This is a genomic window from Aliiroseovarius sp. M344 (genome assembly GCF_025140835.1).
Classification (GTDB): Bacteria; Pseudomonadota; Alphaproteobacteria; order Rhodobacterales; family Rhodobacteraceae; genus Aliiroseovarius.
The window spans coordinates 566,293-1,024,960 of record NZ_CP081153.1; the positions used below are offsets into that span (position 1 = coordinate 566,293).

The 458,668-nt window shown below is 57.0% G+C and carries 438 protein-coding genes, 3 tRNA genes, 1 other RNA gene and 2 riboswitches (1 of these 444 cut by a window edge); of the genes, 246 read left to right on the top strand and 196 right to left on the bottom strand.

All coding sequences use genetic code 11. The features are described from left to right. The first annotated feature begins 22 nt into the window (after positions 1–22). The 7 genes from K3556_RS02765 (at position 23) to K3556_RS02795 (ending at position 6,343) form a co-directional block, all read left to right on the top strand. Positions 23–820, top strand: coding sequence for a S49 family peptidase (locus K3556_RS02765; protein WP_260518206.1), 798 nt, complete (start codon positions 23–25; stop codon positions 818–820). Between the two features lie 168 nt (positions 821–988). Then, positions 989–1,957 carry a calcium/sodium antiporter gene (locus K3556_RS02770; protein WP_260518207.1) on the top strand — a complete coding sequence of 323 codons (969 nt, stop codon included), beginning with the start codon at positions 989–991 and terminating at the stop codon, positions 1,955–1,957. Then, the gene (locus tag K3556_RS02775; protein ID WP_260518208.1) at positions 1,958–2,749 is read left to right on the top strand and encodes an SDR family oxidoreductase; all 792 of its coding nucleotides are present in this window, start codon (positions 1,958–1,960) and stop codon (positions 2,747–2,749) included. Positions 2,750–3,107: 358 nt separating this feature from the next. Further along, the gene (uvrC, locus tag K3556_RS02780; RefSeq protein ID WP_409557770.1) at positions 3,108–4,949 is read left to right on the top strand and encodes an excinuclease ABC subunit UvrC; all 1,842 of its coding nucleotides are present in this window, start codon (positions 3,108–3,110) and stop codon (positions 4,947–4,949) included. An 18-nt stretch (positions 4,950–4,967) separates the two neighbouring features. Next, a complete protein-coding gene (gene pgsA, locus K3556_RS02785) occupies positions 4,968–5,642 on the top strand; it encodes a CDP-diacylglycerol--glycerol-3-phosphate 3-phosphatidyltransferase (RefSeq protein ID WP_260518210.1) in 675 nt (224 codons plus the stop codon). Continuing rightward, a complete protein-coding gene (gene moaD, locus K3556_RS02790) occupies positions 5,635–5,883 on the top strand; it encodes a molybdopterin converting factor subunit 1 (protein ID WP_260518211.1) in 249 nt (82 codons plus the stop codon). Before pgsA ends, moaD begins: the two co-directional genes overlap by 8 nt. 1 nt (position 5,884) lies before the next feature. Next, the gene (locus tag K3556_RS02795) at positions 5,885–6,343 is read left to right on the top strand and encodes a molybdenum cofactor biosynthesis protein MoaE (protein ID WP_260518212.1); all 459 of its coding nucleotides are present in this window, start codon (positions 5,885–5,887) and stop codon (positions 6,341–6,343) included. A 16-nt stretch (positions 6,344–6,359) separates the two neighbouring features. Here K3556_RS02795 and K3556_RS02800 read toward each other — a convergent pair whose 3' ends face one another. The 4 genes from K3556_RS02800 to fsa form a co-directional block, all read right to left on the bottom strand. Next, positions 6,360–7,058: a phosphatidylcholine/phosphatidylserine synthase gene (locus K3556_RS02800; protein ID WP_260518213.1), complete on the bottom strand. Its 699-nt coding sequence runs from the start codon at positions 7,056–7,058 to the stop codon at positions 6,360–6,362. A 62-nt stretch (positions 7,059–7,120) separates the two neighbouring features. Beyond that, on the bottom strand, positions 7,121–8,056 hold the full coding sequence (locus tag K3556_RS02805; protein ID WP_260518214.1) for a tyrosine recombinase XerC: 936 nt from the start codon (positions 8,054–8,056) through the stop codon (positions 7,121–7,123). Beyond that, positions 8,053–8,760 (bottom strand): DUF484 family protein, encoded by a 708-nt coding sequence (locus K3556_RS02810; RefSeq protein ID WP_260518215.1) that lies wholly within the window; start codon positions 8,758–8,760, stop codon positions 8,053–8,055. Before K3556_RS02810 ends, K3556_RS02805 begins: the two co-directional genes overlap by 4 nt. A gap of 137 nt (positions 8,761–8,897) precedes the next feature. Then, positions 8,898–9,551, bottom strand: a complete 654-nt coding sequence (gene fsa / locus K3556_RS02815) for a fructose-6-phosphate aldolase (RefSeq protein WP_260518216.1) — start codon at positions 9,549–9,551, stop codon at positions 8,898–8,900. A 216-nt stretch (positions 9,552–9,767) separates the two neighbouring features. Here fsa and K3556_RS02820 point away from each other — a divergent pair, with 216 nt between their 5' ends. Next, entirely contained in the window at positions 9,768–11,963 is a 2,196-nt protein-coding gene (locus K3556_RS02820) for a primosomal protein N' (RefSeq protein ID WP_260518217.1), read from the top strand. A 61-nt stretch (positions 11,964–12,024) separates the two neighbouring features. Here the strand turns inward: K3556_RS02820 and K3556_RS02825 are convergent, their stop codons facing one another. Further along, complete coding sequence (locus tag K3556_RS02825; RefSeq protein WP_260518218.1) at positions 12,025–12,300, bottom strand: hypothetical protein; 276 nt, start codon at positions 12,298–12,300, stop codon at positions 12,025–12,027. A gap of 272 nt (positions 12,301–12,572) precedes the next feature. Between K3556_RS02825 and K3556_RS02830 the strand changes: the two genes are divergently transcribed. Further along, complete coding sequence (locus K3556_RS02830; RefSeq protein WP_260518219.1) at positions 12,573–12,941, top strand: Dabb family protein; 369 nt, start codon at positions 12,573–12,575, stop codon at positions 12,939–12,941. A 52-nt stretch (positions 12,942–12,993) separates the two neighbouring features. Here the strand turns inward: K3556_RS02830 and K3556_RS02835 are convergent, their stop codons facing one another. Beyond that, positions 12,994–14,067: a YeeE/YedE family protein gene (locus K3556_RS02835; protein ID WP_260518220.1), complete on the bottom strand. Its 1,074-nt coding sequence runs from the start codon at positions 14,065–14,067 to the stop codon at positions 12,994–12,996. Positions 14,068–14,201: 134 nt separating this feature from the next. Here K3556_RS02835 and K3556_RS02840 point away from each other — a divergent pair, with 134 nt between their 5' ends. The 5 genes from K3556_RS02840 (at position 14,202) to K3556_RS02860 (ending at position 18,102) form a co-directional block, all read left to right on the top strand. Continuing rightward, positions 14,202–15,437 carry an MFS transporter gene (locus K3556_RS02840; RefSeq protein ID WP_260518221.1) on the top strand — a complete coding sequence of 412 codons (1,236 nt, stop codon included), beginning with the start codon at positions 14,202–14,204 and terminating at the stop codon, positions 15,435–15,437. Between the two features lie 82 nt (positions 15,438–15,519). Next, complete coding sequence (locus tag K3556_RS02845) at positions 15,520–16,389, top strand: 50S ribosomal protein L11 methyltransferase (protein ID WP_260518222.1); 870 nt, start codon at positions 15,520–15,522, stop codon at positions 16,387–16,389. Between the two features lie 98 nt (positions 16,390–16,487). After that, positions 16,488–16,838 carry a hypothetical protein gene (locus tag K3556_RS02850; protein ID WP_260518223.1) on the top strand — a complete coding sequence of 117 codons (351 nt, stop codon included), beginning with the start codon at positions 16,488–16,490 and terminating at the stop codon, positions 16,836–16,838. A 227-nt stretch (positions 16,839–17,065) separates the two neighbouring features. After that, positions 17,066–17,389, top strand: a complete 324-nt coding sequence (locus K3556_RS02855; protein WP_260518224.1) for a 2Fe-2S iron-sulfur cluster-binding protein — start codon at positions 17,066–17,068, stop codon at positions 17,387–17,389. Then, complete coding sequence (locus tag K3556_RS02860) at positions 17,389–18,102, top strand: FG-GAP repeat domain-containing protein (protein WP_260518225.1); 714 nt, start codon at positions 17,389–17,391, stop codon at positions 18,100–18,102. The genes K3556_RS02855 and K3556_RS02860 overlap by 1 nt, the downstream gene beginning before the upstream one ends. A 130-nt stretch (positions 18,103–18,232) precedes the next feature. Here the strand turns inward: K3556_RS02860 and purD are convergent, their stop codons facing one another. Continuing rightward, a complete protein-coding gene (purD, locus tag K3556_RS02865) occupies positions 18,233–19,495 on the bottom strand; it encodes a phosphoribosylamine--glycine ligase (RefSeq protein ID WP_260518226.1) in 1,263 nt (420 codons plus the stop codon). Positions 19,496–19,554: 59 nt separating this feature from the next. On the opposite strand from purD, the gene K3556_RS02870 reads away from it, so the two are divergent. Then, on the top strand, positions 19,555–20,187 hold the full coding sequence (locus K3556_RS02870; protein WP_260518227.1) for a glycine-rich domain-containing protein: 633 nt from the start codon (positions 19,555–19,557) through the stop codon (positions 20,185–20,187). 1 nt (position 20,188) lies between these two features. After that, positions 20,189–21,703, top strand: coding sequence for an exodeoxyribonuclease VII large subunit (gene xseA, locus K3556_RS02875; protein ID WP_260518228.1), 1,515 nt, complete (start codon positions 20,189–20,191; stop codon positions 21,701–21,703). A gap of 12 nt (positions 21,704–21,715) precedes the next feature. Here xseA and K3556_RS02880 read toward each other — a convergent pair whose 3' ends face one another. Then, positions 21,716–22,711 (bottom strand): pseudouridine synthase, encoded by a 996-nt coding sequence (locus K3556_RS02880; protein WP_409557761.1) that lies wholly within the window; start codon positions 22,709–22,711, stop codon positions 21,716–21,718. Positions 22,712–22,782: 71 nt separating this feature from the next. On the opposite strand from K3556_RS02880, the gene K3556_RS02885 reads away from it, so the two are divergent. Then, positions 22,783–23,235: a nucleoside deaminase gene (locus K3556_RS02885; protein WP_260518230.1), complete on the top strand. Its 453-nt coding sequence runs from the start codon at positions 22,783–22,785 to the stop codon at positions 23,233–23,235. A 3-nt stretch (positions 23,236–23,238) separates the two neighbouring features. Here K3556_RS02885 and K3556_RS02890 read toward each other — a convergent pair whose 3' ends face one another. After that, the gene (locus K3556_RS02890) at positions 23,239–23,937 is read right to left on the bottom strand and encodes a metal-dependent hydrolase (protein WP_260518231.1); all 699 of its coding nucleotides are present in this window, start codon (positions 23,935–23,937) and stop codon (positions 23,239–23,241) included. A gap of 151 nt (positions 23,938–24,088) precedes the next feature. Between K3556_RS02890 and gatC the strand changes: the two genes are divergently transcribed. From gatC to rpmG, 6 genes are all read left to right on the top strand, one after another. Then, positions 24,089–24,376 (top strand): Asp-tRNA(Asn)/Glu-tRNA(Gln) amidotransferase subunit GatC, encoded by a 288-nt coding sequence (gene gatC / locus K3556_RS02895; protein ID WP_260518232.1) that lies wholly within the window; start codon positions 24,089–24,091, stop codon positions 24,374–24,376. Beyond that, on the top strand, positions 24,376–25,857 hold the full coding sequence (gene gatA, locus K3556_RS02900; protein ID WP_260518233.1) for an Asp-tRNA(Asn)/Glu-tRNA(Gln) amidotransferase subunit GatA: 1,482 nt from the start codon (positions 24,376–24,378) through the stop codon (positions 25,855–25,857). Before gatC ends, gatA begins: the two co-directional genes overlap by 1 nt. Before the next feature lie 42 nt (positions 25,858–25,899). Next, the gene (locus K3556_RS02905; protein ID WP_260518234.1) at positions 25,900–26,631 is read left to right on the top strand and encodes a hypothetical protein; all 732 of its coding nucleotides are present in this window, start codon (positions 25,900–25,902) and stop codon (positions 26,629–26,631) included. After that, positions 26,632–27,318 (top strand): N-acetylmuramoyl-L-alanine amidase, encoded by a 687-nt coding sequence (locus K3556_RS02910; protein WP_260518235.1) that lies wholly within the window; start codon positions 26,632–26,634, stop codon positions 27,316–27,318. A gap of 12 nt (positions 27,319–27,330) precedes the next feature. Next, positions 27,331–27,717, top strand: an RNA gene (gene rnpB / locus K3556_RS02915) — RNase P RNA component class A. Positions 27,718–27,839: 122 nt separating this feature from the next. Further along, positions 27,840–28,007, top strand: coding sequence for a 50S ribosomal protein L33 (gene rpmG / locus K3556_RS02920; RefSeq protein ID WP_008034579.1), 168 nt, complete (start codon positions 27,840–27,842; stop codon positions 28,005–28,007). Positions 28,008–28,086: 79 nt separating this feature from the next. Here the strand turns inward: rpmG and K3556_RS02925 are convergent, their stop codons facing one another. From K3556_RS02925 to K3556_RS02935, 3 genes are all read right to left on the bottom strand, one after another. Next, a complete protein-coding gene (locus K3556_RS02925; protein WP_260518236.1) occupies positions 28,087–28,791 on the bottom strand; it encodes an SGNH/GDSL hydrolase family protein in 705 nt (234 codons plus the stop codon). A 66-nt stretch (positions 28,792–28,857) separates the two neighbouring features. Then, positions 28,858–29,631: a Bax inhibitor-1/YccA family protein gene (locus K3556_RS02930; RefSeq protein ID WP_260518237.1), complete on the bottom strand. Its 774-nt coding sequence runs from the start codon at positions 29,629–29,631 to the stop codon at positions 28,858–28,860. A 121-nt stretch (positions 29,632–29,752) separates the two neighbouring features. Next, positions 29,753–29,962, bottom strand: coding sequence for a DUF1127 domain-containing protein (locus K3556_RS02935; RefSeq protein WP_260518238.1), 210 nt, complete (start codon positions 29,960–29,962; stop codon positions 29,753–29,755). Positions 29,963–30,086: 124 nt separating this feature from the next. Here K3556_RS02935 and K3556_RS02940 point away from each other — a divergent pair, with 124 nt between their 5' ends. Further along, positions 30,087–30,941: a LysR family transcriptional regulator gene (locus K3556_RS02940; protein WP_260518239.1), complete on the top strand. Its 855-nt coding sequence runs from the start codon at positions 30,087–30,089 to the stop codon at positions 30,939–30,941. 5 nt (positions 30,942–30,946) lie between these two features. On the opposite strand, the gene K3556_RS02945 is transcribed toward K3556_RS02940, so the two are convergent. Beyond that, complete coding sequence (locus tag K3556_RS02945; protein ID WP_260518240.1) at positions 30,947–31,909, bottom strand: NADPH:quinone oxidoreductase family protein; 963 nt, start codon at positions 31,907–31,909, stop codon at positions 30,947–30,949. Between the two features lie 317 nt (positions 31,910–32,226). On the opposite strand from K3556_RS02945, the gene K3556_RS02950 reads away from it, so the two are divergent. The 4 genes from K3556_RS02950 (at position 32,227) to K3556_RS02965 (ending at position 35,340) form a co-directional block, all read left to right on the top strand. Beyond that, a complete protein-coding gene (locus tag K3556_RS02950; protein ID WP_260518241.1) occupies positions 32,227–32,595 on the top strand; it encodes a helix-turn-helix domain-containing protein in 369 nt (122 codons plus the stop codon). A gap of 60 nt (positions 32,596–32,655) precedes the next feature. Next, entirely contained in the window at positions 32,656–33,459 is an 804-nt protein-coding gene (gene hisN / locus K3556_RS02955) for a histidinol-phosphatase (RefSeq protein WP_409557762.1), read from the top strand. 122 nt (positions 33,460–33,581) lie between these two features. Beyond that, positions 33,582–34,913: an 8-oxoguanine deaminase gene (locus K3556_RS02960; protein ID WP_260518242.1), complete on the top strand. Its 1,332-nt coding sequence runs from the start codon at positions 33,582–33,584 to the stop codon at positions 34,911–34,913. Positions 34,914–35,028: 115 nt separating this feature from the next. Continuing rightward, positions 35,029–35,340 carry a 5-aminolevulinate synthase gene (locus K3556_RS02965; RefSeq protein ID WP_260518243.1) on the top strand — a complete coding sequence of 104 codons (312 nt, stop codon included), beginning with the start codon at positions 35,029–35,031 and terminating at the stop codon, positions 35,338–35,340. On the opposite strand, the gene guaD is transcribed toward K3556_RS02965, so the two are convergent. Continuing rightward, positions 35,330–36,616 carry a guanine deaminase gene (gene guaD / locus K3556_RS02970; RefSeq protein WP_260518244.1) on the bottom strand — a complete coding sequence of 429 codons (1,287 nt, stop codon included), beginning with the start codon at positions 36,614–36,616 and terminating at the stop codon, positions 35,330–35,332. The genes K3556_RS02965 and guaD overlap by 11 nt on opposite strands. A 129-nt stretch (positions 36,617–36,745) precedes the next feature. Between guaD and mgtE the strand changes: the two genes are divergently transcribed. The 4 genes from mgtE to K3556_RS02990 all read left to right on the top strand — a co-directional run bounded on the left by mgtE (position 36,746) and on the right by K3556_RS02990 (position 41,490). Continuing rightward, the gene (mgtE, locus tag K3556_RS02975; protein ID WP_260518245.1) at positions 36,746–38,128 is read left to right on the top strand and encodes a magnesium transporter; all 1,383 of its coding nucleotides are present in this window, start codon (positions 36,746–36,748) and stop codon (positions 38,126–38,128) included. Positions 38,129–38,130: 2 nt separating this feature from the next. Further along, a complete protein-coding gene (locus K3556_RS02980; RefSeq protein ID WP_260518246.1) occupies positions 38,131–38,697 on the top strand; it encodes a 5-formyltetrahydrofolate cyclo-ligase in 567 nt (188 codons plus the stop codon). 51 nt (positions 38,698–38,748) lie between these two features. Next, complete coding sequence (locus K3556_RS02985; protein ID WP_260518247.1) at positions 38,749–39,573, top strand: TIGR00282 family metallophosphoesterase; 825 nt, start codon at positions 38,749–38,751, stop codon at positions 39,571–39,573. Between the two features lie 138 nt (positions 39,574–39,711). Further along, positions 39,712–41,490 carry an SLC13 family permease gene (locus tag K3556_RS02990; protein ID WP_409557763.1) on the top strand — a complete coding sequence of 593 codons (1,779 nt, stop codon included), beginning with the start codon at positions 39,712–39,714 and terminating at the stop codon, positions 41,488–41,490. 15 nt (positions 41,491–41,505) lie between these two features. Here K3556_RS02990 and K3556_RS02995 read toward each other — a convergent pair whose 3' ends face one another. Beyond that, positions 41,506–43,287: an SLC13 family permease gene (locus K3556_RS02995; RefSeq protein WP_260518249.1), complete on the bottom strand. Its 1,782-nt coding sequence runs from the start codon at positions 43,285–43,287 to the stop codon at positions 41,506–41,508. A 32-nt stretch (positions 43,288–43,319) separates the two neighbouring features. After that, positions 43,320–43,913: a LysE family translocator gene (locus K3556_RS03000; protein WP_260518250.1), complete on the bottom strand. Its 594-nt coding sequence runs from the start codon at positions 43,911–43,913 to the stop codon at positions 43,320–43,322. Between the two features lie 73 nt (positions 43,914–43,986). On the opposite strand from K3556_RS03000, the gene K3556_RS03005 reads away from it, so the two are divergent. From K3556_RS03005 to K3556_RS03015, 3 genes are all read left to right on the top strand, one after another. Further along, positions 43,987–44,439, top strand: a complete 453-nt coding sequence (locus K3556_RS03005; protein WP_260518251.1) for an Lrp/AsnC family transcriptional regulator — start codon at positions 43,987–43,989, stop codon at positions 44,437–44,439. A gap of 92 nt (positions 44,440–44,531) precedes the next feature. Beyond that, positions 44,532–45,272, top strand: coding sequence for a YebC/PmpR family DNA-binding transcriptional regulator (locus K3556_RS03010; protein ID WP_260518252.1), 741 nt, complete (start codon positions 44,532–44,534; stop codon positions 45,270–45,272). 91 nt (positions 45,273–45,363) lie between these two features. Next, entirely contained in the window at positions 45,364–46,272 is a 909-nt protein-coding gene (locus tag K3556_RS03015) for a DMT family transporter (RefSeq protein WP_260518253.1), read from the top strand. Positions 46,273–46,320: 48 nt separating this feature from the next. Here K3556_RS03015 and K3556_RS03020 read toward each other — a convergent pair whose 3' ends face one another. Then, positions 46,321–47,790 (bottom strand): ABC transporter substrate-binding protein, encoded by a 1,470-nt coding sequence (locus K3556_RS03020; RefSeq protein ID WP_260518254.1) that lies wholly within the window; start codon positions 47,788–47,790, stop codon positions 46,321–46,323. 154 nt (positions 47,791–47,944) lie between these two features. Between K3556_RS03020 and panB the strand changes: the two genes are divergently transcribed. Together panB and panC are read left to right on the top strand one after the other, a co-directional pair. Next, on the top strand, positions 47,945–48,772 hold the full coding sequence (panB, locus tag K3556_RS03025) for a 3-methyl-2-oxobutanoate hydroxymethyltransferase (protein WP_260518255.1): 828 nt from the start codon (positions 47,945–47,947) through the stop codon (positions 48,770–48,772). After that, positions 48,769–49,605, top strand: coding sequence for a pantoate--beta-alanine ligase (gene panC / locus K3556_RS03030; protein ID WP_260518256.1), 837 nt, complete (start codon positions 48,769–48,771; stop codon positions 49,603–49,605). The genes panB and panC overlap by 4 nt, the downstream gene beginning before the upstream one ends. 71 nt (positions 49,606–49,676) lie before the next feature. Here panC and K3556_RS03035 read toward each other — a convergent pair whose 3' ends face one another. Then, entirely contained in the window at positions 49,677–50,954 is a 1,278-nt protein-coding gene (locus K3556_RS03035; protein ID WP_260518257.1) for an acetylornithine deacetylase/succinyl-diaminopimelate desuccinylase family protein, read from the bottom strand. Between the two features lie 204 nt (positions 50,955–51,158). Between K3556_RS03035 and K3556_RS03040 the strand changes: the two genes are divergently transcribed. From K3556_RS03040 to K3556_RS03075, 8 genes are all read left to right on the top strand, one after another. Continuing rightward, complete coding sequence (locus K3556_RS03040; RefSeq protein WP_260518258.1) at positions 51,159–52,235, top strand: hypothetical protein; 1,077 nt, start codon at positions 51,159–51,161, stop codon at positions 52,233–52,235. Positions 52,236–52,324: 89 nt separating this feature from the next. Beyond that, positions 52,325–52,531: a hypothetical protein gene (locus K3556_RS03045; protein WP_260518259.1), complete on the top strand. Its 207-nt coding sequence runs from the start codon at positions 52,325–52,327 to the stop codon at positions 52,529–52,531. Continuing rightward, positions 52,524–53,690, top strand: a complete 1,167-nt coding sequence (locus K3556_RS03050; protein WP_260518260.1) for a hypothetical protein — start codon at positions 52,524–52,526, stop codon at positions 53,688–53,690. Before K3556_RS03045 ends, K3556_RS03050 begins: the two co-directional genes overlap by 8 nt. A 14-nt stretch (positions 53,691–53,704) precedes the next feature. Next, positions 53,705–55,639, top strand: a complete 1,935-nt coding sequence (locus K3556_RS03055; protein WP_260518261.1) for an ATP-binding protein — start codon at positions 53,705–53,707, stop codon at positions 55,637–55,639. Between the two features lie 47 nt (positions 55,640–55,686). Next, positions 55,687–56,442, top strand: coding sequence for a TIGR02391 family protein (locus tag K3556_RS03060; protein WP_260518262.1), 756 nt, complete (start codon positions 55,687–55,689; stop codon positions 56,440–56,442). Continuing rightward, the gene (locus tag K3556_RS03065; protein ID WP_260518263.1) at positions 56,439–57,800 is read left to right on the top strand and encodes a DUF6638 family protein; all 1,362 of its coding nucleotides are present in this window, start codon (positions 56,439–56,441) and stop codon (positions 57,798–57,800) included. Before K3556_RS03060 ends, K3556_RS03065 begins: the two co-directional genes overlap by 4 nt. Before the next feature lie 2 nt (positions 57,801–57,802). Next, a complete protein-coding gene (locus tag K3556_RS03070) occupies positions 57,803–58,069 on the top strand; it encodes a hypothetical protein (protein WP_260518264.1) in 267 nt (88 codons plus the stop codon). 8 nt (positions 58,070–58,077) lie between these two features. Next, positions 58,078–58,755 (top strand): DUF1523 family protein, encoded by a 678-nt coding sequence (locus K3556_RS03075; RefSeq protein ID WP_260518265.1) that lies wholly within the window; start codon positions 58,078–58,080, stop codon positions 58,753–58,755. Positions 58,756–58,817: 62 nt separating this feature from the next. Here the strand turns inward: K3556_RS03075 and K3556_RS03080 are convergent, their stop codons facing one another. Next, positions 58,818–61,169: an aldehyde dehydrogenase family protein gene (locus tag K3556_RS03080; protein WP_260518266.1), complete on the bottom strand. Its 2,352-nt coding sequence runs from the start codon at positions 61,167–61,169 to the stop codon at positions 58,818–58,820. A gap of 10 nt (positions 61,170–61,179) precedes the next feature. After that, positions 61,180–62,142, bottom strand: coding sequence for a deoxyribose-phosphate aldolase (gene deoC / locus K3556_RS03085; protein ID WP_260519161.1), 963 nt, complete (start codon positions 62,140–62,142; stop codon positions 61,180–61,182). A gap of 393 nt (positions 62,143–62,535) precedes the next feature. Between deoC and K3556_RS03090 the strand changes: the two genes are divergently transcribed. The 5 genes from K3556_RS03090 (at position 62,536) to K3556_RS03110 (ending at position 68,066) form a co-directional block, all read left to right on the top strand. Then, positions 62,536–64,158: a peptide ABC transporter substrate-binding protein gene (locus K3556_RS03090; RefSeq protein WP_260518267.1), complete on the top strand. Its 1,623-nt coding sequence runs from the start codon at positions 62,536–62,538 to the stop codon at positions 64,156–64,158. 69 nt (positions 64,159–64,227) lie between these two features. Beyond that, positions 64,228–65,169, top strand: a complete 942-nt coding sequence (oppB, locus tag K3556_RS03095) for an oligopeptide ABC transporter permease OppB (protein WP_260518268.1) — start codon at positions 64,228–64,230, stop codon at positions 65,167–65,169. Between the two features lie 10 nt (positions 65,170–65,179). After that, a complete protein-coding gene (locus K3556_RS03100) occupies positions 65,180–66,097 on the top strand; it encodes an ABC transporter permease subunit (RefSeq protein ID WP_260518269.1) in 918 nt (305 codons plus the stop codon). Between the two features lie 11 nt (positions 66,098–66,108). Further along, complete coding sequence (locus K3556_RS03105) at positions 66,109–67,083, top strand: oligopeptide/dipeptide ABC transporter ATP-binding protein (protein WP_260518270.1); 975 nt, start codon at positions 66,109–66,111, stop codon at positions 67,081–67,083. Beyond that, positions 67,080–68,066: an oligopeptide/dipeptide ABC transporter ATP-binding protein gene (locus tag K3556_RS03110; protein WP_260518271.1), complete on the top strand. Its 987-nt coding sequence runs from the start codon at positions 67,080–67,082 to the stop codon at positions 68,064–68,066. The genes K3556_RS03105 and K3556_RS03110 overlap by 4 nt, the downstream gene beginning before the upstream one ends. 49 nt (positions 68,067–68,115) lie before the next feature. Here K3556_RS03110 and K3556_RS03115 read toward each other — a convergent pair whose 3' ends face one another. Beyond that, positions 68,116–68,307 (bottom strand): heavy-metal-associated domain-containing protein, encoded by a 192-nt coding sequence (locus K3556_RS03115; RefSeq protein WP_260518272.1) that lies wholly within the window; start codon positions 68,305–68,307, stop codon positions 68,116–68,118. Positions 68,308–68,454: 147 nt separating this feature from the next. Here K3556_RS03115 and K3556_RS03120 point away from each other — a divergent pair, with 147 nt between their 5' ends. From K3556_RS03120 to K3556_RS03135, 4 genes are all read left to right on the top strand, one after another. After that, a complete protein-coding gene (locus tag K3556_RS03120) occupies positions 68,455–70,917 on the top strand; it encodes a heavy metal translocating P-type ATPase (protein WP_260518273.1) in 2,463 nt (820 codons plus the stop codon). After that, positions 70,914–71,321, top strand: coding sequence for a Cu(I)-responsive transcriptional regulator (gene cueR, locus K3556_RS03125; RefSeq protein WP_260518274.1), 408 nt, complete (start codon positions 70,914–70,916; stop codon positions 71,319–71,321). The genes K3556_RS03120 and cueR overlap by 4 nt, the downstream gene beginning before the upstream one ends. A gap of 99 nt (positions 71,322–71,420) precedes the next feature. Next, positions 71,421–74,102, top strand: coding sequence for a bifunctional acetate--CoA ligase family protein/GNAT family N-acetyltransferase (locus tag K3556_RS03130; RefSeq protein ID WP_260518275.1), 2,682 nt, complete (start codon positions 71,421–71,423; stop codon positions 74,100–74,102). 25 nt (positions 74,103–74,127) lie between these two features. Next, positions 74,128–75,051, top strand: coding sequence for a histone deacetylase family protein (locus K3556_RS03135; RefSeq protein ID WP_260518276.1), 924 nt, complete (start codon positions 74,128–74,130; stop codon positions 75,049–75,051). On the opposite strand, the gene K3556_RS03140 is transcribed toward K3556_RS03135, so the two are convergent. The 10 genes from K3556_RS03140 to xdhA form a co-directional block, all read right to left on the bottom strand. Beyond that, positions 75,052–76,125 (bottom strand): FAD-binding oxidoreductase, encoded by a 1,074-nt coding sequence (locus K3556_RS03140; RefSeq protein WP_260518277.1) that lies wholly within the window; start codon positions 76,123–76,125, stop codon positions 75,052–75,054. A 120-nt stretch (positions 76,126–76,245) separates the two neighbouring features. After that, a complete protein-coding gene (locus K3556_RS03145) occupies positions 76,246–76,704 on the bottom strand; it encodes an EF-hand domain-containing protein (RefSeq protein WP_260518278.1) in 459 nt (152 codons plus the stop codon). A 128-nt stretch (positions 76,705–76,832) separates the two neighbouring features. After that, on the bottom strand, positions 76,833–77,912 hold the full coding sequence (locus K3556_RS03150) for a BMP family ABC transporter substrate-binding protein (RefSeq protein ID WP_260518279.1): 1,080 nt from the start codon (positions 77,910–77,912) through the stop codon (positions 76,833–76,835). Between the two features lies 1 nt (position 77,913). Further along, positions 77,914–78,705 carry an ion transporter gene (locus tag K3556_RS03155; protein WP_260518280.1) on the bottom strand — a complete coding sequence of 264 codons (792 nt, stop codon included), beginning with the start codon at positions 78,703–78,705 and terminating at the stop codon, positions 77,914–77,916. Between the two features lie 9 nt (positions 78,706–78,714). Continuing rightward, complete coding sequence (locus K3556_RS03160) at positions 78,715–79,638, bottom strand: ABC transporter permease (protein WP_260518281.1); 924 nt, start codon at positions 79,636–79,638, stop codon at positions 78,715–78,717. Positions 79,639–79,649: 11 nt separating this feature from the next. Then, positions 79,650–80,735 (bottom strand): ABC transporter permease, encoded by a 1,086-nt coding sequence (locus K3556_RS03165; protein ID WP_260518282.1) that lies wholly within the window; start codon positions 80,733–80,735, stop codon positions 79,650–79,652. Further along, positions 80,732–82,213, bottom strand: a complete 1,482-nt coding sequence (locus tag K3556_RS03170; protein ID WP_260519162.1) for an ABC transporter ATP-binding protein — start codon at positions 82,211–82,213, stop codon at positions 80,732–80,734. The genes K3556_RS03165 and K3556_RS03170 overlap by 4 nt, the downstream gene beginning before the upstream one ends. A gap of 4 nt (positions 82,214–82,217) precedes the next feature. Continuing rightward, positions 82,218–83,210, bottom strand: a complete 993-nt coding sequence (xdhC, locus tag K3556_RS03175; protein WP_260518283.1) for a xanthine dehydrogenase accessory protein XdhC — start codon at positions 83,208–83,210, stop codon at positions 82,218–82,220. Beyond that, positions 83,207–85,483 (bottom strand): xanthine dehydrogenase molybdopterin binding subunit, encoded by a 2,277-nt coding sequence (gene xdhB, locus K3556_RS03180; RefSeq protein WP_260518284.1) that lies wholly within the window; start codon positions 85,481–85,483, stop codon positions 83,207–83,209. The genes xdhC and xdhB overlap by 4 nt, the downstream gene beginning before the upstream one ends. Beyond that, positions 85,480–86,850 carry a xanthine dehydrogenase small subunit gene (xdhA, locus tag K3556_RS03185; RefSeq protein ID WP_260518285.1) on the bottom strand — a complete coding sequence of 457 codons (1,371 nt, stop codon included), beginning with the start codon at positions 86,848–86,850 and terminating at the stop codon, positions 85,480–85,482. The genes xdhB and xdhA overlap by 4 nt, the downstream gene beginning before the upstream one ends. Positions 86,851–87,083: 233 nt before the next feature. On the opposite strand from xdhA, the gene K3556_RS03190 reads away from it, so the two are divergent. Next, positions 87,084–87,446, top strand: coding sequence for a VOC family protein (locus K3556_RS03190; protein ID WP_260518286.1), 363 nt, complete (start codon positions 87,084–87,086; stop codon positions 87,444–87,446). 47 nt (positions 87,447–87,493) lie between these two features. Next, entirely contained in the window at positions 87,494–91,009 is a 3,516-nt protein-coding gene (dnaE, locus tag K3556_RS03195; RefSeq protein WP_260518287.1) for a DNA polymerase III subunit alpha, read from the top strand. Positions 91,010–91,092: 83 nt separating this feature from the next. Here dnaE and K3556_RS03200 read toward each other — a convergent pair whose 3' ends face one another. After that, positions 91,093–91,398 (bottom strand): hypothetical protein, encoded by a 306-nt coding sequence (locus K3556_RS03200; RefSeq protein WP_260518288.1) that lies wholly within the window; start codon positions 91,396–91,398, stop codon positions 91,093–91,095. A gap of 15 nt (positions 91,399–91,413) precedes the next feature. Next, a complete protein-coding gene (locus tag K3556_RS03205; protein ID WP_260519163.1) occupies positions 91,414–91,608 on the bottom strand; it encodes a SlyX family protein in 195 nt (64 codons plus the stop codon). Between the two features lie 158 nt (positions 91,609–91,766). On the opposite strand from K3556_RS03205, the gene hisS reads away from it, so the two are divergent. From hisS to hisG, 3 genes are read left to right on the top strand one after another with little or no spacing between them, the layout of a single operon-like run. Further along, positions 91,767–93,254 (top strand): histidine--tRNA ligase, encoded by a 1,488-nt coding sequence (gene hisS / locus K3556_RS03210; RefSeq protein ID WP_260518289.1) that lies wholly within the window; start codon positions 91,767–91,769, stop codon positions 93,252–93,254. After that, a complete protein-coding gene (locus tag K3556_RS03215) occupies positions 93,247–94,350 on the top strand; it encodes an ATP phosphoribosyltransferase regulatory subunit (RefSeq protein WP_260518290.1) in 1,104 nt (367 codons plus the stop codon). The genes hisS and K3556_RS03215 overlap by 8 nt, the downstream gene beginning before the upstream one ends. Beyond that, complete coding sequence (hisG, locus tag K3556_RS03220; RefSeq protein ID WP_260518291.1) at positions 94,347–95,045, top strand: ATP phosphoribosyltransferase; 699 nt, start codon at positions 94,347–94,349, stop codon at positions 95,043–95,045. Before K3556_RS03215 ends, hisG begins: the two co-directional genes overlap by 4 nt. A gap of 12 nt (positions 95,046–95,057) precedes the next feature. Here hisG and K3556_RS03225 read toward each other — a convergent pair whose 3' ends face one another. From K3556_RS03225 to trpS, 4 genes are all read right to left on the bottom strand, one after another. Further along, positions 95,058–95,699, bottom strand: coding sequence for a TIGR02453 family protein (locus K3556_RS03225; protein WP_260518292.1), 642 nt, complete (start codon positions 95,697–95,699; stop codon positions 95,058–95,060). Between the two features lie 54 nt (positions 95,700–95,753). After that, positions 95,754–96,320: a hemerythrin domain-containing protein gene (locus K3556_RS03230; RefSeq protein ID WP_260518293.1), complete on the bottom strand. Its 567-nt coding sequence runs from the start codon at positions 96,318–96,320 to the stop codon at positions 95,754–95,756. 80 nt (positions 96,321–96,400) lie between these two features. Further along, positions 96,401–97,036, bottom strand: a complete 636-nt coding sequence (locus K3556_RS03235) for a CDGSH iron-sulfur domain-containing protein (RefSeq protein WP_260518294.1) — start codon at positions 97,034–97,036, stop codon at positions 96,401–96,403. Between the two features lie 126 nt (positions 97,037–97,162). Next, positions 97,163–98,188, bottom strand: coding sequence for a tryptophan--tRNA ligase (trpS, locus tag K3556_RS03240; protein WP_260518295.1), 1,026 nt, complete (start codon positions 98,186–98,188; stop codon positions 97,163–97,165). A gap of 99 nt (positions 98,189–98,287) precedes the next feature. Here trpS and K3556_RS03245 point away from each other — a divergent pair, with 99 nt between their 5' ends. Next, the gene (locus K3556_RS03245; protein ID WP_260518296.1) at positions 98,288–98,974 is read left to right on the top strand and encodes a rhomboid family intramembrane serine protease; all 687 of its coding nucleotides are present in this window, start codon (positions 98,288–98,290) and stop codon (positions 98,972–98,974) included. 6 nt (positions 98,975–98,980) lie between these two features. Here K3556_RS03245 and murJ read toward each other — a convergent pair whose 3' ends face one another. The 3 genes from murJ to K3556_RS03260 are packed head-to-tail and all read right to left on the bottom strand — an operon-like array spanning position 98,981 to position 104,461. Further along, complete coding sequence (murJ, locus tag K3556_RS03250) at positions 98,981–100,519, bottom strand: murein biosynthesis integral membrane protein MurJ (protein WP_260518297.1); 1,539 nt, start codon at positions 100,517–100,519, stop codon at positions 98,981–98,983. After that, entirely contained in the window at positions 100,519–103,302 is a 2,784-nt protein-coding gene (locus tag K3556_RS03255; protein WP_260518298.1) for a [protein-PII] uridylyltransferase, read from the bottom strand. The genes murJ and K3556_RS03255 overlap by 1 nt, the downstream gene beginning before the upstream one ends. Beyond that, complete coding sequence (locus tag K3556_RS03260; RefSeq protein ID WP_260518299.1) at positions 103,289–104,461, bottom strand: penicillin-binding protein activator; 1,173 nt, start codon at positions 104,459–104,461, stop codon at positions 103,289–103,291. The genes K3556_RS03255 and K3556_RS03260 overlap by 14 nt, the downstream gene beginning before the upstream one ends. A gap of 81 nt (positions 104,462–104,542) precedes the next feature. On the opposite strand from K3556_RS03260, the gene rsmI reads away from it, so the two are divergent. Genes rsmI through K3556_RS03280 form a run of 4 tightly spaced genes read left to right on the top strand, consistent with a single transcriptional unit; the run spans position 104,543 to position 107,680 of the window. After that, the gene (gene rsmI / locus K3556_RS03265; RefSeq protein ID WP_260518300.1) at positions 104,543–105,400 is read left to right on the top strand and encodes a 16S rRNA (cytidine(1402)-2'-O)-methyltransferase; all 858 of its coding nucleotides are present in this window, start codon (positions 104,543–104,545) and stop codon (positions 105,398–105,400) included. Further along, a complete protein-coding gene (locus K3556_RS03270) occupies positions 105,397–105,750 on the top strand; it encodes a YraN family protein (protein ID WP_260518301.1) in 354 nt (117 codons plus the stop codon). Before rsmI ends, K3556_RS03270 begins: the two co-directional genes overlap by 4 nt. 59 nt (positions 105,751–105,809) lie before the next feature. Next, entirely contained in the window at positions 105,810–106,751 is a 942-nt protein-coding gene (gene gshB / locus K3556_RS03275) for a glutathione synthase (RefSeq protein ID WP_260518302.1), read from the top strand. After that, positions 106,748–107,680, top strand: coding sequence for an alpha/beta hydrolase (locus K3556_RS03280; RefSeq protein WP_260518303.1), 933 nt, complete (start codon positions 106,748–106,750; stop codon positions 107,678–107,680). The genes gshB and K3556_RS03280 overlap by 4 nt, the downstream gene beginning before the upstream one ends. Here the strand turns inward: K3556_RS03280 and K3556_RS03285 are convergent. Genes K3556_RS03285 through cobU form a run of 4 tightly spaced genes read right to left on the bottom strand, consistent with a single transcriptional unit; the run spans position 107,640 to position 111,268 of the window. Continuing rightward, positions 107,640–109,160, bottom strand: coding sequence for a YifB family Mg chelatase-like AAA ATPase (locus K3556_RS03285; RefSeq protein ID WP_260518304.1), 1,521 nt, complete (start codon positions 109,158–109,160; stop codon positions 107,640–107,642). The two genes, K3556_RS03280 and K3556_RS03285, sit on opposite strands and share 41 nt — an antisense overlap. A 54-nt stretch (positions 109,161–109,214) precedes the next feature. Continuing rightward, the gene (locus K3556_RS03290; RefSeq protein WP_260518305.1) at positions 109,215–110,087 is read right to left on the bottom strand and encodes a glutathione S-transferase; all 873 of its coding nucleotides are present in this window, start codon (positions 110,085–110,087) and stop codon (positions 109,215–109,217) included. A 57-nt stretch (positions 110,088–110,144) separates the two neighbouring features. Next, the gene (locus tag K3556_RS03295; protein ID WP_260518306.1) at positions 110,145–110,729 is read right to left on the bottom strand and encodes a histidine phosphatase family protein; all 585 of its coding nucleotides are present in this window, start codon (positions 110,727–110,729) and stop codon (positions 110,145–110,147) included. Continuing rightward, positions 110,726–111,268 carry a bifunctional adenosylcobinamide kinase/adenosylcobinamide-phosphate guanylyltransferase gene (cobU, locus tag K3556_RS03300; protein WP_260518307.1) on the bottom strand — a complete coding sequence of 181 codons (543 nt, stop codon included), beginning with the start codon at positions 111,266–111,268 and terminating at the stop codon, positions 110,726–110,728. Before cobU ends, K3556_RS03295 begins: the two co-directional genes overlap by 4 nt. Positions 111,269–111,350: 82 nt before the next feature. Here cobU and K3556_RS03305 point away from each other — a divergent pair, with 82 nt between their 5' ends. The 6 genes from K3556_RS03305 to K3556_RS03330 all read left to right on the top strand — a co-directional run bounded on the left by K3556_RS03305 (position 111,351) and on the right by K3556_RS03330 (position 117,503). Further along, positions 111,351–112,139 (top strand): ChaN family lipoprotein, encoded by a 789-nt coding sequence (locus tag K3556_RS03305; protein WP_260518308.1) that lies wholly within the window; start codon positions 111,351–111,353, stop codon positions 112,137–112,139. A gap of 73 nt (positions 112,140–112,212) precedes the next feature. Then, on the top strand, positions 112,213–113,418 hold the full coding sequence (gene coaBC / locus K3556_RS03310) for a bifunctional phosphopantothenoylcysteine decarboxylase/phosphopantothenate--cysteine ligase CoaBC (RefSeq protein ID WP_260518309.1): 1,206 nt from the start codon (positions 112,213–112,215) through the stop codon (positions 113,416–113,418). Beyond that, positions 113,418–113,882 (top strand): dUTP diphosphatase, encoded by a 465-nt coding sequence (gene dut / locus K3556_RS03315; RefSeq protein ID WP_409557764.1) that lies wholly within the window; start codon positions 113,418–113,420, stop codon positions 113,880–113,882. The genes coaBC and dut overlap by 1 nt, the downstream gene beginning before the upstream one ends. 12 nt (positions 113,883–113,894) lie before the next feature. Continuing rightward, positions 113,895–114,926 carry a HesA/MoeB/ThiF family protein gene (gene moeB, locus K3556_RS03320; protein ID WP_260518311.1) on the top strand — a complete coding sequence of 344 codons (1,032 nt, stop codon included), beginning with the start codon at positions 113,895–113,897 and terminating at the stop codon, positions 114,924–114,926. Then, positions 114,919–115,401 (top strand): GNAT family N-acetyltransferase, encoded by a 483-nt coding sequence (locus tag K3556_RS03325; RefSeq protein WP_260518312.1) that lies wholly within the window; start codon positions 114,919–114,921, stop codon positions 115,399–115,401. Before moeB ends, K3556_RS03325 begins: the two co-directional genes overlap by 8 nt. Before the next feature lie 77 nt (positions 115,402–115,478). After that, positions 115,479–117,503, top strand: coding sequence for a M3 family metallopeptidase (locus K3556_RS03330; protein WP_260518313.1), 2,025 nt, complete (start codon positions 115,479–115,481; stop codon positions 117,501–117,503). 2 nt (positions 117,504–117,505) lie between these two features. On the opposite strand, the gene K3556_RS03335 is transcribed toward K3556_RS03330, so the two are convergent. Together K3556_RS03335 and K3556_RS03340 are read right to left on the bottom strand one after the other, a co-directional pair. After that, positions 117,506–118,420 carry a cation diffusion facilitator family transporter gene (locus K3556_RS03335; RefSeq protein WP_260518314.1) on the bottom strand — a complete coding sequence of 305 codons (915 nt, stop codon included), beginning with the start codon at positions 118,418–118,420 and terminating at the stop codon, positions 117,506–117,508. Between the two features lie 51 nt (positions 118,421–118,471). Beyond that, positions 118,472–118,927: an SH3 domain-containing protein gene (locus K3556_RS03340; protein WP_260519164.1), complete on the bottom strand. Its 456-nt coding sequence runs from the start codon at positions 118,925–118,927 to the stop codon at positions 118,472–118,474. A gap of 208 nt (positions 118,928–119,135) precedes the next feature. Between K3556_RS03340 and K3556_RS03345 the strand changes: the two genes are divergently transcribed. From K3556_RS03345 to K3556_RS03365, 5 genes are all read left to right on the top strand, one after another. Further along, on the top strand, positions 119,136–120,122 hold the full coding sequence (locus tag K3556_RS03345) for a D-glycerate dehydrogenase (RefSeq protein WP_260518315.1): 987 nt from the start codon (positions 119,136–119,138) through the stop codon (positions 120,120–120,122). 8 nt (positions 120,123–120,130) lie between these two features. After that, positions 120,131–120,640: a hypothetical protein gene (locus K3556_RS03350; protein ID WP_260518316.1), complete on the top strand. Its 510-nt coding sequence runs from the start codon at positions 120,131–120,133 to the stop codon at positions 120,638–120,640. After that, on the top strand, positions 120,621–121,301 hold the full coding sequence (locus tag K3556_RS03355) for a hypothetical protein (protein WP_260518317.1): 681 nt from the start codon (positions 120,621–120,623) through the stop codon (positions 121,299–121,301). Before K3556_RS03350 ends, K3556_RS03355 begins: the two co-directional genes overlap by 20 nt. A 108-nt stretch (positions 121,302–121,409) precedes the next feature. Continuing rightward, entirely contained in the window at positions 121,410–123,914 is a 2,505-nt protein-coding gene (locus K3556_RS03360; RefSeq protein WP_260518318.1) for an FAD-dependent oxidoreductase, read from the top strand. 79 nt (positions 123,915–123,993) lie between these two features. Next, positions 123,994–124,359 carry a GFA family protein gene (locus K3556_RS03365; protein ID WP_260518319.1) on the top strand — a complete coding sequence of 122 codons (366 nt, stop codon included), beginning with the start codon at positions 123,994–123,996 and terminating at the stop codon, positions 124,357–124,359. A 19-nt stretch (positions 124,360–124,378) separates the two neighbouring features. Here K3556_RS03365 and trxC read toward each other — a convergent pair whose 3' ends face one another. Together trxC and K3556_RS03375 are read right to left on the bottom strand one after the other, a co-directional pair. After that, positions 124,379–124,819, bottom strand: coding sequence for a thioredoxin TrxC (gene trxC, locus K3556_RS03370; protein WP_260518320.1), 441 nt, complete (start codon positions 124,817–124,819; stop codon positions 124,379–124,381). Positions 124,820–124,880: 61 nt separating this feature from the next. After that, positions 124,881–125,306 carry an Lrp/AsnC family transcriptional regulator gene (locus tag K3556_RS03375; protein WP_260518321.1) on the bottom strand — a complete coding sequence of 142 codons (426 nt, stop codon included), beginning with the start codon at positions 125,304–125,306 and terminating at the stop codon, positions 124,881–124,883. 126 nt (positions 125,307–125,432) lie between these two features. Between K3556_RS03375 and ctlX the strand changes: the two genes are divergently transcribed. The 3 genes from ctlX to K3556_RS03390 are packed head-to-tail and all read left to right on the top strand — an operon-like array spanning position 125,433 to position 128,389. After that, positions 125,433–126,389, top strand: a complete 957-nt coding sequence (gene ctlX, locus K3556_RS03380) for a citrulline utilization hydrolase CtlX (RefSeq protein WP_260518322.1) — start codon at positions 125,433–125,435, stop codon at positions 126,387–126,389. Then, positions 126,386–127,315, top strand: coding sequence for an arginase (gene rocF, locus K3556_RS03385; RefSeq protein WP_260518323.1), 930 nt, complete (start codon positions 126,386–126,388; stop codon positions 127,313–127,315). Before ctlX ends, rocF begins: the two co-directional genes overlap by 4 nt. 24 nt (positions 127,316–127,339) lie before the next feature. Then, a complete protein-coding gene (locus K3556_RS03390; protein WP_260518324.1) occupies positions 127,340–128,389 on the top strand; it encodes an ornithine cyclodeaminase in 1,050 nt (349 codons plus the stop codon). Positions 128,390–128,459: 70 nt separating this feature from the next. Here the strand turns inward: K3556_RS03390 and gcvP are convergent, their stop codons facing one another. The 3 genes from gcvP to gcvT form a co-directional block, all read right to left on the bottom strand. After that, positions 128,460–131,306 (bottom strand): aminomethyl-transferring glycine dehydrogenase, encoded by a 2,847-nt coding sequence (gene gcvP / locus K3556_RS03395; protein WP_260518325.1) that lies wholly within the window; start codon positions 131,304–131,306, stop codon positions 128,460–128,462. Between the two features lie 85 nt (positions 131,307–131,391). Next, positions 131,392–131,751, bottom strand: a complete 360-nt coding sequence (gcvH, locus tag K3556_RS03400) for a glycine cleavage system protein GcvH (protein ID WP_260518326.1) — start codon at positions 131,749–131,751, stop codon at positions 131,392–131,394. Positions 131,752–131,778: 27 nt separating this feature from the next. Then, complete coding sequence (gene gcvT, locus K3556_RS03405) at positions 131,779–132,903, bottom strand: glycine cleavage system aminomethyltransferase GcvT (protein ID WP_260518327.1); 1,125 nt, start codon at positions 132,901–132,903, stop codon at positions 131,779–131,781. Positions 132,904–133,054: 151 nt separating this feature from the next. Then, positions 133,055–133,143: riboswitch (glycine riboswitch) on the bottom strand. Positions 133,144–133,214: 71 nt separating this feature from the next. Between gcvT and K3556_RS03410 the strand changes: the two genes are divergently transcribed. Continuing rightward, positions 133,215–133,772 carry a gamma-glutamylcyclotransferase family protein gene (locus tag K3556_RS03410; protein ID WP_260518328.1) on the top strand — a complete coding sequence of 186 codons (558 nt, stop codon included), beginning with the start codon at positions 133,215–133,217 and terminating at the stop codon, positions 133,770–133,772. Here K3556_RS03410 and K3556_RS03415 read toward each other — a convergent pair. From K3556_RS03415 to gltX, 3 genes are all read right to left on the bottom strand, one after another. Continuing rightward, complete coding sequence (locus K3556_RS03415) at positions 133,752–135,170, bottom strand: MATE family efflux transporter (protein ID WP_260518329.1); 1,419 nt, start codon at positions 135,168–135,170, stop codon at positions 133,752–133,754. The two genes, K3556_RS03410 and K3556_RS03415, sit on opposite strands and share 21 nt — an antisense overlap. Before the next feature lie 66 nt (positions 135,171–135,236). Beyond that, the gene (locus tag K3556_RS03420; RefSeq protein WP_260518330.1) at positions 135,237–135,665 is read right to left on the bottom strand and encodes a GNAT family N-acetyltransferase; all 429 of its coding nucleotides are present in this window, start codon (positions 135,663–135,665) and stop codon (positions 135,237–135,239) included. Next, positions 135,662–136,987, bottom strand: coding sequence for a glutamate--tRNA ligase (gene gltX, locus K3556_RS03425; protein ID WP_260518331.1), 1,326 nt, complete (start codon positions 136,985–136,987; stop codon positions 135,662–135,664). Before gltX ends, K3556_RS03420 begins: the two co-directional genes overlap by 4 nt. A gap of 61 nt (positions 136,988–137,048) precedes the next feature. Here gltX and K3556_RS03430 point away from each other — a divergent pair, with 61 nt between their 5' ends. Then, the gene (locus tag K3556_RS03430) at positions 137,049–137,447 is read left to right on the top strand and encodes a metallopeptidase family protein (protein ID WP_260518332.1); all 399 of its coding nucleotides are present in this window, start codon (positions 137,049–137,051) and stop codon (positions 137,445–137,447) included. On the opposite strand, the gene K3556_RS03435 is transcribed toward K3556_RS03430, so the two are convergent. Further along, positions 137,448–137,888 (bottom strand): DUF1801 domain-containing protein, encoded by a 441-nt coding sequence (locus tag K3556_RS03435; protein WP_260518333.1) that lies wholly within the window; start codon positions 137,886–137,888, stop codon positions 137,448–137,450. 115 nt (positions 137,889–138,003) lie between these two features. Between K3556_RS03435 and K3556_RS03440 the strand changes: the two genes are divergently transcribed. Continuing rightward, the gene (locus K3556_RS03440) at positions 138,004–138,936 is read left to right on the top strand and encodes an MBL fold metallo-hydrolase (RefSeq protein ID WP_260518334.1); all 933 of its coding nucleotides are present in this window, start codon (positions 138,004–138,006) and stop codon (positions 138,934–138,936) included. 22 nt (positions 138,937–138,958) lie between these two features. Here K3556_RS03440 and K3556_RS03445 read toward each other — a convergent pair whose 3' ends face one another. Continuing rightward, positions 138,959–140,620 (bottom strand): NAD+ synthase, encoded by a 1,662-nt coding sequence (locus tag K3556_RS03445; protein ID WP_260518335.1) that lies wholly within the window; start codon positions 140,618–140,620, stop codon positions 138,959–138,961. Between the two features lie 187 nt (positions 140,621–140,807). Between K3556_RS03445 and K3556_RS03450 the strand changes: the two genes are divergently transcribed. The 9 genes from K3556_RS03450 to K3556_RS03490 all read left to right on the top strand — a co-directional run bounded on the left by K3556_RS03450 (position 140,808) and on the right by K3556_RS03490 (position 152,252). Continuing rightward, positions 140,808–142,280, top strand: coding sequence for a 2-isopropylmalate synthase (locus K3556_RS03450; protein ID WP_260518336.1), 1,473 nt, complete (start codon positions 140,808–140,810; stop codon positions 142,278–142,280). 290 nt (positions 142,281–142,570) lie between these two features. Beyond that, positions 142,571–144,109, top strand: a complete 1,539-nt coding sequence (locus K3556_RS03455) for a 2-isopropylmalate synthase (RefSeq protein ID WP_260518337.1) — start codon at positions 142,571–142,573, stop codon at positions 144,107–144,109. Positions 144,110–144,148: 39 nt separating this feature from the next. Continuing rightward, complete coding sequence (locus K3556_RS03460) at positions 144,149–145,486, top strand: MFS transporter (RefSeq protein WP_260518338.1); 1,338 nt, start codon at positions 144,149–144,151, stop codon at positions 145,484–145,486. Between the two features lie 172 nt (positions 145,487–145,658). Further along, complete coding sequence (locus K3556_RS03465) at positions 145,659–146,696, top strand: rod shape-determining protein (protein ID WP_312847278.1); 1,038 nt, start codon at positions 145,659–145,661, stop codon at positions 146,694–146,696. 55 nt (positions 146,697–146,751) lie between these two features. Beyond that, the gene (gene mreC, locus K3556_RS03470) at positions 146,752–147,690 is read left to right on the top strand and encodes a rod shape-determining protein MreC (RefSeq protein WP_260518340.1); all 939 of its coding nucleotides are present in this window, start codon (positions 146,752–146,754) and stop codon (positions 147,688–147,690) included. Next, entirely contained in the window at positions 147,687–148,226 is a 540-nt protein-coding gene (locus K3556_RS03475) for a rod shape-determining protein MreD (protein ID WP_260518341.1), read from the top strand. The genes mreC and K3556_RS03475 overlap by 4 nt, the downstream gene beginning before the upstream one ends. Beyond that, on the top strand, positions 148,223–150,178 hold the full coding sequence (gene mrdA, locus K3556_RS03480; RefSeq protein WP_260518342.1) for a penicillin-binding protein 2: 1,956 nt from the start codon (positions 148,223–148,225) through the stop codon (positions 150,176–150,178). Before K3556_RS03475 ends, mrdA begins: the two co-directional genes overlap by 4 nt. Next, positions 150,175–151,323 carry a rod shape-determining protein RodA gene (gene rodA, locus K3556_RS03485; protein ID WP_260518343.1) on the top strand — a complete coding sequence of 383 codons (1,149 nt, stop codon included), beginning with the start codon at positions 150,175–150,177 and terminating at the stop codon, positions 151,321–151,323. The genes mrdA and rodA overlap by 4 nt, the downstream gene beginning before the upstream one ends. After that, the gene (locus K3556_RS03490) at positions 151,320–152,252 is read left to right on the top strand and encodes a 2-hydroxyacid dehydrogenase (protein WP_260518344.1); all 933 of its coding nucleotides are present in this window, start codon (positions 151,320–151,322) and stop codon (positions 152,250–152,252) included. The genes rodA and K3556_RS03490 overlap by 4 nt, the downstream gene beginning before the upstream one ends. A gap of 13 nt (positions 152,253–152,265) precedes the next feature. Here K3556_RS03490 and dtd read toward each other — a convergent pair whose 3' ends face one another. From dtd to K3556_RS03530, 8 genes are all read right to left on the bottom strand, one after another. Next, entirely contained in the window at positions 152,266–152,703 is a 438-nt protein-coding gene (gene dtd / locus K3556_RS03495) for a D-aminoacyl-tRNA deacylase (protein ID WP_260518345.1), read from the bottom strand. Continuing rightward, positions 152,700–153,383, bottom strand: coding sequence for a nitroreductase (locus K3556_RS03500; RefSeq protein WP_260518346.1), 684 nt, complete (start codon positions 153,381–153,383; stop codon positions 152,700–152,702). Before K3556_RS03500 ends, dtd begins: the two co-directional genes overlap by 4 nt. A gap of 9 nt (positions 153,384–153,392) precedes the next feature. Then, positions 153,393–154,508, bottom strand: coding sequence for a TFIIB-type zinc finger domain-containing protein (locus K3556_RS03505; protein WP_260518347.1), 1,116 nt, complete (start codon positions 154,506–154,508; stop codon positions 153,393–153,395). Positions 154,509–154,573: 65 nt separating this feature from the next. Further along, positions 154,574–155,689 carry an SPFH domain-containing protein gene (locus K3556_RS03510; RefSeq protein WP_260518348.1) on the bottom strand — a complete coding sequence of 372 codons (1,116 nt, stop codon included), beginning with the start codon at positions 155,687–155,689 and terminating at the stop codon, positions 154,574–154,576. Between the two features lie 28 nt (positions 155,690–155,717). Beyond that, positions 155,718–156,671 (bottom strand): DUF2927 domain-containing protein, encoded by a 954-nt coding sequence (locus tag K3556_RS03515; protein WP_260518349.1) that lies wholly within the window; start codon positions 156,669–156,671, stop codon positions 155,718–155,720. 22 nt (positions 156,672–156,693) lie between these two features. Continuing rightward, entirely contained in the window at positions 156,694–157,887 is a 1,194-nt protein-coding gene (locus tag K3556_RS03520; protein WP_260518350.1) for a toxic anion resistance protein, read from the bottom strand. A 17-nt stretch (positions 157,888–157,904) separates the two neighbouring features. Next, the gene (locus tag K3556_RS03525) at positions 157,905–158,789 is read right to left on the bottom strand and encodes a 5-bromo-4-chloroindolyl phosphate hydrolysis family protein (protein WP_260518351.1); all 885 of its coding nucleotides are present in this window, start codon (positions 158,787–158,789) and stop codon (positions 157,905–157,907) included. Between the two features lie 336 nt (positions 158,790–159,125). Continuing rightward, entirely contained in the window at positions 159,126–160,187 is a 1,062-nt protein-coding gene (locus tag K3556_RS03530) for an alkane 1-monooxygenase (protein ID WP_260518352.1), read from the bottom strand. A gap of 151 nt (positions 160,188–160,338) precedes the next feature. Here K3556_RS03530 and K3556_RS03535 point away from each other — a divergent pair, with 151 nt between their 5' ends. The 5 genes from K3556_RS03535 (at position 160,339) to K3556_RS03555 (ending at position 165,756) form a co-directional block, all read left to right on the top strand. Then, positions 160,339–162,024, top strand: a complete 1,686-nt coding sequence (locus K3556_RS03535) for an NAD(P)H-dependent oxidoreductase subunit E (RefSeq protein ID WP_260518353.1) — start codon at positions 160,339–160,341, stop codon at positions 162,022–162,024. A 125-nt stretch (positions 162,025–162,149) separates the two neighbouring features. Further along, on the top strand, positions 162,150–162,785 hold the full coding sequence (locus K3556_RS03540) for a lysoplasmalogenase (RefSeq protein WP_260518354.1): 636 nt from the start codon (positions 162,150–162,152) through the stop codon (positions 162,783–162,785). 127 nt (positions 162,786–162,912) lie between these two features. Beyond that, positions 162,913–164,226, top strand: coding sequence for a signal recognition particle-docking protein FtsY (ftsY, locus tag K3556_RS03545; protein WP_260518355.1), 1,314 nt, complete (start codon positions 162,913–162,915; stop codon positions 164,224–164,226). A 9-nt stretch (positions 164,227–164,235) separates the two neighbouring features. Continuing rightward, the gene (locus tag K3556_RS03550; RefSeq protein WP_260518356.1) at positions 164,236–165,138 is read left to right on the top strand and encodes a DMT family transporter; all 903 of its coding nucleotides are present in this window, start codon (positions 164,236–164,238) and stop codon (positions 165,136–165,138) included. Positions 165,139–165,147: 9 nt separating this feature from the next. After that, entirely contained in the window at positions 165,148–165,756 is a 609-nt protein-coding gene (locus K3556_RS03555) for an inner membrane-spanning protein YciB (RefSeq protein ID WP_260518357.1), read from the top strand. A 36-nt stretch (positions 165,757–165,792) separates the two neighbouring features. Here the strand turns inward: K3556_RS03555 and K3556_RS03560 are convergent, their stop codons facing one another. Beyond that, positions 165,793–166,494 carry a glutathione S-transferase N-terminal domain-containing protein gene (locus K3556_RS03560; protein WP_260518358.1) on the bottom strand — a complete coding sequence of 234 codons (702 nt, stop codon included), beginning with the start codon at positions 166,492–166,494 and terminating at the stop codon, positions 165,793–165,795. Positions 166,495–166,617: 123 nt separating this feature from the next. Beyond that, positions 166,618–166,696, top strand: a riboswitch (SAM riboswitch). A 72-nt stretch (positions 166,697–166,768) separates the two neighbouring features. Between K3556_RS03560 and metZ the strand changes: the two genes are divergently transcribed. The 4 genes from metZ (at position 166,769) to K3556_RS03580 (ending at position 171,000) form a co-directional block, all read left to right on the top strand. Beyond that, the gene (metZ, locus tag K3556_RS03565) at positions 166,769–167,950 is read left to right on the top strand and encodes an O-succinylhomoserine sulfhydrylase (RefSeq protein ID WP_260518359.1); all 1,182 of its coding nucleotides are present in this window, start codon (positions 166,769–166,771) and stop codon (positions 167,948–167,950) included. A gap of 84 nt (positions 167,951–168,034) precedes the next feature. After that, positions 168,035–169,141: a GTP cyclohydrolase FolE2 gene (gene folE2 / locus K3556_RS03570; RefSeq protein WP_260518360.1), complete on the top strand. Its 1,107-nt coding sequence runs from the start codon at positions 168,035–168,037 to the stop codon at positions 169,139–169,141. Positions 169,142–169,241: 100 nt separating this feature from the next. Then, positions 169,242–169,469 (top strand): hypothetical protein, encoded by a 228-nt coding sequence (locus K3556_RS03575; protein WP_260518361.1) that lies wholly within the window; start codon positions 169,242–169,244, stop codon positions 169,467–169,469. 82 nt (positions 169,470–169,551) lie between these two features. Then, positions 169,552–171,000, top strand: coding sequence for a TrkH family potassium uptake protein (locus K3556_RS03580; protein ID WP_260518362.1), 1,449 nt, complete (start codon positions 169,552–169,554; stop codon positions 170,998–171,000). A gap of 56 nt (positions 171,001–171,056) precedes the next feature. Here K3556_RS03580 and K3556_RS03585 read toward each other — a convergent pair whose 3' ends face one another. Then, positions 171,057–172,901 carry a trypsin-like peptidase domain-containing protein gene (locus K3556_RS03585; protein WP_260518363.1) on the bottom strand — a complete coding sequence of 615 codons (1,845 nt, stop codon included), beginning with the start codon at positions 172,899–172,901 and terminating at the stop codon, positions 171,057–171,059. Between the two features lie 262 nt (positions 172,902–173,163). Here K3556_RS03585 and K3556_RS03590 point away from each other — a divergent pair, with 262 nt between their 5' ends. The 8 genes from K3556_RS03590 (at position 173,164) to glmM (ending at position 183,647) form a co-directional block, all read left to right on the top strand. Continuing rightward, the gene (locus K3556_RS03590; RefSeq protein ID WP_260518364.1) at positions 173,164–174,111 is read left to right on the top strand and encodes a glycine--tRNA ligase subunit alpha; all 948 of its coding nucleotides are present in this window, start codon (positions 173,164–173,166) and stop codon (positions 174,109–174,111) included. Then, entirely contained in the window at positions 174,108–174,575 is a 468-nt protein-coding gene (locus K3556_RS03595; protein ID WP_260518365.1) for a DUF6446 family protein, read from the top strand. The genes K3556_RS03590 and K3556_RS03595 overlap by 4 nt, the downstream gene beginning before the upstream one ends. Before the next feature lie 5 nt (positions 174,576–174,580). Then, positions 174,581–176,806 carry a glycine--tRNA ligase subunit beta gene (gene glyS / locus K3556_RS03600; protein WP_260518366.1) on the top strand — a complete coding sequence of 742 codons (2,226 nt, stop codon included), beginning with the start codon at positions 174,581–174,583 and terminating at the stop codon, positions 176,804–176,806. A 145-nt stretch (positions 176,807–176,951) separates the two neighbouring features. Then, on the top strand, positions 176,952–179,501 hold the full coding sequence (ppdK, locus tag K3556_RS03605) for a pyruvate, phosphate dikinase (RefSeq protein ID WP_260518367.1): 2,550 nt from the start codon (positions 176,952–176,954) through the stop codon (positions 179,499–179,501). 157 nt (positions 179,502–179,658) lie between these two features. Next, positions 179,659–180,309, top strand: a complete 651-nt coding sequence (locus K3556_RS03610; protein WP_260518368.1) for a cell wall hydrolase — start codon at positions 179,659–179,661, stop codon at positions 180,307–180,309. A 102-nt stretch (positions 180,310–180,411) separates the two neighbouring features. Continuing rightward, positions 180,412–181,296 carry a dihydroneopterin aldolase gene (locus K3556_RS03615; protein WP_260518369.1) on the top strand — a complete coding sequence of 295 codons (885 nt, stop codon included), beginning with the start codon at positions 180,412–180,414 and terminating at the stop codon, positions 181,294–181,296. Continuing rightward, positions 181,293–182,300 carry a dihydropteroate synthase gene (gene folP, locus K3556_RS03620; protein WP_260518370.1) on the top strand — a complete coding sequence of 336 codons (1,008 nt, stop codon included), beginning with the start codon at positions 181,293–181,295 and terminating at the stop codon, positions 182,298–182,300. The genes K3556_RS03615 and folP overlap by 4 nt, the downstream gene beginning before the upstream one ends. A gap of 3 nt (positions 182,301–182,303) precedes the next feature. Then, positions 182,304–183,647 carry a phosphoglucosamine mutase gene (gene glmM, locus K3556_RS03625; protein ID WP_260518371.1) on the top strand — a complete coding sequence of 448 codons (1,344 nt, stop codon included), beginning with the start codon at positions 182,304–182,306 and terminating at the stop codon, positions 183,645–183,647. A 16-nt stretch (positions 183,648–183,663) separates the two neighbouring features. Here the strand turns inward: glmM and K3556_RS03630 are convergent, their stop codons facing one another. Beyond that, positions 183,664–184,209, bottom strand: a complete 546-nt coding sequence (locus K3556_RS03630; RefSeq protein ID WP_260518372.1) for a hypothetical protein — start codon at positions 184,207–184,209, stop codon at positions 183,664–183,666. A gap of 52 nt (positions 184,210–184,261) precedes the next feature. After that, positions 184,262–185,164 (bottom strand): DMT family transporter, encoded by a 903-nt coding sequence (locus K3556_RS03635; RefSeq protein ID WP_260518373.1) that lies wholly within the window; start codon positions 185,162–185,164, stop codon positions 184,262–184,264. 79 nt (positions 185,165–185,243) lie between these two features. Between K3556_RS03635 and K3556_RS03640 the strand changes: the two genes are divergently transcribed. Both K3556_RS03640 and K3556_RS03645 read left to right on the top strand, forming a co-directional pair. After that, the gene (locus tag K3556_RS03640) at positions 185,244–185,561 is read left to right on the top strand and encodes a helix-turn-helix transcriptional regulator (protein WP_260518374.1); all 318 of its coding nucleotides are present in this window, start codon (positions 185,244–185,246) and stop codon (positions 185,559–185,561) included. After that, positions 185,554–186,012 (top strand): SRPBCC family protein, encoded by a 459-nt coding sequence (locus K3556_RS03645; RefSeq protein ID WP_260518375.1) that lies wholly within the window; start codon positions 185,554–185,556, stop codon positions 186,010–186,012. The genes K3556_RS03640 and K3556_RS03645 overlap by 8 nt, the downstream gene beginning before the upstream one ends. A gap of 47 nt (positions 186,013–186,059) precedes the next feature. Here the strand turns inward: K3556_RS03645 and ilvC are convergent, their stop codons facing one another. After that, positions 186,060–187,082: a ketol-acid reductoisomerase gene (ilvC, locus tag K3556_RS03650; protein WP_260518376.1), complete on the bottom strand. Its 1,023-nt coding sequence runs from the start codon at positions 187,080–187,082 to the stop codon at positions 186,060–186,062. A gap of 138 nt (positions 187,083–187,220) precedes the next feature. Between ilvC and K3556_RS03655 the strand changes: the two genes are divergently transcribed. From K3556_RS03655 to K3556_RS03665, 3 genes are read left to right on the top strand one after another with little or no spacing between them, the layout of a single operon-like run. Then, positions 187,221–187,676: an Lrp/AsnC family transcriptional regulator gene (locus K3556_RS03655; RefSeq protein WP_260518377.1), complete on the top strand. Its 456-nt coding sequence runs from the start codon at positions 187,221–187,223 to the stop codon at positions 187,674–187,676. Then, positions 187,673–188,128, top strand: a complete 456-nt coding sequence (locus K3556_RS03660) for an Lrp/AsnC family transcriptional regulator (protein ID WP_260518378.1) — start codon at positions 187,673–187,675, stop codon at positions 188,126–188,128. The genes K3556_RS03655 and K3556_RS03660 overlap by 4 nt, the downstream gene beginning before the upstream one ends. A gap of 60 nt (positions 188,129–188,188) precedes the next feature. Further along, positions 188,189–189,316 (top strand): aminotransferase class V-fold PLP-dependent enzyme, encoded by a 1,128-nt coding sequence (locus K3556_RS03665; RefSeq protein WP_260518379.1) that lies wholly within the window; start codon positions 188,189–188,191, stop codon positions 189,314–189,316. Positions 189,317–189,363: 47 nt separating this feature from the next. On the opposite strand, the gene K3556_RS03670 is transcribed toward K3556_RS03665, so the two are convergent. The 3 genes from K3556_RS03670 to K3556_RS03680 form a co-directional block, all read right to left on the bottom strand. Further along, positions 189,364–189,564 carry a hypothetical protein gene (locus K3556_RS03670; protein WP_260518380.1) on the bottom strand — a complete coding sequence of 67 codons (201 nt, stop codon included), beginning with the start codon at positions 189,562–189,564 and terminating at the stop codon, positions 189,364–189,366. A 98-nt stretch (positions 189,565–189,662) separates the two neighbouring features. After that, the gene (locus tag K3556_RS03675; protein WP_260518381.1) at positions 189,663–190,862 is read right to left on the bottom strand and encodes an FAD-dependent monooxygenase; all 1,200 of its coding nucleotides are present in this window, start codon (positions 190,860–190,862) and stop codon (positions 189,663–189,665) included. Then, positions 190,843–191,550, bottom strand: coding sequence for a pyrimidine 5'-nucleotidase (locus tag K3556_RS03680; RefSeq protein WP_260518382.1), 708 nt, complete (start codon positions 191,548–191,550; stop codon positions 190,843–190,845). The genes K3556_RS03675 and K3556_RS03680 overlap by 20 nt, the downstream gene beginning before the upstream one ends. Before the next feature lie 215 nt (positions 191,551–191,765). Here K3556_RS03680 and K3556_RS03685 point away from each other — a divergent pair, with 215 nt between their 5' ends. Then, on the top strand, positions 191,766–192,350 hold the full coding sequence (locus tag K3556_RS03685; RefSeq protein ID WP_409557771.1) for a GntR family transcriptional regulator: 585 nt from the start codon (positions 191,766–191,768) through the stop codon (positions 192,348–192,350). Here the strand turns inward: K3556_RS03685 and K3556_RS03690 are convergent. Together K3556_RS03690 and carA are read right to left on the bottom strand one after the other, a co-directional pair. Next, the gene (locus K3556_RS03690) at positions 192,322–194,262 is read right to left on the bottom strand and encodes a glycosyltransferase family 2 protein (protein ID WP_260518384.1); all 1,941 of its coding nucleotides are present in this window, start codon (positions 194,260–194,262) and stop codon (positions 192,322–192,324) included. The two genes, K3556_RS03685 and K3556_RS03690, sit on opposite strands and share 29 nt — an antisense overlap. A gap of 107 nt (positions 194,263–194,369) precedes the next feature. Next, on the bottom strand, positions 194,370–195,542 hold the full coding sequence (gene carA / locus K3556_RS03695) for a glutamine-hydrolyzing carbamoyl-phosphate synthase small subunit (protein WP_260518385.1): 1,173 nt from the start codon (positions 195,540–195,542) through the stop codon (positions 194,370–194,372). Between the two features lie 195 nt (positions 195,543–195,737). On the opposite strand from carA, the gene K3556_RS03700 reads away from it, so the two are divergent. Then, positions 195,738–196,196 carry a GatB/YqeY domain-containing protein gene (locus tag K3556_RS03700; protein ID WP_260518386.1) on the top strand — a complete coding sequence of 153 codons (459 nt, stop codon included), beginning with the start codon at positions 195,738–195,740 and terminating at the stop codon, positions 196,194–196,196. A gap of 166 nt (positions 196,197–196,362) precedes the next feature. Continuing rightward, entirely contained in the window at positions 196,363–196,869 is a 507-nt protein-coding gene (locus K3556_RS03705; RefSeq protein ID WP_260518387.1) for a GNAT family N-acetyltransferase, read from the top strand. Positions 196,870–196,895: 26 nt separating this feature from the next. Here K3556_RS03705 and K3556_RS03710 read toward each other — a convergent pair whose 3' ends face one another. Further along, positions 196,896–197,399, bottom strand: a complete 504-nt coding sequence (locus K3556_RS03710; RefSeq protein WP_409557765.1) for a DUF2244 domain-containing protein — start codon at positions 197,397–197,399, stop codon at positions 196,896–196,898. 178 nt (positions 197,400–197,577) lie between these two features. Between K3556_RS03710 and K3556_RS03715 the strand changes: the two genes are divergently transcribed. Further along, entirely contained in the window at positions 197,578–197,934 is a 357-nt protein-coding gene (locus tag K3556_RS03715) for a hypothetical protein (protein WP_260518389.1), read from the top strand. A gap of 76 nt (positions 197,935–198,010) precedes the next feature. Here the strand turns inward: K3556_RS03715 and K3556_RS03720 are convergent, their stop codons facing one another. The 3 genes from K3556_RS03720 to lipB form a co-directional block, all read right to left on the bottom strand. Further along, positions 198,011–199,684 (bottom strand): cytochrome c oxidase subunit 1, encoded by a 1,674-nt coding sequence (locus tag K3556_RS03720; protein WP_260518390.1) that lies wholly within the window; start codon positions 199,682–199,684, stop codon positions 198,011–198,013. A gap of 193 nt (positions 199,685–199,877) precedes the next feature. After that, a complete protein-coding gene (locus K3556_RS03725) occupies positions 199,878–200,369 on the bottom strand; it encodes a c-type cytochrome (protein WP_260518391.1) in 492 nt (163 codons plus the stop codon). Positions 200,370–200,489: 120 nt separating this feature from the next. Next, positions 200,490–201,176, bottom strand: a complete 687-nt coding sequence (lipB, locus tag K3556_RS03730) for a lipoyl(octanoyl) transferase LipB (RefSeq protein ID WP_260518392.1) — start codon at positions 201,174–201,176, stop codon at positions 200,490–200,492. A 124-nt stretch (positions 201,177–201,300) separates the two neighbouring features. On the opposite strand from lipB, the gene K3556_RS03735 reads away from it, so the two are divergent. Further along, positions 201,301–201,387: transfer RNA gene (locus K3556_RS03735), tRNA-Leu, on the top strand. Positions 201,388–201,577: 190 nt separating this feature from the next. Here the strand turns inward: K3556_RS03735 and K3556_RS03740 are convergent. Beyond that, on the bottom strand, positions 201,578–202,447 hold the full coding sequence (locus K3556_RS03740; protein WP_260518393.1) for a LysR family transcriptional regulator: 870 nt from the start codon (positions 202,445–202,447) through the stop codon (positions 201,578–201,580). 911 nt (positions 202,448–203,358) lie between these two features. Between K3556_RS03740 and K3556_RS03745 the strand changes: the two genes are divergently transcribed. Continuing rightward, positions 203,359–203,952 carry a VPLPA-CTERM sorting domain-containing protein gene (locus tag K3556_RS03745; RefSeq protein WP_260518394.1) on the top strand — a complete coding sequence of 198 codons (594 nt, stop codon included), beginning with the start codon at positions 203,359–203,361 and terminating at the stop codon, positions 203,950–203,952. Positions 203,953–204,004: 52 nt separating this feature from the next. Here K3556_RS03745 and K3556_RS03750 read toward each other — a convergent pair whose 3' ends face one another. Continuing rightward, a complete protein-coding gene (locus K3556_RS03750; RefSeq protein ID WP_260518395.1) occupies positions 204,005–204,922 on the bottom strand; it encodes a LysR substrate-binding domain-containing protein in 918 nt (305 codons plus the stop codon). Positions 204,923–205,039: 117 nt separating this feature from the next. Between K3556_RS03750 and katG the strand changes: the two genes are divergently transcribed. Further along, complete coding sequence (gene katG, locus K3556_RS03755) at positions 205,040–207,217, top strand: catalase/peroxidase HPI (RefSeq protein WP_260518396.1); 2,178 nt, start codon at positions 205,040–205,042, stop codon at positions 207,215–207,217. A gap of 115 nt (positions 207,218–207,332) precedes the next feature. Here the strand turns inward: katG and K3556_RS03760 are convergent, their stop codons facing one another. From K3556_RS03760 to K3556_RS03810, 11 genes are all read right to left on the bottom strand, one after another. Continuing rightward, positions 207,333–208,439 carry an alpha-hydroxy acid oxidase gene (locus K3556_RS03760; protein WP_260519165.1) on the bottom strand — a complete coding sequence of 369 codons (1,107 nt, stop codon included), beginning with the start codon at positions 208,437–208,439 and terminating at the stop codon, positions 207,333–207,335. Then, positions 208,439–208,993: a sulfopyruvate decarboxylase subunit beta gene (comE, locus tag K3556_RS03765; protein WP_260518397.1), complete on the bottom strand. Its 555-nt coding sequence runs from the start codon at positions 208,991–208,993 to the stop codon at positions 208,439–208,441. The genes K3556_RS03760 and comE overlap by 1 nt, the downstream gene beginning before the upstream one ends. Then, the gene (locus K3556_RS03770) at positions 208,990–209,496 is read right to left on the bottom strand and encodes a sulfopyruvate decarboxylase subunit alpha (RefSeq protein ID WP_260518398.1); all 507 of its coding nucleotides are present in this window, start codon (positions 209,494–209,496) and stop codon (positions 208,990–208,992) included. Before K3556_RS03770 ends, comE begins: the two co-directional genes overlap by 4 nt. A gap of 36 nt (positions 209,497–209,532) precedes the next feature. Next, positions 209,533–209,943: a universal stress protein gene (locus K3556_RS03775; protein WP_260518399.1), complete on the bottom strand. Its 411-nt coding sequence runs from the start codon at positions 209,941–209,943 to the stop codon at positions 209,533–209,535. A gap of 27 nt (positions 209,944–209,970) precedes the next feature. Next, the gene (locus tag K3556_RS03780) at positions 209,971–210,951 is read right to left on the bottom strand and encodes an alcohol dehydrogenase catalytic domain-containing protein (RefSeq protein ID WP_260518400.1); all 981 of its coding nucleotides are present in this window, start codon (positions 210,949–210,951) and stop codon (positions 209,971–209,973) included. Further along, entirely contained in the window at positions 210,948–211,709 is a 762-nt protein-coding gene (locus tag K3556_RS03785) for an SDR family NAD(P)-dependent oxidoreductase (RefSeq protein ID WP_260518401.1), read from the bottom strand. The genes K3556_RS03780 and K3556_RS03785 overlap by 4 nt, the downstream gene beginning before the upstream one ends. Further along, a complete protein-coding gene (gene hisD, locus K3556_RS03790; protein ID WP_260518402.1) occupies positions 211,702–213,009 on the bottom strand; it encodes a histidinol dehydrogenase in 1,308 nt (435 codons plus the stop codon). The genes K3556_RS03785 and hisD (K3556_RS03790) overlap by 8 nt, the downstream gene beginning before the upstream one ends. Positions 213,010–213,021: 12 nt before the next feature. Further along, on the bottom strand, positions 213,022–214,350 hold the full coding sequence (locus K3556_RS03795) for a TRAP transporter large permease (RefSeq protein ID WP_260518403.1): 1,329 nt from the start codon (positions 214,348–214,350) through the stop codon (positions 213,022–213,024). 11 nt (positions 214,351–214,361) lie between these two features. Then, a complete protein-coding gene (locus tag K3556_RS03800) occupies positions 214,362–214,874 on the bottom strand; it encodes a TRAP transporter small permease (RefSeq protein ID WP_260518404.1) in 513 nt (170 codons plus the stop codon). A 103-nt stretch (positions 214,875–214,977) separates the two neighbouring features. Next, positions 214,978–216,123 (bottom strand): TRAP transporter substrate-binding protein, encoded by a 1,146-nt coding sequence (locus K3556_RS03805; protein ID WP_260518405.1) that lies wholly within the window; start codon positions 216,121–216,123, stop codon positions 214,978–214,980. Positions 216,124–216,143: 20 nt separating this feature from the next. Beyond that, the gene (locus tag K3556_RS03810; RefSeq protein ID WP_260518406.1) at positions 216,144–216,332 is read right to left on the bottom strand and encodes a hypothetical protein; all 189 of its coding nucleotides are present in this window, start codon (positions 216,330–216,332) and stop codon (positions 216,144–216,146) included. A gap of 133 nt (positions 216,333–216,465) precedes the next feature. Between K3556_RS03810 and K3556_RS03815 the strand changes: the two genes are divergently transcribed. Then, positions 216,466–217,506 carry a LacI family DNA-binding transcriptional regulator gene (locus K3556_RS03815; RefSeq protein WP_260518407.1) on the top strand — a complete coding sequence of 347 codons (1,041 nt, stop codon included), beginning with the start codon at positions 216,466–216,468 and terminating at the stop codon, positions 217,504–217,506. Between the two features lie 84 nt (positions 217,507–217,590). After that, positions 217,591–218,850 carry a glycerate kinase gene (locus K3556_RS03820; RefSeq protein WP_260518408.1) on the top strand — a complete coding sequence of 420 codons (1,260 nt, stop codon included), beginning with the start codon at positions 217,591–217,593 and terminating at the stop codon, positions 218,848–218,850. A 46-nt stretch (positions 218,851–218,896) separates the two neighbouring features. On the opposite strand, the gene K3556_RS03825 is transcribed toward K3556_RS03820, so the two are convergent. Further along, complete coding sequence (locus K3556_RS03825) at positions 218,897–219,463, bottom strand: FMN-dependent NADH-azoreductase (RefSeq protein WP_260518409.1); 567 nt, start codon at positions 219,461–219,463, stop codon at positions 218,897–218,899. 103 nt (positions 219,464–219,566) lie between these two features. Between K3556_RS03825 and K3556_RS03830 the strand changes: the two genes are divergently transcribed. Continuing rightward, positions 219,567–220,457, top strand: a complete 891-nt coding sequence (locus tag K3556_RS03830; RefSeq protein ID WP_260518410.1) for a LysR family transcriptional regulator — start codon at positions 219,567–219,569, stop codon at positions 220,455–220,457. Positions 220,458–220,467: 10 nt separating this feature from the next. Here the strand turns inward: K3556_RS03830 and K3556_RS03835 are convergent, their stop codons facing one another. Next, a complete protein-coding gene (locus K3556_RS03835; protein ID WP_260518411.1) occupies positions 220,468–220,791 on the bottom strand; it encodes a metalloregulator ArsR/SmtB family transcription factor in 324 nt (107 codons plus the stop codon). A gap of 228 nt (positions 220,792–221,019) precedes the next feature. Between K3556_RS03835 and K3556_RS03840 the strand changes: the two genes are divergently transcribed. From K3556_RS03840 to K3556_RS03860, 5 genes are all read left to right on the top strand, one after another. Continuing rightward, positions 221,020–221,361, top strand: coding sequence for an AtpZ/AtpI family protein (locus K3556_RS03840; RefSeq protein ID WP_260518412.1), 342 nt, complete (start codon positions 221,020–221,022; stop codon positions 221,359–221,361). Positions 221,362–221,398: 37 nt separating this feature from the next. Next, on the top strand, positions 221,399–222,202 hold the full coding sequence (locus K3556_RS03845; protein ID WP_260519166.1) for a F0F1 ATP synthase subunit A: 804 nt from the start codon (positions 221,399–221,401) through the stop codon (positions 222,200–222,202). 59 nt (positions 222,203–222,261) lie between these two features. After that, positions 222,262–222,498, top strand: a complete 237-nt coding sequence (locus K3556_RS03850) for a F0F1 ATP synthase subunit C (protein WP_055188564.1) — start codon at positions 222,262–222,264, stop codon at positions 222,496–222,498. A 77-nt stretch (positions 222,499–222,575) separates the two neighbouring features. After that, complete coding sequence (locus K3556_RS03855) at positions 222,576–223,115, top strand: F0F1 ATP synthase subunit B' (RefSeq protein ID WP_260518413.1); 540 nt, start codon at positions 222,576–222,578, stop codon at positions 223,113–223,115. Between the two features lie 5 nt (positions 223,116–223,120). Next, on the top strand, positions 223,121–223,684 hold the full coding sequence (locus tag K3556_RS03860; protein WP_260518414.1) for a F0F1 ATP synthase subunit B: 564 nt from the start codon (positions 223,121–223,123) through the stop codon (positions 223,682–223,684). A gap of 79 nt (positions 223,685–223,763) precedes the next feature. Here the strand turns inward: K3556_RS03860 and K3556_RS03865 are convergent, their stop codons facing one another. From K3556_RS03865 to K3556_RS03875, 3 genes are all read right to left on the bottom strand, one after another. After that, entirely contained in the window at positions 223,764–224,522 is a 759-nt protein-coding gene (locus tag K3556_RS03865) for a FadR/GntR family transcriptional regulator (protein ID WP_260518415.1), read from the bottom strand. A gap of 106 nt (positions 224,523–224,628) precedes the next feature. Beyond that, entirely contained in the window at positions 224,629–225,294 is a 666-nt protein-coding gene (locus K3556_RS03870) for an OmpA family protein (protein ID WP_260518416.1), read from the bottom strand. A gap of 95 nt (positions 225,295–225,389) precedes the next feature. Further along, on the bottom strand, positions 225,390–226,238 hold the full coding sequence (locus tag K3556_RS03875) for a bifunctional helix-turn-helix domain-containing protein/methylated-DNA--[protein]-cysteine S-methyltransferase (protein WP_260518417.1): 849 nt from the start codon (positions 226,236–226,238) through the stop codon (positions 225,390–225,392). 133 nt (positions 226,239–226,371) lie between these two features. Here K3556_RS03875 and nth point away from each other — a divergent pair, with 133 nt between their 5' ends. Further along, complete coding sequence (nth, locus tag K3556_RS03880; protein WP_260518418.1) at positions 226,372–227,016, top strand: endonuclease III; 645 nt, start codon at positions 226,372–226,374, stop codon at positions 227,014–227,016. Then, the gene (locus K3556_RS03885; RefSeq protein WP_260518419.1) at positions 227,013–228,005 is read left to right on the top strand and encodes an adenosine kinase; all 993 of its coding nucleotides are present in this window, start codon (positions 227,013–227,015) and stop codon (positions 228,003–228,005) included. Before nth ends, K3556_RS03885 begins: the two co-directional genes overlap by 4 nt. Before the next feature lie 45 nt (positions 228,006–228,050). Here K3556_RS03885 and K3556_RS03890 read toward each other — a convergent pair whose 3' ends face one another. Beyond that, positions 228,051–228,869, bottom strand: a complete 819-nt coding sequence (locus tag K3556_RS03890; protein ID WP_260518420.1) for a sulfotransferase family protein — start codon at positions 228,867–228,869, stop codon at positions 228,051–228,053. A 153-nt stretch (positions 228,870–229,022) separates the two neighbouring features. On the opposite strand from K3556_RS03890, the gene K3556_RS03895 reads away from it, so the two are divergent. The 4 genes from K3556_RS03895 (at position 229,023) to polA (ending at position 234,203) form a co-directional block, all read left to right on the top strand. Next, positions 229,023–230,600 carry a beta-1,6-N-acetylglucosaminyltransferase gene (locus K3556_RS03895; protein WP_260518421.1) on the top strand — a complete coding sequence of 526 codons (1,578 nt, stop codon included), beginning with the start codon at positions 229,023–229,025 and terminating at the stop codon, positions 230,598–230,600. Positions 230,601–230,637: 37 nt separating this feature from the next. After that, on the top strand, positions 230,638–231,024 hold the full coding sequence (locus K3556_RS03900) for a histidine triad nucleotide-binding protein (protein ID WP_260519167.1): 387 nt from the start codon (positions 230,638–230,640) through the stop codon (positions 231,022–231,024). A gap of 69 nt (positions 231,025–231,093) precedes the next feature. Next, positions 231,094–231,291, top strand: a complete 198-nt coding sequence (locus K3556_RS03905; protein WP_260518422.1) for a zinc-finger domain-containing protein — start codon at positions 231,094–231,096, stop codon at positions 231,289–231,291. Positions 231,292–231,407: 116 nt separating this feature from the next. After that, entirely contained in the window at positions 231,408–234,203 is a 2,796-nt protein-coding gene (gene polA / locus K3556_RS03910; RefSeq protein ID WP_260518423.1) for a DNA polymerase I, read from the top strand. A gap of 4 nt (positions 234,204–234,207) precedes the next feature. On the opposite strand, the gene K3556_RS03915 is transcribed toward polA, so the two are convergent. Both K3556_RS03915 and K3556_RS03920 read right to left on the bottom strand, forming a co-directional pair. Next, entirely contained in the window at positions 234,208–234,906 is a 699-nt protein-coding gene (locus tag K3556_RS03915) for a helix-turn-helix transcriptional regulator (protein ID WP_260518424.1), read from the bottom strand. 3 nt (positions 234,907–234,909) lie between these two features. After that, positions 234,910–235,278 carry a VOC family protein gene (locus K3556_RS03920; RefSeq protein WP_260518425.1) on the bottom strand — a complete coding sequence of 123 codons (369 nt, stop codon included), beginning with the start codon at positions 235,276–235,278 and terminating at the stop codon, positions 234,910–234,912. A 212-nt stretch (positions 235,279–235,490) separates the two neighbouring features. Here K3556_RS03920 and K3556_RS03925 point away from each other — a divergent pair, with 212 nt between their 5' ends. Further along, on the top strand, positions 235,491–235,970 hold the full coding sequence (locus K3556_RS03925; RefSeq protein ID WP_260518426.1) for a hypothetical protein: 480 nt from the start codon (positions 235,491–235,493) through the stop codon (positions 235,968–235,970). On the opposite strand, the gene choV is transcribed toward K3556_RS03925, so the two are convergent. The 3 genes from choV to K3556_RS03940 all read right to left on the bottom strand — a co-directional run bounded on the left by choV (position 235,967) and on the right by K3556_RS03940 (position 238,869). Then, on the bottom strand, positions 235,967–237,025 hold the full coding sequence (gene choV / locus K3556_RS03930; protein WP_260518427.1) for a choline ABC transporter ATP-binding protein: 1,059 nt from the start codon (positions 237,023–237,025) through the stop codon (positions 235,967–235,969). The two genes, K3556_RS03925 and choV, sit on opposite strands and share 4 nt — an antisense overlap. A gap of 1 nt (position 237,026) precedes the next feature. Then, positions 237,027–237,857, bottom strand: a complete 831-nt coding sequence (choW, locus tag K3556_RS03935; protein WP_260518428.1) for a choline ABC transporter permease subunit — start codon at positions 237,855–237,857, stop codon at positions 237,027–237,029. 79 nt (positions 237,858–237,936) lie between these two features. Next, complete coding sequence (locus K3556_RS03940; RefSeq protein WP_260518429.1) at positions 237,937–238,869, bottom strand: choline ABC transporter substrate-binding protein; 933 nt, start codon at positions 238,867–238,869, stop codon at positions 237,937–237,939. Positions 238,870–239,061: 192 nt separating this feature from the next. On the opposite strand from K3556_RS03940, the gene betI reads away from it, so the two are divergent. The 4 genes from betI to K3556_RS03960 all read left to right on the top strand — a co-directional run bounded on the left by betI (position 239,062) and on the right by K3556_RS03960 (position 243,155). Continuing rightward, positions 239,062–239,643, top strand: coding sequence for a choline-responsive transcriptional repressor BetI (gene betI, locus K3556_RS03945; protein ID WP_260518430.1), 582 nt, complete (start codon positions 239,062–239,064; stop codon positions 239,641–239,643). Then, positions 239,640–241,148, top strand: coding sequence for a choline-sulfatase (gene betC / locus K3556_RS03950; protein WP_260518431.1), 1,509 nt, complete (start codon positions 239,640–239,642; stop codon positions 241,146–241,148). The genes betI and betC overlap by 4 nt, the downstream gene beginning before the upstream one ends. Positions 241,149–241,173: 25 nt before the next feature. Then, on the top strand, positions 241,174–242,829 hold the full coding sequence (gene betA, locus K3556_RS03955; RefSeq protein WP_260518432.1) for a choline dehydrogenase: 1,656 nt from the start codon (positions 241,174–241,176) through the stop codon (positions 242,827–242,829). An 86-nt stretch (positions 242,830–242,915) separates the two neighbouring features. After that, complete coding sequence (locus tag K3556_RS03960; RefSeq protein ID WP_260518433.1) at positions 242,916–243,155, top strand: YdcH family protein; 240 nt, start codon at positions 242,916–242,918, stop codon at positions 243,153–243,155. 48 nt (positions 243,156–243,203) lie between these two features. Here K3556_RS03960 and K3556_RS03965 read toward each other — a convergent pair whose 3' ends face one another. The 3 genes from K3556_RS03965 to K3556_RS03975 form a co-directional block, all read right to left on the bottom strand. Further along, positions 243,204–244,028 (bottom strand): alpha/beta hydrolase, encoded by an 825-nt coding sequence (locus K3556_RS03965; protein WP_260518434.1) that lies wholly within the window; start codon positions 244,026–244,028, stop codon positions 243,204–243,206. Beyond that, entirely contained in the window at positions 244,025–245,428 is a 1,404-nt protein-coding gene (locus K3556_RS03970) for a short-chain fatty acyl-CoA regulator family protein (protein ID WP_260518435.1), read from the bottom strand. Before K3556_RS03970 ends, K3556_RS03965 begins: the two co-directional genes overlap by 4 nt. A gap of 72 nt (positions 245,429–245,500) precedes the next feature. After that, positions 245,501–246,715: a multidrug effflux MFS transporter gene (locus tag K3556_RS03975; protein WP_260518436.1), complete on the bottom strand. Its 1,215-nt coding sequence runs from the start codon at positions 246,713–246,715 to the stop codon at positions 245,501–245,503. A 169-nt stretch (positions 246,716–246,884) separates the two neighbouring features. Here K3556_RS03975 and K3556_RS03980 point away from each other — a divergent pair, with 169 nt between their 5' ends. From K3556_RS03980 to K3556_RS04040, 13 genes are all read left to right on the top strand, one after another. Further along, complete coding sequence (locus tag K3556_RS03980) at positions 246,885–248,417, top strand: acyl-CoA carboxylase subunit beta (protein WP_260518437.1); 1,533 nt, start codon at positions 246,885–246,887, stop codon at positions 248,415–248,417. Then, entirely contained in the window at positions 248,387–248,884 is a 498-nt protein-coding gene (locus K3556_RS03985) for a DUF6497 family protein (RefSeq protein WP_260518438.1), read from the top strand. Before K3556_RS03980 ends, K3556_RS03985 begins: the two co-directional genes overlap by 31 nt. 14 nt (positions 248,885–248,898) lie before the next feature. After that, on the top strand, positions 248,899–249,246 hold the full coding sequence (locus tag K3556_RS03990) for a hypothetical protein (RefSeq protein WP_260519168.1): 348 nt from the start codon (positions 248,899–248,901) through the stop codon (positions 249,244–249,246). Between the two features lie 325 nt (positions 249,247–249,571). Next, on the top strand, positions 249,572–249,778 hold the full coding sequence (locus K3556_RS03995; protein ID WP_248370069.1) for a hypothetical protein: 207 nt from the start codon (positions 249,572–249,574) through the stop codon (positions 249,776–249,778). A 143-nt stretch (positions 249,779–249,921) separates the two neighbouring features. Further along, the gene (locus tag K3556_RS04000; protein WP_260518439.1) at positions 249,922–251,970 is read left to right on the top strand and encodes an acetyl/propionyl/methylcrotonyl-CoA carboxylase subunit alpha; all 2,049 of its coding nucleotides are present in this window, start codon (positions 249,922–249,924) and stop codon (positions 251,968–251,970) included. Positions 251,971–251,972: 2 nt separating this feature from the next. After that, on the top strand, positions 251,973–253,538 hold the full coding sequence (locus tag K3556_RS04005; protein WP_260518440.1) for a hypothetical protein: 1,566 nt from the start codon (positions 251,973–251,975) through the stop codon (positions 253,536–253,538). After that, on the top strand, positions 253,535–254,074 hold the full coding sequence (locus K3556_RS04010; RefSeq protein ID WP_260518441.1) for a hypothetical protein: 540 nt from the start codon (positions 253,535–253,537) through the stop codon (positions 254,072–254,074). Before K3556_RS04005 ends, K3556_RS04010 begins: the two co-directional genes overlap by 4 nt. A 60-nt stretch (positions 254,075–254,134) precedes the next feature. Beyond that, entirely contained in the window at positions 254,135–256,261 is a 2,127-nt protein-coding gene (gene scpA, locus K3556_RS04015) for a methylmalonyl-CoA mutase (protein ID WP_260518442.1), read from the top strand. 66 nt (positions 256,262–256,327) lie between these two features. Next, entirely contained in the window at positions 256,328–256,945 is a 618-nt protein-coding gene (locus K3556_RS04020) for a VOC family protein (protein WP_260518443.1), read from the top strand. Next, positions 256,942–257,415, top strand: coding sequence for a GNAT family N-acetyltransferase (locus K3556_RS04025; protein ID WP_260518444.1), 474 nt, complete (start codon positions 256,942–256,944; stop codon positions 257,413–257,415). The genes K3556_RS04020 and K3556_RS04025 overlap by 4 nt, the downstream gene beginning before the upstream one ends. Positions 257,416–257,620: 205 nt before the next feature. Beyond that, positions 257,621–258,301 (top strand): molecular chaperone DjiA, encoded by a 681-nt coding sequence (locus K3556_RS04030; protein WP_260518445.1) that lies wholly within the window; start codon positions 257,621–257,623, stop codon positions 258,299–258,301. Further along, positions 258,301–259,317, top strand: a complete 1,017-nt coding sequence (locus K3556_RS04035) for an endonuclease/exonuclease/phosphatase family protein (RefSeq protein ID WP_260518446.1) — start codon at positions 258,301–258,303, stop codon at positions 259,315–259,317. The genes K3556_RS04030 and K3556_RS04035 overlap by 1 nt, the downstream gene beginning before the upstream one ends. Positions 259,318–259,354: 37 nt before the next feature. Beyond that, the gene (locus tag K3556_RS04040; protein ID WP_260518447.1) at positions 259,355–259,699 is read left to right on the top strand and encodes a hypothetical protein; all 345 of its coding nucleotides are present in this window, start codon (positions 259,355–259,357) and stop codon (positions 259,697–259,699) included. A 25-nt stretch (positions 259,700–259,724) separates the two neighbouring features. On the opposite strand, the gene K3556_RS04045 is transcribed toward K3556_RS04040, so the two are convergent. The 4 genes from K3556_RS04045 to K3556_RS04060 are packed head-to-tail and all read right to left on the bottom strand — an operon-like array spanning position 259,725 to position 265,322. Next, positions 259,725–261,263, bottom strand: a complete 1,539-nt coding sequence (locus tag K3556_RS04045) for a Ppx/GppA family phosphatase (RefSeq protein ID WP_260518448.1) — start codon at positions 261,261–261,263, stop codon at positions 259,725–259,727. Positions 261,264–261,313: 50 nt separating this feature from the next. Continuing rightward, entirely contained in the window at positions 261,314–263,512 is a 2,199-nt protein-coding gene (locus K3556_RS04050; protein ID WP_260518449.1) for an RNA degradosome polyphosphate kinase, read from the bottom strand. A 41-nt stretch (positions 263,513–263,553) separates the two neighbouring features. Then, the gene (locus tag K3556_RS04055) at positions 263,554–264,237 is read right to left on the bottom strand and encodes a DnaA ATPase domain-containing protein (RefSeq protein WP_260518450.1); all 684 of its coding nucleotides are present in this window, start codon (positions 264,235–264,237) and stop codon (positions 263,554–263,556) included. Beyond that, complete coding sequence (locus K3556_RS04060) at positions 264,237–265,322, bottom strand: AI-2E family transporter (RefSeq protein ID WP_260518451.1); 1,086 nt, start codon at positions 265,320–265,322, stop codon at positions 264,237–264,239. The genes K3556_RS04055 and K3556_RS04060 overlap by 1 nt, the downstream gene beginning before the upstream one ends. A 172-nt stretch (positions 265,323–265,494) precedes the next feature. Here K3556_RS04060 and K3556_RS04065 point away from each other — a divergent pair, with 172 nt between their 5' ends. From K3556_RS04065 to K3556_RS04075, 3 genes are all read left to right on the top strand, one after another. Further along, positions 265,495–265,683, top strand: coding sequence for a hypothetical protein (locus K3556_RS04065; RefSeq protein ID WP_260518452.1), 189 nt, complete (start codon positions 265,495–265,497; stop codon positions 265,681–265,683). A gap of 184 nt (positions 265,684–265,867) precedes the next feature. Continuing rightward, complete coding sequence (gene proS, locus K3556_RS04070) at positions 265,868–267,220, top strand: proline--tRNA ligase (protein ID WP_260518453.1); 1,353 nt, start codon at positions 265,868–265,870, stop codon at positions 267,218–267,220. A 140-nt stretch (positions 267,221–267,360) separates the two neighbouring features. Further along, complete coding sequence (locus K3556_RS04075) at positions 267,361–267,849, top strand: DUF2937 family protein (protein WP_260518454.1); 489 nt, start codon at positions 267,361–267,363, stop codon at positions 267,847–267,849. A 41-nt stretch (positions 267,850–267,890) separates the two neighbouring features. Here K3556_RS04075 and K3556_RS04080 read toward each other — a convergent pair whose 3' ends face one another. The 4 genes from K3556_RS04080 to K3556_RS04095 all read right to left on the bottom strand — a co-directional run bounded on the left by K3556_RS04080 (position 267,891) and on the right by K3556_RS04095 (position 270,674). Then, the gene (locus K3556_RS04080; RefSeq protein ID WP_260518455.1) at positions 267,891–268,562 is read right to left on the bottom strand and encodes an outer membrane protein; all 672 of its coding nucleotides are present in this window, start codon (positions 268,560–268,562) and stop codon (positions 267,891–267,893) included. Positions 268,563–268,843: 281 nt separating this feature from the next. After that, on the bottom strand, positions 268,844–269,920 hold the full coding sequence (locus K3556_RS04085; RefSeq protein WP_260518456.1) for a 5-(carboxyamino)imidazole ribonucleotide synthase: 1,077 nt from the start codon (positions 269,918–269,920) through the stop codon (positions 268,844–268,846). Beyond that, the gene (purE, locus tag K3556_RS04090; RefSeq protein ID WP_260518457.1) at positions 269,913–270,401 is read right to left on the bottom strand and encodes a 5-(carboxyamino)imidazole ribonucleotide mutase; all 489 of its coding nucleotides are present in this window, start codon (positions 270,399–270,401) and stop codon (positions 269,913–269,915) included. The genes K3556_RS04085 and purE overlap by 8 nt, the downstream gene beginning before the upstream one ends. Positions 270,402–270,455: 54 nt before the next feature. After that, complete coding sequence (locus K3556_RS04095; protein WP_260518458.1) at positions 270,456–270,674, bottom strand: YdcH family protein; 219 nt, start codon at positions 270,672–270,674, stop codon at positions 270,456–270,458. 166 nt (positions 270,675–270,840) lie between these two features. Between K3556_RS04095 and K3556_RS04100 the strand changes: the two genes are divergently transcribed. Both K3556_RS04100 and K3556_RS04105 read left to right on the top strand, forming a co-directional pair. Continuing rightward, the gene (locus K3556_RS04100) at positions 270,841–271,254 is read left to right on the top strand and encodes an Hsp20 family protein (RefSeq protein WP_260518459.1); all 414 of its coding nucleotides are present in this window, start codon (positions 270,841–270,843) and stop codon (positions 271,252–271,254) included. A gap of 4 nt (positions 271,255–271,258) precedes the next feature. Then, the gene (locus tag K3556_RS04105) at positions 271,259–271,498 is read left to right on the top strand and encodes a DUF1150 domain-containing protein (RefSeq protein WP_260518460.1); all 240 of its coding nucleotides are present in this window, start codon (positions 271,259–271,261) and stop codon (positions 271,496–271,498) included. A 74-nt stretch (positions 271,499–271,572) separates the two neighbouring features. On the opposite strand, the gene K3556_RS04110 is transcribed toward K3556_RS04105, so the two are convergent. From K3556_RS04110 to trxB, 3 genes are all read right to left on the bottom strand, one after another. Then, the gene (locus K3556_RS04110) at positions 271,573–273,648 is read right to left on the bottom strand and encodes a bifunctional sulfate adenylyltransferase/adenylylsulfate kinase (protein ID WP_260518461.1); all 2,076 of its coding nucleotides are present in this window, start codon (positions 273,646–273,648) and stop codon (positions 271,573–271,575) included. A 137-nt stretch (positions 273,649–273,785) separates the two neighbouring features. Continuing rightward, positions 273,786–274,226 carry an RES family NAD+ phosphorylase gene (locus tag K3556_RS04115; protein ID WP_260518462.1) on the bottom strand — a complete coding sequence of 147 codons (441 nt, stop codon included), beginning with the start codon at positions 274,224–274,226 and terminating at the stop codon, positions 273,786–273,788. Beyond that, complete coding sequence (gene trxB / locus K3556_RS04120; protein ID WP_260518463.1) at positions 274,223–275,164, bottom strand: thioredoxin-disulfide reductase; 942 nt, start codon at positions 275,162–275,164, stop codon at positions 274,223–274,225. The genes K3556_RS04115 and trxB overlap by 4 nt, the downstream gene beginning before the upstream one ends. A gap of 244 nt (positions 275,165–275,408) precedes the next feature. Here trxB and K3556_RS04125 point away from each other — a divergent pair, with 244 nt between their 5' ends. Next, the gene (locus K3556_RS04125; RefSeq protein WP_260518464.1) at positions 275,409–275,909 is read left to right on the top strand and encodes an Lrp/AsnC family transcriptional regulator; all 501 of its coding nucleotides are present in this window, start codon (positions 275,409–275,411) and stop codon (positions 275,907–275,909) included. 66 nt (positions 275,910–275,975) lie between these two features. Here the strand turns inward: K3556_RS04125 and pgeF are convergent, their stop codons facing one another. From pgeF to lgt, 3 genes are read right to left on the bottom strand one after another with little or no spacing between them, the layout of a single operon-like run. Beyond that, complete coding sequence (gene pgeF, locus K3556_RS04130) at positions 275,976–276,734, bottom strand: peptidoglycan editing factor PgeF (protein ID WP_260518465.1); 759 nt, start codon at positions 276,732–276,734, stop codon at positions 275,976–275,978. Then, positions 276,731–277,819 (bottom strand): class I SAM-dependent methyltransferase, encoded by a 1,089-nt coding sequence (locus K3556_RS04135; RefSeq protein ID WP_260518466.1) that lies wholly within the window; start codon positions 277,817–277,819, stop codon positions 276,731–276,733. The genes pgeF and K3556_RS04135 overlap by 4 nt, the downstream gene beginning before the upstream one ends. Continuing rightward, entirely contained in the window at positions 277,816–278,724 is a 909-nt protein-coding gene (lgt, locus tag K3556_RS04140; RefSeq protein WP_260518467.1) for a prolipoprotein diacylglyceryl transferase, read from the bottom strand. Before lgt ends, K3556_RS04135 begins: the two co-directional genes overlap by 4 nt. 92 nt (positions 278,725–278,816) lie before the next feature. On the opposite strand from lgt, the gene K3556_RS04145 reads away from it, so the two are divergent. Both K3556_RS04145 and K3556_RS04150 read left to right on the top strand, forming a co-directional pair. Continuing rightward, the gene (locus tag K3556_RS04145) at positions 278,817–279,068 is read left to right on the top strand and encodes an accessory factor UbiK family protein (RefSeq protein WP_260518468.1); all 252 of its coding nucleotides are present in this window, start codon (positions 278,817–278,819) and stop codon (positions 279,066–279,068) included. Between the two features lie 209 nt (positions 279,069–279,277). Further along, positions 279,278–279,580 carry a hypothetical protein gene (locus K3556_RS04150; RefSeq protein WP_260518469.1) on the top strand — a complete coding sequence of 101 codons (303 nt, stop codon included), beginning with the start codon at positions 279,278–279,280 and terminating at the stop codon, positions 279,578–279,580. Positions 279,581–279,780: 200 nt separating this feature from the next. Here K3556_RS04150 and K3556_RS04155 read toward each other — a convergent pair whose 3' ends face one another. Both K3556_RS04155 and K3556_RS04160 read right to left on the bottom strand, forming a co-directional pair. After that, the gene (locus tag K3556_RS04155; protein WP_260518470.1) at positions 279,781–280,569 is read right to left on the bottom strand and encodes an SseB family protein; all 789 of its coding nucleotides are present in this window, start codon (positions 280,567–280,569) and stop codon (positions 279,781–279,783) included. Continuing rightward, the gene (locus tag K3556_RS04160) at positions 280,566–281,174 is read right to left on the bottom strand and encodes a uracil-DNA glycosylase family protein (RefSeq protein ID WP_260518471.1); all 609 of its coding nucleotides are present in this window, start codon (positions 281,172–281,174) and stop codon (positions 280,566–280,568) included. Before K3556_RS04160 ends, K3556_RS04155 begins: the two co-directional genes overlap by 4 nt. Positions 281,175–281,270: 96 nt before the next feature. Between K3556_RS04160 and K3556_RS04165 the strand changes: the two genes are divergently transcribed. The 8 genes from K3556_RS04165 to K3556_RS04200 all read left to right on the top strand — a co-directional run bounded on the left by K3556_RS04165 (position 281,271) and on the right by K3556_RS04200 (position 289,164). Further along, the gene (locus tag K3556_RS04165) at positions 281,271–281,612 is read left to right on the top strand and encodes an ArsR/SmtB family transcription factor (protein ID WP_260518472.1); all 342 of its coding nucleotides are present in this window, start codon (positions 281,271–281,273) and stop codon (positions 281,610–281,612) included. Further along, a complete protein-coding gene (locus K3556_RS04170) occupies positions 281,605–282,654 on the top strand; it encodes a permease (RefSeq protein WP_260518473.1) in 1,050 nt (349 codons plus the stop codon). The genes K3556_RS04165 and K3556_RS04170 overlap by 8 nt, the downstream gene beginning before the upstream one ends. A 150-nt stretch (positions 282,655–282,804) precedes the next feature. Continuing rightward, the gene (locus tag K3556_RS04175) at positions 282,805–284,103 is read left to right on the top strand and encodes a Na+/H+ antiporter NhaA (RefSeq protein WP_260518474.1); all 1,299 of its coding nucleotides are present in this window, start codon (positions 282,805–282,807) and stop codon (positions 284,101–284,103) included. 219 nt (positions 284,104–284,322) lie between these two features. Beyond that, entirely contained in the window at positions 284,323–284,982 is a 660-nt protein-coding gene (locus K3556_RS04180) for an ABC transporter ATP-binding protein (protein WP_260518475.1), read from the top strand. Further along, complete coding sequence (locus K3556_RS04185; protein WP_260518476.1) at positions 284,960–286,651, top strand: capsule biosynthesis protein; 1,692 nt, start codon at positions 284,960–284,962, stop codon at positions 286,649–286,651. The genes K3556_RS04180 and K3556_RS04185 overlap by 23 nt, the downstream gene beginning before the upstream one ends. Before the next feature lies 1 nt (position 286,652). Continuing rightward, the gene (gene kdsA, locus K3556_RS04190) at positions 286,653–287,486 is read left to right on the top strand and encodes a 3-deoxy-8-phosphooctulonate synthase (RefSeq protein ID WP_260518477.1); all 834 of its coding nucleotides are present in this window, start codon (positions 286,653–286,655) and stop codon (positions 287,484–287,486) included. Then, complete coding sequence (locus K3556_RS04195; protein WP_260518478.1) at positions 287,483–288,937, top strand: phosphomannomutase/phosphoglucomutase; 1,455 nt, start codon at positions 287,483–287,485, stop codon at positions 288,935–288,937. Before kdsA ends, K3556_RS04195 begins: the two co-directional genes overlap by 4 nt. A gap of 152 nt (positions 288,938–289,089) precedes the next feature. Next, a tRNA-Gln gene (locus K3556_RS04200) sits at positions 289,090–289,164 on the top strand. Positions 289,165–289,346: 182 nt separating this feature from the next. Here the strand turns inward: K3556_RS04200 and K3556_RS04205 are convergent. From K3556_RS04205 to K3556_RS04215, 3 genes are all read right to left on the bottom strand, one after another. Beyond that, positions 289,347–289,670, bottom strand: a complete 324-nt coding sequence (locus K3556_RS04205) for a hypothetical protein (RefSeq protein ID WP_260518479.1) — start codon at positions 289,668–289,670, stop codon at positions 289,347–289,349. 462 nt (positions 289,671–290,132) lie between these two features. Further along, entirely contained in the window at positions 290,133–291,002 is an 870-nt protein-coding gene (locus K3556_RS04210; RefSeq protein ID WP_260518480.1) for an amidohydrolase family protein, read from the bottom strand. Continuing rightward, a complete protein-coding gene (locus K3556_RS04215; protein ID WP_260518481.1) occupies positions 290,999–292,045 on the bottom strand; it encodes an ester cyclase in 1,047 nt (348 codons plus the stop codon). Before K3556_RS04215 ends, K3556_RS04210 begins: the two co-directional genes overlap by 4 nt. Before the next feature lie 120 nt (positions 292,046–292,165). On the opposite strand from K3556_RS04215, the gene K3556_RS04220 reads away from it, so the two are divergent. The 16 genes from K3556_RS04220 to K3556_RS04295 all read left to right on the top strand — a co-directional run bounded on the left by K3556_RS04220 (position 292,166) and on the right by K3556_RS04295 (position 308,479). Next, on the top strand, positions 292,166–293,215 hold the full coding sequence (locus tag K3556_RS04220) for an ABC transporter ATP-binding protein (RefSeq protein WP_260518482.1): 1,050 nt from the start codon (positions 292,166–292,168) through the stop codon (positions 293,213–293,215). An 81-nt stretch (positions 293,216–293,296) separates the two neighbouring features. Further along, on the top strand, positions 293,297–294,523 hold the full coding sequence (locus K3556_RS04225; protein WP_260518483.1) for an extracellular solute-binding protein: 1,227 nt from the start codon (positions 293,297–293,299) through the stop codon (positions 294,521–294,523). A gap of 82 nt (positions 294,524–294,605) precedes the next feature. Further along, complete coding sequence (locus tag K3556_RS04230; protein WP_260518484.1) at positions 294,606–295,628, top strand: carbohydrate ABC transporter permease; 1,023 nt, start codon at positions 294,606–294,608, stop codon at positions 295,626–295,628. Between the two features lie 7 nt (positions 295,629–295,635). Beyond that, entirely contained in the window at positions 295,636–296,517 is an 882-nt protein-coding gene (locus K3556_RS04235) for a carbohydrate ABC transporter permease (protein WP_260518485.1), read from the top strand. Positions 296,518–296,692: 175 nt separating this feature from the next. Further along, positions 296,693–297,679, top strand: a complete 987-nt coding sequence (locus K3556_RS04240; protein ID WP_260518486.1) for an ester cyclase — start codon at positions 296,693–296,695, stop codon at positions 297,677–297,679. Then, positions 297,676–299,193 carry a GMC family oxidoreductase gene (locus K3556_RS04245; RefSeq protein WP_260518487.1) on the top strand — a complete coding sequence of 506 codons (1,518 nt, stop codon included), beginning with the start codon at positions 297,676–297,678 and terminating at the stop codon, positions 299,191–299,193. The genes K3556_RS04240 and K3556_RS04245 overlap by 4 nt, the downstream gene beginning before the upstream one ends. After that, a complete protein-coding gene (locus K3556_RS04250) occupies positions 299,190–299,717 on the top strand; it encodes an ester cyclase (protein ID WP_260518488.1) in 528 nt (175 codons plus the stop codon). Before K3556_RS04245 ends, K3556_RS04250 begins: the two co-directional genes overlap by 4 nt. Positions 299,718–299,731: 14 nt before the next feature. After that, positions 299,732–301,042: a histidinol dehydrogenase gene (gene hisD, locus K3556_RS04255; protein ID WP_260518489.1), complete on the top strand. Its 1,311-nt coding sequence runs from the start codon at positions 299,732–299,734 to the stop codon at positions 301,040–301,042. Continuing rightward, positions 301,042–302,085 carry an ester cyclase gene (locus K3556_RS04260; protein WP_260518490.1) on the top strand — a complete coding sequence of 348 codons (1,044 nt, stop codon included), beginning with the start codon at positions 301,042–301,044 and terminating at the stop codon, positions 302,083–302,085. Before hisD (K3556_RS04255) ends, K3556_RS04260 begins: the two co-directional genes overlap by 1 nt. Continuing rightward, complete coding sequence (locus K3556_RS04265) at positions 302,085–302,849, top strand: SDR family NAD(P)-dependent oxidoreductase (RefSeq protein ID WP_260518491.1); 765 nt, start codon at positions 302,085–302,087, stop codon at positions 302,847–302,849. The genes K3556_RS04260 and K3556_RS04265 overlap by 1 nt, the downstream gene beginning before the upstream one ends. Next, positions 302,846–303,865, top strand: coding sequence for a LacI family DNA-binding transcriptional regulator (locus K3556_RS04270; protein WP_260518492.1), 1,020 nt, complete (start codon positions 302,846–302,848; stop codon positions 303,863–303,865). Before K3556_RS04265 ends, K3556_RS04270 begins: the two co-directional genes overlap by 4 nt. Further along, positions 303,862–304,836: an ester cyclase gene (locus tag K3556_RS04275; protein WP_260518493.1), complete on the top strand. Its 975-nt coding sequence runs from the start codon at positions 303,862–303,864 to the stop codon at positions 304,834–304,836. The genes K3556_RS04270 and K3556_RS04275 overlap by 4 nt, the downstream gene beginning before the upstream one ends. Before the next feature lie 150 nt (positions 304,837–304,986). Then, complete coding sequence (locus K3556_RS04280; RefSeq protein ID WP_260518494.1) at positions 304,987–305,949, top strand: cupin domain-containing protein; 963 nt, start codon at positions 304,987–304,989, stop codon at positions 305,947–305,949. Positions 305,950–305,969: 20 nt separating this feature from the next. Then, complete coding sequence (locus tag K3556_RS04285) at positions 305,970–307,094, top strand: cobalamin-independent methionine synthase II family protein (protein WP_260518495.1); 1,125 nt, start codon at positions 305,970–305,972, stop codon at positions 307,092–307,094. Further along, a complete protein-coding gene (locus K3556_RS04290) occupies positions 307,091–307,783 on the top strand; it encodes an alpha/beta fold hydrolase (protein WP_260518496.1) in 693 nt (230 codons plus the stop codon). The genes K3556_RS04285 and K3556_RS04290 overlap by 4 nt, the downstream gene beginning before the upstream one ends. Then, a complete protein-coding gene (locus K3556_RS04295; RefSeq protein ID WP_260518497.1) occupies positions 307,784–308,479 on the top strand; it encodes an RraA family protein in 696 nt (231 codons plus the stop codon). 463 nt (positions 308,480–308,942) lie between these two features. Here K3556_RS04295 and K3556_RS04300 read toward each other — a convergent pair whose 3' ends face one another. From K3556_RS04300 to K3556_RS04320, 5 genes are all read right to left on the bottom strand, one after another. After that, positions 308,943–309,275 carry a 4a-hydroxytetrahydrobiopterin dehydratase gene (locus K3556_RS04300; protein ID WP_260518498.1) on the bottom strand — a complete coding sequence of 111 codons (333 nt, stop codon included), beginning with the start codon at positions 309,273–309,275 and terminating at the stop codon, positions 308,943–308,945. Positions 309,276–309,489: 214 nt separating this feature from the next. After that, complete coding sequence (locus tag K3556_RS04305) at positions 309,490–309,672, bottom strand: hypothetical protein (RefSeq protein WP_260518499.1); 183 nt, start codon at positions 309,670–309,672, stop codon at positions 309,490–309,492. Positions 309,673–310,183: 511 nt separating this feature from the next. Continuing rightward, positions 310,184–310,699, bottom strand: coding sequence for a DNA methyltransferase (locus tag K3556_RS04310; protein WP_260518500.1), 516 nt, complete (start codon positions 310,697–310,699; stop codon positions 310,184–310,186). Between the two features lie 711 nt (positions 310,700–311,410). Then, entirely contained in the window at positions 311,411–312,145 is a 735-nt protein-coding gene (locus K3556_RS04315; protein WP_260518501.1) for an alpha/beta fold hydrolase, read from the bottom strand. Between the two features lie 283 nt (positions 312,146–312,428). Beyond that, the gene (locus K3556_RS04320; protein WP_260518502.1) at positions 312,429–313,922 is read right to left on the bottom strand and encodes an FAD-dependent oxidoreductase; all 1,494 of its coding nucleotides are present in this window, start codon (positions 313,920–313,922) and stop codon (positions 312,429–312,431) included. A gap of 203 nt (positions 313,923–314,125) precedes the next feature. Between K3556_RS04320 and K3556_RS04325 the strand changes: the two genes are divergently transcribed. Beyond that, positions 314,126–314,251 carry a hypothetical protein gene (locus K3556_RS04325; protein ID WP_260518503.1) on the top strand — a complete coding sequence of 42 codons (126 nt, stop codon included), beginning with the start codon at positions 314,126–314,128 and terminating at the stop codon, positions 314,249–314,251. An 11-nt stretch (positions 314,252–314,262) separates the two neighbouring features. Continuing rightward, positions 314,263–314,541 carry a hypothetical protein gene (locus K3556_RS04330; RefSeq protein ID WP_260518504.1) on the top strand — a complete coding sequence of 93 codons (279 nt, stop codon included), beginning with the start codon at positions 314,263–314,265 and terminating at the stop codon, positions 314,539–314,541. 3 nt (positions 314,542–314,544) lie between these two features. Here K3556_RS04330 and K3556_RS04335 read toward each other — a convergent pair whose 3' ends face one another. Both K3556_RS04335 and K3556_RS04340 read right to left on the bottom strand, forming a co-directional pair. Further along, positions 314,545–315,795 (bottom strand): helix-turn-helix transcriptional regulator, encoded by a 1,251-nt coding sequence (locus K3556_RS04335; RefSeq protein WP_260518505.1) that lies wholly within the window; start codon positions 315,793–315,795, stop codon positions 314,545–314,547. A 437-nt stretch (positions 315,796–316,232) separates the two neighbouring features. Continuing rightward, complete coding sequence (locus tag K3556_RS04340) at positions 316,233–317,135, bottom strand: LysR family transcriptional regulator (protein WP_260518506.1); 903 nt, start codon at positions 317,133–317,135, stop codon at positions 316,233–316,235. Positions 317,136–317,408: 273 nt separating this feature from the next. On the opposite strand from K3556_RS04340, the gene K3556_RS04345 reads away from it, so the two are divergent. The 4 genes from K3556_RS04345 to K3556_RS04360 all read left to right on the top strand — a co-directional run bounded on the left by K3556_RS04345 (position 317,409) and on the right by K3556_RS04360 (position 321,930). Beyond that, positions 317,409–317,831, top strand: coding sequence for a DoxX family protein (locus K3556_RS04345; RefSeq protein WP_260518507.1), 423 nt, complete (start codon positions 317,409–317,411; stop codon positions 317,829–317,831). A 66-nt stretch (positions 317,832–317,897) separates the two neighbouring features. Beyond that, positions 317,898–318,722: a 4,5-DOPA dioxygenase extradiol gene (gene ygiD, locus K3556_RS04350; protein WP_260518508.1), complete on the top strand. Its 825-nt coding sequence runs from the start codon at positions 317,898–317,900 to the stop codon at positions 318,720–318,722. Positions 318,723–319,249: 527 nt separating this feature from the next. Next, positions 319,250–319,717, top strand: coding sequence for a hypothetical protein (locus tag K3556_RS04355; protein WP_260518509.1), 468 nt, complete (start codon positions 319,250–319,252; stop codon positions 319,715–319,717). An 80-nt stretch (positions 319,718–319,797) separates the two neighbouring features. Continuing rightward, complete coding sequence (locus K3556_RS04360; protein WP_260518510.1) at positions 319,798–321,930, top strand: pentapeptide repeat-containing protein; 2,133 nt, start codon at positions 319,798–319,800, stop codon at positions 321,928–321,930. Between the two features lie 155 nt (positions 321,931–322,085). Here the strand turns inward: K3556_RS04360 and K3556_RS04365 are convergent, their stop codons facing one another. Continuing rightward, a complete protein-coding gene (locus tag K3556_RS04365; RefSeq protein ID WP_260518511.1) occupies positions 322,086–325,016 on the bottom strand; it encodes a DUF3131 domain-containing protein in 2,931 nt (976 codons plus the stop codon). Between K3556_RS04365 and K3556_RS04370 the strand changes: the two genes are divergently transcribed. Next, complete coding sequence (locus tag K3556_RS04370) at positions 324,955–328,425, top strand: polysaccharide deacetylase family protein (protein WP_260518512.1); 3,471 nt, start codon at positions 324,955–324,957, stop codon at positions 328,423–328,425. The genes K3556_RS04365 and K3556_RS04370 overlap by 62 nt on opposite strands. Positions 328,426–328,506: 81 nt before the next feature. On the opposite strand, the gene K3556_RS04375 is transcribed toward K3556_RS04370, so the two are convergent. From K3556_RS04375 to K3556_RS04390, 4 genes are all read right to left on the bottom strand, one after another. Next, on the bottom strand, positions 328,507–328,977 hold the full coding sequence (locus tag K3556_RS04375; RefSeq protein ID WP_260518513.1) for a hypothetical protein: 471 nt from the start codon (positions 328,975–328,977) through the stop codon (positions 328,507–328,509). A 551-nt stretch (positions 328,978–329,528) separates the two neighbouring features. After that, positions 329,529–330,317, bottom strand: coding sequence for an ATP-binding cassette domain-containing protein (locus K3556_RS04380; RefSeq protein ID WP_260518514.1), 789 nt, complete (start codon positions 330,315–330,317; stop codon positions 329,529–329,531). Between the two features lies 1 nt (position 330,318). Then, positions 330,319–331,440: an ABC transporter permease gene (locus K3556_RS04385; RefSeq protein WP_260518515.1), complete on the bottom strand. Its 1,122-nt coding sequence runs from the start codon at positions 331,438–331,440 to the stop codon at positions 330,319–330,321. A gap of 90 nt (positions 331,441–331,530) precedes the next feature. Then, positions 331,531–332,481, bottom strand: coding sequence for a sugar ABC transporter substrate-binding protein (locus K3556_RS04390; protein WP_260518516.1), 951 nt, complete (start codon positions 332,479–332,481; stop codon positions 331,531–331,533). A 188-nt stretch (positions 332,482–332,669) separates the two neighbouring features. Here K3556_RS04390 and K3556_RS04395 point away from each other — a divergent pair, with 188 nt between their 5' ends. Further along, positions 332,670–333,677 (top strand): LacI family DNA-binding transcriptional regulator, encoded by a 1,008-nt coding sequence (locus K3556_RS04395; protein WP_260518517.1) that lies wholly within the window; start codon positions 332,670–332,672, stop codon positions 333,675–333,677. 2 nt (positions 333,678–333,679) lie between these two features. Here the strand turns inward: K3556_RS04395 and K3556_RS04400 are convergent, their stop codons facing one another. From K3556_RS04400 to K3556_RS04410, 3 genes are read right to left on the bottom strand one after another with little or no spacing between them, the layout of a single operon-like run. Continuing rightward, on the bottom strand, positions 333,680–334,813 hold the full coding sequence (locus K3556_RS04400) for a Gfo/Idh/MocA family protein (RefSeq protein ID WP_260518518.1): 1,134 nt from the start codon (positions 334,811–334,813) through the stop codon (positions 333,680–333,682). Positions 334,814–334,825: 12 nt separating this feature from the next. Further along, complete coding sequence (locus K3556_RS04405) at positions 334,826–335,719, bottom strand: sugar phosphate isomerase/epimerase (RefSeq protein ID WP_260518519.1); 894 nt, start codon at positions 335,717–335,719, stop codon at positions 334,826–334,828. 19 nt (positions 335,720–335,738) lie between these two features. Beyond that, entirely contained in the window at positions 335,739–336,842 is a 1,104-nt protein-coding gene (locus K3556_RS04410) for a Gfo/Idh/MocA family protein (protein WP_260518520.1), read from the bottom strand. 123 nt (positions 336,843–336,965) lie between these two features. On the opposite strand from K3556_RS04410, the gene iolD reads away from it, so the two are divergent. From iolD to K3556_RS04475, 13 genes are all read left to right on the top strand, one after another. Further along, entirely contained in the window at positions 336,966–338,834 is a 1,869-nt protein-coding gene (iolD, locus tag K3556_RS04415) for a 3D-(3,5/4)-trihydroxycyclohexane-1,2-dione acylhydrolase (decyclizing) (RefSeq protein WP_260518521.1), read from the top strand. Further along, on the top strand, positions 338,834–339,673 hold the full coding sequence (locus K3556_RS04420) for a phytanoyl-CoA dioxygenase family protein (protein ID WP_260518522.1): 840 nt from the start codon (positions 338,834–338,836) through the stop codon (positions 339,671–339,673). Before iolD ends, K3556_RS04420 begins: the two co-directional genes overlap by 1 nt. Then, positions 339,670–340,647: a 5-dehydro-2-deoxygluconokinase gene (gene iolC, locus K3556_RS04425; protein WP_260518523.1), complete on the top strand. Its 978-nt coding sequence runs from the start codon at positions 339,670–339,672 to the stop codon at positions 340,645–340,647. The genes K3556_RS04420 and iolC overlap by 4 nt, the downstream gene beginning before the upstream one ends. A gap of 11 nt (positions 340,648–340,658) precedes the next feature. Next, positions 340,659–341,501 carry a 5-deoxy-glucuronate isomerase gene (locus tag K3556_RS04430; RefSeq protein WP_260518524.1) on the top strand — a complete coding sequence of 281 codons (843 nt, stop codon included), beginning with the start codon at positions 340,659–340,661 and terminating at the stop codon, positions 341,499–341,501. After that, positions 341,498–342,328: a class II fructose-bisphosphate aldolase gene (locus tag K3556_RS04435; RefSeq protein ID WP_260518525.1), complete on the top strand. Its 831-nt coding sequence runs from the start codon at positions 341,498–341,500 to the stop codon at positions 342,326–342,328. Before K3556_RS04430 ends, K3556_RS04435 begins: the two co-directional genes overlap by 4 nt. 1 nt (position 342,329) lies before the next feature. Then, complete coding sequence (iolG, locus tag K3556_RS04440) at positions 342,330–343,328, top strand: inositol 2-dehydrogenase (RefSeq protein ID WP_260518526.1); 999 nt, start codon at positions 342,330–342,332, stop codon at positions 343,326–343,328. A 149-nt stretch (positions 343,329–343,477) separates the two neighbouring features. Beyond that, complete coding sequence (locus tag K3556_RS04445; protein ID WP_260518527.1) at positions 343,478–344,281, top strand: lytic transglycosylase domain-containing protein; 804 nt, start codon at positions 343,478–343,480, stop codon at positions 344,279–344,281. A 317-nt stretch (positions 344,282–344,598) separates the two neighbouring features. Continuing rightward, on the top strand, positions 344,599–347,010 hold the full coding sequence (locus tag K3556_RS04450; protein WP_260518528.1) for a hypothetical protein: 2,412 nt from the start codon (positions 344,599–344,601) through the stop codon (positions 347,008–347,010). An 11-nt stretch (positions 347,011–347,021) separates the two neighbouring features. Then, positions 347,022–348,905 (top strand): GMC family oxidoreductase, encoded by a 1,884-nt coding sequence (locus K3556_RS04455; RefSeq protein WP_260518529.1) that lies wholly within the window; start codon positions 347,022–347,024, stop codon positions 348,903–348,905. Continuing rightward, positions 348,895–349,338, top strand: coding sequence for a hypothetical protein (locus K3556_RS04460; protein ID WP_260518530.1), 444 nt, complete (start codon positions 348,895–348,897; stop codon positions 349,336–349,338). The genes K3556_RS04455 and K3556_RS04460 overlap by 11 nt, the downstream gene beginning before the upstream one ends. A gap of 8 nt (positions 349,339–349,346) precedes the next feature. Then, positions 349,347–350,648 carry a hypothetical protein gene (locus K3556_RS04465; protein ID WP_260518531.1) on the top strand — a complete coding sequence of 434 codons (1,302 nt, stop codon included), beginning with the start codon at positions 349,347–349,349 and terminating at the stop codon, positions 350,646–350,648. Further along, positions 350,645–352,159 carry a Dyp-type peroxidase gene (locus tag K3556_RS04470; protein WP_260518532.1) on the top strand — a complete coding sequence of 505 codons (1,515 nt, stop codon included), beginning with the start codon at positions 350,645–350,647 and terminating at the stop codon, positions 352,157–352,159. The genes K3556_RS04465 and K3556_RS04470 overlap by 4 nt, the downstream gene beginning before the upstream one ends. Next, positions 352,160–353,359: a catalase family protein gene (locus K3556_RS04475; RefSeq protein ID WP_260518533.1), complete on the top strand. Its 1,200-nt coding sequence runs from the start codon at positions 352,160–352,162 to the stop codon at positions 353,357–353,359. It begins immediately after the preceding gene. Positions 353,360–353,396: 37 nt separating this feature from the next. On the opposite strand, the gene K3556_RS04480 is transcribed toward K3556_RS04475, so the two are convergent. From K3556_RS04480 to K3556_RS04490, 3 genes are read right to left on the bottom strand one after another with little or no spacing between them, the layout of a single operon-like run. Further along, complete coding sequence (locus tag K3556_RS04480) at positions 353,397–354,128, bottom strand: glycosyltransferase family 2 protein (protein WP_260518534.1); 732 nt, start codon at positions 354,126–354,128, stop codon at positions 353,397–353,399. Then, positions 354,125–355,696, bottom strand: a complete 1,572-nt coding sequence (locus K3556_RS04485) for an ArnT family glycosyltransferase (protein ID WP_260518535.1) — start codon at positions 355,694–355,696, stop codon at positions 354,125–354,127. Before K3556_RS04485 ends, K3556_RS04480 begins: the two co-directional genes overlap by 4 nt. Then, positions 355,693–355,968, bottom strand: coding sequence for a lipid-A-disaccharide synthase N-terminal domain-containing protein (locus K3556_RS04490; RefSeq protein WP_260518536.1), 276 nt, complete (start codon positions 355,966–355,968; stop codon positions 355,693–355,695). Before K3556_RS04490 ends, K3556_RS04485 begins: the two co-directional genes overlap by 4 nt. Positions 355,969–356,082: 114 nt before the next feature. Between K3556_RS04490 and K3556_RS04495 the strand changes: the two genes are divergently transcribed. From K3556_RS04495 to K3556_RS04535, 9 genes are all read left to right on the top strand, one after another. After that, a complete protein-coding gene (locus K3556_RS04495; RefSeq protein ID WP_260518537.1) occupies positions 356,083–356,742 on the top strand; it encodes a response regulator transcription factor in 660 nt (219 codons plus the stop codon). After that, complete coding sequence (locus tag K3556_RS04500; RefSeq protein WP_260518538.1) at positions 356,739–358,121, top strand: sensor histidine kinase; 1,383 nt, start codon at positions 356,739–356,741, stop codon at positions 358,119–358,121. Before K3556_RS04495 ends, K3556_RS04500 begins: the two co-directional genes overlap by 4 nt. Positions 358,122–358,456: 335 nt before the next feature. Further along, positions 358,457–358,957 carry a ferredoxin-type protein NapF gene (gene napF / locus K3556_RS04505; protein WP_260518539.1) on the top strand — a complete coding sequence of 167 codons (501 nt, stop codon included), beginning with the start codon at positions 358,457–358,459 and terminating at the stop codon, positions 358,955–358,957. Next, positions 358,954–359,226, top strand: coding sequence for a chaperone NapD (locus tag K3556_RS04510; RefSeq protein ID WP_260518540.1), 273 nt, complete (start codon positions 358,954–358,956; stop codon positions 359,224–359,226). Before napF ends, K3556_RS04510 begins: the two co-directional genes overlap by 4 nt. A gap of 17 nt (positions 359,227–359,243) precedes the next feature. Continuing rightward, complete coding sequence (gene napA / locus K3556_RS04515) at positions 359,244–361,745, top strand: nitrate reductase catalytic subunit NapA (protein WP_260518541.1); 2,502 nt, start codon at positions 359,244–359,246, stop codon at positions 361,743–361,745. Between the two features lie 26 nt (positions 361,746–361,771). Continuing rightward, positions 361,772–362,641 carry a ferredoxin-type protein NapG gene (gene napG, locus K3556_RS04520; RefSeq protein ID WP_260518542.1) on the top strand — a complete coding sequence of 290 codons (870 nt, stop codon included), beginning with the start codon at positions 361,772–361,774 and terminating at the stop codon, positions 362,639–362,641. Further along, the gene (napH, locus tag K3556_RS04525; RefSeq protein WP_260518543.1) at positions 362,638–363,561 is read left to right on the top strand and encodes a quinol dehydrogenase ferredoxin subunit NapH; all 924 of its coding nucleotides are present in this window, start codon (positions 362,638–362,640) and stop codon (positions 363,559–363,561) included. Before napG ends, napH begins: the two co-directional genes overlap by 4 nt. A gap of 24 nt (positions 363,562–363,585) precedes the next feature. Continuing rightward, complete coding sequence (locus K3556_RS04530) at positions 363,586–364,014, top strand: nitrate reductase cytochrome c-type subunit (RefSeq protein WP_260518544.1); 429 nt, start codon at positions 363,586–363,588, stop codon at positions 364,012–364,014. Positions 364,015–364,045: 31 nt separating this feature from the next. Further along, positions 364,046–364,753 (top strand): NapC/NirT family cytochrome c, encoded by a 708-nt coding sequence (locus K3556_RS04535; protein WP_260518545.1) that lies wholly within the window; start codon positions 364,046–364,048, stop codon positions 364,751–364,753. A gap of 85 nt (positions 364,754–364,838) precedes the next feature. Here K3556_RS04535 and K3556_RS04540 read toward each other — a convergent pair whose 3' ends face one another. The 6 genes from K3556_RS04540 to K3556_RS04565 form a co-directional block, all read right to left on the bottom strand. After that, positions 364,839–365,828 (bottom strand): ABC transporter substrate-binding protein, encoded by a 990-nt coding sequence (locus tag K3556_RS04540; RefSeq protein WP_409557766.1) that lies wholly within the window; start codon positions 365,826–365,828, stop codon positions 364,839–364,841. Between the two features lie 40 nt (positions 365,829–365,868). Next, positions 365,869–366,714, bottom strand: a complete 846-nt coding sequence (locus K3556_RS04545; RefSeq protein WP_260518546.1) for an ABC transporter permease — start codon at positions 366,712–366,714, stop codon at positions 365,869–365,871. Next, the gene (locus tag K3556_RS04550; protein WP_260518547.1) at positions 366,711–367,646 is read right to left on the bottom strand and encodes an ABC transporter permease; all 936 of its coding nucleotides are present in this window, start codon (positions 367,644–367,646) and stop codon (positions 366,711–366,713) included. The genes K3556_RS04545 and K3556_RS04550 overlap by 4 nt, the downstream gene beginning before the upstream one ends. Further along, positions 367,639–368,421: an ABC transporter ATP-binding protein gene (locus K3556_RS04555; RefSeq protein ID WP_260518548.1), complete on the bottom strand. Its 783-nt coding sequence runs from the start codon at positions 368,419–368,421 to the stop codon at positions 367,639–367,641. Before K3556_RS04555 ends, K3556_RS04550 begins: the two co-directional genes overlap by 8 nt. A 1-nt stretch (position 368,422) precedes the next feature. Continuing rightward, the gene (hydA, locus tag K3556_RS04560; RefSeq protein ID WP_260518549.1) at positions 368,423–369,880 is read right to left on the bottom strand and encodes a dihydropyrimidinase; all 1,458 of its coding nucleotides are present in this window, start codon (positions 369,878–369,880) and stop codon (positions 368,423–368,425) included. A 99-nt stretch (positions 369,881–369,979) separates the two neighbouring features. Beyond that, positions 369,980–371,227 (bottom strand): Zn-dependent hydrolase, encoded by a 1,248-nt coding sequence (locus K3556_RS04565; protein WP_260518550.1) that lies wholly within the window; start codon positions 371,225–371,227, stop codon positions 369,980–369,982. A 199-nt stretch (positions 371,228–371,426) separates the two neighbouring features. Here K3556_RS04565 and K3556_RS04570 point away from each other — a divergent pair, with 199 nt between their 5' ends. Continuing rightward, the gene (locus tag K3556_RS04570; protein ID WP_260518551.1) at positions 371,427–372,071 is read left to right on the top strand and encodes a TetR family transcriptional regulator C-terminal domain-containing protein; all 645 of its coding nucleotides are present in this window, start codon (positions 371,427–371,429) and stop codon (positions 372,069–372,071) included. A 12-nt stretch (positions 372,072–372,083) separates the two neighbouring features. Next, the gene (locus K3556_RS04575; RefSeq protein ID WP_260518552.1) at positions 372,084–372,710 is read left to right on the top strand and encodes a TetR family transcriptional regulator C-terminal domain-containing protein; all 627 of its coding nucleotides are present in this window, start codon (positions 372,084–372,086) and stop codon (positions 372,708–372,710) included. Here the strand turns inward: K3556_RS04575 and K3556_RS04580 are convergent. The 4 genes from K3556_RS04580 to glpD form a co-directional block, all read right to left on the bottom strand. Then, entirely contained in the window at positions 372,691–373,581 is an 891-nt protein-coding gene (locus tag K3556_RS04580; RefSeq protein ID WP_260518553.1) for a DMT family transporter, read from the bottom strand. The genes K3556_RS04575 and K3556_RS04580 overlap by 20 nt on opposite strands. Before the next feature lie 7 nt (positions 373,582–373,588). Then, on the bottom strand, positions 373,589–374,893 hold the full coding sequence (preA, locus tag K3556_RS04585; RefSeq protein ID WP_260518554.1) for an NAD-dependent dihydropyrimidine dehydrogenase subunit PreA: 1,305 nt from the start codon (positions 374,891–374,893) through the stop codon (positions 373,589–373,591). Then, positions 374,893–376,233 (bottom strand): NAD(P)-dependent oxidoreductase, encoded by a 1,341-nt coding sequence (locus tag K3556_RS04590; RefSeq protein WP_260518555.1) that lies wholly within the window; start codon positions 376,231–376,233, stop codon positions 374,893–374,895. Before K3556_RS04590 ends, preA begins: the two co-directional genes overlap by 1 nt. A 99-nt stretch (positions 376,234–376,332) precedes the next feature. Then, positions 376,333–377,901: a glycerol-3-phosphate dehydrogenase gene (gene glpD / locus K3556_RS04595; RefSeq protein WP_260518556.1), complete on the bottom strand. Its 1,569-nt coding sequence runs from the start codon at positions 377,899–377,901 to the stop codon at positions 376,333–376,335. Positions 377,902–378,016: 115 nt separating this feature from the next. On the opposite strand from glpD, the gene K3556_RS04600 reads away from it, so the two are divergent. The 3 genes from K3556_RS04600 (at position 378,017) to K3556_RS04610 (ending at position 381,560) form a co-directional block, all read left to right on the top strand. Beyond that, positions 378,017–378,775, top strand: coding sequence for a DeoR/GlpR family DNA-binding transcription regulator (locus tag K3556_RS04600; protein WP_260518557.1), 759 nt, complete (start codon positions 378,017–378,019; stop codon positions 378,773–378,775). A gap of 89 nt (positions 378,776–378,864) precedes the next feature. Further along, positions 378,865–379,323: a (2Fe-2S)-binding protein gene (locus K3556_RS04605; RefSeq protein ID WP_260518558.1), complete on the top strand. Its 459-nt coding sequence runs from the start codon at positions 378,865–378,867 to the stop codon at positions 379,321–379,323. A gap of 2 nt (positions 379,324–379,325) precedes the next feature. Further along, positions 379,326–381,560, top strand: coding sequence for a xanthine dehydrogenase family protein molybdopterin-binding subunit (locus K3556_RS04610; RefSeq protein WP_260518559.1), 2,235 nt, complete (start codon positions 379,326–379,328; stop codon positions 381,558–381,560). Positions 381,561–381,623: 63 nt separating this feature from the next. Here K3556_RS04610 and uvrB read toward each other — a convergent pair whose 3' ends face one another. Next, positions 381,624–383,798, bottom strand: a complete 2,175-nt coding sequence (gene uvrB, locus K3556_RS04615; protein ID WP_312847279.1) for an excinuclease ABC subunit UvrB — start codon at positions 383,796–383,798, stop codon at positions 381,624–381,626. Positions 383,799–384,381: 583 nt separating this feature from the next. Here uvrB and K3556_RS04620 point away from each other — a divergent pair. Further along, on the top strand, positions 384,382–384,693 hold the full coding sequence (locus tag K3556_RS04620; RefSeq protein WP_260518560.1) for an ETC complex I subunit: 312 nt from the start codon (positions 384,382–384,384) through the stop codon (positions 384,691–384,693). A 49-nt stretch (positions 384,694–384,742) separates the two neighbouring features. Here the strand turns inward: K3556_RS04620 and K3556_RS04625 are convergent, their stop codons facing one another. Then, positions 384,743–385,501: an alpha/beta fold hydrolase gene (locus tag K3556_RS04625; protein WP_260518561.1), complete on the bottom strand. Its 759-nt coding sequence runs from the start codon at positions 385,499–385,501 to the stop codon at positions 384,743–384,745. A gap of 123 nt (positions 385,502–385,624) precedes the next feature. On the opposite strand from K3556_RS04625, the gene K3556_RS04630 reads away from it, so the two are divergent. Then, on the top strand, positions 385,625–385,987 hold the full coding sequence (locus K3556_RS04630; RefSeq protein ID WP_260518562.1) for a hypothetical protein: 363 nt from the start codon (positions 385,625–385,627) through the stop codon (positions 385,985–385,987). A gap of 103 nt (positions 385,988–386,090) precedes the next feature. Here K3556_RS04630 and glyA read toward each other — a convergent pair whose 3' ends face one another. After that, positions 386,091–387,383: a serine hydroxymethyltransferase gene (gene glyA / locus K3556_RS04635; RefSeq protein WP_260518563.1), complete on the bottom strand. Its 1,293-nt coding sequence runs from the start codon at positions 387,381–387,383 to the stop codon at positions 386,091–386,093. A 170-nt stretch (positions 387,384–387,553) separates the two neighbouring features. Between glyA and K3556_RS04640 the strand changes: the two genes are divergently transcribed. Next, positions 387,554–388,315, top strand: coding sequence for an NAD kinase (locus K3556_RS04640; RefSeq protein ID WP_260518564.1), 762 nt, complete (start codon positions 387,554–387,556; stop codon positions 388,313–388,315). 8 nt (positions 388,316–388,323) lie between these two features. Here K3556_RS04640 and K3556_RS04645 read toward each other — a convergent pair whose 3' ends face one another. The 3 genes from K3556_RS04645 to K3556_RS04655 all read right to left on the bottom strand — a co-directional run bounded on the left by K3556_RS04645 (position 388,324) and on the right by K3556_RS04655 (position 394,322). Continuing rightward, on the bottom strand, positions 388,324–389,799 hold the full coding sequence (locus K3556_RS04645; RefSeq protein WP_260518565.1) for a sigma-54-dependent transcriptional regulator: 1,476 nt from the start codon (positions 389,797–389,799) through the stop codon (positions 388,324–388,326). A gap of 128 nt (positions 389,800–389,927) precedes the next feature. Beyond that, on the bottom strand, positions 389,928–391,817 hold the full coding sequence (locus tag K3556_RS04650; RefSeq protein ID WP_260518566.1) for a propionyl-CoA synthetase: 1,890 nt from the start codon (positions 391,815–391,817) through the stop codon (positions 389,928–389,930). 231 nt (positions 391,818–392,048) lie between these two features. Continuing rightward, positions 392,049–394,322, bottom strand: a complete 2,274-nt coding sequence (locus tag K3556_RS04655) for an NADP-dependent malic enzyme (protein ID WP_260518567.1) — start codon at positions 394,320–394,322, stop codon at positions 392,049–392,051. A gap of 206 nt (positions 394,323–394,528) precedes the next feature. Between K3556_RS04655 and K3556_RS04660 the strand changes: the two genes are divergently transcribed. The 4 genes from K3556_RS04660 to upp are packed head-to-tail and all read left to right on the top strand — an operon-like array spanning position 394,529 to position 397,746. After that, positions 394,529–394,921 (top strand): cytidine deaminase, encoded by a 393-nt coding sequence (locus K3556_RS04660; RefSeq protein WP_260518568.1) that lies wholly within the window; start codon positions 394,529–394,531, stop codon positions 394,919–394,921. Then, positions 394,918–396,132, top strand: a complete 1,215-nt coding sequence (locus K3556_RS04665; protein ID WP_260518569.1) for a phosphopentomutase — start codon at positions 394,918–394,920, stop codon at positions 396,130–396,132. The genes K3556_RS04660 and K3556_RS04665 overlap by 4 nt, the downstream gene beginning before the upstream one ends. Beyond that, entirely contained in the window at positions 396,129–397,121 is a 993-nt protein-coding gene (locus K3556_RS04670) for an adenosine deaminase (protein WP_260518570.1), read from the top strand. The genes K3556_RS04665 and K3556_RS04670 overlap by 4 nt, the downstream gene beginning before the upstream one ends. Beyond that, entirely contained in the window at positions 397,114–397,746 is a 633-nt protein-coding gene (gene upp, locus K3556_RS04675; protein WP_260518571.1) for a uracil phosphoribosyltransferase, read from the top strand. The genes K3556_RS04670 and upp overlap by 8 nt, the downstream gene beginning before the upstream one ends. A gap of 22 nt (positions 397,747–397,768) precedes the next feature. Here upp and K3556_RS04680 read toward each other — a convergent pair whose 3' ends face one another. Together K3556_RS04680 and K3556_RS04685 are read right to left on the bottom strand one after the other, a co-directional pair. Continuing rightward, complete coding sequence (locus K3556_RS04680; protein WP_260518572.1) at positions 397,769–398,785, bottom strand: hypothetical protein; 1,017 nt, start codon at positions 398,783–398,785, stop codon at positions 397,769–397,771. An 81-nt stretch (positions 398,786–398,866) separates the two neighbouring features. Next, entirely contained in the window at positions 398,867–400,513 is a 1,647-nt protein-coding gene (locus tag K3556_RS04685) for an AMP-binding protein (protein ID WP_260519171.1), read from the bottom strand. Positions 400,514–400,631: 118 nt separating this feature from the next. On the opposite strand from K3556_RS04685, the gene K3556_RS04690 reads away from it, so the two are divergent. Continuing rightward, complete coding sequence (locus K3556_RS04690; protein WP_260518573.1) at positions 400,632–401,537, top strand: DMT family transporter; 906 nt, start codon at positions 400,632–400,634, stop codon at positions 401,535–401,537. A gap of 20 nt (positions 401,538–401,557) precedes the next feature. Beyond that, entirely contained in the window at positions 401,558–402,205 is a 648-nt protein-coding gene (locus tag K3556_RS04695; protein WP_260518574.1) for a sulfotransferase family protein, read from the top strand. A gap of 143 nt (positions 402,206–402,348) precedes the next feature. Here K3556_RS04695 and K3556_RS04700 read toward each other — a convergent pair whose 3' ends face one another. From K3556_RS04700 to K3556_RS04740, 9 genes are all read right to left on the bottom strand, one after another. Beyond that, on the bottom strand, positions 402,349–404,553 hold the full coding sequence (locus K3556_RS04700) for a 3-hydroxyacyl-CoA dehydrogenase NAD-binding domain-containing protein (protein WP_260518575.1): 2,205 nt from the start codon (positions 404,551–404,553) through the stop codon (positions 402,349–402,351). Further along, entirely contained in the window at positions 404,550–405,017 is a 468-nt protein-coding gene (locus K3556_RS04705; RefSeq protein WP_260518576.1) for a cupin domain-containing protein, read from the bottom strand. Before K3556_RS04705 ends, K3556_RS04700 begins: the two co-directional genes overlap by 4 nt. A 2-nt stretch (positions 405,018–405,019) precedes the next feature. After that, on the bottom strand, positions 405,020–406,225 hold the full coding sequence (locus K3556_RS04710; protein ID WP_260518577.1) for an acetyl-CoA C-acetyltransferase: 1,206 nt from the start codon (positions 406,223–406,225) through the stop codon (positions 405,020–405,022). Positions 406,226–406,242: 17 nt separating this feature from the next. Beyond that, positions 406,243–406,878: a glutathione S-transferase family protein gene (locus K3556_RS04715; protein ID WP_260518578.1), complete on the bottom strand. Its 636-nt coding sequence runs from the start codon at positions 406,876–406,878 to the stop codon at positions 406,243–406,245. 28 nt (positions 406,879–406,906) lie between these two features. Next, positions 406,907–407,119, bottom strand: a complete 213-nt coding sequence (locus K3556_RS04720; RefSeq protein ID WP_260518579.1) for a hypothetical protein — start codon at positions 407,117–407,119, stop codon at positions 406,907–406,909. Between the two features lie 27 nt (positions 407,120–407,146). Beyond that, positions 407,147–408,922, bottom strand: a complete 1,776-nt coding sequence (locus K3556_RS04725; RefSeq protein WP_260518580.1) for an acyl-CoA dehydrogenase C-terminal domain-containing protein — start codon at positions 408,920–408,922, stop codon at positions 407,147–407,149. A 23-nt stretch (positions 408,923–408,945) separates the two neighbouring features. Then, on the bottom strand, positions 408,946–409,335 hold the full coding sequence (locus tag K3556_RS04730; RefSeq protein WP_260518581.1) for a MerR family transcriptional regulator: 390 nt from the start codon (positions 409,333–409,335) through the stop codon (positions 408,946–408,948). Between the two features lie 250 nt (positions 409,336–409,585). Next, the gene (locus tag K3556_RS04735) at positions 409,586–409,954 is read right to left on the bottom strand and encodes a MerR family transcriptional regulator (RefSeq protein ID WP_260518582.1); all 369 of its coding nucleotides are present in this window, start codon (positions 409,952–409,954) and stop codon (positions 409,586–409,588) included. A gap of 92 nt (positions 409,955–410,046) precedes the next feature. Next, positions 410,047–411,171, bottom strand: a complete 1,125-nt coding sequence (locus K3556_RS04740) for a putative manganese transporter (RefSeq protein ID WP_260518583.1) — start codon at positions 411,169–411,171, stop codon at positions 410,047–410,049. 105 nt (positions 411,172–411,276) lie between these two features. Here K3556_RS04740 and K3556_RS04745 point away from each other — a divergent pair, with 105 nt between their 5' ends. From K3556_RS04745 to K3556_RS04755, 3 genes are read left to right on the top strand one after another with little or no spacing between them, the layout of a single operon-like run. Next, complete coding sequence (locus K3556_RS04745) at positions 411,277–411,768, top strand: PaaI family thioesterase (RefSeq protein WP_260518584.1); 492 nt, start codon at positions 411,277–411,279, stop codon at positions 411,766–411,768. A gap of 8 nt (positions 411,769–411,776) precedes the next feature. Continuing rightward, positions 411,777–412,280 carry a PaaI family thioesterase gene (locus tag K3556_RS04750; RefSeq protein WP_260519172.1) on the top strand — a complete coding sequence of 168 codons (504 nt, stop codon included), beginning with the start codon at positions 411,777–411,779 and terminating at the stop codon, positions 412,278–412,280. After that, positions 412,277–413,599, top strand: a complete 1,323-nt coding sequence (locus K3556_RS04755; protein WP_260518585.1) for an MATE family efflux transporter — start codon at positions 412,277–412,279, stop codon at positions 413,597–413,599. Before K3556_RS04750 ends, K3556_RS04755 begins: the two co-directional genes overlap by 4 nt. On the opposite strand, the gene arsC is transcribed toward K3556_RS04755, so the two are convergent. Genes arsC through K3556_RS04770 form a run of 3 tightly spaced genes read right to left on the bottom strand, consistent with a single transcriptional unit; the run spans position 413,596 to position 415,333 of the window. Then, positions 413,596–413,937: an arsenate reductase (glutaredoxin) gene (gene arsC / locus K3556_RS04760; RefSeq protein WP_260518586.1), complete on the bottom strand. Its 342-nt coding sequence runs from the start codon at positions 413,935–413,937 to the stop codon at positions 413,596–413,598. The two genes, K3556_RS04755 and arsC, sit on opposite strands and share 4 nt — an antisense overlap. Beyond that, positions 413,934–414,998: a quinone-dependent dihydroorotate dehydrogenase gene (locus K3556_RS04765; protein ID WP_260518587.1), complete on the bottom strand. Its 1,065-nt coding sequence runs from the start codon at positions 414,996–414,998 to the stop codon at positions 413,934–413,936. The genes arsC and K3556_RS04765 overlap by 4 nt, the downstream gene beginning before the upstream one ends. Beyond that, positions 414,995–415,333, bottom strand: coding sequence for a DUF952 domain-containing protein (locus K3556_RS04770; RefSeq protein WP_260518588.1), 339 nt, complete (start codon positions 415,331–415,333; stop codon positions 414,995–414,997). The genes K3556_RS04765 and K3556_RS04770 overlap by 4 nt, the downstream gene beginning before the upstream one ends. Positions 415,334–415,513: 180 nt before the next feature. Here K3556_RS04770 and K3556_RS04775 point away from each other — a divergent pair, with 180 nt between their 5' ends. Then, entirely contained in the window at positions 415,514–417,073 is a 1,560-nt protein-coding gene (locus K3556_RS04775) for a bifunctional metallophosphatase/5'-nucleotidase (protein WP_260518589.1), read from the top strand. 190 nt (positions 417,074–417,263) lie between these two features. Here K3556_RS04775 and K3556_RS04780 read toward each other — a convergent pair whose 3' ends face one another. Further along, positions 417,264–417,818 carry a flavodoxin family protein gene (locus K3556_RS04780; protein WP_260518590.1) on the bottom strand — a complete coding sequence of 185 codons (555 nt, stop codon included), beginning with the start codon at positions 417,816–417,818 and terminating at the stop codon, positions 417,264–417,266. Positions 417,819–417,872: 54 nt separating this feature from the next. Here K3556_RS04780 and K3556_RS04785 point away from each other — a divergent pair, with 54 nt between their 5' ends. Continuing rightward, positions 417,873–418,535: an SOS response-associated peptidase gene (locus K3556_RS04785; protein WP_260518591.1), complete on the top strand. Its 663-nt coding sequence runs from the start codon at positions 417,873–417,875 to the stop codon at positions 418,533–418,535. Between the two features lie 103 nt (positions 418,536–418,638). Next, positions 418,639–420,165 (top strand): malonate--CoA ligase, encoded by a 1,527-nt coding sequence (locus tag K3556_RS04790; protein WP_260518592.1) that lies wholly within the window; start codon positions 418,639–418,641, stop codon positions 420,163–420,165. A gap of 68 nt (positions 420,166–420,233) precedes the next feature. Here the strand turns inward: K3556_RS04790 and K3556_RS04795 are convergent, their stop codons facing one another. From K3556_RS04795 to K3556_RS04820, 6 genes are all read right to left on the bottom strand, one after another. Further along, positions 420,234–421,559, bottom strand: coding sequence for an NAD(P)/FAD-dependent oxidoreductase (locus K3556_RS04795; protein ID WP_260518593.1), 1,326 nt, complete (start codon positions 421,557–421,559; stop codon positions 420,234–420,236). A gap of 5 nt (positions 421,560–421,564) precedes the next feature. Next, positions 421,565–422,911 (bottom strand): glutamine synthetase family protein, encoded by a 1,347-nt coding sequence (locus tag K3556_RS04800; RefSeq protein WP_260518594.1) that lies wholly within the window; start codon positions 422,909–422,911, stop codon positions 421,565–421,567. Beyond that, positions 422,908–423,720 (bottom strand): ABC transporter permease, encoded by an 813-nt coding sequence (locus K3556_RS04805; RefSeq protein ID WP_260518595.1) that lies wholly within the window; start codon positions 423,718–423,720, stop codon positions 422,908–422,910. The genes K3556_RS04800 and K3556_RS04805 overlap by 4 nt, the downstream gene beginning before the upstream one ends. Beyond that, positions 423,717–424,607 (bottom strand): ABC transporter permease subunit, encoded by an 891-nt coding sequence (locus tag K3556_RS04810; protein ID WP_260518596.1) that lies wholly within the window; start codon positions 424,605–424,607, stop codon positions 423,717–423,719. Before K3556_RS04810 ends, K3556_RS04805 begins: the two co-directional genes overlap by 4 nt. Continuing rightward, positions 424,604–425,749: an ABC transporter ATP-binding protein gene (locus K3556_RS04815; RefSeq protein ID WP_260518597.1), complete on the bottom strand. Its 1,146-nt coding sequence runs from the start codon at positions 425,747–425,749 to the stop codon at positions 424,604–424,606. The genes K3556_RS04810 and K3556_RS04815 overlap by 4 nt, the downstream gene beginning before the upstream one ends. 72 nt (positions 425,750–425,821) lie before the next feature. Continuing rightward, positions 425,822–426,907 carry a polyamine ABC transporter substrate-binding protein gene (locus K3556_RS04820; protein WP_312847280.1) on the bottom strand — a complete coding sequence of 362 codons (1,086 nt, stop codon included), beginning with the start codon at positions 426,905–426,907 and terminating at the stop codon, positions 425,822–425,824. 163 nt (positions 426,908–427,070) lie between these two features. On the opposite strand from K3556_RS04820, the gene K3556_RS04825 reads away from it, so the two are divergent. The 3 genes from K3556_RS04825 (at position 427,071) to K3556_RS04835 (ending at position 430,601) form a co-directional block, all read left to right on the top strand. After that, entirely contained in the window at positions 427,071–427,730 is a 660-nt protein-coding gene (locus K3556_RS04825) for a GntR family transcriptional regulator (RefSeq protein WP_260518598.1), read from the top strand. A gap of 129 nt (positions 427,731–427,859) precedes the next feature. Then, positions 427,860–429,254: an aspartate aminotransferase family protein gene (locus K3556_RS04830; RefSeq protein WP_260518599.1), complete on the top strand. Its 1,395-nt coding sequence runs from the start codon at positions 427,860–427,862 to the stop codon at positions 429,252–429,254. 45 nt (positions 429,255–429,299) lie between these two features. After that, positions 429,300–430,601 (top strand): NAD(P)/FAD-dependent oxidoreductase, encoded by a 1,302-nt coding sequence (locus K3556_RS04835; RefSeq protein ID WP_260518600.1) that lies wholly within the window; start codon positions 429,300–429,302, stop codon positions 430,599–430,601. Here K3556_RS04835 and modC read toward each other — a convergent pair. The 6 genes from modC to K3556_RS04865 all read right to left on the bottom strand — a co-directional run bounded on the left by modC (position 430,598) and on the right by K3556_RS04865 (position 434,697). Then, the gene (modC, locus tag K3556_RS04840; RefSeq protein WP_260518601.1) at positions 430,598–431,698 is read right to left on the bottom strand and encodes a molybdenum ABC transporter ATP-binding protein; all 1,101 of its coding nucleotides are present in this window, start codon (positions 431,696–431,698) and stop codon (positions 430,598–430,600) included. The two genes, K3556_RS04835 and modC, sit on opposite strands and share 4 nt — an antisense overlap. Continuing rightward, positions 431,695–432,390 (bottom strand): molybdate ABC transporter permease subunit, encoded by a 696-nt coding sequence (gene modB / locus K3556_RS04845; protein WP_260518602.1) that lies wholly within the window; start codon positions 432,388–432,390, stop codon positions 431,695–431,697. Before modB ends, modC begins: the two co-directional genes overlap by 4 nt. After that, positions 432,387–433,172: a molybdate ABC transporter substrate-binding protein gene (gene modA, locus K3556_RS04850; protein WP_260518603.1), complete on the bottom strand. Its 786-nt coding sequence runs from the start codon at positions 433,170–433,172 to the stop codon at positions 432,387–432,389. Before modA ends, modB begins: the two co-directional genes overlap by 4 nt. Positions 433,173–433,291: 119 nt before the next feature. Continuing rightward, on the bottom strand, positions 433,292–433,801 hold the full coding sequence (gene msrA, locus K3556_RS04855; RefSeq protein WP_260518604.1) for a peptide-methionine (S)-S-oxide reductase MsrA: 510 nt from the start codon (positions 433,799–433,801) through the stop codon (positions 433,292–433,294). After that, entirely contained in the window at positions 433,801–434,247 is a 447-nt protein-coding gene (msrB, locus tag K3556_RS04860; RefSeq protein ID WP_260518605.1) for a peptide-methionine (R)-S-oxide reductase MsrB, read from the bottom strand. Before msrB ends, msrA begins: the two co-directional genes overlap by 1 nt. 376 nt (positions 434,248–434,623) lie before the next feature. Continuing rightward, positions 434,624–434,697: transfer RNA gene (locus K3556_RS04865), tRNA-Cys, on the bottom strand. A gap of 195 nt (positions 434,698–434,892) precedes the next feature. On the opposite strand from K3556_RS04865, the gene K3556_RS04870 reads away from it, so the two are divergent. The 3 genes from K3556_RS04870 to K3556_RS04880 all read left to right on the top strand — a co-directional run bounded on the left by K3556_RS04870 (position 434,893) and on the right by K3556_RS04880 (position 438,025). Next, complete coding sequence (locus K3556_RS04870; RefSeq protein ID WP_260518606.1) at positions 434,893–435,546, top strand: protein-L-isoaspartate O-methyltransferase family protein; 654 nt, start codon at positions 434,893–434,895, stop codon at positions 435,544–435,546. 60 nt (positions 435,547–435,606) lie between these two features. Continuing rightward, positions 435,607–437,001 carry a TolC family outer membrane protein gene (locus tag K3556_RS04875; protein WP_260518607.1) on the top strand — a complete coding sequence of 465 codons (1,395 nt, stop codon included), beginning with the start codon at positions 435,607–435,609 and terminating at the stop codon, positions 436,999–437,001. Positions 437,002–437,101: 100 nt separating this feature from the next. Further along, positions 437,102–438,025, top strand: coding sequence for a hypothetical protein (locus tag K3556_RS04880; RefSeq protein WP_260518608.1), 924 nt, complete (start codon positions 437,102–437,104; stop codon positions 438,023–438,025). 11 nt (positions 438,026–438,036) lie between these two features. Here K3556_RS04880 and K3556_RS04885 read toward each other — a convergent pair whose 3' ends face one another. Together K3556_RS04885 and K3556_RS04890 are read right to left on the bottom strand one after the other, a co-directional pair. Further along, a complete protein-coding gene (locus K3556_RS04885; protein WP_260518609.1) occupies positions 438,037–439,482 on the bottom strand; it encodes a cobyric acid synthase in 1,446 nt (481 codons plus the stop codon). 121 nt (positions 439,483–439,603) lie between these two features. Beyond that, entirely contained in the window at positions 439,604–439,921 is a 318-nt protein-coding gene (locus tag K3556_RS04890; protein ID WP_091429074.1) for a DUF6280 family protein, read from the bottom strand. Between the two features lie 214 nt (positions 439,922–440,135). Here K3556_RS04890 and efp point away from each other — a divergent pair, with 214 nt between their 5' ends. Further along, complete coding sequence (efp, locus tag K3556_RS04895) at positions 440,136–440,699, top strand: elongation factor P (RefSeq protein WP_260518610.1); 564 nt, start codon at positions 440,136–440,138, stop codon at positions 440,697–440,699. A gap of 63 nt (positions 440,700–440,762) precedes the next feature. Beyond that, positions 440,763–441,308, top strand: a complete 546-nt coding sequence (locus K3556_RS04900) for a pseudouridine synthase (RefSeq protein WP_260518611.1) — start codon at positions 440,763–440,765, stop codon at positions 441,306–441,308. Between the two features lie 12 nt (positions 441,309–441,320). On the opposite strand, the gene K3556_RS04905 is transcribed toward K3556_RS04900, so the two are convergent. From K3556_RS04905 to K3556_RS04915, 3 genes are read right to left on the bottom strand one after another with little or no spacing between them, the layout of a single operon-like run. After that, complete coding sequence (locus K3556_RS04905; RefSeq protein ID WP_260518612.1) at positions 441,321–442,064, bottom strand: folate-binding protein YgfZ; 744 nt, start codon at positions 442,062–442,064, stop codon at positions 441,321–441,323. 54 nt (positions 442,065–442,118) lie between these two features. After that, a complete protein-coding gene (locus K3556_RS04910) occupies positions 442,119–443,999 on the bottom strand; it encodes an ABC transporter ATP-binding protein (RefSeq protein ID WP_260518613.1) in 1,881 nt (626 codons plus the stop codon). Continuing rightward, a complete protein-coding gene (locus K3556_RS04915) occupies positions 443,996–444,682 on the bottom strand; it encodes a tyrosine-protein phosphatase (RefSeq protein ID WP_260518614.1) in 687 nt (228 codons plus the stop codon). The genes K3556_RS04910 and K3556_RS04915 overlap by 4 nt, the downstream gene beginning before the upstream one ends. 158 nt (positions 444,683–444,840) lie before the next feature. On the opposite strand from K3556_RS04915, the gene K3556_RS04920 reads away from it, so the two are divergent. Beyond that, a complete protein-coding gene (locus K3556_RS04920; RefSeq protein WP_260518615.1) occupies positions 444,841–446,040 on the top strand; it encodes a pyridoxal-phosphate-dependent aminotransferase family protein in 1,200 nt (399 codons plus the stop codon). Positions 446,041–446,083: 43 nt separating this feature from the next. On the opposite strand, the gene K3556_RS04925 is transcribed toward K3556_RS04920, so the two are convergent. Then, on the bottom strand, positions 446,084–447,196 hold the full coding sequence (locus tag K3556_RS04925; RefSeq protein WP_260518616.1) for a pyridoxal phosphate-dependent aminotransferase: 1,113 nt from the start codon (positions 447,194–447,196) through the stop codon (positions 446,084–446,086). Between the two features lie 96 nt (positions 447,197–447,292). Here K3556_RS04925 and K3556_RS04930 point away from each other — a divergent pair, with 96 nt between their 5' ends. Further along, positions 447,293–447,469: a twin-arginine translocation signal domain-containing protein gene (locus tag K3556_RS04930; protein ID WP_260518617.1), complete on the top strand. Its 177-nt coding sequence runs from the start codon at positions 447,293–447,295 to the stop codon at positions 447,467–447,469. Between the two features lie 111 nt (positions 447,470–447,580). Here K3556_RS04930 and K3556_RS04935 read toward each other — a convergent pair whose 3' ends face one another. The 4 genes from K3556_RS04935 to K3556_RS04950 all read right to left on the bottom strand — a co-directional run bounded on the left by K3556_RS04935 (position 447,581) and on the right by K3556_RS04950 (position 455,346). Then, complete coding sequence (locus tag K3556_RS04935; protein WP_260518618.1) at positions 447,581–450,706, bottom strand: valine--tRNA ligase; 3,126 nt, start codon at positions 450,704–450,706, stop codon at positions 447,581–447,583. A gap of 183 nt (positions 450,707–450,889) precedes the next feature. Then, positions 450,890–452,434 carry an autotransporter domain-containing protein gene (locus tag K3556_RS04940; protein WP_260518619.1) on the bottom strand — a complete coding sequence of 515 codons (1,545 nt, stop codon included), beginning with the start codon at positions 452,432–452,434 and terminating at the stop codon, positions 450,890–450,892. Positions 452,435–453,244: 810 nt separating this feature from the next. After that, on the bottom strand, positions 453,245–454,873 hold the full coding sequence (locus K3556_RS04945; RefSeq protein WP_260518620.1) for an alpha-D-glucose phosphate-specific phosphoglucomutase: 1,629 nt from the start codon (positions 454,871–454,873) through the stop codon (positions 453,245–453,247). Positions 454,874–454,914: 41 nt separating this feature from the next. Further along, the gene (locus tag K3556_RS04950) at positions 454,915–455,346 is read right to left on the bottom strand and encodes an Lrp/AsnC family transcriptional regulator (protein ID WP_260518621.1); all 432 of its coding nucleotides are present in this window, start codon (positions 455,344–455,346) and stop codon (positions 454,915–454,917) included. Positions 455,347–455,476: 130 nt separating this feature from the next. Here K3556_RS04950 and K3556_RS04955 point away from each other — a divergent pair, with 130 nt between their 5' ends. Continuing rightward, complete coding sequence (locus K3556_RS04955; protein WP_260518622.1) at positions 455,477–456,616, top strand: type III PLP-dependent enzyme; 1,140 nt, start codon at positions 455,477–455,479, stop codon at positions 456,614–456,616. A 15-nt stretch (positions 456,617–456,631) separates the two neighbouring features. Here the strand turns inward: K3556_RS04955 and metF are convergent, their stop codons facing one another. Beyond that, positions 456,632–457,498, bottom strand: a complete 867-nt coding sequence (metF, locus tag K3556_RS04960; RefSeq protein ID WP_260518623.1) for a methylenetetrahydrofolate reductase [NAD(P)H] — start codon at positions 457,496–457,498, stop codon at positions 456,632–456,634. A 101-nt stretch (positions 457,499–457,599) separates the two neighbouring features. Between metF and K3556_RS04965 the strand changes: the two genes are divergently transcribed. Both K3556_RS04965 and K3556_RS04970 read left to right on the top strand, forming a co-directional pair. Next, a complete protein-coding gene (locus K3556_RS04965) occupies positions 457,600–458,505 on the top strand; it encodes a LysR family transcriptional regulator (RefSeq protein WP_260518624.1) in 906 nt (301 codons plus the stop codon). Positions 458,506–458,576: 71 nt separating this feature from the next. Next, positions 458,577–458,668, top strand: the beginning of a protein-coding gene (locus K3556_RS04970; protein WP_260518625.1) for an inositol monophosphatase family protein. 697 nt of this gene lie beyond the right edge of the window; the window shows 92 of its 789 coding nt (coding positions 1–92); it begins with the start codon at positions 458,577–458,579; its stop codon lies off the right edge, out of view.

Here is a 458,668-nt window from a genome sequence, read left to right on the forward strand (position 1 = left end):
GAGCGCGGTCTAAATGACAGCCATGACGACATACATACCGTTTATCAAGAAACCGCCGCTGGTCGCGGTGATCCGCCTGACAGGTGTGATTGCAACCGGAACCCGTGGGCAGTTGAACGATGCGACTCTTGCCCCGGTGATCGAACGCGCGTTTCGCAAAGGTAAACCCCAGGCGGTCGCGCTGGTCATCAACTCTCCCGGTGGAAGCCCGGTGCAATCCAGCCTGATCACCGCCCGCATTCGCCGTCTGGCCGAAGAGAAAGGCGTGCCTGTCTATGCCTTTGTCGAGGATGTCGCGGCGTCGGGTGGCTATTGGTTGGCAACAGCGGCAGACGAGATTTATGCGGATGAAAGCTCGATCCTCGGGTCCATCGGAGTCATCTCGGCGGGCTTTGGCCTGACAGGGCTGATCGAAAAAATCGGTGTTGAGCGGCGCGTTTATACGGCTGGAAAGTCCAAATCCATGCTGGACCCGTTCCAGCCGGAGAAACCAGCGGACCTGAAGCGCCTGAAGGTGTTGCAAGAAGACATTCACGACGCCTTCAAAAGGCAGGTTACAACCCGCCGCAACGGCAAACTGCCTGAGGGTGAGGATCTTTTCACCGGCGACGTCTGGTTGGGCCATGCGGCCATCGAGAAGGGTCTGGCCGATGGCATCGGGCATATCGTGCCTACGATGAAAAAGGTACTCGGCGAAAAGGTGCGGTTCCGGGTTTACGGCCCGCGCCGTGCCATGCTGAGCCGTTTCGGATTGCGACTTGGTGCCGATGCCATGTCAGCCTTAGAGGAGCGCGCTGAATTCGCGCGTTTCGGGCTTTAGATGGTCATCAAGATCGTCGTTCTGTTTCTGGTTGGCATGGGTGTTTTGGCTATGTTTGGTAAATTGCGTTATCCCGGCCAACAGCGGATCGAGGCAATGAAATGCCCGCGTTGTGGGCGCTATCGATTGGGGAAATCCCCCTGCGACTGTAACGGGAAGGGCTGAGTCTTGGATCTGATCTACGCCGCACTTGGCCTCGTGATCCTGCTTCTGGCTGGCGACAGTCTTGTGCGCGGGGCGGTGAACCTGTCGCTGCGCCTTGGCGTTCCGGCACTGATCGTGTCGCTGACCATTGTCGCCTTCGGCACGTCCGCACCAGAGCTTCTGATTTCCGTTCAAGCTATTTCGCAGGGCGTGCCGGGTCTTGCTTTGGGCAATGTGATCGGCTCGAACACAGCCAACATTCTTTTGGTTCTTGGGGTGCCCGCCTTGATCTCGGGGCTTTCGACAGGCACGTGCGACACCAAAAAAAGCTATCTGCAGATGATGGCCGCGACAGTTCTTTTCATCGCTCTGTGCTATGGCGGTGTTATCAGCTGGGTGCAGGGGCTTGTGCTGTTGGCAGCCCTCGCTCTGGTTCTAAGTTCTGCCTTTCGAGAAGCCTTGTGCCACCGCCGTGCAGTTGCCAATGGCGCCTCCGAACTTCCTGAAGATGAGGAAGAGGTCGAGGGCGCTGATCCCAATATGCCGTGGTGGAAGGTTATCCTGTTCCTGCTGCTGGGGCTGATCGGCCTGCCGTTGGGCGCGGACCTTCTTGTTGATGCCTCGACGAGCATTGCGCGCCATTATGGGGTTTCCGAAACGGTGATTGGGCTGACCCTTGTTGCGCTTGGAACGTCCCTGCCCGAGTTGGCAACAACGGTGATGGCTGCATTGAGAAATCAGGCCGATGTGGCACTTGGCAACGTGATCGGGTCGAACATGTTCAACCTGCTTGCGATTATCGGGATCGCCTCGTTTGTCGGCCCGATCCCAGTTGATCTTAGCCACTTGGGCTTCGATTTGTGGGTCATGTTTGCAGCGTCTCTGCTGCTGGCCCCGTTTGTGTTTCTGAAATGGCATATGGGGCGCAGATGGGGGATCGTCCTGTCGATCCTTTACGTGCTTTATATCATCGCTGTTTTGGTGGTCAGTTAAATGGTGGGGCAACGTGCTTTGGTCACCGGTGCGGGCGCACGACTAGGCCGCGAGATGGCGCTGGAGCTTGCCGCGATGGGCTATGACGTCGTTGTGCATTACGCCACGTCTTCGGACGGTGCCGACGAAACGGTCAGCGCCATACAGAAGATGGGGCAACATGCCGTCGCTTTGCAGGCGGATCTTCTGGACATGTCGCAAGTGGACGCTCTTGTACCGCGCGCGGTTGATGCACTGAATGGGCCGCTCTCGGTGTTGGTCAACAACGCCTCGGTCTTTGAGTATGACAACATCAAAACGGCGACGCAGAGCAGCTGGGACCGGCACATGTCGTCCAACCTGCGCGCGCCTTTCTTTTTGATGCAGGCATTTGCTGCACAAGCGCCAAAGGCGGTCATTGACGAGCGTGGCGAAAGTTTGCCTCGTGCGCTTGTCGTAAATATGCTGGACCAACGCGTGCAGAAACCCACTCCGGAGTTCATGACTTACAGCCTTGCAAAAAGCGCGCTGTGGTCATTGACCCGGACCGCTGCGCAGGCTTTGGCGCCGCATGTGCGGGTCAACGGAATCGCACCGGGAACGACTTTAATTGGCGCGCGGCAGTCGCAGGACCATTTTGATGGACAGCGCGCCGCATCACTTTTGCGACGCGGCGCGAATGTTGGCGATATCACGGCTGCGCTGGCTTTTTTCCTGAACGCGCCCGCCGTTACGGGTCAGATGATCGCCGTCGACGGAGGGCAGCATCTGGCTTGGGAAACACTTGATATTCGCGGAGTAGAAAAACCTTAGAATCTTTTCTAGGTGGAAGAGCCGCGGCTTCCCGACCGGCAAGTTGTGCACCTGTGAAGTTCACGCAGGGTCAAGTCCATATTTTTTGCAATGATTTCATCTATTTACACGGCTGTCATATTTCTTTTGTTATATTTCAATGCGTTACACTGCTGCCTAAAAAATAGGCAGTACGACGAAGTGGGCTGAATACAAGGGATTTTTCCGGATGGTCAAAACATGTCCTCAGAGTTATCCACAGAAATTGTGGGCAGCTTTCCTCTTGTGTCCAGAGCGCTAAGATTGCAGGCAAGTAGAGAATCGGGGCGGCAGAGAATTGAGCGGTGAAGGCACTCAGAATGAAGACAGCAAGCCGCCGGTGGCTGTCGGGCATGGTGTGGTCCAAGCCTATCTGAAAACACTCGACAATTCGCCGGGCGTTTATCGAATGCTCGATGGGAAGGGCCGCGTTCTTTATGTCGGTAAAGCGCGCAGTCTGAAGAAGCGCGTGTCGAACTATGCCAAGCCAACGGGCCATTCGGCGCGGATCGCGCGGATGATCGGCCAAACCGCATCAATGATGTTTCTTACGACCAAGACAGAAACCGAAGCCTTGTTGTTGGAACAGAACCTGATCAAGCAGTTGAAGCCGCACTTCAATGTGCTGCTACGCGACGACAAGAGCTTTCCGAACATACTCGTGACCGGCCACACGTTCCCGCAAATCAAAAAACATCGCGGCGCGCGGAAAGAGAAAGGGTCTTATTACGGCCCCTTCGCCAGCGCCGATGCCGTCAACCGAACTCTGAACCAGTTGCAGAAAGTATTCCTGCTGCGCAATTGCACAGATGCGACATTTGATGCGCGCTCGCGCCCGTGTCTGCAATATCAGATCAAACGATGCTCGGGTCCCTGTGTCGGCAAGATCGACGCCGAGGGATATGCCAATCTGGTGCGTGACGCCGAAGATTTCCTGTCCGGCCGTACGACAAAGATGCAAGAGAACCTTGCAGCTGACATGCAAGCCGCATCGGAAGGGATGGAGTTCGAAAAGGCCGCCGTTTTGCGTGACCGCATTCGCGCCCTGACGCAGGTGCAGCAGGCACAGGGCGTAAATCCACGCGGCGTCACCGAGGCCGACGTGATCGCACTTCATATGGATGGCGGACAGGCCTGTGTTCAGGTGTTCTTTATCCGGGCAAACCAAAACTGGGGCAACCGAGATTTCTATCCGCGCACGGGCGCTGGGGCGGGTCCCGGCGAAGTGCTGCAAGCCTTCGTTGGTCAGTTTTATGACCAGAAAGAACCGCCGCGCTTGATCCTGTTGTCCGACCCCTTAGACGAACAGGAGCTGATGGCAGAAGCCCTGTCCGAGCGGTTGGGCCGTAAGGTCGAGATATCAGTACCGCTCCGGGGTGAGAAATCCGATCTTGTAGCAAATGCCCAACGCAATGCCCGCGAAAGCTTGGCACGCAAGATGGCGGAAACCGCAACTCAGGCCCGTTTGCTGGATGGGGTCGCGACGGCGTTTGGTCTGGACGCGCCGCCGAAACGGATCGAGGTTTATGACAACTCGCACATTCAAGGCGCCCACGCCGTTGGTGCGATGATCGTCGCAGGTGCCGAGGGGTTTCTGAAAAGCCAATACCGCAAGTTCAACATCAAGGGCGAGGATCTGACGCCCGGCGACGATTTTGGCATGATGAAAGAAGTGCTGACCCGTCGGTTCAAGCGCCTGTTGAAAGAAGACCCGAACCGCGAGGGCGAGCATTGGCCCGACCTGCTGTTGATCGATGGGGGCGCTGGGCAGGTCAGCGCCGTGCATCAGATCATGGAAGAGCTTGGCGTCACGGACATTCCAATGGTTGGCGTGGCCAAAGGGGTAGACCGCGATCAGGGAAAGGAGGAGTTCTACCGACGGAAAAAACGCTCCTTCGCGTTAAAACGGAATGATCCTGTCCTGTATTTCATTCAACGGCTACGCGACGAGGCACACCGCTTTGCCATCGGCACCCACCGTGCCAAGCGTGCTAAAGCGCAGGGCGCCACGCCGCTGGACGAGGTGCCGGGCGTCGGCGCAACACGCAAACGCGCGCTGTTACAACATTTTGGTTCGGCCAAAGCGGTCAGCCGCGCCGGGCTTGACGATCTCAAGGCGGTCGACGGGATTTCTGAAACACTTGCGGAAACCATCTATGGCTTCTTCCATGACAAGGGCTGACACGGTAAAGAGAATCCTATGAAATGGAACTTGCCCAACATCCTGACTGTCGCCCGGCTGGTCGCTGCGCCATTGCTGCCGGTGGTGTTTCTTTACTTTGCGCGCCCGTGGGCGGATTGGTATGCGATGATCCTGTTCATCGTGGCCTCGATTACGGATTACCTCGACGGCTATCTTGCGCGAGCGTGGAAACTGGAAAGCCTGTTTGGTGCGGCCATGGATCCGATTGCCGACAAGGCAATGGTGCTGATCGCGCTTCTGGTCATCAATGGCTATGCCGGTGTTACACCTTGGATCCTTCTTCCCTCGGCGCTGATCATTTACCGTGAGGTATTCGTTTCCGGCCTGCGTGAAACTTTGGGCGACAAAGCCCGTGCATTGAAAGTGACGAACCTGGCGAAATGGAAAACAACGGTGCAGATGGTGGCGATTGCCGTTCTGTTCTCGACCGGTATTTTCCAGCACAGCCTTCTGGATCGGATGCAGGGTATGGATCAGGCCACTATTGATGGCATTTTTAATGGCACCATTGCAGACGATATTGGGCTGTTGTTTTACGAAGCAGCTGGCCGCTGGTCGGCTTGGGTGGGGATCACCCTGCTGTGGATGGCCGGCGCCCTGACGGTTGTGACCGGCTGGGATTATTTCCGCAAAGCCATGCCATTCCTGAGCGAGGACCCGGACCATGGTTGAGGTCATGTATTTCGCATGGGTGCGCGAACGCATCGGCGAACCACGCGAGAAAATTGAGACCAAAGCGAAGACGGTGGGTGAACTGGTCGATGAATTGCGCGCCCGCGAGCCGCGCTATGCTGCAGCCTTTGCTGACCTGTCCGCGCTGCGTGTGGCGTTGGATCAAGAACTTTCCGATTTTGATGCGCCGCTGAAAGGCGTGCGCGAGGTTGCGTTTTTTCCCCCGATGACGGGCGGCTGATATGACGGTCAGGGTTCAAACAGAGACGTTTGATCCGGGTGCGGAACTGTCAGGCTTTGCGCAAGGGCGCAAAGACATTGGGGCCGTTGTCAGTTTCACCGGCATCGTGCGCGATGACACAGGCACGCTGGACCGGATGGAGATTGAGCACTATCCGGGGATGACAGAAAAGGCGATCGCCGTCATCGCTGGCGAGGCAAGCGAACGCTGGGCGCTGGTCGATTGCCTTGTGATCCACCGACACGGCCCACTGCGGCCCGGTGAACAGATCATGATGGTCGCCACCGCATCTGCGCACCGTGTCGCGGCCTTCGAGGCGGCCGAATTTCTAATGGACTATCTGAAGTCGCGCGCGCCGTTCTGGAAGAAAGAATTCACGCGCGATGGGTCTACGGATTGGGTGGCGGCAAAGGACGATGACGAAAACGCCCTGAAAAGGTGGTCTAAGTCGCCCAAGTAACCCACGCTGCCACGTTTCAGGCGGCGCTGCGTTCCGGAAAGATTTGTTGTGCGATCCCCGCACCCAGCAGGTAAATTGAAGTCACAACCAAACCCCAATGCGCCCAGCTTTCCGGATGAAAGTCGACCCAAGCAGCCCAACCAGCAAAGAAGGTCCAGGCAAGAGCACAGGGCAGGCTGATCATCCGCCACCGCTCGGTCCGAACGGGGTGGATGAATTTCAAAGGCAAGAACATCGCGATCGCTAAGGCAGACACTAAAAAGAGCAGAATCCAGAAGTTGGGCTCTGTTGCAAACAAGACGATCACAAGCATATTCCAGCAGCCCGGAAATCCAGAAAAACTGTTATCTTTTGTCTTCATACGTGTGTCTGCAAAATAGATTGCACTGGCGAAGGTGATTACAAAAATCGCGAACCAGCCTGTCCATCCTGGCATCAGGCCCGATTTGAACAACGCATAGGCAGGGATGAAAACATAGGTCAGATAGTCGATGATCAAGTCCATCAACTCGCCGTCATATTGCGGTGCATTGACCTTGACGTGGTAACGCCGCGCCAGCGGGCCGTCGATGCCGTCCACACCGAACGCCACCACCAGCCAAAGGAACATTAAGCTCCATTTTTCCTCCACTGCGGCCAGCATCGCCAACATCGCGAAAACTGCGCCTGTAGCAGTGAGCAAGTGAACAAGTAGAGCTTTGGTCGACAATTTCATGCGCGCTTTGTGCCGGAAATTGAATGTGGAGGAAAGGATAAACCTTTGCGTTTGTGATACGGTCACGCGCGCGGGTGGGCCGACTGATAAACCTCCAGCAAGCGAGACGTATCGACAGAGGTATAAGCCTGAGTGGTCGATAGGCTTGCATGACCCAGCAATTCCTGAATGGCTCGCAGATCGCCACCGGCTGCCAACAGATGGGTTGCAAAGCTATGGCGCATGGCGTGTGGCGTCGCGCTGGACGGCAGGCCAAGTTGCAGGCGCACCTGCTCCATGACTTTCTGCACGATGCGTGGGCTCAGCGTGCCGCCACGCACACCTCGAAACAAAGGGCTATCTGGTGTTTCGGGATGCGGACAGAGCCGGCGATACGTTTCGACAGCGTCGCGCGCCGCAGGCAGGACGGGGACGACCCGTTCCTTGCCGCCTTTACCTTTGATCCGCAGTGCATCGGGTAGCGGGGCGTCGGCGCAGGTCAGGCCGAGCGCTTCTGAGATCCGCAGGCCACAGCCATAAAGAAGCGTCGCGACTGCGATGTCGCGCGCGCCGACCCAACCATGTTGCGACTGCATCCCGGCAGTTTCGATGACCGCTTTTGCGGCGTCGGGTGCCAGTGGGCGGGGCAGCTTCTTGCTGAATTTTGGGCTGCGTGTGGACAGGACAGCCGTGGCATCGAATTCATCACGTTCGCTTAGCCAACGATAGAAACTTTTGACCGCCGACAGTGATCGCGCCAAGGACCGTGCGCCCACGCCACGCCCACGTTCATGTGCCATCCAAGCGCGCATGTCGGACAATGTTACTGCGGCCAGACCACCACGCCCAGCAGATCCACCCAGATGCCCGGCCATAAAGGCCAAATATCCGGTCAGGTCGGTTTGATAGGCTGCGAGTGTATTCGCGGCTGCGCCATCGAGCGCACGAATATGGTCAAGCCATGCGGAAAGCGCATCGCGCGCGCCTTCAGAAATTTGCAATGTCGTGTTGGCGGTCACGACAACCAGCGACGCATCGCACGTTCAAACACGCCACCAAAGAAAGCCAATAGATCGGTGCCTTGGCCCGGTTTGAACTGCTGCGCATCCTCGACACCTAAGACCAGCATGCCCGGCAACCGGCCTTCGCCCAGATCAAGACGAATGCAGGCTTCAGACCGGACCCAAAAGCCAGTCTCGCCATAGATGGTTTCGTCCTGTTCCTGAATCTGACGCAGGAAAACCTGCCGTGTGGATTGCGCGGGGCACATGCCCAAATACTCGTCAACGAAACCGGGTTCAGCGATGGACAATACAGGGCCGAGTCGATCGACTGCGCTGTTTGTCTCATCCTGCTGCGTTTCCAAAACCAAACGCACGCAATCTACGCGCAATATCTCGGCCACTTCACCGCCAAGGTCGGCCATGAAAAGTTCGAAGTCAGCCGGATCGAGCATGCGCAACACGGCTCGATGGATCAGGTTCATACCCGAGATATTGTCATAAGCTGCAGCAATGACCGATCTGTGGGTGTCTTCCAATCGGTCCAGGCGCGTCTCAAGCCGCTCCATCGCGATGCCGCGCAGGTCCACGATGTTGGCCCCCATAGAGCGCTCATTCGCGGCAATCAAAGCCCGCATGATATCCTGGTCATCCAGAATGGTTTCGGGTTGCGCGATCAGGTGCGCGCGCAAGTCATCGTCAATCGTAGCTGGTACGTTCATCTGCTGCCTCGATTTTTTTTATCGTTTTGAAGGAATATACACCACGATTGCGCGCGCGTGGGCAAATTTTTCGCATCACCAAAACAGAAAAAGGGGGCCGTGGCCCCCTCGTAACAGTCGCATATGTGGTTGGTCGCTTACAGGATCTTAATTCCGGCGGCCTTAATGTCGGCCAAGAATGCATCCAGACCTTTATCGGTCAGCACATGTTTGGCCATCGCTTGAATGACAGATGTTGGAGCAGTCGCCACATCCGCGCCCACCAGTGCGCAGTCTTTCATATGGTTGACCGTGCGGATCGACGCCGCCAAAATCTGCGTTTCATATCCGTAATTATCATAGATGGTACGAATGTCTTCGATCAACTCCAGACCATCCATGTTGATGTCATCCAGACGACCGATAAAGGGCGAAATGAACGTTGCGCCGGCTTTTGCAGCCAGCAGCGCTTGGTTGGCCGAAAAGCACAGCGTCACATTGACCATGGTGCCTTCGTCCGTCAGGACCTTGCAGGCTTTCAGACCGTCCCAGGTCAGCGGCACTTTTACTGCGATGTTGTCGGCGATCTTGGCCAGCTTACGGCCTTCTGCAATCATGGTATCGGCATCAACAGCGGTGACTTCCGCCGAGACCGGACCATCAACGATGTCACAAATTTCCTTGGTCACTTCCAGAATGTCGCGACCGGACTTTTTGATGATTGAAGGGTTGGTTGTTACGCCATCCACCATCCCAAGGTCGTTCAGTTCCTTGATGGCGGCGATGTCGGCGGTATCAGCGAAGAATTTCATGAGCGCGTTTCCTGGGGCTGTTGAGCGTTTGCGCTCTCATACCCCATGGGCGCGCTCGCAGAAAGCCCCTATGGTGCGTTAAAGCGTTTTGAGAACAAGTCGGGCGCGGCTTGATTTCAAAACGCCCACACCATTTAAAGGTTCCGAGCGCTTCGCCTCATTGTTGTGATCCAACAATAAGGCAAAACGTTTTTTGATGATGGGGAATCTGGCCATATGAGCGATATTGAGCAGTTTCCAGAAGGCGCAAGGGTCGGCGTATTGACCACCCAGCCGCTGGACCGAATCCTGACCTACCGCGCGCCTGAAGGGGGCTGCGTGCAGGGCGACTTTGTCGAGGTGCCACTGGGACCACGCAAAGTTTTGGGCGTGATTTGGGGCCCGGGCGAGGGAGGATTTGATGCCTCTAAGCTTCGGGCTGTCATCCGTGTTCTGGATGTCGCCCCCATGCGCACCGAAATGGCGGAGTTCCTGACCCGCGTCGGTGACTACACCCTGACACCGATGAGCCAGATGCTGCGCTTGGCCACCCGTGCGCCGGGATTGTCTGACCCTCCGTCGATGCGCAAGGTACTAAAGGCCTCTGGCCATCGTCCCAACCGTCTGACGGATGCGCGCGCCAAGGTGATGGATGTGCTGATGGACCAGCCCGGCGTCGGGTTCACACAAAAAGAGCTGGCTGATCTGGCAGGGGTCAGTGGGTCTGTTGTCAAAGGTCTAGTGAAGCTTGGGGCCATTCGGGAAGAAGATACGCCACGTGACATGCCATACCCACGGCTAGATCCTGAGATGCCCAGTAAGGCGTTAACCGAGGAACAAGCCACGGCCGCCAAGCAACTGACCGACGGTGTGCGCGCAGGCCGCTATGGCACTTCCCTTCTGCGCGGCGTCACGGGTGCTGGCAAGACAGAGGTTTATCTGGAAGCCGTCGCCGCTTGTCTGCGCAAAGGGCGTCAGGCTTTGGTGTTGCTGCCCGAGATCGCGCTGACTGCCGAATTCCTGAAACGGGTCGAGGAGCGGTTCGGCGCGCGCCCTGCTGAATGGCATTCCGGCGTCACAATGACCGAACGTCGCCGCTGCTGGCGCATGGTTGGACAGGGCGAGGCGTCGCTGGTCGTGGGCGCTCGGTCTGCGCTCTATCTGCCATTTCGCGACCTTGGACTGGTGATCGTGGATGAAGAACACGACAGCTCCTACAAACAGGAAGACGGGGTGCTTTATTCGGCCCGTGACATGGCGGTGATGCGGGCGTCGATCTGTGACGCGCAGGTGGTGCTGGCCTCTGCCACGCCCTCGCTCGAGACTTGGGCCAATTGCGAAGCGGGCAAGTATAAACGAATTGAACTGACCAGCCGCTATGGCCCCGCCGTGATGCCCGACATGCGCGCGATTGATATGCGGCAGGAGGATCTGCCATCGCAAAGCTGGATATCGCCCACATTGAAAGCCGCTGTGACTTTGCGGATATCGAAAGGCGAACAGGCGCTTTTGTTTATCAACCGTCGTGGTTATGCGCCGGTCACAATCTGCCGGGCTTGCGGACATCAGATTGGCTGCGATCACTGCGACGCGCGCATGGTCGAACATCGGTTCCAGAAACGACTTGTCTGCCATCAATGCGGCGAGACGAAACCGATGCCAGACGCCTGCCCTGAATGCGAGGTCGAGGGCAAGCTGGCGCCGGTTGGTCCGGGTGTGGAACGTTTGGCAGAAGAGGTGCGGGCAAGTTTCCCGGACGCGCGTGTGGCGGTTTTGTCGTCAGACCTGTTCGGATCAGCCCGCGCGCTGAAAGAACAGATCGAGCTGATCGCCGAGGGCGGGGCCGACATCATCATTGGCACGCAGTTGGTCGCCAAGGGGCATAACTTCACGAAACTGACTTTGGTCGGTGTGATCGACGCGGATCTTGGCCTGCAAGGGTCAGACCTGCGCGCTGCCGAACGCACCTTCCAATTGATCCGACAGGTGGCGGGCCGGGCAGGGCGGGTGGAAACACCGGGTGTGGCGCTTGTGCAAACCTTCCAACCCGAACACCCGGTGATCCGCGCGATCCTAGCGGGCGAGGAAGAGAAGTTCTGGAAGGCCGAAGCAGGCGAACGTCAAGCCGCAGGCGTGCCGCCATACGGTCGCATGGCGGGGATCGTCCTATCCTCGCCCGATGTTCAAGCGGTGTTCGATCTGGGGGCTGAGATGGCCCGCCGATCAGAGCCCCTCATTCAAATCGGAGCGCAACTCTACGGGCCTGCCCCGGCACCTATCGCCCGGGTGCGAGGACGCCACCGCGTGCGCTTGCTGGTCAAAGCCGAGAAGGGCGCGCCGATTCAAGCGGCTCTGAAACGCTGGCTTGGGCAGTTCAATATCAAAGGGGATATGCGGGTGTCGGTGGATATCGATCCGCAGAGTTTTTATTGAGCCCAAGTAACAACAGATGCACATCAAAGTGGAAGATTTGTCGGCTCTCTTTCAGGAATATTTACCTGGCGAAAACCTGAAACACGATGGGTATCATCGGCAGGAAGAGTACATACGGAATGATAAATGCAAGCACGCAAAGCCACGCGCGCGCATCCTCACCAGGTCTGGGTGCCATGACGATCAGGAAGACGCCGCTTGCCACAAAGATCGTTCCTGGAAGAATGAGTAAGATTACAGCATCCTGTTCAATAACCATCTCAAGGGCAGGTAGGATCAGCATTCCTCCCAAAACCAAATGAACCAGAGCAGCACCCACAGCGATTGGACTTTTCATTGTAGAACTAAAGGTTTCAAACGCCGTTTCTGTCAACCCGATGGCCAGTCAAACGACCGACATCACGTGCGCTAGCTGATCAAAGCCGAGATGGGCGCGCAAAGTCGGGCGGCCCTCAAATGCTGGCTTGTGCAGTTCCCGATCAAGGGCGATATGCGCGTGTGGGTGAATATCGATCCGCAAAGGTTTTTGAACGACCGCGGGCCGACAGTTGAGTGGCATTATTGACCTTGCCGCACCTTTCCACCAATCGTTAGCCTCAGATGGTATGTTTGGATAATGGCGATATCTTTAGGCATGCTGGTCGGGTCGAGATGAGGTCACGAATAATGATATTGCATTGCGTCTTCTGTAATTTCAGAGCCGACGTGTCGGTCGAGCAGCGTCAAAAAACCTTTGAAGAGCTGTCGGCTTTTTCATTGTCGCTGGACGGCGTGTTGGCCTTCGATTTCGGACCCAACCGCGACTATGAGAAAAAATCTCAAGACTATAGCGACGGTTTTGTAGTTCGATTTGCGAGCCAAAGCGCGCTGGAACTCTACGCGGATCATCAAATGCATAAAGAGTTGGGGAAGCACCTGTGCGATTTGTGCGAAGGTGGGGGCGAAGGCATCATCGTGTTCGACATTGAAACGCCATAAAATGACCAGACTGAATCGATTTTTCGCCCCTGCCTAACTCGGTCGCTGAATATCATTGTGCCGGTAGCGCTGCACCTCTGCCTTTCGACTGGTCAACCAGCGCATCGGTAAAGACTGCACCGATCCACATGCACAACAGTGCCAGCCACGCGGTGCCCACAAAGATCGAACCACCCGTGACGCCTGCGCCAATCGCACAGCCCCCAGCGAGCATGGCACCAAAGCCCATCAGGACCGCTCCGGTCATTGAACGACGCATGATCGCTTCACCCTCGAACCCCTGAAACTTGAACTCACCGGTCAGCCAACTGGCGGCAAACGCGCCGATGACAACACCGGGAACGAGGCCCACATCGAATTCCAACACGGGATCCGGGATCAGGAAGAACATCAGCGTGTTGGCGGAAGGGCCAGAGAAGGTGGCAGAGGTGACCGAAACTGGTTCGAACGCGGCCAGCGAAAGTTGATAGGTCAAAACCCAACCCAACGCGACGGCGAACCCGACGCCCGACGCGAACACCAACCGTCGATACCCCATGCCAGACCGGCGCGCGATATAGATTGCGAGGATCGCGATCAGGATACCCAGAGCCAGCCCCGACCATTCCGGTACCCCAACAAGGTTCAGCAGGTTCACGTTCACCCCGCCTTCGGTCATCCAAAGGCGCGCCAAGTAATCCCGCGTTGGGGCCAGCCAGCCATGCAAGCTCATTTGTGCCACTACGGCGAAGATCAGGCCGGACACAACGGATCGCAGGTTGCCCGTCGCCGCCAGCACCAGAAGCCGGCCAGAACAGCCGCGCGCAAGCACCATGCCAACACCAAACATAAGTCCGCCAATGACGGCGCCCGACCAACTGCCAGTCACCGCCATCATTCGCGCATCTTCTGGCCGCATCAGGCCCAGAAGCGACGCGCCCTGTACCCAGACCAGCGCGGTCGAGAAGGTCAAAAGCCAGACGGCCACAGAACTGTCCATGATGCGGCGAGCAAACTCGACGGTTGCGGCGCGCAAGCAAAAACGCGAGCGTTGGGCTGCCACACCAAAGACGATGCCAGTTATCAACCCGAACAGCGCGGCTGTCGGTTCTTCGCCAATACGGTCAATCAGGGGCACGATATCCATGCGGCTTCCTTTTTTCTGCGGGGTATTTTGGCGAGACTTTGCGCCTCGCGCCTTGACATAAATCATAAACATATCCGCTTAGGTGAATGCGTTTTGACCTCGCCAACTGGAAAAAACAGGCGTAATGCGTGCGCATGAGACACCAGATCCTGACCCTTGATGACGCCCGGACCTTGCCGTTCTGGCGCCGCCCCATCTTTCTTTTGATGTTGATGGCGGCAGGGATGCCCATTGCGTTTTTCACCTGGTCCGCCCTTCTGAACAACTTCGTGATCGAAGCGGCAGGCTTCACAGGTGTCGAAATCGGTTGGTTGCATACCGTGCGCGAGATACCGGGATTTCTTGCGATCGGGGTCATCGCCCTTTTAATGCTGTTTCGTGAACAGGTCTTGGGCGTTGTCGCACTTGGCATGCTGGGCGCGGCCACCGCGATCACCGCGTGGTTTCCCAGCTTTGGCGGCATCCTGACGATTACGATGCTGTCTTCGATCGGGTTTCACTATTTCGAGACAGTGAACCAGTCACTTCAGTTGCAATGGATCGACAAGAAACGCGCGCCCCAGATGTTGGGATGGATCATGTCCATTGGTTCGGCGGCGGCGCTGTTGAGTTATGGGCTTCTGGTGCTGACGTGGAAAACCTTCGATCTGAGCTATAATCTTGTCTACTTAATTGCCGGTGGCACCACGCTGGCCATCGCGATTTTCTGCTTCTTTGCCTATCCGCAATTTGAAAGCCCCGAACCACAGCTGAAGCAGTTCGTGCTGCGCCGCCGTTACGGGCTTTATTATGCACTGCAATTCATGGCGGGCGCGCGGCGGCAGATTTTCACCGTGTTCGCAGCCTTCATGATGGTTGAAAGGTTCGGGTTTGAGGTGCACGAGGTCACCGCGCTGTTCCTGATCAACTATGTGGCAAACATCTTTTTTGCGCCCTTGATGGGCAAAGCCGTTGCCAAATGGGGCGAACGACGCGCGCTTGTGTTTGAATACGTTGGCTTGGTCAGCGTGTTCCTGGCCTATGGCGGCATTTACTATTTCGGCTGGGGCGTTGTGCTGGCGTCGGCGCTTTATGTCCTTGATCATCTGTTCTTCGCACTGGCCTTTGCGCTGAAAACCTATTTCCAGAAGATTGCCGATCCGCAAGATATTGCACCGACTGCGGCGGTGGCCTTCACCATCAATCACATCGCAGCCGTGTTTCTGCCCGCACTGCTGGGATATCTGTGGGTCGTGTCACCGGGGGCGGTCTTTGGTTTGGCTGCCGGGATGGCATGCGTGTCCCTTGGACTGTCCCTTCTGATCCCGCGCCACCCTGAAAAAGGGAACGAGACCATATTCTCGCGGCCATTGCCACAGGTCGCAGAGTAGTCGGCCTTGCCAGCGACACCGCAGTGGTTGACCGGGAGCACGCTGCTCGTTAGGCCGACTTCATATCAGAAAGGATGCTTTCATGCCCACATGGACCGCTCTCACAACGTTGGAAGGTCAAGACGCAGCCGAAGCACTTGGCTTGGCGATGGAAACCCTGAACCCTGAACCCACCGGCGTCGGCGTGTTCGAGGTCGAGGACGGTAGCGGTACGTGGGAAGTGGGCGGGTATTTCACTGAAGCACCGGACGCCGCCGGACTTGCGCTGCTGACGGCGCTGCATAAGGCGAAAGACTTCACTGTCTCGGAATTGCCCGAAGTTGACTGGGTTGCGCATGTGCGGCGCGAATTGTCACCAGTCGAGGCGGGGCGCTTCTTTGTGCACGGCAGTCATGACGCCGATCAGGTGCCGGATGGGAAAATTGCTTTGTTGATCGAGGCAGCGATGGCGTTCGGCACAGGGCACCACGGCACCACGCTGGGGTGCTTACAGGCGCTGGACAAATTGGCGGAACAGGGGTTCGTCGGCAAAAACGTCGTCGACATTGGCTGCGGCACCGCGGTTTTGGCGATGGCCGCAGCGCGGATCTGGCCCAACCCGGTTTTGGCCAGTGACATCGACGAAGTCGCTGTAGACGTGGCAAAAGCGAATGTAGACGCCAATAATCTGTCAGAGCAGGTCTTTTGCGTCGAAGCAGCGGGTTTTAACGCGCCTGAGTTGCAAGCGGCGCTCCCATTCGATCTTGTTTTTGCGAATATTCTGAAAGGTCCGCTCATTGGCCTTGCGCCTGAAATGGCGAAAAGCCTTTCTACCAAGGGTTATGCGATTCTGTCGGGCATCCTGAATCCGCAGGCGGATGAGGTGATCGCTGTTTATGTCGAAAACGGGTTCAATCTGGTCCAACGTACCGAAATTGTTGACTGGACGACGCTGGTTCTCAGAAAAAAATAGGTTTTATTGCCCTAAAAGTCGAACAGATTTCTAGCCAGAGACACTTTTTTGCCATATTCTGAACTTGGGTGTTTTATTAATCTATTTAGGGGAGGGTATTGAAAGTGACTGATGCACAAGTTCAAGACTTTCAAAAGAGGGTGCGCGGAATTAGTCGCCAGCACCGTCAATTATCGCAGGGTTATGTTCAGCTTGTCGAACGTGACGGACTGTTGGTGCCACAGAAACGCCAACTGCGGCGCAGGTTCCCAATCAAAGGTCTGATTATTGCCGTTGTGGGCTTCATGCTGTTCAAAGGTTTTCTGTTCAGCCAAGTCGGTCCGGTGCACTATTCAGAGCGCGTTCAGACATTGGTTGAGGGGACAAAAATCGAACAGGCCGGTGCTTGGATTATGCAAGCTGATCCGGTGACAACTGCGATTGCCGGGCAAATAAACTCTCTGTTCTGATTGGGGACTGCCCGAACGGGCACGACCCCAGCCAACTGCAGATGTAACAACCGACCTGCGCGACTTAGTGTCGCCGGGTCGTTTTTGCATTCAGAGGCGCAATCCAGCGTCCGATTGCATACAGAGCCACTTTTTTGGCGCTCTTTGTGCACCAGACCTCGCAAATCTCCTTGGCCTTGCCTATCTGCCGTGTCTAGAAAGGCCCGAGCATGAATTGGAGGCGCCAGATGGCAAAGATTACCTATATCGAGCACAATGGAACGAAGCACGTATTGGACGTGGCAAACGGTTTGACCGTGATGGAAGGCGCGCGTGACAACAACGTGCCGGGGATCGAAGCAGACTGCGGTGGCGCATGTGCTTGTTCGACCTGCCACGTTTATGTCGACACGGCTTGGGTCGAGAAAATTCCAGCCAAGGACGCGATGGAAGAAGACATGCTCGATTTCGCCTATGAGCCCGATGCAGAGCGGTCGCGCCTGACTTGCCAGATCAAGGTGACCGACGATCTGGATGGCCTTGTCGTTCATCTGCCCGAAAAACAGATCTGATGACTGGACTGCGGGCTGTCCTGATCTCCCTGTGCCTGTCTTTTCCTGCAGCCGCCCAGATCACCTCTGCCCGCTATGTCGATCCGACCGATCGCTATGGCCACGGGGCCGTGCCTGATGGTGAGTATGCGGCGCTGGAAGTGGCGCTTGCCGATGGCAGACGCATAACGACAAATGTTGTGGGCGGGGTGTTCGAGGATACACTTCCCCGTCTGTTTGATTTCGATGGTGATGGCGCGTCTGAAGTTGTCACCGTGTTCAGTGGCGATGATGTCGGTGCAATGGTCCGGATTTACAGCCTGCGCGATGGCAACCTTGTTGCAGTTGGAACCAGCTCAGCCATAGGCACCCGCCATCGTTGGCTGGCCGTCGCAGGGATTGCAGATTTCAACGATGATGGGCTGTTCGAGATTGCCTATGTTGATCGCCCCCATCTGGCACGCAGACTCAGGTTGTTGACCGTTGTCCCAAACCCCACCGAGTTTGCGTTTAAAGAACTAACCTCGGTCGGCGGTTTGACCAATCATAAATATGGCAGCCCGGTGATCGAAGGCGGTGTTCGGATTTGCGCGGGGGAAGAGCCCGTAATTGTAACCGCCAGCGCGAACTGGTCGCGCGTGATTGAAACGCGTTTTGACGGGATTGAGTTGAAGTTGACCAATGTTGGTCCGTATCAGGGGCCGAACAGCTTTTCGGCTCGTCTGGGCTGCTAAAGCGTCTCGCCTTTTACCTGAGGCAAGGAAAGGCGAGGCGCCGCGCAACATATGAACATTGTGGGCGTTTCCCGCAAATCCTGTGAGTCAGGTTTTACGCGAAACGCTTTAGTGGCGCAGGTCGATCTGGCTACAGTGCCCGCCACCCGATGTCTGAGCGGTTAAACCCTTCCGGCCAATCGATCGTCTTAATCATCGCATAGGCGCGGTCTCGCGCCTCCTGCAGGCTATCCCCCCGAGCTGTGATGTTCAGAACGCGTCCACCAGTGGCAGTGATTTTCCCCTCAGCTTCGGTTGTGCCCGCGTGAAACACCATGTTCTTGCTGTCTTCCGGCACATCATCCAAGCCGTTGATGACAGACCCCTTCTTATATGACCCGGGATAACCGTTTGCCGCCATTACAACCGTGATGGCGTGGTCATCTGCCCAGTTCACCTGCGCGTCGTGCAAACGTTCCTCAGCGCAAGCCAGCATCAGGTCCAGCGCCTGTGCGCCAAGCCGCATCATCAGAACCTGACATTCCGGATCGCCGAAGCGCGCGTTGTATTCCACCAAACGCGCCTGCCCGTCTTTGATCATAAACCCCGCATAAAGCACCCCCTGATAGGGCGTACCGCGTTTGGCCATTTCGGCGACGGTGGGCTCAATAATCTCGTGCATGGCGCGCGCCGCTATCTCGTCGGTCAGAACAGGGGCCGGGGAATAAGCGCCCATGCCGCCAGTGTTCAACCCGGTGTCACCGTCACCCACCCGCTTGTGGTCCTGCGCTGTGCCGATGGGCAGGGCGGTTTTGCCGTCACACAGGATAAAGTAAGAGGCTTCTTCGCCCTCCATGAACTCTTCGATCACGACTTCTGCACCAGCACCGCCAAACGCGCCACCAAACATGTCGTCGATGGCGTCCAGTGCGGTCTGTTCGTCCATAGCGATGATCACGCCTTTACCAGCGGCGAGCCCATCGGCCTTGACTACAATCGGCGCGCCTTGCTGTTTGACATAGGTCTTGGCAGCGTCTGCATCCGTGAAATGGCCATAGGCTGCGGTTGGGGCCCCAGCCGCGTCGCAGATTTCTTTTGTGAAGGCTTTTGACGCCTCAAGTTTCGCAGCCTCAGCCGAGGGACCAAACACTTTGATACCCACTTCGCGCAGCCGGTCGGCCACGCCTTTGGCCAAGGGGGCTTCTGGTCCGATGATCACAAAATCAATGGTGTTTTCTTGAGCAAACGTGACAACCGCGTCGCCATCTTCAATGTCCAGCTTTGCGCATTCCGCAATTTGGGCCATGCCGGCATTTCCCGGCGCGACCACCAAGCGATCGCATTTCGGGTTCTGCATCACCGCCCATGCCAAGGCGTGTTCCCGTCCGCCGCTGCCCAGAATGAGGATGTTCATGGATGCTCTCCCTGTATAAGTTGTGGGTGAAATACAGAAGCAGCAGGACCTCGACAAGCATGCAGAACGAAAAGCTGTGGCACGCGATACAGGAGCACCAGTTTGATGACGGGTTTGCAAGCCGGTTGGCGCGGGAAGAGAAGTGGAGTGATGAGTTCGCCTTGGGCGCAATCGAGGAATACCGGCGCTTTCTGTTCTTGTCGCAACTGGCCGATATTCCGGTGACGCCCTCGGTGACCATCGACAAAGTCTGGCACTTGCATATGACAGATACGCGCAATTATTGGGATGGGTTCTGTGCGAAGGTCCTCGGCAAACCGTTGCATCACGACGTGGGTAAATCTAAGGCCGATGACGTGCGGCATCGCGATCAGTTTCGCAATACGCGTGCCTTGTATGCCACTGTATTTGATGAAATCGCGCCCGACATTTATTGGGGGCGCGAGGAACAGAAAGACAATCCTACACGCCGTGTGATCACGCTTGTGGTTTGCGTGTTGGTCGTGGGCGCGACGATGACAACTGGTGATGCGAACATTATGGCGTTGGGTCTGCTTGCGGCAGTTTTGGTTTGGGCGGTGTTTTCCGGCGTTCCACCTGCTATTTCGAAAAAGACCAATAACAGCGCCGCGGGATGTTCTGGCGGTGGATGCGGGTCGGACTGCGGCGGCGGTGGATGCGGAGGAGACTAAGATGGACCTGATTGACGACCCGACCCCCGGCGAGAACGCCCCCGAGTTTTCTGTCTCGGAAATCTCTGGTGCGTTGAAAAAAACCATCGAAGGTGCTTTTGGCCGTGTGCGCGTGCGGGGCGAGGTCGGACGTGTGATGTTGGCACGCTCGGGGCATCTGTATTTCGATGTGAAGGATGATCGGTCCGTGCTGGCAGCCGTCAGTTGGAAAGGGCAGGTCAGCCGTCTGTCGATCAAGCCCGAAGAAGGCATGGAGGTGATCGTCACCGGCAAACTGACCACCTTCGGCAGTCAGTCGAAGTATCAGTTGAATGTGGATGATGTTGTCGTCGCGGGCGAAGGCGCGCTGATGGCGATGTTGGAAAAGCGCAAGAAAGCGCTGGCGGCAGAAGGGCTTTTTGCGCCCGAACGCAAGAAAAAGATCCCTTTCCTGCCGGACGTGATTGGTGTCGTCACCTCGCCTTCGGGGGCTGTGATCCGGGACATCCTGCACCGTCTGCGGGATCGGTTTCCGCGTAAGGTGCTGATCTGGCCTGTGGCGGTGCAGGGCGAGGCCTGCGCGCCGCAGGTCGCGGCAGCAATCGAGGGGTTCAACCGCATGCAGCCCGGTGGCGCTTTGCCGCGTCCCGACCTGCTGATCGTCGCACGCGGCGGTGGCTCGATCGAGGACCTTTGGGGCTTTAACGAAGAGAGTGTCGCGCGCGCCGCGGCAGCCTCAGACATTCCCCTGATTTCTGCCGTCGGGCACGAGACAGACACGACCCTGATTGATTACGTGTCAGACCTGCGCGCGCCAACACCTACCGCCGCGGCCGAACATGCCGTGCCGGTGCGTCTGGAGCTGTTGGCATGGGCCGAGGAACAGGGCACCCGATTGACCCGTTCACTTGAGCAGGCATTGACGCAACGGGGCCAGCGATTGCGCGACCTGTCGCGGGCCCTGCCGCGCCCCGACGCGTTGTTGGAAAACCCGCGCCAGCGGCTTGACACCGCAAGTCACAAACTCCCGGCAGCCCTACGTAATGTCGCGCAATCGCGACGGGTTAAATTGGCAGAAGCGTCTGCCGGGCTGCGTCCGCGTGTTCTGACAGCGCGGCTTCAGCCCATGCGCGACAGCCTGTCCAAAGCGACGGCCCGGTTGGATCCGGGGCGGATCACAGACGCAAACAAACGCCGGGACGCTGACCTGAAAATCTTGGCTGGCCGTCTGGATCGCGCCTATTTTGCCAACACCAAGCGGCACGCGGATCGCCTGTCGGCCTTGGAACGGATGCGCCAAACACTTGGTTATACCGAGACGCTGAAACGCGGCTATGCCGTTGTGCGTGGGGATGGGGATGTGGTTACGACACAGGTTACTGCCGCAAAGGCCAAGTCGTTGGAGATCGAATTTGCCGATGGCCGTTTGGCACTGGATGGGTCGCCGACGTCGACATCAACCAAAGCACCCGTGGCCAAACCGGCAACCAAAGCGAAGCCTAAAAAGGACGCACCAGATCAGGGCTCGTTGTTTTAGAGCGTCGATGCATCACCTCTTGCGGGCACCTGGACGGCCCTGGGGTTTGCCGCTTGCCCCTTTGCCACCGAACCCCTTGCCTTGAGGGCGTTGCCCCGGATTGCCACCGGGACGCCCAGCGCCTTTGAACGCGGGTTTGGCACCCGGTTTGCTGCCATGCTTGCCACGCGGTATCTCTTTGCGTGTCCGCACAGGCGCAGGCTTTGCATCCTCCATCCCCAACTGATCGCGCACGACGCGCTGCCGGATTTCCTCGACCTCGCCCGGCTTCAGCTCGCCCAGCTGGAAGGGGCCATAGCTGACCCGAAGCAGGCGGTTGACGGTCAGGCCCACCGCTTCCATCGCGCGACGAATTTCGCGGTTTTTACCTTCCCGCAAGCTGATGGTTAGCCACGCATTCGCGCCTTGTTGCCGGTCCAGCGAAACGCTCATCGGCTGGAAGCGTTCACCATCGACGGTGATACCCTTTCGCACTGGGGCAAGGGTGTCTTCGCTGGGGCGACCATTGACGCGAACACGGTATTTGCGCGTCCATCCCGTCGAAGGCAGTTCCAGCTTCCGCTTCACTTCACCGTCATTGGTCAACAGCAACAAACCCTCGGAGTTGATGTCGAGCCGACCGACACTCACAACACGCGGCATGTCGTCGGGCAGCGCCGCGAACACCGTGTCGCGGCCTTTCTCGTCACGCTCGGTCGTTACAAGGCCGATGGGTTTGTAATAAAGCCACATGCGCGGCGGTTCGGGTTCAGCCAACGGCGCGTCGTCAAACAGGATCACATCCTTGGCGGTGACGTTCAGGGCCGGGCTGTCAATAACAGCGCCATTCACTTTGACGCGCCCCGCTTCGATCATCCGCTCGGCCTCTCGCCGACTGGCGACACCGGCACGTGCCAGAACCTTGGCGATGCGATCACCCTTCGTTGGGTCGGTCGTCGCGGTATCCACTTTTTTCGGTGCGGGTTTGCGACTCGATTTGGGTCTGGGGGGGCGTTTTTTGTCTGTCATGCCTTCGCATAGCGCGGGGCAGCGCAAAGGGGAAGCCTTGGCAAGCGTGCAACTGCGGGGCAAAAGGGGGCATGAGCAGGTTCAAAAGCCACATGGATGCCGCCATGGCAGAAGCCCGCGCCGCTGCCGGGCGCGGCGAAGTGCCTGTGGGTGCGGTGTTGGTGTCTCCGTCAGGGCAGGTCGTCGCTGCGGCAGGCAACCGGACACGGGAGCTGAACGACCCCACTGCGCATGCCGAAATTCTGGTGATCCGCGAGGGCTGCGCGCAAGCTGGATCCGAACGCCTGCCGGAACACGACCTGTATGTCACGTTGGAGCCTTGCGCGATGTGTGCCACCGCGATCTCGGCGGCGCGTATTCGGCGGGTGTATTATGGGGCGGCAGACCCGAAATCGGGCGGCGTCGCCCATGGCCCGCGCATCTTCACCCATCCGCAATGCCACCATGTGCCGGAAATCTATGACGGCATCGGCGCGGACGAGGCAGAACAGGTTCTGAAGGACTTCTTCGCAGCCCGGCGCTGATCGCTAGATCGTGATTGGTTTCAAAACCTCCGGCTCCACCACGTTCACATCTGGAAGCGCGCGGGTCAGTTCATCCGCCGACTGTGCCAAAACCGGGAACGTCTTGTAGTGACAGGGAATCACGGTTTTGAAGTCGAAATACCGTTTCGCCGCATAGGCAGCGCGGGCCATATCCATCGTGTAATGCCCGCCCGCGCAGAGAATGCCGATATCGGGTTTGTGCAAATCACCCATCCACTCCATATCCGCCATGATATCGGTGTCGCCGGACAGATAGATCACGTGGCCGTCGCCAGCGATCATGAAGCCAACTTCGGAACCAGCGCAGAGGGGCCGATCCCCACCCAGATAATCGAAACTGGCAGAGTGCGAGGCGTTCACCATTGTGACCTTCGCGCCGTTCAGGTCGACCGTGCCGCCTTTGCCGAAGCCCAAGGTCTCTATCCCGTCCTCACTGCCCCAAAAAGTGGCCAACTCGTGGATGGCGACAATCGGAATGCTCTTCTCGCGCGCAATGGCGAGTGTCGAGGATGCGTGGTCCCCATGCCCATGGGTGATCAGGATGTGAGTCGCGCCCGCTGTAGCTTCATCCCGGCGTTCCTCGGGAAACATCGGGTTCCCGTCCAGCCAAGGGTCAACCAGAAGCACGGCACCTTCGATCTCGATCCGAAAACCTGCATGTCCCAGAAATGTGATTTGCATGGATGCCTCCTTTTTCATCTTTCAGGTCCAGAGTAGCAGCAAAACCCGGCCTGTCACCCGTGGGACAGTGCCGCATCCGGCGCACATGGCTTGCGGGCGGGGCACGTGCGCGCTAAACGACAGGGCGAAACATGAGCCCCGGGAGCACCCCATGTCGATCGATATCGAAACCGCGCGCAAAGTTGCGCATCTGGCCCGCATCAAGGTCGAAGACGACCGCCTGCCGGAACTGGCCGAGAACTTTAATGCGATCCTTGGCTTTATCGAGCAACTGAACGAAGTCGATGTTGATGGGGTCGAACCGATGACCTCGGTCACGCCGATGCGCCTGAAACGTCGCGACGACGTTGTGACCGACGGCGACATGCCCGAAAAAGTCCTGTCCAATGCGCCCGACGCGCGCGAGGGCTTCTTTGCTGTGCCGAAGGTGGTGGAATAATGGCTGATCTGAACAAACTGACGATAGCGGATGCACGCGATGCGCTGCGCAAGGGCGACCTGACGTCGGCGGAACTGACCGAAGCCTGCCTGACAGAAATCGAGGGCGCGGGCGCGCTGGGCGCGTTTGTGCACAACACACCCGATCTGGCACGCGAACAGGCCAAAGCCGCAGACGCACGCATCAAGGCAGGCGACGCGCCTGATATGTGTGGCATCCCGTTGGGCATCAAAGACCTGTTCTGCACCAAGGGTGTGGCAAGCCAAGCGGGCAGCCGCATTCTTGAGGGGTTCATCCCGGAATACGAATCGACCGTTAGCCAGAAGCTGTTGGACGCAGGCACTGTCATGTTGGGCAAGCTCAACATGGACGAATTTGCCATGGGCTCGTCCAATGAAACCAGCGTTTACGGCGATGCTGTGAACCCCTGGAAGGTCGATGACCGTAAGCTGACCCCTGGCGGTTCATCGGGCGGTTCGGCGTCTGCTGTCGCCGCCGATCTGTGTCTGGCCGCGACCGGTACCGACACGGGCGGTTCGATCCGCCAACCCGCCGCGTTCACCGGCATCACCGGCATCAAACCAACCTATGGGCGCTGTTCGCGCTGGGGTATTGTGGCCTTTGCCTCGTCACTTGATCAGGCTGGTCCAATGACCAAATCGGTACGTGATGCGGCGATCATGCTGGAGGCTATGTGTGGTCACGACGCGAAAGATTCGACCAGCGCGGATATAGCCGTTCCAAATTTCGAAGCCATGCTGACCGGTGATATCAAAGGCAAGAAGATCGGTATCCCCAAAGAATACCACATGGACGGAATGCCCGGGGAAATCGAAACGCTTTGGTCCAATGGGGCCGATATGCTGCGCGATGCAGGCGCCGAGATTGTTGATATCTCGCTGCCGCATACGAAATACGCCCTGCCGGCCTATTATGTGATTGCACCAGCCGAGGCGTCGTCGAACCTTGCCCGCTATGACGGCGTTCGCTACGGCCACCGTGCCAAGCTTGCACAAGGGGACGGCATCACCGAGATGTATGAAAAGACCCGCGCCGAAGGCTTCGGCGACGAGGTGCAGCGCCGCGTGATGGTCGGCACTTACGTGCTGTCTGCCGGGTTCTATGATGCCTATTACAACCGCGCCCGAAAAGTGCGCGCGTTGATCAAGAAAGATTTCGAGGACGTATTTGCCCAAGGTGTCGACGCCATTCTGACCCCCGCCACGCCCTCTGCGGCGTTTGGTTTGGGCGAGATGGAAAACGCCGATCCTGTGAAGATGTACCTGAACGACGTTTTCACTGTGACCGTGAACCTAGCGGGGCTGCCCGGCATCTCGGTTCCGGCCGGTTTGGACGCGCAGGGTCTTCCCTTGGGTCTGCAATTGATTGGCCGCCCATGGGAAGAAGGCGATCTGCTGAATATCGCTCAGGCGGTCGAAGCACGCGCCGGATTTGTGGCAAAGCCCCAGAAATGGTGGTAATCCGAGCGGATTAACCAATCTGACTGCAAGAAAGAGGGTTCTATGCGGTATCTACTGGGAATAGCGGCAGTTGCGTCGCTCGCAGCCTGTGTCAGCAACGCGCGTGACAGCCGTTCGCCATCTAATGTGGCACCAAGCCCGGAAGCGGTGTCCGGCGCGCCGTTGTCAGCGATGATCGAAGGAAGTTCGGTGACCAGCCAATCGCTGGACAGTGCAGATGGTGCACCTGGTATTTCGGACGAACAGGATTTCAATGCCGTTGCGGGTCGTGAAAGCATCGAAAGCGACGCCCAGCGGCTGGAGAACTATCAGGCGGCCTATGTTCAGGCAGACCCTGTCGCCGTGCCCGAGCGCCCCAGCGGCAGCTCGGTTTCGGTTGTGGAATATGCCCTTTCGACGACCAATATGGTTGGGCAGGCGATCTATTCCCGCTCGGCCCTGTCTGGCGATGCACGGGCGGACCGCAACTGCGCACGCTACACCTCGGCCGACCTCGCACAGATTGCATTTCTTGAGGCCGGTGGCCCCAAGCGCGATAAGAATGGGCTGGACCCCGATGGTGATGGTTTTGCCTGCGGCTGGAACCCGGCCTCTTTCCGCACCGCGCGCGGCACAGTCGAAGACACAACGACGGTTGAAGAGACCGGCGTCAGCAAGGCCGATCTTGAAGCATTGGGCATAACGACGACAGAAGAGCAGCCCGTCATCGCCGATCCCGTCCCTCTGCCAGGCGAGACCCTGAATATTTCCGGCGAAACCGTTCCGAGCGAATAGGTGCAAATCGCGTCTTGTCCGTCTCCGAACTATGGCCCGCGACGGGATGGGTTGCGACCGTCGCTGATCGTTCTTCACTACACCGCCATGCCGATACCTGACGAGGCGATGGAACGTCTTTGTTCACCTGAGCACGAAGTGTCGGCGCACTACCTGTTGCATCGTGATGGGCGGGTCATGCAGATGGTGAATGAAGACATGCGCGCTTGGCATGCCGGGGCCGGAACGTGGCGCGGGCAAGATGATATCAACTCGCGGTCGATCGGGATCGAAATCGACAATGACGGGTCCTCGCCCTTCAGTGAACCGCAACTGGCCCAACTTGACCAGCTGCTGCCAGAGATCATGCAACGCTGGTCCATCCCTGTCGAGGGCGTGATCGGGCACAGCGACATGGCGCCTGATCGGAAGACGGACCCCGGGCGTCGATTCCCATGGTCCCGATTTGCACGGCAGAACCTAGTCGTCTGGCCTGACGAGCATACGGCCACCCCCGATGAAGCAAGGTTTTTGAGCCATGCGGCCGAGTTTGGGTATCCGACAGAGGCCGGATGTGCCGCTGTTCTTGACGCCGTGCGACAGCGCTTCCGACCATGGGCGCATGGCCCAATGGATGCACGCGATATGGGGATCATCGCGAACCTGGCCATACGCTTCCCTGTTGACCGGTCTGAGCGCATCGCCTAAGTCGAGTGCTGCGCGGATGGCCGGATGACCGCGTGGGACAGGGTGCCTGCACCTTGAAGCGCGAGGAAAGTCCGGACTCCACAAGGCAACGGTGCCGGGTAACGCCCGGCCGGGGAAACCCGAGGGAAAGCGCCACAGAGAACAGACGGCCGGCGCTTGTCGCAGGTCACGGTGAAACGGTGGGGTAAGAGCCCACCGCGCGTCTGGCAACAGAGGCGGCACGGCAAGCCCCACCGGGAGCAATGCCAAATAGGGACCTTGCGGGGGCAACCCCAGGGCTGTCTTGGCCCAAAGGTCCGGGTTGGCAGCTAGAGGTGTCTGGCAACAGGCATCGTAGAGGAATGGTCATCCAGGGTGGCAACACCTGGACAGAATCCGGCTTACAGGCCATCCGCGCATAACTCTGCTTTCTTCGACGGAAATCTCATATTTGGCTGTTGACTCGGGGGCCAATGGCGCTAAAAGGCGGGTTCCAGAGATTTACCCGGGCGGCATGCGCCCGCCCGATAGGAGCTGTTGTTATGGCGAAGCCGACCACGATCAAGATCCGCCTGAACTCGACTGCGGATACCGGCCACTTCTACGTGACCAAGAAAAATGCACGCACCATGACCGAGAAAATGGTTGTGAAGAAATACGACCCGGTTGTGCGCAAGCATGTCGAGTACAAGGAAGGTAAGATCAAGTAAGCTTGATCCCTTTCGACTTTGAATGGGCCGTGCCTTTGGGCGCGGCCTTTTCGTTTGCATCCCGCCCGGTAAATGGCGGTCAGTGGTGAAGGATTTTCTGAGCCACTTTTCTACTGATCAGGAAATAGGTGTTTGGACCAGGGTGAAAGCCATCATCGGCCATCATTTCGGCCGTCAGAGGCACATCGAAAGGGATGTAGTCCAAGCCCATCTCTTCTGCTTGATTGACCAGCGCGATGTCAAATCGGCGGGCCTGTAGGCCAAGAAACCAGCGCAACGGCTGTGGCAACAGGGGAAAGCTCGCGAGCGGCGGGATGCCCGCAACGATCACCCGCTTTGCCCCCCATTCCTTTAACAGATGTTCATAAAGTTTTGCCCGCGCGGAAAGCAGATTGGCGAGCGGGATTTGGCTGGTCACGTCATTCACACCAAGCACAACAAGGGCGATATCGGTCTGAACGGGGGTTTGCGATCGTAGCAGAGGAAGAGCCGCCCGAGTGGTCGCACCGGACCGGGCGACCAACTGCCAATGGATTTGATGTGAAACGCCAAGCGCTTGTACCAGTTGACCCGACAAGGCTTCGGTTTGGTGTTTGGCACCGACGCCAGCGGCGGAACTATCGCCGACGATCAAGAGGCGCAGGGGGGTGCCGGTGCCGAATTGGCCAGACCTGTGCCCTGGTGGTTCTGGCAGTGCCGTCGCAGTGTTGCGAACGCTTAGGGCTTGCGCCACCAGAAGCGGGCTCAGCAGAAGTTTTGCAATGGTTTCAAAAAAGCTGTTCATACTTGCCATTCAACAAAAAAGGCCGGTCGATTTGACCGGCCTCTGTTGTTTGTTATCCGTCGCGAATTACTCGCGGTTGCCAAGGAACTGCAGCAGGAACATGAACAAGTTGATGAAATCCAGATACAGGTTCAACGCACCCATGATCGCGGATTTCGCCAGCCATTCACTGTCCATCGACTGCGCGTGCTGGATGTAGTCGTTCTTGATCTTCTGCGTGTCATAGGCTGTCAGGCCCGCGAAGATCAGCACACCGATCACCGAGATCGCGAAATGGATCATCGAACTTCCGATGAAAATGTTGACGATCGAGGCGACGATCAGACCGATCAGGCCCATGATCAGGAAGGCACCCATTGGGCCAAGGTCACGCTTGGTGGTGTAACCATAAAGGCTGAGGCCCGCAAAAGCGATCGCGGTGACCAAGAAGGTCTGAACGATCGATACGCCAGTGAAAACCAAGAAGATCGAGCTGATCGACAGACCCATCAACACGGCAAAGGCATAGAAGAACAGTTGCGCACCAGCGGCGGACAAACGATTGATCGCAGCGCCAAAGGCGAAAACCATGGCGAGTGGGGCGAACATGACGACCCATTTCAGAGGCGACATATAGATCGCCTGACCCAAACCAGTCAGGTACTGACCTTCGCGGATCGCGGCAGTTGCACCGGTTGGATCGGTGGTTACGGCAAGGCCGGCAATGGCCCAACTGGCCAACGCAGTGATCAAAAGGCCAACGGACATTAGCCCATAAACCTTGTTCATGTGGGCGCGTAGCCCTTCATCAATCGCGGCACGGGTGCCTACACCTGAGCGGACCGTATCAAATTCAGCCATTTAGACCTCCAGAAAAACCATACTCGGCGGGTCCAAACGGAAACCGCCCTTGGCTGTAATATCGGCAAGGGCGGCGTGTTTTTCAAGGGGAATAGAACACCTAGGTGCGATCGGGCACTTATTAGTGCCAATGCGCCGGAACATCCCAGACCGGACGATGGGCTTCGCGCTGTGCATCGCGGTAAGTCAGACCGATATCGTCAAGCTGGGCTGTGTCCAATTTTGCAAGCGCACGGCGCTCGCGGTGGGTTTCCCAAGCATGAACCAGCCACGCAAGTGGTGAAACCATATGGCGTGCGGTGGGTGTGTTGGTGCAGATTGCAGCTGACATCTCGTCTCTCCTTTGCGAAACTTTATGATTGATAGGCGTTGCATCACATTTCCTGATGGTTATGCTCGATGAGGAATGATAAGTAAAATGAATGTTTTTGCGCACTAATATCACGAGGATTGATATGCCCCGAAATCTCGACCTGACAGCTTTGCGCAGTTTTGTCACCGTGGCGGATGCTGGCGGGGTAACCCGGGCCGCCGGGCTTTTGCACCTGACGCAGTCGGCGGTGTCCATGCAGCTTAAGCGGCTGGAAGAAAGCATAGGGCGCGCGCTTTTGGACCGAAGCGGGCGGGGTGTGTCACTGACAGCCGACGGCGAGCAGCTGCTTGGATATGCGCGTCGAATGATGCGGTTGAACGATGAGGTATATTCGCGGCTGACTGATCAAGCCTATGAAGGCGAGATTGTATTGGGTGTTCCTGCGGATGTGGTCTACCCGGCGATACCGTCTGTTCTCAGGCAATTTCATGCGGAATATCCGCGGATGCGGGTGCAACTGATCTCATCTTATACGAGCCGGTTGAAATCCATGTTTGCGCGGGGCGAGTGCGATATCACCCTGACCACCGAGGAAGAGCTGGATGCCGGGGCTGAAACTCTGGCTGCTTTGCCGCTGGTGTGGGTTGGTGCCCCCAATGGTCAGGCTTGGCGCTGCCGGCCGCTTCGCCTTGCGTTTGAACGAAACTGTATCTTTAGAAAAGGTGTTCAGCAGGCTCTGACGGCGGCAAACATTCAGTGGGAAATGGGGGTCGACGGCGATTCAACCCGCACGATCGAGGCGTCTTTGTCCGCCGATCTTGCAGTACACGCCGTGATCGACGGCACCGTTCAGCCGTTCCTGGAAGAGATTGATCACGGCGGCGCGTTGCCTGATCTGGCAATCACACGCGTGAATATGTACTCAGCCAACAACGCGGGCGGTCAGGCGAAACAAGACCTTCTGGCGATGATCCGGCAGGCCTTTAAAGATCTTTAGAGACGTCAGTCCATCGTTACGACGACTTTGCCGGTCGATTTGCGGTTCCGCAGCAGGTCCAGCGCTTCGTCGATCTGGTCAAGTGGCACGCAATGGCTGACATGCGGTTTGATCTTGCCGTCAGCATACCACGCCAGCAGTTGGCGCAGACTTTCGGTTAGGACCTCTGGGCGGAACTTCAGGTACGCTCCCCAATACAAGCCGATCAGTGTGATGTTCTTAACCAGCATGTGGTTCGGTCGCACGTCGGGCAAATCGCCGCTGGCAAATCCAATCAGCAGGATACGCGCTTCGGGATTGCATGCGCGGAAGGCGGCGTTGAACTGTGCGCCTCCAATCGCGTCGTAAACCACATCGGCGCCACCAAGCGCTTTTACTTCGTCGCGGATATCCTGTGTGTCAGTGTCGATCAGATGATCTGCGCCTGCGCGACGGCAAACCTCCAACTTGTCTGCGCCGCGCGCGCAGGCGATCACCCGCGCGCCCATGACTTTACCGATTTCAACGGCAGTTAATCCAACCCCACCAGCCGCGCCCAGCACGACCAAAGTCTCTCCGGGTTGCAGGCGGGCTTTGTGGTCAAGCGCGACATGGCTGGTGCCATAGGCGATTTGAAAAGCAGCAGCATCTTCGAAGCTCATGTTGTCTGGCAATGGCAGGCAGCGGGCCGCATCAAATACCCCATGCTCGGCGAAGCCATCGCGGCCAGAGAATACAACCACGCGCGTTCCCGGGGCAGGGCCGTCGGTGTTGGGGCCAAGGGCCGAGATCACGCCAGCAGGTTCCATCCCAAGCGAGAAGGGGGGCGTCGGGGTGTCCTGATACTTGCCCTTCGACATCAACAAGTCAGCGAAATTCAACCCACAGGCTTTTATGTCGACCAAGGCCTGACCTTGCCCCGGTTCAGGAACAGGGGCGTCGGTCAAACGTGCGGTTTGGTGGAAATCTGTAACGCGAAAGGTTTTCATGAGGCCTCCTTGTAGCAACTCCATAAGAGGTTCCGGCCAGAAAATCGAGCGAGATAGTTGAGAATCAACTGCTCTCCTCAGCGTTGTGGAGTTGCAAAATGCAAAACAATTTGCTATTCTCCCTTGGCGTGTGCTGGTGCAATGCCGACTTTCGCATTGGTGGAGGCCAAAAAAACTCAGTGATATGCACTTATCACGCTGTAATTAAATGGTTTTTCCAATATTTCGGCAAAGCTGACCAAAAAGACAGGTTGAGCGACCGAGCTGTCACGTGATCAGTGGTTGCGTAATACAATCTACTAACGAGGAGTGGTTCAATGAAACATCCGGTGGATGTCCATGTTGGAAAACGCGTCCGTCACCGTCGGTGGATGGTGGGGATGACCCAGCAGCAGTTGGCTGAAAAAGTAGGTATCAAGTTCCAACAAATCCAGAAATACGAAACTGGCATGAACCGTGTTTCGGCGTCCAGACTTTGGGATATAGCAGCCGCGCTTTCTGTGCCGGTCAGTTTCTTCTTTGAAGGTTTGGAAAGCAAACCTGATGCGGATACCCAAAGCGCCCTGCCCGCCGACATTCTGGCGGACAAGGAAGCGCTCGAACTCGTTCGCAGCTATTATGCTATTCCGGACAATCAACGCCGACGGTTGTTCGAGCTGGCCCGCGTCTTGTCTGACGTCGCCTGAGCTTGACGCCCGACCGGTTGCCCTGCTACCGCCCGGTGAACATGCGGCGGGGGTGCGACAGTGACCGATCTGAACAACGACACGAAACAAGAATTGTTGCGCGCGGCAGAGGCTTTGGCTGATGCGGCGCGCAAAGCCGTTCTGCCCTTTTTTCGCGCCGACAATCTGATCGCCGATAACAAGCTCAGCGAGGGATTTGATCCGGTTACAGAAGGCGATCGCGCGGCCGAACGCGCAATGCGCGAGGTTTTGGCCCAGCTTCGTCCCCAAGACGCCATTTTGGGAGAGGAATTTGGCCAGACCGCTGGTGAAAGCGGCCTGACGTGGGTGCTTGATCCGATAGACGGAACGCGCGCCTTTTTATCAGGCACGCCCACTTGGGGTGTTCTGATAGCGGTTGGCGATGACGATGGCCCCCAACTTGGCATTATTGACCAACCCTATATCGGCGAACGCTTTGTCGGCGGTTTTGGCGTGGCGCGGGTCGATGGACCGCATGGGTCGCGGCCTTTGAAAACGCGAATGCCGCGTGAACTTTCCGATGCGATTTTGTTCACCACGTTTCCAGAGGTCGGAACGAAGCAAGAAGGGCAGGCGTTTCATCGGTTGTCCGAACACGTCAAGTTGACCCGTTATGGGCTGGATTGTTACGCCTATGGGCTGGTCGCCTCGGGCCACATTGACTTGGTGGTCGAGGCAGGTCTGCAGTCCTATGATATTCAGGGTCCGATGGCAGTGATCGAAGCCGCAGGTGGCGTTGTCACCAATTGGGAAGGTGGCCCGGTGCATCAGGGCGGGCGGGTGATCGCAGCAGCCAATGCAGAAATCCATGCCGCCGCCTTGGAAATTCTGTCACGAACCTAAGCCGTCAGCCAAAAAGGTTGCGAGATTGGCAGCGCCCGTGGCAAACTGGCGGCGCGCGCGAGTCCTTTGCCCTTTCTGTCGCCGCCAAGGTTGTCTCTCCGAAATGGGCTAAAGGAGACAACATGGAATTTCTAATCCGCAACGCGCAAACCGTTTTGACAATGGATGATGATAGTCGCGAGCTGACGTCCACGGATATTCGGATCGCAGATGGCGCCATCGCCGAGATCGGCACGGGCCTCAAGTCGCAGGGCGAGGTCATAGATGCAAAAGCTGCCGTGGTGACACCCGGCCTTGTGAATACGCACCACCATCTTTACCAGACATTGACGCGGGCTGTGCCGGGGGGGCAGGATGCGCTTTTATTTGGATGGCTACAAACACTGTACCCAATCTGGTCGCGATTTGGACCCGATGAAATGCGCGTATCGGCCATGGTCGGGCTGGCAGAACTGGCCTTGTCTGGCTGCACTATGTCCGCTGATCACCTCTATCTTTTTCCAAACGGTTCACGCCTTGAAGACACAATTGATGGCGCACGCGAGGTCGGGCTGCGGTTCCACCCCACCCGAGGCTCTATGTCCATCAGTGAAAGCGATGGCGGTCTGCCACCGGACAGTTTGGTTGAGCGTGAGGCAGACATCCTAAAAGACTGCATCCGTGTGATCGACGCCTTCCACGATGCTTCTGAAGGGTCGATGTTGCGCGTGGGTGTCGCGCCGTGCTCTCCCTTCTCGGTCAGTCGCGATTTGATGCGCGAGGCCGCCATTCTGGCGCGCGACAAAGGCGTGATGCTGCACACCCATCTGGCTGAGAATGACGAGGATATCGCCTATTCCGAAGCACAGTTTGGTTGCCGTCCCGGTCAATATGCCGAGGAGCTAGGTTGGGTTGGTGACGATGTCTGGCATGCCCATTGCGTGAAGCTGGATGGGGCCGAGATTGACCTGTTTGCCCACACGCGGACAGGCGTTGCCCATTGCCCGTGTTCGAATTGTCGGCTTGGGTCCGGGTTTGCGCCAGTGCGGCAAATGCGCGACGCGGGCGTCAAAGTCGGGCTGGGTGTTGATGGATCGGCGTCAAATGATCAGGGCAATCTAATCGACGAGGCGCGACAAGCCATGTTGCTGCAGCGCGTCGCCTTTGGGGCTGATAAGATGAGCGCGCGCGAGGTGTTGCGCATCGCAACCCGTGGCGGGGCAGAGGTTTTGGGACGCCATGATTGCGGGCAGATTGCTGTTGGCAAACGCGCAGATATCGCAATCTGGGACGTATCAGGATTGGACAGTGCGGGCAGCTGGGATCCGGCGGCTCTAGTCTTGGCGGGACCACGGCAGGTCCGCGATCTGTTCGTCGAAGGACGGCAGATTGTGCGCGCTGGGCAGATCACGACAATTGATCTGCCGCGCGTGATAGAGGACCAGAACCTGCTGGCCGCGCGGTTAAGAGCCTAGCAAGTTTGTCGGTTATTTTGAAATCTAGGTCCATTTCTGCTATGGTGGCTTACATTTCAAACCTCTCACATGCGGATATTACCGCAGGAAGGATGGGCTCACCATGCTTTCCGTAATGAGTGATAAGACATTTTTAGCGTTGGCCGCGGCCCTTGGTTACGGCGTTTCGACCATACTGATGAAGCACTATTCGCAAGGCTTTGCCTGGCTGCCATTGGCACTTCTTGTTGCTGTCTTGGCTGGCACGGTCGTCTCAGAGGTCTTCCTACTTCGGCAGGTCGAACTGGGCCTGGCCTATATCGCGATCATTGCAACGGAATCTCTGCTTGTGCTGGGATATTCCTTCGCCATTGGTGAAGGTCTGTCGCGGCAGGAAACTGCGGGCGCTGTGTTTGTGCTGTTTGGTGTTGCCTTGGTCAGCTTCTGAGGCATTTGCCATTGGCCCAGACCGCTTTGATCGCCCGATCATCGCCCATCATGATGGTGGGGAAGATCGCTTGCCATATATCCTCGGCGCGCGCGCTGCGCTGAGCGATGGCGGCTGTCGAGGCAAGATCGATGATTGCAAGGTCGGCCTCGGACCCCGGTGCAAGCGTGCCAATCTTGTCGTGCATGCGAATGGCACGCGCCGACCCTTCGGTCGCGAGCCACCAAAGCTGCGCCGGATGCAGTGGGTGCCCATTCAACTGGCCGACCTCATACGCTGCCGCCATGGTGCGCAGCATCGAAAAGGATGACCCGCCGCCAGTGTCGGTTGCCAAGCCAATTCTGTGACCTTGCTCCATCAGCCCCGCCATATCGAACAGCCCCGATCCGATGAACATGTTCGAGGTTGGGCAATGGATCAGACTGGCGTCCACTTCGCAAATGCGATCGCGTTCGCGGTCGGTCAGATGAATGGCATGCCCCAGAAGCGCGCCGGACCCAAGAAGGCCAAAACGTTCGTAGACATCCAGATAGTCCTTGGCATCCGGGAACAGATCCGCGACCCATGCGATCTCTTCGTGCTGTTCGCTGATATGGGTTTGCATCAGAAGGTCTGGGTTCTCTGCCCATAAAGCGCCAAGCGCCTCCAGCTGCTCTGGCGTCGATGTGGGCGCGAAGCGCGGCGTGATCACATAGGACAGCCGGTCCCGCCCGTGCCAGCGCTCCAGCAGCGCTTTACTGTCGTCATAGGCGCATTGGGCTGTGTCTTGCAGGTTGTCCGGCGCGTTGCGATCCATGCAGGTCTTGCCGCCCAGAACCCTCAACCCACGCCGTTCTGCCGCTGTGAAATAGGCGTCCACGCTTTCCGGATGGATGGTGCAATAGCTGACTGTGGTTGTCGTGCCCGATGCTGTCACAAGGTCGAAATAGGTCTCGGCGATGTCGGTCGCGTGGTCCAGGTCACCAAACCGGCTTTCTTCTGGAAAGGTGTATGTGTTCAGCCAATCAATCAGCCGCTTGCCCCAAGAGGCGATGATTGCCGTCTGCGGATAGTGTACATGCGCATCAACGAAACCCGGCGAAATCAGCGCGTCGCCGTAATCTGTCACTTCCGCTTCAGGGTATTTTCCCCGCAAGTCATCAGCCGATCCCAGATCTGCGATTACTCCATTCTCAATGGCCAAAGCACCGCGGCGCTCGTGTGTCACACACGCCTCTAGCGGCTCTTTGAACGGGTCTGCGGTGAAGCCAATTGTCTGTCCCAGAAGAAGGTGCATGTCTTTGCCTCACGTGATAGCCACCGGACAAGCTAGAGCCGGATAATTAGTGTGGCAATGGCTTTCTTGCGGTTCCATTGGTGGCAGCCATGGCCTATGTTCGCGCAGACAAACCGGGAGGGCTTCGTGATGCTGGATGAACAACTAAGCGACGACGCACCCGAAGAAGGTGATTACGAGCTTGATAAAGACGTTTTCCAGCCAGTCCTAGCGGCGCTGGAATCTGAAGATGCCGCCGCCTTGGTGCGTGCGCTGGAGCCCGTTCACCCTGCCGACATCGCCGATCTACTGGAACAGTTAGGCCACGACGAACGCGTTGCGCTCGTCCGCCTCTACGGTACAGAATTCGACGGCGATATTCTGTCAGAACTTGACGAAGGTCTGCGCGAAGAAATCGTGGGCGCTATGTCGCCGGAAGTGCTGGCAGAAGCGGTTCGAGATCTGGAAACCGACGATGTCGTCGACCTGATTGAAGACCTTGATGCTCCGCAGACGGCAGCGGTTCTGGGGGCATTGGATGCCGACGACCGGGTCGTTGTCGAACAATCACTTGGCTATCCGGAGGAATCTGCCGGTCGTCTTATGCAGCGCGAGCTTGTGGTTGCGCCGGAACATTGGAATGTTGGGCAAACCATTGATTTTCTGCGAAACCAAGATGATCTGCCCGAGACGTTTTATCACGTCATCTTGGTCGACCCGCGCATGCGCCCAACAGGGTATGTCACACTTGGCCGCCTGATGGGCAGCGCTCGCAAGGTCAAGATGACCGACATCGCCGAGGAAAGCTTTCGTACCATTCCGGTTATGCAGGACGAGGCCGAAGTGGCTTATGCGTTCAACCAGTATCATCTGATTTCTGCCCCTGTTGTTGATGCTGATGACCGCCTTGTTGGGGTGATCACCATCGACGATGCGATGGTTATTCTTGATGAAGAGCACGAAGAAGACATCATGCGTTTGGCCGGGGTTGGTGAAAGCAGCCTCTCAGACCGTGTAATTGATACCACCAAACGCCGTTTTCCGTGGCTTGCGGTCAACCTTGTGACGGCAATTCTAGCCTCAATGGTCATATCGCAGTTTGAGGACGTGATCGCACAGTTTGTGGCGTTGGCGGTGTTGATGCCAATCGTCGCGTCGATGGGTGGCAACGCAGGCACTCAGTCATTGACCGTGGCGGTTCGCTCGTTGGCAACGAAAGATCTGACCTCGGCCAACGTCTGGCGGGTGATCCGTCGTGAGGCCACGGTCGGGCTGATCAACGGGTTGATCTTTGCCGTTGTCATGGGGGCCGTCGGGGTGGCTTGGTTCGGGACGCCCGTTCTTGGCGTCGTGATCGCAATAGCGATGGTCGTGAACATGGTGGTAGCGGGTCTGGCGGGGGTTATCATCCCCGTTGTGCTGGAACGTCTGGATATTGATCCTGCGTTGGCGTCTGGCGCATTTGTGACGACGGTAACGGATGTTGTGGGCTTCTTTGCCTTCCTTGGACTGGCTGCGGTGATGCTTCTTTGACGATGGATCAGGACGTTTTGAAAACTACGAAGGCAGACGCGCGAAAGGCCGCTTTTGCCCGCCGAAAAGAGGCGCATAGCGAAGCACGTTCGGCGTCAGGTGTGGCGCATCTGTTATCTGTGGTGACCCAGCACAAGGGAAAGGTGCTGTCAGGTTACATGCCTATCCGCACCGAAATAACCCCCGTGCCCGTCATGGCCGCGATGGCCGCGCATGGGCCAGTTTGCGTACCAGTGATCGAGGGACCGGACCGGCCATTGCGCTTCGCCCTTTGGGCCCCGGACTGCGAGATGACGGAAGGTGCTTTTGGTGCCTACATTCCCGCGAAGCTAAAGTTCGTCGAGCCCGAAGTACTGATTGTGCCTCTGCTGGCATTTGATCGCAAAGGCGGACGCTTGGGATATGGTGGCGGGTTCTATGATCGCACGCTTGAGGGGCTGCGCAACCAGCGCCCCACATTGGCCATCGGCTATGCCTACAGCGCGCAAGAGGTCATTTCCGTTCCGCTAGAGCCGACAGACCAAAAACTGGATGCGATTGTCACTGACGACGGCGTACATTGGGTCTGATCCAAACGCTTGGACTTGCCCTTTGTAGCCATTCGACCTAGGGCTTGGCCCATGAAGATACTTTTTCTGGGCGACATAATGGGGCGCGCTGGCCGGCGCGCGGTGACCGACCGACTAAAAGGCTTGCGCGAGGCGTGGAAGCTGGATTTCGTCGTCGTGAATGGCGAGAACGCGACCGGCGGGGCCGGCCTGACCGCCGCCCATGCGCGCACGTTTCTTGATGCAGGCGCAGATGTCATCACGCTGGGCGATCATGCCTTTGATCAACGCGAGATGCTGTCATTTTGCGAACAGGAAACCCGGATCATTCGCCCGCTGAACTATGCAAAAGATTGCCCGGGCACCGGTGCACGGGTGTTTTCTGACGCGCGTGGACGCAAAGTTCTGGTGACACAGGCATTGGGGCAGGTGTTTATGAAACGTCCGTTCGATGATCCGTTTTCAGCCGTCGACGCGGTGCTGAAACGTCATCCCCTCGGCGGTGCCGTCCAAGCCGCACTTGTCGATGTCCATTGCGAGGCCACATCCGAGAAGATGGCCATGGGCCATTGGTGTGACGGGCGCGCCAGCGTCGTCGTGGGCACGCACACTCATGTCCCAACGGGTGACGCGCAGATATTGCCGAAGGGCACGGCATTTCAGACAGATGCCGGGATGTGCGGTGACTATGACAGCGTCATAGGAATGCAGAAAGAAGAACCAATGCGCCGCTTCATCACTGGCATGTCCAAAAGCCGGTTTACGCCGGCAGTGGGCGAAGCCACGTTGTCAGGGCTTTATGTTGAAACCGATGATCGCACGGGTAAAGCCACACGGGTTCAGATGGTTCGCGAGGGTGGGCGTTTGGCGCAATCGACGCCGCTTGACCTAAACTAATCCGCCCATCAGCCGGGTTTACCCAGAACCACGTCGTGACGACTGCGGCAATACAAAGCGCACATGACGAAAAACCGCGCTTGCCCACCGCGCGCGCAGCGGGCAAGACTTATGTGGCGAACCAATCAGGGGCAATTCATGGGTCTTTTCGAATTTGGCGATACGACACTGGCGGTGTTGTCTCTTTTGGTTGTCGCTGGAATGTTCGTGATGTTTCTGCGCGAAACCTTCCCGACAGAGGTTGTGGCCATCGGTGGTGTCGCCATCATGCTGATCACGGGGATCCTGGATTACACGCAGGGGCTGGAGGTGTTGTCCAACCCGGCGCCCTGGACCATCGCGGCCATGTTTATCGTCATGGGAGGCTTGGTACGCACCGGCGCGCTTCATTGGTTCACCCAAATTGCCGAACGGCGCGCTGAGAAAAACCCCGTCATTGCTCTGTCGGCCCTGATGGGATTTGTGGTGATCGCGTCTGCCTTCGTGTCAAACACCCCGGTCGTTGTTGTGATGATCCCAGTGTTTGTGCAGCTGGCCAAGAAAATTGGCAGTTCGGCGTCGAAGCTGCTTATTCCGCTAAGCTATGGTGCGATTTTAGGCGGGACGCTGACTCTGATCGGGACGTCTACAAACCTGTTGGTCGATGGTGTTGCCCGCGCCAATGGCCTTGAACCGTTCTCGATTTTCGAGGTGACGCCGTTGGGCATCGCCCTGGTGGCATGGGGCATGTTCTATATTTACTTCATCGCGCCCAAAATCCTTCCTGATCGGGACAGCATGGCCACACTTCTGTCAGACCGGTCGCGAAAAAAATTCTTTACCGAAGCCGTGGTTCCGCCGGAAAGCAACCTTATTGGTCGCGAGGTGAATGGTGTGCAGCTGTTCAAGCGCGATGGCGTTCGATTGGTTGATGTGGTTCGCGGCGATGCCTCGTTGCGGCGCAATCTGGAAGGTGTGACCTTGCAGGTCGGCGACCGCGTGGTGCTGCGCACCGCCATGAGCGAGCTGCTTAGCCTTCAACGCGACAAAAGTCTGAAGCGCGTGGATCAGGTGTCAGCGGTTGAGACAGCGACAGTTGAAGTGCTGATCACACCTGATTGCGGAATGGTCGGGAAGCAATTGGGGCGGATGCGTCTTCGCCGTCGTTATGGTGTGTATCCCTTGGCTGTGCACCGCAAGAACCAAAATATCGGGCGGCAACTTGACGATCTGGTGGTTCGGGTCGGTGACACCCTCCTTTTGGAAGGTGCGCCCGAAGACATCCAACGGCTGGCGCAGGATATGAACTTGCTGGACGTCTCAAAACCTTCGGCGCGTGAATATCGGCGTGGCCATGCGCCCATCGCGATTGGCGCGCTGGTCGGATTGGTTGTACTGGCGGGCTTCGGCGTCGCCCCGATCTTCTTCCTGGCCATCCTAGCTGTGGCGTTGGTTTTGTTGACACGGTGTATTGATGCAGATGAGGCCTTCGGCTCGGTCGACGGGCGCCTGCTTGTGCTGATCTTTTCGATGCTGGCCATCGGGGCCGGGCTGGAGAACTCTGGCGCTGTCCGCCTGATTGCCGAGGGCGTCGCACCGCTCTTGGGCAATCTGCCGCCGTTCCTGATTATCTGGGCGATCTATCTGCTGACGTCTGTTCTGACCGAGCTGGTGTCAAACAACGCGGTCGCAGTGGTGGTCACGCCGATCGCAATTGGGCTGGCCAACGCGTTGGGGTTGGACCCCCGCCCATTGGTCGTCGCGGTGATGGTGGCAGCATCGGCCAGTTTTGCCACGCCGATTGGGTATCAGACGAACACTCTGGTCTACGGCCCCGGCGGTTATAAATTCTCGGACTTCCTGAAGGTCGGCATTCCGCTGAACCTGTCGGTTGGCATCCTGGCTTCGGCGCTTATCCCGTTCATCTGGCCGCTTTAGGTCAGGTGACTAACATTAAAGTGGCCAGAACACCAGAATAGCGGGGATCGAGACAGCGACGACAAGAACCTCCAGCGGCAGACCGATGCGCCAGTAATCCCCGAACCGGTATCCGCCGGGGCCAAGAATCAGCGTGTTGTTCTTATGCCCGATGGGGGTCAGGAAGGCGCAGCTTGCGGCGACGGCGACGGCCATCAGAAAAGGATCGGGGTTTTTGCCAAGCGCTTGCGCCATCTGGATACCAACAGGGGCGGCGACGATGGTGGTGGCGGTATTGTTCAACACGTCCGACAGGGTCATCGTGACGATCATCAGAACGGTCAGCACAGCCCAAGCAGGCAAGCCTTCGGTAAAGGCCACCAGAGCGCCGGCTATCAACTCCGTGCCGCCCGAGGTTTCAAGCGCCGCGCCAAGCGGGATCATGGATCCCAGCAGCACGACAACCGGCCACTCGATATGGGAATACAGCTCGGACAGCGGGACGATTTGGGTCAAGACATAGACAACAACGACCAGGCCAAGTGCCACCGGCAAATAGATCAGCCCGAAACTGGCCGCCGCGACGGCTGCGCCGAACATGCCGATTGCCAGCCAGACCTTTTCGTCCTGCGTGACCTTCAGGCCGCGCTCGGCCAATGGCAGGCAGCCCAACCAGTCCGTCACGTCCGCTTCGGTTCCCTGTGGCACGAGCACCAGAAGGATATCACCGGGGCGGATCTCGGTCTTGCGGACCTGTTTGATGATCTGCTTCCCGGCCCGCGAGATGCCAAGAAGGACGGACCGGCGGCGCCAGTTCAGGCCAATGGACTGTGCCGTCTTGCCAACGATCCGGGCATTTTCCGGAACCACGATCTCAATCTTGGACAGCCCGTCCGCTTCGGCCCGCAGCTTCTCTTCGTGCTCTGTTTCGGCGAAAGTCAGGCCCAGGGCTGCACGAAATTCATCCAATGCTTCAGGCCGCGCTTCCAGCACCAGTGCGTCGCCGGCTTCTAGCTTGGTCGCAAGCTGTGTGCCGTAGCGGCGCTTGCCGCCGCGCACCAGACCAAGGATGGCCACGTCGTTTTTCTCGGCGGCTTCCGTCAGATCCTGCAGCCGCTTGCCGACATGCTTCGAGTCTTCAGGAAGCATCAGTTCGGCGATGTAGTTGCCGAACTCTTCCATCGGGTCGGAAACGTTTTCGCTGTTATCAGGCCGCGGGATCAGGCGCCAGCCGATCAGCGCAACGAAAATCAGCCCGGCAACCGCGGTGATGCCGCCGACAGGTGCAAAGTCGAACATCCGAAATGGTTCGCCCAGCGCCTCGCCGCGGATGGACGCGATAATGATGTTGGGAGGCGTACCGATCAGCGTGACCATGCCGCCCAGGATGGTCGCAAAAGACAGCGGCATCAGGCTGAGACCCGGCGCACGGCCCGCTTTGCGTGCCGTCTGGACGTCCACCGGCATAAGCAAGGCAAGTGCCGCCACGTTGTTCATGAACGCAGACAGCAAGCCGCCGATCGCGCCCATCAGGGCGATATGTGAACCCAGTGACCGCGAGGCATCGACCATGGTGCGGGTGATCAGGAAAACGGCTCCTGACCGGACCAGCCCCGCCGATACCACCAGCACCAGGGCGACAATCAGGGTCGCGGGATGCCCGAAGCCTGAAAAGGCGTCCTTGGTTGGCACAACGCCCAGCACAACGCCGATCATCAGCGCGGTGAAGGCCACAAGGTCATAGCGATAGCGCCCCCAAAGAAGCAGTCCGAACACTGCACCGAAAAGAGCGAAGAGGATGATTTGATCTGTTGTCATGGCTCAAGACTTACCGCTTGGCGACCAGAACGTCACCCGTAGATTACGGGGAAAAGTGTGGCAACAAGAAGCAAAGCCATCGTGACATTAAACGACCGAAGGCGGGTCGGGTTGGTCAAGATCACGCGAATCTTTTGCCCAAGAATGGTCCACACCGAGACAGAAGGCAGGTTCACCATGCCGAAAATGGCGGCAACCAACAGGACAGCTGACATGCTGCGGCTGGGCGCGTACACGCTGATCGCGGTCAGCGCCATTGCCCAAGCTTTTGGATTGACCCATTGGAAGGCGGCTGCCTGAAGGAACGTCATGGGGGTGCCGCCCGCCTTGCCGGTGCCAGGTTGCGAGGCGTTCGCGATTTTCCATGCCAACCAAAGCAAATATATTACGCTGCCGGTTTTCAGGATCGTGTAGCTGACCGGATAGAGGTCAAAAAGTGTCATAAGCCCGGCGCCGACCAACACGATCATAAATGTGAACCCGATCCCTATGCCCAACATATGCGGTATAGAGCGGCGGAAGCCGAAATTGGCGCCTGATGCCATTAGCATAAGGTTGTTGGGCCCCGGCGTGATTGACGACACGAAGGCGAAGGCGATGAAGGCGGAGAGAAGCTCGATTGACATAGCGGCAATAATCACCCCAAATTGGTGGCTGTGGGTTGCTTTATTGCAGGTATTTGGAGTTTGTTTGCAACGAATGATGAAGATAGATCAAATTAACCGTCAAATATTGCAAGAACTTGTTCGCGACGGGCGGTTGCCCAACACTGAACTGGCAGAGAAGGTTGGCCTTTCCCCTTCGGCCTGTTTGCGGCGCGTGCAGGAACTGGAGCGGCAGGGCGCGATCAAAGGCTACCGTGCGGTGCTTGATCCGGTTGCCATGGGCAATGGCTTTGTTGCTTATGTCACGGTTGGCCTGTCCGATCATACAAAAGCCGCGCAGGAGGGGTTTGAACGGTCGGTTGCGCGATACGACGAGGTTCGTGAGTGCCACAATATTACCGGTACCGTCGAATACCTGCTGAGGGTCGAGGCTGAAGACCTGATCGCCTATAAACATTTTCATACCGACAAGTTGGGGACGTTGCCACAAGTCCACCAGATCGTGACGCATGTTGTCATGGGTTCGCCGAAGGACGAACGCGCGTGAACAACTTGTTCGCAACGCCCTTGCAGCGCCCCCAACGCCTGCTGTATTGAACCGCGCAACACATCGACACCTGAATTAATTCGGAGGGCACCATGGCTGGTCACTCAAAATGGGCAAACATTCAGCACCGCAAGGGGCGTCAGGACAAACTGCGCTCGAAGCTGTTCTCTAAGCTTGCAAAAGAAATCACCGTGGCTGCCAAGATGGGCGACCCGGATCCGGACAAGAACCCGCGTCTGCGCATGGCGGTCAAGGAAGGCAAAAGCCAGTCTTTGCCGAAGGACGTCATTGATCGCGCAATCAAGAAAGCCATCGGTGGCGACGCTGAGAACTATGACGAAATCCGATACGAGGGCTATGGCCCCAATGGTGTTGCCGTCATTGTTGAGACGATGACCGACAACAAGAACCGCACAGCTTCGACCGTGCGCTCGACCTTCTCGAAAAACGGCGGCAACCTTGGCGAAACCGGGTCCGTCGGCTTCATGTTCGACCGCAAGGGCGAAGTGACCTATCTGCCAGAAGCAGGTGATGCCGACACTGTTATGGAAGCCGCCATCGAAGCCGGTGCTGAGGATTGCGAAACCACCGAGGACGGGCATCGCATCATCTGCGCTGACACAGATCTGAACGAAGTGTCGAACGCGCTGGAAGCCGCGCTGGGCGAAAGCGAATCGACCAAATTGATCTGGCAACCCAACATGACCACCGAGCTTGATCTTGAAGGGATGCAAAAGCTTATGAATCTTCTGGATGCGTTAGAGGATGACGATGACGTGCAGCGCGTCACCGCCAATTTTGAAGCGTCCGACGAGGTTCTGGCGCAGCTCTAAACGTTCCCTTGAACAGAATTCCATGACCCCGGCTCGGACAACCGCGCCGGGGTCACTTGTCTTTAGCGGCAAACTCGGGTCAGGTCGCCGGATGACGACCCTGGTCCCAACAGAAACAAGACACCTGCACGGCATTCTGTGGATGCTGTTGGCAGGGTTCTTTTTTGTGCTGCTCAACGGGCTGGTGAAATATGTGGGCCAAACGCTTCCGTCCTCACAAGCTGCTTTCCTGCGATACCTGTTTGGGCTGGCATTCGTGTTGCCCGCTTTGGGGCAGTTGAAACGGGCACGCTTTTCCAAAACGATGTGGCGGTTGTTCGCCTTGCGTGGCGTTGTGCATACTGGCGCTGTGTTGTGTTGGTTTTATGCGATGACCCAAATCACTGTGGCTGAAGTCGTGGCGATGAATTACCTCAATCCGATTTATGTGATGCTGGGGGCCGCCCTGTTTCTGGGCGAAACGTTTTCGACCCGCCGGATGGTCGCCGTTGTCTTTGCGTTCTTGGGAGTTTTGATCATTCTGCGTCCCGGTGTGCGAGAGCTGGGCGCGGGGCATCTGTCGATGGTTTTCACCGCGATCTTTCTTGGAATGTCATACCTGATTGCCAAACGGCTGTCGCAAGAGGCGTCAGCGGCCGTCGTGGTCGCCATCATGTCGATCACAGTGACAATCGGGCTGGCCCCTGCTGCATGGCTGGTCTGGGTGCCGCCCAATGGCACGCAACTGGCGTGGCTGGTTCTGATCGCCTTTTGCGCAACGGCCGGGCATTACGCCATGTCGCGTGCCTTTGCCGAAGCGCCCGTGTCGGTCACGCAACCCGTGACCTTCCTGCAGATCATCTGGGCGACGGCCATGGGCGCGTGGTTGTTTGCAGAGCCGCTGGATATGTGGGTGGTTGGAGGCGCAGCCGTCATCATCACTGCGGTCAGCTACATCACATGGCGCGAGGCGATGTTGAACCGGCGCATCACACCCAATCCGAATGCCGCGAAGTCATAGAAAAAAGAGCGCCGGACGCGGCGCTCTTTTCTGTGTTACGTTCAGCGATTATTCCGACCAGTTGACGCCTGTCAGATCATTGGCCTGCGTGGGTGCGTTTTCCCACAGACCCTGAATTTTCGCGTTGGCGACACCGGTTTTTGCCAGCTGGAACAAATACCCGTTCACATAGTCATCTGCGATCATCTGTTGAGCCTGTTTGTTCAGCTCCGACCGCATCGCGGGGTCTGATGTGACTGAGAGCTTGTTGATCAACGCCTGGAAGTCGGCATTGTCATACTGGAAGTAGTATTCGGGCCGCGCATAAATGTTGATGTCGGCAGGTTCGGTATGGCTGACGATGGTCAGGTCAAAATCCTTGCCCTTGAACACCTGTTCAATCCATTGCGCCCATTCGAGGTTCGAAATCTCGGTCTTGATTCCGACGTCACGCAATTGGGCTGCGATGATCTCGCCCCCGCGCCGCGCATATGTGGGTGGCGGCAGCATCAGCCGCAACGTCAGGTCTTCGGCCCCGGCTTCCGCCAACAGGGATTTCGACATTTCAGGGTCAAAAGCAGAGTTGCCTGTCAGGTCGACATAGTCAGGGTTGTGGGGCGCGAAATGGCTGCCGATTGGGGTGCCATATCCAAACATCGCCCCGTCGATGATATCCTGCCGGTTGATCGCATGGGCGATTGCCTTGCGGACGCGCAGATCTGCCAGCGGGCCGGACTTGTTGTTCATGGACAGGATTGTCTCGCCTTCGGTCGAGCCGACGATCACGTTGAACCGCGGATCTGCTTCGAACTGCGCCAAGGTTTCGGTGGCGGGGAAGTTCGGGAAGGCATCCACATCTTCAGCCATCATTGCAGCGAAGGCGGCATTGGGGTCCGATATGAACTTGAACGTGGCTTTGGCCAGCGCCGGGGCGTCCCCCCAATAGGCGTCATTGCGTGCAATGGTCACATGATCGCCCTTGGCCCATTCAACAAAAGTAAATGGTCCAGTGCCCACAGGGGCCGTGGCAGCATTCTCAATGCTTTCGGGCGCAACAATCACTGCGTCCCCCCACGCCATGTTGAACGGGAAATTGCCGTTGGGCGCAGACAGTTTCACGTCAACGGTCAGGGGATCGGGGGAGGTGACAGCCTCGATATCCTTGAACAGTGCTTTCTGGGCGTTGGTCGATTCCTCGGCGCGCGCGCGATCGAGCGAGAAGATCACGTCTTCTGCATCCATCGTGCTGCCGTCATGGAAGGTCACCCCGTCCCGCAGTTTGAACGTATAGGTCAAGCCGTCATCGCTGACCGACCATTCGCTTGCCAGACCGGGAAGGACAGAGCCATCCGGCCCAAACCGGGTCAAACCTTCGAAGATGTTGGCATAGACAACTTCGTCAATGGCAGCAGCGGCCCCGCCGGTCGGATCAAGGTTTGGCGGCTCAAGCACCATGCCAAGCGTGATTGCGTCACTTCCGGCCAAAGCGGTCGTCGCCATAAGCGCCCAGGCGGCTGCGGTGAATTTCAGGTTGGTCATGGTCGGTCCTCCTTCGCCCATAATGCGGGACAGCCTTCATGAAACGCGCGAATCTGTGTCAGCGCAAGGGGTAGACGCTGCGGCAACCCCCCTTTGATATTCTGCGACGCAGCATTATAGTGTCCTTGCGAAGAGGATCAGGGGAGGAGAAACCATGAGCGCTTCTGCTAAGATTACCGTGCCGACACCGTCGGATATCCGGGTGCGCAAAGGTGGTACACCGCTGGTCTGCTTGACGGCGTATGCGACCCCGACGGCTCAGATGATGGATGCGCATTGTGACATCGTTTTGGTAGGCGATAGCGTCGGCATGGTCGTGCATGGCCTCCCCGATACACTTGGCGTCACGATGGAGATGATGGAACTGCACGGAGCCGCTGTGAAACGCGGGCTGACGAAGGCCATGATGGTCGTCGACATGCCGTTTGGATCGTATGAAGAAAGCCCCGAACAAGCCTTCCGCAACGCAGCCCGCCTGATGCGCGTGACCGGTGCGGCAGCCGTTAAGCTGGAAGGTGGCGTGACGATGGCCGAAACGATCCGTTTTTTGACCAGTCGATCGATACCGGTCATGGCACATGTCGGTCTGACCCCGCAGGCAATCAACACGTTAGGTGGCTATAAGGTGCAGGGGCGCGGGGAAGATCGCGCGCGAGTGCTGGCCGACGCCAAAGCGGTCGAAGACGCTGGTGCTTTCTCGGTCGTGCTTGAGAAGGTGCCCGAGGGATTGTCGAACGAAATCACCGCGACCTTGTCCATTCCAACCATTGGCATCGGCGCATCTGCCGGCTGTGACGGGCAAATCCTTGTGGTCGATGACATGCTGGGCTTGTTCACAGCCTTCAAACCCAAATTTGCCAAACGATATGCGACTTTGGGCGAAGATGGCGGCAAAGCCATCGCCCAATATGCCAAAGAAGTGCGTGCCCGCAGCTTCCCCGGCCCTGAACATGTATTTGCCGATGAGGTCCCCAAGAAATGAAGCTGGTTCGCACCAAAGAAGACCTGCGCACCCTGCGCCGGAAATGGATATTCAAAGGTGAACGGGTGGCCGTTGTGCCCACCATGGGCGCCCTTCATGCGGGGCATCTGTCACTGGTCGAGGTTGCTAAGCAGAATGCCGACCGCGTGATTGTCACCATTTTCGTAAACCCAAAACAATTTAACAATCCGGGTGATCTGGACAATTACCCGCGCACAGAAGACGAGGATGCCGCGAAGCTTGCGCCATATGGAATTGACGCGCTCTATGTCCCGACGCCGGATCAGATTTATCCAAAAGGGTTCTCGACCAATGTTCGCGTCTCGGGCCTGACAGAAGATCTGGAAGGCGCACATCGCCCGGGTCACTTTGACGGTGTGGCGACGGTTGTCTCAAAACTGTTTTTGCAGTCGCGCGCGGATGTCGCCTGTTTCGGCGAAAAGGATTACCAGCAAATGCTGTTGGTGCGCCGGCTGTCCGAAGATCTTGATATCGAGACAGAAGTGTTAGGTTGCCCAACCATCCGCGAAGAGGACGGGCTGGCAATGTCCTCGCGCAATGTGCGCCTGTCGCTGGAAGAGCGCGCTGTCGCGCCCGTGCTCAAGGCCGAACTGGATCGGGCAGCCCTTGCTATCCGTCGCGGTGCAGATATTCGCGTGGTGTTGGACAGCGCCAAGGCCCAGATTGAGCGGGCCGGCTATGACAAGGTCGAGTATCTGGAATTGCGCGATGCGGCGGATTTGATGCCAGTGTCAAACCTGGATCGTCCGACGCGCCTGCTTGTTGCAGCGATGCTTGGGGATGTTCGTTTGATTGATAATATCCCGGTGTGAATGAAGGGGCTTTGCCCCTCGCGGCTGAGCCGCTCACCCCAGGATTTTTTCGGCCAGAAGAAGCCGGGTTTTCAGAGCAGTTCCTTGAGCACCAATGCCATGACGCCAGCGCTGTCGATCATATCCTCAACGCCTACCCATTCATCAGGTTGGTGAGCAAGGTCGAGGATGCCGGGTCCGTAGGCGATACAGTTTTTCAGTTTGCCAATCCGGTCGATGTGTTTCTGGTCATAGGTGCCGGGGGAGACTACGTAGGACGGCTGTTGACCCAGCACTTTTTCGATTGCGGCAGCGGTTGAGGTGACGACGGGCGCATCTTTTTCAGTCATTGTCGGGATGACTTCGTGCATGTCGCGGATTTCGTATTCGAAACTTGGGCGCTGGGCGCGGATCGACTCGAGCATTCGTGTGACCTCGGCCTTCACTTCGCTTAGGTCCTCTTCCATCAAGAAGCGGCGATCGATGATGATGCGACAGCGGTCGGCAACGCATGGTGCAGGTAGGCCGGTGTAGTCAGCGTCCTGTTCGGCCTCGCCGCCATGGATCGAGTTGATGTTCAGTGTGGATTGTTTAGCGCCTTCCGGAACCACAGGCATGTCGGTCTGTTTCGTTGCGAGTAGTGGGAACAGGTGGCGCTCCATCTCTTCCAGCACGGCGCCCATGTGTCGGATCGCGCTGTCGCCGAGGAAAGGCATCGAACCGTGGGCAATGCGCCCTTTGGTTTCGATTTCAGCCCACCAGACGCCGCGGTGGCCCAGACAGATACGGTCTTTGTTCAATGGTTCGGGAATGATCACGTGCTGCACGCGATCCGGGTCGAAATACCCTTTCTCGGCCAGATAAGCGACGCCACCATAGCCACCGCTTTCTTCGTCGGCTGTCGCGCTGATTTCCACCGCGCCTTTGTGGTCGGGATAGAGCGCGACGAAGGCCTCGGCTGCGATAATTGACGCCGCCAGCCCGCCTTTCATATCACACGCCCCGCGACCATAGATGCGGCCATCTTCCAGTTCGCCGCCAAACGGGTCTTTGGTCCAGCCATGACCGACTTCGACCACATCATGATGGCTGTTGAAATGCACGCAGTCACCGGGCTGCGACCCTTCGTGACGGCAGATTACGTTCCAGCGCGGATATTCGGTGCTGTCGCCAGGCGTGCCCTCGGCGCGGATCATGTCGACCGACCAGCCTTGTGCACCAATACGTTCGGCGATGAAAGAACAGACCCGGCGGTAATCGCGACCGGGTGGGTTCAGCGTTGGAATGCGGATCAGGTCTTGCGTCAGGGTGATCAGATCATCGCGACGGCGTGCGATTTCGGTCAGGAGGGGATCTTTGTCGTGTGTCATGCCGAAAGCCTAGGCAGCTTCCATTTGACAAACAATGACGGAGTCGGCGGGCAACCCTATTTCACCCATTGCGCGAGCGAAAACGCTGTTGCAGGCCTTTAAATCGCGCTAAACTCAACCTAAATAGAGATGTAACAGTGATTAACATTTTCCGAACTGGCAATAAGACCGGACCGGAGTTTTTGGTGGAGCCAAGGAGGGCACATGTCCAGTTTTGATAAGCAGATTCGTGAAAGCCAAGCGCAGGTTGAAGAAGCGCAGTCCAAGATTTCCGAACTAACAACGCGGATTGAAACCGCGCGTGCGAAGGCCGCGACGGGCGAAGATATTTCAATCGACATCGAAAACGCGACGCTGGATGACGTGCATGCCCATACTGAGGCGATGAATGCCAACATCGCCGAGCTGATCATGGGTTTGGACGATGTGACGTCTGGCTTTTCCACGGATTTTGACCAGATGCGGTCGAAAACCGGGTGGGAGAGCTTTGTTGGCATCTTCTCGAAGGGCAAGTCGGAAAGCATGCGTCAGGAACGGATGCGCACGGCGTCCATCGACGACAAGCTGCAAGAGCTGATCGCGCAATCGGATTCGATTGTGAAGCTGCTGGACGGTCAGTTGGCGATGCTCAACGAGCAAAAGGATAAAGTTGGTGAAAACCTGACCGCCACGCTGGATGATCGCGAAATGACCGTGGGCGAGCTGGAAGCCCTACGTGCCGATATTTTGGCTATGGATCCCAAAATTATCGAGCTTGAGGGCAAGATTGCCAACGAACAGGACGCGGCCAAGCGGACCCAGCTGGAAACTCAATTGGCTGATCTGAACACGCAGTACAACGAGATGGTGCAGGACGAGCAAGTGAAGCTTGCCAAGTCGCAGACGCTCGAGCGCTATATCGAGAAGGGTAAGACCTGGGTCGATTCACTGCAAAACCAGGCAGCGACGCAGATGGTGTTGATCAACAAGCTGCAAACCGACACCAAGCAACGCGTGGTGCTGTATGATGCGCTGACAAAATCGTTGAAAACGGCGCAGCAGCAGGATGTGGCGCACCGGATCAACGAAATCGGCGTCGAGACCGACAAGGAAGCCCAAGCTGCGATGGCCGCGATTGGCACGGCAACGAACCAGCGCATGGCCGACATGATGGAAGCCCACGAGGACCAAATGGTCTTTGCCCGCGACGTGCTGGAGCAAAAGGCCAAAGCCGACGAACGCTTCGCCCGCCGCTTCGCCGAGATCGTCGAGAAGCACGACAAGAACCTGTATGGGGGGTGATTGCGTTCGAGTATTAATGCTCGACTGGTCCGTTCGCCCAGAGGGCCGGATCACGCGATCATGCCCCCCAGATCTCGGAGATCAGCAACATGAAGAACGTTGCCGCCGCCCTCGTCTTTGTTGTGGTATTGGTTTTGGCAGTCAGCAGCTTCTTGCCCGAAACCATGCTTCAGCAATTGGGGGGTGTCAGGCGTTCTTGGGGCGGCGCTTTTGGCGAGCTGTTCTTGATTCTGACGCTCGTTGGCGGTTGGGTTTGGATGGTCGACTACAAACGAAAGCAAAACGAGGATGAGTAACATCAAAACCTCCGAACGCACTTCTGCCGGTTTCGCCCCGCGCGACCATGCAGAGTTGACGGACACGCGGATCACGCGGCGGTATTTCTCGAAGTTCGAGAGGATCACCGCGCATCTGGCCCGTGTCGCCGGACAGATGGAGGTTGAAGGCAAGCTGACCCGGGACGAGGTCGATGTGCTCGCCCGCTATCTGATCAAGCTTGGCATCAGCTTCAAGGCGCTGGCGAACAAGTATCACATGTCTGACAAGGCCTATGGGTTGGGTGCTGCGACGCTGACCTTTGATCGGCGCGACAGCGGGTTTCCGGTGCATGCAGAGCTTTTGCAGATGGCGTCAGACGCCGCGCAGGCGGACACCCATTTGAAGGGCATGGCCACCGCATCAGACTTGAAAAGCCAGATGGTCAGCCAGATTGTGGGTGACCTGACCGTACCCAAAGCGCTGCAATATTCGCTGTCGCAACGGCTCTATTACGAAGAATTGGCGAAGGGAGAGCTGTTCTGGCCGCAAATGCATCCCGACGTGATTTGGCGCCATAACAAGGGCGAGGGACGCGATCCGCGCCGTGTCTATCTGGCGCATTGGGCGGTTTATGACAGCGAGGTCAATCTGCCCACGATTTACCTGATGGAACTCGAAGACACGGGCCGCACCGCGCTGCCTAAGGACGAGCGCCGCTGGCCGCTGGTGCAGTCACATCTGATGGCGCAGTCCATGGCCGGGTTGCAACTGGTGACCATCGCCACCGGGTTCGACAAGGATTTCGACGACCTGCACCCCAAGCGCTTGCGTCGTTTCCATGTGGGGCCGATGTATAGCCACACATTTACCCGCCAGACCGGACCCTTGCGCGAGGTTTTGGCCGAGGCGAAAAGCCCGCCGGGTGAAGACTGGGCGCTGGCCTGGACCGTGGAAGAGCTGAAAAGCCAAAGCGTCAAGGAAGAGAAATCTGGCTGGTTCGGCAAGGTCGAGCGTGAGATTTTCGCCATTGATCCGTTCGCCGGGTCTGGGTCCGGAATCGGTGCCAGCGCGATGGAGCGCGCGATTATTATGCCAGAGCGCCCTTTTCAGGTGCTTGCCGAAAAGAACCCCGCCGGGTTCCACGACGTGCGCAAATTTGTCGTTAGCCCGGGTGGCCGGGTGCTGTCTTACCGTTGATTTAGGAGTTTTCGATGTCTCTACCCGCTGATCTGATGGAGCTTCGCGAAGAAGAAATCCGCGCGCATTATGACGCGGCTGCGGGGCATCTGGATGGGTTCGATCACACGCCCCGGATCGCCAAACCGAAGGAAGCCCCCAAGGCCGAACGCAGCCCCGGCGTTGGGCGGGCGCGTCGGTTCCGGTCGACCACGCCGGGTCTTGTCACACGCTCGACCGCGCGGCCCGAAGGGGTGCATCTGGTGGAGCGGATCGAAGGATCGGATGGCGACGATCCGCTTGTCTCTCCGCTGCAAGCAACCGTGCTGCACGCGCTGCGCCGGGGCATCGCGATTGCGCTGGCGGTGGGCGAAGGCTTTGCGGAACAAACTGAATTGGCCGCGCTGCGTCGTTCGAACCTTGAGGGCCGATTGGGGGCGGACAAATCCACTGCATTCTCAGAACTCCTGACTGCCGAAGCGCTGATTGTCCTGCATGTCTTTGCCAACGCAACGTCTTACCTGCTGGCCGATCATGCCAGTGAGGTTTCGATTGAGGTTGGCGCGGTTGAGGAGGTCCTGACCGACAACGCCCCACTTGCCCTGAACGGCGCGCTTTGGGAGTTGGATCAGGAACTGGCGACCTTTGTTACGTCCGAGGACAAGCTGGTCGCGACCGTGCTGGCCTATGTCGAACAGTTGATGGAGAAGGTCGCCCTGCGCGCCCAGACCGCCAGCCACCTTGGCCCGTTCACCTCGGCCAATTACCGGGTTGAAGCGGACGAGTTGACGATTTCGGGCTTCACGCCCTCGCGCGCCCATCGCGGCTCGAAAATCACGATGACCTTCAAGAAACCGAACGAGGTCGTGGGCAACCACATCGCGAAGTATCAGGCGATGAAACTGTCCAAGATGCTGATGGCATACGATTTCGACCGCAAACTGAACCCGTTTGCTGAACTTGGCGGTTTCATCTTCACCTTCATGGGCGACGGCAAGCCCGGTACGGGAAAAACGACGCTGATCCAGATGATGGCCGGGCTGGTCAATGATTACTGCGCGGTGGCGGGCTATCCGTTCCGCTATCAGAACTTTGGCATCGACAATATCGACAGCTATCAGGGTAAGTCGGGCCAGAACGCCAAGGCGTTTATCAACAATGTGCTCGACCCCAACGTGATCGGCTTTGGCACCGTGGATGACATCGACCAGATCGCGGGCAAACGCGGGGATCGCCAATCCAGCGCAGGCCAGCAAGAGGTCACGGCGGTCCTGATGGAAAGCTTCGCGGGCGCCAACACCGTGGTGCGCGGGAATTGCACCTTCGGCATGTTCTCGAACTACCCCGAGAATGTGGACGACGCCTTGCGCCAACGCGCCGGTGCGCGGTTCTTGGTGGACGGGCCACGCACGCGCGAGGACTATATCGACATCCTGCATCTGCTTATGGGCAAGAACCACGACATCCCGCTGGGCAAGCACGACCTTTACGGCGCGCAAGAGATCAAATCCGCCGTCGCCCGTAGTTTCGAGGCGCATAACAAGCCGCAGGAAACCGGGTTGATGAACGTCTTCGACCGTGTGCATGACAAGATCGGGGAACTGGACGACATCGCCAAGATCGGCACCTATCTGAAAGGCATTCAGGAGGCCGACGAACGCTTCACGGGCCGCTCGATCAAGAACATCACCGACGCGGTGAAAGTCCGCGCGATGGACTTTGAACTGCCCGACGAATGGATGGAAAACCCGGAGCTGTTCTTGGTCAAAGACTATGACACCAAGAAAGACATGATCGAGGATCTGCGCGTGCCCATCACCACCGACATGGTGATCCAAGAGGTCAACCGCTATGCCGATTCAGAGTTCCGCTATGCCGATAAGTCAGACGAAGCCGCCATCGAGGCGATGGTGCGTGACTTTGGCCGTCAGGAAGAGGCGAAGAAGCGGTATTTGGAGGGGAAGGGGTGAGCGTAAAGTGTTTTGACCATCGGAGTGTCGAGGCTATCGCTCGCGCTTTGGGTGATACAGAATATGGCTTAACCAATTCCGAGATCGACAATGTTGCGCATGCTTGTGGATTCGCGGAGGAAGAACCAAACACAAAGTGGAAACGAGTGTTTAATATTTTGGCTAAGGATCAAAACACGCGCGGAAACGGAAATGGGGTGCTTGCGTTTGTGCGTAAAGCAATGCGCCCTGCTATCTACGTTAGTACTCCCGAAAGATATGAGACCCTACGTGAGAACTTGAATCGAGCGCTTGTTTTCGAAGGAATGGCTATTGAAAGAAATGGTAAACTTGCTAGCGTCGACACTAGCAATACCATCAATGACGCGCGCCGAAAGGCGGCGGAGCTAAGAGGTAGTCTGCAGGAGAGAGGTGTTCACCCAGATGTCTTAAGTTTTTGTCGCGAAGAATTGCTTGCGGACAACTACTTCCACGCTGTGCTTGAAGCTAGCAAGAGTCTAGCGCAGAAAGTTCGAGACAAGACGGGTCTGACGGAAGATGGGTCAAGTCTGATCGACAAGGCTCTTAGTGGCGCATCACCGCTTCTCACAATAAACAAATTCGCTACCGAAACGGAAAAATCCGAGCAGAAGGGGTTCGCGATGCTGTGCAAAGGCGTTTTTGGGATGTTTAGAAACCCCACATCCCACGCTCCGCGAGTTTCTTGGGAAATGAATAGAGCGGACGCAGAAGACTTGATGTCATTGCTCTCGCTTTTACACCGTCGATTGGACAGTAATGTCAAATCGGAGAGCCCCCAATGAAACGCCTCATCAAACGCGGCCTCATGTTTGGCAATCTGATCCGGGTCGACAGCCCGGCGCTGATCGAGCGGTATAACCGTGCGCTCAAGGGGCTGGCGGGCAAGCAGACGAAGCTGAAAGAATTCCACATCGACGTCTCGGGTTTCTCGCCCGAGATCGGCGAGGAACTCAAAGACCCGCTCTACCTCAACCCCAATGGTTGCAACCGGCAGTTCATCATTCTGACGGTGGACCAGAAGAAGGCGCCGCTGTTGAATGCCATGTTCTCGACCTCGCGCGGCATCCTGCGGCAGTTCATTGCGGATAACGAGGCGAAGCTCTTTGCGCTGACCGCGCATGATGCGGTGGCGGGCGAGTTGATGAACTCGGTCTATGACATCTCGGACCCCGCGCGGCTTTTCGACATCCGCAAGATCGTGATCGAGGCCGATACAACCCAAAGCCACGTCAAAAACGCGCGTGAGCTGGCCGAGAAGATCGACCATTTCCAAACCGCGCCGAACGCGTGGTATGACGACGAGTTGATCGCAGAAATGATTGAACTCGCGCGCGAAACCGGGGACGTGACCAAGGTTCCGGTCGATCTGGGCGTGCAGGAATACGAACAGGGGAATTTCTGGACGGCGCATTTTGGAGGGCTGTATATTTTCCGCGACGTGGAAAACCCCGCCGTGATCGTGTCGGGCGACAAGACCGGGCTCGCTGTTCCGCCGCCGGGCAAGGTTCTGGACACGTCCGAGGCCAACCGACTGGCGGGCTTCTTAAGCCGCAACGATCTGGTGGAACCTGTGGTGCGCGAACGTGGTGATGCGGGGGCTGCGATCCTGCGTCAGAAGATGGAGTTCATTCTGGTGGATGCCGCCACCAGCGTTGGCCTTGATCTGGGCGATATGTCCTCGCGCACATTGCGTCACGTGGCGCAGCGTATGGGTGCGCATCTGCCCGCGGCATTTCGCGGGCTGGCGGCCATGGTGCGCTGGGCCGAGGCCGGTGGCCAGTGGCCCCGCATCGACAGCCGGCACCCGGCCTATTTCTATACCCTGCGCGCGCGCCCTGATCACCCGGATCGCGACCTGATCAACCGGCTGCTGTCCGAGTTGGCTCCGATGGATTTCCGCCAATTGTTCATCTGCCACAAGGAGCTTTTCTATGCCGCATATGCCACATGGCCTGACGAAAAGCGTGAATTTGTGGCAGAATTCCTGCATCGTGACTATATGGCAAACAAGGCCGGCGCGCGCGAAGCGCTGTTTGGCGGTCGGAAAGAGCCGCTGAAGGTGCCGCGCAAGGTCCAACCGCGCACGCGGGACGAGATCATAGATGTCGTCGGCCCGTGGGGCGCTGTGAACAGGAGATAGCGATGGGGTTGGTGCGACTTGTCATTTTTGGGTTTATCGGGCTCAGCATCGTCTATGTGCTGGTCAGTATGTATTCCCGATCGGTCCGGCTTGAAAAACTGGAAAACCAGTGGGCAGAGGATCACCCGGATGGTGACGAAACCGACCGCGACGCTTGGTTGCGCGAGGGGATGGAGGATTACAAGAATAGCTTCCGACCAAAGCTGATCCTGCTGGTCTATGTGATCCCTGCATTCTTTGTCCTGTTGTCTGTCATATTAATTAACTGAGGTCTCTCATGCGCCGTTTTCGTATCATCATCCGCAGTTTGATTTTCCTGATGCTGTTTGGGGTGTTCCACTATGTCTTGCCACAGCACGACGTCGTGCGGGTCGTGAATACCTATCAGGAACGGCAGGATCTGGGGGACTGGACCCGGATTTTCTGGTCAAAACCAGATGACCAATCGGCCAATCTGATCAACCGTGATGTACAGTTTGTGCAGACCGTGAAAAAGAAATCCTATCTTCTGGGCTTCATCCGAAGCGATGCAGAAGAAGTGATGGTTTACCGGAATGAAGACACCGGCTGGGGATGGCCGTTCTATTTCAAGTTCGACACGGCCAGCTTGCAGACCGAGGTGGACGACTTACGATCCACACCCGAGGCGCCGAAATGGGCTGTGGTCACGCATTATGGCTGGCGCAACGAGTTGATCTCGGCGTTCCCGAATGCCGTCGGCATTCGCCCGGTGGCGGGCCCGGATGTGACCATCATTCCTTGGTTCAACATCATGTTCTTCATCGTACTGGCCGTCATCATCGGATTTGTCCGGGCGCTCTGGAGGCAATTCCGCCAGCGTTCGATTGATCCGGCGCTGGAAGACGCGGGCGAGGCGTGGGACGCTGTCGATGCGCGCGCGGATCAAGCGAAAGGTCGGGTCTCGCGCTGGCTGGACAGTTGGAAAAAGAAATAACATCTGAAAACAGTAATGCCGCGCTGGTTCTCAACGCGGCATTCTTTTTTACTATCGAGGCGTTATTCGCCGTAAGGCACCCAGATGGTTTTCACCTCGGTAGCGTGAGCCAGAAATTCGCGACCTTCGCCCGTGGCCCCGAACCAGTCGCGCGCATTGGCGTTGTTGACCCAGGTCCGTTTCAGATTGCCAGCACTTTCAGCTTCGACAATGGCCGAGATATCGGCCCCTGATTGCGCCCAAACCGCGTCCACACCCAAGTGGCCAGAAAGCGGCGATGCAAGCTCGGCATGGCTGCCGGTGACGATATTCACCACACCGGCAGGCACATCCGACGTGTCGAGCACTTGATAGAAATCAGTCGCAGCCAACGGGAAAGGTTCGCTTGCAGCCAGCACCACGCGGTTGCCCATCGCGATGGCAGGCGCCATCAAGGACACAAGGCCCAAAAGCGGTGCGTCATCCGGGCAAAAGCCACCGATCACACCAACGGGCTCGTTCATCGCCAGCGCTACACCGCGCATCGGGATGGGCTTGGCAGCGCCGTCATATTTGTCAGCCCACGCGGCATACGTGAACAGGCGGCTGACCGCGGCGTCCACTTCTTTCGCGCCATTGCGGCCCCCCATCATGGCGTCGATCCGGGCAGCAAATTCGCCTGCCCGTGCCGACAGGTTTTCACCGATATAGTAGAGGATCTGCGCCCGCAGGTGACCCGTGGTTCTGGACCAACCTTCGGCGGCGTGGGCCGCTTCTACGGCATTGCGAATGTCTTTGCGATTGGCCACGCCGACATGCCCCAGAAGGTCGCCTTGTTTTGACCAGACAGCCTGAGAATATCCGCCATCGGGCCGGGTCTGCTTGCCGCCGACATAAAATTTGGCGGTGCGATCCAGCGCGCTGACCTTTGTTTCTTTCGGGGTAGGGAAGGCGGCAATGGGCTTCAAAGCCTGCGCTTTGGCGCGCGGCTTGGTATAGGCTTGCAACCCTTCCCAGCCACCTTCACGCCCAAACCCGCTTTCGCGCACGCCACCAAACCCCGCAGCGGCGTCAAACATGTTGGTGCCGTTTACCCACACCACGCCCGCGACCAGCTTGGGCGCGATGTCGAGCGTCAGGTTCACATTCTCGCTCCAGACCGTTGCGGCCAGACCGTAGCGCGTGTTGTTGGCGATCTCGACAGCTTCGGCGGGAGTGCGGAATGTGGTTGCGACCAGAACCGGGCCAAAGATTTCCTCCTGCATCAAGGAAGACGCCGACGACAAGCCCGTGATCAGCGTCGGGGGATAGAAGCAGCCTTTGTCCGGGATCGGGCAGGGTGCTTGGTAAAGCTCGCCATCGCCTGCGCCCTCATCAACCAACTTTGTGATCTGCGCGTGTTGGACAGGGTCCACCACCGCGCCGACATCGATGGATTTGTCCAGCGGATCGCCCATCCGCAACTTGTTCATCCGCGCTTTCAGCTTGGCATAGAATCGGTCCGCGATGCCCTCTTGCACAATCAAGCGCGAACCGGCGCAGCAGACCTGACCCTGATTGAACCAGATCGCATCAACCAGACCTTCGACGGCTGAATCCAAGTCGGCGTCGTCAAAGACGATGTAAGGTGATTTGCCCCCAAGCTCCAAGGTTAGCGATTTTCCCGACCCTGCTGTTTCGCGCCGGATAACGCGTCCGACTTCGGTTGAGCCGGTGAAGGCGATCTTGTCGATATCGTCATGCGTCACGATGGCTTCGCCCACGCGGCCATCACCGGTGACTATGTTCACGACACCTTTGGGCAGGCCAGCTTCGTCGCAGATTTGGGCGAACAGAAGGGCGGTCAGCGACGTGTATTCGGCAGGCTTCAACACCACCGTATTGCCCATGGCAATCGCGGGCGCAATTTTCCACGCCAGCATCAACAGCGGGAAGTTCCACGGGATGATCTGGCCGCAGACGCCTAAAGCCTCGCGATCAGGCAGTTCTGCGTCCTGAAGCTGGGCCATACCCGCATGGTAATAGAAATGCCGCGCGACCAGCGGTATGTCGATATCGCGGCTTTCCCGGATTGGTTTGCCGTTGTCGAGCGTTTCCAGAACCGCGAACAGGCGCGAGTGTTTCTGCACCAGACGGGCCAGAGCATACAGATATTTGGCCCGTTCATGGCCCGGCAGAGCTGCCCATTTGCGGTGCGCTTTGCGCGCGGCGGAAACAGCCGCATCCACATCGTCGGGCGTGGCTTGGGTCATGTTGGCAAGTACGGTACCGTCAGCAGGGTTGCGGGTCTCAAACGTGTCACCGACAGCTGTCATTCGCCCACCGACATAAAGGCCGAATTCGCCGTTACGTTCGGCAATCCACGCCAACGCTTCCTTGGCGCTTTCGGGGGCAAGGCCATAATCCATCGTGTCAAAGATTTCTTTCACGGTCATATCTATTTCCTCAGCCCATCGGGTGGCGGTAGGTGGCCGAATAATGGCCGGTCACGTGGTGTTCAAGTTGACGCTCTATGTCGCCCAGAAGCGAGCTCGCGCCAAAGCGAAACAGGTCTGGGTTCAGCCAGTCATCACCCAGCTCTTCCTTGATCAGGGCCAGATAAGTGATTGCGTCTTTGGCTTTGGAAATACCGCCAGCAGGCTTATAGCCGACCTGATATCCCGTGGCCTCGTAATAGTCGCGGATTGCGCGGATCATGACGAGGGTGACGGGCAAGGTCGCATTCACGCTTTCCTTGCCGGTCGAGGTTTTAATGAAGTCGGCGCCCGCCATCATGCACACCAGCGAAGCGCGCGCGACATTGCGCAGACTGCCCAGTTCGCCTGTTGCCAGAATGGCTTTCACATGCGCCTCGCCGCAGGCCTCGCGGAAGTCTCGCATCTCGTCATAAAGTGCCTGCCAGTTGCCGGTCAGGACATGCTGGCGCGAAATCACGATATCAATCTCGGCGGCCCCTGCGCGCACGCTTTCGCGAATTTCTTCGACCCGCAAATGATAGGGGCTAAGACCCGCTGGAAACCCGGTCGAAACCGCTGCAACCGGCAGTGAGACACTCATGTGCTTCAGTGTCTCAACAGCAGTTGGGATCATATCGTGGTACACACAAACTGCGCCAGTTGTGATGTTGTCGACCCCAAGGGCGGCGAGGATTTCCGGCCGCACAGGATGCGCTGCCTTAGCACACAGACGTCGCACACGCCCCGGCGTGTCGTCGCCTGCCAACGTGGTCAGGTCGATCATCGTGATAGCCTTTAACAGCCAGGCCGCCTGATGCTCTTTCTTGACACTGCGACGACCCGGAAGGGACGCACAGCGGCGTTCAATTGCGGATGTGTTGGCCTGAACCGCGCGCACCCAGTTCATGTCCAGGTCCATGCCCGGATTGCGTGAATGCGTCACTTGCGGCAACTGCGCGGAGTCCCGTTCCTCCCCAGAGGTGCGGGCTGATGTCTTTTCACTTTGCACGGATTTCCCTCGGATTTGGCCAGTGGGTTTTGTTTGCACAAGGTTCGCACGGGCATTCTGGATTCGCAATAATGCTCGTGCAGAGGGTGACGTTTGGTTGTTTTACCGGCGTTCTGACGAAAAATGCTGTCATTTTCACGAATTAGTTGGTTCAGTCGCGACGATACGACCTGTCGAACTGTTGATAGATCGACAGTGCTGCAAGGAGTTGTTTCTCCTGTCAGGATGCGCTTAGGATGCTTCATCGGTGATTGTCGGAGGGCTGAGTCTCTCCCGGAACGATTGAGTTCTGTTCAAGGCATCATCCAACAAAAAAACTGACTAGGGAGAACTTTCATGAAAATCACAATCAAAGCTGCCCTGCTGGGATCGGCCTTTGCGCTTGCAAGCCCGGCATTCGCGGCCGGCACGCATCCGGTTACGGGCGACGCGCTGGCAGACAACCAAACCTACACCTATCGTATGCTCGATGATGTGAAGTCGTTTGACCCTCAAATCAACACAGATGTCGAAGGTTCGCACATTCTGCGCGACCTGTTTGAAGGTCTGGTGAATTCGGACCCTCAGGGTGGCTCGGTTCCCGGAGCGGCGGAAAGCTGGGAAGTGTCGGAAGACGGCCTGACCTATACGTTTAAGCTGCGTGAAGCAAAATGGTCAAACGGTGACCCGGTCACCGCTGGCGATTTCGTCTATGCTTGGCGCCGTCTGGCTGACCCGGCGACCGCGTCGGAATATGCATGGTATATCGAACTGATGGGCATCGAGAATGCCACCAAAGTTGTCGCAGGCGAGATGGGTGCGGACACCCTTGGTGTGACAGCCGTTGACGACATGACGCTTGAGGTCAAAATCGATGCGCCGCGCCCCTACTTCCCCGGTATGCTGACCCATGCGTCAACCTTCCCGGTGAACCAAAAAGTACTTGAAGCGCAAGGCGCTGACTGGACCAAACCCGGCAATCTGGTTGGTAACGGCGCTTATGTCCTGACCGACTATGTTTCCGGCGTGAAAGTCGTCCGTGAGCGTAACCCAATGTATTGGGACAACGACAACACGGTTCTTGAGACCGTTGTTGCATTGGTCATCAATGACGAAAATATCGCGCTGACCCGCTATGACGCAGGTGAAGTCGATAAGACCGACGTTCCCGCGGGCCAATACCCGGCTTTGAAGGAAAAGCTGCCTGACGAGACCTATTCGACACCTCGTTCCTGCTCGTACATCTACATGTTCAACTTGCGCGACAACGGTCCAGAGGCCTTGAAAGACATTCGGGTTCGCAAAGCGCTGTCCTATGCGCTGAACCGTGACGTCATCGTCGACAGCATCCTGAAAGGTGGCCAGTATCCTTCGTACAACTGGACCCACCAAAAAACCGCTGGCTTTGAAATGCCGAACATCGACTATGCGACCTGGACCCAGGATGAGCGTATGGCAAAAGCCAAAGAGCTTCTGGAAGAAGCAGGCTATGGTCCTGGTGGCAAGCCACTTGAGCTAACGCTGAACTACAACACTTCAGAAGCGCACAAGAAGATCGCGATCGCTGCATCGCAGATGTGGAAGCAGGCTTTGGGTGCCAACATCACACTGGCAAACTTCGAGTGGAAAGTGCACCTGGACAAACTGCGCAACGGCGACTTCGGCATGGCACGTTACGCTTGGTGTGGTGACTACAACGAACCGTCGACCTATACCGACCTGTTCACCACAACTTCGGGCCACAACAATGGCAAATACACCAACCCGAAATATGACGAGTTGGCCAAGGCTGCTAAAACCTCTGCAAACCCTGCTGAAGAATACAAGCAGATGGAGCAGTTGCTGGCAGACGACATGCCGATCGTTCCAGTCTATCAGTATACGCAGGTGATCATGGTCAAGCCGGACCTGAAAGGGTACCCCTTCGAAGACCTGATGAACAACATCTATTCCCGTACGATGTACAAAGTAGCTGAATAAGCGACTTGTTCTTAGCAATTGGGCTGGCCCGGGGAACCTGGCCAGCCCGTCTAGAAGCGGGGTCTTTACATGCTGGGTTTTGTTCTTCGTCGCATTGCGATGGCCGTACCTGTTATCCTGATCTTGATCATTTTCTCGTTCGTTCTGATGCGCGCCGCCCCCGGCGGACCATTCACAAAAGAACGCGCGCTGCCGCCGGTGGTACTGGAAAACATCAACGCCAAATATGGGCTGGATGATCCGTTCCTCGTGCAGATCGGCACCTACCTGAAAAACATCATCTTCCATTTCGATTTTGGTCCGAGTTTTATCTATCAGGATAGAACGGTGAACCAAATCATCGCCGATGGCTTCCCGGTCACTTTGACCTACGGGTTTTGGGCGTTCGTTTTCGCCGTGCTGATCGGAGGAGGGCTGGGAATAGCCGCTGCCTTGAAGCAAAATACCTGGATCGACTATCTGGCGGTCGGGTTTTCAATCGGTGCGCAGGCCTTGCCCAACTTCATCATGGCCCCGATCCTTGTGCTGGTGTTTACCCTGTGGTTGAACTGGCTGCCTGGCGGCGGCTGGTGGGGCGGACCTGGCGACGCGAACTCATACTCCTCTTACCTTGTGATGCCAGTTATCGCGCTGGCGACGTCGTATCTTGCGTCGATAGCGAGGCTAACAAGATCTTCGATGCTTGAGGTTCTGAATTCGAATTTCATTCGCACAGCACGGGCCAAGGGCCTTCCAGACCGCACGATCATTTTCCGCCATACGTTGAAGCCGGCTTTGATCCCGGTCATCTCGTATCTGGGGCCGGCATTTGTTGGCATGATCACCGGTTCCGTGGTTGTTGACATGTTCCTGTCAACCGGCGGGATCGGCAAAGATTTCGTGCAGGCGGCACTGAACCGCGACTATTCCGTGATCATGGGGATCACCATCCTTGTCGGCATGCTGACGATCCTTTTCAACCTGTTGGTCGACGTGCTCTACGCATGGATCGACCCGCGGATCAGGTATTGAGGGCGCGCGCATGACACATATGACAAACGTAGAAACGACCATCGACACAACCGAAGTGATCAAGGGCCGGTCGCTGTGGCAAGACGCCCGCGCAAGGTTCTTTCGGAACAAGGCGGCCGTCGCCTCACTGATCATCTTGTTACTTGTTTCGCTCTTCGCGTTGTTTGGTGGTTTTCTCACACCATGGTCGAATGAAGAAATTGACTGGAACCTGATGGGTGATGTGCGCACGCTGGGTGGACCGTCGTTCGAAACTGGGCACTATTTCGGGCTTGATCCCTTGGGTCGCGATCTTTTCGCGCGGGTTGTTCAGGGCACCCAGATTTCGCTGATGATCGGTATCGTCGGCGCGCTAATCTCGGTCGTTGTGGGCACATTGTATGGGGCGACAGCTGGATTTGTCGGCGGGCGGATAGACAACATCATGATGCGGATCGTCGATATCCTTATGGCGATCCCCTATATGTTTGTTCTGATCCTGCTGCTTGTGGTGTTCGGGCGGTCGATCTTCATGCTTTTCGTTGGGATCGGGTTGATTTCATGGCTTGATATGGCCCGGATTGCGCGCGGGCAAACCTTGTCGATCAAGAACAAGGAATTTGTGGAAGCCGCGATCGCGACGGGAGTTTCGACGCCGAAAATCATCATACGCCATATTGTTCCGAACCTGCTTGGTGTTGTCATCGTTTACGCCACATTGCTGGTGCCCTCGATGATCATGTTTGAAAGCTTTATCTCGTTCCTCGGGTTGGGTGTTCAGGAGCCTTTGACAAGCTGGGGCGCTCTAATCAACGAAGGGGCAGGGCAAATGCGCTATGGCACCTTGTGGATGTTGGGCTTCCCGCTGTTCTTCTTCCTGATCTCACTGTTTGCTTTCTTTTTCTTTGGTGACGGGCTGCGTGATGCGCTTGACCCGAAAGACCGCTAGGGGTTTGCGATATGGCACTTCTTGAAGTACGTGACCTTAGCGTCCATTTCGACACCCCTGACGGGACGGTGACCGCCGTCGACAAGATCAGTTTTGATCTTGCTGCGGGCGAAACGCTTGGCGTTGTGGGGGAAAGTGGATCAGGCAAAAGTCAGACCGTTTTCGCCATCATGGGCCTTTTGGCGCGCAACGGCCAAGCGACCGGATCGGTCAAGCTGGCGGGCGAAGAGATCCTGAATATCTCGACCAACAAGCTGAACAAAATCCGGGCTCAGAAGATCGCGATGATTTTTCAGGATCCGATGACCTGTCTGAACCCGTTTATGACGGTGGCAGACCAGATGGCCGAGGTATTGACCCATCACAAAGGGGTTTCGAAATCAGAGGCGGTGCGCCAATCGGTCGAGCTGCTTGACGCCGTGCGAATACCCGAAGCGAAGAAGCGCGTGACAATGTATCCGCACGAGTTCTCGGGCGGGATGCGGCAGCGGGTTATGATTGCCATGTCGCTTCTGTGCAAACCGGATATCCTGATTGCAGACGAGCCAACAACGGCGCTGGACGTCACCGTTCAGGCGCAAATCATGAACCTGCTTGAAGACCTGCAGAAAGAGTTCGGCATGTCCATCATCCTGATCACCCATGATCTTGGAGTAGTTGCCGGTTCCTGCAAGGAAACGCTTGTCATGTATGGCGGCCAGCAGATGGAATATGGAACCACCGAAGGCTTGTTCGAGATGCCGACCCATCCTTACACGATGGGGCTTCTGAAAGCCGTTCCGCGCTTGGATATCGAAAGCGAGCGCCTGGCGACCATTCCAGGCAGCCCGCCCAACATGATGAACATGCCCGCGGGATGCCCGTTCTCGCCGCGCTGCGATTTTGCGATTGAGGCCTGCGCCGGTACGCGTCCGTCCTTGGATGGTGTGACAGGCCGAAAAGTGCGTCGGCGCGCCTGCCTTAGACCCTTGGAGGAGCTTGTATGAACGCCCAGTCCCCTCTGCTATCTGTCCGTGACTTGAAAGTCTGGTTTGATATCAAGCCGAAAGGCGCGATGCCATGGACGTCGCCTGACAAGCTGAAAGCCGTAGATGGCGTAGATTTCGACCTGATGCCGGGCGAAACCCTTGGTATTGTGGGCGAAAGTGGTTGTGGCAAATCCACGCTTGCCCGCGCAATCATGCGTATGGTTCCGTCCGAAGCCGGTACCGTCTTGTGGTTGGGCGACGATCTACTGTCCCTGAACAAACATGAAATGCGTGGACACCGCAAAGAGATGCAGATGATCTTTCAGGATCCTCTGGCGTCTTTGAATCCACGCATGACAATCGGTCAGATCGTGGCCGAACCTCTGAAGACACACCACCCGAATACGCCCGCTTCTGAAGTGAAAGATCGCGTGCGGGAAGTGTTGGACCGTGTCGGTATTTTGCCCAATATGATCAACCGCTATCCGCACGAGTTTTCGGGCGGACAGTGCCAGCGGATCGGTATCGCGCGCGCATTGATCGTCAAGCCACAACTGATCATCTGTGATGAACCGGTGTCGGCGTTGGACGTGTCCATCCAGGCGCAGGTGATCAACCTGCTGATGGAGATCCAGGAAGATATGGGCCTGAGCTTAATCTTCATCGCCCATGACCTGTCGGTGGTGAAGCATATTTCAACCCGTGTCATGGTGCTTTACCTCGGCAATGTTGTGGAGATCAGCGAGGCCGAGCAGCTTTATCGCGCGCCGGGCCACCCATATACTCAGGCGTTAATCTCGGCGGTTCCCATCCCGGACCCAAAGGCAAACGCGGCACGCGAAGTGATGATTTTGGATGCCGATCTTCCGTCGCCTTTGAATCCACCATCAGGATGTGTGTTCCGCACGCGATGCCCACTTGCGAAACCGGTCTGCGCGCAAACCAAGCCGCCGCTGACGGACCGTGGAAGTGGCCAGCAAGTTGCCTGTCACGTGATCTGACTGCACGAATGATGCTTTTCAGAAATCTCCGGCGCGCGTCGGGGGTTTCTTATTTAGGGCTTGCCGGAAAGCCGATGCTATCCAGCGCTGAAACAACGGCCTCAGAAGACAATCCAGTTACCTCCAGCGTGCGGGCTTCCATGTCGAATGTCAGCTTCTCGGCACCTTTTTCGGTCAAAGCTTCGGTGATGGACTCTTTACAGTGTCCGCAACTCATATCGGGAACGTGGAACTTGGTCATTTAAGTGCCTTTGTGCAGGTGATCGCATTTCTTTGAATAGGCGGCGGCCAGCGGCGTCAAGATGTCATATAGAAACATTGGCCCCCCTCTTGACCTTCTAGTCACTGGAACCCTTATGTAGAGTGTGAGAGTTCGCTGGAGTTACACATGACCACGGCAACCACCCTGACTTTAAGCCTCGAAAACCTGTCCTGCGCGTCTTGCGTCGGCCGGGCCGAGCGCGCTTTGACTGCTGTTGATGGTGTTTCTGCTGCACCGGTAAACTTGGCCACCGAAACCGCAAGGGTGGAGTTTTCTGCGCCAGCGACCGCCGATGCATTGGCTGGTGCTCTGGACCGTGCGGGCTATCCCGCGCGACGCGAAACCGCTGTGCTTGAAGTGGAGGCGATGTCTTGTGCATCCTGTGTCGGGCGGGTTGAGAGGATGCTGGCGGCAACCCCGGGCGTCTTGGAGGCGCGGGTAAACCTCGCCTCAGAGCGTGCATTCGTGACTTATCTGGCCGGGGCCACCACACCACAAACCTTGTCGGCCAAGATCACCAAGGCGGGCTTCCCCACCCGCCCGCGCGAAGATAATGCCAGCACCGTCCCCCGCGATAAGGCTGCCGAAGCTGAAGCTTTGAAGCGAAAGGCTCTACTAGCCGCGGTTCTGACCGCGCCGGTCTTCATTCTGGAGATGGGGGGGCATCTGTTCCCAGCGTTTCACCACTGGATTGCACGCAGCATTGGACTTGGCACCTCACATTGGATCCAGCTTGTTCTGACAACGCTGGTGCTGGCCGGGCCGGGTCGGTTGTTTTTCACCAAAGGGATCCCCGCGCTTCTGCGGGGCGCCCCCGAGATGAACGCCTTAGTCGCGCTGGGCACGTCAGCGGCGTATCTCTATTCACTCGTTTCCGTGCTGGCGCCGGGCATCCTGCCTGCTGGCACAGCAAACGTGTATTTTGAGGCCGCAGCAGTGATCATCGTTTTGATCCTGATCGGCCGCTGGATGGAAGCTCGCGCTAAGGGTCGTACCGGCGAAGCGATCCGGGCCCTCGTAGCCCTTGCCCCGAATGATGCGCTGGTCGATGTCGATGGCAAAACCATCACCCGCCCCGTGTCGCAAGTGGTGACGGGCGAGGTCGTCGTGATCCGCCCCGGTGAACGCGTGCCACTGGACGGCGAGGTGGTTGAGGGCGAAAGCCTTGTCGATGAAAGCATGATCAGTGGCGAACCGGTCCCTGTCGCAAAGGTCATTGGGCATACAGTGACAGGCGGCACGGTCAACGGCACAGGCGCTTTGAAGGCGCGTGTCACCGCCGTTGGGCCAGATACCCTGCTGGCGCAGATCGTACGAATGGTCGAAGACGCGCAGGGTGCGCGGCTGCCCATACAGGCGCTGGTCGACCGGATTACCGCGGTTTTCGTCCCGATCGTGATGGCAATTGCTGCCCTGACCGTCGTGGTCTGGCTGGTCATCGGACCAGACCCGGCGCTTGGTTTGGCCTTGGTCGCCGGGGTTTCGGTGCTGATCATTGCCTGCCCCTGCGCGATGGGCCTGGCCACGCCGACCTCGATCATGGTTGGCACCGGGCGAGCGGCGCAGCTGGGGGCTTTGTTTCGGCGTGGCGATGCGTTGCAGACCCTGCAATCTGCGCAGGTTGTGGCCTTCGACAAGACGGGCACGCTGACGGAAGGTCGCCCCAAACTGACCGCGTTTGAAGTTGCCGATGGCTGGATTCCTGATGAGGTTTTGGCAATGGTCGCCGGGGTCGAGGCACAGAGCGAACACCCTCTGGCACAAGCAATCCTTCAGGGCGCAGCCGATCGCAACGTTGGCCCTGCGAAGGTAAAAGATGTGCAGACCGAAACCGGTTTTGGACTGCGGGCACAGGTCAACGGCCAGCGCGTCCTTGTCGGGTCACAGCAGTATATGGCGCGCGAAGATGTGATGCTTACCGGCATTGTGGATCGCGCAGACCCAATGCGTTCACGCGGAGAGACGGTGTTTTTCACAGCGATTGACGGCCAATTGGCTGCGCTGATCGGCGTTTCTGACCCGGTTAAACCCGAGGCGGCGCGCGCGCTTCAGGCTTTGCGGGCGATGGGCAAAGACATCGCGATGATTACCGGCGATGATCCCGCAACAGCCGCCGCAATTGCGGATCAACTGGGGATCGACTACGTTGATGCGGGCGTGTTGCCCGGCGGCAAAGTCGCCGCAATCGAGGCCCTTCAAGCGCTTTTTGGCAAGGTCGCTTTTGTGGGCGACGGCATCAACGATGCTCCCGCGCTGGCCAGTGCCGATGTTGGTTTGGCGATCGGAACCGGTACGGATGTAGCGATCGAGGCAGCGGATGTCGTGTTGTCCTCAGGGGCGTTATCCGGCGTGGTCAACGCTTTTGAAATCAGCCGCCGTTCCATGACCAATATCCGGCAAAACCTGTTTTGGGCATTTGGCTATAACGTTTTGCTGATCCCTGTTGCGGCTGGCATCCTTTACCCTCTTTGGGGAGTTTTGCTGTCGCCAATGTTGGGGGCGGGTGCGATGGCGGCGTCATCCGTGCTGGTGCTGACCAACGCCCTGCGCTTGCGGTTCGTCCGCCCGAAACTGGAGGAACCGACATGAACATATCGGATGCAGCCAAGCACACAGGTCTACCCGCAAAGACAATCCGGTATTACGAAGAAATCGGGTTGATCACGCCTGCCCGTGATACCAATGGCTACCGCATTTTTACGGATCGCGCGCTGCACAAACTGACATTTCTGGCGCGCGCTCGGGCGCTGGGGTTTTCGATCAGTGATTGCAGGGCGCTATTGGCTTTGTATGAGGACCAGTCCCGCGCGAGCGCCGATGTGAAGCGGATCGCATCAGAGCACCTTAAGGCGATCGAAGTGAAGATTGCCGACCTTGGTGCAATGCGTGATACGTTGTCGGACCTTGTGCACGCCTGTTCCGGCGATGAACGGCCAGATTGTCCAATCCTGAAAGGCATCGAACACGCCCAGACCACCGTTCGGAAAGCTTGAGGCACATCAAAGACAGGTGCAGTGTGCAAGCGCAGAAAAGAGCCAGGAGGAGTCATCAGCTCGCCCATCGGGTGAGCTTTGCGCCAAGGACCAAATCTAATGGACAAAAGCCCGCTTAGCCCCCTGTTCGATCCCCGCTCGGTCGCCGTGTTTGGGGCCAGCCCAACTGGCAACTCAGTTGGTGCGTTGGCCTATGCCAATCTGATGGCTGGCGGATTTGATGGCGTAATTGTACCGGTCAATCCGAAACACAAAACCATCGGCGATGTGGTTTGCCACAAATCGATCTCGTCAGTTGCCGAAGACATTGATTTGGCCGTCATTGCCACGCCGGCGCGGACGGTGCCGGGCATCATGCGCGATTGCGCTGCGGCGGGGGTAAAAGCGGCGATTGTCTTGTCCGCTGGGTTCGGCGAAGGCGATCCGCAAGGCCGCGAATACGAAGCGCAGGTCATCAACGGAGCGCGCAAAGGCGGCATCCGGTTTCTTGGCCCCAATTGTGTCGGGCTCGTCCGACCCTGGCTGGGGTTGGATGCCACGTTCCTCAGGTCACAAGCGCCCAAAGGTCGGCTTGCAATGGTATCCCAATCGGGGGCGTTGATATCGGCGATTGCCGATTGGGCCGGACCGCATCATTCGGGCTTCTCCGCCATGGTGTCGCTGGGCAACTCGCTTGATGTCGATATCGGGGACACGCTGGACTATTTGGTCAATGATCCCAAAACCGATGCGATCCTTCTGTATATAGAAGGCGTGAAAGATGCGCCGAATTTCATGTCAGCCATGCGCCGCGCGGCGCGGCTTAAGCCAGTGATCGTTCTGAAGTCGGGTCGCCATGTCGCAAGCGCCAAAGCTGCGCATACACATACCGGCGCGTTGATCGGGTCGGACGAAGTCTTCGACGCGGCGCTTGAACGTGTCGGCGCAGTGCGCGTCAATACTCTGGGCCAACTTTTTGCTGCTGCCGAACTGTTGGCAAACACCAAGAAAACCTCTGGCGACAAGCTTTGCATTATCACCAATGGTGGTGGCGCTGGCGTTCTGGCAGCGGACCGTGCGGGCGATTTGGTTTTGACCTTACCGCCACTGTCTGAGCCGACCCGCAAAGCGTTGGATAAGATCCTACCGGCGTTTTGGAGCCATGCTAATCCGGTTGATATTCTGGGTGATGCGACGCCCGAAGCCTATGGCGCAGCGGTCAAAGCAGCGATCGCCGACCCCGGTGTCGATGGCGTGCTGGTTTTGTTGACACCACAAGCGATGACCGAACCGACAGCGGCGGCGCAAGCCGTGAAGGACGCCCTTCCAAAGCGCAACAAAAAGCCGGTGTTGGCCTGTTGGATGGGCGAGGATGTGGTCGCCGAGGGCCGCAACCTACTGTCCGAGGCCGGGATATCGGTCTTCGAGACGCCAGAGCGCGCCGTAGAAGGGTTTTCCTATCTTGCTCAGTATCATCGAAACCGCACGCTGTCGCTGGAAGTGCCGCGTGCGCGCGCTTTTGAGCAGGGACTGGATCTGGACGGTGCACGGATGATCATCGCAAACGCGCTGGCAGCTGGGCGAAACATGCTGTCTGACACTGAAAGCAAGGCGCTGTTGAGCGCGTTTAACATTCCGGTCAACCTGACGATTGAAGTTAAGTCAGCCAACGATGCGTTGATTGCGGCCGAGACGGTTGGGTTCCCTGTTGCGATGAAGATCGCTTCGCCCGAAGTTTCGCACAAAACCGATGTTGGTGGTGTGAAGATAAACGTGGCCCATGCGGCGACCGTCAAGCGCGCGTTTCATGAAATTGTTCAGAATGTAAGAAAGGCTTTGCCAGACGCTTTGATCTCAGGCGTCACCGTCGAAGCGATGGCCAACTTGCGTCAGTCACGTGAGCTTGTGATCGGGGCAAGCCGCGATCCGGTGTTCGGCCCGACAATCCTGTTTGGGGCGGGCGGCACCATGGTCGAAGTGATGAAAGACAGTGCCGTGGCCTTGCCACCGCTAAACTCTGTGCTGTCCGAACGGCTGATCAATCGCACCCGTGTGTCAAAGGCGCTGGACAGTTTCCGCGATTATGATCCGGTTGATAAGGCTGCGGTTGTGGATGTTTTGAAGCGGGTTTCAATCATTGTCAGCGAATTGCCCGAGATTATCGAACTCGACATAAACCCGCTGTTCGCAGGGCCGGACGGGGTGCTGGCCGTTGACGCGCGCATCACCATTGCGCGCCCGCCTTCGATGGATGGGCGATATGATCACATGGCGATCCACCCCTATCCGCGCCACCTCGCTCGCGAAACGTTTCTTCGTGATGGCACACCGCTGACGATCCGCCCGATCCGTCCCGAGGACGCCGAACACGAAAAACAATTCATGCGCGATCTTTCAAGCGAGGCGAAGATGATGCGCTTCATGGGGTCAGTGAACGAGTTAAGCCCTGAGCTTCTGGCCCAGTTCACTCAGATCGATTATCGCCGCGAGATGGCGCTGATTGCGATGGCCGAGATTGAGGGCGAACAGGTTCAGGTCGGCGTGGCGCGCTATGTCATAAATCCCGACTGGAAAAGCTGCGAATTCGCCGTCGTCGTGTCGGATCGAATTCAGCATCAGGGGCTGGGCACCAAGTTGATGAAAGGCCTGTTCAAGGCGGCGCAAGATCACGGGCTTGATGTGATCGAAGGTACTGTTCTGCGCAAGAACGCTCCGATGCTGCGACTGATGAAGGACTTGGGCTTTACGCAGCGCCCGGACCCGGATGACCATGATGTGGTGATCGTCGAACGCAAACTGTGAGCTAAGGTTAAGGAGAGGAGACCGAATGCTGTCTATCATATCGCACCCAGAGTGCCGAGATCACGATGCGGGTCCCCTGCACCCGGAAAGCAAGGCGCGGCTGGATGCGATCAACAACCAGTTGATCATGTCTGGCATGGATTATGTCGTGCAGCATCGTGATGCCCCGCTTGTCGAACGATCTCAGCTTGAGCGGGTGCATGACAGCGACTATCTGGACCGTGTTTATGCGCTAGCGCCCGGGCAAGGCATGGAAAGCGTTGAGGTGGATGGCGATACCGTGATGAGCCCCGGCACCCTGCGAGCCGCTGAACGCGCGGCTGGCGCAGGCGTTCTGGGCGTCGATCTTGTCATGTCCAAGGATGCAAACCCGGTCTTTTGCATGGTGCGACCGCCGGGTCACCACGCCGAACGCGACAAGGCAATGGGGTTTTGCTTGTTCAACAATATTGCCGTCGCCGCCGCCCATGCGCTGGACGCTCATGGGCTGTCACGCGTCGCGATCATTGATTTTGATGTTCACCACGGCAACGGCACAGAAGAAATCTTCAAAGGAGAGAAGCGCGTGCTGTTCTGTTCTAGCTTTCAGCACCCGTTCTACCCCTTTACCGGGCATGAGAAAGAGAACGACAACCTCGTCGATATCCCTTTGTCAGCCGGGGCAGGAAGTGCTGAGTTCAGGGAAGCGGTCAGCGCCCACTGGGTGCCGCATCTTAAGGAATTCAAACCAGAGTTCGTGTTCATTTCGGCCGGGTTTGACGCGCATGTCGCCGATGACATGTCGAGCGTTCAGTTGACCGATGCCGACTATGAATGGGTCACGCGCGAGTTGCGTTCGATCGCAGATGAATTCGCGGAAGGGCGCATCGTTTCGATGCTTGAAGGCGGTTACGAACCAGACGTTCTGGCCCGATCAGTCGTGAAGCATCTGGATGTATTACTTGGCTAACTAAGAAAACCGCGCTGGGCTTAGAACAGCCACCGTGGCCGCATCTATTTCCGGCGCATCTCCGGACACGATGTCGGCCAGCAATTGCGATGCGGCGGGGCTGGTCTGAAACCCATACCCGCCCTGTCCGGCGAACCAAAGAAAGCCCGCGTCTTCAGTAGAGCGGCCAATGACGAGGTTGCGGTCGGGCGCGAAACTGCGCAATCCGGCCCAGTTTGCCATCATGCGCGTGACTGGTTCTGTCACCATGTTTTCATATCGCGCGAGCCCCTCTGCCAAAACCATGTCATCGGCCCAGGCATCGTGCGGATCCATGGGGTGGGCTTCTGCAGGCGACACGATCAGAGCGCCCGCATCAGGCTTTGCATACCAGCTTTCGCCAGCGCCCATGAACAAGGGCCAGTTCGTTACATCATGCCCCCCGGGCGCGGGAATACGTGCGATTGACCGGCGATAAGGTTGGATGCCGATCGGTGAAATCCCCGCCAATGTGGCGACTTGATCGGCCCAGCCACCAGCCGCATTGACCAACGATTTTGCTGTGAAAACACCTTTTGGTGTGGTTACCTCCCACCGGTCCGGCAACCGGGTGATCTTGGTGGCTTTTGCGCCCGTTACCACTTCGCCATTGGCACGGACATCACGTGAAAAGTTCTGGATCAGCCGGTCCGTGTCGATATCCCATGCGTCTTTGTGATAGCCTGCGCCAACAAAGGTTTTCGGGTTCAGGATAGGGACCAATGCCAAGGCGTCGTCCGCAGTTACCGGGTCGAGATGCATTACATCCAGATCCACAGCCAGCGCGTCTTCCTGACCCTTGCCAGCGACAATCAAAAGCCCACGCGGACTGAGCACCCCGCCATTGGCTGTTTCGTGAAACGAGCGCGATGCCCGATTAAGCTCAACCACGCTGGGCGCGCCATAGCATTCTTCAAACATCGCAGCCGACCGACCAGAGGCGTGATAGGCCAGTGCGTCTTCGGCTTCCAAAAGGGTCACGCGGCCGAGCTTGGACAGACGGGAACCGGCAGACACGCCAGCGATCCCACCGCCGATTACAATGAAGTCGTCCATATCGTGTCCTAGCCCGTCAATCTGAAACGTTGCTCGGACACTTACACGATGAAAGAGGAAGTGAAAGGCCTCGATGCTCGAAGCCTTTCCGGTTGCCATTCTGCTGTGCGGGTGTGCGATTTACATGCGGCCAAAATCGTCTGATGTCAAAAGACCATCACCGTTTCGGTCCTGCTGTGGGAACCACAAATCAGACCCTTCAAGAAATTCAGCGCGGGTGACTTCTCCGTCGCCGTTCAGGTCGGCATTTTCGAGTGTCATTGCCATCGCTGCACCATGCTGGCCCATAGCCTGACCTTTGCCTTGGCCTTTCATTTGGCCAATGCCGTTTTCCTTCATATCTGCTTCGCGGGCCTCATCGAACTGGACGTATTCATCGGCGGTCAGAATGTCATCCTCATTCGTGTCAAACGTGGTGAAGATATCGCCACGCCGTTCGCGCGCTTCTTCAATGGACACCGAACCGTTTTCGTCGAGATCCCAGTTTTCGATGAAATGAGCGCCGGGTTGGTTTTGGGCGAGTGCGGGCAGAGTTCCGATAGCCAGAAGACCAGCGAAAAGGAAAGATGATGTACGCATTTTGTAGCTCCGTTTGAATTTATATTCATTAAACGGAATGGATTCTAGTTTCCGTCGCAGATTTTAGAAAAAACCGAAAAAAATGGCCCCGCCGACGGCGAGGCCAAAGATTCAGGTCTGTTTCTCTATCAGCTGGACGGAATTTCGCCTTCGATGCCTTCGACATAGAAGTTCATGCCAGCCAATGTGCCATCATCAGCGGTTTCACCTTCAGCAAGCCAGTCCGAGCCATCCTGTTTTTTCAACGGTCCAGTAAAAGCATGGTATTCACCCAAGCCCAGCGCGTCGCGCATTGCCTCAGCTTCGGCCTTCACATCGGCGGGAACAGCATCAGAGATTTCGCCGATGCCGACCATGCCAGTGCTAATACCATCCCAAGTGTTCACGCTTTCCCACGTGCCGTCCATGACGGCCTTGGTGCGCGCGATGTAGTAAGGCGCCCAGTTGTCGATGATCGATGAAACCCGGGGCATCGGAGCGTACTCAGACATGTCCGAAGCCTGACCGAAGGTGATCACGTTACCAGCCTCTTTAGCGGCAGCCTGCGGTGCAGTTGAATCGGTGTGTTGCAAGATCACGTCAGCGCCTTGCTCGATCAGAGCCTTTGCCGCATCCGCTTCCTTGGCCGGATCAAACCATGTGTAGGCCCAGATGATTTTGAACTGTACGTCCGGGTTCACTTTTTTGGCGTGGATATAGGCCGAGTTGATGCCGCGGATAACTTCCGGGATCGGGAACGAGGCGATGTAGCCGATGATGTTCGATTTGGTCATCTTACCAGCGATGTGACCCTGAACGGCGCGGCCTTCATAGAAGCGTGCGGAGTAAACCGACACGTTCGGTGCTTGCTTATAGCCGGTGGCGTGCTCGAACTTGATGTCCGGGAACTTTTCGGCCACGGCCACGGTCGCATCCATGTAACCGAACGAGGTGGTGAAGATCAGGTTCGCGCCAGACAGAGCCATCTGAGTGATCGCGCGTTCTGCATCGGCGCCTTCCGGCACACTTTCCTGAAAGATCGTTTCGACTTTGTCGCCGAACTCTTCTTCCACAGCCAATCGTCCTTGGTTGTGTTCGTAAGTCCAGCCGCCGTCGCCGACCGGGCCGACAAAGATAAAGCCGACCTTAGTCTTGTCTTGTGCCATGGCAGCGCCGGACAACCCGGCGGCCAAGGCCACACTGGCCAGAAGTGTTTTTACTGCACGCATTTCATTCTCCCTTGATGGTTTGAGCAGATTTCTGTGTGTTGGTGTCGTGTTCGTCGTCGCCGTTTTCCGCGTCCTCGCGAATTCGGCGTTGTATATTGGTTTCGCTTTCAAGCAGCGCCGCAGTCACGATGGCCGACGGCACGGCGATTACACCCAGCCCGATGAACAGCACGAAAGTGGTAAATATCCGGCCGCCGGGGGTGATCGGAAACATATCGCCGTAGCCAACGGTTGTGAAGCTGGCGACAGCCCACCACAAGCTGTTGGGGATCGACGAAAAGACGTCGGGTTGGGCATCATGTTCGAAGATGTAAATCCCTACCGCAGATATATAAAGCATTAGCCCAGCGATCACGCCGAACACCGCCAGTTCGCCCCGGACCTGGCCAAATGCAACCACCAAACGCTCCATCGCATGCGAGCCACGGAACAGCTTTAACAAGCGAACAAGACGCAACAGCCGGAAGGTTCGCACGACCTGCCATTGTGGCGTCAAAAGCGCGATGGCAGGCAAGATGCTCAGCAGGTCGATGATGCCCCATAAGCTGAAGGCATACCGGAGCGGACGCGGGGCGGAAAACAGACGCACGAGGTATTCGACCGAGAAGACGACCAAAAGGAATACTTCAAAGTTGAACAGCAGCCGACGCAAGTTGGTGGGCAATTCCGGCATTGTTTCCAGCGCAATGGCGAAAGCGGATGCCAAGATCAACCCATCCATGATGCGGCCAATATTCACGCCGCCGAAGGACTTGTGCCCGTCAAGGATGTCGTGGATATCGGCCTTGTTCATCGGGGGTTCCTAGTGTGTCGCGTGGAAGATGCGCCCAAGTGATCCGGGCGCGCCGTGATTGCCACGCAAAGAGATAACCACAAGAACAAGAATTGTCACGACATAGGGGCTCATCGCCAGAATTTCGACGGGGATGGCAGCGCCTGCGGCTTGCAGGTTCAGTTGCAGGACGGTGATACCGCCGAACAGATAGGCGCCCAGCAGCACGCGCCATGGCCGCCAACTGGCGAAAACCACGATGGCAAGGGCAATCCAGCCCGCCCCTGCAGTCATACCTTCAACCCATTGAGGCACCCGCACAAGGCTGACATAAGCCCCGCCCAAACCAGCACAGGCGCCGCCGAAGGCAATGGCCAACAGGCGGACGCGTATGACCTTGTACCCCAGCGCGTGCGCGGCATCGTGATTTTCACCAACGCCCCGCAGGATCAGCCCGGCACGGGTACGGGTCAGGACATACCAAGTGGCAGCGACGATGATCAGACTGACATAGACCATCGGATCATGGCGAAACAGGATCGGCCCAAGAACCGGGATGTCGCTCAGCAACGGTATATCCCATTTTGCCATGCTTGGCGCTTTTATGCCTTCATATGGCTTGCCGATCAGCGCAGACAGTCCCAGCCCGAACAGCGTTAAACCAAGGCCTGTCGCAACCTGATTGGACATGAGATACAGGACCAAAACGCCAAACAGCATGGACAGTGCCGCCCCGGCGATGGCCGCGGCAACGAAGCCAAGCGCTGAACTGCCCGTGTTTACACCAATGGCAAACCCCACCACAGCGCCGGTGATCATCATGCCCTCGACCCCAAGGTTCAGGACGCCAGATTTTTCGACAACCGCTTCGCCGATCGCGGCCAACAGGATCGGTGTGGCGGCAACCATCAGGGAGGCCAGCAGAAGAAGCGGGTTGATTTGACCTAAATCCATCGTCGTTCTCCTTACGCTGTCGCGGTTTTGTTAAGGCGGATGCGGTAGTGCGACAACACATCCATCGCCAAGAGGAAGAACATCAACATGCCCTGAAACATCTGGATGGCAGCACCGGGGAGGCCCAACATCAGCTGTGCCAGTTCGCCGCCAATATAGGTCAGTGCCATCAACAGACCAGCCAGCAGAATGCCGATGGGATGCAGACGCCCAAGGAACGCCACGATGATCGCTGTGAACCCGTAGCCAGAGTTGAAGTCGATGGTGACCTGGCCAGAGGGGCCCGAGACCTCGAATAGACCCGCAAGTCCGGCCAAGGCCCCTGACGTGCCCAAACAGAACAAGATCAGGCGCGTCGGGTTAACGCCTGCAAATTTTGCTGCGCGCGGCGCCTGTCCAGTAAGCCGAACCTGAAAGCCCAACATATGCCGGGTCAGCAGAACATAAGCGAAGATGACCGCGATGAAGGCCGCCGCCACGCCCCAATGCATACCGGAGCCCGAGATGATCTCGGTATTATAGGCCGCAGGGAAGTCACGGAAATTTCGCGAGCCGGGGAAGCCCATGCCTTCTGGGTTTTGAAGCAGACCCTGGCTGACCGAGGCCAACAGATTCTCGGCCACGTAAACCAGCATCAGGCTGACCAGAATTTCGTTCGTCCCAAACTTCACCTTCAAAAGGCCGGGGATCATGGCCCACGCCCAGCCGCCGATCGCGCCAGCCAGTACCATGGCCGGGAAGATCAGCACGCTCTCTGAGGGATAGAAGGCCAGCCCGACACCTGCGCCACAAATAGCGCCCATGATGTATTGGCCTTCCGCGCCGATATTCCAGATGCCCGCGCGAAAGCCGAGGCTTAATCCGATCGCAATCAGGATCAGCGGGGCAGCTTTCACCAAAAGCTGCGGTCGGGAATAGGGGCCGAAAGTCTCATGAAACAACGGATCCCAGAAGATTGTTCGGATCGCCTCCAACGGCGGCTTGCCCAGCATCCAGAACATGATGCCGCCAACGATCATCGTGGCGATCACCGCCAGAACCGGCGTGAAACCCGCCCAGAATTTGGACGGCTGCGGACGTTTCTCCAGATGTATCATGCTGCCGTTTCCTTCTCGCCGCCGCCCATCATCAGGCCAATCGTTTCAACATCCAGACCTTGTGTCGGAACGGGTTCAGCCAAACGACCTTCGTTCAAGGCGGTGAAGCGATCGGAAATCTCCATCAATTCATCAAGGTCCTGGCTAATCACAACCACCGCTGCCCCATGATGGGCGAGGTCCAAAAGCGATTGGCGAATGGCAGCCGCAGCCGACGCATCGACCCCCCAAGTCGGTTGGTTTACGACCAGAACGTCGGGGCGTTGCAGCACTTCGCGACCGATGACGAACTTTTGCAGATTACCGCCAGATAACGACCCGGCAGTGTTGTCTGGGCCGGGCGTGCGCACATCGAAGTCCTTGATGACCTTGAGCGCAAACTGTTCGGTCTTGCCCCAGCGCAGGAACCCACGCTCAACAAGGTTCTCGCGCACAGCGCCAGTCAAAAGCGCATTTTCGGTCAAACTCATTTCGGGCGCAGCAGAATGGCCCAGACGCTCCTCTGGGGCGGTCAAAAGGCCACGCGCCCGTCGTGCGTTGGGGTGCAGATTGCCAATGTCTTCGCCCGCCAGAGCGATCTTGCCAGTTTGGGCACGGCTTTCGCCGGACAACACCGCCAGCAGTTCATCCTGCCCATTCCCCGCAACGCCGCCGACGCCCAGAACCTCTCCTTTGCGCACTTCCAGCGTGACATTGCGCAGATCAGTACCAAACTCGTTTGGAGATTTCATCGAGACATCGGATATCGACAAGGCAACGGGTCCAGGGGTTGCGGCCTCGCGGAAGGGCACATGCAAGGTGTCGCCGACCATCATCTCGGCCAGTTCGCGGGCGGATTTTTCGCGCGGATCACACGTGTCGACCACTTTGCCCAGTCGCAGCACGGTCGCGTGTTCACATAATGAACGGATTTCTTCGAGCTTGTGCGAGATATAAAGGATCGCGGTCCCCTCGGCCGTCAATTTCCGCAGAGTTTTGAAAAGAATATCAACCTCTTGCGGGGTCAGAACCGAGGTCGGCTCGTCCATGATCAACAGCTTGGGGTCTTGCAAAAGGCAGCGAATGATCTCGACCCGCTGGCGTTCACCTGCGGACAGTTCGCCCACGATGCGACCGGGATCAAGCGGCAAGCCATAGGCCTGACTGACCTCTCGGATACGTGCCGAAAGCGCGCGACGATCCGGCGGGTTGTCCATACCAAGCGAGATGTTCTCGGCGACCGAGAGCGCGTCGAACAGGCTGAAATGCTGAAAAACCATCGTCACGCCAGAACTGCGCGCCGCGGCCGGGTTCACCGGTGTAAAGCTATCGCCCCTCAGCGTCATTTTGCCCGCGTCAGGCTTGACTAGGCCATAGATCATCTTCACAAGCGTCGATTTCCCTGCGCCATTCTCGCCCAACAGGGCGTGAACTTCACCCGGCAGGATCGAAAACGAAACTTGGTCATTTGCCACAACACCCGGGTAGGCTTTCGTCATCCCCTCAAGTGTCAATAGCGCGTCGGCTTGGCGCGTATCTCCTGTCACTTGTCATTCCCCTGTTGATTTTTTCTTTATTTGTCGTGCTTTTAAGTAGCGCGGAGGCGACTCCCACTGCAATGGCTTGAGGCGTTTTCCCGAGGCCCGGATCACCGATCGGGCATTGGATTTTATCAACCAGCGTAGCGCTATGACCCAGCGCGGTCAGACGTTTTTGAAACCGTGTCCACTTGGTTGCAGAACCAATCAATCCTGCGGTCGCAAATGGCCGCGTCAGGATTGCATGGCAGATGTTCAGATCAAGGCTGTGACTGTAGGTCAGCACCAGATGATGCGCGTCCTCAGGGGCCAATCCTGCCGCCGCGGCCGGATTGCCCGTTGGCAATGCGGAAACACCGGTGGGCACGGTCTTTGGAAAACGGTCTGGCGCAGTGTCGACCCACGTAATGTCCAGATTGGTCAGCGGCGCCAACACGTTCACAAGTGCACGACCCACGTGGCCTGCGCCATAAATCCAGACCGGAATGGTCGGACGCGCCAAAGGCTCGATCATCCATCCTTGTATGAGTTGAGGTGCTGGTCGCACGCCCTGTGCTCGTGACTGTTCTAACACGCGTCTCACTGCCAAGGGTGTCGCATCCGATAAAGCCACTGGCCGCGCCACGATATCATCCCGCCCCAATGCCGCGATATCATCGCCTGTATAGCATTCGGTCAGCAGCGTGACTGCGCCGCCGCAACATTGTCCAAGGGCGGGGCCCAAAGGCAGTCGCGTCAACCTTGGTTGTCCGCCAGTCAGCAGATGGTCACGTGCGGTTTGGGCCGCGCGGTATTCCAGTTCTCCGCCGCCGATCGTCCCGACTTGGCCGCTGGACCAGACCAACATAGCAGCGCCCACTTCTCGCGGGGTTGAACCGGCAGTTTCGGCCACGACAACGCGGGCAACTGGCCCGTGCCGGTCAATCGTGTCTGAGAGATGGGTCAGATCGAAGCTCATCCCGCGCGCACCCGCTCAACGGCATTAAGGATTTCTTCTGGCGTGGCTGGTGCGCTCATGTCGTGAAACCCGTTGCCACAGGCCGACACCGCATCAGCCAGCGCAAGCCAAGCGGAAATACCCAACATGAAGGGGGGTTCGCCCACGGCTTTCGATTTGAAGATCGTATCTTCGGTGTTGGGTTGATCCCAAAGGTCAACATTGAAAATGCGAGGCCGATCTGAACAGGCGGGAATTTTGTAGGTCGATGGCGCGTGGGTGCTGAGCCGCCCCTTGTTGTCCCAAACCAATTCTTCTGTGGTCAGCCAGCCAGCGCCCTGCACATAGCCGCCCTCTACTTGCCCAATATCCAGAGCGGGGTTCAGGCTGCTGCCTGCGTCATGCAGGATGTCGGTGCGCAGGATACGGTTCTCGCCCGTCAGCGTATCGATCACAACCTCGGTCAATGCGACGCCATGAGCGAAATACAAGAAGGGGCGACCTTGCCCTTTGATCCGGTCCCACGTGATGCTGGGCGTCTTATAAAAGCCCGTCGCAGACAGGCTGACACGGGCCTCATAAGCTGACTTTGCCGCCTGAGCAAAGCTGACCGAATGGCCATCTGGTCCAGTCAGCAAGCTGTTGTCGAAAACGATGTTTTCTGGGGCGACACCCCATAAATCTGCGAAGTGATCAGCCATACGCTTGCGTATAGTAAGGCAGGCAGCCTGCACAGCCATACCGTTCAAATCTGATCCTGACGACGCCGCTGTGGCCGACGTGTTGGGCACTTTCGCCGTGTCCGTTGCGGTAATTTTCACCACATCAAGTGGCACGCCAAAGCACCGCGCCGCGACCTGAGCCACTTTCTGGAACAGACCTTGGCCCATTTCCGTTCCGCCATGGTTCATGCGGATAGAGCCGTCAGAATAGACATGAACCAATGCGCCTGCCTGATTAAGGTGGGTCAGCGTGAAGCTTATCCCGAATTTGACCGGAGAATAGGCCAGCCCCTTTTTCAATATGGTGTTGTCAGCGTTGTACGCCTCAATTTCCGTCCGCCGGTCGGCGTAATTCGAACGCTCCAGCAGCGCATCGGTCATTGCGGGGACGTGGAAGCCCTCGATCGTTTGACCATAATGAGTTGTCTGACCGTCCTGATAAAAATTCACCCGACGCACGGCGATCGGATCAAGGCTGCGCGCAGCGGCAATGTGGTCAAGAATGCGCTCGATACCAAGGACGCCCTGCGGTCCGCCAAATCCGCGGAACGCGGTGGCAGAGGCTGTGTTGGTCTTCAACCGGTGGCTTTCGATCCGAACGGCGGGCAAGTGATAGGCATTATCCGCATGCAACATCGCGCGATCCGCAACAGGCAGCGAAAGGTCCTGTGCCCAACCACAACGAGCGAGTTGCATCACCTCTAACCCCAAAATGCGACCTTCTGCGTCTACACCAGCGCGATAGGTGATACGAAAATCGTGGCGCTTGCCAGTGATGATCATGTCGTCGTCGCGGTCATAGCGCATCTTGCAAGGGCGACCAGTTCTTTGCGCAACAATGGCACAGGCGACGGCCAACGCATTGCCTTGGCTTTCCTTGCCGCCAAATCCACCACCCATCCGGCGGATTTCAACCCGGATGCCGTGCATCGGGACACCAAGCGCCTCGGCGACCTTGTGCTGGATTTCGGTCGGGTGCTGGGTCGAGCTGTGAACCAGCATGTCGCCGGCTTCTTGCGGAATGGCCAACGCGGCCTGGCCTTCAAGGTAGAAATGTTCCTGACCGCCCATTTCGAACGACCCATCCAAAACATGCGGTGCCGTATGGAGGGCTTCGGCAGCATCGCCGCGCGACCAGACCACCGGCCCGCCTTCGAACCGGCTGCCAGCGGCCATGGCATCATCAATGGTCAGTATGGCGGGGCGGGGATCGACTGTAATCTCGGCCAGTCGCGCAGCCTTGCGGGCCGCAAGGTGAGAGGTCGCGACCACCAGAAATATCGGTTGACCGTGATAGAATACCTCGCCTGTTGCCAAAAGCGGCTCGTCATGGATGGAGGGCGAAACATCATTGGCATGCGGCAGGTCAATCGCTGTCAGGACATCAATCACACCCGGTGATTGGCGCACTTTTGACAGATCAGCGTGGGTGATCACACCACGGGCCGTATCGCTGAGCCCGAAGGCCAGATGCAGGCAATTAGCAGGCGTCGGAATGTCATCAACATACCGGGCTTCCCCCGTGACATGTAAGCGGGCCGCGTCATGAGGCAGGGACGTTCCAACGCTCATGGCTGCACCTCAAGCACCGAGGTCGTCAAACCCTGATCTTCATGCCAATAGCGAACCAGAAGGTTCTGCGCTGCCTTCGAACGATACACTGCAGATGCCCGCATATCCGACAGCGGGCGGAAATCTTTTGAAAAAGCGGGAAGGGCGGCCTGAATCGTTTCCAAGCTCCATGGCCGGCCGTTCAGAGCAGCTTCGACATGTGTCGCCCGTTTGGGGGTGCCTGCCATGCCGCCAAACGCGATCCGTGCCTCAGAAATCATGCCGCCTTCAACCGCAATATTGAAAGCCCCCAGAACGGCAGAGATATCCTGATCGAACCGTTTTGACAGCTTATAGGTTCGGAGCCGATCAGGTTTGCGGTCGAAAGACACAGCTTCCACAAATTCACCCGGCTGGCGGTCTTGCTTGCCATAGTCGATGAAGAAACTTTCCAACGGGATTGCGCGCGTTTCGCTTCCGCGGCGCAGGTGTAAGGTCGCACCCAATGCGATCAGCGCGGGTGGCGCGTCGCCGATGGGCGATCCGTTCGCGATATTGCCCCCGATCGTTGCGACATTGCGAACCTGCAACGACGCAAAGCGGCGCAGCATCTCGGCAAAATGAGGGTGATGGGGGGCGATGGCTCCGCGCAGCTCTTCGATTGTGACACCCGCGCCGATCTGAACCCTGTCGTCGGTGATGTGTATGTCGCGCAGGTCCTTAACTCCGTTCAGGAAGATAACCGGGGTCAGATCACGCAAGGCTTTGGTTGCCCACAGGCCAACATCCGTCGCGCCTGCAACAAGGGTCGCATGGGGCTGGGTCATCAAGGCATGTGCCAGTTCGCTTGCTGTTTCTGGTCGCGCCAGGTCTTTTTCCGCAGCCTCGTCCGGCATCTGGCCCGCGCCCGGGTCAAAGTTGCCGGGCGAGCCGTGTTTGGCAGCATCTTCAGCGGCCCGAATAATGGGGGCATAGCCGGTGCAGCGGCACAGATTGCCAGCCAGAACATCGTCGTGGCTGGTGTCGCCATTGTGAAGTGCTGTGGCCAGAGACATCGTAATGCCGGGCGTGCAGAAGCCGCATTGCGACCCGTGGAAATCGATCATGGATTGTTGTGCGGGGTGCAGCTGGTCGTCCGTTGCCAAGCCTTCGACCGTGGTCAAAGATTTGCCGTTCAACTGACCCAGAAACAAAATGCAGGCGTTGACAGATTTCGCACCCTGCTCATCGGCGACCATAATGGTGCAGGCCCCGCAATCGCCTTCATTGCAACCTTCTTTTGTTCCGGTCAGTCCTTGGGTGTCGCGCAGCCAATCCAATGTCGACCGGGTGGGGTCCACATCGCGTAGGGTCACACTCTCTCCGTTCAGAAGAAAGGCGATATCCATGAGGTTCGTCCTGCCGCGTTACCCTGTCATTGCCCCGATTTGCTTGTCTTCGATGCGGCGTAGAAAACAGGCGGGGTTGTTTTGTCGTTGGCTAAACAAAGCCGAGATTCACCGTTCTGGCAAGAAAATCCTTTTTCGCATTTGCGGCATCTCCTTATGCGGGCAAGGGCGTTGACAGTTGCCCTGCTGCCGAAAGAATAGTATTCTATTGTATACAATTGAAAGGGTAACAGGTGATAGCCGACCTTCACCACATCCAACTAGCCATGCCAGAAGGTCAGGAAAATCTGGCAGATGCGTTCTATGTCGACCTGCTGGGGTTTGACCCAGACCCCAAGCCAGAAGCCTTGGCAGGTCGTGGTGGGGTTTGGTTTCGTCGCGACGATGTTCGGGTCCATTTGGGGGTAGAGCGGCCATTCTGCCCCGCAAAGAAAGCCCACCCAGCTTTTCTATGCGACGGGTTGGATGAGCTTGCCGCAGCGCTGGAAAGGGCGTCTTTCCCGGTGAGTTGGGACACCGACCTGATCGGATTCCGTCGGTTTTATTCCGCTGACCCATTTGGCAACCGCATCGAGTTCCTTCAGCCTGCCTCATAACCGTTTCTGCGCTTCCCCCGCGCTGAGGCCTCGTCTAGGTTAATCCAATGACGAAACATCCCCGATTCATTCACCTGCGCGTCCACACCGAGTATTCACTTCTGGAAGGCGCAATGCCGGTTAAAAAATTGCCGGGTCTTTGCGCCGCTGCAGGTATGCCGGCGGTCGCCGTGACTGATACGAACAATATGTTTTCCGCGCTGGAGTTTTCGGTCACCGCCGCAAGCGAAGGCGTGCAGCCTATCATGGGCTGTCAGGTTGACGTGGTGTTTGAAACACCCGCACCCGGAGAGAAAGCTCGCCCGGCTGCGGCGGTTGTTCTTCTTGCGCAGAATGAGCACGGGTATGAAAACCTCATGAAGCTCAATTCCTGCCTGTACATCGACAAAGGCGGCGAGCTGCCGCAAGTGCAGCTGGCAGAACTTGAGCAGTATTCGGCTGGCCTGATCTGCCTGACGGGTGGTGCCGAAGGTCCGGTCGGCCAGTTTCTGCAAGCGGGTCAACGGCCAGCCGCCGAGGCGTTGATGCAGCGACTGCACACTTGCTTTGAAGACCGCTTGTATATCGAATTGCAACGCCACCCGGGCGAAGGCGGACAGCTGACGCCAGCCGAACGCGCGACCGAGCAGGGCTTTGTCGAACTGGCTTATCAAATGGGTATACCGTTGGTCGCGACCAACGATGTCTATTTCCCGAAGCAGAAGCTTTATGAAGCCCATGATGCGCTGATTTGCATCAAGGAAGGCGCTTATGTTGATCAACAGGAGGGGCGTCGCCGTCTGACTCCTCAGCACTATTTCAAGAGCCCTGAAGAGATGATCACGTTATTCGCGGATCTTCCAGAGGCCATTGATAATACGGTGGAAATCTCCCGTCGCTGCGCCTTCATGGCCTATCGGCGCGACCCGATCTTGCCGAAGTTCGCGGATGATGAAGTGGACGAACTGCGCCGCCAGGCAAATGCCGGGTTGCAAGATCGGCTTTCGCTGATCCCTCATGCTGTTTCGGTAGAGGATTATCAAAAGCGGCTCGATTTCGAGCTGGATATTATCGAAGGCATGGGCTTTCCCGGCTATTTCCTGATCGTTGCGGACTTCATCAAGTGGGCTAAGGATCACGAGATTCCCGTGGGACCGGGTCGGGGATCGGGTGCTGGTTCGCTTGTGGCTTATGCCCTGACGATCACCGACCTTGATCCGCTCCGCTACTCGCTTCTGTTCGAACGCTTCCTGAACCCAGAACGGGTGTCGATGCCTGACTTCGATATCGACTTCTGCATGGATCGCCGGGAGGAAGTGATCCGCTATGTGCAAGAGAAATACGGACGCGACAAGGTCGGCCAGATCATCACATTCGGTGCTCTGTTGTCTAAAGCCGCCGTACGCGACGTCGGCCGCGTTTTGCAAATGCCATACGGCCAGGTGGATCGGTTGTCGAAGATGATCCCGGTTGAGGGCGTGAAGCCGGTTTCGATCGAAAAGGCTTTGGCGGATGAGCCACGCCTTCGCGAAGAAGCACGTGCCGAAGAAGTGGTCGACCGTCTGTTGACCTATGGCCAACAGGTTGAGGGGCTTTTACGCAATGCCTCGACACATGCGGCGGGGGTTGTGATCGGGGATCGGCCGTTGGATGCGTTGGTGCCGCTGTATCAGGACCCGAAATCCGACATGCCCGCCACCCAGTTCAATATGAAATGGGTGGAACAGGCCGGGCTGGTGAAGTTCGATTTTCTGGGTCTGAAGACGCTGACAGTTATCCAGAATGCTGTGGACCTGATCCGGGGGCAGGGGCGTGATATCCATACGGGACCGAATGGTGAGGCGCTGTATGACCCACCCGAAGGCACCGAGAACGAGATTAACACCATCCCGCTGGATGATGAAGCGACGTACAAGCTGTATGCTGCCGCAAAAACCGTCGCCGTGTTTCAGGTGGAATCGACTGGCATGATGGACGCGCTTCGGCGCATGAAGCCCACCTGTATTGAAGACATCGTGGCGTTGGTGGCGTTGTATCGCCCCGGCCCGATGGAGAACATCCCGACCTATTGCGAGGTCAAGAACGGGCTGCGTGAAATCGAAAGCGTCCATCCCCTGATCGACCATATCCTTGAGGAAACCCAAGGTATTATCGTTTATCAGGAACAGGTGATGCAGATCGCGCAGGTCATGGCGGGGTACTCGCTTGGTGGCGCTGACCTGCTGCGCCGTGCGATGGGTAAGAAAATTAAAGAGGCGATGGACGCCGAGCGTCCGAAGTTCGAAAAGGGCGCTGCCGAAAACGGCGTGCCGGCCAAGAAAGCGTCGGAAGTTTTCGATCTGCTGGAGAAGTTCGCCAACTACGGCTTCAACAAATCCCACGCCGCGGCCTATGCGGTGGTCAGCTATCAGACGGCCTGGCTAAAGGCGAACCACCCCGTTGAATTTATGGCCGGTGTGATGAACTGCGATATTCATCTGACAGATAAACTGTCCGTTTATGCCCACGAGGTCCGCCGGGGCATGGATATCGAGGTGGTGCCGCCCTGCGTCAACCGTTCACAGGCGCTGTTTAGCGTCAGTGAAGGCCGTGTTGTTTACGGGCTGGGCGCGCTCAAGAATGTGGGTGTCGAGGCGATGAACCTTGTGGTGGAAGGCCGCAAGATGGATGGAACCGACAAGCCCTTCGCGACGCTTTACGACCTCGCCCGACGGGTCGATCTGAAACGCGTCGGAAAACGCCCGATGGAAATGCTGGCGCGGGCAGGTGCCTTCGATCAGCTTGACCCCAACCGGCGTCGCGTTTTTGACAGCCTTGATGCGTTGGTCGGCTATTCTGCCGCGATTCACGAACAACGCGCGTCCAATCAGGTATCTTTGTTCGGGGAAGCGGGCGACGATCTGCCCGAACCGCGTCTGTCCCCTGTCGGAGACTGGCTGCCCAGCGAACGATTGGCCGAGGAACATAAAGCCATTGGCTTTTACCTGTCAGGCCATCCACTCGACGATTACATGCCCGCGCTGAAACGCAAACAGATCATGTCGCTTGCTGAGTTGGAGAAAAAGGCGGAACGCGGCGCCTCTATCGCGAAGCTTGCGGGCACTGTCGCCGGGCGGCAGGAACGCAAATCGGCTCGTGGAAACCGTTTCGCCTTTGCGCAACTGACAGACCCGACAGGGCAATACGAGGTTACGATCTTCTCAGACGTGTTAGAGAAGTGCCGTGATTACCTGGAAACCGGTGCCAATGTCGTTGTCACCGTTGAGGCGACGATGGAAGCCGACCAGTTGAAGCTTCTGGCGCGCTCAATCTCGCCCATCGACAATGTTGTCGCGGATGCAGGCGGGATGGCGTTGAAACTGTATCTGGATCAGGCAGATGCGCTGACGCAGGTTGCCAATCTTTTGAAAGATGCTTCCGAGAAAGCGCGCAATATACGACCCGGAGAGGTCTCTGTCTGCCTGATGGACCCCTCGTTACCGGGTGAGGTCGAGATGACTTTGGGTCAACCCTTTCCGTTAAACCCCCAGATCAAGGGCGCGCTGAAATCGCTAAATGGTGTGATTGATGTGGAGGAGGTTTAGGAGCGTTGCCTCTCGCAAACCGTCGTCACAAATCCATATCACATCGGAGCGATTCAGGCAGATGACAATGTACCGCTAGTCAGCTATTTTTTTGATTCAGAAGAGAGAAACGTAGTTTCTCGATTAATCGTGGCTTTTGAACCTGAGTGATGCTCTGCAATTGTTACTAGCAGTGCCCAAATCGGGTCGAACTCTGGGTGGCCTTCGAGCTTTTGGCGAACGACCGTTTCCAAGTCACCCATTGTGATCATGGTTTGAGCTTCGTCATCACTCACCTGAATGCCGAATGCGTCCTCAATGGCGATGAGAATTTCGACTTCGTCCAGATCGCCGTACAGGTCGAGAGAGTTTAGAGCTTTTTGTCGTCTGCTGCGAAAAAATCCAAGCATATGTGGAGCTTGCCTTCAATAATGCGGTGGCCGCTCATCGCCGATGACAACACCACCTGAATTCGCCATCTCGCGTTCAGCCTCGCGTTCCATCAGCATTTTCACGCGATGGGTCATTCTGGACAGTTCGGCGTCCTGACGCGTGACGACATCGTTCAGTTCCTCGACCTGACGGGTCAGGTGGGCGACGGTTTCTTCAAGCTGGGTCAGGCGATCATCTGTCATGGCCGCGTGATAACGCGTCTTCCGGGCAAGACCCAGAGGTTTTTGCAGTGCGTGCCAATTCGTGAAGAAAAGCAGGCTTTCCTTGCCCCTGCTGCCCCCATCGGCTAGACCGCCCGCGATACTTATCTGAACCGGGACCAGACATGGCCAAGCAGAAGAAACAGCCCCGCCCCAAGGCGATTACGCCCAAGGGGTTTCGCGATTATTTCGGCGCAGAGGTGGACGAGCGTAAGCTGATGCTCGACCAGATTGCGGCTGTGTATCATCGCTATGGCTTTGATGCGCTGGAAAGCTCGGCGGTGGAGACAGTCGAAGCGCTGGGCAAGTTCCTGCCCGATGTCGACCGGCCCAACGAGGGTGTCTTTGCGTGGCAAGAGTATGACGAGAAGGACAATGGCGATTGGATGGCCTTGCGCTATGACCTGACGGCGCCGTTGGCACGCGTCTATGCGCAGCACAGAAATGATCTGCCGTCGCCTTATCGTCGGTATGCAATGGGACCGGTTTGGCGCAATGAAAAGCCGGGGCCGGGGCGTTTTCGTCAGTTTTATCAATGCGATGCTGATACCGTTGGCACGGCGAGCATGGCGGCGGATGCCGAGATTTGTGCGTTGCTGGCCGACACGCTGGAAACCGTTGGTATCCCGCGCGGTGACTATGTTGTACGGGTGAATAACCGCAAAGTTTTGAATGGCGTGCTCGAGGTTATGGGCGTGGACGAAGGTCCGACACGCGACGCGGTCCTGCGCACCATCGACAAGTTTGACAAGGTTGGCGAAGCCGGCGTGCGCGAGCTTTTGGGCAAAGGTCGTCTGGATGCTTCGGGGGCGTATATCGACGGGGTTGGGTTGACCGATGCGCAAGCGGAACCGGTTCTGGCTTTCCTGACATCGAAAGGGGCCACTGCCGATCAGACATTGGCGAACCTTCGCAATGCCGTGGGCCAAAGTGTTATTGGCACCGAAGGCGTTTCCGAGTTGGAGGAAATTGCAACTCTGCTCGCCGCACAAGGATATGGCCCCGACCGGATCGAGATCGACCCCTCGGTCGTGCGCGGCCTTGGATATTATACCGGACCTGTGTTTGAAGCCGAACTGACCTTTGAAATCCTCGACGAAAAAGGTCGTCCGCGCCAGTTTGGGTCTGTCGCCGGGGGCGGGCGCTATGATGATCTGGTCAAGCGGTTTACCGGGCAAGCGGTCCCTGCGACTGGCGTGTCGATTGGCGTGGACCGATTGTTGGCCGCGTTGCGGGCCAAGGGACGCATGGGGGGCAAGGCTATTGGTCCGGTCGTTGTGACGGTGATGGATAAGGCGCGTCTTGCCGATTATCAGGCGATGGTGGCCGAACTGCGCAATGCCGGTATTCGCGCGGAAGTGTATCTTGGTAACCCAAAGAATTTCGGCAACCAGTTGAAATATGCGGACAAGCGGGCGTCCCCTGTGGCGGTGATTGCAGGCTCTGACGAGTTCGAAGCCGGCAAAGTGCAAATTAAGGACTTGGTGCTGGGGGCAAAAATCGCCGAAAGCGCCACGCTTGAAGAATGGAAAGAACGGCCCAGCCAGTTTGAATGCGACCGCGCCGATCTGGTCGTCAAAGTACGTGAGATCATTGAGGCATCCAATGACTGACAAGGCCAAAGTTCGCACTGAAGCCGCTCGGTTTCTGGAGTTCTTTGAGGGGCGCGGTGCCTGCGTCGTCGAAGCTGATATTCTGCAACCCGCCGAAACCCTTTTGGATCTGTATGGTGAAGACATACGCGCCCGCGCGTTCGTGACCCATGATCCGGATATTGGCGAAGCGATGCTGCGTCCTGACTTCACTGTGCCGGTAGTCCAGATGCATATGGCTGGTGGGGCTGAACCTGCTCGCTATGCCTATATGGGCGAAGTGTTTCGCGCGCAGGAAGAAGTCACCCACAGGGCGTCAGAATATTTTCAGGTCGGGTACGAAGTGTTTGACCGAGCCGCGCCGATTGAAGCCGACGCCGAAGTTTTCGCGTTGTTGAAAGAAGTGCTGGAGCCGTTGAACCTGCGGGCCGCCACTGGTGACATGGGTCTGTTGCTGGCCGCGGTGCGCGGATTGGGCACAACGGATCGGCGCAAGGCGGCATTGCTTCGCCACGTCTGGCGTCCACGGCGGTTTCGGGCGTTGATTGATCGGTTCGCCGGGCGCGCGCCAATGCCTGATGGGCGAGAGGCCCTGCTGGCTTTGCAGGACCCATTGGCGACTGACACGCCTCACATCGGCTTGCGATCACCAGCCGAGATCGCCGCGCGGGTCGAAGCGCTGCAATTGGACGCCGCAACCGCACCGATTTCCGAACAAGAGGTCGAGCTGCTGGATGATTTGCTTGGGCTGCGGGAAACCACGGAAAACGTGTTGGAGCATCTGCGCGATCTTGCTGTCGACATGCCTGCGATAGCCAATGCTGTAGATCGGCTGGAAGCCCGCGCCGACGCCTTGGCCAAGCGCGGTGTCGACGTGGCAACGCTGGATTTCGAAGGCAGCTATGGGCGCACGTCGATGGAGTACTACGACGGCTTCGTGTTCGGCTTCTACTCTGAAACCCGGCCAGACTTGCCGCCCGTCGCGACCGGCGGACGCTATGATGCGTTGACTCGTGTGCTGGGCAACCAGAACGGTGAAAAGCGTGACATTCCCGCTGTCGGTGGCGTGATCCGACCCGAATTGACCTTGGAACTGACAGGCGAGGCGGAACAATGACTTTGAAGCTGGGCGTGCCCTCCAAGGGGCGGCTGATGGAAAAGACGTTTGACTGGTTCGGAGCGTCTGGAATCGAATTGGCGCGTACCGGTTCAGACCGTGAATATGCTGCTGCCATAGACGGTATTGACGGCGTGGAGCTGGTGCTTTTGTCCGCCGGCGAGATCCCGCGTGAACTGGCCGCAGGGCGCATTCATTTGGGCGTTACAGGGTCTGATCTTGTTCGCGAGAAGCTGGGCGCGTGGGAAGAGAAAGTCCTGGAACTGGCCCCGATGGGGTTTGGGCATGCCGACCTGATCATCGCTGTGCCAAAATGCTGGGTAGATGTGAACACGCTGGATGATCTGGATGCGGTTGCCGCAGCTTTCCGCAAGCATCATGGGTTCCGACTTCGCATCGCGACAAAGTACCACCGACTGGTCCGTGATCACCTGCGCGACTACGGGGTGGCGGACTATCAATTGGTGGACAGCCAGGGTGCGACAGAAGGGACCGTCAAGAACGAAACCGCCGAGGCCGTGGCGGACATCACCTCGACGGGCGAGACGTTGCGTGCCAACCATCTGAAAATTCTGTCAGGCGGGCCGGTCCACAAAAGTCAGGCGACGTTGTTCAAGTCGCGCAAGGCGGATTGGTCTGACGCGGATCGCGCAACGCTAAGTTTGCTCTGCAAAAAACTGGGCATCCAGAACTGACAACGGTTGTGGTCACCGCGGCAAAGCATTCAACATCCAATTGCGTACCGGATCGAACACCTGCATTGCATCAGAGATTGCCGCACCCGCGTCTGGGCCGAAAGCCCGGTCCAGTGGCAATCCATCTTGCCAGATCGCAAGTCCTTTGCGCCGCAGTAAGTCCGCGTTGGGGTGGTCATCTTCGTAGGGGGCTGGCACGCGCTTCAACTCGGGCTCCGGCAAGCGCAAGCCAGTTTTACATGCGTTGTCAAGGACATCTGTCAGTTCGTTCCCAGCCGAACCGGCAACCGCGTCGCGCCACTGTGCCAGTTTTGATTTCTCAAAAACAAACACCCCGAAGCCGATGACAAGCCCGTCCGGGTGCAGTGCAAACATCCACGTTGCCGCGGTCATCGCGTCGGTGAACCCGATATGCACATGAGCGTTGTATGGCGTTTTGTCTTTCGAGAAGCGCAGATCCCGGTGGATGCGGAACACTTTGCTCGTAACCTTGGTGTCATAGCGCGCCGCCAACCGCGGCGCGAGGTCGTCACAGAACTGTGCGGCCGCGTCTTTTATATGCGTGACATAGTGCGCTTTGTTCGCCTCAAACCACTCTTTCGTGTTGTTGGCCTGTAGGCCCTGCAAATACGTGATGGTTTCCGTTGAAAACATCTCTCCCCCCCTCCCTTCGGTGTCGCCTGCGCCTTTCGGCACAGGCGGCTGTTCTTAGCCCCGCATCTTGTGATGCAACAGGATTGGCACAACCAGATCCTCTTCGTCAGTCAGATGTCGCGACAGAAACCCCTGAAGTACCGATGTCATATCCCGCACCGCATAAGCTTCTTCATAGGCTTGAGTTTCATCCAATTGCGTTAAAGTTACCACCCGGTTGGCTTGTCGGGTGAAACGATCCAGCAAATCATCCAGCTCAATGTGGTCAGCTTCCAGCGTGTCCAGACCTTTGTCGAAACGCGTATCTGCGGATGACAGTTCCGGAAAGAAACTGCGATCCTCCCAGTGGTGATGGCCGTGAAGGTTTTGCACCAATAGGTTTCCGTATTGCGATAAGCGTCGGGCGTGGTCGTCGGGTGCAATCTGTTTATCCAGATACCCTTCGGCGTTCGCACGGACCAGCTCGGCCAGTTGACCGAACATAATATGTGCCCCCATCCAGTTCTGAATGGACACTGCGAAATTCGGGTGGTCCGGCCACGCATCGCGTGGATAGTCCCGAAGCAGGAGGCGCATGTCCTCAGGCAAAGCCTCCTGTCTGATATTTGGTAGATGTGTCATGTCAGTACAGATAGCGTTATAACATAACACTTCAAGGGGTGCCATATCTGGACCGCCCAAGACCAGAGCTGGCATGGACGTCAGGACGGCGCGTCTTTGAAGTCGATCCCTTTGTGGCTGCCGTCACAAAAAGGTTTGTTCTTGGACGCACCGCAGCGGCACATAAAAGCCTTGCCAACTGTGGCAATCCGCTTGCCCGTGCCGGTGCAGATCTCGACGTTGCCGTCTATTTTTAATGGCCCATCTGCAACTCGGTCGACCCTGACTGCACCGCCCTGTCCGTCACCGTCGGGTGGCGTTTTCGGAGACGGTTCACCCGTTGTTGAGAATTCGGCCTCCACATGACTGTGATCGCAATATGGCTTGTTTTTCGATCGCCCGCACCGACACAAGGCCACGCGCGTCTGGGCATCACCGTCTTCGACGCACACGTCACCTGCCAGCACCAAAGGCCCGTTTTCCAAGATTGCGAGCCGGTTGATTCTCGGTGGGGCTTCTTCCGTGCCGTCGCCACGTCGAAAAGCCAACGCACCAGATGGACAGTTGCGCACCACCGCCATAACGTCCGCAGCTGTTGCTTTGTCGGGCTGAACCCATGGTCTGTTTGACGGGTCAAACACGTCGGGCAACTGCAGATAGCAGTTGCGTGAATGGATGCACCGGCCCAAGTCGAAAGTTACAGCAATATCCTGACCAGAGTATTCTTTCCGTTTCATAGCGCGCTCCTAAATCCATTTCTCTCAAGACTAGTCGACAACATATTGAACACCAAATCACCAAAGAGCGAAAAGGGCGCAGGTTTCCCCACGCCCTTTTCAGATTCAAACGATTCCGGCGGGTTGTTATCGCGCCCGGGACCGCAAAAAGCCCATAATTTCGTAAGTTTGATCAAGGATCGGCTGCGCAACTGCATCTGCCTTTTCAGCACCTGCGGCCAGCACGCGGTCAATTTCTGTCCGGTCATTCATCAAGCGCGCCATCTCGGTTGAGATCGGCCCGAGTTTTTCAACAGCCAAATCAGCCAAGGCAGGCTTGAACCGACCCCAGCCCGCGCCTGCATATTCGGCGATCACAGCCTCTGGCGTGGTTTCTGACAGGCCTGCATAGATATCAACAAGGTTGCGCGCCTCTGGTCGTCCCTTAAGACCGTCCAGCGTATCGGGCAGGGGCTCGGGATCGGTGCGCGCCTTTTTGAATTTCTTTGCTATCGTGTCTGCGTCATCGGTCATGTTGATCCGTTCCATGTCGCTGTCACCCGACTTGGACATTTTTTTCGAACCATCGCGCAGGTTCATAACCCGTGTTGCGGGACCCTCGATGATGGGTTCCGGAAGCGGGAAGAAATCTTCCGCGCCGAAATCGTGGTTGAACTTGGCTGCAATGTCGCGCGTCAGTTCAACATGTTGCTTCTGGTCCTCGCCGACGGGCACATGGGTTGCGTGATACAGCAGGATGTCAGCGGCCATCAGCGCCGGATAAGCATAGAGCCCAAGCGATACTTTCTCAGCGTTCTTGCCTGCTTTGTCCTTGAACTGAGTCATGCGGTTCATCCAGCCAACCCGGGCAACACAGTTGAAAAGCCATGCAAGCTCTGCGTGCGCAGAGACCTGACTCTGGTTAAACAAGATTGATTTTTCTGGGTCGATACCGGCGGCCAAATATCCAGCCGTCACTTCGCGCGTGGCGTCTTGTAACTCTTTTGGGTCTTGCCAGACGGTGATCGCATGCAGGTCCACGACGCAATAGATTGCCTCGAAGTCCTGCCCTTGCATGTCCACAAATCGCTTGATGGCACCAAGGTAGTTGCCCAATTGCAGCCCACCCGAAGGCTTGACGCCCGAAAAGACGCGCGGCGTGTGATTGGTCATGTTTTCACTCCGTCTGGATTTCTGATCCTTCGTCGCTTACCCATGTGGACAATGGCCGTCAAGAAAGGCCCGCACAGAAGAGGCCAAGGAGAGCCCGAAATGAGCAGTTATCGTGAAGAAACCCCCGTGAACCCGCTGCCGCCCGTCGTGATCGCGCTGGCGGTCTTCTTGGTGGGCATCGAAATCGTGTTTGCAGCAGGCAGTGCTGGACTGGTTGGCGGACCGCAAGCTGCGGGTTGGCGGATTTCGATGATCGAAGAGTGGGGCTTCCGCGAACCGCTTTTCGCATGGATGGTCGAGAATTGGCGCTTTCCGCTACCGGATCTGGCACGTTTCGTGACCTATCCGTTTTTGCACCTGAGTTTTACCCATCTGCTGTTTGTGCTCGTTTTCTTGCTGGCCCTTGGCAAAATGGTGGGCGAAGTGTTCTCACCATTCGCATTCTTGGTGGTGTTCTTTGGGGCGTCAATCGCCGGGGCGCTGGCCTATTGGGTGGTTTGGGACACGCCGGTGGTGCTGTTTGGCGGCTATCCTTCAGTTTACGGTCTGATAGGTGCCTACACGTTTCTCATGTGGACCAACCTTGCGGCGACAGGCGGGAACCAACTTTCTGCTTTTCGTATCATCGCGTTTCTGATGGGGCTTCAGCTGATTTTTGGCTTGCTGTTCGGTGCCGGGCTAACATGGGTGTCCGAGATTGCGGGCTTTGTCGCTGGTTTCGGGCTGTCATTCCTTGTCAGTCCAGGAGGCTGGTCGCGGGTTCTGACACGCTTGCGCAAACGATAAGCAGGCTTACCCGCGGCGCAGCGCGCTTTTGATTTCCGCCAGCCGGAACGCGCCAAAAAGTTGGCCAAGGACACCGTAGGTCAAGATCCCGCCAATTACGATGATGATCAAGGCGATGATTTTCAGGCCGGGCATGCCGAACATCGGGCCCAATATGATCACCATGATCCACAACACCGCGCCCATCGCCCAGCTGGCCGCCGCCAGCCGCCAGAAACGCTTCCAGAAGCGGCTGTCAAACCTTGTGTCCTCACCCATCCGCGCGGCCCCGATCCATGTCAACGCCGTTATGGTCCAACCTGCAACGGTGGTCCCGATCGCTGCCGCGACAAAGCCCATCCAATAGCTCAGGCCCACGGCAATCACGAGGTTCACGATCATGCCGACAATGGCGAAGTAAAAAGGAGTGCGGGTGTTTTCGCGAGCAAAGTACACAGATGAAAGCACTTTCAGCAGCACGAAGGAGGGCAGTCCGGCACCATATATCGCGGTCGCCAAGGCTGTGTTTGCCGTGTCATCGGCAGAGAATGCACCGCGCTGGAAAAGAGCTTCGACCAGTTGGGTCGGAATGACCATCAAGGCAACGGCCGCAGGGAAGGTCAGTGCCAGCGCCAGTTCGCCCGCGCGGCTTAAGGCTGCGCGACCGGCCAGATTTTCGCCTGACCGCAGGTTGCGTGACAGCTCCGGCAGCAACACAACACCTATCGCGATGCCGACGACCCCCAAGGGCAATTGGTAAAGACGATCAGCATAATAGAGCCACGCCACTGCCCCATCGAAGAAACTGGCGACTTGCCGTCCTACCAGAAGGTTGATTTGCGTCACACCGCCAGCAAGCGCCGCGGGTGCTGCAATGATGGCAAGCCGCTTTAGTTCGGGCGTCATGTGCGGCATGCGTGGCACAAGACGATAGCCCGCACGGCTGGCTGCCACCCAGACTAGCGCCACTTGCGCGATCCCAGCCACCGGCACAGTCCAAGCCAACGCGTTCCCGATGTCACGGCCAAGGAAATCGGCAATAAACATCGCCGAGATAAAGATTACGTTCAAAAGCACCGGCGCGGCCGCGGCTGCCATGAACCGACCTGTCGCATTCAAAACGCCCGACAAAAGGGCCGCCAGCGAGATGAAAAGGATATAGGGAAACGCAATGCGCCCATAAGTGACCGCCAGATCAAACCGGCTGTCCTCGGCAAAGCCAGATGCCATGGCATACACCAGCGCGGGCATGAGAATCTGCGCAATGATGGCGAAGATCACAAGAATGAAGGCCAGTCCGGAAAATGCGTCGCGGGCAAACTCAAGCGCGCCGTCCCCACCTTCAAGCTTTTTGGCGAACATCGGAACGAAGGCCACGTTCAATGTGCCCTCGGCGAAAAAGCGGCGGAACATGTTGGGCAGGGAAAAGGCGATCAGGAAGGCCTCGGCAACCGCAGACGAACCCAGAAAGGCCCCGATCATGATGTCGCGGACAAAGCCAAGGATACGGCTGGCCATCGTCCAGCCGCCCACGGTCATGAAGCCACGCGCCAGTCCGGAAGCCATTATGCGTTCGCCCTTTCGGCACTTTGTTCGATGGCGCGCCGCAGCTTGCTTTCAAGCTGGCTTTTCTTGTGTTCAGCCTGAATTTTCAATCCGAACATATCCTTGACATAGAATGAATCCACCACCTGCTCTCCAAACGTGGCGATAACCGCAGACGCAATGTAGATATTCGCGTTCGCCAATGTCCGCGTCAGGTCATGCAGCAGGCCGGGGCGATCGCGTGTGTCCACTTCGATGATCGTATATATCTCGGATCCGTCGTTGTCGAAGGTGATATGCGTGGGCACTTTGAAGACCCGTTCGCGTTTCTTAAGTTTGTCGCTGTTGGCATTGGCCTCGATCGCGGTCACCTCACCTTTGAGAAGGCGGTGGATCATCTTTTCGATGCGGGCCTTGCGATCCACGTCGAGCGGGTGGCCATCGGCGTCCTGTACCCAGAAACACGCCGTCGCATACCCGTCTTTCGAGGTGTAGGTCCGCGCATCCACAATATTGGCCCGCACGGCTGTTAGCGCCCCGGCAATCCGCGAGAAAATGCCGGGATGATCTGCCAGCGCGAAATACACCCGCGTCACGTCCCGCTCGTCATCAACGTACATGTCGATGCGCACTTCGTCGTCCGCGATGTCGCGCAAAAGGTTGGCGAAGACTTTGTGGGCGGTCACATGCAGGCCTTGCCAATAGCTGTCATAGTGCCGCGCGGTTTCGGCACGCAGGTCTTTCTCGGTCCAGTCGGACAGTTCCTGACGCAAGGCGCGTTTGGCTTCCGTGCCCCGATGGGCGCGGTTCAGATCTTCCATCCCGTCTTCAAGGGCGCGCTGAGTCTGGTTATACAGCGTGCGGATCAGCGTCGCTTTCCAGTTGTTCCACGTGTTGGGGCCAACGCCGCGAATATCACAAACTGTCAGCACGGTCAGAAGTTCCAGCCGACGCATGGATTTTACCGCTTTGGCAAAATCCCGCACCGTGCGCGGGTCTGCAATATCGCGTTTCTGCGCCATGTCGGACATCAGCAGATGATACCGCACTAGCCATTCTACGGTCGCGCTGTCTTTGGCGCTAAGACCCAGCCTTGGGGCGACCTTGCGCGCGATCTGCGCCCCAAGGATCGAATGATCCTGCGGCTGCCCCTTGCCAATGTCATGCAACAACATCGCGACCATCAGAACTTTGCGATTGATGCCCCGGTTCAGAATTTCGGTTGAAATCGGAAGCTCTTCGCCAAGCTCGTGCCGTTCAATTTGTGCAAAGTTCGAGATCACCTGAATCGTATGCTCATCCACCGTATAGGAGTGATACATGTTGAACTGCATCATCGCGACAATGGGCTCGAATTCGGGGATAAAGGCGGCCAATACGCCCAGTTCGTTCATCCGACGAAGCGCGCGTTCGGGGTTGCCATGCTTCAGCAACAGCCCCAGAAAAATGCGGTTGGCCACTTTGTCGTTTCGCATGTCATCGTCGATCAGGTCCAGATTGGCCGACACAAGCCGCATGGCGTCCGGGTGGATCAACATGCCGGTGCGCAACGCTTCTTCGAACAATCGAAGCAAATTCAGCTTGTCTGACAGGAACGCGTCCGCGTTGCTCACACTCAGTCGCCCGTTTTTGACGTGATAGCCTGCCTTTACCTTTTTGCGCCGTTTGAAAAGACGCATCAGGGCAGGGGCTTCTTTCAACTGTGCAGCTTCCAATGCGCTGAGCACGATCCGGGTCAGATCGCCAACCTGTGTCGCTTGCCGGAAATAGGCTTGCATAAAATGCTCGACGCCGCGCCGTCCTTCGGTGTCCTTAAAGCCCAGCCGGTCTGCGACTTCGACCTGAAGATCAAATGTCAGTTGGTCGGACGGCCTGTTTGTGGCCAGATGCAACTGACAGCGCACAGCCCAAAGGAATTCCTCGGCCTCGCGGAAGGTTTCGTATTCTTCCTCTGTGAACACACCTTTGGAGACCAGTTCTTCGGGCTCTCGGACGCGGTGTTGGTATTTGGCGACCCAGAACAAGGTTTGCAGATCGCGCAGGCCCCCTTTGCCTTCTTTCACATTGGGCTCGACCATGAACCGCTGGTCACCTTGCTTTTCGTGCCGCGCATCGCGTTCGGCCAATTTGGCTTCGATGAATTCGGCCAGAGTGTTCTTGAACAGCTTCTTCCAAAGCTGATCTGATAGCTTTTGGGCCAGTGCCGCGTCGCCGCACACATGGCGTCGTTCCAGCAACGCCGTGCGAATGGTGAAATCTTCGGTGCCAAGCCGCAAGCAATCTTCGATTGTCCGTGAGGCGTGACCAACTTTCAGGCGCAGATCCCAAAGCATATAAAGCATGCTTTCAATGACGCTTTCGGCCCAAGGCGTGATTTTGTAAGGCGTGAGGAACAGCAGATCGACATCGGATTGCGGGGCCATCTCGCCCCGGCCATAGCCGCCGACGGCCAACAAGGCGATCCGTTCGGATGCGGTTGGGTTTGCAAGCGGATGCAGTTGCTCAACCGCGACCCGATAGATGAACGAAACGATGCCATCCGTTAGAAACGAATAGGATGCTATGGCTGGGTAGGCTTCAAGTGGCCGTTCAGCCAATGCAGACGAGATGGCGTCGCGGCCTGCCTTCATGGCCGTGCGCAACTGTGTAACCGTGGCATTGCGCACGGTTGCCGCATCAGGGGCATCCTCAAAGGTTGGTGACAGATCAGCCCAGAGCGCGTCACCATCAAAGATGTTGCGCGCCGGGCAGATCAGTTCAGAGACCGGGGTGAACGCAGCCCGGTTGGGTTCAGAACCCGGCACCGCCGAAGCTTCTGGGTGCAGGGTCGATTACGACGACCTGATTGTTCCGAATTTGGGCAATCGCCAGCCCACGTTCATTGGTGCCATTGGGACGCAGCCGAAAGATGCCGTTGACGCCGGCGAACCCTTGCGACTGGGTCAACGCCGAGGTCGTCAATGCGTTTGCGCGGCCTGATTTCGCCAAAGCGCCGATCGCAGCGATCCCGTCATAGGCGAGACCGGCAATCGGGTGTGGCGCTGCGCCATAGCGCGCTTGATATCGTCCGGCAAACCGGTTGGACAGACCCGGATCAGGCAGGGCAAACCATCCCCCTTGAACACCGGGAAGGGCCAGCGCATTTGACGGAATATCCCACCGTTGCAGTCCGATAAATTGGGTCGACGCAGGGTTTACGCCGTTTTCTGGCAGCAGGCCGGCCAAGAAGGGCAGGGCCCCTGATGTGCCGGATGTGAAAAATACCGACTGCGCGCCCGAGCTTTTAACCTTCGAACTGATGGCGGGCATCGCGTTGATGATCCCGTTTTGCGACAGTTCGAAAGACGCGGTGCCGGCCAGCGTTGCGCCAGAATTCGAGATTGCCGCTTGAATGGCCTGGCTGCCCTGGATCTCGGCCTGATCGTTGCCGTGCAGGACCATAATGCGCCCTTTGCCGCTGCGCGCCGCATAGCGCACCAGGCGGTCAGCAACATTCTGGAACGTATTGCCCAGAACAAAGACGTTGCCGCCCGCGATACCAGTGTTGTTCGAGAAACTCAGAACATTGACGTTTCGTTTCGCCACGGCGACACCAGCAGCGTTGGCGCTTTGTGCGAAAACTGGCCCAAGGATGATTTTAGCGCCGTCGTTCACTGCTTTTGTCGCCATGGCCGCCGCTTGATTCGGGCTGCCGCCGGTATTGTAGACGCGCAGGTCAATCTCCACCCCGGACAGTTCGTCCATCGCCAGTCGCGCGGCGTTTTCAAGCGAGGCCGCAAGGTTCGCGTCATTCGCCGATCCCGACCCACCGGGCACCAAAAGTGCCACAGGAACAGGCTTGCCCGGGTTGATATTCTGCCCGACTTGGGGGCTTTGAACGCCACAGGCGGCTAGGGCAGAAAGACTCAGCAAAGCGATAAGAGCGCCCAGCGCCTTGCGGGTACGAGCGAAAACAGAGAACATACAAAAATCCTTTTTCAGGCGCGGCTATACACCGCCGTCTTAGACGAACGTATAATAGACTCAACAAACGACAGGTCCAGTGTGAAACCCCAGAACACCAAGCTTGACCCGGGCCTTTACCTCGTGGCGACGCCAATAGGCAATGCGCGTGACATCACGCTCAGGGCGCTTGATGTGTTGGCGTCGGCTGATGTGATCGCAGCGGAAGACACACGCACGACACGAAAACTGATGGATATTCACGGCATCGCCCTGAATGGCAGGCGACTGATTCCTTATCATGACCACTCGGGTGGCGCGGCGCGGGCTGGGATACAGAAACTGATCGTTGATGGGAAATCGGTCGCCTATGCCAGCGAAGCCGGTAGCCCGCTGATTGCCGATCCGGGGTTTGCTTTGGCAAGGGATCTGTCCGATGCGGGGCAATACGTGACGGTCTTGCCCGGGGCATCGGCGACGCTTGCAGCGCTGAGCCTGTCTGGGTTGCCGACAGATCGGTTCTTGTTTGCTGGCTTTCCGCCAGCAGCCAAAGGGGCACGATCCACGTGGCTTGCCGAATTACTACCGCTGCCCGCAACGCTCGTTTTCTTTGAAAGCGCCAAACGCATTCAGAAATTGTTAGCCGAATTGTGCTTGGTTGGAGCAGGTGACCGTCAGGTTGCGGTCTGCCGCGAACTTACGAAAAAGTTTGAGGAAGTGAAGCGGGGCACAGTCGCTGAACTGGCGCAGCAACTGGCCGACCGCCCGATCAAAGGCGAGGTCGTGTGCGTATTGGACCGCCCGGGCGAGGTGCAGAATGAAGACGTGATGGAGGATATGCTGGTGCAAGCCATGGCAGATATGTCGATGAAAGACGCCGTGAATGCAGTTTCGCAGGCGCTCGGATTGCCTCGCCGTAAGGTCTATCAGGCCGCACTCGATCTCGGGCGTCAGGGATGAGCGGGCTGACATCCTATCTGTCCGGGCAAGCCGCAGAAAACTCAATTGCTGCAGATTACGAGCGACGGGGACAAAAAATCGCAGCGCAAAGATGGCGCGGAACGTATGGCGAAATTGATTTGGTCGCACGTGACGGCGACACGATTGTGTTTGTAGAGGTAAAGAAATCCCGTGACTTTCTACGGGCCGCCGAAAGGATCACGCCCGCGCAACTAAAGCGCATTCATGCCACTGCTTGCGAGTTTCTGGAAAGCGAACCTAAAAGGCAGCTGACACCTTGTCGTTTCGACGTGGCATTGGTCGATGCCCAAGGCGAAACCCAGATCATCGAGAATGCATTGGCCTATTGAACCCCATTGCGCATTTGGGCGACCTGTCCCATGTAAGGGGAAATCAAACGGAGTGTGCCATGTCGCTAAAAGTCGCCATTCAGATGGATCCGATCGATAACATTAACATCGATGCGGACAGTTCCTTCCGGATCGCAGAAGAGGCACAGGCCCGTGGGCATTCGCTGTTTTACTACACGCCTGACCATCTGAGCTATCGTGAGGGTCGGGTGTTTGCGCGCGGTTGGCCGCTGACAGTTCGCCGGGAAAAGGGCAATCACTTCTCGTTGGGCGACCGGGTGGATGTGGATTTGGGTGACTACGATGTCGTCTGGCTGCGCCAAGACCCACCCTTTGATATGGGCTATATCACCACCACCCATATTCTGGATATGATTCACCCGGACACGCTTGTCGTGAATGATCCGTTCTGGGTGCGGAACTATCCTGAAAAACTGCTGGTGCTGGAGTTTCCGGACCTGACGCCGCCAACGATGATCGCGCGCGACTTTGACACCCTGAAGTCTTTCAAAACCAAGCATGGGGACATCATTCTGAAGCCTCTTTATGGCAACGGCGGCGCTGGTGTTTTCCGGCTGGACGTAAATGATCGAAACCTTGCCTCGTTGCACGAGCTTTTTGTGGGTATTAACCGTGAACCCTTGATCGCGCAGAAGTTTCTGCCTGATGTCTCAAACGGTGACAAACGCATCATTCTGGTGGACGGCGAACCTGTCGGCGCGATCAATCGTGTGCCGGCAGAGGGAGAAACGCGATCCAATATGCATGTTGGCGGACGGCCCGAAAAAGTAGGTTTGACCGACCGGGATCGAGAGATTTGCGCGGCGATCGGACCGCTTTTGCGTGAAAAAGGGCAAGTTTTTGTCGGCATCGATGTGATTGGCGATTATCTGACCGAGATCAACGTGACGTCGCCCACCGGCATTCAGGAGCTCGAACGCTTTGACGGTGTGAACATCGCCGAGAAAATCTGGCAAGCGATCGAGGCGTGCCGCGCGTGAGCTTGCAACTGACAGTGGCCAAGTTTTTTACACGGCTGTTTGTCAAAACCCGCCTGCGCCATCTTGACGATCCCGTCCACGCGCGGCGCGAGTTGGAGCGCGCGGCAGACTGGACGTTTCGCGCCCCACCGTTTGCCTGGTATCGCAGTGCAACATTGGCCAACAACCTTACCGCGTTGTGGATTGAAACACGCCCAGCCTCGCGACCGCCGCCAGATGATAAGGTCATTCTCTACCTGCACGGTGGCGGGTTCATCGCGGGTTCACCGCACACCCATCGCAAGATGCTGGCCCGGTTGTCATGGCTGACGGGCGTACGGATATGTGCCCCGGATTACCGCAAAGCGCCCGAACATCCGTTTCCTGCAGCCATCGAAGATTGTGTCGCAGCCTATGAGGCGCTGATCGAGCAAGGGTACAAACCCCGCAACATCATCGTCGGAGGCGACAGTGCGGGCGGGGGGCTGACGTTTTCACTGCTTGCTGACATCGACGGTCGGTTGCTTGCGCCCCACGCTGTTTTCGCGTTCTCACCGATTGTGGACTTGCGGTTCACATCAGCCTCGTTCGAAGAAAACAAAGTATGCGACCCGCTGCTGCCGTCCGAGCGGCGCGATCTGGTCACTGACAATTATCTGGGTCCGCAGCCTGCCGATGACGCCCGGGCTTCACCGATCCTGCACAAATTCACGTCTCCGCCGCCCGCTTTTTTTCAATACTCGACCACCGAAATTCTGCGCGACGAAAGCCGTCGCATGGCCGAGGTGCTGCGCGCGGCTGGGGGGCAGGTGGAAATGGATGAATGGCCGGACGCCCCTCATGTCTGGGTCATTCTGGACGGCTGGATACCAGAGGCGCGCGAGGCTTTGCAGCGGACAGCCAGCTTTATCAAACGACAGTTTCGCGATGGGACACCAACCGAAAGCTAAGCGCTTCGGCCACGTGTTTGCGGGTCACATTCGGGGCTTCGGCCAAGTCTGCAATGGTGCGGGCGACACGTAAAACTCGGTGATAACCGCGCGCGGACAGCCCAAACCGTTCAGACGCTTTAACCAGAATATCGCGCCCGTCTTGATCGGGGCTGGCAAAATTGGTCAGGATTTTCCCCTCGATATCGGCGTTTGTGGTGACATCGTCCAAGTTGGCGTAACGCTCGGCCTGGATGGCGCGGGCGTTACTGACGCGCCGGGCGACCACTTGCGAAGCTTCGCCGTTGGCAGGCAGATCCAGATCCTGAAATGTGACTGGCGGCACCTCGACCCTCATATCAAACCGGTCCAGTAGTGGTCCCGAGATGCGCTGCATATAATCTTCGCCACACAAAGGTGCGCGGTTGCAGGCGCGATTGGGGTCTGTCAGGTGGCCGCATTTGCACGGATTCGCCGCTGCGATCAGCAGGAACCGGCTGGGATAGCGTATATGCGCATTGGCTCGTGCGACGGTGACATCGCCGGTTTCAAGCGGTTGTCGCAAAGTTTCTAACACCTGTCGGCTGAATTCGGGGAACTCATCCATGAACAAGACGCCATTATGGGCAAGGCTGATCTCGCCGGGTTTTGCGCCTCGCCCGCCGCCGACAATGGCTGCCATGGACGCAGTGTGATGCGGCGCCCGAAAAGGCCTTGTTTGTGAAATGCCGCCACCTTCCAGAAGGCCGGAAACAGATTGGATCATCGACGCCTCAAGCGCTTCGGCCGGCGACATTGAGGGAAGGATACCGGGCAATCGGGCCGCTAGCATAGACTTGCCTGACCCCGGAGGACCAACCAGTAGCAAATGGTGTCGACCTGCGGCCGCGATCTCTAACGCGCGTTTCGCGCGCTCTTGCCCTTTCACGTCACTAAGGTCTTTGGCGTTGGTGTCGTCGGTGACGCTGCCAGGTTCTGCGACCGGCAACGGTGCCTGCCCTGAAAAATGTTGCAAAACGGCGGCCAGCGATGAAGCGGCGTGGACTTTGGTGGCCCCAATCCACGCCGCTTCGGCCCCACAGTCCTTGGGGCAAAACATCGTCATGTCCTGTTCCGCCGCGGCCAATGCAGCAGGCAAAGCGCCGACGACAGGCAAAAGGGTTCCGTCCAGTGCCAGTTCACCCAAGGCAACGACGTCGGCAATGTCTTCTTTGGCTATGATGCCCGCTTCGGCCAACAGGGCCATCGCAATGGGCAGGTCGAAATGGGACCCCTCTTTCGGGATATCGGCGGGCGACAGATTGATAACGATTTTTCTGGGGGGTAGGGCAACTGACATGGCCGACAATGCCGCGCGCACCCGTTCACGCGCTTCGGACACAGCCTTGTCTGGAAGGCCAACGATGGCAAAACTGGGCAGGCCGGGCGACAAGGCGCATTGCACTTCGACCAACCGGGCGCGGATACCTTCAAATGCAACCGTGTTTATCCGTGCAACCATAATCGACCCCAATTTCTGCTGTTCGGAGCCTAGGGCGTCGTGGTTACCGAATGGTTAACCGGTCTGCGCCGTGACCATCTCCAAAAAGGCTGGCCATGCGTCTGGATCGTTGATTGTTTTGTCGCGGCAGGTGGGGTTGCAGAACCCCCAGACTTTGCCGTCCATCTCTAAGTAATCTGACACAGGATCGCCAGAATAGGGGCAGGCTGCATTCACAGATGGCCCAGCTGCGGGTTTGGCGACGCGAGGTGCCGGGCCGGGCCAATCAGCCAATGTTTGACCCTCGACATAGGGCACCGGATCGTAACGTTTGGTCAGTCCCAATGCCCGCCACCGACGGAAGGCAGGATCGGATAGGTGCATGGCCACATAGGCCTGTGCTTTGGCTGACATCGTCAACCCGAACCCAGCAATTCGAGCTGCGACCGGGGCGAAGAAAACATCGGCCAGAGAATACTCTCCGAACAACCACGGGCCATTTGAGGATGTCAGCGCTGCCGCCCACAACTCTTCGACCCGCGCGATGTCATCCAAGACGCCGTCTGACGGGGAAAAGCCCGCGACCTGACCCAGCAGTTGCATCGGGCATTCTGCCCGAAGGTTTCCGAAGCCCGAGTGCATTTCGGCGGCAAACCAACGGGCTGTTGCACGATCAGATGGATCAACTGGCCACAACCCTGCATCTGGATGACGCTCGGCCAATGTTTCGGCCATCGCAAGCGTATCGCCCACGACTGTCCCATCGGGCGTGCGCATCACCGGTACCAGCCGCGCTGGTGACAGGGGTGCCAGATCTGCCTTCATGGTCCCTGAATAAAGCCCAACAAGATGGGTGCGGTGCGGGATGGCAAAATTTTCAAACATCAGCCAGCCACGCAGGGACCAGCTGGAAAACGTGCGGTCGCCAATGTACAAGTCATAAGTCATCTGGGAACCCTAACGTGGAACCAAGGCCTGGCAAATATTCATTTGTGACGAGGCCAATCAGGGAATGTGATTGATGAATGGGATCGCCCACCGGGCACCGTCCCAATCCAGCCGCGTGACCGATAGGTTATCGATCTTATGGCCAAGTGCAGCATAGGCTGACATGTCGCCGGCCCGTGCGATTTGGGTCAGGATCACGCCAAAATGGGCGACCGCGATGATGTGGCGGTGGCCAGCCGCGTTGAACAGGTCGACCGTTTGCGACACCCGCGCAGACAGTTGGTTCCAGCTTTCCCCATTGGGAGCCATGTGATCGCCGGGCTCCTCCCAAAAAACACGCGACAGGTCTGGATCGCGGGTTGCGACCTTTTCCCAATGCATGCCGTCCCAGTCACCAAAATGAAACTCGCGCAGGTTCTTTTGATGGGCCAGCCTTGTGCGGCCATCCGCGACAGCGTCCGCTGTCGCCACGGCGCGCGAAAGATCGGATGACACCAGCGCCGCGCCTTTGGGCAGGTGGTCCGATAGGCGGGACAGGGCGCCTTGGTCTGATAAGTCGGCGGGCAGGTCGCGCCACCCTACCATGTTTTTTGCATGGGTCGGCCCATGGCGCACCCACCACCAACTGACAGGTCCGGTCATGGCGCGCCCTGTGGAAGTGCGCCCTTCAGAACAAGCGGCAGGCCCGCCATCACTGCTACGACCAGATCAGATCGTGCCGCGAGCCGCTGGTTTAGCTCGCCCTGTGCTTGCCGAAATTGCCGCGCTAGCGCGTTTTCCGGCACAATCCCCGCACCGACTTCGTTTGAGACCACAACAACCGGAGCTTCGCAGGCTGTCAGAGCGGAAAACAGGTGGCTCTCTGCATCAGCAAGGTCCGCGTCAGCAAACAGTTGATTGGAAAGCCACATTGTCGCGCAATCAAGCAAAACGACTTCGGTCGGGTCAGCGTCGGCCAAGGCATCTGCAACGTTATCTGGTGCCTCGATCGTGCGCCAACCTGCCCCGCGTCGCGCTTGATGGCGTGCTATTTTCACGGACATCTCAGTATCGTGGGCTTGGGCTGTTGCAACATAAACCAAGGGCCGCTGGGTCGTCACGACCAGCCGTTCAGCATAGTCAGACTTGCCCGAAGCAGCGCCGCCCAGAACGAGCGTCAGAGGAGGAAGAGAAACCTTCATAGGGTTTGCCTAGCACTGCGACACGGGGTCCGCCAAGACGAAAGCGCTTGAGGTGCAGGTCGGTCGATCATAGCCTTACCCCATGAGACTTATTTCCCTGATCGCCGTAATTCTTGCCCCAACATCGGCATTGTCATTCGATACAACGCCTAGCGCCGATGATTTGGCGCTTATGGCTGACGCTGACGTCGTGATCGTCGGGGAAACACATGACAACCCCGCCCATCATGCGGTTCAGGCCGAGATCGTGGCTGCGCTCGACCCACCTGCCTTGGTGATCGAGATGTTGACCCCGGATCAGGTGGCGGAGCTAGAGAAAGACAAGCCCGGATACAGCGCAGGATGGGAGGACGCAGGTTGGCCTGATTACGCAATGTATTTGCCCGTGTTTTCAGCATCAGAGGCAAAAATCTTTGGCGCAGCCGTGCCGCGTGACGTGGCCCGGGCGAGTTATTCTGACGGGGTGGCTGTTCATTTCGAAGGCGATGATGCGTTGTTTGGGCTGGACCAGCCCCTTCCCAAGGATCAACACGATCAGCGGCTTGATCTCCAGTTCGCCGCTCATTGCGAGGCGATGCCCCGCGTCGCGCTTGGCGGTATGATCGAAGTCCAGCGGCTGCGTGACGCAACGCTTGCCAAGGTCACGCTTGAAGCGCTGGACGCAACCGGCAGCCCCGTCGTGATCATCACCGGAAACGGTCATGCGCGGTCCGATTGGGGGGTTCCGGCAGCTTTGAAGCTGGCGCGCCCGGACCTGAATGTGATCAGTATTGGCCAAGCCGAGGATGGTTTTGCCCCTGAAGGTGGGTTTGACCTGATCTATGATGCGCCGGGTGTCGACCGGCCCGATCCTTGCGACACCTTCAAGTAACCCACGCGCAACTGCCCATTGAACCCTTCGCCCCTGTCCCGTAACTATTTGAAGAACTTAAAAGGGGACGATCATGCTGGCTGGTAAACATATCCTTTTGATTATTGGCGGCGGTATTGCCGCCTTCAAATCGCTGGACCTGATCCGGCGGCTGCGTGAACGCGGGGCCGAGGTTACACCAGTGATTACACGCGCCGGGCAAGAATTCGTGACGCCGCTTTCCGCCTCGAGCCTGTCAGCGAACAAGGTCTATACCGAGTTGTTTGACCTGACCGATGAGGCCGAGATGGGTCACATCGAGCTTAGTCGCGCCGCTGATCTGGTCGTCGTTGCCCCCGCCACTACAGATCTGCTGGGCAAGATGGCGGGTGGGTTGGCGAACGACCTTGCCTCGACCCTTCTGATGGCGACGGACAAACGGGTGCTGGTCGCGCCTGCGATGAATGTGCGGATGTGGGAGCATCCGGCCTGTCAGCGCAATGTCGAGACTCTGAAAGCCGATGGCGTGTTGTTTGTCGGTCCAACTGACGGCGCAATGGCTTGTGGAGAGTTCGGGCCAGGCCGGATGTCCGAGCCGCTTGAAATTGTCGCTGCCGTTGAGGCTGCGCTGATGGATGGACCGCTGAAAGGAAAGCATGTGCTTGTGACGTCTGGACCGACCCATGAACCAATTGACCCGGTGCGCTACATCGCGAACCGATCTTCGGGGGCGCAGGGTACTGCTTTGGCGCGCGCGTTGTCGGCGCTGGGCGCTGACGTCACCTTTGTGACCGGGCCCGCAGATGTGCCACCGCCTGAGGGTGTAAACGTCGTAAAGGTGCAAAGTGCTGCGCAGATGTTGGACGCTGTGCAATCCGCGCTGCCGGCTGATGCCGCAGTGTTTGCAGCGGCGGTCGCAGATTGGCGCGTGGCATCGGCATCCAGCAGTAAGATCAAAAAGGACCAGAAAGGCGGTCTGCCTGTTCTGGAGTTCGCCGAGAACCCCGATATTCTGGCGACAATCAGCCAGATGAAGAAAGGTCGGCCCGGCCTTGTCGTTGGCTTTGCAGCTGAAACAGATGATGTGATTGCCAATGCCGCGGCCAAGCGGAAGCGCAAAGGGTGCGACTGGATCGTGGCCAATGATGTCAGCCCGGAAACGGGCATAATGGGCGGGTCCGAGAACGCGGTGACGCTGATTTCAGAGACGGGCGCGGATGAATGGCCGCGCATGGGGAAGGATGACGTGGCACGCCAACTGGCCACCCGGATCGCTGACGCAATCGGAGAAGGTGCGTGATGCCAACAATCTATGTTACCCGCGACGAAGGCTCTGACCCAATACTGCCGCTTCCCAGCTATGAGACACCGGGGTCGGCAGGGGCAGATTTACGCGCCGATTTGCCGGGTGCGGACCGCGAAACAGGCTGGACACTTGCCCCGATGGAGCGCCGCATCGTGCCAACAGGTCTGCGCGTCGAAATCCCCGAAGGGTTCGAGATGCAAATCCGTCCCCGTTCAGGCCTGGCAGCCAAACACGGCGTAACGCTCGCCAACGCCCCCGGAACGATCGACAGCGATTATCGCGGGCCCCTTGGTGTGATCCTGATCAACCTCGGCGCAGAGAACTTTGTCGTCGGGCATGGCGACCGCATTGCGCAAGCTGTGATCGCACCCGTTCTGCAAGCGGACTATCAGCAGGTCGACGCTCTGTATGACACGACGCGTGGCGCAGGCGGGTTCGGGTCGACCGGCCGTGGCTAAGCGGAGGCGGCGTTGATTTGGGTTCTGATATGGGCGGCGGTTATCTGGATTGGCGGCGGGTTCGCGGGCCTAAGCACCGCACGGCGCTGGCAGTTAACTGCTCTGCTCGGCGCAGTTGTTCTTCTGAGCCACGCGGTTTTGCCGGACGGGTCCGGTATCCGCCGAGCATTGGGCGGTAACTTTGCCTCTTGGGCCGTAGGGTTCGCCGTCATAGCTCTGGCCGCTTTGTATGGCCGCGGTGTGGCGTGGCTTAAGGCCCGCGCGCCCAAGCCAGTGTTGCATGACACGGCAGACGGTCCTTTCACAGATACCGAGCTTAACCGATATGCCCGCCATATTGTGTTGCGCGAAATCGGTGGACCGGGACAGGTCGCGCTGAAAAACGCGCGCGTGTTGGTGGTGGGCGCTGGCGGGTTGGGATCGCCGGTCTTGCTTTATTTGGCAGCAGCGGGCGTGGGAACAATCGGCGTTATTGACGATGATGTGGTCGACAACTCGAACCTGCAACGACAAGTTATCCACAAAGACGCGGATATTGGCACGCCCAAGGTCTTCTCGGCCGAAGCCGCGATGCGCGCGCAAAACCCAGTAATCATGGTGCGCCCTTACAATCGTCGCCTGACGGCAGATGTCGCCGAAGAACTGATCAGCGATTATGATCTGGTGCTGGAAGGCACGGATAACTTCGAAACGCGCTATCTGGTCAATCAGATCGCAACAAAGCTGGGCAAACCGATGATTGGCGGCGCGCTGAGCCAGTGGGAAGGCCAGGTGGCCACCTTTGATCCTGCCAATGGTGCGCCCTGTTATCAGTGTATCTTTCCCGAAGCCCCAGCCCCCGGTCTGGCCCCCAGTTGCTCTGAGGCCGGGGTGGTTGGCCCGTTGCCCGGCATTATCGGGTCGATCATGGCCACCGAGGCGATCAAGGAAATCACCGGCGCAGGCGAAGGGTTGCGTGGGCGGTTGCTTATTTATGACGCGATGTATGCGGAAATGCGGGTGATCAGAACGTCCAAGCGCGAAGGCTGCCCCTGCTGTGGTTGATCTGGAGCTTGCACCGCTCAGCGTTGCCGACGCCCCCGGTTTGTTCGCTTTCGAGGTCAAGAACAGAACATGGTTTGAGGAAAATGTCGGACCCCGCCCCGACACCTATTGGGACCTTGCCACCCTGACCGAGATCGTGCGCGAGCAAGTGCAGGCTGGTGAGTTGATGTTCCTGCTGAAAAGTGGCGGCAAAATACTTGGGCGTGTCAACCTGACCGCGGCCGATAACGGTATGGCGCAACTGGGTTATCGCATCGGTCAATCCCATACCGGACAGGGCATTGCGACGCAGGCAGTCGCGATGGCGCTGCAAAAAGCGGTCGATCAAGGATTATGGGCGCTTGAGGCTCGTGTGCTGCTGAACAACCCGGCGTCGAAACGGGTGCTGGAAAAGGTTGGGTTCTACCGAACTGGTCACGACAGTATCGGCGATCTGGAGTGCGAAACTTTTCGACGCGACCTCGATCAAGACTGAAAGCCGGGAACTTCTGCGCCGAGTCTCTGGTAATCCCGTCGCCCGCCACATAGCTTCTTGCGAAAGGAGATCAGCTGATGACCAATCCGCTTCTGGCCCAATGGGACACGCCGTTCAACCTGCCGCCTTTCGATGTGATCAAGGACGGCGATTTCGAACCGGCATTTGATGCCGCTTTGGAAGACACGCGGGCGGCGATTCGAAAGATCACCGATACCGACGGCAATCCGACCTTTGCCAATACAATTGAGGCATTGGAGCTTTCTGACGCATCACTCGATCAGGTGCTCAGCGTGTTTTACAACGTCGCTGGGGCCGACAGCACGCCTGTCCGAGAAGAACTACAGCGCAAGTTCTCGCCGCGGCTGGCCGCGTTTTCATCCGAAGTGACGATGAATGAAGCGCTTTTTGCCCGTATCGAAGCCCTTTGGCAAGCGCGCGACACGCTGGACCTGACCGATGAACAAGCCCGCGTTCTGATGCTGACCCGTCGCCGGTTTGTGCGCTCTGGCGCTTTACTTGAAGGTGCCGATCGCGAACGCTTGAAAGCCGTGCAGGAAAAACTCGCCACATTAGGGACGGACTTCACCCAGAATCTATTGTCGGATGAACGCTCGTGGTTCATGCCGTTGAAGGATGCAGACTTGGCAGGCTTGCCGGATTTCGTGATCAATGCCGCCCGTGCTGCCGGGGCCGAGAAAGACAGCGAAGGCCCGGCAATCACGCTTGCACGGTCCGTGATCACGCCGTTTTTGCAGCATTCTCCCCGACGCGATCTGCGCGAAAAGGCTTATCTTGCCTATACCGCGCGTGGCGCAAATGGCGACAAGACAGACAACCGCGCGATTGCTGCAGAGACTTTGTCTCTGCGCGAAGAACGAGCCCGCCTTTTGGGCTATGAAAACTTCGCCCAGTTCAAACTGGAAACCGAGATGGCCGGGCACCCGGACCGCGTCCGCGAATTGTTGATGCAAGTTTGGGAGCCAGCCCGGAAAGCCGCAATGGCCGATTCTGTTAAAATGACAGAAATGCTGCATTCGAATGGTTACAACGGCGAGCTGGAGCCGTGGGACTGGCACTATTACGCGGAACGGCGTCGCGAGGCCGAACATGATTTGGACGAGGCCGAGATCAAGCCCTACCTGCAACTTGACCGCATGATCGACGCTGTATTCGACACCGCACATCGCCTGTTTGGCCTGGAATTCGCACCGCTGGATGTCTCGCTTTATCACTCGGACGCCCGCGCGTGGGATGTAACGCGAGGTGGTAAGCATCTGGCCGTGTTCATAGGGGATTATTTTGCCCGTGGATCAAAACGGTCGGGGGCATGGTGTTCTGCGATGCGCAGCCAGCAGAAACTCGCAGCCGATATTCGCCCTGTCGTTGTGAATGTCTGCAATTTCGCCAAGCCAGAAGCGGGGCAGGCGGCTCTTCTGTCTTGGGATGACGCGCGCACTTTGTTTCACGAGTTTGGCCACGCGCTCCATCAGATGCTGTCGGATGTGACCTATCCCTCGATTTCAGGCACATCGGTGGCGCGCGATTTTGTGGAGCTTCCCAGCCAGCTTTATGAACACTGGCTGGAAGTGCCTGAGGTTTTGGGAAAATTCGCAACTCATGCCGAAACGGGTCAGCCGATGCCGCAGAAACTCTTGCAGCGATTGTTGGCCGCATCGACTCATGACACAGGGTTCCAGACGGTCGAATTTCTGTCCTCGGCGCTGGTGGATCTTGATTTCCACGATGGTCCCGCGCCCGTTGACGCAATGGCCGCGCAGCAAGCGACGCTTGACCGCATTGGAATGCCTGCCGCGATCAGGATGCGCCATGCGACACCGCATTTCGCCCATGTATTCGCTGGCGACGGCTATTCATCGGGCTATTACAGCTACATGTGGTCCGAGGTGATGGACGCAGATGCGTTCGAGGCTTTCAAGGAAACCGGCGATGCTTTCGATCCGGAAATGGCCAAAAAGTTGGAGTATCACATCCTGTCCAAAGGCGGCTCGGTCGAGGCGAAAGACCTGTACGCCGCATTTCGCGGGCGGTTGCCGGGCGTCGACGCTTTGCTCAAAGGGCGCGGTCTGGCCGACGCATAGGTTTAGTCGTTTTGACGCGAGGGATCATCGGGGTGCGGTGTCACCCCGACCGGGTCCTTGTGGATCATCACATCCGTGTCTGGATAGGTGTGCAGTATCGCGCGCCGTAAGCTGGCGCCGATCGCATGAGCCTCCTCAAGGCTTTGCGCGCCGTCCAGTTCGATATGCATATTGACGAAAGTGATCGAGCCTGATCGGCGGGTTTTCAGGTCGTGAAACCCCTCCACGCCCGGATGGGACGCAGCGATCTGCTCGACCCCGGCCACCAGATCAGGGTCAGCGGCGTGGTCCATCAGACCATCCCACGCGGTTTTGAAAATACGCATGGCCCCCACAACCAGCATGATCGCCGCACCGATGGCGACTATACTGTCGATCTGCTCCATGCCGAATAGACCGGCCATCCAAAGGGACAAGATCGCCCCAATGTTGGGGACAAGGTCGCCAAGGTAATGCAGGCTGTCTGCACTCACCACCGCCGACCCGGTCCGGCGCGCCACATGTCGCTGCCAAAGCACCAGCGCCAGGGTCAACACGATTGACAGAACCATGACCGCGATGCCGCGTTGATGCGCCATGATGGGGGCAGGTTCGCCGGACAAAAGACGGGCGATGGCGGCCCATGTGATTATTCCGGCGGACGCCATGATGAAAAGGCTTTGACCAAGAGCTGCCAAGTCCTCGGCGGCAGAATGTCCAAACGCATGATCATCATCTGCAGGCCGTGACGCGTACCAGATTGCCGCGAGCGCGCCCAATGACACCATCAAATCCATCGCGCTGTCAGCAAGTGAGGCGGCGACGGACAGTGCCTGCGTTTCACCCAAGGCCCAAAGCTTCAGCCCGACCAGCGTAACCGCCACCAGCGATGAGGCGAGGCCAGCGGAAAGATTCAGTCTGATGCGCGCGTCTGTCATGTTGTCCGGCTAACCCATTCAACAGGGCGGGTGCAAGTGCGGCGTCAACCCTTAGTTGACCACTTCGTCAGGGCGTACGCCCCACAAGTTGGTCTTAAGTGTCCACCCCCGAATGCCATCCGCCTTCACTCGGCACCAGTCCAACCCGCAGCTCTCGACCCGCGCGATAACGCCAGCCTCAAGATACGCGTCAATCTGGCTTTCCGTGTCCGCACGGCTGTAAAGCGCGCTGAGGTCAGCGTCGATGATCGCCGTGCGTGCGCCTGACAGCAACGAGTAATGCACCCAGCCGCCAACGCCATCGCGGTCACGCACTTGTCGCCAGTGTCCGAACTCGCCGATGATCTCAAGCGGCATACCGGGATGTTTGAAGACCCAATCAATACGGTGGCGCAGCGACGGCCCCCGCCGCACATTGCCTTCGGATGTTTTCAGCGAAACAAATCGTGGAATCGGCAAATTCGTGACGGACCCGCGCGTCGCATCGGCTTTGTTGTCCGTTGCCATGGCCGGTTCGTGCCAAAGCAGTGTCACAATGGCAATTGCCACCGCCGCCAACGTGCTGGATACCCGCATTTTTGCCCTCGTCGCCTGCAGCAACCGATCCCGCGCGCAATTTTCTTTCGTTTGCGTCCCGGCGGTGCTTGTGCCTTGCCTCGTTCCTTGTCACTTTGTCAGGGAGACGCGCAAAAGAAAAGCTAAAGGGAGGGCGGGCATGGCCGCTGAACGTCTGAGTGTTGTTGTCACGCGACGGTTGCCCGAGGTCGTTGAGACCCGGATGAAAGAACTTTTCGATGTCGAGCTTCGCGACAACGATACACCGATGACCCGAAACGAGCTTGCCGCTGCAATGGCGCGCTGCGATGTGCTTGTTCCCACCATCAACGATCAGATCGATGCAAATATGTTGGCAGGCGCGGGCGAACGGTTGCGGCTGATCGCCAACTATGGGGCCGGCGTGGATCATATCGACGTTGGGACCGCACGCCAGCGCGGGATTCTTGTTTCAAACACCCCCGGAGTGTCGGCTGACGACACCGCCGACATGGCCATCGCACTTATTCTGGCTGTCACCCGCCGGTTTCCGGAAGGTATTCGTCTGATGACATCGGGGGAATGGAAGGGCTGGTCGCCCACCGCAATGCTTGGCCGCCGGATACAAGGGCGGAGGGTTGGTATTCTGGGCATGGGCCGGATCGGACAAGCCGTGGCCCTGCGGGCGCGGGCCTTTGGGATGCAGGTGCATTACCACAATCGAAAACGCCTGCATGCAAAAATCGAGGAACAGCACGAGGCAACATACTGGGAAAGTCTTGATCAGATGGTCGCCCGTATGGATGTGCTGTCGATCAATTGCCCGCACACGCCGTCAACCTTTCACCTTATGAATGCGCGGCGACTGAAGCTGATGAAACCAGAAGCCGTGATCGTGAACACTTCGCGTGGCGAGGTGATTGACGAAAACGCACTGACCCGAATGCTGCGGGCAGGCGAGATCGCAGGCGCAGGCCTGGACGTTTACGAGCACGGGAACGAGATTAATCCTCGCCTGCGCGACCTGCCCAATGTCGTGGCGCTGCCACATATGGGCTCGGCCACCGTCGAAGGGCGGGTCGAAATGGGAGAGAAGGTGCTGATAAACATCAAGACCTTCGCCGATGGTCACCGTCCGCCAGATCAAGTCGTGCCGGGGATGCTGTAAACCTGCCCATGAAACGCCTTTTGCTGTTCATCGGGATGATCGTTTTTGCCTGCCTGTTGGCCGGATCCTATGGCATGTTGCACAACCAGATCAGCTATGCCGTCGGTTCCGACTATTTTCATGCCTTCAAGTTTCGCCAATTTCGCATCCCCGAAGCGCAGCATGGCCCGTTAGGGGCAGCTATGGTTGGTTGGGCGGCAAGTTGGTGGATGGGGCTGGTGATCGGTGTGCCAATCGCCGCGATGTCGTTCGGCATTCCAAACCTGCCGCAGGCCACAAAGGCGTTCACCGTAGCCGCGATAGGTGTTGTTCTGCTGACGCTAGCATTGGGACTGGTCAGTTTGCTTGTCCCGCCACCGATGGAGTTCATCCCTGTGCCGCCGGATGCGGCTGATCCCATTGGGTTTGGCCGCGCTGCGATGATGCATGATACCTCGTATCTGGCGGGCCTGATCGGTCTGGTGGTCGGTTTGGTCTACATGGGATACAAGGTTTGGCATGCGCGGCGATCTTCATAGAACCTTTCTGATACTCGTCGTCGGAGTGGCCCTGGCTGTCACTTCGGGCTGTGCGCGCAAACTAAGCGAAACAGAGGTCGAGATGTCGCAACTGGTGTTTGGCGACAGTCTCAATACCGACAAGGTGCGCGTGCGTGCCGGAATTGGTGTTCTGCCTTTGCCAAAGACAGACCCTATCCCGAAGGATGCACCCAAGCGCGACGCGCGTAAGCTACCGAAGGGCGTGTGCGATCGCGTGCCCCAGCCGGATCGAAAAATCGATTTTCCGGCGGGGTTTGTGCTTTGGAATCAGGTTTTCCTGAAGCGTGACCTTTATCGGGATGACATGTTCGAAGGCTGGCCCGAAAGCCTGCCTATGCCGCACGCCCTGTTGATGATGCACGAGCTTGTGCATGTCTGGCAGTGGCAGAACCGCGACCGCACAGGATACACACCGGGCCGGTCCGGGGCTGAAAGCCTGCGCAAGGGCGATCCCTATTACTGGCCTGGACGTGAAGCCGGGGCTTATCTGTCTTACGGCTTCGAAGCGCAGGCCGCGATGGTCGAAGATTACATGTGTATGACGTTGTTCGATCCGGGCAACCCGCGTCGCGATGAGCTTGCGGCATTGGTCGGTCCGGTGTTGCCTGTCGCGAACCTCGGGGCGGCGTTGGGCCGGTGAAATTCGCCTAATGTCGTTTTCACTCAGGTAAAGGTCGGGCAGGCTTAGCACAATCTGCGGCCTTACGGCATTTATGATGCAACGCATTCTGCCCAAGGGAGTCGCCCCATGAAAACCAATGTTAAAGCGCTTGTTGTCGGCGGTGGAGCCGTCGGCACGTCGATAGCGTATCACCTTGCCAAAGCTGGCTGGGACGACGTGATGCTGATCGAGCGTGACGAGCTGACCTCTGGCTCGACTTGGCACGCTGCCGGTCTGCTGCCGCTTTTTAACATGTCCTATGCGACGACCCACATTCACGACTACTCGGTCAAGTTCTATAAGCAGCTTGAAGAAGAAACCGGCCTGAATGCTGGTTTCGCCGTGGTCGGCAACCTGCGGATGGCGCAGACAGATGAGCGGATGGACGAATACCAGCTTTACGCCTCAACCGCAGATACCGTGGGCATCAACTATGAATTCCTGACCCCGGATCAGATCAAAGAACGCTGGCCTCTGATCGAGACCTCGGACTTGAAAGGCGCGCTCTATCACACCGAAGATGGGTACATTAACCCGGCAGATGTGACCCAAGCGATGGCCAAAGGCGCCCGTCAGCGCGGCGTTGAAATCGTGCGCAAGATGCAGGCGGACGATTTCCACTGGACCGGCACCCACTGGGAGGTCACCTGCACCAAGATGGTGGAAAAGGGCGGCAACCTGATCGAGAGCGACGAGCAGGTCGTGATCACCGCCGAACACGTCGTTACCGCCTCGGGCAACCACGCGCAGCGCACTGCCAAGATGCTGGGCATCAAGATGCCCGCCATCCCGGTTGAACACACGTTCATTGTCATGGACAAAGACCCCGAGCTGGTGAAATGGCGCGAAGTCGGCAACCCCGAGCACCCGGTTGTGCGCGACGCCGACAACGAAAGCTATGCTCGTGAAGAACGTGGCGGCTGGATCCTAGGTATCTACGAGCGCGGAGCCCCGGCGCGCTTTGAGCATGGCGTGCCGGACAGCTTCCGCGCCGACCTGTTCCCGTTGGATCTGGACCGCATCGCGGATCAGTACATGGCAATGGCCGAACGCGTGCCCTCCTGCGCGGAAAGCGGGTTGAAAGACGATTTCAACGGCCCGATCTGCTACACCCCAGACGGCAACCCGCTGGTGGGTCCGGCTCCCGGTCTGCGCAATATGTGGCTGGCCGAAGGTTTCTCGTTCGGTATCACCGCCGCTGGCGGTACCGGTTACTACCTTGCCCAGATGATGGTCGATGGCGAGGCCGAGATCGACATGGCGTCGCTCGACCCCAAGCGGTATTCGTCCAATTGGATGACGACCGAGTTTGCAGCCCGCAAGAACGAAGAATGCTACGAGCATGTCTACATTCTGCACCACCCGGATGAAGAGCGTCCGGCGGCACGCCCACTGCGTACGTCGCCTGCGTTCGACCGCCAGAAAGAAAAAGGCGCTCAGTTTGGGTGGGTCAATGGTTGGGAGCGTCCGAACTATTACGGCCCGCTTGATGCACCGTCGAACTTCGACGAAGAAAGCCGTTCCTTCCGCCGTGGTGGTTGGTGGCAATATGCCGTGGATGAAGCCAAAGCCGTGCGCGAAGGCGTTGGCCTGATCGACGCGACCGCGTTCACCAAGCATGTGGTCAAAGGCCCCGGCGCGACCCAGTTCCTAGACTGGTTCACTTGTAACAAACTTCCGCGCGTTGGCCGGATCAACCTGACCTATGCGCTGACAGCTGCCGGTACCACCCGCACCGAATACACCATCGTTCGCAATGGCGAGGATAACTACTACCTCGTCTCGGCGGGGGCATGGACCGAGTATGACGCTGACTTCATGCGCAAGGCCGCTGAAGATAAGATGGAGGAATTCGGCTATATTGAGATCCAGGACGTCACCACGCAATGGGGCGTGTTCGCTATCGCCGGCCCCAAGTCACGTGATGTCTTAAACGAGGTGATCAAAGATGCCGACCCTGCGACAGCTCTGTCCAACAAGCGGTTCCCATGGTTGACGGCGCGCAAGATCGAATTGGGTATGTGTCCGGTCAATGCAATTCGTGTGGCCTATACCGGAGAGCTGGGCTGGGAGCTTCACCACCCGATTGAGATGCAAAACTATCTGTGGGATCTGCTGGTCGGCGCAGGCGAGAAACACGGTATGAAACTGGTCGGTGCCCGCGCTCAAAACTGGTTGCGGCAGGAGAAATCCTATCGTGCATTCGGCACTGAACTAGGCCGCGACGCGACGCCAGCCGAGGCTGATCTGCCGCGTTTTATCGACCTTGAGAAGGATTTCCACGGCAAGGACGAAATGGTTGCCAAAGGGATCCGTTCAAAATGCGTGACGCTGTTGATCGACGGGCCGGACGATGCTGATCCGTGGGGCCGCGAGGCGCTTTACGACGGCGACACCAAGGTGGGTCGATTGACCTCGGGCGGCTATTCTGTGGCGTTCGAGAAGTCGATTGGCATGGGCTATGTACGCCCTGATCTGGCGGTGCCGGGCACAAAGCTCAAGGTGAAGATGCAGAACAAACTCTGGGACGCAGAGGTCACCGTCGACAGCCCCTACGATCCAAAGAACGAGACGATCCGCAAAGACGGGTGACAAGAGTACCAGTCTATGAAAAGGCCCTGCGATTGCGGGGCCTTTTTCTTTGTGCAACTCTCTGCTGAAAGGAGTTGCCATGTCCGACAAAATCAATGGTGCCTGCCACTGCGGCGCCGTCACATTCGAAGTCAGCCCGCCAGAATTTGCAGTGTCCTGCAATTGCTCGATGTGTCGTCGTTATGCTGCGCTGTGGGCACATTGTCCGCCGAATGAGGGCGCTGTTCTGACCGGCCATGACCACTTAGACGCATACAGCTGGGCGGATCATATGATCGACTTCCAAAGTTGTAAGACATGCGGCTGTGTCACCCATTGGAGTTCGGCTGAAAACACCGACCAGAAACGGATCGCGGTGAACCTGCGCATGGCTTCGCTGGAAGTGATCAATTCGCTGCACATCCGGCATTTCGATGGCGCGGATACTTGGGAATTCCTAGACTGACCCATTTCATATCAGGATGTTAGATGTTGGCGTTTTTTCGGACAAACGCCTCGATTGCGTTGGCTGGAATGGCCCCGGCGTGGCGGGCGATTTCCTTACCATTCTGATACAGGATCAAGGCCGGGATGCCCCGAATGTTGTTCTGCATTGATACTTTGGGGTGATCTTCGGTGTTGATTTTCGCAAACCGAACCTGAGGCGCCATAGCCCGCGCGGCTTGCGCAAATGAAGGGGCCATTGTTCGGCAGGGTCCACACCATGGCGCCCAGAAATCGACCAATAGCGGAGTGCCGTCATTCTTGGCGGCCTTGGTCAACGTGGCTGGATCCAGTTCGCGGACTTTGCCATCGATAAGCTTTGCGCCGCATGTGCCACATTTCGGCCCTGCAGTAAGTTTGTCGATGGGCACGCGGTTTACAGAACCGCAATCAAGGCAAGTCATCTTAGCGGAAGAGGCCATGGGGTGCTCCTTTAAATTCTATAAACTGCATATGATAACGCAAAGGGCTACCGTCAAGGGATCAAACGGTGCTCAGCAAAATACTCGTTTCACTGTTGGTAATGCCGTCTACCACCCGTACATCGCGCAGTACACGGTCAAAATCGGTCAGGCTTTCAGCAGTTAACTGCGCAATAAGATCCCATTTCCCATTGGTTGAATGCAGGCTGCGCAGCTCTGGCAGGCCTCGCAGGCGTTTGATCACTGCAGTGGTCGACCGGCCCGACACCTCGATCATCATGATTGCATGCACACCGTCCGGGCCATGATCCTGCCGGGCGCGGACGGTGAATCCCAGGACAGCGCCACTGTCCAGCAAGCGGTCAAGCCGCGCCTGAACGGTGGCGCGAGACACGCCAAGGATTTCGGCGAGTTTGGATATCGGAGCGCGACCATCTTCCCGCAGGATGGCGATCAGATTGCGATCAAGGTCATCGAAAATATGCATATCAAATTGCTAAGCGATGCTGCACTAATTGGCAATACAATGCAGAAAAAATTTCACTTTTGCACATTATTTATTAAATCGTGAAGTTGCTATGCTGGGTCACTTACAACTTTACCCGAGCCCCCAATGCCGCAGACTTCGCTTCAGGCGCCAAGCGCCGTGATCATGATCCGCCCACAGCATTTTCATCCCAATGCTGAGACAGCGCGGGATAACAGTTTTCAGACCGAAGCACCTGCCGGAGCGGCGGTAGATTTGGCCGCGCAAGCACAGGTCGAAATCGACAATGCCGTGCAGGCCCTGCGCAATGCTGGGGTTCAGGTTCACCTGTTTGATGATCCGCGCGATGATCGCCCGGATGCCGTTTTCCCGAACAATTGGTTCTCGACCCATCCCGGTGGGCATGTGGCGGTGTATCCAATGTATTCCCAGAATCGCCGGATCGAGCGGCGTGCGGACGTGCTTGAGATGCTCAAGCATCGCTATCGCGTGCAGGACATCATCGACTATTCCGGGCTGGAGCAGGACGGGCTGTTTCTTGAAGGCACCGGGGCCATGGTGCTGGATCACGTGGAACGGGTGGCCTATGCCGCGCGGTCCAAGCGCACCAGCGAGGTGCTGTTGGAACGGTTCTGCACCCATTTCAACTATGAGCCTATGGTATTTGATGCCTGTGACGCGGAAGGTCTGCCGATCTATCATACCAACGTGTTGATGTGCATTGGCACGGATGTGGCGTTGATCGGGCTGGAGACCATCGCCGACACGGCCCGTCGCGAAGAACTGCGCGACCGCTTGGCGCAAGGGGACCGCGAGATCATTGAACTGACGCAAGACCAGATTGCCAATTTCGCAGGCAACGCGATTGAGCTTCAGGGCTGTGATGGTCGACTGCTGGCGATGTCGACGCGTGCGTTTGAGGCTTTGCGACCGGACCAACGCCAGCGGATCGAAACGCATTTGAATATTCTGCCGCTGGACATTCCGACGATAGAAATGGCTGGTGGCTCGGTACGATGTACCATTGCAGGCATTCACCTTAGCCCACGCCCACAATTGAACCCGAACGGAGAGGCCAAATGACAAATATTCACCTGCTCGGCGCGCCGATGGAAGAAGGCGCGGGTCGCCGGGGCTGTATTATGGGGCCAGCGGCCTATCGCACTGCGGGCTTGGCCGAGGAGCTGGCGTCACTGGGCCACGACGTGGTCGATCTGGGCGACGCGCAGCGTGATGTGGTCGAGTCCATCGAAACCGAACACACGCACCTGAAATTCCTGCCTGAAGTCGCAGGTTGGTCACGCAGTCTGCATCGCCATGCCTTTGATCTGGCGCACCAAGATGTGCTGCCAATTTATCTTGGCGGTGATCATGCGCTGTCATTGGGAACCGTGACCGGCCACGTGGCGGCGGCTGCCGCAATGGGCCGTCCGCAATATGTGCTGTGGTTGGATGCGCATTCCGATTTCAACATTCCCGCCTCCTCGCCGAGCGGCAACATCCACGGGATGCCCGTGGCATTTGCCTGTGGCCTTGACGGCTTTCCTGACGTGCTGGGCAAACCGCTTCCCGCGCGTCTTGACCCATTGAATGTTTGCATGATCGGTCTGCGGTCGGTTGACGGGATGGAGCGCGACCTTTTGCAGTCGTCGGGCGTTCAGACCTATGACATGCGCTCGATCGACGAGAACGGCGTGGCCAAGCTTCTGTTGCCGTTTCTGGACCAGGTCGCGCAGACGAACGGGCTGCTGCATGTCAGCCTTGATGTGGACTTCATCGAGCCCGACATCGCCCCGGCGGTCGGCACCACCGTTCCCGGTGGCGCAACCTTCCGCGAAGCCCATCACATCATGGAGATGCTTCACGACAGTGGCCTTGTCAGCTCGCTTGATCTGGTCGAGCTGAACCCGTTTCTTGACGACCGCGGCCGCACCGCCCGGTTGATGGTCGACCTGACCGCGAGCTTGTTTGGCCGCCGTGTTCTGGATCGCCGCACGCAAAGCTATTGATCCCGCTTGTCGAAAGGACATCCGATGCCACCACTACCCTCTGAACTTGCTTATGTGCCTTTCGTGTCGGTCGAACACATGATGGGGCTTGTCCATCATATCGGTATCGAGAAGGTGTTGATCGAACTCGCCGACGAAATCGAAGCCGATTTCAGGCGGTGGGAGTTGTTCGACAAAACCCCACGCGTGGCCAGCCACTCGGATGTTGGGGTGATCGAGCTTATGCCGACCTCGGATGGCGAGATGTATGGGTTCAAATACGTGAACGGCCACCCGAAGAACACCAAGGAAGGGCTGCAAACCGTCACAGCGTTCGGACTTCTTGCTGACGTGAACAGCGGCTATCCCAAGCTTCTTAGCGAGATGACAGTGCTGACAGCGCTGCGCACGGCTGCGACCTCGGCGATGGTCGGCAAGCATCTGGCCCCAAAAGGTGCGACCACGATGGCGATGATTGGCAATGGTGCGCAATCGGAATTCCAGTGTCTGGCCTTCAAGGCGATCTGCGGCATTGACACGGTGCGCCTTTTTGATGTCGACCCCGCCGCGACCGAGAAATGCGCGCGCAATCTCGCCGGGCAGGGCCTGACCGTCGTGCCGTGTAAGACGGGCGAAGAAAGCATGGAAGGCGCGCAGATCATCACGACCTGCACCGCCGACAAACAATATGCCACGATCCTGACCGACAACATGATCGGCGAGGGGGTGCATATCAACGCCATCGGCGGAGACTGTCCGGGTAAGACCGAACTTCACCGCGATATCCTTCTGCGCTCGAACATCTTCGTAGAATACCCCGAACAGACATGGATCGAGGGCGAAATTCAGCAGCTGGATAAAGACCACAAAATCACCGAGCTTTGGCAAGTGATCACCGGTCAGGCAGCAGGCCGCCGCACTGACAAAGAAATCACATTGTTCGACAGCGTTGGTTTCGCAATCGAGGATTTCTCGGCCTTGCGCTACATCCTCAAGTCGATCGAAGGCACGGAGTTCTTTACCCAGCTTGATATGCTGGCAGACCCGGATGACCCGCGCGATCTGTTCGGAATGCTGGAGCGGTCGAAAGCCTAAGGCTTTGAAAAAAGAGAACGGGCGGAGGAGTGATCCACCGCCCGTTTTTTGTTTGCAGGTCTCGCGGTGCTTAGCTTTCGTCGGCATAATCCGACAAGGGCGGGCAGGTGCAGACCAGATGACGGTCGCCATAGGCGTTGTCCACCCGGTTGACCGGCGACCAGTATTTGTCCACCCGGAAGCTGCCCGCCGGGAAACACCCCTGTTCGCGCGTGTAAGGACGATCCCATTCACCCACGAGGTCCACATAGGTATGCGGCGCGTTTTTCAGCGGGTTGTTTTCCGGGTCGATCTTACCGTCTTCGATCTCGCGAATTTCTTCACGGATCGCCAGCATAGCGTCGCAGAAGCGATCCAATTCGGCTTTGGTCTCGGACTCGGTCGGTTCAATCATCAACGTGCCTGCCACGGGCCAGCTCATCGTCGGTGCGTGGAAGCCGTTGTCGATCAGTCGCTTGGCGATGTCATCAACGGTAACGCCCGCGCTGTCAGCATAGGGGCGCGTGTCGATGATGCACTCATGCGCCACACGGCCATTGTTCCCGGTGAACAACACGTCGAACGCGCCTTTCAGTCGGGCAGCAATATAGTTGCCGTTCAGGATTGCTACCTTTGTGGCTTGCGTCAGGCCATCGCCGCCCATCATCAGGACATACGCCCAGCTGATCGGCAGGATCGAACCTGAACCGAAGGGTGCTGCAGACACCGCGCCCTCTTCCCCGATCAGCCCATTGCCCGGCAGGTGCGGCGCAAGATGTGCTTTGACCCCAATCGGGCCCATGCCGGGGCCACCGCCGCCATGCGGAATAGCGAAGGTCTTGTGCAGGTTCAGGTGGCTAACATCGCCGCCGATTTCGCCCAGCTTGGATAGACCCACCATGGCGTTCAAGTTCGCACCGTCGATGTAAACCTGCCCACCGTGGTCGTGCACGATCTGGCACACCTCACGCACCGTGGCTTCGAACACACCGTGGGTCGAAGGATAGGTGATCATGCACGCGGCCAGCTTGTCGCCCGCCGCTTCCGCCTTGGCGCGGAAATCATCAAGGTCGATATCCCCATTCGGCGCTGATTTCACGACGACCACGTCCATATCGACCATATGCGCCGAGGCCGGGTTCGTGCCGTGCGCCGAGATCGGGATCAGACAGATGTTGCGATCCCCCTGCCCATTGGCGCGGTGATAGGCCTGAATGGTCAAAAGCCCGGCATATTCGCCCTGCGCACCCGAATTGGGCTGCATCGACATGTCGTCATAGCCAGTGATCAGGCACAGCTTTTGTTTCAGATCCTCAATCATCTCAATATAGCCGCCGATCTGACTGTCAGGCGCCATTGGGTGGATGTATGCAAACTCGCGCCAGGTGACCGGCATCATCTCTGCCGCCGCGTTCAGCTTCATCGTGCATGACCCCAGCGGGATCATGGCGCGATCAAGGGCCAGATCGCGATCCGCCAGACGACGCATATAGCGCATCATCTCAGTTTCTGCCCGGTTCATATGAAACACGGGGTGGGTCAAATATTCTGATGTCCGCAGGCTGTCATCTGGCAGGCGGTATTCATTGTCGCTGTCGTCATAGCTGCGGGTGATGCCGAATGCGCGCCAAACACCCTCGATCACTGCGGGGCGGGTAGCCTCGTCCAGTGTGATGCCGACATATTCACTGTCGACCGGGCGCAGGTTGATACCTTCCTCGCGGGCGGATTTCAGTACGGTGTTCTGAAGCGCGCCTACATGAACTGTGATCGTGTCGAAGAAATGTTTCGAGGTAATGGTGAACCCCGCATCCTCAAGACCTTTGGCCAGACGAACGGTCTTGAGATGCACATCCTGCGCAATGGCCTTCAAACCTTCGGGACCATGGAAAACCGCATAAAAGCCCGCCATGACGGCCAGAAGCGCCTGAGCGGTACAGACGTTCGAGGTGGCTTTCTCGCGGCGGATGTGTTGCTCGCGGGTTTGCAGCGACAGACGGTAAGCCTGATTGCCGCGCGCATCGACTGACACACCGATCAAACGACCGGGCATGTTGCGTTTGTGCTTGTCGGCGGTGGCCATGTAAGCCGCGTGCGGACCACCAAAGCCCATCGGCACACCGAAACGCTGCGATGATCCGACGGCGATGTCGGCCCCCATTGCGCCCGGTTCTTTCAAGACCGTCAGGGCCAGTGGATCGGCAGACACGATGCCAACGGCGTTTGCTGCGTGCAAAGCGGTGATCTGGTCGGTGAAATCTCGGACACGGCCATAAGTGCCGGGATATTGGAAGATCGCACCAAAGACGTCGTCCGCGACAAGATCATCCTCTGGGTCGCCAATGACGATCTCGATGCCAAGGGGGGCCGCGCGGGTTTTCATCACCGCAATATTCTGTGGGTGGCAGGCTTCGTCGACGAAGAACTTCTTCGCTTTCGATTTGGCGATCCGTTGCCCCATGGTCATGGCTTCGGCACAGGCGGTGGCTTCGTCCAGCAACGACGCGTTGGCAATTTCCAGCCCCGTCAGATCTGAAATCATAGTCTGGAAGTTCAGCAGCGCCTCAAGCCGGCCTTGCGAAATCTCGGGCTGATAGGGCGTGTAAGCCGTGTACCACGCTGGGTTTTCCAGAATGTTTCGCTGGATTGCGGGCGGCGTGACGGTGCCGTGATACCCCTGACCAAGTAGCGAACGCATGACTTGGTTCTTCGCGGCGGTATAGCGCATCTTGTGCAGCGCTTCGCGTTCGGACAAAGCCGGACCCCAGTCCAGTGCTTCATTCTGGCGAATACTGTCGGGCATGGTCTGGCTGATCAGATCGTCCAGATCCCTGACGCCGACGGTTTTGAACATCTCGTCCATCTCGTTGGGCGACGGGCCAATATGGCGGCGGTTGGCGAAGTCATAGGGTTTGTAACCAGTGGGCGCGAAGGGCATGGGCTTTCTCCATACGGGGGCGTGACAGTCGGGCAGGGGCAGTCAAGCCCCTGCGCAGGTTGCTCAATTGGGCAAAGCCCGTGGTTCAGCCGATGAACTTTTTATAACCGGCTTCGTCCATGTAATCGGCCAGCGGGCTGGTGTCGGAGGCTTTGATTTTGAAGAACCAAGCTTCACCTTCAGCGTCTTCGTTGACCTTGGTGGGCTCATCCACGATGGCTTCGTTCACTTCGACCACTTCGCCGTCCAGCGGGCTGAGGATGTCAGACGCGGCCTTGACGCTTTCGATAACGACAATCTCGTCATCCTTGGAAACGGTGGTGCCGACCTCGGGAAGTTCGACAAAGACAACATCGCCAAGTTGTTCGGCAGCGTGGGCAGTAATGCCCACAACATAGACGCCGTCTTCTTCGCGCAGCCATTCATGTTCTTCGGTGTATTTCATTCTTAGTCTCCTGCTGGATTTCTTAGGTCAACGTTTATAGGTGGCGGGGCGGAACGGCATGTCCGCGACCGTGACAGGTAGGCGCTTGCCGCGCACATCGCCAAATAGTCTCGTGCCAGTTTCGGCGTGGTCGATGCTGACGTAACCCATGGACATCGGGCGTTCGATCGACGGACCAAAAGCACCAGAGGTTACGTGCCCAATCGGGGCTTCGGCATCCTCGGACGCATAAAGCTCGGTCCCGGCCCGCATTGGCGCGCGACCTTCGGGCAACAGGCCGACGCGGCGCCGGTTTGCACCGTTTTCGAACTCGGCCAGAATGCGATCCGCACCGGGAAAACCGCCGGCACGTTCACCGCCGGTTTTGCGCACTTTCTGTACCGCCCATTCCAGCGCACCCTCGACCGGTGAGGTGGTGGTGTCGATGTCATTTCCATAAAGGCACAACCCGGCTTCAAGCCGCAAACTGTCCCGCGCGCCAAGGCCAATAGGCTCGACCGTATCAATAGCAATCAATGCGCGGGCGAACGCCTCGGCGTTTGCTTCAGGAACAGAGACTTCATACCCGTCCTCGCCCGTGTAACCCGAGCGGGAAATCCAAAGTTCGCCGAATTCGCTGTCGATGATGGCGACGTCCATGAATTTCATCGCGGCGGCTGAGGGTACAAGGCTGGACAGCGCCGCTTCGGCGGCGGGGCCTTGCAGGGCCAGAAGGGCCCGGTCGTCGATCACGTCAATCTCGCAATCGGTCAAATGCGCACGCATATGGGCGATGTCGGTGTCCTTGCAGGCCGCATTGACCACGAGAAACAGGTGATCCCCGCGATTGGCGATCATCAGATCATCAAGAATACCGCCGTCGTCATTGGTAAACAGGCCATAGCGCTGGCGACCTTCAGCAAGCGATTCTACAGATTGGGGTACAATGCGCTCAAGTGATTTGGCTGGGCTTTCGCCGCGCAGGATCACCTGACCCATATGGCTGACATCAAACAGACCAGCTGCGTCGCGTGTGTGCAGGTGTTCCTTCATCACGCCCAGCGGGTATTGCACGGGCATTTCATAACCAGCGAATGGCACCATCTTGGCACCAAGCTCAAGGTGAAGATCATAAAGACCCGTTCGTTTCAGATCGTCGTGGGATGCACCCATGGTCACTCCTCCATCTGTCGCCGGAAAGCTATGGAAGCCATGCGCCCGACATCTTTCAAACGCTTGCGCGTTCAACGATGCCCTCTCTGTCCTTGTCGCCTGAGATCGTTATCCCTTCGGCGGGCATCTAGTGCCTCTCTCCAGAGTCCTGTGCGCCGCATCGGTCCATGGGCCTGAGAGTTTACCAGGGCGGTTGCTCCTTCGGCACTGGCGTTCGCCAGATTCTCCCGATGCGATGACGCTAAGTTAGCCGCCCGGATCGGTTAGAGCAAGAGCTTGAATGCAACCGCATACGAAGGCAATCTAACGCCATGCAAGACCAGTATTTTTTCGGCTACGGCTCGCTGGTGAACCGGCGAACACATGCGTTTCAGGATGCTCAGCCCGCCCGCGTGAAGGGGTGGCGGCGGGCGTGGCGACGTTCCCCGCTGCGTGATGTGTGCTATCTTACTGCGGTGCCAGACCGCGAGGATTACATCGAGGGTTTGATCGCCGTCGTGCCGGGCGCGGATTGGGCGGCCTTGGATGAACGCGAGCGTGCCTATGCGCGCGTCCCGCTAGGGCCCGAGCTGCAGCATCAAGTCGGTGAAATCGACGCTGTAATTTACGCGATTGAACATGGCAAGCACCATGCGCCGACGGACGAAAACCCGGTATTGCTGAGCTATATCGACGTGGTTGTGCAGGGCTATCTGGCTGAGTTTGGCATGACAGGGGTCAGGCATTTCTTCGAAACGACCGAAGGATGGCACGCGCCGATCCTGAACGATCGTGCGGCCCCGATCTATCCGCGTGCGCAGGCGTTGACCGAGGAAGAACGCCAGATTGTGGACGAAGGCCTGTCGCGCCTATCGGCGATTGCCAAATAATGAAATCAGGCGTGTCTGCCGTTGGTAGGGATGCGCGTCAGTGTCACATTCGCCCCGCTCGGCCATGTTCAGGACACGCGCCGACAAGCCCAAAGCGATGGCCGCGAAGATCAAACCGCCAGCGGCTTGTCCAATCAAGACCCCCGGTGCGCCCCAAAACGCGGCACCCAACATGACAAGCGGGATCGTGCCCAGGGTCTGCCGCCCCCAATTCACCCATGTCGAATAGAACGGATGCCCCAGATTGTTGAAGCTGGCATTGGTGACAAAGATCACCCCGTTGAAAAACCACGCCAATGCGAGCGGGCCACAAAATAGGTAGACCAGATCGCGGCTCAGCCCTTCGGCGTTGAACAGGTTTGCAATCGGGGCGCGGGCTAAGAACAGAATTGCGCTGACGCCAAGCGTTACGCACAGCACAAAGACCAACCCATCGCGCATCGCGCGCCGGACCCGGTCCAGCTTCCCAGCCCCGAAATTCTGACCCACGATTGGGCCGATCGCGCCCGACAGGGCGAAAATCACTGCAAATGAAACTGGTATCAGTCGTCCCACAATTGCCATACCTGCCACCGCATCCTCGCCGAACTCTGCCATGGCGCGCGTGACGTAGGCTTGGCCGATAGGTGTTGCAAACTGGGTGAGAATGGCGGGCAGAGCGATGGTCATGATTGCTGCAAAATCCACCCTGAAATCCGCGCTTTTTGGGCGATCAAGCCCGCCATGGTATCGCAGTACGGGGTAGATCGACAGCGCCGCAATGGTCGCGCGTGCGCAGACCGAGGCAAGCGCAGCCCCGGTCAGGTCCAGATCCAAACCAAAGATCAGAATGGGATCAAGCACCGCATTCACCACGCCGCCCCAGATGGTGGCCATCATGGCGCGACGGGCGTCGCCATGCGCGCGTAGGATTGCACCCCCAACCATGCCGACGATCAAAATGGGCAAGCTGGGCAGGATGATCCTGAGATAGCTTGTGGCCAGCGTTTGCGTTTCACCGGATGCGCCCAACAGTGCGGCAAGTTGTGGAACAAATATCCACACAATGGCCGAGAAGATCGCGCCAATGACAACGCCATACAGCAAAGCCGTTGCCGCGCGCCGTTTGGCTGTCTGGGCGTCGCCTTCGCCCAAAGCGCGCGCGACCAAAGCCCCCGCAGCAATGGACATGCCGATGCCGAAAGATGTGGTGAAAAACAGGATCGCGCCCGCGTAGCCGACGGCCGCCGCCAACTCGTCCCGCCCAAGCATGGAGATGAAAATCATGTCAACGAGGTCAACAAGGAAGATCGCCATCAACCCAACAGAAGCCGTCATGGACATGACGGTAATGTGGTTCAGCAGATTGCCCTCAAGAAACTTGGCCTGAGAGGAATTGCCTGTCGCCTGTTGGGTCATGCTAAACTCCTGTTGCGCCACGTCAGCATGACGCACAGAAGCCTTCTGCACCAGAGGAAGGGTTGTTTAGTGCTCCAGAACGCGGATGAAAACGTCGTTCGGGTAGCGTTGATCACCAATCGTAAAGTCAGTTTGGCCAATGCGTCGAAAGCCATGCAACAGATAAAACTCAATGGCGGGCGTATTGTCAGAATTGGTTGCCAGCCAAACTTTTTTGACGGCGCGATTGCGACAATGCCGGAACGCTTGCGCCAGCAATGCCTTCCCAAAAGAGACGCGGATATACCCGGCGATGCCATCCGCCATTTCGGACACGATGACCAGTTCGTCTGGATCACTCAAAATTGCTTCGAAGTTTGAAGCTGTAAACTCTGCCAGCGCGAAGTCGGCGAAGAACGCATTTACGCCGTGCTTGATATACGTTCCAAGCCAGACCTCGATGGAAAGAGCGGCAAGGCTGGACGCATCCGAAAGCTTTGCGGCCCGAAAGGTCATGCCTTGGCGCGGATCACTTGCATCAACGGCAAAAGCGCAGACATGTCCGGCCCGTGGCTCATGCCCGTGACCGCTTTGCGCAAAGGCATGAATAGACCGCGACCTTTGCGGCCTGTCGCCTCTTTCACCGCTGCAGTCCAGTTCGACCAGCTGTCCGCATCATATGGCCCGTCGGGCAAAAGAGACATTGCGGTTGCCACAAACTCGCGGTCTTCTTCGTCGATCACCGGGTCGGCACCATTGCGGCATAGGGTCCACCACGCATCCAGATCGCCCAGCGTCGTGATATTCTCACGCGCAACCGTCCAGAAAGCGTCCGCTTTTTCTGCGGGAACGCCGAGGGCATCCAGTGAATTTGAAACGGCGTCGACGGGCTGATTGGCCAGATAACGGGCGGTCAGCGGGAACAGGTCTTCGACATCAAATTTGGTCGGGGCCGCGCCGAATGCCGACAGATCGAAGCCTTCGATGATGTCGTCCAGCGAACTGTGCAACTCGACCGGTTGTGAAGACCCAAGGCGTGCCAGCAGGCTGAGCAGGGCCATCGGCTGCACACCGCGTTCGCGCAGATCACGGATTGCCAAAGTGCCCAGACGCTTCGACAGTGCTTCGCCTTGCGGGCCGGTCAACAAAGAATGGTGCGCAAATGACGGCACTTTGCCGCCCAATGCCTCGATGATCTGGATTTGGGTCGCGGTGTTGGTCACGTGGTCCGACCCACGCACAACGTCGGTAATTCCGAAGTCAATGTCGTCGCAGACCGATGCAAGCGTATACAGGAACTGTCCGTCTCCACGGATCAGAACCGGGTCGGATACGGACGCGGCATCAATCGAGATGTCGCCCAGAATGCCATCTTTCCAATTGATCCGCTCTTGATCCAGCTTGAAGCGCCAGTGACCTTGACCGCGTTCCTCACGCAGCTTTGTCTTCGCGCCTTCGGACAGAGCCAGCGCGGAGCGGTCATAAACCGGCGGCTTACCCATGTTCAGTTGTTTCTTGCGTTTCAGGTCCAGCTCGGTCGGCGTTTCAAAACACTCATAAAAGCGCCCCATGTCGCGCAGCTCCTGCGCGGCGGCCTCATATCGATCCAGTCGGGCGGACTGTTTTTCGAACCGGTCCCATGTCAGCCCCAGCCATTCCAGATCCTCTTTGATCGCATCTGCGTATTCCTGCTTGGAGCGTTCCGGATCGGTGTCATCAAGCCGCAAGATGAATTGCCCGCCCGATTTAGCAGCGATCAGATAGTTGAACAGCGCGGTGCGCAGGTTGCCAACATGGATATAACCGGTGGGCGAGGGGGCAAAACGGGTGGTTGTCATGGCGTGTCTCCTTGGCTCGACCCTCTTTCATACTGGCCCGCTTTTGTCCATATATTCCCTTATGAACCGGAAATACGCCCCCAATATCGCTGAAATCGAAGCGCTAGCGAATGACACCCGAATGCGGTTGCCGCCGGAGTTCATCGAAAAGGCGTTGGAAGTAGTCATACGGGTTGAGAACCTTCCAAACGCCGTGTTTCTGGCCGAGATGGAGATCGAAGACCCGTTTGAGCTGACGGCAGTTTACGAAGGTATTCCACTGGCGCAAAAAACCACCGCTGATCAACCCCAATCCCCTGACACCGTCTTTCTGTTTCGCAGGCCCATATTGGATGAATGGGCGTCGCGGGGCGATGTTTCACTGGCTGAGCTGGTGGCGCTTATCATCGTGCAACAGCTTAGCCACCATTTTAACTGGTCTAAGTCGGACATAGCCGAGATTTATAAATGGTGGGCCTGATCAACTGGGCTTCACGGGCCATTTCTTGTCCAAATCGCGCAAACCTGCACGAATAAGTTCACCCAAAACGTCCAGATCAATATCCGCGAGCTTGTTCACGTAAAGACAGGACTTGCCCATCTTGTGCTTTCCCAAACGGCCCAGAATTTCGCCATAATCGGCATATCCCGGCATGATATAAATTGAATGACGGGCTTTGCGCGGCGAAAACCCTGTGGCCAGAGAATCCCCTTCGCGACCACTGTCATAGCGATAGTGATAGCTTCCATAGCCGATGATGGTCGGCCCCCACATTGCGGGGTGATAGCCAGTTATTTTGCGAAAAACCTGGTCAAGTATCCGGGCGTCTTTGCGTTTTGACGGAGGTTCGACCGCCTCGATAAAGCGTTCGGCATCTTGGTTGGTTGCTTGGGTTTTGTTTGTTTTGCCGTGGTTCGCCATCTGAATGCCCCTGCGCGAAGGGCCCGTCACAAATCTGTGAAACCCCTATCTTTGGAATCCGACTATACTGCACGCTCTGGTTTCAACAAAATCTGATCGTTTTGGGAGGTCTCACATGAAACGCTTTGCCACACCAACCTTGTCTCGTCGTCACTTATTGATGGCTGGGGCCGCAACACCCTTTGCTGGATTGGTGGCCGGATCGGCCCGCGCCATGGCACCCCAAATGGGTTTGGCTATGACCGCCGCACAGACTGTGAAACTGGGCGGGTTCGAGGTGACGACCTTGTTGGCAGGCAACCGCACGGTGGAAGAACCGCAGAGCATTTTTGGCATGAATGTCAGTGCGGAAGAGTTCGCGGCAGCATCTGAGTCCGCAAACATCACCACCACCGCCGCACAATTCTTTTTCACGCCTACTCTGGTCAACACTGGGACTGAGCTTGTGCTTTTCGACACAGGTCTGAATGGGGACGGCATCACGGCGGCGTTGGCCGGAGCGGGCTATATGCCTGATCAGGTTGATATTGTTGTGCTGACTCACATGCATGGCGACCATATCGGCGGGCTGTCAGGAGAGGCGGGCGTTACCTTCCCCAATGCACGCTATGTCACTGGCGCGGTGGAATTCGACCACTGGGCAGCGGAAGGGAACGATGGGTTTGACACCAAAGTTGCTCCGCTTGCCGAACAAACCACCATGATCAATGGCGGCGATAGTGTCGTATCCGGCATCGAAGCGGTCGAGGCGTTCGGCCACACACCCGGCCACATGGCTTACCGGCTGGACAGCGATGGTAAATCACTGCTGATTGCGGCGGATTTTGCCAACCATTATGTTTGGTCTCTGGCCTACCCGGATTGGGAGGTGAAGTTTGACCGAGACAAGGCTGCGGCGGCTGCCACACGCAAAACGCTGCTGGGCATGATGGCCGCTGAAAAGATGCCTTTCATTGGCTATCACATGCCATTCCCGGCCGTTGGCTATGTCGAGACACGGGACGAAGGGTTTCATTACGTGCCGCACAGCTATCAGCTGTTGATGTGATGCTGCAGCGCTGGTGGGGCGATCAGCTTTCGTCTCGCCAGCGGTTCACAATGGGATAGCGGCGATCCAGCCAGAAACTACGCATGGTCAGGCGGGTTCCGGGTGCAGATTGGAAGCGTTTGTATTCAGAGATGAAGATCAGGTGTTCAACCTTCTTCACGGTTGCGCGGTCAAACCCTGCGGTGACGAGTTCGGCGACCGATTTCTCGTCGTCAATCAAACCCTCAAGAATGGCGTCCAATACCTCGTAAGGCGGCAGGCTATCTTCGTCCTTTTGATCCGGGCGCAGCTCGGCGGACGGTGGTTTGTCGATGATTGAGACCGGGATGACCTCGCCCTCCGGTCCTTTCATCCAGTCGCGGTGATTTGCGTTGCGCCAACGACATTGTTCGAACACCCGAGTCTTATAGAGGTCTTTGATCGGGTTATAGCCGCCTGACATATCACCATAAATCGTGGCGTATCCCACCGCGACTTCGGACTTGTTGCCGGTGGTTAACAGCATCGCGCCGGTCTTGTTGGACAGCGCCATCAGCAGAAGCCCACGCAGACGGGATTGGATGTTTTCTTCGGTCACGTCCGGTTTGGTTCCTTCAAATAAGGGCGCGAGTGTGTTGGTGATCGCATCGCGTCCCTCTTTGATCGGCACGAAATCATAGGTGCAACCAAGCCGGTTCGCGATGTCTTTGGCGTCATCCAGAGAGCTTTGCGAGGTATACTCAGACGGCAGCATCACGCAGCGCACATTCTCGGGCCCAAGCGCATCAGCTGCGATGGTTGCCACAATCGCACTGTCGATCCCGCCGGACAGGCCCAGCAGCACCTGCTTGAAGCCGGTCTTGCCCATGTAGTCGCGCAGGCTTTCGACCATCGCACGATAGTCTTGCTCCCACTCATCCCCATGCACAGCAATGGGACCGGGTCCGACGCGCCAGCCATCATCTGTTCGGCTTAGATCGACGTTTCGGATTTTTTCGTCAAAGGTGGCCATGCGGAAAGCAAGCTCGCCGCCCGGGTTCAGGGCGAATGACCCGCCATCGAACACCTGATCGTCCTGGCCGCCCACCATGTTTAGATAGATCAGCGGCAATCCCGTCTCGACGACCCGCGCCACCATGTGGTTCACACGCACATCAAACTTACGTCGGTAATAGGGCGAACCATTGGGGATCAGCAGAAACTCGGCGCCGCTTTCGGCGAGGGTCTCGCAGACGTCATCACCATGCCACGCGTCCTCGCAAATTGGGATGCCGATGCGGATCGGCCCCATTGCAATTGGGCCTTGCGGATCGGCGGATGTGAACTGGCGTTCTTCGTCGAATACGGTGAAATTCGGCAGGCGCTGTTTCAGGACGCGCGCGGCAACTTTGCCGCCTTTCAGTATGAAATAGGCGTTGAACAGGTCCTTGCCGTCGTGAAATGGGCCGCCGATCCCTATTGCGGGGCCGTCGGCGCAATCGGCGGCCAATTGATCCACCGCCGCCATAGCGTCGCGGAAAAACTGCGGTCGCATCACTAGGTCCTGCGTCTGATAACCGGTGATAAAGGCTTCCGGAAGCGCCAGCAGCTCGCTGCCAGCGGCCTTGGCCTGCGCCCAAGCGTCACGTGCTTTGGCTGCATTTGCGGCGATCGCACCGACGGTCGGGTTCAACTGCGCCAGCGTTAGGCGGAAATGGTTACTCATCGCGCGTATCCTTTTGGCCCGGCTGTCCTTACCGGGTTTGATCTTGCGCACAGATGTAGCAGGTTTGCGTGCGGGATAAAGACCATGCGTTGGAAAACCGTTGTTTCGGCGCGGCGGCTCGAATAGGCTTGGACCGGGTTCGCGCGGGTATTTGCGCGAAAAGGGTATTCGTTAAAAGAGGTTGGTCATGACTCCCCTTCGCACTGGTATTTGTGGTTTTACTTTAGGTCTGGCACTGGCTGCCACACCGGTCTTGGCGCAAGTCGAAACAAAGCAATACGAGGACGGCGCTGTTTACGAGGGCACGTTCAAAGGGGGTGTGCAGCACGGCATGGGCACTCTGCAACTGCCAACAGGGTATGAGTATACTGGCGAATTCGTTGAGGGAGAGATTATCGGCCAAGGCGTGGCGCGCTTCCCCAATGGATCGATCTATGAAGGCAACTTTGCTAAAGGCAAACCCGAAGGGTTCGGCAAGATCACATTTGCGGATGGGTCGACCTTCGAGGGCGATTGGGTGGACGGCAAAATCAATGGGTCGGGTCTGGCGATCTATGCCAACGGCATCAAATATGAAGGTGGATTTCGCAACGCGATGCACCACGGACAGGGGCGACTGCAAAGCCCGACAGGGTACATCTATGAAGGCGATTGGGTCGCCGGCGTGAAAGAGGGCCGCGGCACATCGACTTATGCGGACGGTGCGCTCTACGATGGTGGAATGCGCGCGGGAGAACGCGACGGCAAAGGTATCCTAACCCAAGCTGACGGCATGGTGTTTGATGGCATGTGGGTCAAGGGCCAGATGCAGGGCGAGGGCGTCCTGAAGCAAGCCAATGGCGACATCTACACCGGCAACTTCGAAGCAGGGGCGCGGCGCGGTGCGGGGGTGGTCGTTTATGCCAATGGTGACCGGTATGAAGGCAATTTCGACAACGACAAGCGCAACGGCAAGGGCCTGTTCGTGGGTGCGGATGGATATCAGTATGATGGCAACTGGGTCGCAGGCGTGATCGAAGGGCAAGGCAAAGTGACCTATCCTGATGGCTCGATCTACGAAGGACAGTTTCGTGATGGTCTGGCGGACGGCACCGGTGCGATCACTTATCCGGACGGCAACACCTATGAAGGTGTATGGAAAGCCGGTGTGATCGAAGGCAAAGGTGTCGCGCGATATGCGAATGGATCAGTCTATGAAGGGTCATTCAAGGATGCGCTTTATGACGGCGAGGGTAGCCTGACGGTGGCGGATGGCTCGTCCTATGTCGGAGGCTGGCAAGCGGGACAGCCCCACGGCCAGGGGCAGTCGAAATTTCCTGACGGCGCGACCTATGACGGCAGTTTTGTCGGTGGACTGCGCGAAGGCAAAGGCAAATACACAACAGCGGATGGCTTTTCCTATGACGGAGATTGGCGATCCGGACTGTTCCATGGGCAGGGTGCAGCGGTTTATGCGAATGGTGACCGGTATGAAGGCAGTTTCGAGAAGGGCAAACGCCACGGCAAAGGTATGGTAACCCGTGCTGATGGCAGTCAGGAAGACGGTGTTTGGGAAGACGGTGTAATTGCTGGCGCTGCAACGACATCCCCCGCGCCGGAAGTTGATAGCTCAGCCGGTGCCGCCGCAGCGGAAGCCAGCTCAGGCGCGGCAACGAACTAGGTCGCCAACTGCAACACTGCTGGTCATGGTCTGAAAAAGGGGCTTTATCTCAGGCCAAACCGCCCTATAGTCGCCCCATGGAAACGCAGACACATATCATTCCTCGCCCCGCGTTGGGCCAGAGCCTTCTGCTTCTTCTTAGCCGCCTCTGAGCGTGCCGTTTCGGCGCGACCGCTCAGAGGATATGCCAACCGCGCCACCTTCTCCGCCCCAATTGGAACTCTTGCACCCGGATCGGGTCCGTCCTATGGGGCACTTGGCTAAGACACTGACCTTAAAGAGATAAAACAATGACTAAGACATCAGATCACGTGTTGATTTTTGACACGACCCTGCGTGACGGTGAACAAAGCCCCGGCGCAACCATGACCCATGATGAAAAGATTGAGATTGCCGAGTTGCTGGACGAGATGGGCGTGGACATCATTGAAGCCGGATTTCCGATTGCATCCGAAGGCGACTTCGCGGCTGTCTCTGAGATTGCCAAGCGATCCAAGAATTCGGTGATTTGCGGGCTGAGCCGGGCGAATTTTAAAGATATCGATCGCTGCGCCGAGGCCGTGCGCCATGCCGCGAAGCCGCGCATCCACACTTTTATCGGCACCTCACCCCTGCACCGCGCCATTCCCAATCTGAACAAGGATGAGATGGCGGATTTGATCCACGAGACTGTGACACACGCCCGCAATCTGACGGACAATGTGCAGTGGTCCGCGATGGACGCCACCCGGACTGAGCATGACTATCTGTGCCGGGTGATCGAGATTGCAATCAAAGCCGGGGCCACGACAATCAACATTCCGGATACGGTGGGCTATACCGCCCCGCGTGAAAGCGCTGAGCTGATCCGCATGTTGATCGAAAAGGTTCCAGGCGCAGACGAGGTCACATTCGCCACCCATTGTCACAACGATCTGGGCATGGCGACAGCAAACTCACTGGCGGCGGTCGAAGCTGGTGCGCGCCAGATCGAGTGCACCATCAACGGGCTGGGCGAACGTGCCGGAAACACGGCGCTGGAAGAGGTCGTGATGGCCTTAAAAGTCCGTCATGACATTATGCCGTGGGACACCGGTGTGGACACGACGAAGATCATGAACATCTCACGCCGTGTGGCGCAGGTATCTGGCTTTGCTGTGCAGTATAACAAGGCCATTGTCGGCAAGAACGCCTTTGCCCATGAAAGCGGCATTCACCAGGATGGCATGCTGAAAAACGCCGAAACCTTCGAAATTATGCGCCCCGAAGATGTGGGTCTGTCCGAGACAAGTTTGGTTCTGGGAAAACACTCTGGTCGGGCTGCGCTGCGGGATCGATTGAATCAGCTGGGCATTGACGTGGGTGACAACCAGTTGAAAGATGTTTTCGTAAGGTTCAAGGAACTGGCCGACCGGAAAAAGGAAGTCTTTGATGACGATCTGATTGCGCTGATGCGGGACGGAACCGATGCGGAAAATGACCGGATACAGGTAAAGTTCCTGCGCGTGATCTGTGGCACCGAGGCTCCGCAATCGGCGGATTTGACGCTGGAAATCGATGGCGTGGATCACCAGAAAACCGCAACGGGTGACGGTCCGGTGGACGCCACTTTTAACGCCATTCAGGCATTGTTCCCGCACGAAGCACGGCTGCAGCTTTATCAGGTGCACGCTGTGACCGAAGGCACCGATGCGCAGGCGACGGTCTCCGTTCGGATGGAAGAAAACGGCAAAATCGTTACGGGCCAGTCCTCGGACACGGATACGGTCGTGGCATCTGCAAAAGCCTATGTGAACGCCTTGAACAACCTGTTGGTGCGGCGAGAAAAAACCAAACCAGAGGCGGTTTGAGACATTGACCGGCATGCGGGCGGGGCTACACTTGCCCGCATGATACGCGCCCTGTCAAACCGGACCTATGCCACGCTGTTCACTGCGCAAGTGGTGGCATTGCTTGGGACAGGTTTAATGACCATCGCGCTGAGCTTGCTGGCCTATGAGTTGGCGGGCGACGCAGCGGGCGCGGTGTTGGGCACAGCTTTGACCATCAAGATGGTGGCCTATGTCGGCCTTTCACCGGCGCTGGCAGCGATTGCCGAACGCCTGCCAAGGAAAGCTGTCATGATAGGCGCCGATCTGGTGCGGGCCGCCGTCGCGCTGGCGTTGCCCTTTGTCAGCGAGGTCTGGCAAATCTATGTGCTGATCTTCTTGCTGCAAACCGCTTCGGCCAGTTTCACACCAGTTTTTCAGGCGACGATACCCGATGTGCTGCCGGACGAGGATGACTATACGCAGGCATTATCGCTGTCACGTTTGGCCTATGACCTCGAAAACCTGCTGAGCCCAACATTGGCAGCGATGCTGTTGCTGGTCATCTCATTCCATTGGCTGTTCGTTGGTACGATCATCGGTTTTTTGTTCTCGGCGGCGCTCGTGGCGCGGACATCTTTGCCGCATCGCACGCGCTCTGACGAAAAAAGGCCATTTCGCGAACGTTTGACGCGGGGCAGTCGGATTTATCTTGCGACACCGCGATTGCGTGGATTGCTGGCTTTGAACCTGACAGCCGCCGCGATTGGCGCTTTTGTTCTGGTGAACTCGGTGGTGCTGGTTCGCGCCGACTACGGACTGGGTGAGCGCGCATTGGGTATCGCCATGGCGGCGTTTGGCGGCGGCTCTATGTTGGCCGCGATTTCTCTGCCACGCGTTCTTTCGCGCGTTCGTGAGCGCGATGTTATGGTGCCCGCCGCTGTCGGGTTGACGCTGCTGGCCTTTGCATTCGCAGGCCTGAGCTGGCGCGATGCCCTGCCACCTTGGTGGCTGTTTTTGCTGATCTGGTCGCTGATGGGGGCCTTTTACTCGGCGATCCTGACACCGTCGGGCCGGCTTTTGCGCATCTCCGCCCATTCTGAGGATCGACCGGCAATTTTTGCCGCTCAATTTGCCCTTTCCCACGCATGCTGGCTGATAACTTACCCGCTGGCCGGATGGGTGGGGCAGAGCGCAGGGCTGTCTGTAGCTCTGCTGGTGCTTGGCGGGCTTGGTGTTGTTGGCGTTCTGGTCGCGATTTGGCTTTGGCCCGCCGACGCCGAACGAATAATCGAGCACAGCCACCCCAATCTGCCACCAGACCACCCTCATATGAAAGCCAATCCCGGCCATGGGCGCCAACATGCCCACGCCATCATTATTGATGACGAACACAGGGTTTGGCCAACGCATGGCTAGGTGTGCAAAACCTACGGAAAAACAGGACATTCGAGGGCTCTATTTAAGCGATAAGCCGCTTGTGATTGTGCATTAGGGCTTTCACCTGCGCGTGCTGAGCCTTATATATTCTTCGGTCTGCACCCATGTGGGAATCGTGGACCACAAGGGCATTCAAACGGGGTAAGCAGTGATGGTTGGGTTTTCGGGTCTGTTTTCGTCAGACATGGCAATTGACTTGGGAACAGCGAATACGCTGGTCTACGTGAAGGGCAAAGGGATTGTCCTGAACGAACCGTCGGTCGTCGCCTACCACGTAAAGGATGGCGTCAAAAAGGTCTTGGCGGTTGGTGAAGATGCCAAATTGATGCTGGGCCGGACACCCGGATCTATCGAAGCGATCCGCCCGATGCGCGAAGGCGTCATTGCCGATTTCGACAGCGCGGAGGAGATGATCAAGCACTTCATCCGCAAAGTTCACAAACGCACGACATTCTCGAAGCCGAAAATCATTGTGTGCGTTCCCCACGGTGCGACACCTGTTGAAAAGCGTGCGATTCGCCAGTCGGTGATCTCGGCCGGAGCCCGCAAGGCGGGGCTGATCGCTGAACCGATAGCCGCGGCAATTGGGGCGGGAATGCCGATCACCGATCCGACCGGCAACATGGTCGTTGATATTGGTGGGGGTACAACCGAGGTCGCAGTTATGTCGCTTGGTGACATTGTTTATGCGCGTTCGGTGCGCGTTGGTGGCGACCGGATGGACGATGCGATCATCAACTATCTGCGCCGTCAGCAGAACATTTTGGTGGGTGAAACCACGGCTGAACGGATCAAGACCTCGATCGGCACGGCACGTATGCCCGATGACGGACGCGGTGCGTCGTTGAAAATTCGCGGCCGTGATTTGTTGAACGGTGTTCCGAAGGAAACCGAAATCAGTCAGGCGCAGGTGGCCGAAGCTTTGGCAGAACCCGTGCAGCAAATCTGCGAAGCGGTGATGACGGCGCTGGAAGCAACGCCGCCCGATCTGGCGGCGGATATCGTCGACCGTGGTGTGATGCTGACCGGTGGCGGCGCATTGCTGGGTGAACTTGACCTCGCCTTGCGTGAGCAAACTGGCTTGTCGATTTCAGTCGCGGATGAAAGCTTGAACTGTGTGGCGTTGGGTACCGGCAAAGCGCTGGAGTTTGAGAAACAACTGCGCCACGTCATCGATTACGACAGCTGACAAGCCCGCCCCGAAAAATCGGGGCCGGTCTCGTCTGGGGTGACCGGAGGCCAAATTGGCAAAGAAGACCAACCAGAGCGACATCTACGCCCGCCCGTTGCGCAGGCTTCTTGTCGGGATTCTGATGGTGTGTCTTTTCCTCGTTTTTCTGATCTGGCGCATCGACAGTCCGCGCGTTGAACGGCTCCGTGCAAATCTTGTTGACCGGGTTGTGCCAAGTTTCGACTGGGCCTTGGTGCCGGTCACCCGCCTAGTCGGCATGGTCGAGGACTTCCAGTCGTATCAGCGCATCTATGAACAGAACCAGGAACTGCGGCGCGAATTGCAGCAGATGAAAGCCTGGAAAGAAGCCGCCCTTCAGCTTGAACAAGAAAATGCACAGCTTCTGAACCTAAACAATGTGCGGTTGGACGCGCAGCTTTCCTATGTGACCGGCGTTGTTCTGACAGACAGCGGATCGCCGTTCCGCCAATCGGTGCTGCTGAACATTGGGACGCGCGACGGGATTATTGATGGTTGGGCCACCACGGATGGGCTGGGGTTGGCCGGGCGCATTTCGGGCGTTGGGCAAAAGACCAGTCGTGTGATTTTGCTGACTGACAGCAACAGCCGCGTGCCGATCATCGTCCAGCCATCCGGTCAGGCGGCTCTGCTGGTTGGTGACAACAGTGCCGCCCCGCCAATCGACTTTCTAGAAGCGCCTGAAAAAGTGCGCCCTGGCGACCGTGTTGTGTCTTCGGGTGATGGAGGGGTCTTCCCTGCCGGCCTGTTGGTGGGTCACGTCGCGATGGGCACTGACCGCAGGCTGCGTGTTAGGCTTGCGGCGGATTATGAGCGTCTAGAGTTCTTGCGGGTATTGCGCAGTCACCCCGGCGAGAAAGTTGATGATGATGGCGCATTGATCGTGTCGACCCCGGCCTTGCCACCCCTGCCGCAAACCACAACTGGTGCGGCGGACCCGGATGCGCCAACAACCGAGGGGACTGACGGATGACCGACCGCCTGACCCTGATGCGCTGGCTGTTTTCGATGGCCCTGATCGTGATCGCAGCAGTGGTTTTGTTTGCGCGACTTTTGCCGATTGATCTGACACCCGGTCGTGTGCCCGGACCTGACATCTTGCTGGCGTTCACTTTCGCTTGGGTGTTGCGCCGCCCGGACTATGTGCCGGTATTGCTGGTAGCGATCCTGTTTTTCCTGATGGATATGCTCCTGATGCGCGTGCCGGGCGTCTGGCCGCTGATGGTTGTCGCGGGGTCAGAGTTTCTCAGACGCCGCGAAACTGGTCTGCGCGAACAGCATTTTCTTGTCGAATGGGGAATGGTGGTAATGACGCTGTTGGTTATGCTGATTGGGCAACGACTTTTGTTGACGGTGTTTTTTGTCGACCAGGTGCCTTTTGGCAGGGCCTTCATGCAGTTTATTTCGACCGCGGTAGCCTATCCCCTCATCGTTTTCGTGTCGGTCTTTCTGCTGGGTGTCGAAAAACTGCAGCCGGGCGATGACGCAATTGCAAGGCAGGCGTCATGAAACGAACCCCTATAGATACCGAAAAAAGCGCGCGGGGCATCACGCGGCGAGGGTTATTTTTAGGCGGGCTGCAAGTATCGTTTGCAGCGCTTTTGGTCGGTCGCATGCGGTTCATGCAGGTTGACCAGACCGAGGAATATCGCTCCCTTGCCGAAGAAAATCGTATCAAGTTTCAGTTAATCCCACCCGCCCGTGGGATGATCCATGACCGCAATGGCAAACTGATCGCAGGCAATGAACAGAATTACCGCATCGTGCTGGTCCGCGAGGATGCCGGTGATCCGGCCAAGGTTCTGGAGCGGTTGCGCAAGATCATTTGGATCGACGATGAAGAGGTCGCGCGTATTCTGGGCGAAATGAAACGACGCAGTTCCTTCGTGCCGGTCACGGTAGCAGACCGGGTGGCGTGGGAAGACGTCGCAGAGGTGGCAATCAATGCGCCTGTTTTGCCCGGTATTACGCCGGAGGTCGGCCTGTCACGCATCTATCCGCGCGCCTCCGATTTTGCCCATGTGGTGGGCTATGTCGGCCCCGTTTCGGACTATGATCTGGATAAACTGGAAAACCCGGCCCCACTTTTGCAAATTCCGCGCTTCCAGATTGGCAAAAGCGGGGTTGAGGCGAAGTTGGAACTGGCGTTGCGTGGTGCTGCGGGCACACGCGAGGTTGAAGTCAATGCGGTCGGCCGCGAGATGCGCGAACTGGGTCGAGAAGACGGGCAGCCGGGCGATAACATCCAACTGACCGTGGATGCCGATCTGCAAGCCTATGTGCAGGCGCGTATGGCGGGGGAAAGTGCAGCCGCTGTGGTGATGGACACGCAGACCGGCGACATCCTGGCGATCGGATCTTCGCCATCTTTTGATCCCAACAAGTTTGTGCGTGGTATCTCGGGGTCGGACTACAAGTCGCTTCTGGACGATCCCTACAGGCCACTTGCGGCCAAGCCGGCGCAAGGGACTTATCCGCCAGGGTCGACCTTCAAGATGGTGACCGCGCTTGCGGCACTTGAGGAAGGTGTGATCAGCATCGGTGAAACGGTCAAGTGTTATGGCCACCTTGAAGTGCACAAACGCCGGTTCCACTGTTGGAAGCGCGCCGGTCACGGCAAGGTCGATCTGGTCAAAAGCCTGCGCGAAAGTTGCGACGTTTATTACTATGACATCGCCCAACGGGTGGGGATCGAAAAGATCTCTGCCATGGCGCGCCGCCTTGGGTTAGGGGAACGGCACGATTTGCCCCTGTCCGCCGTCGCTCAGGGGTTGGTGCCCGACAAAGCATGGAAAAGACAAGCGCGAGGGGCCGATTGGGTGATTGGCGACAGCTTGAATGCAGGGATCGGACAAGGCTTTGTTTTGGCCTCTCCACTTCAGCTGGCCGTGATGACGGCGCGTATTTCAACTGGGCAAGCCATTTCGCCACGTCTGGTGCGCGCGATCAATGGGGTTGAACAACCGATTGTGAATGCCGGTCCGTTGGGGATTGGCTCTGACAGTCTGCGGGTTGTCCGCCAAGGGATGTATGAGGTGGTAAACGCCAAACGTGGCACCGGTGGACGCTCGAAGGTTGTCGCTGAAGGTTTGCGAATGGCAGGTAAGACCGGCACCAGTCAGGTCCGCAACATCACCAAGGCCGAACGTGCCCGCGGCGTCACAAGCAACGAAGACCTGCCATGGAACCGTCGGGATCATGCGTTGTTCGTGTGTTATGCACCAGCCGAAACCCCGCGATACGCTGTATCGGTGGTGGTCGAACATGGCGGCGGCGGTTCAACGGCGGCGGCCCCCATCGCGCGCGATATTCTGCTGCAGACCGTTTATGAGGGTGAGCCGCCGCTTGAAGCGTATCCCTCAAGCCAACGCGGCACCATCCGGTCGCGGCAGCGCGAGATCGAAGAGCTGCTCAGCCGCCCCCCTGCAGAACGCTTCGTGGATGGAAGCGATCAGGCATGAGCTATCTTGAGTACAACGTAAAGTTCGTGCCTACCGGCCTGCGTAAGGTGCTCTATGTCAATTGGTTTTTGGTGCTCTTGCTGACGGCGGTGGCCTGTATGGGGTTCTTGATGCTCTATTCGGTCGCCGGCGGCAGCATGGAGCCTTGGGCAGCACCGCAAATGAAACGGTTTGCCCTTGGGATGGCCTTGATGTTCGCCATCGCGATGGTGCCGATATGGTTCTGGCGCAACATGGCGGGCCTTGCCTATATCGTTTCTTTGGTCCTTCTGATCTTGGTCGAGTTCATAGGGGCAACCGGAATGGGCGCGCAACGTTGGATCGATTTGGGATTCATACGCCTGCAACCATCCGAGCTGTCAAAGATCACTTTGGTGATGATCCTTGCCGCTTATTACGACTGGCTTGATATCAAAAAAGTTTCGCGCCCGTTTTGGGTGCTCCTGCCGATCATCCTGATCCTTTTGCCAACAGCACTTGTCTTGAAACAACCTGACCTCGGCACCTCGATCCTGCTTCTGGCAGGCGGTGGGACGATCATGTTTTTGGCGGGTGTCAGCCTGTGGTATTTTGGCGTTGTCATAGCCGGGGGGATCGGGCTCGTGACATCAGTCTTCATGTCCCGCGGCACCGATTGGCAACTTTTGAAAGACTATCAGTATCGCCGGATCGACACGTTCCTTGATCCCTCGTCTGACCCTTTGGGGGCGGGCTATCACATCACGCAGTCGAAGATCGCTTTGGGGTCTGGTGGATGGACCGGGCGCGGTTTTATGCAAGGCACACAATCCCGATTGAACTTCTTGCCGGAAAAACAGACCGACTTTATTTTCACCACGCTGGCGGAAGAACTTGGCTTTCTGGGTGGGATATCGCTGCTCGCGCTTTATGTGTTGATCTTGGCCTTCTGCGTGACGGCGGCGCTTCAAAACAAAGACCGGTTTAGCTCTCTTTTGATCTTGGGTGTAGCAGTCACGTTCTTCTTGTTCTTCGCAGTCAACATGTCGATGGTGATGGGCTTGGCGCCGGTCGTGGGTGTGCCCCTGCCGTTAGTCAGCTACGGCGGATCGGCTATGCTAGTGCTTCTGGTTGGGTTCGGGCTGGTGCAAAGCGCGCACGTTCACAGGGCAAGGCAGAAACGATGAGTCTAAACGTCCTATACGCCGGAAATGAAAAGCTGTGGCCGATCTATGAGGTCGCGTTGGGCACGGCACTGGCGGATCTGGGTGTCGCGGCCAATCTGTCCAACGACCTCTCACCTGCGGATGTCGATTATGTTGTCTACGCACCAAACGGACCTGTTCAGGACTTCACGCCATTCACCCGGACAAAAGCCGTTTTGGGCCTATGGGCCGGCGTAGAGAAAATGGCGGGTAATGCGACGCTGACGCAACCTTACACCCGGATGGTGGATGACGGGCTTTCCGAAGGGATGACGGAATGGGTGACAGGCCACGTTCTGCGCCACCATCTTGGTATGGACGACTTTATTCACCGGACTGACCCGGTCTGGCATCGGGCGGCCCCTCCTTTGGCGCGCGATCGGACTGTCGGGGTTCTTGGGCTGGGCGCGCTGGGCGCCGCTGCGTCGCAGGCATTATGCGCGTTGAATTTCAACTTATGTGGTTGGAGCCGCACACAGAAAGACATTGCGGGCGTCGAATGCTTCTGCGGAGAGGACGGGTTGCGTGATGTGCTGTCGCGCGCCGAGATCCTTGTCTTGCTGCTGCCGATGACACCCGCCACGGAAAATCTTTTGAATGCTGAGACACTGGCGTGGCTGCCCAAGGGCGCGGTGATCATCAATCCAGGCCGCGGTCCATTGATCGACGATGCGGCTCTGCTGGCTGCTTTGGACAGCGGCCAGATTGGTCACGCGACCTTAGACGTTTTCCGGGTTGAGCCATTGCCCGATGGCGACCCCTATTGGGCGCACCCGCAGGTTACGGTGACACCTCATATCGCGTCGGATACCCGCCCCGCATCGGCGGCACGGGTTATTGCCGAAAACATCCGCCGAAGCGAGGCGGGTGAACCTTTGTTACACTTGGTTGACTGGTCGGTTGGCTACTGACCACGGTCCGCCTCTACATGTCCAGCCAGATCGTGACTGGCCCGTCATTGACGAGCGAAACCTTCATGTCGGCGCCGAATTGCCCTTGGTCGGTGGTTATCCCCAGCCCGCGCATTGCATCCGCAAAATAGTTGTAAAGCCGTTCACCTTCGGCCGGTTTGGCAGCGGTGGAAAACCCCGGACGATTGCCCCGCGACGTATCCGCCGCCAGTGTGAATTGGCTCACCACGAGCGCGCCGCCCCCCGTGTCGAGCAGCGAACGGTTCATCTTAGCCGCTTCATCTTTAAAAATTCGCAACTTCGAGATTTTTGCCGCAAGCGTGTCGGCTTTGGCCTCGGTGTCACCCTCCATTGCGCAGACAAGGATCAGTAACCCAGCGTCGGTCCGCCCGATCAGGCTACCATCGACGTGCACGGCGGCTTCGCTAACGCGTTGGATTAGGGCTCTCATGCCGATTTCTCCTGTCCATGCAAGTGGACCCACTCTTCCAGTGGCGCCCGGTTGGTGCGGAAACCGTTTGCCGGGTGCGCGTCGTCGGCATATCCGAATGAGATGCCACACAAGATGATGCGATCCTCTGGTAGTTTGAACCAGTCGCGCAGGAACGGCGCATAGGCCGCGACGGCAGCCTGTGGGATCGAAGCAATGCCGAGCGAGGTCGCCGCCAATGTGAACCCTGTGATGAAGCCGCCACAATCCAAGTAGGCATAGGGGCCAAGTTCCACGGGTGCTGTCAGCAAGGCAAAGCATGGGGCGTCGAAAAATCGGAAGTTTTCCATCATTTGCTGGGCCGATGCAGCGCGGTCGCCGCGCCCAACCCCAACGCTTTCATAGAGCTGCAACCCACAGGTTTTGCGCCGCGCCTGATGCGCCCCCGTATAGGCGGTAGGCCAGTCGATGTCGGGGCTTTGGGCCGCGCTCATCGCGTGTTCATAGAGTGCTTCGCGTAACCGGTCCGTTTCCGCATTCAAAGTGACCTCGACCTGCCAGGGTTGGGCATTGCACCAGCTTGGCACCTGCTGAGCCGCAGTCAGGATTTGATTGATCTTGTCTTTGGGAACAGGGTCAGACCGAAATCTACGGCAGGAATGCCGGGCGTCAAGAAGCGCCGCGAAGTCATCATATTGCATAGTTAGATCCTATTGGCTTTGGGCGGACAGATAGCCGACAACCGCCGCCGCGATCAGCCCCAAGACGATGGCAAAGGTAATCTTCCAGACTGAATAGGGCCGTTCACCCTGCACCCGCCCATTTTGGCCATTAACTACGAACCGATAGGTTTTACCGCGATATTTATAAGCGGCTAGCCAGACCGGCAGCAGGATGTGCTTGAAGGTGACATCAGACATTTTGGTGTCCATAGAGCTGACCCGTTGCCGATCACCACCAATGTCGAATTTCACATCGCGCAAAATGATCCGGTTCATGTAATCGCGAGCTTCAGAGAAGCCTTGCTCTAAATCAACAGTATAACCTTCGGCTTGGAACCCAGCCAGATACTCGGGTCGATACGGTTCCAGCCGGGACAAATCCCAAGGCTCCAACGCGTCAGTATATTTCTTCGGCAACCCTTGCGAAGCCAGCACCAGAACATCATCGAAAAATCGAGCAACGCGCCCAGAGACCGAGTTCCATCTGACATGCTGGGTGCGCTTCTGCCGCCGTTCGCCATTGACCGTGACGGTGCGTACGCGTTCATGAACCGTACCGCGTTGGCCGCTATAGCGGGTTTTCGTATCCGCATCGAAGGTCCAATAAGGGACATAGATCCCTGACATCCTGCGCCCCTTGCGTGCGTATTCCCGCAGGCCATTAGGTGCGAACCACAATCGGCCCAGCCAGAGAGTCATCGCCTTGTGGGCTTCACGCTCTTCTATCTCAAACGGGGCCAAGCCTTTGGGTTTGAGCCGCCGATGTGCCCCGGTGTCAGTGACAACCGGCGTTGCGCAGAACGGGCATTCGGATGCATGAGTGCTGCCGTCAAATTCTATCAGCGCTGCACAATTTGGGCAGGTTAGGACCCGTGTGACCTCGCTCTCGGTCTCTGGAAGCTGTTGGGACAGGGCGCGCTTCAGGTCCAGCTCTCGAATGACGGAAAGTGCCGCTGGTTGATCATCGATGGGCTGGTGAAAGCCGCAATGATCGCATGTCAACTGGTTGCGTTCGGGATCAAAACGCAGATCCGCGCCGCATTGGTCGCAGGGAAAGCGATGTTCTTCCAACGGCGCTTGTGCATCTTCGCGCGGATAGGCCATCCGTATGAGCCTCTTCGATCAACCAATAAAGAAAAATGGGGCGGCGCAAAGGCAGCCCAAGGCAATCATGCTCCCGGTGGAGGCGGCGGCAGAACGGTGAAAAGTTGCGCCAACTCGGCCACATCCTCGGCCCGTTTCCAGCCATCCTGACCCGGTGTCCACACCAGCGTGTCGCGGCTCAGGCCGCCAGATGTGGACATGCGGCCCAGCGCGGCCTTTGAATATGGCCCCTTCGCTTCACCATTGTCGGCGACATGCCAGACATGTTCGACCGGTGGTGGCGGCGGCGCATGTGGAGCGGCCGCAGCTGGTGCGGCACCCCACGGCCCGGCCTGAGCCATCTGGCCTGCCATCGCCATGCCCATTCCCATACCAAGGCCAGCGCCCATGCCGCCACCTCCGTTGGGGTTTTGTGCAGCTGCTGTCATAGCCTCTGCTGCCGAGTATTGCGTGAAGGCACCAAGGTCGCCCGCGACCCCCATCGACGTGCGCTTGTCCAATGCCGCTTCGACGGCAGGAGGCAGCGAGATGTTTTCGATATAAAATTCGGGAATGATCAGGCCATATTCAGCGATAATGCCAGAAATCTCAGTGGCAATCAGTTTGCCCAGATCAGCGGTGTTCGCAGCCATATCCAATACCGGAATGCCGGCGCCAGCGATCACACGACTGAAGGCTTGAACGATGATGTTGCGGATTTGATAGCTGATCTCGTCCATCGTGAACTCGCCATCCGTGCCGACAATCTCGACGAGGAACTTCGCCGGGTCAGACACGCGAACGCTGTAAGTACCGAAGGCACGGATACGGGTTGGGCCAAATTCCGGATCACGCAACATAATCGGGTTTTTGGTGCCCCATTTTAGGTCATTGAACCGCGTGGTGTTGACGAAATAAATCTCGGATTTGAAAGGAGATTTGAAACCATGGTCCCAATGGTTGATCGTGGTGAGGATCGGCATGTTGTTGGTTTCGAGCATATAGAGCCCGGGCGTAAACACGTCAGCCAACTGGCCTTCATGTACAAACACAGCTGCCTGGCCTTCGCGCACGGTCAGCTTGGCACCATATTTGATCTCGTGATCTTCACGCTCAAATCGCCAGACCATGGTGTCGCGGGTATCATCCACCCAGTGAATGACGTCAATAAATTCGCCGGTTAGAAAATCAAGAATTCCCATTGTTACGCTCCCTCCTTTGGGGTGTCGGTCATACCGAGCCGCCGGTCAATTCGGTGGCAATTTGTTTGATGATCGGGCGGGCTTGATCCGCGCTCATGTTGGGGCGCAGTCGATCATCGTAAAGCATGCGAAGCAAGTTCTCGTCATGCGTGGTCAAAAGACCAAATTCTTCGTCATCGTTGAAGATGGACGGGCGGGCCATTGGGCTGTCATTCGACAAGCCAAGACCCTGTGCAACTTCTTCATGGATGCAGGATGTTCGCATCAAATTCGGGTGCTCGCTGCGAATAACTGCCACGGCCTGTTCGAATTCGCCATTGCTGGCCGGGTCGCGCCCGAAGACGAGGCAATAGGTGTCGCGCGGCATGTTGATCACGGCACGTTGGCTCAGCGCACTTATGCCGGGCACCACGCGTCGCAATTCCGGTCCAAATGCCTTGCGCTCATCTTCGTTCAGGACATAGACGCGGAAGTTGCCGCCGCCATTGGTCATGCTGATAGGATGGCCAGTAATGCGCGCCAATCTGCGCACGTATCTGGTCAGCTTGGCACGGTCATGGGCCTGTTTTTCATCAGACACCGACCGTCCAAACTGGATCGAGACCCGCACGGGCTTTTCCCAACGTGTCAGGTGCGAAGCGCTTTCGCGCGCGATCAACTGTCCACCGGCTGACGAGTATTCCTGAAAGAAGGCAATGCGCTCGAAATTGCGCGCCAGCATAGCGGCGCTAAATGGCACGTCGGCGCCCCCGCCGTCGGTTCGCAGAAGACCCTGTGTCAGCAGGCTGCGCTGAACGCTGGCATAATAGGCTGCCAGCGCTTCGCTTTCAGCGCTGGGCACTGTCGGGACGGTGTCTTCGCGCGGTTTGGGGGCCGGAGAATTAGGTAATCCCGTCACGCCAGGGCCAGCAGTTTGGCAGGCAGAAAGCACCAGCGTTGCCGCCAGCACTCCCGTCGCCAATTTCAAAGCGTTCCGCCGCATTCCGTCCCTCGTGTGATCCCGCTTACGCGCCCGGTACCGAACTGGCCATGTTGTGCGCCGATGCGGTGCCCCGCGCGGTAGCTGCGGCCAGCGTTTCTTTCAACTCGGCCTCCATCTTGACCAGTTCTTCTTCGGCCGCGGCACGTTTGGCTTTACCTTCATCCGCGATGCTCAGGCTTTCTTCGATCGTGGCAATCAATGTCGCGTTGGCGGATTTCACGGCTTCAATATCAAAGACACCACGTTCCATTTCCTTGCGGACCATACGGTTCGCCTCTTGCAGGTTTTCTGCGTTCGAGGTCAGAAGCTCGTTGGTCAGATCGGTTGCTTCTTTCACTGCAGCCGCAGCCTCGGCAGACCGTTGAATGGTGACGGCTTGCGCCAGTTGGGTTTCCCAAAGCGGGACAGTGTTCACCAACGTCGAGTTGATCTTGGTCACCAGCGACTTGTCGTTTTCCTGCACCAAGCGGATCGAAGGCAGCGACTGCATCGTCACCTGCCGGGTCAGCTTCAGGTCATGCACGCGACGTTCAAGATCATCACGGGCCGCGCGCAGGTCGCGCAGTTCCTGGGCTTTGATGACGCCTTGATCTTCTGGGGCATCCGTCACTTCGGCTTCCTTGGCCGGGATGGTCGTGTCATCAAGATCGGCCAGCTTGGCTTCGCCGGCAGAGATATAAAGCGCCAGCTCGTCGTAGAACTCCAGCGTCTTTTCATAGAGCTTGTCGAGCGATTTGATGTCCTTCAGCAAAGTATGCTCGTGGCCCAAAAGGTTGTCGGTGATCTTGTCGATCTGCCCTTGAACCCCTTCGTAACGTGCCATGAATTTGGCAGCCGGTGCAGCCCGCCCCAGCAGTTTTTCCCACCAGCTACGCGTGCGGCGCATGTCCAGTTCGCTGACCGAAAAGCCGCGGATCGTGGTCACGATGTTGCGCAAGCTGTCGCCAGCCGGACCCACATCCTTGTTGCGCACACCAGCCAGCATGTCCTGACTGATCACTTGCAATTCCGCTTGGGCGGATGAACCGAATTCAATAATCGACTGGGTGTTTTCCATGTCGATTTCGGCCATGCGCTTTTCGATTTCGGCGCTGACTTTCTTGTTGGCTTTTTTCAGCGGAACCAACGCATTTGTCGGCTCTGGCAGCACAACAGCTGTTACAGCTTCGATGTCTTTCAAGTCGGCTTCGGCCTTTTGACGAGTAGTTTCAGTCATTTCAAAATCCTCACAAGTTACTCGGAGCGCACACCTTCGCGTGCAAGTCTTTCGCGCAACACCTCGATTTCGACATCCAGGTCTGTGCGATTATCGTTTAGGAATTGCTGGGTGCGCGCGGTGAAATTCGATTCCAGATCATCCAGCAGGGTTTCATAATCTGCCCGCGCGCCGCCGCTGGCATCGCGCATGTGGATGTCGACGAATTTTGTCGTCGCGTCGCGTGCGCCCAATAGATAGACGCCAAGATATTTGCGCGCGGCTGTCAGGTCGCGGGGGTCGTCTTCAACCGTGCGAAACATATCACGGGCGGTGGAGATGAACCGGTCCAGCCGCGCTTCAAGGCGGCGGTCCTTTGTGCGCTCGATCGCTTCTTTCATCGCGCGCAGGTGTTTCTCAGCCTCAGTGACCGCACGGGCCACGCGGTCGGTCTGAAATTCGTCGATGTCATCCAGACCTTTGTGCCGCATTGGGTCCAGGCCAAAGGCGAATAAGTGCAAGCCAAACCCCAGAAGGCCAAGTGTGGCGGCAATCAGGGTCGTGCCGTCCACCGAGCCTGCCAGAAACAACCCAAGACCGGTTAAAGTCGCGCCAAAAAGCTTGCGCGGAATTGCTGGGCGGCGGGCGATCTTTCGGGCGTCATATTCTTCATGGGCCAACAGCCCTTCGCGGGTCAGCCAAGCCGCAGCTATCAACGCACCAAATGCAAGCAGGCGCAGGATGAGGTCGCCGGGGTCACGAAAAAACGCTAAAAACGCCAGCGGAAGTGGCGCAATGAACAACAAATTGATCCGCCCACCGGCGCGCGACCGCGTTTTGCCGTGGTAGGGGGACCGATCGACTGCGCCGGATTCCTGATGAGGTTCCTTTGGGCTGTAGTCACCACCGTAACGTTGTGCCATTACGCGCCCCCTGTGATCGAAACATAGAGGATCAACGCAACAAGTACGAAAAATGCGGTTTTTTGTAATCCGTTTTCAGACAAGCCGGCCTCCTTTCGTGGTCACCATATCATAGGCAATATAGGGCTGCATGCAGGACATCGCTATGGGTTTGTTTATGGAATACTTTTTGGTTAACGACATAACAATTACAGGTGTCAGTTTGTTTGGTTGAGAACTGATCTGTCTTGCGTCCCCCAAGTTTGCTGCAGTCTGAACCATATATGATTGCGTTTGTATAACAGCGGGGAAAGCCAGCAAACGTTCCCCCTTTGCGGGCGATCGGCCTTGGACGTTTTAGGATGTGGCCGATGACTGATCTTGCCATCTTTGCAGCGCTCGCCCCATCACACGGTTCCACAGTGTCGGCACCATCGCGATTGTTGCCATGACAGGCAATGAATAGGGCAGCATGGGCGCATTCGCCTTGGGCGGAAGATCAAGCGAAGGATACGGGCGCATCGGATGGGCGTGATGGTCGGAATGGCGCGGTGCGTTCAGCATCAGATGTGACGAGAACCAATGTGGTGCGTTCCAACTGTGCTCAATGCCCACAGGCTCATAGCTGCCGTCCGAGCGTTTGTCGCGAAGCAGCCCAAAATGCTGGACATAATCGGACAAAAGAAGTTGCATCTGCGCGTGCAGACACAGCAGAAGATAGGCAACAAAACCGCCAATACCGCCAATCCAGATGGCCAGAAACATCATCAAAACGGCTCCGGAGACATATAGGTAATAGGGATTGAAGCTGCGCTTCTGTCGGCGTGAAAGATCTTGTTTCTCCATCTCATAGCCTGCGGTGAAGGATCCGATCCAGGCGCGCGGGGCGAAATCATAGAAGCTTTCGCCCAGTTCTGCGGTGTTGGGGTCGTCTGGGGTCGCCACCCAGCGGTGATGCACTTTGGGATGAGCCGAGGCGTGGTGCCCAAACAGCAACGAGATATAGACCCACTTGCCCAGATTGCGCAGTTTCCAGTCGCTGCGATGGATCAACTCGTGCGCATTTGAGTTTGAAACTTGTCCAAAAAACAGCCCCGCGGCCAAGAAGGTTAAAGCCGACGCTCCGATGCTTAGCTGAAATCCGCCGCCCAAGGCGAAAACAATCAATCCAAGCAAAGCAAAATGGCAAATTGCAAGGATCGCCGAAAGGAAATCGGCGTCATCACCGGTTTCATCTTCATCCAGCGGCGGTGCGATGCGCGAAATGATCCGGTCCAGCCCATGGATGAACACGGTCATATAGATCAATGCCGCCGCCGCAAACCATCCGCCAAAAACCGCGCCCAAAGCGATCAGAACGACCGGCGTCACCGTCGCTATCGCAAAAACCTTCAAGGGATGGGAAAAGATAGCCGCCATGTGTTCTTTGCTTTCTGATCCGTTTGCAGGTTTCACGCGAAATATCGTGGAAATGGCGAAGATACGCAATCCGCCATGCGTATGTCGCTTTTGGATAGCTTCCCCAATGGAGCGCTGTCTATTGTAGCACAACATCACATTGGGGTTGGCCATGGCACTGGACGACAAAAAAGGTATCTGGAAATCGGGCAAAGGCAAAGGTCGTCGCCGGCCAAAGGGCCGACAGATTGATCCAGAGGCGTTGGAGATTGTGCAGTCCTTGCTGGGCGACCGACCGCGCCGTCGTGACCTGCTGATCGAATTTCTGCACGTGATCCAAGACGCACATGGTCATTTGTCCGCCCCGCATCTGCGCGCGCTGGCCTATGAAATGAAGATCAGTCAGGCCGAAGCCTACGAGGTCGCCAGCTTCTATGCCCATTTCGACGTGGTGCGCGAAGACGAAGCGCCGCCACCCGCGCTGACGATCCGAGTTTGTGATTCTTTGTCATGTGAATTGGCGGGGGCGGAAGCGCTGCAAAAAGCCCTGGAGGACGGGCTGGACGCCGCCGAAGTGCGTGTCGTTCGTGCGCCGTGTATGGGGCGTTGCGATTCCGCCCCAGCGTTGGAACTGGGCCATAACCATATTGACCACGCGACCCCTGAAAAAGTGCATGCGGCTATCGCCGCGGGTGACACCCACACGAAATTGCCAGCCTATGAAGATCTGTCAGCCTACCGTGCTGCCGGGGGCTATGAAAAGCTGGAAGATTTGCGCGCGGGCGGCAATTGGCAGGCCGTTCAGGACGAAGTTTTGGCGGCAGGCCTGCGCGGTCTTGGCGGGGCAGGGTTTCCGTCGGGCAAGAAATGGGGCTTTGTGCGGGCCAACGAAGGCCCCCGCTATCTGGCCGTGAACGGTGATGAGGGCGAGCCCGGCACGTTCAAAGACCGCTATTATCTGGAACGCACGCCGCATCTGATGCTGGAAGGTATGCTTATCGCCGCTTGGGCGGTCGAGGCCGAAACCTGCTTTATCTACATGCGCGACGAATATCCGGCAGTGCTGGAGATTCTGCGCCGTGAGATTGCCGCGCTAGAGGCTGCAGGTCTAGTGACGCCGGGCTATATCGATCTGCGTCGTGGTGCGGGCGCATATATCTGCGGTGAAGAAAGCGCGATGATCGAATCGATCGAAGGCAAGCGTGGGCTACCACGACACCGCCCGCCCTTCGTCGCGCAGGTCGGTATTTTCGACCGCCCGACGCTGGTGCATAACGTCGAGACACTTCATTGGGTTGCCCGCATTCTGCGCGAAGGTCCCGAAATCCTGACCTCGGTCGAAAAGAACGGTCGGACGGGTCTGCGCAGCTATTCAGTATCAGGGCGAGTGGCCAATCCGGGCGTGTACCTGCTGCCCGCCGGCTCGACAATCCGCGATATCATTGACGCGTGTGGCGGTATGGCCGTGGGACACAGTTTCAAAGCCTATCAGCCCGGTGGTCCGTCCTCGGGTCTGTTGCCCGCAGCTATGGATGACATCCCGTTGGATTTCGACACGTTGCAACCACACGGAACTTTTATTGGCTCGGCGGCGGTCGTGGTTCTGTCTGATCAAGACAGCGCCCGCGATGCAGCCCTGAATATGCTGCGGTTCTTTGAGGATGAAAGCTGTGGCCAATGTACCCCGTGCCGATCAGGGTGCGAAAAAGCGGTGAAGCTGATGCAGGCGGATCGTTGGGACCAAGGCTTGCTGACCGAGCTTTGCACGGTCATGCAGGACGCGTCGATCTGCGGCTTGGGTCAGGCGGCACCAAATCCGATCTTGCTGACCATGAAGCACTTCCCGGACGAGGTCTAACCAAAGGGCAAATTGCGCTCTGCCCACGTCATCCTTGACCGACACCCCATAGTCGCACATCGCTATGGCAGGCGGTTTGGCACATCCAAACCATTGGTTAACCTGCGCGGCGGTATGAGGAACCTATGACCCAGTTGGCTTTAATCCTTGGTGTTGTGGTGGCTCATGCCTATTTCCCCCGCACTTCGGCTGCGCCAAGTTGGCCGCGGTCAGCGATCAAAACAGCACCTCTTTTGCTGTTCTCACTTTCCGCCTTTCTGGGCGACGCTGGCCCATATCTGGTGGCAGGCTTGTTTTTGTCGGCGCTGGGTGACTTTGGCTTGTCACGCGATGGCGATGCGCCGTTCCTTTACGGATTGGCGGCCTTCGCGCTGGCGCACCTTTTGTACATTCTTCACTTTCTTAACCTGTCTGGTGTCCCTTTTTACGATGCATTTGTAAGTGCCCCGATCCCGGCATTGATTCTTGTGGCGCTCATGGTTTCGACCGAGCTGTGGCTGGCAACCCATACCGGTCATCTGCAATGGCCCGTGCGCATCTATGTGGTGATTATCGGGTGCATGGGGCTGGCCGCGCTGGCCGTGCCATTTGGCTGGACAGTGATCGGTGCCGCGCTTTTCATCATCTCGGACGTGATCTTGGCGATCAATTTGTTTCGAATGTCTGACACGCACCATCACCGCATTCGTGCCGGATATGCGATATGGGCGTTTTATATCTCCGGCCAGGTTTTGATCCTAATTGGGGGTCTGCAGACCTGACGGTAACGCAGGCAACTGGCCGAATTCAGGAGCACGCGAACCTGTTTCCCCCTATGCTGCCATCTCCGCCTCTTCCATCCGGTCCTCATGTGGACTAGTTGGTTAGAAAGCGATCAAGAGGGCGCAGATGGCATTCTTCAAGAAACTCAAGGAACGTTTGTTCAAATCCTCGTCGAAGCTCGAAGAGGGGCTTGAGGCGATTGTCGAGGATGGTGGCGAAGAGGAACTGGTCGAGGCAACACCCGAACCGGAACCCGAAACAGAGCCAGCCGCAGTTGACAGCGATGCCGTAGTCGAAGACGCCGTTCCTGAGCCTGAGCCTGAGCCTGAGCCTGAGCCTGAGCCTGAGCCTGAGCCTGAGCCTGAGCCTGAGCCTGAGCCTGAGCCTGAGCCTGAGCCTGAGCCTGAGCCGATTGTGGACGCCGTTGAGATCGAAGAGATCTCACCAGAACCAGAACCAGAACCAGAACCAGAACCAGAACCGCAGCCGACCGCGCAACGCGATCCGGTGCCACTTTATCTGGCTGCCGAAGTTACGTCAGAACCTGCCGCCAAACCCGGTCTTCTGGGTCGCATGTTTGGTCGTCGCGAGGCCAAAACAGTCGTGCGGCGCACGGTTGATGATGACATGCTGGAAAGCCTTGAGGATTTGATGATCACCTCCGACATGGGTGTCGACACGGCGATGCGCGTGACCGCCAACATCTCGGAAAGTCATTTCGGCAAGAAACTCTCGGTGGACGAAATCAAATCGGTGCTTGCGGCTGAAGTGACCCGGATTATGGAGCCGGTCGCCGTCCCGATGCCGCTCTACTCCAAGCGTCCGCAGGTCGTCTTGATCGTCGGCGTGAATGGCGCAGGTAAGACGACCACCATTGGTAAATTGGCCAGCCAGTTCACCGCAGCTGGCAAAAAGGTCGTGATCGCAGCCGGTGATACGTTCCGAGCCGCAGCCGTCGAGCAGTTGCAGGTTTGGGGTGACCGTGCGGGTGTGCCCGTGCTGACCGCGCCGGAAGGCTCTGATCCGGCATCGCTCGCCTTTGATGCAATGAAAAAGGCCGAGGCAGACGGTGCTGACCTTCTTTTGATCGACACGGCGGGGCGGCTGCAAAACCGCACCGATCTGATGGAAGAACTTTCTAAAATTGTTCGTGTTATCAAGAAGAAAGACGAAACCGCGCCGCACAATACGTTGTTGGTGTTGGATGCGACCACCGGCCAGAATGCGCTGTCGCAAGTTGGGACCTTTCAACAGCTCGCCGATGTGTCGGGGCTGGTGATGACCAAGCTCGACGGAACGGCGAAAGGCGGCGTGTTGGTCGCGCTGGCTGACAAATTCGCCCTGCCCATTCACGCGATCGGGGTGGGCGAGCAGATCGACGATCTGGCCCCGTTCGACCCCGATGAATTTGCCCGTGCCCTGATTGGCATCAAAGAGTAAGCGCGGGGTATGAGCGACTGGCTCATTTCGCTGGAAGGCACCGAAGCGGGTCACAGGCTGGCCCTCGCCCTTGCGCTTTTTGCGGCGTTTCTTCATGCCTTGTTCGGCGCCCTCCAAAAAGGACGCCACGACCCTTGGCTGTCGCGCGGCGCGATTGATCTTTCCTATGGGTTGATTGCCGCACCCTTCGCTTTGTTCGTTGTCCCATGGCCCGAGCCGCATATGTGGCCGATCTTTGCGGTAATCTTTGTAATCCATGTGGGTTACAAGATTGCGCAAAGCTACACCTACGCGCTCGGCTCCTACACAGTTGTTTATCCTGTCGTGCGCGGCACCGGCCCGCTGTTCACGGTGATCGGGGCGGGTTTCCTGTTTGGCGAAACCTTCACAGGCTTGCAATGGTTTGGTGTTGCCACATTGGTTGCCGGGATATTTGCCCTTGCAGCCTATAACTTGCGGCACTGGCAGATGGGTCGCGAGATGCTGAAGCCTGCGTTGGCGATGGCTGTTGTGACCGGGTTATTTGTGGCTGCCTATACCACCTATGACGCCTATGGTATCCGCGCGACGGCGGACCCCTTCACCTTTTTGGCATGGTTTTTCTTTATCGACGGGTTTTTCATGCCGGTGATCGCTGCGTTGCGCTGGCGAAACATGCCCGACCCACCGGCACTGGGCCCTTTGATGGGGCGTGGGATACTCGGTGCTTTCGTGGCCTATTTCAGTTTCGGTTCGATTATGCTGGCCACACGATTGGACAGCGTCGGAGAAGCCGCCGTTCTGCGCGAAACCTCGACCGTATTTGCGGCTTTGATCGGCTGGCTTGTGCTAAAGGAACGCGTCGGACCGCGTCGGCTGACGATGATGGCTTTGATCGCGGCGGGCGCCGTGATAGTCGAAATGGGCGGATAAGGAGAAACCATGACCGAGAAGCAGGCAAACCCCGCCCTGAGGGCCGCGCTGGAATACGGACCAATCATCCTGTTCTTCGTGGCTTACACGTTCCTGAAGGATCGCGACTTCATGGTGGGCGGCACCGAATATTCAGGCTTCGTTGCCGTGACCGCCCTGTTCATCCCGGTTTTGGCGCTGGCGACATTGGCCATGTGGAAAATCACGGGCCACCTGTCGAAAATGCAGATCATGACCCTTGTCCTTGTGATTGGGTTTGGTGGCATGTCGATCTGGTTCAATGACGAACGGTTCTTCAAGATGAAGCCCACGATTATTTATCTGCTTTTTGCAGGCCTTCTAGGCTTTGGGTTGATGCGTGGCACGAGTTATCTTGAGGCGGTGATGGACCGCGCGTTGCCGTTGGAACGCGCTGGCTGGATGATCCTGACCAAGCGGCTGGCGATGTTTTTTCTGGCACTTGCCGTCGCGAACGAGGTGATTTGGCGCAGCATGTCCACCGACGCCTGGGTCAATTTCAAAACCTTCGGCCTGCCGCTCGCGATGTTCGGTTTTTTCATGACGCAGGCGGGATTGTTCAAGAAATACGGTACGGAAGAGGACGTCAGCGAAAGCTGACCCTAGTTGTAAACCCTGTGAATGCGGTGCAGCAACTTATCTTTTGAACAACACGTCCTGTGCCTTTTTGTCGGTTTGCAGATCCCCGCGTTGCTCGGATGCAACGGCACGTCCACGTTGCACCGCCGGTCGCGCGCCAACCACATCCAGCCACCGCGCCAAATTGGGCTTGTCGTCCAGCGTCTGCTCCTGCCCTTCCCAAAGCGACGCCCAGCCCCAACAGGCCATGTCCGCAATTGAAAAGAAGTCACCAGCCAGAAAGCGATTGTCGGCGAGCTGCCGGTCCATCACACCATAAAGCCGCGCTGTTTCGGCGCGATAGCGGTCTTTGGCATAGGGCAGGTCTTGGGGCGGATCCATTGATGGTGCATATTTCAAGAAGTGGTGTGCCTGACCGGCCATTGGTCCAAGCCCACCCATTTGCCACATGAGCCATTGATCCACCGCGATCCGCTCGCGTTCTGTCGAGCCACAGAACTTGCCGGTTTTGCGGGCCAGATATTGCAGGATTGCGCCACTTTCAAAGATCGAAATGGGCGCGCCATCCGGCCCGTCCGGGTCGATGATGGCGGGCATCCGATTGTTTGGTGCAATCTTCAGAAAGTCAGGCTGAAACTGATCGCCCGCTCCAATATTCACAAGGTTGACCTTGTAAGGCAGCCCCATCTCTTCCAGCGCGATCGAGACCTTCCATCCGTTCGGTGTCGGCCAGTAGTAAAGCTCGATTGGGCTGGGCATGTTGTTCTTTCCTGTATGTGAGCGCAGGATGACAGGTGCACGGAGATTGGCAAGAGCATGCGATGACCAACGGTTCACGATCTGGCGAGTGTGCGCACTTGACGGGGTTTTCTGCACAGGTTAGGGCTTCGACGTGGCGATTTGTTTACCGGATTGCGGGCCACGTTAAATATTCTGCTAAAGAGGTCAGGGACCTTGCGGGCGAAACGCCCCGCAAATTCACCCCCGGCGCTCGTGATGCGGTGGGGGTTTTTTTGTGCGAAAGGAACGCGCGATGTCAGATTGGTCAAAACGGACAACAGCCGTGCATGGCGGCACGCGCCGCAGCCAATATAACGAAGTCAGCGAAGCGATTTTTTTAACGCAGGGCTTCGTCTATGAAAGTGCCGAACAGGCCGAGGCACGCTTTATCGAAAGCAGCCGAGACGAGTTTATCTATGCTCGCTATGGCAACCCGACCGTGGCCATGTTCGAAGATCGCATGGCCGCGATAGAGGGGGCAGAGGATGCGTTTGCCACGGCGTCTGGCATGGCCGCAGTCAATGGTGCTTTGATGTCTGTCCTAAAGGCTGGTGACCACGTGGTCGCCGGGCGCGCATTGTTCGGATCATGCCTTTTCATTCTGGAAGATATCCTGACCCGCTATGGCGTCGAAGTGACGCTGGTCGACGGCACCGACCTTGACGCGTGGCGCACCGCTGTGCGCCCGGACACAGCAGTTTGCTTCTTTGAAAGCGTATCAAACCCGTCGCTCGAGGTGATCGACATTGAAGGCGTGTCCAAGATTGCCCATTCAGTTGGCGCGCTGGTTGTTGTGGATAATGTGTTCGCGACCCCGGTTTTCAGCCGGGCGATTGAGCAAGGCGCCGATGTTGTTGTTTATTCAACCACCAAACATGTGGACGGGCAGGGGCGGTGTCTGGGAGGTGTTGTTCTGGGCACACAGGACTATATTCGCAAGACGTTAGAGCCCTATCTGAAACACACCGGCGGAGCGATGAGCCCGTTTAACGCGTGGGTCATGCTGAAAGGGTTGGAAACGCTCGAACTGCGCGTGAAAGCTCAGGCGACCTCTACGCTCGAGATCGCGCGTGCGCTGGATGGGCACGAAAAGCTGACTCGCGTCATTCATCCTCTGTTGGACAGCCACCCAGACAAGGCGCTGGCCGAACGGCAGATGGTGGGTGGGGCAGGCACCGTGCTTTCCCTTGAACTGGCTGGGGGCAAAGAGGCTGCGTTTCGTTTTCTGAACGCGCTGGAGATTGTTTTGATCTCAAACAACCTTGGTGACGCGAAATCCATCGTGACCCACCCGGCCACGACAACCCACCAGCGTCTGTCGGATGAGCAGAAGGCGCAGTTGGGCATTACACCTGGTCTTTTGCGCCTGTCCATCGGGCTTGAAGACACGCAAGATCTGATCGCAGACCTGACGCGGGCCTTGAACGCGGCCTGATTTGTCGTATCTCGTGCATCCTGTTTGGAGAATCTCTGTCACACACCTATGTTAACAGGGTGCGACAGGATCGGAGGGTCCGTGATGAACCAGATGAAGCGCAAGGGTGGTGAAACCCCTAATGTGGACGCAGCGCGTGATGCGCTTGACGTCCTGCGCAATTGGGCCGCAAAAGCGGACCCGGTCGAAGTGGCGAGGCTGGACCCAGCCATCGCGCGGCTCGTGCCGGGGGCAGAACTGCCGAACTACCCGGACCTCAATCGCGCTTATCCCGACGATTTCGCGCCCGATGCGACCTATAAGGCGTCGATGCCGGACCTTCAGAACGGTCCGGCCAGCCTTATTCAGGGGGCCAAGCGGCATATTCAGCATGTGGGCATTTCGAATTTTCGATTGCCGATCCGCTATCATACCCGCGACGCCGAAGACGTCACGCTTGAGACATCAGTCACCGGCACCGTCAGCCTTGAGGCGGGCAAAAAAGGTATCAACATGTCGCGCATTATGCGCAGCTTCTATGCCCATGCCGAAAAAACATTCAGCTTCGATGTGATCGAGGCGGCGCTGGATGACTATAAGACCGATCTGGAAAGCCTTGATGCACGGATCGAAATGCGATTTTCCTATCCTGCGCGGGTCGAAAGCCTGCGGTCCGGGCTGTCAGGCTATCAGTTTTACGACATTGCGCTGGAACTGGTCGAACATCGCGGCAAGCGGCGCAAGTTCATGCATCTGGACTATGTCTACAGCTCGACCTGCCCCTGTTCGCTAGAACTTTCAGAGCACGCACGGCAGATGCGTGGGCAGCTTGCGACGCCGCATTCACAACGGTCCGTGGCGCGGATCTCGGTCGAGAAAATCCACCAGCCAAACCACACGCTTTGGTTCGAAGATCTGATCGACATTTGCCGCGCAGCCGTGCCGACCGAGACGCAGGTGATGGTCAAGCGCGAGGACGAACAGGCCTTTGCGGAACTGAACGCCGCGAACCCGATTTTTGTCGAAGACGCCGCGCGCCTGTTTTGTGAGCATTTGCAAGAGGATCCGCGGATCGGCGATTTCCGCGTGGTCGCCAGCCATCAAGAGAGCCTGCACAGCCACGACGCCGTGTCAGTGTTGACAGAAGGGGAAACGTTCGAAGCTGAAAGCCTGGACCCCAAGCTGTTCTCGACGCTGTTCCACGTGGGATAAGCGCAACGCGGGGATGCGTGGCGCGCATTGGTAAAGTCAGCGCATCTGACCTATCTGCTGTTGAGGGAGGAAACCAATAACCAATCTTATGGGGTTTCCAATGGCAACGCACACTGCAGATATTTTTGTCGGGCATCGCTCGATCACCGCAAGGCTTATGTCTGGTTTGTCCACTTTCGGGCAGGCTCTGATACACGCAAGCGAAAACAGCTCACACATGAAAGAAGTCCGGCGACTGAACGCACAAAGCGATGCAGAGTTGGCAAAACTGGGTATAGAGCGGGGTGAAATCCCCCGGTATGTTTTTTCCGGCGCGTTTTACATCTGATCCGCAACAGCCGCGCAGGCATCGCGTCTTTCGCGTGATCTGATCCTTGACAGTATGGGCGCGGGGGGCCAACCCTGCGCCCATGTTCGATCTGCGACCAGTCGTTTATGTCACCGGCCTTTTGGTGGCCGCGCTTGGGGCCACAATGCTGATCCCAATGGGGATTGACCTGTATTATGGCAGCTCGGACTGGGCCGTGTTTCTGGAAAGCGCTGTCATTACAACGCTAGTTGGTGGGTCAATGGCTCTGGCCACCGCAAATGGCGTCGGTAAAGGGCTGTCGATCCAACAGACCTTCTTGCTGACCACGGGTGTCTGGGTCGCTTTGCCCATATTTGGTGCATTGCCATTTGCCTTTTCAGAGCTGGGTTCAAGCCCGGTGGACGCGTTTTTTGAGGCGATGTCTGGCCTGACCACCACTGGTTCGACAGTGTTGTCCGGGCTGGATGACATGCCGAAGGGACTTCTGTTCTGGCGAGGTCTTCTGCAATGGTTCGGCGGCATCGGTATCATTGTTGTCGCGATGGTGTTCTTGCCTGAACTCCGCGTGGGCGGCATGCAGATATTCCGCTCTGAAGGGTTTGACACATTCGGAAAAATTCTGCCCCGCGCGACCGAGATATCGTCGCGGATTTCTGTCATCTATTTCAGCTTGACCGGGGCATGTGCAGTGACCTATTTCGCCATGGGTATGGACGTGTTCGATGCGGCGACCCATGCGATGACAACGATCGCAACCGGTGGTTACGCCAACTATGATACGTCATTCGGAGCGTTCCCGCCGGGTGTGGAATATGCCGCCGTTGTGTTCATGTTGCTCGCAGCACTTCCCTTTGTGCGCTATGTCCAAATCCTTTCGGGAACAGCACGCCCGCTTTTCCATGACTCACAGGTTCGGGCATTTTTCGGGACATTGCTTGTGGTCGTGCTGACGATGGCGGCTTGGCGCTGGTTGGCCGATGGGCAGGGCACCGAGGAATCCTTTCGAAAGACTCTGTTTAACCTGACCTCAATTCTGACGGGCACCGGGTACGCGTCGCAGGATTACATGACGTGGGGAGCGTTTCCTGTGGTCATGTTCTTCTTCGTCGGTCTGATCGGTGGGTGTGCGGGGTCCACAGCCTGTTCGATCAAAGTGTTCCGGTACCAATTGCTGTTTTCTTCCATCAAGGCACAGATCCGGGCAATCCACTCACCGCACGGTATTTTCACGCCGCGCTATGCAGGACGTCGCGTGGACGACGACGTGCTGTCATCGGTCATGAGTTTCTTTGTTTTTTTCGTGGTGACGTTGGGCATTGTGGCCGTTTTGCTTGGTATGACGGGCCTGGATTTCATCACCTCGGTTTCCGGTTCGGCAGCGGCGCTGGCCAATATCGGCCCGGGTTTGGGCAGTCAGATCGGGCCAGCGGGCAGTTTTGCAGGCCTCAGCGACACGGCGAAATGGATACTTGCGGCAACCATGTTGATCGGCCGCCTGGAGCTATTAGCGGTTTATGTTCTGTTCACTGTGAAATTCTGGCGCGGATGAAAATGCCCACCCAAAGCAGGGCGGGCAGTCTCATATCTCGTAACGTGAAGCGCCCGTCAGTTCCAGCAGCTGACCAGTACGGTCATGTCTGCCGCGCGCGCGCTCAGGTCCACGGGGTCCATTGATCCGGCTGCGTTGGTGGCCTCAGGTGAAACACCGTTATCCGTCAGGAACGCTGTGACCGAACCCGCGTCCAGCGCAAAACTCACGCCTTCGGGCAGGGTGCGACCAGCAGAGATTTGGGTCGGAAGAAGCATCCCCATTACGGACCCACCTGCATCCAGAACCGGCCCGCCTGCATCACCCGGCAATGCAGCAAGGGTCAGGCGGTTCAGTTCCGCTTCCCCATTCAAGCCATTAAGCTCGGACAGGCTGCCAAACGTCAGGCTGGGCGCACTTAACCGCCCTTCGTAAGAATAGCCAGCAACCGCAATATCTGATTTCAGACGGGGATCGACGGACAGAAATGCGGCATATGCCATAGGTGCCATCGGATCCTTGGGTTCCAGCAGCGCCAGACCGTGCGCTTCGTCCAGCGCGATGACGTCGGCATCATAGTCGTCATTGATTGAAATTCGGGTGCAATCGTTGACGGCTTCCGCTGTCGTCAAGATCGTACCTTTGCTGTCGACATAAAAGCCTGATCGCGACAGGTCTGGTGTTCGAATTTCAAGCCCGGACAAAAGGTCAAAGCTTTGGGTCGCCGCATCCAACCCAGCATTATCCGCCAAGGCTTGTGGTCCCAGCGATGCGAAACTCGCCTGCATATCACGCAAAACCATATCGCGACGCTTGTCATCGCCAACCGGCCAGACCAGCGTGAAGCCTTTCACCGTACCATCGACCAGTTTGGCCTGTGTATACGAGATAATCTTGCCGTCGGTGCCTTCGATGGTGAACGAGGAGTCTTTTCGGCTACGCGGCCCGCCAACAGGCACAATTTCTAGCGACTGCAAAATGTCGTAAAGCCCAAAAAGGGTGTCCTGATTGCCGGTTTGGCTGATCAGCACGACGCGCACGCCGCTGTCGTCTTTGGTGTCAAAATGCACAAACGGCGCTTCGTAACGGGAAAACTCGACCATCGCGCCCGGGATGGCGACGGATATACCGGCTTGTTGGTCCTCATATGGCTGAATGCCCATTGAGGCGATGACGGCCTGAAAACTCGCCAGAAGCTCTTCGCGTTGGCGCGTCGTTAATACGCCCGTTACGTCATAGCCGCGATCAGTTTGCCATGCCGCCATAGACCGGCGCGTCCCCGCTCCAAACGCCCCATCAATGGCCGAGGCGTAATAGCCTTCCCACTTAAGTGCGACCTGAAGCGCTTTGCGTCCATCTCGGTCTAACAGCCGTTCGCTTTGCAGGGCCTCGCGTTTGGTCTCGTCGCGCGGTGGCTCGGGTTGGGTCAGAATTGTCGTTGTTTCGGGCTGGGGAACCGATGCGATTTGCTCACCTTGCTCGGACGGTTGCCCGCCATCGGGTGTTGTCTCGGATGCGGCCGACGCTTCAAGCGGGGTCGTGTTGAGCGTGTTTGCCCCAACTGGCCAAAACTGCTGCCGCAACTGGTTCGAATAGGTGATGAAGCTGTCGCGCGGGATCAGTCCGGCATTCTTCAACGACCGTAGCTGGATGTTCGCGGCAGCCTCGGTATAGGGGCCAAGGATGACGCCGTACCAAGTGCCACCGATGCGAAACCCGTTCACGCCTTCCAGCCGGCTGGCATAGCTGCGCACGCGGGCTTCGGCTTCTGACAAGGTCGGCTGTGCTTCGATCTGGATCCAGAACAAGTTTTGTGCCTGTGCCGCAGATGCGTCAGAGGTATTCTGTTGAGCGACAGCTGGCAGGCTGATCAGGCTTGTCGCAAGTCCGGTGAAAAGGGCTGCAGCTATGCGTTTGGTCATAAGTCCTCGTGGCCTCACGGCTTGGCTTTGGTTTCCTTGGGCAGATAGCACAGCCTGCCCGGCTTCGGTCAATAACAGGTTGGCAATATGACAGTTTCGTGTGGCGGGTCCAGCGCGTTCATCAATTTTTGCGTGAAACGCAAGGCGGGAGTATATGGCATGTGCCGGAACTGCTCAAATCCCGGGCTTTCACGCGTTGACCCTTGGGGGGGCAGGCCGTATTGAGGGCAGACATTCCGGGAACGACCAGATGGGCAAGGCCATGGCCAAGAGCGACACGCGTCCGCAAAGTTTTCAAGAGATCATTCTGCGGCTTCAGACTTACTGGGCCGAGCAGGGCTGTGCGATCCTGCAACCCTATGACATGGAGGTCGGCGCGGGCACGTTCCACCCGGCCACTACTTTGCGTTCGCTAGGGTCTCAGCCATGGGCCGCAGCTTATGTGCAGCCGTCACGTCGCCCGACGGACGGACGGTATGGGGAAAACCCCAACCGGTTGCAGCATTACTATCAGTATCAGGTGCTGATCAAACCCAGCCCGCCCAATCTGCAAGACCTCTATCTGGGGTCGCTCGCGGCAATTGGTGTGGACGCTGAACTGCACGACATCCGTTTCGTCGAAGATGACTGGGAAAGCCCAACCTTGGGGGCTTGGGGCCTTGGGTGGGAGGTTTGGTGCGACGGTATGGAAGTCAGCCAGTTCACCTATTTCCAGCAGGTCGGAGGATACGATTGCCATCCGGTTTCTGGCGAACTCACCTACGGGCTTGAGCGTCTGGCCATGTATATCCTTGGCGTCGATCATGTGATGGATATGCCGTTCAATGATCCCGGCGCGCCGATCCCGCTGAGCTACGGCGACGTTTTCAAACAGACCGAGGAAGAATATGCGCGCTGGAACTTCGACGTGGCCAATACAGATGTTCTTTTGAAGCAATTCGAAGAGGCCGAGGCGGAATGCAACGCCATCCTTGATCTGGCCCACCTCGACCCCAAAACTGGCAAGCGCATTGTCATGGTGCATCCGGCCTATGACCAATGCATCAAGGCCAGCCACTTGTTTAACTTGCTTGATGCACGCGGCGTGATTTCGGTCACCGAACGTCAGGCCTATATCGGCCGCGTACGTAACTTGGCCAAGCTGTGTGCGGATGCTTTCGTGCAAACCCGCGCGGGCGGCTGGACGGACGGCGGCGAGGACGCGGCGTGAGCGGCAAAATCATTGGGATTATCATTGTGGTAACGGCACTTTTCGCAGGTATCGCCATTTATTGGCTGCAACTTTACGCGTTCTATGACGACGTGTCGCTGAACACCGAGTTGCGCATGACAAACATGGTGACGGGGGAACCAGAAGTCGTGTTGTATGACAGCTTTCAAGGGATCGATGCTGACAGTTCCCCGCTCAGGTTCCGCGGTTGTTTCACCACGACGATGAGCCTTGCGATGCTCACGGAAACCTTCGAGAGCTATGAGCAAGCCACGCCTTTGACGGCCCCCGGTTGGTTCGATTGCTTCGATGCCGACCAGATCGGCGCTGCCTTGGAAACCGGCGAGGCCATCGCGTTTCTGGGCGAACGCAACATTCAGGACGGGGTCGATCGCGTTGTTGCGGTTTTTCCCGATGGCCGGGGTTACGCTTGGCATCAACTGAACGAAAAATATAGCGAGTAAGCGATATGCCAGACCTGCTTATTGAACTCTTTTCGGAAGAAATCCCGGCCCGCATGCAAAGGCGTGCCGCCGATGATCTGAAAAAACTGGTGACCGATGGTTTGGTCGAGGCCGGGCTGACCTATGCCGGGGCCGCTGCGCTGTCGACACCGCGCCGTCTGACCCTCGCGATTGAGGGGCTGCTCGCCACTTCGCCGGACACCCGCGAAGAGCGCAAAGGCCCCAAAGTGGGCGCGCCTGACAAAGCGATCGAGGGGTTCTTGCGTGGGGCGGGTCTGACCCGCAATCAGTTGGAAGAACGCGAAACGCCCAAAGGCGCCGTCTATTTCGCCCTGATAGAAAAGAAGGGCCGGCCTGCTGCCGACATCGTCGCCGAAGTTTTGGAAGCCGCGATTAGAAATTTCCCGTGGCCCAAAGCGATGCGCTGGGGGACTGGCAGCTTGCGTTGGGTGCGCCCGTTGCAGTCAATCCTGTGCATCCTGTCAGATGAAACAGGTGCCGAAATTGTGCCGATGGAAATTGACGGGATCAAAGCGGGCGACACCACGGAAGGCCATCGTTTCATGGCCCCCGGACGTTTTTCCGTAACCGGGTTTGCCGATTATGAGGCAAAACTGAAAGCGGCCAAGGTGATCTTGTCACCCGAAGAACGGGCCGATCATATTTGGGCAGAAGCTCAGAATGCCGCCTTTGCGCAAGGTCTGGAAATTGTCGAAGACAATGGTCTGCTGGCAGAGGTGGCGGGGCTCGTCGAATGGCCGGTCGTGTTGCTGGGTGACATCGCAGAAGAGTTCATCCCATTGCCGCCTGAAGTGCTGCAAACCAGTATGCGGGAACACCAGAAATTCTTTTCCGTAAAGAACCCCAAGTCGGGCCTGATTGAGAAGTTCGTGACCGTCGCCAACCGCGAAACAGCGGATCACGGAGCCACCATTTTGGCGGGCAACCAGAAGGTGCTGTCGGCCCGACTGGCGGATGCAAAGTTCTTTTGGGAAAACGACCTGCGCATTGCCGCGACCGGTGCTGCGGCGTGGGTGGACAGCTTGTCGAACGTCACCTTTCACAACAAGCTGGGCACGCAGGGCGAACGGATCGCACGCATCACTCAATTGGCGCGCGATGTTGCGCCTTCAGTCGGCGCGGATGTTGACCTAACCCAACAGGCTGCGCGCTGGGCCAAAGCGGATTTATCTTCCGAGATGGTGTATGAATTCCCGGAGCTTCAGGGATTGATGGGCAAATACTATGCGGCGCCCGCTGGTTACCCGGCGGAAGTCGCGAACGCAGCGGTAGAGCACTATTCCCCGCTCGGCCCGACCGATGACGTCCCGGCAGCACCTGTTTCGGTGGCCGTCGCACTGGCTGACAAGCTGGACACGTTGACCGGATTCTGGGCAATTGATGAAAAGCCGACCGGCTCGAAGGATCCGTTTGCACTTCGCCGTGCGGCGCTTGGCGTGATCCGATTGGTGCTCGACAATAATCTGCGGATCGCGTTGGACCAACTTTTTGATGCCCAAGTGCTGCGTCACGAGATTGCCCTGAATGAAATCGGGTCGGTACGAGAAGCTCTTTTGCGCGATCTGGACAATGAAATTGCAGATCATGGCGTGTTCGGTGCCGCCATTCGCACTGTGCTGGATCATTTTGATGGGGATCTTTCCAACCATCTTGAAGAGGTCAAGGAAAGCCTGCCCGACAAATCGCGCGACCTGCTGGGCTTCTTCCACGACCGCCTGAAAGTCTATCTGCGCGACAAAGGTGTACGGCATGACGTGATCGACGCCTGTTTGGCCATGCCGGGCAATGACGACCTCACGTTGCTGGTCAAACGTGCCGAAGCGCTGACCGCGTTCCTGTCCACCGAGGATGGTGAAAACCTGTTGCAGGGCGTTAAACGCTCCAGCAACATTCTGGCGCAGGCGGAAGAAAAGGACGGCGTTGAATACTCCTATGGCGCCGATGCCAAGTTCGCCGAAGCTGACGAGGAAAAGGCGCTGTTTGCAGCACTTGATACAGCCGAGGCTGCGATCAAGCCGGCGATGGAGGCGGAAGATTTCGCCGCAGCCATGCAAGCGATGGCCGATTTACGCGCGCCGATTGATGCGTTTTTCGAAGCCGTTCAGATCAATACGGACAATCAGGTTGTGCGCCGGAATCGGCTGAACCTGCTGTCACGCATCCGGATGATCTGCGCAGGTGTTGCCGACTTGTCCCGGATCGAAGGCTGACACTATTCACCCGCTAGCGCGTTTTGTTGACGATTCCTACCCTTTTTGCCGCACGGCAGCATAGAACCTAGCTCTTGTGTGACACGCAGCGCCCGTTATGGTGATTTGCGAGAAATGTGCTGCAGCGCAGAATAAAGTGGAAGCCATGACCTTTACCGAGATCACGCCAACAGCGGCGATTGAGAATGCTCGCCATGGCGGGCGGGCGAAATGCCTGCAACGTCTTATCCGGCTGGATATGCCAGTGCCGCGGACGGTTGCCCTGAGCTTTGATGCTGTTCACGGAATTTCGGCAGGTGACATGCCTGATCTGGGGGCGATGCTGGCGCTTTTTGGTCCTGAACCACTGGTGTCAGTGCGGCCATCTTCGGAAGACCCGGATTGGGGCGGACCGGGTGCCATATTGAACATCGGCATGAACGATGCAGTCCATGCCAAATTGTCTAAGTCTCACGGGGAAATGGCGGCAAACGCGCTCTATCTGCGTTTCATTCAGTCTTATGCCGTTCATGTCGGGCGTCTGGACCCCGATGAGTTCGAAACCTTCTCGACCCCGTCTTCGGACGCCCTGCGCGCAGCGCTTGAGCTTTATGAGGAAGAAACCGAAAGTTATTTCCCGCAGGACCCGAAAGAACAACTGGCTGAAATCCTGCGCTCCATGGCGCGCGCCTGGGAGGGCACAACGGCACGCCTTTTGCGCCAGGCCAAGGGTGCCCCAGCGGATGCGGGACTGGGGTTGGTGGTTCAGAAGATGGCGTTGGGTGTCGGTCAAAGTGTCTGTGGATCCGGCGTCATACAGTTCGTTAATGGTCAGACTGGGCGGCGCGAAATTCGCGGGCGTTACTTGTGCAAAAGCCAAGGGCGCGACGCGCTGACAGAAGCGGGCGATCGGGACGTCATGTATTTGACGAAAGATCCGCGCGGGCGTTCGATCGAAGAAGTACTGCCGGTTAATTTCGCAAACCTCATCAAATTTGGTGACCTCTGTCGCAGCCGACTGCGCGAAGAAATGGAAATCGAGTTTACCATCGACAACGAGGAAATGTTCATCCTTGATGCCGTACGTGTTCCACGAAGCGAACGCGCCAATGTCCGGATCGCGGTATCTTTGGCGACTGATGGCATCATCAGCCGCGAAGAGGCCGTGCTGCGAATCCCGCCCCGAGCGCTCAGTGAATTGCTGCACAGCCAGTTTGACCCAAAGGACAAGCGCGACCGTTTTGCACGTGGGATCGCCGCCAGTCCGGGTGCCGCGACCGGAAAGATCGTTTTCAACGCGCGGGCGGCTCAGGCGATGGCGGCTCAGGGCGAAAACTGCATCCTGGTGCGCAGTGAAACCAGCCCCGAGGATATCCGCGGCATGCACGCAGCGAAGGGCATTTTGACCGTTCGCGGTGGTATAACCAGCCATGCAGCGGTGATTGCGCGCGGGCTCGGGTTGCCCTGTGTGGTCGGGGCGCAGGACCTGTCACTGGATAAACGTCACCGCAAACTGATCGCTAAGGATGGCCGCGAATTTGTCGAAGGCGATGTGATCAGCATCGATGGCGCGGTTGGGTTCGCCTATGTGGGCGCAGTGAAGATGTTGCCTCCTGAGCTGGGCGAAGGGTTCCAGACGCTGATGGCATGGGCAGATGATTTCCGCGACATCGGCGTGCGCGCAAATGCTGACACGCCGCCTGATGCCCGCAACGCCCGCATGTTTGCCGCCGAAGGCATCGGCCTGTGTCGGACCGAGCATATGTTTATCGATGATGATCGGCTTCTGGCCATGCGCGAGATGATTTTTGCAGATCACGCCGATGATCGGCGGGCAGCCCTTGATCGACTGTTGCCGATGCAACGTGCCGACTTCACAGAATTGTTCGAGATTATGCAGGGTTTGCCGGTCTGCATCCGCTTGTTTGACCCGCCGCTGCACGAATTTCTGCCACATGGCCGCGAAGGTCTGCGGGAACTGGCCGAAGCGCTTGATCTGCCATTGCGCGATGTCGAGCGCCGGGTTGAGGGATTGCGCGAGTTTAATCCGATGTTGGGGATGCGCGGTGTGCGGTTAGGGATCACCGTTCCCGAAATCTATGACATGCAGGCCCGCGCCATTTTTGAGGCAACCGTCGAGGCATCGAAGTCGGGCGACCCCGTGGTGCCGGAAGTCATGATCCCGCTGGTATCCGCCAAGCGCGAGGTTGAAATCGTGAAAGCCCGCGTTGACGCTGTGGCTGCCGAAGTTCGGATCGAAACAGGTGCCAATTTCACATATCGGCTGGGTGTGATGGTGGAAACGCCGCGCGCCGCCCTTCGTGCGGGTGAAATCGCGCAACATGCCGCCTTCATGTCTTTCGGGACCAATGATTTAACCCAGATGACCTATGGCCTGTCACGTGACGATGCCGGGCGCTTCATGGGCGAATATGTTGCGCAGGGCGTCTATGAGGAAGACCCGTTTCATATGCTTGACGCAGATGGTGTCGGAGAGTTGTTGCAGATGGGAGCGAAACGCGGCCGGGATGCAAACAATGACCTGACGTTGTCAATCTGTGGCGAACATGGCGGCAACCCAGAATCGATCCGATTCTGTCGTGACGCAGGCTTTGACTACGTCTCGTGCTCACCCTTCCGGGTGCCTATCGCGCGGCTGGCTGCGGCTCATCTGGCCGTCGAGGGCCGGGTGGACAAAACTCACCTAGATGACTGATTCAAATTGAAATAATCGCCTGAGCGCTCACTTTATCGGAGTGGTTTTTTGCGCCTGAGCAGTCCTGTGTAAACCTGTCGGGCTAGACCAAACGCCGTTTTTTTCGTAAATCCAACCTCGAGAAACTTAATGTTTTTCTGGTGTGGGGGGATTCCGAATGACCCAGCTTCTTCAGAAGGTGGTAGGTGGTCTTTGTTTGGCGTTGGCTTTTTTTGCGACCTCGTTGCCTGCGGTTGCGCAGGAAAAAGAAAACCTGTTTGGCGCCTTAATTTTACAAGATCGTGCGGGTTTTGTCGCAATGCCGGGGGAACGTATTGCGGCACTTGGTACGCTGCCATCGCCGCGCTCTGCAAGTAAGTCGTCCGAGGTGTTGGCTTCCAAATACACGTCGAAATGGCTTTCGGCCCAGCCCCAACCCCAGCAAGGTGCCGAATGGCGCTGCCTGACCGAAGCGCTGTATTTCGAAGCGCGCGGTGAAACCGTAAAAGGCCAGTTTGCAGTGGCCGAAGTCATCATGAACCGCGTGGAACACCCGCGCTATCCAGACACGGTCTGCGGCGTGATTAATCAGGGCACCGGGCGCAAATATGCCTGCCAGTTTACCTTCACCTGCGATGGGCGGCCTGAAGTCATCAACGAACCTGGTTCCTTTGCGCGACTGGGCAAAGTCGCAAGGGCCATGCTCGATGGGTCCGAGCGTCCTTTGACAGGGGGGGCCACGCATTACCACACAAACGCTGTTGCACCGGGCTGGGCCAAAAGTTTGATCCGCACTGCCAAAATTGGCGTCCACCGGTTCTATCGCTGACCTCGCCTGTCGGATGGCGCGCGATACAGACAGCCTGTCGTTTTGCACTGGCCATTGAGGGGTCTGAAAGGGCACTGTGACCGCATCTAAGATGAGGGTCACATGACGGACGACACATCCATTGCCTTTGCCGCGCTAGAAAGGCGCGCAGCCGCCGGGTCTGATGCACAGAGCCCGCCAGATCGAATATCCGTGCGCGATCATGTCGTTGACGTCGAGATCGGCGCGTTTCAGGCCGAGCGCGACACCACCCAACGGCTCAGTTTCAGCGTCGTGGTCGAGGTTGCACCAAGCGATGGTGCACAGACCGATGATGTGGATGATATCCTATCCTATGACACGATCACCGAAGCAATTACGTTCGAACTTGCAGCAGAGCGCTTGAATCTGCTGGAGACCCTGGCCGAACGCATTGCCGACCGGATCTTGGCAGCACCGCAACCGCTCAGGGTGTTCGTGCGCATCGAGAAGTTGGATCGCGGGCCGGGCAAGTTGGGGGTCGAGATCGTGCGGACGCGCGATACAGCAAAAGAGCAGCAAGGCGCAGCCATTGATTGCATTCCGCAAGTGGTCTTGCTGGACGATGCGGCTTTTGTCGATCCCAATCTGCCCGCGTTTCTCGACCGTCTGAATGATGACACACGAGCCTTTGTTCTTTGCGTGGGCAAGGGGGGACATTCCGGTTCAACGGTCGGTGACGTGGCAGTCCAGCAGCACATCGACCTATTGGCTATTGAGCAAAACGCATGGCGCTTGTCCGCGACCGATCCGCGTTGTGTAGTGGTGGGAACACGGACAGAGCTGGATTGGGGTATGAAAAACAACCAGATCAGCGTTTGGGCCCCTTCGAAACTGGTTTTGGATGCAGTGAATGGTCCTGCCGGTGCAGATCCGCGCGACCTTGCGGTATGGCTCGCGAACACTTTGAATGCGGGTGCGCCGATCGTGGTCGGCGATGATGACACGCCCCTTACGAAGTTCCCATGACAGTGCGCCACCAACCTATTCCGCGCGCAGGCGCGCCTTTCGCCGGACAGTCGCTCGCCGGATCCGCAAACCTATGGTTTGATGAGGTGCTTGTGCGCCGTCGTGATGGCGCGGCAAAGCTGGTTGCCTCGACTGATTGTTCGATGGCCGATCAGGAACGTTTGACCCGACCACGTGCCACGCTGTGTAGCTTGTCGATGGACCAGCCCCTGATCATGGCGGTCCTTAATGTGACGCCTGACAGCTTCTCGGATGGCGGTGATCACGTAACGCTTGAAGCAGCGGTGGACCGCGCCCGCCAAATGGCACAAGACGCCGACATTTTGGATATTGGCGGTGAAAGCACCCGACCGGGCGCTGCGGAAGTGTCGGTCAAGGAAGAAATCCGCCGCACATCGACCGTCATCGCCGCAATCCGGGACGCCGGGATCACCACACCCATCTCCATCGACACCCGCAAAGCCCGCGTGGCTGAAGCGGCATTGGATGCGGGGGCGGATATGGTCAACGATGTGGCCGCGTTTACATATGATCCAGAACTTGCCGATCTGGTTGCGGATCGCGATGTGCCGGTCTGCCTGATGCATGCGCAGGGCCAGCCGGAGACGATGCAAAACGACCCGCGCTATGATGATGTGTTATTTGATGTGATGGATTTTCTCGAAGAACGCATCACCTTTGCCACCAGTCGCGGCATTGCCTTTGAGCGGATAGTGACCGATCCCGGCATTGGGTTTGGTAAAACTTTGGAACACAATGTGACTTTGCTGCAGAACCTGTCCCTGTTACATGATTTGGGCCTGCCGATGCTTCTTGGCGTGTCGCGCAAGCGGTTCATCGGGACAATCGGTCAGGTCACCGAGGCAAAAGATCGGATGGCCGGTTCACTGGCTGTCGCGCTTTACGGCATTCAAAATGGGGCACAGATCCTAAGGGTGCACGACACGTTCGAGACCCGGCAGGCCATCCGCCTGCAACAGGCAATGATAAAAAGAGAGAACTGAGCAGTGGTTGATAAACTTTTCGGAACGGATGGCGTGCGTGGTCTGGCGAACAGTTGGCCGATGACCGCGGATATGGCGTTGAAACTGGGGGCCGCGGCTGGCCGGCATTTTCGCCGTGATGGCCTGAACGGCCACCGCGTTGTGATCGGCAAGGACACGCGCCTGTCAGGCTATATGCTTGAGAACGCATTGACCGCTGGGCTGACCTCGACCGGGATGAACGTGTTGCTGCTTGGGCCAGTCCCGACCCCGGCTGTTGGGCGGCTGACAAACTCGATGCGTGCGGATCTGGGGATTATGATTTCCGCGTCGCACAACCCGTTCCACGACAATGGCATCAAGTTCTTTGGACCCGACGGGTTCAAACTCTCGGATGATGACGAGGCCGAGATCGAAAGCCTTGTGCATCATGGGGTGGAGCCGGTTCAGCATCAGAATATCGGGCGGGCGAAGCGGATTGACGAAGGGCGGATGCGCTATACCGAATACCTCAAGACGACCTTCCCTGAAAACAAGCGCCTGAACGGGATCAAGGTGGTGATCGACTGTGCCAACGGCGCGGGTTATCGCACCGCGCCGGAAACCTTATGGGAACTGGGGGCCGAGATCGTGCCAGTAGGCGTTGCGCCTGATGGTACCAATATCAACAAGGGCTGCGGGTCGACCGACACCGCGCTGGCAGCAAAAACGGTTGTCGAGAGCGGGGCCGATCTGGGCATCTGTCTGGACGGTGATGCTGATCGGGTTATGATCATCGACGAAAAAGGCCAGGTCGCAGATGGCGATCAAATCATGGGGTTGTTTGCCAGCCATTGGGCGCGCGCGGGTCGCCTGAAAGGCGGCAAGTTGGTGGCGACTGTAATGTCAAATCTGGGACTTGAGCGGTTTGTTACATCACAAGGGCTGGAACTGCTGCGCACGAAAGTCGGCGACCGACATGTGGTCGAAGCGATGCGCGCCGGTGGGTACAATCTTGGCGGCGAACAGTCAGGCCATATTGTCATGACCGATTTTGCCACGACGGGCGATGGTCTGCTCGCCGGTATTCAGTTTCTGGCCTGCATGGTCGAGACAGGAAAACCCGCGTCCGAGCTTTGTAAAGTGTTCGAAACTGTCCCTCAGCTTCTTAAAAACGTGCGGTACGAGGCCGGACGGGTGCCGCTTGATGCAGATAACGTAATATCCGCTATCTCGGATGCCGAGGCGAGGCTGAATGGGCAAGGTCGTTTGCTGATCCGCAAGTCGGGCACAGAGCCTTTGATCCGCGTAATGGCGGAGTGCGAAGATGGTGCACTGCTGACTGAGGTCGTCGACAGTATTGTGGCCGAGGTCGAAGCGGCTAGTTAGATCGCAGAGTTTGCGCTTAATCCGGTTGTTTCACCAAAGTCGGCGTTAAGAAAACGACCAACTCTTCGCGGGTGGTAAATGATCGGCCCACTCGGGTTCTGAATAAACTGCCAGCTGCGGGCAGATTGCGCAGTTTAAGTCGCCTTGGGCGCGTCTTGATCTGCCATTCCGTGTCTTGATGCGTCACGCTGCACAGATTTGGCAACGGGCTTGCTGCGACGGAGTCGATCGCCAGAACATTGCCATACAGATAGACGTCACCCTGAAGCGTCGCCCTTTCGATCCGCGTAGACAGCGGCTGACGCAATATACCTTGGCCAAGGGTGTTGAGCAGCGACCCTTTGACTGGGTAATGGTTAATTTCACGGTTTAGTTGCCATCCAACGGGACCACCATCGGTCAAACCTAAAATGACAGTCGGGCGAACCGTTCGTCCCGCGTGCCTGAACTCGATACGGCTGGTAAGCACCCTCTTGTCGCGATCTTTGATGGTTGCAAACCCGGGCTTAGGTGCAAGAAGTGATGTCGCGAACGCTCCGGCAATCAATTGACGTCGATCCATGTGTGTTCCTCCCCTCAGCCATATTAGCATAGATCGGCTAAGAGACGAAAACTCAGCGAACGGCCAGCAATCTTCGCAGGCTGTACCATTGGCTGATGCCCAGCCCAGCGAGGATCATCGCCAGCGCGATGAAGAAGCGCAGGGGCAGGACCTCGGACAAAATCCATGCGCCGAATACCATCGACCAAACGGGCACCTGATAGTTCACGAGCGTCATGAAAACCGACCCTGCGCTGCGGATAATCGAAACCCGTAGCAAGGTCGCCAGGGCGGTTGGTAATAGGCCCAGCGCTATGATTGCCAGTCCGGATCTTGCATCTTGCCAGACGGGCACGCCTTCTGAAATCAACATGATGGGCACCAGAATGACGGAGCCGACAACCAGCGTCAGTGCGGCCAGCGTCACCGGATCAACAGGTGGGCAGCGCCGTGTGAAAATCGACGCAAGAGAATAACAAAACGCAGCGCCAATGCAGGCAAGTTGTGCCAGGGGTTGAGTACCTTGCCCCAATTGTGAAAGCCCCGGTCCGATCAACACCAAGGCCCCACAGAACCCCATAGTAACGCCGATGAACTTTCGCGCGTTCAAGGGTTCGTCTGAAAAGAAATGCGCCAGTGGTAGCACCATCAGCGGAATTGCCGCCATGGACAGCCCGGCAAAGGCGGACGGAACGTATTGCTGTCCCCAACTTAGCAAAACAAAGGGAAGAGCGGTCGACAGGATGCCGATGATCGTGATCGATTCCCATAAAGCCCTATCCCACGCTGGCATCGATCGGCCTGTGCCCCACATCAATACCAACAGCGCCACGGCCCCCAATGTCGTGCGCGCAGTAGCGACGGTCACAGGGCCATAGCCTTCCAGCGCAAGAGCGACGACCATAAAGGTGCCGCCCCAGATAAGGCCAAGTGCGATTACTCCGGCCCAGTCGCGAGAGGTGGGATTATCAGTCATCTGCCCGACATAACCCGCAGCATCCCCAATGTCATCTGTCGAAAGCTGCATTTAGGTAAGTAATAACTTACCGTAAGTCATGGCTTACGAAGACTCATTAGCGGCCTTGGCTGATCTGACCCGGCGGAAAGTGTTTGAAGCGGTCGCCAGCGCCCCGCGTGCCGTAGGCGCATTGGCGGAAGAATTACCTGTCAGCCGCCCTGCGGTTTCGCAACACTTGAAGGTGTTGTCAGATGCAGGACTGGTCCTTTGCAGGGTCGAAGGGACGCGCCGCATCTATGCCGCACGGCCAGAAGGTCTGGCCGAACTGCGCGCGTGGTTGGATCGGTATTGGACCAATGTGCTGCAAAACTTCGCAAGCGAGATCGACGATAACGGAGAGGGACAAAATGACTGACCCGATTGTAAAGACCATCATCGTGAACTGCACCCCTGAGCGCGCCTTTGACGTTTTCGTTAACCGAACTTCGGACTGGTGGCCACTTGATCGGCACGCGGTGTCGGCCGGAGCGGGCAAAGTGGCACTGGCTGTTATTATCGAGCCCAAAGTGGGCGGAGCTGTCTATGAAACCATGCATGATGGCAATCGCACCGACTGGGGCAAGGTGCTGGAATTTGAACAGGGATCGAAACTCGCGATGACCTGGCATCCGGGCACCAACGTGGATGCCCCTACGCGGGTCGATGTCGCATTCGCTGCAGAAGGGAATGGTCAGACGAGGGTGACTCTGACTCATTCTGGCTGGAATGTCTGGGCGGAAAGGGCCGACGATATGCGCAACAGCTACAATGGTGGTTGGGAAACCGTATTCGTCACCCGTTATGCCGATGCTTGCACGACCAGATAAGAAAAGGGCGGTCGCTTGGACCGCCCCTTCGATGACAGTGGTCAGCCTTAGTTCTTTTCTTTGTCGACCATTTTGCCTGCCGAAATCCAAGGCATCATGTCGCGCAGTTTCTTACCGACGACCTCGATCTGGTGCTCGTCATTGGCACGGCGCGACGCTTTGATGGTCGGTTGGCCAACAGCGTTTTCAAGCATGAAGTCACGCACGAATTTGCCAGACTGGATGTCGGCAAGCGTTTCTTTCATCGCCTTCTTGGTCTGCTCGTATGGCAGGATGCGCGGGCCGGTGACGTACTGGCCGTATTCTGCGGTGTTCGAGATCGAGTAATCCATGTTGGCGATGCCGCCTTCATAGATCAAGTCCACGATCAGCTTGGTTTCGTGCAGACACTCAAAGTAAGCCATCTCGGGCGCATAGCCAGCTTCAACCAGAGTTTCAAAGCCGCAACGGATCAGCTCGACAATGCCACCACACAGAACGGCCTGCTCACCGAACAGGTCGGTTTCACACTCTTCGCGGAAGTTGGTCTCGATGATGCCCGAGCGCCCGCCACCGATGGCCGAGCAATAGGACAGGCCGATTTCCAGCGCTTTGCCGGTCGCGTCAGTGTTCACCGCAACGAGGCAGGGCACGCCGCCGCCTTTTTGGTATTCGCCGCGCACGGTGTGGCCGGGGCCTTTCGGGGCCATCATGATCACGTCGACGCCTTCTTTGGGCTCGATCAGACCGAAGTGCACGTTCAGGCCGTGGGCAAATGCGATGGCTGCACCCGGCTTGATGTTGTCATGGACGTATTTCTTATAGGTCTCAGCCTGCAATTCGTCAGGCATTGTGAACATGATGACGTCGCACCACGCAGCCGCTTCGGCGATGCCCATGACGTCCAGACCTTCAGCGGTGGCTTTCTTGGCAGACGCCGAGCCTTCGCGCAGGGCAACCACAAGGTTCTTAGCGCCCGAGTCGCGCAGGTTCAGCGCGTGCGCGTGGCCTTGCGAGCCATAGCCCAGAATGGCAACTTTTTTGTCTTTGATCAGGTTAATGTCGCAATCGCGATCGTAATAAACGCGCATATGGGGCGCTCCCTTGGATGTGTTTCGTTCTGAATGGCATCATATGGATGTGGGTGGCACGCGCGAGATGAGGTGAGGCTATTTTTCTGGCAATCTTAGGCATTTTAATTCGCCAAATAGCAGGATAGTAAAAAAATCATGCTCGATGATACAGACAGACGCATTCTAAGGCAGATGCAGGCCGATCCGATGATGGCAGCGCCTGACCTTGCGCATCTTATCGGGATGTCGACGGCGCGGCTGACGCGTCGCATTGAACGGCTGCGCGATCAGAACATCCTGCGAGGGCCTCGTGCGGTGATAAACTGGCGCGCGCTGGGCTATGCGGTCGAAGTCAGTCTGCGCATCACGTTGGACAAAACCCAATCGCGTGCATTCGATGATTTCATTGCGGCGGCGCGCGACATTCGTGAAGTGATCGAGATCCAAACTTTCCTTGGCCGAGTTGACGTGCGGTTGTCCGTCGTGGCGCGTGATATGGCGCATTATCAAGCGATCTATCGCGACCAGATATTGGCGCTCCCGCATATAGCGGACATCGAGGCATTGATGCAGGTGGCGCGGATCAAAGCCGATGAAAGCTTGCCGCTATGATCGAGTTGGATGACATCGACCGGGCATTGATCCGCGCACTTACCGACGATGCCACCAAATCAGCGGGCGCTTTGGGGCGGGATGTCGGGCTAAGCCAACCGGCAACGTGGCGCCGCATCAAAAGACTGACCGAACAGGGGGTTCTGGCGGGCAGGCGGTTGGACCTTGATCGCGAGGCGCTGGGTTTCGGGGTCACCGTTTTTCTTGGGGTGAAACTGGCCACAAAAGGTCGGGTCAGTTTGGAAGATTTCGAACGCGCTGTTTCTGCCATTCCCGAGGTGCAGACGGTTGAGCATGTGTTGGGGCTCTATGACTATCGCCTACGTGTCGTGGCGCGTGATCTGGCGGATTTTGAGCGTGTTCTAAGGCGGCGGGTTATGACATTGCCGGGTGTCGGCAACGTCGAAGCAAATGTGCTTTTATCTGAAGAACGCCGCCCCGGACCAATTTGACCCTTCCCTGTGGATGGGATTTCGGTCAGTCTCGCTTCGCTATGTGAAGGAGACACGACCATGCCCGCACTTTTGCCTGATATTGATCCCGATGGGATGCTGGAGTTTTCGGTGGTCTTCACTGACCGCTCGCTGAACCATATGTCGACCGCTTTTCAAGGGGTGATGAACGATATCTCAGCAACTCTGAAAGAGGTCTATAACGCGGACGCTGTGGCCGTCGTACCCGGCGGTGGCACCTATGCGATGGAAGCAGTTGCCCGCCAGTTCGCAACAGGCAAGCGCGTCATGGTCATCCGGAACGGGTTCTTTTCCTTCCGCTGGAGCCAGATATTCGAGATGGGAGCGATCCCGTCTGATGAAACCGTGATGAAAGCCCGCCGGGTCGGCAACGCACCCGATGCGCCCTTCGCGCCTGCCCCGATTGACGAGGTCGTGGCCCGCATCAAGGATGCGCGCCCCGATGTGGTTTTCGCCCCGCATGTGGAAACGGCCAGCGGGATGATCCTGCCAGACGACTATCTGAAGGCCGTTTCGGATGCTGTACACGGTGTCGACGGTATCTTTGTGCTGGATTGCATCGCGTCAGGTTGTGCGTGGGTCGATATGAAGGCGACGGGCGTTGATGTGCTGATCTCGGCCCCGCAAAAAGGGTGGTCGGCGCAGCCGTCCGCCGGGTTGGTGATGATGAACGAAACCGCCCGTGATCTGGCGAAAGCGGCCACATCCACCTCGTTTGCCGTCGATCTTGGCAAGTGGCTATCGATCATGGAGGCCTATGAGGGTGGCGGGCACGCGTACCATGCGACCATGCCAACGGATGCGCTGCGCGCCTTCCGCGATACGATGCTCGAGACCAAGGAATATGGCTTTGACCAGCTCCGGGACGCGCAATGGGACCAAGGTCGCCGCGTGCGCGAATTACTAGCCTTAAAGGGCGTGAAGTCGGTTGCCGCAGATGGGTTTGCGGCGCCGGGTGTTGTGGTGTCCTATACCTCGAACCCCGACATCAAAGCGGGCAAAGCCTTCGCCGCGGAAGGCATGCAGATCGCCGCCGGTGTGCCGCTGATGTGCGACGAAGGCGACGAGTATTCGAGCTTCCGCCTGGGGCTGTTTGGCCTCGACAAACTGTATGACGTCGACGCGAGTGTCGCGCGGTTGGACGCGGTGCTGTCAAAAGTGCTGTAAGGCTAGTGCGCGGGCTTGTGCCCGCGCCAAAACCTCTGGCAGTGCGGTCAGCCTTTGCCGCCGGCCATCAGTACCAGCAGAACATAAATCACCGGAACCGTGGCGACTGCAACAAGCCCGACGCCTGTCAGGCCTAAGGCCAGATAACCAAGCACGAGGGCAAGCACGATCCCTGCAAAGATGCCGAATGTGATCTTTTCGGCGCGGGCTTCTGCGGATTTCTGTTCCGGGGTTTGGTCTGTCGTCATTGCTGTGTCTCCTGTTCGCTATGTGAAGGGGATATCAGTCCCCGGAGTGAAGAACGGAATGCGACAATACAGCATTGCGGCGGCATGCCGCAGCGCAGCTATTGTGGGCCCAACCCCGCCCGCATGACGCGTTTCCGCATCGGGGCCACATCATGCACCGCTTTCAATCCGATCAGACGCACAGCCTGCAACACCCCATCACCCGACCGAGTCACGCGATTGAAAAGGTCAATAACGCGGGCGCGCCGGGCGATGTCGGTCGTGCGGGCTTTTCCGTAAGCCTGCATCATCTGCGGATCACCAAGCTGCTCGGGCGAGCCCTCTGCCAACTCAAGCAGAGCGATCACATCGTTCAGCGACGTGTTCAGGCCCTGCGCCCCAATGGGGGGCAAGGCATGTGCGGCCTCTGCCACCACCGCCACGCGGCCCGACGTCAGTTGATCCGCTGTTTGGGTGATGATCGGCCAAACCGAGCGATTGCCCTGCAGATGCATCCGCCCAAGCAGACCTGTCGACCGGGCGAACATCACGTCTTCGAACTCGGAGACCGGCATGTTCATCAGCTCGACTGCGCGCGGCCCCTTGTTCATCCAGACGATGGCCGAAGCGTTTTGACCGTCGATATCGGGCAGGGGCACGATGGTGAATGGGCCGCCTTCGTTGTAAATCTCGGTCGAGATGTTGTCGTGCGGCAGATCATGGGTAACTGTGAAAGCCAGTGACTTCTGACCATAGCGCGTGATCGACACGGATATCCCGGCAGCCTCGCGCAATGGCGAAAACTTGCCATCCGCAGCAACGCCCATTCGCGCCCGAACCTGATCGCCATTTGTCAGTGTAACGATGATTTCTCCGGTGCGCTGCACAAGCGAGCGAAAGCCTGTTCCATACAGGAGTTTGATCCGTGGTTGATCCTGCAGATAACCCCATATTTCCTGTCGGACGACCCAGTTCATCAAGTTCCAGCCAAACGGCTCGTTACCCATGTCGTCTGATTGAAACACCCGCCGGTCGCGGATTTCGGGCGGCCAGCCAACCGTGTCGATCACCGCAAGCTGGTCGAGCGGCTTGGCATGCGGCTTGAGCAAAGACCACAAACCGATCCGGTCAAACAATTGCCGCGCGGGTTGCAGAAATGCGGTGGATCGTAGGTCTGACTTCTCATCATCCGCCGTGACTACGGGCGTGAAGGGGTCAGCCATAACGACACTGAACCCGGCCTCGGCAAAGGCCGCGGCGGTAACCTGGCCGGCAATGCCGCCGCCTGAAATGAAAATATCAGCGCTGTGGTCCGTCATCGGTCTTTCCTTTGTGTCGGGCCGTTGTGTCAGGACAGGCGGCATCAACAAGTTGGCTCAAAAATTCGGTCAGGTTGTGCGTGTGGTGGTGGATGTAATCCGCAGGCGATGGGTCTGGTGCAACATGAACCGTTCGCATGCCCAATGCGTGGGGCACGGCCAGATTGCGCGGATCGTCTTCAAACATCGCCGCGACCTCGGGCGCAAGCCCATCACGAGCAAAAATCGTGTCGAACGCAGCCCGGTCAGGTTTTGGATGAAAACCCGCGTCTTCAACGCCATAGACCGCATCGAACAATCCCGACAATCCGCGCGCTGACAATACCCGTTCAGCATAGGGTGCCGAGCCGTTGGTGTAGACGATCTTGCGCCCCGGCAGAGACCGAATATGTTGCACCAAAGCAGGGTCAACCTCCAGATGCTCCATCGAAATGTCGTGCACATCGTGAAGGTAGGGTGCGGGGTCGACGCCATGTTCGCGCATTAGCCCAGCCAGCGTGGTTCCATAGGTTTTCCAATAATGCTGGCGAAGCCGGTCTGCCTCATAGCGATCTACCCCCAGCGCTTGCATGACCCAGTTGGTCATACGGATTTCGATCTGATCGAAAAGCCGCGCATGAGGTGGGTAAAGCGTATTGTCCAGGTCGAAAACCCAGGCGCTAACATGAGAAAAGTGATCTTTCACCATGGCGCGAAGCTACTCTTGTTTGCCATGAGGGGGAAGGGGGCGGCGCGGAAATCTGACAGCCCTGCGACAGTGTGTTGCGAGGTTCGTATTTGCGCTAACGTGCCTCGCATGGTTAGGTTGGCGCATTGCATGCCCGAACCATAGACGAGGACACCGTGGCTGAGGTCAAACAAGGACAGAAAGACGCATACGAGCTGATCCTCGACGCGATCGATATGGGCACCTATAAGCCCGGCGACAGACTGGTCGAAAGCGAGCTGGCCGAAAGGTTCGGTGTGTCACGCACGCCCATCCGCGAGGCTTTGCAGAGGCTTGAAACCCAATCGCTTTTGACGCGTGACGGCAGAAGTCTGATCGTTGCATCGCTGAGCCATAACCAGCTTGCAGAGCTATATGTTGTGCGGTCAGCGCTTGAGGGTCTGGCTGCGTCACTTGCTGCGCAACATGCTACCCCTGAAGAAATCCGTGTTTTGCGCGAGATGGTAGAGGATGATCGCAAACGCCTGTCGGACCCATCCGCCCTGTCGCGATCAAATCGTCGGTTCCACAAACAACTGCATCTGGCATCGCACAATCGCTATTTGGTGCAGCAACTTGATCTTGTGCATCGGACAATGGCGCTTTTGGCAACCACATCTTTGGCGGCTGAAGGGCGAAGTGAAATCGCGATAGCAGAACATGACGCCATTGTCGCCGCGATCGAGGCACGGGATCAGGCTGCGGCTCAAGCCGCCCTGAAAGCCCATATCTCGCAGGCTTTTGAGACGCGGATCAAGCTGGATTCAATGGCGGGGGAATGACCACGTCCTGTGCGTCATCATCGAATTCTCCGTGCTGGGTTTTGTCCCAATAGAAGGGCTTGGTTACGATTTCGACGAACCCTTTCATCGCAGCAAGAGAAGCCAGCGGGTAATAGAAATGTAGTGTTGGCACCCAGAAACGCAGCCAACGAAGTTTTTCATTGCTGACCGCCTGAATGCCCACGGTAATAGTCAATAGCTCCGTTGCCATGAAAACCGTGCCGAGTACGATCAGAAGCTCATTGGGCATTACCCCCCGTAACGGGTGTGGCAGGCCCAAAGGAAAGGCCCAGAAGGTCCATAGGATCGGAGCGAGCAAGAACTGCGACAGGCTGCCCAGAAACAGGATCTGAAAACCAAAAAACTTCCACCAACCCAGATCGCGCAGCAATTGGCGTGGCTGACGCATGTGAACGCCGTACGTCATGGCATAGCCTTTGATCCAACGGGACCGCTGTTTGATCCACGGCCAGACGCGGCAGTTTGCCTCTTCCTCGGTCACGGTGTCGACCAGTTCGGTTCGATATCCATGCCGGGCCAAACGGATGCCCAGATCGGCGTCTTCTGTGACGTTATGGGCATCCCAGCGCCCAAGTGCCTCCAACGCTTCACGGCGGAAGAACAGCGTGGTGCCGCCCAGTGGAATGGCAAAGCCCGCACGCTCAACGCCCGGCAGCACGATCCCCCACCATGTAGCATATTCAACTGTAAAGCAGCGGCTCAACCAATTGGTGCGTGCGTTGTAGAAACCAAGTTTGCCTTGAAGACAAGCCACGTCAGTCCCGCGCTCAGAAAACCTGCGCACAATTTTGTGGATTTGGTCGGGGGCAGGGGCGTCTTCGGCGTCATAAACACCGATTACGGACCCCCGGCAGAAATCCAATGCAAAATTCATTGCGCGGGGTTTGGTCTTCACCACCCCGCGCGGCACGACGATCTGGCGCATCCAGCGCGGCAAATCAGAATTCGCCAAGGTTTCCTGTGTCATTGTGTCGTCTTCTTCGACAACCAAGCAAACATCCAGCAACTCGCGTGGATAGGAAAGCTGCGCCAATCGTTTGACCAATCGGCCAGCGATTTCGCGCTCGTGGAAAAGCGGCACGAGGATCGACACCGTTGGCAGTTTGAGAAGACCCCGTTGGTCGCTTGATGCGAGACGCTCGGGTTCTGTCTGTCGGTCTTGGCGCCAATACTGTAATGCCGCGATCGCCTTAAGCGAGGAATTCAGAAGCAAGGTGATGACTGCCCAAGCCACCAACGCAACGAAGCCTGCGAAGGATGACACCATGAACAATGCGCACAGAGCGATAAGCAACGCGGACGCGAACCGCGCGACCGACCCCCTGCGCCATCCACGGCAGCTTTCCGCTTCAGATACTCGGTTTTCAGCACGTGCGGCCAAAGATCTGTGTCGCATTGCAATCAACGCGGTTTGGATGTCGCGTTCCGGCGCGATGGCCAGAAAGCATCGGCCCCAGTCGGCTGGTAAAGCGCTCTGCACCCGGTGGAATTCATCAGGTCGAGAGCAGATGACGATAGTCGCGCCACCGACTTGCTTCCAAGGCACGATCCCCTTGCGAATGCAGAAAGCAGCCCCCAGTCGATCAATCAAACGAACATCTGGCGGCTCTTTTTGCAGGTCGGCAATCTGGCAGCCATATTGCCGCGCCAGCCCGGCATACAAATCCGATTGTCGCACCCAGCCATTGGTCAGAAGGATGTCACCAAACCGGGCGTCCTCACGCACCTGCAGCGACACAGCCATGGCGAGGTTTTCCGGGCTGAGCGCGCCCATCTCGACCAAGATCTGACCTAACGGTTTGCGGGGTTGGCGCGGCGCTTTGGCATATGCCGACAAACTGCCTGCGGGCAAAGTGTCGGATGGAACAAGGCGCAGGTTGGCGGCGTGCATGTTTGGGCTCGTTAGGTTCTTTGACCAGACGAACATGAAGAACCATTGGTTAACAGGGCGTTAATCAAAGGTCTTTGCTACAACAATCGTGCAGAGTTGCGACAGGTTTAGGCTCGGGCATCCATCGCTTTGGTGAACCGTTCAAACAGATAGTAGCTATCCATTGGACCCGGACTTGCTTCTGGATGGTATTGCACAGAAAAGACCGGACGGTTTTCCATGCGCAGCCCACAGTTCGACCCGTCAAACAGCGACACGTGGGTTTCAACAACCCCCTTGGGCAAGCTCGCCGTGTCCACAGCGAAACCGTGGTTCATCGACGTAATTTCGACCTTGCCAGTATCATTGTCCTTCACCGGGTGGTTCGCGCCGTGGTGGCCGTGGTTCATTTTGATGGTGCGCGCGCCAAGGGCCAGCGCAAGCATCTGGTGGCCAAGGCAAATGCCAAAGACAGGCAGATCCGTTGTATCGAGGATGGATTTGATCATCGGTACAGCATACGCGCCCGTGGCCGCCGGATCTCCGGGGCCATTTGACAAGAACACCCCGTCTGGTTTGTGGGCCAGCACCTCGTCCGCAGTGGCGGTGGCGGGCATAACAGTGACGTCGCACCCAGCAGACGCAAGACAGCGCAGAATGTTGCGTTTCGCCCCGAAATCGAGCGCAACAACCTTGTGACGAGGGGCCGTTTGTTTGGGATAGCCGTCCGGCCAAGCCCACCGCATCTCATCCCACTTATAACTCTGGGCACAGGTCACTTCTTTTGCCAGATCCAACCCTTCAAGCCCAGAAAAGGCGCGGGCAGCGGCAACCAGCGCTTCAATGTCGAAATTCCCCTCGGGATCATGCGATATCGCCACGTGAGGCGCGCCTTGTTGGCGGATTTCGCGGGTCAGTCGGCGCGTATCGATGCCCCCGACGCCGATCCGACCACGTTTGGCCAGCCAATCAACCAGATTTTCGGTCGATCGCCAGTTTGATGGCTCGGTGGGGTCCCATTTCACCACCATACCGGCGGCGACAGGATCACCAGTTTCGTCATCCTCAGGGTTTACACCGACATTTCCGATATGGGGGAAGGTGAAGGTGACGACCTGACCCGCATAAGACGGGTCAGTCATGATCTCTTGGTACCCCGTCATGGCGGTGTTGAAGCACAGCTCGGCGGTGGTGGTGCCAGTCGCACCGAACCCATGACCATAAAAAATGGTGCCGTCGGCAAGGGCCAGACAGGCGGTGGGTTTGGCAGTTACTGGGGCTTGGGCGGTGGCAGCGGACATGTGGCGACTCCCGATCGACAAATCGTCGCGAAACTAGAGGCGCAGGCCCTTAGGGTCAAGGGGCAGAGCCCGATGCAATCAATTTTACATACCATTGATTTTCAAGATGTTAGCGCTGCTGCTCCCCGGTTGAATGCAACACAGCTTTTCGATAAGTTGCGAGCTTCGTAATGGTCACAGCAAACGGATAGATCCATGGACATGCGCAGCCGGGTGAATGACGCCCTGAAATCGGCCATGAAAAACAAAGAGGCCGCGCGGTTGTCGACGCTTCGATTGATTAGCGCCGCAATCAAGGATCGCGACATTGCCATGCGTGGCTCCGATGAAGAGGTCGAGCTGACAGACGCCGACGTTCTGGCGATTCTTGGCAAAATGGTGAAGCAACGTCAGGAAAGTGCGCGCGCCTATGAAGAAGGTGGACGGCTGGAATTGGCGGAGAAAGAACTCTCTGAGATTCTGGTGATTGAAGACTTCCTGCCAAAGCAGTTAACGGAAGAAGAAACCGACGCCGCCGTCGCCGAAGCAATCGCCGCCGTAGAGGCAGCCAGCATCCGCGATATGGGTAAGGTGATGGGCGAGCTAAAGGCCAAATACACCGGCCAGATGGACTTCGGTAAAGTCGGGCAAATGGTGAAGAAGAAGCTGGGATAAACTCTAGGCACCGTTTTCCGACCTTCACGAATACCCCCCACCAACCAAGCAATCGGCCAAGGCAGTTGGCGGGATTGCAGTGGCTGAGTTCTTGCTTCTGTCGGGTGGCCCATTTCTTTTGCTGTTATGCTATTCTGGCCGGACACGGTGGATGAGGAGCTAAACGATGTTAGAAATCAAACGCGCCAGATTACCCCAAGATGCGCCCGTCGTCGCGAAGCTGTTCCTCGGATACATCGCCTTCTTGTTAGACAGATCGCCGGAAGACCGGGAACTTATTCTGCAGAAATACGACCCGGACAAGGTCGACGATTTGGTGGCGGACTTTGCCCGTATTCACAGTCGTCCGAATGGCGACCTTCTGCTCGCCTATGATGGCGGCAGACCGATTGGCTGTGGAATGATCCGCAAACTGGAGGATGGCGTTGCTGAAATCCAACGGGTCTTCGTTACTGATGAGGCGCGGGGACTTGGGGCCGGGAAGGCGTTAACCGTGGCACTGATGGATCAGGCCCGTAAGGATGGGCACCAGACCGTTCGTCTTGATACCGGCCGGGCGCTGGTCGAGGCGACGGGCCTTTACAAGAAGCTGGGTTTCAAGGAATGCTCACCCTACCATCAGGAAACACCGTATCTGGACCATCTGATCAAGTATTACGAGCGATCGCTCTGAATTGGGCAGCCTATGATGGCGTCACCCTAACCAATCGTTTTCGCACGCAACAGCGCCGCGCTTAACTCTTCAAAGAGCTCGGGTCGTTCCTTCTCGGACAGAAACGCCCCAATCTCGACCTCGCGACCATCGCCCTTGAGCGTTACATAGTTTGGGACCGGGCCGCCCTTTTTATGAAGGTGCACTGTGACCCAATAGGGGTTGGCCTCCCATTCCCGCAACGCACCGCGCGGGCCATGGCGGGTTAGTGTCATTCTGTCGGACCAGATCAGCAATTCTTCTAGGATTTCGCCATCTTTGTAGCTTTTCTCGATAAAGAACCACAGCGCGCCCATCGCCCCCAATGCGAAAGGCAGCAGCCACCAAAGCGTTGCTGATCCCAATAAAGCCAGCAGCGGGATCAGCATCAAAGCGAAACCCATTCCCATGACCCAGACAAAGCCGCGCCGGGGCAGGGACCTGAAGGGCCACAGGTGAAGCTCGGCCTTGGGGCCGCCTTGGGTCTCGGTAGTCATCCACTCGTAAGGCATCGGGATGGGCTTTCATGCAGAATAGAACGCTTAAGACAAACAAGCGTGTCAGTTTGAGGCAAGCGAAAAATATGCGTGCGGGGTTGTGACATCTGGTCCCAAGCCGGCTCGCTGAGACGTGATTGGCGGAATGGGCGTTGGCCCTGCACAATGCGGTTAGTCTGTTAAGGAGTGTCGTATGCGATCTTTCTGTGTTGGCTTTCTTTGTGTGGCCTCACCTGTCTTCGCCCATGAGGCGGTGATCGAAGGCGCGACAGCGACACCGTCTGGCGCTGGTTGGAGCATATCGGTAACGCTCGCCCATGACGAAACTGGGTGGGATGATTATGCCGACGGTTGGCGGGTCGAGAACCAAGCTGGCGATACGCTGGGAACGCGCGTCTTACAGCACCCCCACGCCAACGAGCAGCCGTTCACCCGCAGTTTGCCAAGTGTTGCACTGCCTGAGGGTGCTGAGGCGGTATGGATCCGGGCGCGAACCAGCGTGGATGGATGGGGCAAGGAGCGGTTTCGGCTGGATTTGCCTGTGCAGTAGCAACGACATCATTGGCGTTTACCTAATTGAAAAGGCCCGGACGTTTGTCCGGGCCTTTCACGTTGATCAGGTCAGTTTAGTGTGAATGACCTTTGTCCCATTCTTCCTGCTTGGGCAGGATTTCGAACGTATGCTCTGGCGGAGGAGTAGGCAGGGTCCATTCCAACGTATCCGCATATTCGTTCCAATAGTTGTTCTCGGTAATGCGTTTGCCTTTCATCAGCGTGTAGAACACGATGCCGATGAAGAACACGAACGACGCAAAGGACAGGAACGCGCCGTAAGAGCTGATCTTGTTCCAATACGCAAAGGCTTCCGGATAGTCGATATAACGACGCGGCATACCCTGACGGCCCAAGAAGTGTTGTGGGAAGAAGGTCAGGTTCACGCCGATGAAGAAGGTCCAGAAGTGGATCTTGCCCGCAAGCTCAGGATACTGGCGACCGGACATCTTTCCGATCCAGTAATAGACGCCTGCGAAGATACACATCACAGCCCCGATCGACATCACATAGTGGAAATGCGCCACAACATAGTAGGTGTCGTGATAGACGCGATCCACACCTGCTTGCGACAGGACCACACCAGTTACGCCGCCCACGGTAAACAGGAACAGGAAGCCCATTGCAAAAAGCATCGGCGTCTTGAACTCGATCGAGCCGCCCCACAGCGTCGCAATCCACGAGAAGATCTTAATCCCGGTCGGGACAGCAATGACCATGGTTGCCAGCATGAAATAGGACTGCTGTGTCAGCGACATGCCGACAGTGTACATATGGTGCGCCCATACGACGAAGCCGATGAAGCCAATGGCGATCAGCGCCCAGACCATCGGAACGTAGCCAAAAATGGGCTTACGCGCGAAGGTGCCGATCACGTGGCTGATCAGACCGAAGCCCGGCAGGATCACGATATACACTTCCGGGTGGCCAAAGAACCACAGGATGTGTTGATACAGGATCGGATCGCCACCCCCCGATGGGTCAAAGAAAGTCCCGCCGAAGTTACGGTCAATCAGCAGCATGGTGATTGCGCCAGCCAGAACGGGCAGCGACAAAAGGATCAGCCAGGCTGTGACAAAGATCGACCACGCGAACAACGGCACTTTGAACAAGGTCATGCCCGGGGCACGCATGTTCAGGAAGGTGGTGATGATGTTGATGGCACCAAGGATCGAAGAGGCACCGGATACGTGAACCGCGAAGATCGCGAGGTCCATCGAATACCCGCCTTCAGTCGTCGACAGCGGCGGGTAAAGCACCCAACCAACGCCTGACCCAAGCTGGTCGTTGCCACCCGGAGCCAGCAGCGACGCCACACCAAGCCCAACACCTGTGGCATAAAGCCAGAAGGACAGGTTGTTCATCCGAGGGAAGGACATGTCCGGCGCGCCGATTTGCAGCGGCATGAAATAGTTGCCAAACCCGCCAAACAGGGCAGGAATGACCACAAAGAACATCATCAGGACACCGTGATAGGTGATCATCACGTTCCAGAGGTGCCCGTTCGGCGTACATTCTGCCGACGCGTCGGCAATGAAGCGTGCGCCTTCCAGGCACATGTACTGAACACCGGGGTCCATCAGCTCCATGCGCATATACACAGTGAAACTGACCGATATGAAACCGGTCAAACCGGCCAGGAACAGGTAAAGGATCCCGATATCTTTGTGGTTGGTCGACATGAACCACCGGGTAAAGAACCCGCGCTCGTCGTGGTGGTCCTGGTCGTGAATGGCTGCGTCCGCCATGTATCCCTCCCTTTGGGGTTAACGTGACCAGAGCGGAGAGTCACTCCACCCGGCTTTTTAACGTGTGTAATATGCAGCGCGGGGTCGGGCAATGTCGCAATGGTCGCATGATGCAAAAAAATGCGCCCCGCGCGGCTTTTACCGGGCGGGGCGTGGGATTCTTGCGAAAAATCGGCCAACTGGCCGGTTGTTCTTAGTTGGTTGTGGTCGAATCGCTTTCGGTCGCTTCGCCTTCAGCGGCCTCGCCTTCGGCTGCTTCACCCTCGGCGGGCATCTCGGCTGAGAAGCTTGCCAGGAAGACCACGATATCTTCGGGCTTGCCCCATTTGAAGGTCATCTTCGACTTGGCAGCTGAATCGCCGGTCTGCTCTTTCAGGAACCCTTTAGGATCTTTGATGTATTCCATCAGAAGTTCCTCTGTCCAAACCAGACCAGCTTCACCTGCGGCAACGATAGAATCGCCGTATTTGAAGCCTTCAACGGTGCCGGCCGTGCGGCCAACAATGCCATAAAGGTTCGGGCCGGTCTTACCCCCTTTGAACAGCGCTTCACCGTCGGTATCAATGATACCGTGGCAGGATTTGCATTTTTTGAAGTCCTTTTCACCTTTGGCGACGTCGCCTTCGGCAAAAGCTGTGCCCGAAAGGGCAAGGATCATGGCGGCGGCAGAGAGAATGGTCTTCATGTTGGTCCTCTTGATAGATCGGTTCACGCGCTAAGCGTTATTGTCGCGCGGACCCTGCGATGAATACAACCCTATTGTAAGATGGCGTGCTGTCGCAGGGTGAATGAAGGCCTGCGCTGGCTATTTTTCGCCGACAGGGCCGAAGACCTCACCAAAACACTTACGCAGAGCATTGTCCACGTCATCCATCGTAACAGGCAGGCCAAGATCGACCAGACTTGTCACGCCGTGTTCGGAAATGCCGCACGGCACAATGCCCGAGAAATGCTCCAAATCCGGTTCGACATTGATCGAGATGCCGTGGAAGCTGACCCATTTCCGAAGCCGCACGCCGATGGCAGCGATCTTGTCTTCAGCAGACTGGCCCAAGGCGTTTAGCGGCTTGTCATTGCGCACGACCCAGACGCCAACGCGGCCGTCGCGCCGTTCGCCAGTGACGTTGAATTCAGCAAGGGTTCGGATGACCCAGTCTTCCATGGCGGCCACAAAGGCGCGCACATCGCGCCCGCGCCGTCCAACATCAAGCATCACATAGGCCACGCGCTGACCAGGGCCATGATATGTGTACTGCCCCCCGCGTTTCGACGAGTAGACCGGAAAACGGTCAGGTGCCACCAAGTCCTTTTCATCCGCAGACGTGCCAGCCGTATACAGCGGCGGATGCTCCAGCAACCAGATCATTTCGCCTGCCTCGCCGCGCGTCATAGCGTCGACATGGGCCTCCATTCGCGCCACTGCGGCTTCGTAGTCGACCAATGTGTCGGCGGTTTCCCACATGACTGGGGGCATATCAGACTGGGCTTTCATAAACTTCATTTGGCATTGCGCTGGCCCTTTGTCAAAAAGCATCCCGATTTATTTCTGGCGGGCGTTTTTTGGCTTCACATCCCCAAACCCCTTCGCTATGAAACGCGTCACCTAGCCTAGGCTCGCGGTCGTGGCGGAATTGGTAGACGCGCAGCGTTGAGGTCGCTGTGAGGTAACACTCGTGTGGGTTCGAGTCCCACCGACCGCACCACTTGTAGACCCATCCAAAAATGCCGAGATTTTGGTTCTTTCATCCTGCTTCAGGATCGCCGCGCTTTTTGTCGGCGGGGCTGGCTTAGCTTGTTGTTTCCAAAAGCCTCGGTCGCGTGGATTTGTTGCCAGCAAAGACTGCTGCCAACAGCGCCACGGCTGGATCAAGCTGTATTTGGTTATTGCCAGCCTCAGCTGCATTCTCCGCAAAGGCATTTGTTTGCGGAAGGGAAGATTTTCTTGATCCAGTTCCTGGCCGCGATAATCGCAAGATCATTCTTGCGCTTCTCGTAGAAAAGAAACCACAGTTCGCGGTTTACTATAAGGGGTGCATCAGCGCGTTTAATCAGATGAAGCTCTTCATATTGTTGCGCCAGGCAAGTGGGAAGTACACATGGCAGACCGGTTGAGATCGACGCTCGAGCTTGCGCGCGATAGGAATCCAATCTGACGACGGGATCGCTCTGAAAAAAATCTCGAGCCACCTTCATTTCAGGCAGGTAATCCAGTGAACCTGAAAACCCAATCCAGGCATTGCCTTTGTGGTGCTTGGGCGCAAACACTCCGACGTGGCAGTTTGCGACTTTAAACCGTGCTATGCCAGCTGTATCTGGGCGGGTCAGGCGAAGCGCGACATCGGCTTCTCCGCGTTCGACCGCCGTGGTTTGGTCGGTTGCGTCAATCACCAATTCGGCAAGCGGATTTTCCTTCCGCCATAGATGGAGGAACTGCGCTAGGAATTCACTGCCCACAAATGAAAGGGTGCTTATCTGTAACGAGCCAAAGAAATCTTTGTCTGTCTCAAGGTTCCTTATCATGAAGCCGAGGTTGGTCTGGGTTTTGCTTGCTATTTTGACGAGTTCTTTACCAACATCGGTCAGTTCCCTGCCATTGCCCTTTGGTACAAATATCGGGTGCTTCAGTTCCTGTGAGACCGCTTCAATATGCCGGGCGACCGTACTGGTCGTGATTCCAAGTTCCATGCTGGCAGCCCGGTAGGATCCGGTTTCTACGACTGCCAAAACTGTTTGCAGCTGGCTCCATGAATTGAATTTTCTCATATCAGGCATCATTGCATTTGAATCAAATTTTCCCAATCCCTTCCTACATTTTTTTGGATGAGTATTTTTTGACCGCCAACACGAACAACATTTTGATCACCTCAAGTCGCAGCACCGATCACTGGTGCGATGAGCAGCGGCCTTTATCTGCGACGTGCCGATCCACCTCCCAAATTGGCGTACCTGCGGTATTGTGAACCACATTTTTTCGACGGGGGGCTGCAGAAATATCAGTATTAGGTCAGAGGTTTAATGCGCTAATTAGGTTGGAATTTCGCGCCACTCACGGATACGAAATGAGGCAAAACATCGATTGCTGGACGCTGGGCCGCTTGGATTCTGGCAACAGGTGTTTTGCCGACCTAAACACATCCCTCTGATGCCCACGAAGATACCAGTTGCTCCTATTTCGCCCTTTGGTGTGGGTCGACCGTTCGGGCATCTGACCGGCGATCGAGACCAAGTGAGCTTTTCTTTCTTACGCGGCGAAGCTCCCGACTATATTCGCTTGATACGTCGAAACCGGAAAATTCTCTAAAGTCGTAGACCCAAAGCTGCGCCAATCGGCGAGGGCGCAAACGCTAACACCAATTGCAAAACAGTGGGTCTTTCAAGGGCGTATCAACCGTAGATAGTTCACAACAGATGCGAATCAGGCGGCTTAGAAAGCAGAAAACCGGCTTCTCACAGGCAGGTTTGCAAGATTTTTTCGTCCAAGAGACTCGTTAAACTCGTGCCCAAACTTCTTTTTCAATCACCTAGGGAATTGTGCCCACCATGAGTTGAAAGTTTGGCGAAAATGTGTCCAAGCAGTCTAAAATATTGCATAATGTAGAAGTGTCGGCGCTGCGGTTTTCAGCTTTCGACAGAAAAAAAGAAAATCTACTTTTTGTGGATTTGTGAGGAAGATTATGTACGTCAATTCATTGTTAGCCGCTGGCCTATTCGCCATATCTGTTACCGTATCGCATGCTGCCACTGTAACAGACGTCGGGACCGCCGCAGGAAGTACTGATTTTGTTAGCAGCGGCGGTGGCGCAATTGCGGACTCCCTCCATCCCGCCTATTTGCCAAATAGCTCAACATCTGCATGGGTTTGGGATGAAAACCCGACGCTAAGTAGCGTAACATTTACACACAGTTTTGACCTGACAGGGTTTGATTATACCACTGCTTCATTAAGTGGCCTTTGGGGCGCTGACAATATGGGCACGGCTTATCTTAACGGCACCGCGATTAGTTCGATCTCGTTCGGCCGCGATGCATTTTTGATGCTCACCGCATTTAGCGCTACGCAAGGGTTTTTTGCGGGCATAAACACGTTGTCGTTTACAGTGATCAATACAGGCGTTTGGAGCCACAGGAATCCTGCGGCATTCCGAGCAGAAGCTTTGGTTACAGCGGATCTGTCTCCATCTCCTGTTCCGATCCCAGCTAGTGGTTTTCTGCTGCTGGCTGGACTCGGCGCGATAGCGGGACTACGCCGTCGTAACAGGAAAGCTTGAAACCTGTTTCAATGCGCTGCCCGACCGAATTTCTGCCTCGAACTATAGGGCTTCAGGCCTCTGGGTTGGCCAGATTGCGTCCCGACTTAGACGCAGATCGAACGATGTCCGCTATACGGTGGTACTGAGGGGCCAGCGGGCTTGTGTCGCGCCACAGCATGCCAATGGTCCGCGTCGGTTGCGGGTCACTGAAGCGGGCGAGGGACACGTTGGCCGAGCGCGTTTCGACGGGAATGGCCATCTCGGGGACCAATGTCACACCCAGTCCGGCCCCCACAAGCTGAACGAGTGTTGATAGCGAGCTGCCGTCGAGCGTTTCACGCGGTTGGTTTGGCTGAACGCTACAGAAAGACAGCGCTTGATCGCGAAAGCAGTGGCCTTCTTCAAGCAAAAGCAGGCGCAATTCCTGCAGCATCTCGCGGTTTGGCACCGGCTTGTTACGATCCGCCTTTTGCCGCACGAGGACGAAGTTTTCTTCAAACAACGCAACCTCGGTCAGTCCGGGTTCAGAGATCGGCAGCGCCAGAATGGCCGTGTCGATCCGACCTTCATTCAACTCCTTGATAAGGTTGGAGGTCATGGTTTCCCGGACATGAATCTCAACGCCAGAGAAGCTCTGGGTAAGTTGCTCAACAATGGAGGGCAGAAGGTAGGGCGCAATGGTTGGAATCACGCCGATGCGAAGCTGCCCGACCCACTGGTCCTGCGCCGCGCGCACCAGATCACCCAACTCGTCGACCGCGCGCAGAATAGCCTGCGCCCGATTCAGAAACTCGCGCCCCAGTGTCGTCAGTCTGACTTGACGCGGCAAGCGTTCAAACAACGTGCTGCCGAGCGTTTCTTCAAGCTCTCGAATCTGGACAGACAGCGCAGGTTGCGAGATGGAGCAGGCATCGGCTGCGCGGCCAAAATGACCGTGTCTGGCCAGTGCGTCGAAATAACGAAGCTGTCTGATCGTAATGTTTATCATAACGAATAATTATCACCTGGATTGGCAAATGCAATTTCCACTTATCTAAATGACCCGCTACATTACTTATGAGATAACATTCAGATCTGAACTGCGAACCGCTATGGGAGTTATATGATGGACGGAAACAACGCGGGCAAATGCCCAGTCGCGCACGGCGCCACGAACATGGGCATGATCACCAATAAAGATTGGTGGCCGAACCAGCTCAACCTACGGATCCTTGCGCAAAACTCAGCGAAGTCCGACCCGATGGGGCAAGATTTCAGCTATGCCGAAGCGTTCAGTTCAATCGACTATGACGGTCTTAAAGCTGACCTCACGGCTCTGATGACAGACAGCCAGGAATGGTGGCCCGCAGATTATGGCCATTATGGCGGTTTGTTTATCCGGATGGCGTGGCACAGCGCGGGCACCTATCGCACCGCAGATGGTCGCGGCGGTGCCGGTACCGGGCAGCAACGGTTTGCGCCACTCAATTCCTGGCCCGATAACGGCAACCTCGATAAGGCACGCCGCCTTCTTTGGCCGATCAAACAGAAATACGGCAATGCGATCAGCTGGGCGGACCTGATGATCCTCGCCGGCAACGTCGCGATGGAATCGATGGGTTTCAAATCTTTCGGCTTCGCCGGTGGTCGCGCTGATGTGTGGGAACCAGAAGAAGACGTGTACTGGGGCTCGGAAACTGAATGGTTGGCCGATTCAAAGGCCGAAGGCAGCCGTTATTCCGGCGAGCGCGACCTTGAAAACCCGTTGGCCGCAGTGCAGATGGGCCTGATCTACGTCAACCCGGAAGGTCCGGATGGGCACCCCGATATCCTCGCCTCGGGCCGCGACGTGCGCGAAACTTTTGCCCGCATGGCTATGGATGACGCGGAAACCGTGGCCCTGACCGCGGGCGGTCACACATTCGGCAAAATGCACGGTAACGGCCCGGCCGATGCGGTCGGCCCGGAGCCAGAAGCCGCCCCGATAGAAGAAATGGGCCTTGGATGGAAATCTTCGCACGGGTCCGGCAAAGCGGGCGACGCGATCACATCGGGTCTTGAGGGCGCTTGGAAACCCAACCCGACAACGTGGGACATGGGCTATCTGAAGGTGCTGTTCAAATACGAGTGGGCGCTGGATAAAACACCTGCTGGCGCGAACATCTGGATCGCACAGGATGTCGAGCCTGAAGACATGGTTGTTGATGCTTTTGATAAGTCGAAAATGCATCCGCCAGCGATGACAACCGCAGACATGTCGATGCGCTATGATCCGATCTATGGCCCGATTGCGAAGCGGTATCTGGAAAACCCGGACGAGTTTGCCGATGCTTATGCCCGTGCGTGGTTCAAATTGACCCACCGCGATATGGGGCCAAAGTCACGCTATCTCGGCCCGGAAGTGCCTGCAGAAGATCTGCTGTGGCAGGACCCGATCCCGGCGTCTGAGACCGCTGCCGATCTGGACGTAGCTGCCCTGAAAAAAGCGTGCCTTAATAGCGGCCTATCGGTCAGTGATATGGTCAAAACCGCTTGGGCGTCTGCCTCAACCTTCCGGGGTTCGGACATGCGCGGTGGTGCCAACGGGGCGCATGTTCAGCTTGAGCCGATGAAGGGTTGGGCGGTCAACGAACCAGCCGAACTCGCTCGCGTTTTGGCGGTGCTGGACGGCATCAAATCGGCGTCAGTCCAACCTGTATCGATGGCCGACCTGATCGTGATCGCGGGAGCGGCGGGCATTGAGAAGGCCGCGAAGGATGCAGGTCACGACCTCGAGGTGCCGGTCACACTGGGTCGCGGTGACGCGACGCCGGATCTGGTTGAGGTCGAGAGCATGAACTATCTTGAGCCGCAGGCTGACGGGTTCCGCAATTGGCAAAGGACAGAGTTCACCATTTCACCAGAAGAACTGCTGGTCGACAAGGCACAGCTTTTGACCCTGACCGCGCCGGAAATGACGGTATTGGTTGGTGGCCTTAGGGTTCTGGGTGCGAACCATGGTGGTAGCAAGCATGGTGTTCTGACCGACCGTGCGGGTCAGCTTACCAACGATTTCTTCGTGAACCTGCTCGACATGGGCACCACGTGGGCGGACACGGGTGACGGCCATTTTGAAGGCAAAGACCGCAGCACCGGTAAAGCGACGTGGACTGCGACCCGTGTCGATCTGGTCTTTGGGTCCAACTCGCAACTGCGAGCGCTTTCGGAGGTCTATGGCCAGAAAGACGCGGGCGAGAAGTTCGTGGGCGACTTCGTTGCTGCTTGGAACAAGGTGATGAATGTGGATCGCTTCGACCTAGCATAAGACACAGGCCTAAGGGTCTCAAAACCGGCGGCGCTTCGAAACTAGGAGCGCCGCCGATATTTTACCAAGGATCACTCGCTAAGTTGTTTCGTTGTGGCGATTGGTAACGCGAAAACTAGATTTGACGCTCAACCGCGCTGGGCGACGTTGCCCCGATCTGAGCCATCGCATTGCTCATCTCCGAACTCAGAACTTCCCACATTCTTTGCAGCCCGGGTTCACCGGCGGCGGCGATAGCGAATTGCAGGACGCGCCCGATGAAGGTGAAGTCGGCCCCTAAGCTCAGCGCTTTTAGTACATCTTCGCCAGATCGAATGCCGCTGTCATAGAAGAGCGGGAAATCGGGCCCAAGCTTGGCACGGATTTTCGCCAGCATTTCAATTGGCGCGGGCGCGCTTTCCAATTGCCGCGCGCCATGGCTGGATACCTGAATGGCATCCACGCCTGCGCTCACCAACTGTTGTGCATCGTCGACATCCAGCACGCCCTTGACCACCAGTTTCCCCGGCCACGCGTCCCGTACACGAGACAGCGTTTCCCAAGTGACATTGGCCCGCGTTTCCGTGCGGTCGAATTCAAACCCGTCCATTTCGAAATTTGCCATCTGCGGCTTGCCACTGAACAGCGCGGGAAAGGACCACTGCGGGTGCAATGCGAAGTCGATGAATTGCCGTGGTCCGATGCGGAAGGGCATTGTGAACCCATGGCGAAGTTCGCGCGGTCGGCGGCCCACTTCGGGCACGTCGACGGTCAGAACAAGGGTCTTGTATCCTGCGGCCTTCGCCCGTTCCAGCAGCTTGAATGTGCCCACGCCGTCCCCGCTGAAGTAAAGTTGGAACCACGCATGGCCCTGGGCGGTTTCAATGATCTGTTCCAACGGCGTTGACGCAACAGTGGACACGCCATGGGGCACGCGATGACGCCCTGCCAGTCGGGCCAGCATCAGGTCTGCGCCCGGACGGGACAAGTTGCACATACCCATGGGCGCGATCCCGAAAGGGCGACCTGCCGAAGCACCGAAGATTTCGGTTGCCAGAGACCGCTGACTGACGTCTTTCAAGATACGCGGCCTGAGCGTGACCGCATCAAGGGCAGCCCGATTGCGCGCTGCCCCTGTTTCCCGACCGGCCGAGCCGTCGATATAGTCAAACACCATCCAAGGCAGCCTGCGCCGCGCCAATCGGCGGGCATCGTCCGCACAATGGATGGCGCTTGCGCCCATCAGCTTGCGACCGCTTTCATAAAGCGATCCCGGATGATGACCGGGTCCATCGTGATGACCGGCATCTTGGCGTTGCCACTGTCGCATTTGACCACCATGACGGTGGCTTTTCCGCCGTCGATGGCGTCTTGCAGCGCTTTGCCCGTGTCCACATCCTGAACCACAACGACATTGTCGCAGCCAGCGGCGCGTGCCATGCCCGCCAGATCGGTTTTCTTGCCGGTATATGTCGGTTGATCCCCGGTCGAGCCATAGGACCCGTTGTCGATGATCATCAGGATATAGTTGTTGGGCGCGTTGTTCCCAATCGTCGGCAATGTGCCGAGGTTGGTAAGAACCGAGCCGTCACCGTCGATTGCAATCACGGTTTTGGGCTGTGCCAAAGCAAGACCAAGACCGATCGAGGAGGCAAGCCCCATGGTCCCCAGCATGTAAAAGTTAGACGGTTGATCGTCGATGGCATGCAGTTCCTGACTGGGAATGCCGATGTTGCAGACGACCAGCTGGTCACGAAGGATGGGCGCGATCTCGCGCAGGATTTCAGAACGGATCATTGGTCGCCATAGCCTCCCCAGAAATTGGCGTCGGTCAGGATCGCCACAGGTTTGTTGCACATGAAAGTGTATTTCAGGATGTTGTCAAATTCCTCGACATCGCTTTGGCGATGGAAGTGGTAGGTTGGAATGTTCAACTGCGCCAGAAGCGCTTTGGTATGCACCGCCATTTCAACCTGACAGGCGACAGGCTCGCGCAGTTCGCCGCGATATGAAATCAGCATCGGCAAGGGCATCCGATAAAACTGCGTCAGCGTGGCCAGCGTGTTGATTGTCACGCCGATGGCTGTGTTTTGCATGATGATGGCGGGGCGCTTGCCGCCCATCCACGCGCCTGCACACAGCCCCATGCCCTCATCTTCCTTGTTGGAAGGGATGTGGAAAATTTCCTCGCGCCGGTCGACTTCTTCGATCACGCCAGCCAGCTGCTTGCAGGGCACGGTGGTGATGAACGAGACGTCATTGGCGACTAGATCGTCCGCGATCTTCTTGTCGATGTTCATGATCGTTTGGCCTTTATGGTTGATGTCATTTGTTAACTAGGTGCTGCGATAGACGTGCACGGCGCACGGGGCATGGCGCACGACACGTGCCGCCGTTGTTCCCAGCAGATAGTCACTGAGCCCCGGTTTATGTGATCCGATCACAACGCACCCGATGCCATTTTCAGCAGAGAAGTCGATGATAGTACGATAGGTATGACCGGCCACGATTTCCGCCTGAATGCCCGGTATTCCTGCTGTCTTTTCCGCCAGCAACGCACGGGCGGCATCGAAACCTTCGCGTACAACTTCTTTGTCAAGATAAGCCCCTACTGATCCGTGGGGGGTTTCGTAAACATGAAGGGCAATAATCTGCCCGCCGGGATTGCACAGCGCCTTTGCCACACCAAGGGTTGAAGCTGACAACCCGTGATCAAGCGCCATCGGAACCAGAACTTTATCATACATGGTTGACGTCCTTCCTTACGATGCAAACTAGGACCATGGGTCCAGAACAATTTTAGGAGCGGCGACAGTGCCAGCGCGAAGGTCTCGAAAAGCCTGCGCACCATCTGATAACGCACGCGTTTCGATCCAGTCCAGCGCGCCAAGCCGACCATCAAAGATCGCATGTGCGGTGTCGCGAAAATCCTGTGCGGTATAGGTGTATGTGCCGATAAAGGTGATTTCCTGAAGCGTCATGCGGCGGATATCCAGCCCGCCAGAGTTCTCGCCCAGTCCCACATGAGCAATCACGCCGCCCGGTGCCGCAATCTCGGATGCTATGGCCCGGGTTGCGGCATAGCCAACGGCATCAATCACGATGGTAGCTGGATGTGAGGCCTTGTCGGTAACCGATTGGTCGCACCGATCTGCCAGAAAGCGACGGCGTTTCTCGTTCGGTTCAACGATGGTTACGTCCTCAACCCCCATCGCGCGCAAGGCCAGAGCGGCGGCCAGACCGATGGCTCCTCCACCCAGAACCAGCGCAGAGCGGTCCATTTTGTGATGCATTGCGTCAAGCGCAAGGCGGACGGCATGCCAACTGACGGCCAGCGGTTCGGCAAGAGCGGCTTTGCCAAGGGGCACCTCGTCGGGAACCGTAACTAGATTGCTGTCAGGCATCGTGACAAATTGTGCGAACGCACCTTCGCGCGGCGGCATCGAGATGATCTGTCGGTCGGCGCACAGATTTTCGCGCCCTATGCTGCAAGCCGCACAAGTACCGCAAGTCACAAGAGGATTGATTGTTACCCGCCGACCAACCTCAGAACCGCCCTCAATGACACCGGCCGCTTCGTGCCCGAGGATAAGCGGGGCAGGTCGACGATCGTCGTGGCCCAGATAAGCATGCATGTCAGACCCACATATGCCCGACGCCATGATGCGGATCAGGTGTTCGCCCTTCTTCGCTTCAGCCTTAGCGACATCGCGATATCCAAGCGTTTCAACACCGTCATAAACCAGAGCTTTCATTTCGCCGTGAACCCTCCGTCAACCATCAAAACTTGCCCAGTTACATAGGCAGACGCCTGCGAACACAAAAACAATAACGGCCCATCCATATCCTCAAGGTGCCCGTTGCGCCCGATGCAGGTTTGCGCAGCATTTCGGTCTGTAAGTGCCGCATCATCGAAGACAGCTTGTGTCAGTTCGGTTGGGAAGAAGCCCGGACCAATAGCGTTTGCAGTGATGCCGAAAGGTGACCAGGCCTCGGCCATGGCGCGGGTCAACTGCCCGACACCCGCCTTGCTGGCACCATAAGCGATGCCGCCCGGAAAGGCGCGGGTGGTTTGCAGTGAGGCGAAGTTTACGATGCGGCCCCAGCCTTTGTCTTTCATAGCCGGCACAAGGGCTTGGCTCAGGAAAAACGGGGTGCTGAGGTTCAGGGCCAGTGTCTGATCCCATCCTTCAGCCGTAACCTCATCCGCAGGTTGGCGTGTGTTCACTCCTGCTGCATGGATAAGGATGTCCGGCGATCCAAATGGCTCGCAGATTGCATCAGATAGAGCGCCAAGGTTTGCCCGATCGGCGACGTCCGCCGCGACATGTGCGGCATTCGCCCCGATTTCGGCAGAAAGGCTCTGCAACGGGTCCGCGCGGCGCGCCACGGACACGACCCGCGCCCCTGCCGACGACAATGCAATAGCTGCCCGCCGCCCGAGACCCGAACTGGCCCCGGTGATGCAAGCAACCTTGCCTGTCAGATCAAACAGGGATCGAGGATCAGCCATTTGCTGTCAGGTCAAAGATTTCATCGGGGAAATACTTCGCCAGACGCACGTCCGCCGCGCGGGCATGGCCTTCCATACCTTCCAGTCGCGAAATACGGGCCGTTGCTTCGGCCACAGCTTTCGACCCTTCGCGGGTGGCGCGCTGCCACGTCACGATCTTCATGTATTTGTGCACCGACAGGCCGCCGGTATAGCTTGCTGCGCGCGACGTCGGCAGCACGTGGTTGGTGCCGGTGGCCTTGTCGCCATAGGAGACGGTGGTTTCTTCGCCTAGGAACAGTGACCCGTAACATGTGAGGTTTTCCAGCCACCAGTCCAGATCTTCCGCCTGAACGGTCAGATGCTCGGGCGCATATTCGTCGGAACATGCCGCCATTTCCTCACGATCAGAACAGACCATGACCTCGGCATAATCGCGCCACGCGGCAAAGGCGTTTTCGCGGTTCACGTCTGGCAAGTCTGCAATCAGTTTTGGTACGCGGGCCATAACGTCTTCGGCCAACGCGCGGTCGTCAGTGACCAGCCAGACCGGCGAGTTATACCCGTGCTCGGCTTGGCTGACCAAATCGGTGGCCACGATATGTGCATCGGCCGTCTTGTCGGCCAGGATCAGGCTGTCGGTTGGCCCCGCGATCATGTCGATCCCGACGCGACCAAACAGGATGCGTTTGGCTTCGGCCACAAACTGGTTGCCCGGACCGACAAGGATGTTTGCCTTGGGCAGTCCAAACAGACCAAAGGTCATGGCCGCGACACCCTGCACACCGCCCATTGCCATGATTTTGTCCGCGCCGCAGATATGAGCGGCATAGACGATAGCGGGCGCGACGCCCACGTCAGGGCGGGGTGGGGAACAGGCGGTGATGTGTTTGCATCCGGCAACCTTGGCCGTGGTTACGGTCATGATCGCGCTGGCGATATGGCTATAACGCCCACCGGGCACATAACAACCCGCCGCATCAACAGGGATTGCCTTTTGGCCTGTCACGAAACCTGGTGTGATCTCGGTTTCCACATTGCTGACCGTGCTTTTTTGCAGTTCGGCAAAGCGGCGCACATTGTCGTGGGAAAACCGGATATCTGCTTTCAGTTTCTCCGGCACCAAAGCACAGGCAGCTTCGATCTCTGCCGGGCTCAGTAGAACACTGCCCTCATACTTGTCGAACTTGGCTGCGTATTCCATCGCCTTGGCATCACCACCGGCTTCAATATCATTCAGGATACCTTTCACGATCTCATGGGTTTCGGATGCGTCTGACTTCGAAGTTAAAGAAGCCTTTTTCAGGTATTCACGAGTCATAACTGTAAGGTCCTATTTATAGATATCTGGAAGAAAAGTGGTCGAGATTGCCGGGATATAGGCGATCAGAAGCACAACGATCAGCATGGTCAGAACGAACGGTACGGCACGGGCTGCGATCTTAAGGATCGATTCCCCAGTGATGCCAGAGACGACGAACAGGTTCAGACCCAAAGGCGGTGTAATGAACCCTACGCCCAGAGCAGTGATCATCATGATACAGAACTGGATTTCGTTCATACCGATATTATCGGCGAGTGGCTTCAGGATCGGCGCGAGGATCACGATGTTTGGCGTGGTCTCCATCACACAACCCGCCGCGATCAGGATGCCGATCATCAGCAAGATCAGAACATAAGGATCGTCGGTCATACCTGTGACGGCGGTCACAAACCCTTGGGGCACACCCATAATGGCCAGCGCTTCAGCAAGCGGGGCAGAGAAGGCGATGATCGGCAGGATCACACCGTTTACCTTGGCAGAACTGACCAGCATCGCGGGGAAGTCTGAAAAGCTCAACGTACGCAGAAAGAAGCCCATGATGATGGTCACGACAACTGCCGTTGCACCTGCTTCGGTGGGGGTCAGACGCCCCGAGAAGATGCCGTAGAAAATAATGCCGGGCACGATGAAAGCATACCAGCCGGATTTCAGCGATTTGCCCAGATTGACGGACCATTCGCTGACGCTCATGTTGCCACCGGTTTCGTAGCTGTAAAGCCGGTTCATGATGATGTTTGTCACCAGTATCGACACCAGAATGGCGATACCGGGAATGAGCGCGGCCAGAAACAGCGTCGAGGCAGATATTCCCAGCACAAGGCCGATAATGATATACGCGATCGACGGCGGGATCAGGATGCCAGTACACGCACCAGCCGCCACAAGCGCACAAGCATAGGGGCGCGGATAGCCGCTTTCCACCAAACGCCCGATGGTCATCCGACCAACGGCAGCAGCACCCGCTGCGTCCGAGCCGGAAATCGCGGCAAACATACCACAGACCAACACGGTGGCTGAACCAAACCCGCCTTTGGTCCAGCAGGTCAGCGCCTCGGCCACATCAAGGAACTTTCGACTAAGCCCGGTGCGCACCAGCACGTCGCCGGTCAGGATGAAAAGGGGAACAGCGGTCAACGCAAAAGCGTCGATGCCGGTGAACAGGCTTTCGCCCACGGCGGACAGGGGCAGGTCGCCCGACATGACCAACATGGTGATCGCGGCCGCACCAATGGCGGCCCAGACGGGCACGGCCAGTGCGATTAGACCCACGAACATCAGGACGGGAAGGTAAAAATCCCAGCCTAGCTCAACTGTTTGACCAACTTGTTGCCACAGCATTTGTGATCTCCTCAATCAAACAGTTTATCGCCTTCGAAGACGGGGGTGCCGTCACGAAGCGAGTGGAAATCGCGCCACAAGGATTGCAGCAAGCGCCAGACAATCAGGGCGAACCCAGCGGGCACGGCCATCAGGAACCAGACCATCGAGATGCGAAGCCCATGGCTGACCGAACCGAATTTGGCCGAGACGTGAACGGTCTCGTATGACCAATACAAGGCAATCACAGCGACAATGAGCATCACAAGATCGCCGAAGATATAGATCAGCGCCTTAACGCGCGGCCCGACGTAATGCATCAGAACATCAATGCGGATATGCGCCCGCTCTTTCACCGCGGCGGCGGCACCGATCCAAGCCAGGTAAATGAAAGAATAGCGAACGATCTCTTCGCCCCAGATCGAGGAATAGGCAAAAAGTTCGCGCCGGATGACCTCGATCGCCATGGTGATAACAAGCATCACATAGAAGGTAAGCAGCAACCAGCGTTCCGCATTCTGATCTATCTGTCTGAGAAGTTTCATAACGGGATCCTTCAGCCAAAGCTGTGACCATTAAAGGTGTCGCATCGCCATGCGCGGGGGTTCAAAAAAGTGGGTGCCCCGCGAAGGAGGCACCCCAGGAGAACTAGGCGTCGTGCACGTAGTATTTGCCTTGAGTGCCCGCGGCCTCTTCCATCTTGGCAAAGTCGTCCATGGACCCGGCAAGCTCGACTTTGAACTCGTCCCACTCAGCGCGCTGGAAGCCGCCTGCTTCTTTCCATTCGCCAAGCTGATCTTCACTGAGTGAATGAAACTCGACGCCGGCTTTTGCAAGCTCGGCCATGGCGTAGCTGCGTGCCGACGGAACTTTCGACAGGTTCTGGTGCGCGGTCATTTCTGCCCCCCACATCACGCCTTCCTGCACGTCAGCAGGCAGCGAGTTGAACCACTCCAGATTACACGAATACACTTGGCTATCTGGCACAGCCTGCGTGAAGGTCACGTGGCTGAGGATATCCTTGAACCCGAAGACGTAAAGCGCGCCGACCGATGGGTCCAAAGCGTCTGCGACGCCTTGTTTGATGGCCGACGGTGTTTCACCCCATGCCACCGGCGTTGGGTTTGCACCCACCATGCGGTAATACTGCTGCAGCATTTTCGAACCCGGCACGCGGAACTTCACGCCTGCCATATCGCTCGGGGTCATAACCGCATTGCCGCCCTTGCGCACCGCAACGACGCGCGGGTCGATGTTTACATAGAACAGGGCTTTGAAGCCGTTTTCTTCAACTTTGGGCTCAACCGCTGTTTTCCAGAAATCTGAATTCACCAGATTGGTGAAGCGTTGGTTCGAACCGCAAAGGTAGGGCATGTTGATCAGGTCAACAGTCGATGCAAACGGCGCAAAGTTCGACAGCGAATGCTGTGCCGCTTGAATGGTGCCGCCTTGAACTTTTTGGACCAATGCACCACCTGCGCCAAGCTGTCCGCCCGGTGCCAGTTTTACATATACTTTGCCGTTGGTCGCGTTCTGAATGTTCTCTTTCAGGTCCAGCTGCATGATCGGATAGCTGCGGGACGCGCCCAGCACATAGGCTGTCGCCACGGTCATCACATGTTCTGCGGCTGCCTCACGCTCTTGCTCTTCTTTGGCGGTTTGCGCGACCGCTTCGGTTGACCAAAGCATCCCGCCAGCGCCGACCACCATTGCGGCCGTGAAGCCGCCGCTCGCGCTGAGCTTCAGAAAGTTACGTCGTTCAGCTGACTTCAGCCCGTCTTTTACTTTTCTCATGTTATCCTCCCTAGGATTCATCAGCTGCCTTGGTTCTTTGATTTTTGGTCAGCTTCTTTTTTAAGAATTGCGACGACAAACAGGATCGAGGCCGCAAACAGAACCAGCATTTCCCCAATGTCGCCAAGAAAAGCGCTGCCGGCGAAGGCCCCGAGGGCAACATTCGCGAAGAAAACAGCAAAGACGACGACAGAGGCTACAAGAAACATTTTTCGCTCCGTAGTGAATCGGTTCACCCTCATTTGTAAGCGCTTACATTTTAAATGCAAGCGTTTACATTACCCGGATGGCAAGTGCCTGCCGATGTGTTAAGAAGAGCTGAAACAATGGGCAGATGTGGTGATGGGAAAAACTCGTTCAGTACCGACACTTAACGATGTGGCAGCTATGGCTGGCGTGTCGACTGCCACGGTGTCGCGCTGCCTGAATTCCCCTGACCAAGTGGTGGAGCGAACGCGCATTCGCGTCATGGCCGCGGTAGAATCCCTGGGCTACACACCCAATTTCGCCGCGCGTGTGATGGCCGCAAAGCGGTCATTTACAATCGGTGCGATCATTCCAACCATGGACAACGCGATCTTTGCGCGTGGTCTGCAAGCCTTTCAGGACGAACTGCGCCAAAACGGCTATACGCTTCTTGTGTCCAGCTCGGCCTACAAACCAGAAATTGAGAAAGAACAAATCCGCGCCTTGGTGGCGCGGGGTGCAGATGGTTTGTTGTTGATTGGCCATGAACGCGAAGACCAGATCTATGAATACCTCGAGCGGCATCAGGTTCCGGCTCTGGTCGCCTGGTCTTACCTGTCCGATGCCCGGCAGCCCTCTGTGGGGTTCAGCAACCGGAACGCCATGTTCGACCTGACGCAAAATGTCATCGATGCAGGGCACAAACGGATCGCGATGATCTCGGGAATGACTGTGGGAAATGATCGTGCGCAAAGACGTGTAAAAGGTGTTCGCGATGCGCTGCTCGCCAATGGTATCGAACCAGACGGTATGAGGTTGATTGAAACCAACTATGGCATTGATAGTGGCGCGTATGCGTTTCGCGAACTCATGTCCCACACGCCGAGGCCGACAGCAGTTTTGTGTGGTAATGACGTTTTGGCCGTGGGCGCGCTGCGCGAAGCGCGACTTATGGGGCTTTCGGTTCCAGATCAGATTTCGATCACCGGTTTTGACGATATTGAGCTGGCAGAGATTGCCAGCCCTGGATTGACGACAGTTCATGTGCCCCACCGCGAAATGGGGCGCAGAGCTGCGCAAGAACTGATTGCGATGGTGGAGGGTCGGTCAAAAGGGGCTTCGACCTGCATCAATACACATGTTGTTTCGCGCCAATCGCTGGCAAAACCCCCAAAGGATGACAGCCCAGAGACGTAGCCATACCGGTCCAGCGCTTTGACGGCACGCTGTCCGCAACCTGGCCGCTTGCGAGCGGCTCTTAAGCAGAGCTATGGTCGCCCAATGATAGACATTGCAGACCGAGCCTTCCTGACAGACCTCTTCGACACGGCCATCTTGGCCGCTGATGCGCGGGCGGTCCTGAAAGACAACCTGCCTGACAAACCCAAGGGCCGGACCGTTGTGGTTGGAGCAGGCAAAGGGGCCGCGCAACTGGCAGCGGCGTTCGAAGAGGTGTGGGGCGACCACGTCGAAGGGGTTGTGGTTACTCGATATGGTTATGGCGCGACCTGCAAACACATACGCATTTTAGAAGCCGCCCACCCGGTGCCGGATGCGGCGGGGCTGGAAGCCTCTCGCGCTCTGACCGAAGCGGTCGCCGGGCTCAGCGAAGATGATCTGGTCGTTGCATTGATCACCGGAGGCGGGTCAGCATTGTTGCCTGCCCCGCCCGATGGATTGACTCTGGCGGACGAGCAGAAGTTGAACGAAGCGCTTCTGGCGTCCGGGGCGCCGATATCGGTGATGAATGCGATCCGCAAGCACGCGTCAACGATAAAGGGCGGGCGTTTGGCGGTGGCGGCCCATCCCGCAAAAGTCATCACGTTGATTGTATCGGATGTGCCCGGCGACGCGCCGTCACAAGTCGCGTCGGGTCCGACCGTGCCGGATGATGCGGATCAGGAGCACGCACTGTCCGCGATAGCCGCTTGGAAAATAAACCTGCCCGCGAACATTCTTGAGCACATCCGCGCATATCCAGCTCCATCGCCGACGGATCCAGTATTCGCGGGCAACCAGGTTGAGGTGATCGCCTCAGCGCGGCTTAGCCTTGAAGCGGCTGCCGCGCGGTCCGAAGCGCAGGGCGTACCGGCGATCATTCTGTCTGACGCAATTGAAGGCGAGGCGCGCGATGTGGCCCGGATGCATGGGGCAATAACGCGAGAGGTTCTGACGCGGGACCGACCGTTCCGCGCTCCCTGTCTCCTGTTGTCTGGCGGCGAGACCACAGTCACGCTTAAGGGCGGGGGGCGCGGCGGGCGGAATACGGAGTTCCTGTTGTCGCTGGCCTTCACGTGCGACGGCTTATCAGGGTTTACGGCGATGGCAGCTGATACGGATGGAATTGACGGATCGGAAGACAACGCCGGTGCTTTTGTTGATGGCCAGTCCGCGCACAGGCTGCGGATGCTCGGTCGTGATCCAATGGCGCTTTTATCGAACAATGACGCATGGGTTGCTTTCGATGCGCTGGGTGATCTGTTTTCACCGGGCCCGACAGGGACCAATGTGAATGACTTTAGGGCCATCTTGATCAGATAGGCCAAGACGCGCACGGGGCGCCAAGACAGCGCCCCGAACCTTGTCGTCAGGCAGCCAGCTTTTCGATATGGGCGTCGGCGACGGCAATACCGTCGGCACCAGTGGCCGAGATGAATTCGACATCCGAAAGTCCCATGAAATTCAGGATGAACGTCAGATAGGGTGAGATAAAGTCGTGCGCCGCGCCGATGGGCGTTCCGCCAGACGCGGTCACGACGATGACGCGTTTGTCGGTCAAAAGACCTTCAGGAGTGCCGTCCTCGCGATACCGAAAGGTGACACCCGAGCGCACAAGCTGATCAATCCAGGCTTTCAGCGACGACGGGATCGAGAAGTTGTAAGTCGCGGCTGAGATCACGATAAGGTCTGCGGCCTGAACTTCGGCAACAATCTGATCGGACAAGGCCAGTGCTGCAGTGTCATCAGCACTGCGGGCGTCAACCGGCGTGAAGGTCGCCTTGGTCCATGCCGCGTCCAGATGGGGAATGCCGTCTGCCAAATCCCGACCGGTCACCGAGGCTCCCGCGTATTTGGCAATCACTTTATCTGCCAGCGCGCGCGAGATTGAACCTTCGGTCCGGGCGGAACTGTCGATGCGAAGGATATGTGTCATTTGGTGCTCCATTGCTGTGTTGCACCAGATATGCGGAGTTGCAAAAACAAACGCAATCTGCGTTCCTTAACAGTATCTGTTGGAAAATGCACAGAAGGTCCAGATGAACCATTGGGACGAAATTCGAACGGCCTATCACGTCGCACGTGCTGGTACCGTCAGCGGCGCGGCGGATGGGTTGGGCATTCATCATGCCACCGTCATTCGTCACATAGATGCGCTTGAGGCCCGTCTTGGCGTGAAGCTGTTCCAGCGCCACGCACGAGGATACACGCCTACAGAAGCCGGGGCTGATCTAGCGCGGATTGCGCAGGTGACGGAGGATCAGTTTTCGCAGCTTGAAGGCCGCCTAAAGGGGCAGGGCGAGGATGTGACCGGTGATCTCGTGATCACCGCGCTGCCCGGGTTTTCCGCGCGGCTTGCCCCCGTCTTGACCGCGTTTCAGGCGCGCCATCCCAGTTTGCGGGTCCAGCTTTTGACAGGCCCAAGGCTGTTCAAACTGGAATACGGCGAGGCGCATGTGGCCATACGCGCTGGCAATGCCCCGCAAGAACCTGACAATGTTGTTCAACCTTATCTGGATGTGACTGTCGGGCTGTATGCCGCGCCAAGCTATGTCGAAAGGCACGGTATGCCGACAGCAGATACGTTGGAAAACCACCGCTTCATCGGGTCAAGTGAAAGGGATTCGCGCGCGCCGTTCATGCAATGGTTGGCGCAGGCCGTTCCTGCCGAAAATATCCTGTTCCGGGTTTCGGATGATATTTCAATGCGGGAAGCCCTGATCGCCGGGGCCGGATTGGGTTTTTCGATGCGCGGGTCACTTCCAGAGATGATCGAGGTCATGCCGCCACAGCCAGAATGGGTTTCGCACCTTTGGCTGGTCACACATGTCGATCTTCATCGATCGACCAAAGTGCAAGCGGTTCTGTCGCACCTGAAAGCCGCAGCGCAAGAATGGGTGAGGTCTGATCCGAGCGTGTCGCTGCCGTGATCCGGCGCGGCTAGTCGCGCAGCTCTGTCTCAAGAAACCGTTCGAAGGCATCGAGGTTCACCGGCTCGAACTGCCCAAACCCCTGCATCCAGACAGAGGCGTCGCGCAGCGCATTGGGTTCCAGCTTGCACCATTTAACACGACCGCGCTTTTCCTGACTGATCAAGCCAGCCCGCGACAGGATAGTCAGGTGTTTCGAAATAGCGGCCAATGACATCTCGAACGGTTCTGCGACGTCGGTCACCGCCATGTCATCTTCCAGAAGCATGGTTAGAATGGTGCGTCGTGTCGGATCAGACAAAGCGGCAAAGGCAAGGTCAAGGCGGGTTTCCATGTCTATGGGTTAGGTCTGAGCGCTCCAATCGTCAACCAAATGGTTAAATGTACGGTTTCAGCACCAAATACGGCTTGCGATGGGTTGCGGCGATATTGGGAAATCATGCGGTCTAGGAAAATCGCTTTAAAACAACTAGTTACGCCAGAAAATGTTGGCGCTAAACGCCGTTGACTCATTGCCCCTGACGCCTTAGCAAATGCAGCAACTGTTATTGGAGGCATATTTTTGTCGAACCCCCCTGATCCCGAGCGGCTGAAACAGCTCGAGACGCGCCTGAAAGCGGCAAAGGGCGAGGTCGACGAGGAAGCCACCGGAGACGCGGCCTACAATCAGGCATCTTTCGCCTGGCAGATGGTCATAGAGCTTACCGTCGGTCTGCTGATCGGCTTCGGCATCGGATACGGACTGGATGCGCTGTTTGGCACCAAACCGATTTTCATGGTGCTGTTCATATTGCTGGGCTTTGCGGCGGGGATGAAAGTCATGCTGTCGACGGCAGCCCAGATGCAGAAGAAAGCGGAGGACGCGCAAAATGCGCAGACTTCCGAAGAAGAAGAGGGAAAATAACGTGGCTGAACAAAGCGAAAAACAGGGCCCAAGCCCGATCATCAAGATCGCTTTCTTTGTTGTTCTGGCGCTGGTCCTCATCTCGGGCCTGATTTTTGCGCCTGAGCATCCCGGTCTGGCGATCCACCCGATGGATCAGTTTGAGATCAAGCCTTTGTTCGGTGGTGATCACCTTGGTACGTTCACGCCAACCAACCAGACTTTGTGGATGGTTCTGGCGATTGTTGGCATCGTGCTTCTGCTTGTTGTCGGTTCGCGCGGTCGTGCGATTGTGCCCACCCGTGGGCAGTCCGTTGCTGAACTGGCCTACGGCTTTGTTTACAAGATGGTCGAAGACGTGGCCGGCAAAGATGCCGTCAAATACTTCCCCGGAATTATGACCCTGTTCATGTTCATCCTGTTTGCCAACTTCTTGGGCCTGATCCCAACAAGCTTCACGCCCACCAGCCATATTGCCGTCACCGCTGTACTGGCGCTGATTGTGTTCGTTTTCGTGACCGTGCTGGGTTTCGTGAAGAACGGCATGGGCTTTCTTGGCCTCTTCTGGGTATCGGCAGCGCCTTTGGCCCTGCGCCCCGTTCTGGCCATCATCGAGTTGATCTCCTACTTCGTGCGCCCCGTCAGCCACTCCATTCGTTTGGCTGGTAACGTGATGGCTGGCCACGCTGTGATCAAAGTATTCGCCGGCTTTGCTGCTGCCTTGGGCATGTTCAGCTTCCTGCCAATCCTGGCCATCTCGGCCGTCTATGCACTTGAGGTGCTCGTGGCTTTCATCCAGGCCTACGTGTTCACCATCCTCACCTGCGTATATCTGAAAGACGCTCTGCACCCGTCGCACTAAGACGGTTGCAGCCCGCTCATCCAACCAATTCAAGCATTCCAACGTAAGGAGAAATCACAATGGAAGGCAATATCGCTCAAATGGGTCAATTCATCGGTGCAGGTCTGGCAGCTATCGGTTCAGGTGCCGCCGCAATCGGTGTGGGCCACGTTGCTGGTAACTTCCTGGCCGGTGCTCTTCGCAACCCGTCGGCAGCCGCCGCACAAACAGCGACCCTGTTCATCGGCATCGCATTTGCAGAAGCCCTGGGCATCTTCTCGTTCCTGGTCGCACTGCTGCTGATGTTTGCTGTCTAAGACCTGAACCATCCTTACGCCGGGGCGAAGCGTCCATCGTTTCGCCCTAAGTAACCCGGTTCCTGGAGACTTAAGACATGGCAAGCAACACACAAAGCACAGAAGCAGCACACGGTGGCGCAGAAGCCGCCGGTATGCCGCAGCTGGATTTCTCGACCTTCGGGAACCAGATCTTTTGGCTCGTGGTGACGCTGGTTGTGATCTACTTTGTTCTGACCAAGGTCGCACTTCCTCGCATTGAGGCTGTGCTGTCCGAGCGTCGGGGCACGATCACGAACGATCTGGCCGCCGCTGAAGATCTGAAGCAAAAGGCTGTTGAGGCTGAAGAAGCTTACAACAAAGCCTTGGCCGAAGCCCGCGCTGAAGCAAACAAGATCGTTGCTGAAGCCCGCGCTGACATTCAGGGTGAAGTCGATGCCGCCGCTGCCAAGGCAGATGCGGAAATCGCTGCTAAAGCTGCTGAAAGTGAAGCCGCAATTGCGGAAATTCGTGCTGGCGCAGTTGAAAGCGTAAAGGCTGTGGCCAAGGACACCGCGAAGGAAATCCTCGCGTCCATGGGCTACAAGGCTGATGCGAAAGCTGTCACCAGTGCTGTGACATCACGGATGAAAGGGTGAAGAAGATGAAACAACTTGTTCTTACCCCTCTCGTCTTAATGGTGGCTTCACCAGCATTCGCGGCTGACGGTGCGGGTTGGACAGATCTGTCCAACACCAACATGGTTGTGACGCTGGCGTTCCTGCTGTTCATTACCTTTCTGGGGTACATGGGTGTCCACAAGATGCTCGGTTCTCAGTTAGACAACCGCGCGGAAGGCATCAGGTCCGACCTCGAGGAAGCCCGTGCCTTGCGTGAAGAAGCCCAGACTATTCTGGCGTCTTACGAGCGCAAGCAGAAGGAAGTCGCAAAGCAAGCCGACCGCATTGTCGCTCATGCCAAGGAAGAGGCTGCCAACGCGGCGGTCGCGGCCAAGGACGAGCTGAAAGCATCGATTGCACGCCGTTTGGCTGCTGCTGAGGACCAGATCATTTCTGCGCAATCAGCTGCGGTGAAAGAGGTTCGTGACACGGCTGTTCAGGTTGCTGTTTCCGCTGCCCGCGACGTGATCGCGAAGCAGATGACGGCAAATGAAGGCAACAGCCTGATTGACGATGCGATCAAGACGGTGGAAGCCAAGCTTCACTAAGCTGCCCGCACAACGAAAAAGAAAAAACCCGGCCAGTGAGGTCGGGTTTTTTTTGGAAACGTGCTGCGCCTGTGGTGGCTCAGATGCGTTCTTTTTCATAGGTCAGTCGCTGGCGCGCAACTTCTTCGTTCCGGTCAGCGCGCAACAGGTCTGAATAGGCTTGAGAGACAAAATCCATATGCGCTTCGATGGCCGCGCGGGCGCGAGACGGATCGCGTGCTTGAAGCCCATCGTTGATGGCTCTGTGCTGTTCCAAAAGGTCGACGCGTGTGTTCGTGATTTGGATCACCACCTGACGGCTATAGAACACGCCCTGCTTCAGCAGGTCATACATGGCCCGCATCATGTGGACCATGAGCACATTATGACTGGCTTCGATGATTGCCATGTGAAAATCGCTGTCCAGATCAGCGCCTTGCCCCTCGGGTGCATTTTCCATTTTGCGAAACAGTTCCCCGATCACCTGAAGATCTGTATCGGAGGCAAATTTCGCCGCGCGTTCGGCCGCAAGACCTTCCATGTCGCGGCGAAACGCGATGTAGTCATAAACGGCTTCATCATGGCGCGAGAAAAGCTGGGTGAGGGCAGGCGGGAAAGAACTGTCCAGGCTGTCACTTACGAAAATACCGGCGCCTGCCCTTCGGGTCAGCAACCCTTTTTCTTCCAGATCGGCAATCGCATCACGTAAGGATGGGCGCGATACGCCCATGCGCTCGGACAGATCGCGTTCTGACGGCAGCCGTTCGCCGGGGCGCAATATGCCGCGCAAAATCAACAACTCAATCTGTTCAACAACAGATTGAGATAGCTTGCCTGTGGAAACTTTATGAAAGGGCATTCTGTCTCTCGCGCGAATTGGTCATATTATATGACCACACCTAAGCCATTGCCTCAATGAAAAAAGCCGGGCGTTGGCCCGGCTCTTAATACTGCTGCCGTAATGATCAGTTTCGGATCGGTCGAATAATGATCTCAACCCGGCGGTTTTGCTGGCGGCCAGAGGCATTGAGGTTCGATGCCACAGGGCGATCTTCACCATACCCAATCGTCACCACGCGAGATGTCGGTACGCCGTTTGATATCAGGACGGATGCCACCGACGCAGCCCGGCGGCGCGACAGGGTCTGATTGTAATCCGCATCGCCAACATTGTCGGTATGCCCCACAACTTCGATCACAGAATTTGGATAATCACGCAGGTTCTGTGCCACGGCCCGCAGGTCCGATTGCAACGCATATCCGACGTCTGCGCTGTCTGTCGCGAACAAGATATCCTGCGGCAAGGTCACGATCAGTTCGTTGCCGGTGTTTACGATCTTGACCTGATCGTTGTCGATTGACTGACGCAGATCACCGGCTTGCTTATCCAGTTGCTGACCAATCGCGCCGCCAACAATTCCACCAATCACAGCGCCGACAGCCGCCTTGCCAAGTTTGCCGTCGCCTTTGCGGGTCGCGCCCAGAAGACCGCCCGCGATTGCGCCGATGGCGGCACCGTTCTGAGTGCGGGGGCCAACGTTGCTTGTCGGGCTTTGCGTCGGTGACGTACAGGCCGTTGTGGCCAATGTGGCGACCATTGCCAGCGTCAATACAGAGTGTTTCAATTGCATATTGCTTTCCTCAGGTTTGCTATTCGCTTTTTCTTTACATGAACGCGCATTGATATCGAATAACAAGCCCCGAACTGGGCGGAAAGTGGCGAATGTCAGGCGCTTGCGGCGGCCTCGATCTCGGCGCTTTCCCAGGCAAGCAGCGCTCGTTTCACTGGAAGTCCCCAGTGATATCCGCCAAGTGCGCCGGATTTGCGCAACGCGCGGTGACAGGGAATTAGCCAGCTGACAGGGTTACGCCCAACCGCAGTCCCAACGGCACGCACAGCCCGCGGTGCGCCAATCCTTTCAGCAATTTGCGAATAGGTCGTGACATGACCCGAGGGGATGGCCAGCAGCGCCTCCCAAACCTTGATCTGGAAAGGTGCGCCGATCAGGTGCAGCGGGGTCATGCCGCGACCATCGAAGGCCTGTTTGACCCAGGGTTCCAACACCGTAGGATCTTCAACGAATACCGCATTGGGCCAGCGGGACCGCAGGTCGGCCATGGCCACGACCTCACCAGTTTCCGAAGTAAAACCCAATCCGCAAATACCTTTGTCCGTCCCCATCACCAATGCTGGGCCAAAGGGGCTTTCAAACCAACCCCAACGGATCGTCAGCCCGTCGCCACCTGCTGCATAGGCGCCGGGGCTCATGGCCTCCCATCGTAGGAAAAGGTCGTGCAACCGCCCTTGCCCGGACAGGCCGACCGAGTGGCTGGTTGACAAAGTAGAGAACCGCTCTTGTAGCAAGGTCTTTGCATGGCCAAGCGTCAGAAACTGTTGATACCGTTTCGGCGAAACCCCGACCCAGCGAGAGAAAACCCGCTGGAAGTGAGCCGGCGACATATCCATCTTGGCGGCCAATGCCTCAAGCGACAAAGGTTCTCCGTCGCTCGCATCGATGTGGTCGATCGCCCGGCGGATAACGTTGTAATGATAACTATCTTCCTGAAGGGTCATGGCGGCCTCGCTTGTTCTACGGTACCAGAATGGCGCAGATTACCAGTGTAAAGCGACCCGGAAAGTGCGCATCCGTTCGAAATCATGAGGGAACCGCCTTGTCGGAGAGGTCAGAAAAAGGCATAGGAACGGCATGGCAAAACAACTGGGATATCACCCGATCCGCGCGATCTTTGAGCGTTTTCACGCGGCCGAGCCAGAGCCGAAAGGCGAGCTTGAGCACGTGAATGCCTACACGCTGGTCGTCGCCGTGGCGCTGTCTGCGCAGGCTACAGATGTCGGCGTCAACAAAGCGACACATGCGCTGTTCAAAATCGCCGATACTCCCGAAAAGATGCTCGCCCTTGGTGAAGATGGGTTGATTGAACACATCAAGACCATCGGTCTGTTCCGGCAGAAGGCAAAAAACGTCATCAAGCTTAGCCGCATTCTGGTTGAGGAATACGGCGGTGTTGTTCCGAATTCCCGCGCGGCGCTTCAATCGCTGCCGGGGGTCGGGCGCAAGACCGCAAATGTGGTTCTGAATATGTGGTGGGGCGTCCCCGCGCAGGCGGTTGACACGCATATCTTTCGTGTCGGTAACCGTACCGGAATAGCGGTGGGCAAAGACGTGAACGCGGTCGAACGCGCGATCGAAGACAACATTCCAGCTGACTATCAACAACATGCCCATCACTGGTTGATCTTGCATGGGCGCTATACCTGCAAGGCGCGCAAGCCAATGTGCGGAAATTGTATTATCCGGGATCTCTGCCCCTACGAGGACAAGAATTTATGACGAAAAAGTACAAGGTTGTCGGCATCGGAAACGCCGTTGTGGACGTGTTGACTGTGGCAGATGACAGTTTTCTTGAAATGATGGGGATCGAGAAAGGCATTATGCAATTGGTCGAACGTGACCGTGCTGAAGTGCTTTACGGCTCTATGAAAGATCGCAAACAGGCAGCGGGCGGATCGGTCGCCAACACGCTGGCCGGGATTGGTAAGCTTGGCTTGCCGACGGGTTTTGTAGGCCGTGTACATGATGACGCGTTGGGTCATTTCTATGCCGATGCGATGGAGATGGACGGAACCCGGTTCATCAATCCGCCCGTCCCAGGCGGGGAACTTCCGACGTCGCGCTCAATGATCTTTGTATCACCAGACGGCGAACGTTCGATGAATACCTATCTGGGTATTTCGGCTGAGCTTGGATCTGATGATGTGGACCCCGAAGTTGCGGCCGCAGCCGAGATTGTCTTTCTGGAAGGCTACCTGTTCGACAAGGACAAGGGCAAAGAGGCGTTCATAGCTATGGCGCGCGCCTGTCGCGCTGCCGGAGGGCTGGCAGGCATCGCGATCTCAGACCCATTCTGCGTCGAACGTCATCGCGATGATTTCCTGACCCTGATTGAACATCACCTTGATTATGTCATTGGTAATGAAGAAGAAATAAAATCCCTCTACGAAACGTCGGACATGGAAGAGGCCATCGCCAGAACGGCTGCCATCTGCCCGATGGTTGTTTGCACCCGGTCGGGCGATGGGGTGTCGATCCTGGCCCATGGTGAGCGGGTGGATGTGCCGGTTGAGCGTATCGTACCAGTCGACGCAACGGGCGCTGGCGATGGTTTTGCCGCTGGGTTCCTGTACGGCCTGGCAACGGGCGCTGACATGCGCACTTGCGGCGAAATGGGCTGTGTCGTCGCCGGTGAAGTGATCCGTCATATCGGACCGCGCACGGATCGAAACCTGCTGGCGTTATTCCGCGAAAAGGGCCTTGCCTAAAACATCCTGTGTTGATGTCGGCGCGAGGCACGCTGCCGCGTGACCTCAGTCGCCCAACTTCGCATGCACCTCGTCCAAATCAATCTCGCCGATGGGCATTTTATTGCCGGGGTTCTCGAAATCATATTTGAACAGGTCAAAATCTTTTTTGAAGATTTCGTAAACCAGATGCATCGAAAGGTCGTCGAAGTAGTCCTCGACCGGGTGGGCGCGTTTGGGACCGTGCCCTTCGCTTTCGTTGAACCGGGGGATGTCGGACAGGGCCACCGCATGTGGCGTCTCGATTGCATCGAGCACCTGTTGCATGCCGTCGTTAAACTTTTCTGTCCAGATAATATTATCGTACCGACCGCCGTTCGAGATGAACGTCGACACATGCCCTGACATGGCCGACCAATGGATGTCGGGGTCCATAGGGCGCCGCCAGCGGATCGTGTCGCGCGCGAACAACAGGAATCGGCGGAAACTCTGCACCTGATCGAATTCGAACCCATTGTCAGGGTCACCAACCTCGATCCCGTATTTTTGGATCAGAAGCGGCACCAGATTGCCGCGGTACCGCCGCCCATTTCGCTGAATGCCACAGATCTTGTCAAAGAAGCTGGACAAGATCCGGGTGTAGGGGTTGCGCACACACGTAAAAGCATAGCTTTTGTGCGCTAAGACATTGGTTTCAATCAGCTTTTGCGAGTCTTCCTGTGCCCATTTATGAAAGCGATCCTTGCTGTCATGGATGTCACCGTCAAAAAATTCGCCATGATCCGAATAATACATGATCTGGCCAATGGTCGAGCAAGCGCATTTGGGAACAACCCGATACACAACGCTTTCGCTTTCGGTCATCCAAGTACCGGGAAATCCCATTTACTCAATACCTCCTAGGTCCAATCAACGACCGATAATATTATTCATGTCTATACAGACCAGAAAAAAGCAAAGAAACACTGTTTATTCAATGGTCTTTCACGGTAACTATGGCCGCAGTCTTCGTGTCTACAAGGGTTCTGTGACATCATCATGGCCAAAATTGCCTTCATTTTGCTTTGCCACAAAGATCCTGAGGCCATCATTAATCAGGCCACGCAGCTGACAGCTGTTGGCGATTGCATGTCTATTCATTTCGATGCAAGCGCCAATCCCGAGCACTACCAGAAAATTCGCGATGCGCTTGCAGACAACCCCAATGTCACATTCGCGCGCAAGCGTATCAAATGCGGCTGGGGCGAATGGTCGTTGGTACAGGCGACACTGAATGCGGTCGATGCTGCGCTGGAGGCTTTCCCGCGTGCCACGCATTTCTATATGGTGTCGGGCGATTGCATGGCGATCAAATCGGCCGAATACATGTATAGTTTTCTGGATGCCGCTGACGTCGACTATATCGAAAGCTTTGATTATTTCGAAAGTGACTGGATCAAAACCGGTATGAAGGAAGAGCGGCTGATTTATCGCCATTTCTTCAACGAGCGCAGTCAGAAACGCCGGTTTTACACCAGTTACAACTTACAAAAGAAACTTGGTTTGACGCGCGACGTGCCGCATGATCTTCAAGTTATGATTGGTAGCCAATGGTGGTGCCTCAGACGGCGCACAGTCGAATGGATCGTCGAGTTTACCCGCAAACGCAAAGACGTGATGCGGTTCTTCCGCACAACATGGATCCCGGACGAGACCTTCTTTCAGACCCTTGTGCGTCACCTTGTACCAGAAACGGAAATCCGCTCGCGCACCCCAACATTTCTGATGTTTACCGACTACGGAATGCCGGTGACGTTCTATGACGACCATTACGATCTTTTGCTCAGCCAAGATTTTCTGTTTGCACGAAAAATCAGCCCCGAGGCCAAAGAATTGAAGCGCCGATTGGGTGATCTTTTTGCTGCCGAAGGGGTTTCATTCCAGATATCCAACGAAGGACGCAGCCTTTTCAAATTCCTGACCGGGCGGGGGCGCATCGGACAGCGGTTCGCCCCGCGCTTCTGGGAAGCGGAAAGTAGCCTTGGACGTGATCGCGAGTTGCTGATCATCGTGTCCAAGAAATGGCACGTGGGGAAACGGCTTGTCCAAAAGATCGCCCAAGTGACGGGCCTTCCGACCATCGAATACCTGTTTGACGAAGAAAGCTGTCCAATGCCCGACTTGGGCGGGATTCAGACACGACTGGGTAAGCGGACCCGACACCGACGCGCGCTGATGCGCATGTTGTTCGACTATAACGAAACAAATCGGTTGGTGGTCTGCATGGACCCAAACAACCTTGATCTGTTGCAGGACTTCTTTTCCGACCGGTCGATAACGCGCTTGCTGGAAATCGATTGCGTTTTCTCAGATGATTATCTGCTGGGCCACGCGAAACGCGTAGGGCTGGCCGGGGACAATACACCTCAGGATGCAATCGACCGCCTGCTGCCGACGATCCGATCAGATGTGGCCTTCGAAAGTGACCAGATCCGCGACGCAGGGTTCGCCGAATTTTACCGCATGAGCGAAACGGCGAGTGTTGAGGAAAACATGGCCTCATTGGCCCGCTTCCTGTCGATCGCAGAAGACCGCGCGAAAGAGATCGCTGAACATCAACATCTTTTTGCTGACTGACCTGGCGCCCGATGCCATGCTGACCGGAGAGAACCCAATGGCCTATGTCTATGACGACCAAAACATCTTTGCGAAGATCCTGCGGGGGGAAATCCCGAATGACACAGTCTACGAGGATGATTACGCGTTGGCGTTTCGCGATATCCAGCCTCAGGCCCCGGTGCATGTTCTGGTAATCCCCAAAGGACCCTATGTGACCTATGACCACTTCGCGAACACCGCCTCTGAGGCCGAAATTGTCGGTTACACCCGCGCAATTGGCAAGGTCTGTGCGTTTCTGGGGGTTGAACCGGGTAATGGCGGGCGGGGGTATCGCACCATTGCCAATACTGGCGAGGCGGGCGTGCAGGAAGTCCCCCATCTTCACACCCATATTTTGGGCGGGCGAATGTTGGGCAGGATGCTGAAACGCTTTGACGATTAAACGGTTCTGACTTGCAGAGATATGCCGCGCTGGTATCATAGCGTGAATTGAACGAACGAGGTGTCAAAGATGACCCAGACCCCGCCTGAAACAAAAGTTGTAGACAGCTACAAAGTCGCCTGTGACGGGGGCGAGGGTGCCCTTGGTCATCCACGCGTCTTCCTGCAAATCTCGGGTGAGCATGGTTGGGTTGAATGCCCGTATTGCGACTGCAAATTTGTCCATAAAGACCATACGGATAATGTTGGCGGTGGGCAGGCTGCCTAACCGGGTGCTTGCCTTCGGGTGACGAATAGACAGGACCTGACAAGGCCGCGGGCAGGTGCTTCGCGGCCTTTGCTATCCGTGCTGAACTGGCGCGCGCGAACGAATGGGAGGGGCCGATGAGCTTCGGTAAAGGTTGTCATCTGCATTTGGTCGACGGATCGGCCTTCATCTTCCGCGCCTATCATGCGCTGCCGCCGTTGACGCGTAAATCCGACGGGCTGCCCATCGGTGCTGTCGCGGGTTTTTGCAACATGCTGTTCAAGTTTGTCGAGGACAATACGGGCCCCGATGCGCCGACCCATGTGGCGGTGATCTTTGACTATTCAGGCAAGTCCTTTCGCAATGATATGTATCCGCTCTATAAGGCCAACCGTCCGCCCGCGCCTGAAGACCTTGTGCCCCAATTTCCCCTGACCCGTGACGCAACGCGCGCTTTCAATATCGCCTGCATTGAGAAAGAAGGGTTTGAGGCAGACGACATCATCGCGACCCTTGCCAAACGAGCCGACGAAGCGGGGGCGCGGGTGACGATCTTGTCGTCGGACAAGGATCTGATGCAGTTGGTTGGTGGTGGGGTCGAAATGCTCGACCCTATGAAAAACAAACGCATTGGCGTGGAAGGCGTCGAAGAAAAGTTCGGCGTTGGTCCGGATCGTGTTGTGGACGTTCAGGCGCTGGCTGGGGACAGTGTGGATAACGTGCCGGGCGCGCCGGGGATCGGCATCAAGACAGCCGCTCTTTTGATCAACGAATATGGAGATCTTGAAACACTTCTGTCCCGCGCGGAAGAGATTAAACAGCCGAAACGCCGGCAATCCCTGATCGACAACGTGGATCAAATCCGCATCAGCCGCGATCTTGTGAAACTTGACGACGCCATGGATATGGACGTCGCGTTTGATGATCTTGAGTTGCGGGACCCCGAAGCAGAAACGCTTTTGACGTTCCTGGCTGAAATGGAGTTTCGCACCCTCACCAACCGGGTCGCAAACAAGCTTGGTGTCGAAAGCCCCGAGATTAAAAGTGTCGAACCTGATGGCGGTGCAACGACGACCCTGGAAATGCCCGAGATAAATCCCGACGCCTATGAATGGGTGAAAGATGCGACGGCCCTGAACGCATGGGTCGACCGGATCATGGCACGCGGCTATGTGGCTTTTGACACCGAAACGACCGGCCTTGACGAAATGCGGGCCGAGCTTGTCGGCATTTCGCTGGCAGTTGAGCCGGGCGAGGCGTGCTATATCCCCATTATCCACAAAGCCAGTCAGACAGATGACCTGTTCGGCGGTGCCGATCTGGCCGAGGGCCAAATGCCGTTGGATGAGGTTTTGGCGATCCTGAAACCGGTTTTGGAGGATCCCGCGATCCTGAAAATCGGCCAGAACATGAAATACGATGCGAAGATATTGGCGCGCAATGGCGTCAACATTGCGCCGATCGACGACACCATGCTGATGTCCTACGCGCAGAATGCCGGGCTGCATAATCACGGTATGGATGCGCTGTCGGATCGGTATTTGGGCCACACGCCCATCTCGATCAAATCCCTTCTTGGTACGGGAAAGTCAGCGATCACCTTCGACCGCGTGCCGGTCGAGGATGCCGTCAAATATGCGGCGGAAGATGCGGATGTTACGCTGCGCCTGTGGCATTACCTAAAGCCGCGGCTGCACAGTGCAAAAGTGACCCGCGTGTATGAGCGGCTTGAACGCCCGCTGGTGCCCGTGCTGGCGCAGATGGAGATGACAGGCATCAAGGTTGATCGCGAAGTCCTGTCGCGCATGTCCAACGCTTTCGCACAGAAGATGGCAGGGTTTGAAGCGGACCTTTATCAGATCGCCGGTAAAGAGTTTAACGTTCAAAGCCCGGCTCAAGTGGGCGAAATACTGTTTGACCAGATGGGGCTGGAGGGCGGCAAGCGTACCAAGTCCGGCCAGTGGTCAACGCCCGCCGATGTGCTGGCCGATTTGGCAACCGAGCATGATTTCGCCGCCCGTGTTCTGGATTACCGGCAGCTCCAGAAGCTGAAATCGACTTACACCGATGCTTTGCAGGATCACATCCACCCGGAAACTGGTCGGGTGCACACGTCTTACTCAATTGCTGGGGCGAACACGGGGCGGTTGGCCTCGACCGACCCGAATTTGCAGAACATTCCCGTCCGGTCTGAAGAAGGACGCCGTATCCGCGAAGCCTTTGTGGCCCCGGAAGGTACCAAACTGATCAGTTTGGATTACAGTCAGATCGAATTGCGTATCCTTGCCCATGTGGCGGGGATTGATGCGCTGAAGCAGGCGTTTCGTGAAGGGCAGGACATCCACGCAATGACCGCGTCCGAGATGTTCGACGTGCCAATGGATGAGATGACACCGGACATTCGCCGTCAGGCAAAGGCGATCAACTTCGGTGTGATCTATGGCATCTCTGGCTTCGGCCTTGCTCGGAATCTACGCATCCCGCGGGCCGAGGCGCAGGGCTTCATTGATCGGTATTTCGAGCGGTTCCCCGGAATTCGCCAGTATATGGACGACACCGTGGCGTTTGCCAAAGAACACAAACGGGTCGAAACGCTGTTTGGCCGCCAGATCCATACGCCAGAGATTGACGCCAAAGGCCCACATGCGGGCTTTGCCAAGCGCGCCGCCATCAATGCCCCCATCCAAGGCACAGCGGCGGATATCATCCGCCGCGCCATGATCCGTATGCCCGACGCCATCGCCAAATTGCCCGCGAAGATGTTGTTGCAGGTGCACGACGAATTGATTTTTGAAGTCGAAGATGGCGCTGTGGATGAGGTGATCGAGGTCGTTCGCGGCGTGATGGAAGGTGCTGCTGAACCTGCGGTGAAGCTTGACCTGCCGCTGACGGTCGATGCAGGCACCGGCATGAACTGGGCGGAAGCGCACTGATCCCTTATTCGTTCGGATCAATGCCGCGTTCAGCCAGTTGGGCGTAAAGGGCGGGCAGGCCTTTGTCGCGCTCTTCGCGAAAGGGGTCACCAGTTGTGAACGCCTCGATCCGGTCGATGCGGAACATACGAAAGTCCTCGCGCAGCTCGCACCAGCTGACCACACACCATCCGTTTTTCCACAGCCACAAAGCCAGCGGGCGGATAACACGGGTGCTTTTGCGCGCCTCTTCGTCCGCATAGGTCAGGGCAAGGCGCAAACGGGCATCAATGGCGGCTTCGATCTGATCAATGAAATGACGGTCCCGTTCAGTGGGCATCAAATTTGGCCCGGCGTGGATTTCGACACGGTTGGCTTGCGCCTCAAGCCCCTCGGGAAGGACCGCCTTGATTTTGACCAACGCTTCAGCCGCCGCTTTTGCCATCGCCGCGCCGCCCATTCGTTCGATCAACCGCGTGCCTGCAATCACGGCCATTACCTCGTCGCGTGAAAACATCAGAGGCGGGACATCATATCCCGCCCGCATGATATAGCCGACGCCAGCTTCGCCATCGATGGGAACACCAGAACCGATCAGATCGGCAATGTCGCGATAAATCGTCCGTTCGCTGACTTCCAGAGTTTCGGATAGGTCGCGCGCGGTGGTCAGCCGACCGCCCCTTAGATGTTGAACGATCTGAAAAAGGCGGTCGGCGCGGCGCATTTCTTATTCCTTGGCTTCAAACAGCCCCAGCGTATTGCCATCGGGATCGGTTGCAAAGACGAAGCGGCCGTGTTCGATGACAACCGGATCGCTGATAACTTTGCCACCGGCGCTTTCCCAACGTGTCATCGCGTCTTCAAGCGACGTTTTGATTGTGATATGAGGACGCGGCCCTTGTCCGCCCTTGGCTGCGTCACTTTCATAAAGATTAGCCCCCGCGACATCCATGTGCCCGCCAAGTACGGCCATGGGGGCCGGGCCGGTGTGATCGACCTCCATCGTCCAGCCAAAAGCTGCGTTGTAAAATGCCGTTGCTTTTTTGATGTTGGACACTGGAATTTCTGTCCATGCGACGATCGGTTGGGTGTTCATGATAATCTCCTTCATGTGGTGTTGATAACGCTCGTGTCGCACACCCCTCCTGACAGCGTTCTGTCAGGAGGGTTTGTGTCGTGCGAAAAGATTTCCATGGTCAGCCGCCCTGCGGTGCGCGCATTCCCGCAAGACGATGCGTGTTGATGTCCAGTGCGCTTGACCAAGCCCCGTAGTGCTATAGGCTTTCTGAGACTTTTCAGGGGACTGCCATGCGTCGATTTCTCGTTCTACCCGCCATGTTGGCGGCACTTGCTCTTGCAGGATGCCAGTCCTCAGAGAAGTCTCAGGCTTCAGGCGGGGCAGTTACATTCTGCGACCGATTGATCGGATGGGAGGCAGTCAAGGGCGAAGATGGCGCAGAACGCGCAATTACGCGTGCCGAAGTTTGCGCTAAGCCGGCAGGCGACGGGGTGTGGATGAAAGTGCCTCAGGTGCATTCAAAACTGCGTGGTCGCAGCTATTGGCTGTTGATGCCGAATACAGACCGACATTTGGCGGCCTCAGCCGCTGACGGTTCGCTGGTTCTGGCAGGCTGGACACTTCAGGCGCGCCCCTTTGGCTGGGCACATGAAATCGTCGCGGTCCGCGACGAAGGAAAGGTGCAACTGGGCGCGCTTCCAGCGGGCGCGTGTCCGCGCAAAGCGGTCGGGAAGAAACCTCAAATACGGTATTGCATCCCAGCCAATTAGGCCGCGCCGCGCGGATCCAGCAACCGCTTCATAACGTCGTCTGATGTAATGCGACCGACTGGCTTGCCGCCCTCGGTCACCGAAAGCTCCGATTGACCGTTCAGTGCCGTCATGACGTCGGCCACCCGGTCACGCACATCAACGCTGACGTCTGCGCGACTGCTATCTGCGGTCATCACGTCGCGCGCCGTCAGTACACCCAGCGGGTTCATGTGGGCCACGAAATCCGCGACATAATCGTCGGCGGGGGAAGTGAAGATATCGCGCGGTGTGCCACATTGAACGATCCGCCCGCCCTCCATGATGGCGATCCGGTCGCCCAGTTTGAACGCTTCGTCCAGATCGTGACTCACAAAGATGATTGTGCGTTTCAGAGATTGCTGTAGCTCAAGCAATTCGTCCTGAAGTCGCGTGCGGATCAATGGGTCAAGCGCCGAGAAGGGTTCGTCCATTAAAAGGATGGGGGCTTCGGTGACAAAAGCGCGGGCCAGCCCGACGCGTTGCTGCATGCCGCCTGACAGATCGCCAACCTTGCGGTCGGCCCAGTCCGACAGGCCCACAAGTTCCAGCTGAGTGTCCACTCGGTCTTTGCGTTCCGTGGCAGACACGCCATCAAGTTCGAGCCCTAGCCCGACATTCTGACGCACGGTACGCCAAGGCAGCAGGCCAAATTGCTGAAATACCATTGCCACGCGGCGCGCACGGATTCGGCGCAAGGTGTTCTTGTCGGCATGGGTCACATCGACCAGCGTGTTGCCGTCGCACACATGCGCAGCCCCTCGGACCACCGGGTTCAATCCATTCACAGCACGCAAAAGGGTCGATTTTCCAGATCCTGACAGCCCCATAAGGACAAGGATCTCGCCTTCTTTTACGGTCAGCGAGCAATCGTGAACGCCCAGCACCTGGCCTGTGGCCTCTTGTATCTCGGCGCGTGTCATGCCTTGATCCATCAGAGGCAAGGCCTTTTCGGGCGATTGACCGAACACGATCGAAACATTCTCGAACTTTACGGCGACGCCTGCGGTTTCCTTTGGGTTGGTTATGCGGGTCATATCAACGCTCCACTCGCAAAATTCGGTCGAGCATGATCGCCACAACGACGATGATAAACCCGCTTTCAAACCCAAGTGCGGTGTTCACTTGGTTCAAGGCCCGCACAACCGGTACGCCAAGCCCATCCGCGCCAACCAAGGCGGCAATCACCACCATTGACAGTGACAGCATGATGGTCTGGTTCAGGCCAGCCATAATCTGTGGCAGGGCAAAAGGCAGTTCGACTTTCCAAAGGATCTGGCGCGGGGTTGCGCCAAACGCTTGGGCGGCCTCGAGCAACGCTGACGGGGTCGAGCTGACTCCCAGATGGGTTAGGCGAATGGGGGCGGGCAGAACGAAGATCACTGTGGCGATCAGGCCCGGCACCATGCCGATGCCGAAAAAGACGATGGCAGGGATCAGGTAGACAAAGGTGGGTAGCGTTTGCATCAGGTCCAGAACCGGGCGCATAGCGCGAAACAGGCGGGGGCGGTGCGCCGCTGCAATGCCAATAGGCGTGCCGACCGCCATGCAGACGACACAGGCTGACAGCACCAGCGTCAGGCTTTCGGTTGTTTCTTCCCAATAGTCTTGGTTGAGGATGAACAGGAACCCTAAGAACACCAGCAGGCAGGTCTTCCAATTGCGTTGCAAAATCCATGTGATGGCCACGAAAACCGCTGTGATAAGAAGAGGATGCGGCGTTTGCAGAACCCAGAGGATGCCATCAATCAGCAATTCCATCAGCCAGCTGAGCCAGTCAAAGAATGGCTCTCCCGCTTCCTGAAGCCAGTCAAACAGGCGTTTGGCGGTCTTGCCCACGGGTATCTTTGTTTCGGTCAGCCAGTCCATGCTCTGCCTTGCTCATAAATAGAAGGAACAAAGATACGCGCCGGAGAAACCCCCGGCGCGTCTTTGAATTGGGGTCAGATTACAGACCCAAGGCGCCTTTGACTGCGGCAACGCTGTCACCACCATCAACCGTGGTCACGCCGTCGAGCCACGACATGACGGCGTCAGGGTTGGCCTTCAGCCAAGCGCTGGCCGCATCAGCAGGGGTTTCACCATCGTTCAGGATCGCGCCCATGATTTCGTTCTCCATCGCCAGCGAGAACTCGAGGTTTTGCAGCAACTTGCCGACGTTGGCGCAATCTTCGACATAGCCCTTGCGGGTGTTGGTCATAACCTGTGCGCCACCCAGATTAGGGCCGAAGAAGTCATCGCCACCAGTCAGATAGCCCATGTCGAAATTGGCGTTCATCGGGTGCGGTTCCCAACCAAGGAAAACAACCGGCTCGCCTTTTTTGTCGGCGCGCGCAACTTGCGCCAGCATGCCTTGTTCCGAGCTTTCGACAACTTCGAAGCCCTCAAGCCCAAAGGCGTTGCCGTCGATCATCGATTGAATCAGGCGGTTGCCATCGTTGCCAGGCTCGATCCCATAAATCTTGCCCTCCAGCGCATCGCTGTTGGCGGCAATGTCGGCGAAATCCTTGATGCCCATATCCATCGCGGCCTTGTTGACAGCAAGTGTGTATTTCGCGCCGTCAAGGTTCATGCGGACGGTGTCAACTGTGCCGGCCTCGCGATAGGGCGCGATATCCGCTTCCATGGTGGGCATCCAGTTGCCAAGGAACACATCGATGTCACCCTCGGCCATCGAGGTGTAAGTTACGGGCACCGACAGCACCTTGATATCAGTGTCATAGCCCAAAGCGCCAAGTACGACGGTCGTCGCCGCGGTTGTAGCCGTGATGTCGGTCCAGCCAACATCCGAGAACACCACTTCTTCACAGTGATTGTCGGCAAAGGCGGTTGTTGCTGCTGCTGAAAGTGCAATGGCAGAAAGAGTTGTCTTGAGGTTCATTTTTCGCTCCCTGTTTTTGGTGCGGTTTCTTTTGAACGGAGGTCTGGAATTTTCCCAAACCGCTCGCGCAAACCCTAGCGCAGTGTGCGCGGGGGTGAAACCAGCTTCATTGGGAATAGACGCTGCTTTTTATTGATTGACGAGTCAATTAAAAAACCGCAAGTCTGCCAAGATAACGGAATTGGAGGGGCAATGCCCAAGCTTGGAATGGAGCCGATCCGGCGCGGTGCGTTGGTACAAGCCACGATCCACGAGATTGGGCGCGCGGGGAGCCTGGACGTCACGGTGACGCAGATTGCCAAAAGGGCAGGTGTGTCCAGCGCGTTGGCGCATCACTATTTTGGCGGCAAAGAACAGATCTTTCTGGCCGCCATGCGTCACATTCTGTCTGTCTACAGTGCACAGGTGCGCGCTGCGCTTTTGGGCGCAAAGGGCCCGCGCGAGCGTGTGGAAGCGATCATCCGCGCCAATTTCGAAGCAGGAAACTTTCGACCCGAAGTCATCAGCGCCTGGCTGAATTTCTATGTAATGTCGCAAAGCAATGACGGCGCGCGCCGGTTGCTTCGGGTCTATCAACACCGGCTGCACTCAAACCTCGTTTACGATCTGCGGCCTTTGGTTGGAGAGGCAGCGCATGACGTGGCTGACACGATCGGCTCGATGATCGACGGGCTTTATATCCGCCACGCCCTGCGCGAAGAAACCCCAAGCGGCGTGCGTGCGTGCGACAGGGTGCTGGCTTGTTTGGACTTGATTTTGGAGCAACGCGCATGAGCAATCCCAACATCCTGATTATCATGGTCGACCAATTGAACGGCACGTTGTTCCCGGATGGTCCGGCCGACTGGCTGCATGCGCCCAACTTGAAAAAGCTGGCCGCCCGGTCGGTGCGGTTTCAAAATGCATATACCGCCAGCCCACTTTGCGCCCCGGGGCGGGCAAGTTTCATGTCTGGCCTGCTGCCACGTCGCACTAAGGTTTATGACAATGCAGCCGAGTTCGCCTCGGACATACCGACCTATGCCCATCATTTGCGCCGGGCGGGATATCAGACAGCGCTGTCTGGCAAAATGCACTTCGTCGGCCCTGACCAAATGCACGGGTTCGAAGAGCGGCTGACCACTGACATTTATCCCGCCGATTTCGGCTGGACCCCGGATTACCGCAAGCCCGGTGAGAGGATCGACTGGTGGTATCACAACATGGGGTCGGTGACCGGGGCAGGCGTCGCCGAGATCTCGAACCAGATGGAGTATGATGACGAGGTCGCCTATAACGCCTGTTCCAAGCTGTATGATCTGGCACGTGGACATGATGACCGCCCGTGGTGCCTGACCGTCAGCTTCACCCACCCGCACGATCCCTACGTTGCCCGACGCAAATACTGGGACCTCTATGAGGATTGCGAACACCTTCTGCCAGAGGTGCCCGCAATGGATTACAACGATCACGATCCGCACGCCAAGCGCATCTTTGACGCCAATGACTGGCGCAATTTTGACATCACAGAAGAAGATATCCGCCGCTCGCGCCGCGCCTATTTCGCCAATATCTCATATCTGGACGACAAGGTCGGCGAAATGCTGGATGTGATGGAGCGTACCCGGCAGGATGCGATCATCCTGTTTGTGTCGGATCACGGCGACATGCTGGGCGAGCGTGGATTGTGGTTCAAGATGAACTTCTATGAGGGCTCTGCTCGTGTTCCGCTGATGATTTCAGCCCCCGGACTGACGCCGGGATTGGTTGACGCGCCGGTGTCGACGCTGGATGTCACCCCTACGCTGGCTGATCTGGCGGGAATTTCGCTGGAGGACGTGAAGCCATGGGTGGATGGCGAGACACTGGTGCCTTTGGCCCAAGGCGAGGGTCGGGATAGCCCCGTCGCAATGGAATATGCCGCAGAGGCGTCATATGCCCCACTTGTCTCATTACGATATGGACCATGGAAATATACCCGCTGCGCGTTGGATCCCGATCAACTTTTCAACATTACTGACGATCCGCATGAATTGACCAATCTTGCGGGCGACCCGGCACATTTGGGCACATTGAACAGCCTGCGCGCAAAGTCAGAAGCCCGTTGGGACCTGTCTGCATATGATGCGGAAGTGCGCGAAAGCCAGGCGCGGCGCTGGGTGGTCTATGAGGCGTTGCGCAATGGCGCCTATTTCCCTTGGGACTATCAGCCGCTGCAAAAAGCGTCGGAACGCTACATGCGCAACCACATGAATTTGGACACTTTGGAAGAAGGCCAGCGGTTCCCCCGTGGGGAATAGCAGGCCCACAAACGACGGAACGGACATGCAAGCAGAATATATCATCGTAGGTGCGGGCAGCGCCGGGTGCGCCATGGCATATCGGCTGGCCGAAGCTGGAAAACGTGTGCTGGTCATCGAACATGGTGGCACCGATGCAGGCCCCTTCATCCAGATGCCAGCGGCGCTGAGCTACCCCATGAATATGAAGCTTTATGACTGGGGGTTCAAAACCGAGCCGGAGCCCCATCTGGATGGGCGCATCCTTGTCACGCCGCGTGGCAAGGTGATCGGTGGCTCCAGCTCAATCAACGGTATGGTTTACGTGCGTGGACACGCGCGCGATTTTGATAGCTGGGCCGAAATGGGGGCGGTCGGCTGGGCCTATGCTGACGTGCTGCCGTATTATAAGCGAATGGAGAGCTGGCACGATGGCGGCCATGGTGGCGACGCAGATTGGCGCGGCTCAGATGGCCCCCTGCACGTCACCCGAGGCCCGCGGGCCAACCTTCTTTATCACGCCTTTGTTGAGGCAGGAAAACAGGCCGGTTATCCGGTGACTGGCGACTATAATGGTCAGCAGCAAGAGGGTTTCGGCCCAATGGAACAAACCGTTTGGCGCGGGCGGCGCTGGTCGGCAGCCAATGCTTATCTGCGCCCTGCGCTGAAGCATGACAATTGCGAACTGATCCGGGCTTTTGTCCGTAAGGTGGTGATCGAAGATGGTCGCGCCGTGGGTGTTGAAGTCGAACGTGGTGGCAAAATCGAGGTGATCCGCGCCGAGGCTGAGGTGATCATCGCGGCAAGCTCGATCAACTCACCCAAGCTTTTGATGCTGTCGGGTATTGGCCCCGCCGCGCATCTGGCCGAGCACGGCATAGAGGTCGTCGCCGACCGTCCCGGTGTCGGGCAGAATCTTCAGGATCATCTTGAAGTCTATATGCAATACGCGGCCAAAAAGCCGATTACCTTGTATCGGTATTGGAACTTGTTTTGGAAGGGCATTCTTGGCGCGCGCTGGCTGTTCACCAAAACCGGGTTGGGCGCGTCCAACCAGTTTGAAAGTGCCGCTTTCATCCGGTCGCGGGCGGGTATCGAGTACCCCGATATCCAATATCACTTTCTGCCGATGGCGGTGCGATATGACGGAAAAGCAGCCGCAGAGGGGCATGGTTTCCAAGCCCACACTGGCCCCATGCGGTCGCCCTCGCGCGGTGAGATTACCTTGAAAAGCGCGGATCCCAACGAAGCGCCGCGCATCTTCTTCAACTACATGTCCACCGATCAGGATTGGCAGGACTTTCGCACATGTATCCGCCTGACCCGCGAAATCTTTGCGCAAGACGCGTTCAAAGATCATGTGAAGCACGAGATTCAGCCGGGCAATGCGCTGCAAACCGATGATGAGATCGACAGCTTTATTCGCGAACATGCGGAAAGCGCCTATCATCCTTGCGGCACCTGCCGTATCGGCCGTGCAGACGACCCTAATGCGGTTGTCGACCCAGAACTGAGGGTCATTGGCGTGGATGGCTTGCGGGTGGCTGACAGCTCTGTCTTTCCGCAAATTACCAACGGCAATTTGAATGCGCCGTCAATCATGGTGGGCGAAAAGGCGTCGGATCATATTCTGGGGCGGCGATTGCCATCGTCAAACGAGGAACCGTGGATACATCCCAACTGGAAAAATTCTCAGCGGTGACGCCGGGTTGTTTGATCCGGGTCAAAGCGGCGGCGACAGAACACGCGCAGTCTTGTTCTGAACAATGACAATAGGAGAGATCGCGAATGTCCCACACGCCGCACGAACTGCATGAAGAGTTTCCGGAACTGGCTGAAAAAATGACCGTGTTGAAGCAGGCTGACGCTCATTTTGCCAAACTGGCTGATGAGTACCACGAGTTGAACCGCGCCGTGCACCGCGCCGAAACCAATGTCGAGCCGACCGATCAGTTCAATGAAGAAGAAATGCGCAAGAAGCGCGCTGTCCTGAAAGACGAAATCTATCGGATGCTGACGGCAGCCTAAGGGAATAATCAAAAAACGCCCTGGCGATGTCTCGGGGCGTTTTTAGTTTCAATAGAGCGCTTCTATCCAATCCAACATCTTGAGCAACACGTCCCGGCGCCAAATCGACGTGTGGCCCGCATTTGGGTGGGTCACAAAAACTTTGTTGGGACTGGGCGATAGCTTGAAAAGTGTACGCCCCATCGAAACAGGGATCGTTTTGTCAGCGCCACCATGCAGGATAAACAACGGAACTTTCGTGTTTTTTACCGTCTGCTTTGATGGCCACAGGTCGGAGCGCGAATGAAACAATGGCAGCATTGCCGGTTTCTTGTGAGCGACAAGGTCTACCAGCGAAGTATACGGTGCTTGTAAGACAATACCCAGCGGTGGCCGCCTTCGCGCAACACCATGTGTTGCAATTTCAAGCCCAACGCCAGTCCCAAGGCTTTCGCCCCAAATGATTGTTGGGCTGTTGCCAACGATTTTCGGCAACTGTTCGTAGAGTTGATTGGCCCTAAGCTGGATAAGCTGGCGACTCGGTTGCCCCTTGCTGCCATTCATTCCGGGATAAGCCATCGCGACGACGCCGTACCCTCTATCAAGAAACCACGGAAGTTTACCGCGCCGTGTGGCAAGGTTTCCACCGGAACCGGGCAGATATAGGATAGTCGGCTTGCCCGGCTTGGGTTTGCCGACCCACAAAACCAGTCCGTGGAAACGTTTTTCTTCAAGCCGAGCATCCACGTTCTTTGGATTGGCCCAAGCTGGCAGAAACTGGTAGAAGACTTTCCGCTCCAACAGTGTCTGTGGCGATTGGGCTTGCACCGGACCGGTAGGCATGGTGGCTGTTGCGATCAGCGCCAGCACTAGCGAAAACAGTAACTTTTTCATCTTTTGATCTCGTAAGGAAGCGTGCCACGTGAATATGGGTCGACTTGCAACTGACGTTCAAGGGGAGGAACGGAGCGTTGATGGCAGAACTGACGTTCGCAGATGCGACAGGACACGCCAATGGGTTCGAAGGCCGCGTCGTTCGAGACATCCAGATCGTCCGCATAGACCAGAGCACCCGCATGTTTCACTTCGCACCCCAACCCGATCGCATAGCGCCGAACTGGTGCGTCAAAACTGCCGCCCGATTTTGTGACGTTTCGCGACAAGCAGAAATAGCGCACGCCGTCTGGTGTTTGGGCAAGCTGTCGTAGGAAACGTCCAGGTGTTTCAAAGGCTTGGTGAACATTCCACAACGGACATGCACCGCCGAAACGTGCGAATTGCAGCCGAGTTGCTGAGTGGCGTTTCGTGATTGTGCCAGCTTGATCCACCCGCACGAAAAAGAACGGGATACCTTTGGCCCCGGGTCGCTGCAACGTCGACAAGCGGTGGGCGATCTGTTCGATGGATGCGCCAAAACGATCCGCCAGTCTTTCAAGGTCGTGGCGGGTCTCGTGAGCAGCGGCAAGAAACTGCCCATAGGGCAAAAGGGCCGCGCCAGCAAAATAGTTCGCGAGCCCAAGTTTCGCGATTGCGCGGGCTTCATCGGTCTGGAATCGGGCAAAATCGAGCGTTGCCTCAAGAAGCGCATCTTGCGTCAGTAAAGCCACCTGCATCAGAAGTTGAAATTCCTGCGTGGCGCGGGGCGGGCGGGTCGAAAGGCTGAGGATGCATTTGTCGGGGTCGTAAGTTCGCATCGATTCCTGATCAACCCTTTCAACGGCAATCCCGCGGTCTTTCAGAACAGCTTCGGCCATGTCAGCTGGGGCAAGGCCGCGGCTTTTCCCGGTGTTGGAAAAATGCTCAGCGGCGCGATCCACGGCATCAAGGTAATTGTCGCAATAGTGAAAAAAGTCGCGCACCTCGTCCCAAGGGCTGGCCTTTGATCGTCTGTCGTCTGTCCCGAGGTTTTCATCCAGTGATGCCAAACGTTCATGACCCAACCGGTAGGCGCGGTGCAATTCCAGCAACGCGTGCGCCAAGGCTGGTGCGTTGGACGCCGCAAGGCGCAGGTCCGCCAAGGGCGGAACGTCCGAAAAAACCGGGTCGGCAAAAGCTTCGCGCATGTCACTGACCAGACGTTCTGCGTCGCCAGTCGAAAGCTCGGCCACGTCAAACCCGAATTCTTGTGCCAGAGCCAGCACGACACCCGTCGACACCGGACGGTTATTGTTCTCCATCTGGTTCAGATAAGGCAGACTCACACCGAGTTTTTCGGCAAAACTTTTCTGAGTAAGCCCAAGGCGCGTTCGGATTTCTCGAAGTTTCACACCGGCGTAGAGCTTTTGCGTGGCCATGGACAGGGCATTCCTGTGACTGATTTGCAGAATTTGCTATTGTCAATTCATACCATTTGCAAATGCCCCCCGTCAAAGACTTAGCCGTTTTTCACGCCGGATCACCAGCAAGATCGCAACCACCGCCAGCACGGATGATGTCAACATCAACAGCAAAAGCGGCATCGCCGTAGAGCCGGGCGCCAACAGCCAACCGGCAATCGCAGATAAGGCTGCGCCACCGCCGATGTTTAACGCGCCACCAAGACCTGACGCGCTGCCTGCAAGTTCAGGCCGAACGCTCATCATTCCAGCCGTGGCGTTTGGCAGGGTCATACCATTCCCTACGCCCACCCATGTCATGAAACCGAAAAAGATATATTCGGATCCCTGCCCAAGCAGAAAAAGTGCAAGTGAGATGGTCAGCCCCGCCGCCGTGATGAGCGCCCCATAGAACACCATATTGGTCATTCCAACGCGGATCGAATAGCGGCCAGAGAAATAGTTCCCCACGAGATATCCCGCGGCAGGCGCACCAAAGAAGAAGCCAAGGCGGGCCGGGCTCATGCTGTAGATCTCGCTGCCGACAAATGGCGCGCCGCCCAAATAGGCAAAGAACGCACCAGATGTCAGGGCAGCTGATGCACAATATCCCCAGAACCGCGGCGACGATAGCAGCGATGGATAAGCGCGGAACTGGGCTCCAAACCCACCAGCACGCGGGGTGATCGTTTCACCCAGATCGCGCCACGTCAGCATTAAGGCTGCGATACCTGCGCCCGCTTGTAGCCAGAAATTGGCTTTCCAACCCAAAGCCTGGTCTAAAACGCCGCCGATCGACGGGGCAATCATTGGAATGATCGACATACCCATGGTCACGTACCCGATCAACGACGCCGCTTGATCGCCGGGCACCATGTCGCGAATAGCGGCGCGAGACAGGACAACCCCCACCACGACCGCGGCCTGCAACATGCGAAAACCCAGAAAAACCTGGATGTTAGGTGCATAGATGCAGCCCAATGTAGCGAAGATAAAGAAAACGAAACCTGCCAAGATCACAGGTCGGCGTCCGAAACGATCCGACAGCGGCCCAACGACAACTTGCATCACCGCATTCATGCAAAGATACAGTGCCACTGACAGTTGGACGATGCGGTAGTCGACCTCGAAGTATCTGGCCATGCCTGGCAACGACGGTAGGAATACATTCATCGACAAAGTTGCCGCTGCCGCGACGAATGTCAGCGTAAAGACATGCGGTGGCGTGCTGGGGTCCAGAAACCGGGAAGTGGGCGGCGATGGCATTCGTCATGGCTAGGCGCGCAAGGTCAGTCTGTCCATCCTGCGAACTTAGAATATGCAAATATTCAATTTGCAATATTCACCTTGCAATAAGTTTGCAAATTCGCCCAATTTCTCTTTCCGGATTGATGGTTAGGCGTTAGTTTGCCTTGAAATCAAGGAGTGCCGCCAGATGAAAGATATCCTTCAGGAACTTGAAGATCGCCGCGAAACAGCCCGCCTTGGGGGCGGCCAACGTCGGATCGACAGCCAACACAAAAAGGGCAAGCTGACCGCGCGTGAGCGGGTCGAACTGCTTCTGGATGAAGGCTCATTTGAAGAATTCGACATGTTCAAAGCGCATCGCTGCACCGAGTTCGGTATGGCGGCTGATAAGCCCGCTGGGGATGGCGTCATCACCGGCTGGGGTACGATCAACGGTCGTTTGGTATATGTCTTCAGTCAGGACTTCACCGTCTTTGGTGGGTCGTTGTCGGAAACCCACGCCGAAAAAATTTGCAAAATCATGGATATGGCGATGCAAAACGGCGCGCCTGTCATTGGCATCAACGATTCTGGGGGCGCGCGTATCCAGGAAGGTGTCGCATCACTTGCAGGGTATGCAGAAGTGTTCCAGCGTAACATCATGGCATCGGGCGTTGTGCCGCAGATCTCGTTGATCATGGGGCCATGTGCCGGCGGCGCGGTCTACTCGCCCGCGATGACGGACTTCATCTTCATGGTGAAAGACAGCTCATACATGTTTGTGACTGGGCCCGACGTTGTGAAGACTGTGACGAATGAGGTTGTGACCGCAGAAGAGCTTGGCGGCGCGTCGACTCACACTAAGAAGTCGTCAGTCGCGGATGGCGCATTTGAAAATGATGTCGAGGCTTTGACAGAAGTTCGTCGCCTTGTTGATTTCCTGCCCTTGAACAACCGTGACAAGGCGCCAACGCGCCCATTCTTTGATGATCCCGCACGGATTGACGAAAGCCTTGATACGCTGGTGCCGGAAAATGCCAACGCGCCCTACGATATGAAAGAGCTTATCACCAAGCTCGCGGATGAAGGCGACTTCTACGAAATTCAGGAAGATTATGCCAAGAACATCATCACTGGCTTTGTGCGCCTGGAGGGGCAGACCGTGGGTGTGGTTGCGAACCAACCGATGGTTTTGGCGGGGTGTCTGGATATCGACAGCTCGCGCAAAGCTGCGCGGTTTGTGCGCTTCTGCGATGCGTTTGAGGTTCCGATCCTGACACTGGTTGATGTGCCGGGCTTCTTGCCGGGCACCGGTCAGGAATATGGCGGTGTTATTAAGCATGGCGCGAAGCTTCTGTTTGCTTATGGCGAGGCGACGGTGCCGAAGGTCACACTGATCACTCGCAAGGCCTATGGCGGCGCTTATGACGTTATGGCGTCCAAGCACCTGCGCGGGGATTTCAACTATGCGTGGCCGACAGCCGAAATCGCTGTAATGGGTGCTAAGGGCGCGACCGAGATCTTGTACCGCTCGGAATTGGCTGATGCTGAAAAGATCGCACAACGGACGCAGGACTACGAAAAACGGTTTGCCAATCCATTTGTGGCAGCCGAACGTGGCTTCATTGACGAGGTGATACAACCCCGGTCGTCGCGTATGCGGATTTGTCGGGCGTTTGCGTCACTGCGCAATAAGAAGCTGCAAAATCCGTGGAAAAAACACGACAATATTCCGCTGTGATCATGGGGGACGCGGACAGACATCGGGGCCTTATCGGCCTGACCAAGGTGATGGCCTGTGCCGTCGCTCTGGTGCTGTCCGCGCCTGTATCCGGGCTGGCATCCAGCCCTGTTCTTGAAGCCGGCACGCTTATCCAGGTCCCATCGGGGCAAGAAGTTACTTTTCTGGACGTGATCGAAGGTGAAGAGGGGGCCGCGGGCACAGCGATCCGCTTTCGCTTTCTGGCGCCCCGCATTGCGCGCGAGAAAGGCGATGTGGAGTTTATGCAGGCGGAAGAGGATATGGCGGTGCTGTGCCAAGACTATGCCTTGCCACATATGATGGATATCGGTGCAGACATGCCTGCCCAGATCATCATTGTTCTGTCCGACCGCGCTGTGGAGTTTGGGGTTGCAGATCCCGATGCCACTCAATTTTTTGAAGCCTACCGTCCCGAGGACGGCATGTGCATCTGGGAGGGGTTCTGATGGCCTTGCCATACATGACCAAACACAGGGGTTTTCCGGGACGCCTGCCGGGGACTGATTTCCAGTTCACCATTCGCCGCCCCAACAAGTCTGGCGCGACGCCATTGATCGCGCGCGAACGCTTTGCAGATCGCCGACCCGCAGATCGCCGGGCAGATGCGGGCTTTATGGGCGCGCTTTGGGATCATTTTGGCGATCAGCCCTTCGAGCGCGGAAATCTGGATGCTGGCCGCTTGTCTTGGCTGTTTGGCCGCGAAGTCATTGCTGTCGATGATCCTTTTGACCCTGAAAGCTATGAATCCCTGCTTGTGATCGACGTGGACCGTGCGACCGCAGCATTTCCTGACGTTTTCGAGGTATAGTCGGCATGAACCCGCCCGTCAGTATATTGAACCGGCAGATTCCAGCCCAAAACCTGAGCATGGTTGATTGGCGTTCTTGCGACGCGGGTAAACCGTGCCAATCTCGTATTCAAGCAGTAAGCATATCCCCGCTTTCTGCTATGGTTTGTCGAAACCATTACCCTTCCCCTTCTTCAGCCCGGTTCACTGCTTTTGCAGCTGAACCGGGCCTCTTTTTCGCCATATGCACGACTTTTGCTGCGAATAGCGGAAAATTTTACTTTGGAAATTCTGTAAATCACGGCAAACTGGTCGCCAATAATAATACAACCAGAGGCAGTCAACGATGCAGATCAGCAAATTCTTCGTGGGGGCCGCAGCCCTTGTCATGCTGGCAGGATGCCAGTGGAACGACTTACAACGCGCCGGTGTCGGCGCGGCAACGGGTGCGGTGGTCGCGAAAGCGGCCAGCGGCAACCTTCTTACCGGTGCTGTCATCGGCGCGGGCGCTGGTGCGCTGTGCGATGATGTCGGCATGCGCATTTGTAACTGATAAAATTGCCGCTTCGCGCGGCACCGTGACTTCGTTTCAGCCTGCCGGGTTTGCGCCCGGCGGGCTTTTCTATGCCAATTTGCACAAAAAACTGCACGGTGGTTCTGCCCACCGCGCGCACACATAAACGGAAGGGACAGGACATGTTCAAGAAGATCCTGATTGCAAACCGGGGCGAAATCGCCTGCCGCGTGATCAAAACCGCCCGCAAGATGGGCATCCAGACAGTGGCCATTTACTCGGACGCGGACAAAAACGCCCTTCATGTGAAAATGGCTGATGAAGCGGTTCATATTGGGCCGCCCCCCGCCAACCAGTCCTATATTGTCATCGACAAAGTGATGAAGGCGATCAAGGAGACGGGCGCCGAGGCGGTGCATCCGGGATATGGTTTTCTGTCCGAGAACTCGAAATTCGCCGAGGCTTTGTCTGCCGCCGGTGTCGCGTTCATTGGACCGCCCGTGGGCGCAATCGAAGCAATGGGCGACAAAATCACATCGAAGAAGATCGCTCAGGACGCCGATGTCTCAACTGTGCCCGGCTATATGGGTCTGATTGAGGACGCAGAAGAGGCCGTCAAAATCTCAAACCAGATTGGGTACCCGGTGATGATCAAGGCGTCGGCTGGCGGCGGTGGCAAAGGGATGCGGATTGCGTGGAATGACAATGAAGCCCGCGAAGGGTTTCAGTCGTCCAAGAACGAGGCAGCCTCTTCTTTCGGCGATGACCGGATCTTCATTGAGAAGTTTATCACGCAACCACGTCACATCGAGATTCAAGTTCTCTGCGACAGCCACGGCAACGGTGTCTATCTGGGCGAGCGCGAATGCTCGATCCAGCGTCGGCAGCAGAAAGTCGTAGAAGAAGCCCCAAGCCCCTTCCTGGACGAAGCCACACGTAAAGCGATGGGCGAACAGGCGGTCGCGCTTGCGCAAGCCGTGGATTATGCCAGCGCCGGTACGGTCGAGTTCATCGTCGATGGCGACAAGAACTTCTATTTCCTTGAAATGAATACACGCCTTCAGGTGGAACACCCCGTAACCGAGCTGATCACCGGCGTCGATTTGGTCGAACAGATGATCCGTGTCGCGGCTGGTGAGAAGCTGTCGATCAGCCAGAAAGATGTGACACTGACCGGCTGGGCCATCGAAAACCGTCTTTATGCGGAAGATCCGTATCGCGGCTTCCTGCCGTCGATCGGTCGCCTGACAGCCTATCGTCCACCAGCGGAACTGGCCGCAGGACCGCTGCTTGAGAACGACAAATGGCAAGGGGATGCGCCCAAGGGCAACACCATCGCCGTGCGCAATGACACAGGCGTTTTCGAAGGCGGCGAGATCTCGATGTATTATGACCCGATGATCGCCAAGCTGTGCACGTGGGCTCCGACGCGGGATGAAGCCATCGAAGCGATGCGTGTTGCGCTGGACAGCTTCGAGGTTGAGGGCATTGGCCACAACCTTCCCTTCCTGTCAGCTGTGATGGATCATCCGATCTTCATCAAGGGCGACATGACCACGGCGTTTATCGAGGAACAATACCCCGATGGGTTTGAAGGCGTAGAGCTTGCGCAGGAAAACCTGAAGTGTATCGCAGCCGCGGCCGCCGCCATGTATCGGGTCGCCGAGATCCGGCGTGCGCGCATTTCTGGCCGCATGGACAATCACGAACGCAAGGTCGGAAAGCACTGGGTTGTTACATTGCAAGGGATAGAATTTGCAATGAAAATCAAAGCTGACAAGAAGGGGTCGACGGTCAAGTTCGAAGACGGCTCGAAGCTGCGCGTGACGTCGGATTGGACGCCGGGCAACAGTTTGGCACGTCTGAGCGTCGGCGGTGAGCCGCTGGTACTGAAAGTCGACAAGATTCCCGCCGGGTTCCGCATGCGGTCGCGCGGTGCCGACCTGAAGGTTCATGTCCGCACCCCACGTCAAGCTGAACTTGCCCGCTTGATGCCCGAGAAACTGCCGCCGGATACATCAAAAATGCTTCTGTGCCCGATGCCGGGTTTGATGGTGAAGATCAACGTAGAGGCCGGTGATGAAGTGCAGGAAGGGCAGGCCCTGTGCACCATCGAAGCCATGAAGATGGAGAACATCCTACGCGCCGAAAAGAAGGGCGTGGTGACCAAGATCAATGCCGGGGCTGGTGACAGTCTGGCTGTTGACGAAGTGATCATGGAGTTCGAATAAAGATGGCACTTGCGACCAGTACGACAACGGACCGGAGCTTTACCGTTCCCCTGATCGCCGTGATCGCGGTGCTGGTCGCATTCACTGCGATTCAAGTTGGGGCTTATTCGATCGCCGGGCGGTTCGAATACCCATTGGATGACGTTTATATTCATCTAGCAATGGCAGACGGTATTGCCGCTGGCGGATATGGCGTGAATGCCGGTGAATATGCCTCGGCCGCGTCGTCACCGCTCTACCCATATCTGCTGGCACCGTTTTCCGGCCAACAAATCCAGCGGTACATCCCGCTCCTGATTAACATTCTGGCACTTGTGACTGCAACGTTGTTGTGGGCGCGCATCGTGGTGGACGCGCTTGGCCGCACTGGCATGGGCTTTGTCTTGGCCGTGTTCGGATTGATCGCTTTGAACCTGCCGCAACTGGCGTTTTCGGGGATGGAGCATACGTTGCATATCCTTGCGACGCTGGCCGTGGTCCGCGGCATTCAGCTGTTGGGTAACAAAGATCGGGTGTCGGTCTTGTTGATCGCCGGGATGATCCTTGGGCCGATGATCCGCTTCGAAGCCATGGCGATTTCCGTCGCCGCCGCACTGTTTTTGATCTTCGACGGACGCGCGCGTCTTGGGGTTCTGTTGGGTGTGTTGTCTATTCTGCCGGTGGTCGGCTTCATGTATTTCCTGACGACGCTTGGGTTGGACCCACTGCCCAACTCGGTCAACGCGAAACTGGGTGTTGGCGCAGCGCCGGATATGGGGCGATTTGAATATTTTATAGCAAAAATAGCTGCGAAGATGCGCGGGCTGGCGGCAATGGGCTTCGGCCTAATGCTTTTCCTGGCGTTGGTTAACCTGCTGCGAAGCCGGATGATGGGGGACCGTCGGCTTGTATTGATGCTTGCAGTCGCCAGTTTCGCGGGTCTTGGCCACCTGGCCTTTGGGCAGTTTGGCTGGATGGATCGGTATGAGATTTACATCCTCGTTTTTCTGGCCGCGATGCTGATCGTGGCCGCCGAACGTGGCGAGGGGGCTTTCCGAAACACGACAGTTCTGGCCGTGGTCGCCGCGATGGCGGTCTGTTCGGTGCAGTATTACGCCAATATCGTCTATTCGTCGGTTTTCTCACCGCGCGGCATTTCTTTGCAGCAAAACCAAATGGCCCGATTTGCACATGAGTATGTCAAAGCGCCCGTCGGCGTGAACGACTTGGGTCTGGTTGTCTGGCGCAACCCGAACTATGTGCTCGACCTTTTTGGGCTGGCCTCAAAAGAAGCACTTGAAACACGGCGGTCGATGCCTTCGCAAGGTTGGGGCGCACCGCTTGCGGCTGCGCGCGATGTCGACTTGGTGATGATTTACGATCGGTGGCTGCACGGCACCGTCGGCGCGAACTGGGTTCGATTGGGCGAATTGCACGCCGCCCCACCCACAGGTGCGCTGGGTGACAACAAAGTCGGGTTTTATGCGACCAGCCCGGATGCGGTTGCAGACCTGCGTGCCAAACTTGAAGCTTTCGTGCCGACCTTACCCACAGGGGCGACCTTCTTTATGCAGGAGGCACTGCAATGATCTGGCAAGCGCGTGCCTTTTCGTTGCGGGATGCCGGGCTATTGGCCTCGCTGTCTCTGGTTAGCCTTGGGCTTGCCGGGTGTGATCGCAACAATGCCGATGATCTGCGTGCAGAACTGGAGCAGAGGTTTTTTCTAGGTGAAACGTTGTTCTTTGAAAGCAAACAGCGCTGCACCGCCGCCGTGTTCCGCGCGACCGAGAATGATGTGAAGCAGGGTGTGGTCAGCCATGATGACCCGGAAACGGCTCAAGCTGCCTATCGCCGCGAAGGAACTGCTGTTTTTCGTCGCGCCGGGCTTTCGCCGCATGACCTAACCGACATCCTGTTGATGTCCGGCGATGGCGCATTCGGAAAACAGGCTTTGGCAGCCGCGGCATTGGTCGAGGGTTGCCTGACAAAAGAAATCAGCATTGGATTTAAGGTCGCCCTGACACGACCCGGAGCAACACTCGCCATTTCCGATGCGCTGGGCGGGGTGATCATCCTCGATCCAGTTGACCGCAAACTCTATTTCGCCGCCGGAGATCCAGTCTGATCGGTGGCACCGCAATTGCCTGCATGGCTGCAGGATAAAAATGACGAAAAGGATGACGTGATGAGCGATACAGCCAAGTGGAAAGAACTGGCCGAGAAGGAACTTCGCGGTCGCGCGCTTGATGATCTGACGTGGAATACGTTGGAAGGGATCGACGTGAAGCCGCTTTATACAGCGGACGACACGCAAGATTTGGACCACATGGGCACGCTGCCCGGTTTTGGACCATTCACCCGAGGCGTTAAGGCGACAATGTATGCCGGCCGTCCGTGGACGATCCGCCAATATGCAGGCTTTTCGACCGCCGAGGAATCGAATGCCTTCTATCGCCGCAACCTCGCTGCAGGTCAGCAGGGCGTGTCGGTTGCGTTCGATCTGGCCACACACCGTGGTTACGACAGCGACCACCCACGCGTTGTCGGCGATGTGGGCAAAGCCGGTGTCGCAATCGACTCGATCGAGGATATGAAGATCCTGTTCGACGGAATCCCGCTTGATAAAGTGTCGGTGTCGATGACCATGAACGGCGCGGTCATACCGATCCTCGCAAATTTCATCGTTGCTGGTGAAGAGCAGGGTCACGACAAGGCGCTGCTGTCGGGCACCATTCAGAATGACATTCTGAAAGAATTCATGGTGCGCAACACGTATATCTATCCGCCTGAACCGTCGATGCGGATTATTTCGGACATCATTGAATATACGTCAAACGAGATGCCGAAATTCAACTCGATCTCGATCTCGGGCTACCACATGCAGGAAGCGGGCGCGAACCTTGTGCAGGAGCTGGCCTATACGCTGGCCGACGGGCGCGAATATGTGCGTGCGGCGATTGAGGCAGGTATGGACGTAGACAAGTTTGCTGGCCGCCTGTCGTTCTTCTTTGCCATCGGCATGAACTTCTTCATGGAAGCCGCCAAACTGCGCGCGGCCCGCACCTTATGGCATCGCGTGATGACCGATTTCAACGCAAAGTCCGAACGCTCGAAAATGCTGCGCACCCACTGCCAGACATCGGGCGTGAGCTTGCAAGAACAAGACCCCTATAACAACGTGATCCGCACAGCCTATGAGGCGATGTCGGCTGCCCTTGGCGGCACCCAGTCGCTGCACACCAATGCGCTGGACGAAGCCATCGCGTTGCCCACAGACTTCTCGGCCCGGATCGCGCGCAATACGCAGATCATCTTGCAAGAAGAAACCGGCGTGACCAACGTGGTCGATCCGCTGGCTGGGTCTTATTATGTCGAAGCGCTGACTGACGAACTGATCAACAAAGCCTGGGCCTTGATGGAAGAGGTCGAAGAGATGGGCGGCATGACCAAAGCGGTTGCCAGCGGTATGCCCAAGCTGCGGATCGAAGAATCCGCGGCCAAGCGCCAAGCGATGATCGACCGAGGTGAAGAGACCATCGTCGGTGTGAACAAACACAGGTTGGAAAAAGAAGACCCGATCGACATTCTGGACGTGGACAATGTTGCCGTGCGCGAAAGCCAGATTGCCCGTCTTGAAAAAATTCGCGCGACACGCGACAGCGCCGCATGCGACGCCGCGCTGGCTGAACTGACCCGCCGCGCCAAAGAAGGCGGCAACCTGCTTGAAGCGGCCGTCGAAGCCGCGCGGTCACGCGCAACAGTCGGAGAGATATCTATGGCTATGGAAGAAGAATTCGGTCGCCACCGCGCCGAAGTTAAAACGCTGGCTGGCGTCTATGGCGCGGCATACGAAGGCGATGAAGGCTTTGCCGCCATTCAGAAGTCGGTTGAAGAATTTGCAGATGCCGAAGGCCGTCGTCCGCGCATGTTGGTCGTCAAGATGGGCCAGGATGGTCATGATCGGGGCGCTAAAGTGATCGCGACGGCCTTTGCAGATATCGGCTTTGATGTCGATGTTGGACCGCTGTTCCAGACCCCGGAAGAGGCTGCGCAGGACGCCATTGATAACGACGTGCATATCGTCGGCATCAGCAGCCAAGCCGCTGGTCACAAGACCTTGGCGCCACAACTGGTGAACGCGCTGAAAGAACAGGGTGCAGAAGACATCATCGTGATCTGTGGTGGAGTTATTCCGCAGCAGGACTATGATTTCCTTTATAAAAATGGCGTGAAAGCTATCTTTGGCCCGGGCACGAACATTCCGAAAGCTGCGCAGGACATTCTGAAACTGGTGCGTTCGGACCGCGGCTGATCGACAAGACACTTGCGGCTGGCGGGTTTTCCCGCCAGCTTCATCCCAGACCAGAAGGAGACGGTTTTGGCTCTGGGAATAATAGATCATCTTGTGGTGTCCTCCGCGACCCTGTCAGAAGGCGTCGCGTTTATCGAGGACCTGCTTGGGGTGCCCATGACGGAGGGAGGAGACCATCCGCTTATGGGCACCCACAACGCGCTTTTATCGTTGGGGCCAGAGATCTATCTGGAAGTCATCGCAGTTAACCCGGATGCACCAAATCCTGATCACGCCCGTTGGTATGATCTGGACTATTTCACCGGGCCTGCGCGGCTGACAAATTGGGTTTTGCGGGTGCCGGATCTGATCGACGCATTACATCGCGCGCCAGACGGGATGGGCGACCGGGTTGCGCTTGAACGCGGCGTCTATGCGTGGGACATGGCGATCCCGCAGGATGGTCGGCTTCCCTTCTCTGGCTGCGCACCTGGGCTTCTGAGTTGGAAAGGCAAGCAACCCGCGCCCAACCTGCCCGATCTGGGGCTTCGCCTTGCCGCAATAGAAATCACCCACCCGGAGGCCGAAGCTCTTTCCGTAGCACTAGCCCCTTTGGTTGCTGATGATCGTATCTCGGTGCATGCGGGCACAGCACAGCTGATTGCTTGGCTTGATACGCCCAAAGGTTTGGTTGAACTGTCATGATCCGCCCAGCGACCAATGTGGACGCGCCGGCCATTCAGCGCCTCTGGAACATCGCAATCCGCGAGACGTTGATCACCTTCAACAGCGTCGAGAAGTCACCAACAGAGGTGGCCGAGGCAATTGAACAGTTTGATACGTTTCTGGTCGCAGAGATTGCCGGTCGGGTTATTGGCTTTGCTGCCCTTTTCCCTTTTCGCTCAGGTGCTGGCTACGCGCTTACCAAAGAGCATTCGATCATGCTGGATGCAGATGCGCGTGGGAACGGCATTGGCCGTGCGTTAATGACTGAATTGGAAGACGCGGCACGAGCGCAGGGCGTGCACTCCTTGATCGCGGGGATATCGGCATCTAACCCGGACGGTGAGCCGTTTCATGTAGCAGTTGGGTTTGGTGCCGTTGGGCGCGTGAAACAGGCGGGGCGCAAGTTTGACCAGTGGCATGACCTCCTCTTGATGCAGAAGCTTATTTAAAGCGTTTCGAATGCTCCCTGTCTCAGGTTTAATTCGAAAAGCTTTAAGCATGGTCCACGTCGATTTTTGGTCGTGGCTCAGTTGACCAATTGACGCCAAGTGTGTCGGAAATGCCCTGCAACCCAATGCTTTTGCGATAAGAAACATCTGTTTGATGATGCGCTTTGTGCTCGTTTTTGGAGCGCGGACTGTGTAACAAGTCGGCATGTCGATCTGGTCCCGCATAACTGACGCGCTGTCCGCACTTGCCAAAGGCGAGGGGCTGTCGGATGTCTTCTCGCATCTCCGCACGCCACCCGAACGGTCTGCTGGCTTCGCGATTGCGGTGATTGCGCTTGGGGCGAAGATGGCGAAAGCTGACGGGCAGGTGACGCGCGACGAGGTGTCTGCGTTTCGCGAAGTTTTCAATATCCCACAGAGCGAAGAGAAAAACGCAGCACGTTTGTTCAATCTGGCGCGCACCGACGTTGCCGGTTTCGAATTGTATGCGCAAAAAGTGGCTGCAATGTTCGGGCCGGACGATCCGGCGCTTTGCGATTTGATGGAAGGGTTGTTTCACATCGCGATTGCGGATGGTGAATACCATCCCGCCGAAGATGATTTCCTGCAGCATGTGTCAGATATATTTGGAATTACCCCGCGAAAATTTGTCGCTCTGCGGTCGCGACTGGTGCCCGATGCGCATCCGGACCCGTACCAGGTTCTGGGCGTAACGGCGGATATGTCTCTGAAAGAGATTAGGGCCGCCTGGCGGAACGAGGTGCGCGAAAGCCACCCCGATCAGATGATCGCCCGTGGCGTTCCGGAAGAGGCCGTGAAACTGGCCGAGAAACGCCTGATTGCGATTAACCGCGCTTGGGAAGAAATCAGTAAGGATCGCGACTGATGCGGATCGCGACCTATAATGTCGAGTGGTTCAATTCGCTGTTTGACGATGATGGGAACCCGCTTGTGGACGAGCAATGGTCTGGTCGCCACGACGTCACCCGTCGCGCGCAACTCAAAGCCGTGGGGATCGTTTTCAAACTGCTTGATGCGGACGCCATTATGGTGATCGAAGCGCCCGACCATAACAAACGTCGAAACACGATCACGGCGCTTGAAAACTTTGCCGAACTGTTTGGTCTGCGCGCATGCAAGGCCATGATCGGCTTTTCCAACCACACCCAGCAAGAGATCGCACTGTTGTACGATCCCAATGTGTTTTCCGCCCACCATGACCCGCTGGGAAGCGTGGACGGGATCGGCACGCCGCGCTTTGATACGACATTTCAGCTCGACGTTGACGTGGATGCGTCACCCGAGCCCATCGAGTTTTCCAAACCACCGCTAGAGGTGCAACTGACCCATCGCGAGTCTGGAACCCAGCTGCGCCTGATTGGTGTGCACGTAAAATCCAAGGCACCACACGGTGCGCGTGGTCGTGCGGAAGTGATGCGCGTGGCGATTGAGAACCGCCGAAAGCAGATGGCGCAGTGTATCTGGATACGTCACCGGGTGAACGAACATCTGGAAGCTGGCGACCCGCTGATCGTTCTGGGCGACTTCAACGATGGCCCCGGTCTGGATGTGTATGAGAAACTTTTCGGCCGTTCTGGCGTGGAGATCGTGATGGGCGAGGAAGATGCGATCGGCATGTTTGACCCTCATGCGCGGATGATCCTGACCCAAAAATCTGGGGCCAGACCTGCAACATCACGGTTCTATATCGCAAAGCAGAAACGATATCTTCAGGCGTTGCTGGATTACATCATGGTTTCGCCAGATTTGGTCGCTAAGTCTCCTCAATGGCGTATCTGGCATCCGTTCGACGACCCGGAATGCTATCGCGCACCGGAACTGCGAGAGGCGCTGCTGACCGCGTCCGACCACTTCCCGGTGTCAATCGACTTTGACCTATAGTCTTCAAAACGCTGTTGGTCGCGCCTACATATGACCTATGAAACAGATTGCGAAAACCGCTGCCGTGGCTGTATTAGCCGTTGCTTGCCTGTCCTCTCCGTTGTTGGCCGAGGGCGATGTGACACAGCCGTCTGACAACCCGGAACTGTCAGAAGGCGCTGAGCTTCTGAACCGAGGCTTTCAACTGCTGTTAGAGGGGCTGGCCAACGAAGTTGAGCCGATGGCAGACAAATGGGCCGAGGGTTGGGCTGAGTTGATCGAACGTTTCAGCGATATGAATGCTTACTATCCGCCCGAAACGCTACCTAACGGCGATATCATTATTAGGCGCCGCATCCCGCTTGCGCCGGACGACGCGCCACTTGGTGAAACTGACCTGTAACGCGCAAGGTTCAAACTGGTACGCATTAGCGGCGCTTGACGATGCCTTCCGCCTCAAGCGCTTCGGCGAGGGTTTGGAACCGACCTTGCGCAACCTCTCCGAAAAGGTCCGAACCGTTATCATTCAACGTCAAAACAAGCTGACGTTTCTTTGGAAACCACGCCAGAGATCCAAGTTTGGTTGGGTCGTTCATTGTCAGCATGGCCCCAAATCGCATCGCTTTTCCCAGAACTTCGGCACGCATAATGCTTTTCTCAGGCAGAATTCCAAAAAGCGGCTCAAAGCGCGATCCTTCTCGCGCGTTTTTGTACCGGTGCAGCAGGGCCAAGCCGAGGAAAACGCGTTCCTGATGGGTCAGGCCCCCTAGGTTCGCACGGGTTGCATTGTCAAAACACACTTCGTGCCGATAATCGGGATGCGCGCGCCAGCTCACATCATGCAACAAACATGCGGCTTTGATAAGGCGAAGCTCGTTGGGTTTCGCTGCTTTGAACAGCGGCCGCAGGAAGGTGAACAGCTTCTTGCCAAAGCCCGGCATGCGGGCGTCCTTCTGTTCAGCGACGTAACACGCCTCGATCAAAGGGTCACGTTTGCGCAGGCGATTGGGCATTTGTTCGTAAAGCAATCCCTCACGAATACCGTATGAACTGACGGCGATCTCTTTCGGGCGAAACTCGCGGACAAGGCGCTTCAAGACCTGCGCTGCTATCGGCACCAGAGCCATCCGCGCTGATGAGGTGCCGGTGCGTTGGCGGACCTGTTCCAAGTCAACCTCGTCGATCCATTTTAGCGTGGTCGCCAGCGATCGTGGCGCCATGCGGTATTCGTGCAGAACTGTCAGTGGATAGCCGCGCCGCTCCATATCCAGACGGGCAATTGCCCGCCAGGAACCACCGACCAAGAACAGTCGCGGATGATCGGTGCCCATCTCCTCGGCCAGTTGCTTTACGACGCGTGAAATCTCGGCCTTAACGCCCTTTTTCCCACCTGGTATGCCCGCCAGCTTCAACGGCCCAAGCGGCGAGGTTACACGCTTTCCGACTTGGCCTTGCGATATCGCGGCAAGCTCAAGGGAAGAGCCGCCAATGTCACACATAAGACCATTGGCCTCGGGCCAGCCCAAAAGAACTCCCTGCGCTGAAAAGCGGGCTTCTTCTTCGCCGTCAATGACATAAATGTCCAACCCGGTTTCGCGCAATACATCTGCGCAAAAGTCCTCCCCATCGCTGGCTTCGCGTACAGCCGCTGTGGCCACTGCAGAAAGGGGCGGCATGTTCATGCTGTCGGCAAGCGCTTGGAACCGCTTGATTGCCGCCAAGGCGCGGATACGACCTTCTGGATGCAGCCGTCCTGTTTCCAGCAGGCCCGTCCCCAAGCCACACAGAATTTTTTCGTTGAAGAAATACGCCGGGCTACGCGCAGCCCCGTCAAAAACCACCAGACGAACCGAGTTGGAGCCGACATCCACGACACCGACGCGACTTAGCGCCCGGACAGATGGGTCATTGAACAGCGGACGTCCAAAGGGACCCCAATCTTCACCGGTCTCGCCGCGTCCGTCCATCGATTGTCCCCTATCTGGTGATGCTATTTTAGCCGGGCGGCCGACTGCGATCAATCTTGTGAATGCGCAAGTTCCGGTACGTCAGACGCACCTGCTGACCCGCGTCCTGAAAGGGACGGGTTTTCCATGAAGAACCGATGACAATTGAATGGGTGGTCAACGGATGTCAGGTCGGCACGCTGAAAGCTTCCATCAGGCTGCATCACCCAACTTTGAGCAACATCAGCCAGATTTGCGGCCATCACCTGACTGACGATCTGGGCTTTGACAGTGGGGTTCTGAATTTCGACCAAGGTCTCAACGCGGCGGTTCAGGTTGCGGCCCATCCAATCGGCAGACGACATGTAAACACGCGATTTTTTAGAGGGCAGACCATAGCCGTTGCCAAAACAGACAATGCGCGAATGCTCAAGGAAGCGACCAACGATCGACTTTACCCGGATGTTCTCGGACAGGCCTTTGATGCCGGGGCGCAAGCCGCAGATGCCACGAACGACAAGGCTGATCTTCACACCGGCTTGCGATGCGTCGTAAAGGGCGTCGATGACGTCCGGTTCGACCAATGAATTCATTTTGGCCCAGATTTCCGCGGGCTTGCCCTCCTTCGCGAATGCCGCTTCCGCCTTGATACGTGCAATCAATGTCGACTTCAGATCCAATGGGGAAATGGAAAGGTTCTCAAGGGACTGAGGCTCCGCATACCCAGACAGATAGTTAAATACCCGCGTCGCATCCCGGCCAAGGGCCGGGTCGCAGGTGAACAAACTGAGGTCGGTGTAGATGCGCGCCGTAATGGGGTGGTAGTTGCCGGTGCCATAATGAGTATAGGTCACCAATTCGTCCCCTTCACGCCGGACAACGGTCGAGATTTTTGCGTGAGTTTTGTAGTTGATGAACCCATACACCACATGCGCGCCCGCACGTTCCAGTCGACGTGACTGACGAATATTCGCAGCTTCATCAAAACGGGCTTTCAGCTCAACCAACGCGGTTACAGATTTCCCGTCCTCTGCAGCCTCACACAGTTCGGTGACAATCGGACTGTCAAGAGAGGTGCGGTATAGCGTTTGCTTGATTGCGACCACATTGGGATCGCGTGCAGCCTGATGCAGGAACCGAACGACCATATCGAAGGTTTCATAGGGATGATGCAGCAACATGTCTTTCTGGCGGATTGCCGAAAACATGTCGCCGTCGTGATCCTGCACCCGCTCCGGTATGCGGGGCGAGAAGCTGGGCCAAAGTAGATCAGGCAAATCTTTCAGGACAAGCTGGTCCAGATCAGCCATGCCAATCATCCCATCGACCTCGACTATCTCATCATCCGAGACTTTCAACTCGCGCGTAATCATCGACAGCAGACCTGACGGTGCACCTTTGGTAATCTTCATGCGCACTACCTCGCCGCGGCGGCGGCGTTTGAGGGCGGTTTCGAATTCGCGCACAAGGTCTTCGGCTTCGTCTTCAACTTCCAGGTCACTGTCGCGCAAGATACGGAAGGCACAGGAACCTTTTTCTGCATATCCGGGGAACAGCGATCCAAGATGCTCGAGCAGCAAATCTTCCAGCGGCAGGAATCGGAATTGACCCTCTTCCGCCGGAAGCGGCACGAACCGATCAATCTGCTGCGGAATGGGAAGCAGTGCCTGCAGTTTCTGTTTGTCCGATTTGCGCTCCAACTGAAGGGCCAGCGTGTGGCCGGTGTTCGGGATGAATGGGAACGGATGGGCAGGGTCAATGGCCAATGGCGATAGAACAGGAAAGACCTGAGTAAGAAACACGTGATCCAAATGGGCGTGGTCGGCATCTGTCAAATCTTCACGCCGACAGATGATGATACCATTTTCCTGCATCTCGACCGACAAATTCTCAAACACCCCTTGTTGATGGGCCATAAGAGCACGGGCATCAGAGTTGATCAGTTTCAACTGTTCGGCGGGGTTCAGGCCGTCGGCAGCAGGTGTTGTAACCCCCTCGCGCACCAGTTCACGAAGACCGGCCACGCGGACGGTGTAAAACTCGTCCAAGTTGGCGGCTGAAATCGACAAGAACCGCAAACGTTCCAGCAAGGGGACGCGAGGGTTTTCGGCTTCCTCAAGTACGCGCCAGTTAAAACCGAGCCAGCTGAGTTCACGGTTAAAGAACCGCCGGGGCCCTTCGTACTCTTCAGTAGGAAGAGTTTGCGCGGCAGGAAAGCCCGAAGCAAGGAAATCAGCGAGCGGAATTTGGGGTGTATTTGTCTTGTTCATAACAGCACTCTATCACTCTTCTTTGCGACGGGAAGGTGACGTTATGTCCCTGTTCCGAAATCTTTGTTCAGTATGCGCGCGGCAAGTGCGCGGGTTAACGGACGGCCTTCCGAAAGAGCCGCGTGGTCCAATTGTGCGACCAGTTTTGCAGCGGCAGCAAGAGACCGACCCATGCGCGGCAAAACATAGTCGATGAGGTTGGCAGGAACTGCGATCTGCCGGTCATCAAAAAGTTTGACCAGAACGGCAGACAGCAGCAGGTCATCTGGTGCGTCCAGGTGGGCAATCGTGGTGCCCTCCATTCGGCTTTTCAGATCGGGCAAGTGTATGCCCCAACGCGATGGCGCGGCATTCGCTGTGATCAACAGTGCGCCGCCTTCGGCCAGAACCAGATTGTGCAAGTGGAACAACGCGGTTTCTGCCACTTTGTCGCCAGCGACTTGTTCAGCATCTTCAACAGCAACTGACTGTCCTGCGAATGTCTGGATGTCTAGGTCAGCAAGAGCGCTCGCATCAATTATCCGGGCGGCGCTCTGACCTGCCCAAACATGGGTCAGGTGGGTTTTTCCTGTGCTCTGCGCGCCGACCAGGACCAGTTTGCGGTTGGGCCAATTCTGCCAACCCTCGATGGCGGCCATCGCCGCAGCATTTGACGACGTGACCAAAAAATCATCCAGACCCTGCGCCGCGTGCGCAGGCAGGTCGAAGGTCAATTGTTCGGCCATTACTCGGGGTCGCTTTCGTCATTGATTGGCCGGCCTGCGAGGCCCTGATAAAGCCGCCCCTCCTGGTATCGTTCGATAAAGAACCGCGCAACCACACCCAGCGATGCGGCAACGGGCACCGCAACAAGCATGCCGACGAAGCCAAACAAATAGCCGAAAACTGACAGCGCGAACATCAACCAGACCGGGTGCAGCCCGACGGAACTGCCAACCAGCTTAGGTGTCAGGATGTTTCCTTCGAAGAATTGCCCGACAAGGAAGATCACCGCGACAGCCCCAAGGCTCCACCAGTCGCCCCAGAACTGGAATAGCCCAAGGCCGATGGCCAATGCGCCCCCGACAAGAGCGCCGACATAGGGAATAAAGGTGATCAGCCCGGCGATGAACCCGACGACCAGCCCGAATTGCAGGCCGACCAACATCAGAGAAACGGCATAATATGTGCCAAGAACGATGCAAACTGAACCTTGCCCACGGATGAAACTTGCCAGCGTGCGGTCGATATCGGACGCGATCTGGCGGATGGCCGGGCGGTGGTCAAGTGGCAATAGGATATCGATCTTTGCGACCATCCGGTCCCAGTCAAGCAGCATGTAAAAGGCCACGACGGGGGTTACGACCAGCAGGATGACAATGTTGAGCACTCCCATAGCCGAGCTCAGAAGCGTGCCCACAAGTTCCCCACCCTTGCTTTGGATGGTTTGCCCAAGGCTTTCCAGCGATTGGCGCAGTGTAGAGTTTTCGTCCATCAGTGACGGGAAGTTTTCGGTCAGAAAACCCTGCAACTGACGAAACAGGTCCGGTGCTGCATTGGCCAGCGCAAGCGCTTGCGAGACAAGGGTCGGAACCACGAGCAAGATCGCGATGACGAAAAGCAGAATGGCCAAAACAGAGATGATGACGGTCGACACCACCCGAGAAAGCCCCATATTTTCAAGGCGGTCTGCAATTGGGTCAAGGAAGTAGGCGATCGCGCCGCCCAGGATGAATGGCATGATAACGTCACCCAGATACCAAAGGGCCAGCGCTGACAGCGCGATAGCAATGGACCAGTATTTGGCTTGAGTCTGAACGGGTAAGGCCATGGGGGTTCCTTATTGTGCTGGTTCCTATGTCGCCCAGCTTTGACGGCTTTTCAAGGGTTGGTGATATGTGGTCACAAGCTGCGGAGGCGCGACTTTTGCCCTTGTCCATGTCGGCGTCAGGGTGAATGATGGCCAGTGTTGAAACTTTTCCGGCGTTTCGAAGGGAAAACAAATGCGCATTATCGTTGCAAGCAGTCTGATCTGTGCATTGCTTGCCGGCTGCACAGGCCATCAATACGAACCAAGAAAGCCGGGCGTCAGCTATTCCGGTGAGGCAGGGCTTGGCGTTGTCTACAAAGACGGCAAGGTCACACCGGATCAAACAACAAAACTTACGATCAGTGTCGGCGGTTCGATCTAGGGCGTAAGCTGAGCATGCCAAGCCGCGTTGCCTGCTGGTAACCCACTTGAAATCTTACAGCCTTTGGCAGGCTTTTAAGCGCCAATCCACGGGAAACCGGGTCGTCGCCTCATTGCATGATTGCTCCGCCTGCCATGATGTCATAGACCGCTTGGGAAGTTTTCGCGTTTGAACAGAGGTCCACATGCGCCTGTCCCGCTATTTCCTGCCTGTGCTGAAAGAAACCCCATCCGAGGCCCAGATCGTTTCGCACCGTTACATGTTGCGTGCTGGTATGATTAAACAGCAATCCGCTGGCATCTATTCCTGGCTGCCGCTGGGCTTCAAGGTGTTGCGCAAGATCGAAAATATCGTCCACGAGGAACAGATGCGCGCGGGTCATATCCCGATGCAAATGCCGACCATCCAATCGGCGGACCTATGGCGCGAAAGCGGTCGTTATGACGGCTATGGCGAAGAAATGTTGCGGATGCAGGACCGTCATGGACGCGACATGCTTTTCTCGCCGACCGCGGAAGAAATGATCACCGATATTTTCCGTGCGCATGTCAATTCGTATAAAGACCTGCCGCTGACGCTCTATCAAATCCAGTGGAAATTCCGCGATGAAATTCGCCCGCGGTTTGGCGTTATGCGCGGTCGCGAATTCTATATGAAAGACGGCTACAATTTCGACCTGACGAAAGAGGACGCGCTGCACGCCTATAATCGTCATCTGGTCAGCTATTTGCGCACCTACGAGCGCATGGGGCTGCAAGCGATCCCGATGCGCGCGGACTCCGGCCCAATCGGTGGCGACTACACGCATGAATTCCTTGTGCTGGCAGACACCGGCGAAAGCGAAGTGTTTTATGACAGTGAAGTCACGGACCTGACGTTCGGTGACCGCGACATCGACTTTGATAACGTGGCGCAGTGTCAGGGCGTCATGGATGAATTCACCTCGCGATATGCCCGCACGGATGAAACGCATAATGCGGCAGAGTTTGACAAGGTGCCCGAAGAACGCCGCCGCGTGGCGCGCGGGATCGAGGTTGGCCAGATTTTCTATTTCGGTACGACCTATTCGGACAAGCTGGGCGCGACGGTGGTTGATAAAGACCAGAAACAGGTGCCGGTTCATATGGGTTCGCACGGAATTGGCGTCAGCCGCCTATTGGGCGCGATCATTGAAGCCAGCCATGATGACAAAGGCATCATCTGGCCCGAAGGCGTGACACCTTTCCATTGTGGGATCGTCAACCTGAAGCAGGGCGATGACGAGGCGGACGCGGCTTGCGAGTCACTTTACGAGCAACTGACCAATGCTGGGTTGGAACCGCTTTATGATGACCGCAACGAACGGGCAGGCGGCAAGTTCGCGACGATGGACCTGATCGGTCTGCCGTGGCGCATCACTGTCGGACCGCGCGGGTTGAAAAACGGCGTGGTCGAATTGACCTCGCGCAAGACCGGCGAAAGCGAAGAGCTGTCGCCCGAGGCCGCGATCGCAAAGGTAGTCGATATCTTTAAGCCGCACCATGTGCGCGGGCTCTAGGTCCAACAGCTAAACTTGACCAAACGGCGCGCCCCGCAGCGCGCCGTTCTTGGTTGAGGTCACGGGTATACGGCTCCCCTTGACCTCGACAGGTCTCTTTGTGAAGCTGCTGGAAAAGAACAAACGAGCGGGTGACGCAGATGATCCGAGCATTGGCGATGGTTGGCGGGCTTTCAGGGGCAGTGGCGTTCAGCCAATTCCCCGAGTTTTCGCAGCAGTATATGCAGCGCCTTGCGGGTGCGCGCACAGAGTTGAAAGTGGTCACAACAGGGTTTGACCTGACCGCACAGGCGGCAGGATACACCCGAGATCAAGCGCTTGACCAAATGGGCGGCTCCGACTTCCAGAACAACCTGCGCAATCAGATGAAAGTCAATTTCGCACGCTTCGACCGTCTGGACGCAGCACATACTGCGTTGAAAGGCACAGAGCCATTGGCGCGGCTGGCCAAGGTCTGGCATTTTCGCGATACCGATCTCGTCAAACGAACATGGGAAGATTATCGACCGGCCATACCGGTCACCGCAGACGGTCTGCTGTGCGCCGGGATCGGTTTTGTGGGGGGCTGGCTGTTGGTGTCCCTAATACTGGGCGCGTTCCTGCGCCCATTCCGCCGCAAAGCCTACTAAGCCCTGCGGGTAAGGTCGGCGGTCGCGTTGACGTTAGCCGTTCAGAAGCGTAAATTCAGACCCACTTTGACCGAGTGAAACAACGGTGTCGCAAGCGTGCTGTTGCCCAACCCGTCTGAAAGCGAATTCTTACCGTAGTTCTGGTATTCATACTCGCCCGTGACCGACAAGCGCTCTGTCAGCGGTTGCTCGATCCCGAACCCCAAGATGTATCCATTGCTGCTGTAGGTCTCGTCGATTGCCAAAGCTCCGGCCGATCCGGACCCGACAACGCTATAGTCAAATTCAGCGCGCGACAGGCCGACGGTTCCGTACACAACTGAGTTTAGAACGGGCCAAACGTAGCCAGCTTTCAAGCGAAGAGACAGCGCGTTGTTCAGCTTTGTGGTTCCACTATAGCCGCTTGAGGAAAAGGTATCTTCGATTTTCCCACCTTCGACAGCGATCTCTGGGCCGATAACCCAACGGTTCAGTTGCCAACGATAACCAGCGCGCAAACTGCCTGCCCAGCCACTACTATCATATTTCCCCAGCAGAAGGCTCGAGCCACCAGTCTGGGTAATGCCAATTCGATCGCCGCCACTAAAACTGTAACCAAGAGTGGCACCAACATAAGGCCCTTCCCAAAAGGGTGACCGATCTTCGTCAATCACTTCGACCGGCGCGTCTGTTGTCTGGTCGGACAAGTTGCCAGCGATAGCAGCTTCTGACACCAACAGCAAAGAGAGGCATGTTAAGACTTTTCGAGCGCCAAATTGGGCCATTACACAGATCCACTACCTTAAAAGCGAGATTGATTTTTATTAACCACAAAACTTAGGGCATGGAACACTTTTCTGGGTCATATCTAGTGCTGTGCCGCCTAAGTTATCGGCAAAACCCTGAGACTACTGATACCGCCTTTTTAAAGTTTCCACCTTCATTGCCATATGGACAACCTAGACGACAAGAGCCTCCGGCTGCAGGTGCCTGAAAACCAAATGCTGCAAGTGTGCTAATTTTGATTCAATCGAACGCGGTTCACATGCCCCATCTTTCGCCCGGGTTTTACGTCCACCTTGCCATATAAGTGCAACGACGCGTTGGCTTCTTTTGCAATCTCTGGCACGCGGAGCATATCGTCGCCGATCAGGTTTTCCATCACGACATCTGCATACCGCGACCCGTCTCCGAGCGGCCAGCCAGCAACAGCACGGATATGCTGCTCAAACTGATCGACTGCGCAACCTTGCTGGGTCCAGTGACCTGAGTTATGCACACGGGGGGCGATTTCGTTTACGATAAGACCTTGTGATGTAACGAAAAGTTCGACGCCCATGACACCGACATAATCAAAAGCGTTCAAGATTTTCGCAGCCAGCAAGACCGCGTCAGTGCGCTGGGCGCTGGTCAGACGGGCGGGCACTGTTGTTGTCGCAAGAATGCCGTCCTTGTGGACATTCTCGCCGGGGTCAAAACAGGCGATGTCACCATTGACACCGCGCGCAGCAATCACGCTGACCTCATGTGTGAAATCGACGAACCCTTCCAGGACCGAGGGCGCACCCTGCATGTCGGAAAAGGCTTGGTCTGCCTGATCGGGTGACATGATCCGGGCTTGTCCTTTTCCATCATATCCGAACCGGCGGGTCTTCAGGATGGAGGGCGTGCCGATGAGATCCATGGCCTCTTGCAAGTCCATAAATGTTTCGACGTTTTTATATGGCGCAACTTTGATGCCGAGGTCGGACAGGAAGTCTTTTTCAGTCAATCGGTCCTGACTAACGCGCAACGATTCGCGGCCGGGGCGGATCGGACGGTGGCGTTCCAGAACGTCCAATGCGGCGGTTGGGATGTTCTCGAACTCGTAAGTGATAACTTCGACTGCGGCTGCAAATTTTTCCAACGCAGCGGTATCGTCGTAACCCGCAGTTGTTACACGGTCGGCCACCTGCCCGGCAGGCGGGTTCGCACCGGGTTCAAAGATATGCGTCTTTAGACCAAGCCGAGACGCAGCGACCGACAGCATTCGCCCAAGTTGACCACCACCAAGGATACCGATTGTAGCGCCGGGGGCGAGGGGCTCAGTCATCGGTCGGCTCGTCAGAGATTGAGGCGGACAAAGCAGCGCGCCAAGCGTCCAGTCTTTGGGCCAAGGCCGCGTCTGACACGGCAAGAATACTTGCAGCCATCAAACCTGCATTGGCCGCTCCCGCTGCTCCGATGGCCATGGTGGCAACCGGGAAGCCTTTCGGCATTTGCACGATGGAATAAAGACTGTCGACGCCAGAGAGCGCGCGGGTCTGAATGGGCACGCCCACCACGGGCACGCGGGTTTTGGATGCCATCATGCCGGGAAGATGGGCGGCGCCACCTGCGCCAGCGATGATAACGTGAAGTCCACGATCCGCAGCGGTTTTGCCGTAGGACCAAAGCCGATCTGGGGTACGGTGAGCTGAAACGATTTTCGTCTCGTAGCTGATACCCAGCTCGTCCAGAATATTGGCGGCTTCTTTCATCGTGGGCCAATCGGACTGGCTGCCCATAATGATCCCGACTTTCACATCTGTCATGGTGACCTCACGTCTTGGAAGCCCGCTTTATAAGGGGCCGGGGCGCTGATGCAATCAGGCAATGATATCCGGCGTCAGTTTATCTTCGATCAAGGCAATCTTGTCTTTCAAAGCAAGCTTTTGCTTCTTGAGACGCCGAAGCTGCAGTTGATCCGCGCGCCCGCGCTCTTCCAGCGCATGGATCGCATCATCAAGATCCCTGTGCTCGGCGCGGAAAACCTCTAGCTCCACCCGAAGCACATCTTCGGTTTTCATCTCTTTGGCGTTGCTCATCGATGTGGGCCATTCTTTTTAGGCGCGTGCGCCTGCAGCATAGCGACATGCAAGCGCCAAAGCCAGAAAAAGGCACCCCTTGCAAGGCGCGCGGTCAGGCCCCATATTTTCACCAAGGTCGCCAGTTTGGGGCCTTCCAACGTGTCGCTTCTTTAAGGACGTGTCGATGACAAAGATGAATTTGGGAACGCATCCCTTTTTGCTGGGCTTTGAACAGCTTGAACGCATGGTCGAACAGGCCGCAAAAACCGGCAAGGACGGCTATCCCCCTTTTAACATCGAACAGGTCAGCGACCGTGCCTATCGCATCACGCTAGCGGTGGCTGGATTTGCCGATGACGACTTGTCTATCACCATTGAGAACGCAAAGCTGATGATCCGTGGGGCGCAAAACGACGCCGGTGGCGAACGTGTGTTCCTGCATCGGGGTATTGCAGCGCGCCAGTTCATGAAAAGCTTCGTGCTGGCCGATGGTGTGGATGTCAAAGGGGCCAAAACCGAGAACGGGCTTTTGCACATTGACCTTGAACGGGCCGAGCCAGAGCGTCTGGTGCAGACAATCCAGATCAAAAAGGGGTGAGCAGATGAACCACAGAATGCCTTTGGAAAAATCCGACATCGGCAACATTGTTTATGTAAAAGCCGTTGCAATTGATGACTTGCCCGATGCGCTTCAAGACGAAGCGCGTGCGCAGGCAGATGGCGCAGAAACACTTTATGCGGTGCACCGCGAAGATGGCGAGCAATTGGCGCTGGTCGTTGATCGCGATCTGGCCTATGCGCTGGCCCGCCAGAACGATTTTTCGCCGGTGTCGATTCACTAAGTCGCGGCCTGCCCAACAACAAATCAAAAACCCGGGGAAATCCCCGGGTTTTTCTGTTTTGACATATCCGGTTCTTAAGCGCGGATCAGACCCATGTTTTCCAGCTTCAACAAAACTTGGTGAGCGCAATTGTCGACATCGACATTTTCCGTTTCCACACTGAGTTCTGGATTCTTCGGCACGTCATAAGGGTCCGAGATGCCGGTGAACTCTTTGATCTTGCCTTCACGCGCCAGCTTGTACAGCCCCTTGCGGTCACGACGCTCGCATTCCTCGATCGAGGTGGCGACATGCACTTCGACAAACGCACCGAATTGTTCGATGTCTTCGCGGACGGCACGGCGGGTGGTGGCATAGGGCGCAATGGGCGCACAGATGGCGATGCCGCCGTTCTTGGTGATCTCGGAGGCGACATAGCCGATGCGGCGGATGTTCAAGTCGCGGTGTTCTTTTGAGAAGCCAAGCTCGCTCGACAGGTTTTTACGCACGATGTCACCATCCAAAAGCGTGACGGGACGCCCGCCCATTTCCATCAATTTGACCATCAAGGCGTTGGCGATGGTGGATTTTCCCGACCCAGAGAAGCCGGTGAAGAAGACAGTGAAGCCCTGTTCCGCGCGCGGCGGTTTGGTCTTGCGCAGCTCTTCCACGACGGCAGGGAAGCTGAACCATTCAGGAATTTCCAAACCTTCAGACAGGCGGCGGCGCAGTTCGGTGCCCGAGATGTTCAGGATCGTCACGTCATCCTTGTCCAGAATCTCGTCGGCTGGTTCGTACTGGGCACGGTCCTGCACAAAGACCATGTGCTTGAAGTCCACCATTTCGACGCCAATTTCGTCCTGATGCTCGCGGAACAGGTCTTGGGCATCATAGGGGCCATAGAAATCCTCTCCGGCAGAATTTTTGCCGGGGCCAGCGTGGTCACGACCCACGATAAAATGGGTGCAGCCGTGGTTCTTGCGGATCAGGCCGTGCCAGACAGCTTCGCGCGGGCCAGCCATACGCATGGCGAGGTTCAGCAGGCTCATCGTGGTGGTGGCAGCGGGATATTGATCCAACACAGCTTCGTAACAGCGCACGCGGGTGAAGTGGTCGATATCGCCCGGTTTTGTCATGCCGACGACAGGGTGGATCAACAGGTTGGCCTGAGCCTCTTTCGCGGCGCGGAAGGTCAGTTCCTGATGCGCACGGTGAAGCGGATTGCGGGTCTGGAACGCCACGATGCGGCGCCAACCCAGCTTGCGGAAATAAGCGCGCAGCTCGTTCGGCGTGTCGCGACGGGCGCGGAAATCATAATGGATAGGCTGTTGAATGCCGACAATCGGACCACCCAGATAGATTTTGCCCGCCACGTTGTGCAGGTAGTTCACTGCTGGGTGAGCATCATCGTCAGCACCAAAAACTTTCTCGGCTTCGCGTGCTTTGTTGGGTTCCCAGCGGTCGGTGACAGTCATCGTGGCCAGAATGACGCCTTCCTGGTCGCGAAGGGCAATGTCCTGGCCTAGTTCGATGGTTTTGGCGAAATCTTCCGAGACGTCCAGTGTGATCGGAATCGGCCAAAGGGTGCCATCAGCCAACCGCATGTCTTCCACGACGCCATCATAATCTGCTTCAGACAAAAAGCCCTTAAGCGGGTTAAAACCGCCGTTCATCAAAAGTTCAAGGTCGCAGGTTTGGCGCGGGGTCAAATCATGGCTGATCAGATCACCGGCTTCAACTTTCAGCTTCTGCGCGCTTTCATACGAGACATAAAGCTCGGGGATCGGCGATAGGTTGTTCTGCATTGGATGTGTCCTGTGTTTTAATGGCGAAAGACCGCTGGAAGTGCCGGTCAGTTCCGCGTGTAAAGCGTCGTATTCTGCAAACTTTCTGGTAAGGAATTGATCTCGGAGCCGCACCATTTCGGCCGCGCCCCTTGCGGTGATCGCATAGGCGAAGCGCTGGCGCTTGTCGGGACCAACACGTTCGCTGATCCGGATCAGCCCACGCTCTGCGCTTATTCGCAAAAGAGCGTTCAGCCGTCCCAGAGAAATTCCGATTGCCGATGCGGTTGCACGCTGCGAAGCCTCCGGCGCGCTATCAAGCTGGCGCAGAAGGCGGAAGATCTGGTCTTCCTCGGCAGGGTTGGTTTTCAGCAGTTGCGACGACATAACAAGCGACTCAAAGAGTGTTCATGCGTGAACGCATTGCATGTTTGACCGGAAAGGCAAAGCAGAAAAACGCGGATATGAGCGATATTGCCAACCGTGGCACGGGCGCAACGGCGCTCAGGCAACGCCGAAAAGGGTCAGGGGAAGGGTATCGGCGAGCCGGCGATGTGAAGCCGGTCTGGGCTGGCATCGAACAAAACCAGATGTGTCAGGTCTGGGCGGGATCGCGATGAATACATCAAACCTTGTGCACCATCCGCGCGGGCATGGTCCGAGTGGTCCCAAGTCGGAGCGGGCTGCCCTATGGCGCGAAAATCTTGCCATACGACCGCGGCTTCTGACTGACCGCGAATATCGACGACACTTTCGAGTTCGACCTTAAGCGGTACGATGTGGCGCGGAGCGCCTTCAGAGGTCAGGTAGCGTTTGATGGCAACCCCACACCCCTCAACCGAAAGGGACGTATAGATGGCTGTTTGGCCGGAATGATGAAATCGTCCCTCCGGCGAGCGAACCGGCAACATTGCATCCTGATCCGTAAAGACCAGACGATATGCGTTGCCGGTGAAAGGGATCATTCTTGCTCGGCCAGAAAATGCTCGGCTTCCAGCGCGGCCATGCAGCCCATGCCTGCACTTGTGACCGCCTGGCGGTACTTGTGATCCGTCAGATCGCCCGCAGCAAAGACGCCGGGGATCGAGGTGGCCGTTGAGTCCGGTTTGGTGACCACATAGCCGCCCATATGCGTTTCCAGCGTATCTTTGACCAATTCATTCGCGGGGGCGTGACCGATGGCGATGAAAACGCCCTTGGCTGGGATTTCCGTAACTTCGCCTGTTTTCACATGCTTGACCCGCACGCCGGTAACGCCCAATGGATTTTCGTCGCCGACGACTTCTTCCAACGTATGATCCCACAACGGAACAATCTTGTCATTCTTCATGAGCCGGTTGATCAGGATCTTTTCGGCACGCAACTCGTCGCGGCGATGGATCAGCGTGACTTTTGAGGCGAAGTTGGTCAGGAACAATGCTTCTTCAACAGCGGTGTTGCCGCCGCCGATGACAACGATTTCCTGCCCGCGATAGAAGAACCCATCACATGTGGCACAGGCCGAGACGCCGAAGCCTTTGAATTTCTCTTCGCTCTCAAGCCCCAACCATTTGGCGCGTGCTCCGGTGGCCAGAATAACAGCGTCGGCCTTGTAGACCATGCCGCTGTCACCGGTCGCTGTGAACGGGCGTTCGGACAGGTCCAGCTTTGTGATCAGGTCGCCAATGATCTCGGTGCCGACCGCTTTGGCATGGGTTTCCATCTTGACCATAAGGTCGGGGCCTTGGATTTCGGTTTCTCCGGGCCAATTCTCGACCTCGGTCGTGGTTGTCAGCTGGCCGCCGGGTTCCATGCCCTGAACAAGAATGGGTTCCAGCATCGCGCGGGATGCATAGACTGCGGCCGTGTAGCCAGCCGGGCCGGAGCCGATGATAAGGACTTTGGTTTTACGAGTGTCAGGCATGCGGATATCCTTGGGTATTCAGGGTTCCCAACGCATATAAGGCGGCGCGCGGCTGGTGGGAAGCCCGTGCAGAAAATGGATCGTTTGCGCCGCCACATTGGCATCCATGGTTTTTGCAGAAATTATGTTGCGCGACTACGAAAGATTGTTGCGTATTTGGGTATCCAGCGGTAATCTCTGCGCAATTTCCAACGATAACACTGGTTCTACCGGGATCAGCGCGCCCTCCTGAAAAGGTTTATTTATGTCCGTAAGCAAACTTGATCCGATTGATCGCATGATTCTCGCAGAGCTTCAGGCGGATGGTCGCATGACGAACGTAGAGCTGGCCAAGCGGGTGGGCATATCGGCACCACCCTGCCTGCGTCGCGTTCGAACTTTGGAAGAACAGGGATTGATCCGTGGCTACCACGCAAAAGTTGATGCGCGCGCCCTTGGGTTCGAAGTGCAGGTTTTTGCTATGGTGGGGCTTGTCAGCCAAGCCGAGGCTGACCTGTCCGCTTTCGAAAAACAGTGCCGCGGCTGGTCGTTGGTTCGCGAATGCCACATGTTGAACGGCGAAGTTGATTTCGTGCTGAAATGCGTCGCACCCGACCTGTCGACGTTCCAGACCTTCCTGACCGAAGAACTGACTGCAGCAGAAAATGTGGCATCAGTTAAAACGTCATTGGTCATTCGTGGCGCGAAAGACGAACCTGGCGTGCCCTTTGATATCTTGGAAGCGCGGATGCGTGAAGCGCCCTAAATCTCTCCTGTTTTCAGGCGGGCGTCACGGTAAATTGTAAGGCGTCGTGGTTGGTTGGATGCGATCTTACAACCGAATGGCCGAAATCAATCGTCCGTAATCCGGTTCTTTCTTGTGGCAGCTGCGCCGGTAAGAAAAAAAGCGATCAGGGTCGGAATAGGTGCAATGCCCCACCCATTCGGCATGACCCACACCAGCTTCACGCAGCAGATGTAATCCAAAACCCGGCAAATCGAACATGGCCCGGTCACCGTCTCCGCCCGCGAAAAAACGGCTGTAGTCTGGGTTTTCGGCCATAAAACTGTCCAAGAACTCAGGACCGACTTCATAAGCGCGTTGACTGATTGTTGGGCCGATGATGGCGGTGATGTTCTCGCGATTGGCACCAAGATCGACCATCGCATCAACAGTTGCCCCAAGCACACCAGAAATTGCGCCTTTCCACCCGGCATGGGCGGCCCCAACGACGCCCGCATCATGGTCGGCAAACAGCACTGGCTGGCAATCGGCGGTCAGTATTGTCAGGGCAAGGCCGGGAGTGGCGGTGACAAGGGCGTCAGCTTCGGGTTTTTCGCCGTTGATCGGCTCATCCACAGTCACAACATCCGGCGAGTGCACCTGAAAGACGCCACACATCATGTCGCCATCCACACCCATCGCATTGGCGACACGGTCACGATTGATCACAACCAGTTCGGACTGGTCTTGACTGCCGGTGCCGCAGTTCAGACCCGCATAAACACCCGAAGACGCGCCGCCTCGACGCGTGAAGAACCCGTGTTGCAACGGTGCAAGCGCGTCAGATGTGATGATTTCCAGTGTCATGTCGGATCTACTTGGGCCAGATTGCGGGTAAGGCCGGGCAAGTCCGGCGCATCCGCGCGAGTCAGTCCCAGCACTTTGAAGAGCGTCCCCATTTCACCAGGGTGCGTCAAGCGCCGGTGTGCAGCGATATGGGCCTCAAGCGCTGCACCGCTGATCTGTGCAGCAAGCGTCTGGGCACGTTGCGTGATGCCCAACCGCTCAAGAAAGACACCCTGCGGGGTCAGAAGGTGCGGCGTCAGGGGCGCTGCCGCCTGCACCAAGGTCTCAAAATCCACATGTGCGGTCAGGTCTGCTTCGCCGGGGGCGGCGAGCGGATCAACATGTTCATGTGCGACCACGGCTTGCAACGTATCGCCCAATGAGCGCCAGTCGCCATAGTCTATGATCAGGGCGGCGCCACCATGTGCGGTTATTCGCGTCGTGATCTCTGACATGATGGTGGGGGCTGCGGGGCACCACTCGACGACATCCCCGTCGCGCGTGTCCTCAAGTCGAAAGGCAATGTCGCGGGCGGGCACGGGGCCGGTCATGCCGATTGTCAGTTTATCCCCATCCAGACCGATCTGCCGTTCGCGCCATCCCGCGCCTTCGCGCAGGAACTGGCGGATGGGCAAAGCGTCGAAGAACTCGTTGGCAATCAGAAACAAGGGCTGGTCGGGCAGGGCGGCGACGGTGTCGTGATGCGTGATGGCGTGTGGGGCCAGCTTTGCGGCCTGCGCTGCCTTCAATACCGGAGACAATTCGACAAGATGAATGTCGGCTGCTGCATGAAATCCGGGAACACCTTTGGTTGCCCGCAGGATGTCGGCCATCAGCGTCCCGCGTCCGGGGCCCAGTTCGGCAAGCGTGAATGATTTACAAGCCCCCTGATCAAGCCATGCCTGTGCCAATGCTAACCCGATCATTTCGCCAAACATCTGGCTGATTTCCGGAGCGGTGGTGAAGTCGCCCCGCGCGCCCAACGGATCGCGGGTCGCATAATAACCATGTTCTGGATGCATCAAACATTCCGCCATAAAGTCGGCGACAGATATCGGGCCGGTGGCCGCAATTCGGCGCGCCAATAGTTGGGCCAGCGGGGTCATGATTCTGAGGCCCTTTGTTGGCGTCTCGCAGCCCAAATCAGGGTGAGAATGCCCACAGCGATCATCGGCAGGGTTAAAGTTTGACCCATTGTCAGCCCGAACTCGCCAGCTCGGATGACGTGACCCCAGGGGTTGTCTGGTGTGATGAATTGCATGTCGGCCTGCCGGAAGAACTCGACGATGAATCTGGACAGTCCATAACCCAGAAAGAATGCGCCGGTCAGCATGCCCGGACGTTTCAGCCAGCCTTGCCGGAACGCGAGTGTCAGAAGCACCACTGCCAAGACCAGTCCTTCAAGTATCGCTTCGTAAAGCTGGCTGGGGTGGCGGGCGCAAGCCCCGAGGGCTGCATCCCAACCGGGGCAGCTTTGCGCGGCTTCGCCGGGGAAAATGACGCCCCATGGAGCGTCGGTTGGCCGCCCCCATAGTTCGGCGTTGATGAAGTTTGTGACCCGCACCAACCCGATGCCAATCGGGGCAGCGATTGCCATCAGGTCTGCCAGTTTTGCCACGGCGATCCCGTGTTTGCGGGCAAACAGCCAGGTGATCGCGACAATGCCAAGGAAGCCGCCATGAAACGACATTCCGCCCGTCCAGACCTTGGGGATATCCAGTGGATTTGCCAGGAAATGGGCTGGGTCGTAAAACAGCACATAGCCCAAGCGGCCCCCCAAAACGATTCCGACAATCGCCCATGTGGCTAGGTCTTCCAACTGGGTCCGCGTCATCGGAACGTCACCGCGCCAAAGTTGGGGCTTTGAGATTGCTCGCGCTATGATCCACCAGCCAATTGCAATGCCAGCCAAATAACCCAGCGCGTACCAGCGCAGGGCGAAGGTAAAAGTGCCGATCTCAACCGAGAAAAGTTCGGGCGAGATGGCGGGAAAGGGGATAGCTAAGAACATGGCGCATTCCTGACCCCGACAGGTGGGGCAAGTCAACCTTGTCTCTGCCTGCGCAAATCCCCATATAGGAGGCAACAAGCGAGGAGATGCCGATGCAGACGCGCAACAAAATTCTGGACGATATGTCCCAATTGATGACCAATGCGATGGGCGTGGCCCAAGGCGCAAAGGATGAAGCCGAGACCGCGATGAAAAGTTGGATGGACCGCTGGCTGGCCGACCGCGATTTCGTCACCCGCGAAGAATTCGACGCGGTGCGTGCTATGGCGCAAAAAGCGCGCGAGGAAAACGACGCGCTGAAAGCCCGTTTGGATGCGCTTGAGAAGAAAAAGACCAAAGGGTAACTCTTAACGTGATACCCTCAAACCCGTCTGCCCTAATGGGTCCGGCGGGCTTCGCATGACTGTCACAAGACTGTTTTGGCGTTGTCACACTGGGGTCTTAGCTGGCGAGCATTCGCGTCTAAGAGCGCGTAATGCTCTAACCTGGAGAACCCATATGAAAAAGACGCTCGCTTGACTGCTAGCTGCCACGTCACTGACCCCCGCAGAAGATGACCCAACGGGATGAGAGCAACGCTGCCGACAGTGCGACCGCCGAGTTCAACAAGATGGAAGGTGCCAACATCAACTATGATGTCGCCAAAGATGGCTTGGTTCCATTTATGTATTTGGCCATGTCTGCGATCGGCAAATCGATGGCGGATGGCGAAGGATCGGTTCGCCTTGAAGCCAACAATTGCGGCGCGGTCTATGAATTGAAGTTGGAGGCTGACTTCGACGTGCAGGCGATGTCACCCGTTGTCGCAGGTCATGGGCTTAACAAAGATAACCAGCCAAATGCTTGTCCGGTGTGATCGTTGTCCAACCCCGATAACCTGATCGTGCGGCGTGATGGGTCTGTGGTGATTGGTGAAGACACCGGCAATCACGAAAACAACGCCATGTGGCTCTGGAAACGCGGCTAAGCGCTTTTAGAAACGCAACATGATTGGGCGCGGTCTTGCGCGCCCTTTCGTTTTGCTGTCGATCGTCAAGCGGTGCGCGTTTGGTATCGTTACTTCAAGATGGGTGGTTTTTCCGGGTCAGAGCCCGGCGCGACAGGCGTCGCGCGGTCTGGGGCTGGGGGAGCGGGAAGGTCAAACCGCACCCCCAAAGCTGCCAATTTCCCAGCTGCCTGTTCGCTGCCTGCAAAAAACCCCACATCCATCACACCCGCATCGAGGCCAGAGAAGGTTAACGCTTCGTTTGCGGCACCCGCCAGCGCGTGTTCAGCGCCAGTGACCGCATCAATGAACCCCAGCAAGTGCCCTTTGCGGCCATCTGTATAGGTGACACCCGCCAAACACGCATGGTTTGCCAGGCCGCCAGCGGTAGCGAGCTTGGCATCCAGTGCCGCGATCAGCGCCTCAGGTGCGGATGGGCTGTGGACCTCGGCAATCCGGGCTTCGACCTGCTCTGGCCCCGATTTCAACGTGTCTGCCAGCCAGGCCATTGCCTCTGCCGGGATCAGGATGGATGACGGGGCCACGCCCAGATTGACCCCCAGGCCGATCTTTTGCCCGGCCAACATGGAGGCGATCAATCGGCCTGGCAGCGCGGCGTAGGGCGCGGGCGAGCCCACGAATTCGGCCAGCCGATCTTCGCGGTCGAACACCAGCACATAGGCGGTGCCCTCTAGTTCAAAAACATCCGGTGTGATGTCGTCGCCTTCCGGCTCGTTGGCCAATAGCATGAACAACTCGCCATCCGCGAGGCGCTCATAAAACCGAAGCCGCGCCGCGTCGTTGGTCAGATCAACCTCCATTGCGGCATGGGCATCATCAAGGCGGGTTGTTTCGGTCATGTTTTGGCCTCGGCACTTCGGTGGTTTAGCAGTTCAGCGACGCGGGACCTTAAGACCGGCAGCAGTTCTGCCTCGAACCACGCGTTTTTCTTTAGCCATCCCGTATTGCGCCAAGATGGATGTGGCAAGGGAAAGAGCCGCGGCGCATGATCGCGCCATCCTTCGACAGTTGCTGTCACGCCTTTCGCGCGCCCAAGGTGGCGCGCTTGGGCAAACCCACCGACCAAAAGCGTCAGCGGGACATCTGCAAGGGCGGCGTCGACGCGGTCTGCCCATGTCGCCGCGCAAATCTTGGGTGGCGGAAGGTCGGACCCGTTCGCATCATAACCGGGGAAACAGAACCCCATCGGCGTGATGGCGATGCGTGACTTGTCATAAAAGGCGTCCCGATCAATCCCCATCCAATCGCGCAATCGGTCGCCTGACGGATCGTCAAAAGGCAGGCCCGATTTGTGCACGCGCATGCCCGGTGCCTGCCCGATAACGCGCACAGATGCCCCCTGCCGGAACCAGACCACTGGGCGCGGCGCATGGCGCGTTTCGGTGGCGGCGAAGCGGACCGTACACAGTCGGCAGGCTTCGATGTCGCGGGTCAAACTTGTCATGGGCGCAAGTTAGGGGTCAGCCGCCGTGCGTGCAATATTTCGAGATTTCTCGAAATAAATGTTGCCTTCCTCAATCATTTCTATATTTCTAGAAATATGAAACACGATTCTCTTGAACCACTCAACCTCGACATTGCCGCGTCTCAATTCGCGGCTCTCGGGTCCGAACACCGCCTGTCGGTGCTGCGCACATTAGTGCGCGCGGGTCCTGAAGGCTTGCCCATTGGGGCGCTGGGCGAACGATGCGGGGTGACCGGGTCCACGCTGACGCACCATATGAAAATCCTTGCGGCTGCGGGATTGGTGACACAGGCAAAGCAAGGCCGAAGCATCATCTGCGCGGCTGCTGAATACGAGGTTATGCGCGCGCTGTCAGACTATCTTTTGTCTGAATGCTGTGCTGATTGCCCGGACGGAAAGGGCCACGATCATGGCTGAGACAACGCATTCACACCCGCCATCGAGAAGCTGGAAGATCGATAAAGCCTGGGTCGCAATCTTGCTGATTCCGATCATTCTGGCTGTGTTTGCGCCGGGTGAGGTCTGGCCGATGATCACATTCGCGCTGACAGCACTGATGCATACAGCGCCGTTTATCTTGTTTGCGATCCTTGCTGTCGCCTACCTCAAAGCAACCGGGGCTGAAAGCCTGCTCGCCCGAGCGTTTGAGGGGCGTGAAGTGCGCATGATCGTTATGGCCGCGTTTGCGGGCGGCCTGTCGCCGTTTTGCTCGTGCGAGGTTATTCCCTTCATTGCCGCCATGCTGGCTGTCGGCGCACCGTTGGGCGCGGTCATGGCGTTCTGGCTGTCCTCGCCCTTGATGGACCCGGCGATGTTCGCCATCACGGCCGGTACATTGGGCACAGGTTTCGCCGTTGCCAAAACCATTGCGGCTGTGTCGATCGGCCTTTTCGGCGGCTTCACCGTCCGCGCCATGGCCAAAACCGCTGTGTTTGCCGACCCTCTGAAGAACGCGCCTGCAGCCGCGTGCTGTTCGTCGTCGGGCTGTGGCACCGGATCGGGCGCTGACATCTATTCTGGTGAGGTCAACTGGCAGTTCTGGAGCGACTCAGCGCGGCGCTCAACATTTCGCGCGACAGCGCTTGAGAACCTTCTCTTCCTCGGAAAATGGTTGCTGCTGGCTTATATGATCGAGGCGTTGATGCTGCGCTATGTGCCCGCTGATCTTGTGGCGCAGGTGTTGGGTGGTTCTGGTATTGGGCCGATCTTGTTGGCCGCAATTGTTGGTGCTCCGGCCTATCTGAATGGTTATGCCGCTGTTCCCATGGTTGCTGCATTGCTTGAACAAGGCATGTCCAACGGCGCGGCAATGTCCTTCGTAATTGCGGGTGGTGTCAGCTGCATCCCCGCTGCCATAGCTGTGTGGGCGCTGGTCAAACCACGGGTTTTTGCGGCCTACCTTGTGCTGGCAGTTATTGGTGCTATCGCAGCTGGTCTTACTTGGGGGGCAATCGCCTAAACCCGCTTAAAGACTGCAACTTACGCTCGACCATTGTTGTTTGCCATCAGTTGCAGTATTTCCAGAAATTAACAAACATTACGGTTGCGTCTTGCGGGTTTGCGCCAAGACGCAACCGGTTGGTTTAGAAAGAACTGGACGGGGCATCTCATGTATCGCGTGTGGAATTTTGTCACGACTTACTCGATCCTCCTGATCAGCGGGGCCATTCTCGCGCTGATCTGGGCCAATATCGATCCCCATTCTTATCATCATGTTGTCGAATACCCGCTGTGGTTTAACAGCTGGATCGGCATTGATATCGGCCATTGGGAGCACGCATACGGCGAGGTCGCGCATCATTTCGAATACGGTGATATCGAGCGTGTGGTGACATTCCACTATCTGATCAACGACATGCTAATGGCGTTGTTCTTCGCCATCGCAGGCAAAGAGGTCTGGGAAGCAGTGATCCTCGAAAACGGGTCGTTGCGCGGCAAGAAAGCAGCGACGCCGCTGGTGGCGACTGCAGGCGGTATGCTGGGTCCCATCGCCGTGTATCTGGGCATTGCCTATTTCCTCGGATCCACAACCTTTGATGCGGTGTCGCGCGGTTGGGCTATTCCGACCGCAACCGATATCGCCTTCAGCTATCTGGTCGGGCGTCTGGTCTTCGGCGCAGGTCACCCCGCCGTTCGGTTCCTGTTGTTGCTGGCTATCGCAGATGACGCTGCTGGCCTGATCATTCTGGCGATTTTTTACCCATCTGGCGAACTGGCACCATTGTGGCTTCTGTTGTCGGTCATTGCCTCAGCTGCGACCTTCTTGGTGTTCAACTGGATGCCGCGCCGTCTTGATCGCGGAAACCAATTACGCCCTCGTTCGACATGGGTGCGCAAGAAGTTGGGCTGGTATCCTTACGCCGTTGCGGGATGTCTAAGCTGGTTTGCATTCGCCCAAGCAGGTATCCACCCAGCTTTGGGTTTGTTGCCAGTCATCCCGGCTATTCCTCATGCAGATCGTGCATTTGGCCTGTTTGCCGAGGCTGAGAAATACCTGACGGACACCCTGAACCAAATGGAACACGGTTTGGCCATACCCGTAGACATCGTTCTATTTTTCTTCGGGCTGCTGAATGCTGGCGTCGAGTTTGGCGCGATATCTGAAGCCACTTGGTTGGTTTTGGCCGGGCTGGTCGTTGGCAAGCCCGTGGGTATTTTCTGCATGGGATGGCTCGCGGCGCACCCGATGGGACTTGGATTGCCAGCAGGTATGCGCACCATCGATTTGATCGTTATCGGCTTCGTGGCAGCCATTGGTTTCACCGTTTCACTCTTCGTTGCCTCGGTGGCATTTTCTCCGGGACCAATTCAGGATGCAGCCAAAATGGGTGCCCTGTTTAGCTTCGGCGCGGTAATCCTGTCGTTTGCAGCGGGAAAGTTGTTAAAAGTGCAAAAACAGGAAGGCTAGCGCTGCGGCTGGTGTCCAGTCACACTAGCTTCCGGGTCGGACAGCGCATCATGGAAGCGGTTTTAGGGGACAAGTTTGGACAATTTCCCCAACAAATGGGGCACTCCATTGATGTCTCGCGCTGGAGTTCGACATAATGATGCCTAAGTAGGCGATTATAGCGCTACGTTAAGAAAGCTAGTTTATTAGCGATAAACGAAAGCAGTGTCGGAGCACCAAATGCTCGAGTTCAACAATGTCAGCAAGTCCTTCTGGACGGGACAGCAACGCAAGGTCATTCTTGACGATGTGTCCTTTCGCGTTGAGCTGGGCAATTCGTTGGGCATTCTAGCACCCAACGGAACGGGCAAGACGACGCTGATCAATATGATTGCAGGGCTCGAAAAGCCGGACGAAGGTGAAATACGTCGTGGGTGCCGAATTTCCTTTCCATTGGGCTTTATGGGCGGTGTGATCGGACGGCTGTCAGCCAAAGAAAACGCCCGTTACCTTGCCAAAATCTATGGTTTGGACCCGGATTACATCGAAGCGTTTACCAGATGGCTGTGCGAGCTCGAGGAATATTACGATTTTCCCGTGGCAACCTACAGCGCGGGTATGCGCGGACGGTTCTCATTCGCGCTGTTGCTGGCACTGGACTTTGACATTTACCTGATCGACGAGGGCATGCCACAAAGCACCGATGCGCAGTTCAACCGAAAGGCCGGGGATGTGCTGCGCGACAGGTTGACGAAATCCACGGTGATCATTGTCTCGCACCAAGCAGAGACACTTGAGAAGTTCTGCCAGTCTGCGGCGGTTCTTAAGGATGGCCAGTTCTATATGTTTGAAACTTTGGAAGAAGCGAAACGGCTTTATGACTACCAAACCCAAGGCTAAAAAATTTCGCATAAGCCGAACCTCGCGGGTCCGCCAATCGGATGCCGCGCTGTCAAACAACGATGTTTTTGCGCAGCGGGTGAGGGCTGAGGCTCAGAATGCCAATCCAACCCCAGCTGATGCAACCCCGCGTACGCCAAATCCGTTGGAAGAGCAGGCTCAATCCGTTTCCGAAGATGGTTTCCCCAAAACGGGGTTTGTTGAAAAAAGCCGTTCTCAGGGCGCATCTTCAGGCGATGATATGGAGGCAGCAATCGATGCAATTCGGCAAGAGGGTCTGACTGGTCGCCAATTGCGAATGGCCCGACGCGTTGCGCAAAAACACGGCATCGAAATCGAGACCGATTTTGAAGCTGTGTACAAGCTTCGACAGGCCGGGGTGGACCCGTTTAAACGCTCTAACATGCTGGAACTTGTGGGGGCAGATGGGCGGGGTCGGACCTCGGACAAACCGTCTGCAAACCTGCCGCAGGCTCGATCGATGCCAAACCTACCGGCGAACCATGTCTATGACGAAGCAGACCGTGCTCGGACAGTCCGCGAGATCCAGCTGGATATTGTCCGCCGTCGCCGCAGAAACCTCCGCTTGCTATTTGCGCGCCTGGCATTCTTTATCTTACTTCCGACATTCATCGCTGGACTCTATTATTACAACTATGCGACGCCAATGTACGCGACCAAAACTGAATTCGTGATCCAGAAAGCGGATGGGTCCGGTAGCAGCGGCTTGGGCAGCCTTTTTGCAGGCTCGGGTCTGGCCACGTCGCAAGATAGCATAACGGTGCAAAGCTACCTGACGTCGCGTGATGCAATGCGCAGACTGGACGACGATATCGGCTACAAGTCGGTCTTTTCAGACGCAAACATTGATTCAATCCAGCGCCTTGACGATGACGCCTCCAATGAAGACGCATATAAGCTCTATAAGAAGAACGTGAAAATCGGCTTCGACCCAACCGAAGGCATCGTTAAGATGGAGGTCGTCGCACCTTCGCCAGCGCAAAGCGCCCAGTTCTCAGAGGTGTTGATTTCATATGCTGAAGAACGCGTTGATAACCTGACTCAGCGCTTGCGCGAGGATCAGATGGAGGGCGCAGTTTCCAGCTACGAAAAGGCTGAACGCGACATGCTTGATGCGCAGGCGGAAGTGTTGCGGCTGCAGGAAGATATGGGCGTTTTTGATGCGAACTCTGATGCGTCGGCCTTGATGACGCAAATCACTGGTTTTGAAGGCCAGCTGCAGGAAAAACGATTGTCGTTACAGCAGCTCTTGGACAACACACGGCCCAACCAAGCGCGTGTGGCCGGCCTGAGGGGTGATATCGGTAGGCTTGAAACGCTGATTGCGGAATTGCGCGGGAAGTTGACCGAGACAGGTGGTGCAAACGGATCTCTGGCCTCGATCAGTGGTCGATTGCGCATTGCACAAACCAATCTGGAAACGCGCACTATGTTGATGCAGCAATCGTTGCAGCAGCTGGAAAACGCGCGGATCGAAGCCAACAAGCAAACCCGCTATCTGGAGCTTGGCGTGCGCCCGGTCGCACCAGACGAACCGACCTATCCAAGATCGTTTGAGAACACATTGCTAGCGTTTCTGATTTTTTCCGGTCTTTACCTGATGGCGTCGATTACAGCGTCGATCCTGCGCGAACAGGTTTCGTCCTGATATGACGGATGTGGCCGTTGGAAAAGTGCGGATCGGCAACACCCGCCCGTTAACAATCATAGCGGGGCCCTGCCAATTGGAAGGGCAGGAGCATGCTATGATGATCGCCGAAAAGATGGCGCGCATCTGCGAGGGTTGCGGCGTCGGCTATGTCTTTAAAGGGTCTTTCGACAAGGCCAACCGAACCTCTCTGTCTGGGCAGCGGGGGCTTGGACTGGAAGAAGGTCTTCAGGTTCTCGCGGCGGTGAGGGAGCAGGTGGGAGTACCAGTTCTGACGGATGTGCATTTGCCAGAACAATGTGCAGAAGTCGCAAGCGTCGTCGACGTCCTTCAAATCCCAGCTTTTTTGTGCCGGCAAACCGATCTTCTGGTGGCCGCTGCCAAAGCTGGTAAACCGATCAACGTCAAGAAGGGCCAGTTTCTTGCCCCTTGGGACATGGACCACGCGGTCGGGAAAATCACCGGATCTGGTAATTCGCAAGTGATGTTGACCGAACGGGGTACCTCTTTCGGCTACAATACCCTTGTCACAGATATGCGCGCTTTGCCGCAATTGGCGGCGTCGGGTTTTCCCGTGATCATGGACGCGACCCACGCAGTGCAAATGCCGGGCGGGCAGGGGGCTTCGTCTGGTGGCCAGAGGGAGTTTGCGCCGGTCCTTGCGCGCGCGGCCGTCGCGATCGGCATTGCAGGTGTGTTCATCGAAACCCATCCAGATCCGGACAATGCACCGTCTGATGGGCCGAATATGATCCCTTTGGACCAGATGGCGCAATTGGTTGCCGATCTGGCGGCTTTTGACCGACTGGCCAAGGAAAGACCATTGCAGAGATGACAATGCGCTTATGCCCCAGCGGTTTTCGTGAATACGACGCTCGCTGGCGTTATCCTGACGACATTGATCTGATTGGCTTGCAGGCGGTTGGCCTTGGCCTTGGGACACAGCTGATGCGCCACGGCAAGGGGCCGCAGATAATCGTCGGGCATGACTATCGAAGCTATTCCACTGCCGTGAAAAATGCGCTGTCGGATGGATTGATTCAAGCCGGGGCACATGTCCTCGATATTGGCATGAGCTTATCACCGATGGCCTATTTTGCGCGGTCCCACCTGAATGTCGGCGCAGTTGCGATGGTGACGGCCAGCCACAATCCAAATGGTTGGGCAGGTATTAAGGTCGGATTTGACGACCCTTGCACACATGGCTCTGACGCGATGATGGAGCTAAAGAACATCGTCCTGGCACAAGATTTCCGCCGTTCCGAAGGTGGAAAGATCGAGTCTGTGGAGGGTGTGAAAGAAGCCTACCTGAAGGATCTGGTTTATGGCATATCGATTAGGCGTCCGCTTCGCGTGGTCTGTGCCACGGGCAACGGAACAGCCGGAGCCTTCGCGCCTGACCTGCTGCGGCGGCTGGGTATAGAGGTGATCGAGCGGCATTGTGTGCTGGATCACAGTTTCCCGAACTACAACCCGAATCCAGAAGCCGTTGAAATGCTCAGTGATATAGGCGCGGCTGTCCGGGAAAGCGCGGCCGATTTCGGTGTGGGCCTGGACGGTGATGGTGACCGGATCGGCGTCGTTGATGATGCAGGGAACCCTGTTTTTGCTGACAAATTGGGGCTGGTGTTGGCACGTAACTTGGCGGGAGAGAAGCCAGGCGCGCGGTTCCTAGTGGACGTAAAATCCACCGGCCTTTTCACGACCGACCCTGTCCTGTCGTCTCACAATGCAGTGGTCGAATACGGCAAGACTGGCCATAGTTTTGTGAAGCAACGGCTGAAGGATACGGGCGCGCTGGCCGCTTTCGAGAAGTCGGGCCATTTTTACTTTGGGGCTCCGATTGGGCGCGGCTATGACTGCGGTTTGCGTGCTATTGTCGAGCTCTGCAAATTGATGGATCACCACGCTGCCAAAACCCTCGCAGCGCTGGTAGAGGAGCTTCAACCAAGCTGGAACTCCCCAACCCTCTCCCCAGCCTGTCCGGACGATCAGAAGTATCAGGTGATCAAGCATTTGATAGAGAGGTTTCGGCAGATCCAAACTCGCGGTGACCTAATTGCGGGCCGAAAAATCGCAAACATACAAACCATTAATGGCGCGCGTGTTCAGCTAGAAGACGGCGCTTGGGCGCTTGTTCGAGCGTCCTCAAACACCCCCAATCTTGTCGTCGTTTGCGAAAGTTTCACCGGCAAGGCCGACCTTCGCGCCATCTTCGCTGACATCGACAACATCCTGTGCGAGGAGCCGATGATCGGCGCTTATGATCAGACATTTCAGGATTAGTGCGAGAGTAGTTTCTTTGTCAGGACGAGACTTTGTAGCGAAGCGATCATCCGACTGCAACGCCGCATGATATTGCGGTTTGTTTCTGAGAAAGAATCCACTAATTTGGGGTTGCGTCCCGGATTGGCTTTGGCTAGGAAAGCGCGCACAGTTGGGGTGTAGCCAAGTGGTAAGGCAACGCTTTTTGGTAGCGTGTACCGTAGGTTCGAATCCTACCACCCCAGCCAGACACTTCCCTGATTCCAGACGTCGAGAGGTTGCCGCGCTATTGTCGCGTGTTTTCCGACGCTTGCGGAACCGGATTTCAGTGAGAGACACGGATTTGCAGACAAATATGGCTGATTTCAGGCCGCAGTCTCTGATTGCCATTCCGGCGGTACGAGTTTGGAAGATTTTGGGGCTTGCCGATTTACAGTTGCGCGAACTGTTCGCGCTGCTCAGCCCATGAGGTCGGAATACCAGTTTTGATGAGGTAATCTGAGGTCAGGCCGTCCGGCTGTTCGCCACTGGCGATAGCGTCAAGGATGTCCGGTGCAAGCGTTGCGAGATCGACAACATCCTGCACCCAGCGCTTCGATACGCCGTCCGCTTCTGCGATCTCGGTGAATGTCTTCCCGTCAATAATCTCCGCCAACCACTTCTGAGCATTTACGATGTTTTGTACAAGCGTCCGGTCGACCTCGGGTGAAGCCTCACCCAAGTGCAGTTTCAACTCGACGCCCCGGCGGCGCATTCGGAATGGGCAATGTGAGTGTTAGCTCTTCTGTGTTGATCCGGGTTGCATCACATTCCTGGGCCCGAGCGAGTTCGTTCAGGCTCAAACGAACGATCAGAGTTCCCGGGCACAGGTCAGCGCGTGCGACCAGCTTCAGACACTGCTTTGTCTGCTGAATGGCTGGTTGTTCCACTGCAACGCCGCATCAAGATTTCCGCAAATGCAGAAATCTCTGTGCTGCGAGCGCACGCAGCACAGATCTGATACTTCCGCTATGTGATCGAAGCAGCCTTTAGCCGCGTCATGGATCAAGGAACGCAGGGCGGTCCTAAGCGACCATTGGATTGGTCGCAGCGATAACATCTTCCAGCCTGTCGCCGCCGAAACCGGAAATTCGCTGCGTGGTGCATGAATAACCAAATAATTGCGGGGCGTTCCAGACCTTCGCCGTAAAAAGCTAAAGTCGGCTTTTCATGAGCCCTACGAAAACGAATAGAAACACGCAGCTGTTTCTCTAAACACTAAGTTTTGATGTGATTGGGATACGATTCTACGACATGAGTCGACGACCGCTGCATAGTCCGAATAGAGTTTGTCCACCGGGAAATTCGACCCAAACATGCAGCGGTCTGCGCCGAACTGCTCCAGGCAGGTTTCCACGATCGGCCGAATGCTTTCGGTCGTCCAATTGTAATCGAACATCCCTAGGCCGGAGAGTTTGCAGTACACGTGCGGTAAGGCCGAGAGGTGCTGCAATTGCTCGGCCCAGTAAACTAGTCCTTGGGCTGACCGGTCATGTGGAGACCCCGCGTGACACAACGCGACCTTGGTTTCGGGCGATTTCTCCAAAACCTTCGCTGTTTTCCCCATCAGTTCGGGGATCAACTGCAGATCAAAACTCAACCCGCGGGCACCAGTCTCTCGCAACCCCTCCGCAAATTTGGGATTGTCCAGCAGGTCGTTCGTCCCAGTTGCCGCGTCCTCTTCGGGTGCGCGCCCGACGATCTGGCGCACGCCGACCACCGACGGCAGATGTTGAAACGCATCCAGTTTCTGGTTCAGATCAGGCGCAGTCAGATCACAGAACACCACCTGTTTCATCGGCCAATCCGGGTTGGCGTCAGCCACAGATTGAACCCAGCGGGCTTCGGCCAAACCATCTTCCGCACCAACCTGAATATGCACCGAACCCGTAAAGCCGAGGGGAGATGCGTCAGCACGGAACTCATCCAACAGATAGTCGCGTTGTATAGGTGTCGGGTCGCCAAAGAACCGCTTCACTCCGCGTGCTATGAGCCACGGATAGTAAACAGCGGATAAGTCCCACAGGGGATGATGCGCGTCGATCATTTTGTGGCCCCGTTTGCGCCGGTTTCTTGTCTTGCAGAAATGCCGGTTGTGCGAGCCAGCACGTCGATACCTTGCATGTTCCAAAAGTGCAGAAGGTCGATGAAAATCCAGTTCTCGGTGAGTTTGTCGCCATCGCGCCGATAGATATCAATCACCCGCATGTCGCCGGGTTTTCCTGTGGCCGGCATACCCATGAAGCCCCCGGACGGTGTGAGTGTCAGGTTCGGCCAGCCAAAGAATCCGCCATAGTGGCCTTCGGCGATACGGCAGATATGGCCATTAAAAGTCCGGTCCTTCAGGCCCGCGCGGAAGGGTCCAGAGTGCTGCTGGGCATATCGTTCGATCGTGTATGTCGCGCCAATCCCGGCGGGCCCCCACCAGATCATATCCTCGTTCCAACTACGGCGTAATTCGTCGACCAGAGGTTCCTCAACACCACCGCGCCATGTCTTGATGTCATTTACCATATGGTCGATGGCGGCCAGCGTCTTGTGACCCTCTTTAGGGTCTTGCTCGTCATACATGAGGCCGTCATGAGTCATCGGGCCGGGCTGCACCAGATGTGCCGCTGTTTGCGGAGGGAATGGTTGGAGTCCTGCTTGCATCATCAAATGAGGAATATCGAAGAACATCGCTGTTTCTGTGATCTTGCCACCTTCGACCCGATGAAATTCACAATAACGCAGCATGGCAATTTTGCCTGTGGGTGGAATGCCCAACCATGGTTGATCGAAAAGCCCCATCAGATGACCCATAGAAACAACCCAGACGCCACCGTGACCCTCGATGGAATTCTCACCTGCCATAAACACATCGATGCGGCGTTGCATGTGGGTTAGAGCAATCTTGAGTGGACTCCAGAACCGATCCACAACGTTCTGGGGATCACGAATCTCGTGGAACGGGTGAAAGCCGCGCCAAAGGTATTTGGGTGCGATGAAACGTTCTTGCACTGCTTTCATGTCGTCAACCGAGGCTGCGTCTAGTTGGGCGTTGTAATCCCTAACCAGTTGTTTTTCAGCCTGAAAGAAGATGTCGCCCATTTGTTTTTTTACCTTGCTCGTGTCAGTTTTGCATACGTTTGCAAAAATACATTGCCAAAACGCCGCACCCGAGTCTAGCATATTGCAAACGTATGCAAACGATTCCGCCCGGGGGGAACCATGGCAGAAATTCAACTGCGCAATATATCCAAGCGCTGGGGGGCATTCGTCGGTGTCGACAACTTTGACCTGACGATTGCCGACAAAGAATTCCTGGTTTTGTTGGGGCCGTCTGGCTGCGGCAAGACCACAACCATGCGGATGATTGCAGGCCTTGAGGACGCCACCGAAGGTGACATTTTGGTCGATGGCGAGCGGGTCAATGATCTGGAGCCGAAAGACCGTGATGTGGCGATGGTGTTCCAAAGCTATGCGCTTTACCCGAACATGAACGTTTATGAAAACATCCGGTTCCCTCTGAAAGTGCGCGGGATCGATCCTAGCTCTCATGATGAAAAAGTCCGCCGTGCCAGCGCGATGGTCGAGCTGGATGAGTTCCTGCATCGCAAACCGGCGGAACTGTCTGGTGGGCAACGTCAGCGTGTCGCACTTGCTCGTGCGATTGTGCGTGAACCCAATGTCTTCTTGATGGACGAACCACTGTCGAACCTTGACGCGAAACTGCGTGTTTCGACCCGCGCGCAGATCAAGAACCTCAGCCACGAACTGGCTGTGACAACCATCTATGTGACCCACGACCAAATTGAAGCGATGACTCTGGCGGATCGTGTTGTCGTGATGAAACAAGGCGTGGTTCAACAAGTTGGCAGCCCGACCGAGATCTATGACACCCCCGCAAACGCATTTGTCGCCAGCTTCATTGGAAGCCCGGCGATGAACCTTGTGGATGGCGAGATGAAAGACGGCGTGTTCCGCGCCAAGAATACAGAGATTTCCGGTCTGAAAGGTCCAGATGGCAAGGTCACGCTTGGCTTTCGGGCTGAAGACGCAAATGTGGTTGAAAGCGGCGGTGAGATCAACGCTCCCATCTACACGATGGAGCTTTTGGGCGATGCCACCATGGTGTCGGTCCGTATCAGTGGCGCGTTGGTCAGCGTGAAGGCCGACAAATTGTTCCGCGCCGACATCGACGATGCGGTGTCCATCCAAGTTCACAAAGACCACTGTCACCTGTTCGATGCTGAAACAGGTGAACGCATTGGGGGCTAGCGCCCTCGCAACCTCCCGCATGGCGGGACAACAGGATGCAGTCTTCGAAGGTGCATCCATCCAAACAGGGAGAGAGACGAAATGTTTCTGAAACACGCAGCACTGGCCAGTGGTTTGGCCTTAATGGCCGGCTCGGCTTTGGCGGAATGTGAAATTCCCGGCAATGTCAGTATTGTTGGTAACGAATTTCCTGCCATTCACACGGTTGCCAATGGCGCAGCACAATGCACCGGTGGTGAGGTGAAATCAAACCTGACCGCTGACCACCAGAAGATCAATGTTGCTGGTATGCAAGGCAATCCCGCAGAATATTCCAGCGCCATCATCGCCAACTCATCGGTTGTCGCTTTGATGAATGAAGATGTCATTCGTCCGCTTGATGACCTGGTTGCAGAATACGGGCAGGACATACCGAAAAACCAGTTGATCACAATTGGCGGTAAAGTGATGGCAGTGGCCTTCATGGCGAACGCTCAGACGCTGGCTTATCGCAAGGATGTTCTTGCAGAGATTGGCGCAGATGTACCCTCTACATACGAAGACGTACTGGCAGCGGCTGAAAAAATCCGCGCAGCTGGTATCAGCCAGTATCCCGTTGGCGGTGCTTATGCAGCTGGCTGGAACCTCGCTGAAGAGTTCGTGAACATGTACACCGGGCACGGTGGCGAGTTCTTCGTTCCCGGCTCTGCTGAAGTTGCGATCAACAACGAACAAGGTGTTGCCGCGCTTGAGATGATGAAAGCGCTGACCGCCTATATGAACCCCGATTTCCTAACCCATGATTCAAACGCCACAGGCGCCGAGATGGAAGCAGGAAATGTCATGCTGATGAACATGTGGGGCTCGCGCATGGGCAACCTGATGGATGCCGAAGGTGCCGAAGAGCAAGTCTATTCCAACATCACAGTCGGCCCGCCGCTAACCGTCGGTGGCGGTTCAACCCCAGCCTCGACCCTGTGGTGGGACGGTTGGACTGTGGCCAAAAATGTTTCGGATGACGACGCGGTTGCGACATTTCTGGCGATGAAGCACGGCACAAGCCCGGCAATCCTGAACGACGAAACGATGAGCCAGGCCGTCTGGATGATCGAAGGCTACACGCCGGCACCGGTAAACGATGGTGTATTTGCCGCCATTGCCGCCGGAACCAGATCATACCCGATGTTGCCATACATGGGCCTGCTTCATACCGCTTTGGGTGATAACCTGGCTGACTTCCTGTTGGGTAAGGAGTCCGCAGAACAAGCACTCGCCGACGCAGAAGCCGCCTATACAGCCGCCGCAAAAGAAAAGGGTTTCCTTCAGTAAGGAATTTCAACTGGTCCGGGGCGGCTCCGACTGCCCCGGATATCCCAAGCATCACCACAGAACGCCCGGGGGCAAATGGACAATGAAGCATAGATCGTTCTTTTGGTTTGTTCTGCCATCGGCATTGGCGATGCTGCTGTTTATCTTTTTTCCGATCATTTCGGTAATTGTTCAATCGTTCCATGTTGAGCATGAGCAGGTCATTAAAACAGTCGAAACTTGCGATTTGTTCGGGTGCAAGGAATCTACGACAATCGACCAAGAGGCAACGGCCGCTTTGAAAGAAGCCCAGCCTCTGGGACAGTTTGCGGGTTTCAAAACGTATCTGGATCGAAACCACCTCGCGACGAGTGAAGTCAGCTCCACTTGGAACAGAACCAACAGCTGGCGCGATTTCGGGGCGCAGATGTTGAACTTGCCGTTCTATAAAGCGATAGGCTTCACACTCACCTTTACCTTCGTCGTAACACCTTTGATGATCGTTCTTGGCTTTATCGTCGCCGTCGCCGTCAACGGTGCGGCCAAACGGTTGCGCGGTATGCTGATATTCTTCTCACTTTTGCCAATGATGATTACCCCGTTGGTCGGCGCTTTGATCCTATTTTGGATGGTAGACGCGCGTGGCATCATCGGGACCACGCTACAATATCTGGCAGGCGACCCGGACTTATCCGTCAAAGCGTCGACGCCGATGATGTGGATCATGCTGATGGTCTATGGCGTGTGGCATGCCGTGCCCTTTGCCTTCATCGTTTATTACGCGGGTCTGCAATCCGTAAATCAGGACACATTGGAAGCCGCTCGGGTCGACGGGGCCAACCGCTGGCTACAAATCCGCCATGTGATCATCCCGCATCTGTTGCCGCTCACAACTTTCATCGCGCTGATGCAGCTGATGGATAATTTCAGAGTGTTTGAGCCGATCGTCAGTTTTGCTGCCAGCGCGCATGCGACCTCGCTCAGTTGGGCGATCTACAACGACCTTGGTGGGGAAACCCGACAGCTTTCGTCCGCAGCCGCGACCTCGGTTCTGACAATTCTCGGTGTGGCCATTCTGTTGTCACCAGTCCTTGTGCGCACGTGGCGCGAATTCGATCGGAAATAGGTGAAACATGTCTAGCAAATTAAAACGCCAGCCCCCCGCCATTACGTTTCTGGTCGTCGCCGTTCTGGCGATCTGGATGATCCTGGCTGCCTTTCCGTTCCTTTGGACGCTTTGGGGGTCCTTCAAGGTGGAAGGTGACTTCTTTTCAAAAGCCGACTGGGCAAACGCCTTAAAGGGAACCCTGACGCAAGCCGAAACTGGAGGCCGATTTACAGGCGACGGCTACTATGGGGCTTGGGTGCAGGAAGAGTTCTGGCGCGCCGCGCTGAATTCAGTGATCGTCTGTATTTTCGTGGTCTCGATTTCCCTGACGCTTGGCACACTTGGCGGCTACGCGCTGGCCCGGTCGACTTATCGCTATGCGTTCTGGTTCCTGCTGGCAGCTCTGATTTTCCGCGCAATGCCGCCGATCACACTGGTGTCGGGTTATCTGCCGGTGTTTTTCCAATGGAACCTTTGGGGGCACACCGCGACAACCATCATCGTGCTGGTCGCGATCAACCAGCCCTTCACGCTGTGGATGCTGCACTCGTTTTTCAAAAACATTCCGGCCGAACTGGATGAAAGCGCAATGGTTGATGGCTGCACCCGTTTTCAGGCGTTTCGCAACGTGATCATTCCGGTGATGTGGCCGGGGGTGATTACCACGGGCCTGTTCTCTTTTTTGCTGGCGTACAATGACTTTGCGGTCACAACGATGCTGCTGTCGAAAGAAAACCAAACTATGATACCTAAGATCAACAGCTTCCTTGGCACCACGCAGACCAAGGGCAATGTGATGTTCGCTGTGTCTGCGGTTGTCTCGGTGACGGCACCTTTGTTCCTGATGGTCCTATTCTTCCAGCGCCAGATTGTCGGCGGCCTGACCGCCGGCGCGGTTAAGGGGTGACGCTGTGGGGCGCAGTCACCCTCAATCGGTCCATGCTCACGCGCGCAGCGCCAGCTTGAATGTCGCTGCGCGCAGGGCACAAAGACCGGGGCGGATTCCATTTGCATCGATGCGGGCCGGGACAGGTGCCCGCACCTTCGAAGCAAATAGAATTCCAGTTTAAGAGGACAGCCCAATGAGTTCTCCCGACCGAACCCCATATCTTGAATATGCCGCCGCGCTACGCCACCCCGGCGACTTCGCCCCGGCAACAGAACGTTTCTTTTCACCCGCCGCCCAAATCAACGTGGTGCACCCGTTCAACGAAACCGGCAACGGCAGCGGCTATCATGATGCAGTGATTGCGACGCTTCAGGCAGCCTTTACCGGACTGTATCGCCGCGACGATATCGTTATGGCAGGACAGTTTGAAGATGGCGATTGGATCACTGCCACCGGTTATTACGTCGGTCACTTCAGCAGTGACTGGATCGGCCTTCGTGCCACGGGCCGGTTGGCCTATCTTCGATACGGTGAATTTCACCGGATGGAAAACGGTGCGGCAGTGGAAAGCTACATCTTTCTGGACCTCCCGGAATTGATGATCGCGTCGGGTCAATGGCCCATCTCTAGCGGTCCAGGTAATGAGCGTGGATATACCGGTCTGATCCACGGGCCGGCCACGCAAGATGGTGTCATGACCGCACCGCAGGATCCGGCAGAGAGTGCGAAAAGCTACCAAATCACCTCGGACATGTTGCTTAAGCTGGCAACCAAGGACGAAGCCTGGCGACCTTACTGGCACGAAAACATGATGTGGTATGGCCCCGGTGCGTTCGGGTCATTCATTGGCATCGAACATTTCGCATCCTTTCAGGTGCCCTTTGAAGGCCAGTTCGACGGCTGGTCGGGGGGATCGAAGAACAACGGCATGACCCGCCATTTCACGCGTTTCGGCGATGGCAACTACTCCTGCTCGGGCGGGTGGCCATCGCTGACTGGCGTTAATGTCAAATCGTTCCTTGAACAGGAACCGACCGGCGAGCGCGTCTTCATGCGTGTCTGCGATTGGTGGCGCCGCGAGGCCGATCTGCTGGTTGAAAACTGGGTCTTTGTGGATGTTCCACACGTGCTCAAACAACTCGGGTTCGACCTGTTTGCTGATTTGGAGAACGCGGGATGACATCACGGGCAGACTTCATCGTAGTAGGCGCGGGCTCGGCTGGCTGCATCGCAGCGGCTGAGCTGGTCCGGCGCGAAGCCGGTTCGGTGTTGTTGCTTGAGGCTGGTCCCACAGACAAATCTCCATTGGTGAAGATGCCCTTCGGTCTGGTCTGGATGATGGGGAAGCCCCACCGGGATTGGTGTTACAAATCGACCCCACAGGTCCATCTTGGCGGACGGCAGTTGAACGTCACGCGTGGCCGCATGGTCGGCGGATCGGGGTCTATCAACTCGATGGTCTGGTTCCGGGGTCGTAAGGATGACTTCGACAACTGGCAGCTTCCGGGCTGGTCATGGGCCGATGTCGAACGCGCGTTTGAGTCTATCGAGGCCCGCCTTACACCCAATAGAATGCAAGGCGCACATCCGGTGACGGAAGCACTGCATAGCCTGTTTCCTGAACACGGAACAACGCCACCGTCGCCTGAGTATGAAAGCGCAGGTGTTTTTGCATTCAACATGGTGGATGGGCGTCGTCGCTCGGCCGCTGATGGGTTCGTCAAACCCGCCCCACCGGGTCTGACGCTCGCGACCGGGCAAGAAGTGGATCGCGTGCTGTTTGAAGGCGACGCGACACGCGGTATACGTCTTGTGGATGGCACCGAATTACGCGCCAACAAGGGCGTGATCTTGTCGGCGGGCTCCATTGGATCGCCTTCAATCCTGATGCGATCTGGTGTCGGTCCAAGGGCGGAACTGCAGGCTCTCGGCATCGATGTTCGCCACAACTCAGAAGAGGTTGGCGCAAACTTGCACGACCATCCTGCTGCTGGTTTGCATTTTGCCGGGTCCGGGTCTGGCTACGGGCTGACTCCTGCGCAAATGCCGGGATGGGCTGTCGCACCATTCCAATACCTCATGACGCGTCGGGGGCGCTTTGCCTCGCCCACAGTTGAAGGCGGTGGATTTTTCAACGCGCGCGGATTGGACGAAGCTCCGGACGTGCAAAGCCATTTCATACCTTTCAAGTTAGGATGGGAAGGCAAACGGTACGTTTACGGATCGGGCTATTTCGCGGATGTCGGCGTGTGCCGTCCCAAGTCACGCGGTGCGCTCAGGTTGACCAGCCGTGATCCGCAGGCTGCGCCTGATATTGATCTGGGGCTGTTCAATGACGGTTCCGATCTGGACACACTGGTGGCTGGTCTGAAGCGGTTACGGATCCTCATGGAACAGGTCGATTTCGGCGCGCGGCATGCCCCCGAAGCCTTCCCCGGCCCAGCCGTTCAGTCTGACGAAGCGCTGCGGGCGCACATCAGGGATCGCGGTGCGACGGCCTATCACCCAGTGGGCACCCTGAGGATGGGGGAAGGCAGCGCGCCAGTCGATCCGCGCCTCGCAGTGCGCGGTGTGAACGGGCTTTGGGTGGCGGATGCCTCCGTCATGCCAGCTGTCACGTCAGCAAACACCAACGCCCCATCCATGATGATCGGCCACCGAGCCGCACAATTTATTGCAGAGGATGCAGCATGAAAGGTTCCCGCCCCGAACAAGCGGTCCTGACCCGTGACACGGATATGTCGAAAACTGAAGATACCCGCCGGGTGATTGAAACGATGGTGGATGGCCTCAATGACCATCGTATCAACGACATTGGCGAGTTTTTCAGCCAAGGATTCCGCTGGATGGGCAATCAGGGGTGCGGCACGAAAACCGGCCTGAAAGAGTTTCAGGACAATTGGCAGCGCCCCTTTCAGGCGGCGTTCTCGGACAAAACCTGCATAGACGAGGCCCGCCTTTATATGGGCGAATGGGCCGCCGCATTTGGACGTCAGGAAGCCACGCATTCCGGTGAATTTCTGGGCATTGCCCCCACCGGAAGACGCATCGAAATCCGGTACATGGATTTCTGGAAAGTGGTGGATGGCAAAATCGTCGACAACTGGGTGAATGTCGATTTCGCCCACGTGGCCGCTCAGCTGGGCGTCGACCTCTTCAATGGTGAAGGCTGGGAAGCATATGACCGGGGCGAGCGCGAAGCCCCCCGGCCTGAGTAAATGAGGAAAAAGCAATGACAATAGAACACCTTAAACGTGGCAAGCCCGAAGCAGATCGCGCGGAAGACGATGCGAAAACCGCAGCTGTTGTGGCCGCGACGTTGAAGGATATCGAAACCCGTGGCGACACCGCCGTGCGCGAGTTGGCCAATAAGTTCGACGGCTATGATCGCGACAGCTATCGCCTGACCCAAGACGAGATCGACGCCCTGATCGCCAAGGTCAGCCCGCGTGATCTGGAAGACATCAAGTTTGCACAGGCGCAGGTGGTGAATTTCGCGCAAGCCCAACGCGACAGCATGCTGGATATCGAGGTCGAGACGATGCCCGGCGTCATTCTGGGTCACAAGAACATCCCCGTGCAATCTGTCGGCTGCTACGTGCCCGGCGGCAAGTTCCCGATGGTAGCATCAGCCCACATGTCAGTCGCCACCGCCAAAGTTGCCGGTGTCCCGCGCATTATCGCTTGCACACCGCCCTTTAAGGGTGAACCCAACCCCGCAGTGATCGCAGCAATGCATCTGGGTGGCGCGCATGAGATCTATGTGCTGGGCGGTATTCAGGCTGTCGGTGCGATGGCCCTTGGCACCGAAACCATCGACCCTGTTCACCTGCTGGTCGGACCCGGCAATGCATTTGTGGCTGAAGCCAAGCGGCAGCTTTTTGGCCGGGTTGGCATCGATCTGTTCGCAGGCCCGACCGAGACCATGGTGATTGCCGATGAAACGGTGGACGCTGAGATGTGCGCGACTGACCTTTTGGGACAGGCTGAACACGGCTATGACTCCCCAGCTGTGCTGGTGACGAACTCCCGCAAGCTCGCCGAGGACACTCTAACCGAGATCGACCGCATCCTTGAGATCTTGCCCACTGCCGGTACCGCGGGCGTCAGTTGGCAAGATTACGGCGAGGTCATCCTTTGTGACAGCTATGACGAGATGCTGGCGGTCGCAGATGACATCGCGTCCGAGCATGTTCAGGTGATGACCGACCGTGACGATTGGTTTCTAGAGAACATGACCTGCTATGGCGCGCTGTTCCTTGGTCCGCGCACCAATGTCTCGAACGGCGATAAGGTGATCGGCACCAACCACACGCTGCCCACCAAGAAGGCCGGGCGCTATACCGGCGGGCTGTGGGTTGGCAAGTATTTGAAAACGCACAGTTATCAGAAAATCACGACAGACGAGGCCGCCGCAAAGATCGGCGCTTATGGCTCGCGTTTGTGCCTTCTGGAAGGTTTTGTGGGCCATGCCGAACAATGCAACCTGCGTGTGCGCCGTTATGGCGGACAGAATGTCCCTTACGGTGAGGCCGCCGAGTAATGAGCACGCCTGCGCATTTCAAATCCTTGATCGCACCCCTGCGTGCAGCCATGGCGGAGTTTTCCGAAGTTGGTGCGCGCGCGGCGCTGGGTGGTGTGCTGGCAGAGGATGCACAAGTGCGGCTCTCGCACCCCTTAGGCGACATGACCGGGGCGGAGCTTTACGACCACGCCTATGCACCGCTCTTTGAGGCCATGCCAGACCTCGAAAGACGCGACCTGATCGTCGTTGCGGGCAGCGATGGGGATGGTGGCAATTGGGTCGGATGCATGGGGCACTATATGGGCACCTTCGCCGCACCGTTCCTCGATATTCCGCCCACCGGACATCTTGCCCATATGCGGTATCACGAGTTCTACCGTATTGAACGGGACATGATCATCGAGATGCAGGCGATCTGGGACCTGCCGGAATTGATGATGCAGGCCGGGGCGTGGCCGATGGTGCCAAGCCTTGGGCGCGAGTTCTGCGTACCGTCTCCGATGACCCAAGACGGTCTGTCAGAGCATGACCCGAAGACCAGTCAGGCCAGCCATGATCTGGTGATCAACATGCTCACCAACTTATCGCGCCATCCCTCCGAAGGAGGGCAGGAGATCATGCAGGCCGACAAGTTTTGGCACCCACGCATGAATTGGTACGGCCCAGCGGGCGTCGGCACGGCACGCGGGCTAGCCGGCTTTCGCAACTGGCACCAGATCCCGTTTCTGAACGCTCTGCCTGACCGCAAGGGCGGCACCACCGGCACACTCCAGTCGCATTTCTTCGCGGACGGGAACTATGTCGCCGTCACCGGCTGGCCTAACATGCAAATGACCGTGACCGGTGACGGCTGGCTGGGAATCGCGCCCGCCGGGCAGAAGATCACCATGAAGAGCCTCGATTTCTGGCGCATCGAAGGCGACCGCATCCGCGAAAACTGGGTGTTGGTGGACTTGCTGGACGTCTATGCCCAGCTGGGCGTAGATGTGTTTGCCCGGTTGCGTGAGTTCAACAAAGCGCGCGTTCCGGGCCGCATACCATTCCCGATAGGAGCCGCCTGATGTCTCTTCCCACGACCCCATCCTTCCGCCTTGATGGCAAACGCGCGCTGGTCGCGGGCGCAAGCTCCGGCATCGGTCTGGCTTGTGCTGCGGCCTTAGGTGAGGCCGGGGCCGAGGTCACACTGGCCGCCCGACGCACTGAAGTGCTGAACGATTTGGTTGATGAAATGATAGCTGCGGGCATGTCCGCCTCCGCCTTGCCCTTGGATGTGGCAGACGTGGCGGGAACCCAAGCGGCCATCGCAAACGATGGGCCATTCGACATCCTTTTGAACTCTGCCGGGCTGGCCCGCCACAGCCCGGCCAACGAGACGAAAGAAGATGATTTTGATGCGGTCGCAAACCTGAACGTCAAAGGGGCTTATTTCCTGACGCAGGCGGTCGCCAAAGGTTTGGTTGCAGCAGGCAAACCCGGCAGCCTGATCAATATCTCATCGCAGATGGCACATGTGGGCGGGCTGGATCGCGCGGTCTATTGTGCCACCAAGCACGCAGTTGAAGGGTTCACTAAGGCGATGGCAATCGAATGGGGCAAGTCGGGCATCCGCGTCAACACAATCTGCCCAACCTTCATTCTGACCGATCTGACACGCTCGACCTTCGAGCAACCTGATAAGCGCTCGTGGATCGAAGACAAGATCAAGCTTGGCCGCGTCGGCGAGGTCGAGGACATCATGGGCGCAGTGGTATTCTTGGCCTCAGAGGCGTCTTCCCTTGTGACAGGCACGGCCCTGATGATCGACGGCGGGTGGACAGCGGAATGAGCACAACCAAGGTCACATCTCAACAAGTTGCTGAACGTGCTGGCGTCAGCCAATCGGCAGTTAGCCGGGTGTTCACGCCCGGCGCTTCGGCGTCAAAAAAGACTGTCGAGAAAGTTCGCAAAGCGGCTGCCGAACTGGGGTATCGTCCCAACGTTCTGGCACGCGCCATGGTGTCTGGCAAAAGCCGGATCATCGGGCTGGTCGTGGCATATCTGGAAAACCAGTTTTACCCAGAAGCACTTGAGAAACTGTCAAACGAATTGCAGCAACGCGGCTATCACGTACTGATTTTTCTGGCCGAACAAACCGCTGGAAACATTGACGATGTCGTCGAGGAAATCCTTGATTATCAAGTTGATGGAATCATAGCGGCCTCGGTTGCCATGTCCTCCGACTTGTCTGAACGATGCCGGGCAGCGGGCGTGCCGATGGTGCTATTCAATCGTAGCCAAGATGACCCGAACATGTCCGCTGTGACCTCAGACAACTATGCCGGTGGGCGCAAAATTGCAGAGTTTCTTCTGGCCGCCGGACACCGAAAAATCGGCCATATCGCCGGATGGGAAGGCGCCTCGACCCAACGTGATCGCGAGGCTGGGTTCATCTCTGCTTTGGCCGAAGCGGGTGTCGCCCTGCATTCCCGCGCCACTGGTGACTTCACCATGGAAAAGGCTGCCGAGGCCACCCGCAAGATGTTCGCAACAGATCCGCCCAAAGCCGTTTTCGTCGCCAACGACCACATGGCCTTGGCCGTTATGGACACGTTACGGTTCGAGTTGGGGTTGAAAGTGCCCGAGGATGTATCGGTCGTCGGCTTCGATGACGTACCAGCCGCTGGCTGGCCTGCCTATAACCTCACAACCGTACGCCAGCCCGCCAATCGCATGGTGGCCGACACGGTCGAAATTCTGCTCGACCAGATCGAAAACAAAAGCGACGAACCACGCCGCATCGCCATTGATGGGCCTTTGATCCTGCGCGGATCAGCCCGCATTCCAGAAGGATGGACCGCATGAAGGGATTTTCAAACCGGTGGAAAGATTTCCCCGACTATATCATCGGCATTACCAAGGAGATCTGGGAAGAACGGGGGGTCGGAACCCTTAACCAGTATTATGCGCCGGATATCCCCGTGCGCTCGCCCATGGGCATCAGTCAGGGCAACCAATCGGTTATTGCCGCGACAATGGCCACGATAAACGAATTCCCTGACCGCGAATTACGAGCTGAAGATGTCATTTGGTCTGATCATCCCGAATACGGGCTTTTGTCATCGCATAGATTAATTACCTCTGCCACGCATACGCGAGACGGCCAGTTTGGCCCTGCATCCGGTAAACAATGGACAGTGCGCGTCATCGCGGATTGTGCTGCGAAAAATGACACGATCTATGATGAGTGGCTGGTTCGAGATTATGGCGGGATCGTGCGCCAACTGGGCATGGACCCGGCGGAATATGCCGCGAATCTGATTTCAGCCGAAGGTGGTCCGGATCATGCCAATCCAGTGTTTCTGCCAGAGAACGACATAGCGGGCGACTATGCTGGACGGGGTAATGACAACGAATGGGGCCAGCGATATGCCGACCTTCTTGCCCGAATTATGGACCACGATTTCAACTGTATTTATTCGGAATATGACCGTGCAGTGATTGGGGAATATGCGGGTGCGAAGAACGCACTTGGATGGGCGCAATGTCTGGAGTTTTGGGTAGGACTCCGATCCTCTTTCCCGCATGCTGAATTTCGTGTCCATCACCAGATCGGAATGGATGCCGATATGCTTAGCCCGCGCGCAGCACTGCGCTGGTCGCTGGATGGCACTCATGATGGTTGGGGCAGTTTTGGAAAACCAACCGGCAAACGCGTCCATGTTTTTGGTATGAGCCACGCCGAGTTTGGCCCGTGGGGTCTGCGCCGAGAATGTGCACTGTACGACGAAATTGCAATCTGGAAGCAGATCCTGATGCAGACGGGGGCGTGCTAGATGACGCTGCGACGCTCATATCTTGACGCAAGCCAGTCGTTGCGCAGGTTCCATACCTATCGTGCATCATTGCGAGCACGGCGTTTGAACAACCGTCCCCCCGGAGGGTGGGTTTGACTCAAACAAACCCAAACCAAAGGAGATTAGACAATGACAAATATCGAAAACCGCATCGTTCGTTACGGCGATCTGAAGCCCTGTAAAACCGCCTTCATCGACGCCCACACGCCGGGGTCGGATCAAAAGGAAAACTTCACGATCATCGGTGGGGGTGTGTCTGAAAGCCCCGATCAGCATGTGCATATTGCCGACCAGATCGGGTTCAACATCGGGGCGGCTGGCCAGCCGCCGCGCGTCCGCAACTCGTTGCATGATCACAACACGGCTGAGGTGTTTTTTGTGCTCAAGGGCAAGTGGCGGTTCTTCTGGGGCCGTTGGGGAAACGCAGGCGAAGTAACGTTGGAAGAGGGTGACATTTTCAACATCCCCACCGGCATATTCCGCGGATTTGAGAACATTGGCACGGATTACGGGATGATCATGGCCGTTCTTGGTGGCGACGATGCCGGCGGTGGCGTGCATTGGGCCCCTCAGGTGATCGAAGATGCCGCTGACCACGGCCTCGTGCTGGGCGAAAACGGTGTGCTTTATGATAGCAAAAAGGGCGATGAGTTGCCCCACAACGTCAACCCGATGCCTTTGATGTCAGACGAGGAACTGGCCAAACGCGGTGAGCCGACCACAGCGGACGTCCTGCCAAATCACGTTGCTCGCTATTGGGACCTGATGGCATTGTCTGACGCCCAACCTGCTAAGGTGATTGGCGCTGATGCGATCTTGCGCGACCGCCCCGGTTTCGAGGTGGATTTCCTGTCACGCAATTCCATCTCGGCTGACGCGCACACCCACGACCAGAACACCGTTTTGATGCCTGTTCGCGGGCATTGGAAAGTCAGTATCCAAGGGGAAGAAAGCGTTCTGAACCCAGGCGACACCTGCCTGATCAAAGCAGGCGAGGCGCATTCCGTCACGCCGTCTATGACGGGCGAAGCCAGCCTTTATCGTATCCGCGCAACGGACGACCCAGCTGGCCTGACCGGTTCGGTAGAATAATCAAAGGGAGAGAGCCCACTATGACCAAGATTAAGACAACTCATGTGGGCTCTTTGCCACGCACTCAGGACGTGGTGGATTTCATTTTCGCGCGCGAGAACGAAAAGCCCTTTGATCAGGCCGATTTTGACGCTTGCATGACATCTGCGGTTTCAGAGACTGTGCGCAAGCAGGTCGAGGCAGGCATCGACATCGTCTCTGACGGCGAGACCTCGAAAATCTCGTATGCGACTTATGTTAAAGACCGTTATACGGGTTTTGATGGCGACAGCCCCCGCAATGCCCCGGCGGACCTGAAGATGTTTCCGGGATTCCTGAAACGACTTGCCGATGATGGTGGGACACCCAAATATGCCCGTCCGATGTGCGTGGGCGAGGTAAAGTCGAAGGGGCAAGGCGAGCTTGAAAAGGACATCGCGAACCTTAAGGCGGCAATGGCCGAACACGGTGCAGAACGTGGCTTCATGAACGCCGCCAGCCCCGGTGTAATCTCTCTGTTTTTGCAAAACGACCACTACAAATCGCGCGAGGCTTATCTAGCCGCGCTGGCTGATGCAATGAAAGCGGAATACGAAACGATCGTGGCCGCAGGGCTGGATCTGCAACTCGATTGTCCCGACCTTGCCCTGTCGCGTCACATGCTCTTCACCGACCTTTCTGATGACGAGTTCATCAAGGTGGCAAACATGCATGTCGAGGCGTTGAACCACGCGCTTTCCGACGTGCCTGCCGATAAGGTGCGCGTCCATATTTGTTGGGGCAATTACGAGGGGCCGCATTGCTGTGACATCCCGATGTCGAAGATGTTCGACACACTGATGGCGACGAAATCGCGCTATGTGCTGTTTGAAACCTCGAACCCGCGTCACGGGCATGAATGGACAACCTTCCGCGATCGCAAGGCGGAAATACCTGACAACAAGGTTCTGGTGCCCGGCGTTGTCGACACCACCACCAATTTCGTGGAGCATCCCGAGTTGGTCGCGCAACGTATTGAACGATTTGTTGATATTGTTGGGTCAGACCGCGTGATCGCAGGGTCTGACTGTGGCTTTGGCACTTTTGCGGGTTTTGGCGCCGTCGACCCCGACATCGCATACGCCAAGCTTTCGGCCCTGTCCGAAGGCGCGGCTCTGGTCAGATGACTCCACTGGTCTTGCTTCCCGGAATGATGTGCGATGCGCGGCTTTTCGGCCCGCAGATTGCCGCGTTTTCTGGTCGCAGGGCGCTGATTTACGCACCAATATCAGAGCGCTCCAGCATCGAAGAGCTTGCGTCTGACATTCTTGCCGATGCCCCGCGGCGTTTTGCGTTGGCAGGCCTTTCGATGGGTGGGATCGTTGCGATGGAAATCTTGAAACAGGCACCGGATCGTATCGAAAGGATTGCACTTCTCGACACCAACCCTTTGGCGGAACAAGAGCAGATGAAGGCCCGCCGGCTTCCCCAGATGCTGGCGGTCAAACAAGGTAAATTAGCCGCAATCATGCGCGATGAAATGAAACCAAACTACCTGAGCGACGGACCGCGTCGCGGCGAAGTCCTTGATCTATGCATGGATATGGCGCTCGACCTCGGCCCGCATGTGTTTCTGAACCAATCTCGCGCGCTGATGGACCGACATGACCAAACCGATACCTTGCGCAAGGCAAACCTTCCGGCGCTTGTTTTGTGCGGGGCGCACGATACGCTGTGCCCCGTTTCTCGTCATGAGCTGATGGCCGATCTGATTCCCGGCGCACGACTGGAGGTCATTGATGGCGCGGGGCATTTACCCACTTTGGAACAACCTGAAAAAACCAATGCAGCGCTTGCCCGTTGGCTGGAGGATTAAATGGACGACACGCTTCTGACCCTGCTGCAGAAGGTCGACACGCCGACCGTGTGTAACGCCATCGAGGTGGCACAAGGCAAGCGTGGGTTCAACGCCTTCACGCGCGGCACTATGCTGGCGTCGCACCCCGATGGACCCGCAATGGTCGGCTATGCCCGCACAGCCAAGATCGCGGCCGTGGCCCCACCTGATGAACCGCCTGAAACCATCAAAGCCCGGCGCATGGACTATTACCGTCACATGGCTGAAGGTCCGCGCCCAGCCATTACGGTTGTGGAAGATATCGATTTTCCACATTGCATTGGCGCCTATTGGGGTGAGATCAACACGACGGTTCATAAAGGTTTCGGCGTGTGCGGGGCGCTGACCAATGGTGTGATGCGCGATCTGGGTGACCTACCTGATAATTTCCCGGTCGTGGCCGGGTCCATCGGTCCCAGTCATGGTTTTGTGCATGTGAAAGAGATCGGCATGCCGGTGACGGTGTTCGGTCTGACCGTTGCCGATGGAGATCTGGTCCACGCTGACCGGCACGGCGCACTTGTCATTCCACCAGAGGTGCTGGCTAATTTGGAAAGCGCAATTCGTAAACTGCTTGAAACCGAACAGCTTGTGCTTGAGCCCGCGCGCAAGGACGGATTTGATTTCGACGCATTCGAGGCCGCTTGGGCTGCATTTGAGGCCGCGCGAACGTAACGGTTCCCATGTGCGTTGTAATCAACATTTGGATGGTTTTCGACTAAACTTCGCAATGTGGCGCTTTGCGTTCCCACGGGTTTCGCATTGCGCGTACCCACTACGCGCGCTCAGACAGCATGTTTTTCAGCACGTCAGAAGTTCATACTGATTGCGGCATTCATCATAATGGGCTCATTGCAGCCATCGGAGTCATTTCAGCATCCGCCTGAATTGAGTTTACGTGGTTGCCATGGACCGGCCCTTAGCTGTCACCCATCGTGTCAAGGCACGCCGCATAGCAGCTTCACCGAACCGGCCAATTGCTGCGCCCGCGAGGGGGAGACCCATGTGAATTCACGCAATGCGGAGCAGAGCCGCCGTCCAGAGTATCAAATGCAGGCCCGGTCCAGCTTGGCGCGATCGGTCCTTGAAAGCTTTGTTCTCAAGCGCGAGCTTCCAGACCACACAGACAGGCGATCGGCTACGAAAGGTCCGATTGATAGCTTGCAGCGGTCGAAGCGTCCGCAAGTGCGTCCATTTTCTTAGCCAGCTTAATATCCAGATTCGTTAGACCGTCGGCATCGTGTGTCGCCAAAGTGACGTCGACAGTTCGATAGACATTGAGCCATTCAGGGTGATGGTTCCACTTTTCACACCAAATCGCTACACGGGACATCCAGCCCCAAGCCTCTACAAAATTAGGGAAGATATATACCTTCCGGATTGCATCACGGTCCGAGACCGCTCCCCAACCGACTTCTCCCAACTGGATGAGATGTTCCTGACGCTCTTCGGGTGTCAAAATATCTGCCATTTTCAGCTTTCCTCCGCTCCAAAGAGTATAACTTGTCGAACAGCCGACGGAAATCTGTATCCGCTCCGGGCTATTTCCAGCCATTCGCTACGCATTACAGCATGGATCACAAGGCAAGCCAAAGCAGCCATTGTTCTCGATGCAAAACAGGCGTGATTCAACCATCTGTCCTCAAAATTCAACAACTACAATGAGTTGTTAGTATGGTGTCCCCCTAGTACCTGATTGCAGCTAACAACCGGCCGAGCATGCTCAGCGTCTTTTGCGCATGTGCCTTGTCTTCGAACAGGAGCTTGCGGATTCCTTCTTCCTTCTCGGTTACCAAATCAATTTCGATTTCAACAAGCTCCCGTTCGCACATGTCCTTCTTTATTTGCCACTTCTCAAGTGCAACCAAATTTTGCTTGCACATGAGTCCTTAAGCGCGAGCCTCTCAGGTTCTGAAGCCAATTCTGACCTGATCGGGGTGGGGCAGAGGGGGGTGGTAAGTCTGCAATCCCCAACTCCTCCCGTCGTCCTAGTTCCTCTTCCCACTCGACTTTTTAGGTGATTTCGGATTGAATCCAAGCTTCTACGAACTACTTTTTTTCATGCTCCGTTGTCCCCAAGAGTTCCGCAAACGAACGCTGAGCTCTGTGCTGCCCATGACCGCATTAACTTCCAAAGCGCGCATTAATGCTTGCGCCATTGGCACCGTCACATTTCGGTTATTTTCACGCACCGTGATGTCGCAACAAACCTCGCCCAAAATATTCCCCTTGATGCGTTCTTCATTGAGCTTAGGCTGTTTGTTCTTCGAACCAAGTGGCAGCCCCGAGGGCATAGCCGGACTGCCCGGGTTAGAAACGGGTTTTGGTCGGAGGTTTGCCGTATCCCGCATCATAATCCGCGGCCCGATACATCCCTGATCACATCGGTGACCATCTGCACAGGTTTTCCGTTGGATGGAGATCCAGATCCTCCATACATTGCCCGTGACGGCTGTTGATCGCTCGGTATTCCCAATCATTCGAGCGGTAACGGCCATGTTGCCCAAGTTCGAAATTGTTAATGTGGGGCGCTGTGCCCTTTTTGAATACGAAGATTAACTCATAACGCGATCGATAGAATGTTCCCGCTCCAACATTGTCTTTGGCCCAGACGATCAAGTTCTTCAATTCGTCATAGACTTTCTGTCCCGCCGCCAGAATTTCGGTCAGGTGTCGCCAATCCATACAGAGAAAGTCGATTGAGCTGTCAGCGCTATGATCTGCAAGATTACGGAATGCTGTTTTCAGGAACGCAGTAAATACCGCCTGGCTCATCTCGCCCGATGCCATGGCAAATTCGCGGTGCTGGTTCTTATCAGAGTTTCCGACATGACTATCAATGGGCACATTGTACGGCGGGCCACTAAATACCATTTGTGCCGCCTTGCCATCCATGAGCAGGGACACCACAGATTGCGATTTGTTCAATTTTCTTCCGGGTCATCTTGATCTCCTGATCAACGTTGCGCCACTCGGTCGACGGAAACGACGCCGAATCAAAAACGGGCGCCCGTGTGAACACGGCCATCCTTAATAGGCCAAACTACGCAATATGAACGCAACATGAACATTCAGCATTTACGAGACCGACCACGTCGAAGTGGTTGTCATACCTGGGCGGCTTATTAGTCGCTGTAAGCAGTACGGGCGAGCTTGTGTGACACACGTCAACGTAGCAACGCGCCTGTACTTATCCCTGTCATCGAAACTGATATCCCTGAAATTGGACTGATATTTCCCTGTTTTTCCTTGTAAACTACAATTTCGGTGGGAGACCGGCTAGCGCACGCCTGCCAGTACTGCCAACTATTCTCTAAAACCTGAAAACCCAGACTGGCGGTTGAATAGCTGCATGGTTTCAGTGGGTTGTGGCAGGGACCGGTCTGGCCAGACGCAAATCCTTCGGATGTCCGGCCGTAGATAACGCGTCCGTCTGTACACGCGATTTCCGGGATACACGAAGAAGGGATTTCAAAGAGTTGCGATGTAGTGTCGTTGCGCCTGCCAGTCGGAAGGCAAGTCGCGGCGCGGGCACCAGTCAGACGTCAAGTGGACATGACCGTTGAACATCTTCTCACCACTTCACGACATGGAACTTTTTCGCCGTCAACGCGCCCAATGCGCCGCCAAATGCCGCGCAAAGGCTTCAGGCGTTTCGCAGATTCCCCAGTGGCCAACATCCTTTTGGATAACCAAGGGAATGTCCCATCGACTGCAAAACCGGTTGGCATAACCTAAGGGCACGAAGGGATCGTTTTCACCCCACATGACAAGCCCGCGATCCGCGATGTTTGAAAAGTCGAAGGCGCCCATCCAAGCGCCGGGGTTCTTGGCCGAGCGATAGAGCTTGAGGATCGCACGTTTCATATGGCCGTCGATCCGGGGAGCCTCGTGATCGGCTATCGGCTTTGGCATCCCGGCCGAGATCAACTGCTGATGAAATTTCTTGGAATTGCCAAGCAACATGAAAACTTCGCCTAATATTGGTGTTTGCCAGGTTTTGGCCAAGGAATGCCATTCATAGGTTGGTTCTGGCACCGCGTTCACCACGGTCCAGGTGCGGATCGCTGCTGGCCGGCTGTGCGCCGCCACCGCGGCCAATGGTGCCCCCCAATCGTGGCCAACAAGATCAATCGGACCGTGAGTATTTGCCGCTGATTCAAGTGTTTTAATCACCCAATCAAGATATGCTTCCTTCGTGGCAGCGAAGCCGGCAGGTGTCGCGCCGTTGAAACCTGGCATTGTCGGATTAAGGTAATCGCCTTCGGCAAGCCCTAATGCCTTGATAACCGGCGACCACATGTACCCAGTATCCGGCACACCGTGAATAAACAGCTTCATAATAACCTCCTTTGTTTCACCGAGGGTCAAACGACGCATCATTGAACGTGCTACCAGCTGACAAGAGCAGAAGATCGCCAATTGTTTGGCAAAGGCGCAGCTCCAAACCTACGTGCCGCCGGTATTCAGTCGCCTTTCGGCACCTTCCTTTCGGAAACTCGCAATTTGGCGCTTACAATCCCCCAAAGCATAATCGCAGCAACCACGATCAAAGTGATCTTAATGACGCCAAGTGCGACGAATAACCAACTCGCTATCCAACTTTGAATAACCATTGCAGCGCTCACACAAATGGTTTCGCATGGACATCGAAGCGTTCAGCCACCCTGTCCAAACAGCGGCGACAATGTTCAATGTCCCTTGTCGCATTTGCTTTCATTGTCAAAAGCCCGGCTATTCGTCGTGGTAATGGATACCAACGATCAAGATCCAAGCCGCAACGATCCAACAGCATCAAGGGCAGCGTTTGTACCGCGACCACCTGGTTCATATAGGCCTGTGCTGCAGATGCGCCGACCCAGGCATTCCGGTTTTTGCGGAACAAGGCCTCTAGGTCCACGGTATAGAAACCCTGCCTGCGCATTTGACTTCGATACAGTAAATGGGTTGTGAAGAAGCCAGAGACGCTTGTCAGGAAATGAAACGTATCGCGCGAATTGATGCTTAGCACACAGTTATTAGGGCTGAGGATTGGTATCGGCGTCGCGAGATCACTGCTTCTGAAGAAGCTGCCGGTGCAGTTTACGAAAATGCTACCATCTGCAACGGATGCCTTGGCCCTGCTGCGCATTAACATTTGTGGACCATCCGGGGTGTCAGTGACATCGACGAGGTAATCCGCATGCGTTCTTGCCACGCCAGCTTTGATCTTGGCGAGTTCTTCTTCCGACTGTAGCCCATAAAGAAATACGTCATTGTCAGATGCTGGGTCTGTTGAGTGGTTCTTACGTAGATGCGAAAGCGTATGATCCTCGTTGTCGCCATCGAATGCCATTGCCACGTCGCGGAACAGTTGCGACGCTAGCATGCCTGAGGTCCAGCGTTTCAGTCCTGTGGGAATATATTTGGTTCGGTTGAAAAAGTTTGTGCCGCGTCCATTGATCAATGAAATGTTGCGCGCTGGATCTGCTGCAAGCGTCGCGAGGACCGAGTCCATGCCGGTTTTTCCACCACCTACAATGATGACCGGGACGTTTGGTCTTTCGGCCAATGTCGTGCGTAAATCCTGTGGAATGATCGAAATGACGTTCTTGCTGGAAAACTCAAGCGGCTTGGCCAGTACGTAATTCAGCCCCGGGGCATGAATGGCGCGTTTGGCGTAAACTGTTTTCGAACCATCCTTCGCCCCGTTGGGATGAAAGACCACCTCTGCCATTGGTCCCCCGCAGGTTTCCACTTCGGTGCAGCGTTCAACAGTTTGCCCAAAGCGTGTTTGCAAGTCGACTTTGTCGCCGATCGGACCGAGCGAATTGGCAAGATGGCTTTGAACCTCGTCCCGTGTCGCCAAGTAATTGTGCGGCTTTTGCCATCGCCATTTCATATTGCCGACCGTAAACATGGGGTGTGGTTGGTGAAGCCTCACATAATCATAGGCGGTGTTCCACATTCCGCCAGGTGCGTCCTTCTGATCCAGCAACAGCACCCGCGCGTCCTTGGTAAGATACTCTGACGCCGCATTCAAAGCGTTCAGCCCGGCGATGCCCGCACCCACAACGACCAACTCGTAAGTTTCAACTGCGCTAACTGCGCCCTCTTGTAAAAGGCTTTTATCTAACATGTTTGCCCCCGCATTACTCTAGGTCAGCTTCGCTTGAATGTGCGGTTCGGAAACAGGGCAATTTTACCCAAAAGATCGGGTTGGTCCTTGGGTAATTTTACTCATGTGCAGGAACCTGACGAGAGGTCAATCTATAACCAGCCGCAAACGGTGCGCGGAAAAAAATAAAGAGCGCCTAACTATTCAATCATTTGGAGGATACCATGAAACGACTTTCCATGTTTGCATTTTTCGCCTCGCCCGTTGGAGGCGGCACCTTCGTATCGCTTTCCAATCCAGAAACCGGCAAGTCGAGACTTGACGTTCTCGGCTCGGTCAGTCTGCAATAAGGAACGCTATCATGTACACACGCATCACCTCGTTCGAGGCTACCGATATCAATGCGGTCGAAGCGCAGCTTGACGATATTTCGAAGAAGATTGCCGAAATTCCCGGCGTCATACGTATGCAGGCTGCTTGGACCGGCGAGGGCAAGGGCATGGTCATCGCGCTTTATGAAAGTAAAGAGGCTGCCCAAGCAGGCCAAGCATATGCGCTTGGTATTTGGAACGCCATCATCACACATCTTGCAGGCATGCCGGACTCGGTTGAATACGAGCGTGGTCGCGTGTTGGTCTGAACGCTAGTGCAGGCGCCGATCAGACGAACCCTCATTTGGCGTAAACAATATCGGATCGTCGGGGTCATACATGGCTCCGACGATCCGGAATACTGCAAGTGCTTCGGATAGTGCTCCGGTTGACTTGACACCAACCTTCTCAAGGACAGCTTGAACCTGATTTCGGATCGTCTTTTCCGCACGTCCTGTAAGCTTGGCAATCTCTGCGGGTGTCTTGCCGGTCACGATATGAGATGAAACCTCAGCTTCCCGCTTTGTCAGGGCAAAGACGTCCTGCAGAAGCCCCGGATTGACAGCTGTTTCGCCTTGAGTTCCAGCGAATATCGCGAACAAGGTTCGGTTCTCGAATATGTCGCGATCGGCCTGAAGCTGGTCAGTCATGCGCGGGTGGAAGGGGGCAACGCAAAGCGAAATCGGACCGGCGTCATCCTCCAGGCGCAGACCAGTGGGTTGTTTCTCCGCTTCCAAATCGCGAAAACAGCGATACAGCCACTTGGTTTCATAGGAATGCCGCAATGCGATCCCGCCACCTTTGCGCACTTTTAGAACGCCACCACGTGCTATCATGCGTTGGCCAGCCTTGTTTCCAAACTGTACGATGCCATCTGCGTCGCACACAACAAGAGGTAACGCCATAACATCAAGAAACCCTTGGAAAGCCTCTGCACTTTGCTTGGCCAGATGCAGGGCCCGGCTGATACGCATTGCGCGCACAACGTGTTGCGATAGCAACTCCAGCAGGCGGTAGATTCCCTCGTAATCTTTTTCGACCGGCATTGCGTCGATCTCAGCAAATGCGATTGTGGCATATCTTGGCCCCGAAACGGCGAAGGCCAACCCAACCCAATGACCAATTCCCATCGGCTTCATTTTTTGCTGGTAGAAGTTGAACGAGTGCAGTTCGTCGTCCGAAAATACGTCCCGAGATTTTAGGATACCTCCTAGGACGGGTTTTTGGCGGGTGCGCTGAACACGACGCATGTCGTTAAGTTCATCGGGCATTTCGGTGAAGACGCGGTCTTCGTCCGTCCTTTCTGCATCCCAGCGTTCGAGAAGCAAATCATTGAACCCATCCGCCGTGTACATACCCAGCCAATACTCGTTGTGAAACGAACTGGTCCATCCAAAGAACCCTGGAAACATCTCCGTGACGCGCGTTATCAGGCTCTGCCACTGGTTCTTCTCCAAGGCGGAGTCATAGACCAAACCAATGAGATCGCTCAGTTCCTGCGCGTCAATTTCGCTGTTTTTCATCGTCGACCCCTAGCGTTAACAGGTTAACTAATTAGATCGCTCACGATCAAGTTCTTTGCACTGCTCATTCGATCAGGGGTCAAACGCTGCACGCCAACCCACCTTTCATTAGTCTTTTGAGGAGAGATTTGCAGCGCTCTGGCATTTGGTAGCGGCGCGCAATAGCATCGTACTTCGCTGAACCAGATAGCCGCGATCTGGCGGTGTATCGGTCCAGATCGAACGCTTTAGCATAAGCAAGCTTGGCGTCGATAAAGCGTAGAAACATTGGACGCTACAAGATAAACTAAACCGGCTGTAGCGTTAGCTTTTTTGCAGCCTCGGCAATCCTAACATCTAATCCCGTCGCCGCAATCGTAAGGTTGAACTCACATCACAGAATGCCTGTCGTCATATTGAATGGGACATTAAATCGGCCCTGAGGTTTTCCATCGGTGTTATTTCAAACCGGCGTTGGCCGCCCGCATGTCACGCAATGCAAATTCTATGAGTGCGCGCGTTTTACGGGGCAGCGCACGACCTTCCAGATAGACAGCATTAATGCTGCCCGGTACGGGTTGGAAATCTTCAAGCACAGGTGCCAGACGCCCCGCCTCAATGTCACGCGCAATGGCGAATTCCGGGGCGTAGACAATGCCGTGCCCATCTATTGCAAGTTCGCAAGCGGCGCGTGCCGAATTCACGTAAAACTTGCCCTCGACCGAAATCAGAACCTCTGCCCCGTCTTTCTGTAGGGCCCAACGTTTTGGGTTTCGCCGATTGCTGTCAACGATACAGATATGGTGTGCCAGATCCTCTGGCACCCGTGGCGTTCCGTGCCGGACCAGGTAATCCGGGCTTGCCGCTATGATACTTCTCATGATCCCCAATTTGCGTGTCTTGATTGTCAGATTGTCGGTGGTTCCAATTCGAAATGCCAAGTCTATCCCGTCCGCGGCAAGATCAACAAAACTGTCGCTGAGACGCAGATCCAGCGACAGTTTCGGGTTTTCGGCAGCGAACCGTCCAAGCATCTTGGCGACATAGATTTCTCCGAACGTCACAGGCGCAGAAATCCTGATAACACCGGAAAACCCGCGCGACCCTTCGGAAACGTCCGAAAGCATGTCATCCAGATTATCCAGAAGGGCGGGCGCGCGGGACAGAAGGTCTTCGCCCGCCGGGGACAATCCGACTTTGCGCGTGGTGCGTTGAAGAAGCCGCACGCCCAGACGGGCCTCAAGTTCCGCCACATATTTCGACGTCAGGCGGTTCGAGACACCAAGTTGGTCGGCGGCGGCGGTGAAAGATCCGGTTTGGGCCGTGGCGACAAACGCCTTAAGCTGATCAATCGTGTCCATGAATGACCCCTTATTAAGAACATTTTGTGGATACAATTACCATAATGTCACCATTTCATAGAAAGTAAGTGCAGTCCATATTCAAACTCAGAGAAGCGGGCACAGCGTTGTTCCTGCGAGTGAATAAATACCAGCGAAGAGAATTGCGATCACCCAAAAAGGCACGCCAGCGCATTGCGCGGCAGCGTCGCCGAGTTGTTGGCCACCAGTGTTAATCGTGCTGATCGGCCTGCAAGGGCACTTTACGTGATCGCCACATACAAGGAAGAAATGATGACATCCCAAACAAACGCGGACTACGCCGCCCTGATCCTGCGCGTCTCAAGCGGCGCACTTTTCATTGCCCACGGCTTGCTGAAGCTTCTGGTTTTTACAATTCCCGGTACAGTCGGCTTTTTTGAAAGTCTGGGGCTGCCTTCGGTCTTCGCCTATTTTACAATTCTTGCGGAAATAGGCGGCGGGTTGGCTCTCATCCTCGGTGTCGCGACACGTCTTGTTTCGGTGTTCCTTATCGCGATCCTGCTTGGGGCGACCTGGGTTCATGCTGGCAATGGCTGGAGCTTCTCCAGCGCTGGCGGCGGTTGGGAATTCCCCGTATTCTGGGCTGCAGTTCAGGCAGCGATTGCGTTGCTGGGGGCAGGTGCAATTGCCGTGAAACTTCCCGCACTGGAACGTCATTTGGGAAAACTTGCCTGATAGGCTGCGATACCAATTTCGGGGGTGCCAATTGGCAACCCCGATCCTTAGAAAAGGACCGCCGAAATGAGCACCGCACAATCCCTTCGTAACCTGCGTGACCGGTTTTCGCCCACCGATCGTATGCCATTGGTGTTTCTGGGTCATGGCAGTCCCATGAATGCCATAGAGGATACGGAATTCAGCCGGGCGTGGTCGCAGTTGGGACAATCCTTGCCCCGACCCAAGGCGATCCTTATTGTATCAGCCCATTGGATGACGCATGGAACGACGCTTGTTGATGTCTCGGCGCTGCCTCGCACAATACACGACTTTTATGGCTTTCCAGACGCGCTTTATGAAGAAGACTATCCCGCATTAGGAGCGCCAAAACTGGCGCGCGAGGTCGTGTCGTTGCTAGCCAGTCACAATGCGAACGAGGACGACACCTGGGGTCTGGATCATGGGGCGTGGACGGTTCTGAAATTCCTCTTCCCTCAGGCCGACGTTCCAGTGTTTCAGGTCTCAATCGACATGACGCAGGACCTTGGTTATCAGCTTGAGATCGGCAATGCCCTGTCCGAGTTGCGCGATCGAGGCGTGCTGATCTTGGGCTCTGGCAATGTGGTGCACAACCTTGGCCGGATGCGGTTTGGTGGAGCGCCGCAGGATTTCGCGATTGAATTCGACACGCTGTTCGCCGACCGGCTGGAGGCCAGAGATTTTGCCGCATTGGCGGACCGACCGGCGCTTGGTTCTTTGCTGGATATGGCGCACCCGTCGGTTGACCACTATCTGCCAGCGCTGACGATTGCGGGAGCCGCAAACAACAAGGACGCGTTGACTTTCATGACGGACGGCATCGACCTTGGGACAGTCGCGATGCGGTCTTTCATCTTCCATCCGGCTTAAGAAACTCCTGCGCCAGACAATGGGCTGCAGGACCTGATTGTTCCCGCGCTGCGTCAGAATGTGGCCGTGATCAATTTAGGAACCTCCAGTGCCCGCAATGGCGCCCATTCTAGTCGGCTAATAAGCAAAGGCGTGATCGTGAGCGCAGCAAGTGGCCGAGGAGGTTCATGTCAGTTGGACTCGGGCGGTGATGTCACTTTCGAAGTGAGAAAAGCTGAATCTCTGGGTGAGGTTTCGCTGGGGAAAAATCCCATCTCCCATAGATTGACGGGGATCAGTGCGTTCGCCTCAGGAATATGTTCGCCTAGTTATGCCAGCGACTTTCGAAAGAGGAGGGGCACATGCGACCTGTGGTTAAGTGCGAGCTAGAACTGGCAATCCGATTGAGATTTGTTGGTTTGCTTGCGGCAGTTTTGATGTCGCCTACGCAGGTGATTGCACAAGATAGCTGTACTTGGCGGCCTGTGCAAAATGCCGGTATCAACAGTCATCAGAAGGGTGCGCCATGGTGCCAACCCGGCGAATTCATGACCGCTTTCGACTTGGACGGGGTGAGCAATTACGCACCGCACGACTCTCCGATTGTCGGGCAGGCGCTGTGTTGCACCAACGGACCCAACAGCGCGTGGACCCGGCTTGATGCATGGCGACCCGTCTGGCAGGCCAATCCACTGATCAGTAGCCACCAACTGCCGATGAACGGTTGGTGCGCACAGGGTTCGTTCATCGTGGCCATCGACTTCGACGGTCCACGAAACATCTCAGCGTATGATTCACCCGTCGTGGGTGCTGTTTTATGCGCGTATCGCTCTCCAACGGGCGGTTCTGCTGCCCGAGTCTTTCCGGTCGAGAGTGCTGGGTACAATAGTCACCAACCCTTTGGCCGTTGGTGCCCCGAAGGATGGTATCTGACAGCTTTCGATCAGGACAGTCGGCCGGGCTATTCGCCACATGACAGCCCCGTTATTGGGCAAGCCCAATGCGCTGCACCATAGCCATCGGCTTGCCATAGCAAGGCACCCGGACCAACCGGATCCGGTCATGGGAATGGATGAACGGAACGGGAGACCACCTGATGGAACCACTTGATCATGCCAAGGCTCTGACCACAATCGTGCGCACCGCTTGGACAGGCGTGACAGCAGCAAGTCTGTATGTCTGGCTTACCTTGGCGTCGCTCAAAGATGTAGACCTGTTCGTGCCTTACCGTACGTTCAGTTTGCCAGTGGTTGGCACCGGGATCGATCCGCGCGGTTTTTTCGTCTTCGCACCATTGCTGCTGCTGGCGGCGTATTTCTATTTCCACCTGATGCTGACGCGGTTGTTCGGATGCTATCATGCCCTGCTAGAGCAACATGAGGCGAGCAAGGGCACAGACACGCCACACATACTGGAATCGCTGGTCCCACCGTGGTTTCTGACGGTCCTGACTGATCCGGAAAGTAGCGATATCGAGGGTGAAAAACGGCTCGATTTTCACCCAGTCGCCTTTCATTTGGCTTGGTTCTTTGCCTATGCCTTCACACCATTGACGGTCTTTGCTCTAAGCTTTCGCTATTTGCGAGCGCATGACGCGTTTTTGACGTTTGCACACACTTTACTGACCACCATTATAGTTGTGGCGGCGGCCTTGTTCTGGCTGAAGCGCTGTGATTTCTGTCCAGGCGAAAGGGGCGCGCCTGATGAAAAGGCCCCACCTATTGCGGCCAAACAGGCGGCCGCTGCACAGGCGGCTGTTATTGCCACGCTTTTTGGAACGGTGTGCCTGTATCTTTTTTCTCAGGCTTTTATTGCGTCCGGTTTCAGACCGTACCATCCATTAGTTTTTCTGTCGCCCAATGCCCAGCTTTACCGGGCTGAACTCAGCAAACGGCCAGCTGGTTGGGACGAAATCCGGTGGATACAACTTCAGGACTTTTATGAAGAATGGGAGAAGTGCACCAAGGACGAGATAACGCTCGGCCGTGCTGGCGAAAGGGTCAACCGTGAAATCATTTTGGCCAGACTTGCCAAAAGGGATGCCGATTGCAACCAGGCAATTTTGTCGCGCCAGCCCGAGAACTCTATCCAAGATCTTCAAAGCGAATTGGCCCTGAGATTGGATATCTCTATAGGCGCTCAACTTGGCCGTATTCCCGCACCTGGCGACAAGGACGATGCCCTGAATACCAATCTGGTTTATTGCAAGAATGAGAATGAGGAAGTTCTTGTAGGCAAACCTCGCGATTTGCGGCATGCCTTCCTGATGGAAGCGCATCTGGTCGGCGCTAACCTCGATTGCGTAGATCTAGCCGGTGCAGACTTGCGCCGCGCAAGAATGGATCTGGCGAGTTTGTGGGGCGCAAACCTAACGGGTGCAGATTTGAAAGGGGCTTGGCTTTCCGGGGCAAGGTTAAAGGGTGCATTGCTGAAGAGCGCAATTCTTTCTGATTTGCGCACGCACTCTGCGGCCATATTCGAATCCGCCGTTATCTCCGGGACCAGCTTCGAAAGAGCATTGATCCACCAGTCTGATTTCTCCGGAGGCGCATCATTGGACGAGGTATCATTTTCGAATGCTCGAATGAACGGTTCGAAATTCTCGGGCGCAAATTTAACAAATGTCAGTTTTGAAAACGCGTCCCTTGTTGGGGCTGAATTCGTTTCTGTTGAAGCGCAGGGCGTAAACTTTTCCACAACTAACCTGCGAGGTGCAAAAATCTCGGGTACGTTGGAAGCTGCGGATTTCAGCACCGCCAAGCTGGCCGGGGCTGATCTGACCTGGGCCACGATCAAGGACGGTGTAATTGCTTCAACAGAGTTATCCGGAACCGTGCTGGATTATGTAGATCTAGACGGGTCGGCTTTGCGCGATCTGGACATGACCGCGCTCGACCATGTGCCACAAGATTTTTCGGATCAGCTGGCAAAGGCGTTCGGCGATGGATCGGTTGAGCTTCCAGAGGATATCGATCGACCTGCCCATTGGTGTGAGAAGGCGCTGACACCCGTTCAATTCTATGGAGTCTGGCAAGGGTGGAGAAAGGCTCGGGGTATGTCCTCTCTGTCGGTAATGAATGCACACCGGTGGATATATGTATCCCATTCGAACGGAACCAGACGATATCCAGAAATCCCTTTGGAGGCTCCGCTGCCGCAAGGTTGCCCGGCTAAGGCGGTTGAACAAAACGGGCGAGCAGGGGAAAGCAGGGTAGAGGTCAGCAATTAAAGAAATACGGGAAAGTTGGCCCAAGCCAGCTTCTTTCCCTCAGTACAGAAATGTAAACCAATCGGGCAGGGCCAAGTTGTTTTACTGTTGTATGGTGGTGCGTCGCTCCGGCCCAAACTTCATAACCCGCGCCAACTCTTCCGCGACCCGGGTAGTTACCATTTGGCCTTCCAATCCACACACGGTTTGCCACTATTTAGCCGATACGCAATAGACTGCAGAATAACGGCGTTCGTATTGATATCGCTGTATGCTTGGTCTGTTTCGCCGGTGACCGAGAAAACCCCCGGATTGAATCCCAGCACACTGGACATTGCTTTTTCGCGGATATGCCCAATCAGTAGATCGTTGTATTCGCTGGGTCTGTAGGCGCTCCAAAGGAAAGCGCCCTTGCTATTTAGCATGTCAACAGCTCGAATGAATCCCTTCGTCTTGAAACGTGGGGACGGGTCGAGTGTTTCAACCGTCCAATGCCCCCGATCCTCCCCGATCTGAAACCCCTGGTACACGAACCAGGGTTCACGGTTGATCGGACCCTCCGAAACGCAGACCAGTTTTCCGGTTGCTTGATACTCCTCAACCTGAGCCGCGAAAAGCGCTTCCGAGGCGGCGATTACCAGGTCGGAAGCCCCCAGTTCTATGGCCTCGAGCAGGTGTGGTTCCGCCCCGATCGGCCCAAACTCAGCAACGTCGTGAAGGATGTGGACGCCTCGGTCGAAGGGCGAGCCGGGCTCAGGTTCAGAATAGGGCGAAACAACAGGGTAACCCCAAAGACCAAAGGCACGTGCAATGTATCCCGCGTAATTTGATCGATACGAAGATACCAAGCGTCCCCCCCGCACGGTCAGAGGGGTGCCATTCCGGATGGTTTCAATTAGGTCCCAATTGCTTAGTATGCCCGCAATCCCGAGGTCCTTTTGGGCGTATTTCTGAAGCAAATGCAGCGAAACGAGTAGCCTTGCTGTATCGCTGGCATTGTAATCGTTGTCGCCGGAAGCTTTGCCGTTGGTTGATGCCAAACCTTTAGGAAGACGCAATCCGTCGAAAATTCCTGTGGCCAACCCGCCAAGAACCGCGCCTATTCGCTCGGCGAACTCGGCGTTGCTCAAAAGTCCAGTGCTATGTGCACTAAGGATAGCGAGTATCAGCGAACCAGTGTCCCACATTGTACTGAAGTTATAGGATTGGACCTTGTCGTCTTCGAGCCAGGCTGTCGCGGGCACCAAGCCGGTATCAGGGTTCGTCAGTTGCTCGAAATACGACCAGGCTGACTTAGCGTCGTCCATCAAAATATCGCGCTCAGCAGAGCTCACTTCGTCCGCGTATGGCCGGGCGGGCCATCGCTGCGCAAAACGCAGTAACCTTGCCTGTTCGCTCTTGACGGAAACGCTCGCATGGTACTGCTTGATGTTGAGAAGGCTGAATTGATCAGGTTTTCCAAGCGCGACAATTTCCTTAACCAGTTCATTCGCATCATCTGACGCACTGTATGCCGTCGCCTTAACAAGCAGCACGACATCTTCAGTGGGCGACGCGACTTCATCAATTCGCCCGCGCAACGTCTGCGCCGGAAGAATGGAATGCGACCCGGCGAGCACCACAGATGTGGTCATCCGCAGCGCGCCACTCTCGTCATATCCCAAGACGTGCTCTTTCCCCGGCGACATATTCAAAACGATTTCGAACCCAGCGTGTTCATACATGTTGGAAGTAGGCGTGGTTTCGTCTTTCACCGCTGCACATGAAATCGGTTCTATGGTGCGGGGTTTCGTGTCTGCTGCTATGGCTTCAAAGGCGAAGGACCTCGCCTCTTTCCAAGTGTCAGCGCTTGTTGTCGAAACCTGGAAACACTTGTGTGACTGACCCTCGCCGGCCGCTGCAGAAGTGGCATCAGATTTCTCTGGGGCGAGATCGAAAGCCCCCTTGATCACGGAGAACGGAACACCCGCTGCGGTCAGTTTCGCCGCGAGTCCGTCAGCTTCAGCGTCGGAACCATCTGCTTGGATGCAGAGAACCAAATTGCGAGAGAAGACGTCACCAGATCTGAACCGCAACTCTGATGGCAGGATAAGATAGTTGCGGTTGGAGATCAGATTGCGGCGAATTGTGTCTCCGAGGATAGCGCCTTGGTTGAACAGCTCTTCCTCTCCTTGCGGACCATCACTGGGAAACTTGGCGGCAAGAACGATCGGACCGTCACTGGATGTCGCCGTCGCGAGAGTTGCGGCGATATCCTCGCTTGTTGCGGACGGCGGTAAACGCCATCCGCCGTTGATTTGCTGAGTGCCGTCGCTGTTGCGCCAGATCTCAGGTGCCATTCCAGTCTCCGGAAGCAAGATGGTACTTAAGACGCCCGCAGACCGCAGTCCCTCTATGATTGGTTTCTCGCCATTCGGGAGGCGGGACACAATCGTCTGTGGAATGGCTTTTGGCGACCAATTGTCTAATGCTGCAGCAAGGGATTGCGTGAACCGATTTCGTGCTTCGCTTGCGGATCGCATGCGCAGATAAGGATGTTGTGAAGCAAGGTCCGGCAGATCAAGGGCCAAATCGATCAAGCCCGGATAGTCCGAGGTCATAGTCGAAAAAAAGCGCATCAAGTCGGTGTTTGCGTCTTTCTTATCCCATTCCTCGCGGTCGAATTTGACCACGATGCTTACCGGAACATTCTGCGAAATAATTGGATCAAGGTATGCGAATAGGTCGGACGACGAGGTGCTTGGAGTCACGCCATCGACAAGAAGAATGCATGGCGCGGTACTGGCCCCTTGTGCCGCCTGCAAAGTAGGGAAAGTCGCTGCTGCTCCGCTCAAAACAACGCGGGAAAGAAATGTACGACGATCCATCATCTCACCTCGATTAAACTGCCCAGTTGAGCATCGCAGCTTTGCGCGTGGCGGCCAACAACCAAGACGCCGCACCTTGACGGCCTGCGACCATATACGCATTTCGTCAACATCGCGACTGTGCCATTCTATCCGTGAGACTGAAAACGCGAAATCGGCGCGACCCAGGGAACCAAACTTGAAAAACACCAAAGAAACAAAGGGTGGATCTTCGAACAAGCCAATATTCTTCGATCCCACATCGCACCGGCTTGTGTTCTTTAGTGTTTTTTCAATTGTGTTCCTGATCTTCGGCTTAGTTTGGTTTGCCCTGTTTTTTGTTCACCTGCTCGGTTCAGAACTTCCACTGTTTTCTGCAGAAACCACCTCAACATCTATTGAAGGCGCCCCAAGTGATTATTCCCAGTTGTCGCCTGACTGGCAGGGTCAAACAGAAACCTCAGCACCGAGTACGCAGGGGGCAATAAATTGGACGGATACGATAAATGACAGCGCGTCGCCAAATGTTGAAGTTGCGCAGCAACGTGATATCCAGAAGACCATCGTACATGCGTTCATTCCCCATTGGTCTATCGCTGGAATGGTGGAAACGCGTGCTAACATTGCAGCGGTTGATGTGCTGCTGCCGGAATGGTTTTCACTTGACCACCAATCCGGCGAAATAACAGCACTTCCAGCCGCCCAACGCGACAAGCTTCGAGACGTTTGGTTGCAACAAAGAGAACACGTCAAACTTATTCCTGTTCTCACATCGGGTTTAAACCAAAGCGATGAGGGCGTGCAGTGGTTGACCTCTGCAAAACAAAGAAACGAACTCATCAAATCCCTATCGTCGCTCATGAACGAGAAGGAGTTTGATGGCCTTTGCCTCGACTTCGCGGGTGCCGGCGCAATACGAGCCGAGGAAATCGCCGCGTTTTTGTTGGCAGTGAAAGCCGAGTTTCATCGGTGGGGAAAAGAAAGCTGCATTGTCGCTGAGATCGACGACGCGCTTTTGATGCATCCGAAAGCTGCGGATCTGGCCGACCGCTTGGTCGTACTTGCATTTCAGGAGCCGGGACCATTCAGCGGACCAACGCCCCTTGCGCCTCTGGATTGGTACGAGGAAAAGCTTTCGGTGCTGCTGGACAGCATCCCGGCAGAAAAGCTGGTTATAGCGCTTGGCAACTTTGGAATGGATTGGGTTAGCGGAATGCCCAACCCTGAATATTTGACCTTTTTCGATATCACGGAGGCAGTCGACAGAAACAAGGGCTCCATAGGAATGGACCGTGAAAGCCTAAACTCAGAGGCGTCGTTTTCGGATGCTCAGGGTCGTCGGCACCAAATCTGGTTTTTGGATGCGTTGAGCGCCCATAATCAATTGGCTCGAACCCCGCTGGATCGGATTGGTGGGGTGGCAATTTGGCCAGTAACCGGGGGCGACCCCGGGATCTGGGAGCTTCTTTCCCCCGGGTTCCCTGAGCTAAATACTGCCTCCAGTTTATTGCAGAAAATCGGACAAGCCTCGCATGTCAGATACACCGGGCAAGGGCCTCTGCTCACGGTTCAGAACCCAGCCACGCCCGGTCGAAGGATATTGGCGAAAGATCCAGAAGGCGGCCTTATCACCGATGCGAATTACTTGGAACTTCCTCGCGCTTTTACGGTCTCCTTGAGTGGAGCGTTGCCGAAAAACTCTGCCGTTCTTACCTTCGACGATGGCCCTAATAAAAAATACACGCCGAAAATATTGGATATTCTAAAGGAATATAACGTTCCGGCAGTATTCTTTGTCGTTGGCAACCGCGTGCAGATTTCTCCTGGGATTGCCCGGCGTATAGTCGAAGAAGGGCATGAACTGGGCGTTCATACCTACACCCACCCCAACGTTGCCGATATCTCTGACCTGCGTCTCAAGCTGGAACTCCATGCTTCGCAGGAGCTTATCGAAAGTGTTTCGGGACTGAACACCAACCTGTTCCGCGCACCATATGGGTTCGATGAAAACCCGGAAACACCTAAAGAAGCCAGCGTTCTAAGCCTGCTGACCAACGAACGTTATGTCGTGGTTGGCATTGAGATTGACTCGACAGACTGGACACGCCCGGGTGCAGACAAGATCGTAGAGACCGTCACCTCTCTGGTGCAGTCAGGGCAGGGCAACGTGATCCTGTTCCATGATGCAGGCGGGGATCGGGAACAAACGGTCTTGGCATTGCCGAAGATTATCGAAGCGCTTGACGGGATGGGGGTATCAATTGTTCCTCTATCCAGCGTGACCGGGCAGGGCGCAGGCTTTCAGTCGGGTGAAGTGGCGCAGGCTCAAGATCAGATCAGTACCTACTCTTTTTGGTTTATCCGGTCTCTGAAAACGGCCATAACGGCGGTTTTCTTTTTCTTGATAACAGTTGGTATTGTTCGTTCGCTGGCGGTTTTGGTGCTTGCGTTGATTAAGGAACGGCGCGTGCATAAAAGCGGCGATGCGAAATTGCCCGTCACAGTTTTGATCCCGGCGTATTGCGAAGAAACTGTCATCACCAAATCCGTGACATCGGTCCTTCAATCAACTTACCCAATCGAACAGGTCATCGTCATTGATGATGGTTCAACCGACGAGACCGCAAAGGTAGTGGTTGAGCATTTCGGGTCCGATCCGCGCGTCCGATTGGTCCGTCAAAGAAATCAGGGTAAAGCAGAGGCGCTCAATCACGGGATAGGCCTGATTGATACGCCCGTTTTTGTCGCCATCGATGCCGATACTATCATTGCGCCGGACGCAATTGGCCAATTGGTCAAGCATTTCAATGATGCGAAAGTTGGGGCAGTGGCAGGCAATGTCAAAGTCGGGAACCGTCGGAACCTGCTGACACGTCTGCAGGCGATCGAATACATTACGGCGCAGAACCTAGACCGTCGGGCGTTCGAAGTTCTTAACGGCATTATGGTTGTTCCCGGTTCGATCGGTGCCTGGCGAACTGACGCGGTAAAGGTTTCTGGCGGCTACACGACGCAGACCCTTGTTGAGGACGCCGACCTGACGGTTTCCATTATTCGGAATGGCTATCAAGTTGTTTTCGAACCGAAGGCGCACGCCTTTACCGAAGCCCCAGAGACGATCCCGCAGTGGATGCGACAGCGGTTGCGCTGGCATTTCGGGATGCTGCAGATCGCTTGGAAGCACAAATCCGCATTCTTTGAACGCCGCGCAGTTGGGATGGTTTCGATACCGGATTTGGTTTTGTTCGGTGCGGTGTTTTCATTGTTCGCGCCAATTGCGGATATCGTGATGGTCGTCAACTTAATCGCTCTGGCGGAGCATTTTACAGATGCGCCACAAATGCCGTTTGAGAGTTCCACTGTTGTAGTCGCAATTTCCTATATTGCTTATCTGCTTTCTGACCTCGTGCTCGCGACCATTGCCTTTGGCCTTGAGCCAAAAGAAAACAAGCGGCTGCTGCCCTGGGTTCTGACCCAGAGGTTTTTCTATCGCCAGATATACTGGATGGTGGCCTTGCGTTCGATCGCTAGGGCCGTGACCGGGCGTTTTACCGGGTGGCGCAAGATCACTAGAACCTCGTCGATCAACTTGGCAAACACCCTTGGCCTGCCGAGAGATCAGGTAAGGGTTGTGTTGACCGACAAGAAGACGCCTAAGGATTCAAATTAAGCCCCCGCGGGCTTATGCAAAAGCATCTGCGCGTACGCACCACATCCGAGGTGGCGCGTTTTCAGTCGGTGCTCCGGCGCGTCAGCTACAGACTTGGAACTTTACAGCACCTGAACCAGAGCCGAACCGTTGCATCGTGTATTTTTCGATATCAATGAGATAGCCATCGCCACCCAGATTATTGGTGCAGCAGCCGTTGCAGTCTGAATCAGAGCACAAATCGAGCACGTCCACCATTATCTCTCGGCCACCCTGGCGCAAGCGCAACGACTTTCCACCATACTGGCGCCAGTGCTTCTCATGGACTGCCGCGATGTTGGATTTTGCCACCCAATTCTCGGTTTTTTTGCCTCGCACGCCATAGAACTGTCCTGCCCACTTGCAGCCGTTATATTTGACGCATTCAGTGCTGCCGGGGTCGGGGTAGCTTTCGTAGTTCGTCAGCTTTGCCGTTCGCCACTCACCTTCACAGGTCTTCTCGGCCATCGCGGCGGGCGCGAAAAACAAGAGTGTCAGAAACAAAAAATGCTTAATCACTTTCAGCATCGTCATTTTGCTCTCCTTGATCCGGGGCATATGCTCGCTTTCCTCAGTTCCAATTCAATAGAACGCGAGCGATTTCTAAGTTAGCCCCCTGCGGGTCAGAGTGATCTGGAAGCCGTGAATGTATTATCTAAGCGCGAAAAAACAACCCTTAGGCTCCAGAAGTTTCTCTTTCATTTAGTCGAATTGATCATGTTTTGCTTCTATATCGGCAATATCACGGGCAAATCGGCGTCGTTCCGCTTCTGTCACTAATTGGGAATTAGATCATAATTATGTTCGATTGATGGTTTCCATCTGTGCCAGCGGTTTCATCCAGTTGGAATTTCGACGAGGCCATGATCGTCAAAGCGGCCGCAACAACGGTGCGCCAACAAAACCCACTGTAACCCGTGTGCTGTTAATAATATCGGGTAGTGAGTTGGGCATGATGATGTGACGCATGTTCTGAATCTTGCTTGCGCGATGTAAATAGTCCGCCTGGGCTTTCGAGCCTGCCCGAGAGGCCACAACTCTCGCCAGCGAGTGCACCAGCGAGAGTTCGTTTAAGTTGCGTGACCTTAGACAGTGCCGCCCAAGCTGCCTTCCAAGGCAACAAGTTCCTGGCCACCCGCCATCAGGTCCTGCAATTCTTCCGGCGTTATCTGACCGCGTTGGGCCGTTCCCAGCGTTTGCCCCCGGTTCAGAACTGTGAACCGGTCGCCGACTGCCATGGCGTGGCGCACATTGTGCGTGATAAACACGACCGCAATGCCTTGCTTGCGAACCTTGGCTACAGTGGCCAATACGTTCGCTGTCTGGCGCACGCCCAAAGCCGAGGTTGGCTCATCAAGGATCAGTACCTTGGCACCGAAATGGACGGCACGGGCAATCGCCACCGTCTGACGCTCGCCGCCGGACAAGGTGCCCACCGCTTGATCAGGGCCGCGCAGGTTGATACCCATTTTGCTCATCTCTTCCATGGTGACCCGATTTGCGTAATCGTGATCGAAGAAATTGAGCGGCCCCACCTTTTTCACCGGCTCATTACCCATGAAAAAGTTCCGACTGACTGACATCAGCGGGATCATCGCCAGATGCTGGTGCACTGTCGCGATCCCTGCTGCAATCGCGTCGCGTGGGTCAGCGAAATGCAACGGCTTACCTTCAAATTCGATCTCGCCTTTGGTGGGTTGGTGCACACCGGACATGGTTTTGATGAAGGTCGATTTACCGGCGCCGTTGTCGCCCAGAAGGCAGTGGCACTCGCCCGGAAAAACATCAAGCGACACTCCGGCCAAAGCAATAACGGACCCGAAATGCTTTTCGATATTCTTCATTTGGATGATTGGTGCGTGTTCGGGATTCATATCAACGCTCCCCTGTAATGATGCGACGGATATAGGTGTTCAGGATCACCGCAAACAGCAAGATCACACCAAGGAACACGCGGAAAAGGCTGCTTTCGACGCCCGCAAAGAACAACCCTTGCTGCACCACGCCGAAGATGAGCGCGCCTAGCGCGGCCCCCAGTACGGACCCGTAACCACCTGTTAGCAAGGCCCCGCCGATAACCACCGCGATGATTGCTTCGAACTCTTTCAGCAATCCCCGGTCAGACCCGGCAGAGCCAAATTCCATCACCTGGCAGGTCGCAAAAACGCAGGCACAGAATGCTGTAAACATGAACATGCTGATCTTAACCTTATTTACGGGCACGCCTGAATTGCGGGCGGCTTCGGCATCGCCGCCAGCAGCAAAGATCCAGTTCCCGAACCGCGTTTTGGTCAACAGAATATGGCCAACAAAAACCAGAAGAATGGCCCAGATAATCAGCATGGGAATTCCATCGACCACGGGCTGACCTTTGCGGGTGCCACGCTCAAATGTGGCGATGATGCCAGCTTCTCCGAGCCATTCGAAAATGCCGCCCAAAACCTTGCCACCGAACATTGCGGCCAGCCAATCACCTTCGGCAACGTCTTTGATGCCACCGATGATCGTTTTCCGCTCAATCTGTTGCGGTAGGAAAATTGCAAAACCACGCAGAATGAACAGGAAGGCGAGGGTCACGATGAAACTTGGAAGTCCAGTACGAACAACGATGAAACCGTTAAGCCCCCCAATCGCGATACACAGGGCGAATGTCACAAGAATGGCCATCCAGACAGGCCAACCCAATGTCACCGAGAAAATCGCGATCAACATGCCCGCAAAGCCGATCATTGAACCGACCGACAAGTCGAACTCGCCGGCGATCATTAACAAGCAAGCACCAACGGCGATGATCATGAATTGCGCCGAGACGATCGACCAGTTCATGACCCCTTGGCTGTTGAACATGCCGCTGTCGAAAGCGAATAGCAGAAAAAAGGTGAACACGGCGATGGTGCCTACGATACCGCCCAATTCGGGTCGGATCATGGCTTCGCGGAACCTGGAACGGGTCTTGATCCGTTCGTCGACCTCCGCTGGAGTTTGTGCGTTGGACATAATAACCTCATGCGTCCTTGGATCGGACATGATGTTTCAGGATACAATAAGGGCGGCCAAATTGCTTCGGCCGCCCCTTTAGCGGTAAGTTTAGCGGTATTCCCCCGCAAACTCTTCAATTTTGGTCAACCCGTCCGCGGTTACGAAACCAGGGCCGGAGTTGATGTTGTTGCCCGGCAAAACGCCATAGCGGTGGAAGTTGGTCATCACCACAACTGGCAGGTAAGCCTGAAGGAAGGGTTGTTGGTCGATGCCCCACTGGATCACGCCGGACTTGATGCCCTTAACGATCTCGCCACCCAGGTCGAACGTCCCGAAGTAGATGTCACCGGCCATGCCGTTTTCTTCAAGCGCCAGCAGCGTCGGATCGGCCGAGGTCGGCCCAAGCGTTAGAACCGCATCTGTGTCCGGGTTGGCTGAGAGATAAGCCAATACACGGTTTTTGATCTCGGCAGGGTCTTGGCCGGCGTCAATCATCTGGTCACCCAGTTCGATGCCCAGCCCGTCAGCAAAACCTTGGCAACGCTCTTGCGAGGACGGCTGTACAATATAGTGGTTTACGCAAAGGAAGCTGCCAATGCCATCGCCTTTGGCGCGCATACCGGCGGCATGGCCTGCATCATATTCCGGCTGACCGACATACATCAACGCGCCGACTTCGCGTGCCTGATCGGGCGTGCCAGTGTTCATGATGATCACGTCTACGCCGCTATCGACGGCCGCTTTGATCGGGCCACTCAGCACGTCATAATCGGCCAGGGTCGTAATGATCCCGTTCGGGCCAGACGCCGCAGCCTGTTCGATGATCCGAGCCATATCGGCAAGGTCACCAGTTGGCGGGTTGCGGTATTCAACCTCTACACCCATCTGCTCGCCAGCAAGTGCGATGCCGTTCTTAATGGTGTTCCACCAGCTGTCACTGTCAGGCGCGTGGCTGACCAGAATGTATTTCTCTCCGTCCGCATGGGCGCTGGTGGCAGCCATCAGCGGGGCAGCGGCAACCGCCGTGACCAACGCCAGTTTTTTAATAAGTGAGTTCATCTTTTCCTCCCAGAAGTTCACCGATTTTAGGCGAAAGGGCGGTCTTCTCCGCCTCTTCGACTCAAGGTAAAGCACATCTGGCGACGTTTTGCAACCGGTTGCAAAAAGTCTCCGGACAATTCATGCTGCACGTGTTTGTGAAACCGGATAAAAGGTTTGGAACAAGTTCCTAAAGGAGGATGTACCGCATGGCCGTTACGTTGAAAGAGGTTGCAGCACGGGCTGGCGTTTCGCGCTCGGCGGTGTCGCGGACCTTCACCAACGGCGCATCGGTCTCCGACAAGATGCGTCGCAAAGTCGAGAAGGCCGCGCGCGAATTAGGCTACAGCCCGAATGCTTTGGCTTCCTCGCTCACAACTGGCCGCACGAAACTTATTGGTCTGGTGTCCAACAACTTCCACAACCCGATCTTCTTGCAGGTGTTCGATCTGTTCACCCGTGGCCTTCAAGAAAGGGGATTGCGACCATTGTTGGTCAATCTGACCGATGAGATCGATCCAGAACAATCGGTCCGCATGCTGCGTCAGTATTCCGTTGATGGTGTGGTTGTTGCGTCGTCCACGCTTCCACCCGGCTTTGCCAAAGCGTTTCGTGACGCAGGCGTGCCGGTGGTCCATTCCTTTGGGCGTTATTCCTCTGCACCGCAGGTTCATGTGGTTGGTATCGACAATGTCGAATGTGGTCGCATGGCCGCCCGTTGCCTTGTTGAGCGCGGCTATGATCATATTGCCTTCCTTGGTGGACCCGCAGACGCGACGTCTACCCAAGACCGGTTTTCCGGCTTTATGTCGGAGATGGCAGCACATCCCGAGATTCGGACCAGCCACTCGTTTGCCGACGCCTATTCCTTCGACGCTGGTCGGAAAGAGATGCTGCGCCTTTTAGCTGATGCCCCGGCGCAGGCGTATTTCTGCGGCGATGACGTATTGTCGATTGGAGCGCTTTCCGCAATTTCGGACAGCGGTTTATCCGTGCCGGACGACATTGGCGTCATCGGCCTGAACGACATGGAAATGGCGGGTTGGGAGAATATCGACCTGACTACAATCCATCAGCCGATCCGCCAAATTGTAACCTCGTCGATCGAGTTGATGGTTGCGATGTTGGACGAACCTGACAGATATCCCGAAGCCCGGATATTCCCCTGTTCGGTGGTCGAACGGGGCACTTTGCGCCCCGTCCTGGTCAGCTCATAAACCTAGCGATACATCGGTGGACGCGCATCCATCCAAGCACCGCCATTCTTGGCTGAGGCGACAGCAGTATGGACGGCCGCCATCGACCGCACCCCGTCGGCCGCGTTAGGCAGCCCGTCGCGGGTTTCGCCCCGGATGGCATCAGCCAGATCGCAATAGATATTTGCCACGGCCAAAGGAAACCCTTCAGGGTGAGCGATCGATACGCGCGACAAGCGCTGCGCATCTTCGTGCAATCCGCCTTCGCCTTTTTCGATGATCTGGGTCCGCCCGCCAACAGGTGTATAGATCAGTTGGTTCGGCTGTTCTGACGCCCACCGCAGGCCGCCGGTTTCACCGAAAACCTGTATATCAAAACCGTGCTGACGTCCGATCGCCACTGACGACGTCCAAAGCCGCCCGACGGTGCCGCTGGTCATGCGGAAATTGACCATCGCGTCGTCTTCCAGTTCGCGGCTGGCGATGGTCGAGGCGAAATCAGCAGACAGCTTTTCGACCTCATCATCACAAATAAATCCTGCCATGTGCATCGCGTGGATACCGCAATCAGCGAATTGCCCCGATACACCAGCCATCGCGGGATCATAGCGCCAGCGCACCCGCGGATTGTCCGCGTCCGTTGCATCGCCGTGGTGGCCATGGCTGAAGTTCGTCACGACCAAGCGCACCTTGCCGATCTCGCCAGCGCGCACCATGGCGCGGGCCTGACGCACCATCGGATAAGCGGTGTAGCAATAGTTTACAGCGCAGATTTTGCCCGTCGCCTCGACCACGCGGACAATCTCTTCGCCTTCTGCCACGGTCATGGTCATCGGCTTTTCGCACAGCACATTGAAGCCGGCCTCAAGAAAGGCTTTGGTGATTTCGAAATGCGTTGCGTTTGGGGTTGCCACGGTGACCAGATCGACCTTGTCGTCGCGCCCCTTTTCGCCCTCTAGCATCTCTTTCCAGTCGCCATAGGCGCGGTCAGCAGCGACGCCCAGTCGCTGGGCAAAATCACGACCCGCGTCGGGGCGATGATCAAAGGCACCAGCGGCCAGTTCAAACAGACCATCCGCCTGTGCGCCAAGGCGATGTGCGGGTCCGATCTGGCTGCCTTCGCCGCCACCTATCATACCCCATTTCAGTTTTTTCATGTCAACGGCCCCTTAATTAAAGCCAATAGATTCAAGATATTCTCGGTTCTTGCGCGCATCGCCAACCGGGTCGGGGTCAAGTGTTGGATCACAGTCCTGCTCAACCGTGCACCAGCCTTGGAATCCTGCGTCCAACAACACCTGTCGCACAGCGGGGAAGTCGACATCGCCGTCGCCCAGATTGCAGAAAATTCCTTGCCCGCACGCGTCATAAAACCCCGTGCGTTTGGCGATTACATCCGCCTTCACGTCTGGAGAGATGTCCTTGAAGTGCATATAAGAAATCCGACCCACGTGGCGCTTCAGAAAGGCCACCGGGTCAAAGCCCGCGTAAGAATGGTGGCCTGTATCAAAGCAGATCTTAAGGATGCGTTCATCCACTTCATCCAGCAACCGTTCCAGTTCGGGCTCGAAATCCATGAAGCCGCCAGCATGGGCGTGAATGCCCACAGTCAGCCCATATTCTTCGGCTCCGATCCGTGCGCTTTCGGCGATGCGGTCGCGATAGGCCGTCCACTCGGTTTTATCCATTTGTTCGGCTTCGTCGGCGCGACCAGCTGTCGGCGCGCGGCGTGGTGATATCGAGTCGATCAGCACCAAATGCTGAGCACCATGCGCCTTTAAGGCGCGGGCCGTGCGATGGGTGGCGTCCAACACATCCTCCCATGCATCCGGATCATGATAAGCGCGAAAGACCACGCCGCCGATCAGCTCCAAATCGTGTTTGGCCAAGCCCTCGGCCAAAACAGCCGGATCTTCAGGCATGAAGCCAACAGGACCCAGTTCGATGCCTTTATAGCCCGCTGCAGCGCAGTCCTTGAGGACCGATTGCCAGCTGGGATTGCGCGGGTCTTGCGCAAATTCTACGCCCCAGGAACAGGGCGCATTGCCAATTCTGATTGTCATCCAAGTGCCTTTCTGATGCTCAGAACGTTTCGATATCTTGCCAGCTCTCCGTACGGGACGAGGCCATGGCTGCCGCGATTACGCGGTTGACCTCCATCCCGTCGCGAAAAGTTGGCCAAACAGGTTTGCCGGTTTCGATCGCGGTCAGGAAGTCGCGCGCTTCGATGATGATCTGGTCCTGGTATCCGGTGCCATGGCCGGGTCCCTGACAGAACGGAAGATAGTCCGGATGCGCGGGACCCGTCAGGATCTTGGTGAAGCCACGCGTCGCATCGGGGCCGTCCATTCGGTAAAGCCAGATCGCATTCTGATCCTCCTGATCAAACCGGATCGCGCCCTTGGTGCCGGTAACTTCATAGGCATACCCCATTTTGCGTCCCGTCGCGATACGGCTGAAATACATCTGGCCCATCGCGCCATTTTCAAATCGGCACATCATTTGGGCGTGATCATCATTCGTGACCTGCCCGCCGGGGCGGGAGGTGTGCACAGTTTCGACAGTGGCCATCACGCGGGCAATCGGGCCCAGCAGGGCAAGGGCACCGTTTATCATGTGTGGGGCCAGATCGCCCAAGGTGCCATTGGCTTCTCCGGATGTGCGCCAAGTTGCCGGAGCAGCTGGGTCAGCATAGAAATCCTCTGTGTGCTCGCCGCGAAACCACGTGACGTCACCGATCGCGCCTTCTGCAATCAACTGGCGGGCAAACTGGCTGGCCGGTGTGCGGATGTAGTTGAACCCGACCATGTTGGCCACACCCGATGCCTCGGCTGCGGCGACCATTGCCCGGCTGTCATCCAGCGATGCGCCCAGCGGTTTTTCGCAGAACACGGGCTTGCCAAGAGCAAACGCCGCTTCAGCAATATGGCGGTGGGTTTCTTGCGGGGTCGCAATGACAATCGCGTCGACCTTGGGGTCATTCACCAGTGTTTGCCAGTCATCTGTAGCGCGTTGAAATCCATATGCTGCGCGGTACTTTTCCGCACTGGCCGGTGTCGACGCGCAGACCATCTCTAGCCGGGGGCGCAAGGTGGTATCAAACACTGCGCCAACCGCAGACATGGCGACGGCGTGGGCTTTGCCCATATACCCGCCGCCAAGGATGCCGATCCCGATCTGAACCATGACGTCGCCCCTCTTATATGAAATACAGTTTGCAACCGGTTGCAAAACTTGTATCTTGGGAATCGAATTATCGCAAGCTGCATTCGGCAAAGGGTCGAATTTTCCTGAAGGGTTCGCGCTGACATGACATCGACACAAAACACAATCCAGCTGACCACCGCACAGGCGATTATCCGTTGGCTTTCCAATCAGTTCATTGACATTGACGGGCAAGAACTGCGCTTGTGTGGCGGCGGCTTCGGCATCTTCGGGCATGGCAATGTGACTTGCCTGGGCGAAGCGTTGCACGGGGTGCAAGATGACCTGCCACTTTATCGTGGTCAGAATGAACAAAGCATGGGATTCGCGGCGGCAGGCTATGCCAAGCAATGGCTGCGTCAGCGGTTCATGTTCTGTACGGCAAGCGCTGGGCCGGGCACCTCGAACCTGTTGACCAGTGCCGCGCTGGCCCACGCCAACCGGATGCCGATGTTGCTTCTTTGCGGCGACACCTTCCTGACCCGCTTGCCCGATCCGGTCCTGCAGCAGATGGAAAACTTCAACGACCCGACCTTTGGTGTGAATGACGCATTCAAACCAGTTGTTCGCTATTGGGATCGCATTACCCATCCAGCGCAGGTCATTCAGTCGCTGCCCGCAGCGATAGCCACGATGCTTGATCCAGCCGATTGTGGTCCGGCCTTTTTGGGGCTGCCGCAGGATGTTCAGGGCTGGACATATGAATACCCGTCGGTGTTTTTCGAGAAGAAAGTTCACCGCATTCGCCGACAATCCCCCGATGCGGATGAGGTCGCGGATGCCATCGCGCAGCTTGCAGGTGCAAAGCGCCCCATGATCATCGCGGGTGGGGGCGTGCAGTATTCCCGTGCGGTCGGTGAATTGACCGCTTTTGCCGAAGCACACCAGATCCCAGTCGTGGAAACCATCGCCGGTCGCGCCAATATGGTGGCCACTCACCCGCTGAACATTGGCCCGATAGGGGTTACCGGCTCCGACAGTGCCAATGCGATCGCCGAACAGGCAGACGTGATCGTCGCTGTTGGCACACGGTTGCAGGATTTCACCACCGGATCGTGGACGGCCTTTGCCAAGGACGCGCAATTCATTTCGGTAAACGCCGCCCGACATGACGCGGCCAAGCATATGTCGCTGCCAGTGGTCGGGGATGCAAAACTGTCGCTGGCGACTTTGACCGAGGGGTTGGATTACTCCGCCCCGGCCGATTGGGTCGCCTTGGCGCAAGAGAATAGGCGCACGTGGGATGCCTATGTGGCGGAAAATGTCTCACACGGCAATCGTCCGAATTCTTATGCGCAAGCCATCGGTGTTGTGAACGGTTTGTGCGATCCGCGCGACCGGGTTGTGGCTGCAGCTGGCGGATTGCCTGCCGAAGTCACCGCAAACTGGCGGACGTTGGACATCGGAACCGTGGACGTGGAATTCGGGTTTTCCTGCATGGGTTATGAGATTTCTGGTGCTTGGGGCGCGCGTATCGCGCAGGCGGAACAAGAGCCGGACAATGACACAATCGTTTTTATTGGCGATGGGTCGTACATGATGATGAACTCGGACATCTATTCCTCCGTGCTGAGCCAGAAAAAGCTGATCATCCTTGTTCTGGACAATGGTGGCTTCGCAGTAATCAACAAGTTGCAGAACAACACCGGCAACGAAAGTTTCAACAACTTGCTTGCCGATTGCCCAACCATTCCCGAACCGTTTGGTGTTGATTTCGAAGCCCACGCGGCATCGCAAGGCGCGATCTCTGAGACAGTATCAAATCCCGCTGAATTGGGCGAGGCCTTCACCCGCGCCAAGGCGTCGGATCGCACCCATGTCATCGTCATGAAAGTCGACGCTTATGACGGCTGGACCACCGAGGGTCACACGTGGTGGGAAGTTGGCACACCTCACATCACCGACAGCGATCGCGTGCGCGCCGCCCATTTGGATTGGGAAAGCACACGCACCAAACAAAGAAAAGGTGTCTGATGAAACGTTACACTGCACAAACGGCCGATCCCGCCGAAATCGTTCAAGAGTTGCTGCATGGCGGTGGGGCGGTCGGTATTTCTGGCCTGTTTACACCTGAAGATATCGCCGAAGCGCGTGCAATCGTTATGGCACACTCCGAAAGTGCGGCCGAGAAAGTCACGCATTTTCAAGGTGCTGCCGAAGATGCTGGCAAACTGGACCTGCAACGCAGGGTCTGGAACCTGCTGGCCAAGGGCGAGGTATTCTCGCGTATGGCGGCACATCCCAAACTGATGGAAATCCTTCGCGCCTTTCTAGGCACGGAATTCATTATGGGGTCGATTGCGGCCAACCGCATTCTGCCTGGCGGTCCGGGGCAGGAGCCACATGTGGACTATCCGTATTGGGACTTTCACAAGCCTGAAACCCATCCGGTTGGGCTGAACGGATCGTTTCCGATGAATGCTCAGGTTTCGGTACTGCTGGATCCGTTCACCGAGGAAAGCGGCGCAACGGGTTATGTGCCCGGATCGCAACGGGAACTGCGTTACCCAACAGCCGAGGATCGGTTTCACGACCGCTGTGAACAGATGACCGGACAGCCCGGTGATGTGGCGTTGTTCTATGGAGTAACTTGGCATTGCGCGATGCCAAACAACGCCGATCACGATCGAAGCGCCATCCTCATCCAATACCTGCCGAAATGGGTAAAACCGATGGAGGATATGCCAGCCGCGCTGCCGAAGAAATTCCTAGATCAAGCCAGTCCGGATCTACGCCAGCTTTTGGGTCTGAACTATCCCTATCCGGAAGTTCTGGACGCAGCGCGTGCCGGCAATACGGAGGGACGAGTGTGATCCTGGAAGGTATCGCAAAGCGGAATTTTCTGGTGATTGGGCGGGTTGGTATGGACCTTTCGCCTGACCCTCCGGGCACACGCACGCGGGATGCAGAGTGTATGATGGTTGCGATGGGGGGCAGCAGCGCCAATATCGCAGCAGGGCTGGTGAAGCTGGGATGCCAGTCTGCCTTGGTGACCAGCGTATCGGATGATGCGGTGGGTTGGTATTGTGAGGGTCAGCTGGATGCTTACGGGGTTGATCGCAGCTATGTCAGTCGCATCCGCGGCGAAGAACGAACCTCACTTGCCGTCTATGAAACGCGTCTGGAAGAGCACCAAAGCGTTATCTACCGCAACAACGCCGCCGATTTCCGAATGACCATCGAGGATGTAGAGGCTGTCGACTACTCAGCCTTCGGTGCCTTGATCACAGCAGGCACAGTGTTTGCCGCAGAACCCTCCCGGTCGGCCACGTTTCGGGCTTTTGAACTGGCCAAGGCGGCTGGCCTGCCGATCATATTTGACGTGGATTACCGGCCTTATAGCTGGCCATCGCCCCAGATCGCAGCCGAGGTTCTGTCACGTGCCGGAGCCTTGTCGGACATCATCGTCGGCAATGACGAAGAATTCGGTTTCATGGCCGGCGACATCGCGCTGGGCTTGGACAAAGCACGTGAACTGGCGGCATCGTCTGCTGCGGTTGTCGTTTACAAAATGGGGGCCGAAGGTGCCGTCACTCTGGCCAGCGGCACCGAAACACGCACCGGTATTTTCCCGACCGAAGCTGTGAAACCTACCGGCGCAGGGGACAGTTTCATGGCAGGGTTTCTCGCAGCTCTGGCCGACAGGCACACCATGCACGACGCGGTGCTGCGCGGGTCCGCCTGCGCCTCGATCGTCGTGGCCAAACCTGGTTGCGCCCCCGCAATGCCAAACACCGCCGAGCTTGAAGCTTACCTTGCCTCGCATCCCGGTCCCACCGACTGCTGAAAGGATATCCAATGCATATCGCGCCCCATGACAACCGAAACAAACCCATCGTCGATGTGGACCATGAGCTTGTGCCGCTGAACTACTTCAACATCGTCAAACTGACGAAAGGCGAGGTGTTCGACTATGCTGTGCCAGGTTACGAAACCTGCATCGTTCCGGCGACCGGCACAGTCGACATCGACATCGACGGGGCTTCATTTCCCGCGCTCGGCAATCGCACAGTTGATGTCTGGGACGGCGAACCCGAAGGTGTCTATGTCCCCACCGGGGCGCATGCGCGCATCACGTGCCTGACTGACGCGACCGAAGTCTTTATCGCCGGGGCGAAATACAACAAGGTGCTGGAACCGTTCGACGTGCGCGACAGTGCAATTGACCTGGTTCAATACGGTTCTGACGATACCAAAACGCACCGCAAAATCAAACACATACTGGGCGCGAACCATCACGACAGAGTAGGGCGCTTGTTGGTCAGCGAATTGTATACGGTTGGTCAAGGTGGCTGGTCGGGTTTCCCGTCGCACAAACATGACACGGACAATCTGCCCGACGAAACCCGCCATGACGAGACCTACAATTTCCGGTTCCGTCCGGACTATGGCTCGGGCCTCCAGATGCTCCAGCGCGAAGATAACGAGCCTGGGGACGCCTATCACATCATGAACAGATCAACCGTTCTGATTGACAAGGGCTATCACCCCTGTGCGGTGCTGCCGGGCTATGAGATGTACTATTTCACCATCCTAGGCGGGCTGTCACAGCGGTCGTTGAAACAGTATTTCCAGCCGACCCATGCCGCCCAGCTGCACACGATACCGGGTATCATGGACATGGTGGCAAAGTTCAAATGACGCTTGCGACATTATCGGAGGTGCTTCAGCCCGCGTTGAAGCAAGGATATGCCGTGGCCGGTTTGGTCACGTTGGGCTGGGAAGACATGCGCGCGTTTGTTGCGGCAGCCGAGGCTGAAGATGTGCCGGTGATCCTGCAGGCCGGACCGTCGTGCCGAGAACATACGCCACTGCCCATACTTGGCCGTATGTTTCGCCATTTGGCAGAGAACGCGACCGTGCCGGTCGTCGCGCATCTTGACCACGGCTATACGGCAGAGGAGTGCCAGATCGCGATAGACAGCGGTTTCACCTCGGTGATGTTTGATGGCTCTCGCAAACCCTTGGCAGAAAACATTGCCCAGACTGCGGCGATCGCCAACTTGGCAGGTCAGGCCGGTGTGTCCTGCGAAGGAGAGATCGGTTTTGTCGGCTATTCCGGCGGCGAAAACTCTGCTGGCACCGACCCTGAAGAAGCCGCCCAATTCGCTCGTGAAACTGGTGTGGATGCCATGGCGATCTCTGTCGGAAATGTTCATTTGCAGCAGGACAAGGAAGGCGGTCTGGACATCGATCGCATTCGTTCAATCGAGGCACTGACCACTGTTCCCTTGGTCATCCACGGAGGATCCGGTGTTCCCGTCGCGCAGCGGACCGCACTTGCCCGCACGTCCAGTGTCTGTAAATTCAACATCGGCACAGAGCTCCGCATGGCTTTCGGCCAAGCGTTACGAGATGCGGTGAATGCCGATCCCACTCGGTTTGACCGTGTGCAAATCTTGAAAGAAACCCATGACCCCGTGGTCGCTGCCGCGCGCCGGGTGCTGCAAGCGTTCAAAGGAGCCTGAAATGCTGAAAATCGGATTGTTGGGGTGTGGCCGGATTGGTCAGGTGCATGCGCGGTCAATCGGACAAATCGATGACGCGCGCGTGACTGTCGTTGCCGATGCCTTTGCTGACACCGCGCGGGCGCTGGCCGAGAAGACTGGCGCGCAGGTGATGGACAGCCAAGCCCTGATCGAAAGCCCTGAGGTCGACGCGGTGGTCATTGGTACGCCCACAGACACCCATTACGATCTGATCCACGCCGCCGCTGACGCAGGCAAGGCAATCTTTTGCGAAAAACCGGTGGATATGTCGGCCGACCGCATCCGGGATTGCATCAAAGTGGTCGAGGCGTCAGGCGTGGCTTTTATGACGGCCTTCAACCGCCGTTTCGATCCGAATTTTGCCAATGTACAAGCCCGCATCGCGGGCGGGGATATCGGTCCGGTCGAGATTGTGACCATCCAGTCGCGCGACCCTTCGCCGCCGCCGATCAGCTATATCCAAAGCTCGGGTGGACTGTTTCGGGACATGATGATCCATGATCTGGATATGGCACGCTTCTTGCTGGCCGAGGAACCAATCAGTGTCTTTGCTGTCGGGTCATCGCTTGTTGATCCTGACATTGGGCGTGCGGGAGACGTCGACACCGCTGCCGTCACGCTGACCACAGCCAGTGGCAAGATTTGTCAGATTTCAAATTCGCGCCGCGCAACTTATGGATATGATCAGCGGATCGAAGTGCATGGTGCCTCTGGTATGATCCGCGCTGAAAACATGTTGGAAAATACGGTCGAGATCGCAAGCGAAGCTGGGTTTCGCAAAGCGCCGGCGCAACATTTCTTTCTGGAACGCTATGAGTCTGCCTATCGCGCAGAGATGCAGCATTTCGTGCGCGGTGTCGTTGACGGTGCGCCACTTTCGCCGGGCATCTTCGACGGTCTGCAGGCGCAACTTCTGGCCGATGCTGCGACGCGATCATGGACCGAAGGCAAACCCATCGCGGTGAACGTGGCGGGCTAGACCCTTTGTGGACCGGGCTTCTGCAGTTGAGACGAAACATCGATCTCACCAAGAGATGACCGACCTTCACGCAAGCGAGCCGTCTTCGGCTTTGCGCCAGCAAGGGACCTGTGCAATCATGTTCAGGTATTCGATACGGAGCATAGCTTATGTCAATTACCAAAACGCTTGCTGCCGCTTGTTTGGCGACCGGCTTAACCGCAGGTCTTGCCTCAGGCGCGACATGCGGAAATACGGCTAAGGGATTTGAAAACTGGAAGGCGGCTTTTGCTGGTGAGGCAAAGTCTGCTGGCGTCGGCCAGCGGGGATTGCAGGCGCTGGCGTCCACACGGTATTCGACTGCCACCATCAAGGCCGACCGAAGCCAAAGGTCCTTTAAATATTCGCTGTCCAAGTTTATGCAGGTTCGCGGGGCAGAGACCATTATCGCTCAGGGGCGAAAACGCAAAGCACGCAACGCTGCATTCTATCAATCACTTGAACGAGGGTATGGCGTTCCCGCTGGTGTATTGTTGGCAATCCATGGGATGGAAACCGGTTTCGGTGGATTCATGGGTGACAGCGAAGTCGTGTCGGCGATTACCACCTTGGCCTATGATTGTCGTCGTTCGGCGTTTTTTACACCACATGCAATCGGCGCGCTGAAATTGGTGGATCAGGGCGCGATTACCAGTGGCACACGTGGCGCGAAACATGGCGAGCTGGGCCATACCCAGTTCCTGCCGGGCAACGCGCTAAAATATGGCGTCGATGGGTCGGGTGATGGTCGCGTGGATTTTTACAATCTTGCAGACGCCATGGCATCGACTGCGAATTTCCTGCGCAAGAAAGGCTGGAAGCCGGGCAAGGGATACCAGGAAGGGCAGCCGAACTTTAAAGTGATCAAGCAATGGAACGCGGCCACAGTTTACCAGAAAGCCATTGCAATAATGGGCGCGCGTATCGACGGCTGAAGTCAGCCCTCGCCGGGTGCTAATGCCGAAAAAGACATCCGTCAGACCGGCTTTCATTCGGCTGCGTCATTCACGTCCTGTGCACCAGCGCATTACCGCCGGGCGGCTATGCCGTGACGAAGTGTGGTTCAAGAAACAGCGGCTTTTGTACCAAGCCTTGGTTGGGAAACAGACAATTTCAACTGTCTGTAAACGCTCAACAATCACTCGAAAATACCCCTCACTGTTGCAAAAATTGCGGTCTGAGCCAACAATGAACCCATATTTTAAAACTTTTAGTTGATTCTTTTTCACCAGCCGTACTGAGGAGTTTGCCTATGTTACTCCGCGTATTTTCGTGTTTTTTAGTTTTCGCTTTGGTTCCGTTTTCCGCGTCGGCGCAGCTTTTTTCTGGTCCGAAAGACGAAGCACTTCTGGTTGGGCGGGACGAAACCACATTCCCCCCGGCAGACGAAGATTACTTCGCCGAAATGGATAATGGCATTCCGTTGACCCCTGATGAAATCAAGGGGCGAAACATGTGGATGGTCTGGACCGGCGGCAATGATCTGTTGTGGGACACGCTGACGGTGGACACGTTCGGGCAGTTTGACCTGCTCAAGACCCTGTCTTCCCATCCAAGTCTTGAGGCAAAGCGCAGCAACCGGTTTGAGCAACTGGGCTTGATAAACGAGCCGTGCTTTGACGAGGCAACCGGCCCGCTCGCGGATCGTCACGGTCTGTGGCTGGATGTGCGCCGCGATGATTGTGACCCCGATCCTTTCGCCAATGCAGAAAAGTATCCGGGTGTCGAAATCGGTGCGCGTGGACGCAATCTGCCGGTCTGGTCTTACTACGGAGAGCCAACCGGCGTGCTGGGGTTGCGCTTGTTCCCAAACCCCGAATTTAACGAACGCGCCGAAAACAACTGGGACCCCGAGCGGTTTTATAACGATCCCGATTATTACAATGACGACGACCTGGTACGTCCGTATCGGGTCGGTATGTCCTGCGCATTCTGCCATGTCGGGCCAAGCCCGATTGATCCGCCTGCTGATCCTGAAAACCCCGAGATGCGGAACCTGAACGCCACGGTGGGCGCGCAGTATTTCTGGTTTGATCGGGTTTTTGCTTGGAAGCCGGACAAGCGCCAATACATGGTGCAACTGATCCATACGGCGCGCCCGGGCACACTGGATACTTCGCTTGTGTCACCGGATTATATCAACAATCCGCGCACCATGAACGCGATCTATCTGCTGGAAGAACGTCTGGCCGTCGCCCGACGCTTTGGTGAGGAACGGCTTGAAGCAGGTCAGCTGGATAACAAGCAGTTTCAGGACTATGTCGCCGAAGGACCGCTGACAGAGTTTTTTGAAGAACCGGATATGAGCTTCAGTCCCCGCGTCCTGAAGGACGGGGCGGATTCTGTCGGGGCGCTGGGCGCCTTGAACCGAGTTTACTTGAATATCGGTCTGTTCAGCGAAGAATGGACGCGCCATTTCAACCCGATCGTGGGCGGACGTGACATCACGCCAATCAAGATCGAGACGGCGCAGAAAAACTCGGCCTATTGGCGGGCGACCGAAGATCAATCCCCGCTGACGGCGCTCTACTTCCTGAAGGCAGGTCGCCCGGACCGGCTCGCGGATGCGCCGGGGGGCGCTGCTTTCCTGACCGAAGACGCGGCGCAGGTGGACCAAGGCAAGACGGTTTTTGCCGAAAACTGTGCCGGGTGTCATTCGTCAAAACTGCCGGAAAGCGCTTATGAGGCGATGCCGGGCGGGTGTTCCGGCCCCGGTTATCTGGAGTGTTTCAAGCGCTATGGCGAACTAACCCAATCTGACGCGTTCAAGGCCGACATGCGCGAGATCGTTCATGCCGAAGATTTTCTGAGTGGCAATTATCTATCCAGCGAATTGCGCATTCCCGTGACGCTTCTGGAAACCAACGCGTGCAGCCCGCTCGCCACCAACGCCATTGAAGGCAACATTTGGGACAACTTCTCGTCGTCGACCTATAAAGCGCTGCCATCTGTGGGCACGATCAAGGTGCACCACCCGAAAACAGGCGAGGAATATGATTACGAGATGCCAGCAGGCGGGCGCGGTTATACCCGTGTGCCCTCGCTGGTCAGCCTGTGGTCCAGTGCGCCTTACCTACTGAACAACACGGTCGGGTATTACAATCAAGACCCGTCAGTCGCGGGCCGGATGGCGGCGTTCGAGGATGGTATTACCAAGATGCTGTGGCCTGAAAAACGGCTACGTGACACAGTTCTGGGCGACAAAGTCCCCGGCCTGATCGACCGCACGACCGAGCAGAGTTACCTGATCGTGCCGCGCGGCTTTCAGCCCGATTTCCTTGTTAAGCTTTTGACACCGTTGCGCGACGATCTGCCGTGGCTGTTCGATCTGGATGGGAATATTGAGCTTGGCCCGATCCCCGCGGGCACACCTATCGGGTTGCTGGCGAACCTGAACATTCGTCTGGATCAGGCCGATCTTCTTGAACGTCTTGGTCACGATTTTGAGCTGGCCAAGCTGATCGTCAAGATCAAACGCGACCTGAAAGAACTGCCCGACGATGCCAGCGATGAACAGGCCCGCGCCATCTTTGCCGACCTGATCGAGCCGCTGCTCGAGCTGAGCAAGTGCCCCGATTTCGTCGTCAATCGCGGGCATTATTTCGGCACCAAATTGGAAGACGCAGACAAGACCGCATTGATCGCTTTTCTCAAACGCTTCTAAGGGGCGCTACAGTGGAGGCTGAACATGACTATATCGTCGTCGGCTCCGGGGCTGGCGGAGGCACTCTGGCTGCACGGCTGGCCGAGAATGGAATGCGTGTGCTGCTTTTGGAAGCGGGCGGGGATCCCCGGTCGCTGAACGGCGGTGTGCGCGAGATGGACGAGGCGTCAAACCGTCTGCCAGATGACTATGACGTGCCAGCCTTCCATCCCTTCGCAACCGAGAACGCGGCGATGCGGTGGGATTTCATGGTTGGCCACTACGCCGACAAGACGGCGCAGGCGCGCGACCCCAAGGCCGGACCTGCCGGCGTTCTCTATCCACGTGCGGGCACGCTGGGCGGGTGCACGGCCCACAACGCGATGATCTTTGTCTATCCTCACCATTCTGACTGGCAGCGCATCGCAGATTTGACCGGTGATGACAGCTGGTCACCTGAAGCTATGCACAAGGTATTTCAAAAGCTTGAGAATTGCCGCCACCGTCCCGTGCAGCGCGCGTTGAGCACGTTCGGCATTGATCGCACCGGCCATGGATTTGACGGCTGGCTGTCCACCGAGAAAGCAATCCCGCGTGCGGCCATGCGGGATGACGACATCATGGAAATGGTCCGTAAATCGCTGCGCGAAAGCTGGGCCTCGCCAAATGATTTCCTGAAACGTTTGCGCTGGCTGGCCAACAGCGCGGCGGATCCCAATGACCGGGACCGGATCGACGATGATGCGGTGGGCATGGTCTATACGCCGCTGACCACGCGCAATGGCGTGCGGGTCGGCACGCGGGAACGCGTGTTGGAGGTGGCGCAGCGTTACCCAGACAGATTGAAAATAGAGCTGGATGCTTTGGCGGCCAAGGTGCTTCTGGATGACGACAACCGAGCCATCGGTGTCGAATACCTTAAAGGCGCGCGGCTGTATCGTGCCCATGCCAAGCCCAGCAAAGCGCCGGGTGATGTCCGGCAGGCGTTTGCCGCGCGTGAGGTCATTCTGGCGGGCGGGGCTTTCAATACGCCGCAGCTATTGATGTTGTCGGGCATTGGCGACCCGCAGGCGTTGACCCCCCACGGTATCCCCCCAAAAGTTGCGTTGCCCGGTGTCGGGCGGTCGCTGCAGGACCGGTACGAAGTGGCGGTGGTCAACCGCATGGACTTCGACAGCTGGGAAAGTATGAGCCGGTGCCGCTACGAAAAAGACGACCCGCTTTGGCAAACTTGGAAAGCACGCGGTGACGGCCTTTACGCGACCAACGGCGCGGCAATGGCGGTGATCCGCAAGTCATCGGACGCGCAACCGTTGCCTGATCTTTTCTGCATGGCGCTTTTGGGCAAGTTCAACGGGTATTACCCCGGCTATGCCGCCGATCTGGCGCAGTGCCGAAACCACCTGAGTTGGGCAGTGCTGAAAGCACACACCTCCAATCGCGCGGGCCGCGTGACGCTTGCCTCACCTGATCCGCGCGACATGCCGGTCATTGATTTCAACTACTTCGAAGACGGCGGCAAGGAAGACCTGTCCGCCGTGGTGGAGGGCGTCAAGTTTGTGCGCAAGCTGTGTGAGCCTTTGCACGCCGCAGGCCGTATCGCCGCCGAGGAAATCCCCGGTCCTGATGTTCAGAGTGACGCCGAGATCGCGCAGTTCGTGCGCGACAATTGCTGGGGCCATCATGCGTCTTGCTCCTGTCCGATCGGATCGGCGGATCAGGGCGGCGTTCTGGACAGCCGCTTGCGGGTTCACGGCACAAAAGGGCTGCGGATCGCGGATGCGTCGGTCTTTCCGCGCATCCCTGGATTTTTCATTGCATCCGCCGTTTACATGATTGGCGAAAAGGCCGCCGACATGCTGCTGGAGGATGCGCAATCCCACCCACAACGTGAGGAAATGCACTATGGCACATGATATCGACACCTTGATGGATATGGAGCAGGACGCGCTGGACGAGCTGTTTTCAAGCGTTTCGGCAGGCGCTATCCCGGATGGTGAGGCAGAGGGCACGGCGATCATCGCACCCGGCACGCGATTTACCCCCCTGATTGCACGCTTTATTAACGGTTTTGCTTGGCAAGGGAAGGTCTTTGACAGCGAAAAGCGGGTGTTGAAAAACCAGATCCTTCCGTTTGGTCTCAATGCTATTCTGGCCAAAGTCTATACAGACAATAGCTGGCTGGACGGCAAGGAGTGCATCGTCCTTGATTACTCCGACACATCAATTGTTGCTCAGTGGATCCGTGACGAAATTCGTCAGATCGGGCCGGGGATGTATCTGGGCAAGGTCTATTGGGATGACACGCGTTTGATCGACTTCGCGCTTGAATTCAACGCCGAGGCCTGAGTGCGCCCATGACACAGCAGGACACATTTTTCATTCTTGCGCCGGTCGCCGAAGGCCGGGCGGAAAGCCTTGTGTCCCTGTTGGAAAGTATGACCTTGAAACCGGGTTTCGCCGATCCAGAGAACACAGTGGTGCCATTTGGCAAATTCGATCATCTGCATGTGGCCCGGTTCTTTTTGGTGCAGGCGAACACATGGCGCGACGTGGAAGCCTATGGTCAATCCCCGCGCCCTTATCCGCTGCAACTTGCCTTTCTGGGTGATGTGGACGGGCATCGGCAAGTGTTCTTGCGCGAGCTTGTCAATCGCAGCGCCGATGGGCTGGTCGAGATATTCAGTCATTGCGAGGGTGTGCATGACGGCACGGATATCCTGCGCTGGATGGAGGATCACAATGTCAAAGAATCCGCCAATTACGTAAACGTACGGGGGCGTACGGTATCGCAGATCCGGGAAGAAGCCGCGCTGGCTGCTGTGCTGCATGACGAGCTCGCGACGGTGGTTTCAGCACAGGGGTCGGCGGATGTGTTTGGCTTGCACCAGCATCTGGCCGAATTCGTCGAGCGTCAAAAAGCCAGCGGGCTACTGCACCTGACCGCACCTACGAAACCATCGTGGCGCGAAAGGATCGCCCGTTGGTTCGATCTGATCAGCGTGCCGTTGCTGATTTTGTTCTTGTCGCCGCTGTTGGTACTTCTGTTGCCGCTCTTTCTTTTGCGCCTGCGTCTGGCCGAACGGTCGGACCCCGAGGTCCTACCGCGCCCGGACGACGAAAGGATCGTCGATTTGGGGCGATACGAGGATCACGACGTGACCAACCCGTTTTCGGCCTTCGGTGATGTAAAGCCGGGATGGTTTCGGCGCTGGGTCACAACTGTCGCGCTGTTTTTATTGAATTACGCGGCCCGCAATATCTATGGCCGGGGATATCTGACCCGCGTGCAGACCATCCATTTCGCGCGATGGGTCTTTGTCGATGACAAGCGCCGCGTGATGTTTTGCAGCAATTACGACGGGGCGCTGGAAAGCTATATGGATGATTTCGTGAACAAGGTGGCGTGGGGCTTGAACCTCGTCTTCTCCAACGGCGTCGGGTATCCGTCAACGCGTTTCCTGATCAAAGGCGGGGCCGAGCAAGAGGCGAAGTTCAAACGCTATCTGCGTAATCGGCAACTGCCGACGCAGGTCTGGTACAAAGCCTATCCCGGCCTGACTGCGCGCGATCTGGCGCGACATAGTGAAATCCGCAAAGGGCTTGAAAAACGACCCAATGGGGCAAGGGCCATGCGCAACTGGTTGTCAAAAATATGAGCCGCACACCCAACATACCCAATGATCCGGTCGAGTTCGACGATATGCAGGCATTGGTCCGGTTCGGCCATGGCGCGTTGTCCGAGGCAGAGTTCATCCTGTGCTCCATTCGCGATCCGAAGGCCGCGGGCGACTGGCTGGATCAGGCTCCGGTGACGTCGGCTGAGAGGCTGGATGCGCCGCCTTCGGCTGCCCTGCAAGTGGCGTTTACCGCGGTAGGTCTGCGGGCGATGGGGGTGGAAGAAGGCATGAGCACGGGCTTCGCCCAGCCCTTCCTGTCCGGCATGAGCAGTGAAGACAGCCGGTCGCGGCGGTTGGGCGATACCGGGCAGAACGCGCCGTCTGAATGGGACTGGGATGCAGGGGATGCCCATGTTCTGATCATGCTTTACGCCCGCAAGGGTGGGTTGGCAGCATGGAAAGACAAGGTGCTGACCCCAACATTCGATGCAGCCTTCACGCAGGCGCGCAGCTTTCCCACTCGCACAAATGATGGGACCGAGCCGTTCGGGTTCCGGGACGGCATATCAGAGCCGAAGATCGACTGGCAGAATGCGCACCCGCCGTCGAAACACGGGCGCGAGGATTTCAGCAACCTGATTTCACCCGGCGAGGTCGTGCTGGGGCTGCGCAACGAATACAACGCTCGCTCGTCCTCTCCCAAGGTTGACGGTGATGTGCCGGGCAGCGCGATACTGGCCGAGGCGTCCGGCAATGCCGCGCGCCGTGATCTTGGGCGCAATGGCAGTTATCTGGTGTTTCGGCAATTGGCGCAGGATGTGCCGGGGTTCTGGGCATTCATTGACAAGGCAGCCAAAGGGGATCCTGATCGCCGGGACTGGCTGGCGGCAAAGATGGTCGGGCGCACGCAGGATGGCACGCCACTGATCCACGGTCGGCGCGATATCGAAGGGTCGCCGCGCAGCAATGACTTTACCTATGAGGATGACGTTGACGGCGTGCGCTGTCCCCTGGGCGCGCATATCCGACGGGCCAACCCGCGCACGGGCGATCACCCCTACCAAATTGAAGGGCGCATTGGCTGGTTACTCAGCACGCTCGGGTTTCGTCGGCGACGTGACAAATTGCCGGGGCGGCACGATCTGGTGGCCTCGACCCGGTTTCACCGGCTGGTGCGGCGGGGGCGGGTCTATGGGCCGAAACTGAAGTCGAAAATGGCGAGCCAGAAAGGGGGGCAATCCGTCGATCAGGGTCTGCTGTTCATCTGCCTGTGCGCCGATATCGTCCGACAGTTCGAGTTTGTACAGAACGCGTGGATCGCCTCGCCCACGTTCAACGGATTGACGGGGGAAGCCGACCCGCTGCTGGGTGGCCGGGCACCGTTTTGCGGGGTGGCCAGCGACGGGTTCACGATCCAGACCGCAGACGGGGTGGGAGAGCACATTGCTCACCTGCCCAGCTTTGTGACGGTCAGGGGCGGGGGCTACTTCTTCCTGCCGGGACTGCGCGCCCTTCGGTTCATCGCCCATCACGGCAAGCAGGAGGTCTGAATGCGAAAAATCCTGGTCCCAATTCGTCGCCTTATCCACCGCGCAACGCAGGTTGGTCTGCAAATAGAACGGCGGTTGGAGCCGTTCTTTCGCAGACGACTGAATGCATGGGTCCGCGCGCCACTGGCGAAGTGGATTCAACGGATGAAGAACCGCAAGCGCGAAGATCTTGGGCTGGCGCTGGCCGAGGAAAAGATTTTCGACTGGGAAGAACAGGCGCTGCAAACCATCATCGACGAGATGCGCGAGCAGATGAACCTGCATTTCCAACCAGGCGCCTATGAGCGCGGCGGCAACACCAAGACGCATGGTTTGGTCCGTGCCACTTTCACGGTACTGCCTGACCTGCCCGACACTCTGCGCCACGGCGTATTCGCGACCCAGCGAGACTACCCTGCCTATATTCGCTTTGCCGGCCCCGGGCCGGACGTGCCCGAGGATATTCGCGATGTGGGGTTCGGCTCAATGTCGGTGAAGCTGATGGACGTGCCCGGCCCAAAGTTGATGGACGAAGAGAAGTTCACCCAAGACTGGCCAGCCGTCGTGACCCCCACATTTGTCACGCCGGATGCACGCGAAAATTCCAAACTGCAGTATTGGAGCACAATCGACGAACCGCTTTGGTATTTCCTGAACCCGTTGGACAGTCATTTTCTTGATATGTTGATGCAGGGTCTGTGGAACGAGACGCAGTATAACCCCCTCGGGCACAGGTATTACAGCTGCGTGCCTTATCTGATGGGGCAGGGGCAGGCGATGCTTTATTCCTATGTGCCGCGCACGGATGTACCGATGGACATTCCCGGCGTGCCCTTTGGCCGCGTGCCGCCCAATTACTTGCGTGACAACATGGCAAAGACGCTGCGGCAGAAACCGGTCGAATTCGATATGGTGGTGCAAATCCAGACCGATCCCCACCTTATGCCGATCGAGGATGCGTCGGTCCTTTGGCCGGAAGATCTGTCGCCTTGGATTCCGGTCGCTCGTATTCATATCCCTATGCAGGATTTCGACACGCCTGCCCAGATGGCCTTTGCCCGGAACCTACGGATCAACCCGTGGCATTCGCTGCCAGAGCACCGCCCTTTAGGCAATCAAAGCCGGGCCCGGCGGCGGATGTATCAGGAATTGGCGCGTTTCAGGCAGCACATGAACAAGGCCGCGCATGTTGAACCGACCGGAGACGAGACGTTTGATTGAACTTTGCGGTCCCGGGCCAAGTCCCGGCGACACCTTATCAGCGATCGCGCGTGATGGCGTTTGGCCCGGCGCGGCGGATCAGCCATGCGGCGCCCAGCAGGTCGGGAATGCCGACCAAAGCGCGGGTCAGGTTAGAGTATTTCGATTGCCCACCCTGTCGCTGATTGTGCGATACGGACACGGTCTGCACCTCCCACCCTTCGCGCAGCATCATCGCTGGCATGAACCGATGGATGTGGTTGAACCATGGCAAATCAAGATAAGCTTCACGGCGGAAGGCCTTTAGGCCGCAACCGGAATCCCGGACGCCGTCGTGAAGCAGCGCGCCTCGGATTGCGTTTGCTGCCCGTGATGCCCAACGTTTCGCGGCCGTATCCTGACGCCCAACGCGTTGCCCCTGAACCAGCCCCAGCGCCGCGGTGTCGCCCTCGTCGAACGGGGCCAGCAGTTTCGGGATCTGGTCGGCCGGGTTCTGACCGTCACCGTCCAACGTCACGATGATCTGGCCGCGTGCAGTGCGCACACCTCGCCGGATCGAGGCCGACTGACCAACGCTTTTTTCGTTCTGTAGCCAGATTAGCCAGTCATGCGCTGATGCCAGCCGCACAAGCGCATGGTGGGTGCCATCGGTAGATCCATCATCAATCACGATGACTTCAAATGCCTTGTCCTGCAGGGTCTGGCCGACCTCTTCGACAAGCGGGCCAATCGCGATGACTTCGTCGCGCGCCGGAATGACGACACTGATTTCTGGTGTGCTTTGGGTCATGAGGAGGCCTCCGGATTAGGGGCATCGGCGACACGCCAAATAGCGTGCGGCGTGTTGCGGAACAGGATTTTTCGATAGGGTTGCCACATCGGGCCAACTTCATCGGGTCGGCCAATGATGACGCCATTCGGATGCTCTGCCTGCCAAGCCGGCAAGCCGGAGGGGTCAATGATTTCGGTGACCGGCGTTGTTAAACGACCGGCGAAATTGAATTCGGCATTGTACTGGCGACCGACATAAGCAATGCCGTCAACTTGGTGCGGGGCGACAATGGTTGCGATCTTCTTCGTGTCAAAAACGCCATGGACTGCGCTCAGGCTGATCAGGACGTTCAGCGACAGCACAGCACCCAATGTCAGTATAACAGCGCCGGGGAAGCCCCCCCGATGCACAGCCATCCAGCACACGGCCAACATGAACAAGCCCCAAGCCAACAAGTTGGTTGGCGGGTCTAGAAGCGGTGCGGCATTCCCAAGGTCAACAAAGCCAGCCCCGGCCAAGATGGCCGCAGCAGCGGCCAGCAGAAGGGGGACACTCGCAAACGTCAGCCGAAATGAGGGGCCCTGCGACAGAAGCCTGGCCACGATCAGGGCAACCGCAGGAAGTTCGGGCACAAGATAATGCACCTGTTTGCCGCTGATGAGACTGAACAGCACGAGTGCGGACAGCGCCCAGATCGCCGCCAAGCTCAACCCGGCGTCGCGCCACTTGGCTTTTATTGCGGCTTTCCAGACGGCTGGAACCAAGCACCACGGAAACAGAAACAGTGGCAGAAGTGCTGCGAACCACCACCAAGGGCGCGCATGTGCAAACGAACTGCTGATCCGCCCCGCGCTTTGTGTCCACAGGATCTCGTCCCGGTAGGCTGGGCCACCGGTTATGATGGCAGGCACCAACCACAGCGCAACGACCCCAAGGGCTGCTGTCAATGCGATCCCAACGCCGGTCAGCATTGCCTTCCATGTCATTTCGCGACGGGTTCGCGCCCAGACGGGCACCAGCAGCATTGCAGGACCGAGGTGTACCAAAATCACAGGCCCTTTGGCCAAAACACCCATTGCCAGCGCGCACCCTAGTGCCGCCCACCAGCGTCGTTCGCCTGTATCTGCGGCATTGAGCAACGCCAGATAACCTGCAAGCGTCGCTGTTGCCAACAAAGCATCGAACATGGTCAGTCCACCTGAAATGGCGAAAATCACCATGCTGGACAGTACCAATATGGCGCGCGCGCCGATGTCTGCATCATCTGGCCACAGTTTGCGCGCCAAGCGGCCAGTCAACGCGATCGCAACCACGGCGAAAAGCGGACCGACAAGGCGCGCGGCAAATTCTGAAACCCCGGTAAAGACCCAAATCAGGTTAATCGCCCAAAACAACATTGGGGGTTTGTGGGTGTAGATACCGTAGTTTTTCGTGGGCACGAAATAATCGCCGCTTTGCCACATCTCCCATGCGACGGCCACATAGCGTGTTTCGTCAATTGGGGTGAGCGGACGCAGCAATGTGCCTGCCACCGCCACCAGGAAGAAGGCAATCAGGGACCACCGCGCGGCGACGTGCGGCTTCATGAAGAGGCCTCGGCCTTGCGACGCCTGATCAGGATGAGGTTGCGCACATAGACAAACAGACCGGTAGCTTGCCCAAGGATGAACACCGGATCCTGCCGCCAAATTGCATAGGACAACAGTGTCAGACCACCAGCCAGACTGAACCACCAAAAGGCCAGCGGAACAACACTTTCGCCCCGGCGCTCGCTGACGATCCATTGCACCAGAAACCTGGATGTGAAGAGCAACTGACCCAGAAACCCGATCCCGAGCCAAATAGAGCTGATTGACATGACTTTCCCAACACTTGCCATCCGGCCAATGTGCCGGAGGTGGGGTCATTGCATCACCACCTTACCGATTGCTGACGAATGTTTTAGGATTGGAAAAAAATAGGCTGGATCCGAATGCGATTGTTGGTTGTAGAAGATGAGCAGGGACTGGCAGATGCGGTCGCGGATCACTTGCGTGCGGCCAACCATGTCGTCGATATTGCGCGGACCTTGGAGGATGCACAGGCGGCCAATCGTGTTGCCCAGTACGATCTTATTTTGCTGGATTTGCATCTGCCTGATGGCGATGGTCTGGCGCTGGTTCGCGATCTGCGCAACAGGTCAGTCAGCACTCCGGTTTTGATCGCCACAGCGCGAGACCGGATAATGGAGCGAATAGAGGGCCTTGAAGCAGGCGCCGACGATTATCTGGTCAAACCCTACGATCTTGACGAGATGCTGGCGCGCATAACTGCGATTTTGCGCCGGGCAGACAGCAGCAGGGCATCCCAACGGAAATTTGGTCCGATTTGCGTCGTGCCTTCGGCAAAGACGGTGTATCTGGACGGGCAGCTTGTAAGCCTGACGCCCAAGGAATGGGCGATCCTTGACAGACTCAGCCGACGACCCGGCATTACCGTCGCGAAAGCCGAGTTCGAGGAAGCGCTGTATGGGTTTGGTCGCGAAGTGGAAAGCAATGCCATCGAAGCCCATGTCAGTCGCCTGCGCGCCAAGTTGGGACGGCGCGTGATCGAAACGGTGCGCGGCTTTGGGTACAGGATGGGCACAGGATGAGCCAAACTGGCAGCCTGTCACGGCGTCTTTCGCGCCTTATCATCGCGGGGTTCGCAGCCATCTGGATACTGGCATTGGTGGCAACAGCAGTCGTGTTGCGCAACGAGCAGCAAGCCCTTGCGAACAAGATTGTTCAGGAAACTGCGCAAATTTACTTACCTGCCATTGTCAGCGACTACCGTCTCGGTCTGGCGAATGGTGGAACGCTGCCGATCAAATTCGAAAGCAGATTGCGGTTCGATCCAGACGGCAAGCTGGAACCTGCAGAAGAGGCACTGGTCTATCGCTTGCTTGATCGCTCAGGAACGACACTCGTGGTTTCGCATGTCCCGCCCGAATTCGCTTTTCCTGCGGCGACATCGACTGGCTATGCCAAGACCGAAAGTCATGTGTTTTTCACCACGTCGCCGAATAGGGAGGGCTTTGTCGTTCAGGTCGGCGATCTGCGACAGGAAAGATCAAAGGCGTTTTTCGAAAGCCTAACAGCTTTGGTGATTCCAATGCTTGCGATCCTGCCCTTGGCCTATCTGGCTGTTGCGTGGATTGGGAAGCGCGCTCTGGCGCCGCTGGATCAGTTGCGCGGCGAAATCGAGGCGCGCAGCGACGCACGGCTTGATCCAATTGATGCCGGTGGTCAGCCTGCCGAACTGCGCGCGATTACCGCCACGTTGAACGGGTTCATGATCCGCCTGTCACAGGCGTTGGACGGCGAGCGCGCTTTTGCGACAAACGCCGCTCATGAGTTGCGCACGCCTGTTGCTGTCGCGTTGGCGCAGGTTCAACGGATGCGTGCCGAAGCGGACAACGAAGCAGAGCAACGGCTTGCGACGACAGAAGAGGCGCTAAAACGGATGAGCCGCCTGGTCGCTCGACTGTTGCAGCTTGCGCGTGCCGAAACCGGGATTGGTCTTTCGCAGGATGCGCAAGACCTCTCGAAGCTTTTTGACGTGGTTCTGGACGATAACCTCAGGCTGCCTGACCGCAGCAAACGCTTGCAGATCCTGCGGCCGGAACAGCCCGTATATGCCAAGGTCGACCCGGATGCATTTGCGATGATTACCGGCAACTTGATCGACAACGCGTTTCAATATGCCCCGCCCGGCTCACCGATTGAGGTCGAGTTGACACGCGAAGGGATGTTTCGGGTCAGAAACGAAGGCCCCGATATTCCATCGGCGGAACTTGAACGGTTGCCCAGACGATTTCAACGCGGAACTACCTCTGCAGACGGGTTTGGTCTGGGGTTGTATATTGCCGAAAAGGTCGCCCGGCATTCAGGTGGACGACTTCAGCTGATTTCACCACCAGATAAAGAAACGTCCGGGTTTGAAGGCAGGTTCTATGCACCCGCTGGAAAAAGGGGTGGCGTCGACGGGTAGGGGCGCTTTATCCGGCGCTGTCATATCATCTGGTTGGCAGCCACCGCAGGCAGGGCGAAACATCTTTCTGACACGACTGCCCATCGTGAGGAAAAAAGTTTCACTGTTTAGTATTTCTCAGTTGAACTGCGACTGGCAAAATGACTAGGCGGAATAAAGTGTGCATTTACCGTCAGTTACGAAGCTCTTAGCATAACGCATTCAAAAATATAAATTTTTCTTGTTAAGCGAAACTAACTGAGAATTCGCCAGAAATGTTGATCTAGGTCAAATGGTCGCATGAGCACCAGGTCTAAGTGTTGTGAGACCAAACACCCAAGCAACGAGCGAGTCTTATGTCTGCAACGCCCACCAGACGCGCCTTTCTGAAAGGCAAAGTTCAAGAGGTTCCGCGCCAGCGGCCCCCCGGTGCTGGGTCAGAGGCAGAGTTCTATGACGCCTGCACCCAATGTGGGGAATGCGCTGATGCTTGCCCCGAAGGCATCATTTTCAAAGATGCGGGCGAACGTCCCTTCCTTGACTTCAATGCTGGTGCTTGCACCTTTTGCCACGCCTGCACAGACGCTTGCGATTTCGGCGCATTGAGCCCGGACAACGAATGGCTGTGGCGTGGCGCTGTTGAAGCATCTTGTCTGTCAATGAATGGTGTAAACTGCCGCACTTGCGAAGATCACTGTGATCAACGTGCAATCGGGTTCCAGTTACAAACGGGTGGCCGCGCGCAACCTGTTCTGGACGAAGACCTTTGCAACGGTTGCGGCGGATGTTCGATGGCGTGCCCCGTGGGGGCCATCTCTTTCAAGAAAACCAAATCAAAAACGGAGGCTCGCACATGATGAATATCTGCGGCTGCCTGGTGCACACGATGCCAGAGATGACCGAACAGGTCATATCTGCGATTGGCGCAACCGAAGGTGGCGAAGTTCATGCACATCAAAACGGTCGCATCGTCGTGACCGTCGAAGACACGCCGGACATGCGAGCATCCGACCAGATCATGTCAATGCACCAGATCCCCGGCGTTTTGACCATCACCCTGACGTATCACCATTTCGAAGAGTTGGACGGCGAAGAAGCCGCCGCCGCTTCGTCAATCAAACATTAATAAACGGGAGACCTAACATGTCCGTGACTTCATCCCGCCGCTCATTCTTGAAGGCCAGCGCCGCCGCCGCGACCGCCTCGGCCGCCGGCATCACCCTTCCTAATGGCGCGATTGCGCAACCCAAGTCCCCCGATATTCGTTGGGACAAGGCCGCCTGTCGTTTCTGTGGCACTGGCTGCTCGGTTCTCGTGGGCGTCAAGGACGGCCGCGTTGTGGCGACCCAAGGCGACCCGGAAGCTCCGGTGAACCGCGGTCTGAACTGCATCAAGGGCTATTTCCTGTCCAAGATCATGTACGGCGCTGACCGGTTGACCACACCGCTGTTGCGCAAGTCGAATGGCGTTTACGACAAAAACGGCGAGTTTGAACCCGTCAGCTGGGACGAAGCCTTCGACGTGATGGCCGAGAAATGGAAAGCCACGCTCAAGGAAAAAGGCCCAACCGCCGTTTCCATGTTCGGATCAGGGCAGTGGACGGTTTGGGAAGGTTACGCCGCCGCAAAACTGATGAAAGCTGGCTTCCGGTCGAACAATATCGACCCCAATGCGCGCCACTGTATGGCGTCTGCTGTGGCAGGCTTCATCCGCACCTTCGGCATCGACGAGCCAATGGGCTGCTATGACGACCTTGAGCACGCCGATACGTTCGTCCTTTGGGGATCGAACATGGCCGAGATGCACCCGATCCTGTGGTCGCGTCTGACCGATACCCGCCTGACCAAGCCGGGCTCTGAAGTGCACGTGTTGTCGACGTTTGAGCACCGCTCGTTCGAACTGGCGGACAATGGCATGATCTTTGCGCCACAAACCGACCTCGCGATCCTGAACTACATCGCCAACTACATTATCGAAAATGATGCCGTGAACTGGGACTTCGTCGAGAAGAACACCCACTTTAAACGCACCAACACCGATATCGGTTATGGTCTGCGGCCCGAGCACGCGTTGGAACAAGCAGCTGCAAACCCGGCTCATGACGGTAAGCATGGCGGGATGTCCGACATGACGTTTGAGGAATATAAAGAAGCCGTTGCGCCTTACACCGCCGAGTATGTCTCGGAACTGTCAGGTGTGCCGGTTGCCTCGCTTGAGCGTTTGGCACAGCAATATGCGGATCCGAACCGCAAGGTGATGTCGCTGTGGACCATGGGCTTCAACCAGCACACACGCGGGTCGTGGGTGAATTCGCTCATGTATAACGTGCACCTGTTGGTTGGAAAAATCTCGGAACCCGGCAACTCGCCGTTCTCGCTTACCGGTCAGCCGTCAGCGTGCGGGACCGCGCGTGAGGTTGGCACATTTGCCCACCGTCTGCCCGCCGACATGGTTGTGGCCAATGACGCGCATCGCGAGATTTGCGAAACTGCATGGGGCATTCCTGCGGGTACGATCCCACCCAAGCCGGGCTTCCACGCAGTGCTGATGCACCGCAAACTGAAAGATGGCGATCTGAACTGCCATTGGGTGCAGTGCACCAACAACATGCAGGCTGCGCCCAACATGAACGAAGAAGGTCTGCCGGGGTATCGCAACCCTGATAACTTCATCACCGTGTCCGATCCCTATCCGACTGTGACCGCACTGGCCGCCGACCTGATCCTGCCCACCGCAATGTGGGTCGAGAAGGAAGGGGCTTACGGCAACGCCGAACGCCGCACACAGTTCTGGCGTCAGCAAGTGGATGCACCGGGCGAGGCGATGTCAGATGTCTGGCAGGTCATGGAATTCTCGAAGCGCTTCACCACGGACGAAGTATGGCCCGCCGAGCTACTGGATACGATGCCAGAGCTTAAGGGAAAAACCCTGTTCGAAGTTCTTTATGAGAACGGCAAGGTCAACAAATACCCGAACAGCGAAATCGCCGAAGGGTTCAAAAACCACGAGTCCGAAGACTTCGGTTTCTATGTTCAGAAAGGCCTGTTCGAAGAGTATGCCGAATTTGGTCGTGGCCATGCCCACGATCTGGCGGACTTCGACACCTATCATCAGGCCCGTGGTCTGCGCTGGCCCGTGGTGGACGGCAAGGAAACGCTCTACCGCTTCCGCGAAGGCTATGACCCCTATGTGAAAGAGGGTGAGGGCGTGAAGTTCTACGGCAAGCCCGATGGTAAAGCCTTCATCATTTTCGCCCCATATGAGCCCGCCGCTGAAGAGCCGGATGATGAATATAACCTGTGGTTCGTAACTGGCCGCGTGCTGGAGCACTGGCATTCGGGGTCTATGACCCGTCGCGTGCCCGAACTGCACCGCTCGTTCCCATCGGCAGTGGTGTTCATGCACCCGGATGATGCGAAGGATCGTGGTCTGAAGCGTGGACAAGAGATTCAGGTCTCGACGCGCCGTGGCGAGGTGCTGTCGCGCGTCGAAACCCGTGGGCGCAACAAGATGCCTAAGGGTGTCGTGTTCATGCCGTGGTTCGACGAAGGCCAGTTGACCAACAAACTGACACTGGACGCAACTTGCCCGATTTCCAAGGAAACGGACTTCAAGAAGTGTGCCTGCAAAGTTGAACGCGCCTAAGCGCAGAGCAGACGAAAGAGAATACCATGTCCGCCGCCCCAAAACGCAACGCAAAGCCGCTTGACCGCCGCCGCTTCCTTCAGGATGCAGCGCGGGCGGCGGGCGCATGCGCGGTGGCGGGCATGGCCTTGAGCAAACTCGCAACAGATGCACGCGCGCTTCCAGCGCAAGCCATCCGACCTCCCGGGGCACTGCCCGAGGGTGATTTTCTGGCCGCCTGCATCCGTTGCGGTCTTTGCGTCCGGGACTGTCCTTATGATACCCTGAAACTGGCCGAGCTGGGGCTGGAAGGCCCCGCAACCGGCACACCCTTTTTCACCGCCCGCGATGTGCCGTGCGAGATGTGTGATGACATCCCCTGTGTCGTGGCTTGCCCAACGGGCGCGCTGGACCACGGGCTGACCAATATCGACGACGCTGATATGGGTCTTGCGGTGCTGATCGACGAGGAACATTGCCTTAATGCCTTGGGCCTGCGCTGCGATGTATGCTATCGCGTCTGCCCGGTGATCGACAAAGCGATCACGTTGGAACTCCGTCATAATGAGCGTTCGGGCCACCACGCCATTTTCTTGCCGGTCGTCCATTCGGACCACTGCACCGGTTGCGGCAAGTGCGAGAAATCTTGCGTACTGCCGGGCGAAAGCGCCATCAAAGTGCTTCCCCGTCGTGTCGCCATGGCCGAAGCCGCAGACCATTACAAATTGGGTTGGGAAGATCGCAACCCGATGGTGGATGACATCATCGACCTGCCAGACCGCTTGCCCGGACCGGGCACTGACAATCTTGCCGCACCCGGAGGCTACTTGCCAACCGAAGGCCTGCCTGATCCGTCGATGGACGGAGGGTTCACCCCGTCATTCGGGCTGCCCGGCACAGGGGGCACAGGTCAATGAGCGAGAAAACAGCCCTTCCCGTCGGACAAGAGGCCATTCAGGACAAAGGTTGGTGGCTTGCCCATCGCTTCCTGATCCTGCGGCGCCTGACCCAAGCTGCCTTCCTTGGCCTGTTCCTGTTGGGGCCGTGGTTCGGGATCTGGTGGGTGAAGGGTAACTTGGCCGGGTCATTGACCTTTGACATCCTGCCGCTGAGCGACCCGTTCGTGCTGCTGCAAGGTATCGTCGCGCAACATTGGCCCGAAATGACCGCCATCACCGGCGCAGTGATTGTCGCCGTCGCTTATGCGCTGATCGGAGGCCGCGTCTATTGCAGCTGGGTCTGCCCGATTAACCCTGTGACCGATGCCGCCTATTGGCTGCATGATCGATTGGGGCTTGCCAAAGGTTGGCAGCCCAAGCGCAACACCCGGTACTGGGTGCTGGGCATGGTGCTGGCCGTTTCCGCCCTGACCGGAACGATCGCATGGGAGTTTGTGAACCCGATTTCGATGCTGCATCGCGGCCTGATATTCGGCATGGGCTTTGCCTGGACCTTTGTGCTTGCCGTCTTCCTGTTCGATTTGGTTGTGTCGCGTCGCGGATGGTGCGGCCACCTGTGCCCGGTCGGCGCTTTTTATGGCTTGCTTGGCACCCGCTCGATCCTGCGGGTCAGCGCTGTGAAACGTGCCGAATGCGACGACTGCATGGATTGCTTCGCGGTTTGCCCCGAAATGCACGTGATCACCCCCGCGCTTCGCGGCGCGGATGAGGACACGCCGATCATCCTGTCGCCCGACTGCACCAATTGCGGTCGCTGCGTGGATGTCTGCGCGCCCGACGTTTTCAAATTCACCACCCGGTTCGACACGACCCCCGCGCCAGCCCGCGCGATCCGCCGGAACAAACACCGTCAACCCGAGGCCAGTCGCGCGGCCTGAGACATAAATACGGGAGATGCCCAAATGAAAAAGAACCTTTTGATCAGCGCCATCGTCGCTCCGACACTTTTGGCCACTATCGCCTTCGCGCAAAATGCGGGCGGAGTCAGCACGCTTCGTGGCGCTGATGTTTCAGACCCGGTCGCCGTCGAGGACGTGTTCCACCAAAAAGAAACCCGGTTTGCGCGGAACTATCGCCAGCAGCCGCCATTGGTGCCGCACTCGATCGATCAATATCAGATCGACCTGAAGGCCAACCGGTGCCTGTCTTGCCATGACTGGACCGTGGCGGGCGAGCGTCGTGCTCCGACGCTGTCGATGACCCACTATCTGGACCGCGACGGCAACCAGCTTGATACCGTTGCTGGAACGCGTTGGTTCTGCAACCAATGCCACGTACCGCAGGCTGATGCGCCCGCACTTGTTGAAAACACTTTTGAAGCCTCGAACTAAGGCCAGATGAAAATGGGAAAGGATAAGGGATATGTCTGACGCAAACCCCGGATTCATCCGCCGAATGTGGCGCAAGTTCTGGACGCCTGCCGGAGCAACCTCGCTTGGAATGCTGTTGATCGGTGGTTTTGCCGCAGGAGTTATCTTTTGGGGTGGCTTCAACTGGGCGCTGGAGATGACCAACAAAGAAAAGTTCTGCATCTCGTGCCACGAGATGGAAGACAACGTGTTTGCAGAATATCAGGGCACGATTCACCAAAACAACAGCTCTGGTGTTCGCGCGACCTGCCCGGACTGCCATGTGCCCAAGGACTGGGGTCCGAAGATCGTTCGCAAAATACAGGCCTCAAAAGAACTTTATGGTCACTTCATCACCAAATCCATTTGGACGCGTGAAAAGTTTGAAGACCACCGTATTGAGATGGCAGCCCGCGAATGGCGCCGCATGAAAGCAACGGATTCCAAAGAATGCCGGAACTGCCACAGCTTCGATTTCATGGATTTCACGCAGCAGGAAAACCGCGCAGCTGACAACCACCAGGTTGCTTTGGACGATGGCAAGACCTGCATCGATTGCCATCAGGGTATCGCTCATGAACTGCCCGAGAACTGGCAGCAGCGTTATGAAGAAATGTCAGACCAACTTGCCGCCGAGGGAAATTTGCCGTTGCCAAGTGGCCGCATGGTGGCCGACGCGAAGCAAGAGCTGAGCGGGTATCTGGCAGGGGCGTCGAACTAACGTCGGGATATACCAGACGATAACGGAAACGAAAAACGGCGCGCTAAGTTCAGCGCGCCGTTTCTTTTTTGGTCAGTTTGGTCGCTTAGTTCAAAGCAGCATCAGTGATCGCGCTGGTCCACGCGCCTTCAGGCTCTGCCGTGATCACAGGATCCGAGCCGCCAGCCAAAAGTGTCTCAACCGTCCGCTCGTAAGCGGCGGCATCAAGCGCACCATTTGACCCTGCGGTCAGTTTGGCGATTTCGCCCATCATCCGCACCTGATGGTTTTCGGTTTGTGCGCCGGTTTCGTCATACTCAAGAACGATCATGGCCGCGTCAGCGGGGTTTTCTTCGGCCCATTTCCAGCCTTTCATCGACGCGCGCACGAAACGCTCCATCTTGTTGGTGAAGGCTTCGTCGCTTAGGTTTTCTTCCATGACATAAAGGCCGTCTTCCAAGGTCGCGACGCCTTGATCTTCATACTTGAACGTCACCAGCTCTTCCGGAGCGACGCCAGCGTCGATCACCTGCCAGTATTCGTTATAGGTCATGGTCGAGATGCAATCGGCCTGACGTTGCAACAGCGGGTCGACGTTGAAACCCTGTTTCAGAACCTCCACCCCGGTTTCGCTTGCCCCATCCGTTGCGATCCCCAGCTTTGACATCCAGCTCATGAAGGGAAACTCGTTGCCAAAAAACCAAACGCCAAGCGTGCGGTTGGCCAGATCTTCCGGGCTTTCAATCCCAACATCTCCCCAGCAAGTCAGCATCATGCCCGACGATGCGAAGGGCTGGGCAATATTGACCAAAGGCAAACCTTTTTCGCGCGCGGCCAGTGCGGCTGGCATCCATTCCACGATGACATCGGCTCCGCCGCCGGCAATCACCTGTGTTGGGGCAATATCCGGCCCGCCGGGCAGAACTGTAACGTTCAGGTCTTCTTCGGTATAGAACCCTTGATCCAGCGCGACATAATAGCCCGCAAACTGAGACTGCGTGACCCATTTAAGCTGCAGTGTTACGTCGTCCGCCGCCATCGCGGTGCCCGACGTAAGCGCCAGGGCGGTCGCCCCGATCACTGATTTGATATTCATGTCTCTCTCCTTGTTGAACTTCGTTTGTTTTTATTTTTGCTCAGCCTCGTTGGGACGGATGCCAGAATGTCACCTTCTTTTCGAACCATGCAACCACACCATAAAACAACGTGCCTGCCAATGCAGCGACAACGATCTCGGCCCAGACTAGATCAATCGACAAGCTGCCGACACCGGTGGAAATGCGGAACCCCATGCCGCGGGTTGGGGACCCGAAATACTCGGCCACAATCGCGCCGATCAGGGCTAGGGTTGCCCCCACTTTCAGCCCATTGAAAATGAAGGGCATCGCAGCCGGAATGCGTAATTTCCACAAGGTTTTGAAATATCCGGCGGCATAGGTCTTCATCAAGTCGCGCAGCATGATGTCTGTTTCGCGCAAGCCCTGCACGGTGTTGACCAACACAGGGAAGAACACCATCACGACAACGACGGCGGCTTTGGATTGCCAGTCAAATCCGAACCAACTGACCAAAATGGGCGCGACCCCAACAATGGGCAGGGCTGCAACGAAGTTGCCAATGGGCAAAAGTCCGCGGGTCAGGAAGGGCGACCGGTCGATCAGGATAGCCATCACGAAGGCCGCTGCTGCTCCGATGAAATAGCCGCGCAGCGCGCCCTTCAGGACGGTTTGTTTGAAGTCCTCCCACAGCATTCCGGTCGATTTTGCAAATGTCTCGGCCACATCGGATGGCGCGGGCAGAATCGCGGCAGAGATATTGAAGGTGTGAACCAAGGCCTCCCACGCGACGATGAGCGTCAGGCCGAAGATGATCGGCACCAGATAACGCACAAGCGTCGTGTCGCACCATTTGGACCGAACCATCACGACATTCGCAGCCCAAGCCGCCAGCCAGAAGATAAGGGCAATAATCAACCAATTCATGAGCGCATCCCCATCCGGCGCAGCAACACATGCTGCGTGCGGTCGATCAGGGTGACAAGCACGCCGGCCAGGATGGCCGCCGCAAACAGTGCCGACCAGATCGCAAGTGGCGTGCCGAACTGATCACCGATCAGGATACGCGCACCAAGACCGCTGATCGCGCCCGTTGGCAGCTCGCCCACGATGGCCCCAACAAGGGCTGCCGCAATCCCGATTTTCAGCGAAGTGAATAGATAGGGCAGGGAGGCGGGCAGGCGCAGCTTCAGGAACCGCTGCACACCGGATGCGCTGTAGGTTTTCAAAAGATCCAGCTGCTCGCTGGTTGGGGAACGCAGGCCTTTGACCATACCCACGAGCACCGGGAAGAAACACAGATAGGAGGAGATCAGCGCCTTCGGAAAACCGCGCCCCTCGATCCCCACTTGCGAGGATAAAACGATGATCATCGGGGCAAGTGCCACGATCGGAATGGCCTGCGAGATGATGGCCCACGGCATCACGGACATCTCGATCACCCGGGACTGCACGATGGCAATGGCCCCCACGATTCCTATGGTGGTGCCCAAGAGGAAGCCCCAAAACGTAGACTGAAGCGTGATCCAGCCGTGATAGATCAGCGACCGTTTGGACCATGTGCGACCCTTCAAAACCATCGCGCCCGTGGTTTTCCAAAGCTCCTGACCAACCTGAGCGGGCGTGGGCAGCCGTGGCCGATCCAGCGCATAGCCCGTCGCGATATGGTCGCGGTTCTTGGCCATCAGCACCCAACTGGACACCTCGCGCCGTTCAACTGGCGTTTCGGGCGTAATGGTTTCACCGGCCCGGTCCGCCTGATCCAAAGCCACGCGAATGTTCATCGGTGCCACGGCCAAATACCAAATGACCACGATTGCCGCCAAAACTGTCAGGACAGAAAGCGCGGTTTTAGTCATAGGAATGCCCCGCGCGCAGCCCTTCGCGCACCCGGTGTGCAACATCCAGAAATTCCTGCGTGTCACGGATGTCCAATGGGCGATCCACCGGTAACGGGTTCTCGATCACATCCGATATTCGACCGGGGCGGGGCGACATCACGACGATCTTGGTCGACAGATAGACCGCTTCGGGGATCGAGTGGGTGACGAAGGCAATCGTCTTCTCGGTCTTGGCCCAAAGCTTCAAAAGTTGTTCATTCAGGTGGTCGCGCACGATCTCGTCCAGCGCGCCAAAGGGTTCGTCCATCAGCAAGATGTCTGCGTCAAAAGCCAGCGCCCGCGCGATCGAAGCGCGTTGTTGCATCCCGCCTGACAGCTGCCACGGAAATTTCTTCTCAAACCCGTCCAGTTCGACCAGTTCCAGAACGCGTTTGATGCGCGCGTCTTGGTCCTCTTTCGAATACCCCATGATTTCAAGTGGCAAGCGGATATTCCGACCGATGGTGCGCCATGGATAGAGGCCAGCATGCTGAAACACATAACCGTACGCGCGGGATTTTCGCGCCTCTCGCGCTGACACACCATTCACTGTGATCGAGCCACCCGTGGGCTCCTCCAGGTCCGCCATGCAGCGCAGGAACGTGGTCTTGCCACAGCCCGACGGGCCAATGAAGCTGACAAAATCGCCCTTGTTGATATCAAGCGACACGTCTTTGAGCGCATGCACCGGACCGTCATTGGTCTGAAAAGTCAGCGAGAGGTTCTTAGCCTGAATTGCCGTTTCTGTGTTCAACTCAGACCCCTGTCGCCGGAATGCCGGTGCGTTTGACCGGCTGCGGTGCCGTCAGTTCTTTCCATTTGCTCAGTGCGGTGTTGACGGTTGCATTCGGCTCGCGTTCGACAAACTTGCCGTGGCCTTCTTGTGTGCGGATCTCGCCGTCATGCACCGCAACTTGTCCGCGTGTCAGCGTGAAACGGGGCAGGCCTTTGACCTTGTGACCTTCGAAGACGTTGTAATCAATGGCCGATTGCTGGCTGCCCGCCGCGATGGTCTTTTCCTTCTCAGGATCCCACACAACAAGGTCGGCATCCGCACCCACCAGAACGGCACCCTTGGTGGGGTAGCAGTTCAGGATTTTGGCGATATTGGTCGAGGTGACCGCGACGAATTCATTCATCGTCAAGCGCCCGGTCGCGACACCATTGGTCCAAAGCATCGGCATCCGATCCTCAAGCCCACCGGTGCCATTCGGGATCTTGGTGAAGTCCCCCACGCCATAGCGTTTCTGCTCGGTCGTAAAGGCACAATGGTCGGTTGCGACAACCGACAGGCTGCCTGATTGCAGGCCCGCCCACAGGCTGTCTTGATGCTTTTTGTTGCGGAAGGGCGGGGACATCACGCGGCGTGCAGCGTGGTCCCAATCTTTGTTGAAATACTCGCTTTCATCCAAGGTCAGGTGCTGGATCAGCGGCTCGCCCCACACGCGCTTGCCCTGCATGCGGGCGCGGCGGATCGCTTCGTGGCTTTCCTCGCACGACACATGCACGACATAAAGCGGCGCGCCGGCCATGTCGGCAATCATGATCGCGCGGTTGGTGGCTTCGCCTTCGACCTGCGACGGGCGCGAATAGGCGTGCGCTTCTGGCCCGGTGTTGCCTTCTGCCAGCAGCTTGGCAGAGAGTTCCGCCACCACGTCGCCATTTTCGGCATGCACCATCGGGGTCGCGCCAAGTTCGGCCAGACGGTTGAACGAGGCGAACAGCTCGTCATCATTCACCATCAACGCGCCCTTATAGGCAAGGAAGTGCTTGAACGTGTTGATGCCGCGTTCCTGCACGACGGTTTTCATGTCGTCAAACACCTGCTCGCCCCACCACGTCACAGCCATGTGGAACGAGTAGTCGCAGTTCGCACGGGTCGATTTATTGTCCCAGCGTTTCAGCGCGTCCAGCAAGCTTTCGCCTTGGTTCGGCAGAGCGAAATCGACAACCATCGTGGTGCCGCCAGCAAGTGCCGCCCGCGTGCCGCTTTCGAAATCGTCCGAGGAATAGGTGCCCATGAACGGCATTTCGAGATGCGTGTGCGGGTCGATCCCGCCTGGCATGACATAGCAGCCGGTGGCGTCAAGCACCTCGTCGCCCTTCAAGTCCGGGCCGATTTCGATGATCTTTCCGTTATCGACCAAGACGTCTGCCTTGTAGGTCAGATCGGCTGTGACGACGGTTCCGTTTTTTATGACTGTGGTTCCCATATCTCGTCTCCCTGATGGCCAGGCGCAGCTCTCCTGCCTTTTCTTCTGGCGGTAAATATCCCGGGGGTCCGGGGCAGCGCCCCGGTCCGATCTGTCAACTCACTCCACGATTTCTGCCGTCTGCAGAACCGCATGTAAAAGCACGTCCGCGCCAGCTTGCGCCCATTCCTTGGAAATGTCTTCCGCCTCGTTGTGGCTAAGCCCATCCACGCAGGGACACATGATCATCGCCGTCGGATAAATCTCGTTGATCCAGCACGCGTCGTGGCCCGCGCCAGACACGATATCCATGTGGCTATAGCCCAGTTCTTTTGCGGCACTGCGCACAGCTTTCACGCAGCCTTCGTCAAAGGCGGGCGGGTCGAAGGTGCCGACCATTTCCCAGCTCATTTCCACGCCGATATCCGCGCAAAGCTTCGGCGCGCGCTCGTCAAATTCGGCGATCATCGCGTCGATGACCTCTTGCAGGTGCGAGCGGAAATCGACGGTGCAGACGACCTTGCCGGGGATAATGTTGCGCGAGTTCGGATAGACGTCGATATGCCCGATGGCACCCACGGCATTGGGTTGGTGCTTCATCGCGATCTCGTGGACCAACTCGGTGATCAGGGCCAATCCGCGCCCTGCGTTGATCCGCATGGGCATGGGCGTCGAGCCGGTATGGCTTTCTTTGCCCACAATTGTCACTTCCAGCCAATTCAACCCCTGACCGTGCGTGACGACGCCGATATCTTTACCTTCAGCTTCCAGAATGGGCCCTTGTTCGATGTGAAGCTCGAACATCGCGTGCATTTTTCGCGCGCCGACCTCTTCTTCGCCGACCCAGCCGATCCGCTTCAATTCATCGCCAAACTTCTTTCCTTTCGCGTCTTCGCGATCGTAAGCCCAATCTTGCGTGTGCTTCCCTGCAAAAACGCCGGACGCCAGCATGGCAGGGGCAAACCGCGTGCCTTCTTCGTTGGTCCAGTTCACCAAGACAATCGGGTGTTTGGTTTTGACGTTCAGGTCATTCATGGTGCGGATGGCTTCCAGCCCCCCAAGCACCCCCAGCACACCATCATACTTGCCACCGGTCGGCTGAGTATCCAGATGCGACCCCATATAAACGGGCAGGGCGTCGGGATCTTCGCCCGGACGCGTGGCGAACATGTTGCCCATCGTATCCAGCCCCATGGTGCAGCCCGCGGCCTCGCACCAGGTTTGAAACAGGGCGCGACCTTCGGCATCTTCATCCGTCAGGGTCTGGCGATTGTTGCCGCCCGCGATGCCCGGTCCAATCTTGGCCATCTCCATTATGCTGTCCCAAAGGCGGTCGGGATCAATGCGCAAATTGCTTCCGTGGCTCATATCAATCTCCCAATTGGATTTGCTTGCAGCGGCGCGGATTTTGGATTCCGTCTTGGTCACAGGCTGACGGATTTCTGCACGATCGGTCAATCTTTTTCTGACCGATCGTGCAGAAATACCTGTTTTTCAGGCAAAACTCGTGCCACAAGATGAAACCCTGTGCGGGTTTTGCACTGGGAAGTGAATGTGAAGAGCGAACGTGAACAAGACGACAAGAGGCATACAAAGCCGCAATCGCGAAGAGGTGACAGCCCGAATACTGGTCGCTGCCGAGAAGGTATTTGCCGAGTTTGGCTATGCCGGTGCGTCCATCAGCCGGATCGCTGCCTCGGCCGGAATTCCGAAATCCAACGTCGTTTATTACTTTGAGACCAAAGAAGCGCTCTATCGCCGGGTCGTGGGCGAGATTTTCGACATCTGGCGCGCCGCGGCGGACAGCATCACCGTCGACAATGATCCGATCCAGGCGCTGGGCGCATATATCGACACAAAACTCGATTTGGCACGCACGCGGCCCTATGGTTCGAAGGTTTGGGCCAACGAGATCATTCAACGCGCGCCGATTGTTCAGGATTATCTGGAAGACGAATTGCGGTCATGGACCGAAAACCGGATCACCGTGATTGAAACATGGATCGGGAATGGTCAGATCAGGCCGATCAGTGCGCGCCATTTGCTTTATGCGATCTGGGCCACAACGCAGCATTACGCCGATTTCACTCACCAGATCACCACCCTGAACGATGGTCTTGAACTGACCAACGCCCAGTGGAATGACACAAAGGTGGCGGTGAAGGATCTGCTGCTCTGCGGTGTCGCGTTGCCTGACCAGAGCCGGGCATAGAAAGATCAGCACATGGCGAAAGCAGGATCGACATCCAGACCCACCCGCATCCAGCGCAAAAAGCGGCAGGCGATTTTCGAGGCGGCATTGGGCGTGTTTTCAGAAAAGGGATTGCGTGGCGCAACCCTTGATCAGATCGCTGATGCTGCCGGGATATCCAAGCAAAACATCGTCTATTACTTCAACGGCAAGGAAGCCATCTATTCCGAACTTCTTGAGAGCCTGCTGGAAGAGTGGGTCAGCCCGTTGCGCGACCTGTCAGAAAACGGCGAGCCGCTGGATGAAATCATGACCTATGTGGGCCGGAAGATGGAGATGTCGCGTAAGATGCCGCGCGAAAGTCGGCTGTTCGCGACGGAGATCCTGCATGGCGCACCGCGCTTGGGCAACATGCTGACCAAGGACCTGAAAACACTGGTGGACGAAAAGGCCGCCGTGATCGCGGGTTGGATGGTCGAGGGGCGGCTTGCCACGATTGACCCCCATCATCTGATCTTCTCAATCTGGGCGATGACCCAGCACTATGCAGATTTCGACCTTCAGGTGCAGGCGGTGCTGGGACCCGTGCGCAGTGAAACCCGGTTTGAAGATGCAGAAGCGTTCATCAAGCACATGCTGATCAGAACGCTTCGCCCCTAAGCAGCATCACCAAAGCCAAAAGGGTGGCGACAACCCCCGCCATCAAGGCCAATGGCTGTGTCGTGCCTTTGAACAGAAACTCCCACATCACAACCCAGCTTGGCACCAGATAAGTATAGGCCATGACTTTGCTCGCGGGCAGGCGCTGGCTGGCAAATTGAACCAAAAAGAACGTGCCAGCCGTAGTGACGATGGCCAGATAGGCGATGACCAGCCAGACGGTCGACGATAGGGCCGCGTAGTCTGTGCTCACGACGTCGCGAAACCCGTAAATGCCCGCAACAATCAGCGCGCCCATCACGGACCCGATTGATGTCTGCAACGGCTTCACATCATGCGCCAGTTTGCGCGCCACCGCCGGCACCAAAGCATGGGCCAGAGCGCCCAAAGTGAACAAGGCCTCGCCGCGCCCGACTTCAAACCGCATCAGGGCAGCCAAGTCGGCGCGGAAGATGACCCAGATGGCACCAATCGCACCAATGGTCAGCGCGATTAACGTCCAGCGACCTGACCTCTGCCCGGCGATCAGCAGACCAAACCCCGCCGCCATAAGCGGGGTCAGCGTAAAAACAGCGGCGGTCGAGACGGCGGTCGTGACCCGTAGCGCTTCGAACATTGTGATGAAATAGACGGCCATCAGGCCGCCAATCAGAGCAAACCGCCAAAACCGGTCAAAGACAGGGCGGATGGGCACGCGCAAGACGCGTGCGATCGCGAGCAGGACAGCGGCCGCCAGCGCAAATCGCACCGTGTTCAATGCGGCTGGCGGTATATCCTTTGCGACGATGTGCCCAAAGCTGAACGACAGCGAGACCAACGCCGAGAAGGACAACATCGCCAGATGGCCCTGCCGGGAGGGGGACAGGGCCATCTCAGCCTTACTCTGCGGCTGTGGCGCTTGGGTTGTTGGGGTGGGTTGTCCAGTTGGCATAGTCGCCTTCAACAACCTTTCCGGTGCGTTCATCGACAGCACCGGCGGCAATGGTTTCCATGGTGATGCAGCCTTCGACCGGGCAGACATTGACGCAGAGGTTACACGCCACGCATTCGTCGTCTTTCACGTCAAAGACGCGATCATCGGACATGCTGATCGCTTGGTGCGATGTGTCTTCGCACGCCGCATAACAGCGCCCGCATTTGATGCAGGCATCTTGATCAATCCGCGCCTTGGTCACGTGGTTCAGGTTCAGATATTGCCAATCCGTGACGTTCGGCACAGCGCGACCGACAACCTCATCGATCGAGGTGTAACCCTTTTCGTCCATCCATTGGCTAAGGCCCGAGATCATTTCCTGCACGATCTTAAACCCATAGGTCATGGCGGCCGTGCAGACCTGCACGTTGCCAGCACCCAGTGCCATAAACTCGGCCGCATCGCGCCATGTGGTCACGCCACCAATACCAGAAATCGGCAAGCCGTGGGTGCCGGGATTGCGGGCAATCTCGGCCACCATGTTCAAGGCGATTGGCTTCACCGCCGGGCCGCAATAGCCGCCATGTGTGCCTTTACCGTCGATCATGGGTTCAGGCGCCATCGCGTCCAGATTGACATTGGTGATCGAGTTGATCGTATTGATCAGGCTGACCGCATCCGCGCCACCATCCTTGGCCGCCTGCGCGGGCATCAGGATATTGGTGATGTTGGGTGTGAGCTTCACAATGACGGGCAGATCGGTGGCTTCTTTACACCAGCGCGTGACCATCTCGATATACTCCGGCACCTGCCCGACAGCCGACCCCATACCGCGTTCGGCCATCCCATGCGGGCAACCGAAGTTCAGTTCGAACCCGTCACAGCCTGTCTCGGCAATGCGCGGGATGATCTCTTTCCACGCGGCTTCTTCGCAGGGCACCATGACCGAGGCGATGAGCGCGTGATCAGGATAGTCCTTCTTTACGCGGGCCATTTCCTCTAGGTTCACCTCAAGCGGGCGGTCAGTGATCAGCTCGATGTTATTCAAGCCCAGAAGCCGACGATCCGCGCCGTGGATTGCGCCATAACGCGGACCGTTGACGTTGACGACCGGCGGGCCTTCGGAGCCAAGCGTTTTCCATACCACGCCGCCCCAACCGGCTTCGAACGCGCGGCGCACGTTGTATTCCTTGTCGGTCGGCGGGGCCGAGGCCAGCCAAAACGGGTTCGGTGACGAAATTCCAAGAAAATTCGATGTCAGGTCGGCCATTAGCTTGCTCCCATCAGGCTGGCGTGGATGTCCATGGCCGCATCGCGACCTTCAGCAACGGCGGTGACGGTCAGATCGTCCCCGCCCGAGGCGCAATCACCCCCTGCCCAGACACCGTTTGCGCTGGTTTTCTGTGCGTCGTCGACTTTGATCTTGCCGCCATCGAGTGTCAGAGCCTCGGGCATGCCGCCCAGCTTCTGACCGATGGCTTTGAAAAGTTGATCGGCGGGCAGGGTGAAGGTTTCGTCCAGCGTGACGAGCTTGCCGCCCTGCGTTTCGGTATAGGCGAAAGTCACACCGCTGAGCGATCCGTTGCCTTCGATCCCGACCGGGGTCGCGTTGCAAATGAGGGTCACACCCTTCTGTTGCGCCAAGTCCTGTTCGAATTTCGACGCTGCCATGGCGTCTTGCCCGCGACGATAAACGATGGTCACTTCTTCCGCGCCCAGCAGCTTGGATTGAACCCCGGCGTCGATCGCGGTCATGCCGCCGCCAATGACGACCACCCGACGGCCAACTGGCAAGGAGGTCAGATCGCTGGCTTGGCGCAGTTCGGAAATGAAATCGACCGCGTCAGAGACATTGTCTTTGTTTTCGCCATCCAGCCGCAGAGCATTCACGGCTGACAGCCCCATTCCAAGGAACACCGCGTCAAAGTCGCTTTGTAGCCCATCCAGGGTGAGGGACTCGCCTAAGGCCTGACCATAGCGGATTTCAATCCCGCCAATGGCCATCAACCAATCCAGCTCTTTCTGGGCGAAGTCATTGGTGGACTTATAAGCGGCGATGCCGAATTCGTTCAGGCCTCCGCCTTTGGCGCGGGCTTCAAAGGCCACAACATTGTGGCCGAGCATCGCCAGCCGGTGCGCGCAAGCCAGTCCCGCAGGGCCAGCACCAACAACAGCGACGGTCTTGCCTGTTTTGGCAGCGCGCACGAACGGGTGCACTCCGTTGGCCATCAATGTATCGGTGGCAAAGCGCTGCAAGCGGCCGATTTCGACCGGTTTGCCTTCGGCGGTTTCGCGTACGCAAACTTCCTCGCACAGCGTTTCCGTCGGGCAGACGCGCGCGCACATCCCACCCAGAATGTTCTGGTTCAGGATGGTTTTGGCCGCCGCTTCCGGCGTTCCGGTCGCAATCTGGCGGATAAACAGGGGTATGTCGATCGATGTCGGACAGGCCGTCATGCAGGGCGCGTCGTGGCAAAAATAGCAACGATCCGCGGCGACGAGCGCCTCATGATCATCAAAAGCCGGATGAAGGTCCGTAAAATTGGCTTGCACATCGGCTGGCGCTAATCGACCCGAAGAAACGCCGTTCTCTCTGTTGGTTTGGGGCATTTTCTGATTCCCATTCTTGATTTCTCCTTACATGAAGGCACAAAACCAAGAATTTTACCAGATGGTAAAAAAATTATCTGCAACCCGCCCGAAATCGGATCAGAGGTTTCTGCTGATCCAGTTGTCCAATACCTCGATCTCGCCTTTCTGCATCCTCAGGCCAAGCTTAGAGCGTCGCCACACGACATCTTCGGCGCGATGCACATATTCCTTGTCGATCATCCAGCGCACTTCCTGCTCGGTTAGGGTGGCCCCAAAGTCCCGGCCCAGATCATCCGCTGTTTTGGCATCTCCCAATAGGTCCCAGCTTTCGGTGCCATAGGCCCGCACCAGCCGTTTTGCCCACGCAGGCGTCAAGAAGGGAAAGTCACCTTGCAGCTTGTCGGTCAGCGCCGGCACCCAATCCACAGGGAAGTCGCCACCAGGCAAGGCTTTTTCGGCCGTCCAATTTGCGGAAAGCTTTGGAAGGTGGCCCTTGAGGTTGGCCAGCGCATTTTCTGCAAGGCGGCGATAGGTGGTGATCTTACCGCCAAAAATGTTCAAAACCGGTGCGCCGCCCAAGTCATTCAGTTTCAGAACATATTCCCGTGTCGCCGCAGTGGCAGAGCTTGCCCCATCTTCATAGAGCGGTCGCACACCTGAATAGCTCCAGACCACGTCATCTTGCGTGATCGGCTTGTCGAAATACTGGTTGGCAAACGCGATAAGGTAATTTTGTTCTTCTTCGGTGCAGACGGGGCTTTTATCGGCGTCCTCGTGCGGCTCGTCCGTCGTGCCGATTAAGGTAAAGTCGGTTTCATAGGGGATCGCGAAGATGATCCGGCCATCTTCGCCTTGGAAGAAATATGCCTTCTCGTGGTCAAACAGCTTGGGGGTAACAATATGTGACCCACGCACCAGTCGAACGCCTTCCGAGGTCTGGACATCCAGCGCGCCGTCTATCAGCTCTCCAACCCATGGCCCGGCGGCGTTCACAATGATTTTTGCCGAGTGGAGCGTGGTTTTGCCGGTTCGTGCATCTTGGGTTTCGATGTCCCAATGATGCGCATGGCGGGTCGTTCTGATGACTTTTGTACGCGTCATGATCGTCGCGCCCCGCGCCTCGGCATTACGCGCGTTCAGCACCACAAGTCGTGCGTCATCAACCCAACCATCGGAATATTCATAGGCCTTGATGAATTTGTCCTTCAGCGGCGCACCTTCCGGTGTGCCCGGCAGCTTCAGGGTCTTCGTGCCCGGCAGAAACTTTCGCCCACCAAGATTGTCGTAAAGAAACAGACCAAGCCGGATCAGCCATGCGGGTCTGCGGCCTTTCATCCACGGCATGACCAGCGTCAGCAGCTTCGAAGTAGGCGTGTCCCCTTCGAACCGCATGTCCTTGTGATAGGGCAGCACAAAGCGCATCGGCCAGCTGATGTGCGGCATCGTGCGCAGAAGGATTTCGCGCTCGATCAGGGCTTCGCGAACCAGTCGAAATTCAAAATACTCAAGATAGCGCAGGCCACCGTGAAACAGTTTGGTCGAGGATGACGAGGTCGCCCCGCCAAGGTCATTCATTTCAGCCAAAGTGACCGAAAGTCCACGCCCGGCGGCGTCGCGGGCAATGCCGCAGCCATTGATGCCGCCGCCGATGATAAAGATGTCGCTGGTGGTGTCGGGCTGGGTCATGGGATGGCCTTTTTCGATTCTGTCGCGATTATGCGGCAAAACCCGCCAAAGCGAAAGAAAAAGACTTTCGTAAATGTTCGTTTTGGCGCAAATTGGCCTGAAAGAAAGGCGCTGGATGTCGCAATCACTTCGAATACCGGAAATCCTCGAGATCGCCCGCCGTGATGGCAGGGTCACGGTCGATGGGCTGGCCGAGCATTTCGGGGTGACTTTGCAAACCATCCGGCGCGATCTGACCGATCTTGCCGAGGCGGGGCGGCTAGAGCGGGTCCACGGCGGCGCCATCATGCCGTCGGGCATTTCGAACATAGCTTACGAAGAACGCCGGGCACTGAACCAGGCGGCCAAAGACCGGATTGCGGCGGCGACGGCACAAATGATCCCGAATGACGTCGCGCTTTTCCTGAACATTGGCACCACCACCGAGGCGGTCGCCCATGCGCTGTTGCATCACCAGAACATTCTTGTCGTCACCAACAATATCAATGTGGCACAAATCCTGTCCGCCAATCCCGACAGCCACGTCATTGTCACAGGTGGCACGATGCGGCGGTCAGACGGCGGGTTGGTTGGTGAACATGCGGCCCGGTGCGTCCGCGAGTTCAAGTTTGATATTTCTGTTATCGGCTGCTCGGCGCTTGATCATGACGGCGATTTTCTGGACTTCGACATGCAAGAGGTCGTGGTGAGTCAGGCTGGTCTGCAACAGGCACGACAGAGGTTTCTGGTCTGCGATCACTCAAAACTGTCGCGCAAAGCGCCAGCACGGATTGGTGCCTTGGCGGATCTGGACGGCATCTTCACGGATCAATCGCTGCCTGACACGCTGGTTCGCAACAGTGCGGAATGTGGAGTCGAGATCATAGTTGCCTAGCTACGCATTCTATGTTGAATATATGACCGATGGTCATTTATTAGTGCGCAGCCGGTAATTTTGCTGCATTCACACAGGGACCCACCGCGATGAAGCTTACTGTAAACGGAACAGAGCATGATCTGGACGTTGAAGACGACATGCCGCTTCTGTGGGTGCTGCGTGATGAGATTGGTTTGAACGGACCGAAATACGGCTGCGGTGTCGCAGCATGCGGTGCCTGCACTGTGCATATCGACGGCGTTGCGGTGCGATCCTGCCAAACGTTGGTCTCTGACGTTGACGGGCCTGTGACAACTATCGAAGGACTGGGAAACCCTGCCGAGATGCATGCGATTCAAGCGGCATGGTTGGAATATCAGGTCGCCCAATGTGGTTACTGTCAGGGCGGGCAAATGATGCAGGCAGCAGATCTGCTTTCAAACACGCCTGACCCATCAGATCAAGATATCGACGAGGCCATGTCCGGCAACCTGTGCCGATGTGGGACTTATCCGCGCATTCGAGCTGCTGTAAAATCAGCAGCCCAGAAGTTGCAGGCGGTCTGAGAATGGCGCGCGCAGGTACAATCGCTCGTCGCACGTTCCTCGTTGGATCTGTGGCTATTCTTGGTGGCGTCGCTTTCGGGTATTACCAATACAAACGGCCAGCCAAGAACCCTTTGTTGGATGGCCTGCCTGATGGCGAGGCTGCGCTGACGCCCTATGTGTTGATCAACGCCGATGGCGTCACGCTGATCACGCCGCGTGCCGACATGGGGCAAGGGTCGTATTCAGTTCAAGCGGCCCTGATCGCCGAGGAACTGGATGTCGAACTCGACCAGATCAAGGTTGATCCCGGTCCGCCGTCAAAAGCCTATTACAACACTGCACTGGCGAACGAGGCTGTGCCATTCCCAAGCACGGATCAAAGTGCTGCTGCCAAAGCGATGCGCGGAACAGTTGATGCGGTCATTAAATTCATGGGCATGCAACTGACCGGTGGATCGACCACTGTGCCCGACGGATATGAGAAGTTGCGCGTGGCGGGTGCGGTCGCGCGAGAAACGCTTAAAGCAGCCGCGGCAAAGCAAACCGGCCTGGCAGTCCCCCAACTGAAAACCGCGCGCGGCGCGGTCATTTTGCCTGACGGCAAGCGCATCCCATATCAGGCATTGGCCGCAACGGCCGCCGCTATTGATCCTGTCACCGATGTGACGCTGCGCCCCTCAACCCAGTGGCGGTTGGTGGGGAAACCTATGCAGCGCGTCGATATGATCGCGAAATCCACGGGTACGCAAAGCTATGGGATCGACATGCGGATGGACGGCATGGTCCACGCAGCCATTCGCTTGAACCCTCGTAAAGGGGGGGATGTAATCGGCTTTGACGCCAGCACCGCAAAGGAAATGCGTGGCGTGCAACAGATCGTTCCTGTCACCGGTGGCGTGGGCGTGATTGCCAACAACACATGGCGCGCCTTTCAAGCGGTCGACGCGATCGAGGTGGAATGGGGCGAGGCTCCGTACCCCGCCGAGCAGGACCAGCACTGGCAAGCGCTGTCCGACACTTTGGACAGTGGCGAACAAGATTCCCAGCCACGTGATGATGGGGATGTGGACGCCGCACCCATTACGATCGAAGCGGAATACCGTGCACCCTATTTGGCGCATGCCCCGTTGGAGCCGCTGAACGCGATAGTTATGGTCACGGATGCGCGGGTCGATGTTTGGACCGGCAACCAGATCCCGCGCATGACACAAGCAAGTGTCGCCAAGATGACTGGCGTCCCGGTCGATGATGTCCATGTTCACATTCAGATGATGGGTGGCAGCTTTGGGCATCGGTTGGAAGATGATGTCGTGAAACGCTGCACCGAACTGGCGATGGCACTGCCTGGCACGCCCGTAAAACTGACTTATAAGCGCGAAGAAGACACTGCCCAGGACTTCACCCGCCCCATCGCAATGATGCGCGGGCGCGGCGCCGTTGACGGCGGTCGGGTCACGGCCATGGACATACGTGTCGCATCACCTTCGGTGCTGGACAGTCAAATGGGCGAAAGACAAGGGCTGGGTCTGCCTGGACCGGATGCGTCCATCACCCAGGCGCTGTGGGATCAACCCTACGCGATCCCCAATTACCGCGTCACGGGTTATCGCGCGCCGAAACTTGGACCCGTCAGTTCTTGGCGGTCCGTCGGTGCCTCGCAAAACGGGTTCTTCCACGAAAACTTCCTGAACGAGCTGATACATGCCGCCGGTGCTGACCCTATTGAAGAGCGCTTGCGCCTGATGACGGACGCGCCGTCGCGCAAAGTGCTTGAGGCCGTTGCCGAGATGTCTGGCTGGGGGAGTGATCTTGGGGCGAACAAGGCGCGCGGCGTTGCGTTCAGCCTGTCTTTTGGCACGCCCGTCGCCGAGGTGATCGAGATCACCAACTCTGACGATGGGATTCGACTGGACAAGGTCTGGGTCGCCGCCGAGGTGGGCCGCGTCATTGACCCGGTGAACTTCGAGAACCTTGTGCAAGGCGGCGTCATCTGGGGGCTGGGACATGCGATCAACAGCCAGATCACCTATGCCGATGGCATGGCCGAGCAAGAGAATTTCTACGATTTCGAAGGGTTGCGGAACTATCAAGCGCCCGAGATTTTTGTGCGCGGCATGGAAAACCGGGATCATGTGACCGGCGTCGGTGAACCCCCTGTGCCGCCCGCGGCACCGGCGTTGGCCGAAGCGATATTCCAAGCAACAGGAGAACGCCCAACCGAGATGCCGTTTGCCAATAACTTCAACTTCGCCTGACCAACTTACCACCACTCACGGGGTCAGACCAATCGCGCTCGCCAGAAATGGCGGGCGCTATTTTTATCTGCCACGCCCCTTGCGCCCAGCCCGCTGCCCGGGCTTCCCAGCCGTTGATCGCCCCTTAGTCTTTTGTGCCGCTTCTCCCGCTGCTTCGATTGCCGTCTGGCGCGCCATTGGGTCGTCAGCGATGGCCAGTTCCACTGCTTCCAGCCGGTGAACCTCGTCGCGCAAGCGGGCAGCTTCTTCGAATTCGAGGTTTTCGGCGGCTTTGCGCATGTCGGCTTTCAGGCTGTCCAGATGGGCGGCCAGATTGTCGCCAATCAGTGGCTTGTCGATGGTGGCCGTGACCCGCGCCATATCGGTGTCACCAGAGTATAGCCCCGACAGGACATCATCGACGTTCTTCTTCACCGTTTCGGGGGTAATTCCGTGTTCGATGTTATAGGCCCGTTGCTTTTCGCGGCGACGTTCCGTTTCTTTCAACGCGCGTTCCATCGAACCGGTGATCCGGTCGGCATACATGATGACGCGGCCTTCGGCGTTTCGTGCGGCGCGCCCGATTGTTTGCACCAGAGAGGTTTCGGAGCGCAGGAAACCTTCTTTGTCCGCATCCAGAATGGCGACCAGCCCACATTCGGGAATGTCCAAGCCTTCACGCAGCAAGTTGATACCCACCAGCACATCGAAAGCGCCCAGACGCAAGTCGCGCAGGATTTCGATCCGCTCAATCGTATCGATATCAGAGTGCATGTAACGCACGCGGATACCCTGTTCATGCAAGTATTCGGTCAGGTCTTCGGCCATGCGCTTGGTCAGGGTCGTGACCAACGTGCGCATGCCGCATGCTGCAACTTTTCGCACTTCATCAAGCAAGTCATCGACCTGCATTTCAACCGGACGGATCTCGACCTCGGGGTCGACGAGGCCGGTGGGGCGGATCACTTGTTCAGCAAACACGCCACCGGTCTGTTCAAGCTCCCAACTGCTGGGGGTGGCGGATACGAACACTGATTGCGGGCGCATCGCGTCCCACTCCTCGAACTTCAGCGGGCGGTTATCCATGCAAGACGGCAGGCGGAAGCCGTGTTCGGCCAGTGTGAATTTACGACGGTAGTCACCGCGATACATGCCGCCGATTTGGGGCACGGACACGTGGCTTTCATCGGCAAACACAATCGCGTTGTCAGGGATATATTCAAACAGGGTAGGGGGCGGTTCACCCGGTGCACGGCCTGTCAGGTAACGCGAGTAATTCTCGATCCCGTTGCAGAACCCCGCGGCCTCTAACATCTCCAAATCAAATTTGGTGCGCTGTTCAAGCCGCTGGGCTTCCAACAGTTTCCCCTCTTCTTCGAACTGGAGCAGCCGCACGGCGAGCTCCTGTTTGATATTCTGGATGGCCTGTTTCAGCGTCGGTGTGGGCGTCACATAATGAGAATTCGCATAGACGCGCACTTTTTCCAGCGTGTCCGTCTTTGCGCCGGTCAGCGTGTCAAATTCGGTGATGCCTTCCAGCTCTTCGCCAAAAAAGGACAGCCGCCAGCCGCGATCTTCCAAGTGACTTGGCCATATCTCCAGACTGTCACCGCGCACCCGGAACGACCCGCGATGGAAGGCATTGTCATTGCGTTTGTATTGCTGCGCCACGAGATCGCGCATGACGGACCGCTGATCATATTCTTTACCAACCGTAATGTCTTGCGTCATGGCGGTATATGTTTCGGGCGAGCCGATCCCATAGATGCAGCTGACCGAAGCCACGATGATCACATCGTCGCGTTCCAAAAGCGCTCGCGTGGCGGAATGGCGCATCCGATCAATCTGTTCGTTGATCTGACTTTCTTTCTCGATGAAGGTGTCAGAACGCGCGACATAGGCTTCGGGCTGATAGTAGTCATAGTAACTGACGAAATATTCGACCGCGTTGTCTGGGAAATACCCCTTCATTTCACCGTAAAGCTGGGCTGCAAGTGTTTTGTTCGGAGCGAGGATGATCGCCGGGCGCTGCGTTTTCTCAATGATCTTGGCCATTGTGAACGTTTTGCCCGTGCCGGTCGCACCCAAAAGAACCTGATCCTGCTCGCCTGCATCAAGACCGCCGACAAGTTCCGCGATTGCTGTGGGCTGATCACCTGCCGGCTGAAACGGCGTGTGCATGACGAAACGCTTGCCGCCCTCAAGTTTAGGGCGGGCTGTCGGGGCGAGTGTCGGGTTGGTCAGTGGGCTGTGAGTCATGCGAATCCCTCCGCCCATTAGAATGGTCACATTTTGTTCTTCTTCAAGAGGTAAGGAAACCTTTACCCCTTCCTCCCCATAATTGGCGAGTTGAGCGACATGCGCACATTTCCGATTATAGGGTCAAGATAGAAGCCTTCGGACATGTGAAGGCGCTTACCAGTTAGCAACCAATGGTTGCATTAGTTCAAAAGAGGAGCGTAGAGCCTCTTTTGGCTTTCTGCTATCTAACTACCAGATTTAAAAAGTAAAAAAGTCGTAAATTGGCAAAATTTTTTTGCAAAAAATGCAACTAAAGGTGTTTTTAGTGCTTGCCGAAGCGCGAACGCCGCGCTAGGTTTGTCTTGCAAGCAGCAGAACGTACTGCCGGTAGACGACGATACACCCACCCCACCCCTCGCTCCCTCGTCGTCTACCGGCAGTCACTCTTCTTTCTCACAACCACCACTCACATGCGCTTCTGGCCCGCAGCTGGGCTGGAAGCCGCAGTGTGTGGCGTGCATCCACCGTTTCTGTGCCAAATCTGCTTGAATTACGGCCTCGCATGCCGGATAAACTGCACAAGCTTTCAAGGAGATCCCGGATGCGTGCACGTATCTATCAACCCGCTCGCAATGCCATGTCGTCAGGGCTAGGCAAGACCAAGGTCTGGCTTTTGGAATATGCGGCCGACGAATCGCGGGAAGTCGATCCGTTGATGGGGTGGACAAGTTCTTCAGACACTCAAAGCCAGGTGCGTCTGAAGTTCGATACGAAAGCGGCAGCACTTAGCTATGCGCGCGCACATGGCATTGAAGCTGTTGTTCAAGAACCGCACAAACGCAAACCCAACATTCGCCCAGGCGGGTATGGCGAAAATTTCGCCACCAAACGCCGGGGTCCCTGGACCCACTGATCAGGTCCAACCCGTTTGTTAGGCACTGCGCCCATTCGGCTTAGACTGGTCAGGCGCTCAAGAAAGCAAGTGCAGCAGCTTCAAAGTCGCGCGGTTTCTCGGCGTGCAACCAGTGACCAGCTTGCGGTATCTTGGCATGCTTAGCCTTCGGAAAAAGCTCTTTGATGATGCCCCGATGGTCCGGCAAGACATAGTCAGAGATCGCACCAGACAAAAACAGGGTGGGACCATCAAACTGCCCCTGCAGTTCGGGGAACCCAACGATAAGCCCCATATCCTTTTCAAGCACATCCAAGTTCAAACGCCATTCCTGCGCTTTCACGTCAAGCGATTGCAAAAGAAACGCTCGGACAGATGGCTCGTCAAGCACATGTGCCAATTGCCGATCCGCATCGCCTCGGGTTTTCACTTGCGACAGGTCGATGCTGCGCATGGCAGTGATCATTGATTGCTGACTGTGTGTGTAGGCGATGGGCGCGATATCCGCGACCAGCAGACGCCGGACCATATCAGGTTGAGCATTCGCAAAGACCATCGCGGCCTTACCGCCCATCGAATGTCCGATCACATCGACCGGTCCACCGCTGGCTGCCACGACCTCGGCCAAATCACCGGCAAGATCGGGATAGCTGTGACTGTCGCTCCATGGGCTTTGACCGTGATTGCGCATATCCACGCTGACAACGCGGCGTGTTGCGGACAGGCGTTTCGCGATGACGCCCCAATTGCGGGCCGAGCCAAAAAGCCCGTGGGCAATCAGGATCGGCGGCAGCACCGTATCGGTGCCATATGTTTGCATCTCAAGCATAAGGTTTGATAGCCCGGGGCTGATTGGGCTTGAAGCCCTTTTTATGCAGTTAGACACTTTCGGATGCCGGTGCGATGCCGGTATGGTGGCGCGAAAGAGGGATCGTGAAAGGCGAACAGCGACGTGGACATTCACGCACGGACAGATCGGCTGTCCCGGCTGCTGGAAGAGCGACTGGACATCCGCGGCGCGGGTTTCGAAACCAAGTTGCGCCGGGCGGGACGGTTGTTGCCACGCCACCTGCGTCGCGAAGGCGCGACACTGATCGAGGCATTGAAATTGGCCTCTCATCCCCGGTTGGGGCGGCAGGTTGATGCCAAGCGGCTTGAGAAAGCGGCCAATGCGATTGAGAGCCACCTGTTAAACTTGGATGCGTGGGACCGCCGACGTGGCATTGCTGTCAATGTATCTGCCAGTGTATTTTTCAACCTTTTTATCATCGCGGCACTGGTGGCCGGCGTGATCATCTGGCGCAAGCTGGTTTGACTGGTGATTTCGTTGTCGATCCTCACCATTAAAAAGAAGAAGGCCCCGACGTGTCGCCGGGGCCGTTTATCTTTCACCACACTAAATCCGTGCGCTTAGCCGCTTAAAGGTTGGGATACAGCGGGAACCGGGCGCAGAGCGTGGCAACTTTGGCTTTCACCGCGTCTTCAACGGCGCCATTGCCGTCTTCGCCATTGGCTGCCAGACCGTCGACCACTTCAACGATAAGGTCTGCAATCTCGCGGAACTCGGCTTCGCCAAAACCGCGTGTGGTACCGGCGGGGGTGCCCAGACGGATGCCCGAAGTAACTGTCGGTTTTTCCGGGTCAAACGGGATACCGTTTTTGTTGCAAGTGATGTGGGCGCGGCCAAGCGCTTTGTCGACGATATTACCGGTCACGCCTTTGGGGCGCAGGTCGACCAGCATGACGTGGGTGTCGGTGCCGCCGGTTACGATGTCCAGGCCGCCCTTCATCAACTGATCAGCCAGAGCGACTGCGTTGGCGCGCACTTGTTTCTGGTAGGCTTTGAATTCGGGGCGCAACGCCTCTCCGAACGCGACAGCTTTGGCGGCGATCACGTGCATTAGGGGCCCACCCTGAATGCCGGGGAAGATGGCCGAATTGATTTTCTTGGCCAGATCCTCGCGGTTGGTCAGGATCATGCCGCCGCGCGGACCACGCAGGGTTTTGTGGGTCGTCGTTGTGGCCACATCCGCATATGGGAAGGGCGAGGGGTGTTCGCCCGCGGCGACCAGACCGGCAAAGTGAGCCATATCAACCAATAAGAACGCGCCAACACTGTCCGCGATTTCGCGGAACTTTGCGAAGTCGATTTGACGCGGAATGGCCGAGCCGCCCGCGATGATCAGCTTCGGTTGGTGTTCCGTGGCCAGCGCCTGAACCTCGTCATAGTCGATCAGGTTGTCCTGCTTGCGCACACCGTATTGCACCGCGTTGAACCACTTGCCCGATTGGTTCGGAGCCGCGCCGTGCGTCAGGTGCCCGCCCGATGCGAGGTTCATGCCCAGAATCGTATCACCCGGTTGGATCATCGCCATGAAGGCACCTTGGTTCGCCTGCGAACCCGAGTTGGGCTGCACATTAGCAAACTCGCAGCCAAACAACGCCTTGGCGCGGTCGATGGCCAGATTCTCGGCCACATCCACAAACTGGCAACCGCCATAGTAGCGGCGGCCCGGGTAACCTTCGGCATATTTGTTGGTCAGAACCGAGCCCTGAGCCTCCATTACGGCGGCGGACACGATATTTTCCGACGCGATCAGCTCGATCTCGTCGCGTTGGCGACCAAGTTCGTCAGTGATCGACCCGAAAAGCTCAGGGTCGCGGGTGGCGAGGGATTCGGTAAAGAAGCCTTGGTCACGGGAAGCAGTCATGGGTGTAATCCTTGGGTTGGAAGCCAGTTGTTGGCGTTTCCTATCGGAAACACCGCCAAACGCAAAGACCGGAAAGCGACATGGCTGCGGAAAGACGCGGCAATTTCTGGCACTTTACGGAAACATGTGTTTCTTTCGGAAACCAAGGGATACGGATCGGAAACCTAGCAATGAGCCAGAATATCGCTTTTGTCGCCAGCGATGCGCAGATTTCGCAGATCGCGAAAGAAGAATTGGTAACTCGTTATGGTAACAAACCAGTGGACAAAGCCGACGTCATCGTCGCGCTGGGCGGTGACGGGTTCATGCTGCAAACCCTGCACGACACCCAAGAGTTACCGGCCCCTGTCTATGGAATGAACCGCGGGACCGTCGGATTTCTGATGAATGAATATTCGCCTGACGATCTAATCGAACGACTAATCGCCGCCGAGGAAGCGGTGATAAACCCGCTTGCGATGCGGGCCGAAGGGGCGGACGGAAAAGTGCATAAGGCGCTGGCCATCAACGAGGTCAGCCTTCTGCGTGCTGGTCCGCAAGCCGCGAAACTGCAGATCAGCGTTGATGGGCGCGTTCGTCTGCCGGAACTCGTCTGCGATGGTGCGCTTTTGTGTACTGCGGCTGGATCGACGGCCTATAACTACTCGGCGCACGGCCCGATCTTACCTATTGGATCGGACGTTCTGGCGCTGACCGCAATGGCTGCTTTTCGCCCTCGTCGCTGGCGGGGTGCGCTTCTTCCCAAAAATGCAGTGGTGCAATTTGACGTTCTTGAACACGAAAAGCGCCCTGTGATGGCCGATGCCGACGGCAGATCAGTGCGTGATGTCGTTTTGGTTGAGATCAAATCGAACAACGAGATTGCCCACCGCATCCTGTTTGATCCCGGTCACGGTCTGGAAGAAAGGCTGATCCGCGAGCAGTTTGTCTGACTGGGCAGCTAATCGCGCGCCCACCCGTCGCGCTTGCGATAGATCGTCGACGGTGAAACTTCCAAAACTTGTGCTGCGCGCGGGATCGATCCACCCTGTGCCCGGATCGTTTCTTCGATCACTATGCGTTCGATTTCCGCCAGTGGTCGCCCCAGTAAGCCGGTATCAGCCAGCACCCGAGGTGGCATTTGCACGTTTGGATTGGCAGATTGTCCAGTCAAAAGATCGACCGGCAACATCTCGGCGGTGACCAGATCCGCATCGTGGTGCAAAACGATGTTCCAGACGACGTTGATCAATTGACGCACATTGCCGGGCCAACGATGCGACATCAGAATGTCAGCGGCATCAGCGGTGAATCCACGGAACCGCCGCCCCTCTTGCCGGGCTGTTTGCACCAGTTTGCTGTTGGCGATGGCCAGAATATCCTGGCCCCGATCTCGGAGCGGCGGCAGCAGGATCGGCACGACATGCAAGCGGTAATACAGGTCTTCGCGCAGCCGACCAGCGTCGATTTCAGTGCGGGCATTTTCTGCACTGGCGCAGATGATACGTGCATCAACCTTGGCTGAATCGGTCGACCCTAGAGGGTCGATCTCGCCGCTCTCCAGAAACCGCATCAGTTGCTTCTGAACCCGCAGATCAGTGCGGGCAATGCCGTCCAGAAAAAGCGTGACGCCATCAGCTGCATTTGCGGCGCCGCGCGATGTCATTCGGTTGTCCGAGAAAACCCGCTTGGCCAGCGTGTCTGGCTGCAGTCGCGCGCAGTCGACAACGATGAACGGTCCGCCGGACCGGCCACTTTCCGCGTGCAGAGCGCGGGCAAGAACCTCCTTGCCTGTGCCCGTTTCGCCCTGAATGAAGACAGGAGCACTGGACGACGCGATCGTGTCGAGCGCCTTCAGCACCGGCTTCATCGACATGTCTGACAAGACCATACCGTGCCTGACCCAGCGCGCGTCGGCAGTGACAGACGCGACCGAAGTGGCAGGCAGCGTCTTAGCGCTAGGCTTGACGGGGTTGCGGCGTGACGAAACCACCGCGCGCCTTTTGATTTTTTGGAGAACATTGCCAACGGTCTTTTGAAGACGGTTTTGCGTAAAAGGTACAAAGATGCAGTCCAACGCACCCAGTCGCATGGCCTCTGCCGCATCATTGATTTCGTCGCTTTGCGACACAACAATAATTGCCTGGTCAGCATCCCCCTTCAGAAAATCGCGGATCAGCGGCAAGACGCTGCGGTTATTCACACGCAAAGGCAGGATGATGACATCAACTGGCTTGTCTTCTGTGATAGCTTTCGCTTCCGAAATCGAGTTAGCATAGGCAGCTTCGCAGCCCAGGCTCTCAAAAACCGGGCCGGGAAACAGGTCGGTGAAATCTGGTGGCGCCAAAACCATGACCAAGGCGCGCCCAACAATTGCGTCAGCTTTGGTTGTGTTCAATGAGGCAGCGCTGGGATTGCCCCGTTCGTCCATCGCCATCACTCCCCCCCGGATATTTGAACCTGCAACGGTTCCCGGTTTGGTTTTAGCGAAGTGGCCATCGAAAAGCTAAAAAAAACTCCCCCAAACGTAGTTTGGAGGAGCATTTTTCTACTTATTAGCGGGCATTACTTTGAGTACCCGAGACTTTGCAGCGCTTCCTGGATTTCTTCCAGAATGGCTGGGTCGTCGATAGTGGCAGGCATTTTGTAATCTTTGCCGTCGGCGATCGACACCATGGTCGCGCGCAGAATTTTGCCTGACCGGGTTTTCGGCAGGCGATCCACCACGATACACAGTTTGAACGCGGCCACGGGCCCGATCTTCTCGCGCACCAGCTTGACGCATTCTGCGGTCACCTCGGCGTCCGGTCGATCCGTGCCAGCATTCAGGCAAATCATGCCCAAGGGCAACTGGCCTTTCAACTGATCGGTAACACCGATGACGGCGCATTCGGCCACGTCCGGGTGGCTTGCCAAAACCTCTTCCATCCCGCCGGTGGACAGGCGGTGGCCGGCAACGTTGATCACATCATCGGTGCGCGCCATGATGTAAAGGTATCCATCCTCATCCTTATAACCCGCGTCGCCCGTTTCATAGTAGCCGGGGAACGTGTTCAGATAGCTCGACTTATAGCGCTCTTCAGCGTTCCACAGGGTGGGCAGCGTGCCGGGGGGCAGGGGCAGTTTGATCGCAATCGCGCCCAGTTCGCCTGCGGGCATTGGATGGCCGCCTTCATCCAGAATTTGCACGTCGAAACCCGGCATCGGCACAGAAGGCGAGCCCAGCTTGACCGGCAATTCCTCGATACCCAGCGGGTTCGCTGCGATCGCGAAGCCGGTTTCGGTCTGCCACCAGTGGTCAATTACGGGAACCTTAAGTTGGTCCTGCGCCCAGACGATGGTGTCAGGGTCTGCGCGTTCCCCAGCCAGATAGACTTGCTTCAAGCAGGACAGATCGTATTTCTTTACGAACTCGCCTTTAGGGTCTTCACGTTTCACGGCGCGGAATGCGGTGGGGGCCGTGAAGAAGCTTTTGACATTATGTTCCGAGATCACGCGCCAGAAGGTGCCTGCATCAGGCGTTCCGACAGGTTTGCCCTCAAACACGATGGTAGTGTTGCCATGCACCAACGGGCCATATGTAATATAGCTGTGGCCAACGACCCAGCCCACATCGGATGCCGCCCAGAACACGTCACCGGGGTCGACATTATAAAGGTTCTTCATCGTCCAGTTCAGCGCAACCAAGTGACCACCAGTATGGCGGATCACGCCTTTTGGTTGGCCGGTCGTGCCAGAGGTATAGAGGATGTAGGCCGGATGATTGCCCTCAACGGGCACACAGTCGGCGGGGGTGGCGCTGGCCTCCAGTTCGGTCCAGCTGTAATCGCGGCCCGGAATCAGATCGGCGGTGGCCTCTTCTCGCTGAAGGATCACGGTGAAATCGGGCTTGTGCGACGCAATGTCGATCGCGCCGTCCAGAAGTGGTTTGTAGGCTATGACCCGGCCCGGTTCGATACCGCAGGATGCGGCGATGATCGCCTTTGGCTTGGCGTCGTCAATACGTACGGCCAGTTCGTTTGATGCAAATCCACCAAATACCACGGAATGCACCGCGCCAATGCGGGTTGCGGCAAGCATCGCCATTAGGGCCTCGGGGACCATCGGCATATAGATGATGATGCGGTCGCCCTTTTCGATGCCCTTGGCTTTGAGCGCGCCTGCAAGCGCCGCGACACGGGTTTGCAGCTGGGCAAAGGTAATCTTGGCTTGGCGTCCGGTGATCGGGCTGTCATAAATGATGGCCACTTGGTCGCCGCGCCCATTCTCAACATGGCGGTCGACGGCGTTGTAGCAGGTGTTCACCATACCATCCGAGAACCACTCATAAAGCGGCGCGTTTTCGTCAAAGAGCGCTTTTGAGGGCGGCTTGTCCCACGTGATAGCCTTGGCCGCATCCATCCAGAAAGTTTCCGGGTCAGCCTGCCACGCAGCGTAAACGTCTTTGTATGCCATGGTGCACTTCCTCCAATTTCCCTTGGTAAGAAGTGTTACGCCTCGAACTGTCGGTAGGGCAAGCGCGGCGTGCCACGGTGCGACGGTTTTGCGCCAACAATTTGCAATCCGGCAGAAAAAGGCCTGCAAATTTTTGCAAACCTCAGGTAAATAGGCACCTAAGGTTTGAAAAAGTCAGAATTTGCAAAACTGCAAACTCTGACTTGCAAATATTAGCAACCCCGAGTCGCCTTAGCCATATCGTGCGACGGGGGTGCCTGCGACCGCAGACATGTTCAGCAATCCACGTGCGGTGATTGACGGGGTGACAATATGGGCACGGTTGCCCATGCCCATCAGGATCGGCCCAACCTCAAGCCCACCCCCTTTGACCTTCAACGTGTTGCGAACAGCGCTGGCCGCATCTGCATTGGCAAACACCAGTGTGTTTGCCGGCCCCTCAAAACGGGCGTCCGGGAAGATATGTTGGCGCACATCCACGTCTAGCGCGGCGTCAACATGCATCTCGCCCTCATAGGCGAAATCGCGCGGACGGCTGTCCAAAATTTTCAAGGCCCCGCGCGCACGCTCGCCGCTGTCGCCATCATGGTTGCCAAACTGCGAATAAGAACACAGCGCGATTTTTGGTTCGACGCCGAAACGGCGGACATGCCGGGCGGCCGCACAGACGGACTCCGCGATCTGTTCCGCGGTCGGGATGTTGTGAACATGCGTGTCCGCGATGAAAAGCGGACCGTCCTGCAAGATCATCAGGCTCAGCGCGCCCACCGGGTGCAACTGATCCGTTCCGAGGATCTGCCTGATATAATTGAGGTGCCACAGATACTGCCCGAACGTACCGGCAATAACGCTGTCCGCTTGGCCCAAATGAACCATGATGGCGCCAATGGCAGTGGTGTTCGTGCGCATGATGGCTTTGGCCAGATCAGGTGTAGTACCTTGACGGGCCATGATCTGATGATAAGCGCTCCAATAGTCGCGATAGCGATCATCGCGTTCGGGGTTCACAATCTGGAAATCTTCGCCCGGCTTGATTGACAGGCCGGCCCGTTCGCAGCGCTGCGCGATTACGTCCGGTCGACCAATCAGAATGGGGGCGTCTGTTGTTTCCTCCAACATCGCATTGGCAGCGCGCAGCACCCGTTCATCCTCGCCTTCAGCAAACACGATCCGACGTTCTGCGGTCGCGGCGGCCTCAAAGACGGGGCGCATGATGAGGGCCGAACGGAATACCGATCCGTCCAGAGTTTTCTTGTAAGCCGCAATATCTTCGACGGGACGCGTGGCCACGCCACTTTCCATCGCAGCCTTGGCAACGGCTGTCGCGACCACCCCCATAAGGCGTGGGTCAAAAGGTTTCGGGATCAGATAGTGCTCGCCGAAGCTCAGTTGTTCGCCTTTATAGGCAGCGGCGGCTTCGGCAGAGGTTGTGGCGCGCGCCAGGGCGGCGATCCCTTCGATACATCCCAGTTGCATGGCGTCATTGATCTCGGTTGCGCCCACGTCAAGCGCGCCACGGAAGATGAATGGAAAACACAAAACGTTGTTAACCTGATTTGGGAAATCGGACCGACCCGTGGCGATAATGGCGTCTGGTGCGACCGACCGCACCTCGTCCGGCATGATTTCAGGCGTCGGGTTTGCAAGGGCGAATACAATAGGGCGTTTGGCCATTTTTGCGACCATTGCTGGCGTCAAAACACCAGGGCCAGACAGGCCAAGAAACACGTCCGCGCCTTCGATCACATCATCCAAAGTGGCCGGGCTGGCGCCTTGAGCATAGGCTGACTTTTGCGGCGTCATTTCCGCTTCGCGGCCCTCATAGACCAATCCTTCGATGTCACACAGCCAGACGTTTTCTCGTTTCACGCCCAATTTCAACAGCATGTTCAAGCAGGCAATCCCAGCCGCGCCACCGCCGGTGGATACCACCTTGATCTGGTCGAAGGACTTGCCTGTGACCTGCATCGCGTTGGTGGCTGCCGCGCCGACAACGATGGCCGTGCCGTGTTGATCGTCGTGGAAAACCGGGATGTTCATACGTTCGCGACAAATTTGTTCAACGATGAAACAATCGGGCGCCTTGATGTCTTCAAGATTGATCGCGCCGAAGCTTGGCTCCATTGCGCAAACGATCTCGGCCAACTTTTCAGGATCTTTTTGGTCCAGTTCGATGTCAAAGCAATCGATATTGGCGAATTTCTTGAACAAAACTGCCTTGCCTTCCATCACGGGCTTGGAGGCAAGTGCGCCGATATTGCCAAGCCCCAACACCGCGGTGCCGTTTGAGACCACGGCAACCAGATTGCCACGAGCGGTGTAACGGCTTGCCGTAGAAGGATCATTCTTGATCTCAAGACAGGCTTCGGCCACGCCGGGGGAATATGCAAGGCTTAGGTCACGCCCGTTTGCCATGGGCTTGGTTGGGCGGATTTCCAGCTTCCCGGGCTTTGGAAATTCATGGTAATCCAAGGCGCGTTTGCGGGGGTAATTGTCGTCGCTCACGGTGTCCTCCTCCGGGAAGTTTAACTTTAAACTACTTTCATAGCCGCCATATAGCAGGCCGCATTGGGCAATCAAGCCTGCTTGCGCAACCATAGGATAGCGCAGGTATTTGTCTGCAGGTCAACTCGGGCACGGTTTGGCCTTGCATCCGGCGTCGCCTCGCGCCACGGTGTCTGGATCAAAATCGAAACCGATCTGGAGGTCCGATGTCGCTATTGGACGCTGCGAAGACCGCCCGCGAAAATGCTTATGCGCCTTACTCGAATTTCAAGGTAGGTGCAGCGCTGCGGTGCGCATCGGGGGCAGTTTATTCGGGCTGCAATGTCGAAAACATAGCGTATCCCGAAGGAACGTGCGCCGAGGCTGGTGCAATCGCCGCGATGGCTTTGGCAGGTGACCGAAAAGTGGTCGAGGTTGTGGTGATCGCTGACGCCCCTCTGCCAGTGACGCCCTGCGGAGGATGCCGTCAGAAACTGGCGGAGTTTGCGGATGCTGATGCCACGATCACCATGATGACGCTGAGTGGCGAAAGCTTGACCATGTCGATGGCCGAGCTTCTGCCTGGTGCGTTCGGGACCGAGCATATGGTGAATACATGACCCGTGCTTTTCTGATCGTCTTGGACAGTGCAGGTTGTGGTGGGGCACCCGACGCGCACGCGTTTTTCAATGACAAGACTGTCCCCGATACAGGGGCCAACACGCTGGCGCATATTGCACAAGCCTGTGCTGCTGGACAGGCCAGGGATGGCCGCAGCGGACCGCTAAAAATGCCAAACTTGGATGGGTTGGGGCTGGGTGCCGCGATCCGTCTGGCCTCGGGCGATGAAACGCCCGGGTTGACGGCTGTGCCGCAGGGTTTGTGGGGTGCTGCGCAGGAAATATCCAACGGAAAAGATACGCCGTCAGGCCATTGGGAGATCGCCGGCGTGCCGGTCCCTTGGGATTGGGGGTATTTCCCCGACACCCAACCAGCCTTTCCCGAAGAGCTTACCCAGAAAATCTGCGAGATCGCGGGTGTAGACGGAATTTTGGGTAACAAACACGCCTCTGGCACCGCAATTCTGGACGAGTTGGGGGGTGAGCACCTGCGCACGGGTTGGCCCATCGTCTATACCTCGGTCGACAGTGTTATTCAGATTGCGGCACATGAGGAAACATTCGGCCTCGATCGTTTGGTCGGTCTGTGCGAGGCGATTGCACCCATGGTGCATGCCATGCAAGTCGGACGTGCCATCGCCCGACCCTTCATTGGGTCCGAAGCCGAGGGCTTCAAACGCACGACAAACCGTCGCGATTTCGCGATGACGCCGCCCAGCCCGACCTTATGTGACTGGGTGCAAGATGCGGGCCGCAACGTGCACGCCATCGGCAAGATCGGCGACATCTTTGCCCATCGCGGGATCAGCACTTTGAAGAAAGGTGCAGACGCTGACTTGATGGAGCATCTGGTCGCGTCGATGGACACCGCGCAGGACGGCGACTTTGTGTTTGCCAATTTCGTGGAGTTCGACTCCAAATACGGGCACCGGCGCGACGTCTCGGGATACGCTCGTGCTTTGGAATGGTTCGACGCCGAACTGCCGCGCGTGTTCGCCAAGATGCGCGCGGGCGACGTGGTGCTCTTTACCGCCGATCACGGCAACGATCCCACATGGGTTGGAACCGATCACACTCGTGAACGTGTGCCGGTGGTAGGCGCAGGGCTTGGTCTTCGGGAAATAGGCATTTGCGGTTTTTCCGACATTGGGGCATCAGTCGCCGATCATCTGGGATTAGACGCCCGTGGCGCAGGGAAGTCGTTTTTATGAGCTATCAGTCACTGCCGAAAGTTGAACTGCACACCCATATTGAGGGTGCAGCACCGCCCGATCTCATCAAGGGTTTGGCGAAAGAAAAAAGTGTCGATCTGTCGGGTATATTTGCTGAAGACGGCGGCTATGCCTACCGCGATTTCTGGCACTTCCTAGAGGTCTATGAAGCTGCAACCTCAGTCCTCAAAAGCCCGACAGACTATGCGCGACTGACCAAAGCCGTTCTGGAAAAATGCGCCGAGGCAGGGGTCATCTATCTTGAAACCTTCATTTCCCCCGATTTTTGCGGTGGGCGTGATGTCAGCGCCTGGCGTGATTATCTTGCTGCGATTGAAGATGCCGCAAACGAAGCTGAACGCGATGCGGGCATCACCCTGCGCGGGGTTATAACGGCGGTGCGCCATTTTGGCCCCGACGCCGCCCGCGAAACGGCGCGTTGTGCACAAGAAACCGCAGGCGGCTTCATCACCGGTTTCGGCATGGGTGGCGACGAAAAGTCAGGCAAACAAAGCGATTTTGCCTATGCTTTCGACATGGCGCGCGAGGCTGGTTTGCAACTGACCACGCATGCCGGCGAATGGAACGGCCCGCAGGAAGTGCGCGACGCCTTGGATCATTTGAAGGTCCAGCGGATCGGGCATGGCGTGCGGGCGATTGAAGATCTGGCACTGATAGACCGCCTGATTGAAGACGATATCACGCTTGAAGTCTGTCCGGGATCGAATGTCTTTTTGGGCGTCTATTCTGATCTTGGCGACCACCCCATCGCCAAGTTGCGGGACAAGGGCGTAAAGGTCACCGTTTCGACGGACGACCCGCCATTTTTCCGCACCGATATGGTGAAGGAATATGAGGATCTGTCGCGCCAGTTTGGCTGGGACGCTGCGGATTTCCAAGCTCTGAACCTGGCCGCAATCGACGCGGCATTTTGTGATGAAACGACCCGCACCCGTGTGCGAAAAATATTGGAGGCTCAAGATGTTTGACCATCTGACCGTCGTGAAACACCCTTTGATTCAGCACAAGCTGACTCTGATGCGCGACGAGACCACGCCGACCAACCATTTTCGTCAGCTGCTGCGTGAGATCAGCCAGCTTCTGGCCTATGAAGTGACGCGCGAATTGCCGATGGAAACCCAGCGGATCACAACCCCGATGCAGGAAATGGATGCCCCGGTTCTGGCCGGGCGTAAACTGGCACTCGTGTCCATCCTGCGCGCAGGCAACGGTCTGTTGGACGGTGTACTGGAATTGATCCCGTCAGCCCGGGTTGGCTTTGTCGGGCTTTACCGTGACGAAGAGACGCTGGAGCCTGTGCAATACTATTTCAAAGTGCCAGAAGCGTTGGAGGATCGGCTGGTCATTGCCGTCGATCCGATGCTGGCCACCGGCAACAGCTCGGCCGCCGCAGTTGATCTGTTGAAAAAGGCCGGTGCGCGTGACATTCGGTTCATGTGCCTGCTGGCCGCCCCGGAAGGCGTGGCGCGCATGAAAGAGGCGCATCCTGATGTGCCGATTATTACGGCCGCGTTGGATGAGAAACTGAACGATAAGGGCTATATCGTGCCCGGTCTTGGGGATGCAGGCGACCGGATGTTCGGCACCAAATAGCACCGGGCGTTCGTCGCGACCGCTATTCGCCGCAGATTCCCTGCAAACGCACCCAGTCTGCATCGGTAAGCAGCGGTGCTGCATCCGCCAGCGCAATTGGATCGGCCTCGATAAGGTCAAGCGTGCTTTCGCCTGTCAGATCAATCGCATAAGCGTAAGGGGTCGACCGCAGGCCTGCTTTCTCGAACCGGCCAAGCAACGCGTCGTTGTCAAGCGGCGTGGGGGCCGCGGTCAGCAAATCTTCGGCATAGCTGTCAATCACGCCGTCAGGCAGATCGCCCGTCGTCAGAAGCTGTGCGGTGGCTTTCAGGCCAGCATGCTCTAACAACGCTTTCATCGGGTCCGTATTTTGGCGGCGCATGTCTTCTGCCAGAAGAAAACCCGCCACGACATCTGGTTCTTCAAAATCTTCGATCAGGGCGCGATTCAAAAGCGTGATGTGGCCCGGCAGATGGGTCGCGGTCTGAACCCCGGTCGACAGTACGATGACCCGTGGCGCTTCTGTGTCCAGCACACGGACCCCCAATTGTTCGAGCGCGCTTTGTCCATTCCGCCCATCGCATTTCTGGCCTGCAACGCGCCCAATTCGGTTTAGGATGCGTTGCCCGATGGCGTCGCGAGTAGGATCAGGTACCACTGAAACCGTGTAATCCCTGAGCGCATTGGGCATCCAGAAAACACCAAGGGCAACCAACAGACCAAACACACCGGCAGTCACCCAATGACGCAATCGTCCGGGATGGGGGCGACGTCGTTCAACAACCCTGCGTACCTTTTCAATCGCCTTGATGAGCGTCTCGTCCTCGATCTCCAATTCTTCCGTGGCATCGTTGCCGGGCGAATAAAGCGCGGGGCGCTCTGATGGATTTAACCGGATGAGCGCGGGCAGGGACCAGTGGGTCAGCGCCACGTCATGCATGTCCGTGATGGTAAGTGTGGCATCGCCGAGTGACACAATAACATCACGCCGCTGCGCCTCAGGAGCGCTGCGCCACAGCCCGGCTGCTTCCAGCCGTTGATATTTTGTGAGGGCCGTCATGTTCTGGACGGGTCTCGCCTGCTCGTTATCATTATCGGCAGGATAGTCGGTTGCCGTCGTTGGGGCAATGCGCGTGGTGGGTCAGGGCGCGTTCCGCAAACGATCACGCAATTCGAACTTCTGGATTTTCCCGGTTGAGGTTTTTGGCAACTCGCAAAACTCGATCATCTTGGGGGTCTTGAACCCGGCCAAACGACCGCGCACGAATGCAATCAACTCGTCTTCGGTAACGGCAGCGCCGTCTTTCAATTCGACAAATGCGCAAGGTACTTCACCCCATTTATCATCCGGTTTGGCCACAACCGCACACAAGCTGACGGCCGGGTGGTGCATCAAAGCGCCTTCGACCTCGACCGAGCTGACGTTTTCGCCGCCCGAGATGATGATGTCCTTTGCCCGATCCGTGATACGGATGTATCCGTCCGGCGTTTGATGCGCGATGTCACCAGAGTGGAAGTAGCCCCCTTGGAACGCGTCACGGGTGGCCTCTGGATTCTTCAGATAGCCTTTCATCACCGAATTTCCACGGATCATGATTTCACCAATCGCTTCACCATCCATCGGTACTTGTTCCATCGTGTCGGGGAACATCACAGTGATATCTTCCATCTGAGGCATGGCGATACCTGTGCGGGCTTTCATGGCCGCTTTTTCATCCTGCGGCAGCGCGTCCCACTCCGGTCCGTTCCACAAGCATTCGGTGACGTGCCCATACGTCTCGGTCAAACCATAAACCTGCGTGACATTGAATCCCAAAGGCTCGATGGCGGCCAGGGTGGCCGCCGCTGGCGGAGCGCCGGCGGTAAACACTTGCACGGTGTGGTCAAAATCGCGGCGAGCCTGGTTGGGCGCATTCACAATCATGTTCAGCACGATGGGCGCACCGCCAAAATGGGTCACACCTTCATCGGCAATTGCGTCATAGATCGCCTTAGCCGTGATGTCGCGGCAGCAAATGATAGTCCCGCCCAGAACCGGCATCATCCAACTGTGATTCCAGTTGTTGCAGTGAAACAGCGGCACGATGGTCAAGTAACGCGGATACAGTGTCATGCCCCAACTTATTGGGGTCCCCATCGTCATCAGGTAAGCGCCCCGATGGTGACAGACGACCCCTTTGGGCCGGCCCGTCGTGCCAGAGGTGTAGTTCAGCGCAAGGCTTTCCCATTCATCCTCAGGCATAATCCAGTTGAAGTCGGCAGAACCACTCGTGACCAGATCTTCATATTCTGTAAAGCGCCCGGTGGCCGGGAAGCCTGCGTCAGGGTCTGCGACCTCGATAATCATCGGCGTTGCAGTGGCGCCGTCGGCCTTCATTTGTTCAATCGCTTTCTCGGCCAGAGGCAAAAGCGGCGTGTCCACCAGCACCGCACGTGCCCCTCCGTGAGCGAAGATATAGGCGACGGTGTCTACGTCTAAACGCGTATTGATGGTGTTCAGAACTGCACCACAAGCCGGGATGGCGAAGCTGGCTTCGACATGAGCCAAGGTGTTGGGCAGAAGTGTTGCGACGACATCGCCGGGTGTGACCCCGTTCGTTGTCAGCGCGGATGCCAGCCGCGTCACCCGTTCGTAATAGTCCCGATAGGTCAGTCGCCGTGAGCCATAAACCAGAGCTTCCCTGTTTGGGAAAACCCGCGCCGCACGTCTGAGGTGAGACAGCGGCGTCAGGGGCACAAAGTTGGCCGCACATTTCTCCAGCCCCGTTTCGTCTGCCATCCAGCCCATCAGCGTCTCTCCCTGTCTTGTCTCGACATTTTTGTCGTGTATGTCGTTGTAGGAGCAGACCAGAACGACCACCGCGTGGTCAATGCCTTGAACACGCGAAAAACGGACTAAAAGCGACATGTCAGGCAATCGAACTCTTCAAGCGGCAAGCGTTATTTGCCTTGCGATGTTCTTGCTTGGGTTTCTGGATAACTTCGTTGCGATGATCGCACAGGATCTGGGCTTGTGGCAATTTCACCTGATGCGGACAGTGTTGGCGGTTGGAATACTGGGCGCTTTAGCGCTTTTGGGCCATGCGCAACTCCGGCCCAAGCGCCGATGGGCCGTCGCCGTGCGCGGCGGGTTCGCGGCCTTTGCCATGCTGATCTATTTTGGCTGCTTGGGGTTCTTGCCAATCGGACAAGTGGCTGCCGGGCTGTTTACCGCGCCAATCTGGGTCATGCTGATCTCGGCCGTCTTCCTCGGCCAACCTGTCGGTTTGACGCGTATCACGGCGGCGCTGATAGGGTTTGCAGGGGTTTTGATCGTCCTGAATCCGTTTGAGAATGGCGTAAACACCGTCGCCCTTGTTCCGATGACGGCAGGATTTTTCTATGCCATCGGGGGGATTGCAACGCGGCAATGGTGCGACGGGGAAAGCGCGCTGTCGATGTTGCTTTACTTCTTCCTGGCATTAGGGGTGTTCGGGTTGATTGGTACAATCGTCACCACGCTTGGGGCATTTGACGTTCCTGCCGGATCGGAGGGGTTTTTGTTGCGTGGCCTTGTATGGCCCACGCCACTTGGGCTTGGTCTGACGGTGCTGCAAGCCATCGGTTCGCTGATCGCGGTTGGGCTGGTTTTCAAAGCCTATCAGCTTGGGGATGCTGCGCAGGTCGCCATATACGAATATTCACTTTTGGCTTTCGTAGCCGGTTGGAGTTTTGTGCTGTTCGGCGAAGTAATCCCGGTCCAGGCCATTTTGGGAATGGCGTTGATTGTCGTTTCGGGCACTGTCATTTCACTGCGCTCGCACCCGTCCTGAATTCCCGCTAATATCGCCCCATGATCATTTCGCACGGTCGTCGATACATTTTCATTCATCCGCCTAAAACCGGGGGGACATCGCTTGCACTGGCTCTGGAAGCTCGGGCGATGAAAGACGACATCATGCTGGGGGATACGCCCAAAGCGGTCAATCGGCGCAAACGGATGACGCACGTTGCGTCCTCTGGTCGGCTGTGGAAACACTCCAAGCTGCGCGATATCTATGGGCCGGTGACGCAGGAGCAGATTGAGGACTACTTCGTCATAACGCTCGTCCGAAATCCGTGGGACCGGTTGGTCAGCTATTACCACTGGCTCAAAGCGCAGCATTTTGATCATCCAGCGGTCGATCTGGCGCATGCGCTGACATTTTCAGAGTTTCTGAACCATCAACACACGATTGACAGCTTCGCAGGGTCGCCTTTGGGGTCTTACGTGACAGATCAGAACGGGCAGGAGCGCTGCGACCTGTTTGCGCGGATGGAAGCATTACCAGAGGATTTGGCGCCGTTTGAAACACATCTGGGGTTTTCGCTGGGTCCCATGCCGCATGAGAACAGGTCCGACCGGCGCGCGGATTATCGCAGCTATTACAATGACGATGATGCCGCCCTTGTCGCCGACGTGTGCGCGCCGGATATTCGGCGGTTTTCCTATAACTTTTAAGGGTGTGGGCTCGCGGGTAAGTTAGGGGGAAGGGGCTTTGCCCCTCTGCGCCAAGGCGCATTCACCCCAGGATATTTCGAGCCAGAAGAAGCGGTCAAGAATGGCAGCCCAAGGTTATCCTTGGGCTGCATCGTCACTTAAGGTCAAGCCGCGTCTTGCGCGCTGTCGAAGCGGCCGTAGAACGTATCGCCTTTGTCCGCCAGATCACGCAGAAGGGCAGGGGTCGTGAACCGCGCGCCTTGTGCGTTGGTCAGGTCGTCGCAGATTTCCACTGCTTTGCCCGCACCGATCATGTCGAGCCAGCTGAACGGGCCGCCGGACCAAGGGGCAAAGCCCCAAGCCAGAATCGCACCCACGTCGCCTTCGCGGATGTCTTCCAACACGCCTTCTTCCAGTGCACGGACAGCTTCCAGAACCTGGCTCATCATCAGGCGATGTTTCACTTCGGTGAGGTCAGGCTGATCGTCGGCCAGTTGGAATTTGTCGCCAAGACCTTCCCATAGACCTGTGCGTTTGCCTTTGTCGTCATAGTTATAGAAACCTGCGTTCGACTTACGGCCCAATCGGCCCTCGTCGGCCATCCAGAAGATGATGTCGTCGACCGCAGCATCCGGGTAGTTGTCGCCCATCGCCGCTTTCGTGGCTTTGGCGATCTTCACGCCCAGATCGATCGAGGTTTCGTCCACCAGTTGCAGCGGTCCCACCGGGAAGCCCAGCAGTTTTGCGGCCCCTTCGACCAGCGCCGGGGATACACCTTCGCCAACCATGCGCATGCCTTCGTTGATGTATGGGATGATGCAGCGATTGCAGTAGAAGAAGCGCGCGTCGTTGACGACAATCGGCGTTTTGCGGATCTGACGCACATAGTCAAGCGCCTTGGCCACAGCACGTCCGCCAGTTTCTTTACCCTTGATGATCTCGACCAGCATCATGCGCTCAACCGGGCTGAAGAAGTGGATGCCGATGAACTGATCGGGCCGGGCCGAGGCTTTCGCCAGCTCGGTGATCGGCAGGGTTGAGGTGTTGGTGGCATAGATGCAATCTTCGCCCACGACGGCCTCGACCTTTTTGGTCATCTCGGCTTTCACGCCCACGTCTTCAAAGACCGCTTCGATGATAAGATCAGCACCTTTCAGAGCGTCCAGATCAGTGGTGGCGGTGATGGCGGACAGCACGGCCTCTTTCTTTTCGGGCGTGGCTTTCTTGCGGGCGATGCCTTTGTCCAGATAACCCTCTGAATATGCCTTGCCGCGATCCGCAGCTTCTTGGGTTTGGTCGATCAAAACGACCTCCATCCCGGCCATGGCCGATACCAGCGCGATGCCGGCCCCCATCATGCCTGCACCCAGCACGCCGACTTTCTTAACCGACTGATCATCCACGTCTTTCGGACGCACAGCGCCTTTTTCCAAAGCCTGTTTGTTGATGAAAAGCGAGCGGATCATGGCGCTAGATGACGGGTTCATCAGAACGTTCACGAACCAACGGCATTCCACACGCAGGGCGTCATCGAAGGGCACCATTGCGCCTTCGTAAACGGCAGCCAGCAGAGCTTTCGCCGCCGGATAGACGCCATTGGTTTTGCCGTGGATCATTGCAGCAGCGCCAACGAAGGTTTGGAAACCAGCGGGGTGATAAGGCGCGCCGCCGGGCATTTTATAGCCCTTGGCATCCCACGGTTTCACGATGTCCGCATCGGTTGCGTTCATTACCCAATCTTTCGCACGGGCTTGCAGCTCATCTGCTGGCACAACCTCGTCGATCAGACCCGCAGATTTGGCTTTCTCAGGTGAAACGGTTTTGCCTTCCAAAAGGAACGGCGCCGCCGCCATCGCGCCCATTTTGCGAACCAGTCGCGTGGTGCCACCGGCGCCGGGGAAGATGCCGACCATGATCTCTGGGAGGCCGATCTTGGCCTTGGGATTGTCGGCCGCAATGATGCGGTGACACGACAGCGGGATTTCCAGACCAATGCCAAGCGCGATGCCGGGCAGGGCGGCGACAATAGGCTTGCCGCCTTTGTTGGTCTTAGCGTCCATGCCCGCGCGTTCGATTTTGCGCAGCACGCCGTGCATCCCCATGACACCGTCAAACAGGCCCTTTGCCGGGTTGTCGCCCGCGTCCGATTTCATCTGCGCGATCACGTTTAGGTCCATACCGCCAGCAAAGTCTTTCTTCGCTGAAGTGATGATTGCGCCTTTGATCGTGTCATCCGACAAAACGGTGTCGATATGAGCGTCCAATTCGCGCAACGCGTCATAGGACAGCACGTTCATGGACTTCCCGGGCACATCCCAGGTGATGGTTGCGACGCCATCTGCGTCTGTTTTCATTGTGAAGTCGGTCATTGGTCGTCTCCCTTTTGAGGGTATTTTGTTCCATCCAGATGTGTGTAGCCCGCAGGTGTGGCCAGCATGTCCAATCCGGGATAATGGCAAGTGTTTTCAGGATCTCGCGTGCCTATGATCAGGTAAGTCGCATCCGCATCACTGTGATTGCGCAACTGATGCGCAACCTTGGTGTTCGCTTTCCAAGCGCAGGCATCACCTTGAGTGACAATGGCCTCTTCGCCATCCTCAATTACGGTCAACTCGCCCGCCAGCATGTAAAGGAATTCGTCTTCACGATCCTCCCAATGCATTTGCGAGCTGACAGCGCCGGGATGCAGCGTTTCAAGTGAAACACCATATTGCGTCAGACCGCCAGCATCCCCCAAGGCCTGCCACATCAAGCGGCCAGCCGGCAGGGTATACGGCGCCGGGTAGGTGCCCTTGGATACTGTTGGTGCAACACTGTCTTTGCGGATGATCATGCTTAGACCCGTTCGATGATGGTTGCGGCACCCATGCCTGAGCCGATGCACAGTGTGGCCAGACCGGTTTCCTTGTCGGCCCGCTCCATCTCGTCCAGCAGCGCGCTGAGGATCATCGCGCCAGTGCCACCCAGCGGGTGACCCATGGCGATGGCACCGCCGTTCACGTTCACCTTGTTCGTGTCCGCATCAAACGCTTGGATGAAGCGCAGAACGACTGAGGCAAAAGCTTCGTTCACTTCGAACAGATCGATGTCGCCGAAGTTCATGCCAGCGGCCTGCAATACACGCTCGGTCGCGGGAACCGGGCCGGTCAACATGATCGTCGGATCTGTCCCAACTTTGGACGTCGCCTTCACGCGTGCGCGCGGTTTCAACCCGTGGCGTTCGCCGAACTCTTTGTTGCCGATCAGGATGGCCGCAGAGCCGTCCGCGATGCCCGATGAGTTGCCAGCGTGGTGCACGTGGTTGATGCGCTCCAAGTGCGGATATTTCAGCAATGCCACAGCGTCAAAGCCCGGCATTGCCTCGCCCATCGCTTTGAACGACGGGTTCAGTCCACCCAATGTCTGCATTGTGGTTTCGCGAATCATCTCGTCTTGCGACATGATTTCCAGACCGTTTTGGTCTTTGACTGGAACGATGGACTTGAAACGACCATCGGCCCGCGCTGCGGCGGCACGTTTCTGGCTTTCGACAGCGTAAGCGTCACAGTCATCACGCGAGAAGCCGTACTCAGTTGCGATGATGTCAGCCGAGATGCCCTGCGGCACGAAATAGGCTTTCATAGCCAGATGCGGATCAGCAGCAATCGCGCCACCGTCCATGCCCATGGGCACGCGGCTCATGCTTTCCACGCCACCGGCGATATATGCGTCGCCCGCACCACCTTTGACTTGGTTGGCGGCCATGTTCACAGCTTCCAGGCCAGAGGCGCAGAAGCGGTTGATAGACACGCCCGGAATGCGTTCGTCCAGATCGGAATACAGAACCGAAGAGCGGGCCAAACAGGCACCTTGTTCACCCACTTGGGTGACGTTGCCCCAGATCACATCCTCGACGACATGGCCTTCAAGGTTGTTCCGCTCTTTCAAGGCATTCAGTGCCAGCGCGGACAGGCGCACAGCCGTCACCTCGTGCAAGGTGCCGTCTTTTTTGCCTTTGCCACGCGGGGTGCGCACGGCGTCATAGATATAGGCGTCGGTCATCATTCGTCCTTTCGAGATCACGCGCGGTCCGCAGGGGAACCGGGCATCAGGTCATAGGGGTGTTTCCAGCCGGGCGTTTCCGAAATGCGGGTCAGCCAGGCGTCGATAGCGGGCCATTCGGCACGGTCAAAGCCGAAGGGTTCAGGGTAAAACAGGTATCCAGCGCAGGAAATGTCAGCGAGCGTAATTTGGTCACCGACCAGCCAGTCGCGTTGGGACAGCTCGCCCTCTAGCACTTTGTAGGCCGACTTGAGCCGGGCCTGATTGAAGGCGATCACTTCGGCCGGGCGTTTATCCTCGGGCAGGAAGTTCATCAAGAACCGAGTGTTGCCCGCGACAGACGACATTTTGTGGTTGTCCCAGAACTGCCAGCGCAGGATTTCTCGACGTTCGGCGGCACTGCGTCCGCCCAGTTTGCCTGATTTCGAGGATACGTAGTCCTGAATGACACCCGATTGCGACAGGGTCACATCGCCGTCGATCATCACCGGCACTTCGCCCATCGGGTTCAAGGCCAGAAACTCGGGGCTGCGGCTTTCGCCATTGAAGAAGTCGACGAAGACGGGTTCCCATGCCATTTCGGACAATTCCAGCGTCAGTGCGGCCTTGTAGGCGTTTCCGCTTTCACCAAAGCAATAGAGTTTGATCGTCATCGTTCCCTCCCGTTGAACGTGGTCCGCATCAGCGTTTGCGTGCGTCCAGTTCAGAGTTGAACAGCCGCAGACGGGCCGTAAGATTTTCTTGGTCCGTTACACTGTCAAAATGCTCAAAGAGGAACGACAGGGCTTCACCTTCATCAAGCCCTGCCTCACGCGCGAAACGCTTCAGTCGACGATAGCCATCCTCTGTCATTGCGCAGGGAAAGCGACGGGTCAGTTTGAAACGTTTCGGCATGATCTCTCCTTGTTCGGTTGGTCTGGCTCAGAACGCGTCCGCGTCAAGCGCCATCACAGTGTCCGCGCCGCTTTCGATCCGAGCAAGATGCATACCCGTGGCGGGCAGGCGGCGCGCCATATAGTAGCGTGCAGTTGCCAACTTGGTCTCATAGAACGTGGCGTCAGCCGCACCGTTTGCAAGGGCGTCCAGCGCAGCACGTGCCTGCTGTGCCCATGCATAGCCAAGGCAGACGTGGCCAAACAGATGCATGAAATCATAGCTGCCAGCCAGCGCATGGTTGGGGTTTTTCATACCGTTTTGCATGAAGAACATCGACGCAGCCTGCAGGTGCTTAGAGGCGGTTTTCAACGGCTCGATGAAATCCTTCATCGCTTCGTCGTCGCCCTGTTCCTTGCAATAGGACTTAATCAGGTCAAAGAATGCCATGACATGCTTGCCGCCATCGGCTGCCAGTTTGCGACCAACAAGGTCCAGAGCCTGAACGCCATTTGCGCCTTCGTAGATCTGCGCGATGCGGGCATCGCGAACGAACTGGCTCATGCCGTGTTCTTCGATGTAGCCATGGCCGCCATAGACCTGCTGGGCCAATACGGTCATGTCGAAGCCCTGATCGGTCAGGAAACCTTTCAGAACAGGCGTCATCAGGCTGATCAGGCCGTCTGCCTGATCGTCGTTCGACCGATGCGCCTGATCAATCAGCAAAGCGCCCCACAGCAGGAAGCCACGCGCGCCTTCGACGAAGCTTTTCTGATCCATAAGCGAGCGGCGGATATCCGGATGCACAATCAACGGATCGGCTGGTCCATCTGGGTTTTTCACACCGGTTACATCACGGCCTTGCAGGCGGTCTTTGGCATAAATTACGGCGTTCTGATACGCGGCCTCGGCTTGCGCCAGACCTTGCATAGCAACGCCCAAACGGGCCTCGTTCATCATGGTGAACATGGCGCGCATGCCTTTGTGCATATCACCCAGCAGGTAACCGGTCGCCTCGTCATAGTTCATGACGCAGGTCGAATTGCCGTGGATACCCATCTTGTGCTCGATATTGCCGACACTGACGCCGTTGCGCGAGCCGACCGAGCCATCGTCGTTCACGTTGAACTTGGGCACGATGAACAGGGACACGCCCTTGATGCCATCAGGCCCGCCGGGGATTTTTGCCAGCACAAGGTGGATAACGTTGTCGGACATGTCATGATCGCCGGCCGAGATGAAGATCTTTTGGCCCGATACCTTATAGCTCCCATCGTCCTGCGGTTCGGCCTTGGTCCGCATCAAACCCAGATCGGTGCCGCAATGCGGTTCGGTCAGGTTCATGGTGCCGGTCCATTCGCAGCTGACCATTTTGGGCAGATAGGTTGCCTTCTGCTCGTCTGTGCCGTGCGCCAGAATGGCCGAGGCCGCGCCGTGGGTCAGGCCCTGATACATGGTGAAGGCTTGGTTCGCGGCGGAAAACATCTCGCCCACAGCAGTGCCCAGCAACACCGGCATGTTCTGGCCGCCAAATTCTTCTGGCATGTCCAGACCGGTCCAGCCGCCCTCTTTCATCTGCTCAAACGCGCCTTTGAACCCCTTGGGTGTATAGACGACGCCGTTTTCCAGCCGGCAGCCTTCCTTATCGCCGGCAACGTTCAGCGGTGTCAGCACTTCACTGGCGACTTTTCCGGCTTCTTCCAGAACAGCACCTGTGAAGTCAGGCTCCAGTTCATCGTAACCGGGAATGTTCAGTTTTTCCGCCTTGAGCACTTCGTGCAGCAGGAAGGCCATGTCCTTGGTCGGTGCGGTGTAGCTGGGCATAGAGGTCGTCCTTGTCTTAGGTCTTATTGGTCATCGTCAAGTGAAGCGATCTTGTCGTTCACCCATTGCAATTGATTTGTCAGATCATCGATGGCGTCATCCAATTCGGCCCGTTGACGCTTCAGGTCCTCAAGATGTCCCTGGGCCACGTCATAGGTGCGTTTCAGCTGTGTCTTCTGCTGATCACCCCGATCATAAAGGTCCAGCAACTGGCGGATCTCTTCCAATGAGAACCCGAAACGCTTGCCGCGCAGGATCAGTTTTAAGCGCGCGCGATCACGTTTGGTGAAAAGTCGCTTCTGGCCCTCACGAATGGGCGCGATCAGCTCTTTCGCTTCATAAAATCGCAGCGTCCTAGCTGTCACCTCGAAGGCATCACACATTTGCCGAATGGTCATAAGTTCGTCGGTCATACTAGCTCCAATCTTTACCCGACGCCGGTCGTGTCGTCTGACCAGCATGTCATACAATATAAGTTTACGTTAACGTAAATGTAACGTGGCGTCAGAGCATTTCTTGTCGTTACGTAACGTCGGAAAATACCCTGCATTACGCAAGGGCATGTTTTTTAAGGAGAAATGAGGTTCCGTAGGGTTAGCTGAAAATTCGTTTTTCGGCGCAAATTAACGGAAACCTGAACGAAATAAGGAGAATCAGCGCTGTTTAGTCCAGCGCATTGGCCACATCATCTCGCAGTTTTTGCAGATCAGTGATGCTGTCTACCAACTCCGCTTGCTGTTTGCGCAGATCACCCAACTGGCGGTCGGCAAGCTCCACCCAGGCGCGGTTCTGGGCCTCGGTGCCCTTTTCGTCATAGATCAAAAGCCACTGCCGAAGCTCTTCCAAAGAGAACCCAAACCGGCGTCCTCTGAGAATCAGCGTCATGCGCGCGACCTCGCGCGGGGCATAGAACCGGGCGCGACCTTCCTTTTCGGGGCTCAGAAGCTCTATGTATTCGTAATATCTGAGCGTGCGCGGGGTCACGTCGAACTTCGCGCACATTTCCTTGAAGGTCAGGCGGTCTTCGGTCATCTGGGCCCCATTTCCAGTCTAGATAACAATCAACCTAGAGGACCGGCGCTGGGCGTGCAATTGGGCTGACGCATGCTTCTGCGCCTTTGGCGTCAATTCATGAAGCCGGGGGCCAGGAAATAGAAGGTATAGGCCACGATCAGCGCAGGGATAGTTGAATAGAGCGTGGCCATTACGGCGGCCTTTGGGTTCAGCGCTATGGCCGGGAACAGCGCATCGCCGTCGTTCGAGATCGCATTGCCGACCAGAGCCGAAAACGGAATGACACCGTTTAGGAACAGGGTGGCCACCAGCACTTGCGGGCCACATCCGGGGATCAAGCCAACGAGAATGGCCATCAGTGGCAACAAGGGTGCAATGGACTGGAACAGCAGTTCAATGTCGAGCCCCGCGAATTCGGCAACATAGTCATAGGCCAGATAAGCCCCAATTACCCACACCGAGATGAAGCTCGTTTCTTCGGCCATCCTGGTAACTGGGCTGTCTTTGGCGTTGGTCATCGCCGCCAGTTTTGATGTGGCCCAGATGGTCAGCCCCAGAAAGGTGCCGGTCAATGCCAGCCATTGGACTGGAACGCCAAGGATATGGTTGATCTCAACCTGCGCAAGTTGCGCCGCACCCACAATGAAGCCGGGAACGGCCAGAAGCAGGTATGCAATGTCTTGCGGCCGGGTGCGGCCGATCAGGGGCGCAAGGTCACAGCTGGCAAGATTGCCCGCACGATATTCAACCTTGTGGAAATAATCGACCAGCCAGCCCGATAAGATCCCGACAACCAGCGACAAGGGCAGAACGACAAGGGCTGCGTCGGGACGGGTTGCGATCAAAAAGAACGCCGCATCGCCCATTGTGGCGGTCAAGGTGGCAACCACCGCACCAAAGCCGACATGGCCCGAGCTATAGGCCGCGACCACAACCACAGCGCCTCCGCAACCCGGGGTCGTGCCAAGCAGCGCCGCCAGCGGCACTTGCGCACCCCGCGCCTTGGACAGGCTTTCGCCAATATCGAAGTTGAACAGCCGCTCCGCGCCATAGAAGATTAACAAGGTCGCCGCAACGAACACCGACACTTGCACATAGGCGTCGGTCATCAGCTCTCGTGTCAGTTCGCCAAGATGGCCAGGTGCCAATGCCAAGACAGCCAAGATGGCAAGCACCAGCAAGCGCCTTGGGCGCAGTTTCCCCAGCGGGGCAGTGATGGCGGTGGCGTCGGTCATGGGAGCTCTTGCAATTGAGAATAATTCTTAATTGCGAAAGTAGGGGCTGGACGCGCCATTTGCAAGGGCCAATAAAAGGCAGACCCAACCAAAGGAGTGCGGGTGATGATCAAAGGCTTGACGCAAGAGAAGAAGGCTGAAATCGCTCGGAAATTTACTGAAGCCATACCGCATTGCGGCGCTTTGGGTATGACGCTGGATGATTTGGGCGACGGAGAGGCAGTGATGTCGATGCCCTATGACGCGCGATTTATCGGTGATCCGCGAACAGGTGTGATTCATGGTGGCGCTGTATCAGCGCTTATGGACACGTGCTGTGGCTCTGCCGTGATGAGCCACCCTGACGCCCCAGCCATCACAGCAACGATTGATTTGCGCATTGATTACATGCGCCCGGCCACACCCGGCCAGAAGATCACCGCCCGCGCGACTTGCTATCATGTTACCCGCTCGGTGGCGTTTGTGCGGGCCGTGGCGCTTGACGAGGACGAAAGCCGCCCTGTGGCGACGGCAACCGGTGCCTTTTCCGCTGATGGCGATCCCAAGCGGCGGTCGACTGAAATTTCGGTGGAAATCAGTGGCGGGGACAAACCATGAGCGGCACCGTGAAACGCCCGCGCCCGGAACCGGTCGAGGTGGTCAAGAAACGACGAGACGCCGCCTTGTCGGCCCTTGTGGACAGCGTGCCTTACTTGACCTTTTTGGGCATTCAAGTGGAGCGTCACGGCGATGAATTGACGGCGGTCTTGCCCTATTCAGACAAATTGATCGGCAATCCACTTTTACCGGCCATCCATGGCGGTGTTACCGCGGCATTTCTGGAAACCGCTGCGGTGATTGAGCTGAGCTGGGTATCGCTGTGGGAAGACATGGAGACCGGCAAACTTGACCCCGGCACACTCGGGCCGGAAAACCTGCCTTATCTGCCCAAGACCATCGACTTTTCAATCGATTACCTGCGGTCTGGGCTGCCGCGTGATGCCTATGCGCGGGCACGGATTGTGCGCCAAGGTCGGCGATACGCTTCCGTGCATGTCGAGGCATGGCAGGATAACCGCAACAAGCTGTATGCGCAGGCCACGGGGCATTTTCTGATGCCAACGAAATGAGCGGGTCCACCGCCCGGTCTGCGGCACTGACGCACCGTCGCATCCTTGCGGTCGCGGGGCCGATTGTTCTGTCGAACGTGACCGTGCCGATCCTTGGGGTAGTCGATACTGGCGTAATAGGGCAGCTGGGCGAAGCGGCACCCATCGGAGCCGTCGGGATCGGGGCGGTCATAATCTCCACCTTCTATTGGGTGTTCAGCTTTCTCAGAATGGGCACCACTGGATTGACCGCACAGGCCCAAGGGGCTGGGCGCAGTGGTGAGGTGTCGGCAATGTTGACACGCGCCATGATGATCGCGGCACTGGCCGGTGTTGCGCTTGTCGTGTTGCAATTTCCTCTGTTCTGGGCGGCCTTCCAAATAGCGCCGGCCTCAGTCGAGGTTGAAGGCATGGCGCACGACTATCTTTCCATTCGGATCTGGGGCGCGCCGTTTGCGATTTCAATCTATGCGCTGACCGGTTGGCTGATCGCGTTAGAGCGTGCGAAATCGGTTCTGGTTCTGCAAGTCGTCATGAATGGCATCAACCTCGGGCTCGACCTGTGGTTTGTTCTTGGCTTGGGTTGGGGCATCGAAGGCGTTGCTGTTGCCACCTTAATCGCCGAATTAGGTGGGGCAGCGCTGGGTCTGTGGCTGTGCCGCGATGCGTTCCAGAACCCGGCGTGGCGTGAACGCACGCGGGTGCTGGACCCCGAGATGTTGACCCGCATGGCTATTGTGAACTCAGATATCATGATCCGTTCGCTGCTGCTGACCGCGATATTCACCAGCTTCATGTTTTTCGGTGCGCGCTTTTCAGATGTCGAACTGGCCGCCAATCAGGTGTTGTTTCAGTTTCTTAATGTTGCGGCCTATGCGATGGATGGGTTCGCATTTGGGGCGGAAACCTTTGTCGGGCAAGCGCTGGGCGCGCGCAATAAGGCGGGAGTGCGCCGGGCCGCGATCATGTCCAGCCAATGGGGGGCTGGGATTTCCTGTGCGATGGCGCTGGGCTTCTTGTTGTTTGGTGGTATGGCAATTGATCTGATGACAACCGCGGAAGACGTGCGTACTACGGCACGTGCCTTTCTGATCTACATGGTGCTGGCGCCACTGGTCGGGTGGCCATCCTGGATGCTGGACGGGATATTCATTGGGGCCACGCGGACTGCGGACATGCGCAACATGATGGTGGCGTCTGCGGTGGTTTACTTTGCCGCCGTTCTGACTCTGATGCCTTTTTTGGGTAACCACGGATTGTGGCTGGCGCTTTTGATCTCGTTTATCGCGCGCGGGGTAACGCTTGGCCTGCGGTATCCGGCGTTGGAAGCGTCGGCTTAAAGGATCTCGGTCACGCTTTCGGGCGGGCGGCCCATCCGGGCTTTACCGTTTTTGATCACGATGGGGCGCTCGATCAGGATCGGGTGTGATGCCATCGCGGCGATCAAAGTGGCGTCATCTGTATCGGCACCCAACCCAAGCTCTTTGAACAGATTTTCGCCTTTGCGCATGATGTTGATCGGATCAACGCCAAGGGCTGCAAGAACGGCGCGCAACGTGGCTACATCAGGGGCGTCGTCAAGATACCGGCGCACCGTTATGTCTTCGCCATGCGCTTCCAGTATGGCCAGAGTTTGGCGTGATTTTGAACAGCGCGGGTTGTGCCAAATCTCGGTCATAGCCAATCCTCTCGCCCCGTGCCCACGGCCTCGGAAACATGGCCAAAGCCGTCGCGTTCCAAAAGCGTATCAAGACCCAACGCAATTTCCGCCACAAGGCTAAGCCCTTTATAGGCCAGTGAGGAGTAGAGCTGCACGATAGACGCGCCAGCTCGGATTTTCTGATACGCATCCTCGGCCGAGGCGATGCCGCCGACGCCGATCAGTGGCATCTTCCCATCGGTCAATTCGGACAGACGCGCCACTACGCGGGTCGACTTTTCAAACAAAGGCGGGCCAGACAAGCCGCCAGCTTCGCTTTTGTATTGGCTTTGCAACCCTTCACGCGACAGGGTGGTATTGGTGGCGATGATTGCATCGACGTTGACCTCTTGGGCGACGCCGGCGACCTCGGCCAGCTCTGCGTCACTGAGGTCGGGCGCGATTTTTAAGAAAATCGGCGTGTATTTGTCCTGACCTTCGCGGGCCGCAAGAACGCCAGACAACAAACCGCGCAGCGCATCCGCGCCTTGCAGGTCGCGCAGCTTCTCGGTGTTGGGCGAACTGACGTTGACGGTTGCGAAATCGACGAACGGTCCGCAGGTCTGAAACACCTTCACATAGTCGGCAGCGCGATCATCACTGTCTTTGTTGGCTCCAAGGTTCAACCCGACAGGTACCGGGCGGCGGCGCGACCGGCGCGTCAGGCGTGCTGCGGCGGCCTCCATCCCTTCGTTGTTAAAGCCAAAGCGGTTGATAACGGCTTGGTCTTCGGTCAGCCGAAACAAGCGTGGCTTAGGGTTGCCGGTCTGCGGGCGGGGTGTCACGGCCCCAACCTCAACGAACCCAAACCCTGCTTGGGTCAAGGCGTCCACGACAGTCGCGTTTTTGTCATAGCCCGCCGCAAGCCCGACCGGGTTCAGAAGATCCATGCCGCAGAATCTCGTCTTGATGCGGTCGGTTGTGACCAGGCCAGACAGCGGCACGATACCGGCCTTCATCGCCATCAGCGCCAGCCCATGCGACCGTTCCGGGTCAACCTGGTGAAGTGCTTTTAGGGCAATCTTTTCAATCAGGTTCATGCCAAGGCCTCAGGAAAGATATGCCCGTCGGTGCCAAGCGGCAGTGCGCGATGCCACAGGGCCTCGGACAACATCAGGTCCCGATAGAGGTGCGGGAAAAGTGCCCCACCGCGCGAGGGTTCCCATTTCAATGCGTCCCCCATAGCGCCAGCCTCGAAAGCCACCAAAACCAACCCATCCTCGTTAGCAAAATGCTTTGCGGCCGTTTCCTGCGCCTGCGCGGCGGTTGAGAAGTGGATAAAGCCGTCGGTCAGGTCAATTGGTGCACCCGATGTCTTGCCGGTTGCCTGAAACGCCTGCCATTCGGCGGCACGTAGAATTTTGTATATTTGCATGCCCTTCATGTGACGCGCAGGGTCACATTCGTCAAGCCATGTTGAGTTTTGGTTGGGCACGACGTGGAAAAAGGCGACATCTTCCCGTTACGTTAACCGGCCATCCAATTCGTGGTCTTTGACAAGGCAGGCCGACTCGCGTCAACCTGTTCGCAAGACACCAATAACAGGGGGCTCCCAATGATTATGCGTTTTATGACGACGGTTGCAGCGCTGGCTGTGACAGCTGGCACGGCTGCTGCGGACTATACACTGACCGTTTTGCACACCAACGACTTCCACGCTCGGTTTGAACCGATCAGCAAATACGACTCCGGCTGTTCTGCTGAAGACAACACTGCAGGCGAATGCTTTGGCGGCTCAGCCCGTCTGGTCAGCGCCATCGCCGAGGCGCGCGCGCGGTCGAACAACTCGATCCTTGTTGACGGCGGTGACCAATTCCAAGGCACGCTGTTTTATACCTATTACAAGGGCAAGCTTGCGGCCGAGATGATGAACAAGATGGGCTATGATGCGATGACCGTGGGCAACCACGAGTTTGACGATGGCCCGGAGGTTCTGAGCGGCTTCATGGATGCGGTCGATTTCCCGGTCCTAATGTCAAATGCCGATGTGTCGGGCGAAGAACTACTGGCTGGAAAGCTTGCAAAGTCGACCATCATCGAGCGTGGCGGCGAAAAACTGGGTCTGATAGGCCTGACCCCGCAAGATACGGATGAACTGGCATCACCCGGTCCCAATGTCATCTTCACCGACCCAGTTGGCGCGGTGCAGGGCGAGGTCGACAAGCTGACCGCCGAGGGCGTGAACAAGATCATCGTGCTCAGCCACTCGGGTTATGGCGTTGACCAGAAGGTCGCAGCCGAAACCACGGGCGTCGACATTATTGTTGGCGGTCACACGAACACGCTGTTGTCCAACAGCAATGAACGCGCCGAAGGTCCATACCCGACCATGGTAGGCTCGACCGCGATCGTGTCGGCCTATGCCTATGGTAAGTTTCTGGGCGAGTTGAATGTAACCTTCGACGACGACGGCAACATCACCGAGGCTTCGGGCGAGCCGATCATCATGGACGGTGGAGTCGCCGAAGATGAGGGTACCGTGGCACGGATCGCTGAAGCAGCAGCGCCTCTGGATGAAATCCGCAATAAGGTTGTCGCCAATACAGTCGAGGCAATCGATGGAGAGCGCGGCTCGTGTCGCGCAGTCGAGTGTGCCATGGGCAATATCATCGCTGACGCAATGCTTGATCGCGTGAAGGATCAAGGCATTGAGATCGCCCTTGCAAATGGTGGTGGTATACGCGCGTCAATCGACGCGGGCGATGTGACCATGGGCGAGGTGCTGACCGTTCTTCCGTTCCAGAACACGCTCTCGACATTCCAAGTGTCTGGCGCAACGATTTTGGAGGCGCTTGAAAACGGCGTCAGCCAACACGAAGAAGGCGCGGGCCGTTTCCTCCAAGTTGCTGGTATGAAGTACACGTTTGATGTGTCGAAGCCAGCAGGCGAGAGGATTTCTGACGTGATGGTTGGCGATGCGCCGATTGATCCCGCAAAAATTTATGGCGTTGTATCGAACAACTTTGTACGCAACGGTGGCGATGGCTTCGTGATGTTCCGTGATGCTGAGAATGCGTATGACTTCGGCCCCGACCTTGCCGATGTCACCGCCGAGTACATGGCCCAGATGGGTCCAGTGACCCCCATGCTTGATGGGCGTATTACCCAGAAGTAAGTTGGTCTTAGGCTGGTTTATGACCCCCGCTGTGCAAATGGCGGGGGTTTTCCTTTGTGCGAGACCCTGAGCGGCTTCTAAAGCGTTTCGAATAAAACCTGAGGCAGGGATCATTCGAAATACCGTTCAACATTTCAACGTTCCGCGCGTCTCGCCAAAAACCGGTGTCGCAGGTTTTTCTCGAAACGCTTTAGGCTTCGGACCACCGCTTTGTAGCCAACAGGATACGTGCGCCGAACCGCCGCGCAGTGGCAAGATCCTCGGCCGGCAGATCGTCGGCTTGGCCCAATTGCTCGGTCACCATTAGACCCAGCCAGCTTCCGTCTCGATTGACGCCGGGCATATCTGGTTTCACCGGAGCGCCGATGTCAGATTGGCCGACCCAGATCATACCCATTTGTGCAGCATAAATGGAAAGACGTTGAAGTGTTGCAAGCTTGTCGCCCGACGGGTGGATGGCGGTCGTGAAGCCGGCTGCGATTTTGTCGACCCACAGACCATGCTCCCACCTTGTGTCGACCTCTTCGAGAAACTGGCTGAATCGCGCCGCGGCGGAGCCCATATAGGTGGGCGCGCCGAAAATAATTGCGTTTGCCGCGTCGAGTGCGGCCCAATCATCTTGGGTCATGACCTCAACATCAATAAGGCGCGCGGACTTGCCGACGCCCTCGGCAATCGCGGCAGCAATACGTCTGGTGTGACCAAAACCCGAGAAATAGGGCAGGCATATCAATAGTTTTTCCATCCTGCCAAGATGACGAAACTGGTGAAGGTGTCAAAGGTAAGTTAGACTTTCGGCATGTGCGGACGAATTGCCATGACCTTGCCTCCGGATGCGATGGCGCAGCTTTTCGCGGCACAACCGGCGAACAATCTGCCCACCGTCCCAAATTTCAATGTCTGCCCGACCACACAGGTCTCGGTCGTCTCTCTGATGGGAGGGGCGCGCCGGTTGAGCGCGATGCGCTGGGGGTTCTTGCCGCGCTGGTACAAAGCTCTCAATGATGGCCCCTTGCTGATCAACGCGCGGGCCGAAACCATCGCCGAAAAACCAGCGTTTCGCGAGGCGTGCCGCGCGCGAAGGTGCCTCGTCCCAATGGATGGGTTTTACGAATGGGAACGCTCTGGCGATAAGAAACTACCCTATTTCGTTCGCAGTTCTGACGGTAAGCCTCTGTTCTGTGCCGGGATATGGCAAGATTGGGAGGATGCGGGCGAGGTCTTGTCGACCTTTGCAATCGTGACAACCAATGCGCCATCCCCCTTGTCCGATATTCACCACCGCTGCCCGGTGATCATCAAACAAGCGCATTGGGGCAAGTGGCTGGGCGAGGACGGGCACGGCGCCGCAAAGTTGATGATGCCGCCTGAGGATGGCGCGCTGAGGATGCACAGGGTATCGACCGAAGTGAACTCAAACCGTGCAACAGGGCCGCAATTGGTTGAACCCTTTGAAGAGTAGGTATCGTGTTGCCCTAATTCGGGTTGCGGCAATTTGGGCGAAACGGACCGATTGACCCGAGAGTTCCTCAAGGCTAATCCGCACATGCTGTCAGGAGGAAATGATGTACGAAGAAAACCACCTTGCCCGCGCCATTTCCATGGCTTCAGATGGGCGGCATGACGCAACCTTCCTGATCGACGGGCGCAGCGGAAAAACGACAAGCTATGGCGTGTTCTGGGCCAATGCGGAACGCATGGCGGCGGCACTGGTTGGGATGGGGTTGCAACCCGGTGACCGGGTGGCGGTGCAAACGCCGAAAGAACCAGCGATGTTAGAGCTTTACGTGGGCACCGTTCTGGCAGGCGGGGTTTTTCTGCCATTGAACACAGCTTATACTGCGGACGAGATTGGCTATTTCCTTGGTGATGCCGCGCCTCGGGTCTTTGTATGTGACCCGGAAAAGGTCGAGGCGCTGACCCAAGTGGCCCAACATGCAGGTGTTGCCCATGTCCAGACATTGGGTGCAGGTGAAGACGGCAATTTGGTCAAGATGCGGGACGCGCAGCCTGCTGGTTTCAAAGCGGTCCCACGCGATCCGCTGGACTTGGCAGCGATCCTCTATACCTCGGGCACGACCGGGCGATCAAAGGGCGCGATGTTGACCCATCGGGCGCTTGCCTCGAACAGTCAGACCCTACGGGACTATTGGCGCTTCACTGAAAAAGACGTTTTGATCCACGCCCTGCCAATCTTTCATACCCACGGGTTGTTCGTTGCGACCAATGTCACATTGATGGCAGGCGGTTCGGCTATTTTTCTGCCAGCATTCGATGCTGAGGCGATCATCGAGGTGATGCCAAACGCGACAGCGCTGATGGGGGTGCCCACATTTTATACGCGCCTTCTGAAAGACCCGCGACTGGCGGACGCGTCCAAGAACATGCGGTTGTTTGTGTCCGGGTCTGCGCCGCTTCTGGCGGAAACGCATGACCGATGGCGCGAGATCACGGGTCACGCGATCCTAGAGCGATATGGCATGACCGAGACCAACATGAACACATCGAACCCTTATTATGGCGACAGGCGGGCCGGCACGGTTGGTCTGCCACTGCCGGGTGTCGAGGTGAAAGTCTGTGATCCAGACTCCGGCGAGACCTTACCTGATGGCGACATTGGGGTGCTTGAAGTGCGCGGGGAGAACGTTTTCGCGGGCTATTGGCAGATGCCCGAAAAAACCGCCGAAGAATTGCGTGAAGATGGGTGGTTCATCACCGGTGATCTCGCGATGATGGATGCGACGGGCTATGTCACCATCGTCGGGCGCAGCAAGGACCTGATCATCACGGGCGGCTTTAATGTTTATCCAAAAGAGGTCGAAGGCGTGATCGACGATCTGCCCGGCATCGTGGAGAGCGCTGTCATTGGTGTACCGCATGAGGATTTCGGAGAAGCTGTGGTGGCAATTGTCGTCGCCCAGCCGGGCGTTTCGGTAGATGAAGCCGCGATCATGGACGGTGTCGGGCGCAGTCTGGCGAAGTTCAAGCAGCCAAAGCGGGTGATCGTAGTCGACGAGTTGCCACGCAATACGATGGGCAAGGTGCAGAAAAATGTGCTGCGTAAGACCTATGCCGATATTTTGAAAGCGTAGGGGGCTTTGCCCCTCTTGGCTGCGCCAATTCACCCCAGGATATTTTTGGCCAGAAGAAGCCTTTGGCTTTAACGCGGTGGCGGGCCGTCTTTGAAGCGATACCCCAAGAACGCGCCGTGCAGATAGGTGCGGCGCAGTTTAGGGAATGGGAAGCGGGGCAGGGTGCGGGTATGCACTGGCAGCACAGAGCTTTGGCCAAGCGCCATATCTGCAAGCCTTGCGCCGACCCACGTCGCCATTGCCACACCATTACCGTGATAGTTCAATCCCGCCCAGGCGTTTTCCCAGTCGCCAATCGGCCCGGCATAAGGCAGAAGATCGCGCGACAGGCTGATAAGCCCCGACCAGAAATGTGGCGTGTCGACATTGGCCCAGACCGGGAACAAAGCGCCAAGTTCCCGACTTAGCCTGGCTCTCATTGCGGCCTGACCCTGTACGCTGGCCGATATGTTCCCCCGGGCGCCAAACAGGAAGCGCCGGTCGGGCAACAGGCGAAAGTAATGCAGAAGGTTCCGGCTGTCATAAGCCATCAGGTCCGTGGTCCAGCCTTGCGCTGTGATCTCAGCGTCGGATAGCGGTCGCGTCAAAAGGATGTTGGATTGCACGGGCAAATAGCGCCCGGTGAGCCAGTCGGGCACCCCGTCCGTGCTGTAGCCGTTTGTCGCGAGGATGATCTTGTCGGCGGTCAGCTGACCGTTTGGTGTGTCGAGGACATATTTGGCGTAGGTCTGCGCGATCTTTTTGACAGGGCTGTTGCCAAGTACGTCCACTCCGGCGTGACGTGCCGCGTTGGCCAGGCCGGCTGCGTATTTTCCCGGGTTGAGTGCGAAGCCCACGCGGACATGAAGTCCACCATGGAACGCACCATTCATGCCGCGGTTTATGAGTTCCGAGCGCTCTATCAGATCGGCAACTACACCATACTGTGTCCATTCGCTTTGGTCCCCGCGCAGATCAGACAGCATACGAGGATGATGGGCCAGTTTAAGCTCGCCGTCTGAATGGGTATCGGCATCGATATCGTGTGTGACAAGCAGCTGTGCCACAAGATCAATCGCCGCGCGCTGGGCATTGAAATAGGCCAACGCCGCGTCAGCGCCGAAACGCTTGCGGATCGCGCTCAGACCTCGTTTGTCTCCGCCGACGGAGCAAAATCCACCATTGCGGCCGGATGCACCCCAACCTGGCGTTTTTGCCTCAAGCAGCGTGACTTGCACCCCGGCTTGCGCCAAATGAAGCGCGGCAGAAAGGCCGGTGTAGCCGCCGCCGACGATTGCCACTTCGGTTTGGGTGTCCTCCGCCAGCGATGGCCAATCGCCTTGTGGGCGGGGCCAAATGCACTCTGCACGTGCAGCGTCGCCGTAAGCGTAGTCTTCATAAATACGGCGCGGCATGGGGGTTATAGGCGGCCAAGATACGCGCGGTATTCGATATGGCTGATCTCATTGGTCAGTTGGTCGATCTCATCCAGTCGTACTGCGGAATAGATGTCGCGGTAGCGTTCACCAAAGATATCAGCGGCGATGTCGGATTGCGAGAACCGGTCCACGGCGCGGATCCAGTCAGCAGTCAGGCGCGGCGCGGGTTCAGCATTCGGGTCGTCCAGTGGCAAGGGCAGGTCAGGTTTGTGTTCCAATCCGTGCAATATGCCGCCCAGAATGGCGGCGATCACCAAGTAGGGGTTCACATCTGCACCGGCGATCCGGTGTTCCAGCCTGGCTCCGGGGCCCGAGACCTCGGGCAAGCGAATCCCAGCGGCGCGGTTGTCATAGCCCCAATCTGGTGCCGAAGGAGAGAAATCCAACGGGCGATAGCGGCGGTAGGAGTTGAGGTGCGGCGCAAATATTGCCTGAAGATCGCGCATCGTCTCGAGCGATCCGCCAACAGCGGCACGCAATGTATCAGAAGCCGTTCCGCTGCCGTCGTCAAAGATGTTTTTGCCATCCTGATCCACGACCGACGCGTGCAGATGCATCCCATTGCCGGGAAAGTTGGCATAGGGCTTGGCCATGAAAGTAGCTTCAAACCCGTGATTTCGCGCAACGCCACGCACCAACCGCTTGAACAACAGCGCCATGTCGGCTGCTTTCATAACGTCATCCGTGTGGTGGAAGTTCACTTCGAACTGGCCGGGTCCATATTCTGCGATCAGCGTATCGGTGGCGATCCCCTGTTGCGCAGACATTTCCAGAATTTCGTCCAACACATCTTGGGTGCGCTCCAGCACTTCAAGGTCATAATTCTGCGCGTCCGGGCTGCGGACGGGTGGGGTGGGTGCCTCGTCTTCGCTTTGGCGGGGCTGAATCAGATAGAATTCCAATTCACTTGCCAACACGGGGTGCCAGCCTTTTTCGTGAAACCGGTCGACCATATTCGCCAGCAACTTGCGCGAAGACAGTTCACTGATCAGGCCCGTGTCTGGATCGAGCATTTCGACCTGTACTTGCACCATATTGCCCTTGGCCCATGGAACCGGCCTGAGCGAGCCGGGGATTGGAACGATGCGCCCATCCGGGTCGCCAACGATGATGCCCAAACCCGTTTCCGAGACCTCTGCGCCCAGAATATTGGGGGCATAGGTGGAATGGGGCAGGCGCACGGCGCCCTCGGACAGCTTCTTTTCGTCATCACCCGGCAGCCATTTGCCACGCAACACGGCATTGATGTCGCATAACATCAGTTCGATCCGGTCAGGGCGCCCATGCTTTTCGCAGTATTGGGCATATTCTTTAAGAAAATCGCTCATTTTATAGCTTCCTGCTCGTCTTTCTGACGTTTGGCGATGGACCGTTTGGAGGCCAGCGAGGCCCCGATAACCCCAATGGTAACAAGGCCAATCATGATGGTGGACAGCGCGTTGATTTCTGGGCTGACACCCAATCGCACCGCCGAGAAAATCTTGATCGGCAGGGTTGTTGAGCTTGGCCCGGATGTGAACGAGGCGATCACAAGGTCATCCAGCGACAGCGTGAAAGCCAGCAGCCAACCGGATACTACCGCGGGCATAATGATGGGCAGGGTGACAAGGCGGAATGCCTCAAAGCCCGTGCAGCCCAGATCAAGCGCGGCTTCTTCCAGAGACTGATCGAAAGTTACCAGCCGCGACGACACCACAACCGACACAAAACACATCGAGAATGTGGTGTGCGCCAGCACAATGGTCAGTATCCCACGGTCCAGCCCGATGGAAATGAACAACAGCAAGAGCGACAGGCCGGTGATCACTTCTGGCATCACGAGCGGGGCGTAGATCATACCCGAAAAAATCGTGCGACCCGGGAAGCGGCCCGCGCGCACCATGACATAAGCCGCCATTGTGCCCAAAACGGTTGCGATCGAGGATGACATCACGGCCACTTTCAACGTGACCCACGCGGCATCCAAGAAGGCCTCGTTGCGGAACAACTCTCCGTACCACTTGGTCGAGAAGCCCGCCCAAACGGTCACGAGCTTACCGGCATTGAATGAGTAGGTGATCAATATCAACATTGGGATATAGAGAAACGCAAACCCCAGTGTCAGGGAAACTGCGTTGAACCAGGACAGACGTCTCATTTCTCGGCCTCCCTCTGTTTTTCCTCGTTCCGCTGGAACAGGACAATCGGGATGATCAGCAGAAGAAGCAGGATCACGGCCACTGCCGATGCGACCGGCCAGTCGCGGTTCGAGAAGAATTCTTCCCACAGAACCTTACCGATCATCAGTGTTTTCGATCCGCCCAGCAGCGCCGGGATGACAAATTCGCCCATCGCCGGAATGAAAACGAGGAAAGACCCGGCAATTATCCCCTGTTTAGACAGCGGCATGGTCACCAGCCAGAAGGCTTTCAAGCGCGAACAGCCCAGATCCTCGGCCGCTTCCAGCAGGCTTTCGTCCAGCCGTTCCAGCGCCGAATAGATCGGCAGCACCATGAATGGCAGATAGGTGTAAACAATGCCGATATAGACGGCGAGGTTGGTGTTCAGGATGACCAATGGTTCCTGAATGATCCCCAGATACATCAAAAGCTGGTTCAGCAGACCTTCGTTCGACAGGATGGCTTTCCACGAATAAACACGGATCAGGAAGCTGGTCCAAAATGGCAGGATGATCAGCATCATCAGCGTCGGTCGCCATTCATCCGGTGCACGGGTCATACCATAGGCAATCGGATAGCCGACCATCAGTGTAAGAATGGTCGAGATAATGGCGATCTTCAGGCTGGACAGGTAGGCTTTCCAGTATAGGTCATCCGAGGTGAGCCACCAGAAATTTTCCATATCCAGATCGGCCCACCAAGTGCGAATACCTTCCCAGCCCTGTGACAAATCAAGGGTCGGTGTATAGGGCGGGATCGCAAGGGCTGTGTCTGACAGGCTGATTTTCAGCACGATCAGGAAGGGCACCAGAAACAGCGCCAACAGCCACAGGTAAGGGACCGATATCAGGGCGAAGCGTCTCATGTGTTCAACACCACGCCAGCTGTTTCAGTGAAGCCAAGGTACACCGTGTCCTCCCACGTGATCTGACGACGTTGAATACGCCGCGTGTTGGCGATTTGCGCCTTGAACAGCGCACCCGAGGGTGTTTCGATCACATAGGTGGACATGTTGCCCAAATAGGCAATGTCCAGAACTTTACCCTTGATCACATTGGCCTGATCCTTTGGGCGCGATGTATAGATACTCAGCTTTTCCGGACGCACGGCAAGGGTGGCGGCACTGCCGAGTTCGATGTCCTGATGAGTGATGCCGGACAGTGCCGGTTGGCCTTCAGCCCATGAGATAGACGCGTGTCCGTCGCTGGATTTGGACACGTTGCCTTTGATCAGGTTCACGTCGCCAATAAAATCAGCGACATAAATCGATTTCGGTTCTTCATAAATCTTCGACGGTGTGTCCACTTGAACGATCTTGCCATGGTCCATCACGGCGATCCGGCTGGCGACGGTCATCGCTTCTTCCTGATCGTGGGTCACGATCACGAAGGTGGTGCCGGTTTTTTCCTGAATGTCCATCAGTTCAAACTGCGTATCTTGGCGCAATTTCTTGTCCAAAGCGCCCAGCGGTTCGTCCAACAGTAGCAACTTGGGGGCTTTGGCGAGAGACCGCGCAAGCGCAACGCGCTGGCGCTGGCCGCCCGAGATTTGATGAGGTTTGCGGTTGGCAAATTTGTTCAGTTGCACAAGGGTCAGCATTTCTTCGACCCGCGCGGCGATCTTGTCTTTGGGCATCTTATCGCGCTTCAGGCCGAATGCGATGTTCTCTGCCACCGACAAATGTGGAAACAGCGCATAGCTTTGGAACATCATGTTCACAGCGCGTTTGTTCGGTGGGATGCGGGCGACATCTTGTCCGTCGATCAAAATCTTGCCTTCGGTCGGGGTTTCAAATCCTGCCAGCATCCGCATCATCGTGGTCTTGCCACAGCCCGACGGCCCCAACAGCGCAAAAAACTCTTGCGCATAGATGTCGATCGACAGGTCGTCGATTGCCGTAAAATCTCCCCAGCGCTTGGTGACATTCTGAAACTGGATCAAAGGTTTGGCCTGGGGGTCTTCCCAGGGTGCGAAAACAGAGACCGGTGCGGTGGCGGTGTCAGACATGATAACCTCGGAAGGGAAAAAAGACGTCTCCCCCCGCCTGTTTTCACAAGCGGGGGGAGCAGGTTTTCAGGTTTAGGTGCCTGATTTGATCTTGGTCCACATACGCGTCAGCACGCGCTGAACCTTCGATTCATAGGGTGATTTGGTATAGAGGTTCTTGACCGTTTCTTCACCCGGATAGATTGCCGGATCGCCGATAACGTCTTCAAGTAGGAACTCCTGGCTCGCTTTGTTGCCATTGGCGTAATAGACGTAATTCGACGCCGCAGCCATGTTTTCCGCATCCATGATGAAGTTCAGGAACTTGTGTGCTGCCTCTGGGTTTGGCGCATCCGTTGGGATCGCCATTTGGTCAAACCACATAAGCGAGCCTTCTTCGAAGGCGTTATATGCAATTTCCACGCCGTTATCGGCTTCTGCAGCGCGGTCACGAGCTTGCAAGACATCGCCAGACCAACCGACAGCTACGCAGATGTCCCCATTGGCCAGCGCGTTAATGTATTCTGAGCTGTGGAATTTTTGAATGTAGGGGCGGACAGCCATTAGGACGGGTTCGACCTTTGCAATCACATCTGGATCGGCGCTGTCAGGATTTTCACCCAAATATTTCAAAGCCATTGGGATGATCTCGGTGGGAGCATCCAGAAAATGCACGCCACACTCTGCCAGTTTTTCCATGTTTGCTGGATTAAGCACCAGCTCCATGCTGTCGATAGGTGCGTCGTCACCCAGAATCTCTGTCACTTTGCCAACGTTAACACCAAGACCTGTTGTGCCCCACATATAGTTGATCGCATATTCATTGCCGGGGTCGTATTGCGCGGTGCGCTCTTCAATCACGTCCCACATATTGGCGATATTCGGCAGCTGGGATTTGTCCAGCTTTTGGAAGGCACCAGCGGTGATCTGGCGTTGCAGAAAATCTGCGGTGGGCACAACGACATCGTAGCCCGAGCCACCCGCCAGCATTTTTGTTTCCAGCACTTCGTTGGAATCGAACACGTCATAGACCAGGTCGATCCCGGTCTCTTCTTCGAATTTGGACAGCAGTTCTTCGTCGATATAGTCCGACCAGTTGTAAACACGCACCTCTTCGGCAATGGCAGCGCTTGCGCCCATCGCCAGTGCGACACTCATAGTTACCCAAGTCTTCTTCATTATTCGTTTCTCCCTGTTTGAGGTCGTAACCCCGATGCGCGACATTTGATCAAATAAATACCATTTGCGCAATATGGTAATATTACGGATAGCATAGTAGGTTGCTTTCAAAGATTATCTTTGGGGCCAGATTTGGCAAACAATAGTTACAAAGGGGACGCGCGTGTCCGAGAAACCCGCGAAATTGCCGGATCACCAACGTGTTTATCGTGCATTGCGCGAGATGATTCTGTTTGGTGAACTCGCACCCGGTCAGCCAGTGACCATACAAGGTTTGGTTGGTGTGCTGGATGTCGGCATGACTCCAGTGCGCGAGGCGATCCGCAGGTTGACGTCAGAAGGCGCGCTGATCTTCAAAGGAAATCGACGCGTGTCAGTGCCGCAGCCGGATATGGCGCAATGGAATGAAATCGCCTTCGCTCGCTTGAGCGTCGAGCCAGAGTTGGCTCGTTTGGCTACCAAAAACATAGGCGTGCCAGAGATTGCCAGGCTCATCGAGTATGATGAACAGCTGAACACCGCCATCGATCGGGGTGATGTGCGCGGGTATCTGGAAAACAATTACCGTTTCCATGCCTACCTATACGATCTGGCCGAGTCCGAGGTTCTGTCGTCGATTGCAAATATGCTTTGGCTGCGGGCCGGTCCATCGCTGCGCGTTGTGCTGGGCCGTTATGGCACCGCCAATCTGCCGGACAAGCATGTCGAAGCGATTGATGCCCTGAAATCAGGGGATGCTGATCGTGTCGCGGCGGCCGTTCGCGGGGATATTGAACAGGGAATCGCTCAGGTGCGCGAGACCCTGTTGGCAGATAAGATTTGATCACATTACAGACTCTTCGTTGACAGCGGAATTTTTGATCATATTCTGGCGACAGCTTTTCGCAGGCAGCGGCGCGGACTGATTCCATGCCAGATGCTTTGCGCCGGACTGTTTCTAGGAGTTCCCGAAATGAACAAGATCACAAACCATCTGCCCACGGCCGAGCTTCAAGCCATCGACGCCGCCCACCATATGCATCCGTTCACCACTGATGATGATCTGAAAGCAAAAGGTGTCCGCGTCATCACCTCTGCCGAAGGTATCTGGCTGACAGACAGCGAAGGCGAACGGATCCTTGATGCAATGGCCGGTCTGTGGTGCATGAACATCGGGTATGGACGCAGCGAAATGGCAGATGTGGCTGCTCGCCAAATTCGCGAACTTCCATTCTACAACACCTTCTTCCAGACAACCCATGTGCCCGCTATTGCTTTGGCCCAAAAATTGGCCGAACTGGCACCGGGCGATCTGAACCACGTGTTCTTCGCCAATGGCGGATCGGACGCAAATGACACGAACATCCGCATGGTGCGCACCTATTGGGCCGAGAAGGGCCAGCCTGAGCGCCAAGTGATCATATCGCGCTGGAACGCCTATCATGGGTCAACCATTGGCGGCACGTCACTGGGTGGTATGAAAGGGATGCACGAGCAGGGCAGCCTGCCCATTCCGGGCATTGAGTTCATCGATCAGCCCAACTGGTATTCCGAAGGCGGCGACACCGATCCCGAGGCATTTGGCTTGGAGCGCGCGCAACAATTGGAAGCCAAGATCAAAGAAGTCGGCCCTGAAAAAGTAGCGGCCTTCATTGGCGAGCCGATACAGGGTGCTGGTGGAGTGATCGTCGCGCCTGACGGCTATTGGGCTGAAATTCAACGCATTTGTAAGAAATACGGTATTCTGTTGATCGCGGACGAAGTCATCACTGGCTTTGGTCGTACCGGCAATTGGTTTGGCAGCCAGACGCTGAATATCCAGCCTGACATCATGACCGTCGCAAAGGGTCTGAGCTCTGGTTACGTCCCGATTGGTGCGTCAATCGTATCCGACAAGATTGCCGAAGTGATTGCCGCGACCGAATTCAATCACGGCTATACCTATTCAGGCCACCCCGTCGCCTGTGCCTTGGCCTTGGAAAACCTGCGCATTCTGGAAGAAGAAGGCATTATTGACAGCGTTCGCAACGAAACTGCGCCTTATCTGGCCGAGAAATGGCATTCGCTGGCTGATCATCCTTTGGTCGGGGAAACCAAGCTCGTCGGTATGATGGGGTCGCTGGCGCTGACGCCAGACAAGTCCAAGCGTGCACCCTTTGCGGCGGACGCCGGCACTGTAGGCTACATCACCCGCGAGCGGTGCTTTGCGAATAATCTGGTCATGCGCCATTCGGGCGACCGAATGATCATCTCGCCCCCGTTGGTGATCACCAAAGCCGAGATTGACATCTTTATCGAACGCGCCCGCAAGTCGCTGGATGAGGCGTATGAGATCGTGAAGGAAAAAGGTCTGCTGGTTGCAGGCTAAACTAGGGTGGGCCGGGTCGATCCCGGCCTTTTCCACGAGGGTTTGATGGATCTTTTGACCGCCAATGACCGGCACGGGAAACACCCGCAATCATGGTATGCCGCCACAGCTGATGCACCTGGACCTTATCCGGCGGCGTCGGGCGATCTGACATGCGACGTTTGCATTGTCGGTGGCGGGTTCACGGGCCTTTCTGCGGCTCTGCATCTGGCCGAGCGCGGTTATGATGTCGTGTTGTTAGAGGCACAGCGCGTGGGTTTCGGTGCCTCTGGCCGCAATGGCGGGCAGGTGGGCATTGGGCAACGCCTTGATCAGGACGCGCTGGAAAAGATGGTTGGGCGCGATGACGCCCGCAAGCTGTGGCACATGGCTTTGGAAAGTGTTCAGTTGGTGCGCGATATCGTGGCCAAACATGCGCCAGAAGCCGGGTTCACCGACGGTATCCTGCACGCCATGCACCGGCCCCGTTACGTGCCCGAAGACCACGCTTATGTCCGCAAGCTGAACGAAGACTATCTATATGATCTGATCCGCACCGTGGATCGCGACGAGATGCGCAGTTTGTGCGGGTCGCCAGCCTATCACGGCGGCTCGCTGGACATAGGCGGGGGGCATACGCATCCGCTTCGGCTGGCCTTTGGTATGGCGCGCGCTGCAGTGGCTGCGGGTGCGCGGATATTCGAGACAAGCCGCGTCACCAGCGTGACAGATGGCGCGAAAGTTGTTGTGAAAACCGATACGTCGCGCATTACTGCGGGGCATGTGCTGTGGGCCTGCAACGGGTATCTCGGCAATGTCGAAGGCAGCGTGGCTGCACGGGTTATGCCGATCAACAATTACATCCTTGCGACTGAGCCGCTTGATGAAAGCTTTGCGAAGTCGTTGATCCGCGACGGTCATGCGGTGGCCGACAGCAAATTTGTGATCAACTATTTCCGACTGTCGGAAGATAACAGGATGCTGTTTGGCGGGGCAGAGAGCTACGGCTACCGCTTTCCCAAAGACATTGTGAAACTGGTGTCGAAACCAATGTTGGAAATCTACCCGCAACTCAAAGACACCAAGATCGACTATGCGTGGGGCGGTACTTTGGGCATCACCCTCAATCGCATGCCACACTTCGCCCGCCTTCAAGGCAATGTACTGTCGGCGTCTGGCTATTCCGGTCATGGGGTGGCAATGGCCACGCTCGGCGGCAAGATGGCGGCAGAAGCAATTACCGGGCAGGCGGAACGGTTTGACCTTATGGCGTCCGTGCCGACGCCGCGCTTTCCCGGTGGTGTCGCAATGCGTTGGCCGTTGCTGGTCGCTGCGATGTTCTGGTTCTCTCTGCGCGATAAGCTCTAGCGGGATGCTCCACCGACATCGCCCGGCGCGACAGCAACGGATTTGACCACCGCGAAGACAGCGGTGCCCTGTCGCAGTTCCAACCCCAGCACAGAGCGTTTCGTCACGCGCGCCAGCACACGCCCTGCCGCCGTATCAAGTGAAACGACTGCGCCCGGACCGTCGCCTCGCCGGATGTCTGCAATTGTACCCGGTAGAATGTTCAGTGCTGATAATCCCTCAGGCCGCGTCTTGGACAGGATCACGTCTTGCGCGGCGATGCGCAGGCGCAGCTTGTCGCCAACAGATCGGTCGACATGTGGCAAAAGCAAAGGCAGCCCGCCGGCGTCCAGCTCGGTCAGCCCGTCCGGGTGATGGGTTGAAACCCGCGCTTCAATCACGGCGCCGATGTCACGCACGCGGCCGGGGGTAAAGCTGGGATCGCCCAGAACCTCGGCGGCCGTTCCTTGCCGGACCACCTTGCCCGCGTCCAGTGCCACAACCGTGGTAGCCAGCCGCGCCACCTCGGTCGCCGCATGGGTGACATAAAGGATCGGGACATCGCTTTCGTCGCGCAAACGCTCGAAATACGGAAGGATTTCGTCTTTGCGGGCATCATCCAGCGCCGCCAGCGGCTCGTCTGCCAAGATCAGCTTTGGGCGCGCCAACAGGGCGCGTCCAATTGCGACACGCTGCGTTTCCCCGCCAGACAGCCGGGCAGGACGACGCGACATAAGCGGGCCAATGCCCAACATTTCGACCACGCGATCAAAGGCGGGCTGGTCTTTAGCCTGTCCTGTCACCCACCGGGCGTAATCGAGGTTGCGCGCGACGCTCATGTGCGGAAACAGGCGGGCATCCTGAAAGATGTACCCGAGTTGCCGTTTGTGTGCGGGCAGGTGCAGGTTTTGCGCGCTGTCCATCAGTACCTGATCCCCGACGGCGATGCGCCCAGTTGCGGCGCGGCTCAGCCCGGCAACCGCATCAATCACGGATGTTTTGCCCGAACCCGATGCGCCGAACAGCACGGTCAGACCGGCGGGCGCGTCGAAATCCACTGACAGCGCGAAGCTATCCATGGTCTGACGCAGATGGACGGACAGGGCGTGGGGGATCATGCGCCCTCCATCCGGTTGGCAAGGCGGCGGGCAAAGACCTCGGACAGGATCAGCGCCGCCATCGCAATGATGATCGAGACGACAACCAGCCGTAGTGCTGCTGTTTCACCACCGGGCACTTGCAAAAAACTATAAATTGCCGAGGGCAAGGTTTGTGTCTGACCGGGAATGTTCGACACAAAGGTGATCGTTGCGCCAAATTCCCCCATCGCTTTGGCAAAGCCAAGGATCGTACCGGTCAGCACCCCGGGCAGCGCGAGCGGTAGCGTGACTGTCAAAAAGACCCGCAACCGGCTGGCCCCAAGGGTTGCGGCGGCCTCTTCCAACCGTTGATCAACCGCCTCGATCGACAGGCGGATGGCGCGGACCATCAGCGGGAATCCCATGATTGCGGCCGCCAGCGCCGCGCCCGTCCACTGGAAGGCAATGCTCAGCCCCAACGCATCAAGCACCCGGCCACCGGGTCCGGTGACACCGAAAATCAGCAACAAAAGATAGCCGGTGACGACTGGAGGCAAAATCAACGGCAGGTGAACCAAGCCGTTTGCAACCTGCTTGCCGGGAAAATCCCACCGCGCCAACGCGTGAGAGACAAAAATGGCAAAGGGCAGGGAAAGCACCGTCGCCCAGAAGGCGACCTTCAGCGACAGCACGACGGCCTGCCATTCCTGCGGACCAAGCCAACTGGTCATGACCCCTCCAACGTGGTGAAGCCGTGGTTTTGGAAAACAGACAACACCGCCGATCGCTGCAGCCAGTCCAGAAACGCGCGGGCTGCATCTTGGTTTTTACCTGCGACGATGGCCGCAGGATACCGAATGGCAGGGTGGCTGTCGGCTGGAAAACTCATGACAATCTGCACTTTCGGTTCGGCCTGCGCATCACTGCCATAGACAATGCCCAGGGGCGTCTGTCCAAGCGCCACCAATGCCAACGCCGCACGTACATTGTCAGTTTGCGCGACCAGCGGGGCGATGGCGTCCCATTGGCCCAAGGCTTCAAGCGCCGCTTTCCCATAGATGCCGGCAGGCACCGCCTCGACCAGTCCCATGGCCAGCCGCCGACCGTCGAGATATCCCGCTAGGTCTGCTAACTCATTGGCAGAGGGCGCGGTCGCGTCAGCGGGCGCAATCAGGACCAGTGTATTGCCCAAAAGATCAACTCGCGAACCGGGCAGGATGTGGCCGCTTTGCTCAAGCACATCCATCCAGTCCGTGTTGGCCGAAAGGAAAACGTCCGCAGGCGCACCAAGTGATATCTGACGCGCAAGCACAGATGACCCGGCATAAGACAAGTTCACTGTGCTGCCAGTTTGGTCCTCGTAGTTCAGCGCAACCTCATCCAAAGTGTCCTTTAGGCTCGCAGCAGCAAACACGGTGATATCATCGGCCCAGACAGCCGCCGCGCTTATGAAAGCTGCAAAGACCGCGCAGATAAGCGAAGCGGAAAAGGAGAGGGCGCGTGAGGCAAACATGATCGTTGAGCAGATAACGACATGCGGGCAAGGGCGGCAAGGTCTTTCGCTGCGGCCCGACGGCAAGTTAGGTGTTAAAACCAGCCCGCAGATCAAAAGGTTGCGGGCTGGCTTGGTCGTTATTCTGCTGCGTCACGCTTGGGCAGCACCCAGTCAGGACGCACGAAATGGCACGTATAGCCGTGGGGAATACGCTCCAGATAATCCTGATGCTCCGGCTCTGCTTCCCAGAAATCGCCGACAGGTTCGACTTCGGTCACAACCTTGCCGGGCCACAAGCCAGAGGCGTCGACATCGGCGATGGTGGTCAGGGCGTCGGCCTTCTGCACGTCATCCACGTAATAGATGGCGGACCGATACGAGCTGCCCCGGTCGTTGCCTTGCCGCATGGGCGTGGTGGGGTCGTGGATTTGGAAGAAGAACTCCAAAAGCCGACGATAGGTGATCCGGTCCGGGTCGAACAAGATCTCGATCCCTTCAGCATGGGTGCCATGGTTGCGATAGGTCGCGTTTGGCACGTCACCGCCGGTATATCCCACACGGGTCGAGGTGACGCCGGGCAACTTGCGGATCAAATCCTGCATGCCCCAAAAACACCCACCAGCAAAGACTGCGCGTTGTTCTGCCATCAAATATCCTCCACTTGATTGATATAGTCGCCATAGCCCTCGGCCTGCATGTCATCACGATGCACAAAACGAAGCGCGGCTGAGTTGATACAGTAGCGCAGACCGCCCCGGTCTTTCGGGCCATCTGGGAACACGTGACCCAAATGGCTGTCGCCATGCGCCGAACGTACCTCGGTCCGCACCATGCCCAGCGTCGCGTCGCGCAACTCCGTCACATGCGCGGGTTCGATCGGCTTGGTGAAACTGGGCCATCCGCAACCGCTTTCGTATTTCTCCGTTGACGCAAACAAGGGTTCGCCCGTGACGATATCCACATAGATGCCCGGCTCCTTGTTCCCCAGATATTCGCCACTTCCGGGCCGCTCGGTGCCGTTTTCCTGCGTCACATGGTATTGTTCAGGCGACAGTTTGGCGATGGCGTCTGCGGTTTTTTGGTAAGTCTTCAAGTCAGATACCCCTCTGTCTTTGTGTCAGAGTATAGAGGTAGTGCTTTGCGCGTTAAATTTCCATGGGCATGCCGGTGTCGCAAACACCGGCTTAGAATGGCATGCGGAAGAAACCTAACAGAAAGGCGGATACACATCGCCTTTCGCCGCGGTCCTACCGATGCCTGCTAATGGCCCAGCTCGCACCGCTTGGCTGAAACCGGCATCCTTCATCATCAGGTGACCGATGGAAAACGCATTGGCTCATTTAACATTGGCGCCTACACGTCCCTTCACTGAAAAAGTCAGCATCTAAGTTGGCATGCGCATGCATTGGATTGGCCATGTCGGTGCGTTTTCAAGTCAGACCGATCAGTGGGACAGCTTATAGCACGATTGGAGGCGAGTACCGGAATCGAACCGGTGTACACGGATTTGCAATCCGCTGCGTCACCACTCCGCCAACTCGCCATCCGTGGTGTTGGGGTTCTCTAGCGCCTATTCTGGGGGCATGTCCAGCCCGGAACTGCAGTGTGGATGCAAAACTATGGGCTCGGTCAGCTTTCGGCGGACTGCGACGCATTATCCGGATCGGGCCTTGCGGGATTGCCGCGTCTGGCTAACTATGGCAAGAGAAGCCAGACGCTCTGAATAGATAGGCTAAACATGACCGACTTTGCCATGCGCCGCACGATGATGGTGGACACACAAGTCCGCCCGTCTGATGTGACCAAGTTCCCAATTATCGACGCTATGCTTTCCGTCCCGCGCGAAGACTATGTACCTGATGGGAAACGTGAAGCAGCCTATATGGGCGAGAATATCGCACTTGAAGGCGGTCGGGTGGTTCTTGAGCCGCGTACGTTGGCCAAGATGCTGGATGCGGTCGATATTCAGCGTGACGAAATGGTGCTCGATCTGGGATGTGGGCTTGGTTACAGCTCTGCCGTTATTGCACGCTTGGCGGATTTCGTTGTTGCGGTTGAAGAAGATGAAGCAATGGCGGCGGATGCCCAAGCCAACCTGTCGGAACATGGCGCAGACAATGTCGCTGTCATTGCTGGTTCGCTGGTGGAAGGAAACGCCAAGAACGGCCCCTATGACGTGATTTTGATCCAAGGCGCGGTTGAAGTTGTGCCTTCGGCGATCACCGAGCAACTCAAAGATGGCGGGCGTATCTGTGGCATCTTCGCTGAAGGTATGCTGGGCACCGTTAAAGTGGGCTACAAGATCGACGGTAACGTCGTTTGGCGCCATAGCTTCAGCGCAGGCGCTCCTGTGATCGACGGATTCCAGACGCCTCGGAAATTCGTTCTATAATGCGATGCTAGGTTGGTCTGTGCTGGGCCACACCGCATGTGAGGTTAATAAGGTGGCGAGATGACCAAACGGTTTGGGAAAAAATGGGCCAGCTTTGTACTGGCAATCGGTGTTTCTGTCGCATCGGTGCCAATGGCCTTTGGCGAAACCTTGTCCGACGCGATGGCTGCTGCCTACAAACACAGCGGATTGCTTGCGCAAAACCAAGCCCTTCTGCGCGCCGCTGACGAAGATGTTGCGATTGCACAAGCCGCTTTGCGACCCACGCTTAGCTATGCCATTCAGCACGGGTGGACGGACCCCAATGCTAGCGTTTCCGGAAACTCTTTCTGGGGCACGTCGGCTCAATTGACGGCCGAGTTTCTGATCTTCAATTTCGGCCGCGGCAAAGCTGCGATCGCCGCGCAGAAAGAGATCGTGCTGGCGACACGCGACGGTTTGACCAGTGTCGAGCAACAGATTTTGTTGCGGGCTGTCAAAGCCTATGTTGACGTCCGTTCCGCCGTTGAAAACGCACAGCTTCAGGGAAATTCGGTCCGGGTGCTGACGCAGGAACTGCGGGCTGCAAATGATCGCTTTGAGGTTGGCGAGGTGACCCAAACGGACGTCGCTTTGTCACAGGCCCGGCTGGCGGCTGCCCGTGCGAGCGAGGCGTCCGCACGCGGCAATCTAGCGATTGCGCGAGAAGAATATCGCGCTGCGACTGGCAAACTGCCCGGTTCGCTCTCGGCGCCACCGGCTTTGCCCATGACGGCTAAAACATTAGATGCAGCGCAAGGCATTGCCCGGCAACGTCACCCCGATATTCTTGCAGCGCAACACAACGTGGCAGCGGCTGATCTGGCCATCGAGATTTCGATGGCGGCGATGAAACCGGCGTTGGTCGGAAGCGCGCAGACAAAATGGCAAGACGCGGGCGGGACGGATTTCTTCTCGAACAACGTTGGCGTGGCGGTTCAAGGCACGATCTATTCGGGTGGAAAATTGTCGGCCGAATATCGGAAAGCCGTGGCAAATACCGAAGCGGCCCGTGCGGGACTGCATCAAACACGGCTGGCAGTGGATCAGGGCGTTGCGAACGCCTGGGCGCAACTGGCCATCGCCGCAGCGTCGCTTGAGGCGACCGAGCGGCAGATCCGGGCAAGCCGCGTGGCGCTTCGTGGTGCTCGCGAAGAAGCATCGCTGGGCTCGCGCACAACATTGGACGTTTTGAATGCCGAACAGGAGCTTCTGAACGCAGAAGCCAGCCGCATTACGGCCCAATCCAATCAGTACCTTGCTGCATATTCCCTGTTGTCGTCGATGGGGTTGCTGACGGCCGAGCATCTGAAACTTGGCGTCGTGACCTATGATCCCGAGGCTTATTTCAACACTGTAAAGTCGGCTCCGGTGCACCGCGTCAGCCCACAGGGCAAGCGGTTGGACAGCTTATTGGAAGCTCTTGGCAAAAATTGAAACAGTTCGTTCAGTTGTGCGAACGCGTTGCATTCGGTAGAGTTCTTGTAATGAAGGCCGGCTAGACCGGTCCAAGGAACAATTTTGCAGGTGTTATTGCATGTCTGACCCGGTTTCAAATGCCGAGATCGAAGATGTCCTTTCGTCGATTCGTCGGCTGATCTCTGAAAGCAAAGCTTCTGAAGGGCAAGAAGCTTCGACAAAAACCGAAAAGCTGGTTTTGACCCCGGCTTTCCGTGTCCATGACGAAAGCAACAGCAAACCCTCCTCTCCGGCGCCCCAAAGCGATCGGGTTTTGGAACTGGAAGATCCGGTAATTGGCGCTGGCACCCGAAGTCGCCATGTTGACGAGGCTGCGAAACCAAACACCCGCGAGGAAAAGCCGCAGGAAGCGGAGCGCCTGCAGGCAGCGGCTGAGACGCCTCGCTCAAGCACAGACGACCACCCGATCCCAGTCTTCTCACATCGCGGCTATTCCAAAACGCCCGTTGAGGATGCGGAAGAGCTGCCGCCCCTTACGCCGGAAGCTGAACAAGATGCCGCAACTCTGACAGGGCGGTTCGCGGAGTTTGAATATTCGGCCAACCAAAAACCCGACGCATGGGAGGCAGATGAAGGCGACGAGACTGCTCAGTCCGACGTATTGATGTTTCACGCCGCGCGCCTGCGGACTGACAGTGACGAGGGCATTACCGATACCGAAACGCGTGACTGGCCCAAGGGCGAAGATGCGCCGGAAGCTCCTTTTGTCGCTGTGAAAGATGCAACGGACGCAGAACGCCAGCCACCTACCGAACTACGGCAAAACCACTCAGCACCGCTCGTGCCTGACGCGCATGCCGGCGACGTCGAGATTGTCGGTGACGACACTGATATTATCGACGAAGAAGTTGTTCAGGCGATGGTAGCCCGTCTAGTGCGCGAAGAGCTGCAAGGCGAAGTGGGCGAGAAGATTACCCAATCCATCCGCCGCTTTGTTCGGCGCGAGATTGAGCGCGCCCTGACCTTGAAAGGGTTGGAGTAGAAATCCAGCCGCTATTGGGCCAAGTCCAGGAACCGGTCTAGGTCCAGATGGTTTTCGACGTGTTGCGCCAAAGCCTCCAGTGTATCGTCTATACGGGCTTCAAACCCGGTCACGCCAGCCTGCCCACCCAACTGTTCAAGATAGACCTGCCTGAAGCCGTCGGCTGAGAACAGGCCATGCAAATAACACCCCAAAACGCGACCATCTGCACTGGCTGCGCCTTCCGGTCGGCCATCCACGGATAGCCATGCGCGCGATGTATCGGGGCCGGTGCTTTGGCCCAGATGAATTTCATAGCCGGATAAGCGCTTTCCCGAAGCCAAATGAATGGCTTGGGTCATTGCCAGCGTCTTCTTGGGTTCAAGATAGGTTGTGATGTTCAGGTGTCCCAACCCCATCACACGACCTGGCGTACCCTCGATCCCGTCTTGATCTATGATCTCTTGCCCCAACATCTGATAACCACCGCAAATGCCAAGCACATGCCCACCGCGCCTGAGGTGGGCGGCAAGATCAACGTCCCAACCTTGTGCACGGAAATCCGCCAGATCAGCGATTGTGGATTTAGAGCCGGGAATAAGAACCAGATGCGCGTCGCCGGGCAAAGCGCGGCCGGGTTCGATGATTTCGACCGTCACGTCAGGTTCGTTCACCAAAGGGTCCAGATCGTCAAAATTGGCGATCCGGTTCAAGCGTGGCACGGCAATCTTGAATGCCCCACCGGCGCGGCTAGCGATGTCCATGACATCTTCGGCGGGCAGACGCCAGGCGTCGCTAAACCAGGGCAATGTGCCCAGATCGTGCCATCCGGTTCGCGCCGCGATCTCGGACGCGCCATCGGCAAAAAGGGTGGGGTCGCCGCGAAATTTGTTCACAAGAAAGGCTTTGATCCGGTTTCGATCATCCGCAGGCAGCACGGCATGGGTGCCGACCAGTTGGGCAATGACGCCGCCACGATCAATGTCGCCCGCCAGCAAGACAGGCAGGTCTGCAGCTTCGGCAAAGCCCATATTGGCAATGTCGCCCGCCCGCAGGTTGATCTCGGCGGGGCTTCCGGCACCTTCCACGATGACCAGATCGCGCCCCTTTTTCAATCGGTGAAAGCTCTCCAAAACACGTGGCATCAAATCTGCTTTGGCCTTGCCGTAGTCTCGGGCTTTCATTGTCGCAAAGCGCTGCCCCTGAACAATCACCTGTGCACCAGTGTCGGTTTCGGGTTTCAACAGCACCGGGTTCATGTCGACCACCGGGTCCAAACCGCAGGCGCGCGCCTGAAGCGCTTGTGCCCGCCCGATTTCGCCCCCATCCACGGTGACTGCGGCATTGTTTGACATGTTTTGCGGCTTGAATGGTGCGACGTTTAATCCGCGCGCAACACAGGCGCGCGCGATCCCTGCAACCAGCAGGGACTTTCCCACATTCGAGCCCGCGCCCTGTATCATAATCGCTTTGGTCATAACGGTTGCATAGGGTCTTTTCCGAAGGCTGCCCAGCCCCGAACCGACTTTACCAGCCCCGCAAACGAAAAACGCGCCCGCAGGGGGGCGCGACTTTCAGAAATCCACAGGCCTTGCCTGTTTATGCAGCTTCGGCCTGCGCGGCGTTGCGGCGTTCGCTTTCCTCGCGGCTCAGCGCAACCGAGGTACGGATACCTTTGGAAACAAACTCCATCAAACCCTTCACGACACGTTCGTTCGGGTCAATGCCAGCACAGCTCAAAACTTCGCGTCCGTCACGCGAACGCGCCCAGCGTGCAATCTGGTCGGGGCCATTGCCGTATTTTTTGTCATCAGCGATCGCGTCATCCAACGCGGCCAGCACCACGGCTGCAAAAAGTTTGCGCGCGCGATTGCCTTGTTCGTTGTTGAAAGCGGTACCGTCTACGGAGTCCAGCATGGTGGTCCTTTTTTTATTCTGCTCTTGCGCTCGTCGGAGTAGCAGACAATATGTCTTTTTCTATGCGATTCGGTATCCCCGCTAGCGCATGTCTGTTATGCGTATAGTGCATACCTTAAGCACTAGACAAGCTAAATACGTCACCTTGCCTGCGCCGGATCGTCAAGATATAGGTGCAGCCCAACAGAGTTCAACCTTTTGCGAAGGTTTAGGCATGCCCAAAATCAACGGTAACGAAATTCGCCCCGGAAACGTACTGGAGCATAATGATGGCCTGTGGGCCGCTGTGAAAGTCGATCACGTAAAGCCCGGCAAGGGTGGCGCCTTTGCGCAGGTCGAGATGAAGAACCTGCGCAATGGCTCGAAGCTCAACGAGCGGTTCCGGTCCGCCGATAAGGTCGAGCGTGTGCGCCTTGAGCAAAAAGACCAGCAATTTCTGTATGAAGACGACGGGATGCTGATCTTCATGGACACGGAAACCTATGAGCAGAACCAGATACCGGCGGACCTGCTTGGCGACCGTCGCCCGTTCTTGCAAGACGGTATGACCATCGTGGTCGAGTTCTATGACACCGAAGCGTTGAACGCGACTTTGCCCCAAAAAGTGACCTGCACCATCGAAGAAACCGAGCCGGTGGTAAAGGGCCAGACGGCCGCCAACAGTTTCAAACCCGCCCTTCTGGACAACGGCGTGCGGATTTCCGTGCCGCCTTTCGTTGGGCAGGGTGAGGCGATAATTGTGAACACCGAAACCATGGAATATTCCGAGCGCGCGTGACGTCGCGTCGCTAGGGTGAATGGGGCAGGGCAATTGCTCTGCCCTTTTTCATTGGAGGCTAGCTTGACCACGATCCTGTTCAATAAGCCCTTCAACGTTCTGTCGCAGTTTACCGACAAGGGGACCGACGGGTCGCCGCGTCAAACTTTGTCAGACTTTATTAATGTGCCCGGTGTCTATGCGGCAGGCCGGCTTGATCGCGACAGCGAGGGGCTGCTGGTGTTGACCGATGACGGAAAGTTACAAGCGCGGATTGCCAATCCCAGTCATAAGTTGGCTAAAACCTATTGGGTTCAAGTCGAAGGGATACCTGATGACAATGCACTTCGTGCCTTGCGTGAGGGTGTCGCGCTGAAAGACGGACGGACACGCCCGGCGCAAGCAAGTCGTATCGATGAACCCAAGGCGCTGTGGACCCGTGACCCGCCCGTCCGGTTTCGAAAAACTGTGCCGGATTGCTGGCTGGAACTCACGATCCGTGAAGGCAAAAACCGGCAGGTGCGGCGGATGACAGCCGCGATCGGGCACCCGACGCTGCGCTTGATCCGCTATGGCGTCGGGGATTGGACGCTGGATGGTTTGGACAGCGGCGAATGGCGTCACGTCTGAGGCGGACACGCGTTATCCCGGCCAAGAAACACTGGCGTCGCCTGCCTGCATGTCTTTGGTCGCGCGGTCGAACCGCAGATAGGCGATGGCCTGATCTCCGGATTGGGTAAACACTGTGCCGACCGGTTTGCCGCCAGATGTGATTGGCGTGCCCACCGGCGCTTTCCCGTTTGTCTGAACCATACTCAGACCTTTCTTTAGGTCGGTTTTATGCTTCATGCGGGCTGTCACTTCTTGACCGACATAACAGCCCTTGCGGAAATCAACCCCGTTCAGACGTTCAAAACCAGCCTCGAGCAAATAGGAGTCCGGGGTCAGCTCTATCCCGGTTTCCGGGATGCAGTGTGCAACGCGGATGGCGTCCCAATCGACCCCGTCCTGACCCGCGCGACCGTCATAGGCGCGCCATCCCAGCGCATCGTGCCGCGGGTCGGCGAATGCTCCGTCTGGTGCTTGGCCCAGCCCCCGCACAGGGGCAATGTCGGTTGCGGCGATCTGTACGTCAGCCCGAAGTTTATACATGGTCAGCCGTTGGGCGAGCGGTGCGGCAAGCGCGGTCGCGACGTCCAACAAGATCGCGTCTTCATCCGGCACAAGAAAGAAATCGGCAAGATACTTGCCCTGCGGGGTTAGAAGAGCCGCGTAAACGATGCCATTCGCCAACTTTTTTATGTCATTGGTCACAAGACCCTGAAGAAAGCTGTCGCGGTCTGTGCCTGTGATGCGCAGCACGGTGCGCGTTGGTTCTGCTGTCATGGTGTTCTCCTGTCGCCGCACCAATATAGGGTCGCGGGATCAGAGCGAAAGAGGTCAACCACGCTTGCGCCCCAGAAGTCCTCCGGCAAACAGCCCGCGGATAGACCAGCGCGCAGGCTCGGCGTGTTCGACTGTCGACACTTTACGCTTGCGCCGCCGGCCTTTTAAGCGGGCGTCCGCTGGTTTGCCGCCATCCTGAAACTGCAATTTGTAAAGCTGTGCATAGATGCCGCCACGGGCCAGCAACTCCTCGTGATTTCCCTGATCAACCACCTTGCCCTGATCCATTACGACGATCTTGTCGGCGTCTCGCACGGTGGCCAAGCGATGCGCAATGACAAGCGTTGTGCGGTCTTTCGACAGTTCGTCCAGCGCCTGCTGCACCAGTTTTTCGGACTTCGCATCCAGTGCGGATGTGGCTTCGTCTAGCAGAAGAAAAGGCGCGTCTCGCAACACGGCCCGGGCGATTGCGACACGTTGACGTTGACCGCCAGACAGGTTTGATCCGCGTGGCCCGGCCGGGGTATCCAACCCTTTTTCCATCTGGAGCAGAAAATCGGAAACATGCGCCACATCCAGCGCGTGCTTCAGCTTCTTTTCGTCAATGTCAGAGCGACCCATGAGGATGTTGTCGCGCAGCGTTTCGTCAAACAATAACGCTTCTTGACTGACGACCGAAAAAAGACCACGGAGTTTTTCAAGCGGAAGCTGCGTAACGTCTGCCGCGCCAATCGTTACCTTACCTGATTTTGCGTCCGCCAGACGGGTCAGAAGATTGAAAACGGTGCTTTTCCCAGCGCCGGATGCGCCGACCAATGCCGTTGTTTTGCCGGCCTCTGCAGTAAAACTGGCACCCCGCAGAACGGGTGTTTCGCCATAAGAGAAAACCACATCTTTCAATTCGATCTTCGCTTTGCGGGCCATACCGGGAAGCGTTGCAGGCTTGGGGGGTGACAGGATTGAAGGGCGCTCACTGAACACACTTCTGATCCGCTCAAGGCTGGAAAGTGCTGCCTGCCAGGCCCCTGAAACTTTCCCGAGGTTGCGCAACGGGTCAAAAACCAGCGCCATCGCGGTGAAGAAGCTCATGAATTCGCCAACGGTCTTGGCACCTGAATTGATCTGGATGCCGCCGTAAACCAGCACACCAAAGAACCCCACGGCCGCGATGATGTCGACCATTGCAACAATGCCGCCTTGATTGGCTTGGCTTTGCAAATGGGTGCGGGCAAACTGGTCGATCTCGCGATCCACACGGCCCTGTTCGTGGCGTTCAGTGCCCGAAAGTTTGATCGAGTTGATGCCGTGAAAAATCTCGTCCAGACGGGTCGAGATCTGCGCGGCAGACGACCGGCTGTCGGTTGTGGTGCGGCGCACCCGTTTTTGCAGGATGCTCATCGGTATGGTCAGGATCGGGGCGGCAGCAACCGCGACCACGACCCAAAGCCAGTCAATCGACAGCGCCACACCCAACAGTGCCAAAAGCGATACGACATCGCGCGCGACAGCGGCCAGAACCACCTCCCATATCGTGGCAATGGCTTGCGCGTCGCCGCGCACACGCTCGATCAGGGTGCCGGGTGAATTGTCACGAAAGAAGTTGCTGTCCAGTGTCAGCATATGCGCTACCATGTCCGACTGCAGTTTGGCGGCAACGCGTTGTCCGACATGCACCATCAAGACCCGATGACCAAAGGCAGCGACAGCGCGAACGATGAAGATGCCAGCCACCGTCAAAGCGACTGCGATAATTGACGACGTGCTGCCCGACGAAAAGGCCACATCGAACATCGGTTTGATCATATAACTCAGGCCACCCAGCGCGAGCCCTTCCAGCAACATCAAAAACACCGCTGCAATCAGTGGCCAGCGATAGGCGCGCATGTAACTGCGCCACATCCAGCGGATCATGTCAGGGTGTTTCGTCGCGCTCATCCTTTGCTCCGCTTGGCTAGGAACGAGGCGGTGATGGCCTCGGGATCATAGTGGTTTGCCAGCCAATCCCGAACGGGCAGTGGGTCGGTCTCAATATGGGTGGCGTATGCTTCCAGAAGATGATCCAGAATGCCCGCCTTTGACCAGCGCTGATGCGCATATTTCAGCGAAAGTTGCGCGCGCGCCTCGTCGATGCTGGCCCCCTTTTGGTCCAGCAGGTACAGAGCGGCCGCGATCCCGGTGCGATCCGCCCCGGATTTGCAGTGGATCAACATCGGCTTTTCAACTGTCTCCATCAGGTCAAGCAACTCAAGATAATCCTGCGCGCTGCCAAGCACGCGGGCGAACAGCTCGTGATCATGCAAAGACATGTCATAGTCTGCACAGGCCTCTTTTTCGAACAGGTAATATGAGAACCTGTCCGGCCCACGCAAGTTGATCACGCTTTTGATTCCGATTTTCGCCAAGGCCGGAAAATGCACCGGATCGGGTTGATTTGATCGCCATGCCTCGTCGGACAGTTGATAGCGGTTGGGCAGAATGCGCCGCAGGAACGCATGGTCCACGATGTTGTTGTGACGCCGCGCATCCCGCCGCCCCTCGGGTGTCGATATGTCCGTGCCAAACGAGCTTTTCCAGCTGCGTTCCCACTGTTTGATCCGGGCGTAGGCCTTGGAAAACATGGTGTCTCCGAGTGTCTGGCCCAGCAATTTTGCGGGCGGTTTCAGGGCGGTGTAGCCTGTCCGTCAAGTCCAGACAAGCATGGCCCGACCTGCCGTCTGTTGACGGGCAGCCGGGCGCGCAGTACCGCTTGGAAACATATAGACACAAGAAGACCACGATGACGCTTTCCTTTGGACGCCCTTACCTCGCCATTCCGGGGCCATCTGTGATGCCCGACCGGGTGCTGCGCGCAATGCACAGGCCCGGCCCAAACATCTACGAAGGCGAGTTGGTCGAGATGATGCCGGACTTGATCGAAAGTTTGCGGACGGTCGCGCGGACCCGACACAATGTGGCGATCTATATCGCCAATGGGCATGGCGCGTGGGAGGCAGCGCTTGCAAATGTGCTCTCTCCCGGGGAAAAGGTTCTGTCGCTTTGCACGGGGCGGTTCGGGCATGGCTGGACTGAAATGGCCGAAGCCCTAGGCGCACAAGTGCAGATTGAAGATTTCGGCCTGCGCGCGCCAGTCGCTCCGGCGCGAGTTGAAGCCGCCTTGCTGGCGGACCCCGACCACAGCATCCGCGCTGTCCTGCTGACCCATGTGGACACCTCGACCTCGATCAGGAATGATGTGGCAGCGGTCCGGGCCGCCTTGGATGCCGCAGGTCACCCGGCGCTCCTGTTGGTCGATTGCATCGCTTCGATGGGCTGCGACCGTTTCGAAATGGACGCGTGGGGCGTGGATGTTGCGATCACGGCGTCACAGAAGGGTCTGATGGTTCCGCCCGGTGTGGCGTTTGTGTTCTTCAGTGAAAAGGCAGCGCAAGCCCGCACGAAAGTGACCCGCGTGTCACGGTATTGGGACTGGACTGACCGCGCAAACCCGAAAGTGTTCTACCAGTATTTCGGTGGCACCGCCCCAACGCATCACTTGTACGGTCTTCGCGAGTCGCTCGACATGATCGCCGAGGAAGGCGGGATGGAAGCCGTCTGGGCGCGCCATGCCCAACTTGCCCGCGTGGTCTGGGCAGCGTTTGAAGCTTGGGCCAGCGAAGGTCCGCTGGAACTCAATGTGGCAGATCGCACCCATCGGTCCTGTGCTGTCACATCGGTACGGATCGGCGCCCCGAATGGTACGGCGCTTCGACGATGGACCGAGGAAAAAGCAGGCATAACACTGGGTATCGGGCTGGGTATGAACACCGACGAGGACCCCGATGCCGACGGCTTCTTCCGCTTGGGCCATATGGGGCACTTGAACGCCTCAATGGTCATGGGGGCGCTGTCCTCAATCCAATCTGGGTTGATTGCCTTGGGAATACCGCATGGACCCGGCGCGCTGGACGCCGCAGCTCTGGTGATTTCCGAAGCTTAGGGCGTTTTGAATGAACCCTGTCTCAGGTTTATTTCGAAACGCTTTAGCTGCGCGCCGTTTCAAGTGCGGCAGGCAATGCGGCTGCGAAGGCGTCCAACTCCTCTGGTCGGCCGGCCGAAATGCGGATGCACCGGTTTTGCGGGGTCGCAAATGGCATTCGCACAAAGATGTCCTGTTCAATCAGGGCATCCAGCACCGACTTGGCGAAAGTGCCATCGCGACCACAATCCACCGCGACGAAATTTGTGGCAGAGGGCAGGGTGGTCAAACCGTTTTGCCGCGCGATATCGTCAATACGCTGCCTGGCCCCGGCAACACTGGCGATGGTGCGTGCCAGATGATCCTGATCCCGCAATGCCGCCAAAGCACCGGCTTGGCTGATCCTGCACATGCCGAAATGATTGCGGATCTTGTGGAAGGCGGCGATCAACCCCGCCTCTGCGATCGCATAACCAACCCGCGCACCAGCCATCCCATAAGCCTTTGAAAAAGTGCGCATACGGATGACACGCGGATCGTCGGCATTCAGCGCAGGCGCGGCACCGTCGGGCGCAAATTCGACGTAGGCCTCGTCCAAAACCAAAAGGCAACCTTCAGGCACGCGGTCGATCATCCGTTGCATCGTGGCCGCGTCATGCCATGTACCCATCGGGTTGTCCGGGTTGGCGATATAGACCAGCTTCGCGCTAACCTCTGCCGCCTTGGCAATCAACGTGACTGGATCCTCGTGATCATCCTTATAGGGCACGACCTCAATCCGCCCCCCATAACCCGTCACGTGATAATTGAACGTGGGATACCCGCCTTGCGAGGTCACCACCGCCTCACCCGGTCCAACCAGCAGACGCACCAGATAGCCAAGAAGCCCGTCGATCCCTTCGCCAACCATGATGTTATCGACATCTATCCCATAATGGGCAGCCAGCGCGGTGCGCAGGTCATGGTTCTCAGGGTCGCCATACATCCACACATCGCGCCCGGCCTTCGCCATTGCGTCGATGACATGGGGGGACGGCCCAAATGTGTTTTCATTTGCCCCCAGCCGGGCTTTGAACAAGCGACCATGCGCACGTTCTTGTGTCTCGGGTCCAACGAACGGAACGGTTGCGGGAAGGCTGTCGGCAAGCGGTGTCAGGCGGGCATATGTCTTGGTCATACGGGTGTTAGAGCAGGGCAGACCACAGCCGACAAGGTTGAAAATCGCAGCGCAGTATCTACATAAGAATGGTTCTTAACGAGTGGAGGGCATCTTATGCCCAAAATGAACCGACGCACTTTTCTCGCCAGCGCTGCTGCAGCAGGTGCTGCCACGCGCCTACCAAACATCGCGGTTCAGGCGGCAAAAACCCCGCCGATGCGACGGGTTTTAACCCTCGTCTATGACAAGTCATTGGGTATGATGCGGGCGGTGGAACGCCTTATTCCCTGATCTGTTTCTTCTGGCCAAAAATATCCCGGGGTAGAGGGAAACCTCTGGTTTCCCTCAAAGGGGCGGTGCCCCTCAGGCTCACAACGTGAGCCATACACCTCTTTCACACCGTCAGATTTCCTGAAGCCGCGCCAAAGCCGTCTTTAGCGTCGCTTCTTCTTCCGCGCGCGCTGCAAGGTTTTCCTGCGCTTCTTCCACCACTTCGGGCGGCGCGTTTTCAGCAAATTTCGGGTTCTTCAACCGTCCGCGCAGCCCGCCGATTTCCTTGGTCAGTTTGCCCAGCGTCTTTTCAAGCCGCGCAATCTCTTCCCCCACGTCGATGATATCGGCCAGGGGCAGGGCGAAGATGCCACCAGCAACTGCGATGGTGATGCAGCCCTTTGGCAAGTCCGCCATCTCGGTCATACTGTCGATCCGCGCCATGCGCTTGATCATCACCTCGTTATTGGTCCAGGCAATGCGCCCGGCCTCATCCAGTTCTTGCAGGATCAGCGGGACTTTCAGTCCGGCGGGCACGTGCATTTGCGCGCGCGCTGATCTGATGTTTTCGATCAGCGAAATCACCCAGTTCATTTCGCGCGCCGCGTCCTCGTCCGCCAACTCGTCGCCATAGCCAGGCCATTCGGCATGGATCAGCATCGTGTCACGGCTCGCGATCTGGCCCCACAACTCTTCGGTAATGAAGGGCATGATCGGGTGCAGCATGATCAGGCATTGGTCGATCACCCACGCCATGGTCGCGCGCGTTTCAGCCAGCACAGCCTCGTCATCCGAGTTCAGGAGCGGCTTGGAGAACTCGACATACCAGTCGCAAACTTTGCCCCAGACAAAGGCATAAAGCCCGTTGGCCGCGTCGTTGAAACGATAGGAGGTCAGCGCCTCGTCGACCTCAACGCGGATTTTCGCGGTTTCCGAGATGATCCAGCGGTTCACCGTCTGGGTCGGGCTTGTGGGATCAAATCCAGCAACGGGTTTACACGCGTTCATCTCAGCAAAACGGGCAGCGTTCCACAGCTTGGTGCCGAAGTTGCGATAGCCCGCAATGCGGTCGCGGGACAGTTTCAGCACACCACCGAGCGAAGCCATAGCCGTGTTGGTAAACCGCAGTGCATCTGCGCCGTATTCGTCGATGATCTCCAGCGGGTCGATCACATTACCCGTGGTCTTGGACATCTTCTTGCCCTTCTCGTCACGGACAAGACCGTGCAGATAGACCGTGTGGAACGGGTTCTTGCCCGTCACCGCTTGGCTCATCATCATCATCCGGGCGACCCAGAAGAACAGGATGTCCTGACCTGTTATCAGCACGTCGCCGGGGAAGAAGCGGTTCAGCTCATCCGTGTCCTGAGGCCAGCCCAACGTGCCGAAGGGCCAAAGGCCGGACGAGAACCACGTGTCGAGAACGTCGGGGTCACGCCAGACCGGATAGATCAACTTTGCAGGATCCTGAGTGGTTTCATAAGCCGCAAGGCTTTCAGCCAGCATGTGCATAGCGTCAGCGCGATTTGCCACCTCGACGACGCGGGCATGGTTCAATGGCGCGGGCAATGTGACCAAAACCTCATCGAATTTCGGAGCAACCGAATCGAAATCATGCGCACAATGGCTGTGCTCATGTCCTGGCAGTAGATCCTGTTGTTGCAACAGGCGCCCCATTTCGACCAGATCAAGCGCGTTGTTGCCCTCGTCGTCTTTGAAATCGTCGCCCGACAGATCAAGACCATACCAAACCGGCACCTGATGTCCCCACCACAGCTGGCGAGAAATACACCACGGCTCGATGTTCTCCAGCCAATGATAAAAGGTCTTCTCGCCGCTTTCGGGCATGATCTTCACGTCGCCGTTGCGGACCGCGTCCAGCGCCGGCCCGGCGATCTTCTCGGCGTCGACAAACCACTGGTCGGTCAACATCGGCTCGATCACCACTTTGGAGCGGTCGCCGAAGGGCTGCATGATCGGCTTGTTTTCGACGTAAGGCACGGTGCCGGTAACTTCCTCACCATCCACCTCTACGGTCTGAGTGATCATCACGGCCAGACCTTCGGCAGTGATTTGATCGACCACCAGCTTGCGCGCGTCAAACCGGTCCAGCCCGCGGTATTCGTCCGGCACAAGGTTCATCGCGGCGATCTTCGCCTCGTCGAAACCTTCTTCACCGTTTGCGATGCGCTGGGCGGTGGCGGCCTCGTCGGCATAGGGCAGGCCGTCGGCCCGCATCGCGCCGCGCGTGTCCATCAGCGAATACATCGGAATGCCACCTCGCTTGGCGACCTGATAATCGTTAAAGTCATGCGCGCCAGTGATTTTCACTGCACCCGAGCCGAAATTCATATCCGGATATTCATCGGTGATGATGGGGATCAGGCGGCGATGCTCTTTCGGGCCAACGGGGATTTCGCACAGCTTACCGACGATAGGCGCATAGCGTGCGTCATCCGGGTGCACGGCCACGGCCCCGTCGCCCAACATGGTTTCGGGGCGGGTCGTAGCGATCGAGATATAGTCACGCTCTTCCGTGAGCGTGACATTCCCGTCTTCGTCTTTCTCGACATAGGTATAGGTCGCGCCATCGGCCAGCGGGTATTTGAAGTGCCACATATGGCCGGGGGTCTCGATATTCTCGACCTCAAGATCGGAAATCGCGGTCTCAAAATGCGGGTCCCAGTTGACCAGACGCTTGCCGCGGTAAATGAGCCCTTTGTCGTACATGTCGACAAAGACCTTCAGAACGGCATCGTGGAAGTTGGCCGAGTTCTCGTGTCCCGTGCGCGGATCACCTGGCGCTCCGGCCATGGTAAACGCGTTGCGCGACCAGTCACAGGTCGACCCCAGACGTTTCAGCTGGTTGATGATGGTCGAGCCGGAATTGCCCTTCCACTCCCACACTTTCTCAAGAAACTTTTCGCGGCCAAGTTCACGGCGGCCGGGTTGCTGCGTTTCTGCCAGCATCTTCTCGACCTGCAACTGCGTGGCGATACCCGCGTGGTCCTGACCAGGTTGCCACAGCGTGTCAAACCCGCGCATCCTGTGCCAGCGCACCAGAATGTCCTGCAATGTGTTGTTGAACGCATGGCCCACATGCAGCGCACCTGTGACATTGGGCGGGGGGATCATAATGGTGAAGCTGTCCGCACCCGGCTTTGCATTGGCACCGGCTTTGAACGCGCCCGCGTCTTCCCAGGATTTGTAGATGCGTGCTTCGGCAGATGCCGCGTCGAATGTCTTGTCCATGGCCATGGTTTTTGTCCCAAGTCGTATGAGTTCAGCACCGTTTACCCAAGACGAACGGAAAGGGGAAGCCCGGTCCCGAAAGACAACGCCCGAGCGTTGGCCCGGGCGCTTCTTAAAGCGTTTCGAGAAAACCTGCGACACCGGTTTTTGGCGAAACGTGCGAAACGCTTTAGTTTATTTTGGGTGGTATCAGAAATCCATCTGATAGCCGACCGTCGCCATCACCGATGGTTTGTCAGCATAGGCCGTTTGGTTGACGCCCAGTCCCACATCATAGCTGCGGCCGTTGCCAAGGCTGTGTGTGTAATGTGCCTCTGCGAACAACCGCTTTTCGTTCTCTAACGCAGGGCCTGCAATGGCGAATGTGGTCATGCCGGGGATCGCGCTGGTGCCGGACACGGTGTTGGTCGAGCGCGACAGATCCCAATCCACGCCAGCATTCAGGCGCACCACGCCAGCATCAGAAACAGGGATGCGCACATCCGCTCCCAAGGTGGCGATTGTGGCGCTGACCTCGTAGTCGTCATAGGTCACGGGGAATGCTACCGCGCCCGTTTCGGTGTAGCCATCGCGCTGAACCGAAGACCGTGTCACGCGCATGAAGGGTGTCACCAGAGCCGCACCACGTTGCATACCGTAGCCAAGCTCGATCGAGGTTGCGTGCGCGCTCATATCCGTGCTGCCAGTTCCGCGCTCGGTGTTTGCCAAGGCGGTCGACCGGGTGATATCAACCTCAGCCGCGGTCCGCGCCGTGGCCAGTTTCCAGTTCAGACCTTCTGTGCTGGGGTGCCCACCTTGCAGATAAACGCCAAAGCTGCGGAAGGTCCCGTCAATGCCGAACCCGGTCAGGGTGTCGTCATCATTGCCAAGCCCGACAAAGCCGCCAAGCGACAGATTGTCATTCAACGCCGTGGCAGCCATTAGACCCAGAAGGGCAGTGTCATTGCCATCGCGATTGTTGGCAGCGCCTGCTGCGACTTTCAGCGAATAAGGACGCCCCAAACCAGCCTTGCTTCTGCTGCCTTGACCGCCGTCAACCGGCAGCTCAAGCGATTGGCCCAGTGTGAACCGAACCAGATTGTCCAGATAAAGCGCGCCCGCCGCCTGCTCGGCAGCATTATTTGCGACTTGGGTCAAGGTGTTAACGTGATCCAGCATTGTTCCAGCTGGTTCTTCGACTACGTCGCGCCAGATAAAGCCGCGTGTGTCGCCTGCGTCGTTGGTCGCAGTGCCCACGACGATGGTGCCGTCGTCGCTAATGCCTCTGGCATAGGAAATCCCGCTGTTGTCGTTGGTCAAATCACCAAGATCAATTGCTGCGCCGGTACTGTCCCAGCGAAGTGCGCGCGTAGTTCCAGTTGAGATAAAACTGGCGTAGCCTGCAACATATGAACCGTCAGCGCTGGCTGCAAACGCCTCCGAGATGCTGGTATCGGCTTCATCGGGCGCATTAAGCTGTACCATCGCAGTCCCTTGCGACCAGCGGAAAGCGCGCGTTCCCGAACTGCTGGTCGAAGATCGTCCTACGACCACTAAGCCGTCGGCACTGACACCATTCGCGGTGCTATTTCCAGAGGCGCCATTGAGCGATCCGAGATCGGTTGTCGAACTTCCAACAACAGCCCGAAACGCATGCACTGGCCCAGCAGCAGTATTTGCTTCACCAACCACGATGGTGCCGTCGTTACTTATGTCGTTGCCAAACGTGAAGCCGCCTGGGATCAGAGGAGACAAGTAAGTGACCGCGTTCGTCGCGCGTGTCCAAACGAATGCCGCCGGGTTTGAACTACCAAACTGTGTGCCAAGAATACTAGTGCCATCGCCACTGACGGCATTTCCGAAGGATTGTTCACCAGGGGGATTGGAAAAAGTGACAAGGCCTGTTGCTTGAGTCCAATAAAATGCCGAGGTGCCCGATAGAGTTTGTTGAATCCCAGAAATGACGGATCCATCTTGACTCACATCGGTTGCACGGCTGAACGAAGGCGTAGGCGCCGCGGGGTCGAGATTGGTTAAAGTCCCACTTGAAAATGCAAAAGCACGCGCAAACCCGCCGGCGATAAAGGCTTCGCCAACTACGACCGTTCCGTCCCCCGAAACAGCGTAAGCTTCGGACCTTGCCGCTGGATCCAGGTCATCAAATGTCGGAATTTCTTCGATCGTCGGCAATGCAGATTGTGCAAGCACAGGGTGCGCCGCCATAGCCAATGCTGAGACAGCTAAAAACCGAAACGCCTTAGACTGAAAGCTGGGTTGTGAGCGATCTGATGCCCGATCCTCGGAAAAGTATTTCATTTGTCCCTCATTTTTTTCCGTCGAACCAAGCAAGGAATTGTTTAGCAACGCCCAATATGCGGTGGCCAAACGTTTCTATTCGACAGTTTTTATAGTTATAACAAAAAGGCCCAGCTTGGGCGCAGCCGAATTCAATTAACACCTCATTAATCTGCCCTTAGTCGCCCAAAAACAACTAAAATGGCCGTAAAATCTACTGAACACGTACAGAATTGTGGTCAATCGGAGTAAAAAGTGGGATTCTTTTCCCTAGCTGATCACATCCGGGCCATCGCGGCCGGTAAAATGTTTGATTTGTGCAATTGATGTGGTGGCGTTGATAACCTGTAAAAGCGCGATCTGCGCATCCAGATCATGGGCTTGGTTCGGCTCGGCGTATTGCTCAAGATAAACACGGAGCGTCGCGCCCTCTGTCCCGGTGCCGGACAACCGCAGGACGGCCCGCGCGCCACCTTTATAGGTCAGGATAATGCCCTGTCCCGTGCTGACCGAACCGTCGATCGGATCCGCATAGGAAAAGTCTTCAGCGCTGGCTACGGTCATGCCGTCGGAGGACCGCCCCGGTAATAAGGGCAGGTCGGCTTTCAGCGCAGACATGAGCGCCGTCGCGCCATCCGCAGTGATCCCCTCATAGTCATGGCGAGAATAGTAATCGCGCCCAAACTCTGCCCAATGGCTTGTCAGAACCTCGTCAACAGCAACCTTCCGGACCGCCAGTATGTTCAGCCACATCAGCACCGCCCAAAGCCCGTCTTTCTCGCGCACATGGTTTGATCCGGTGCCCGCGCTTTCTTCCCCGCACAAAGTCGCTCGGCCAGCATCCAGAAGATTGCCGAAAAACTTCCAACCGGTCGGCGTTTGAAAAGCCTCGACCCCAAGTTTCTTGGCAACCCGGTCGGATGCGGCCGACGTGGGCATTGACCGGGCAACACCTGAAATGCCGGATTTGTAACCGGGTACCAGATGTGCATTTGCGGCAAGCACGGCAAGGCTGTCGGATGGGGTAACATAGATGCCGTGGCCCATGATCATGTTACGATCACCGTCGCCGTCGGATGCAGCCCCGAAATCCGGCGCATCCGAGCCAAGCATAAGATCGTAAAGCCGTTTGGCCCAGACGGGGTTGGGGTCAGGGTGCCCGCCTCCGAAATCTTCGCTTGGCACGGCATTGATGACGCTTCCGGACGCAGCGCCAAGTCGGCGTTCCAAAATCTCCGTGGCATAGGGCCCAGTCACCGCATGCATCGCGTCAAAGCACAGGGTGAACCCGCCTGCGAACATCTGCCGGAGCGCATCGAAGTCGAACAGGTCCTCCATCAAAGCCGCGTAGTCTGCGACAGGGTCGACAACCTCGATGACCATGTCGCCTACGGAAGACTCGCCCAGCGTATCCAGCGTTGGCGCGCTTGCCTTAAGAATATGGTAGCGATCAATATGCTCGGCGCAGGTTACAATGGTGTCGGTCACGCTTTCGGGGGCGGGGCCACCATTTGCAATGTTGTATTTCAGGCCGAAATCACCCTCTGGCCCACCGGGATTATGACTGGCCGACAGGATCAGCCCACCATCAGCGTTGCGTGTTCGGATCAGATGGCTGGCCGCAGGTGTCGACAGAATGCCACCCTGTCCAACGATAACCCGCGCCACTCCGTTCGCTGCTGCGATACGCAGAATAGTTGCCATGGCATCGCGGTTGAAATACCGGCCGTCACCGCCCAGCACCAACACCGCGCCCTTCGGTTGGATCGCGTTGAAGATCGCTTGCGTATACGTTTCCAAATAGCCTGGTTCGGCAAATACGGCGACTTTTTTGCGCAGACCCGAAGTGCCCGGTTTTTGTCCTTCAATGGGCGCGGTAGGAATGGTGGCTATCGTCATGGGGCCTCGCTGGGCGAAATGTGTTAAAGAATGACTACGTTCTAGCCTAGTCGGTTGATCCGCGTCGAGAGGTGGATCAGACTTTCCGAACTTTTCACGCCGTCGATTTCGCCAATGGCATCAAGTGTTTGATCCAGCTCGGTCGTCGAAGAGGCGGCAAGCTGCAAGATCATGTCAAACCGACCTGACGCTGTATGCGCTGTTTCGACAGCCGTCAGCGTCTTCAGTCGCGACAAAACTGCCGGTGTCGACCGCGGCTCAATCACGATCAGAACGGTGGCCCGGATCCGATCGCCGCGGGCGGCATCACCCAGTCGCAGGGCGTAACCGGCGATGATCTTTTTCTCCTCCAGCCGTTCGATACGGGCCTGTACGGTCGAGCGCGCAAGCCCTAATCGACGGGCAAGCGTGGCCACAGGCAAACGCGCATTTCCTTCAAGCTGAGCAAGCAATTCGCGGTCTTTGTCATCCATTTGATCGGTATCCTCGATGTTTCGACGGAATTTACACGACATATTGTCAGAAGTGCCACTGGAAATCGACGGGGCGAATTCAGATTCTGAAAAGGTGACCGCAAACAGAGACTTTAAAAGGCAAGCGCACATGAGCAGGCAACCTTCGATCTGGCTAACAGCCTTATCCCATTTGAGAACCGAAACACCGACACAGCCGGTGCTGTATTTCGCGCCATCCGCGCTTCAGGCGACCGCGCAACGGTTTATTGATGGTTTCGATGGGCTGGTGACTTATGCTGTAAAAGCCAACGATTCCAAAGTAGTGTTGGAAAACCTTGTTGCGTCAGGGATCAGCGCTTTTGATGTGGCCAGCCCGGCCGAAATGCACGCGCTGCGCTCTGTGTCGCCCGACGTTGTGATGCACTATAACAATCCCGTTCGGTCGCGCGATGAGATTGCCCAGGCGGTTGAACTTGGCGTTCGGTCCTATTCCATTGACGCGCCGCACGAGTTTGAGAAATTGCGCGCGCAGGTCGATCCAGCGGGCGTCGAGGTTGCCGTGCGCTTGCGGCTGTCTGTCGAAGGCGCGGCCTATCATTTCGGTGCGAAGTTTGGTGCGGATGCCGAGCAGGCAGTCGCTTTACTGCGCATGGTGAAAGAAGCGGGGTATACCCCGTCGATGACGTTCCATCCCGGCACGCAATGCGCTGCTCCTTCGGCGTGGTCGACGTATATCGAAACATGCGCCGAGGTTGCGAAAGCGGCAGGCGTTACGCTGTCGCGCCTGAACGTGGGGGGCGGTTTTGCCGCCAATCGAGGTGTCGCGCCGGATCTGGAGGCGATTTTTGGGGCCATCCACGATGCCGTGATCAAGGCGTTTGGTCAGAATGCGCCGGCGCTGGTTTGCGAACCCGGCCGCGCGATGGTCGCGGATGCATTCACGCTGGCCACGCGGGTAAAGTCCATTCGCGAGGACGGCGCGGTGTTTCTGAATGACGGAATTTACGGTGCGCTGTCCGAAGCGCCGTCGATCGGTGTGCCGGACCGTATCGTAACAGTGACGTCAAATGGGGACCAACACGCAGGCGCTGTGTCGCGCCGCGTGGTTTTCGGGCCAACCTGCGATTCTATTGACCAACTGCCCGACCCGCTGGCCTTGCCATCCGATCTGGCCGAAGACGACTATGTTCTGTTTTCGGGAATGGGGGCCTATAGCCTTGCGACCGTGACGCGGTTCAATGGCTACGGCCTGTTGGACATCGTAACAGTGCAACGCGCCGGATTGTGATCCGGCGCGTCAGGTTTATGCCACGTCTTGCAGTACTACGCGTGGGGTGATGCCCAAGGCGCGCGCCACATCACGGGTCAGAGCCGGGTTGTTCAGCGTGTAGAAATGTAGGTCCTCGACGCCGCCATCAATCAGATCCGTGCACAATTCGCTGCAAAGCGCGGTGGCCAGAAGATCTTCCCGACCATCGCGAACCGCCTTCTCGAACGCATCGTTCAGCCAGTTGGGAATTTCCGTGCCGCAGCGTTCTGCAAACTTGCGCACGCCTTTCCAGTTCTCAATCGGCAGGATGCCCGGGATGATCGGCACGTCGATCCCGGCTTTTTCGCATTTGTCGCGGAACCGGAAGAACGTATCGTCTTCAAAGAAGAACTGGGTGATGGCAGAGTTTGCGCCCGCATCAACTTTGCGTTTCAACCACGCGACGTTCGCGTCCAGATCTGCGCTTTCGGGGTGCGGGTCTGGATACGCGCCAACACGGATATTGAAGTCGCCGGTTTCAGCAAGGGCTTCGATCAGTTCAACAGATGAAGAAAACCCGTCTTCATGCGGCACAAAGCCAGCAGCCCCCTTGGGCGGATCGCCACGCAACGCAACAATATCGGTCACGCCGGTTTTGGCGTAGTCTTTGGCGATGGCCAACGTATCTTCGCGTGAGGCATCCACACAGGTCAGGTGGGCTGCGACATTCAGGCCGTAATGTTTGTGGATGGTCTGCACTGCGTCATGGGTCAGTTCGCGAGTCGTGCCGCCTGCGCCATATGTAACCGATACAAAGCTTGGATCCAGCGGCGCCAGTTCGCGCACCGTCTCCCACAGGCGGAAGGACGCATCAAGCGACTGGGGCGGAAAAAACTCGAACGAGATATTGGGGGTTTTCATGGCGACCTCGGTATTCGGATTTGATGTTTGTTGACCCCTTGTGCCGGCTTTTGGTTTGTGAGACAAATTCATAATTCTCACAATGATCATGAGTTTGGTACATGTATTTGGAATTTCGCCATCTGCGCACGATCCGGGCTATCGAACAGGCCGGCAGTCTGGCGCGGGCAGCCGATATTTTGCACATCACCCAATCGGCGCTGAGCCACCAGATCAAAGGGCTTGAAGAACAAGTCGGGATGGAGCTGTTTCATCGCCGCACAAAGCCCATGCGCCTGAGCCCGGCCGGCATGAAGCTTTTGCGGTTGGCTGAGCATATTCTGCCGGAAGTATCTCGTTTGGAAGAGGAATTTAGGGCACTGAAGTCTGGCCGGTCCGGTCGGCTGCATATCGCGATCGAGTGTCACGCGTGCTTTGACTGGTTGTTTCCTGTGCTGGATAAATTGCGCCACGCCTGGCCCGATGTGGATTTGGACATCCGCCAACGGCTATCCTTTGATGCGCTGGAGGCACTAAGGCGCGAAGAAGTGGACTATGTCATATCGTCTGATCCCATCGATATGCCCGGCATTACATTTTCGCCACTCTTTGATTACGAGCCAAGATTTGTTGCTGCCGCCAACCATAAATTGTCAGAACGCGACTATATCGAGGCCGAAGATTTTGCGGACGAATTGCTGCTGACATATCCCGTCGAACGGTCAAAGACGGATGTTTTTTCTGCTCTTCTGACCCCCAACCGGGTCGAACCGCGCGGGGTGCGGCAGGTCGAGATGACCGAGGTTATTCTGATGCTGGTCGCCGCCGGTCGTGGTGTAGCAGTTTTACCTGATTGGGTTTTGCGCAGCGTAAAAAACAACCCTGATTACATCACCCGCCCGTTGACCGAACAAGGGCTGGCCAAACGCATGTATGCAGCAACCAGAGATGAAGATGCGATGGTGCCTTATGTGGCGCATATGATCCGTTTGTGCAGATCGGAACCGGTTAAACTGCAGCGTGCATGACGCGACTAATCGGGCTTGGCAAACAAGGCGTCGGCACGTATACGCGCCGTCTAAGAGGTTAGGAGCGCCCCATGGAAGGCAGTGCAAATCTGAATGTGATGATCAAGGCCGCCCGGATGGCGGGTCGCAGCCTTGTGAAAGACTTCCGTGAAGTCGAGAACTT

Coding starts and splice junctions, on each gene's coding strand:
- napG (WP_260518542.1), top strand. CDS start 361,772: ATGTCCGCCGCCCCAAAACGCAACGCAAAGCCGCTTGACCGCCGCCGC.
- K3556_RS02935 (WP_260518238.1), bottom strand. CDS start 29,962: ATGTCAGCTGCAATCTGCACCAACACACCCACCGCACGCCATATGGTT.
- choV (WP_260518427.1), bottom strand. CDS start 237,025: ATGACCCGCATAACCAACCCAAAGGAAACCGCAGGCGTCGCCGTAAAG.
- K3556_RS02905 (WP_260518234.1), top strand. CDS start 25,900: ATGCGGTATCTACTGGGAATAGCGGCAGTTGCGTCGCTCGCAGCCTGT.
- K3556_RS04340 (WP_260518506.1), bottom strand. CDS start 317,135: ATGGACACGATTGATCAGCTTAAGGCGTTTGTCGCCACGGCCCAAACC.
- K3556_RS03500 (WP_260518346.1), bottom strand. CDS start 153,383: ATGCAATATGATGACTTCGCGGCGCTTCTTGACGCCCGGCATTCCTGC.
- rocF (WP_260518323.1), top strand. CDS start 126,386: ATGACAAATATTCACCTGCTCGGCGCGCCGATGGAAGAAGGCGCGGGT.
- K3556_RS03850 (WP_055188564.1), top strand. CDS start 222,262: ATGGAAGGCAATATCGCTCAAATGGGTCAATTCATCGGTGCAGGTCTG.
- K3556_RS04680 (WP_260518572.1), bottom strand. CDS start 398,785: ATGACGGCCCTCACAAAATATCAACGGCTGGAAGCAGCCGGGCTGTGG.
- glpD (WP_260518556.1), bottom strand. CDS start 377,901: ATGACCCAGCCCGACACCACCAGCGACATCTTTATCATCGGCGGCGGC.
- K3556_RS03745 (WP_260518394.1), top strand. CDS start 203,359: ATGTACGTCAATTCATTGTTAGCCGCTGGCCTATTCGCCATATCTGTT.
- K3556_RS04770 (WP_260518588.1), bottom strand. CDS start 415,333: ATGCAAATATACAAAATTCTACGTGCCGCCGAATGGCAGGCGTTTCAG.
- K3556_RS04800 (WP_260518594.1), bottom strand. CDS start 422,911: ATGAGCGATTTTCTTAAAGAATATGCCCAATACTGCGAAAAGCATGGG.
- K3556_RS04385 (WP_260518515.1), bottom strand. CDS start 331,440: ATGTCCAACGCACAAACTCCAGCGGAGGTCGACGAACGGATCAAGACC.
- K3556_RS04480 (WP_260518534.1), bottom strand. CDS start 354,128: ATGACCCAAAGCACACCAGAAATCAGTGTCGTCATTCCGGCGCGCGAC.
- pgeF (WP_260518465.1), bottom strand. CDS start 276,734: ATGACACTGGAAATCATCACATCTGACGCGCTTGCACCGTTGCAACAC.
- K3556_RS04230 (WP_260518484.1), top strand. CDS start 294,606: ATGAAGCATAGATCGTTCTTTTGGTTTGTTCTGCCATCGGCATTGGCG.
- K3556_RS03830 (WP_260518410.1), top strand. CDS start 219,567: ATGAACCATTGGGACGAAATTCGAACGGCCTATCACGTCGCACGTGCT.
- hisD (WP_260518489.1), top strand. CDS start 299,732: ATGACAATAGAACACCTTAAACGTGGCAAGCCCGAAGCAGATCGCGCG.
- K3556_RS04620 (WP_260518560.1), top strand. CDS start 384,382: ATGCGTGCACGTATCTATCAACCCGCTCGCAATGCCATGTCGTCAGGG.
- cobU (WP_260518307.1), bottom strand. CDS start 111,268: ATGAAGGTTTCTCTTCCTCCTCTGACGCTCGTTCTGGGCGGCGCTGCT.
- K3556_RS04435 (WP_260518525.1), top strand. CDS start 341,498: ATGACGCTTGCGACATTATCGGAGGTGCTTCAGCCCGCGTTGAAGCAA.
- K3556_RS03550 (WP_260518356.1), top strand. CDS start 164,236: ATGAGCGACTGGCTCATTTCGCTGGAAGGCACCGAAGCGGGTCACAGG.
- K3556_RS03875 (WP_260518417.1), bottom strand. CDS start 226,238: ATGACCCTTCAGGAAGATAGTTATCATTACAACGTTATCCGCCGGGCG.
- K3556_RS04210 (WP_260518480.1), bottom strand. CDS start 291,002: ATGATCGACGCGCATCATCCCCTGTGGGACTTATCCGCTGTTTACTAT.
- betC (WP_260518431.1), top strand. CDS start 239,640: ATGAGCAATCCCAACATCCTGATTATCATGGTCGACCAATTGAACGGC.
- K3556_RS03045 (WP_260518259.1), top strand. CDS start 52,325: ATGAAGAACGTTGCCGCCGCCCTCGTCTTTGTTGTGGTATTGGTTTTG.
- K3556_RS04470 (WP_260518532.1), top strand. CDS start 350,645: ATGAGCCGCACACCCAACATACCCAATGATCCGGTCGAGTTCGACGAT.
- K3556_RS03375 (WP_260518321.1), bottom strand. CDS start 125,306: ATGCATATTTTCGATGACCTTGATCGCAATCTGATCGCCATCCTGCGG.
- K3556_RS03760 (WP_260519165.1), bottom strand. CDS start 208,439: ATGGGCGCAAGCGCCATCCATTGTGCGGACGATGCCCGCCGATTGGCG.
- K3556_RS04565 (WP_260518550.1), bottom strand. CDS start 371,227: ATGAGCCACGGAAGCAATTTGCGCATTGATCCCGACCGCCTTTGGGAC.
- K3556_RS04785 (WP_260518591.1), top strand. CDS start 417,873: ATGTGCGGACGAATTGCCATGACCTTGCCTCCGGATGCGATGGCGCAG.
- napA (WP_260518541.1), top strand. CDS start 359,244: ATGTCCGTGACTTCATCCCGCCGCTCATTCTTGAAGGCCAGCGCCGCC.
- moaD (WP_260518211.1), top strand. CDS start 5,635: ATGGTTGAGGTCATGTATTTCGCATGGGTGCGCGAACGCATCGGCGAA.
- K3556_RS03115 (WP_260518272.1), bottom strand. CDS start 68,307: ATGACCAAGTTCCACGTTCCCGATATGAGTTGCGGACACTGTAAAGAG.
- K3556_RS04315 (WP_260518501.1), bottom strand. CDS start 312,145: ATGAAGCTGTTTATTCACGGTGTGCCGGATACTGGGTACATGTGGTCG.
- K3556_RS03155 (WP_260518280.1), bottom strand. CDS start 78,705: ATGAACAAGGCCGATATCCACGACATCCTTGACGGGCACAAGTCCTTC.
- kdsA (WP_260518477.1), top strand. CDS start 286,653: ATGACGGATGTGGCCGTTGGAAAAGTGCGGATCGGCAACACCCGCCCG.
- K3556_RS03245 (WP_260518296.1), top strand. CDS start 98,288: ATGAGCAGTTATCGTGAAGAAACCCCCGTGAACCCGCTGCCGCCCGTC.
- modC (WP_260518601.1), bottom strand. CDS start 431,698: ATGATCCCCCACGCCCTGTCCGTCCATCTGCGTCAGACCATGGATAGC.
- K3556_RS04815 (WP_260518597.1), bottom strand. CDS start 425,749: ATGTCTGACACCGCCACCGCACCGGTCTCTGTTTTCGCACCCTGGGAA.
- cueR (WP_260518274.1), top strand. CDS start 70,914: ATGAACATATCGGATGCAGCCAAGCACACAGGTCTACCCGCAAAGACA.
- ilvC (WP_260518376.1), bottom strand. CDS start 187,082: ATGCGCGTTTATTACGATCGCGATTGCGACATTAACCTGATCAAAGAC.
- K3556_RS03055 (WP_260518261.1), top strand. CDS start 53,705: ATGTCTCTACCCGCTGATCTGATGGAGCTTCGCGAAGAAGAAATCCGC.
- K3556_RS03105 (WP_260518270.1), top strand. CDS start 66,109: ATGGCACTTCTTGAAGTACGTGACCTTAGCGTCCATTTCGACACCCCT.
- trxB (WP_260518463.1), bottom strand. CDS start 275,164: ATGCCTGACACTCGTAAAACCAAAGTCCTTATCATCGGCTCCGGCCCG.
- K3556_RS04280 (WP_260518494.1), top strand. CDS start 304,987: ATGACAAATATCGAAAACCGCATCGTTCGTTACGGCGATCTGAAGCCC.
- K3556_RS04715 (WP_260518578.1), bottom strand. CDS start 406,878: ATGACGATCAAACTCTATTGCTTTGGTGAAAGCGGAAACGCCTACAAG.
- K3556_RS02890 (WP_260518231.1), bottom strand. CDS start 23,937: ATGCAAATCACATTTCTGGGACATGCAGGTTTTCGGATCGAGATCGAA.
- hydA (WP_260518549.1), bottom strand. CDS start 369,880: ATGGGAACCACAGTCATAAAAAACGGAACCGTCGTCACAGCCGATCTG.
- K3556_RS03865 (WP_260518415.1), bottom strand. CDS start 224,522: ATGCCCTTTCATAAAGTTTCCACAGGCAAGCTATCTCAATCTGTTGTT.
- K3556_RS04810 (WP_260518596.1), bottom strand. CDS start 424,607: ATGAGACGCTTCGCCCTGATATCGGTCCCTTACCTGTGGCTGTTGGCG.
- K3556_RS04870 (WP_260518606.1), top strand. CDS start 434,893: ATGACCGACTTTGCCATGCGCCGCACGATGATGGTGGACACACAAGTC.
- K3556_RS03750 (WP_260518395.1), bottom strand. CDS start 204,922: ATGATAAACATTACGATCAGACAGCTTCGTTATTTCGACGCACTGGCC.
- arsC (WP_260518586.1), bottom strand. CDS start 413,937: ATGACCGAGATTTGGCACAACCCGCGCTGTTCAAAATCACGCCAAACT.
- K3556_RS04535 (WP_260518545.1), top strand. CDS start 364,046: ATGTCTGACGCAAACCCCGGATTCATCCGCCGAATGTGGCGCAAGTTC.
- K3556_RS04290 (WP_260518496.1), top strand. CDS start 307,091: ATGACTCCACTGGTCTTGCTTCCCGGAATGATGTGCGATGCGCGGCTT.
- gcvH (WP_260518326.1), bottom strand. CDS start 131,751: ATGAAATACACCGAAGAACATGAATGGCTGCGCGAAGAAGACGGCGTC.
- K3556_RS03050 (WP_260518260.1), top strand. CDS start 52,524: ATGAGTAACATCAAAACCTCCGAACGCACTTCTGCCGGTTTCGCCCCG.
- uvrB (WP_312847279.1), bottom strand. CDS start 383,798: ATGACTCACAGCCCACTGACCAACCCGACACTCGCCCCGACAGCCCGC.
- K3556_RS02840 (WP_260518221.1), top strand. CDS start 14,202: ATGAGACACCAGATCCTGACCCTTGATGACGCCCGGACCTTGCCGTTC.
- hisD (WP_260518402.1), bottom strand. CDS start 213,009: ATGACTCGTGAATACCTGAAAAAGGCTTCTTTAACTTCGAAGTCAGAC.
- K3556_RS03225 (WP_260518292.1), bottom strand. CDS start 95,699: ATGTTTTCAACGGAAACCATCACGTATTTGCAGGGCCTACAGGCCAAC.
- K3556_RS04310 (WP_260518500.1), bottom strand. CDS start 310,699: ATGGATGGCAAGGCGGCACAAATGGTATTTAGTGGCCCGCCGTACAAT.
- K3556_RS04275 (WP_260518493.1), top strand. CDS start 303,862: ATGAAGGGATTTTCAAACCGGTGGAAAGATTTCCCCGACTATATCATC.
- K3556_RS03630 (WP_260518372.1), bottom strand. CDS start 184,209: ATGGATCGACGTCAATTGATTGCCGGAGCGTTCGCGACATCACTTCTT.
- K3556_RS03285 (WP_260518304.1), bottom strand. CDS start 109,160: ATGGTTGCACGGATAAACACGGTTGCATTTGAAGGTATCCGCGCCCGG.
- K3556_RS04720 (WP_260518579.1), bottom strand. CDS start 407,119: ATGCCGAAACGTTTCAAACTGACCCGTCGCTTTCCCTGCGCAATGACA.
- K3556_RS03135 (WP_260518276.1), top strand. CDS start 74,128: ATGCTGTCTATCATATCGCACCCAGAGTGCCGAGATCACGATGCGGGT.
- murJ (WP_260518297.1), bottom strand. CDS start 100,519: ATGGCTTCCGGACTGGCGCGTGGCTTCATGACCGTGGGCGGCTGGACG.
- rpmG (WP_008034579.1), top strand. CDS start 27,840: ATGGCGAAGCCGACCACGATCAAGATCCGCCTGAACTCGACTGCGGAT.
- K3556_RS04745 (WP_260518584.1), top strand. CDS start 411,277: ATGATCAAAGGCTTGACGCAAGAGAAGAAGGCTGAAATCGCTCGGAAA.
- gatA (WP_260518233.1), top strand. CDS start 24,376: ATGGCTGATCTGAACAAACTGACGATAGCGGATGCACGCGATGCGCTG.
- K3556_RS02940 (WP_260518239.1), top strand. CDS start 30,087: ATGCCCCGAAATCTCGACCTGACAGCTTTGCGCAGTTTTGTCACCGTG.
- K3556_RS03675 (WP_260518381.1), bottom strand. CDS start 190,862: ATGACGGACCACAGCGCTGATATTTTCATTTCAGGCGGCGGCATTGCC.
- K3556_RS04300 (WP_260518498.1), bottom strand. CDS start 309,275: ATGGCAGATATTTTGACACCCGAAGAGCGTCAGGAACATCTCATCCAG.
- K3556_RS03800 (WP_260518404.1), bottom strand. CDS start 214,874: ATGAAACTTCTCAGACAGATAGATCAGAATGCGGAACGCTGGTTGCTG.
- K3556_RS03020 (WP_260518254.1), bottom strand. CDS start 47,790: ATGACCAACCTGAAATTCACCGCAGCCGCCTGGGCGCTTATGGCGACG.
- K3556_RS04095 (WP_260518458.1), bottom strand. CDS start 270,674: ATGAGCAACGCCAAAGAGATGAAAACCGAAGATGTGCTTCGGGTGGAG.
- K3556_RS04530 (WP_260518544.1), top strand. CDS start 363,586: ATGAAAAAGAACCTTTTGATCAGCGCCATCGTCGCTCCGACACTTTTG.
- K3556_RS03145 (WP_260518278.1), bottom strand. CDS start 76,704: ATGCGTACATCATCTTTCCTTTTCGCTGGTCTTCTGGCTATCGGAACT.
- trxC (WP_260518320.1), bottom strand. CDS start 124,819: ATGGCCTCTTCCGCTAAGATGACTTGCCTTGATTGCGGTTCTGTAAAC.
- K3556_RS03515 (WP_260518349.1), bottom strand. CDS start 156,671: ATGCGGCGGAACGCTTTGAAATTGGCGACGGGAGTGCTGGCGGCAACG.
- K3556_RS04110 (WP_260518461.1), bottom strand. CDS start 273,648: ATGTCGTCGCAACTGCTGAAAACCAACCCTGCCGAGGAAGACCAGATC.
- K3556_RS04010 (WP_260518441.1), top strand. CDS start 253,535: ATGATCTGGCAAGCGCGTGCCTTTTCGTTGCGGGATGCCGGGCTATTG.
- K3556_RS04065 (WP_260518452.1), top strand. CDS start 265,495: ATGCGCATTATCGTTGCAAGCAGTCTGATCTGTGCATTGCTTGCCGGC.
- K3556_RS04495 (WP_260518537.1), top strand. CDS start 356,083: ATGCGATTGTTGGTTGTAGAAGATGAGCAGGGACTGGCAGATGCGGTC.
- K3556_RS03725 (WP_260518391.1), bottom strand. CDS start 200,369: ATGAAGACCATTCTCTCTGCCGCCGCCATGATCCTTGCCCTTTCGGGC.
- K3556_RS03925 (WP_260518426.1), top strand. CDS start 235,491: ATGCGTCGATTTCTCGTTCTACCCGCCATGTTGGCGGCACTTGCTCTT.
- K3556_RS03890 (WP_260518420.1), bottom strand. CDS start 228,869: ATGGGATTTCCCGGTACTTGGATGACCGAAAGCGAAAGCGTTGTGTAT.
- K3556_RS03825 (WP_260518409.1), bottom strand. CDS start 219,463: ATGACACATATCCTTCGCATCGACAGTTCCGCCCGGACCGAAGGTTCA.
- K3556_RS04910 (WP_260518613.1), bottom strand. CDS start 443,999: ATGAGCGCGACGAAACACCCTGACATGATCCGCTGGATGTGGCGCAGT.
- K3556_RS04295 (WP_260518497.1), top strand. CDS start 307,784: ATGGACGACACGCTTCTGACCCTGCTGCAGAAGGTCGACACGCCGACC.
- betA (WP_260518432.1), top strand. CDS start 241,174: ATGCAAGCAGAATATATCATCGTAGGTGCGGGCAGCGCCGGGTGCGCC.
- K3556_RS03770 (WP_260518398.1), bottom strand. CDS start 209,496: ATGAACATCGACAAGAAGATCGCGGACGATCTAGTCGCCAATGACGTC.
- K3556_RS02820 (WP_260518217.1), top strand. CDS start 9,768: ATGAGCGATATTGAGCAGTTTCCAGAAGGCGCAAGGGTCGGCGTATTG.
- iolD (WP_260518521.1), top strand. CDS start 336,966: ATGACATCGACACAAAACACAATCCAGCTGACCACCGCACAGGCGATT.
- K3556_RS03690 (WP_260518384.1), bottom strand. CDS start 194,262: ATGCACGCCGCCAACCTGCGCCTTGTTCCATCCGACACTTTGCCCGCA.
- K3556_RS04160 (WP_260518471.1), bottom strand. CDS start 281,174: ATGACAAGTTTGACCCGCGACATCGAAGCCTGCCGACTGTGTACGGTC.
- K3556_RS02925 (WP_260518236.1), bottom strand. CDS start 28,791: ATGAACAGCTTTTTTGAAACCATTGCAAAACTTCTGCTGAGCCCGCTT.
- K3556_RS02835 (WP_260518220.1), bottom strand. CDS start 14,067: ATGGATATCGTGCCCCTGATTGACCGTATTGGCGAAGAACCGACAGCC.
- K3556_RS04205 (WP_260518479.1), bottom strand. CDS start 289,670: ATGCGCCGCCGGGGCGTCGAGTTGAAACTGCACTTGGGTGAGGCTTCA.
- K3556_RS04115 (WP_260518462.1), bottom strand. CDS start 274,226: ATGATCCCTTTCACCGGCAACGCATATCGTCTGGTCTTTACGGATCAG.
- K3556_RS04510 (WP_260518540.1), top strand. CDS start 358,954: ATGATGAATATCTGCGGCTGCCTGGTGCACACGATGCCAGAGATGACC.
- K3556_RS04780 (WP_260518590.1), bottom strand. CDS start 417,818: ATGGAAAAACTATTGATATGCCTGCCCTATTTCTCGGGTTTTGGTCAC.
- folE2 (WP_260518360.1), top strand. CDS start 168,035: ATGAACCAGATGAAGCGCAAGGGTGGTGAAACCCCTAATGTGGACGCA.
- glyS (WP_260518366.1), top strand. CDS start 174,581: ATGCCAGACCTGCTTATTGAACTCTTTTCGGAAGAAATCCCGGCCCGC.
- K3556_RS04050 (WP_260518449.1), bottom strand. CDS start 263,512: ATGAACAAGACAAATACACCCCAAATTCCGCTCGCTGATTTCCTTGCT.
- K3556_RS03505 (WP_260518347.1), bottom strand. CDS start 154,508: ATGGCCTATCCGCGCGAAGATGCACAAGCGCCGTTGGAAGAACATCGC.
- K3556_RS04690 (WP_260518573.1), top strand. CDS start 400,632: ATGTCAGGCAATCGAACTCTTCAAGCGGCAAGCGTTATTTGCCTTGCG.
- K3556_RS03855 (WP_260518413.1), top strand. CDS start 222,576: ATGGCAAGCAACACACAAAGCACAGAAGCAGCACACGGTGGCGCAGAA.
- K3556_RS03005 (WP_260518251.1), top strand. CDS start 43,987: ATGATGAAGATAGATCAAATTAACCGTCAAATATTGCAAGAACTTGTT.
- K3556_RS03975 (WP_260518436.1), bottom strand. CDS start 246,715: ATGCCATCGCCGCCCACTTCCCGGTTTCTGGACCCCAGCACGCCACCG.
- K3556_RS03535 (WP_260518353.1), top strand. CDS start 160,339: ATGGCACTGGACGACAAAAAAGGTATCTGGAAATCGGGCAAAGGCAAA.
- K3556_RS03775 (WP_260518399.1), bottom strand. CDS start 209,943: ATGTATGATAAAGTTCTGGTTCCGATGGCGCTTGATCACGGGTTGTCA.
- K3556_RS04380 (WP_260518514.1), bottom strand. CDS start 330,317: ATGAATCCCGAACACGCACCAATCATCCAAATGAAGAATATCGAAAAG.
- K3556_RS04005 (WP_260518440.1), top strand. CDS start 251,973: ATGGCACTTGCGACCAGTACGACAACGGACCGGAGCTTTACCGTTCCC.
- K3556_RS04270 (WP_260518492.1), top strand. CDS start 302,846: ATGAGCACAACCAAGGTCACATCTCAACAAGTTGCTGAACGTGCTGGC.
- K3556_RS02930 (WP_260518237.1), bottom strand. CDS start 29,631: ATGGCTGAATTTGATACGGTCCGCTCAGGTGTAGGCACCCGTGCCGCG.
- K3556_RS04175 (WP_260518474.1), top strand. CDS start 282,805: ATGTATCGCGTGTGGAATTTTGTCACGACTTACTCGATCCTCCTGATC.
- purE (WP_260518457.1), bottom strand. CDS start 270,401: ATGACAGATGTGAAAGTCGGGATCATTATGGGCAGCCAGTCCGATTGG.
- K3556_RS04670 (WP_260518570.1), top strand. CDS start 396,129: ATGAGCTATCAGTCACTGCCGAAAGTTGAACTGCACACCCATATTGAG.
- purD (WP_260518226.1), bottom strand. CDS start 19,495: ATGAACATCCTCATTCTGGGCAGCGGCGGACGGGAACACGCCTTGGCA.
- napH (WP_260518543.1), top strand. CDS start 362,638: ATGAGCGAGAAAACAGCCCTTCCCGTCGGACAAGAGGCCATTCAGGAC.
- mgtE (WP_260518245.1), top strand. CDS start 36,746: ATGCTGGATGAACAACTAAGCGACGACGCACCCGAAGAAGGTGATTAC.
- K3556_RS04625 (WP_260518561.1), bottom strand. CDS start 385,501: ATGCTTGAGATGCAAACATATGGCACCGATACGGTGCTGCCGCCGATC.
- K3556_RS04645 (WP_260518565.1), bottom strand. CDS start 389,799: ATGGCGATGGACGAACGGGGCAATCCCAGCGCTGCCTCATTGAACACA.
- K3556_RS03715 (WP_260518389.1), top strand. CDS start 197,578: ATGCGATCTTTCTGTGTTGGCTTTCTTTGTGTGGCCTCACCTGTCTTC.
- K3556_RS03000 (WP_260518250.1), bottom strand. CDS start 43,913: ATGTCAATCGAGCTTCTCTCCGCCTTCATCGCCTTCGCCTTCGTGTCG.
- K3556_RS03270 (WP_260518301.1), top strand. CDS start 105,397: ATGAGCGGGCTGACATCCTATCTGTCCGGGCAAGCCGCAGAAAACTCA.
- K3556_RS03525 (WP_260518351.1), bottom strand. CDS start 158,789: ATGGCACAACGTTACGGTGGTGACTACAGCCCAAAGGAACCTCATCAG.
- K3556_RS03075 (WP_260518265.1), top strand. CDS start 58,078: ATGCGCCGTTTTCGTATCATCATCCGCAGTTTGATTTTCCTGATGCTG.
- ctlX (WP_260518322.1), top strand. CDS start 125,433: ATGCCGCAGACTTCGCTTCAGGCGCCAAGCGCCGTGATCATGATCCGC.
- K3556_RS04550 (WP_260518547.1), bottom strand. CDS start 367,646: ATGACTAAAACCGCGCTTTCTGTCCTGACAGTTTTGGCGGCAATCGTG.
- ppdK (WP_260518367.1), top strand. CDS start 176,952: ATGACCTTTACCGAGATCACGCCAACAGCGGCGATTGAGAATGCTCGC.
- proS (WP_260518453.1), top strand. CDS start 265,868: ATGCGCCTGTCCCGCTATTTCCTGCCTGTGCTGAAAGAAACCCCATCC.
- K3556_RS04735 (WP_260518582.1), bottom strand. CDS start 409,954: ATGACCGAAGACCGCCTGACCTTCAAGGAAATGTGCGCGAAGTTCGAC.
- K3556_RS04125 (WP_260518464.1), top strand. CDS start 275,409: ATGTCCGTAAGCAAACTTGATCCGATTGATCGCATGATTCTCGCAGAG.
- K3556_RS04330 (WP_260518504.1), top strand. CDS start 314,263: ATGTACACACGCATCACCTCGTTCGAGGCTACCGATATCAATGCGGTC.
- polA (WP_260518423.1), top strand. CDS start 231,408: ATGAGCTTCGGTAAAGGTTGTCATCTGCATTTGGTCGACGGATCGGCC.
- K3556_RS04790 (WP_260518592.1), top strand. CDS start 418,639: ATGTACGAAGAAAACCACCTTGCCCGCGCCATTTCCATGGCTTCAGAT.
- K3556_RS04945 (WP_260518620.1), bottom strand. CDS start 454,873: ATGACGATAGCCACCATTCCTACCGCGCCCATTGAAGGACAAAAACCG.
- K3556_RS04580 (WP_260518553.1), bottom strand. CDS start 373,581: ATGGCCCTGTCCCCCTCCCGGCAGGGCCATCTGGCGATGTTGTCCTTC.
- K3556_RS03785 (WP_260518401.1), bottom strand. CDS start 211,709: ATGGCTGATCCTCGATCCCTGTTTGATCTGACAGGCAAGGTTGCTTGC.
- scpA (WP_260518442.1), top strand. CDS start 254,135: ATGAGCGATACAGCCAAGTGGAAAGAACTGGCCGAGAAGGAACTTCGC.
- K3556_RS03670 (WP_260518380.1), bottom strand. CDS start 189,564: ATGACGACAGACCAAACCCCGGAACAGAAATCCGCAGAAGCCCGCGCC.
- K3556_RS03415 (WP_260518329.1), bottom strand. CDS start 135,170: ATGACCCAACAGGCGACAGGCAATTCCTCTCAGGCCAAGTTTCTTGAG.
- K3556_RS04260 (WP_260518490.1), top strand. CDS start 301,042: ATGAGCACGCCTGCGCATTTCAAATCCTTGATCGCACCCCTGCGTGCA.
- K3556_RS04740 (WP_260518583.1), bottom strand. CDS start 411,171: ATGACCGACGCCACCGCCATCACTGCCCCGCTGGGGAAACTGCGCCCA.
- K3556_RS04605 (WP_260518558.1), top strand. CDS start 378,865: ATGAAGCTTACTGTAAACGGAACAGAGCATGATCTGGACGTTGAAGAC.
- K3556_RS03120 (WP_260518273.1), top strand. CDS start 68,455: ATGACCACGGCAACCACCCTGACTTTAAGCCTCGAAAACCTGTCCTGC.
- K3556_RS03635 (WP_260518373.1), bottom strand. CDS start 185,164: ATGACTGATAATCCCACCTCTCGCGACTGGGCCGGAGTAATCGCACTT.
- K3556_RS03615 (WP_260518369.1), top strand. CDS start 180,412: ATGACGGACGACACATCCATTGCCTTTGCCGCGCTAGAAAGGCGCGCA.
- K3556_RS04600 (WP_260518557.1), top strand. CDS start 378,017: ATGTCGCAATCACTTCGAATACCGGAAATCCTCGAGATCGCCCGCCGT.
- K3556_RS03130 (WP_260518275.1), top strand. CDS start 71,421: ATGGACAAAAGCCCGCTTAGCCCCCTGTTCGATCCCCGCTCGGTCGCC.
- K3556_RS03440 (WP_260518334.1), top strand. CDS start 138,004: ATGAAACGCTTTGCCACACCAACCTTGTCTCGTCGTCACTTATTGATG.
- K3556_RS03390 (WP_260518324.1), top strand. CDS start 127,340: ATGCCACCACTACCCTCTGAACTTGCTTATGTGCCTTTCGTGTCGGTC.
- K3556_RS03455 (WP_260518337.1), top strand. CDS start 142,571: ATGACTAAGACATCAGATCACGTGTTGATTTTTGACACGACCCTGCGT.
- K3556_RS03580 (WP_260518362.1), top strand. CDS start 169,552: ATGTTCGATCTGCGACCAGTCGTTTATGTCACCGGCCTTTTGGTGGCC.
- K3556_RS03290 (WP_260518305.1), bottom strand. CDS start 110,087: ATGACTTATGACTTGTACATTGGCGACCGCACGTTTTCCAGCTGGTCC.
- K3556_RS03460 (WP_260518338.1), top strand. CDS start 144,149: ATGATACGCGCCCTGTCAAACCGGACCTATGCCACGCTGTTCACTGCG.
- K3556_RS02980 (WP_260518246.1), top strand. CDS start 38,131: ATGGATCAGGACGTTTTGAAAACTACGAAGGCAGACGCGCGAAAGGCC.
- K3556_RS03520 (WP_260518350.1), bottom strand. CDS start 157,887: ATGACTGAAACTACTCGTCAAAAGGCCGAAGCCGACTTGAAAGACATC.
- K3556_RS04695 (WP_260518574.1), top strand. CDS start 401,558: ATGATCATTTCGCACGGTCGTCGATACATTTTCATTCATCCGCCTAAA.
- K3556_RS04155 (WP_260518470.1), bottom strand. CDS start 280,569: ATGACCGAAACAACCCGCCTTGATGATGCCCATGCCGCAATGGAGGTT.
- K3556_RS04215 (WP_260518481.1), bottom strand. CDS start 292,045: ATGGGCGACATCTTCTTTCAGGCTGAAAAACAACTGGTTAGGGATTAC.
- K3556_RS04935 (WP_260518618.1), bottom strand. CDS start 450,706: ATGGCCATGGACAAGACATTCGACGCGGCATCTGCCGAAGCACGCATC.
- K3556_RS03815 (WP_260518407.1), top strand. CDS start 216,466: ATGGGAAAAACTCGTTCAGTACCGACACTTAACGATGTGGCAGCTATG.
- K3556_RS04650 (WP_260518566.1), bottom strand. CDS start 391,817: ATGGCATACAAAGACGTTTACGCTGCGTGGCAGGCTGACCCGGAAACT.
- K3556_RS03940 (WP_260518429.1), bottom strand. CDS start 238,869: ATGAACCTCAAGACAACTCTTTCTGCCATTGCACTTTCAGCAGCAGCA.
- modA (WP_260518603.1), bottom strand. CDS start 433,172: ATGTTTGCCTCACGCGCCCTCTCCTTTTCCGCTTCGCTTATCTGCGCG.
- K3556_RS04375 (WP_260518513.1), bottom strand. CDS start 328,977: ATGACGATGCTGAAAGTGATTAAGCATTTTTTGTTTCTGACACTCTTG.
- gcvP (WP_260518325.1), bottom strand. CDS start 131,306: ATGCCCTTCGCGCCCACTGGTTACAAACCCTATGACTTCGCCAACCGC.
- K3556_RS03645 (WP_260518375.1), top strand. CDS start 185,554: ATGACTGACCCGATTGTAAAGACCATCATCGTGAACTGCACCCCTGAG.
- K3556_RS03720 (WP_260518390.1), bottom strand. CDS start 199,684: ATGGCGGACGCAGCCATTCACGACCAGGACCACCACGACGAGCGCGGG.
- K3556_RS03065 (WP_260518263.1), top strand. CDS start 56,439: ATGAAACGCCTCATCAAACGCGGCCTCATGTTTGGCAATCTGATCCGG.
- K3556_RS03710 (WP_409557765.1), bottom strand. CDS start 197,399: ATGCCTTACGAGTGGATGACTACCGAGACCCAAGGCGGCCCCAAGGCC.
- metF (WP_260518623.1), bottom strand. CDS start 457,498: ATGAAAACCCCCAATATCTCGTTCGAGTTTTTTCCGCCCCAGTCGCTT.
- K3556_RS03305 (WP_260518308.1), top strand. CDS start 111,351: ATGAGACTTATTTCCCTGATCGCCGTAATTCTTGCCCCAACATCGGCA.
- K3556_RS04475 (WP_260518533.1), top strand. CDS start 352,160: ATGCGAAAAATCCTGGTCCCAATTCGTCGCCTTATCCACCGCGCAACG.
- K3556_RS04405 (WP_260518519.1), bottom strand. CDS start 335,719: ATGACAATCAGAATTGGCAATGCGCCCTGTTCCTGGGGCGTAGAATTT.
- K3556_RS04180 (WP_260518475.1), top strand. CDS start 284,323: ATGCTCGAGTTCAACAATGTCAGCAAGTCCTTCTGGACGGGACAGCAA.
- K3556_RS03590 (WP_260518364.1), top strand. CDS start 173,164: ATGGCCAAGAGCGACACGCGTCCGCAAAGTTTTCAAGAGATCATTCTG.
- K3556_RS04830 (WP_260518599.1), top strand. CDS start 427,860: ATGAACAAGATCACAAACCATCTGCCCACGGCCGAGCTTCAAGCCATC.
- K3556_RS03860 (WP_260518414.1), top strand. CDS start 223,121: ATGAAACAACTTGTTCTTACCCCTCTCGTCTTAATGGTGGCTTCACCA.
- K3556_RS02870 (WP_260518227.1), top strand. CDS start 19,555: ATGCAGAACGAAAAGCTGTGGCACGCGATACAGGAGCACCAGTTTGAT.
- K3556_RS03705 (WP_260518387.1), top strand. CDS start 196,363: ATGTTAGAAATCAAACGCGCCAGATTACCCCAAGATGCGCCCGTCGTC.
- K3556_RS03560 (WP_260518358.1), bottom strand. CDS start 166,494: ATGCCCAGCCCAATCGAGCTTTACTACTGGCCGACACCGAACGGATGG.
- K3556_RS04685 (WP_260519171.1), bottom strand. CDS start 400,513: ATGGGCTGGATGGCAGACGAAACGGGGCTGGAGAAATGTGCGGCCAAC.
- K3556_RS04590 (WP_260518555.1), bottom strand. CDS start 376,233: ATGCCCCAAACCAACAGAGAGAACGGCGTTTCTTCGGGTCGATTAGCG.
- K3556_RS04055 (WP_260518450.1), bottom strand. CDS start 264,237: ATGGCCGAACAATTGACCTTCGACCTGCCTGCGCACGCGGCGCAGGGT.
- gcvT (WP_260518327.1), bottom strand. CDS start 132,903: ATGGGTGCATCCCACGACGATCTGAAACGAACGGGTCTTTATGATCTT.
- K3556_RS04220 (WP_260518482.1), top strand. CDS start 292,166: ATGGCAGAAATTCAACTGCGCAATATATCCAAGCGCTGGGGGGCATTC.
- K3556_RS04930 (WP_260518617.1), top strand. CDS start 447,293: ATGCCCAAAATGAACCGACGCACTTTTCTCGCCAGCGCTGCTGCAGCA.
- K3556_RS03350 (WP_260518316.1), top strand. CDS start 120,131: ATGAAACGCCTTTTGCTGTTCATCGGGATGATCGTTTTTGCCTGCCTG.
- K3556_RS03780 (WP_260518400.1), bottom strand. CDS start 210,951: ATGAAAGCTCTGGTTTATGACGGTGTTGAAACGCTTGGATATCGCGAT.
- K3556_RS04105 (WP_260518460.1), top strand. CDS start 271,259: ATGAACCACAGAATGCCTTTGGAAAAATCCGACATCGGCAACATTGTT.
- K3556_RS03740 (WP_260518393.1), bottom strand. CDS start 202,447: ATGAGAAAATTCAATTCATGGAGCCAGCTGCAAACAGTTTTGGCAGTC.
- K3556_RS03530 (WP_260518352.1), bottom strand. CDS start 160,187: ATGGCGGCTATCTTTTCCCATCCCTTGAAGGTTTTTGCGATAGCGACG.
- K3556_RS04700 (WP_260518575.1), bottom strand. CDS start 404,553: ATGACCGACTTCACAATGAAAACAGACGCAGATGGCGTCGCAACCATC.
- K3556_RS03035 (WP_260518257.1), bottom strand. CDS start 50,954: ATGACACACGACAAAGATCCCCTCCTGACCGAAATCGCACGCCGTCGC.
- K3556_RS03410 (WP_260518328.1), top strand. CDS start 133,215: ATGCAAGACCAGTATTTTTTCGGCTACGGCTCGCTGGTGAACCGGCGA.
- trpS (WP_260518295.1), bottom strand. CDS start 98,188: ATGACCAATCACACGCCGCGCGTCTTTTCGGGCGTCAAGCCTTCGGGT.
- K3556_RS04925 (WP_260518616.1), bottom strand. CDS start 447,196: ATGACCAAGACATATGCCCGCCTGACACCGCTTGCCGACAGCCTTCCC.
- K3556_RS04195 (WP_260518478.1), top strand. CDS start 287,483: ATGACAATGCGCTTATGCCCCAGCGGTTTTCGTGAATACGACGCTCGC.
- K3556_RS04085 (WP_260518456.1), bottom strand. CDS start 269,920: ATGACTGAGCCCCTCGCCCCCGGCGCTACAATCGGTATCCTTGGTGGT.
- K3556_RS02825 (WP_260518218.1), bottom strand. CDS start 12,300: ATGAAAAGTCCAATCGCTGTGGGTGCTGCTCTGGTTCATTTGGTTTTG.
- K3556_RS03980 (WP_260518437.1), top strand. CDS start 246,885: ATGAAAGATATCCTTCAGGAACTTGAAGATCGCCGCGAAACAGCCCGC.
- coaBC (WP_260518309.1), top strand. CDS start 112,213: ATGCTGGCTGGTAAACATATCCTTTTGATTATTGGCGGCGGTATTGCC.
- K3556_RS04045 (WP_260518448.1), bottom strand. CDS start 261,263: ATGGACGGACGCGGCGAGACCGGTGAAGATTGGGGTCCCTTTGGACGT.
- K3556_RS03895 (WP_260518421.1), top strand. CDS start 229,023: ATGGCCAAAATTGCCTTCATTTTGCTTTGCCACAAAGATCCTGAGGCC.
- K3556_RS02860 (WP_260518225.1), top strand. CDS start 17,389: ATGACTGGACTGCGGGCTGTCCTGATCTCCCTGTGCCTGTCTTTTCCT.
- glyA (WP_260518563.1), bottom strand. CDS start 387,383: ATGACTGCTTCCCGTGACCAAGGCTTCTTTACCGAATCCCTCGCCACC.
- K3556_RS02965 (WP_260518243.1), top strand. CDS start 35,029: ATGAGTGATAAGACATTTTTAGCGTTGGCCGCGGCCCTTGGTTACGGC.
- K3556_RS03450 (WP_260518336.1), top strand. CDS start 140,808: ATGACTCCCCTTCGCACTGGTATTTGTGGTTTTACTTTAGGTCTGGCA.
- K3556_RS03170 (WP_260519162.1), bottom strand. CDS start 82,213: ATGACGAAAGCCTACCCGGGTGTTGTGGCAAATGACCAAGTTTCGTTT.
- hisG (WP_260518291.1), top strand. CDS start 94,347: ATGACTTTGAAGCTGGGCGTGCCCTCCAAGGGGCGGCTGATGGAAAAG.
- K3556_RS02990 (WP_409557763.1), top strand. CDS start 39,712: ATGGGTCTTTTCGAATTTGGCGATACGACACTGGCGGTGTTGTCTCTT.
- ftsY (WP_260518355.1), top strand. CDS start 162,913: ATGGCATTCTTCAAGAAACTCAAGGAACGTTTGTTCAAATCCTCGTCG.
- oppB (WP_260518268.1), top strand. CDS start 64,228: ATGCTGGGTTTTGTTCTTCGTCGCATTGCGATGGCCGTACCTGTTATC.
- choW (WP_260518428.1), bottom strand. CDS start 237,857: ATGGACTGGCTGACCGAAACAAAGATACCCGTGGGCAAGACCGCCAAA.
- K3556_RS03140 (WP_260518277.1), bottom strand. CDS start 76,125: ATGGACGACTTCATTGTAATCGGCGGTGGGATCGCTGGCGTGTCTGCC.
- K3556_RS02945 (WP_260518240.1), bottom strand. CDS start 31,909: ATGAAAACCTTTCGCGTTACAGATTTCCACCAAACCGCACGTTTGACC.
- K3556_RS04145 (WP_260518468.1), top strand. CDS start 278,817: ATGCAGACGCGCAACAAAATTCTGGACGATATGTCCCAATTGATGACC.
- K3556_RS04765 (WP_260518587.1), bottom strand. CDS start 414,998: ATGAACCTGATTGAAAAGATTGCCCTAAAAGCACTTCACCAGGTTGAC.
- K3556_RS04150 (WP_260518469.1), top strand. CDS start 279,278: ATGACCCAACGGGATGAGAGCAACGCTGCCGACAGTGCGACCGCCGAG.
- K3556_RS04575 (WP_260518552.1), top strand. CDS start 372,084: ATGGCGAAAGCAGGATCGACATCCAGACCCACCCGCATCCAGCGCAAA.
- katG (WP_260518396.1), top strand. CDS start 205,040: ATGGACGGAAACAACGCGGGCAAATGCCCAGTCGCGCACGGCGCCACG.
- K3556_RS02845 (WP_260518222.1), top strand. CDS start 15,520: ATGCCCACATGGACCGCTCTCACAACGTTGGAAGGTCAAGACGCAGCC.
- gatC (WP_260518232.1), top strand. CDS start 24,089: ATGTCGATCGATATCGAAACCGCGCGCAAAGTTGCGCATCTGGCCCGC.
- K3556_RS03420 (WP_260518330.1), bottom strand. CDS start 135,665: ATGACCTTTCGGGCCGCAAAGCTTTCGGATGCGTCCAGCCTTGCCGCT.
- K3556_RS04730 (WP_260518581.1), bottom strand. CDS start 409,335: ATGACCGACGAACTTATGACCATTCGGCAAATGTGTGATGCCTTCGAG.
- K3556_RS03835 (WP_260518411.1), bottom strand. CDS start 220,791: ATGGAAACCCGCCTTGACCTTGCCTTTGCCGCTTTGTCTGATCCGACA.
- K3556_RS04320 (WP_260518502.1), bottom strand. CDS start 313,922: ATGTTAGATAAAAGCCTTTTACAAGAGGGCGCAGTTAGCGCAGTTGAA.
- K3556_RS03905 (WP_260518422.1), top strand. CDS start 231,094: ATGACCCAGACCCCGCCTGAAACAAAAGTTGTAGACAGCTACAAAGTC.
- K3556_RS04725 (WP_260518580.1), bottom strand. CDS start 408,922: ATGCCCAGCTACACCGCACCGACCAAGGACATGGCCTTCCTGCTGCAC.
- K3556_RS04710 (WP_260518577.1), bottom strand. CDS start 406,225: ATGACCGACGCCTATATCTATGACGCCGTGCGCACCCCGCGTGGCAAA.
- K3556_RS03200 (WP_260518288.1), bottom strand. CDS start 91,398: ATGCTTGGATTTTTTCGCAGCAGACGACAAAAAGCTCTAAACTCTCTC.
- K3556_RS03360 (WP_260518318.1), top strand. CDS start 121,410: ATGAAAACCAATGTTAAAGCGCTTGTTGTCGGCGGTGGAGCCGTCGGC.
- K3556_RS03010 (WP_260518252.1), top strand. CDS start 44,532: ATGGCTGGTCACTCAAAATGGGCAAACATTCAGCACCGCAAGGGGCGT.
- modB (WP_260518602.1), bottom strand. CDS start 432,390: ATGACCAGTTGGCTTGGTCCGCAGGAATGGCAGGCCGTCGTGCTGTCG.
- preA (WP_260518554.1), bottom strand. CDS start 374,893: ATGGCCGACCTGACATCGAATTTTCTTGGAATTTCGTCACCGAACCCG.
- K3556_RS04355 (WP_260518509.1), top strand. CDS start 319,250: ATGACCGCTTTCGACTTGGACGGGGTGAGCAATTACGCACCGCACGAC.
- dtd (WP_260518345.1), bottom strand. CDS start 152,703: ATGAGAGCCCTAATCCAACGCGTTAGCGAAGCCGCCGTGCACGTCGAT.
- K3556_RS04245 (WP_260518487.1), top strand. CDS start 297,676: ATGACATCACGGGCAGACTTCATCGTAGTAGGCGCGGGCTCGGCTGGC.
- K3556_RS03795 (WP_260518403.1), bottom strand. CDS start 214,350: ATGCTGTGGCAACAAGTTGGTCAAACAGTTGAGCTAGGCTGGGATTTT.
- panB (WP_260518255.1), top strand. CDS start 47,945: ATGAGCGCTTCTGCTAAGATTACCGTGCCGACACCGTCGGATATCCGG.
- K3556_RS03150 (WP_260518279.1), bottom strand. CDS start 77,912: ATGCGTGCAGTAAAAACACTTCTGGCCAGTGTGGCCTTGGCCGCCGGG.
- K3556_RS04805 (WP_260518595.1), bottom strand. CDS start 423,720: ATGAGACGTCTGTCCTGGTTCAACGCAGTTTCCCTGACACTGGGGTTT.
- rodA (WP_260518343.1), top strand. CDS start 150,175: ATGAGCTATCTTGAGTACAACGTAAAGTTCGTGCCTACCGGCCTGCGT.
- K3556_RS04820 (WP_312847280.1), bottom strand. CDS start 426,907: ATGAAGAAGACTTGGGTAACTATGAGTGTCGCACTGGCGATGGGCGCA.
- lipB (WP_260518392.1), bottom strand. CDS start 201,176: ATGAAAGCCCAGTCTGATATGCCCCCAGTCATGTGGGAAACCGCCGAC.
- metZ (WP_260518359.1), top strand. CDS start 166,769: ATGTCAGATTGGTCAAAACGGACAACAGCCGTGCATGGCGGCACGCGC.
- K3556_RS03990 (WP_260519168.1), top strand. CDS start 248,899: ATGACCAAACACAGGGGTTTTCCGGGACGCCTGCCGGGGACTGATTTC.
- folP (WP_260518370.1), top strand. CDS start 181,293: ATGACAGTGCGCCACCAACCTATTCCGCGCGCAGGCGCGCCTTTCGCC.
- K3556_RS04345 (WP_260518507.1), top strand. CDS start 317,409: ATGACATCCCAAACAAACGCGGACTACGCCGCCCTGATCCTGCGCGTC.
- K3556_RS03610 (WP_260518368.1), top strand. CDS start 179,659: ATGACCCAGCTTCTTCAGAAGGTGGTAGGTGGTCTTTGTTTGGCGTTG.
- K3556_RS03430 (WP_260518332.1), top strand. CDS start 137,049: ATGAACCGGAAATACGCCCCCAATATCGCTGAAATCGAAGCGCTAGCG.
- K3556_RS03040 (WP_260518258.1), top strand. CDS start 51,159: ATGTCCAGTTTTGATAAGCAGATTCGTGAAAGCCAAGCGCAGGTTGAA.
- K3556_RS02855 (WP_260518224.1), top strand. CDS start 17,066: ATGGCAAAGATTACCTATATCGAGCACAATGGAACGAAGCACGTATTG.
- efp (WP_260518610.1), top strand. CDS start 440,136: ATGCCCAAAATCAACGGTAACGAAATTCGCCCCGGAAACGTACTGGAG.
- K3556_RS03475 (WP_260518341.1), top strand. CDS start 147,687: ATGACCGACCGCCTGACCCTGATGCGCTGGCTGTTTTCGATGGCCCTG.
- K3556_RS02810 (WP_260518215.1), bottom strand. CDS start 8,760: ATGAACGTACCAGCTACGATTGACGATGACTTGCGCGCGCACCTGATC.
- K3556_RS03665 (WP_260518379.1), top strand. CDS start 188,189: ATGCCCGCACTTTTGCCTGATATTGATCCCGATGGGATGCTGGAGTTT.
- K3556_RS04060 (WP_260518451.1), bottom strand. CDS start 265,322: ATGGCCTTACCCGTTCAGACTCAAGCCAAATACTGGTCCATTGCTATC.
- napF (WP_260518539.1), top strand. CDS start 358,457: ATGTCTGCAACGCCCACCAGACGCGCCTTTCTGAAAGGCAAAGTTCAA.
- K3556_RS04610 (WP_260518559.1), top strand. CDS start 379,326: ATGGCGCGCGCAGGTACAATCGCTCGTCGCACGTTCCTCGTTGGATCT.
- dut (WP_409557764.1), top strand. CDS start 113,418: ATGCCAACAATCTATGTTACCCGCGACGAAGGCTCTGACCCAATACTG.
- K3556_RS04465 (WP_260518531.1), top strand. CDS start 349,347: ATGACACAGCAGGACACATTTTTCATTCTTGCGCCGGTCGCCGAAGGC.
- ygiD (WP_260518508.1), top strand. CDS start 317,898: ATGAGCACCGCACAATCCCTTCGTAACCTGCGTGACCGGTTTTCGCCC.
- K3556_RS04235 (WP_260518485.1), top strand. CDS start 295,636: ATGTCTAGCAAATTAAAACGCCAGCCCCCCGCCATTACGTTTCTGGTC.
- nth (WP_260518418.1), top strand. CDS start 226,372: ATGGCAAAACAACTGGGATATCACCCGATCCGCGCGATCTTTGAGCGT.
- K3556_RS04950 (WP_260518621.1), bottom strand. CDS start 455,346: ATGGATGACAAAGACCGCGAATTGCTTGCTCAGCTTGAAGGAAATGCG.
- K3556_RS04640 (WP_260518564.1), top strand. CDS start 387,554: ATGAGCCAGAATATCGCTTTTGTCGCCAGCGATGCGCAGATTTCGCAG.
- panC (WP_260518256.1), top strand. CDS start 48,769: ATGAAGCTGGTTCGCACCAAAGAAGACCTGCGCACCCTGCGCCGGAAA.
- K3556_RS02795 (WP_260518212.1), top strand. CDS start 5,885: ATGACGGTCAGGGTTCAAACAGAGACGTTTGATCCGGGTGCGGAACTG.
- K3556_RS03015 (WP_260518253.1), top strand. CDS start 45,364: ATGACGACCCTGGTCCCAACAGAAACAAGACACCTGCACGGCATTCTG.
- K3556_RS03215 (WP_260518290.1), top strand. CDS start 93,247: ATGACTGACAAGGCCAAAGTTCGCACTGAAGCCGCTCGGTTTCTGGAG.
- lgt (WP_260518467.1), bottom strand. CDS start 278,724: ATGTTCTTAGCTATCCCCTTTCCCGCCATCTCGCCCGAACTTTTCTCG.
- K3556_RS04265 (WP_260518491.1), top strand. CDS start 302,085: ATGTCTCTTCCCACGACCCCATCCTTCCGCCTTGATGGCAAACGCGCG.
- K3556_RS04030 (WP_260518445.1), top strand. CDS start 257,621: ATGTCGATCTGGTCCCGCATAACTGACGCGCTGTCCGCACTTGCCAAA.
- K3556_RS03680 (WP_260518382.1), bottom strand. CDS start 191,550: ATGGTGAAAGATCACTTTTCTCATGTTAGCGCCTGGGTTTTCGACCTG.
- K3556_RS03490 (WP_260518344.1), top strand. CDS start 151,320: ATGAGTCTAAACGTCCTATACGCCGGAAATGAAAAGCTGTGGCCGATC.
- K3556_RS03165 (WP_260518282.1), bottom strand. CDS start 80,735: ATGATACATCTGGAGAAACGTCCGCAGCCGTCCAAATTCTGGGCGGGT.
- K3556_RS04450 (WP_260518528.1), top strand. CDS start 344,599: ATGTTACTCCGCGTATTTTCGTGTTTTTTAGTTTTCGCTTTGGTTCCG.
- K3556_RS03365 (WP_260518319.1), top strand. CDS start 123,994: ATGTCCGACAAAATCAATGGTGCCTGCCACTGCGGCGCCGTCACATTC.
- K3556_RS03805 (WP_260518405.1), bottom strand. CDS start 216,123: ATGAGAAAAGTAAAAGACGGGCTGAAGTCAGCTGAACGACGTAACTTT.
- K3556_RS03885 (WP_260518419.1), top strand. CDS start 227,013: ATGACGAAAAAGTACAAGGTTGTCGGCATCGGAAACGCCGTTGTGGAC.
- K3556_RS03335 (WP_260518314.1), bottom strand. CDS start 118,420: ATGACAGACGCGCGCATCAGACTGAATCTTTCCGCTGGCCTCGCCTCA.
- K3556_RS04035 (WP_260518446.1), top strand. CDS start 258,301: ATGCGGATCGCGACCTATAATGTCGAGTGGTTCAATTCGCTGTTTGAC.
- K3556_RS04165 (WP_260518472.1), top strand. CDS start 281,271: ATGAAACACGATTCTCTTGAACCACTCAACCTCGACATTGCCGCGTCT.
- K3556_RS03110 (WP_260518271.1), top strand. CDS start 67,080: ATGAACGCCCAGTCCCCTCTGCTATCTGTCCGTGACTTGAAAGTCTGG.
- K3556_RS03965 (WP_260518434.1), bottom strand. CDS start 244,028: ATGAAAAAGTTACTGTTTTCGCTAGTGCTGGCGCTGATCGCAACAGCC.
- K3556_RS03295 (WP_260518306.1), bottom strand. CDS start 110,729: ATGACCGGACCTGTCAGTTGGTGGTGGGTGCGCCATGGGCCGACCCAT.
- K3556_RS02885 (WP_260518230.1), top strand. CDS start 22,783: ATGAGCAGGTTCAAAAGCCACATGGATGCCGCCATGGCAGAAGCCCGC.
- gshB (WP_260518302.1), top strand. CDS start 105,810: ATGTCGCTAAAAGTCGCCATTCAGATGGATCCGATCGATAACATTAAC.
- K3556_RS04965 (WP_260518624.1), top strand. CDS start 457,600: ATGTATTTGGAATTTCGCCATCTGCGCACGATCCGGGCTATCGAACAG.
- K3556_RS02960 (WP_260518242.1), top strand. CDS start 33,582: ATGGAATTTCTAATCCGCAACGCGCAAACCGTTTTGACAATGGATGAT.
- K3556_RS03345 (WP_260518315.1), top strand. CDS start 119,136: ATGGCCGCTGAACGTCTGAGTGTTGTTGTCACGCGACGGTTGCCCGAG.
- K3556_RS03100 (WP_260518269.1), top strand. CDS start 65,180: ATGACACATATGACAAACGTAGAAACGACCATCGACACAACCGAAGTG.
- K3556_RS03700 (WP_260518386.1), top strand. CDS start 195,738: ATGGACATGCGCAGCCGGGTGAATGACGCCCTGAAATCGGCCATGAAA.
- K3556_RS04490 (WP_260518536.1), bottom strand. CDS start 355,968: ATGTCAATCAGCTCTATTTGGCTCGGGATCGGGTTTCTGGGTCAGTTG.
- K3556_RS03330 (WP_260518313.1), top strand. CDS start 115,479: ATGACCAATCCGCTTCTGGCCCAATGGGACACGCCGTTCAACCTGCCG.
- K3556_RS04285 (WP_260518495.1), top strand. CDS start 305,970: ATGACCAAGATTAAGACAACTCATGTGGGCTCTTTGCCACGCACTCAG.
- K3556_RS04170 (WP_260518473.1), top strand. CDS start 281,605: ATGGCTGAGACAACGCATTCACACCCGCCATCGAGAAGCTGGAAGATC.
- K3556_RS03575 (WP_260518361.1), top strand. CDS start 169,242: ATGGCAACGCACACTGCAGATATTTTTGTCGGGCATCGCTCGATCACC.
- msrA (WP_260518604.1), bottom strand. CDS start 433,801: ATGGCAGAACAACGCGCAGTCTTTGCTGGTGGGTGTTTTTGGGGCATG.
- K3556_RS04395 (WP_260518517.1), top strand. CDS start 332,670: ATGGCCGTTACGTTGAAAGAGGTTGCAGCACGGGCTGGCGTTTCGCGC.
- K3556_RS04390 (WP_260518516.1), bottom strand. CDS start 332,481: ATGAACTCACTTATTAAAAAACTGGCGTTGGTCACGGCGGTTGCCGCT.
- K3556_RS03870 (WP_260518416.1), bottom strand. CDS start 225,294: ATGCAATTGAAACACTCTGTATTGACGCTGGCAATGGTCGCCACATTG.
- K3556_RS03510 (WP_260518348.1), bottom strand. CDS start 155,689: ATGGGAATTCTTGATTTTCTAACCGGCGAATTTATTGACGTCATTCAC.
- K3556_RS03260 (WP_260518299.1), bottom strand. CDS start 104,461: ATGTTCTCTGTTTTCGCTCGTACCCGCAAGGCGCTGGGCGCTCTTATC.
- K3556_RS04445 (WP_260518527.1), top strand. CDS start 343,478: ATGTCAATTACCAAAACGCTTGCTGCCGCTTGTTTGGCGACCGGCTTA.
- K3556_RS03465 (WP_312847278.1), top strand. CDS start 145,659: ATGGTTGGGTTTTCGGGTCTGTTTTCGTCAGACATGGCAATTGACTTG.
- K3556_RS04920 (WP_260518615.1), top strand. CDS start 444,841: ATGACGCTTTCCTTTGGACGCCCTTACCTCGCCATTCCGGGGCCATCT.
- K3556_RS03230 (WP_260518293.1), bottom strand. CDS start 96,320: ATGACACATCTACCAAATATCAGACAGGAGGCTTTGCCTGAGGACATG.
- K3556_RS04335 (WP_260518505.1), bottom strand. CDS start 315,795: ATGAAAAACAGCGAAATTGACGCGCAGGAACTGAGCGATCTCATTGGT.
- K3556_RS04400 (WP_260518518.1), bottom strand. CDS start 334,813: ATGAAAAAACTGAAATGGGGTATGATAGGTGGCGGCGAAGGCAGCCAG.
- K3556_RS04430 (WP_260518524.1), top strand. CDS start 340,659: ATGCATATCGCGCCCCATGACAACCGAAACAAACCCATCGTCGATGTG.
- K3556_RS04075 (WP_260518454.1), top strand. CDS start 267,361: ATGATCCGAGCATTGGCGATGGTTGGCGGGCTTTCAGGGGCAGTGGCG.
- K3556_RS04665 (WP_260518569.1), top strand. CDS start 394,918: ATGACCCGTGCTTTTCTGATCGTCTTGGACAGTGCAGGTTGTGGTGGG.
- K3556_RS04955 (WP_260518622.1), top strand. CDS start 455,477: ATGAGCAGGCAACCTTCGATCTGGCTAACAGCCTTATCCCATTTGAGA.
- K3556_RS04460 (WP_260518530.1), top strand. CDS start 348,895: ATGGCACATGATATCGACACCTTGATGGATATGGAGCAGGACGCGCTG.
- xdhC (WP_260518283.1), bottom strand. CDS start 83,210: ATGAGCTTCGATCTGACCCATCTCTCAGACACGATTGACCGGCACGGG.
- K3556_RS03810 (WP_260518406.1), bottom strand. CDS start 216,332: ATGTTTCTTGTAGCCTCTGTCGTCGTCTTTGCTGTTTTCTTCGCGAAT.
- K3556_RS03655 (WP_260518377.1), top strand. CDS start 187,221: ATGCTCGATGATACAGACAGACGCATTCTAAGGCAGATGCAGGCCGAT.
- K3556_RS03915 (WP_260518424.1), bottom strand. CDS start 234,906: ATGCGCCGCGCCGACCGCCTTTTTCAGATCGTTCAACATCTAAGGGGC.
- K3556_RS04360 (WP_260518510.1), top strand. CDS start 319,798: ATGGAACCACTTGATCATGCCAAGGCTCTGACCACAATCGTGCGCACC.
- K3556_RS03585 (WP_260518363.1), bottom strand. CDS start 172,901: ATGACCAAACGCATAGCTGCAGCCCTTTTCACCGGACTTGCGACAAGC.
- pgsA (WP_260518210.1), top strand. CDS start 4,968: ATGAAATGGAACTTGCCCAACATCCTGACTGTCGCCCGGCTGGTCGCT.
- carA (WP_260518385.1), bottom strand. CDS start 195,542: ATGTCCGCTGCCACCGCCCAAGCCCCAGTAACTGCCAAACCCACCGCC.
- K3556_RS04185 (WP_260518476.1), top strand. CDS start 284,960: ATGACTACCAAACCCAAGGCTAAAAAATTTCGCATAAGCCGAACCTCG.
- K3556_RS04240 (WP_260518486.1), top strand. CDS start 296,693: ATGAGTTCTCCCGACCGAACCCCATATCTTGAATATGCCGCCGCGCTA.
- K3556_RS04540 (WP_409557766.1), bottom strand. CDS start 365,828: ATGAATATCAAATCAGTGATCGGGGCGACCGCCCTGGCGCTTACGTCG.
- K3556_RS04705 (WP_260518576.1), bottom strand. CDS start 405,017: ATGATCATCCGCAAAGACAGTGTTGCACCAACAGTATCCAAGGGCACC.
- K3556_RS04905 (WP_260518612.1), bottom strand. CDS start 442,064: ATGACAGCAGAACCAACGCGCACCGTGCTGCGCATCACAGGCACAGAC.
- K3556_RS04100 (WP_260518459.1), top strand. CDS start 270,841: ATGACAAAGATGAATTTGGGAACGCATCCCTTTTTGCTGGGCTTTGAA.
- K3556_RS03355 (WP_260518317.1), top strand. CDS start 120,621: ATGCGCGGCGATCTTCATAGAACCTTTCTGATACTCGTCGTCGGAGTG.
- K3556_RS04485 (WP_260518535.1), bottom strand. CDS start 355,696: ATGAAGCCGCACGTCGCCGCGCGGTGGTCCCTGATTGCCTTCTTCCTG.
- K3556_RS04250 (WP_260518488.1), top strand. CDS start 299,190: ATGAAAGGTTCCCGCCCCGAACAAGCGGTCCTGACCCGTGACACGGAT.
- K3556_RS04040 (WP_260518447.1), top strand. CDS start 259,355: ATGAAACAGATTGCGAAAACCGCTGCCGTGGCTGTATTAGCCGTTGCT.
- upp (WP_260518571.1), top strand. CDS start 397,114: ATGTTTGACCATCTGACCGTCGTGAAACACCCTTTGATTCAGCACAAG.
- K3556_RS03235 (WP_260518294.1), bottom strand. CDS start 97,036: ATGAAACGGAAAGAATACTCTGGTCAGGATATTGCTGTAACTTTCGAC.
- K3556_RS04545 (WP_260518546.1), bottom strand. CDS start 366,714: ATGAATTGGTTGATTATTGCCCTTATCTTCTGGCTGGCGGCTTGGGCT.
- K3556_RS03995 (WP_248370069.1), top strand. CDS start 249,572: ATGCAGATCAGCAAATTCTTCGTGGGGGCCGCAGCCCTTGTCATGCTG.
- K3556_RS04875 (WP_260518607.1), top strand. CDS start 435,607: ATGACCAAACGGTTTGGGAAAAAATGGGCCAGCTTTGTACTGGCAATC.
- K3556_RS04500 (WP_260518538.1), top strand. CDS start 356,739: ATGAGCCAAACTGGCAGCCTGTCACGGCGTCTTTCGCGCCTTATCATC.
- K3556_RS02880 (WP_409557761.1), bottom strand. CDS start 22,711: ATGACAGACAAAAAACGCCCCCCCAGACCCAAATCGAGTCGCAAACCC.
- K3556_RS03445 (WP_260518335.1), bottom strand. CDS start 140,620: ATGAGTAACCATTTCCGCCTAACGCTGGCGCAGTTGAACCCGACCGTC.
- dnaE (WP_260518287.1), top strand. CDS start 87,494: ATGACGAAACATCCCCGATTCATTCACCTGCGCGTCCACACCGAGTAT.
- K3556_RS04915 (WP_260518614.1), bottom strand. CDS start 444,682: ATGTTTTCCAAGGCCTACGCCCGGATCAAACAGTGGGAACGCAGCTGG.
- K3556_RS02985 (WP_260518247.1), top strand. CDS start 38,749: ATGAAGATACTTTTTCTGGGCGACATAATGGGGCGCGCTGGCCGGCGC.
- K3556_RS03960 (WP_260518433.1), top strand. CDS start 242,916: ATGTCCCACACGCCGCACGAACTGCATGAAGAGTTTCCGGAACTGGCT.
- xseA (WP_260518228.1), top strand. CDS start 20,189: ATGGACCTGATTGACGACCCGACCCCCGGCGAGAACGCCCCCGAGTTT.
- K3556_RS04660 (WP_260518568.1), top strand. CDS start 394,529: ATGTCGCTATTGGACGCTGCGAAGACCGCCCGCGAAAATGCTTATGCG.
- K3556_RS03340 (WP_260519164.1), bottom strand. CDS start 118,927: ATGGCAACGGACAACAAAGCCGATGCGACGCGCGGGTCCGTCACGAAT.
- mrdA (WP_260518342.1), top strand. CDS start 148,223: ATGAAACGAACCCCTATAGATACCGAAAAAAGCGCGCGGGGCATCACG.
- K3556_RS02775 (WP_260518208.1), top strand. CDS start 1,958: ATGGTGGGGCAACGTGCTTTGGTCACCGGTGCGGGCGCACGACTAGGC.
- betI (WP_260518430.1), top strand. CDS start 239,062: ATGCCCAAGCTTGGAATGGAGCCGATCCGGCGCGGTGCGTTGGTACAA.
- K3556_RS02765 (WP_260518206.1), top strand. CDS start 23: ATGACGACATACATACCGTTTATCAAGAAACCGCCGCTGGTCGCGGTG.
- K3556_RS03920 (WP_260518425.1), bottom strand. CDS start 235,278: ATGAACACCCAACCGATCGTCGCATGGACAGAAATTCCAGTGTCCAAC.
- K3556_RS04755 (WP_260518585.1), top strand. CDS start 412,277: ATGAGCGGGTCCACCGCCCGGTCTGCGGCACTGACGCACCGTCGCATC.
- K3556_RS04890 (WP_091429074.1), bottom strand. CDS start 439,921: ATGCTGGACTCCGTAGACGGTACCGCTTTCAACAACGAACAAGGCAAT.
- K3556_RS03540 (WP_260518354.1), top strand. CDS start 162,150: ATGACCCAGTTGGCTTTAATCCTTGGTGTTGTGGTGGCTCATGCCTAT.
- K3556_RS02950 (WP_260518241.1), top strand. CDS start 32,227: ATGAAACATCCGGTGGATGTCCATGTTGGAAAACGCGTCCGTCACCGT.
- K3556_RS02800 (WP_260518213.1), bottom strand. CDS start 7,058: ATGAAATTGTCGACCAAAGCTCTACTTGTTCACTTGCTCACTGCTACA.
- K3556_RS04795 (WP_260518593.1), bottom strand. CDS start 421,559: ATGCCGCGCCGTATTTATGAAGACTACGCTTACGGCGACGCTGCACGT.
- K3556_RS04025 (WP_260518444.1), top strand. CDS start 256,942: ATGATCCGCCCAGCGACCAATGTGGACGCGCCGGCCATTCAGCGCCTC.
- K3556_RS04775 (WP_260518589.1), top strand. CDS start 415,514: ATGATTATGCGTTTTATGACGACGGTTGCAGCGCTGGCTGTGACAGCT.
- K3556_RS04225 (WP_260518483.1), top strand. CDS start 293,297: ATGTTTCTGAAACACGCAGCACTGGCCAGTGGTTTGGCCTTAATGGCC.
- K3556_RS03900 (WP_260519167.1), top strand. CDS start 230,638: ATGGCCTATGTCTATGACGACCAAAACATCTTTGCGAAGATCCTGCGG.
- K3556_RS02995 (WP_260518249.1), bottom strand. CDS start 43,287: ATGACAACAGATCAAATCATCCTCTTCGCTCTTTTCGGTGCAGTGTTC.
- K3556_RS04835 (WP_260518600.1), top strand. CDS start 429,300: ATGGATCTTTTGACCGCCAATGACCGGCACGGGAAACACCCGCAATCA.
- K3556_RS03555 (WP_260518357.1), top strand. CDS start 165,148: ATGACCGAGAAGCAGGCAAACCCCGCCCTGAGGGCCGCGCTGGAATAC.
- K3556_RS03070 (WP_260518264.1), top strand. CDS start 57,803: ATGGGGTTGGTGCGACTTGTCATTTTTGGGTTTATCGGGCTCAGCATC.
- K3556_RS04000 (WP_260518439.1), top strand. CDS start 249,922: ATGTTCAAGAAGATCCTGATTGCAAACCGGGGCGAAATCGCCTGCCGC.
- K3556_RS03660 (WP_260518378.1), top strand. CDS start 187,673: ATGATCGAGTTGGATGACATCGACCGGGCATTGATCCGCGCACTTACC.
- fsa (WP_260518216.1), bottom strand. CDS start 9,551: ATGAAATTCTTCGCTGATACCGCCGACATCGCCGCCATCAAGGAACTG.
- K3556_RS04885 (WP_260518609.1), bottom strand. CDS start 439,482: ATGACCAAAGCGATTATGATACAGGGCGCGGGCTCGAATGTGGGAAAG.
- K3556_RS04880 (WP_260518608.1), top strand. CDS start 437,102: ATGTCTGACCCGGTTTCAAATGCCGAGATCGAAGATGTCCTTTCGTCG.
- K3556_RS03090 (WP_260518267.1), top strand. CDS start 62,536: ATGAAAATCACAATCAAAGCTGCCCTGCTGGGATCGGCCTTTGCGCTT.
- comE (WP_260518397.1), bottom strand. CDS start 208,993: ATGATCCGTTCTGAAATCCTGCGCGAGATCGCGCCCATCCTTCGTGAC.
- K3556_RS04410 (WP_260518520.1), bottom strand. CDS start 336,842: ATGGTTCAGATCGGGATCGGCATCCTTGGCGGCGGGTATATGGGCAAA.
- iolG (WP_260518526.1), top strand. CDS start 342,330: ATGCTGAAAATCGGATTGTTGGGGTGTGGCCGGATTGGTCAGGTGCAT.
- K3556_RS03080 (WP_260518266.1), bottom strand. CDS start 61,169: ATGACCGTGAAAGAAATCTTTGACACGATGGATTATGGCCTTGCCCCC.
- xdhA (WP_260518285.1), bottom strand. CDS start 86,850: ATGGATATCGCCTTTCTTCTGAACGGAGAGAGTGTGACCCTACGCGAT.
- K3556_RS03820 (WP_260518408.1), top strand. CDS start 217,591: ATGATAGACATTGCAGACCGAGCCTTCCTGACAGACCTCTTCGACACG.
- K3556_RS04420 (WP_260518522.1), top strand. CDS start 338,834: ATGAAACGTTACACTGCACAAACGGCCGATCCCGCCGAAATCGTTCAA.
- gltX (WP_260518331.1), bottom strand. CDS start 136,987: ATGACAACCACCCGTTTTGCCCCCTCGCCCACCGGTTATATCCATGTT.
- K3556_RS03685 (WP_409557771.1), top strand. CDS start 191,766: ATGGGCACCTATAAGCCCGGCGACAGACTGGTCGAAAGCGAGCTGGCC.
- xdhB (WP_260518284.1), bottom strand. CDS start 85,483: ATGAGCGTTGGAACGTCCCTGCCTCATGACGCGGCCCGCTTACATGTC.
- K3556_RS03640 (WP_260518374.1), top strand. CDS start 185,244: ATGGCTTACGAAGACTCATTAGCGGCCTTGGCTGATCTGACCCGGCGG.
- K3556_RS03160 (WP_260518281.1), bottom strand. CDS start 79,638: ATGGATTTAGGTCAAATCAACCCGCTTCTTCTGCTGGCCTCCCTGATG.
- guaD (WP_260518244.1), bottom strand. CDS start 36,616: ATGCACCTTCTTCTGGGACAGACAATTGGCTTCACCGCAGACCCGTTC.
- K3556_RS03970 (WP_260518435.1), bottom strand. CDS start 245,428: ATGGCCACGCAAAAGCTCTACGCCGGTGTGAAACTTCGAGAAATCCGA.
- hisS (WP_260518289.1), top strand. CDS start 91,767: ATGGCCAAGCAGAAGAAACAGCCCCGCCCCAAGGCGATTACGCCCAAG.
- K3556_RS03435 (WP_260518333.1), bottom strand. CDS start 137,888: ATGGCGAACCACGGCAAAACAAACAAAACCCAAGCAACCAACCAAGAT.
- K3556_RS04135 (WP_260518466.1), bottom strand. CDS start 277,819: ATGACCCCGCTGGCCCAACTATTGGCGCGCCGAATTGCGGCCACCGGC.
- K3556_RS04325 (WP_260518503.1), top strand. CDS start 314,126: ATGAAACGACTTTCCATGTTTGCATTTTTCGCCTCGCCCGTTGGAGGC.